364 protein-coding genes, 3 tRNA genes, 1 other RNA gene and 1 pseudogene (1 of these 369 running past the window's edge) are annotated in these 350,441 nt (G+C 56.5%); 209 read left to right on the plus strand and 160 right to left on the minus strand.

What is annotated here, in order from left to right:
- A protein-coding gene (locus tag AC3Y7R_RS12875; RefSeq protein ID WP_490042453.1) for an extracellular solute-binding protein crosses the window boundary here: on the minus strand, positions 1–299 show its start. It extends 997 nt beyond the left edge of the window; the window shows 299 of its 1,296 coding nt (coding positions 1–299); the start codon lies at positions 297–299; its stop codon lies beyond the left edge, outside the window.
- 751 nt (positions 300–1,050) lie between these two features.
- Positions 1,051–1,124 (minus strand) — tRNA-Cys (locus AC3Y7R_RS12880).
- A gap of 481 nt (positions 1,125–1,605) precedes the next feature.
- On the opposite strand from AC3Y7R_RS12880, the gene AC3Y7R_RS12885 reads away from it, so the two are divergent.
- The 3 genes from AC3Y7R_RS12885 (at position 1,606) to AC3Y7R_RS12895 (ending at position 4,733) form a co-directional block, all read left to right on the plus strand.
- Complete coding sequence (locus tag AC3Y7R_RS12885) at positions 1,606–2,259, plus strand: protein-L-isoaspartate O-methyltransferase family protein (RefSeq protein ID WP_490042454.1); 654 nt, start codon at positions 1,606–1,608, stop codon at positions 2,257–2,259.
- A gap of 120 nt (positions 2,260–2,379) precedes the next feature.
- Positions 2,380–3,699 carry a TolC family outer membrane protein gene (locus tag AC3Y7R_RS12890; RefSeq protein ID WP_490042455.1) on the plus strand — a complete coding sequence of 440 codons (1,320 nt, stop codon included), beginning with the start codon at positions 2,380–2,382 and terminating at the stop codon, positions 3,697–3,699.
- 71 nt (positions 3,700–3,770) lie between these two features.
- Positions 3,771–4,733, plus strand: coding sequence for a hypothetical protein (locus tag AC3Y7R_RS12895; RefSeq protein WP_490042456.1), 963 nt, complete (start codon positions 3,771–3,773; stop codon positions 4,731–4,733).
- Positions 4,734–4,744: 11 nt separating this feature from the next.
- On the opposite strand, the gene AC3Y7R_RS12900 is transcribed toward AC3Y7R_RS12895, so the two are convergent.
- Both AC3Y7R_RS12900 and AC3Y7R_RS12905 read right to left on the minus strand, forming a co-directional pair.
- Complete coding sequence (locus tag AC3Y7R_RS12900) at positions 4,745–6,211, minus strand: cobyric acid synthase (protein WP_490042457.1); 1,467 nt, start codon at positions 6,209–6,211, stop codon at positions 4,745–4,747.
- A gap of 67 nt (positions 6,212–6,278) precedes the next feature.
- Entirely contained in the window at positions 6,279–6,734 is a 456-nt protein-coding gene (locus AC3Y7R_RS12905) for an Lrp/AsnC family transcriptional regulator (protein WP_490042458.1), read from the minus strand.
- Positions 6,735–6,852: 118 nt separating this feature from the next.
- Between AC3Y7R_RS12905 and putA the strand changes: the two genes are divergently transcribed.
- The 5 genes from putA to AC3Y7R_RS12930 are packed head-to-tail and all read left to right on the plus strand — an operon-like array spanning position 6,853 to position 12,437.
- Positions 6,853–10,200, plus strand: a complete 3,348-nt coding sequence (gene putA / locus AC3Y7R_RS12910; protein WP_490042459.1) for a bifunctional proline dehydrogenase/L-glutamate gamma-semialdehyde dehydrogenase PutA — start codon at positions 6,853–6,855, stop codon at positions 10,198–10,200.
- Positions 10,201–10,231: 31 nt separating this feature from the next.
- Positions 10,232–10,972 carry a rhomboid family intramembrane serine protease gene (locus AC3Y7R_RS12915; RefSeq protein WP_490042460.1) on the plus strand — a complete coding sequence of 247 codons (741 nt, stop codon included), beginning with the start codon at positions 10,232–10,234 and terminating at the stop codon, positions 10,970–10,972.
- Positions 10,969–11,106: a hypothetical protein gene (locus AC3Y7R_RS12920; RefSeq protein ID WP_490042461.1), complete on the plus strand. Its 138-nt coding sequence runs from the start codon at positions 10,969–10,971 to the stop codon at positions 11,104–11,106. The genes AC3Y7R_RS12915 and AC3Y7R_RS12920 overlap by 4 nt, the downstream gene beginning before the upstream one ends.
- Positions 11,103–11,579, plus strand: a complete 477-nt coding sequence (locus tag AC3Y7R_RS12925) for a hypothetical protein (protein WP_490042462.1) — start codon at positions 11,103–11,105, stop codon at positions 11,577–11,579. Before AC3Y7R_RS12920 ends, AC3Y7R_RS12925 begins: the two co-directional genes overlap by 4 nt.
- Before the next feature lie 3 nt (positions 11,580–11,582).
- Positions 11,583–12,437 (plus strand): alpha-1,2-fucosyltransferase, encoded by an 855-nt coding sequence (locus tag AC3Y7R_RS12930; protein WP_490042463.1) that lies wholly within the window; start codon positions 11,583–11,585, stop codon positions 12,435–12,437.
- A gap of 3 nt (positions 12,438–12,440) precedes the next feature.
- Here AC3Y7R_RS12930 and efp read toward each other — a convergent pair whose 3' ends face one another.
- Positions 12,441–13,004: an elongation factor P gene (gene efp, locus AC3Y7R_RS12935; protein ID WP_490042464.1), complete on the minus strand. Its 564-nt coding sequence runs from the start codon at positions 13,002–13,004 to the stop codon at positions 12,441–12,443.
- 216 nt (positions 13,005–13,220) lie between these two features.
- On the opposite strand from efp, the gene AC3Y7R_RS12940 reads away from it, so the two are divergent.
- The 12 genes from AC3Y7R_RS12940 (at position 13,221) to AC3Y7R_RS12995 (ending at position 25,627) form a co-directional block, all read left to right on the plus strand.
- Positions 13,221–13,535, plus strand: a complete 315-nt coding sequence (locus AC3Y7R_RS12940) for a DUF6280 family protein (RefSeq protein WP_490042465.1) — start codon at positions 13,221–13,223, stop codon at positions 13,533–13,535.
- Positions 13,536–13,909: 374 nt separating this feature from the next.
- Complete coding sequence (locus AC3Y7R_RS12945) at positions 13,910–15,082, plus strand: tyrosine-type recombinase/integrase (RefSeq protein WP_490042466.1); 1,173 nt, start codon at positions 13,910–13,912, stop codon at positions 15,080–15,082.
- A 158-nt stretch (positions 15,083–15,240) separates the two neighbouring features.
- A complete protein-coding gene (locus tag AC3Y7R_RS12950; RefSeq protein WP_490042467.1) occupies positions 15,241–16,890 on the plus strand; it encodes an RNA-directed DNA polymerase in 1,650 nt (549 codons plus the stop codon).
- 127 nt (positions 16,891–17,017) lie between these two features.
- Positions 17,018–17,260 carry a helix-turn-helix transcriptional regulator gene (locus AC3Y7R_RS12955; RefSeq protein WP_490042468.1) on the plus strand — a complete coding sequence of 81 codons (243 nt, stop codon included), beginning with the start codon at positions 17,018–17,020 and terminating at the stop codon, positions 17,258–17,260.
- A 709-nt stretch (positions 17,261–17,969) separates the two neighbouring features.
- Complete coding sequence (locus AC3Y7R_RS12960) at positions 17,970–18,209, plus strand: hypothetical protein (protein WP_490042469.1); 240 nt, start codon at positions 17,970–17,972, stop codon at positions 18,207–18,209.
- A gap of 1 nt (position 18,210) precedes the next feature.
- Entirely contained in the window at positions 18,211–19,149 is a 939-nt protein-coding gene (locus AC3Y7R_RS12965) for a bifunctional DNA primase/polymerase (RefSeq protein WP_490042470.1), read from the plus strand.
- Complete coding sequence (locus AC3Y7R_RS12970; protein ID WP_490042471.1) at positions 19,146–20,567, plus strand: DNA primase family protein; 1,422 nt, start codon at positions 19,146–19,148, stop codon at positions 20,565–20,567. Before AC3Y7R_RS12965 ends, AC3Y7R_RS12970 begins: the two co-directional genes overlap by 4 nt.
- A 513-nt stretch (positions 20,568–21,080) precedes the next feature.
- Positions 21,081–21,644, plus strand: a complete 564-nt coding sequence (locus AC3Y7R_RS12975) for a hypothetical protein (protein ID WP_490042472.1) — start codon at positions 21,081–21,083, stop codon at positions 21,642–21,644.
- Positions 21,637–21,921: a hypothetical protein gene (locus tag AC3Y7R_RS12980; RefSeq protein ID WP_490042473.1), complete on the plus strand. Its 285-nt coding sequence runs from the start codon at positions 21,637–21,639 to the stop codon at positions 21,919–21,921. Before AC3Y7R_RS12975 ends, AC3Y7R_RS12980 begins: the two co-directional genes overlap by 8 nt.
- A 710-nt stretch (positions 21,922–22,631) precedes the next feature.
- On the plus strand, positions 22,632–23,294 hold the full coding sequence (locus AC3Y7R_RS12985; protein ID WP_490042474.1) for a hypothetical protein: 663 nt from the start codon (positions 22,632–22,634) through the stop codon (positions 23,292–23,294).
- Positions 23,291–23,737, plus strand: a complete 447-nt coding sequence (locus AC3Y7R_RS12990) for a hypothetical protein (RefSeq protein ID WP_490042475.1) — start codon at positions 23,291–23,293, stop codon at positions 23,735–23,737. The genes AC3Y7R_RS12985 and AC3Y7R_RS12990 overlap by 4 nt, the downstream gene beginning before the upstream one ends.
- 1,122 nt (positions 23,738–24,859) lie before the next feature.
- Positions 24,860–25,627, plus strand: coding sequence for a hypothetical protein (locus AC3Y7R_RS12995; RefSeq protein ID WP_490042476.1), 768 nt, complete (start codon positions 24,860–24,862; stop codon positions 25,625–25,627).
- Here AC3Y7R_RS12995 and AC3Y7R_RS13000 read toward each other — a convergent pair.
- From AC3Y7R_RS13000 to AC3Y7R_RS13010, 3 genes are all read right to left on the minus strand, one after another.
- Entirely contained in the window at positions 25,624–26,730 is a 1,107-nt protein-coding gene (locus AC3Y7R_RS13000; protein ID WP_490042477.1) for a DNA cytosine methyltransferase, read from the minus strand. The genes AC3Y7R_RS12995 and AC3Y7R_RS13000 overlap by 4 nt on opposite strands.
- 260 nt (positions 26,731–26,990) lie before the next feature.
- Positions 26,991–27,587: an HNH endonuclease gene (locus AC3Y7R_RS13005; RefSeq protein WP_490042478.1), complete on the minus strand. Its 597-nt coding sequence runs from the start codon at positions 27,585–27,587 to the stop codon at positions 26,991–26,993.
- Positions 27,588–27,825: 238 nt separating this feature from the next.
- A tRNA-Leu gene (locus tag AC3Y7R_RS13010) sits at positions 27,826–27,911 on the minus strand.
- A gap of 337 nt (positions 27,912–28,248) precedes the next feature.
- Here AC3Y7R_RS13010 and AC3Y7R_RS13015 point away from each other — a divergent pair.
- Positions 28,249–29,295, plus strand: coding sequence for an AbrB family transcriptional regulator (locus tag AC3Y7R_RS13015; RefSeq protein WP_490042479.1), 1,047 nt, complete (start codon positions 28,249–28,251; stop codon positions 29,293–29,295).
- On the opposite strand, the gene AC3Y7R_RS13020 is transcribed toward AC3Y7R_RS13015, so the two are convergent.
- A complete protein-coding gene (locus AC3Y7R_RS13020) occupies positions 29,292–30,074 on the minus strand; it encodes a dimethylarginine dimethylaminohydrolase family protein (protein ID WP_490042480.1) in 783 nt (260 codons plus the stop codon). The two genes, AC3Y7R_RS13015 and AC3Y7R_RS13020, sit on opposite strands and share 4 nt — an antisense overlap.
- A 584-nt stretch (positions 30,075–30,658) precedes the next feature.
- Here AC3Y7R_RS13020 and AC3Y7R_RS13025 point away from each other — a divergent pair.
- Positions 30,659–31,834, plus strand: coding sequence for a Hint domain-containing protein (locus tag AC3Y7R_RS13025; RefSeq protein ID WP_490042481.1), 1,176 nt, complete (start codon positions 30,659–30,661; stop codon positions 31,832–31,834).
- A 307-nt stretch (positions 31,835–32,141) separates the two neighbouring features.
- Here AC3Y7R_RS13025 and metG read toward each other — a convergent pair whose 3' ends face one another.
- Both metG and AC3Y7R_RS13035 read right to left on the minus strand, forming a co-directional pair.
- Positions 32,142–33,860, minus strand: a complete 1,719-nt coding sequence (metG, locus tag AC3Y7R_RS13030) for a methionine--tRNA ligase (RefSeq protein WP_490042482.1) — start codon at positions 33,858–33,860, stop codon at positions 32,142–32,144.
- A gap of 93 nt (positions 33,861–33,953) precedes the next feature.
- Positions 33,954–35,177 (minus strand): MFS transporter, encoded by a 1,224-nt coding sequence (locus tag AC3Y7R_RS13035; RefSeq protein ID WP_490042483.1) that lies wholly within the window; start codon positions 35,175–35,177, stop codon positions 33,954–33,956.
- 226 nt (positions 35,178–35,403) lie between these two features.
- Between AC3Y7R_RS13035 and AC3Y7R_RS13040 the strand changes: the two genes are divergently transcribed.
- Positions 35,404–35,643, plus strand: a complete 240-nt coding sequence (locus AC3Y7R_RS13040) for a hypothetical protein (protein ID WP_490042484.1) — start codon at positions 35,404–35,406, stop codon at positions 35,641–35,643.
- A gap of 101 nt (positions 35,644–35,744) precedes the next feature.
- Here AC3Y7R_RS13040 and AC3Y7R_RS13045 read toward each other — a convergent pair whose 3' ends face one another.
- Positions 35,745–36,338: a YceI family protein gene (locus AC3Y7R_RS13045; RefSeq protein ID WP_490042485.1), complete on the minus strand. Its 594-nt coding sequence runs from the start codon at positions 36,336–36,338 to the stop codon at positions 35,745–35,747.
- A gap of 179 nt (positions 36,339–36,517) precedes the next feature.
- Here AC3Y7R_RS13045 and AC3Y7R_RS13050 point away from each other — a divergent pair, with 179 nt between their 5' ends.
- The 5 genes from AC3Y7R_RS13050 to AC3Y7R_RS13070 all read left to right on the plus strand — a co-directional run bounded on the left by AC3Y7R_RS13050 (position 36,518) and on the right by AC3Y7R_RS13070 (position 41,330).
- A complete protein-coding gene (locus AC3Y7R_RS13050) occupies positions 36,518–37,558 on the plus strand; it encodes an aldo/keto reductase (RefSeq protein WP_490042486.1) in 1,041 nt (346 codons plus the stop codon).
- 133 nt (positions 37,559–37,691) lie between these two features.
- Positions 37,692–38,603, plus strand: coding sequence for a 3-dehydrocarnitine:acetyl-CoA trimethylamine transferase BcoG (gene bcoG, locus AC3Y7R_RS13055; protein ID WP_490042487.1), 912 nt, complete (start codon positions 37,692–37,694; stop codon positions 38,601–38,603).
- Positions 38,600–39,148, plus strand: coding sequence for a lipocalin family protein (locus AC3Y7R_RS13060; RefSeq protein ID WP_490042488.1), 549 nt, complete (start codon positions 38,600–38,602; stop codon positions 39,146–39,148). The genes bcoG and AC3Y7R_RS13060 overlap by 4 nt, the downstream gene beginning before the upstream one ends.
- Positions 39,145–40,587: a carnitine 3-dehydrogenase gene (locus AC3Y7R_RS13065; protein WP_490042489.1), complete on the plus strand. Its 1,443-nt coding sequence runs from the start codon at positions 39,145–39,147 to the stop codon at positions 40,585–40,587. Before AC3Y7R_RS13060 ends, AC3Y7R_RS13065 begins: the two co-directional genes overlap by 4 nt.
- A gap of 41 nt (positions 40,588–40,628) precedes the next feature.
- A complete protein-coding gene (locus AC3Y7R_RS13070) occupies positions 40,629–41,330 on the plus strand; it encodes an SDR family oxidoreductase (RefSeq protein WP_490042812.1) in 702 nt (233 codons plus the stop codon).
- Between the two features lie 37 nt (positions 41,331–41,367).
- On the opposite strand, the gene AC3Y7R_RS13075 is transcribed toward AC3Y7R_RS13070, so the two are convergent.
- Positions 41,368–42,228, minus strand: coding sequence for a helix-turn-helix domain-containing protein (locus tag AC3Y7R_RS13075; RefSeq protein WP_490042490.1), 861 nt, complete (start codon positions 42,226–42,228; stop codon positions 41,368–41,370).
- A 100-nt stretch (positions 42,229–42,328) separates the two neighbouring features.
- On the opposite strand from AC3Y7R_RS13075, the gene AC3Y7R_RS13080 reads away from it, so the two are divergent.
- The 4 genes from AC3Y7R_RS13080 to AC3Y7R_RS13095 all read left to right on the plus strand — a co-directional run bounded on the left by AC3Y7R_RS13080 (position 42,329) and on the right by AC3Y7R_RS13095 (position 45,402).
- Positions 42,329–42,550, plus strand: a complete 222-nt coding sequence (locus AC3Y7R_RS13080; RefSeq protein WP_490042491.1) for a DUF2061 domain-containing protein — start codon at positions 42,329–42,331, stop codon at positions 42,548–42,550.
- On the plus strand, positions 42,543–43,448 hold the full coding sequence (locus tag AC3Y7R_RS13085; protein ID WP_490042492.1) for a fatty acid desaturase: 906 nt from the start codon (positions 42,543–42,545) through the stop codon (positions 43,446–43,448). The genes AC3Y7R_RS13080 and AC3Y7R_RS13085 overlap by 8 nt, the downstream gene beginning before the upstream one ends.
- Positions 43,449–43,494: 46 nt before the next feature.
- A complete protein-coding gene (locus tag AC3Y7R_RS13090) occupies positions 43,495–44,385 on the plus strand; it encodes a DMT family transporter (RefSeq protein ID WP_490042493.1) in 891 nt (296 codons plus the stop codon).
- Positions 44,386–44,508: 123 nt separating this feature from the next.
- The gene (locus AC3Y7R_RS13095; protein ID WP_490042494.1) at positions 44,509–45,402 is read left to right on the plus strand and encodes a helix-turn-helix domain-containing protein; all 894 of its coding nucleotides are present in this window, start codon (positions 44,509–44,511) and stop codon (positions 45,400–45,402) included.
- A 64-nt stretch (positions 45,403–45,466) separates the two neighbouring features.
- On the opposite strand, the gene AC3Y7R_RS13100 is transcribed toward AC3Y7R_RS13095, so the two are convergent.
- The 3 genes from AC3Y7R_RS13100 to AC3Y7R_RS13110 form a co-directional block, all read right to left on the minus strand.
- Positions 45,467–45,769, minus strand: coding sequence for a hypothetical protein (locus AC3Y7R_RS13100; RefSeq protein ID WP_490042495.1), 303 nt, complete (start codon positions 45,767–45,769; stop codon positions 45,467–45,469).
- Positions 45,770–45,910: 141 nt separating this feature from the next.
- Entirely contained in the window at positions 45,911–47,017 is a 1,107-nt protein-coding gene (locus tag AC3Y7R_RS13105) for a class II histone deacetylase (RefSeq protein WP_490042496.1), read from the minus strand.
- Positions 47,010–47,249 (minus strand): DUF8831 family protein, encoded by a 240-nt coding sequence (locus AC3Y7R_RS13110; RefSeq protein ID WP_490042497.1) that lies wholly within the window; start codon positions 47,247–47,249, stop codon positions 47,010–47,012. Before AC3Y7R_RS13110 ends, AC3Y7R_RS13105 begins: the two co-directional genes overlap by 8 nt.
- 132 nt (positions 47,250–47,381) lie before the next feature.
- Here AC3Y7R_RS13110 and AC3Y7R_RS13115 point away from each other — a divergent pair, with 132 nt between their 5' ends.
- Genes AC3Y7R_RS13115 through AC3Y7R_RS13130 form a run of 4 tightly spaced genes read left to right on the plus strand, consistent with a single transcriptional unit; the run spans position 47,382 to position 49,030 of the window.
- Entirely contained in the window at positions 47,382–48,089 is a 708-nt protein-coding gene (locus AC3Y7R_RS13115) for a M48 family metallopeptidase (protein ID WP_490042498.1), read from the plus strand.
- Positions 48,090–48,132: 43 nt separating this feature from the next.
- Positions 48,133–48,405, plus strand: a complete 273-nt coding sequence (locus AC3Y7R_RS13120) for a DUF6455 family protein (protein ID WP_490042499.1) — start codon at positions 48,133–48,135, stop codon at positions 48,403–48,405.
- Positions 48,406–48,451: 46 nt separating this feature from the next.
- Positions 48,452–48,808: a YigZ family protein gene (locus AC3Y7R_RS13125; RefSeq protein ID WP_490042500.1), complete on the plus strand. Its 357-nt coding sequence runs from the start codon at positions 48,452–48,454 to the stop codon at positions 48,806–48,808.
- Positions 48,809–48,835: 27 nt separating this feature from the next.
- Positions 48,836–49,030 (plus strand): hypothetical protein, encoded by a 195-nt coding sequence (locus AC3Y7R_RS13130; protein ID WP_490042501.1) that lies wholly within the window; start codon positions 48,836–48,838, stop codon positions 49,028–49,030.
- A 342-nt stretch (positions 49,031–49,372) separates the two neighbouring features.
- Here the strand turns inward: AC3Y7R_RS13130 and AC3Y7R_RS13135 are convergent, their stop codons facing one another.
- From AC3Y7R_RS13135 to rimO, 3 genes are all read right to left on the minus strand, one after another.
- Complete coding sequence (locus AC3Y7R_RS13135) at positions 49,373–49,822, minus strand: helix-turn-helix domain-containing protein (RefSeq protein ID WP_490042502.1); 450 nt, start codon at positions 49,820–49,822, stop codon at positions 49,373–49,375.
- On the minus strand, positions 49,803–50,183 hold the full coding sequence (locus AC3Y7R_RS13140; RefSeq protein ID WP_490042503.1) for a DUF4258 domain-containing protein: 381 nt from the start codon (positions 50,181–50,183) through the stop codon (positions 49,803–49,805). The genes AC3Y7R_RS13135 and AC3Y7R_RS13140 overlap by 20 nt, the downstream gene beginning before the upstream one ends.
- A gap of 93 nt (positions 50,184–50,276) precedes the next feature.
- Positions 50,277–51,692 (minus strand): 30S ribosomal protein S12 methylthiotransferase RimO, encoded by a 1,416-nt coding sequence (gene rimO / locus AC3Y7R_RS13145; protein ID WP_490042504.1) that lies wholly within the window; start codon positions 51,690–51,692, stop codon positions 50,277–50,279.
- A 158-nt stretch (positions 51,693–51,850) separates the two neighbouring features.
- Here rimO and AC3Y7R_RS13150 point away from each other — a divergent pair, with 158 nt between their 5' ends.
- On the plus strand, positions 51,851–53,101 hold the full coding sequence (locus AC3Y7R_RS13150) for a hypothetical protein (RefSeq protein ID WP_490042505.1): 1,251 nt from the start codon (positions 51,851–51,853) through the stop codon (positions 53,099–53,101).
- Between the two features lie 66 nt (positions 53,102–53,167).
- The gene (locus AC3Y7R_RS13155) at positions 53,168–55,168 is read left to right on the plus strand and encodes an AsmA family protein (protein ID WP_490042506.1); all 2,001 of its coding nucleotides are present in this window, start codon (positions 53,168–53,170) and stop codon (positions 55,166–55,168) included.
- Between the two features lie 45 nt (positions 55,169–55,213).
- On the opposite strand, the gene AC3Y7R_RS13160 is transcribed toward AC3Y7R_RS13155, so the two are convergent.
- From AC3Y7R_RS13160 to AC3Y7R_RS13170, 3 genes are all read right to left on the minus strand, one after another.
- A complete protein-coding gene (locus tag AC3Y7R_RS13160; protein WP_490042507.1) occupies positions 55,214–55,879 on the minus strand; it encodes a hypothetical protein in 666 nt (221 codons plus the stop codon).
- Positions 55,880–55,981: 102 nt separating this feature from the next.
- The gene (locus AC3Y7R_RS13165; protein ID WP_490042508.1) at positions 55,982–56,548 is read right to left on the minus strand and encodes a GcrA family cell cycle regulator; all 567 of its coding nucleotides are present in this window, start codon (positions 56,546–56,548) and stop codon (positions 55,982–55,984) included.
- Positions 56,549–56,664: 116 nt separating this feature from the next.
- Positions 56,665–57,582, minus strand: coding sequence for a DMT family transporter (locus AC3Y7R_RS13170; protein WP_490042509.1), 918 nt, complete (start codon positions 57,580–57,582; stop codon positions 56,665–56,667).
- A gap of 240 nt (positions 57,583–57,822) precedes the next feature.
- On the opposite strand from AC3Y7R_RS13170, the gene AC3Y7R_RS13175 reads away from it, so the two are divergent.
- Genes AC3Y7R_RS13175 through AC3Y7R_RS13185 form a run of 3 tightly spaced genes read left to right on the plus strand, consistent with a single transcriptional unit; the run spans position 57,823 to position 60,620 of the window.
- The gene (locus AC3Y7R_RS13175) at positions 57,823–59,001 is read left to right on the plus strand and encodes an aspartate aminotransferase family protein (protein ID WP_490042510.1); all 1,179 of its coding nucleotides are present in this window, start codon (positions 57,823–57,825) and stop codon (positions 58,999–59,001) included.
- The gene (gene argF, locus AC3Y7R_RS13180) at positions 58,998–59,903 is read left to right on the plus strand and encodes an ornithine carbamoyltransferase (protein WP_490042511.1); all 906 of its coding nucleotides are present in this window, start codon (positions 58,998–59,000) and stop codon (positions 59,901–59,903) included. Before AC3Y7R_RS13175 ends, argF begins: the two co-directional genes overlap by 4 nt.
- Positions 59,904–59,930: 27 nt before the next feature.
- Positions 59,931–60,620 (plus strand): RraA family protein, encoded by a 690-nt coding sequence (locus AC3Y7R_RS13185; RefSeq protein ID WP_490042512.1) that lies wholly within the window; start codon positions 59,931–59,933, stop codon positions 60,618–60,620.
- 20 nt (positions 60,621–60,640) lie between these two features.
- On the opposite strand, the gene AC3Y7R_RS13190 is transcribed toward AC3Y7R_RS13185, so the two are convergent.
- Both AC3Y7R_RS13190 and metF read right to left on the minus strand, forming a co-directional pair.
- Positions 60,641–61,066: a PaaI family thioesterase gene (locus AC3Y7R_RS13190; protein ID WP_490042813.1), complete on the minus strand. Its 426-nt coding sequence runs from the start codon at positions 61,064–61,066 to the stop codon at positions 60,641–60,643.
- 138 nt (positions 61,067–61,204) lie between these two features.
- The gene (gene metF, locus AC3Y7R_RS13195) at positions 61,205–62,068 is read right to left on the minus strand and encodes a methylenetetrahydrofolate reductase [NAD(P)H] (protein WP_490042513.1); all 864 of its coding nucleotides are present in this window, start codon (positions 62,066–62,068) and stop codon (positions 61,205–61,207) included.
- Between the two features lie 88 nt (positions 62,069–62,156).
- Here metF and AC3Y7R_RS13200 point away from each other — a divergent pair, with 88 nt between their 5' ends.
- The gene (locus tag AC3Y7R_RS13200; RefSeq protein ID WP_490042814.1) at positions 62,157–63,062 is read left to right on the plus strand and encodes a LysR family transcriptional regulator; all 906 of its coding nucleotides are present in this window, start codon (positions 62,157–62,159) and stop codon (positions 63,060–63,062) included.
- Here AC3Y7R_RS13200 and AC3Y7R_RS13205 read toward each other — a convergent pair.
- Positions 63,048–63,629: a TetR/AcrR family transcriptional regulator gene (locus AC3Y7R_RS13205; RefSeq protein WP_490042514.1), complete on the minus strand. Its 582-nt coding sequence runs from the start codon at positions 63,627–63,629 to the stop codon at positions 63,048–63,050. The genes AC3Y7R_RS13200 and AC3Y7R_RS13205 overlap by 15 nt on opposite strands.
- 95 nt (positions 63,630–63,724) lie before the next feature.
- On the opposite strand from AC3Y7R_RS13205, the gene AC3Y7R_RS13210 reads away from it, so the two are divergent.
- Positions 63,725–64,399, plus strand: a complete 675-nt coding sequence (locus AC3Y7R_RS13210) for a glutathione S-transferase family protein (protein ID WP_490042515.1) — start codon at positions 63,725–63,727, stop codon at positions 64,397–64,399.
- Positions 64,400–64,409: 10 nt separating this feature from the next.
- On the opposite strand, the gene AC3Y7R_RS13215 is transcribed toward AC3Y7R_RS13210, so the two are convergent.
- The gene (locus tag AC3Y7R_RS13215) at positions 64,410–65,336 is read right to left on the minus strand and encodes a DMT family transporter (RefSeq protein ID WP_490042516.1); all 927 of its coding nucleotides are present in this window, start codon (positions 65,334–65,336) and stop codon (positions 64,410–64,412) included.
- A gap of 101 nt (positions 65,337–65,437) precedes the next feature.
- Here AC3Y7R_RS13215 and AC3Y7R_RS13220 point away from each other — a divergent pair, with 101 nt between their 5' ends.
- A complete protein-coding gene (locus AC3Y7R_RS13220) occupies positions 65,438–66,229 on the plus strand; it encodes an inositol monophosphatase family protein (protein ID WP_490042517.1) in 792 nt (263 codons plus the stop codon).
- A 16-nt stretch (positions 66,230–66,245) separates the two neighbouring features.
- On the opposite strand, the gene AC3Y7R_RS13225 is transcribed toward AC3Y7R_RS13220, so the two are convergent.
- Complete coding sequence (locus tag AC3Y7R_RS13225) at positions 66,246–66,719, minus strand: tRNA (cytidine(34)-2'-O)-methyltransferase (RefSeq protein ID WP_490042518.1); 474 nt, start codon at positions 66,717–66,719, stop codon at positions 66,246–66,248.
- 127 nt (positions 66,720–66,846) lie between these two features.
- The gene (ygfZ, locus tag AC3Y7R_RS13230) at positions 66,847–67,605 is read right to left on the minus strand and encodes a CAF17-like 4Fe-4S cluster assembly/insertion protein YgfZ (protein ID WP_490042519.1); all 759 of its coding nucleotides are present in this window, start codon (positions 67,603–67,605) and stop codon (positions 66,847–66,849) included.
- Positions 67,606–67,669: 64 nt separating this feature from the next.
- Between ygfZ and AC3Y7R_RS13235 the strand changes: the two genes are divergently transcribed.
- Both AC3Y7R_RS13235 and AC3Y7R_RS13240 read left to right on the plus strand, forming a co-directional pair.
- A complete protein-coding gene (locus tag AC3Y7R_RS13235; RefSeq protein WP_490042520.1) occupies positions 67,670–68,356 on the plus strand; it encodes a TIGR04283 family arsenosugar biosynthesis glycosyltransferase in 687 nt (228 codons plus the stop codon).
- 93 nt (positions 68,357–68,449) lie between these two features.
- On the plus strand, positions 68,450–69,661 hold the full coding sequence (locus AC3Y7R_RS13240; protein WP_490042521.1) for a pyridoxal-phosphate-dependent aminotransferase family protein: 1,212 nt from the start codon (positions 68,450–68,452) through the stop codon (positions 69,659–69,661).
- A gap of 13 nt (positions 69,662–69,674) precedes the next feature.
- On the opposite strand, the gene AC3Y7R_RS13245 is transcribed toward AC3Y7R_RS13240, so the two are convergent.
- Positions 69,675–70,778: a pyridoxal phosphate-dependent aminotransferase gene (locus AC3Y7R_RS13245; protein WP_490042522.1), complete on the minus strand. Its 1,104-nt coding sequence runs from the start codon at positions 70,776–70,778 to the stop codon at positions 69,675–69,677.
- 81 nt (positions 70,779–70,859) lie between these two features.
- On the opposite strand from AC3Y7R_RS13245, the gene AC3Y7R_RS13250 reads away from it, so the two are divergent.
- Positions 70,860–71,024: a Tat pathway signal protein gene (locus AC3Y7R_RS13250; RefSeq protein ID WP_490042523.1), complete on the plus strand. Its 165-nt coding sequence runs from the start codon at positions 70,860–70,862 to the stop codon at positions 71,022–71,024.
- A gap of 38 nt (positions 71,025–71,062) precedes the next feature.
- The gene (locus tag AC3Y7R_RS13255) at positions 71,063–71,839 is read left to right on the plus strand and encodes a crotonase/enoyl-CoA hydratase family protein (RefSeq protein WP_490042524.1); all 777 of its coding nucleotides are present in this window, start codon (positions 71,063–71,065) and stop codon (positions 71,837–71,839) included.
- Between the two features lie 55 nt (positions 71,840–71,894).
- On the opposite strand, the gene AC3Y7R_RS13260 is transcribed toward AC3Y7R_RS13255, so the two are convergent.
- The 6 genes from AC3Y7R_RS13260 to AC3Y7R_RS13285 form a co-directional block, all read right to left on the minus strand.
- Entirely contained in the window at positions 71,895–75,032 is a 3,138-nt protein-coding gene (locus tag AC3Y7R_RS13260) for a valine--tRNA ligase (protein WP_490042525.1), read from the minus strand.
- A 73-nt stretch (positions 75,033–75,105) separates the two neighbouring features.
- The gene (locus tag AC3Y7R_RS13265; RefSeq protein ID WP_490042526.1) at positions 75,106–75,870 is read right to left on the minus strand and encodes an anti-sigma factor family protein; all 765 of its coding nucleotides are present in this window, start codon (positions 75,868–75,870) and stop codon (positions 75,106–75,108) included.
- Positions 75,867–76,466 carry an RNA polymerase sigma factor gene (locus tag AC3Y7R_RS13270; protein WP_490042527.1) on the minus strand — a complete coding sequence of 200 codons (600 nt, stop codon included), beginning with the start codon at positions 76,464–76,466 and terminating at the stop codon, positions 75,867–75,869. The genes AC3Y7R_RS13265 and AC3Y7R_RS13270 overlap by 4 nt, the downstream gene beginning before the upstream one ends.
- Positions 76,445–76,822: a COG4315 family predicted lipoprotein gene (locus AC3Y7R_RS13275; RefSeq protein WP_490042528.1), complete on the minus strand. Its 378-nt coding sequence runs from the start codon at positions 76,820–76,822 to the stop codon at positions 76,445–76,447. The genes AC3Y7R_RS13270 and AC3Y7R_RS13275 overlap by 22 nt, the downstream gene beginning before the upstream one ends.
- A 156-nt stretch (positions 76,823–76,978) precedes the next feature.
- On the minus strand, positions 76,979–77,419 hold the full coding sequence (locus AC3Y7R_RS13280; protein ID WP_490042529.1) for an MAPEG family protein: 441 nt from the start codon (positions 77,417–77,419) through the stop codon (positions 76,979–76,981).
- Positions 77,420–77,434: 15 nt separating this feature from the next.
- On the minus strand, positions 77,435–77,755 hold the full coding sequence (locus AC3Y7R_RS13285) for a YciI family protein (RefSeq protein ID WP_490042530.1): 321 nt from the start codon (positions 77,753–77,755) through the stop codon (positions 77,435–77,437).
- 111 nt (positions 77,756–77,866) lie between these two features.
- On the opposite strand from AC3Y7R_RS13285, the gene AC3Y7R_RS13290 reads away from it, so the two are divergent.
- Complete coding sequence (locus AC3Y7R_RS13290; RefSeq protein ID WP_490042531.1) at positions 77,867–78,442, plus strand: TetR/AcrR family transcriptional regulator; 576 nt, start codon at positions 77,867–77,869, stop codon at positions 78,440–78,442.
- 25 nt (positions 78,443–78,467) lie between these two features.
- Here AC3Y7R_RS13290 and AC3Y7R_RS13295 read toward each other — a convergent pair whose 3' ends face one another.
- From AC3Y7R_RS13295 to AC3Y7R_RS13305, 3 genes are all read right to left on the minus strand, one after another.
- The gene (locus tag AC3Y7R_RS13295) at positions 78,468–78,902 is read right to left on the minus strand and encodes an EF-hand domain-containing protein (protein ID WP_490042532.1); all 435 of its coding nucleotides are present in this window, start codon (positions 78,900–78,902) and stop codon (positions 78,468–78,470) included.
- Positions 78,903–79,086: 184 nt separating this feature from the next.
- On the minus strand, positions 79,087–80,160 hold the full coding sequence (locus AC3Y7R_RS13300; RefSeq protein WP_490042533.1) for a T6SS phospholipase effector Tle1-like catalytic domain-containing protein: 1,074 nt from the start codon (positions 80,158–80,160) through the stop codon (positions 79,087–79,089).
- Between the two features lie 148 nt (positions 80,161–80,308).
- Positions 80,309–80,947 carry a class I SAM-dependent DNA methyltransferase gene (locus AC3Y7R_RS13305; protein WP_490042534.1) on the minus strand — a complete coding sequence of 213 codons (639 nt, stop codon included), beginning with the start codon at positions 80,945–80,947 and terminating at the stop codon, positions 80,309–80,311.
- A 90-nt stretch (positions 80,948–81,037) separates the two neighbouring features.
- On the opposite strand from AC3Y7R_RS13305, the gene AC3Y7R_RS13310 reads away from it, so the two are divergent.
- The gene (locus AC3Y7R_RS13310) at positions 81,038–81,751 is read left to right on the plus strand and encodes a heparin lyase I family protein (protein ID WP_490042535.1); all 714 of its coding nucleotides are present in this window, start codon (positions 81,038–81,040) and stop codon (positions 81,749–81,751) included.
- Between the two features lie 178 nt (positions 81,752–81,929).
- Here AC3Y7R_RS13310 and AC3Y7R_RS13315 read toward each other — a convergent pair whose 3' ends face one another.
- The 3 genes from AC3Y7R_RS13315 to AC3Y7R_RS13325 all read right to left on the minus strand — a co-directional run bounded on the left by AC3Y7R_RS13315 (position 81,930) and on the right by AC3Y7R_RS13325 (position 87,496).
- Positions 81,930–84,227, minus strand: a complete 2,298-nt coding sequence (locus AC3Y7R_RS13315) for a xanthine dehydrogenase family protein molybdopterin-binding subunit (RefSeq protein ID WP_490042536.1) — start codon at positions 84,225–84,227, stop codon at positions 81,930–81,932.
- Between the two features lie 67 nt (positions 84,228–84,294).
- A complete protein-coding gene (gene hrpB / locus AC3Y7R_RS13320; protein WP_490042537.1) occupies positions 84,295–86,712 on the minus strand; it encodes an ATP-dependent helicase HrpB in 2,418 nt (805 codons plus the stop codon).
- Between the two features lie 64 nt (positions 86,713–86,776).
- Positions 86,777–87,496, minus strand: coding sequence for a DUF3108 domain-containing protein (locus AC3Y7R_RS13325; protein ID WP_490042538.1), 720 nt, complete (start codon positions 87,494–87,496; stop codon positions 86,777–86,779).
- A gap of 126 nt (positions 87,497–87,622) precedes the next feature.
- Here AC3Y7R_RS13325 and meaB point away from each other — a divergent pair, with 126 nt between their 5' ends.
- The 5 genes from meaB to AC3Y7R_RS13350 all read left to right on the plus strand — a co-directional run bounded on the left by meaB (position 87,623) and on the right by AC3Y7R_RS13350 (position 90,786).
- A complete protein-coding gene (gene meaB, locus AC3Y7R_RS13330) occupies positions 87,623–88,594 on the plus strand; it encodes a methylmalonyl Co-A mutase-associated GTPase MeaB (protein ID WP_490042815.1) in 972 nt (323 codons plus the stop codon).
- A gap of 255 nt (positions 88,595–88,849) precedes the next feature.
- Positions 88,850–89,137, plus strand: coding sequence for a 50S ribosomal protein L28 (gene rpmB, locus AC3Y7R_RS13335; RefSeq protein WP_490042539.1), 288 nt, complete (start codon positions 88,850–88,852; stop codon positions 89,135–89,137).
- A gap of 136 nt (positions 89,138–89,273) precedes the next feature.
- Positions 89,274–89,615: a hypothetical protein gene (locus tag AC3Y7R_RS13340; RefSeq protein WP_490042540.1), complete on the plus strand. Its 342-nt coding sequence runs from the start codon at positions 89,274–89,276 to the stop codon at positions 89,613–89,615.
- Between the two features lie 56 nt (positions 89,616–89,671).
- Entirely contained in the window at positions 89,672–90,175 is a 504-nt protein-coding gene (locus AC3Y7R_RS13345; RefSeq protein ID WP_490042541.1) for a copper chaperone PCu(A)C, read from the plus strand.
- 140 nt (positions 90,176–90,315) lie between these two features.
- Positions 90,316–90,786 carry a low molecular weight protein-tyrosine-phosphatase gene (locus AC3Y7R_RS13350; protein WP_490042542.1) on the plus strand — a complete coding sequence of 157 codons (471 nt, stop codon included), beginning with the start codon at positions 90,316–90,318 and terminating at the stop codon, positions 90,784–90,786.
- Here AC3Y7R_RS13350 and AC3Y7R_RS13355 read toward each other — a convergent pair.
- From AC3Y7R_RS13355 to AC3Y7R_RS13365, 3 genes are all read right to left on the minus strand, one after another.
- A complete protein-coding gene (locus tag AC3Y7R_RS13355) occupies positions 90,762–91,088 on the minus strand; it encodes a hypothetical protein (RefSeq protein ID WP_490042543.1) in 327 nt (108 codons plus the stop codon). The genes AC3Y7R_RS13350 and AC3Y7R_RS13355 overlap by 25 nt on opposite strands.
- A 144-nt stretch (positions 91,089–91,232) precedes the next feature.
- The gene (locus AC3Y7R_RS13360) at positions 91,233–91,664 is read right to left on the minus strand and encodes a hypothetical protein (RefSeq protein ID WP_490042544.1); all 432 of its coding nucleotides are present in this window, start codon (positions 91,662–91,664) and stop codon (positions 91,233–91,235) included.
- A 290-nt stretch (positions 91,665–91,954) separates the two neighbouring features.
- Positions 91,955–92,674 (minus strand): helix-turn-helix transcriptional regulator, encoded by a 720-nt coding sequence (locus AC3Y7R_RS13365; RefSeq protein WP_490042545.1) that lies wholly within the window; start codon positions 92,672–92,674, stop codon positions 91,955–91,957.
- An 86-nt stretch (positions 92,675–92,760) separates the two neighbouring features.
- Here AC3Y7R_RS13365 and AC3Y7R_RS13370 point away from each other — a divergent pair, with 86 nt between their 5' ends.
- Both AC3Y7R_RS13370 and lepA read left to right on the plus strand, forming a co-directional pair.
- Complete coding sequence (locus AC3Y7R_RS13370; RefSeq protein ID WP_490042546.1) at positions 92,761–93,156, plus strand: RidA family protein; 396 nt, start codon at positions 92,761–92,763, stop codon at positions 93,154–93,156.
- A 223-nt stretch (positions 93,157–93,379) separates the two neighbouring features.
- Positions 93,380–95,194 (plus strand): translation elongation factor 4, encoded by a 1,815-nt coding sequence (lepA, locus tag AC3Y7R_RS13375; protein ID WP_490042547.1) that lies wholly within the window; start codon positions 93,380–93,382, stop codon positions 95,192–95,194.
- Between the two features lie 131 nt (positions 95,195–95,325).
- Here lepA and AC3Y7R_RS13380 read toward each other — a convergent pair whose 3' ends face one another.
- A complete protein-coding gene (locus AC3Y7R_RS13380) occupies positions 95,326–95,742 on the minus strand; it encodes a DUF2335 domain-containing protein (RefSeq protein ID WP_490042548.1) in 417 nt (138 codons plus the stop codon).
- A 425-nt stretch (positions 95,743–96,167) separates the two neighbouring features.
- Positions 96,168–96,584 (minus strand): VOC family protein, encoded by a 417-nt coding sequence (locus tag AC3Y7R_RS13385; protein WP_490042549.1) that lies wholly within the window; start codon positions 96,582–96,584, stop codon positions 96,168–96,170.
- A 147-nt stretch (positions 96,585–96,731) separates the two neighbouring features.
- Here AC3Y7R_RS13385 and AC3Y7R_RS13390 point away from each other — a divergent pair, with 147 nt between their 5' ends.
- The gene (locus tag AC3Y7R_RS13390) at positions 96,732–96,920 is read left to right on the plus strand and encodes a CTP synthetase (protein ID WP_490042550.1); all 189 of its coding nucleotides are present in this window, start codon (positions 96,732–96,734) and stop codon (positions 96,918–96,920) included.
- Between the two features lie 3 nt (positions 96,921–96,923).
- Here the strand turns inward: AC3Y7R_RS13390 and AC3Y7R_RS13395 are convergent, their stop codons facing one another.
- Positions 96,924–97,184 carry a hypothetical protein gene (locus AC3Y7R_RS13395; RefSeq protein WP_490042551.1) on the minus strand — a complete coding sequence of 87 codons (261 nt, stop codon included), beginning with the start codon at positions 97,182–97,184 and terminating at the stop codon, positions 96,924–96,926.
- A gap of 164 nt (positions 97,185–97,348) precedes the next feature.
- Entirely contained in the window at positions 97,349–98,104 is a 756-nt protein-coding gene (locus AC3Y7R_RS13400) for an alpha/beta fold hydrolase (RefSeq protein ID WP_490042552.1), read from the minus strand.
- Positions 98,105–98,158: 54 nt separating this feature from the next.
- On the opposite strand from AC3Y7R_RS13400, the gene AC3Y7R_RS13405 reads away from it, so the two are divergent.
- Both AC3Y7R_RS13405 and AC3Y7R_RS13410 read left to right on the plus strand, forming a co-directional pair.
- On the plus strand, positions 98,159–98,530 hold the full coding sequence (locus AC3Y7R_RS13405; protein WP_490042553.1) for a hypothetical protein: 372 nt from the start codon (positions 98,159–98,161) through the stop codon (positions 98,528–98,530).
- A 113-nt stretch (positions 98,531–98,643) separates the two neighbouring features.
- Positions 98,644–99,165: a hypothetical protein gene (locus AC3Y7R_RS13410; RefSeq protein WP_490042554.1), complete on the plus strand. Its 522-nt coding sequence runs from the start codon at positions 98,644–98,646 to the stop codon at positions 99,163–99,165.
- A gap of 43 nt (positions 99,166–99,208) precedes the next feature.
- On the opposite strand, the gene AC3Y7R_RS13415 is transcribed toward AC3Y7R_RS13410, so the two are convergent.
- Positions 99,209–100,639 (minus strand): Glu/Leu/Phe/Val family dehydrogenase, encoded by a 1,431-nt coding sequence (locus AC3Y7R_RS13415; protein WP_490042555.1) that lies wholly within the window; start codon positions 100,637–100,639, stop codon positions 99,209–99,211.
- A gap of 324 nt (positions 100,640–100,963) precedes the next feature.
- On the opposite strand from AC3Y7R_RS13415, the gene AC3Y7R_RS13420 reads away from it, so the two are divergent.
- The 9 genes from AC3Y7R_RS13420 to rpoD all read left to right on the plus strand — a co-directional run bounded on the left by AC3Y7R_RS13420 (position 100,964) and on the right by rpoD (position 112,815).
- A complete protein-coding gene (locus AC3Y7R_RS13420) occupies positions 100,964–102,439 on the plus strand; it encodes a pilus assembly protein TadG-related protein (protein WP_490042556.1) in 1,476 nt (491 codons plus the stop codon).
- Positions 102,436–103,008 (plus strand): TadE/TadG family type IV pilus assembly protein, encoded by a 573-nt coding sequence (locus AC3Y7R_RS13425; protein WP_490042557.1) that lies wholly within the window; start codon positions 102,436–102,438, stop codon positions 103,006–103,008. The genes AC3Y7R_RS13420 and AC3Y7R_RS13425 overlap by 4 nt, the downstream gene beginning before the upstream one ends.
- The gene (locus tag AC3Y7R_RS13430; protein WP_490042558.1) at positions 103,005–103,586 is read left to right on the plus strand and encodes a TadE/TadG family type IV pilus assembly protein; all 582 of its coding nucleotides are present in this window, start codon (positions 103,005–103,007) and stop codon (positions 103,584–103,586) included. Before AC3Y7R_RS13425 ends, AC3Y7R_RS13430 begins: the two co-directional genes overlap by 4 nt.
- 109 nt (positions 103,587–103,695) lie before the next feature.
- Positions 103,696–104,949 carry a sarcosine oxidase subunit beta family protein gene (locus tag AC3Y7R_RS13435; RefSeq protein ID WP_490042559.1) on the plus strand — a complete coding sequence of 418 codons (1,254 nt, stop codon included), beginning with the start codon at positions 103,696–103,698 and terminating at the stop codon, positions 104,947–104,949.
- Between the two features lie 9 nt (positions 104,950–104,958).
- Entirely contained in the window at positions 104,959–105,231 is a 273-nt protein-coding gene (locus AC3Y7R_RS13440) for a sarcosine oxidase subunit delta (protein ID WP_490042560.1), read from the plus strand.
- A complete protein-coding gene (locus AC3Y7R_RS13445; protein WP_490042561.1) occupies positions 105,228–108,137 on the plus strand; it encodes a sarcosine oxidase subunit alpha family protein in 2,910 nt (969 codons plus the stop codon). The genes AC3Y7R_RS13440 and AC3Y7R_RS13445 overlap by 4 nt, the downstream gene beginning before the upstream one ends.
- Positions 108,130–108,663, plus strand: a complete 534-nt coding sequence (locus AC3Y7R_RS13450; protein WP_490042562.1) for a sarcosine oxidase subunit gamma — start codon at positions 108,130–108,132, stop codon at positions 108,661–108,663. Before AC3Y7R_RS13445 ends, AC3Y7R_RS13450 begins: the two co-directional genes overlap by 8 nt.
- Before the next feature lie 88 nt (positions 108,664–108,751).
- Entirely contained in the window at positions 108,752–110,719 is a 1,968-nt protein-coding gene (dnaG, locus tag AC3Y7R_RS13455; RefSeq protein ID WP_490042563.1) for a DNA primase, read from the plus strand.
- A 119-nt stretch (positions 110,720–110,838) separates the two neighbouring features.
- On the plus strand, positions 110,839–112,815 hold the full coding sequence (gene rpoD / locus AC3Y7R_RS13460; RefSeq protein ID WP_490042564.1) for an RNA polymerase sigma factor RpoD: 1,977 nt from the start codon (positions 110,839–110,841) through the stop codon (positions 112,813–112,815).
- 49 nt (positions 112,816–112,864) lie between these two features.
- Here rpoD and AC3Y7R_RS13465 read toward each other — a convergent pair whose 3' ends face one another.
- The gene (locus AC3Y7R_RS13465) at positions 112,865–113,182 is read right to left on the minus strand and encodes a TraR/DksA family transcriptional regulator (RefSeq protein ID WP_490042565.1); all 318 of its coding nucleotides are present in this window, start codon (positions 113,180–113,182) and stop codon (positions 112,865–112,867) included.
- A 157-nt stretch (positions 113,183–113,339) separates the two neighbouring features.
- Between AC3Y7R_RS13465 and AC3Y7R_RS13470 the strand changes: the two genes are divergently transcribed.
- From AC3Y7R_RS13470 to AC3Y7R_RS13500, 7 genes are all read left to right on the plus strand, one after another.
- A complete protein-coding gene (locus AC3Y7R_RS13470; RefSeq protein WP_490042566.1) occupies positions 113,340–113,837 on the plus strand; it encodes a hypothetical protein in 498 nt (165 codons plus the stop codon).
- A gap of 49 nt (positions 113,838–113,886) precedes the next feature.
- On the plus strand, positions 113,887–114,327 hold the full coding sequence (locus AC3Y7R_RS13475; RefSeq protein WP_490042567.1) for a thiol-disulfide oxidoreductase DCC family protein: 441 nt from the start codon (positions 113,887–113,889) through the stop codon (positions 114,325–114,327).
- Positions 114,320–115,969, plus strand: a complete 1,650-nt coding sequence (locus AC3Y7R_RS13480) for a saccharopine dehydrogenase family protein (RefSeq protein ID WP_490042568.1) — start codon at positions 114,320–114,322, stop codon at positions 115,967–115,969. The genes AC3Y7R_RS13475 and AC3Y7R_RS13480 overlap by 8 nt, the downstream gene beginning before the upstream one ends.
- Positions 115,966–116,394 (plus strand): secondary thiamine-phosphate synthase enzyme YjbQ, encoded by a 429-nt coding sequence (locus AC3Y7R_RS13485; protein ID WP_490042569.1) that lies wholly within the window; start codon positions 115,966–115,968, stop codon positions 116,392–116,394. The genes AC3Y7R_RS13480 and AC3Y7R_RS13485 overlap by 4 nt, the downstream gene beginning before the upstream one ends.
- Positions 116,395–116,520: 126 nt before the next feature.
- Positions 116,521–116,988 carry a transcriptional regulator NrdR gene (gene nrdR / locus AC3Y7R_RS13490; RefSeq protein WP_490042570.1) on the plus strand — a complete coding sequence of 156 codons (468 nt, stop codon included), beginning with the start codon at positions 116,521–116,523 and terminating at the stop codon, positions 116,986–116,988.
- Positions 116,989–116,992: 4 nt separating this feature from the next.
- Positions 116,993–118,105, plus strand: a complete 1,113-nt coding sequence (gene ribD / locus AC3Y7R_RS13495) for a bifunctional diaminohydroxyphosphoribosylaminopyrimidine deaminase/5-amino-6-(5-phosphoribosylamino)uracil reductase RibD (protein ID WP_490042571.1) — start codon at positions 116,993–116,995, stop codon at positions 118,103–118,105.
- Positions 118,106–118,348: 243 nt separating this feature from the next.
- The gene (locus AC3Y7R_RS13500) at positions 118,349–118,636 is read left to right on the plus strand and encodes a hypothetical protein (protein WP_490042572.1); all 288 of its coding nucleotides are present in this window, start codon (positions 118,349–118,351) and stop codon (positions 118,634–118,636) included.
- A gap of 61 nt (positions 118,637–118,697) precedes the next feature.
- Here the strand turns inward: AC3Y7R_RS13500 and AC3Y7R_RS13505 are convergent, their stop codons facing one another.
- Together AC3Y7R_RS13505 and AC3Y7R_RS13510 are read right to left on the minus strand one after the other, a co-directional pair.
- Positions 118,698–120,770, minus strand: a complete 2,073-nt coding sequence (locus AC3Y7R_RS13505) for a capsule polysaccharide biogenesis protein (RefSeq protein WP_490042573.1) — start codon at positions 120,768–120,770, stop codon at positions 118,698–118,700.
- Positions 120,760–121,893 carry a polysaccharide biosynthesis/export family protein gene (locus AC3Y7R_RS13510; RefSeq protein ID WP_490042574.1) on the minus strand — a complete coding sequence of 378 codons (1,134 nt, stop codon included), beginning with the start codon at positions 121,891–121,893 and terminating at the stop codon, positions 120,760–120,762. Before AC3Y7R_RS13510 ends, AC3Y7R_RS13505 begins: the two co-directional genes overlap by 11 nt.
- A gap of 241 nt (positions 121,894–122,134) precedes the next feature.
- Between AC3Y7R_RS13510 and AC3Y7R_RS13515 the strand changes: the two genes are divergently transcribed.
- Positions 122,135–122,695: a hypothetical protein gene (locus AC3Y7R_RS13515; RefSeq protein ID WP_490042575.1), complete on the plus strand. Its 561-nt coding sequence runs from the start codon at positions 122,135–122,137 to the stop codon at positions 122,693–122,695.
- Positions 122,696–122,700: 5 nt separating this feature from the next.
- Here AC3Y7R_RS13515 and AC3Y7R_RS13520 read toward each other — a convergent pair whose 3' ends face one another.
- Entirely contained in the window at positions 122,701–124,017 is a 1,317-nt protein-coding gene (locus AC3Y7R_RS13520) for a capsule polysaccharide biogenesis protein (protein ID WP_490042576.1), read from the minus strand.
- A gap of 183 nt (positions 124,018–124,200) precedes the next feature.
- Here AC3Y7R_RS13520 and AC3Y7R_RS13525 point away from each other — a divergent pair, with 183 nt between their 5' ends.
- The 6 genes from AC3Y7R_RS13525 to nusB all read left to right on the plus strand — a co-directional run bounded on the left by AC3Y7R_RS13525 (position 124,201) and on the right by nusB (position 128,137).
- A complete protein-coding gene (locus tag AC3Y7R_RS13525; RefSeq protein ID WP_490042577.1) occupies positions 124,201–124,800 on the plus strand; it encodes a riboflavin synthase in 600 nt (199 codons plus the stop codon).
- Positions 124,797–125,297 (plus strand): GNAT family N-acetyltransferase, encoded by a 501-nt coding sequence (locus AC3Y7R_RS13530; protein ID WP_490042578.1) that lies wholly within the window; start codon positions 124,797–124,799, stop codon positions 125,295–125,297. The genes AC3Y7R_RS13525 and AC3Y7R_RS13530 overlap by 4 nt, the downstream gene beginning before the upstream one ends.
- A gap of 45 nt (positions 125,298–125,342) precedes the next feature.
- A complete protein-coding gene (locus tag AC3Y7R_RS13535) occupies positions 125,343–125,909 on the plus strand; it encodes a hypothetical protein (RefSeq protein ID WP_490042579.1) in 567 nt (188 codons plus the stop codon).
- Positions 125,910–126,017: 108 nt separating this feature from the next.
- On the plus strand, positions 126,018–127,133 hold the full coding sequence (ribB, locus tag AC3Y7R_RS13540; protein WP_490042580.1) for a 3,4-dihydroxy-2-butanone-4-phosphate synthase: 1,116 nt from the start codon (positions 126,018–126,020) through the stop codon (positions 127,131–127,133).
- A gap of 3 nt (positions 127,134–127,136) precedes the next feature.
- Complete coding sequence (locus AC3Y7R_RS13545; protein WP_490042581.1) at positions 127,137–127,673, plus strand: 6,7-dimethyl-8-ribityllumazine synthase; 537 nt, start codon at positions 127,137–127,139, stop codon at positions 127,671–127,673.
- Positions 127,670–128,137 (plus strand): transcription antitermination factor NusB, encoded by a 468-nt coding sequence (gene nusB, locus AC3Y7R_RS13550; RefSeq protein ID WP_490042582.1) that lies wholly within the window; start codon positions 127,670–127,672, stop codon positions 128,135–128,137. Before AC3Y7R_RS13545 ends, nusB begins: the two co-directional genes overlap by 4 nt.
- Here the strand turns inward: nusB and AC3Y7R_RS13555 are convergent.
- The gene (locus AC3Y7R_RS13555; RefSeq protein ID WP_490042583.1) at positions 128,134–129,429 is read right to left on the minus strand and encodes a tetratricopeptide repeat protein; all 1,296 of its coding nucleotides are present in this window, start codon (positions 129,427–129,429) and stop codon (positions 128,134–128,136) included. The two genes, nusB and AC3Y7R_RS13555, sit on opposite strands and share 4 nt — an antisense overlap.
- An 82-nt stretch (positions 129,430–129,511) precedes the next feature.
- Positions 129,512–130,156, minus strand: a complete 645-nt coding sequence (locus AC3Y7R_RS13560) for a class I SAM-dependent methyltransferase (protein WP_490042584.1) — start codon at positions 130,154–130,156, stop codon at positions 129,512–129,514.
- A gap of 47 nt (positions 130,157–130,203) precedes the next feature.
- Between AC3Y7R_RS13560 and AC3Y7R_RS13565 the strand changes: the two genes are divergently transcribed.
- Positions 130,204–131,088: a LysR family transcriptional regulator gene (locus AC3Y7R_RS13565; RefSeq protein ID WP_490042585.1), complete on the plus strand. Its 885-nt coding sequence runs from the start codon at positions 130,204–130,206 to the stop codon at positions 131,086–131,088.
- A gap of 7 nt (positions 131,089–131,095) precedes the next feature.
- Here AC3Y7R_RS13565 and AC3Y7R_RS13570 read toward each other — a convergent pair whose 3' ends face one another.
- The 4 genes from AC3Y7R_RS13570 to AC3Y7R_RS13585 form a co-directional block, all read right to left on the minus strand.
- Complete coding sequence (locus tag AC3Y7R_RS13570) at positions 131,096–131,332, minus strand: hypothetical protein (protein ID WP_490042586.1); 237 nt, start codon at positions 131,330–131,332, stop codon at positions 131,096–131,098.
- Between the two features lie 501 nt (positions 131,333–131,833).
- Positions 131,834–132,667: a helix-turn-helix domain-containing protein gene (locus AC3Y7R_RS13575; protein ID WP_490042587.1), complete on the minus strand. Its 834-nt coding sequence runs from the start codon at positions 132,665–132,667 to the stop codon at positions 131,834–131,836.
- The gene (locus tag AC3Y7R_RS13580; RefSeq protein ID WP_490042816.1) at positions 132,667–132,813 is read right to left on the minus strand and encodes a hypothetical protein; all 147 of its coding nucleotides are present in this window, start codon (positions 132,811–132,813) and stop codon (positions 132,667–132,669) included. The genes AC3Y7R_RS13575 and AC3Y7R_RS13580 overlap by 1 nt, the downstream gene beginning before the upstream one ends.
- A gap of 322 nt (positions 132,814–133,135) precedes the next feature.
- Positions 133,136–133,690 (minus strand): hypothetical protein, encoded by a 555-nt coding sequence (locus tag AC3Y7R_RS13585; protein WP_490042588.1) that lies wholly within the window; start codon positions 133,688–133,690, stop codon positions 133,136–133,138.
- A 274-nt stretch (positions 133,691–133,964) separates the two neighbouring features.
- Here AC3Y7R_RS13585 and AC3Y7R_RS13590 point away from each other — a divergent pair, with 274 nt between their 5' ends.
- The gene (locus tag AC3Y7R_RS13590) at positions 133,965–134,405 is read left to right on the plus strand and encodes a hypothetical protein (RefSeq protein WP_490042589.1); all 441 of its coding nucleotides are present in this window, start codon (positions 133,965–133,967) and stop codon (positions 134,403–134,405) included.
- 379 nt (positions 134,406–134,784) lie between these two features.
- Here the strand turns inward: AC3Y7R_RS13590 and AC3Y7R_RS13595 are convergent, their stop codons facing one another.
- Positions 134,785–135,042 (minus strand): hypothetical protein, encoded by a 258-nt coding sequence (locus AC3Y7R_RS13595; RefSeq protein ID WP_490042590.1) that lies wholly within the window; start codon positions 135,040–135,042, stop codon positions 134,785–134,787.
- A gap of 161 nt (positions 135,043–135,203) precedes the next feature.
- Between AC3Y7R_RS13595 and AC3Y7R_RS13600 the strand changes: the two genes are divergently transcribed.
- Complete coding sequence (locus AC3Y7R_RS13600) at positions 135,204–135,506, plus strand: hypothetical protein (protein WP_490042591.1); 303 nt, start codon at positions 135,204–135,206, stop codon at positions 135,504–135,506.
- A 2-nt stretch (positions 135,507–135,508) separates the two neighbouring features.
- Here AC3Y7R_RS13600 and ssrS read toward each other — a convergent pair.
- From ssrS to AC3Y7R_RS13630, 6 genes are all read right to left on the minus strand, one after another.
- Positions 135,509–135,667: non-coding RNA, 6S RNA (gene ssrS, locus AC3Y7R_RS13605), on the minus strand.
- 71 nt (positions 135,668–135,738) lie between these two features.
- On the minus strand, positions 135,739–136,155 hold the full coding sequence (locus tag AC3Y7R_RS13610; protein WP_490042592.1) for an SRPBCC family protein: 417 nt from the start codon (positions 136,153–136,155) through the stop codon (positions 135,739–135,741).
- Complete coding sequence (locus AC3Y7R_RS13615; RefSeq protein ID WP_490042593.1) at positions 136,148–136,471, minus strand: ArsR/SmtB family transcription factor; 324 nt, start codon at positions 136,469–136,471, stop codon at positions 136,148–136,150. Before AC3Y7R_RS13615 ends, AC3Y7R_RS13610 begins: the two co-directional genes overlap by 8 nt.
- On the minus strand, positions 136,468–136,893 hold the full coding sequence (locus AC3Y7R_RS13620; protein WP_490042594.1) for a cupin domain-containing protein: 426 nt from the start codon (positions 136,891–136,893) through the stop codon (positions 136,468–136,470). The genes AC3Y7R_RS13615 and AC3Y7R_RS13620 overlap by 4 nt, the downstream gene beginning before the upstream one ends.
- A 109-nt stretch (positions 136,894–137,002) precedes the next feature.
- Positions 137,003–137,221, minus strand: coding sequence for a hypothetical protein (locus tag AC3Y7R_RS13625; protein ID WP_490042595.1), 219 nt, complete (start codon positions 137,219–137,221; stop codon positions 137,003–137,005).
- The gene (locus AC3Y7R_RS13630) at positions 137,218–137,955 is read right to left on the minus strand and encodes a DUF6502 family protein (protein WP_490042596.1); all 738 of its coding nucleotides are present in this window, start codon (positions 137,953–137,955) and stop codon (positions 137,218–137,220) included. The genes AC3Y7R_RS13625 and AC3Y7R_RS13630 overlap by 4 nt, the downstream gene beginning before the upstream one ends.
- Positions 137,956–138,036: 81 nt before the next feature.
- On the opposite strand from AC3Y7R_RS13630, the gene AC3Y7R_RS13635 reads away from it, so the two are divergent.
- On the plus strand, positions 138,037–139,344 hold the full coding sequence (locus tag AC3Y7R_RS13635; RefSeq protein ID WP_490042597.1) for a vWA domain-containing protein: 1,308 nt from the start codon (positions 138,037–138,039) through the stop codon (positions 139,342–139,344).
- Here the strand turns inward: AC3Y7R_RS13635 and AC3Y7R_RS13640 are convergent.
- Positions 139,341–139,535 (minus strand): DUF6324 family protein, encoded by a 195-nt coding sequence (locus tag AC3Y7R_RS13640; protein ID WP_490042598.1) that lies wholly within the window; start codon positions 139,533–139,535, stop codon positions 139,341–139,343. The two genes, AC3Y7R_RS13635 and AC3Y7R_RS13640, sit on opposite strands and share 4 nt — an antisense overlap.
- 93 nt (positions 139,536–139,628) lie before the next feature.
- Between AC3Y7R_RS13640 and AC3Y7R_RS13645 the strand changes: the two genes are divergently transcribed.
- Positions 139,629–140,150: a GNAT family N-acetyltransferase gene (locus tag AC3Y7R_RS13645; RefSeq protein WP_490042599.1), complete on the plus strand. Its 522-nt coding sequence runs from the start codon at positions 139,629–139,631 to the stop codon at positions 140,148–140,150.
- 64 nt (positions 140,151–140,214) lie between these two features.
- Positions 140,215–140,291, plus strand: a tRNA-His gene (locus tag AC3Y7R_RS13650).
- A gap of 42 nt (positions 140,292–140,333) precedes the next feature.
- Here the strand turns inward: AC3Y7R_RS13650 and AC3Y7R_RS13655 are convergent.
- The 4 genes from AC3Y7R_RS13655 to AC3Y7R_RS13670 all read right to left on the minus strand — a co-directional run bounded on the left by AC3Y7R_RS13655 (position 140,334) and on the right by AC3Y7R_RS13670 (position 143,770).
- Positions 140,334–140,909, minus strand: coding sequence for a hypothetical protein (locus AC3Y7R_RS13655; RefSeq protein ID WP_490042600.1), 576 nt, complete (start codon positions 140,907–140,909; stop codon positions 140,334–140,336).
- Between the two features lie 103 nt (positions 140,910–141,012).
- Positions 141,013–141,849 (minus strand): hypothetical protein, encoded by an 837-nt coding sequence (locus tag AC3Y7R_RS13660; protein WP_490042601.1) that lies wholly within the window; start codon positions 141,847–141,849, stop codon positions 141,013–141,015.
- Between the two features lies 1 nt (position 141,850).
- Positions 141,851–143,332 carry a DUF4123 domain-containing protein gene (locus AC3Y7R_RS13665; protein ID WP_490042602.1) on the minus strand — a complete coding sequence of 494 codons (1,482 nt, stop codon included), beginning with the start codon at positions 143,330–143,332 and terminating at the stop codon, positions 141,851–141,853.
- Positions 143,333–143,455: 123 nt separating this feature from the next.
- Positions 143,456–143,770: a DUF6476 family protein gene (locus AC3Y7R_RS13670; protein ID WP_490042603.1), complete on the minus strand. Its 315-nt coding sequence runs from the start codon at positions 143,768–143,770 to the stop codon at positions 143,456–143,458.
- Here AC3Y7R_RS13670 and AC3Y7R_RS13675 point away from each other — a divergent pair.
- From AC3Y7R_RS13675 to AC3Y7R_RS13690, 4 genes are all read left to right on the plus strand, one after another.
- On the plus strand, positions 143,769–144,791 hold the full coding sequence (locus tag AC3Y7R_RS13675; RefSeq protein ID WP_490042604.1) for an RluA family pseudouridine synthase: 1,023 nt from the start codon (positions 143,769–143,771) through the stop codon (positions 144,789–144,791). The genes AC3Y7R_RS13670 and AC3Y7R_RS13675 overlap by 2 nt on opposite strands.
- A gap of 179 nt (positions 144,792–144,970) precedes the next feature.
- Positions 144,971–145,867 (plus strand): RNA polymerase sigma factor RpoH, encoded by an 897-nt coding sequence (gene rpoH, locus AC3Y7R_RS13680; protein ID WP_490042605.1) that lies wholly within the window; start codon positions 144,971–144,973, stop codon positions 145,865–145,867.
- A 114-nt stretch (positions 145,868–145,981) separates the two neighbouring features.
- Complete coding sequence (locus tag AC3Y7R_RS13685; RefSeq protein ID WP_490042606.1) at positions 145,982–146,974, plus strand: ankyrin repeat domain-containing protein; 993 nt, start codon at positions 145,982–145,984, stop codon at positions 146,972–146,974.
- 36 nt (positions 146,975–147,010) lie between these two features.
- Positions 147,011–147,982, plus strand: coding sequence for a Gfo/Idh/MocA family protein (locus AC3Y7R_RS13690; protein WP_490042607.1), 972 nt, complete (start codon positions 147,011–147,013; stop codon positions 147,980–147,982).
- On the opposite strand, the gene AC3Y7R_RS13695 is transcribed toward AC3Y7R_RS13690, so the two are convergent.
- The 13 genes from AC3Y7R_RS13695 to AC3Y7R_RS13755 all read right to left on the minus strand — a co-directional run bounded on the left by AC3Y7R_RS13695 (position 147,979) and on the right by AC3Y7R_RS13755 (position 163,422).
- Positions 147,979–148,338, minus strand: coding sequence for an MmcQ/YjbR family DNA-binding protein (locus AC3Y7R_RS13695; protein ID WP_490042608.1), 360 nt, complete (start codon positions 148,336–148,338; stop codon positions 147,979–147,981). The genes AC3Y7R_RS13690 and AC3Y7R_RS13695 overlap by 4 nt on opposite strands.
- Positions 148,339–148,444: 106 nt before the next feature.
- Complete coding sequence (locus AC3Y7R_RS13700) at positions 148,445–149,929, minus strand: inorganic phosphate transporter (RefSeq protein ID WP_490042609.1); 1,485 nt, start codon at positions 149,927–149,929, stop codon at positions 148,445–148,447.
- 88 nt (positions 149,930–150,017) lie between these two features.
- Complete coding sequence (locus tag AC3Y7R_RS13705; RefSeq protein WP_490042610.1) at positions 150,018–150,431, minus strand: NUDIX hydrolase; 414 nt, start codon at positions 150,429–150,431, stop codon at positions 150,018–150,020.
- A gap of 183 nt (positions 150,432–150,614) precedes the next feature.
- The gene (locus AC3Y7R_RS13710) at positions 150,615–151,094 is read right to left on the minus strand and encodes an HNH endonuclease (RefSeq protein WP_490042611.1); all 480 of its coding nucleotides are present in this window, start codon (positions 151,092–151,094) and stop codon (positions 150,615–150,617) included.
- Between the two features lie 290 nt (positions 151,095–151,384).
- A complete protein-coding gene (locus AC3Y7R_RS13715) occupies positions 151,385–153,226 on the minus strand; it encodes a M3 family oligoendopeptidase (protein ID WP_490042612.1) in 1,842 nt (613 codons plus the stop codon).
- Between the two features lie 90 nt (positions 153,227–153,316).
- Positions 153,317–154,120, minus strand: a complete 804-nt coding sequence (locus tag AC3Y7R_RS13720; protein ID WP_490042613.1) for a metallophosphoesterase — start codon at positions 154,118–154,120, stop codon at positions 153,317–153,319.
- Positions 154,121–154,263: 143 nt separating this feature from the next.
- Positions 154,264–157,707 (minus strand): pyruvate carboxylase, encoded by a 3,444-nt coding sequence (locus AC3Y7R_RS13725; protein ID WP_490042614.1) that lies wholly within the window; start codon positions 157,705–157,707, stop codon positions 154,264–154,266.
- Positions 157,708–157,787: 80 nt separating this feature from the next.
- Positions 157,788–158,198, minus strand: coding sequence for a ribbon-helix-helix domain-containing protein (locus AC3Y7R_RS13730; RefSeq protein WP_490042615.1), 411 nt, complete (start codon positions 158,196–158,198; stop codon positions 157,788–157,790).
- Between the two features lie 15 nt (positions 158,199–158,213).
- Positions 158,214–158,771, minus strand: coding sequence for a DJ-1/PfpI family protein (locus AC3Y7R_RS13735; RefSeq protein ID WP_490042616.1), 558 nt, complete (start codon positions 158,769–158,771; stop codon positions 158,214–158,216).
- A gap of 69 nt (positions 158,772–158,840) precedes the next feature.
- Positions 158,841–159,983, minus strand: a complete 1,143-nt coding sequence (locus AC3Y7R_RS13740) for an alpha-hydroxy acid oxidase (RefSeq protein WP_490042617.1) — start codon at positions 159,981–159,983, stop codon at positions 158,841–158,843.
- 10 nt (positions 159,984–159,993) lie between these two features.
- The gene (locus tag AC3Y7R_RS13745) at positions 159,994–160,770 is read right to left on the minus strand and encodes an alpha/beta hydrolase (protein WP_490042618.1); all 777 of its coding nucleotides are present in this window, start codon (positions 160,768–160,770) and stop codon (positions 159,994–159,996) included.
- On the minus strand, positions 160,770–162,149 hold the full coding sequence (locus AC3Y7R_RS13750) for a helix-turn-helix domain-containing protein (protein WP_490042619.1): 1,380 nt from the start codon (positions 162,147–162,149) through the stop codon (positions 160,770–160,772). Before AC3Y7R_RS13750 ends, AC3Y7R_RS13745 begins: the two co-directional genes overlap by 1 nt.
- A gap of 58 nt (positions 162,150–162,207) precedes the next feature.
- Positions 162,208–163,422 carry a multidrug effflux MFS transporter gene (locus tag AC3Y7R_RS13755; protein ID WP_490042620.1) on the minus strand — a complete coding sequence of 405 codons (1,215 nt, stop codon included), beginning with the start codon at positions 163,420–163,422 and terminating at the stop codon, positions 162,208–162,210.
- A 172-nt stretch (positions 163,423–163,594) separates the two neighbouring features.
- Between AC3Y7R_RS13755 and AC3Y7R_RS13760 the strand changes: the two genes are divergently transcribed.
- The 9 genes from AC3Y7R_RS13760 to AC3Y7R_RS13800 all read left to right on the plus strand — a co-directional run bounded on the left by AC3Y7R_RS13760 (position 163,595) and on the right by AC3Y7R_RS13800 (position 170,954).
- Positions 163,595–165,127, plus strand: coding sequence for an acyl-CoA carboxylase subunit beta (locus AC3Y7R_RS13760; protein WP_490042621.1), 1,533 nt, complete (start codon positions 163,595–163,597; stop codon positions 165,125–165,127).
- The gene (locus AC3Y7R_RS13765; RefSeq protein ID WP_490042622.1) at positions 165,097–165,975 is read left to right on the plus strand and encodes a hypothetical protein; all 879 of its coding nucleotides are present in this window, start codon (positions 165,097–165,099) and stop codon (positions 165,973–165,975) included. Before AC3Y7R_RS13760 ends, AC3Y7R_RS13765 begins: the two co-directional genes overlap by 31 nt.
- A gap of 1 nt (position 165,976) precedes the next feature.
- A complete protein-coding gene (locus AC3Y7R_RS13770; RefSeq protein ID WP_490042623.1) occupies positions 165,977–166,375 on the plus strand; it encodes a RidA family protein in 399 nt (132 codons plus the stop codon).
- Complete coding sequence (locus AC3Y7R_RS13775) at positions 166,372–166,773, plus strand: DUF6497 family protein (RefSeq protein WP_490042624.1); 402 nt, start codon at positions 166,372–166,374, stop codon at positions 166,771–166,773. Before AC3Y7R_RS13770 ends, AC3Y7R_RS13775 begins: the two co-directional genes overlap by 4 nt.
- Positions 166,770–167,333 carry a hypothetical protein gene (locus AC3Y7R_RS13780; RefSeq protein WP_490042625.1) on the plus strand — a complete coding sequence of 188 codons (564 nt, stop codon included), beginning with the start codon at positions 166,770–166,772 and terminating at the stop codon, positions 167,331–167,333. Before AC3Y7R_RS13775 ends, AC3Y7R_RS13780 begins: the two co-directional genes overlap by 4 nt.
- A complete protein-coding gene (locus tag AC3Y7R_RS13785; protein WP_490042626.1) occupies positions 167,327–167,686 on the plus strand; it encodes a hypothetical protein in 360 nt (119 codons plus the stop codon). Before AC3Y7R_RS13780 ends, AC3Y7R_RS13785 begins: the two co-directional genes overlap by 7 nt.
- 358 nt (positions 167,687–168,044) lie before the next feature.
- Complete coding sequence (locus tag AC3Y7R_RS13790; RefSeq protein WP_490042627.1) at positions 168,045–168,245, plus strand: hypothetical protein; 201 nt, start codon at positions 168,045–168,047, stop codon at positions 168,243–168,245.
- 111 nt (positions 168,246–168,356) lie between these two features.
- Positions 168,357–170,357, plus strand: a complete 2,001-nt coding sequence (locus AC3Y7R_RS13795) for an acetyl-CoA carboxylase biotin carboxylase subunit (RefSeq protein WP_490042628.1) — start codon at positions 168,357–168,359, stop codon at positions 170,355–170,357.
- Positions 170,358–170,363: 6 nt separating this feature from the next.
- Positions 170,364–170,954, plus strand: coding sequence for a hypothetical protein (locus AC3Y7R_RS13800; RefSeq protein WP_490042629.1), 591 nt, complete (start codon positions 170,364–170,366; stop codon positions 170,952–170,954).
- A 119-nt stretch (positions 170,955–171,073) separates the two neighbouring features.
- On the opposite strand, the gene AC3Y7R_RS13805 is transcribed toward AC3Y7R_RS13800, so the two are convergent.
- Positions 171,074–171,541: a DUF4174 domain-containing protein gene (locus AC3Y7R_RS13805; RefSeq protein WP_490042630.1), complete on the minus strand. Its 468-nt coding sequence runs from the start codon at positions 171,539–171,541 to the stop codon at positions 171,074–171,076.
- On the opposite strand from AC3Y7R_RS13805, the gene AC3Y7R_RS13810 reads away from it, so the two are divergent.
- The 10 genes from AC3Y7R_RS13810 (at position 171,540) to AC3Y7R_RS13855 (ending at position 183,871) form a co-directional block, all read left to right on the plus strand.
- Positions 171,540–172,670, plus strand: coding sequence for a hypothetical protein (locus tag AC3Y7R_RS13810; protein WP_490042631.1), 1,131 nt, complete (start codon positions 171,540–171,542; stop codon positions 172,668–172,670). The two genes, AC3Y7R_RS13805 and AC3Y7R_RS13810, sit on opposite strands and share 2 nt — an antisense overlap.
- Entirely contained in the window at positions 172,633–174,762 is a 2,130-nt protein-coding gene (gene scpA, locus AC3Y7R_RS13815; protein ID WP_490042632.1) for a methylmalonyl-CoA mutase, read from the plus strand. Before AC3Y7R_RS13810 ends, scpA begins: the two co-directional genes overlap by 38 nt.
- A 178-nt stretch (positions 174,763–174,940) precedes the next feature.
- Positions 174,941–176,023, plus strand: a complete 1,083-nt coding sequence (locus AC3Y7R_RS13820; protein ID WP_490042633.1) for an AI-2E family transporter — start codon at positions 174,941–174,943, stop codon at positions 176,021–176,023.
- Between the two features lie 5 nt (positions 176,024–176,028).
- Positions 176,029–176,700 (plus strand): P-loop NTPase family protein, encoded by a 672-nt coding sequence (locus AC3Y7R_RS13825; protein WP_490042634.1) that lies wholly within the window; start codon positions 176,029–176,031, stop codon positions 176,698–176,700.
- A gap of 80 nt (positions 176,701–176,780) precedes the next feature.
- Positions 176,781–178,955 (plus strand): RNA degradosome polyphosphate kinase, encoded by a 2,175-nt coding sequence (locus AC3Y7R_RS13830; RefSeq protein WP_490042817.1) that lies wholly within the window; start codon positions 176,781–176,783, stop codon positions 178,953–178,955.
- 99 nt (positions 178,956–179,054) lie between these two features.
- Positions 179,055–179,651: a hypothetical protein gene (locus AC3Y7R_RS13835; protein WP_490042635.1), complete on the plus strand. Its 597-nt coding sequence runs from the start codon at positions 179,055–179,057 to the stop codon at positions 179,649–179,651.
- Between the two features lie 121 nt (positions 179,652–179,772).
- On the plus strand, positions 179,773–181,296 hold the full coding sequence (locus tag AC3Y7R_RS13840; protein WP_490042636.1) for a Ppx/GppA family phosphatase: 1,524 nt from the start codon (positions 179,773–179,775) through the stop codon (positions 181,294–181,296).
- Between the two features lie 105 nt (positions 181,297–181,401).
- Positions 181,402–182,739, plus strand: coding sequence for a proline--tRNA ligase (gene proS, locus AC3Y7R_RS13845; protein WP_490042637.1), 1,338 nt, complete (start codon positions 181,402–181,404; stop codon positions 182,737–182,739).
- Entirely contained in the window at positions 182,739–183,359 is a 621-nt protein-coding gene (locus AC3Y7R_RS13850; protein ID WP_490042638.1) for a GDSL-type esterase/lipase family protein, read from the plus strand. The genes proS and AC3Y7R_RS13850 overlap by 1 nt, the downstream gene beginning before the upstream one ends.
- Before the next feature lie 137 nt (positions 183,360–183,496).
- Positions 183,497–183,871, plus strand: coding sequence for a DUF3461 family protein (locus tag AC3Y7R_RS13855; RefSeq protein WP_490042639.1), 375 nt, complete (start codon positions 183,497–183,499; stop codon positions 183,869–183,871).
- 91 nt (positions 183,872–183,962) lie between these two features.
- Here AC3Y7R_RS13855 and AC3Y7R_RS13860 read toward each other — a convergent pair whose 3' ends face one another.
- Entirely contained in the window at positions 183,963–185,516 is a 1,554-nt protein-coding gene (locus tag AC3Y7R_RS13860; RefSeq protein WP_490042640.1) for an alanine/glycine:cation symporter family protein, read from the minus strand.
- 10 nt (positions 185,517–185,526) lie between these two features.
- Positions 185,527–185,964: a universal stress protein gene (locus AC3Y7R_RS13865; protein WP_490042641.1), complete on the minus strand. Its 438-nt coding sequence runs from the start codon at positions 185,962–185,964 to the stop codon at positions 185,527–185,529.
- Between the two features lie 394 nt (positions 185,965–186,358).
- Between AC3Y7R_RS13865 and AC3Y7R_RS13870 the strand changes: the two genes are divergently transcribed.
- Together AC3Y7R_RS13870 and AC3Y7R_RS13875 are read left to right on the plus strand one after the other, a co-directional pair.
- Positions 186,359–187,606, plus strand: a complete 1,248-nt coding sequence (locus tag AC3Y7R_RS13870) for a lipoprotein-releasing ABC transporter permease subunit (RefSeq protein WP_490042818.1) — start codon at positions 186,359–186,361, stop codon at positions 187,604–187,606.
- A complete protein-coding gene (locus AC3Y7R_RS13875) occupies positions 187,599–188,282 on the plus strand; it encodes an ABC transporter ATP-binding protein (protein ID WP_490042642.1) in 684 nt (227 codons plus the stop codon). The genes AC3Y7R_RS13870 and AC3Y7R_RS13875 overlap by 8 nt, the downstream gene beginning before the upstream one ends.
- A 9-nt stretch (positions 188,283–188,291) precedes the next feature.
- Here the strand turns inward: AC3Y7R_RS13875 and AC3Y7R_RS13880 are convergent, their stop codons facing one another.
- Both AC3Y7R_RS13880 and AC3Y7R_RS13885 read right to left on the minus strand, forming a co-directional pair.
- On the minus strand, positions 188,292–189,254 hold the full coding sequence (locus AC3Y7R_RS13880) for an alpha/beta hydrolase (RefSeq protein WP_490042643.1): 963 nt from the start codon (positions 189,252–189,254) through the stop codon (positions 188,292–188,294).
- Positions 189,251–189,538, minus strand: a complete 288-nt coding sequence (locus tag AC3Y7R_RS13885; RefSeq protein ID WP_490042644.1) for an SCP2 sterol-binding domain-containing protein — start codon at positions 189,536–189,538, stop codon at positions 189,251–189,253. Before AC3Y7R_RS13885 ends, AC3Y7R_RS13880 begins: the two co-directional genes overlap by 4 nt.
- 83 nt (positions 189,539–189,621) lie before the next feature.
- On the opposite strand from AC3Y7R_RS13885, the gene AC3Y7R_RS13890 reads away from it, so the two are divergent.
- The 6 genes from AC3Y7R_RS13890 to AC3Y7R_RS13915 all read left to right on the plus strand — a co-directional run bounded on the left by AC3Y7R_RS13890 (position 189,622) and on the right by AC3Y7R_RS13915 (position 195,142).
- Positions 189,622–190,182: a tetratricopeptide repeat protein gene (locus AC3Y7R_RS13890; RefSeq protein ID WP_490042645.1), complete on the plus strand. Its 561-nt coding sequence runs from the start codon at positions 189,622–189,624 to the stop codon at positions 190,180–190,182.
- A 44-nt stretch (positions 190,183–190,226) separates the two neighbouring features.
- Positions 190,227–193,040 (plus strand): helicase-related protein, encoded by a 2,814-nt coding sequence (locus AC3Y7R_RS13895; RefSeq protein WP_490042646.1) that lies wholly within the window; start codon positions 190,227–190,229, stop codon positions 193,038–193,040.
- A gap of 78 nt (positions 193,041–193,118) precedes the next feature.
- A complete protein-coding gene (locus tag AC3Y7R_RS13900; protein ID WP_490042647.1) occupies positions 193,119–193,490 on the plus strand; it encodes an RNA-binding S4 domain-containing protein in 372 nt (123 codons plus the stop codon).
- A 51-nt stretch (positions 193,491–193,541) separates the two neighbouring features.
- On the plus strand, positions 193,542–193,880 hold the full coding sequence (gene fdxA / locus AC3Y7R_RS13905; protein ID WP_490042648.1) for a ferredoxin FdxA: 339 nt from the start codon (positions 193,542–193,544) through the stop codon (positions 193,878–193,880).
- A 186-nt stretch (positions 193,881–194,066) separates the two neighbouring features.
- Positions 194,067–194,585, plus strand: coding sequence for a CarD family transcriptional regulator (locus AC3Y7R_RS13910; protein WP_490042649.1), 519 nt, complete (start codon positions 194,067–194,069; stop codon positions 194,583–194,585).
- 83 nt (positions 194,586–194,668) lie between these two features.
- A complete protein-coding gene (locus tag AC3Y7R_RS13915) occupies positions 194,669–195,142 on the plus strand; it encodes a GNAT family N-acetyltransferase (protein ID WP_490042650.1) in 474 nt (157 codons plus the stop codon).
- On the opposite strand, the gene cobS is transcribed toward AC3Y7R_RS13915, so the two are convergent.
- Positions 195,137–195,907 carry an adenosylcobinamide-GDP ribazoletransferase gene (gene cobS / locus AC3Y7R_RS13920; protein WP_490042651.1) on the minus strand — a complete coding sequence of 257 codons (771 nt, stop codon included), beginning with the start codon at positions 195,905–195,907 and terminating at the stop codon, positions 195,137–195,139. The two genes, AC3Y7R_RS13915 and cobS, sit on opposite strands and share 6 nt — an antisense overlap.
- An 80-nt stretch (positions 195,908–195,987) precedes the next feature.
- Between cobS and cobT the strand changes: the two genes are divergently transcribed.
- Positions 195,988–196,995, plus strand: a complete 1,008-nt coding sequence (gene cobT / locus AC3Y7R_RS13925) for a nicotinate-nucleotide--dimethylbenzimidazole phosphoribosyltransferase (RefSeq protein ID WP_490042652.1) — start codon at positions 195,988–195,990, stop codon at positions 196,993–196,995.
- Here the strand turns inward: cobT and AC3Y7R_RS13930 are convergent, their stop codons facing one another.
- Positions 196,996–198,855 carry a monovalent cation:proton antiporter-2 (CPA2) family protein gene (locus tag AC3Y7R_RS13930; protein ID WP_490042653.1) on the minus strand — a complete coding sequence of 620 codons (1,860 nt, stop codon included), beginning with the start codon at positions 198,853–198,855 and terminating at the stop codon, positions 196,996–196,998.
- A gap of 174 nt (positions 198,856–199,029) precedes the next feature.
- On the opposite strand from AC3Y7R_RS13930, the gene AC3Y7R_RS13935 reads away from it, so the two are divergent.
- The gene (locus AC3Y7R_RS13935; RefSeq protein ID WP_490042654.1) at positions 199,030–199,419 is read left to right on the plus strand and encodes a DUF1801 domain-containing protein; all 390 of its coding nucleotides are present in this window, start codon (positions 199,030–199,032) and stop codon (positions 199,417–199,419) included.
- Here AC3Y7R_RS13935 and AC3Y7R_RS13940 read toward each other — a convergent pair whose 3' ends face one another.
- Positions 199,420–199,881 (minus strand): Lrp/AsnC family transcriptional regulator, encoded by a 462-nt coding sequence (locus AC3Y7R_RS13940; RefSeq protein ID WP_490042655.1) that lies wholly within the window; start codon positions 199,879–199,881, stop codon positions 199,420–199,422.
- Positions 199,882–200,026: 145 nt separating this feature from the next.
- On the opposite strand from AC3Y7R_RS13940, the gene hppD reads away from it, so the two are divergent.
- Positions 200,027–201,121 carry a 4-hydroxyphenylpyruvate dioxygenase gene (gene hppD, locus AC3Y7R_RS13945; RefSeq protein WP_490042656.1) on the plus strand — a complete coding sequence of 365 codons (1,095 nt, stop codon included), beginning with the start codon at positions 200,027–200,029 and terminating at the stop codon, positions 201,119–201,121.
- Here the strand turns inward: hppD and AC3Y7R_RS13950 are convergent, their stop codons facing one another.
- Genes AC3Y7R_RS13950 through AC3Y7R_RS13960 form a run of 3 tightly spaced genes read right to left on the minus strand, consistent with a single transcriptional unit; the run spans position 201,122 to position 203,563 of the window.
- Positions 201,122–201,583, minus strand: a complete 462-nt coding sequence (locus tag AC3Y7R_RS13950; protein WP_490042657.1) for a GNAT family N-acetyltransferase — start codon at positions 201,581–201,583, stop codon at positions 201,122–201,124.
- Entirely contained in the window at positions 201,580–202,773 is a 1,194-nt protein-coding gene (kynU, locus tag AC3Y7R_RS13955) for a kynureninase (RefSeq protein WP_490042658.1), read from the minus strand. The genes AC3Y7R_RS13950 and kynU overlap by 4 nt, the downstream gene beginning before the upstream one ends.
- 37 nt (positions 202,774–202,810) lie before the next feature.
- Positions 202,811–203,563 carry an SDR family NAD(P)-dependent oxidoreductase gene (locus AC3Y7R_RS13960; RefSeq protein ID WP_490042659.1) on the minus strand — a complete coding sequence of 251 codons (753 nt, stop codon included), beginning with the start codon at positions 203,561–203,563 and terminating at the stop codon, positions 202,811–202,813.
- A 191-nt stretch (positions 203,564–203,754) separates the two neighbouring features.
- Between AC3Y7R_RS13960 and AC3Y7R_RS13965 the strand changes: the two genes are divergently transcribed.
- The 4 genes from AC3Y7R_RS13965 (at position 203,755) to AC3Y7R_RS13980 (ending at position 209,369) form a co-directional block, all read left to right on the plus strand.
- Positions 203,755–205,329, plus strand: a complete 1,575-nt coding sequence (locus AC3Y7R_RS13965) for a Re/Si-specific NAD(P)(+) transhydrogenase subunit alpha (RefSeq protein WP_490042660.1) — start codon at positions 203,755–203,757, stop codon at positions 205,327–205,329.
- 15 nt (positions 205,330–205,344) lie between these two features.
- Positions 205,345–206,778, plus strand: a complete 1,434-nt coding sequence (locus AC3Y7R_RS13970; RefSeq protein ID WP_490042661.1) for an NAD(P)(+) transhydrogenase (Re/Si-specific) subunit beta — start codon at positions 205,345–205,347, stop codon at positions 206,776–206,778.
- Between the two features lie 272 nt (positions 206,779–207,050).
- Complete coding sequence (yghU, locus tag AC3Y7R_RS13975) at positions 207,051–207,908, plus strand: glutathione-dependent disulfide-bond oxidoreductase (RefSeq protein ID WP_490042662.1); 858 nt, start codon at positions 207,051–207,053, stop codon at positions 207,906–207,908.
- A gap of 189 nt (positions 207,909–208,097) precedes the next feature.
- Entirely contained in the window at positions 208,098–209,369 is a 1,272-nt protein-coding gene (locus AC3Y7R_RS13980) for a DUF3422 family protein (protein WP_490042663.1), read from the plus strand.
- A gap of 78 nt (positions 209,370–209,447) precedes the next feature.
- Here the strand turns inward: AC3Y7R_RS13980 and AC3Y7R_RS13985 are convergent, their stop codons facing one another.
- From AC3Y7R_RS13985 to AC3Y7R_RS13995, 3 genes are all read right to left on the minus strand, one after another.
- Entirely contained in the window at positions 209,448–210,353 is a 906-nt protein-coding gene (locus AC3Y7R_RS13985) for an ABC transporter permease (RefSeq protein WP_490042664.1), read from the minus strand.
- Positions 210,346–211,371, minus strand: a complete 1,026-nt coding sequence (locus AC3Y7R_RS13990; protein ID WP_490042665.1) for an ABC transporter permease — start codon at positions 211,369–211,371, stop codon at positions 210,346–210,348. Before AC3Y7R_RS13990 ends, AC3Y7R_RS13985 begins: the two co-directional genes overlap by 8 nt.
- A gap of 93 nt (positions 211,372–211,464) precedes the next feature.
- Entirely contained in the window at positions 211,465–213,177 is a 1,713-nt protein-coding gene (locus AC3Y7R_RS13995; protein WP_490042666.1) for a peptide ABC transporter substrate-binding protein, read from the minus strand.
- A 320-nt stretch (positions 213,178–213,497) separates the two neighbouring features.
- On the opposite strand from AC3Y7R_RS13995, the gene AC3Y7R_RS14000 reads away from it, so the two are divergent.
- From AC3Y7R_RS14000 to AC3Y7R_RS14010, 3 genes are read left to right on the plus strand one after another with little or no spacing between them, the layout of a single operon-like run.
- A complete protein-coding gene (locus AC3Y7R_RS14000; protein ID WP_490042667.1) occupies positions 213,498–215,312 on the plus strand; it encodes an ABC transporter ATP-binding protein in 1,815 nt (604 codons plus the stop codon).
- Positions 215,309–216,460: an acetylornithine deacetylase gene (argE, locus tag AC3Y7R_RS14005; RefSeq protein ID WP_490042668.1), complete on the plus strand. Its 1,152-nt coding sequence runs from the start codon at positions 215,309–215,311 to the stop codon at positions 216,458–216,460. Before AC3Y7R_RS14000 ends, argE begins: the two co-directional genes overlap by 4 nt.
- A gap of 54 nt (positions 216,461–216,514) precedes the next feature.
- Positions 216,515–217,678 (plus strand): M20 aminoacylase family protein, encoded by a 1,164-nt coding sequence (locus AC3Y7R_RS14010; RefSeq protein ID WP_490042669.1) that lies wholly within the window; start codon positions 216,515–216,517, stop codon positions 217,676–217,678.
- A gap of 119 nt (positions 217,679–217,797) precedes the next feature.
- Here the strand turns inward: AC3Y7R_RS14010 and AC3Y7R_RS14015 are convergent, their stop codons facing one another.
- The 4 genes from AC3Y7R_RS14015 to moaA form a co-directional block, all read right to left on the minus strand.
- Entirely contained in the window at positions 217,798–218,193 is a 396-nt protein-coding gene (locus AC3Y7R_RS14015) for a hypothetical protein (RefSeq protein ID WP_490042670.1), read from the minus strand.
- 378 nt (positions 218,194–218,571) lie between these two features.
- Entirely contained in the window at positions 218,572–219,333 is a 762-nt protein-coding gene (locus AC3Y7R_RS14020) for a sulfite exporter TauE/SafE family protein (RefSeq protein ID WP_490042671.1), read from the minus strand.
- Positions 219,334–219,402: 69 nt separating this feature from the next.
- Complete coding sequence (locus AC3Y7R_RS14025) at positions 219,403–219,831, minus strand: hypothetical protein (protein WP_490042672.1); 429 nt, start codon at positions 219,829–219,831, stop codon at positions 219,403–219,405.
- The gene (gene moaA / locus AC3Y7R_RS14030) at positions 219,824–220,828 is read right to left on the minus strand and encodes a GTP 3',8-cyclase MoaA (protein WP_490042819.1); all 1,005 of its coding nucleotides are present in this window, start codon (positions 220,826–220,828) and stop codon (positions 219,824–219,826) included. Before moaA ends, AC3Y7R_RS14025 begins: the two co-directional genes overlap by 8 nt.
- 85 nt (positions 220,829–220,913) lie before the next feature.
- On the opposite strand from moaA, the gene AC3Y7R_RS14035 reads away from it, so the two are divergent.
- The gene (locus AC3Y7R_RS14035) at positions 220,914–221,420 is read left to right on the plus strand and encodes a putative periplasmic lipoprotein (protein WP_490042673.1); all 507 of its coding nucleotides are present in this window, start codon (positions 220,914–220,916) and stop codon (positions 221,418–221,420) included.
- Here the strand turns inward: AC3Y7R_RS14035 and AC3Y7R_RS14040 are convergent.
- Genes AC3Y7R_RS14040 through glmU form a run of 3 tightly spaced genes read right to left on the minus strand, consistent with a single transcriptional unit; the run spans position 221,417 to position 225,297 of the window.
- On the minus strand, positions 221,417–222,118 hold the full coding sequence (locus AC3Y7R_RS14040) for a DNA alkylation repair protein (RefSeq protein ID WP_490042674.1): 702 nt from the start codon (positions 222,116–222,118) through the stop codon (positions 221,417–221,419). The two genes, AC3Y7R_RS14035 and AC3Y7R_RS14040, sit on opposite strands and share 4 nt — an antisense overlap.
- Complete coding sequence (gene glmS, locus AC3Y7R_RS14045; protein ID WP_490042675.1) at positions 222,115–223,938, minus strand: glutamine--fructose-6-phosphate transaminase (isomerizing); 1,824 nt, start codon at positions 223,936–223,938, stop codon at positions 222,115–222,117. The genes AC3Y7R_RS14040 and glmS overlap by 4 nt, the downstream gene beginning before the upstream one ends.
- Entirely contained in the window at positions 223,939–225,297 is a 1,359-nt protein-coding gene (gene glmU / locus AC3Y7R_RS14050) for a bifunctional UDP-N-acetylglucosamine diphosphorylase/glucosamine-1-phosphate N-acetyltransferase GlmU (RefSeq protein WP_490042676.1), read from the minus strand.
- A 103-nt stretch (positions 225,298–225,400) separates the two neighbouring features.
- Between glmU and AC3Y7R_RS14055 the strand changes: the two genes are divergently transcribed.
- From AC3Y7R_RS14055 to AC3Y7R_RS14270, 44 genes are all read left to right on the plus strand, one after another.
- Positions 225,401–226,066, plus strand: a complete 666-nt coding sequence (locus tag AC3Y7R_RS14055) for an HAD-IA family hydrolase (RefSeq protein WP_490042677.1) — start codon at positions 225,401–225,403, stop codon at positions 226,064–226,066.
- Between the two features lie 51 nt (positions 226,067–226,117).
- On the plus strand, positions 226,118–227,329 hold the full coding sequence (locus AC3Y7R_RS14060) for a DegT/DnrJ/EryC1/StrS family aminotransferase (protein ID WP_490042678.1): 1,212 nt from the start codon (positions 226,118–226,120) through the stop codon (positions 227,327–227,329).
- A gap of 42 nt (positions 227,330–227,371) precedes the next feature.
- On the plus strand, positions 227,372–227,764 hold the full coding sequence (locus tag AC3Y7R_RS14065; RefSeq protein ID WP_490042679.1) for a hypothetical protein: 393 nt from the start codon (positions 227,372–227,374) through the stop codon (positions 227,762–227,764).
- Between the two features lie 363 nt (positions 227,765–228,127).
- Positions 228,128–229,291, plus strand: coding sequence for an acyl-CoA dehydrogenase family protein (locus AC3Y7R_RS14070; protein WP_490042680.1), 1,164 nt, complete (start codon positions 228,128–228,130; stop codon positions 229,289–229,291).
- A 475-nt stretch (positions 229,292–229,766) separates the two neighbouring features.
- A complete protein-coding gene (locus tag AC3Y7R_RS14075; protein ID WP_490042681.1) occupies positions 229,767–230,153 on the plus strand; it encodes a hypothetical protein in 387 nt (128 codons plus the stop codon).
- Positions 230,154–230,226: 73 nt separating this feature from the next.
- Positions 230,227–230,706 carry a hypothetical protein gene (locus AC3Y7R_RS14080; RefSeq protein WP_490042682.1) on the plus strand — a complete coding sequence of 160 codons (480 nt, stop codon included), beginning with the start codon at positions 230,227–230,229 and terminating at the stop codon, positions 230,704–230,706.
- The gene (locus AC3Y7R_RS14085) at positions 230,706–231,179 is read left to right on the plus strand and encodes a lysozyme inhibitor LprI family protein (protein ID WP_490042683.1); all 474 of its coding nucleotides are present in this window, start codon (positions 230,706–230,708) and stop codon (positions 231,177–231,179) included. The genes AC3Y7R_RS14080 and AC3Y7R_RS14085 overlap by 1 nt, the downstream gene beginning before the upstream one ends.
- 4 nt (positions 231,180–231,183) lie before the next feature.
- On the plus strand, positions 231,184–232,797 hold the full coding sequence (locus AC3Y7R_RS14090) for a carboxyl transferase domain-containing protein (RefSeq protein ID WP_490042684.1): 1,614 nt from the start codon (positions 231,184–231,186) through the stop codon (positions 232,795–232,797).
- 16 nt (positions 232,798–232,813) lie between these two features.
- Complete coding sequence (locus AC3Y7R_RS14095; protein WP_490042685.1) at positions 232,814–233,272, plus strand: thermonuclease family protein; 459 nt, start codon at positions 232,814–232,816, stop codon at positions 233,270–233,272.
- Positions 233,273–233,402: 130 nt separating this feature from the next.
- Complete coding sequence (locus AC3Y7R_RS14100; protein ID WP_490042686.1) at positions 233,403–233,900, plus strand: O-acetyl-ADP-ribose deacetylase; 498 nt, start codon at positions 233,403–233,405, stop codon at positions 233,898–233,900.
- A complete protein-coding gene (locus AC3Y7R_RS14105; protein WP_490042687.1) occupies positions 233,890–235,839 on the plus strand; it encodes an ATP-binding protein in 1,950 nt (649 codons plus the stop codon). Before AC3Y7R_RS14100 ends, AC3Y7R_RS14105 begins: the two co-directional genes overlap by 11 nt.
- On the plus strand, positions 235,832–236,497 hold the full coding sequence (locus AC3Y7R_RS14110; RefSeq protein WP_490042688.1) for a glutathione S-transferase family protein: 666 nt from the start codon (positions 235,832–235,834) through the stop codon (positions 236,495–236,497). Before AC3Y7R_RS14105 ends, AC3Y7R_RS14110 begins: the two co-directional genes overlap by 8 nt.
- Positions 236,494–237,336: a hydroxymethylglutaryl-CoA lyase gene (locus tag AC3Y7R_RS14115; RefSeq protein WP_490042689.1), complete on the plus strand. Its 843-nt coding sequence runs from the start codon at positions 236,494–236,496 to the stop codon at positions 237,334–237,336. Before AC3Y7R_RS14110 ends, AC3Y7R_RS14115 begins: the two co-directional genes overlap by 4 nt.
- Positions 237,336–237,821 carry a DUF6653 family protein gene (locus AC3Y7R_RS14120; RefSeq protein WP_490042690.1) on the plus strand — a complete coding sequence of 162 codons (486 nt, stop codon included), beginning with the start codon at positions 237,336–237,338 and terminating at the stop codon, positions 237,819–237,821. Before AC3Y7R_RS14115 ends, AC3Y7R_RS14120 begins: the two co-directional genes overlap by 1 nt.
- The gene (locus AC3Y7R_RS14125) at positions 237,821–238,597 is read left to right on the plus strand and encodes a crotonase/enoyl-CoA hydratase family protein (RefSeq protein ID WP_490042691.1); all 777 of its coding nucleotides are present in this window, start codon (positions 237,821–237,823) and stop codon (positions 238,595–238,597) included. The genes AC3Y7R_RS14120 and AC3Y7R_RS14125 overlap by 1 nt, the downstream gene beginning before the upstream one ends.
- Positions 238,597–239,268, plus strand: coding sequence for a hypothetical protein (locus AC3Y7R_RS14130; RefSeq protein WP_490042692.1), 672 nt, complete (start codon positions 238,597–238,599; stop codon positions 239,266–239,268). The genes AC3Y7R_RS14125 and AC3Y7R_RS14130 overlap by 1 nt, the downstream gene beginning before the upstream one ends.
- 82 nt (positions 239,269–239,350) lie before the next feature.
- Positions 239,351–240,466, plus strand: coding sequence for a lytic murein transglycosylase (locus AC3Y7R_RS14135; protein WP_490042693.1), 1,116 nt, complete (start codon positions 239,351–239,353; stop codon positions 240,464–240,466).
- Between the two features lie 183 nt (positions 240,467–240,649).
- The gene (locus AC3Y7R_RS14140) at positions 240,650–241,015 is read left to right on the plus strand and encodes an NADH-quinone oxidoreductase subunit A (protein ID WP_490042694.1); all 366 of its coding nucleotides are present in this window, start codon (positions 240,650–240,652) and stop codon (positions 241,013–241,015) included.
- Positions 241,006–241,539 carry a NuoB/complex I 20 kDa subunit family protein gene (locus AC3Y7R_RS14145; RefSeq protein WP_490042695.1) on the plus strand — a complete coding sequence of 178 codons (534 nt, stop codon included), beginning with the start codon at positions 241,006–241,008 and terminating at the stop codon, positions 241,537–241,539. The genes AC3Y7R_RS14140 and AC3Y7R_RS14145 overlap by 10 nt, the downstream gene beginning before the upstream one ends.
- Positions 241,536–242,150, plus strand: a complete 615-nt coding sequence (locus AC3Y7R_RS14150; protein WP_490042696.1) for an NADH-quinone oxidoreductase subunit C — start codon at positions 241,536–241,538, stop codon at positions 242,148–242,150. Before AC3Y7R_RS14145 ends, AC3Y7R_RS14150 begins: the two co-directional genes overlap by 4 nt.
- Positions 242,151–242,307: 157 nt before the next feature.
- Entirely contained in the window at positions 242,308–243,519 is a 1,212-nt protein-coding gene (locus AC3Y7R_RS14155; RefSeq protein ID WP_490042697.1) for an NADH-quinone oxidoreductase subunit D, read from the plus strand.
- A complete protein-coding gene (locus AC3Y7R_RS14160) occupies positions 243,516–243,800 on the plus strand; it encodes a hypothetical protein (RefSeq protein ID WP_490042698.1) in 285 nt (94 codons plus the stop codon). Before AC3Y7R_RS14155 ends, AC3Y7R_RS14160 begins: the two co-directional genes overlap by 4 nt.
- Before the next feature lie 47 nt (positions 243,801–243,847).
- On the plus strand, positions 243,848–245,017 hold the full coding sequence (locus AC3Y7R_RS14165) for an NADH-quinone oxidoreductase subunit E (protein ID WP_490042699.1): 1,170 nt from the start codon (positions 243,848–243,850) through the stop codon (positions 245,015–245,017).
- 27 nt (positions 245,018–245,044) lie between these two features.
- A complete protein-coding gene (locus tag AC3Y7R_RS14170) occupies positions 245,045–246,091 on the plus strand; it encodes a helix-hairpin-helix domain-containing protein (protein ID WP_490042700.1) in 1,047 nt (348 codons plus the stop codon).
- 19 nt (positions 246,092–246,110) lie between these two features.
- The gene (locus tag AC3Y7R_RS14175) at positions 246,111–246,332 is read left to right on the plus strand and encodes a DUF5337 family protein (protein ID WP_490042701.1); all 222 of its coding nucleotides are present in this window, start codon (positions 246,111–246,113) and stop codon (positions 246,330–246,332) included.
- A 72-nt stretch (positions 246,333–246,404) separates the two neighbouring features.
- Complete coding sequence (gene nuoF, locus AC3Y7R_RS14180) at positions 246,405–247,703, plus strand: NADH-quinone oxidoreductase subunit NuoF (protein ID WP_490042702.1); 1,299 nt, start codon at positions 246,405–246,407, stop codon at positions 247,701–247,703.
- On the plus strand, positions 247,700–248,044 hold the full coding sequence (locus tag AC3Y7R_RS14185; protein ID WP_490042703.1) for a hypothetical protein: 345 nt from the start codon (positions 247,700–247,702) through the stop codon (positions 248,042–248,044). The genes nuoF and AC3Y7R_RS14185 overlap by 4 nt, the downstream gene beginning before the upstream one ends.
- On the plus strand, positions 248,041–248,382 hold the full coding sequence (locus AC3Y7R_RS14190; RefSeq protein ID WP_490042704.1) for a hypothetical protein: 342 nt from the start codon (positions 248,041–248,043) through the stop codon (positions 248,380–248,382). Before AC3Y7R_RS14185 ends, AC3Y7R_RS14190 begins: the two co-directional genes overlap by 4 nt.
- 24 nt (positions 248,383–248,406) lie before the next feature.
- A complete protein-coding gene (locus tag AC3Y7R_RS14195) occupies positions 248,407–248,799 on the plus strand; it encodes a DUF5333 family protein (RefSeq protein ID WP_490042705.1) in 393 nt (130 codons plus the stop codon).
- Positions 248,796–248,933, plus strand: a complete 138-nt coding sequence (locus AC3Y7R_RS14200) for a hypothetical protein (protein WP_490042706.1) — start codon at positions 248,796–248,798, stop codon at positions 248,931–248,933. Before AC3Y7R_RS14195 ends, AC3Y7R_RS14200 begins: the two co-directional genes overlap by 4 nt.
- A complete protein-coding gene (locus AC3Y7R_RS14205; protein ID WP_490042707.1) occupies positions 248,897–249,178 on the plus strand; it encodes a hypothetical protein in 282 nt (93 codons plus the stop codon). Before AC3Y7R_RS14200 ends, AC3Y7R_RS14205 begins: the two co-directional genes overlap by 37 nt.
- 34 nt (positions 249,179–249,212) lie before the next feature.
- A complete protein-coding gene (nuoG, locus tag AC3Y7R_RS14210) occupies positions 249,213–251,210 on the plus strand; it encodes an NADH-quinone oxidoreductase subunit NuoG (RefSeq protein ID WP_490042708.1) in 1,998 nt (665 codons plus the stop codon).
- Positions 251,211–251,216: 6 nt separating this feature from the next.
- Positions 251,217–251,606 carry a hypothetical protein gene (locus tag AC3Y7R_RS14215; protein ID WP_490042709.1) on the plus strand — a complete coding sequence of 130 codons (390 nt, stop codon included), beginning with the start codon at positions 251,217–251,219 and terminating at the stop codon, positions 251,604–251,606.
- A 6-nt stretch (positions 251,607–251,612) separates the two neighbouring features.
- Positions 251,613–252,650: an NADH-quinone oxidoreductase subunit NuoH gene (nuoH, locus tag AC3Y7R_RS14220; protein WP_490042710.1), complete on the plus strand. Its 1,038-nt coding sequence runs from the start codon at positions 251,613–251,615 to the stop codon at positions 252,648–252,650.
- Positions 252,651–252,653: 3 nt separating this feature from the next.
- On the plus strand, positions 252,654–253,145 hold the full coding sequence (gene nuoI, locus AC3Y7R_RS14225; protein ID WP_490042711.1) for an NADH-quinone oxidoreductase subunit NuoI: 492 nt from the start codon (positions 252,654–252,656) through the stop codon (positions 253,143–253,145).
- Positions 253,142–253,543 carry a carboxymuconolactone decarboxylase family protein gene (locus AC3Y7R_RS14230; RefSeq protein ID WP_490042712.1) on the plus strand — a complete coding sequence of 134 codons (402 nt, stop codon included), beginning with the start codon at positions 253,142–253,144 and terminating at the stop codon, positions 253,541–253,543. The genes nuoI and AC3Y7R_RS14230 overlap by 4 nt, the downstream gene beginning before the upstream one ends.
- On the plus strand, positions 253,543–254,157 hold the full coding sequence (locus AC3Y7R_RS14235) for an NADH-quinone oxidoreductase subunit J (protein ID WP_490042713.1): 615 nt from the start codon (positions 253,543–253,545) through the stop codon (positions 254,155–254,157). Before AC3Y7R_RS14230 ends, AC3Y7R_RS14235 begins: the two co-directional genes overlap by 1 nt.
- Before the next feature lie 73 nt (positions 254,158–254,230).
- Entirely contained in the window at positions 254,231–254,536 is a 306-nt protein-coding gene (gene nuoK / locus AC3Y7R_RS14240) for an NADH-quinone oxidoreductase subunit NuoK (protein WP_490042714.1), read from the plus strand.
- Positions 254,537–254,718: 182 nt separating this feature from the next.
- Positions 254,719–256,863 carry an NADH-quinone oxidoreductase subunit L gene (nuoL, locus tag AC3Y7R_RS14245; protein WP_490042715.1) on the plus strand — a complete coding sequence of 715 codons (2,145 nt, stop codon included), beginning with the start codon at positions 254,719–254,721 and terminating at the stop codon, positions 256,861–256,863.
- Complete coding sequence (locus tag AC3Y7R_RS14250) at positions 256,863–258,404, plus strand: NADH-quinone oxidoreductase subunit M (protein ID WP_490042716.1); 1,542 nt, start codon at positions 256,863–256,865, stop codon at positions 258,402–258,404. Before nuoL ends, AC3Y7R_RS14250 begins: the two co-directional genes overlap by 1 nt.
- Positions 258,405–258,415: 11 nt before the next feature.
- Positions 258,416–259,855 (plus strand): NADH-quinone oxidoreductase subunit NuoN, encoded by a 1,440-nt coding sequence (gene nuoN / locus AC3Y7R_RS14255; protein WP_490042717.1) that lies wholly within the window; start codon positions 258,416–258,418, stop codon positions 259,853–259,855.
- Positions 259,845–260,597 (plus strand): biotin--[acetyl-CoA-carboxylase] ligase, encoded by a 753-nt coding sequence (locus tag AC3Y7R_RS14260; protein ID WP_490042718.1) that lies wholly within the window; start codon positions 259,845–259,847, stop codon positions 260,595–260,597. Before nuoN ends, AC3Y7R_RS14260 begins: the two co-directional genes overlap by 11 nt.
- A gap of 69 nt (positions 260,598–260,666) precedes the next feature.
- Positions 260,667–261,440, plus strand: a complete 774-nt coding sequence (locus AC3Y7R_RS14265; protein WP_490042719.1) for a type III pantothenate kinase — start codon at positions 260,667–260,669, stop codon at positions 261,438–261,440.
- A 1-nt stretch (position 261,441) separates the two neighbouring features.
- Entirely contained in the window at positions 261,442–263,106 is a 1,665-nt protein-coding gene (locus AC3Y7R_RS14270) for a ribonuclease J (protein ID WP_490042720.1), read from the plus strand.
- An 80-nt stretch (positions 263,107–263,186) separates the two neighbouring features.
- Here AC3Y7R_RS14270 and AC3Y7R_RS14275 read toward each other — a convergent pair whose 3' ends face one another.
- From AC3Y7R_RS14275 to AC3Y7R_RS14295, 5 genes are all read right to left on the minus strand, one after another.
- Positions 263,187–264,752 (minus strand): DEAD/DEAH box helicase, encoded by a 1,566-nt coding sequence (locus tag AC3Y7R_RS14275; protein ID WP_490042721.1) that lies wholly within the window; start codon positions 264,750–264,752, stop codon positions 263,187–263,189.
- Between the two features lie 225 nt (positions 264,753–264,977).
- A complete protein-coding gene (locus tag AC3Y7R_RS14280) occupies positions 264,978–266,312 on the minus strand; it encodes an acyltransferase family protein (RefSeq protein WP_490042722.1) in 1,335 nt (444 codons plus the stop codon).
- Between the two features lie 111 nt (positions 266,313–266,423).
- Positions 266,424–268,031, minus strand: coding sequence for a peptide chain release factor 3 (locus AC3Y7R_RS14285; RefSeq protein ID WP_490042723.1), 1,608 nt, complete (start codon positions 268,029–268,031; stop codon positions 266,424–266,426).
- Positions 268,032–268,071: 40 nt separating this feature from the next.
- Positions 268,072–269,493 (minus strand): pentapeptide repeat-containing protein, encoded by a 1,422-nt coding sequence (locus tag AC3Y7R_RS14290; protein WP_490042724.1) that lies wholly within the window; start codon positions 269,491–269,493, stop codon positions 268,072–268,074.
- 97 nt (positions 269,494–269,590) lie between these two features.
- Positions 269,591–270,607 (minus strand): Hint domain-containing protein, encoded by a 1,017-nt coding sequence (locus tag AC3Y7R_RS14295; RefSeq protein ID WP_490042725.1) that lies wholly within the window; start codon positions 270,605–270,607, stop codon positions 269,591–269,593.
- 359 nt (positions 270,608–270,966) lie between these two features.
- On the opposite strand from AC3Y7R_RS14295, the gene AC3Y7R_RS14300 reads away from it, so the two are divergent.
- From AC3Y7R_RS14300 to AC3Y7R_RS14310, 3 genes are all read left to right on the plus strand, one after another.
- Positions 270,967–271,746 carry an SDR family oxidoreductase gene (locus AC3Y7R_RS14300; protein WP_490042726.1) on the plus strand — a complete coding sequence of 260 codons (780 nt, stop codon included), beginning with the start codon at positions 270,967–270,969 and terminating at the stop codon, positions 271,744–271,746.
- Between the two features lie 96 nt (positions 271,747–271,842).
- On the plus strand, positions 271,843–273,219 hold the full coding sequence (locus AC3Y7R_RS14305) for an SLC5/6 family protein (protein ID WP_490042727.1): 1,377 nt from the start codon (positions 271,843–271,845) through the stop codon (positions 273,217–273,219).
- 59 nt (positions 273,220–273,278) lie between these two features.
- A complete protein-coding gene (locus AC3Y7R_RS14310) occupies positions 273,279–274,352 on the plus strand; it encodes an ABC transporter ATP-binding protein (protein WP_490042820.1) in 1,074 nt (357 codons plus the stop codon).
- 71 nt (positions 274,353–274,423) lie between these two features.
- On the opposite strand, the gene AC3Y7R_RS14315 is transcribed toward AC3Y7R_RS14310, so the two are convergent.
- The 5 genes from AC3Y7R_RS14315 to AC3Y7R_RS14335 are packed head-to-tail and all read right to left on the minus strand — an operon-like array spanning position 274,424 to position 277,397.
- A complete protein-coding gene (locus tag AC3Y7R_RS14315) occupies positions 274,424–275,587 on the minus strand; it encodes a cytochrome P450 (protein ID WP_490042728.1) in 1,164 nt (387 codons plus the stop codon).
- Positions 275,588–276,340: a triose-phosphate isomerase gene (gene tpiA, locus AC3Y7R_RS14320; RefSeq protein WP_490042729.1), complete on the minus strand. Its 753-nt coding sequence runs from the start codon at positions 276,338–276,340 to the stop codon at positions 275,588–275,590.
- A 12-nt stretch (positions 276,341–276,352) separates the two neighbouring features.
- Complete coding sequence (locus AC3Y7R_RS14325) at positions 276,353–276,676, minus strand: TfoX/Sxy family protein (RefSeq protein ID WP_490042730.1); 324 nt, start codon at positions 276,674–276,676, stop codon at positions 276,353–276,355.
- The gene (locus AC3Y7R_RS14330; protein ID WP_490042731.1) at positions 276,673–277,035 is read right to left on the minus strand and encodes a HesB/IscA family protein; all 363 of its coding nucleotides are present in this window, start codon (positions 277,033–277,035) and stop codon (positions 276,673–276,675) included. Before AC3Y7R_RS14330 ends, AC3Y7R_RS14325 begins: the two co-directional genes overlap by 4 nt.
- Positions 277,035–277,397, minus strand: coding sequence for an SUF system Fe-S cluster assembly protein (locus tag AC3Y7R_RS14335; protein WP_490042732.1), 363 nt, complete (start codon positions 277,395–277,397; stop codon positions 277,035–277,037). The genes AC3Y7R_RS14330 and AC3Y7R_RS14335 overlap by 1 nt, the downstream gene beginning before the upstream one ends.
- 155 nt (positions 277,398–277,552) lie before the next feature.
- Between AC3Y7R_RS14335 and tgt the strand changes: the two genes are divergently transcribed.
- Positions 277,553–278,683: a tRNA guanosine(34) transglycosylase Tgt gene (gene tgt / locus AC3Y7R_RS14340; RefSeq protein WP_490042733.1), complete on the plus strand. Its 1,131-nt coding sequence runs from the start codon at positions 277,553–277,555 to the stop codon at positions 278,681–278,683.
- A gap of 26 nt (positions 278,684–278,709) precedes the next feature.
- On the opposite strand, the gene AC3Y7R_RS14345 is transcribed toward tgt, so the two are convergent.
- Together AC3Y7R_RS14345 and AC3Y7R_RS14350 are read right to left on the minus strand one after the other, a co-directional pair.
- The gene (locus AC3Y7R_RS14345) at positions 278,710–279,207 is read right to left on the minus strand and encodes a YcxB family protein (RefSeq protein WP_490042734.1); all 498 of its coding nucleotides are present in this window, start codon (positions 279,205–279,207) and stop codon (positions 278,710–278,712) included.
- A gap of 46 nt (positions 279,208–279,253) precedes the next feature.
- Positions 279,254–280,108: a hypothetical protein gene (locus AC3Y7R_RS14350; protein ID WP_490042735.1), complete on the minus strand. Its 855-nt coding sequence runs from the start codon at positions 280,106–280,108 to the stop codon at positions 279,254–279,256.
- Positions 280,109–280,401: 293 nt separating this feature from the next.
- Here AC3Y7R_RS14350 and lon point away from each other — a divergent pair, with 293 nt between their 5' ends.
- The gene (gene lon, locus AC3Y7R_RS14355) at positions 280,402–282,810 is read left to right on the plus strand and encodes an endopeptidase La (protein WP_490042736.1); all 2,409 of its coding nucleotides are present in this window, start codon (positions 280,402–280,404) and stop codon (positions 282,808–282,810) included.
- Between the two features lie 76 nt (positions 282,811–282,886).
- On the opposite strand, the gene AC3Y7R_RS14360 is transcribed toward lon, so the two are convergent.
- The 3 genes from AC3Y7R_RS14360 to purB all read right to left on the minus strand — a co-directional run bounded on the left by AC3Y7R_RS14360 (position 282,887) and on the right by purB (position 286,140).
- Entirely contained in the window at positions 282,887–283,993 is a 1,107-nt protein-coding gene (locus AC3Y7R_RS14360) for a FliG C-terminal domain-containing protein (RefSeq protein ID WP_490042737.1), read from the minus strand.
- A gap of 136 nt (positions 283,994–284,129) precedes the next feature.
- Positions 284,130–284,663, minus strand: a complete 534-nt coding sequence (locus AC3Y7R_RS14365; RefSeq protein ID WP_490042738.1) for a tetratricopeptide repeat protein — start codon at positions 284,661–284,663, stop codon at positions 284,130–284,132.
- A 175-nt stretch (positions 284,664–284,838) separates the two neighbouring features.
- Positions 284,839–286,140 carry an adenylosuccinate lyase gene (purB, locus tag AC3Y7R_RS14370; RefSeq protein WP_490042739.1) on the minus strand — a complete coding sequence of 434 codons (1,302 nt, stop codon included), beginning with the start codon at positions 286,138–286,140 and terminating at the stop codon, positions 284,839–284,841.
- A 215-nt stretch (positions 286,141–286,355) separates the two neighbouring features.
- Between purB and AC3Y7R_RS14375 the strand changes: the two genes are divergently transcribed.
- Positions 286,356–286,793 (plus strand): DUF6314 family protein, encoded by a 438-nt coding sequence (locus tag AC3Y7R_RS14375; RefSeq protein ID WP_490042740.1) that lies wholly within the window; start codon positions 286,356–286,358, stop codon positions 286,791–286,793.
- Between the two features lies 1 nt (position 286,794).
- Here the strand turns inward: AC3Y7R_RS14375 and AC3Y7R_RS14380 are convergent, their stop codons facing one another.
- Both AC3Y7R_RS14380 and AC3Y7R_RS14385 read right to left on the minus strand, forming a co-directional pair.
- Positions 286,795–287,481, minus strand: coding sequence for a helix-turn-helix transcriptional regulator (locus AC3Y7R_RS14380; protein WP_490042741.1), 687 nt, complete (start codon positions 287,479–287,481; stop codon positions 286,795–286,797).
- A gap of 10 nt (positions 287,482–287,491) precedes the next feature.
- Positions 287,492–287,809 carry a hypothetical protein gene (locus AC3Y7R_RS14385; RefSeq protein ID WP_490042742.1) on the minus strand — a complete coding sequence of 106 codons (318 nt, stop codon included), beginning with the start codon at positions 287,807–287,809 and terminating at the stop codon, positions 287,492–287,494.
- Positions 287,810–288,037: 228 nt separating this feature from the next.
- On the opposite strand from AC3Y7R_RS14385, the gene AC3Y7R_RS14390 reads away from it, so the two are divergent.
- The 6 genes from AC3Y7R_RS14390 (at position 288,038) to AC3Y7R_RS14415 (ending at position 292,217) form a co-directional block, all read left to right on the plus strand.
- Positions 288,038–288,256: a twin-arginine translocase TatA/TatE family subunit gene (locus AC3Y7R_RS14390; RefSeq protein WP_490042743.1), complete on the plus strand. Its 219-nt coding sequence runs from the start codon at positions 288,038–288,040 to the stop codon at positions 288,254–288,256.
- Between the two features lie 57 nt (positions 288,257–288,313).
- Positions 288,314–288,850, plus strand: a complete 537-nt coding sequence (locus AC3Y7R_RS14395) for a Sec-independent protein translocase subunit TatA/TatB (protein WP_490042744.1) — start codon at positions 288,314–288,316, stop codon at positions 288,848–288,850.
- Entirely contained in the window at positions 288,847–289,755 is a 909-nt protein-coding gene (gene tatC / locus AC3Y7R_RS14400) for a twin-arginine translocase subunit TatC (protein WP_490042745.1), read from the plus strand. The genes AC3Y7R_RS14395 and tatC overlap by 4 nt, the downstream gene beginning before the upstream one ends.
- Positions 289,756–290,604, plus strand: a complete 849-nt coding sequence (locus tag AC3Y7R_RS14405) for an ATP-binding protein (RefSeq protein ID WP_490042746.1) — start codon at positions 289,756–289,758, stop codon at positions 290,602–290,604.
- Positions 290,605–290,862: 258 nt separating this feature from the next.
- On the plus strand, positions 290,863–291,288 hold the full coding sequence (locus AC3Y7R_RS14410; protein WP_490042747.1) for a hypothetical protein: 426 nt from the start codon (positions 290,863–290,865) through the stop codon (positions 291,286–291,288).
- A 155-nt stretch (positions 291,289–291,443) separates the two neighbouring features.
- The gene (locus tag AC3Y7R_RS14415; protein WP_490042748.1) at positions 291,444–292,217 is read left to right on the plus strand and encodes an L-iditol 2-dehydrogenase; all 774 of its coding nucleotides are present in this window, start codon (positions 291,444–291,446) and stop codon (positions 292,215–292,217) included.
- 31 nt (positions 292,218–292,248) lie between these two features.
- Here the strand turns inward: AC3Y7R_RS14415 and AC3Y7R_RS14420 are convergent, their stop codons facing one another.
- The 7 genes from AC3Y7R_RS14420 to AC3Y7R_RS14450 all read right to left on the minus strand — a co-directional run bounded on the left by AC3Y7R_RS14420 (position 292,249) and on the right by AC3Y7R_RS14450 (position 300,619).
- The gene (locus AC3Y7R_RS14420) at positions 292,249–293,304 is read right to left on the minus strand and encodes a Hint domain-containing protein (protein WP_490042749.1); all 1,056 of its coding nucleotides are present in this window, start codon (positions 293,302–293,304) and stop codon (positions 292,249–292,251) included.
- Positions 293,305–293,427: 123 nt separating this feature from the next.
- Positions 293,428–294,588 (minus strand): peptidoglycan DD-metalloendopeptidase family protein, encoded by a 1,161-nt coding sequence (locus AC3Y7R_RS14425; RefSeq protein ID WP_490042750.1) that lies wholly within the window; start codon positions 294,586–294,588, stop codon positions 293,428–293,430.
- 42 nt (positions 294,589–294,630) lie between these two features.
- Positions 294,631–295,284: a protein-L-isoaspartate(D-aspartate) O-methyltransferase gene (locus AC3Y7R_RS14430; RefSeq protein WP_490042751.1), complete on the minus strand. Its 654-nt coding sequence runs from the start codon at positions 295,282–295,284 to the stop codon at positions 294,631–294,633.
- Positions 295,281–296,066 carry a 5'/3'-nucleotidase SurE gene (gene surE / locus AC3Y7R_RS14435; RefSeq protein WP_490042752.1) on the minus strand — a complete coding sequence of 262 codons (786 nt, stop codon included), beginning with the start codon at positions 296,064–296,066 and terminating at the stop codon, positions 295,281–295,283. Before surE ends, AC3Y7R_RS14430 begins: the two co-directional genes overlap by 4 nt.
- A 138-nt stretch (positions 296,067–296,204) precedes the next feature.
- On the minus strand, positions 296,205–297,344 hold the full coding sequence (locus tag AC3Y7R_RS14440) for a hypothetical protein (protein WP_490042753.1): 1,140 nt from the start codon (positions 297,342–297,344) through the stop codon (positions 296,205–296,207).
- Positions 297,345–297,491: 147 nt separating this feature from the next.
- Complete coding sequence (gene serS, locus AC3Y7R_RS14445; protein WP_490042754.1) at positions 297,492–298,781, minus strand: serine--tRNA ligase; 1,290 nt, start codon at positions 298,779–298,781, stop codon at positions 297,492–297,494.
- A gap of 44 nt (positions 298,782–298,825) precedes the next feature.
- Positions 298,826–300,619: a pentapeptide repeat-containing protein gene (locus AC3Y7R_RS14450; RefSeq protein WP_490042755.1), complete on the minus strand. Its 1,794-nt coding sequence runs from the start codon at positions 300,617–300,619 to the stop codon at positions 298,826–298,828.
- 159 nt (positions 300,620–300,778) lie between these two features.
- Between AC3Y7R_RS14450 and yajC the strand changes: the two genes are divergently transcribed.
- Genes yajC through AC3Y7R_RS14475 form a run of 5 tightly spaced genes read left to right on the plus strand, consistent with a single transcriptional unit; the run spans position 300,779 to position 304,849 of the window.
- Positions 300,779–301,099 (plus strand): preprotein translocase subunit YajC, encoded by a 321-nt coding sequence (gene yajC, locus AC3Y7R_RS14455; RefSeq protein ID WP_490042756.1) that lies wholly within the window; start codon positions 300,779–300,781, stop codon positions 301,097–301,099.
- A 3-nt stretch (positions 301,100–301,102) separates the two neighbouring features.
- On the plus strand, positions 301,103–302,773 hold the full coding sequence (gene secD / locus AC3Y7R_RS14460; RefSeq protein WP_490042757.1) for a protein translocase subunit SecD: 1,671 nt from the start codon (positions 301,103–301,105) through the stop codon (positions 302,771–302,773).
- A gap of 1 nt (position 302,774) precedes the next feature.
- A complete protein-coding gene (gene secF, locus AC3Y7R_RS14465) occupies positions 302,775–303,743 on the plus strand; it encodes a protein translocase subunit SecF (RefSeq protein ID WP_490042758.1) in 969 nt (322 codons plus the stop codon).
- Complete coding sequence (locus AC3Y7R_RS14470) at positions 303,736–304,488, plus strand: sulfite exporter TauE/SafE family protein (RefSeq protein WP_490042759.1); 753 nt, start codon at positions 303,736–303,738, stop codon at positions 304,486–304,488. Before secF ends, AC3Y7R_RS14470 begins: the two co-directional genes overlap by 8 nt.
- A gap of 4 nt (positions 304,489–304,492) precedes the next feature.
- A complete protein-coding gene (locus AC3Y7R_RS14475; RefSeq protein WP_490042760.1) occupies positions 304,493–304,849 on the plus strand; it encodes an Mth938-like domain-containing protein in 357 nt (118 codons plus the stop codon).
- On the opposite strand, the gene AC3Y7R_RS14480 is transcribed toward AC3Y7R_RS14475, so the two are convergent.
- Genes AC3Y7R_RS14480 through AC3Y7R_RS14500 form a run of 5 tightly spaced genes read right to left on the minus strand, consistent with a single transcriptional unit; the run spans position 304,846 to position 309,285 of the window.
- On the minus strand, positions 304,846–305,556 hold the full coding sequence (locus AC3Y7R_RS14480) for an MgtC/SapB family protein (RefSeq protein WP_490042761.1): 711 nt from the start codon (positions 305,554–305,556) through the stop codon (positions 304,846–304,848). The two genes, AC3Y7R_RS14475 and AC3Y7R_RS14480, sit on opposite strands and share 4 nt — an antisense overlap.
- A gap of 43 nt (positions 305,557–305,599) precedes the next feature.
- On the minus strand, positions 305,600–306,034 hold the full coding sequence (locus AC3Y7R_RS14485; protein ID WP_490042762.1) for a VOC family protein: 435 nt from the start codon (positions 306,032–306,034) through the stop codon (positions 305,600–305,602).
- Positions 306,035–306,061: 27 nt separating this feature from the next.
- Positions 306,062–306,949: a DUF817 domain-containing protein gene (locus tag AC3Y7R_RS14490; protein WP_490042763.1), complete on the minus strand. Its 888-nt coding sequence runs from the start codon at positions 306,947–306,949 to the stop codon at positions 306,062–306,064.
- A gap of 1 nt (position 306,950) precedes the next feature.
- The gene (locus tag AC3Y7R_RS14495; protein ID WP_490042764.1) at positions 306,951–308,342 is read right to left on the minus strand and encodes a tetratricopeptide repeat protein; all 1,392 of its coding nucleotides are present in this window, start codon (positions 308,340–308,342) and stop codon (positions 306,951–306,953) included.
- The gene (locus tag AC3Y7R_RS14500) at positions 308,332–309,285 is read right to left on the minus strand and encodes a hypothetical protein (RefSeq protein WP_490042765.1); all 954 of its coding nucleotides are present in this window, start codon (positions 309,283–309,285) and stop codon (positions 308,332–308,334) included. Before AC3Y7R_RS14500 ends, AC3Y7R_RS14495 begins: the two co-directional genes overlap by 11 nt.
- A 253-nt stretch (positions 309,286–309,538) precedes the next feature.
- Between AC3Y7R_RS14500 and thyX the strand changes: the two genes are divergently transcribed.
- Positions 309,539–310,450 (plus strand): FAD-dependent thymidylate synthase, encoded by a 912-nt coding sequence (thyX, locus tag AC3Y7R_RS14505; protein WP_490042766.1) that lies wholly within the window; start codon positions 309,539–309,541, stop codon positions 310,448–310,450.
- Positions 310,451–310,491: 41 nt separating this feature from the next.
- Complete coding sequence (locus AC3Y7R_RS14510) at positions 310,492–311,646, plus strand: DUF3644 domain-containing protein (protein WP_490042767.1); 1,155 nt, start codon at positions 310,492–310,494, stop codon at positions 311,644–311,646.
- A gap of 237 nt (positions 311,647–311,883) precedes the next feature.
- Here the strand turns inward: AC3Y7R_RS14510 and AC3Y7R_RS14515 are convergent, their stop codons facing one another.
- A complete protein-coding gene (locus AC3Y7R_RS14515; protein ID WP_490042768.1) occupies positions 311,884–312,093 on the minus strand; it encodes a cold-shock protein in 210 nt (69 codons plus the stop codon).
- A 286-nt stretch (positions 312,094–312,379) separates the two neighbouring features.
- Here AC3Y7R_RS14515 and AC3Y7R_RS14520 point away from each other — a divergent pair, with 286 nt between their 5' ends.
- A complete protein-coding gene (locus AC3Y7R_RS14520) occupies positions 312,380–312,688 on the plus strand; it encodes an arsenate reductase family protein (RefSeq protein ID WP_490042769.1) in 309 nt (102 codons plus the stop codon).
- A gap of 1 nt (position 312,689) precedes the next feature.
- Here the strand turns inward: AC3Y7R_RS14520 and thrS are convergent, their stop codons facing one another.
- From thrS to AC3Y7R_RS14540, 4 genes are all read right to left on the minus strand, one after another.
- Positions 312,690–314,642 (minus strand): threonine--tRNA ligase, encoded by a 1,953-nt coding sequence (gene thrS, locus AC3Y7R_RS14525; protein WP_490042770.1) that lies wholly within the window; start codon positions 314,640–314,642, stop codon positions 312,690–312,692.
- An 87-nt stretch (positions 314,643–314,729) separates the two neighbouring features.
- Positions 314,730–315,830: an ABC transporter ATP-binding protein gene (locus AC3Y7R_RS14530; RefSeq protein WP_490042771.1), complete on the minus strand. Its 1,101-nt coding sequence runs from the start codon at positions 315,828–315,830 to the stop codon at positions 314,730–314,732.
- Positions 315,827–316,627: an ABC transporter permease gene (locus AC3Y7R_RS14535; protein ID WP_490042772.1), complete on the minus strand. Its 801-nt coding sequence runs from the start codon at positions 316,625–316,627 to the stop codon at positions 315,827–315,829. The genes AC3Y7R_RS14530 and AC3Y7R_RS14535 overlap by 4 nt, the downstream gene beginning before the upstream one ends.
- Positions 316,624–317,448 carry an ABC transporter permease gene (locus AC3Y7R_RS14540; protein WP_490042821.1) on the minus strand — a complete coding sequence of 275 codons (825 nt, stop codon included), beginning with the start codon at positions 317,446–317,448 and terminating at the stop codon, positions 316,624–316,626. The genes AC3Y7R_RS14535 and AC3Y7R_RS14540 overlap by 4 nt, the downstream gene beginning before the upstream one ends.
- Before the next feature lie 191 nt (positions 317,449–317,639).
- Here AC3Y7R_RS14540 and AC3Y7R_RS14545 point away from each other — a divergent pair, with 191 nt between their 5' ends.
- From AC3Y7R_RS14545 to AC3Y7R_RS14575, 7 genes are all read left to right on the plus strand, one after another.
- On the plus strand, positions 317,640–318,380 hold the full coding sequence (locus AC3Y7R_RS14545) for an alpha/beta hydrolase (protein WP_490042773.1): 741 nt from the start codon (positions 317,640–317,642) through the stop codon (positions 318,378–318,380).
- Positions 318,380–319,363, plus strand: coding sequence for an alpha/beta hydrolase (locus AC3Y7R_RS14550; RefSeq protein ID WP_490042774.1), 984 nt, complete (start codon positions 318,380–318,382; stop codon positions 319,361–319,363). Before AC3Y7R_RS14545 ends, AC3Y7R_RS14550 begins: the two co-directional genes overlap by 1 nt.
- Positions 319,364–319,804, plus strand: a complete 441-nt coding sequence (locus tag AC3Y7R_RS14555; protein ID WP_490042775.1) for a VOC family protein — start codon at positions 319,364–319,366, stop codon at positions 319,802–319,804.
- 10 nt (positions 319,805–319,814) lie between these two features.
- Positions 319,815–320,456, plus strand: a complete 642-nt coding sequence (locus tag AC3Y7R_RS14560) for a hypothetical protein (RefSeq protein WP_490042822.1) — start codon at positions 319,815–319,817, stop codon at positions 320,454–320,456.
- The gene (locus AC3Y7R_RS14565) at positions 320,457–321,218 is read left to right on the plus strand and encodes an SDR family NAD(P)-dependent oxidoreductase (RefSeq protein ID WP_490042776.1); all 762 of its coding nucleotides are present in this window, start codon (positions 320,457–320,459) and stop codon (positions 321,216–321,218) included.
- Positions 321,219–321,312: 94 nt separating this feature from the next.
- Positions 321,313–322,131 carry a hypothetical protein gene (locus tag AC3Y7R_RS14570; RefSeq protein ID WP_490042777.1) on the plus strand — a complete coding sequence of 273 codons (819 nt, stop codon included), beginning with the start codon at positions 321,313–321,315 and terminating at the stop codon, positions 322,129–322,131.
- A gap of 195 nt (positions 322,132–322,326) precedes the next feature.
- Positions 322,327–323,022 (plus strand): alpha/beta fold hydrolase, encoded by a 696-nt coding sequence (locus AC3Y7R_RS14575; protein WP_490042778.1) that lies wholly within the window; start codon positions 322,327–322,329, stop codon positions 323,020–323,022.
- Positions 323,023–323,035: 13 nt separating this feature from the next.
- Here AC3Y7R_RS14575 and phaZ read toward each other — a convergent pair whose 3' ends face one another.
- Complete coding sequence (phaZ, locus tag AC3Y7R_RS14580; RefSeq protein WP_490042779.1) at positions 323,036–324,310, minus strand: polyhydroxyalkanoate depolymerase; 1,275 nt, start codon at positions 324,308–324,310, stop codon at positions 323,036–323,038.
- Positions 324,311–324,421: 111 nt separating this feature from the next.
- Between phaZ and AC3Y7R_RS14585 the strand changes: the two genes are divergently transcribed.
- From AC3Y7R_RS14585 to phaR, 3 genes are all read left to right on the plus strand, one after another.
- Positions 324,422–326,230, plus strand: a complete 1,809-nt coding sequence (locus AC3Y7R_RS14585) for a PHA/PHB synthase family protein (RefSeq protein WP_490042780.1) — start codon at positions 324,422–324,424, stop codon at positions 326,228–326,230.
- Between the two features lie 206 nt (positions 326,231–326,436).
- Positions 326,437–326,886, plus strand: a complete 450-nt coding sequence (locus AC3Y7R_RS14590; protein ID WP_490042781.1) for a Phasin — start codon at positions 326,437–326,439, stop codon at positions 326,884–326,886.
- Positions 326,887–327,044: 158 nt separating this feature from the next.
- Entirely contained in the window at positions 327,045–327,620 is a 576-nt protein-coding gene (gene phaR, locus AC3Y7R_RS14595; protein ID WP_490042782.1) for a polyhydroxyalkanoate synthesis repressor PhaR, read from the plus strand.
- 58 nt (positions 327,621–327,678) lie between these two features.
- On the opposite strand, the gene AC3Y7R_RS14600 is transcribed toward phaR, so the two are convergent.
- Complete coding sequence (locus AC3Y7R_RS14600; RefSeq protein WP_490042783.1) at positions 327,679–329,061, minus strand: aminotransferase; 1,383 nt, start codon at positions 329,059–329,061, stop codon at positions 327,679–327,681.
- Between the two features lie 90 nt (positions 329,062–329,151).
- Here AC3Y7R_RS14600 and AC3Y7R_RS14605 point away from each other — a divergent pair, with 90 nt between their 5' ends.
- Positions 329,152–330,120, plus strand: a complete 969-nt coding sequence (locus AC3Y7R_RS14605) for a LysR family transcriptional regulator (RefSeq protein WP_490042784.1) — start codon at positions 329,152–329,154, stop codon at positions 330,118–330,120.
- Between the two features lie 45 nt (positions 330,121–330,165).
- Here AC3Y7R_RS14605 and AC3Y7R_RS14610 read toward each other — a convergent pair whose 3' ends face one another.
- The 17 genes from AC3Y7R_RS14610 to secG form a co-directional block, all read right to left on the minus strand.
- The gene (locus AC3Y7R_RS14610) at positions 330,166–331,353 is read right to left on the minus strand and encodes a DegT/DnrJ/EryC1/StrS family aminotransferase (protein ID WP_490042785.1); all 1,188 of its coding nucleotides are present in this window, start codon (positions 331,351–331,353) and stop codon (positions 330,166–330,168) included.
- A 70-nt stretch (positions 331,354–331,423) separates the two neighbouring features.
- Positions 331,424–332,719, minus strand: a complete 1,296-nt coding sequence (locus AC3Y7R_RS14615; protein WP_490042823.1) for an NAD(P)/FAD-dependent oxidoreductase — start codon at positions 332,717–332,719, stop codon at positions 331,424–331,426.
- Positions 332,716–333,396 (minus strand): hypothetical protein, encoded by a 681-nt coding sequence (locus AC3Y7R_RS14620; protein WP_490042786.1) that lies wholly within the window; start codon positions 333,394–333,396, stop codon positions 332,716–332,718. The genes AC3Y7R_RS14615 and AC3Y7R_RS14620 overlap by 4 nt, the downstream gene beginning before the upstream one ends.
- Positions 333,393–334,775 (minus strand): glutamine synthetase family protein, encoded by a 1,383-nt coding sequence (locus AC3Y7R_RS14625; RefSeq protein WP_490042787.1) that lies wholly within the window; start codon positions 334,773–334,775, stop codon positions 333,393–333,395. Before AC3Y7R_RS14625 ends, AC3Y7R_RS14620 begins: the two co-directional genes overlap by 4 nt.
- Positions 334,765–335,466: a type 1 glutamine amidotransferase gene (locus AC3Y7R_RS14630; protein ID WP_490042788.1), complete on the minus strand. Its 702-nt coding sequence runs from the start codon at positions 335,464–335,466 to the stop codon at positions 334,765–334,767. The genes AC3Y7R_RS14625 and AC3Y7R_RS14630 overlap by 11 nt, the downstream gene beginning before the upstream one ends.
- 98 nt (positions 335,467–335,564) lie before the next feature.
- Complete coding sequence (locus AC3Y7R_RS14635; protein ID WP_490042789.1) at positions 335,565–336,521, minus strand: formylglycine-generating enzyme family protein; 957 nt, start codon at positions 336,519–336,521, stop codon at positions 335,565–335,567.
- A gap of 93 nt (positions 336,522–336,614) precedes the next feature.
- The gene (locus AC3Y7R_RS14640; protein ID WP_490042790.1) at positions 336,615–337,556 is read right to left on the minus strand and encodes a formylglycine-generating enzyme family protein; all 942 of its coding nucleotides are present in this window, start codon (positions 337,554–337,556) and stop codon (positions 336,615–336,617) included.
- Positions 337,557–337,580: 24 nt separating this feature from the next.
- Positions 337,581–338,915, minus strand: a complete 1,335-nt coding sequence (locus tag AC3Y7R_RS14645; protein WP_490042791.1) for a glutamine synthetase family protein — start codon at positions 338,913–338,915, stop codon at positions 337,581–337,583.
- A gap of 8 nt (positions 338,916–338,923) precedes the next feature.
- Positions 338,924–339,730, minus strand: a complete 807-nt coding sequence (locus AC3Y7R_RS14650; protein ID WP_490042792.1) for an ABC transporter permease — start codon at positions 339,728–339,730, stop codon at positions 338,924–338,926.
- Positions 339,727–340,593 (minus strand): ABC transporter permease, encoded by an 867-nt coding sequence (locus tag AC3Y7R_RS14655; RefSeq protein ID WP_490042824.1) that lies wholly within the window; start codon positions 340,591–340,593, stop codon positions 339,727–339,729. The genes AC3Y7R_RS14650 and AC3Y7R_RS14655 overlap by 4 nt, the downstream gene beginning before the upstream one ends.
- A gap of 86 nt (positions 340,594–340,679) precedes the next feature.
- Positions 340,680–341,405, minus strand: a complete 726-nt coding sequence (locus AC3Y7R_RS14660; RefSeq protein ID WP_490042793.1) for a transporter substrate-binding domain-containing protein — start codon at positions 341,403–341,405, stop codon at positions 340,680–340,682.
- Positions 341,406–341,445: 40 nt separating this feature from the next.
- Positions 341,446–342,237, minus strand: a complete 792-nt coding sequence (locus AC3Y7R_RS14665; protein ID WP_490042794.1) for an ABC transporter ATP-binding protein — start codon at positions 342,235–342,237, stop codon at positions 341,446–341,448.
- A gap of 96 nt (positions 342,238–342,333) precedes the next feature.
- Complete coding sequence (locus AC3Y7R_RS14670; RefSeq protein ID WP_490042795.1) at positions 342,334–343,080, minus strand: phosphate/phosphite/phosphonate ABC transporter substrate-binding protein; 747 nt, start codon at positions 343,078–343,080, stop codon at positions 342,334–342,336.
- Positions 343,077–343,523, minus strand: coding sequence for a tellurite resistance TerB family protein (locus AC3Y7R_RS14675; RefSeq protein ID WP_490042796.1), 447 nt, complete (start codon positions 343,521–343,523; stop codon positions 343,077–343,079). The genes AC3Y7R_RS14670 and AC3Y7R_RS14675 overlap by 4 nt, the downstream gene beginning before the upstream one ends.
- An 11-nt stretch (positions 343,524–343,534) precedes the next feature.
- Positions 343,535–343,828: a DUF1330 domain-containing protein gene (locus AC3Y7R_RS14680; RefSeq protein WP_490042797.1), complete on the minus strand. Its 294-nt coding sequence runs from the start codon at positions 343,826–343,828 to the stop codon at positions 343,535–343,537.
- A complete protein-coding gene (pyrG, locus tag AC3Y7R_RS14685) occupies positions 343,828–345,471 on the minus strand; it encodes a CTP synthase (protein WP_490042798.1) in 1,644 nt (547 codons plus the stop codon). Before pyrG ends, AC3Y7R_RS14680 begins: the two co-directional genes overlap by 1 nt.
- Before the next feature lie 167 nt (positions 345,472–345,638).
- Positions 345,639–346,004 carry a preprotein translocase subunit SecG gene (secG, locus tag AC3Y7R_RS14690; RefSeq protein WP_490042799.1) on the minus strand — a complete coding sequence of 122 codons (366 nt, stop codon included), beginning with the start codon at positions 346,002–346,004 and terminating at the stop codon, positions 345,639–345,641.
- A gap of 143 nt (positions 346,005–346,147) precedes the next feature.
- Here secG and AC3Y7R_RS14695 point away from each other — a divergent pair, with 143 nt between their 5' ends.
- Positions 346,148–347,443 carry an adenylosuccinate synthase gene (locus tag AC3Y7R_RS14695; protein WP_490042800.1) on the plus strand — a complete coding sequence of 432 codons (1,296 nt, stop codon included), beginning with the start codon at positions 346,148–346,150 and terminating at the stop codon, positions 347,441–347,443.
- Between the two features lie 10 nt (positions 347,444–347,453).
- Entirely contained in the window at positions 347,454–347,690 is a 237-nt protein-coding gene (locus tag AC3Y7R_RS14700) for a DUF2842 domain-containing protein (RefSeq protein WP_490042801.1), read from the plus strand.
- 27 nt (positions 347,691–347,717) lie between these two features.
- On the opposite strand, the gene AC3Y7R_RS14705 is transcribed toward AC3Y7R_RS14700, so the two are convergent.
- Complete coding sequence (locus tag AC3Y7R_RS14705) at positions 347,718–348,293, minus strand: TetR/AcrR family transcriptional regulator (protein WP_490042802.1); 576 nt, start codon at positions 348,291–348,293, stop codon at positions 347,718–347,720.
- 161 nt (positions 348,294–348,454) lie between these two features.
- Between AC3Y7R_RS14705 and AC3Y7R_RS14710 the strand changes: the two genes are divergently transcribed.
- The gene (locus tag AC3Y7R_RS14710) at positions 348,455–349,114 is read left to right on the plus strand and encodes an HXXEE domain-containing protein (protein WP_490042803.1); all 660 of its coding nucleotides are present in this window, start codon (positions 348,455–348,457) and stop codon (positions 349,112–349,114) included.
- A 106-nt stretch (positions 349,115–349,220) separates the two neighbouring features.
- On the opposite strand, the pseudogene AC3Y7R_RS14715 reads toward AC3Y7R_RS14710, so the two are convergent.
- Positions 349,221–350,441: pseudogene (locus tag AC3Y7R_RS14715) on the minus strand (hypothetical protein); the annotation flags it as partial.

A 350,441-nucleotide genomic window follows, 5' to 3' on the forward strand; every position in this document is an offset into this window, starting at 1 on the left:
ATGGTCGCGCCTTTGGCGTTGATGATCGTGGCCGCGCCAGCGTCAAAGATTTGAATGATATTGGGCTGCTGCTTGGCGCGGAATGCTGCGATGCCAGCGGTCATTGTGTCCTCGTAGCCACCTTTGTACGTCGGCACCAGAACGTAGTCGCTCTGGCTTGCGTTATACTTTGTGGAAATTTCTTCGACAACTTCGCCCAAGCGGCCGCCCATAGCGTGCCACCATTGGATTTCTGTCTGTGCGATTGCTGGTGCAGCAATCGACATGATTCCTGCGGTAAGTACAGGTAGGAATTTCATAGGAGTGCCCCTTTCTAGGTTCTCTGTTAGGCTAACAAATCCGTTTATAGGGGCGTGTAAGTAACCGGCGCATGACAGTGCAACGATGTGAAACTCCCCCCAGAATTCATTGAGCATTCAAGTTGTTGAGCGATGTGTCAAGCTTCCGTGGGCAGATTTTGATTGCGCTATCACTGCGCCAAGGGGGAATCCCCTCACTTTCAACAGGCCGCAGCGGTAGAATTCATGCGATTACTTTCAACTTTATATCATCCGTTATGTTGCTAATTTTTATGGTAGCTGTGCTTCGCATCGAGACAGGATCGGGACAGGGCAGTGCATTGGCAGTGTGGGTAAAATGTAGTGGCTGCATTTCCTGATGATGGATTCGATTTCACTTAGGTTAAGATCGACAAGCCGCCGTGGATGGCCTGACACCTCAATGATACTGGCCCTTGCCGGACGATCTATAGCGTTACGCGGGAATGTGCCTTTGTGATCCGTGAGCGTGGTTTGTTGCCGTGCTCGGATTGGGATGTACCCACGCGCTATTCCCGGCCCACAGCCTTTCGTTGGCACAAATTGCGGGTTGCATGGGATGATCACTTCGAGCCGCTGCGGCAATGATTGAGCGCTATACACAGGCTTCACCGGAGGGAACGGACGAGGTATTGCATCTTCTTAAGCGTAGCAAGAAGAACGCAAAATGAACCTACATGTAAAATGGCCCGCCCGCGTAGTGGGCCTTTTGCCCTAAGCCATTGAAAAGATTTGGAGGCGAGTAGGAGAATCGAACTCCTGTACACGGATTTGCAATCCGCTGCGTAACCACTCCGCCAACTCGCCGTAGGGTGTTTGCGATCTCTAGGCCAAGCACCGGAGCCGCGCAAGGGCGGAGTGGGTTGCTTTCTTGAAAGGGGATGAGTTTTGCTTAGCCCAACCCGATTTCAACGATATCCACCGGGCCGTCAGACGTTGCTAGGTCGGGAAGGTGGAAGTATCGTCATTCCCAAGATCGAATTTCATCCTGTTTGCCGTGGCGGTGGCACATCCATACGCTGAAATTTCTGTGATTGTGCCGCTTACAGTGTCAGTCTTAACACTTAGGGGGGGGCGGCGCGAGTGAAGTTGCTGGCGCCCAGCATGAGTTGCTAAGTGTGATTGTTTTTGATGAAAGGGAATTTTAATATACGGGTGTCAAGTTTCGCACGGGTATGTGTAGCCACTTGGTGGTAAAATCTGATCGTGGTAGATGTAATTCAACATTGCTAGGGCCGGGTTTCTGTGGCAAACGGTGAGTAACTGTAACTAGACTAAGGAGTTTAGTATGATTGATAATGCTACAAGCCGTACAATGATGGTCGACACGCAAGTGCGGCCCTCTGATGTTACGAAATTTCCGGTTATTGACGCCATGCTGTCTGTGCGTCGAGAGGCGTTTGTGCCTGAAAGCAAGCGTAACGTAGCCTATGCCGGCGGAGACATTGATCTTGGGAATTCCCGTGTCATATTGGAACCTCGGAATTTTGCTAAGATGTTGGACGCGCTGAATATTCAGCGTGATGATGTGGTGCTAGATATCGGGTGTGGACTTGGCTATTCCGCCGCGGTTTTGGCGCATATGGCGGATGCAGTCGTGGCCGTTGAGAGCGATGAAGATATGGCGCGCGACGCTGAGGCTGCGCTGGCGGATCAAGGGGTGGACAACGCCGCTGTCATCAATGCTCCACTTGCAGAAGGCGCGGCAAAGCATGGCCCTTATGATGTGATCTGCATTCAAGGGGCAGTGTCCTCGGTGCCTGATGGGGTGCTCGAGCAACTCAAAGAGGGCGGGCGAATTGTCGCAATCTTTACAGAAGGTGCCTTGGGCGAGGCTCGGTTGGGGCGTAAAATTGGTGGCAAGGTCGGCTGGAGGCTAGCGTTTAACGCGACGGCCCCCGTCTTGCCGGGGTTTTCTCCGGCTCCGGCTTTCAGCCTCTAACGCAAGAGTTCTACACGGGCAGTGGCTCGTCAAAACGGGATTGAGACAATCTACCCGTAAATTTCAGGCAGGCTTCCTATGACACGACGTCTTTTTAGTAGCGCGATAATTGGGGCCCTTATGGCCGCGTCTCCCGTTCAGGTGGCCGCTGAAACATTGGCGGGCGCGCTGACGGCAGCCTATAATAATTCGAACCTGCTAGAGCAAAGTCGCGCGATACTTCGTGCCGAAGATGAAGACGTGGCGATTGCTTTGTCCGCGTTGCTTCCACAGATCAACGGGCGCTCGACGATCACCCAAAGCAATCCGGCGGGGTCGCGTGATAATTTGTCGGCGACGATTTCGCTGTCGCTGGAGTTGTTGCTTTGGGATGCGGGGCGCACGGAATTGGCGGTCGAATCCGCGAAAGAGACCGTTTTGGCCGTTCGCGCGGACCTGACCCAGCAAGAGCAGTTGATTCTGTTGGACGCAGTGAACGCTTATGTTCAGGTGCTTCGTGACCAGCGGGTGGTTCAACTGCGCCAAAGCAACATGCGGTTGATTACGCAAGAATTACGCGCTGCGCGTGATCGGTTCGAGGTGGGTGAAGTAACCCGAACGGATGTCGCGCAGGCCGAAGCCCGTCTGGCGCAAGCCCGTGGCTCTTTGGTCGAGGCGCAGGGGCAGTTGGAAATTACTCGCGAGCTCTACAAAGTTGCTGTCGGGCATCGGGCCAAATCCTTGCAAAGGATCGCCCGTTTGCCGACCTTGCCTAAGACGTTGAACGCGGCAAAAACTGTTGCAAAGCGGGTTAGCCCGCTTGTCGATAAGATGCAGCACCAGATCAAAGCCAACGAGTTGAACTATGCCGCCGCCAAAGCAGGCACGCGGCCACGGATCACGTTCGATAGCGCCTTGGCGCATTCGTCCCAAACCAACAACAGCTCTAGCGTCGGCTTGACGATGAACGTTCCAATTTATCAGGGCGGGCAGTTGTCGGCCTTGGTGCGAAAATCACTGGCTGCGGTGCATGCCTCTAAATCGGGTCTGAACCAAACGATTTTGGTGCTGGAACAAAGCGTGGCCGATAGTTGGTCTCGTTTGGCTGTGGCCAAAGCACAGACATTGGCCGCAGATCGCCAAATCCGCGCGGCCCAGATTGCCTTTGACGGGGTGCGTGAGGAAACCAAACTGGGGGCCCGAACAACCTTGGACGTGCTCGATGCCGAGCAGGCGCTCTTTGATGCGCGCACAAACAGGGTCGTGTCGGAAACCCAAGTCTATTCCGCAGCTTACGGGGTGCTCGCAGCAACGGGGCAACTCACGGCAAATAATCTGGGCCTTAAGGTGAAGCGCTACGATCCGGCAGAGTATTACAATGCTGTCAAAGGTGCTCCGGTGCCCAGCTCAAAAGCCGGCAAGAAGCTGGACCGGATTTTGAATCGCTACCAAAAGAACTGAAGATTTGAACGACCAGTTGTCAGGTCGGGGCGTGGGCGTTAACGTACCGCAAAAGTGCAGAGGCTGAGTATATGTCCGATCCGGTAACTAATGTTGATGTAGAAGATGTCCTTTCGTCTATTCGTAGGCTGGTATCAGACACGAATTCTGACACCCGCGGGGGGGCTGCATCGCCTTCAATCAGTGAAGCAGATGCCGCTGGACCAAAGCCCACAGCCGATGCATTGATATTGACGTCTGCCTTGCGGGTGGATGCATCCGAGGCTGCGCCGGAAAACGCTGCTGAAGGTGCAGAGCAGGCCGATATGTCCAACCTGCGCAGCACTTTGGACGAAGTGGGCGCTGGTGAAGATGTGCCCGAGGATGCTGCGCCTTGGCCGCCTGAAAGCAATCACGCGGATTGGCCTGCACCCGCTGACGGTGACTACTATGAGGATGACGAAACATCCGAGGGTGCACCGGTCATTGATTTCATTCGTCACGGAAAAACTGCGGTGATTAACCGTGAAGAGGACGCGTCTGAGAGTTCTGATAGTGATGATGCGAACGAAGAATCCGATCAGGATTGGGCGGTGGAAGAGCAACCATCCCATGATAATGCGCCTGAAAGTGACATCATCGAGGCCGAAGATACCGATGTTGAAGGCACCGATACAGATGAGACGCAAGATGACCGGGACGAAGCTATGGAGGCCGCGTCATCTGAAGATGAAAGCTCGGCTGACCATGGGGACGAGCAAGATACAGTCGACCATGAGGATGCCGCAGAAGATTTAGCGGAAGAGGTGGTCTTTGCCTCTGCCGCAGCGGCCTCGGTTATGAATGATGATGCATCGCTAGGCGAGGATGCGGCAGAAGTTGATCTGGGCGATTTTGATGAAAGCATCATCGACGAAGATGCTTTGCGTGATCTCGTGGCTGAAATTGTGCGCCAAGAGTTGACGGGAGATCTGGGCGAGCGGATTACGCGCAATGTGCGCAAACTTGTGCGCCGTGAAATTCACCGCGCATTGCTGACCCGAGAATTTGAATAAAATTTGAACGGTTAGGTGGCTGGCGTTTCCTCGGCCAACTTATACAACATTTCGATGTCCAAATGTGCCTCTAGGTGATCGGCCAATGCGTTGAGGGCCAGCTCCACGTTTGCACTGTAGCTGCTAACCTGTGATGTGCCGCCTAACTGCTGCAAAAAGGCCTGCCGAAACCCGTCGGCGCCAAAAAGCCCGTGCATATAGCAGCCTTGAACGCGCTCGTCGGCGGATTGTGCTCCTGTAGCTTCGCCCTCGATGGTTAACCATGCGCGGGCAGTATCGGGGCCTTGCGTCGTGCCGATGTGGATTTCATACCCTGTTACGGTTTCCCCCGAGGGGGAGTGCACCCCTTGAACCTCGCAAAGGCGTTTATGAGGCGCCATTTCGGTGTCGACATCCAGCAGTCCAAGCCCATCAACGGTTTCTTTCGCCCCCTCAATGCCCTCGGGGTCCGAGATGGTTTTGCCCAGCATTTGATAGCCACCGCAAATCCCCAACACATGCCCGCCGCGCCGCAGGTGGGCCATTAGGTCAATGTCCCAGCCCTGCGCGCGAAAGTAAGCGAGATCGGCGATGGTGGATTTGGATCCGGGGATCAAAACCAGATCCGCGTCACCGGGCAAGGGGCGACCCGCTTCAATGATTTCCAACGATACGCCCGGTTCCATGGCCAAAGGGTCTAAGTCGTCGAAATTTGCGATCCGCGACAGCTTGGGGACGGCGATTTTCAAAGGTGCATCGCTGCGCGCAGTGGAGGTGATGTCCATGATGTCTTCGGCCGGTAACATCCACGCCTTGGGAAACCATGGCAGTACCCCCAAAGAGGCCCAGTCTGTGCGGTTGATAATCTCGGATAAGCCGTCGTCGAACAAACTCACGTCACCACGAAATTTGTTTATTATGAAGGCTTTAATGCGGTTTCTATCTGGGGCCGGCAAGACGGCTTGCGTGCCTACCACCTGCGCAATGACCCCGCCGCGATCAATGTCTCCGACCAAGATCACAGGAATATTGGCGGCTTCTGCGAACCCCATGTTGGCGATGTCACCTGTGCGCAAATTGATCTCGGCAGGGCTGCCTGCCCCTTCAATCACAACCAAATCGACGTCTTTTGCGAGGCGGTGGAAGCTCTCTAGCGTCTTGGCCAAAAGATGGGGTTTTTCCTTGGCATAGTCGCGTGCTTTTAGGGTCGCGTGCCGCTTGCCCTGCACGATAACTTGGGCGCCCACGTCGCTCTCTGGTTTTAGCAAGACCGGATTCATATCGGTGTGTGGGGCCACGCCACATGCAAGCGCTTGCAGGGCTTGAGCACGCCCAATCTCGCCGCCGTCCGAGGTCACGGCGGCATTATTGGACATGTTTTGCGGCTTGAAAGGGCGGACATTCATTCCGCGACGCGCAAAGACACGGCAAATCCCAGCGACAATCATGGATTTGCCGACATTAGAGCCCGCGCCTTGAATCATAATTGCTTTGGCCATTCGTGCGCCCCTCACCTAGATCACTGGCGTGCCGTGAATGGAACAAGAAGTAAAGTGAGTCGCCGCGCTAAAGGGCGTCCTCTTTCACAGCTTCCATGACGACATGGGTCGAGGTGTGTGCGACATGGGGCAGGGCGCTGACGTGCTCGCCCAAGACGCGGCGATAGGTTTGCATGTCAGAGGTGCGCACTTTGAGCAGGTAGTCATACTTGCCAGCAATCATGTGGCACTGTTCAATCTCGGGGATCAATAAGACAGCATTATTGAATGATTCCAATGCCTTTTCGCGTGTGTCGTCCAGTTTGACCTCGACGAAAGCGATATGTGCCAAGCCTAATTTGATCGGGTCAAGCTGGGCAGTATAGCCGCGAATATAGCCTGCTTTTTCCAACCGCCGTAGCCGTGTTTGGGTCGGGGATTTGGACAGGTTTATCCGGTCTGCCAAGTCGGTCACGGTGATCCGGCCACTGGCGGAAACTGCTTTCAGGATTGCAGTGTCGTAGTTGTCTAATTCATCAGCCATTTTGCCTGCCGTTTACCGAATCTGCGGGAAGTAATATGCGAATAACCTGCATTGCAGTGTCGCTTTTTGCAATATGGGTCGTACTGTTGGGAAAATAACTGTTACTGAAAGGTCCGGTATGTCCCTCCCATCTGGCTCAGCCCTCCGTCAAAAAATCCGCTCTAAAATGTTGCCAAGCGAGGCAGAGGTCTTGGCCGATCTCGTCTCTATGTCTGGATTGTCTACCGCTGATCGGGAACGAATTTCCAGCGCGGCTACGAAGCTTGTCGAGCAAATTCGCAACACGGCAAAGCCGGGCTTGATGGAGGTCTTTTTGGCGGAATACGGCCTTTCGACCGATGAGGGCGTGGCGTTGATGTGCTTGGCTGAGGCGTTATTGCGGGTGCCGGATGCGGACACCATGGATGCGCTGATCGAGGACAAAATTGCGCCCTCGAACTGGGGGCGCCACTTGGGGCATTCGGCTTCGCCTTTGGTGAATGCCTCCACTTGGGCCTTGATGCTGACGGGCAAGGTTCTTGATGATGATGCCAGCGGAATTGCAGGCCAAGTGCGCGGCATGGTTAAGCGGTTGGGAGAGCCGGTAATTCGCAGCGCGGTTGGGCGCGCGATGAAGGAAATGGGCCGCCAATTTGTGCTGGGCGAGACAATTTCCGCAGCAATGACCCGCGCGGAGGGTATGCAGGCGCAGGGCTACACGTATTCCTACGATATGCTGGGCGAGGCGGCGTGCACGGATGCGGATGCGATCGGGTATTTCGACGCCTATCACGACGCTATTGCCGCTATCGCAAAGGCGGCAACCCATGGCGATGTTCGCTCTAATCCGGGCATCTCGGTGAAGCTATCGGCCCTGTATCCGCGCTACGAGGCGACACAGCATAAGGGCGTGATGGAGGTGCTTTTGCCGCGCCTGACGACATTGTGCCACTTGGCTGCGCACGGTGGGGTGGGCTTGAACATTGATGCGGAAGAGGCGGACCGTTTGGATCTGTCGCTTGATGTGATCGAGGCGGCGCTGTCAGACCCGAAGCTGGCAGGCTGGGACGGGTTCGGCGTGGTGGTGCAGGCTTACGGCCCGCGTGCCAGCTATGTCATCGACTGGCTCTATGCTTTGGCCACGCGGTTGGATCGACGCATCATGGTGCGCTTGGTGAAGGGGGCTTATTGGGACACCGAGATCAAGCGCGCACAAGTGATGGGCTTGGCTGGGTTTCCGGTGTTTACCTATAAACAGGTGACGGATGTGTCCTATATTGCCAACGCCAAAAAGCTGCTGGGCATGGCTGACCGGATCTACCCGCAATTTGCCACCCATAACGCGCATACTGTGGCAGCCGTTTTGGATATGGCGCCGGATGTTGAGGCGTTCGAGTTTCAGCGGCTACACGGCATGGGAGAGCGGCTGCACGACATTGTGCTGCGCGATCATAAGGCCCGTTGTCGCGTTTATGCGCCAGTTGGGGCGCATCGCGATTTGCTGGCTTATCTGGTGCGGCGGTTGCTGGAAAACGGCGCGAACAGCTCCTTTGTGAACCAGATCGTGGATGAGGCTGTGCCTGCGTCTGTGGTCGCGGTTGATCCGTTTTCAGAGGCGGAGGGGCTAAGTTTTCCGGCGGTTACCTTGCCGCAAGATATCTTTCCGGGCCGCGAAAATTCAAAGGGTTGGGACTGGACTGATCCCATGGATATGGCGGGGATTGATGCAGCTCGCGCGCCATTCAAGCAGGGGCAGGCCGAGGCAAAACCCCTTGCGGTTAACGGGTTTCCAAGTGCGGCGCAGCATGAGGTTTACTGCCCCGCACAACCAACAGATCACGTCGGCAGCGTTGATTTGGCCAGCGCGCAAGATGCAGTTGAGGCCGTGGCCAATGCGCAGTCATGGTCTGCGCCCGCGGCTGAGCGCGCAGCGGTATTGACCCGCGCCGCTGACCTCTATGAGGCCAACATGGGCCGCATCTTTGCGCTGCTGACACGCGAAGCCGGAAAGACCATGCCTGATTGCATTGGCGAAATACGTGAAGCTGTTGATTTTTTACGGTATTATGCGAATGAGGCCCTGTCCCTAACGGGGCCTGCGCGCGGGCGTATCGTGTGCATTTCACCGTGGAACTTTCCTCTGGCGATATTCACCGGCCAAGTTGCGGCGGCTCTTGCGGCGGGCAATGCGGTTCTGGCCAAACCAGCAGAGCAGACACCGCTGATTGCGCATTTGGCGACCACGCTTTTGCATGAAGCGGGCGTGCCTTTGGCAGCGTTGCAACTGCTCCCCGGCGGGGGCGAGGTCGGCGCGGCCTTAACTGGCCAGCCTGCGGTTGATGGGGTGTGTTTCACTGGCTCCACCGCGACGGCCATGCGCATTCATCAAAACCTTGCGCGTGATGGCAACCCATGCGCGCCACTGATCGCTGAAACCGGTGGCTTAAATGCGATGATCGTCGACAGTACTGCGCTGCCCGAGCAGGTCACCCGCGATATCATCGCCTCGGCGTTTCAGTCGGCGGGGCAGCGATGTTCGGCGCTGCGCTGCCTCTATGTGCAAGAGGACGTGGCGGAGGGACTGATTGAGATGCTTCGCGGCGCGATGGATGCTTTGGTTTTGGGCAACCCGTGGGATGTTCGCACCGATGTCGGGCCGATTATTGATGGGCCTGCCCGCGACAAGATTGCCAGCTATATTGATGTCGCGCGCGCTGAGGGACGGGTGTTGCACGAGACAACGGCCCCGCAAGACGGCACATTCATCGCGCCGACGATGATGCAGGTGGCTGGCATACATGAGATGAAAGAGGAAATTTTCGGGCCAGTGTTACATGTGGCAACCTTCAAGTCCTCCGAGCTGAATGCTGTGATCGACGGGATTAATGCGACGGGGTACGGGCTGACATTTGGGCTGCACTCGCGCATTGATGACCGTGTGCAGGCGGTTGTTGACCGTGTGCATGCGGGCAATATCTATGTGAACAGGAACCAGATTGGGGCGGTCGTTGGCTCGCAACCCTTTGGTGGAGAAGGGTTGTCTGGCACGGGGCCAAAAGCGGGCGGCCCGCTGTATTTGCCGAAGTTCACCAAAAGCGCGGAGTTCACCGCGGCCAAAGAGGCGGATGAGATGCCGGGGCCAACAGGCGAAGCTAACCGGCTCGAGACCCATGCGCGCGGCCCGTTTGTTTGCCTTGGGCCAGATGTCGAGGCACAGATTGTTGCCGTGCAAGCGGCCGGTGGCCGGGCAATTTCGGGATCAGAGGAGGATCTAACGCAGGCGCGTGATATCGCTGGCGGCCTGTGGTGGGGAGATGCGGAAACGGCGCAGCGGTTGCGCCAGATTTTGGCAAATCGGGACGGGCCAATCTTGCAACTTGTGACCGAGGCACCGCGCCCCTGCGATACTTTGGCAGAGCGTCACACATGTATTGATACGACGGCCTCAGGCGGCAATGCGGCCTTGCTGGCGGAGGTGGGTGCTTGACCCTCCGCGCCCAATCCGTCAGCGTTGATTTATGTTTCCAATTCGTGATCACAACCCGTCCGAGCGCACGCCCTATGTAACCTATGGCATCATCGCGGTGAACGTGGTGGTGTTTCTAATATATTGGCCACTGTTTGGCGACGAGCGGGCCTTATCCGCCTTCTATGACACATGGGGGATGCGCCCTGTTGAGGTCACCAATGGGGTCGAGAGCTACACATTGGTAACCTCGATGTTCTTGCATGGCGGCTTGATGCACTTAGCCGGTAACATGTTGTTTTTGTGGATATTTGGCGACAACCTTGAAGATCAGATGGGTCACATCGGTTTTGCGCTATTCTATTTGGTCTCGGGGATCGGGGCTGATATTGGGCAAATCCTTGCGGACCCTGACAGCCCGATTGTTGTGGTCGGGGCCTCTGGCGCAATTGCGGGCGTTATGGGGGGGTATTTGCTGCTGTTCCCGAAGGCCAAAGTCGATATTTTGCTGATCATAGTCATCTTTTTCAAAGTGTTTCCGGTGCCTGCGTGGGTGATGCTTGGCATCTGGTTTGCGTTGCAGTTGTTCAACGGGGTCATCAACCTTGGCTCGGTCGAAGCTGGCGTAGCGTATTGGGCACATGCGGGCGGGTTCATTGTGGGGCTGGTGCTGTGTATCCCGCTATGGCTTAAGCGCGGCGGTGCAGGGTATTGGCAGGCAACGCTGGGCCATCCACCACATCCGGAAGCCACCTATAAATCAACCCTTCCAAGGGTGACGAGACGTAAATGAAACCCCACAGCCCTGCCTACGCAATTGTGCCCTATGGGGTCTGGCCTACTTTTGGCATCGCGAATTTACCGCTGGACGACTTGATCTGGCCGCTGGGCCGCCCAGAGCGTTTGTTGAAGGGCTGTGTGCTTTGAAAATTGTGAAAACCAAGTTGGCATCCCTGATTGCTTCGAAAAAGCGGGACCTCCCCGGTCATCAATTACGCCATGATGCCGTCAACTATGTGCGCGGAAACGAACTTGATGTGGAGGTCATGGGGCGGGGGTATGTGACCCTCGACAAAAAGGAGGACGGGCTTGCGCCGTTCTGCTACTCGGTCGTGATCGAGAACTGCCAAGAGGCGTCCTATGCCTCAGAGAAATTGATTGATGCCCTGTTATGCCGCGCTGTGCCGCTTTATTGGGGGGCGGCTGGCATTAGCCAATACTTCGATATGGGTGGGATAATTGTTTGTGATGATAAAGGGGCGCTGGAGAAAGCCCTGCGCAAGCTATCGCGCGAGGATTACGAGCGCCGCGCAGCCGCAGTAGAAGAAAATTACCATCGTGCAGTGATTTATTCTGATAGTTTTTTACGGGCCGCTGTAATTTTACGAGATGAAGGATAAGGCATGATCACATCACGCATATTTGGCGGGTTGGGCAATCAGTTGTTTCAATATGCAACGGGCCGGGCTTTGGCGCTGCGGGCGGGTGATAGTTTCCAGTTGGATGCGCGTTTGGCCCCTGAAGGGGATCATTGGGCCTATGCGCTTGGGCATTTTAATATTGCGGGGAGTGTGGCGGAGCCGGCCCTGCTTCCGCCTGATAAGGCGCAGCCGCTGCGCTATGCGGCATGGCGCTACTTTGGTGGTGCGCCCAAGCTTTTTCGAGAGCGTGGCTTGGGCTTTGATGCGTCAGTTGCCGCGCTGCAAGGCGACGCCTACTTGCATGGGTATTTTCAGTCAGAGCGGTATTTTGCAGATCATGCGCAAACCATTCGTGACGAGCTGCAAATTATTACCCCGCCTAGTGACGAGAACAAGCGTTGGGCCGATGACATCCTATCTGCTCCGTCCGTATCGCTGCACTTGCGCCGTGGGGATTATGTCTCGGGCAAGGGGGCGGGAACCCATGCCAGTTGTGACGCCGCCTATTACGAGCGCGCCTTGGCGCATATCGCCGCGCATATGAAAGACGAGCCAGTGGTGTTTGTGTTCTCCGATGACCCGGTTTGGGCGCGCGAAAACCTCGAGCTGCCCTTCGAGATGCGGGTCGCGGGGCACAATGGCTCGGATAAGCACTACGAGGATATGCGCCTGATTGCGGCGTGCCGTCACAACGTCATCGCCAATTCGACGTTTTCGTGGTGGGGGGCGTGGCTGAACGCAAACCAAGATAAACGAGTTGTCGCTCCGGAGCAGTGGTTTGCTGACCCGAAGCTGTCTAACCCAGATATTACGCCGAACGGCTGGGCGCGGGTCTAGGGGTTAGGCGCGCTCGGAGTATTCCATCGACTCTGTATCGACGATAATATCCTCATCCACACCAACAAATGGCGGCACCATGAGGCGTACACCATTGTCCAGAACAGCGGGCTTGAAGCTTTTGGAGGCTGTCTGCCCTTTGATCACCGGCTCTGTCTCGACAACTTTGCAGGTAACTTTTTGAGGCAGGGAAGCGCTGAGCGCTTCTTCATCATGGAATTCAACCACAGCAATCATGCCATCTTGCAAGAACGGGCGGCGATCTCCCAAAAGGTCGGCAGGAATCTCGACCTGCTCATAGGTCTCGGTGTCCATGAAGGTCAGCATTCCGTCGGTCTCATATAGGAATTGCTGGTCTTTTTGCTCAAGGCGAACACGCTCGACTTTGTCGGCGCTGCGGAAACGCTCGTTCAGTTTTGAGCCGTTGCGCAGGTTCTTCATCTCGACCTGAGCGAAGGCCCCGCCCTTGCCCGGTTTGACGTGATCAACCTTCACGGCGATCCAAAGACCACTGTTGTGCTCTAAAATATATCCGCCACGGATTTCGTTCCCGTTAATCTTTGGCATTGTGTCATTTCCTAGGCAAAAGGTTGATCGGATTGTTTTCATTCCTATATCTGGGGAGGGAATGGGAGGCAAGATAGCTAAATATAGTTAACAGTGACGTTAAGTCATGCGCTCAGCGCATAGGTGGCATTCCAAAAATGCAATGACGAATCGGAAAACATGTGTCACAACCCTCTTCACGCCCAAAGATACAAGAGCAAAAATAAAGGAAACGAAATGGCTGCTGATTTCGTTGATGGTAACGCTTTCAACTTCGAACAAGGTCAACGTGCGCGCAAGCTGTTTGCGGCTGTTGTTCTGGCTGCACTCGATGATGCGATTGCAGATGATAAAAAATATGGCAACGGCCCCGAGCAAATCGCCCGCTGGGCGCGGTCTCGTGATGGCCGTGAGGTGCTAAGCTGCGCAGGCATCGACCCCAACGAGCGGGTTGTGTCCGGCTTGATGTCTTTCGTAGGCAATGGCGTGCGGACGTCTGTTGCGCTGTCTCGCGAAGAGAGCGAGCGCCGGAGCCAAGCCGAAGCTGCATAGGTTTTGCCAATTGATTTTTGAAGCGCGTCCCATTCGGGGCGCGTTTTTTTTGTGCCGATGCCAGATCCGGTATGGCGAGGGCTAAGGTTTCTCAGCAGCGGGCATGGCTTCCTCTTCTCTCTTATGTTGGCCAACATGTATTTTGTGAAAGTTTGGTGCGGGCGGTGGGAGTCGAACCCACACGGGCATTCGCCCAACAGATTTTAAGTTTTGCTTCAGGGCACTTTTTACGGCCTTTTGCGCCTTATAGCGGTCCGCAAGTCCATATATACACGACATAAAACTCTTATGCGCCTCAGAACGACCTGAGGCCACCTAATCAGAAACGGGCCCGAGTTCGGGCTAACCGTCAGATTGCATAGGAGAAACGCCTCATGGCAACCAAACTCACGCAAAGCGTGGTGGACAAAATCCGCCATGACCAAAAGCCGGGCAAACAGATATATGACGCCTCTGTCAGCGGCCTTCGGATCGTCGTTGGCAAGAACAGTGCCAGCTATAAATTAGTGGGTCGGATCAATGACGGAACGGATCGCTATATATCTATCCTCATTGGTCGCACGGACGAGGTGTCGCTGAAATCAGCCCGAGAACGCGCGCACGAGTTACGCACGATACTTCGTCGTGGCGAAGACCCGAGAGCGCCTAAGGCCACGATACCGAACCTCAAGCAGGTCGCAGACGCTTACTTTGCAACACGCGGTCAGGAACTCAGCACACGAACTTTGGCGTGGTATAAAGCAAAGGTGGATGGCTCGCTTTCAACGCTGAAGAAAATCCCCGTGGATCGGATTGATCGCGCCACAGTGCGGGCATTGCATGAGAAACTAACCCGCAAGGCAGGACCATGTGGTGCCAATGGCGCCATGCGGGTTCTCAAACTTCTGATCAACGATGCCGCCAGAACGCATGATTTGCCGCCCAATCCGGTGACTCGGGGCGTTCGCATGAACCAAGAGAGACCAAGGGACTGGGCAATTGGACCAGATGATATGCCTTTGCTGTGGCAGCAACTGGATGATCTGGAAGATCGGGTGCGTCGCGGCTGTTGGTTGGTAATGTTGCTGACTGGCTTGCGTCGAGGCGACGCACAAACGATGAAATGGGAACATCTGGACCAAGATGGTGTTCTGTCGGTTCCGTCACCAAAGGGTGGTGAGGCCAAAGCATTCAAAATGCCCCTGCCTCGGTTGCTCATTCAAGAATTGGGTGAAGTGCGAGATTTGACAAGGCCGCTGGAAAGCCCATTCGTCTTTCCGTCAACTGGCGCAAAAAGTGGCCACATCGAAAATATGTCGCGAACAAAGGGCTTTCCTTATGCCCCTCACATGATGCGCCATACCTACCGGACGCATGCGATGGAGGCCGGGGTGGATTTTCAAACGGTGACGTTGTTGTTGAACCATGCCAACCCGCATGTGTCGTTTAACTATGTGACACGGGCGCATCTTTTGGGGCATATGCGGGAAGCACAGGAAAAAGTTTGCACGAGGTTGGCTGGGTTTAGACAACGACAATCAGACAACTCATTCAGTTTTGCCAGATAGCCTGTGTGAACCCAAAGGTGATGTTGCCCCTATTCGGAACATCCCTGAGGTGTTTCCTGAAGATGATGATGACTTTCAGGTTGCTTTTGGTTGCTAAAAATCGCGGAATGTACCCACTGGACCGAGGATGCATAGTTTACTGATTTGGAGAGTAGTTGATGTCGAAAAATACTCGCTTAGCGAGACTGCTTGATCGCGGCTTTTATCCAGCCGAGCTTCCACCGCCTTTCCAAACAAGAAATTTCAGCGCCGCAGCTACGAGTTTAAGCCCCCCTAACAGTTACTATGGCAGCACGACATTTTTTGATGGAGCGACATTTCGAGCTGTCCTTAGAACATTTGGGGTAATCAATCCTTGCAGCTATTATTTACTGTCAAATTTCGTTGCTGAAAATTGGAGCCAAATAACTTCTGTTTTACGATTGAGCTCATGTTCAGGCGCAAGGCCGAAATTTCCACCGATAGCTGCAAACGGTAGGGCTATTGAAACAGCATCGTTAGCCGCAAAACGAAAAAGCCAACAGCATTTGGCTAGTAGCTTTCCGTCAATCCTAACCGTGGACATAAATAGGTTCTATGGTTCAGTTTATACCCACTCCATCCCTTGGGCAGCACTTGGAAAGCAGGAAGCAAAGAGAAGGTATCGAGCTCATACCTTATCAGGTCACTGGAGTGACACGTTGGATAAGCTCGTTCGAAACTGCAACCAACGACAGACTATTGGGATACCTATTGGACCGGACACCTCTAGGATCATATCTGAAATGATTCTAGCCCGTATCGACTCTGAGCTTTGCACAAGAGAATCTGGCATCACCTCCAATCAAGTTTTTCATAACATTGATGATTACCAGATTGGTGGGTTCGAAATAGGCGAGTTGGAGAACGCGCAAAGCCAATTCGTACGAACTATAAGCCGCTATGAGCTCAGGCTAAATGATTTTAAAACCTCAGTCGACGCCGGTTTGGCATTTGTGCCAACTAACTTTCAAAGGCAATTTGACATTCTGGAAGAGCAAACAGGTAAACATTTCGTAGAGCATTTCTTCGAACTGTTATACGAAATCACACCAGACCACCCGAATGCAAACGTAGTCGGGTACGCGCTCAAAAGGTTTTCTCTTAAGCTTGCTCGAAACCCAGAGAAGGTACTTGTTCGTGAGTATCTTCAGCGCCTTTTGTTCGCAGCACCCCATCAAGCTAGGTGGATACTGCCGTTGCTCTTAGGATTCTACGATCACCTTGGCACAAATGCGGAAACTCGAAAGGTATTTAGCTGGGGAGTGGAGATTTGTGCGAGGCGAAATGATGTGGGTAACCTTCTGTGGTTCCTGTATGGCGCAATTTTTCTGAATTTGCGTTTAGTCCGGAAAACATGTGACCTGTGTGTTGGTGTCTCCAGTGAATTGGTCGACCTCATGCTTTTTCATGGCAGTCATGTCGGTTTGTTTACGATCGACAAACCTGCCTTAAGGCGCCGTTACAGCGATGCCGATTTTCGAACGGGGGCATGGCTTCCACTCTATGAGATTGAACGGAGAGCTTGGGACACAAGCCCCGCTTTTTCAAAACTGGGGACCGCGGATGATGCTAACAGTTTGTACAATAGCTTGCGGGACAACAGCGTTGAATTTTATTTGACTGATCAACATCTATTCGACGTAACAGCGTTTTCTGGCTGGCGCTTAACCCCTGAAGTTTTTGCCCAACAAGAAGAGGCCGGATTGAATGTTCAAGACTTTCAGCACCTACCTGATGATTTCGGTGCCCCAGAAGACTTCGACGACTTTTGGATGAATTACGACTAAGTGTAGAGTAAGACAAACTCCGTTTTCATGGCAATAAATGAATCTAATGGTTAAATAACAACGGGTTACATCAGGCTGCAACAAGGTCAAAATCAAAGCATGTCAATCAACCCATGGGAACCAAGACATGCAACAACAAGAGATTTTGGAACGCCTTGAGCGTATTGAAACGGCAATTACTGCACCACCAAAAGAATACCTAAACATCAAGCAAGCTGCCGACTTCATTGGTGTCAGCCGCCAGACCTTGGACCTCTGGCGCATGAATGCCGAAGGCCCTGCCGTGCACCGTGTCGGTACTCGCGTCCTTTACTCTGTTGCTGATCTTCGAGCCTATATGGATGAAAGACGGCATGAGGCGTTGCAATGAATGGCTCAATGAGCAGGAGCACTCATACGCGTGAGCTGATCCGCAAATATGATGCTGGAAACTGGTCTGGGAAAGCGGTGTCTGCGCACGACGCAGTACGAATTGACTTTGCTGTTCAAGCAGCAATCGCGGGATCGCATTTCGAGATTTTCCAACGTGATTTGACCGCTGGTTGCGCTGAAATTGATTGGCGGCATGATCACCCTATGACTTTGTGGACTGTGGCGCTTTACGCCAACGTGTTTCCTGTCTGCGAGATGCCTCACGAGGTACGCCGTACCGATGGCCGCATTCACTTTGCAGAGCCGTCAGTTGCGCTAGAACATTCCAAAATAGACCTATTTTGGAATGACCGTGACTTGGTTTGCCTCGCCCTGGGCCGATTGAAAACCTCCTATCTCCCTACGGGTCCCCAAGGTCAACGTTCAGGACTACGGCCCTACCAGGGCTGGTGAGTTCAGTCGGCGTGCCCCTAACAACCCGTTAAGTCAGCGCACGCACACCCGATTCGTTGATATCCCCGCACTATGCCCCCCTGATATCTTGTCTTTGAGTGATCGCAGGTCGCCTGATTGCCAGCGTTGGACATCCCCACGTCCCTCGTTGGCATACGAGGCAGCCAAGCTGCGACACTGTTTGAACGTAACAAGCGGGTCGCAAGACCACCATCAAACGACCCGCTCAATCAGGAACACAAGGAGCATATACCATGTCCTGTCACAATGAAGATAACGCACCACCCTGCCCAACCACACCATCGTTGTATGATCTACTCACCCCTGCCCAAACAGCTCGTATGACGGGTCATCCAGCAACCGTTTTGGCGGTCTATCGAAGCCGCCGCAATACAGGCCAGTCGTCCGATGCCGGGCCTGATTTCATCAAACATGGCACAGCCGTCTTCTATCCCAGATTGGCCGTTGAAGCCTATATTGCAGGGAGAAGCTGATATGACTGGAAAAACCGACCCAGCCCAAATGGCCGTGCTTTCTAGTGCTGAATACACTCTCATCGCTCTTTATCCATGGGATGCTAAAACGAAGTGCCCGCGCACAGGCAAATTGCGCATCCGGGGGAAATCACCAATCCACAATGATTGGACAACACGCCCGTATCGCAATGCTGACGCACTGGAACATGCCGCAAAAGGTGGCAATGTTGGCGTGCGCCTCACAACAAGCGATCTTGTGGTGGATGTTGATCCAAGGAACATTGACGGTGGGCAAAAAGGAATGTTGCCTGCATTGAAAGCCATTGGCCTCAACCCAGACCATTTTCCAACCGTGCTAACTGGTGGGGGTGGCTTGCATCTCTACATGACCAAACCATCTCATCTGCCCGTTGTTGACGGATTGCCTGATGTGCCAGGGATTGAGTTCAAGACCTTTGGCCGGCAAGTCGTTGCCCCAGGTTCATTACATCCGTCTGGCAAGCCTTACACCTGGTCTTCGGCGCCAGATGACTTGTGGCTAGGCGCACCCGAGGCACCCGAAAAGCTTCTACGCCTCATCCGCAGACCAAAACGACCTGTTGTCCTGTCAGGCCAAGGTATAGGGGAACATCCACCAGAAGAAATTGCAGCAATCTTGGCCAAACTAGACCCAGAAGATTTTCGGGATCATGACAAATGGCTGCAACTGATGATGGCATGTCACCACGCAAGCGCAGGTGATGCCAAAGAGGAATTTGTTGAATGGTGTACAGCCGATCCGCTCTATTCAACCGATGGACCTGAGATTGCCTATCGGTGGGACAGTTTGCGCCGCCACGGCATCGGCCTTGGCACACTTTATATGTTCATGCGTGACGCTGGGGCTGCGCATCTGATAGATCGTCGCCCTCACTATGATTTCCCAGATGACCTTTCAAATCTGGAGGCATCACAATGAGCTTGGACACACGCAATATCTTGCAAAGCATTGCCCCCAGCCATCTCGCAGCCGAGGCCATATCTGGTTCAGCGTTGGTTAAAGCCTTAGGTCTGTGGCTGGAATATGTACCTGAGGAAAACCGCTACCGGGAACTTGAAAATGATGAACTGAAAGAAATGATTTGGTCTGCGCTCGATGGTCGAACCTATATTCATAAGGGGAAAGACGGTCCTGAGGAAAAGCCGCTCCACCTGAATACAAAAATGTCGGCTGATATTCGTGAAGCCATGATCCACCTGACTTTGCAAAAAGGTGTCGAAGAACTGCCTTTTTGGCGTGACAAGCGTGATGATGATCCTGACCCACGCAACCTTCTGCCGCTATCAAATGGGCTGCTGGATTGGCGTTCTGGTGAACTGATTGAAGCGACACCACGGTTCGTTACGACCGATTGCTCTGATGTTGCCTATGATCCTAATGCTGAAACGTTCATGTGGGATATGTTTCTGGATGAGATTTTTGATGGTGATCTGGAACAAATCAATCTGCTGCATGAAGTCATGGGTTGCATTCTTACGGGGCAGAACAAGTTTCAGAAGATATTCCAGCTCTTTGGCCCACCCAGATCGGGTAAAGGCACAATCAACCTGATGCTCACAAGGCTCTTGGGGAAAGGTTCTGTGGCGTCACCGCGCATCAAACAAATTGCGGAAGGCGGCTTTGGCTTGCAATCTTTGATTGGCAGAAAGGCAGCCATTGTGGGGGATGCTCGGCTTGAACGTGGGCGTAAAACGTCTGCCTTGACCGAACTTTTACTATCCACATCTGGCGGTGATCTCCAAACCGTCGCTCGAAAATTCAAGGAGGATTTCGTTGGCTATTTACCCGTGCAGTGGCTGCTCATGTCCAATGAACCCATACTCATGCAGGACCTGACAGGGACAATTGCCACCAGAATGGTGCTGATGGAAACACGGCGTTCGTTTCTGGGACGTGAAGAAACTGCGCTCTTTGAACGGGACCTCTTGCCAGAAGCTGCTGGTGTTTTGAACAAATGTCTTGAATCTGCCAGGTGCCTTTCAAAACGCGGAAAATTCCTTGTTCCATCCTCCATCAAAGGACGGCAAGCAGAGATACTGCGTGAAGCCTCAACGGTCACTGCCTTTGCATCTGAATGCCTGATTGAAGACCCTAGAGCAACCACTCCCAAGCAGGACATTTATGAAGCCTTTGAACGCTATTGTCAGGGTCACGGTCGGCTCAGTGCAGATAGTAGCATATTTTGGCGGGATTTACGCTCATCTGGAAAATTTCGGGACGATATGGAAAAGCGTAGCAGAGCCAATGGCCGACGCGTGCAGAACATAAAAGGCTTGCGTGTCCAGCTTGATGAGGCTGCTTTGCCATTTGATCCTGCAGACGATTTCCTCGATTGACGCCTCTGCAGGCCAAACGCCCACTGTACACGTGTTCAAGGCGGTCAGGGTTATTTGCCGAAATGCTCACCGAAAATCCAAAGCGGCCAGGCATGAATGCTAGCCGGTCGGGGGTAGATCAGGGGTGGATGGCTCTACCCCTGATCGCCTAAGCGCATGTTTCGGAATGTCTTTTTTATCCATTTGGTAAAGGGGTCAGGGTGGTCAGGGTTATTTTTCAGTTATCGCTATAAGAATAAAAAACAAAAAGCCGTATATATAAAGTGTATGTGAAATAACCCCGACCGGCCTGACCGGCCTGACCCCTTAAAGTCATTATTTCAGTGTGTTTTTCGGCAGCAGGCAGGGTGTATCTGGATCAAATGGCCAAACGCCCACTGTGCACGTGTCCAAAGCAGCTGCACGCATCGCTGGTTTCCCACAGTTCAATTCCACGACACTCTGGCACCACAATCAATATCATCAATCAAGCAATCAGCTACCAGGCTTCAAATAGCCATTGAGAGAAACGACATGTATGGACGGCAACTCAGCGGCCCCAAGAAAATAGGCCATCGGCGTGTTGAGCCCACCACTATTGAAACCAAGCGGGAATTTCTGGCTGCATTGGCTCAAACGGGCAATGTCAAACTTTCCTGCAAGCGTGCAGGCATAAGCCGAAGTGCTGCATACCATTGGCGTCTGACAGACCCAGAAGTGGCCTCAGCGTGGGACCTCGCATTGCATGCCAGCCTGGATGGGTTGCGGGAAGAAGTCGTTGAAACTGCCCGTACAATGAGCTTGGGGCGTTGGATTGAAGTGCTTGATGAGAATGGTCAGCCCGTTCTGGACGACAATTTTGAAAAGGTCATGCAATATGACGTTTCCCATGTTGATGCCCGTGTGTTGATCAAGCTTCTGGATAAAGCCCTGCCTTCTGCTGATGGGGCAGCCACAACATCAATCACGGTACAAAACGACACGCATGTTCATACTGCCCCCAAGCCGATACCAAAGCTTGTCAGGCCTTCGATGACGTTCGATGTGGTCGATGCTGAACTCGTATCCGAAATAGACGAGGGCACCATAAATGTCTGATTGGCCTGAAGTCCAAACCTGCTATGTCCTGCCAAGTGGTGTGGCAACGCTTCCCTTTGAAGGTGGAGCGATTACCTGTCGGGTAACGCTGGGCCATATCAATGCACCTGACACTGGCTTGCTGGAAGAAATGCAATCCAAGATGGAAGCAGTGCCTTGGCGGAATGCAGAGATACGCGATGAGGCCATTGCGGCGATTGAAACCAGGAATGACCTTGGCGAAGACAAGCGGGCTAAATTGCTCGCCCACATCCGTCAAACGCCATGGTATGAGTGATTGCTAATCCAATGCCCCTTAATCGCCCCAAATAATCCATACCAATCAAATACTTGAAAAGCTCTCAACTCTAGGCCCGAACACAGGCCCAATCGGCTCGTTGGCTTACGCAACAACGACAGCACGGCATGTACTTGCGTATGTTGCAAAGGCGAGAGGTTCCGAAATGGCTGCATTGTCACCACGCCCACAGCCCCCGCTCCCTGCCATTCGTTACCAGGACACTCAAGCCATAGCAGAGGCATTGGTTTCCGAAGCTCTGGGTGAATACACCCCAAAGATGGGCCTATCCATGCGAGCAAATGCAGTCAGGCTGTTGGTCTCAATGTGGTACTGTCACGGTTCCACCAAATTCCCACGGGGATGGGTGACGCCTGCGATGCAAGCTTTCCTTGATCGGGGTTTGGATTGCCCCAACGCGAGGGTATGGCGTTCATACCGATCTGATATTCAAGACAACCCAGGCCAATTTCTGACGACGACTGGAGCCCCGGTCGATCTGATCCGACAAATGGAACTGGACCTCATGGGCAGTGGCTAAGCCAGCATTTCACAGCTCAACGTCAAACGCTGGTCCCCCGCACCTCGCTGACACGACAATCTGCGGTCATGCCGAGGTTGTTTATCTCCTTTTCTAATCTCGACAAGCGGATGGCTGCGGCGGTTTCGCCCTCAGCCATTCGTCCCCCGACTAAACCGAGGATATGTTGATGAAAGACAAAGATGACATTGAAACCCGGCTGACAGAGCTTCAACTCGAACGAGAGCGCTTGATGGGTGAACTAGAAAATGCCCGTGCCGAGGCCCGCGACGCCCTAATTGTCGGCCAGAAGCCCGCTGGGACAGCCGCTGCTCTGGCGGAACGTATTTCCATTGTAGATGATGCAATCTCTGAGCTTGAAGACCGGACACGCGGCATTGCTGAAAGCACAGAACGTAATAACCGGCGTCGTCGCGCCGAAGCCGCACTCGATGCCACAACCAAACGTGCAAAACTGGCGGCATCTGTCGACAAAACACTCATTGCTTTAGCTTCCAACTGGAGCGCCTATGCAGACGTCCTGCGCAAAGACGTGGGCCAAGTCTCAGGTGCAGGCGGCGACTTAACGGCTGTTGAACGCGCCCTGACCAACAACCGCTCTGCTGAACCATTGATCAAAGCACTGATTGCGGCGGGTGGTGCTGGCTTTGCTCGGTCTTTGGGCATCGATACCCCAATCCGTGAACGCCATGCCACAACCCTGACGGATGCCGAAGGACGGGTGGCTGAAAGCCTGCGGGTCGAACTGCTTCGCATCAAAGCATCATCCCCCCAACCTAATGTCTCCCGTGAGGCCATGGCTGAGCTGAATCAAATGGAGACAAACCTATGAGTACCGAAGGACAACGCCATGCTGTCGAATTGGCCAAACTAGAGCAGCGCAGGAAAGACTTGGAAGACGCTCTGACACGATTGGCCCGTGATGAAGCCGAAGCCCAAGAAGTTGCTGAACTGGCCCAAGAGGTCGAGCAGCTTGAACAACTAGTGGAGACCGCTCGTGCGGCCGCAAATATGGAGAAGACCATGACCAACCCAAATGACATTAAGAAAGCAGCGGCCAAAAACCGAGAGACAGCAGAAGCCGAACTCGACAAGCTGGCAAAATCTGTCCAGCAGGATGGGGAGACCTTCGAGAAAGCCTATATTCGTGCGCTTGAAACAGACATTGGCAAAGCACTCATGCAGGCCCGAGATGATGCACAGGAACTGGAACGCGGTGGTATCACTTCAATGGATGTGGCCGAGGCACACAAGAAACTGGTGGATGGCCGATAGGCCATCCTCAATCCAAATTTCCTGATATCATCTACAGAACCGGGCCCATTTTGGGCCTGATGTCCCGCCTGCAATACCAATGTATTGTTTCTAAAACACTTTCCGGTTTTGATCAGGTGATTTCCTATCCTATGTCCCCCGATCCGGCGACAGGAAATGCAGCCTCGCATCTCTAACATGACTGGCCCGCCTCTGGCCTCTCCGCCCACGTTCATCTTGGGTGGCGCGGTCGTGAGTATGGGTTTCCAATCGACAACTGCATGCCCGTTTTCAATGTGGCCTATCGCTTTCCCGACAAGCGACACCGGCGTCACGTCGCGGCCAAAATCATCGAAAACCTGTAAGCCATACATGTGGACTGTCGCCATAAATGCCAATAAATACAGAAGTCGATCAGGCCCGCATCATCAATTGGTGTGGGCTTTCCTCGTTGCCGCGTTGCGAAAATGGTTAACAGTTGAATGCGACTCCGAAACCCACGACCCTCCAACCCCTTGTTAGCGATAGGATCGCCCACTAAACTCAACCCATACGGGCAAAAGCATTTGGAGGGTCTTTGGTGTGAAAAAAAAGCAGGGTAGCGGCGAAGCCGCAAGGCAACTAATCAGATTGGGGGCCAGAGATAGCGAAGCCCTCGCCTTTATCAAACTGCTATATCCTCAAGCAAAGACAACACTCACGACGATCAATCATTACCGTGCGAAGATGAAGGCAGACTTTGAGGATGTTGAGACGAATAGTGCCGCACCCGGCTTAGACCTTGATAGACTGAGGAACCTTGTCTTGCATGGCGAGTCAGAAAGTGCAGATAGGATCGGTGCGGCGCCCGAACTAGATTCGCCCAAGGAAGTCATTCGGCAAGCTCTCCGTGGCTGGAAGACAAATGCCGAGGCTTTAGAGTTAGCGCGTTCGGCATTCCCGTTAGCCGACGTAAAGGATCGAGCTGCGGGCGACGAGAGGACAGCCTTGCGGCATCGTGGCGAGAGAATTCCGACTGACAACGAGGTTCGCCGAAGGCAGGCTGGTGACCCTTGGGCCCCGGACCTGAAGCCTGAGTGAGTGTCTTGACCTGGCATCATCGATACCCGATAGTCTCCCAAACTCAGGGGCTTGGCAGACTAAATGACGGGCGAGACAGGTAACCGGCAGGACATCGATGAGACGATCGAAGCGCTCCGTAGCCTCTCGCCAATTCAGGTAGAGGTTCTGAAAGGAATCATCTCCAAGTTTGCGGAAGAGCAGGAACGTGAGCACCTTCGCTTTGATTTTTTAGACGCGGATGCCTTTGAGTATTTCTCGACCAGGCTTGCAGCTCATCACGCTTCAAGCGGTGTCGCTTTGAAAAAAGAAAACTTCGAGCATATCCTGGAGCATTCCTTTCAACGATCAGGACATGAAGCTGGCCTAACCGGCAGCATGGTCAATCGTGGTGCAGACCTTGAAGTCGACGGCCATGCTTACTCACTCAAAACTGAGGCGGCAAAGGGTCTCAACCAGAAGAAAATCACCATATCCAAATTGATGGAGGCTCGATGGATAAGGGACCTCAACAGCCACGTTGACGCACCAGAACAGGTTCGACTCCGCATCCTGTCGCACCTTGAAGAATATGAACGCATATTCATTCTGCGAAGCTACGGCGACGAGGAGAGAGTGCGCTACGATCTCCGAGAGATACCCAAGGAAGTTCTAGCGCTAGTCGCGCACCTAGAGTCTGATGACTTCAGCAAGCTAACGAAGGCCGGAGGCACGGGTGCAAACGTTATGATGAACGGTCGTAAGGCGTTTCGGCTGGTCTTGGACGGCAGTGTCGAGAAGATTACTATCTCCGGTCTGGACGTAGACCTTTGTCCACTCCACGCGTGGTGGGAACTTGGGCGCCCCGGTTAGATTGCTAGGCTGAACTGGCTTGCATTGGAGCGAGACGTTTTACCAGCGACGTCATCAGTAATGGCTTGTGCAATCATTGTCGCTATCGTGGGCGGAACCGCATCACCGATTTGTCGGTACTTGGAAGACAAACTCCCTTCAAACTGATAGTCAGCCGGGAAGCCCTGTATCAGCCCCATTTCCCTCACACTGAGAAGTCTATCTTGCTCTGGGTGGCTATATCGTCCGTTTCCAGGATGGCTGCACTCTCTGGTAATTGTTGGTGCTGGCTTGTCCCAGGAGAGTCGCCCGTAGACATCAGGAAATGAGCCTGGCTTTTCTGGCCTCATGCTTGGGATACGCAGATGAGCTTGCTCCTCTGTCAGGTCAATCCAGCTACCACCATCTTTAGGTATCGCTTGCATTCTTTCTAACGATACACCGCCAATTTTTGGGCAGGTGTGCATTGCGTCCTGCGGGTTTGTTGTGCCTGCTTCCAAAACTGGCAAATGACCAATTGCATCTCTGACAGTAGCGGCACGGTTCGTTAATGGCAGGTCCATATGAAAAGGAGCGCCAAGTTTAGCAACGATCAGCGATCTGATACGTGACTGAGGCAGACCGAAGTCGCGCAGATTGTGTATCTCGGCAAAGACCTCATAGCCCAATCCAGTCAGTTTCTTATGAAGACCTTGGAAATGGTGTTTGTGCCTTCCCCTGAGCAGTTCTTTGACGTTCTCGATGATGACATAGCGCGGCTTCCATGCCTCAGCATAAAGCGCTGTGCGCTCAACGAGCTTGTTTCGATCATCATCCTCGACATGGTTGTTTGCTTTTTTCTGACTAAAACCAGTGCAAGGAGCACATGAGATAAGAACATCGACGTCTGATGCCGCAAAGCCAAAATGGCACGAAATCTCCGAGGGTGGAGTGTCTGCCAGATTGGCAGAAAGTGGCCGAAGCCCAAGGTTGGTTTCATAAGTATCGTTGCAGCTGGTCGCGCCAATCCCGTAGCTTGGTTTGGCGACCTCAAGGTCCACAGCTCCGATTGTCCGAAAATCGCCCTGCCTTGTGAAACCCGTCGACATCCCGCCGCCGCAGGAAAACAGGTCAACGAAGTTCATAGTGTTCATCATGTCAGCAGCGGGCCTCTACATCTTGTGTCTCGTTCTTGTGCTTGACACATTGATATCACGCCGTCCTGATCAAGGGAACGCGTCAATAGATAGTATGACCAACCATTTTTCGAGCAGGTAATCTCTATTGGGCGCTGAGCCAAAGAGTATTCAAACGATCGAAAGCGATAAAAAATTGCGCAGATATTATCCGTCATTTCATCATACTGAAGCTTGATTGGCCACTTGTCTGGACTAAGGCACTCACCTTAGTAATCATACCACACTTCATACTCGCGAGACGTGCTTGACGACCGTGCTCCCTTTCCAAGGTTACACGTTGAGCAAGTCAGCTGGAGGTTTGTTACGCAGTTCATCCCACCACGAGCTAAAGGAATTATGTGGTCATAATGGGATTCAGCCTGTTGACTGAAAAGCCTCGTCAGGTCCGTCTGGCATAGTACGCACCTACCCTTATCTCTATGAAATACGGCGCTCTTTGCCCAGGTTGGAATGGAAGACCTAGCCAAATGACCGGACTGATTGAAAGCGTCCGGCACAAACGAAGACGCTGTATCCAAAACATAGCCATTTACCATGTGCCCGAAAGCCGACATCGTCCCGCGGTTGGAAAACAACACATGGAACACTTGCTTGGCAATCGTCTCGCAAAGTTCGGCAATCAAGTCGCCTTGTTGAAGAAATTCTAGATATTCATAGCCATCATCTTGGCCAAACTCTGATGCCCGAATTGTTGTGGCCCTCAAATCATTTGATTTGAGCAGCGCATCAACCCAATAGCCGCCCGGTTTCTTATTCGATTTTTCAGCATCCTCAAAAATCACACTTGAAATGAGGTCTTCCACAAAGATGTGAAAGCAGGTCCACCTTGGGTATTTTCTAACCAGATTAGCTGACGACATGTCGCCGAAAATGTCTTCAATATTCCGGAGGAATGCCCCAGGTGTCCGAGTAACCCCGTCCACCAATTGACAGATGTAGTAGAGATCTACGGTCGACACCATCTGTAGCTGTGAGACCATAACCTCTAACCTTTTGGTTTCTCAAAATTCCCCATCAACACCCTGATTTAATTTGGTATTTTGGTGCGGGCGGTGGGAGTCGAACCCACACGGGCATTCGCCCAACAGATTTTAAGTCTGGTATGTCTACCATTCCATCACGCCCGCATCTGGCGTTGTTCTTCAATTTCAGTTTCGAGCCTATATCGGGCCTAGAAACAGTCTCTTAGTCGCAACGCCTTGTGCCGTATGCATTTTGCGGCCCAGACACAAGGGTTTTAAACCTCATGCGTCTAACATTCCATTACGTGGACATGGGGATATTAGCGGCGTGTCGCGCCAGCTTAAAGATTAAAGGTCGGTTCATCGTTATTTTCTTTGATGCTAGACCGCGACTATTTAGGGAAATGAAGTTTCATTCTGACTGGCAAAGATTTGTAAATAAATCAGGCGCTGGGCTCGGTGTCCTCTCTACTTTACCCCGAATGGGTGATAGCGGTGGCTCATGCTAAATGTCCCATCTCTTTCTCAACTGGGTGTCACTTTCCTGTCTTTGGCTTTGGGCTGTGCTGGGGCGGCGCTTGGTGGCATGGTTGGCTTGCCGCTCTATATGTTAACTGGGCCGGCTTTGGCCATCAGTGTGCTGTCGCTGATGGGCATGCGCTTAGGGATCATGCCACTGGTGCGCGACACCACATTCTTATTCATCGGGATCGGCATAGGCTCAGGGGTCAATGCCGAGGCGGCAGCTGCGATTATGCGCTGGCCGCTGGCGTTCGTGGCCTTGGCGGTGATGCTGGTGGTGGCGATGGTTTTGTGCCGGATCATGCTGGTGCGCGGGTTCGGCTTTGATGCGCGCAGCGCGGTGTTGGCCTCGGCGCCGGGGCATTTGAGTTTTGTGCTTGCCTTGGGCGAGACGTACCGCGTGGACTTGACGCGGGTGTCGGTGGTGCAATCCATTCGGGTGCTACTTTTGACCGTGACGGTGCCTGCGGCAGCTGTGCTGATGGGGCTTGATCTGGATCAGGGGATGGTGCCGCGCGGTACGCAACTCAGCCTGCCTCACTTGGGGGTTTTGACCGTGTTGGCGATAGCCGTCGGCTGGGTCCTCGCGCGGTTGCGCGTGCCAGCACCTTTGTTGATTGGGGCGATGTTGGTGTCGTCTGTGGGGCATCTGTCGGCACTGGCGCCGGGGGTGTTGGAGCCAAAAGTAACCATGGCCTGCTTGGTGGTGATGGGTACGCTCATTGGCTCGCGTTTTTCAGGGACGTCGCTCTCTCAAATACTGCGGTTTGCGGGGGGTGGGGTGGCAATCACCGCGCTGACCACCTGTTTGGCGACTCTCGCGGCGCTGCCGATTGCCATGTTTTTGGACATGCCATTGCCGCATGTTCTGGTGGCCTTTGCGCCTGGTGGCCTAGAGACGATGATCGTCATGGGCGCGGTTTTGGGGGCCAATCCGGGCTTTGTGGCGGCGTGTCATGTGGGGCGGTTATTTGTGCTAAGCCTGCTGATCCCGATAATGTCAGCGCGCGCTGGACGCGATCGCTAAAACCTAAGCGATAGGCACGACATGCCGCCATCAATTTTGGCGCATTCCGTGTTGTTTATCTCGCGCACCTCGTAGCCATTGCTGCGCAGCATTTCAGCAGTTTTCGGGAAGCCTACGGCCATAATCACAAACTGGTTAAAGCGGATTGCATTGGCGGCGGCTTCTTCGCCATCAGCAGTATGCAAGACGCGGTAGCCCTCGAAACAGCCCGAGGCGTCAAGGCGTTTGGTGGCAAGGATCGTCTCGCCATCCAGCAGCGAGCAATCGGTCTTAAAGTGCAACACATCAGGGGGCGTTTGCACCTCGCGCAGGGTGTAGCCGAACGGTGCCACGATGTCGCGCAACTCGGCCACGCCAGCGGCATCGGTACGCGCAGATTTGCCGATTAGGATTTCGCGCGCGGTGGTTAGGATATCGCCGCCCTCGATAAAACCGGGGCCTTTGATCTCGAAGACATTTTCATATTGGGCGCGAATGGTCGGGGCCATTTGCGCGACTTCGCCTGCGCGTGTGGGCGCGCCGGGGCGCATCAAAATGGCGATGTCTTTGAGGCACAGCGCGTCATCCTCGACGAACACGGAATCGGGAAAATCTTCTAGCGCAGGTAGCTCGATCACCTCGGCGCCGGTCTCGCGCAGGGTGGCCACATAGCTGGTATGATCGGCCTGCATCTGGGCGAAGTCCGGCGTGCCAGTATCCTCGGCGCGCAGGCCCGCAATGACGCTTTTGGCAGGCTTGCGGGTGATGGCGCGGGTGAACTCGAAGGAAGGGTTTGTCATGGCGGTGATCCGATTGGTTGGGTTATGCGCGCTATCGGTGGGCTTTATAAGTGCACCGATAGCATGTGAATTCATGGCCTTCAGGCTCTGTGGCGTCAAGACCTGCATCGCGTTGTTGGCCCGTCTCATATCAAGGTGGTATTACGAACAAAATTCATCGCTATGTAGGCATTTTGTAGAGAGGTATCGGACCGATACGGGTGGAGAACATAAAGGCCTAGCATGTATCTACTTGGAAATACGTGTAAGTTCGTGCCGTATCTTTGTCGATGTAGGGGGGAGGCAGTCTGCTGTTTCAACTTAATAAGTGCAGTTTCCTGTTCTGGGGTATGCCAATTAGATATGTTTCTTTTGACTGTCGCCTCGAAAACTTAGGGCTTTTCTGTCACGTGAATATTTTGAGATAGAGCTATTGCTCTTTAACTTTTAGATACTTTTTCCTTGCTGTCGATGGCAGAGCAACACGGTTTTTTCATTCTCTTGTTGTCAATTAGGCGACAGGAAGCGTGCCCAAAGTGCTCACGTAGGCACTGTGTTTCTATTGATGGAATTGCGAGGGGTCTAAAACTTAGAGGATTAGTCATGTGGCAGTAATAAGTACCAGTAGTATAGCGCATGATGGTTATGTCATCGAAGGGTATGAGAGTGCCCTGCCAAGTACAGCCGCATCTGGAAATATCGTTGGGCAAAGCATGTACACGAGAGTGACGCTAAGCGATGCCAGTGGAGCTACTATCGGTAATACGGCGAACTGGGCACATGCATATGGCTATATGGCTCAGGCTGCAGGCGTTTCAGATGCCGCAAGCTATTACCTTCAAGACGAAGCCGGAAACCTTTACCGTCTAGAGGCGATCTATGCTGGTGGCGGGACGTATGTAAACGCGGAGACAGGTCACGCTGCTGGAGTGACCAGCGTCCATACCCGTGCGCTTGTCTTGCGGCCTGTGGATGATCAAGGCGTTGATATCGTTGGCGCCAACACGCTTACGACATATGTACCGGCGGGTGCGTATAATAACGCCAGCTACATTGATAGCGATCCTGTAGATTCGATTGATATTACAAGTATGGGGGTCGTTACGAACACCGGGAACATAAAAACCACTAACCCTACGGGTGCCCCGCTGATCATTTGTTTTACAAAAGGCACAGAAATATCAATCGGGTCCGGTGTTGCTAGGATTGAAGATTTACGGGTTGGTGATTTGGTTCAAACTCACAGGAATGGATTACAACCTATCCGCTGGATCGGTGAGCGTAAGCTTTGCGCGGCGGTTCTTAAGCGCTATCCAAAGCTACGCCCTATTCATATTAGTGCAGGGGCATTGGGGCAGGATTTGCCCGAGAAAGATTTGCGGGTCTCTAGGCAGCACTGTATGTTGTTGTCGTCTGAATTGGTACATCACCTGTCTGGAAACGGTGATGTTTTGGTGTCGGCCATAAAACTAACCGAACATCCGGGCATCTCAATCGACATGAGCATTGAGCGTGTTGTCTACTTTCACATTCTCTTTGATGACCACCAAATCATCTATGCAAACGGGGCACCATCCGAGAGCCTCTACACTGGGCCGCATGCATTAAAGACACTGACGCCAGCGGCATATGGCGAGGTTATTGCTTTGTTCCCAGAGATTGAGACCGCTGAATACACGCCGACAGCAGCATGTTTCATCCCAAATAATAAGGAACAGAAAAATATCGTCCGTAGACATATAGGCGAGCAACAAACAATGATGGGTCACTCCCCTAGATAAGGCGCTTTGTAGGCACAAATAGGTTGTCGCGACATGCTGAAGAGACGTGCTGAAGCAAAGCATTGACCGGTATTTCACCTAATGAGTTCGGTGTTTTCAATGGGTGGTTTTGTTCACGCAATGGTGCGTGTTTGGACCTACTGGGCAGGGGGCACGAAGGCTAGATGCAGCGCGCTCAAGGATCAGGTGCTGATAATTTCCCTTAAGAAACCGCCTTTGTAAAAGGTTGAAATTAAAGGGCTGCTATCTTGAGGGGCAAGTGAAAAGCGAGTGCGACTTAGTTTGCCGCACTCGCTTAAATGTATTTCTAGTCTCGGACGCCTGAAAATCTCTCGGCCCATTCCTCGCGTTGATCATCGGTGATTTTAGCAAATAGCACCTCTGGCACGGTGAATTCGTGGCCTTCGGGCAAGGCGCCTAGGGCTTGGGCCACATCATCGGGCCAGCTTGTGTCGAGGGTGTTCATGCCTGACAGCATTTGTGCGCTGGCGGTTGGAATGAACGGCGCGGACAGGACTGCGTAGAGGCGGATCAGGTTCAGAGCCAGCCGGATTTGTGCGGCGGCTTGGTCGGGGGCTGTCTTGAAGGTGGACCATGGGGCGACCTCTTGCAGGTACTCGTTGCCAGCCGCCCAGATCGAGCGCAGCTCGGAGGCGGATTTGCGTACATCCATGGCGCCCATATGGCCCTCATAGGCGCGAATTTTGGTGGTGAGGTCCTCAATCAAGGCCAACTCGTGCGGGCCATATTCGCCACCTGATGGCACGGCTTCGCTGAACTTGGAGCGACAAAATTTAGTGACGCGGGACACAAAATTGCCTAGCACATCAGCCAAGTCTTTATTGGTCGCGGTTTGGAAATTTTCCCACGTAAATTCACTATCCGAGCTTTCGGGCGCATGGCTGAGCAACCACCAGCGCCAATAATCTGCGGGCAAGATTTCAAGGGCTTGATCCATGAACACACCGCGGCCCTGTGATGTCGAGAACTGCCCGCCATCATAGTTGAGGTAGTTGAAGGATTTGATGTAGTCGACCAACTTCCATGGCTCGCCCGAGCCCATGATTGTGGCCGGAAAGCTGAGCGTGTGGAACGGCACGTTATCTTTGCCCATGAACTGGACGTATTTCACGTCATCAGCGCCTTTATCGGTGCGCCACCAGCTTTCCCATGCGCTGTCGTCCAGCCCACGTGCATCGGCCCATTCTTTGGTGGCTGCGATGTATTCAATCGGGGCATCGAACCAGACATAGAACACTTTGCCTTTCATGCCGGGCCAGTCTTTATCGCCGTCTTTGACAGGGACGCCCCAATCCAGATCGCGCGTGATGCCGCGGTCGCGCAAGCCGTCGCCATCATGGAGCCATTTCTTGGCAATTGAAGTGGTGAGGATGGGCCAGTCAGCTTTGGAATTGATCCACGCATCAAGTTTATCTTTGAGCTTGGATTGGCGCAGATAGATGTGTTTTGTGTCGCGGGTTTCCAGATCAGTAGAGCCGGAAATAGCCGAGCGCGGGTCAATCAAATCTGTCGGATCAAGCTGCTTGGTGCAGTTCTCACATTGATCGCCGCGCGCGCTCTCGTAGCCGCAATTGGGGCAAGTGCCCTCGATATAGCGATCAGGTAGGAAGCGTTTATCAGTGTGCGAATAGACTTGGGTTTCGGAGACTTCTTGCATGAAGCCTTGCGCGTTTAGGCGGCCTGCGAAATGCTGGGTTAGCGCGTGGTTTTGCGGGCTGGAGGAGCGACCAAAATGGTCAAAGCTGAGGCCGAAGCGTTTAGCGATATCGGCCTGAACCTCGTGCATCTCGGCGCAAAATTCTGCAACCGGCTTGTCGGCCTTGGCCGCGGCCAATTCGGCGGGCGTTCCGTGCTCGTCGGTGGCACAGATGAACATGACCTCGGCCCCGCGCGCACGGTTGTAGCGTGCATATAGATCGGCTGGCAGTTGCGAGCCTACAAGGTTTCCGAGGTGCTTGATCCCGTTGATATAGGGGATGGCGGAGGTGATCAGGATGCGGGTCATAGGGTCGTCCTTGGCCAAGTGTTGCGCCTCTTTAGCGCAAGCCAGCGGGGCCTGCCAGTGCGGGGATTTGAGTATTTAGGGCAAAAAGAAACCCTACTTGCGGTCCCTGTGCCGTCTGAGCAGCCTGCCAATGGTGAAAGAGGTGCGCGGCGCGTAGATGTAGGGGGTGCGATCTTTCGGCACTGCTCGGGCGCGCATGCGACTAAGACCGAAGAGGATTAAGATGGCGTGGCCCGCAGCCATAAGCACGAACAGGGCGGTGGGACCGAAGGCTTCCATCAGTTTGGATGCCCCAAGGGGGGAGGCGATTGCGCCGAGCGCGTAGAAAAACATCAAAGCGGCGGACAACTCTACCCGCTCGTCTGACGTGGCGAAGTCGTGGGCATGTGCGGTGGCAACGGAGAAAATTGGGAATGTGGTGAAGCCGAACACGGCGGCCCCGAGTAGTATCATAGTGGTGCCGTTGGTGGAAAAGCCAACGGTAAAGCCGCAGGCCAAGATGGCCGCGACTGATAGCCAGATTAGCACAAGTCGGCGGTCGTATTTGTCAGCGAGCCATCCTGCGGGGAATTGCGCCAAGGCCCCGCCTGCCACAAAGGCCGCGAGGAAGATGCCGATTTGATCAAGGCGCAAGCCGACTTCTTGGCCATAGACAGGCCCGACCATGCGAAACGCTGCACCGTTTAGGCCCGCGACCATGACCCCTGCAACTGCAAGCGGCGAGCGTGTAAATGCCAGCATTGGGCGTAGGCGCGGGGCTTTGGGGGTTGCGGGTGCCTGCGCCGTTGTGAGTGTCAGAGGCAGAATTGCTGCGCAGCAAAGCAGGGCCAGCAGGTTGTAAGAGACGTAGGATGCGGGCTCCAATATCCCGATCATCAATTGTGCGATGAGGGATGCGCCCATATCGACGCCGCGGTAGGTTCCCATGGCGCGGCCTCGGGTCTCGTTGGTGAGCTTGGCTTGCAACCAAGCCTCGATCACCGTGTAGCATCCTGCAACGCAAATGCCTGAAGCAATCCGCATAAGCGCCCAAGCGTAGGGATCGATAACCAACATATGCGCCAGCAACGCGATTGCGCCCGTGGCAGTAAAGGCGGCGAAAGCGCGTGAATGCCCGACGGCCCCCATGGCGCGCGGTGCCCACCAGCAGCCGATAAAGAAGCCAAGGAAATGCGCGGAGCCAAGGAGGCCGACCTGTGAGCGTGTAAAGTTCAGATGTAGGCCCGAGAGCGCGTCGAGTGGCCCGACGCCGCCAGAACTAAGTTGCAACAAAATGACCGACAGAAAAAGGGCAGCGAAGGAGATGAGAAGGCGCATGGGTCAACCTTTTGGGTTGTTTCATCTTTGCTGTGTGTCGCTGTTCTCGCGCGCTATTTTCCGCCATGCCGATGTCGTTTGTGGGACATCGGATCTGGAAAGTCATGCGCGCATATAGAACACTCCCAATATTGATTAACGAATTTACGCAAGGTTCAGATGATAACCGCAAGGCAGTACGGCTCGATGATGCGCCAACAGGGCGTGTTATGGCCTGCACCAGCTATTGGCCCCGCAGACTTGGCAGGGCTGTGACGCTCTACCAAATAGGACGGCGATTTATGTGCGCCCGTCCTATACTGGCTACCGCGCCGCGTTTGATGCGGTGATGCTGCGCACGTCGATGGCGCGGGGTCGGATTAGCGGCGCAGCGAACCGAGGCTGGAGCGATGATGAGACACACCAGGCTTTGGCGCAAAAGGTGCGCAACATGCCAACCGGAACGCCCCACGCCTTCTTGTCGTAATTGACGGATATGGAACGCGGCTGGGCCGTTGTAACCAGCTACATTCGCCCGTTCAGGGAAATGACCTAAAGTGTGTTAACCAAGGCGGATTCAAGCCAGCTTTAGCCTCGGGTGACGCGGGCGATGATGTTGAGGCCGATCTCGTCATGCACCAATCCTGCATAGCCGTTAGCCCCAAAGGCTGCACGGCTAATGCGGCCTTTGAGCTGAAAGCTAAGGTGGCTGAAATCACCTGTCCGGGTCCCCGATTGGCGAAAGAGCGCTGCATCAAACGTGACGGGGCGGGTTGTGCCTTTAAGCGTTAACAGCCCGTCGATTTTGGCACCATCCGACAGGCGGCCTTGGCCATTGAGCCGGACCAACGTGGAGCGGAAGCGGATTGTTGGGTGGTGTCTTGCATCAAGGACAGAGGGGGCTTTTAAGGCTTCTGTGGCGAAAATTAAACCAGCCTTGGCTCGGCTAACATCGACGCTGACATCAATTGAAGACCGCGTAAGCGATGTCATATCAAGGAGCACTGTGGCGCTTTTTATGGGCATGGACCCTGATACAGCGGTGCCTGAAAGCCGGTAGGTGAAACCCACCGTCGAGCGGCTGGCTTGCAATGTGTAGCTGGTTGGTGCGCCGTGAAGTGCAGGCGCGAGCGGCAAGGCGGCAAGCGACGCTATCAAGGTGCGGCGGGTGAGGCGTTGCATGACGGCTCCTGTGGTGGGTGCTCTGTGTCTACAATCTATTTCAGGCATTGGGGGGTAAAATCAGCGTGACATATGTGGAAACTATATCGTGCTTTGCTGGGGATGAATTTTGAGGTTGCGATGGCTCGCTGGGGCAGTAAGTTTGCGCTATCAGCCGCATATTTGAAAGAGTTTCCCCAATGAAAACAGTTCGTCTTGGTCGCACCGACCTTAGGGTGTCGCAGCTTTGCCTTGGTTCCATGACGTGGGGGACGCAAACCAGCGAGGCTGGTGGCCATGCGCAGATAGAGGCCAGTCTGGAGGCAGGTATTAATTTCATCGACACGGCCGAAGCCTATCCGGTTAACCCGATGAACAAGGAAAATGCGGGTAAAACCGAGGCAGTCATTGGCAATTGGTTTGCTAAAACCGGGCGACGTAATGACGTGGTTTTGGCCACTAAAGTTGCGGGTGCGGGGAATTACATCCGCGATGGCGAGGCGATTTCGTCCAAGACTATTCGCGAGGCTGTGGAGGGCTCGCTGCGGCGGTTGCAAACGGATGTGATTGATCTCTATCAACTGCACTGGCCCAATCGCGGCAGCTATATGTTTCGCCAAAACTGGGCTTATGATCCGACAAAGCAAAACCGTGAAGACACGGTGGCCCATATGGAAGATGTGCTGGGCGAGATGCAACGCCAGGTCGATGCCGGTAAAATTCGCCACTTCGGCCTGAGTAACGAGAGCGCTTGGGGCACCTCTATGTGGTTGCAAATAGCGGAGCGGCTGGGCGCGCCGCGGGTGGCGTCGATGCAGAACGAATACTCGCTTTTGTGCCGTCTATACGACACGGATCTGGCGGAGCTGTCGCACAATGAAGACGTGGCGCTACTGGCGTTTTCACCGCTGGCTGTTGGCTATCTGACGGGAAAATATCAAGGCGGCGCGGTGCCGGAAGGCTCGCGAATGTCGATCAACGACAAGATGGGCGGGCGGGCCTCCGAGCGCATTTTGGGCGCGACGCAGGTGTATTTGGATATCGCGGCTAAACACGGGTTGGATCCGGTGCATATGTCGCTTGCGTGGTGTTGTCAGCGGCCTTTCCCGGTGATCCCAATCTTTGGCGCGACTGATATGGCGCAGTTGAGCCACATCATAGACGGCAAGGATTTGGTCTTGGGCCAAGAGGTGCTTGATGACATCACCGCAGCGCAAAAGGCGCATCCGATGCCTTATTAGGCGAAGGGTGGAGCCTCCGGCGGGAATATTTGAGCCAAGATGAAACTATGCCGCTTTTTGGCTTTGAGTCGGTCATAATGTGCTTGCCAAAGCTGGGGTAAATGCAGACCGTTTGCCAAAAAGGAGGTGTGCCATGCCATTAGAAATGAACCGCGAGGTGTTTATCACCTGTGCCGTGACCGGATCGGGCTCGACGCAAGATAAAAGCCCACATGTGCCGCGTTCGCCTGCGCAGATTGCCGAGAGCGCGATTGCGGCGGCTAAGGCGGGGGCGGCGGTGGTGCATTGCCATGTCCGCGACCCAGAAACAGGCGCGCCCTCGCGTGATTTGGCGCTGTACCGCGAGGTGACAGATCGCATTCGCGAGGCGGATGTGGATGTGGTGTTGAACCTGACCGCAGGCATGGGTGGCGATATCATTTTTGGCGGCCCGGACGCGCCTTTGCCGCTGGTGGAGGGGACCGATATGGTCGGGGCGCAGGAGCGTGTTGCCCATATCGCCGAGTGTTTGCCAGAAATTTGCACGCTTGATTGCGGCACGATGAACTTCGCCGAGGCCGATTATGTGATGACCAACACGCCCGGCATGTTGACGGCCATGGGCACTATGATGATCAAGCTGGGCGTGAAGCCCGAGATCGAGGCGTTTGACACGGGCCATCTTTGGTATGCTAAGCAATTGGTCAAAGATGGTGTGCTCGACAGTCCCGCTTTGGTGCAGCTGTGCATGGGAGTTCCATGGGGCGCGCCGGATGATCTCAACACCTTCATGGCGATGGTCAATAATGTGCCCGATGATTGGACGTTCTCGGCCTTCGGGTTGGGTCGCAACCAAATGCCAATCGCGGCGGCTAGTATTCTGGCGGGCGGCAATGTGCGCGTGGGGCTTGAGGACAACCTGATGTTGGATCGCGGCGTGTTGGCGACGAATGAGGCGCTGGTGACGCGTGCGGTTGAGATCACCGAGCGCTTGGGGGCCAAAGTGATTGGTCCCGATGCCGTGCGCGAGAAGCTGGGGCTGGTGAAACAGGCGCCGCGCGGGTGATCCGCTGGCTGGCAGCGCTTGCCGTGATAGCGCTTGTGGCGTGCGAGCCGGGTCCGGCGTTTGTGCCGGACGGGTTTCGCGATACTACCGTCGCGATTTCCTCCTCCACTCGGTTTGATGCCGCGCGTTTCGCAGGGGAATGGGTGGTTGTTGAAAGCTTCGATCAAACCCCGCGTGCGGTCACCGTCGATCGGGTTCGTTTCAGCCCAAGCTCTGTGGGGTATAGCTACCAAGCATGGGCCAGCCAGTTGCCGCCAACCGATCCTGAACTCGCTGCGATCATTGATGTGTCCGCGCCACCTGAGTTGAAAATTGGGGCGTTTGGGCGGCTGACATTCGTGGGCGAGCACAAAGAAGATGATCCGATCTGGGTGATCTGGGTCGACGAGGACCACCGCACTGCGGTCTTGGGCACACCGTCAGGTCGTTTCGGGATGATCGTCAATCGCACCAAAAAACTACGCGCAGATCGCTTGCGGGCTGCGCGCGAAATATTGGCCTTTAACGGCTATGACGTGAGCAAATTGAGAAAGGTGTCGCAATGACTAAAACAGCAGCAATTCTTGGCGGTGGCGTCATTGGCGGGGGCTGGGCCGCGCGGTTTTTGTTGATGGGCTGGGATGTGCGGGTGTTTGATCCTGACCCGCAGGCCGCGCGCAAAATCGGCGAGGTTTTGGACAATGCGCGGCGCTCTCTGCCGGGGCTGTCGGATCGCGCGATGCCCGATGAGGGGCGGTTGAGCTTTCATGATGATTTGGCTGACGCCGTTGGCCCTGCGGATTGGATCCAAGAAAGCGTGCCCGAGCGGTTGGAGGTCAAGCACAAGGTGTTTGCCAGCGTACAGGCTGCGTGCCGCGAGGATGCAATCATCGGCTCGTCCACCTCCGGGTTCAAGCCATCCGAGTTGCAGCAAGGTGCGTTGCGACCGGCGCAAATTGTCGTGGCCCATCCGTTCAATCCTGTCTATTTGCTGCCGTTGGTTGAGTTGGTGCCAAGTGCTGTGAACGACGCGCCCATGGTGCAAAACGCCAAAGATATTCTCACCTCAATTGGCTGTTTTCCGTTGCATGTGCGCAAAGAAATTGACGCGCATATTGCCGATCGTTTGCTGGAGGCCGTTTGGCGCGAGGCGCTGTGGTTGGTCAATGATGGTGTGGCCACGACCGAGGAAATTGACGAGGCGATCCGCATGGGATTTGGCCTGCGTTGGGCGCAGATGGGCCTGTTCGAGACCTACCGCATAGCGGGCGGTGAGGCTGGCATGAAGCACTTCATCGAGCAGTTCGGGCCTTGCCTGAAATGGCCATGGACCAAGCTGATGGATGTGCCAGAACTGAGCGATGCGCTGGTAAACCAGATTGCAGATCAGTCGGACGCGCAGTCCGGCATGCACTCAATCCGCGAGTTGGAGCGTATTCGCGATACAAATTTGGTGGCGATGATGCGCGCGCTCAAGGCGCAGGATTATGGCGCAGGGGCGGTGCTGAACCGGGCCGAGCCCGCCGCGCCGGACGTGGACGACATTGATGCGCCCCTAGTCACAATCACCCGCGCGGTGCCACTGGATTGGACCGATTACAACGGCCATATGAACGAGGCACGCTATTTGCAGGCCTTTGGCGACGCGACAGACCGTTTCATGGAAATTGTCGGCTGCGATGCGGATTACATTGCATCGGGCGGCAGCTATTTCACCGCCGAGACCCATATCAGGCATCTAGGTGAGGTGCATGCAGGTGCGCGCATTCGCATTGAGACGCAAGTATTGCTGGGCGAGGGCAAAAAGATGCATCTTTTCCATGTGATGTATGAGGGTGACCGGTTGCTGGCCACCGGCGAGCATATGTTGATCCACGTCTCGCTGGAGACGCGCAAGGCCAGTGTGCCGTCCGATGCTATCGCGGCACGTTTGGCAGAGATCGCAATGGCTCATGCCAAATTGCTCACGCCCAAAGGTGCAGGCGCCGCGGTGGGCAAGCGGTGAAGGTCTTAATCACAGCGGGCGGCTCGGGCATTGGGCGCGCTATGGGGGAGGCATTTGCCGCTGCGGGTGCGCAGGTTTGGGTCAGCGATTTGGATGTGTCCGATGTGCCGGATGGATGGCAGGCGAATGCGGTGGACACCTGCGATGAGGCCGCCATGGGCGCATTGTTTTCTGAGATTGAAAGCGCATGGGGTGGCTTGGATGTGCTTTGCGCCAATGCGGGCGTGGCAGGGCCAACGGCGCTGGTGGAAGATGTGGCGCTGGCGGAGTGGCGGTCTTGTGTCTCGGTCAACCTAGAGGGCGCATTTCTGGCGGCGAAGTTTGCTGCGCCAATGATGAAGCGGGCCGGGCGGGGGGCGATGGTGCTGACGTCATCTACGGCTGGGCTATATGGCTACCCCAACCGCGCGCCCTATTCGGCGGCAAAATGGGGCGTGATCGGGTTGATGAAAACGCTGGCCATGGAGTTAGGCCCGCATGGCATCCGCGCCAATGCCATTTGTCCCGGCGCAGTGGAAGGCGCACGAATGGAAGGGGTGTTGACGCGTGAAGCAGTGGCCAAAGGCATGACGCGCGATCAAGTCTATGAGGGCTACGCGGCGGGCACCTCAATGCGGCAGTTTGTGGCGGCAGAAGATATCGCAAATATGGCGGTTTTCTTGGGGTCGGATGCGGCGCGGTTGGTGTCTGGGCAGGTGATTGCCGTGGACGGGCATACGGAAAACCCTGATCCAAAGGTCTGAAATGCCTCCGGCGGGGATGTTTGATTAAGATGAAGCCCTAGCCGACTTCTCTTAACAACCGCTCCAGCAAGGTCGGTAAGTCTCGCGAGGACAGGTCGGCCTCGCGGACCAACCCATCGAAATGTTGCGTAATGGCTTGCACCCGTTCGCGGTCGCGGAAGGCTAGATAGTTGCGGCCCAGATAGATCACCGCAAGTTTTGGGCCAAAAATTGTGACCGGGGCAGAGTAGAGTTTGCGCGCATCAAATGTGTGGATGCGCAGGGTCGGGTAGAGCTGTTCGTGTAGGTCTAATAGCCGTGTTATTTGTGCGCGGCGTGTTTCGGCAGGTAGGCCCAAATAGTAGCCTGTACCATGTGCCATGGCGTGTAATTCATGCACCGGAAGGGCAATTTCATAGTCGGATCCCGCATTGCGCATCCATGTCAGGCGGTCCTCTGAGGCCCCGATGGCCTGCTCGATTGTGCGGCCCAGATGGGGGGAGTATTCCCACTCCAGCATGTCGCGGGTTTTCAACATATCAGGCAAGGACGCGGGGACATGGCGGATTTTATAACCGGCTGCCTCGCGGTGCCAGTTGTAGATTTGCTCGTCGACCAAGGCGCGTGGGGCCTCGGTGAAGGTCAGCGCCGAGGCCATCAGATCGGCGGCCAGCTCTGGGCGGTCGGTGAGGCCCAGCAGCCAATCGGCCGAGACCCCCAACACGCGGGCGCATTCACCCACCACTTGGGCGTTTGGCAGGCGTGCAGTTTTGCCCTTGAGCAGTTGGGACACGGTCGAGCGATCCACCCCAATGGCGCGCGCAAGGGCGCTTTGAGTGACGGAGTTACGCTCCATCGCGGCGGCTAAGCGGGTGCGGAACAAGTCTGATCGGTCTCGTTTGTCTAATATATGCGGCATAGTGTTGGGTTTTATCACCAATGATGGAAAATGTGAACTATGTTCCGAATGGTCGGCCAGTCACTGATCACGATAGGTAGTGACAAGAAAAGGGATATGTATGGAAAGCAAAACTAGAAGCCTGACCAAGGCGATTTTATGGACCGCATTGGGGTTCGTGATGATGCTGTCAGTCGGATATATCTCGACCGGATCATGGGCTGTCGGTGGCGGGATGGCTTTGATCAATTCATGCTTAGGGTTGGTGAGCTATGTGATCTACGAGCGGATTTGGGCGCGAATTGTCTGGGGGGTAACGCCCGTGGAGCAGACCCATGGCTGAGGCACAACCTCGCGTCGAATGGCCAACCCTGCTGGTACTTGTCGCGACCTATGTAATCTGGGTTTTGGCCGTATTTTGGATGTCGCAGTGGTCATTGTTTGCAGCGATTGTGCTGGTGGTTTTGACCGTCGCACAGCAATCCTCGCTACAACATGAGGCCCTGCACGGGCATCCGTTTCGAGTGCAGTGGCTCAACGCGTTGCTGGTGCGCGCGTCCCTGAATTTGGCCATTCCCTATGGCCGCTTCCGTGATACGCACTTGGCCCATCATCGAGATACTTGCCTGACCGATCCCTATGACGATCCGGAAACCAACTTTCTGGCCGAGGGCGACTGGAATGCGTTGCCGGTCTGGCTGAAGGCTGTGTACCGAGTGAATAATAGTCTGGCGGGGCGGATGTTGCTGGGACCAGCCTTGGGGCAATGGAGTTTTATGCGCGCAGACTTAGGTGCGGGCGGGGGTGATATTGCACGTAGCTGGGCGGCGCATTTGGTCTCATCTGCGATGATTATCTGGGCTGTGGTCCAATCCCAGATGCCGCTATGGGCTTACATCTTGGCGGCTTATTTGGGGCTATCAATCCTAAAAATTCGCACCTTTCTAGAACACCGAGCCGAAGAGCAATCGCGCGAAAGATCGGTGATCATTGAGGATCGCGGGCTTCTATCTTTCTTGTTTTTAAATAACAACTTACATGCAGTACACCACATGCATCCTGCTGTGGCATGGTATCATTTACCTACCTTGTATCGGGGAAAGAAAGAACGGTTTTTGGCGTATAACGGAGGCTATGTCTATCGCTCTTACGGGGCCATATTCGCGCGATTTATGTTCCGAGCGAAGGACCCTGTGGCCCACCCGTTATGGCACCGGATCAAAGAGAAGCTGGACGCCTGATCGCGCAAGGGTGTAGATAGCCCAAGCAGCGCTTTGGGAGAGCACGATGGCCCTTTGGATTTACGTCTCGATCTTTGCAGCCTTCATGCAAAACCTGCGCTTCATGCTGCAAAAACACCTCAAGGCGACAAAGCTGTCAACGGGTGGCGCGACGTTCTCTAGATTTTTGTTTTCCAGCCCCTTGGTGGCCTTGGGGGTCTGGGCTTACCTAAAGGCTCAGGGGGCGATATTTCCCGAGCTGTCGCCGACCTTTTGGGGATACGCGCTTTGGGGCGGCTTGGCGCAAATCTTGGCCACGGCCTGCGTTGTGGCGCTGTTTGCAGAGCGCAATTTTGCTGTCGGCATCGTCTTCAAGAAAACCGAGGTTCTTTTGACCGCAATGATCGGCTTGGTCGTGCTGGGCGAAGGGATTTCAGGCTACGGCGTATTGGCAATCGCCATCGGGTTTGCCGGGGTTTTGCTGTTGTCTGACCCGCCCAAAGGCGGTGCGCGGTTTTTCAATAAGGCGGTGGGCTTCGGGCTTGGCTCGGGGTTGCTATTCGGGATGTCCGCAGTTGGATATCGCGGCGCAGCGCTGCAAGTTGACAGCGCGGATGTGATCGTGCGCGCCGGCGTGACCCTGTCTATGGTCACGGCATATCAGACGGTGCTGATGACGGCGTGGTTGGCGTGGCGTGACAAGGGCGAAATTACCCGCGTCGTGGCCTCTTGGCGGGTGTCGTCGCTGGTTGGCCTTACGTCGATGTGCGGCTCGTTTGGCTGGTTTGTGGCCTTCGCGTTGCAAAATGCGGCCTATGTGAAGGCAGTGGGGCAGGTCGAATTGGTGTTCACGTTTTTGGCGTCTTACTTCATTTTCAAAGAACGCAGTACTCCCAAGGAAATTGCAGGTATTGCATTGATTGTGTTGAGTGTTTTGGTGTTGGTTGCGTCGCTTTAGGTGGTGTTAATACGCGAATAACCGCCACTTTGAAATTTGATTAAGCCGGTGCCTTGATTGGGCATTGCCGGGTTCCTATTTGATGTGAACTATTCAGTTCATTTTAGGTGGGTGCATGTCACAATGGGATTAAACGATAAAAACCTGATTGTGTCGCGCTTGTATGGTTCTGAGGTGCGAAAGCTGTCTCGGATGAGCCTCGATGGGGTTCTGCATTTCGAATATATTGAAAGTGCCCCGGGATCGCGCGCACCGGCCATCAGCAGCGATTTGAGCTTGATCATTCCGGTTCAGGATGCGCCCATTCGGATTATTTCTGACCAGAACGGGCGCACCGAGCGGTTCACATTGCACCATGGTGATATTGCGCTGGCACATTCGGGTGGGTTGATTTCGTGGCAATGGCTGGATCCGGCCAAAGTGATCATTATTCATATCAATCCGACGTCAATGCGCCGCTTTGTTCAAGCCGAATTAAAGGTCTTGGTGAAGGGCTGCCGTTTGGAACAGGAAGTGCTCATCCACGATACCAAGTTACGGAGCATGGCTGAAAAAATGCAACAAACTCTGCACTCGGCTGAATTGGGCTTTGATGTGGTTTTTGATGCGTTGGCTCGGCTGTTTTTGGTGTTTTTGGTACGCGGGTATGGCGACCCGCAAGAGGTGAATGTGGCGTTCAGCCATGGGTTCGGGATGCAGCATTATGCGCAGGTGGTGGACTATATCGAACACCATTTGGGGGATAAAATTACGCCCGCTAAACTGGCTGGAGAAGTCGGCATGAGCGAGGCCGCCTTTGCGCGGAAATTCAAACAAAAAGTCGGCCAAACACCGATGCGATTTGTGGCTCAGGTTCGTTTAGAAGCGGCCAGCAGGATGTTGGGCGAGGGCAGCGCATCCTTGAGCCAAATTGCTGTGCGCTGCGGGTTTGCAGATCATGCGCATTTATCGCGCAGCTTTAAAAAGCACCTTGGTGTCTCTCCCAGCCAATTTCGCGCAGACCATAGGGTGACATGAAAAAATACCCCGACCAGTGTGTGCTGGCCGGGGTGATAACTGATCCTACACGGGGGGAAGGGGATCAGTCATATGCGCCAATGAACATTTTTGCGAGTTCAGCAGTGGTGAACTCATTAGGGGAAACCCCCATGTTTTTGGCCAGTTGTAGGTGCCCTGCAGAGGTGCTGCGGGTAACCGATGCGTTGGTCTCGGCAGGGATTTGATCGTCAACATTATCGCCAGACAGTGCGACAACCGCGGCGGCATAGGCCGCGTGGGATGCGGTGCCGCTGGTGTGCGACTGGCCGAATTTTTCAGCAGGCGTTTCAGCCAAAACAGGAGTTGCGGCAAGGGCGGTGGCGGTGATTATAGTAAGAAGTTTCATTTGTTAATTCCTTATACTTCAGTGTCTTGTGCGACTTAGTTGTTACAGTGTCGCTGTTGATGACTTGAAGATAAGGTGGCCCAAGGCGCCTGCCTTGAACGCCAGCCGCAACGCTTTGAACCAGAGCGGCAAAGTGATGCCTTAGAAGAAAAAGCCTTCCAGATCGGTGATAAATTCGCTGTGCATACGGGCCAGCCGTTCGGAGGGTTGGCGAAGATTGAAGGTCTCGGCCAGCGGATCGGCGGCGATGATCTGGCTCCCTGACATCTGCTGCAACACGTTGTGGCCGCAAAATGGAACATAGACCTCAGAATAGCCGCCCTCATGGACCAACACGAGGCGGCTTCCACAAAGATCGGCGGCCGCTTCCATGGCAGCCTCGGTGAGGGCGCGGAAGGTCTCGGCGGTGGCCATCATGCGCGATAATGGGTCAATCGCGGCGGCGTCATAACCGCAGGCCACAATGATCACGTCGGGCCGGAAATCGTTGAGGGCAGGCAAAACCAACCGCTCCATTGCCTCCATATACAAGGCGTGCCCGCCGCCCGGGGGCAGGGGGATATTCATGTTGTAGCCTTCGCCCACACCCACGCCCCGATCCTCGGCGTCGCCGCTGTCCATCGGGTAGTTACGTTCTTGGTGCAGCGAGATAGTTAAAACATCGTCGCGGTCATAGAAAATGGCCTCGGTGCCATTGCCGTGGTGTACATCCCAGTCAATCACCGCAACGCGGTCGGTCAAACCGTGTGCCAAGGCGGCCTCTACCGCGATGGCGATGTTGGCGAGCAGGCAAAAGCCGTTGGGGAAATCCGGCAGGCAGTGGTGGCCGGGCGGGCGCGATAAAGCATAGGCGTTGCGTGTCTCGCCTTGCAGAACCGAAAATAACGCGCCCTTGGAAAGCCCCGCCGACAAGGTTGCCATCTCGTAGCCGCCCTGCGCGAAAGGGGTTCGCAACCCTAACGAGCCGCCCCCTGCATCGGACATCTCTTTGAACTTACGCAAGAAATTTTCCGGGTGGATGCGTGCGAGATCGTCCCATGTCGCCTCTGGGGCGCTGCGTGACATCACCTCTTCGGTTAGGCCCGTGACGTCCATGAGGTTCTTTAAGCGCCGCTTGGTTTCGGGGTTTTCTGGTAGGCCGCCCGCAGCCAAAGGTTGCACCAACCCGCCCAAGGGCACGGTAAAGGCAAAGTCCCCGCCCGCGTGCCAAAAGCATTTCTCATCCCAGAAAAAGCCAGTTTCAGTCATGTTGTTTCTCCAGTCTGTAGCTGCCTTCCGGCAGGTTCAGGGCGGCAGCCAAATTGCGGGCCTGCTGCATTGAAAGGGTGATTTTATGGATGCGGTCAGTATGGAGCTCGAGTTGCTCCATCGTGATGCAACTGGCGAAGGCGCTGATCGTGATGTCGCCTTGTAAATGCGGCGCGCCCTCGTCGATGAGGGTGATCAGGGTGGCGTCAAACTCGTGCTCGATTGTGAACATGGGGCCTCCGAGGGTGTTAATTTTGCCGCCAACTCTGCTTGGGCAGGCGTGAAATTGCAATTGCTGATCCGTTGGGCTTGGCGGCGCGGGGCTGGGCGGCTACATTCGTTGAAAATTAGGTGAGGTTTATTGATGCGTTTTCTGTTCCCTATACTTGCTGCGGCGGCCCTTGGGGCCTGCACGGTTGAGACGACCGAGACACCTTCCAAGCCTGCGCCAACCCAAACCAAACCCACAACGACGAGCCCACGCGTGTCGACCCGAACGGCGATTACCAATTACAAAGCGGTGGTTCGTCAGGTGGAGCCAGTGGCGGAACGTGAATGTCGTGCGCGCACGCCGGAATTGAACTGTGACTTCAAGATCGTCGTGGATGAGCGCGCCAACTTACCCCCCAACGCATTCCAGACGCTTGATAAGTCGGGGCGGCCCATTTTGGGGTTTACGATCGCGCTGATAGCCGAGGCGCGAAATCGTGATGAAATTGCTTTTGTGATGGGGCATGAGGCTGCGCACCATATCTCTAAGCATTTGGCAAAGCAGCAACAATCCGCGATTGGCGGGGCAATCATTGGCGGACTTATCGCGGCCTCTGTTGGGCTTGATGTTAGCGCAGGGCAACGCGTTGGTGGCACGGTTGGCGCGCGGGCCTACTCTAAGAACAACGAGTTGGAGGCAGATGCCCTTGGCACGGTAATTGCTAAACGCGCAGGGTTTGATCCGGTCAAAGGCGCGCAGTTCTTTACCCGCATCCCTGATCCCGGCGACCGTTTTCTTGGCTCGCACCCGCCAAACGCCCAGCGAATTGAGACGGTTCGCAGGGTTAACGCAAAGCTTTGACGCATATCAAACGCTAAGGGGGCCGCGCGCGTATGCTCCCTTTATGGACGATAAATTCCGCCCGTTGGGCGAAGAGAAAACACATTTTTGGCTAACCAAAGGCATGGCGCGCGCGACGGGTGTGGACATGGTGGCTGCATTGGACGAGGGGCGCATAAGCCGCGATGACTATGCAAATCTGTTCTCGCGCTGCCGGAAATGTGCGTTTGCACGCGACTGTGATAAATGGCTGGATCGGCAGTGGGACGGTCCGGTGTCAGCCCCCGATGCCTGTGAAAATCGCGATGTTTGGGATCGTTTACTGAAGGGGCAATAGCAGGTTTCTGCTGTGCTCTGGCGAGATTGGGCCTAGGGTGGCGGCTATGCTAGTGCTTGAAAATATCCTGACGGATCGCGGCTCGAAGTATGCTGTATCTGGCGAGGCCGTGACCACGCGTGAAGCGGCATCTAAATTTGTCAAAGCGTTGAAACGTAAGAAGAAATTCGCAAAAGCCACGCATAATACATGGGCTGTAATCTTGCCTGACGGCACACCGGTGAAAAATGATGACGGCGAAGCAGGGGCGGGGATCGTGATCTTGCGCATGCTGGAGCGTGAAGGGCTGGTGGGCGAGGTCGTGGTGGTCACGCGCTGGTTTGGCGGAGTAAAACTGGGCGGTGATCGGTTCCGACGGGTGCAAGATTGTATGCGAATATATTTTGAGGCGCGCAAAAGTTAATGGCGCTGTCGGGCCATTTGGCACGGCTTGGGCGATGACGCTTCGAATCGTAAGTTAACCGTTATTTTATTGGGAAAAGGGGTGTCTGATTTGCATCGGCTTCACGTCGGCTTTGCGTCGGGCAAGATGGCCGGATTTGGCGATTTGGCACGGGTTAACGTCGCGCGCGGTGGTGAATTGGTTAATGTGGCATGTGTGAAGGGGGCAATAGCTGGGTGCTGAGTTGAGCGTGAGGTTTAGGGGAGTGTTTGGGCCTCGGGGGTGAAGGCCGTCTCGCAAAGGCTCCGGTGGAGCGTTTGAGGCTGGAACGCGCAGTAGCGCAGGGGGTGCGAAGCGCCCTCCCCATGGGGGAGGGTTTGAACCGTCTTGGAGTTGATCCAGTGGATCAATTCAGGTGAAAACGGGCGGAGCCTCGAACGGGAGGTTTGTTTTGTGTCGTGTTTTGAGGTGAATGGAGGAGCGGGTTCGAGTGGTCCCGAGCCTTAAATCCCAAAGCTTGTGCATCAGTTTAGTGCACAGCATTGCGCTTAGGTAGCTGGCCCTGTTAAGGGCCAGCGGATTTGATTAAGCAGCTTTTTTTGCCAGAGTGTAGCTGGTGTCGTTAGCTATGATAGATATCGTTTGGTCATGCGCAGTGGCAACGCTCTTCTTTGAGAGCTCGTCAATTCCATCCAAAATATCTAGTTTTAGCTTTTCAATAGCGTATTTCCGAATGATGGTTTCGGAAGTGCCGTCTATTTCTGATTCTGCACGCTCCCACCTTCCAACAGTTTGTTTGTCCTTGTGGAGGAGGGTTGCAAGTTCAGCTTGAGTAATACCCATTTCACTACGAAGGAAGCGCAACTCTGCACCGCTCATGCCTTGCTCGTGCAAGACAATCCCAGATGCAATGGCGCGGTGAAGGTCGTTGATGTAAGGAATTTCCACTACTTCATCACCTTCATCGTCGACTAGCACTGATAATCCTTCAATAATAATATTGGTTAGACCACATTCAGTGTAATGGTATTTCATCTTCATTCCTCACAATTGTTCCTGCATTGGTGGACTTTTCGTCTACCCACATGACTGTCACAATTTTCAATTTACATGTCTTGGAGTCAGGGATCACAATGACCCTAACTTCTCTTCCGCCACTATTTGGTGATCGACACTCAATGGCGTATTTATGGTATCCTTCTCTCGTTGATCTCACGGCACTTGTGTGAACAAAGCCGTTCTTAAGAACGAACAGAATGTCTGACATTATCAGGTTGCGTTCGGCTAAGCGCTCACGGGCATGCAGCTTGTAGTGAATACCGAAATCCGTTGATTTGGCCATTTTTCGTATATTTTCAGTGGCTTCTTTTTTATTCCACGCTCCGCTGTTAGCCAAACTTTAACCTCATTCCGACTCACCGTTGTTAGACTAGATATCACTGTGATACCTTATATCAACTAAAAAAGGGTAAAAAAAGCAATCTGAAGCTCACAAGTTACTGTGATGGTTTCCAAGTGCAGCCATCAACTCAACCTTCCCCCACAGATCATACTCCCCAGCCTCATCAACAACCACGTCGACCATATCGCCGACCTTCAAGCTCTCGAACCCTTCGTCGATAAACAGGTTCCCGTCGATCTCTGGCGCATCCGCCATGGTGCGGCAGGTGGCGGCGTCTTCGTCGATTTCGTCCACGATGACTTGCAGTGTGGTGCCAACTTTCTTGGCCAGTTTGGCCTCGGATATCGCTTGGGATTTTTCCATGAAGCGGTTCCAGCGGTCTTGTTTGACCTCATCAGCCACATGGTCGGGCAAAGCGTTGGAGCGTGCGCCATCGACGTTTTCATACTGGAAGCAGCCGACGCGATCTAGTTGCGCCTCGTCCAGCCAATCTAGCAGGGTTTGGAACTCGGATTCCGTCTCGCCGGGGAAGCCGACGATGAAGGTGGAGCGCAGTGTGATGTCGGGGCATTGGGCGCGCCAGGCGGCGATCTCGTCCAGGGTACGAGCGGCGGCGGCGGGGCGTGCCATGCGTTTGAGCGTGTCGGTGTGGGCGTGCTGAAACGGGATATCCATATAGGGCAGGATGGCGTTGGCGGGGTCTGCCATCAGCTCGATCAGGTCGCGTACATGGGGGTAGGGGTAGACGTAGTGCAGGCGCACCCACAGCTCTTTTTGCGCGCCCAAGCTGCCAAGATCGCGGGCCAGTTGGGTGATGGGGGTTTTGTGGTCGCGGTCCTTCCAATCGGTGCCAAAGGCGGAGGTGTCTTGGGAGATAACGAGGAGTTCTTTGACGCCAGCATCCACCAGCTTTTCAGCCTCGCGCAGCACGGCGCGTGCGGGGCGTGATGCGAGGCGGCCGCGCATATCGGGGATGATGCAGAACTTGCACTTGTGGTTACAGCCCTCGGAAATTTTGAGGTAGCTGTAGTGACGCGGTGTGAGCGAGACGCCAGTTGCGGGCAGCAGGTCGATGAACGGGTCGGGCGCGGGGGGGACGACTTTGTGCACGGCGTCGAGGACTTGCTCGTATTGGTGGGGGCCTGTGACGGCGAGCACGCTTGGATGGGTGCCGCGGATGAAGTTTTCCTCGGCGCCAAGGCAGCCGGTGACGATGACTTTGCCGTTCTCGGAGAGGGCCTCGCCGATGGCATCAAGTGATTCCGCCTTGGCGGAATCGAGGAAGCCGCACGTGTTGACGATGACGGCCTCGGCGCCTGCGTAATCGGGCGAGATGGCGTAGCCCTCGGCGCGCAGGCGGGTGAGGATGCGTTCGCTATCGACCAATGCTTTGGGACAGCCGAGGGAGACCATGCCGATTTTGGGCTGGCCGTCGCGTGGTGCCTCGCTGAGTTTCAGCTTCGGTGCCAGATCGGGGCGGAGGGTAGGTGGGTTTTGAGCCATGAGGGCCGCTATAGCGTAGCGCGATGGGGGCGGGAAGGGAATATCTGTTCGGCTGGCCAGCAATCCAAGTGGGAGAAAACTGTGAAAAGGGCAGCGCGATGTTGCTTTCTCTTTTCCACACACGGATGCTGCTCACAGATTAGAAAGGGGATATTGAAATGTTTAGAGGCTTTTTAAATGTAAGTCGTTTCGTGGTGGTATTGATGATTGCGGCGGCCACAGGTTTTGCGCTGCCAGTATTTGCGCAGAGCCAACCAAAGGGTGCCTTGGCCCAGCAGATTGGACCTGTCTCAGGCGGTTTCCAGCAGGGGGGAATAAGACGGCTGCTGAGTTTCGACCACGAGATTATTTTTGACGGAACCCGCAGGATTGGGCGCGGTTTGGCGACAAGGATGAAGGGGCAGCGCGACATTGAGATGGTGCTGGACTGCTCCTTTATCGAAGGCAGGAATGGGGAGGCTAGGCTCGTTAGCACGCTGCCGACGGTTAATCTGAAGAGACTGAAGCCTTGCATGATGTTCATCGACCGCCACGCACGCAGCACGGACACGTATTTTGTGTCCAACGTGCCGTGCGTCGAGGCTGGGCCGCAAGACATGAATTGCCTTGGTGGTTTTAAAACCTTCGGTCACATCCGCAGTGGGGTTGAGGCGGTGTCCAACGCTGTGACAGGGGATTTCGCGGTTACCGATCAACGCTGGGAGTTTGACGACTACCCACAACGGGCGCTTCCCGGTCAAAGGCCACGTTTGAAGCGGTCGATGTTTTTCCGCGCCCGAACGACGTTCGCAGCCTTTGCAGGGGCGATTACACGTAAAGATCAGCGGCTGAACCGGTTCGGGGACCCTGTTGGCAAGCCCTACAGTCGGATCATCTACACCCCAGCACCCGTGGCCTATTCCAGCACAACCAATGCGCCGTCCCGGTGCGCGACTTTGGCCGCGCAGTACTTAGACACGACAATGTACTATAACGACCTGTATTTTTCGGGGCAGGTTTTCTTCGCAAGACCCGTGGCCAACCTTATCACATCTCGGGTGCCCCATGACGGAGCCGGTAATCTATTACGCGAAAGGGTGCGTGCTGGTATTCGCGCTTGGCAAGGTGCTGGCAACTATATGACCACTTATATGCTAACTCTTGAATCCCAAGCGCTTGAAATAATCTGCCGTGACACCTACCGCGACCGGTTTGGCCAAAATGGCCCATTGCCAGACTTTGATCCTGATGAGCCTGATGAGCCGATAGAGCTGGATAACAAATGCTACATTTGCTCGGACTGGGGTATTGTGCGCGGGCCAGATGTTGCGCGCCAAATACCCACTGAGGGCGATGAAGCGGAGGCATGGGAGATTACTCCGGGAGAGCAGCAACTTATGTGTCTTTCCTACTCAATAGTGAGTTGTTAGCGGCTGCTTGAAGCTTTCGCTTCGGATGCCTAGGTTGTTACCAAACCCGTCAGAGGAGCAGGCCCCATGCGTTGGATTATTCGGATCGTTATTACCCTGATCACCCTTGTGGTGATTGCCGTGGCGGCCCTGTTTTTAATCCCCTCGGACAAAATAGCGCGGATTGCCGAGGCGCAGTTTCTCAAAAACACAGGTCGCGCGCTGAGCATTAGTGGTGATGTGTCGCCGCAGCTATTCCCACGGTTGGGGGTGAAGCTTGAAGGGGTCTCGATAGCCAACGCCGATTGGTCACGTCAGGGGCCGATGCTGGAAGCAGCGTCGATGGAAATGGGCGTTGGGTTTTCGTCTTTGTTGGGCGGCGATATCGTGGTCGAGGCATTCGATGTGCAATCGCCGGTGATCCGGTTGGAAAAGGCCCGCGACGGGCGCGCCAATTGGGATTTTGTCTCTGACATTGGGGGCAAAGATGACGGCGGCGGTGACACTGCGGATGTCTCACTGCCTTTGGCGCAGATCACCAATGGCTCAGTGGATTTTACGGACGCGCAGGCGGGTAAATCTTATGCGTTATCGGCGTTGGACGCGACCCTGCGCCTTGCCGACCTCAAGGGCGTGGGGCAGGTCGATCTCTCGGCGCTTTTGAAGGGGCAAGCGGTCAAACTGTCCGGCTCGATTGTCGGGGTGCAGCAATTATTGGATGGCGGCGTGCAAGCGGTTGACCTGACGGCGAGTGCGGGTGGAAATAGCACCAGTTTCAAGGGCAACGCAGGGATGAAACCCGTGCAGGCCAAGGGCGCCTTGACGGCCTCAATCACCGATCAAAATGCGCTGTTTGCGCTGATGGACCAAACCGCCCCGCGCATCCCAGTGGGGCTTGGGCAGAAGGTGAAAGCCTCTGGGGAATTGACCTTAACCGCTGATAATCAAGTATTTTTCCGCAATGCCACGATCGATTTGGATCAGAACCAGCTGACGGGCGCAGTGGATATTGCGCTTAAAGACACGCCCTATGTGACCGCGCGCCTGCAAGGCGGCAGCTTGGATTTTTCGGCGATGAGCACCGACACCAGTTCCGGTGACGGGGCGGCGAATGCGGGGGCGGGCGGCTGGTCGGATGCGCGCATTGACGTGTCAGGATTGTCCGGCGTGAACGGGGAGTTCTCCCTGAAAGCCAAGGCCATTAATCTGGGGTCCATCCAACTGGCGGCGACTGATGTGAAGGGTACGTTGGACCGTTCTCGCTTGGTGCTAAACCTCGGGGAAGTCGGTGTATTTGGCGGCTCGGTATCGGGGCAATTCGTGGTAAACGGGCGCGGCGGCTTGTCGGTGGGCGGTGACCTTTCCGCCTCGGGCGTGGCGATGCAGCAGGTGTTGCGCGACTTCGCGGGTTTCGAGCGGTTGGTCGGAGACGCCTCCATGTCGTTGAAGTTTTTGGGCGTTGGCGGCACGATGAACGAGATCATGAACGGGCTGAAAGGCTCCGGGCGCATGGATGTCGGCCGTGGTGAATTGCTGGGGTTCGATATCGCGGGCATGATCAAAAACCTCGATGCGTCTTATCAGGGTGACGGCTCCAAGACCGTGTTTGACGATATCACCGCCAGCTTCACGATTGCGGGTGGTATCTTGCACAACTCGGACCTGAATTTCGTGGCAGAGCTATTGACTGCGACGGGCAAAGGCAGCCTTGATCTGGGCGGGCAGACAATCAAATACCGCGTGGAACCTGTGGCGCTGGCAGGTCGGCTGAAGGACGGTATTCGGGTGCCTATTTTGATCGAAGGCCCGTGGAATAATATCCGCTTCCGCCCTGATCTGGAGGCCTTGATCGACACTGTGCTTGAGGCCAAGAAAGAGGAATTGAAAGCGCTGGCTAAAGTTAAAGAGGCCGAGTTGAAAGCCAAGGCAAAGGCGAAAGAGACTGAGCTGAAAGCCAAGGCCGCAGCCAAGTTGAAAGAAGAGCTGGGCGTGGTGCGCAAGGACGGGCAAAGCGCTGAGGATGCGCTGAAAGAAGGCCTTGAGGACAAAGCCAAGGACGCGTTGCGCAAGTTATTGGGCGGGAACTAACCCTCTAGGCTGGCGCGCGACGAGCAACGGTTGACGGCTTGGCGCTTATTTATCGGGCTCGGCCCAGATCAAAATTTGGTCTTCCACCATGCCATAGGGCGGTGGGCTGATCATCGGAGGGTTTGGGAACTTTCCCGAATTGCTGCTCATTCGCGAAGGAGTTCTTTTGCCGCGCTGGGTGCCTATCGAGGCAGGTTCAGCCTTGTTTTTTCGCATCACCTGTTCAATGTCCTTCGCGCCATCTGCGCAATGTCCGCCCTTTAATTTGGTCTCTCGCACCCCGGTGATCGGGTCCGGGTTTATGGCCATATGCACCTGCTCGACGATTAGGACGCCACCGTATTTCTCGACACCTTTTGCGACTTGGTCTTTGATACTCTTAATATCACGATCAAGCGAATGGCGTATGTGCATGGTGTGATTGAGGGCTGTCGCTTGACGAGCAATCTCGGTTTGGTTTCCTCGGTAATCTGCATTCTTCACAATGCCAAAGCGTGATTTGAGGCTCTCACTCGTGTACCGAAGGCTTTTGCGCCCATTGCTGAATATCTTCACCCCTTCAATTTGGGTGCCGCTATCTGTGTGAATTTGTTCAAGTTTCTCTGCTCCGGCTGGGGCGTTAAGTGGGGCGGAGAGTGGGTTTTGCACAATGGAATACTGGATGCCGTCTTCGGTTTTCCATTTCGTCATCATGTTGCGTTCATTGCCCATGGCGCACCTTCAAAATTAATAAAACAATAATAGTAGGCACGAAAAAAGCGCCACATCCCTAAGGCTATGGCGCTTCGATCCGTTTGGCAAGGTTATGTGCTGCTAGCGGCGGCGGTCGCGGCGTGCAGACATCGGCTGAAACGCCACGCTGACGTGGGCCTCGCAATAGGGTTTGCCGGTTTGAGCGACCAGCCCGCAGAACCAAAAATCATCCGTAGCTGGGTCGCCAACAGGCCACTTGCAGGTTTTTTCGGTCAACTCCATCACCGACAAACGCTTGGCTGTCTTCTCAACTTCACGCACGGAGGCGAGGGCCTCAGGGCTGATTTCATTTGCGGATGGTTGTGGTGGTAGGGGTTGGCCAGCGGTTAAAATCAGCTTCGGGCGACCGAGTGGTTTGTGCAAAACTACCGCTGGTTTGGTTTCTGGAACCGGGGCGGCGGGTTTGGCCTTGGCGGCGGGTTTGGCCTTGGCCGCGGGCTTGGGCTTGGCGGCCGTTACCTTGGCTGGCGACGCTCCGCCCGAGCGGTTCGACAACCCCAAGCGGTGCACCTTACCGATCACGGCATTGCGGGTGACCCCGCCAAGCTCTTTGGCGATTTGCGACGCGGATTTACCCTCGCCCCACATTTTCTTCAACACTTCGACGCGATCATCGGTCCAGGACATGCGGTGTAGCCTTTTCAAACGACAAACCGCGACCCGATTGCGGCGGGAGGCGGTGAGTTCTTTTCCAGTTAAACCCTAATTTAGAGGTCAATGCGTCGGGATACAAGTTTGGATCATCATTCATCGGTAGGCGGGGGCGCAAAAGGGCGTGGCGCGCGGCCTTCGCGCCACGCCAACAGGGCAGCACCCCCTATGATAATGCCTGCGCCAAATAGGGATGTGGCGTCGGGTAGGTTGCCGAATGCTACGGCGTCGTACAGGCTGGCAAAGATCAACGTGGCATAGCTGAACGGCACCACGAAGGAGGCCTCGGCGCGGCGCATGGCTTGGATAAAACACGCCTGCGCGGCGGCCATCATGAAGCCAATGCCCGCGAGGGTGACCCATTGCAAAGGCGTGGGGGGGTGCCACACAAAAAATAGCGCGATGCTGACCAATATTAACCCGATGGAGTTGTTCAGGAACAAAATGCTCAACGGTTTTTCGCGCCCAGTGAGCATTTTGATAATGGTGATTTCGATGCCCATGGACACGGCGGCACAAAGCGCCAGCAAGGTGGCAGGATTGAACGGCGCGCCGCCCGACAGAAACCCCGGCCGCAGTAAAATCACCGCGCCTACAAGTGCGGTAACGGCGGCGGACCAGCGGATCGGGCCGACCCGCTCGCCCAGCAAAGGGATGGCCAGCACCATGGCAAACACGGGATTTAGAAAACTGATAGCGGTGGCGTCTGACAACGGGATGAACGCCACAGCGGCAAACATTAACGTGATACCCGTGGCCCCGAATGTGGTGCGTGTCGCGTGCATTTTGATGTGGCGCAACGACAGGGGCGGGCGCATCACAAGTGTGACGCAGGCGATGGCGATCCATGCAAACAGGAACCGCCCGTGGGTGATTTGGATTGGGTGCAAGGGCGCGCCTGCCTCGCCGGTGCCAATGACCTTGGCCAGCAGCGATGTTCCCGCGATCAGCAGGGAGGCTAGCAACATGAAGGCGATTGCCACGGGGCGATTTTCAGGAGGAGTGGTCATAAGGCCAGCTACGCCTGCAACACAGGTGCGGCAAGAAAATTCTGGACAGTGCAGATGTCGCGCCTTAGACGCGTCTTCATGATCAAACACGCATATATTCAAATCTTGCGACGCCGACGCTAATTTAGCGTCCGATCATCCGTGCGCATTGCGCACCCACTCAATACTTCATTCCAAATTGACTTGCCCCCGGAACTTCCTCAATGTCTGGAATTCCTCTGCGTAAAGGACACCCACGCGATGATACCTGCTGTACTGCCGACCTATTCACGGGCCAAAATGAGTTTCCAGACCGGGGAGGGCAGTTGGCTCATCGACGCGGACGGGACGCGATACCTTGATCTGGGCGGCGGTATTGCGGTGACGGCTTTGGGCCACGCCCATCCCGAGTTGGTGAAAGTGCTGCAAGATCAGGCGGGTAAGCTGTGGCATACCTCCAACCTGTATCAGGTGCCTAACCAAGAGGCGCTGGCGGAAAAACTGCGCGATGCGACCTTTGCCGACACGATGTTTTTCACCAATTCCGGCGCGGAGGCGATGGAATGCGCAATCAAGATGGCGCGCAAATACTGGTATGACAAAGGTCAGCCGGACCGGGTCGATATCATCACGTTCAACGGCTCTTTTCATGGACGGACGTTGGGCACGATCTCTGCCGCCGGATCTGAGAAACTGACCAAAGGGTTTGGTCCGCTGGTTGGTGGGTTTATTCAACTTGATCTAGATGACGAAGACGGGTTGGAGGCTGCCTTAGATGACAGCATCGCCGCCGTGATTGTTGAGCCTGTACAGGGTGAAGGCGGGATTGTCCCGCTCTCGGACACCTATCTGAAAGAGGTGCGGGCGAAATGCGATGCCGTTGGTGCGTTGCTGATTTTTGATGAAATTCAATGCGGTATGGGCCGTACTGGCAAGCTGTTCGCCCATGAGTGGGCCGGGATTACCCCCGATATCATGGCCGTGGCCAAAGGCATCGGCAACGGCTTCCCCTTGGGCGCATGTTTGGCCACCGAGGAGGCCGCGAGCGGCATGACCGCTGGCACGCATGGCTCTACCTATGGCGGCAACCCGCTGGCCTGCGCTGTTGGCGCGGCGGTGGTGGATATCGTCACGCAAGAGGATTTTCTAGCCGATGTGTCGCGTAAATCCGGTCTGCTGCGGCAAAGCCTTGAAGGGTTGGTTGCTTCGCATCCTGACATCTTTGAGTTGGTGCGCGGCGCAGGCCTGATGATTGGCGTGAAGTGCAAAGTGCCAAATATTGACGTGGTAAATGCCGGCTACGATCAGCAATTACTTACCGTGCCGGGGGGCGATAATGTGATCCGCCTGCTGCCTGCACTAAACATCTCGGACAATGACATCGTGGAAGCCGTGGCCCGTTTGGACCGCGCCGCCACCCAATTGGAGGGCGCATTGTGAGCCACTTTCTAGACATTCATACCACTGACCCGAGCGAGTTACGCTCGATCATCGACACCGCTCTTGCCACCAAGAAGGCCCGCGCGGGGCGGCCCAAAGGCGCGCTGGATGACGCGTTGCCGCTGAAAGACCGCATGGTCGCGCTGATCTTCGAGAAACCCTCGACCCGAACCCGCGTTAGCTTTGATGTGGGGGTACGCCAAATGGGCGGGCAGACGATGGTGCTCAGCGGCTCTGACATGCAGCTTGGCCATGGCGAAACCATTGCTGATACCGCCCGCGTGCTGTCGCGCTATGTGGATTTGATCATGATGCGCACGTTCGAGGAAGACACGCTGCACGAGATGGCGGAATTTGCCTCTGTGCCAGTGATTAACGGGCTGACCGACCGCACGCACCCCTGCCAAATCATGGCGGATATTTTGACTTTTGAGGAGCATAACGGCCCGATCAAGGGCAAGAAGGTGGTCTGGGTCGGCGACGGCAATAATGTGTTTGCCAGCTTCGCCCATGCCGCCAAACAGTTTGAGTTTGATCTGGTGTTCTCCGGCCCACCGCCGCTGGATCCGGAAGCAGCACTGGACGGGCTTTATACCACCGAGCGCATTCCTCAGGCGGCCGTCGAGGGCGCGGATTTGGTGGTTACGGACACTTGGGTGTCGATGCACGATCCGCAATCCGCACGCGAGCGGCGGCATAACCAACTGCGGGGCTATCAGGTGGATAAGCCTATGATGGATCACGCGAAATCGGACGCCTTGTTCATGCATTGCCTGCCCGCGCACCGCGAAGACGAGGTGACGTCAGAAGTAATGGACGGGCCGCGCTCGGTGATTTTTGATGAGGCCGAGAACCGTCTTCATGCGCAAAAAGCGGTGATGAAATGGTGCTTGGGCACTTGAGTTGAATACGCCACGGGAGGGGCTGCGATGATTGAAGAACCAAAGACGTTACGTATTGGGCCAGATGTGGCGCGCAGACCCTCAGCGGCACAAGTCGCGGCCTTCCAAGACGCACCTACCGGCTTTGTGGTGGACGCCATGGCGGGGGCTGGGGCGATGGGCGCGACGGTCTCGCCTTTGGCGGTGGAATTGGGCTCGGTCGTGGGGCCAGCGCTGACTGCGGACAACCGCCCGTCTGATTTACTCGCGACGCTGGGGTGTTTGAAATACCTGCAAGACGGTGACGTTTTGGTGGCTGGTGCAGGCGGGTGGCAAGGCTGTGCTGCGGCCGGAGATCGGCTGTGTGGTTTGGCCAAAAATTCGGGCGCGGTGGGCTTCGTCACGGATGGCCCAATGCGCGATTATGACGGGTTGATCGAGGTCGGGCTGCCATGCTGGTGCACGGGCCTGAACCCCGGATCACCCTATGGCACGGGGCCGGGGCAGGTTGGCACGCGCGTCGTGGTCGGCGGGCAGGCGGTCGAGACTGGCGATATGATCGTGGCCGACCGTGACGGTGTGGTCGTGGTGCCGTTTGCGATGATTGACGCGGTGGCCGCGCGCTTGGTCGAGGTCCGCAAAATGGAGCTGAGCCTTGATGCAGAAGTCCGCGACGGGCTGAGTTTGCCAGACGCGATTGCCGAGTTACTGGACAGCGATAAGACAGAAATCCTGTAAGATCACGCGCGTTTTTAAGGTTACTTCGGCGTCATGATAATGCAGGTGGTGGAGCCAGTTGCGTAAAGCTTGCCATCCTCCACGCCCACGATCTTGCCCGTGGCCACGCCTGTTGATCTGCCCGCGTGATCGACCACGCCGATGCAATCTACCATGGTGCCAGACGGGATCGGGCGGATGATATTTACCTTAAATTCCAACGTCGTATAGACTGACCCTTTAGGAACGCGAGTCATCACTGCACAGGCCATGGAGCTGTCAAGAAGTGTGCCGTACCAGCCGCCGTGAATGGTGCCAACAGGGTTCATCTGCGCAAATCCGGGGGCACCGCGAAACACCACCTCATCGGGTTTGACGCTGTGCAGCCGGTAGTTCATTCCGTTCGCAATCGGGGCTGTTGGTAGTTTTCCCGCAAGAATGGCTTGCATGAATTCCAAGCCAGACATGGAGAGGGTCGTTGCGCGATCAGGTAATTGATCGGCGGACTCAGGTTGAAAATATTCGGACATTAGGTGCGGGCCTGTCTCTTTGGGAACGTCAGGGAGACGGTAAGAGACAGGCCCGCGCGGCGCAAGGGATTGCGTTTAAGCCACCTGCGCCAAAGCTAGATTTGGGGTAACGCCAAGTGCCGCGCAGATGTCGCGGGTCAGCTCGGGGCGGTTGAGGGTGTAGAAGTGCAAATCCTCCACGCCGCCGTCCATCAGGTCAGAGCACAACTCGGTCACCACCGATTGCGCCAGCAAGTCGTGACGGTCGTCGCGGATGGCAGTGGTGAAGGCCTCGTCGAGCCACGCAGGCACGTTTGTGCCGCAGCGCTTGGCGAAGTTGCTGGCGCGGGTCCAGTTCTCGATCGGGAAAATACCGGGAATGATCGGCGCGTCGATGCCCGCTTTCACACAGGCGTCGCGGAAGCGGAAAAACGTGTCTGCTTCAAAGAAAAACTGGGTGATTGCCGCATCCGCGCCCGCATCAAACTTACGTTTCAGGTAGGCGATGTTGGCTGCCATGTCGCCCGCCTCGGGGTGGCTGTCGGGGTAGGCGCCTATGCGAATGGTTGCCTCGGTCTCGGTTTTTAACGCCTCGATCAACTCGATGGAGGAGGCAAATCCGTCCTTGGCTGGGACAAAATCTTGCCCTTTGGGCGCGTCACCGCGCAGCGCCACGATGTCGCTCACGCCTGCTTTGATGTAGTCCTTGGCGATGGCTAATGTGTCCGCGCGCGTGGCGTTCACGCAGGTCAAATGCGCTGCGACTTTAAGGTCGGTGGATTTGTTCAGGGCCGTGACCGCTTCATGGGTCAACTCGCGGGTGGTGCCGCCCGCGCCGTAGGTGACGGATACAAACGTGGGATCCAACGGGGCCAAGGCCTGAATGGTGTCCCAAAGCCGAAAGCTGGCTTGGACGGATTTCGGCGGGAAAAATTCAAACGAGACGTTGGGGCGGGTCATGGCGGGTATCCTTTTGGCGTTGGTGGCTTGTGCCACAGCCCGCCGTGTGAGACAAATTCATAACATTCACGATGATTATGAGGTTTGTATGCATATCGAATTCCGCCACTTGCGAACGGTGCGTGCAATCCACGAGGCGGGCGGTCTGGCAAAGGCTGCCGATCAGCTCAATATCACCCAAAGCGCGCTGAGCCATCAGATCAAGGGGCTGGAGGATCAAGCGGGGGTGGAGCTGTTCATTCGCCGCTCAAAGCCGATGAAACTGACGGCGGCGGGGCGCAAATTGCTGCGGCTGGCGGAACGGATATTGCCCGAAATTGAAGCGCTTCAAGATGATTTTGCCGGGTTGCGTATGGGTAAAACCGGCCGCTTGCACATCGCCATCGAATGCCACGCCTGTTTTGAATGGCTGTTTCCGGTGCTGGAAGGGTTTCGCAAAAACTGGCCCGATGTGGACGTGGATATCCGTCCCGGACTTAGCTTTGACGGCTTGCCAGCTTTGCAGCGCGAGGAGGTCGATTTGGTCGTCTCATCTGACCCCGAGGACCTGCCCGGTATAGATTTCACTCCGCTGTTTGACTATGAGCCAGTGTTTGTCGCGTCAGCCCAGAACCCCTTGGCGCAAAAGGAATTTGTTGAGGCCGAGGATTTCCGCGACCAGATGTTGATCACCTATCCGGTGGACCGCACACGCCTTGATGTATTCACCGAATTGCTGGCCCCCGCAGGGGTGGAGCCACGCGCCACGCGCCAAGTAGAACTGACGGCAGTGATCTTGCTGTTGGTGGCGTCAAACCGTGGCGTTGCGGTGCTGCCGGACTGGGTGGTGCGCGAGGTGCGCTACAATTCCGACTACGTGACGCGGCCTTTGACGGCGCAAGGGCGCACCAAACGGCTTTATGCGGCGACGCGGACGGAAGATACGGGCAAGCCGTTCATGGCGAATGTGATCCGTTTGGCACGTACCGAGCCGTTGAAGCTACAGCGCACCTAAAGCGGCTAAGCCCGCCAATAACTCGTCTTCATCCGCGCCCAATCGGGCGGTGGCGGACATGCCGTTCAAGGCTATCGAGATGGCGGCCAGCCATGGGGCAATTTCGGCTTTTGTCGCCCCCAATTGCGCGAGCTTCTGAGCCATTCCGTCTTGGCGCGCGCGCCGTGCGGTGGCCAGTGTTTCGCGCAACTCGGCGTCGGCAGTCGAGGTCAGCGTTGACAGCACAAGGCAGCCAACCCCGCCGTCACGCGAAAATAGCATGGCCGCGAGGCGCAACACGCGGGCGCGCAAATCGTCGGGGCTGGTCGCATCCGCCATAACTTTGGAGAAATGCACATTCGTCACCTCGCTATAGGCGGCCAACGCTTGCTCAAACAACTCGCGCTTTGATCCGTAGGCCGCATACAGGCTGGGCGGCTTGATCCCTAATTCTTGGCATAGATCGGCGACCCCCACGGCGTCATATCCACGTTGGTGAAACACCTGCTTGGCCGCAGTGACGCCTGCCTGCGCGTCAAAATTGCGCGGACGCCCCCGTCGGGGTGGCTCTATTTTTGTATCACTCACTACATTATTCCTTGACCGCCACGAGATTCTGTAAATATGTAGCACCTACTACAAAAACTCAACCCGCAGGGGATTTACCCCGGAAAGGTCGCTCAATGTCGATCAAATTCTATTTTCATACCACTCCGAACCCGTTCAAAGTTGCGTTGATGCTAGAGGAATTGGGGCTGGAGTATGAAACCGTTCCTGTGGACACTAAAAAGGGCGAACAGCACGTGCCTGAGTATCTGGCGATCAACCCGAACGCCAAATTACCGGCGCTAGAGCAAGACGGCACAGTCATTTTCGATTCTGGGGCCATCGTTTTGTGGCTGGCGCAACAACATGGGAAGTTCTTGCCCAAAGACCCGCAAGCCATGGGCGAGATGCTAAGCTGGTACTTCTTTATCGCGTCGGGCATCGGGCCATACTCCGGCCAAGCCGTGCATTTCACACGGCTGAAACCTGATGATGATTACGCCCGCAATCGCTACACCAAGGAAATTACCCGCCATTATAAAGTGCTCGATGACCGCCTCGGGACCTCTGACTATCTGGGCGGGGCAGAGTACGGCATTGCCGACATCGTGGCGTGGGGCTGGGTTCGGGCTGCGGGCTTTGTTCTGGAATTTGAGGGCGGCTTGGCCAACTACCCCAACGTGCAGGCGTGGTTTGACAAGGTAAATGCGCGCCCCGCCGCGATCCGTGCCGCAGCCTTGGCCGATAAACACGTGTTCAAGCAAGAGATGGACGAGGAAGCCCTGCGCGCCATGTTCCCGCAGAACTACTGATTATACGTGATCAAACAGCAGGGGGCGCGGCGATGCGCGACAAGTTACGCTCCCTGTTCAAGATGTACAATCCGGCCCCCATGGTGATGCAAATGCCGACCATAGCCAGCCCGTTGGGCCAGTCCCCAAACACCACAAACCCCACGAAAGTGGCAATCGGGATTTCCAGATACTGGATCGGTGCGACCGTGGCCGAGGGGGCAAAACGTAAGCTCCATGTCATCACCAAATGGGCGAATGTCCCAAGCAGGCCAATCGCCCAAAGCATGGTCCAAACGCTGGTGCCTTTGGGGGTAACGAGTTGAAATTGCTCCAACTCCCCTGCGCCGGGGATGAAATACATTGCGCAGATGATCGGCAGGGCAATTAACCCGCTAACCGCTTGCAGGCTAATCGGGTCGGCGTCTTTGGCCACCTGCCGCGTGACCAACATAAACAGGGCAAACACCACCGCGACAACCAAGGGCAGCAGGGCAGGGGCACCAACGGCGGCAAAGCTGGGCTGGATCACCAGCAATGTGCCGATAAACCCCACGACGCAGGCCATCAGGCGGCGGATGCCGACTTCTTCGTCGAGGACGTATTTGCCCAGCAACAACATGATGAACGGCATGACAAAGGCGATGGCCACCGCGTCGGCCAATGGCAAAAATCGCAGCGACGAGAACATTGCGCCAATGCCGATGATATGCAGCACCGAGCGCAAAACCGTCAGGCGCAATACGCGTCCCGACATGCGCAGGCTGCGTCCGGTCAATACAACCAGCGGGATCAGCACCACGGCTTGAACGCCGAAACGTGTCACCAGAAGTTGGCCCAGCGGGATCGTTTCACCCAATAGTTTTGCCAAGGCGTCCCCCATCGGGGCGAGCAGGCAAAACCCGATCATAAACAAAATCCCAAGGAGCGGTCGGTCGGCGGTTGTCTGGTGTTTCATGGCTGCGACGCTGGGGCAAATGCCTTATGTTCGCAAGGGCTTTCCCTAGGCGGGCGATAGGTCTATACGCCCCTCCTAACCTCTCCACAGGATGATGACCGATGCAAGGCAGCGCAAACCTCAATGTTATGATCAAGGCCGCCCGTTTGGCTGGCCGCTCTTTGACCAAAGACTTCCGTGAAGTCGAGAACCTTCAGGTTTCTATGAAAGGGGCGGGGGATTTTGTCTCCAAAGCCGATTTTGCAGCCGAGGCGATCATCAAGGAAGAACTGATGGCCGCGCGCCCGACGTACGGCTGGCTTGGCGAGGAAAGCGACGAAATTGAGGGCACCGACCCAACACGCCGTTGGATCGTGGATCCGCTCGATGGCACCACCAACTTCCTGCACGGGATGCCGCATTGGGCAATCTCAATCGCGCTGGAGCATAAAGGCGAAATCGTCTCGGCCGTGGTGTTTGACGCGGCCAAGGACGAGATGTTCGTCGCGGAAAAGGGCGAAGGCGCCTTCATGAACGAGAAGCGGATGCGGGTGTCTGGTCGTCACAAAATGATCGAGGGCGTGTTCGCCACAGGTATACCATTTGGCGGCGGTAAATACCTGCCCGCCACGCTGCAAGACTTTGCACGACTGATGCCACAATGCGCGGGCGTGCGCCGCTGGGGCGCTGCTGCACTAGACTTGGCCTATGTCGCCGCGGGCCGCTATGATGGCTACTGGGAGCGCGGCGTGAATATCTGGGATATCGCAGGTGGTGTGTTGTTGGTCAAAGAGGCGGGTGGCTTTATCGAGCCGTTGCGCGAGGGCCAAAACCTGCTGGAAGACGGCCAGCTGATTGCCGCCAATCCGGATATTTTTCCAGCATTTGCAAAGACAATCCGCGAGCGCGAATAGCCCTCGCGGGCTGCTTTCAGCCGCCTAGCTGAGGGCGCATCGCCTGATAAATCACGGCGGTGGCGACGTTTGCCAAATTGAGAGAGCGCACCAGCGGGTTGCGCATCGGTAAGTGAAATACCCGCTCATCCATACCGTCCAATACCTCACGAGGCAGCCCTTTGGATTCGCAGCCAAATACCAAGTAAGCATCGGGTTGATAGTCCGGCGCATAAACGCTTTGCGCGCCATGTTCTTCAAAGAAGTACAGGCTCTCGCGCGGTGGTTTCCGGTCACTCAAAAAATGTTCCCAGCTGTCATATTCGCTAAGATTGACGTGCTTCCAGTAATCCTGCCCGGCCCTCCGCACTGACTTTTCATCCAAAGAAAATCCGTAGGGTTTGATCAGGATCAGCTCTAGATTCAGCGCCACACAGGTCCGCCCGATAGCACCAGTGTTGTACGGAATTTCAGGGGTCACCAAGACCAGTTTCATGCGTGGCTCAGACATAGGATGAGTAAACTTTCTCGATCTCAGGCGCACAATAGGCCCGCCGCTCGTAGCCTGTTACCCCACCTAAGGGGGCGTTAACAACGTCAAGTTTACCTGCGTAAGGGCCACTGGCGGCGCGGGTTTTTCAGTCCCTAACGTAAGACAGCTTTGCGTCTCCGGCGCTCATATCGGCCCCGGCGCGGTCGAACCGCAGGTAGGCGAGCGCGCGCCCGCCGGATTGGGTGTATAGCGTGCCCACCGCTTTGCCGTCGGCCTCAATCGGGGTGCCAACTGGCGCGCTGCCAATCACCTCGACCAGCCCCAAACCTTTGCGCAGTTGGGTTTTGTGCTTCATACGCGCGGTGACCTCTTGGCCGACATAGCAACCCTTGCGGAAATCCACGCCGTTCAGCCGCTCGAACCCGACCTCAAGAATAAAACTGTCGTCTGCGACCAGCTCCACGCCCATCTCGGGGATGCAATGGGCCACGCGCAGGGCGTCCCAATTCACATCACTGGAGGTCTCGAACGCAAAGCCGCGCCCATAGCCACGCCAGCCAAACGCCGCGTGGCGCGGATCGGTGAAGGCTCCTTTTGGCGCCTCGCCCACGCCTCGGTTCACATCGGCGTCCAACTCGCGCAGCTTTACGTCGGCGCGTAATTTGTAGAACGTCAAGCGCCGCATCAAGGCGTCACCATAGGGGGCCGCCACGTCGATCACGATTGCGTCGCCGTCCCAAGGCACCAGAAAGAAATCCACCTGAAGCTTGCCCTGCGGCGTCAAAAGTGCGGCGTAAACCAGCCCGTCCGCTAGCTTGTCCAAGTTATTGGTCACCAGCCCTTGCAGGAATTCCACCCGGTCCGCGCCGGTTACTTCGATCAACATGCGTGTCTTGTTTGCCATGGGATTCTCCGTTCACCCTTAGCACTGTCATATAGGGTTAGGTCCCGTCTATAACAGCCCCGATATGAGCGCAGTTTTCTCCATCGTGATTCCAACCCTAAACGCCGCGGCGCATCTGCCCGCGACGATAAACGCCCTTTTGCCGGGGCTAGAGGTCGGCATGATCCGCGATCTGGTTGTCTCGGACGGTGGCAGCATCGACGCAACGCTCGATCTGGCCGAGGAGGCCGGCGCGCATGTTGTTCGGGGTGAGAGTGGCCGTGGCGGCCAACTTCACCGAGGTGCGCAAGCGGCCAAGGGCGAGTGGCTGTTGTTTCTGCACGCCGACACTCATCTGGCCCCCGATTGGGTCGGCGCGGCGGCGGTGCACCGCAATACGCACCCCAATCTGGCCGCCGCCTTCCGCCTGCAATTTCGCGCCAAGGGCGTGGCCCCTCGCCTTGTGGCCCAATGGGCGAACCTGCGCACATTGGCGTTTAACCTGCCTTATGGCGACCAAGGCTTGTTGATGTCACGCGCGCTGTACGAGCATACCGGCGGCTACCCCGACCAGCCGTTGATGGAGGATGTGGCGATGGCAAAACGCCTTAAAGGCCGCGTTCGCCTGCTGGATACATTCGCCGCCACGGGCGCGGAGCGGTACCTGCAAAACGGCTGGCTGCGTCAAAGCTTGGCAAACTTTGGCACGCTCACGCGCTATAGCTTCGGGGCCGATCCTGCGGATTTGTCGCAGCGGTATCACAAAGACTGATGGCCTAAATAACGGATCACGAATTGACGCTCTGAGCGCGCCGCTCTACCTCTTGAGGTATTACAACTTTCGCGCGCTCAAAGGTCCTCTCTTATGTCAAATCTGCCCAACCTGTCCCACGGTCGTCACACGCTGGCCATTCCCGGCCCCTCGGTGATGCCGGAGCGGGTTTTGCAAGCCATGCATCGCCCTGCGCCCAACATCTATACGGGCGAGTTGGTCGAGATGACCCATTCCATCGTGCCGGACCTGAAGGCTGTGGCCAAAACCAGCGGCCATGTTGCGATGTATATCGGCAATGGCCATGCCGCTTGGGAGGCCTCCTTGGCCAATGTCCTTAGCGCCGGCGATAAGGTTCTGGTGCCGGGGGCGGCGCAGTTCTCACTGGGCTGGGCCGAGACCGCGCGTAAACGCGGGTTGGTGGTCGAGCAGCTTGATTTTGGTCGCCGCGCGCCGATTGATCCGCAAGCTGTCGAGGCCGCTTTGCGCACGGACACCGCCCACGAGATCAAGGCGGTTCTGGTGGTTCAGGTTGACACCGCCAGCTCTGCCAAATCGGATTTGCCTGCCATTCGCGCGGCGATGACTGCGGCTGGCCATCCGGCGCTGCTGATCGTTGATAGTATTGCCTGCCTTGGCTGCGATGACATGCAAATGGACGCTTGGGGCATAGATATCATGATCGCGGGCTGCCAAAAAGGGCTGATGGTGCCGCCGGGCATGGCCTTTGTGTTTTTCAACGATAGGGCCGCCGCGACCCGCCAAAAGATGGAGCGTGTGTCGGGCTATTGGGACTGGCACCCGCGTGCCAACCCTGAAAACTACTATAATTACGCCTGCGGAACTGCGCCGACGCACCACCTCTATGGGCTTCGTGTGGCGCTCGACATGATCTTGCACGAGGAGGGTTTGGGTAATGTGCTCGCCCGCCATGCGACGCTGGCGCGGGCCCTTTGGGCGGCGTGCGAGACTTGGGCAAGTGATGGCCCGTTAGAGCTGAACATGGCCGACCCGGCAGCGCGCAGCAATGCGGTGACGGCGCTGCGTATCGGTGCACCACATGGCACAAAGTTGCGCGATTGGCTGAGCGAGCAGGCGGGCGTGACGCTGGGCATCGGGCTTGGCATGGCGACCGATGATGATCCGAACTCTGACGGGTTCTTTCGCATCGGCCATATGGGCCATGTGAACAGCCACATGCTGATGGGCACGCTCGGCTCTATTGATGCAGGGCTGAAGGCGCTGGATATTCCACATGGCAACGGTGCCTTAGAGGCGGCGTCACGGGTCCTTGCAGGGCGGTAGATGTAGACACAGGCTACCGGGCAGAGGCCAGCGCTTTCGGCAAGGCCTTTGCCAGAAAATCCATGTTCCCGGGGGGGCCGCAACTGATCCGAATGGCGCGATCCTGTGGGGCCACAAACGGCATCCGCACGAACAGGCCTTGGTCTAGTAATCCGGCCAATACTTTGCGAGCGAAATCCCCGTCTTGGCCGCAATCCACCGCCACAAAGTTGGTCGCCGAGGGCAGGGGGGCCAAGCCATTGTCGCGCGCAATTTGCGCAATCCGGTCGCGCGATACGGCCACTTTTTCGCGGATGCTGTCTAGGTAGGGCTGATCGCCAAGTGCGGCCAATGCTCCGGCCTGCGATATGCGCGACATGCCGAAATGGTTGCGAATTTTGTGGAAGGCCTCGATGTTTTGCGCCTCTCCCAAAGCATAGCCAACCCGCGCGCCCGCCATGCCATGCCCCTTGGAGAACGTGCGCATGCGGATGACGTTCGGGTTCGATATATCCAGCGCGGGCGCGGTGCCGTTGGGGGCCAATTCGATGTAGGCCTCGTCCAAGATCAGCAAGCAATCATCCGGCACCGCGTCAATCATCCGTTGCATGGTCGCGGCATCGTGCCAACTGCCCATCGGGTTGTCGGGATTGGCGATATAGAGCAGCCGCGCCCCGACCTCGCGGGCCTTGGCCAGCAGCGTTTCGGGGTCTTCGTGATCGTCTTTGTAGGGCACCATATGCAGCGCGCCACCAAAGCCCGCGACATGGTAGTTGAATGTCGGATAGGCACCTGCCGAGGTCACCACCGCCGTGCCAGCCTCCACAAAAAGGCGCACCAGATAGCCCAGCAAGCCGTCGATACCCTCGCCGATCATGACATTTTCGGGGGTCACCGCGTGATGCGCGGCCAATGCATGGCGCAGATCAAAGCTCTCGGGGTCGCCATATTGCCAGACCTCGCTGGCGGCTTGCGCCATGGCGGCGATGGCCTTGGGCGAGGGGCCAAAGACGCTCTCATTGGCACCCAAACGGGCCTCAAAGAGAGCATTATTGGCGCGCTCCTGTGCCTCGGGGCCAACAAACGGGACCGAGGCAGGAAGCGTGGCGGCAAGCGGGGTCAGGGGAGGTCTATTCATGCCCGCGACTTTGACCGGGTTTCGGTGCGGCTTGCAAGAGGCATGCTTCATCCCCATCTATAACCTACGGAGGGCCTAACTATGCCACAACTCACACGCCGCGGATTTATGGCCGCAACCTTGGCCTCAGGGGCCGCACGGGTAGTACCAATCGCGCTAAAAGCGCGAAAACCACGCGTTATTTTGGAACTGATCTATGACAAAGGGCTGGGCATGCTGCGCGCAGTCGAGCGCGTCGTAAGGTAATGATGGGCAGCACGCCGATGCGCGGCTAAGCTGCTTGCATGACATATATCACCACAGAAATTACCGACGGAATTGCGCAAGTTACCTTGCGCAGGCCCGAGAAAATGAACGCCGTCAGCCTAGAGCTGCTCGATGAGCTGGTCACTGCCGCCTATGATCTGCGCGAGGTGGAGGATCTACGCTGCGTCGTTCTGGCGGGCGAGGGGCGCGCCTTTTGTGCGGGCATTGATATCACGTCTCTGGCGAGCCTGTTTGGTCAAGATATGGAACAAATCGTGGTCGCGCGCACCCATGGCGATGCGAACCGGTTTCAGGCCTTCTCACTGGCGTGGCGCGCGTTGGGCGTGCCAGTAATTGCGGCTGTGCACGGGGCCTGTTTCGGGGCCGGTCTGCAATTGGCCGTTGGTGCCGATATCCGCGTCGCGGGTCCTGACGCGAAACTGTCGATCATGGAGATGAAATGGGGCTTGATCCCCGATATGGGCGGCATGGTGACGTTGCCCAAATTACTGCGCGCGGATGTGTTGCGTAAACTGACCTACACGGCTGAAATTATCGACGCGGAACAGGCACTTGACTATGGATTGGTAACAGAGATCGCAGATGATCCACATGCGCGCGCGATGGAATTAGCCCACCAAATTGCGGCTCAAAGCCCCAGTGCTATTCGCGCAGCCAAGCGGTTGATTGCGCTGGCGGAAACCGCGCCAAGGGCCGATGTTTTGATGGCAGAATCGGTGCGGCAGGTTGGACTTTTGGGCCAGCCGGACCAGATGGCTGCGGTGATGCGCGGTATGGCGAAATCAAAAGGCTAGGCTGACTTTCAGACGCGCGCAGAAACATCGCGCGCGCACCTGTTTGCCTCTGGGCCTAGCCGATCTCGGACAACCGCTTCAGCGCGGCGTTCAGCTTGGCTTCTTCCTCTTCGCGCGCGGCCAGGTTTTCGCGTGCTTCGGCCACTACATCAGCAGGGGCAGAGGCGGCGAATTTGGGGTTGTTCAACCGCCCGCGTAGCCCGCCAAGCTCTTTGGCCAGCTTGCCTAAGCTCTTTTCTAGGCGCGCTTTTTCTGCGTCCACGTCGATGATGCCAGCCAGCGGCAACGCGAAGTTTCCGCCCGCCACGGGGATGGTGACAGAGCCTTTGGGCGCCTCACCGACGCTCACGCTGTCGATGCGGGCCAGCTTCTGGATCAGGGCGGCGTTATTGGCAAATGCCGTCTTGCCCGCATCGTCCAAATCCACTTGTACCAGCGGCACTTTCAGCCCGGCAGGCACGTGCATTTCGCCACGCGCAGAGCGCACATTGTCGATCAACGAGATCACCCAGTTCATTTCGCGATCTGCGTTTTCATCAAGTAACTCAACGCCGTAAGTCGGCCAATCCGTGTGAATTAACATCTTTTCGCGCTTGGCGGTGACGCCCCACAGCTCTTCTGTGATGAAGGGCATAATCGGGTGCAGCAAGATCATGCATTGGTCCAGAACCCATGACATTGTGGCGCGGGTCTCGGCCTTCTCGGCGTCGGTGCCGTCCAGCAATAGCGGCTTGGAGAACTCCACATACCAGTCGCAAACCTTGCCCCAAACGAAGCCATATAGCGCGCTGGCCGCGTCGTTGAAACGGTAGGCCTCGAGGGCTGCATCCACCTCGGCGCGCACTTTGGCGGTCTCGCCGACAATCCACTTGTTCACCGTAAATTCGAGGTCTGCTAACTGTCGGCTTTGTGTAGGCTTTGTGTCGGGCCCAGTGTAGGCCTCGTTCATTTCGGCAAAGCGCACGGCGTTCCATAATTTGGTGCCGAAATTTCGGTAGCCTGCGATGCGTTGCATATCAATTTTCAATGCGCCGCCGATGCTGGCCATGGCAGTGTTGGTGAAGCGCAACGCGTCTGCGCCGTACTCGTCGATGATTTCCAGCGGGTCGATGACATTGCCGGTGGATTTCGACATTTTCTTGCCCTTGGCGTCGCGCACAAGGCCATGCAGGTAGACCGTGTCGAACGGGATTTCGTCCACAACGGCGAGCTGCATCATCATCATCCGCGCCACCCAGAAGAACAGGATGTCTTGGCCGGTGATCAGGGTTGAGGTGGGGAAGTATTTTTGTAGTGCGTCGGTGTCTTCGGGCCAGCCCAGCGTGCCGATGGGCCAAAGGCCAGAGGAGAACCATGTGTCGAGGACGTCGGGGTCGCGGTAAACATATATTTTCGTGCTATCGCCCGATGCTTGATCTCGGACTTGTTCGTCAAATGGCCCATTTGCGATGTCCAGAACGTCCACGCGCTGGCAACTGTCATAGTAGGCTTTGACTTGCGTAATCATCTCGCTTTCAGATGCGGCACAGAAGGCCAAAGTTGCCCCATAGTTTGGTGTATGCTGGCATTCCTCATCAGGAAGCTCGTCCGCTAGCTCCGAAAGCGACGTGCCAGTAGTAAACGCTTTGATTTGTTCTTCGGTCAATCGCTTTGGCGTTTTCAACAACGAAGGCCCATACCAAACCGGTATCTGGTGCCCCCACCACAGCTGGCGCGAGATGCACCATGGCTCGATGTTGTCGAGCCAGTTATAATACACTTTCTCGCCTGACTCTGGCATGATTTTCACGTCGCCATTGCGAACGGCATCCAGTGCGGGGCCGACGATTTTGTCGGTTTCTACGAACCATTGATCCGTCAGCATCGGCTCGATCACCACTTTGGAGCGGTCGCCAAAGGGTTGCATGATTGGCTTGTTTTCGACGTAGGGGATGGTGGGTTGTAAACCCACCCTACCTTCCTCGTCAGCGTCAGCCCAAGCGGGATTGGCGATCATGACGGCGAGGCCCTCATTGGTGATATCATCGACCACGGCCTTGCGTGCGTCAAAGCGGTCGAGGCCGCGGTAAGCCTCGGGGACAAGGTTCATCGCGGCGATCATTGCCTCGTCAAATTCTTGCTCGCCATTGGCGATTGCTTGGGCAATAGCGGCTTCTTGCGCGTAGGGTTTTCCGTCGGCGCGCATGGCCGCTTTGGTGTCCATCAGGTTGTACATCGGAATGGAGCAGCGCTTGGCGACTTGGTAGTCGTTGAAGTCATGCGCGCCAGTGATTTTCACCGCGCCAGAGCCGAAATCTTTGTCGGGGTATTCGTCGGTGATAATGGGGATCAGGCGGCGTTGTTCTTTCGGGCCAACCGGAATTTCGCATAGTTTTCCGACGATTGAGGCGTAGCGTTCATCTGATGGGTGAACTGCAACCGCGCCGTCGCCCAGCATGGTTTCGGGCCGTGTGGTGGCGATTGAGATATAGTCGCGGGTCTCGCGTAGGGTCTCAACTCCGTCCTCGTCGCGCTCGATATATTCATAGGTTTCACCACCTGCGAGGGGGTATTTGAAGTGCCACATATGGCCGGGGGTTTCGACGTTTTCGACCTCTAGGTCAGAGATCGCAGTCTCGAAATGTGGGTCCCAATTGACGAGGCGTTTGCCGCGATAGATCAGGCCTTTATTGTACATCTCGACGAAGACCTTGATCACGGCCTCGTGGAAATTTCCGTCATTGCCTTTGGGTGCGCTTGGGGCACCGGACATGGTGAAGGCTTCGCGCGACCAATCACATGATGCGCCAAGGCGTTTGAGTTGGTCGACGATGGTGCCGCCAGATTCGGCCTTCCAATCCCAAACCTTTTCCAGGAATTTTTCGCGGCCCAGCTCGACTCGTTTGGGCTCGCCGTTCTCGGCCAGTTTGCGCTCGACGACCATTTGCGTGGCGATGCCCGCGTGATCGGTGCCAGCCTGCCAAAGCGTGTCGTAGCCTTGCATGCGTTTCCAGCGGATCAGGATGTCCTGCAACGTGTTGTTGAAGGCGTGGCCGATGTGCAAAACGCCGGTCACATTTGGCGGCGGGATCATGATCGAGAATGTTTCCGCGCGCGAGGCATTCGCGCCTGCGGTGAAGCAGCCCGCGTCTTCCCAAGCTGCGTAAAGGCGGCTTTCGGCCTCGGCCGCATTGAATGTCTTTTCCATCGCCATCGTGTTGATCCCTTTTGGTGCTAGGGGGGTCTTAGCGTGATGGCGCGGGGTGGAAAAGGGCAGATCGGGAGTTTTAGAACTGATCGTAGACGGCGGTGGCCAGCGTGCTCAGGTCATCACGGCCAACATCCCCGACGATAGCATAGGAAAGCGTGCCATCCTCCCAGTAGAAACTGCCGGTGTCGCCGGTGGTGTTATAGGTGAAGGAGGCCAACTGTCCGGTGGAGCCTTTGACGGCAAACAAGGTGATGCGCTTGCCACCCTCGTTTTCATACATGAATTGGGCGGCGGGGCCTTCTTCGACGGACAACAGGCGACCTCCGACAAGAGTGAAGCCTTGGACGGATAGATCAGGCGCGGCCAACTGCTCGCCGACGCGCGCGGACAGCCAGCGCACCAACAGCTCCTCTTCCGTGCCTGCGACCTCAACGGGGCGGTGCGGATCGACGGAATAGACCGCGTGGGCGGCGACGGCCTCTTGCACAAGGCTGGCCATTGCCGTGGTGTTGGGCGCTTGTAGCCCACGGGCGAACCAGCCGCCGCCCAAGCCTACGGCCATCATCGCAAGGGCTGCGGCAATCGCGGGCCAAGACAGGCCGGAGGGCGCAGTGTTGGTATTGGCGGGTGGGGGGGCAACTTGTGGCGCTGCGGTTTGTGCGGCGGCAGGGAACAGGGCGTTCAGGTCGGTGTTTTGCTGGGCCCAATCCGCAACCTCTTCGGCCACATCGGGGTTGGCGTTCAGATAGGCCTCGACCAGATCCATATCGGCAGGCGGCAATTGCCCGTCAACAAAGGCGTGCAGCATCTCTTGGGGGATGGTGTCTGGGGTGCGGGTCATGGCGCCGGATCCTGTGTTGAGGTCGCGGCCCGCAGTGCGGCGCGGGCGCGTCCTAGTCGTGACATAAGCGTCCCGAGGGGCACATCAAGGGTTTGCGCGGCTTCCTTATAACTCAGCCCGCCGATCACCACGGTCAACAACGCTTCGCGCTGGTCGGGGTCGATTGTGGCCAGCGCACGGGCGGTTTCACCCAAGGCGAGCTGTGCGGCTAACGGATCGGCCGCAACCGCAATTTGCGTGATGTCTTCGATCGCCATTTCAGGTGGGCGGGCGGTGCTGGTGCGGTGTTGCGAGCGAAAGATATTAAGCAAGATCGTCATGCACCAGGACTTCACGGTGCCGGTTGGCTGCCATAGCTCTTGCTTGCGCAGGGCGCGCTCCATGGTGTCTTGGGTCAGATCGTCGGCGGCATCGCGGTTGCGGGTCAGCGAGTAGGCATAGCGCCACAGATGCGGCATGGCAGTCTGAAGTTGGGCCTGAAAATCCGACATTCGCGCTGTGCTACCTGTTGTGGCCAAGGAGTGCAGCGCCCAAGGTTTCGGGCGCTGCGATGGGGCCACCTTAGCGGGCGCGATCAGGGTTTCGCAAGGTGCCATACGCCGCCCACACCGTCACCCGTCATGTCGCCGGGGGCTTTGTCCTTGAACCATGTGTACAGCGGCTCGCCCTTATAGGCCCATTGCATCGTGCCGCCGCGCCGCTTGATTGGCTTGAACCCGCCGCTGGCTTTGGCCTTTACTGGTGCCATCAAAGGCGGCCAGTTTTTGGCGCATCCGCCATAGCAGTTGGATTTGTTTTTCTTGTCCTTGTCGAACGTATAAAGGCTCAGGCCGCTGGCGTCGGTTAGAATGCCGCCTGCCTCTTGAGCGGGGGCGCCGGCGTGGCCGTCTGCATAGGCGTCACAGGCGGATAGGGATAATGCGATTGAGGCAGCAAATAAAATGGATTTCATCGGGTCTCTCCGTTGGATCAAATGGGCTGGCGCTTTTGGGCCAGATATAAGTACCAACGCGGCGGGGGGCTGTTTTAATCCCCAGAGGTCGAAAAAAAATATGAGAATTATGGAAATACCCCGACCAAAGCGGTAAATTCTTTGGTCGGGTTTTGCTCAGAGCAATGCGTAAATTGCGAGTGCTGCCAAGGACATGTTGGCCAGTAGCCCGCCGACATAGGCAAGGGTACGTGGTCCGCCAGCGACCTTGCCGATGCCGGAGTAATAAACCACCCAGAACACCAACCTGAACGCCAGATAAAGCGCGGCCAGCCCGTTCACCGCCCAAGGAGAGGCCCCGCCGATTATCGCTACGATCAGGGAAAAACCGAACGCGGGCAGGTTCTCGACGGTGTTTCCATAGGTGCGCAGAACCCGAAAACTCAACTTCGAGTGGTCGAAGTTGAGCGGTGCACCGGGGGTTTGCTCCTCTTTGATAAAGGCCAATGGTGCGCTGAGAAAGGACTGGATTAGCGCAACGAGGCATAAGACCGCCAGACAAAGGATCGCGGTGTGATAGGGGGCAAGGGCGGGGCTGACTTCTCGTAAAGCTTCCATGATTTCCTCCTGACGCTACATGTCCATGTCGAGCGCTTGGGCGATTTCAACTGTGCCGCCTGCGCTTAAGTGCGGGCAGGGTTTCACCATATCAATCGCGGCTTCTATGGTGTCCGCCTCCAGCACCGAGACCCCGCTGATCGGGTTGCTGCCGCCGTCTTGTGTCACGCTTTGATCGGCCATAACGGTGACGGAAGGGCCAACTGGCAATCCGGGATCAATGAGAGCACCGCCCAAGCTTTCAGCCCATGCGCGCCATGCCGTCATATGGGCCATGCCCTCTTCTTTGGTCTCGAATTGGGGGCTGCCGTGGTAGGCGAGAACGAATTTTGGCATCTGTGTTTCCTGTCAATTTGTTGGATGTGGAGGCACAATTACACCGATCTAAATATGTTAAAGAACATTTTAAAATTACTGCTAGGCTGGCACAAAAGAGGGGGCGAGAGGATGCCATATAGCAAGGAACACACGCAGCGCTCGCGCGCCAAAATTATCGAGGCGGCGCGGGTCCTGTTCAACATCCACGGGTTTCAAGCCGTGACCATAGATAGCGTTATGTCCAAGGCCGGATTGACGCGAGGTGGCTTCTATAACCACTTCAAAAACAAAGAGGAATTATTCGCCGCCGCCATCTCCAGCTTCCTGATGGGGCGCGGGGCGCAATGGCGCGCAGAGGCAGGTATCGACGTAACGCAGATGCACCCCGAGACCGCTGCGCAGATGATATCAAGCTACCTCTCGGATGCGCATTTGGGCGATGCGGAGGGGCAATGCCCGATGATTGCCTTGCCGTCAGATGTGGCGCGCAGCGGTGATGAGGTGAAGGGGGCCTATCAAGAATTGCTGACGGCGATGGTCTGGCTGTTCGAGCAAAGCTTGGCGCAAAAGGGTCAAGCGGATCGCGGCAAGGCTTTGGCGCTGGCGGCGACCTGTGTGGGTGGCATGATCCTTGCGCGGACCCTACCTGATAGCGCCTTGGCGCAGGAGGTCCGCGAAGCCGCTTTGACCTCCGCATTGGCTTAGCCGCAGCCTGTTGCCTTTGCTGCTTTTAGCGACCAAAATCAGCCGTGGTGAGCAGATTGTCACCATCCCGATCCATCATCTCGAACCACGCGGGAACTTGCGACAGGAATTCCTTTTCGCTCACGACCCCGTTTTGATCAACGTCATTGAACGCGCGGGTCATTGCTTTTGAAACGTCTCGCATTTGCCCTTTCTGCCCGCCAGCGTTGGTATCCATATCGGCTTTTCGAGTTTCGTCGAAAAGGTCATACTCGGTCGCATTAAGCACGCCGTTTTCGTCTTGGTCGAACATATAGAAAACTTCGCGACGCTTCTCGGTTGCTTCCGCGGCCGTAACTTGGCCATCTTCGTTCAAGTCCCAATTCTCCAGAAAATGAGCGCCGGGATTGCCCTGTTGAGCCGCGGCCGGAAACGCAAGTGCGGCTGCAAGAAGCATGCCAAGTTTGGTGGGGTAAGTCATGATGAACACCTTTATATTCTTTTCCATGAATATATAACGGGCGCGCCAAGAGTTTCCGTCGCAAAATGTTGCCGCCATAGAAAACCGTAAAAGAAATGGACTACCGAATAATCGCCCTCCTTAGGTGAGTGCGCGATACGGGTTTTGATCTGACATTGTGCTTTGGCGGCAGGTTGGCCCGAGTTTAACCGCGCGAAGCGGCCTTTAGCGGGGCTTTGCTCGGCGGGGCCGCTACGCCTTGCGGGGCGTTCTCGATGCTCTCATGCAGCCGTTCGGACGGATCAAGCCCCACCACGCGCGCGCGGCGTTGCCAGAACAATTTACCCCAGTGGCGCCATGTGCCCACGGACGGGGCCTCCACGTCGCGCGGGAACCGTGCGCGCCAGCCGTCCGGCAATGGCAGGCCACATTCCTCGGCCTTTTCCAACATCCAGACCATGGGGATATTGGCCAAGGGCCGTGCCTTCTCGTAGCCCATCAAATGCCCGCCCACATCACCGTGCGAGCCTTTGAACCAGACCTGTTCCAACACGCCGGAATATCCTTCACGGGTTTTCCACAGGATTGGCTCGAAGATGCGGCGGGTCTCGTTCAGGGCCAGCGCGTGGTAGCCGTGTTTGACCGAGCAGCCGAGCGTATGGTTGTGAAACGCGTGTTCCACCGGCGAAAATCGCCACAAAAACGGCGCGCGAAAGCCTAAGGCGCGCACTGTATCCCATGCGCCGATCATCTCGATGGGGGCCGCGTCGTGGCAATATTTCGCACGGAAAATTTTGGCCGCCTCACTGCTGGGGTCGCGGCGGTAATGGCGGTAGGTTTGGCGTACGTTGCGCTCGGTGGCATGGTCAGCCTGCAACAGCCCCACGCGGTCAATAACGCCTGCAAGGCTGCGCACGGCATAGGCCCCACGCGAATAGCCAAACAAAAAGATGCGGTCGCCGGGGCGGTAGCGCGAGGCGATAAACCCGTAGGCACGCCGGATTTGACGGTTAATACCGACGCCTGCCATCACATCAATAGCGCGGCGCAGCCCTTGCCACTGAATGCCCGCCTCGTAATTCAGCGAGACAGCTTTGTTCGGAGCCATTTCCGACAGCAGCCGAAAGGTGGTGCCTGCATGGGTCTCAAAACCGCGCTCCAGCGTCGACATGGTGCCGTCCAGAATGATGACATGGGTCACTGGCCCGCGCGTGGCTTTTGGGTGCACCGAGCGTGGCTCGGGGCCGAAGCCGACAAAGGTTTTTAGGCGATCAGACATGGGGCGGGCATAGCGCCCGAGCCTTTCCAATCCTTTATACCAGCGCACGATACTCTCTCCAATTGAAACGCTTTTGTTAACAGTAGGGCGAATGCGCCGCCTCCGCCAGTCAAGGTTAATCACATTCCCAACAGGGTGCAGCGGTGGATCAAACCCGCCGGAAAATCGCCAGATGCCCTGGGGTTTCCGAGTGCTCGTCGCGTGCTTCAGGCTTTGCCTTCGCGTCGTAAATCTTCACCGTTCGGATCTGGAAATCGGTGATCTTTGGGGCTAAGGTCTCGAATTTAGCCGCAAATCCACGGGCCTCAAAATGCGCGGCATTGACCGATAGCACAAATAACGCACCGGGTTTGGCCAGCGCCAACACCCCGTCCAGTGCATCCGGCCCGACATGCCCGTGGGTGAAAGTGCCAGAGCTGACCACGCCGCCATAGCGCCCCTTTGGCAGGGCGAGCGGTGCGTTAAGGTTTGCCTCGATCAGCGCGCGGTAAACCCCCTTGGCTCCGGCCACGGCCAGCATTTGCGCCGAGAGGTCTAGCGCGTCAATCTCGACGTCGCTGATCTCGCGCAAAGCCTGCGCCAAAAGCCCCGTTCCCGCGCCCAGATCCAACACCGGACCCAACCCGCCCAACTCCGCAAAACACCGCGCTACATGTCCGGGCAATTGGTACCCTTTCGCCTGTGCAAAACCGGCGTCATAGCTATCGGCCCACGCCCCGTAGAGGCGGCGATTGTCGTCCGGGGTCTCCAGCGCATAGGCGGCGTCTAGGTTTGGTTTGTCAGGCATGGCGGCGGATTCCTTGGTCGGGGTCGCGGTGGCGTTGACATCAAAGGCTGTTTCGGTCGAGTGTCGCGCTACCTTATTCGGGATTTGCGCGTGCTCAAATTTATTATCGCTTTTGCCATCGTTTTGACGCCTTGGGCCGCTTGCGCACAGTCGTTTTCAACCGACTTCAAACGCAAGATCAACTATAAGGTGCCGCATAAGTATAACACGACCAAGAAGGCTGTGACATTTGTAGACGGGCAGGTGGCGTTTACGATCAGGCCGGGCATGCACGGGGCCGGAACTGATAAAGCCAAAGGGTCTGAGCGTGCCGAGTTCGGAGTCGACGTAAACCGTGCCAAATTTATACGCCAGAGCTTTACAGTTCGCGTTGGTAAAGGGTTTAAAGCCACCGATCGCACGATGATTGCCCAGATCAAGCAAGGCCGCACTGCGCCGGGGTTGGGCTCTCCTCCGGTGGCCGTTTATCTTAACAATGGCGGGGTCACCAAGTGCAACGATTACTCCAGCGGCAAGCCCAGCCAAGATGAGGTCCGCACGCGCCGCTACGGCATCCGGCTTGATGATGGGGCATGGCATAAGGTCGTTATGGAATTGGTGCTCTCGCAAACCAATGGTGTTTGCCGTATTTTTGTCGATGGTCAGTTGATCCAGTCGGCGCGCGGCATTGATACCTTGCAAAAAGGCGACCGGCTGATGTCGCGCATCGGGCCGTACCGGAACGCCGTGCCATACGCGCAGGTGATTTATTTTGATGACTGGTCGGTGAAAGGCAGCCGCAAGGTTCCCAAAGCCCTACAGTAGACGCCGCGACGCATCACCCCTATGCGGTGCGCGGTGAACAACATGCCCGCATGGCGTCCAACGCGCCGTCAAACAGTGGCACCACCGCGCGTTTTGAGCCGCCATTCAGCCGTGCGGGTGCAGGGGGGGCAATCTATACCGTGCCAATCGCCGTGCCTGATTTGGTTGAATTGCACATCTATCTGGCCTTCGCTTGCTGCAACATCATCCAAACGCGGTGCGGGGTGAAGGGCATGTCCGCATGTCGCACGCCGCGCTCCCACATCGCGTCCAGCGCGCCGTTGGCTACAGCTGCCAACGCGCCCACGGTGCCCGCTTCGCCGCAGCCCTTCATGCCCAGGACATTGGCGGTGGAGGGCACAGGTTCCGAGTGGAAATCTATCATCGGCATATCCGCTGCGCGCGGCATTCCGTAGTCCATAAACGTGGCGGTCAAAAGCTGGCCGTCCCCGTCGTAAACCACATGTTCGCTGATCGCTTGCCCGATGCCTTGCACCACACCGCCATGGACTTGGCCTTCTGCCATCATCGGGTTCATCAACACGCCGAAATCGTCCACCACTGTGTATTTCACCACCTGCGTGACGCCAGTATCGGGGTCAACCTCGACCTCGGCGATGTGGCATCCATTGGGGTAGGAGCGCCCCGGTAAGGTGGTGCTCGCACTCACGTTCAACAAATCGTCGCGGCCCTCGTCCCGCGCGGCCTGTGCGGCCTCGATCAACGTCATCACGGTGTTGGAGCCATCCGCGCGAAACACGCCGTCCTCGAACGCGACGCTCTCCACGCCCAATTGCTCTGCCACGAATGGCCTGAATGTCTCGATGGTCTTTTCCGCCACTGCCTTGTTCGCCGTGCCTTGCGTCGTGACAGACCGCGAGCCCCCCGTGCCGCCGCCCGTCGCAATCCGGTCACTGTCGCCTTGCACGATGTCGATCAACTCGATGTCGATGCCAGTATATTCATGCAATATTTGCGCATAAACCGTCTCGTGACCTTGGCCGTTGCTTTGGGTGCCGACGTAGAGGTTCACGCGGCCCGCGTCGGTAAATTCCATATGCGCGGTCTCGTCGGGGCTGCCAAGAATGCTCTCAATATAATAGCACAGCCCCGTGCCACGCAGCTTGCCCGCGCTGGCAGATGCCGCCTTGCGGGCGCTAAATCCGGCCATGTCCGCCTCGACTTCGGCGCGTGCCAAAACCTTGTGGAAATCGCCCACGTCGTACAATTCCCCCGTGACCGAGGTATAAGGAAACTTATCCGCAGGGATGAAGTTTTTGCGCCGCAACTCCAGCGCATCCACGCCCAATTCACGCGCCGCATGATCCATCGCGCGCTCCAGCACATAGATCGCTTCGGGCCGCCCGGCGCCGCGATAGGCATCGACCTGCGTGGTGTTGGTATAGATGCCCTGATTGCTGAAATACGCCACCTGCACATCATAGCAGCCCATCAAAACCTTGGAGGCGAGGTCGCTTTGGATGAATTGCGCATAGCCCGAATTATAGGCCCCCATATTGCTGACAGCATTGACGCGGTAGGCGGTGATCTTGTGGTTCTCGTCAAAAGCCAGCTCCGCCACCGAGACCAGATCGCGCCCCGAATTATCCGTCAGCATGGATTCTGTGCGCTCTGCTTGCCAGCGCACCGTGCGCCCGAGCTGGCGCGCGGCCTGAGCCACTAAAAAGTATTCAGGGTAGTCAAAGGCTTTCATCCCAAATCCGCCGCCCACATCCGGCGTGGTCACATGCACGCCCTCGATGTCCAAGCCCAAGGTGGAGGCCAGAGAGCCTTTCAGCCCCCACACGCCCTGACCGGAATATTCCAGATGCAGCCGATCGTTTTCCATCGCCGCCCAACAGCCGCGTGGCTCCATCGAGTTGGCGATAATCCGGTTGTCGCCGATCTCGACTTTCGTGGTAAATGCCGCCCGCTTGAATGCCGTCTCTGTGGCCTCAGCGTCGCCAATCCCCCAGTCATAAGCAAGGTTGTTCGGGGCTTCGGGGTGAATGGCGCTGCCCCCTTCACAGACGTCCATATGCACGTCCAAATCGTCGTAATCGAACCCGATCAACTCGGCCGCATCTTTGGCCTGCTCCATGGTGTCGGCCACGATGAGCGCAATCGCCTCGCCGACAAACCGCACGCGCCCGGTTGCTAGAATTGGCCGCACTGGCGCCGCGCCCATAGTGCCGTCACGGTTCTTGATAACCGGCGCGCCCATCGCATTCTTGCACCCAGCCGCCTCGAAGCTCTCAGCGGTTAAAACCAGATGCACGCCGTCCGCATTCTGCACGTTGCTGATGTCCAGTTCGGTGATTTGCGCATGCGCCACCATTGAGCGGAACACGAACCCAAACAGCGCACCGCTTGGTACGGTATCGTCCAAGTAACGCCCGTCGCCGGTCAAAAATCGCGCATCTTCGCGGCGTTTAACGGGTTGGGAAGTGCCGAATTTGTTGCTGGCAGAGGTCATGGCGCTGGCTTTCTCAAAGGGATAAGGCAAACTCTAGCAAGCCGCGCCAAACTGTCCAGCCTTCACCTCATCTCCCGCGTGGTTTGGCCCGCAACGTCGGATCCGCCACTGTCGGGTCTTCGGGCCAGGGGTGGCGTGGGTAGCGCGCCCGCATGTCCTTGCGCACATCCGCATAGGAGCCTGCCCAAAATCCCGGTAAATCCGTTGTCACCTGCACTGGCTTAGACGCGGGCGACAGCAATGTTATCTTTAGGGGCAGCCGTTCTGGCCCTGTTACCGGATGCGTGGTCACGCCAAACATTTCTTGCAAGCGTACCTCTAGCGCGGGCGCGCCGCTGGCGTAATCCAAGCTTAGATCACGCCCCAATGGCGTGGTAAATTTCGCCGGTGCACCTGCGTCCAAGCCCTGCATCTGCTCCCAGCTCAGCACCGCGCGCAACGCCTCTGCCACGTCCACATTTTTCAGCGCCTCGCCCGAGCGCACGTTGCCCAGATGCGGCAACAGCCACTCCTCAAGGCCTGCGAGCAAGCCCGCGTCCGACCAGTCCGGCAGGCCTTCGCGCATGTATAAAACCCGCGCCCGCAGATACCGCGCCGCCTTCGACCAGTTGAGCGCGCCCAAGCCAAGTTGGCGCACACCGTCCAACATCGCGCGCGCCACGTCGTCGCGGCCCGCGTCTTTCCACGCGCGATCGTCCAGTACCAAAGCCCCGAACCGCTCCTGCCTGCGCGCCAGCACTTTGCGCTCGCGCTTGGACCATTCGCAAAATTCGACCCAGTCGATCTGATCACTATATAGCTCGCGCAACTCCGCCTCGCTCAGGGCGCAGGCCAGCCGCACCCGCGCCTCACGCGCGTCGCCGTCCAGATCCAGCGCCACGATCAGCCGTTGCCCTGCAAGCCCGTCGCCCGCCTCGATCACCGCCCCCTTACCAGCCGACAAAACAAACCGCGCATCGCCGCCGGGCCGCCGTAATCCGATGCGGTCAGGATAGGCCAGCGCCGCCATTTCGCCCAAGCTGCGCGGCGCGCGCCCTGCAAACCGTTTCAAGCGCCGCGCCTCGGCGCGCACCCGCTCCACCACGCCGCGATTTGCGTGCGCCGGCACGTTGCCCGACAGCACTTTCATGCGCGCGGCCACATCCGTGCCAGCACTACGTCCCAATGGATCGCGTTCGCTCAACAAGGCCGCTAATTCGCAAGCCTTCGCGCCAGATTTCGCCAACATATGCCCCAGTCGAGGGTGCAAAGGCATCGCCGCAAGCGCCTTGCCATGCGCAGTGATCCGCGCGCCATCCAAGGCTCCCAACAGGCGCAACAAACCCTGTGCCTCGCCAAAAGCCCCCTCGGGCGGGGCGGTCAAAAACGCCAAATCCGCAGGGGTCGCGCCCCAGTTGGCCAGTTCCAGCGCCAAGCCTGTCAAATCCGCCGCCTCGATTTCGGCAGGGGGAAAGGCGGGCAGGGCGCCTTCCTCGGCCTTAGTCCACATCCGGTAGCAAATGCCGGGCTGCACGCGGCCCGCCCGCCCGCGCCGCTGGGTTGCCTCGGCACGGCTGACTTTCTCGGTCACCAGCCGCGACATACCCGACCCCGGATCAAAGCGTGCCCGGCGCGCACGCCCCGCGTCCACCACGACCCGCACATCTTCAATCGTCAGAGAGGTCTCCGCAATCGAGGTTGCCAGCACCACCTTGCGCACGCCCGGCTCTGGCGCAATTGCGGCGCGCTGCTCTTTAAACGGCAAGGCCCCAAACAGCGGTCGCAACACCGCGCCATCGGGCAGGGTCAACCCATTCATGACGCGCCGGATTTCGCCCTCGCCGGGCAGGAACACCAAAACGCCGCCCGTGGTTTCGGCCACCGCCTGCTCTACCAAATCAACCACCGCGCGCTCAAACCGCATCTCGCGGTGCAAAGGCCGCGCCAGCCAGCGGGTCTCGACCGGATGCGCGCGTCCGTCCGAAGTTACCACGGGCGCGCCGCCCAGCAACTCGGCCACCGGCTCGGCGTCCAAGGTCGCAGACATCACCATCAGCTTCAGGTCGGGCCGCAAGGCCTCGCGCGCCTCCCACACCAAAGCCAAGCCTAAATCACCGTTCAAAGAGCGCTCATGAAATTCGTCAAACACCACACAGCCCACGCCCGCCAATTCTGGATCGCTTTGGATCATGCGGGTCAGTATCCCCTCCGTCACCACCTCAATACGCGTGGCTTTCGACACTTTCGCCTCGCCGCGCATCCGGTAGCCGACGGTCTCTCCCACGGCCTCGCCCAAACTCTGCGCCATTCGCTCCGCCGCCGCGCGCGTGGCTAAACGGCGGGGTTCCAACATCAGCAACCGCCCCTTAAATGTCCCCGCTGCCAGCAACGCCAATGGCACCCGCGTGGTTTTACCTGCGCCCGGTGGTGCTTGCAAAACGCAAACGCCCTCACCGCTCATATGAGCAACAAGGGCGTCTACTACATCTTCAATGGGCAAATTCATGAGCACGGCTTACCGCGACAAGCGCGCCCCTGTCATCTTTGTTCTCTCAAATACGGAAAAAACTCTATTTCCGCCTCATCACAGCGTTGCCATACAGCGTATGGGTCACAACCTTCTCGACCCTATAGCGCCCCTCAGAAGTTTTGGCGTAATATAGATTAAACGGGAAGCGTGATTTTTCAGCCATATCCTCTGCCGAGAACCCCTTCAGGCGGCGATATTCCCCATCGCATTTAATCAAATCTCCGTCAGCGCGTGGGCTCGCCAGTTTCACCTGACTGCGCCGCTTGCCATCATACATCACCACACTCAGCTTGCAGACGTCTTCCTTGCTCACGTCGCGAAACGCAGCATAAAGCGCCGTCATCGGGTCCACTGTGCCTTTTTGGGTCGAGGGCTTCACCCCGTTTGGGCTTGCCACATAATCCTTCACGCTTGGCACGCCACCCTTATAGCTCATCGAGGCCGAAGACTTGCGCTTGCCGGTGTCGGCCTTCTCGTCATAACGCGCAGGCTTGAACGTGGCCCCTTTAACGGTGCCCCAGGACGAGGCCGTATACTTTACCTTCGCCACCAAGCCGATCAACCCGCCACTTTGTAACACGCCAAAGGCGGTGTAGTTGCCGCCGCCCTCCTTGCCCTTAATGGTCAATGTCCCGGCGGTAATCCCGCGTATGGCGACCGAAAATTTAGCGTTGGTCGTTCCATCGGCGGCAGCCACATGTGGCACCACCATCGACAGGGGCAGGGCGCAAACACCCATAATTTTCAAAAACTGCTTCATAGTACTTAGCCTCGTTGCATCACTTATGCGTCTCAGGGCATATTGGGACCTAGAGCAGAGGTTAACACCCCCACCGCGCGGGGAAAACAAGCGAAAGATCGCCACCCGTTGAAACATATTGATGATATGACGCAAGATATGGCCACCCGGATCAAGGCCGGTGACCGCCGCGCCTTGGCGCGCGCAATCACCTTGGTGGAGAGCAACCGCAGTGACCACCGCGCGCAGGCCCTAGAACTGATCGACACCCTGCGCACGGACGCCCCCCAAGCCCTGCGTATCGGTCTGTCCGGTACGCCCGGTGTCGGCAAATCCACTTTTATCGAGGGCTTCGGTCTGCATCTGACCAGCCAAGGCCTGCGCGTCGCCGTGCTGGCTGTGGATCCCAGCTCGACCCGATCTGGCGGATCAATCTTGGGCGATAAAACCCGCATGGACCTGCTATCGCGCGACAAGAATGCCTTCATCCGGCCCTCGCCCTCGCAAACCCATCTGGGTGGCGTGGCACGCCGCACCCGCGAGGCCGTGACCCTATGCGAGGCCGCAGGCTATGATGTGGTGTTGATTGAAACTGTCGGCGTCGGCCAGTCGGAAACCATGGTGGCAGAGATGTCCGACCTGTTTATCTTGCTCTTGGCACCCGCTGGTGGCGACGAGTTGCAAGGCGTGAAACGTGGCATCATGGAGATTGCCGACTTGATACTGGTCAACAAAGCCGACGGTGATCTGAAGCCCGCGGCGATGCGCACGCAGGCCGACTACGCAGGCGCGTTACGCCTGTTGCGCAAGCGTGTCCAAGATCCCGACGGCTTCCCAAAGGCGCGCATTGTCTCTGCGATCACGGGGTTGGGCCTAGAGGAGGCATGGCAAGACATGCAAACCCTCAGCCAGTGGCGCAAGGATAACGGGCATTGGGACACACGCCGCAAGGCGCAAGGCGTGCACTGGTTCGAACAGGCGGTGCGTACTGGGCTGTTGGCGCGCTTGAGCACCGACAAAGACATCGTGGCCGCATTGCAATCTTTGGCGGCTAAGGTCTCCGACGGCTCCCTTTCTCCCGATAAAGCGGCGGCGGAAATGCTCACGCGACTCACATGACCCACTGTTAAGGTTCATGCGCTGACGCCTTGAATTTCCCGATTCTATCTGGTTAAAAATACTCCCACCGAAGCTACCACCGCTCGCAAAGTGAATATGTCTTAATAAATCAGCGCCTTTCCCGCCCCAAAACGCCAATTCGACCCCTCCCCCCCCTTGACCCTCCCCAAATCTCCGCCTATTCCACGCAGACCGAATTCAGGGCATCACATGTGTGGTGCCTTCATCTGTTATGAGACCCGGAAGGAAACGCACATGTCGCGCGTCTGTGAACTCACCGCCAAAGGCCCGATGTCTGGCAACAATGTCAGCCATGCTAAGAACCGGACCAAGCGCCGCTTCCTGCCGAACTTGAACGTAGTAACCCTGTTGTCCGAGACACTGGGCCGCGGCTTCAAGTTCCGCATCTCCGCTGCTGCTCTGCGCACAGTGGATCACCGTGGTGGCCTCGACGCGTTCATGGCGAAAGCCAAAGACGCCGAATTGTCCACCAAGGCGCTGAAAGTTAAAAAAGACATCGCAAAGGCCCAAGCCGAGGCTTGATCCTAACTGCACTGCTTTTGAAAGCGGCCTCGTCCAATATCTGGACGGGGCCGATTTTCGTTTGAACTCCTCAACGTCGCGTGAAGGGGGATTTGCCCCCTTGGCGCGGACGCATCATGTCGCTAGCTGTAAGCGTATGATATTCGCCCGCCTTTTCTCACTGCTGCTTGTGCTCACTATGGTTGCCACCTCTGGCTCCATGGCAATGATGCGCGACCGCAGTGCAGGTGGGCAGGCAGTGGTGATTTGCAACGGCGCTGGGCTGCAAACTATTCAGGTGGACGCCAACGGCGAGCGGATTGAACTCGCCCCGATTTGCCCTAAATGCACGACGGCCATGCTGGCACAGGCGCCTGCGCGCGCCATCGTGCTTCGCGGGGCTGCGATGCAGGTACCGCTGGTTATCGTGCGCGCCAGCCAGCACAAAACACACCTTCGTCGTGACGGGGTTCAGGCCCGGGCACCACCTATCGGTTGATCTGACTAAATCGTTAAAATTTTACAGACAATCTCTCAGACGAAAGGACATATACCATGTCTCTGAAACTCATTTCTGCGGCCGTGTTTGCCGCCACTTTGTCCACCGCGGCTTTCGCCGGCGATATGGCCATCAAGGTTACCGATTCCTATGCGCGCAGTGCCACGTCTACCGCTAAAACCGGGGCCGCGTTCATCTCTTTGATGAACATGTCAGGCGTTGATGACCGCCTCATCGACGCGGCGTCTCCGGTTGCAAAACGGGTGGAGTTGCACACCCACAAGGAAACCGATGGGGTGATGCAAATGATCCATGTAAAAGAGGGGTTTCCTGTCGCTGCGGGTGACATGTTGATGATGGAACGTGGCAGTAATCATGTCATGTTCATGGGTCTAAACGGCGCGCTGGAGCAGGGGGCTATGGTGCCGGTTACGCTCACCTTCGAGAAAGCTGGCGCGATTGAAATTATGGTCCCGGTTGACTTGGAACGTAAGCCTGCAAAAGGCCATGGTATGAAACATGATGGCGACCATGGTCACGCTCACAAAAGCGACAGCTGAATCACCGGTGGGTGACCTTCGGGTCGCCCACATGCTGCACAAAGGTGTTCCATGCCTCTGCATGCAGTTTCAAAAGTTTTTATTTCCTTGAATTTCTAAGCAGTTTGTTACTATCGTTGCGTAGCTGGGGAGCTAATAACGTGACACAAAAAATACTGTTTGTCTGTTTGGGCAACATCTGTCGTTCGCCATTGGCAGAGGGCATCATGCGAGCCAAAGCACAAAGTGCGGGGCTTGATATTGTTGTCGATAGCGCGGGAACTGGGGGTTGGCATCAAGGAGACCCCCCGGATGCGCGCGCTATTGTGGCCGCGCGGGTGCAGGGGCAGGGCTATGATATTTCTGCACATATCGCCCGCAAAGTATCTTCGCTGGACTTCGTGGCGTTCGATTTGGTCGTGGTCATGGACGAGGCCAATCGGCTTGACCTACTGGCGATGCGCCCCAAGGGGGGCAATGTCCCAATTGTTTTAGTGTCATCTTTTGGTCTGCCTGACGGCCCACGCGAGGTGAGTGACCCATATTACACAGGCAAGTTCGATCCGGTCATTAAGTTACTGGAAACCTGTCTAGATGGGCTAATTGCTCAGCTCTTGGCCGAGCGGCAATAGCTCTCGGCATTGGCGCCAAACTCTTTGTAGCGTTTCCAGAAACTCTCGTGGCGGCTGTTGTCCGATTGGCGGATTTCTTGCGCGCGGTGTGGGTCTTTGAAAAAACTGGCCGCAAGCCGTTGATCGCCACTGTCCAAAGTAAAATCAGCCACTTGTTGCACGCAGTTGCACAGCACGCGTGAGGCCGATTTGCGGTCGGCCCTCAGGCAGGCGCTTTCAATTGGTCCGGCCCAAGACGCGCTGGCGACCAGGCTGGCCACGGTGGCCAAGGTGGCGGTGAAGGTGGCGGTTTTGTTACCCATGATCCTGCTCCATTTGGTGCGGCACGGTATGCTCCGTGCTCGGTCGTTCCTGCGTGTTGGGTAATTATACGGCAAACGCCCCGGTGAATTCAATCACCGAGGCGCAGATGTCGTTCAACTCGAGGCGAGGGGCCTCAGGGTTGCTTAGTTGTGCGGTAGATTTGCACCCAAAATCACGCCTGCGATCAGGCCGGTCACGATGCCTTGATTGTAGCGGTCTTGGCTGGCGTATGCGGTGTTGTGTGACGCGACACGGCCTCCATTCAAGGCAGGCAGATTGTTGACGAAAATCTCCGTCACCGGGCCATCATCCGCAATTGAGCCAGCACCCGTGGAGGTCCGTGGCAGGATCTTGGTGTTGGCTTCATTGTAGCCGCGAGAGCGTACAATCTCAGCCTCATTGAAGCCGTGACCTTGGTTGCTGCCCGCCGCATTATGGGGACGGTAGTTGATCGGGTTGGTGTAGCTGGCCACGATCGGGGTGTTGGTGTGGACATGGGGGTACAGCGATTGGTCGCCCGCAAAAACAGGCGCGGCGGTTACAAGGCAAAGACTGGCAAGTGCAAAACGAAACATGAAATACATCCTTATGGAGGGGCAGCAGAACAGAGGAGTTCAACTTCCATTAACCTTGAGTGCACGTCAAGTTTTTGCCATTTTTCAGCATGTTACAGGGCATATCTGGTGTGATACATGAACCAAACCGCAAGGTAAGGCCCCACTGTTTCCGCCCCGTCAACCACCGCCACATTTTCGCCACGATTGGCGTGCGGGGTGATTCTGTCGCCCTAGAGCTAGGGGCTGCAGATGAAACCTGTCACGCCAACGCCTGCTGCGGGGGCATTAAAACCGGCTTTGCGCAGTGGTCAGCGCGGCAGATCGCTAAATGGGCAGACATCATTTTCGAATGGCACATGTCGTCGTCGGAACGTCGTGCCATTGATAGATTCTGGCCTACTGATCCGGTCCATACGAAAATGCCGGAAATTTTCACGAGCAGGATCCCAAGCCACCAAATACCACAGCGGCGAGAGGATCAGCATGGCTTGAGGTTCAACCTCACGGCTCGTTTCGTTCCCTTGTGCGTCACGGTATTGAAAACGTAAGTGAACACCTTGGAGAAACGCCGCCTCAAACGCAGGGAGCAGTGCAGGATCAATCGCCCCTATATCAGATATGTCTTGGTGCGGTGACAACTGGCCAATGTGCAAGCACTCAAGGAATCGGCGCAGATCGCGCAGTTTGTCCGGTGGCAAGGCTTTCTCGATCTTGGCTAGCCCTGCATCCGCGAGGCCAGAAAAGGGCAAAACCTGTGCCGCCCGCATAGCTGCGACGCTGATGAGAAGGGCAAATACCTCGGTCACCGATAGCCGTGCAGTTGTCTGTACCGATTGCGGGTCAAGCTGCACACCACCACCGCGTCCGCTTTCGGAATGGATGACAAAGCCTTGATCGCGCAGCGCGCTGATGTCGCGTAGAATTGTTCGTTGCGATGCCCCGACCTCGCCAGACAGATCATCAATCGTCGAGGTTCCGTTGCGGCGAAGGGTGCGCACGATGGCATCATGGCGGAGGTGAATGTTCATTTCTCCACCACCGTACTTTCGGTGACATATTTTGTCACCAATTAACTCTAAGCAGGTCGCATAGATATCATATGGAGACTTTGAGAATGAAACGCATACCTGTAAACCCTTGGGACTGGTCGCTAAAGCTTGGCTACAATCAAGCCGAGATAATCACCGACACATCGCGTCAATTGATCTGCGCAGGTCAAACCGCGGTTGATGGCGCGGGCAATCCACAGCATCCCGGCGACATGCGTGGCCAGATCAGTCTGGCTTTGGATAATCTGGAGGCCGTGTTGGCTGGGGCGGATATGAGTTTGAGCAACATCATCCGGCTTGGCATTTTCGCAACCGACGTGGATGAGGCGTTGAAGAACTTTGATCTGCTGGGCATGCGTTTTGGGCCGATCCAATGCGCCCCTCCAATGACTTTGCTTGGCGTAACTCGTCTCGCAATTCCGAGCTTGCTGTTTGAAATCGAAGCCACCGCCGCAGCGTAAGACGGCTCGTCTGGCAAACCAGCCATTTAGCGCGTAAATCTGAATGGCTGGTTTGTCCCGCATGGCCTGTTTTGGTCAGACTGTTTGGACGACAGGTTTCGAGCATCTAAGGCGCTATATCTATCCCAAAACCCTCATGTGTCGTGCCATTGACGCCGTTTGCTTAAGCATAGGGTGCCAGACCCATTGACCACCCCTTCAAACCGCTACATATCCCTATACCATGACCGAGCTTTCAAAAATCCGCAATTTCTCCATCGTGGCCCATATTGACCACGGTAAATCGACCCTCGCTGATCGCCTCATCCAAGAGACGAACACGGTTGCTGCGCGCGACATGAAGGCGCAAATGCTCGACAGCATGGATATCGAGCGCGAGCGCGGGATCACCATCAAGGCGCAGACCGTGCGCATCGACTACCATGCTGACGACGGTGAAGATTACGTCCTCAATCTGATCGACACCCCCGGTCACGTCGATTTTGCCTATGAGGTGTCACGTTCTATGCGCGCCGTTGAAGGTTCGCTGCTGGTGGTTGATAGCTCCCAAGGGGTCGAGGCCCAGACGCTCGCCAATGTCTACCACGCCCTTGACGCGGATCACGAGATTGTTCCGATCCTCAACAAGATTGACCTGCCTGCGTCGGACTGCGACCGCGTGGCCGAACAGATTGAGGACGTCATCGGCATCGACGCCTCGGACGCCATCCAAGTTTCCGCTAAAACCGGGCAGGGCATCCACGAGACCCTCGAGGCCATCGTCACCCGCCTACCGGCCCCTAAAGGCACCCGCGACGCGCCGCTGCGCGCGATGCTGGTAGACAGTTGGTACGACAGCTACCTCGGCGTGATCGTTCTTGTGCGCATCATCGACGGCGTGTTGAAGCGCGGCGAGCGCATCAAGATGTTGTCCAACGGCACCACCCATCATGTGGACCGTATCGGCGTCTTTAAGCCGGAACTTACCGACATTGATGAACTTGGCCCTGGTGAATTGGGCTTCCTCACGGCCTCCATCAAGCAGGTGCGCGACACGCGCGTGGGCGACACGATCACCCATGAGAAGAAAGGTACTACCGATGCGTTAGAGGGCTTCAAACCCTCCCAGCCGGTGGTCTTTTGCGGCCTGTTCCCCGTGGATACATCCCAGTTTGAAGACTTGCGCGATGCCATCGACAAGCTGGCCCTAAATGACGCCTCCTTTAGCTACGAGATGGAAACCTCCGCAGCATTAGGCTTTGGCTTCCGGTGTGGGTTCCTAGGGCTGTTGCACCTAGAAGTGATCCGTGACCGGGTCGAACGCGAGTACGACATTGACCTGATCACCACCGCGCCGTCGGTGATCTACCACGTCTATATGCGTGCAGCCCCCGGTGAAGTGGGCGATAAAATCGACCTGCATAATCCCGCCGATATGCCCGACCTGACCCATGTGGACCACCTAGAGGAGCCGCGCATCAAGGCGACGATCCTTGTACCAGATGAATACCTGGGTGACGTGTTGAAGCTGTGCCAAGATCGCCGTGGCGTTCAGATGGACATGACTTACGCGGGGAGCCGCGCGATGGTTGTGTATGACCTTCCGCTGAATGAGGTGGTGTTCGATTTTTATGATCGCCTAAAATCAGTAACAAAAGGTTACGCCAGCTTCGATTATCAAATGATCGGCTACCGCGAGGATCAGTTGGTGAAGATGCAAATCTTGGTCAATGACGAGCCGGTCGACGCGCTGTCGATCATGGTGCACCGTGACCGCGCCGAGACCCGTGGCCGCGCCATGGTTGAGAAACTCAAAGACCTGATCCCGCGCCACATGTTCAAAATCCCGATCCAAGCCGCCATCGGTGGGCGCATCATCGCGCGCGAAACGCTGGCCGCCATGCGCAAAGACGTGACCGCCAAATGCTACGGTGGCGATGCGTCCCGTAAGAAGAAACTGTTGGAAAAACAAAAAGCCGGTAAAAAACGGATGCGTCAATTCGGGAAAGTGGATATACCTCAGGAGGCGTTTATTAGCGCCTTAAAAATGGACAGCTAAAGCTGTTCAGTTTTACGGCGGGTGGGCTTTGCAAAGCAAAACGCGTGCCCACGCGGTGAGGTGGTGCGTAATCGTGGATGGAAATGGATGGGTGAGGCTAGGGGGGATATTTTTAAGCTAGTGTGTAAAGTCTAGCTACCGTTTTGGCGTCCTTTGATGAACAAGCTTACACCACCGATGGCAGCAGTTCCGAGGAATAAGCCAGGTACTATTTCACTGTTAGTCCACAATGCCGTAACCAGTGCACCCACGATTAGAAAGAAAAATGAAATTTCTCCTAACAACATGCCGAGCTTACGATCAGACACCTCTGCTCCAAGCATACCCTTATCCATATCAATCATATGTTCTTGCTGACGTTCTGCCATTGCAATGATGCGATCAGCTGCTCCAGGAGATACTTCTTCGTATGCTCGCAAATGCCTAGGGTGAGCAATCGGACCAGAAAAATGTTCGCTTTGAATGAAGGAGGTCATTCTAGCGACAACCACTTCACGTTGTTTTTGCGAGATCACGTCACCGATTTGACTGTCGATGACCTCTTCCAAACTACGTTGTTCGACGGTCTCAATTGTGGACGAATTCGTTCCCTTGCTCGGTGCTGGAGGTTTTCCCAATTCTAGTTCCCTCTGTTTTTGTTGCTTTTCTGAGGTCTTTCCCCACTTTTTGCCACGCTTCTCTTACTGTGTCTCGGTTTCGGTAGCTAAAGTGTAGTGGGCTAGAGTAGAACACAAGAAAGGGTGATGTGAAGCCGTCGATGAAGCCAGCACGCACAGTCCGGCGTTGCAATCTTTTAATCATGTTTGGACTCCCATATATGTCGTATGTGTCTCATAGATATGTTCGAGAGGCAACTACGACAACCATACCCTCGATAATGTGAAGGTGTTACGTTGAGGTGTATGTACCGAACTATACGACGAAATTGTGGCGGTTAAAAGCAATCTATAGTGTAGGTTTCGCCAGTTTCCCTCTAAATCCGCTCATTCACCTCAATCAAATTCCCCGACGGGTCCGCCACATACAAGTGCCGCATCCCCGGAATTGCGAACTCTCCCGTTAGCGAATAGCGGATGCCTGCCGCTTTGAGGCGCGCTACTACGGCGTCCAGATCGTCCACCTCAAACGCCACGTGACCGCCAATTGACGGGTTGTGGCTCAGGCCATTCTTCGCCGCAAAATCCTGATCCGGCGCAATCAAATGCAGGCCGGAATGGCTGTCGCGCCCATCTGCCATCAGCGCCAGTTTGTCAGGATCGCCCGGTAAATAGCCTCGTGTGGCGGGGAAGGCCCAGTCCTTTTGCTCCATCCCCAACATTGCCGCATAAAACCGTGCGGTTGCTTGGACGTCTCTTGCCTCTAGATTTACATGATGGATTGACCAGCTCATACCTTGTCCTTTGACGTTATGTATCACCGCCATAATGCGCCATCGCGCAGGCTTGGCAAGCGTTGCCGTCACATGATTCAGATCAAAGTTATCGCCCGCTCCCTGCGCTATAGACACACGCGTAAACCAAGACCAAGGAGTCACCCCATGTTTCGTCTCGCCGCAATTTTGTTCTCGATGATCTCCACCACTGTCGCGGGTATCGCGGTGATTGTGGTGCTGTCGATGGGCTATGACACCATGATGCCGATCTTGATTTCGGCTGGTGCGGGGTTCCTTGTCTCCATTCCGATCACATGGATTATTGCCAAGCAGATCACCGCAAAAATCGTCTAGCGGCTAATCCAGTTTCGGGTGGTATGTCGGCTCGAATTCCGGGGTTAGGGTTCCGTGCTCTTTCTCGTGCTCGGTTTTATGGAGCCGCTTGACCGCTGCGAGGTGTTGCTCCACACGGCGACGCTCCTCGTCCAGCGCGCGGTTCTCATACCGTTCCAGTTTTTGCACATCGATGGTTGAGACCAGCACCGCGCTGATTTTTCCATTCTTGGACAGCCACAATCTTCGCTGGCCAAACTCGACCCAATTGATCCAAAAGGCCATTCGTTTTCAGAAGGCGGTGGTGGTGACCCATTTCGAGTTGGTGGGCCATGGAGGGGCAAAATTATCGGTCATTGAGGGGCTTTCGTACAGATTTGGTGGAATTCTGTACGTGATGTACCGCCTGTACGTTTCCGCCGTCTTAGCGCACCGTGCGCTGGCTGGGGCTAAGTTTGATCGAGGAACACCCGAACTGCCGCCTCGAATTCGCGTGGTTTCTGGGCGTGGAGCCAATGTGCGGCATCTGGAATTTTCGCAAATTTTACATTTGAAAACAAAGGTTTGATGATTGGCCGGTGCTCTGGCAAAACGTAGTCTGACGCCGCCCCTGATAAAAACAAGGTTGGACCATCAAAGCTGCCCTCGATGTTTGGGAAGCCGATGATCTTGTCCATTTCATTGGCTAAAGTGTCCAAGTTCAGGCGCCATGTTTTGTTAGCAATATCAGCGGATTGAGCTAGAAAATCGGGAAGTCCAGGCTCTAAATCTGACAGTTGTTCCAGCACGTCGGAGCGCCGATCGACCTTTGCGAAGTCGACTTTCCGCATGGATTCAATGGGTTGCAGTTGGGAATGTCCGTAGGTCACCGGAGCAATATCTGCCACCACCAGTTTGTTAACCAGCTCTGGTCGTGTCACTGCCAGCACCATAGCCGTTTTGCCGCCCATGGAATGCCCAAGGACATCAACAGGTTTTCCTATTTTTTCAATGGTCTGCGCTAAGTCATCGGCAAGGTCATGGTAGCTATGGGCATCATCCCAGAAGCTATACGCATGGTTGCGCATATCCACGGTGTTAACCTCTCCACGGTTTGATAACCGCTTCGCAATCACCCCCCAATTGCGCCCGGAGCCAAAAAGTCCATGTGCAATCAAAAGAGGCTTGGCAGCACCAGTCGTGCCAAATGTTGTGTAATTGAGCATAAACAAAGACCTAGCAGCTTCACCCTTGGCTTGGAAGTGGGTTAAGAGAGCAGAATGGAAAAGGTAGTTGTAGATCAATTGGTAAGGCGTATTTCCGGGCTTTTGCTTGAAAAACTTGACATGAAAGGGCGTTCCTTGGAAATCCAAGTCCGTCGCGCTGGCCGTATTTTGCCCTCTTCAGTTCGACGCGCAGCGGAAATTTTGATCAGCGCAGAGCAAATGGCGTGCGAACCTAAGATGTTGCTACGTCTCGACCCTGATCAGGTGAGTACGGCCTATGAAATATGTTTAACTCATCTGGAAAGCGTTAATCCTCAAGCGCTTAAGTCTAAGGCACGCTTCGGCTTTGCGTCTGCTGTGATCATTCAATTGGTGCTGGTTTTTGGGGCAACGGTCGCCGTTTTGCGCTGGCGGGGCTTTATTTGAGCTACCAATTCCCTTTTGCTGGGTGGCCTTGCTAAGCTGTGGTTTTTGCGGGGGTGGTGTTTGATCGTGGGTCGCGGTAAGGCGGACGCGCGCGCATGATAGAAAGGGACCTCATGTCTAAGACATCAGAAACGCCACGAGCCGAAGTGATCACTGGCTTAATTCCCTCGGCCCCCCGCCGTATGTTCGGCGCAGGTGTTTTGTATGCTCTGGGCGCACTTCTTATTTATCTTGTGATAACCCAGCCTCCAAATGGGGCGCATCTGGTGCTTTTGCTTTTAGCTATTGGGGCTGCATCACTCTATGGCGGGTACAAAATGTGGCAGATGACGGGCCATATGATTGAGCTGACGGAATATGAGTTGCGACTTTCGAATGGAACACAAATCTTTCGCATCGAAGATATAGAAAAAGTTGACCGGAGCTTTTTCGCGTTTAAACCATCAAATGGGTTTTTGGTGACGTTGAAGACATCCTACCCAAGAGCATGGGCCCCGGGGCTTTGGTGGCGATTTGGAAAACGTGTAGGGGTTGGTGGCTTGACGTCCGGGGCTGAGGGGAAGGTCATGGCGGATACTTTGGCGGCGATGGTCGCGACCCGAGATGGGTTGGTGGATATTGAGGGATTTCAATAGCATCAAGGAAAGGCAGGACGCAAAACGTCCTGCCTTTTGATTTTTACAAGCCTTTGGCGCGGTAGCTGCCAGCGATGCGGTCGATCGAAACCAGATAGGCTGCCATGCGTAAATCTTCTACATCATCGCGGCCATGCCAAACGGTTCGCATGGCTTGGTAGGCAGAGCGCATGGTGTCATCAAGACCGGATCGGACCAGCTCGATTTCTCCTGCGCCACGCAGGAAGCGGCTCTTGAAGTCGGGGCTTAATTCCCAACCCAATTCCCGGTCGGATGAAAGGCGCTCCAATTCGTTGATTAATAGAAGATGTTGAGCTTCTTCTTGCCGCTTACCCATGCGCCCAAACCGGATGTGGCTTAGGTTCTTTACCCATTCGAAGTAACTAACGGTCACACCGCCAGCGTTCGCATAAAGATCGGGGATGATGACGCAGCCCTTTTTACGAAGCACGTCATCTGCACCTGAAGTGATTGGGCCGTTCGCAGCCTCAATAATAAGAGGGGCTTGAACTCTTTCGGCGTTGGATAGGTTGATTACTCCCTCAAGGGCGGCAGGAATCAAGATGTCGCATTCGGCTTCCAACATGGAGGGGCCGTCTTCGATGAAGGTCCCTTCTGGGCATCCTTTGACACCCCCATGTTCGCCAATCCAAGCATGCACGGCTTCAATATTAAGACCACTATCATTGGACAGTGCCCCGTCGCGTTCGATGATCGCAATGATCTTTGAGCCATCTTCCTCGGAGAGGAACTTGGCCGCGTGATACCCTACGTTGCCCAAGCCTTGCACGATGACGCGCTTGCCTTCGAGCGTGCCCTCTAGTTTAGCTTTTGCGATATCTTCTGGGTAGCGGAAGAATTCCTGCAAGGCATATTGCACGCCGCGCCCCGTAGCTTCGACACGACCCGCGATGCCGCCAGCGTTCAAGGGTTTCCCGGTGACACAGGCGCGCGCATTGATGTCAGTGGTGTTCATTCGCGCGTATTGGTCGGCAATCCAGGCCATTTCACGCTCTCCGGTTCCCATGTCGGGGGCGGGGACGTTTTGGCTGGGATGGATCAGGTCACGTTTGGCCAGCTCATAAGCGAAACGACGGGTAATCTGTTCCATCTCATGCTCATCCCAGTCACGCGGGTCGATGCATAGGCCGCCTTTGGACCCCCCAAACGGGGTTTCCACCAAAGCACATTTGAAAGTCATAAGCGCTGCGAGGGCTTCGACCTCATCTTGGTGAACATTCGGGGCGAAGCGGATGCCACCTTTGACGGGTTCCATATGCTCGGAATGGACCGCGCGATACCCGGTGAAGGTGTGAATTTGACCGCGCAGCCGTACACCAAAGCGGACGGTGTAAGTCGCGTTGCAAACTCGGATTTTGTTTTCCAAACCTGGCGGTAAGTCCATGAGGGCAACAGCCCGGTTGAACATTAGCTCTACAGATTCACGAAAGGACGGTTCATTTGGATTGCTCATAACATCTCTTCTGACATGGCATATGTTAATAAATCGCTTAAAAAACAGGCGATATTCGAATGACCCTAGAGTGCGTTTTCTTGTTTGATAAGTGGTTAATGGGAATTTTTTCAAAAACCGGGTGATTCCGTTGATTGCCCCGCGAACTGATCCCGTTTCAGGAACAATGCAGCGTGGTTACCTTAAAAGTTGCTGAAATACCCTATTAACCGCCTCATTTTGGCCAAAATTCGTCAAATTCTAGCCACAGTGCTCTGACTTATTTGGTGTTGGGCGAATTACGCCGAAGGCATTGACGTGTTGTTGCGTCAGGGAAGGGCAGTCATGAGTGACATGCATAAAAACATTGCCGAATCCGCTAATGGCGCAAATCGCGCTGTTGGTATCATTGGCCAAGTAAAAGAGCGGCTAGTAGGCCGTACGCGTGGCTTTGCCCGTGAAGAACATGGCACGATGATCATTTTCGGATTAACCATTTTCATTATGGTGATGGTCGCAACAGGTATGGCCATCGATTTTATGCGTCATGAAAATATGCGCACCCGCTTGCAGGCGACGCTGGATCGCGCAATTTTGGCTGCTGCTGATCTGGATCAGACAAATGACCCCCAAGAGGTTGTCGAGGATTACTTCGCCAAGTCCGGTCTGGAAAACTATGATCTGGATGTTGATGTACAAGAGGGGCTGAACTACCGCACCGTTACCGCGAGCGCGTCTAGCGAAGTGAACAGCATGTTCCTGAACATGGTTGGCATCGAGAGTATCGATGCCCCAGCTAGTGGTGCCGCAGAGGAGCGGATCAACAATGTTGAAGTGTCACTTGTCCTCGATATTTCCGGCTCTATGGAAGACAATGACAAGCTCGAAAACATGCAAGCGGCTGCGAATGAATTTGTTGACGCGCTGATCACACCCGACACGGATGAATTGATCTCAATCTCCGTGATACCTTACACGGGTCAAACCAATGCTGGTCCGACGTTGTTTAATGCGATCAATGTGAATCAAAAGCACGGCTATTCTTTTTGTGTAGAATTTGATGCATCTGACTTTACGACTGTTCCGCTGAACTTCAGCAAACAGTATCAGCAGATGCAGCACTATGAGTATTCCAACGCGAATTATGGCTCTTGGGCGAATTACAAAATTCAAAACCCATGGTGCTCTGACAAGCCAGAGGAAACAATTAAGCCGTTCCAAAACAATGGCGTGACGTTGAAGTCGACCATCAATTCATATGAGCCGCGTACGGCGACAGGCATTCACTACGCTATGAAATGGGGCGCGGCACTTCTTGACCCGACTTTGCGTGGCACGGTGAATGGCATGATCGCTTCGGGTGATGTGGATGGCGCGTTCCTTGGGCGTCCGGCAGACTATGATGATGAGGAAACAGCCAAGGTTATCGTCTTGATGACTGATGGGATGAATGTGAACCAATATCGCATCAAAAGCTGGGCATATAACTCGGATTCTGAGTACCGCCACTGGGCCAGATATACCTTGTGGTACTACTTGCAGCGCTATGTCTATCACCACCGCTACAATGACTATTATCACAAGACGATGACTTCCAATCAGGCGGATGTCTCCCTGGCGAACATTTGCCAAGCGTCGCGCGACGCAGGAATCGTGATCTTTACCATCGGGTTTGAGATTACAAACAACCCTTCGGCATCGACCGTGATGCACAACTGCGCGACATCTGACAGCCACTTCTTTGCGGTGGAAGGTGTTGAAATTAGCAATGCGTTCGGGGCTATCGCCCGCACCATTAACCGGTTGAGGTTGATCCAATGACACATACTAGGAAGTCTTCATGGTTGGGTAAGTCCTGGCGCCGCCTTATGGGGCGCGAGGATGGCAATGCCACAATCGAGTTTGCCATTTTGTTCCCTGGCTTCATGTTGGTGTTCATGTCGATCTTTGAGGTCGGGATGCTGATGACACGCTACATGATGTTTGACCGGGCACTGGATGTGACTGTGCGTGAAGTCCGCTTGTCGGAAAATCGCAACTTCACATTGAACCAAGTGAAAACTGCGTTATGTGCGCAAACCGTTATTTTGCAAAACCATTGCATGGATGATCTGACGTTAGAAATGGTTCGCCTGACCGCAAATGATGCGGGTGGGTCGAACTGGGTATTTCCGCAGGGTGATACGCCGTGCCGGAATTATCCGCAGAATATTACGCCAACGACTGCATTCTCGCCGAGCACTGCGAATGACGTCATGTTCGTGCGGGCTTGTATGTCGATTGAGCCATTTTTCCCGACAGCGGCGCTGGGTGAATACTTGACCCGCGATAGCGGCGGGCGGCTGAATATGATTGCTATGTCGGCGTTTTCTGTGGAGCCAAACCAATGAAACAGATATTACAAATCAGCCTGGCATCCGTCGCGCAGTTTGTCCGTGATACCCGTGCCTCGGCTACCGTTGAGGCTGTGTTGGTCTTGCCCTTATTGCTTGCATGGTTCGTGGGCAGCTTCGTGTTCTTTGACGGGTTCAAAAATCGTAACTCTGCGCTGAAGGCGACCTATACCATCGGGGATATTCTGTCTCGGAGGATGCAAGCTATTGATGCGGATTATGTAAATAGCCTGCAAGATCTCTATGACGCGCTGGCTTACACCTCAGGCAGTTCGGCCCTTCGGGTCACCAGCCTGACTTGGAGTGGTAAGAAACACCGGGTTCTTTGGTCCGCGTCGTCGAAGAATACTTTGACAGTGCAAACCAATGATACGGTTAAGAAATCGGCGTTTAAAAACCGTATTCCTTTGATGGCTGTGGGCGAGACCGTCATCCTTGTCGAGAGCTTCACCGATTATAACCCTGCCTTTAACGTGGGCTGGAGCAGCCGTGTGTTCGAGAACTTTGTCGTGACATCGCCGCGCTTTGCCTCTTGTTTGCCGTGGGATACAGGGAACAACATCCCGTCTTGTTAAACGGGATCGGGCGATATTGGTCGCCAGTATACAAAACAATGTCGGGCAGGGTCTTTCGCTCTGCCCGTTTTGCTGTTTCTCTAGCCCGTGACGATCACGGGAGAAGCAGATGGGCTATAATGCCTTCCAAGTCCTGAAACAGGGGCTAACTGGTAATAAAGGCTGGGGTCCAGTCTGGCGCGATCCAGAACCTAAACCTGAATATGATGTCATTATCATCGGTGGTGGTGGGCATGGGCTGGCGACGGCTTATTACCTCGCCAAAAACCACGGCATCAAAAACATCGCAGTTCTAGAGCGCGGCTATCTTGGTGGCGGCAATATTGGTCGCAACACCACTATCGTGCGCGCCAATTACTTCCTGCCCGGCAATTCCGAGTTCTATTCCCACTCGCTCAAACTGTGGGAAAACATGGAGCGTGACCTGAATTACAACACCATGCATTCCGGGCGTGGGCTGATTAACCTGTTCCACTCCGACGGCCAACGTGACGCCTTCGCACGACGCGGCAATATGATGCGCAACCAAGGTGATGACGCTATCTTGCTGGACCGCGAAGGCGTGCGTAAACACCTGCCTTACCTCGATTTCGAGAACCACCGCTTCCCCGTCTATGGCGGCCTCTACCACCCGCGCGGCGGCACGGCGCGCCATGATGCGGTCGCTTGGGGCTATGCGCGCGGCGCCGATCAACTTGGCGTTGACCTGCTTCAGCAATGCGAAGTCACGGGCATCGACGTGAAAGACGGCGTGGTGCAAGGCGTGCAAACCTCGCGCGGTGCCATCCGGGCCAAGCGCGTTGGCATCGTCGTCGCAGGCCGCTCATCCCAAGTTGCTGCCATGGCAGGCCTAGAGGTCCCGATCGAGTCCCATATTCTGCAAGCGTTTGTAACAGAAGGGTTAAAGCCCACCGTGGATCACGTTGTCAGCTTCGGCATGGGGCACTTCTACCTCAGCCAATCCGACAAAGGCGGCTTGGTCTTTGGCGGCGATCTGGACTTCTACGCCTCGTACGCTCAACGCGGCAACCTGCCGATGATGGAGCACGTGATGGAGGCCGGAATGTCGCTGGTTCCGGCGCTGGGCAAGGCCAAAGTGCTGCGCTCTTGGGGTGGGATTATGGATATGACGCCTGATGGCTCCCCGGTGATCGACCGCACCAAAATAGACGGGCTCTATATGGATTGCGGCTGGTGTTATGGCGGCTTCAAGGCGGTGCCAGCATCGGGCTGGTGCATGGCGCATTTGATGGCAAAAGACCAACCACATGAAGTCGCGCGCGCCTTTACATTTGATCGCTTCCGCACAGGTCACGGCCTGTTGGATGAAGAGGGCACAGGCTCTCAACACAACTTGCATTGAGGGACTGATATGAGACTAAATTGCCCCCTATGTGGCCCGCGTGACCGGCGTGAATTCTACTATCTCGGTGCCTCCGACTACCTTGAGCGCCCCGCTGAGGGCGATGTCGATGCCATGCACCGCTACCTGCATATCCGCGAAAATCCCGCAGGTGTGACCCGCGATCTGTGGCACCACGAGGCTGGCTGCTCTAGCTGGCTTCTGGTCGAGCGTAACGTCAGCACCCACGAAATCCTCAGCGTCAAACTAGCTGCTGAAATAGCCGCAAAGGGGGCATCATGAGGATTGATGGCAAAGGCTTAATTGATCGCAATAAACGCATCAGCTTCACGTTTGATGGCATGACTTATACCGGCTTCAAGGGCGATACGCTGGCCTCTACCTTATTGGCAAATAACGTAAAACTGGTGGGGCGGTCGTTCAAATATCACCGCCCGCGCGGTATCATGTCTGATGGGACGCAAGAGGCAAACGGGCTGGTCGAGCTGCATGATGGCACCCAAATCACCCCCAATATTCGCCTGACGGGCCAAGAATTGCGCAACGGACTGATAGCCAAATCGCAAAACCATTGGGGCAGCTTGGAATGGGATATTCTAGAGCTGAACGATCTGATCTCGCCGTTTCTCAGCGCTGGTTTCTACTACAAAACCTTCATGTGGCCCAAAGCGTTCTGGGAGAAAATATACGAGCCTATTATTCGCCGCGCGGCGGGGCTTGGTCGCTTGTCGATGGAAAACAACTCTGATCGCTATGACAAAGCCTTCGCGTTTTGCGATGTGTTGGTGATTGGCTCTGGCCCTGCTGGCATCATGGCCGCGATGACGGCGGCCAAAGCAGGCGCGCAGGTGATCATGGCCGAGGAAGATTTCATCTTCGGGGGGCGTCTGAACTCGGAAACCTACGATATTGACGACATGCCCGGCCATATCTGGGCGGCGGAACAGATAGCTAAATTGCGCGCCATGGATAATGTGCGCTTGATGAAACGCACCACCGTGACGGGGGCCTATGATGGCGGCACTTATGGTGCGCTCGAGCGGGTTTCGCATCATGTGCAACATGCTGGTGACGCGCCCCTCGAGACGTTTTGGCGCATCGTTGCCAAGGGCTGTGTTTATGCCGCTGGCGCGATGGAGCGCCCGATTGCGTTTCAAAACAATGACCGCCCCGGCGTGATGATGGCCAGCGCGCTGCGCGGATATCTCAACCGCTACGGTGTCGCGGCAGGCAAGCGCGTGGCGTTGTTTGGCAATAATGATGATGCGTTTCGCACCGCGCAGGATTTGGCGGCGGCTGGCGTGCATATCGCGGCCTATGTGGACAGTCGCACGGATGCGCAAATCAGCGGTGATTTTCCGATCTATAAAGGCGCGTATGTCACCAATGTGAAGGGGCGCAAACAACTCGAGGGCATCACGATATCTGGCGGTGTCGGTGATATCATGGCCGATTGTTTGGGTGTCTCTGGTGGCTACAATCCAACCTTGCATCTGGCGTGCCACATGAATGGTCGTCCGCAATGGAACGAGCAGATTGCCGCGTTTATTCCGGTGCCGGGCATGATCCCAGGCATGGAAGTTGCGGGTGCTGCTGGTGGCAGTTTCTCGACGCAGGCTTGTCTGAAATCTGGGATCTTTCGTGCCAAAGAGGTGCTCAAGGCGCTGGGTTTGAGTGCCCGCGCGCCTGCCTGCCCAAAAGCCGACGCAAGTCCGACGCATGTTTTACCGCTCTGGGCGGTGCCGGGAAAGGGTCGTGCATGGCTCGATTTTCAAAATGATGTGACGGTAAAAGACGTGAAACAAGCCGCGCAGGAGAACTTTAAATCTGTTGAGCATATGAAGCGGTATACCACGCAAGGTATGTCTCCGGATCAAGGGAAAAATAGTAATGTCAATGCATTAGCTGTTCTAGCTGATGCAACTGGGCGCGGCATTGCCGAGACCGGAACAACCACATTTCGTCCGCCCTATACACCCATAGCCATCGCCGCGATGGGCGCATATGCCCAAGGCATCGGCTTCGCCCCGCAACGCCTTATAACCACTGACAAAATCAGCCGAAACCTAGTCGCCCCCATGGTAGAAACCGGCCTTTGGTATCGCCCCAGCTACTTCCCGCGCGAGGGGGAAACGCATTGGCGCCAATCATGCGACCGAGAGGTCAATATGGTGCGCAACTCGGTCGGAATTACCGATGTCTCCACCCTAGGTAAAATCGACATTCAGGGGCCGGATGCAGGTAAATTTCTTGATTTTCTTTATATAAACACGTTTTCCACACTGAAACCCGGCAAGGTGCGGTATGGCATTATGTTGCGTGAAGACGGGCATGTGATGGATGACGGCACCACGGCCTGCATCGCTGAAAATCACTATGTTATGACCACAACCACCGCCGCCGCCGGACAGGTCATGCGCCATTTGGAATTCGTCTCCCAATGTTTGCGCCCCGATCTTGACGTGCAATTCATCTCGGTGACCGAGCAATGGGCCCAATTCGCCATAGCCGGCCCCCAATCCAAAACCTTACTAGAACAAGTCCTTGATAATGCTCTAAAATTACCCTTTATGGGCTGCGCAGAGGTCTCGGTCGCAGGCATTAAAGCGCGCTTGTTCCGCATCTCATTTTCGGGCGAGCACGCCTATGAATTAGCAATCCCTGTGCGCTATGGAGCTAGCCTTTTCAAAGGCTTGCTGGCCAAGGCTGAAGCGATTGGTGGCGGCGCCTATGGGATGGAAGCGCTGAATGTGATGCGTATCGAGAAGGGCTTTTTGACCCACTCTGAGATCCATGGCCGCGTGACAGCAGGTGATGTTGGCATGGGCATGATGATGTCCAAGAAAAAAGATTTTATCGGAAAAACCGCCGCGATGCGCCCCGGCTTAATCGAGGATCGCGAGGAAATGGTCGGCCTTAAACCTGTCGGCGCGGTCAAAGAATTGAATGCGGGTGCATTTTTGTTTGAGGTGGAGGATGACCCAAACCGAGAACATCAGCAGGGCTATACGACTTCCGTGGGGTTTTCGCCTAGCCTAGGGATGTTGGGTTTGGGCTTTTTGAAAGATGGGCGTGCGCGACATGGGGAGGTCATGAAATTGGTCGATCATTTGCGAAATGTCACGACGCGGGTGGAAATATGCCACCCTGTATTTTTGGACCCAGAAGGGAGCAAAGCCCGTGATTAATTTGGTTGCTAAATCTGCCGCTGAGAGCATGTTGCCACTGAGTGTTGGGGCGCTGTCCTTGAGCGAGATACCCGAGCGAGAGATGCATTCTATCGCGCCATTCAAGGTGGGGGGCGTGTCGGACGCATTGCAAGAGGCGGTGGGTGTTGGTTTGCCCGAGATTGGCTGCTCGGTTGCTAAGGGCAGCGTGCAGGTGCTTTGGGTTGCGCGGGGGCAGTACTTCTTGATCGGGGCGCTGCCGCCGAAATTGAGCGCGGCGATCTCCGGTCAATCCGACGCGTGGTGCGCGGTGTCACTGTCCGGCAAAGGTGCGCAAGACGTCATGGCCCGCCTTTGTCCGCTTGAGGTTTGTGCGATGGGTGAGGGCGATGTCGCGCGATCACTGATTGGGCATATGTCAGCGATTATTGTGAAGCGCGAGGCGGGGTTTGAGATCATGGTATTTCGCGCTTTTGCCAAGACTTTGGTGCACGAGGTGCATGCGGTGATGATGTCAGTTCAGGCGCAGGCGGATTTGCCCGATTGAGGGGCAGGGGGCTCGGGCGGGACTATTTTAGCCAAGATGAAGCCGGGGCCACTGGACTCTGGCGCGACGGGGCACGATATTCTGGTCTATGAGTTTACCACCCGGCTTCCTTGAAGAATTGCGCGAACGCACCTCCATCGTTCAGGTGGTGGGGCGCAAAGTCATGTGGGACACGCGCAAGTCCAATCAGGGCAAAGGTGACATGTGGGCGCCCTGTCCTTTCCACCAAGAAAAATCTGCCAGCTTTCACGTAGATGACCGCAAAGGCTATTACTATTGCTTTGGGTGTCAGGCCAAAGGCGACGCGCTGGGCTTTATTAAAGAGACCGAAAACGTGTCCTTCATGGAAGCGGTGGAAATCATGGCGCGTGAGGCTGGGATGACCATGCCCGCGCGCGATCCTCAGGCGCAAAAGAAGGCGGACCGGCGCACGCAGTTGATTGAGGTGATGGAGCAGGCAACGCAGTTCTACCGCTTGCAGCTCAAGACTGGCGCGGGTCAGATGGCGCGTGATTATATCAACAAGCGTGGGTTGTCGCAGCAAACACAAGACCGCTTTGATATCGGGTTTGCGCCAGACGGTTGGCAAAACCTGTGGGATCACTTGACCGCTAAAGGCGTGGCGGAGGAGTTAATCCTTGCCGCAGGTCTGGCCAAGGCCTCGACCAAAGGTGGCAAGCCCTATGATACATTTCGCAATCGCATTATGTTCCCGATCCGCGACCCGCGTAAGCGCTGCATTGCGTTTGGCGGCCGCGCGATGGACCCCAATGACAACGCCAAATACCTAAACTCACCCGAGACGGAATTGTTCGACAAGGGGCGCTCGCTCTATAATCACGGACCCGCGCGCGAAGCCGCTGGCAAGGGGCAGCCGTTGATCGTGGCCGAGGGGTATATGGATGTGATCGCGCTGGATGCGGCCGGGTTTGGCGCGACGGTGGCCCCGTTGGGGACTGCTATAACCGAGACGCAGTTGCAGCTGTTATGGCGCATCTCGCCCGAGCCGGTGATAGCCCTTGATGGCGATACGGCTGGCCTGCGTGCGGCGATGCGGTTGATTGATCTGGCTCTGCCGATGCTGTCGGCCCAGCAGTCGTTGCGGTTTTGCATTTTGCCTCAGGGGCTTGATCCCGATGATCTGGTGAAGACCCAAGGTGCGGATGCAATGCGCGCGCTGGTGGAGAACTCTAAGCCCTTGGTGCATCTGCTTTGGCAACGTGAAATTGAGGGCAAGAGCTTTGACAGCCCAGAGCGGCGCTCTGGCTTGGACCAGTCTTTACGCGCTGCTTTACAGAAGATCTCGGATGGTAATTTGCGCAGTCATTACGGGTATGAAATCAAACGGTTACGGGCTGAGTTGTTTGGCTTGAACCCCGCGCCTGTTGAGCAAAGAGAGTGGCAACCCAATCGCTCGCGCGGCCCATGGAAGGGTAAGGGGCGTTTTGGAGAGCGTGATATGGGCGGGGCTGTGGCCTCGACCAAAAGCTCGTTTTTGGGGCCGGATGGCGGGGCCAATGAGCACCTTCGCGAGGCGATGATATTGGCGGTATTGCTGGCGCATCCTGATTTGTTAACCCATGCCCTGTCTGATCTGGAGGTGCTGGATTTATATGGTGCGGACCACCGTATTATCTTGGCGGCACTGTTGCGCCACACCGATGAGGTCGATGCAAATCAATTGCGCCAAACCATTGAGGCCGAGATTGGCCCGGCACCTCTTGAAAAATTACGCGCGCTTCGCCATGTGCAGATAGCTCCGGCCACACAGGCGGGGGCTGACCCAAAACTTACACGGATGACCCTTGCGGAAGAACTGGCAAAACTAGAAGCGCGGCGCAGCGTCCAGCGAGAGATCGAGGATGCGGTTGAAGACCTCGCAGGCGTGGCTGATGAGGCGCTGACATGGCGCGTTGGCAAAGCGGCTGAAGCGCGGAATGCGTCGTTGCGTAGCGAAGGTGTCGAGGGCAGCGGGGATGGCGAAGATCGCGGCTCTATGTCGGAGTATTTGCAATCTTTGATTGATGGTAAAGTTTGGGTAAAGAAAGGGCAGTAAGCCTGTCTTAGAAACCGACGTGCGAATCACTATGATTCGCGCTATTGATTCGGGCAAGTTTGTGCGAATCATCACTGATTCACACGAATCACCCTTGCGGCGCTATTTAGGAGCAGTCCATGGCCAAAGACACTGACGACCAGAAGCAAGAGCGCGAGGATGCCGCCGCAGGCCTTGATATGAGCCAAGCCGCTGTTAAGAAGATGATCGCCGAAGCGCGGGTGCGCGGCTATATCACTTATGATCAGCTCAATCAGGTTCTTCCGCCAGAACAGGTTGCGTCAGAGCAAATTGAAGATGTGATGTCGATGTTGTCCGAGATGGGCATCAATATCATTGAGGAAGAGGAAGACGACGGTTCGACCAAGGATTTGGTCGAGGTGAACTCCACTAAAGATGTGGTGCTGTCGACCTCCACGACAGAAGTGCTTGACCGCACTGACGATCCGGTTCGCATGTATCTGCGTGAAATGGGCAGCGTTGAATTGCTGTCGCGCGAGGGCGAGATTGCCATTGCGAAACGCATTGAGGCTGGCCGCAATACGATGATTGCGGGGCTGTGCGAAAGCCCGCTGACATTCCAAGCGATTACAATTTGGCGCGACGAGCTGTTGTCCGAGGACATTTTGCTGCGTGACGTGATCGACCTTGAGACAACTTTTGGCGATACGCTTGAAGAAGAGAGTGAAGAAACCGAAGCCGTTGTTGCAACGCCTGCGGCTCCCGGTGCGGAGACGAAGGACGAGACCAAGCCCGAGCTAGACGCCGATGGCAACCCGATTGCCACTGACGATGACGATGATGACGACGAGGATGAGCAGGCCAACATGAGCCTTGCGGCGATGGAGGCCGCGTTGAAGCCGCGCGTGCTGGAAACCCTCGATATTATCGCTGATGACTATCTGAAGCTGGCCGATATGCAGGATTTGCGTATTTCGGCTGCGATCAATCACGACGACACATTTTCCAAGAAAGAGGAGAAGGCCTATCAGGCTTTGCGTTCTGAGATCGTGGAGATGGTGAACTCGCTGCACCTGCATAACAACCGGATTGAAGCGCTGATTGACCAATTGTACGGGATCAATCGCCGGATCATGTCCATCGACAGCTCCATGGTGAAGCTGGCCGACCAGGCCCGCATTAACCGCCGCGAATTTATTGAGGAATACCGCGGCTACGAGTTGGACCCGGGTTGGGTTGACCGGATTACGGCTAAGACTGGCCGCGGCTGGACTGCGCTGATCGAGCGGTCGCGCGAGAAAGTTGAAGATTTGCGCGCGGAAATGGCGCAAGTTGGCCAATATGTTGGCGTTGATATCACTGAATTCCGCCGCATCGTTCAGCAGGTTCAAAAGGGCGAGAAAGAAGCCCGCCAAGCCAAGAAAGAAATGGTCGAGGCCAACCTGCGCCTCGTGATCTCGATTGCCAAGAAGTACACCAACCGCGGGTTGCAATTCCTTGACCTCATCCAAGAGGGCAACATCGGCTTGATGAAGGCTGTCGATAAGTTTGAATATCGCCGTGGCTATAAATTCTCGACCTATGCGACGTGGTGGATCCGTCAGGCCATCACCCGCTCGATTGCCGATCAGGCGCGCACGATCCGTATTCCGGTGCATATGATCGAGACGATCAACAAGCTGGTTCGGACTGGTCGCCAAATGTTGCACGAGATTGGCCGCGAACCGACGCCGGAAGAGTTGGCCACTAAGTTGCAGATGCCGCTGGAGAAAGTTCGCAAGGTGATGAAGATCGCCAAAGAGCCGATTTCTCTGGAGACGCCAATCGGTGACGAGGAAGACAGCCAGTTGGGTGACTTCATCGAGGATAAGAATGCCGTGCTGCCGTTGGACAGCGCCATTCGTGAGAACCTCAAGGAAACCACGACCCGCGTGCTTTCCTCACTGACACCGCGTGAAGAACGCGTGCTTCGGATGCGGTTCGGGATCGGGATGAACACTGACCACACGCTTGAAGAAGTGGGTCAGCAATTCTCGGTGACGCGGGAGCGTATTCGCCAGATCGAGGCCAAAGCACTGCGCAAACTCAAGCACCCTTCGCGGTCGCGAAAACTGCGCTCGTTCCTGGATCAATAGAGACGATAAAGGCCGTATCATCCGATGCGGCCTTTTTACTTAGGGCACCTCAAGGGGCGCATTTGTGGCAAAAAGGCGTGTAAGGCAATAGGGCCAAACGCTCGGCACTGACGTCATCGCCGCAGGTCACGCAGTAGCCGAATTCGCCCTCTTTCATACGCGCCAAAGCGGCGTCGATCATGGTGATTTCGGTGGCGGCGCTATTGCCCAACCCCTCCAAGACCTCATCGGTTTCGCGCTCCACGGCCAGCTCCTCCCAGTCCTTGGAGTTATGTGCGTCCAGCTCGGCCTCGACCTCTTGGCTGCGCGCGACCAACTCAGCGCGGCGGGCCTGCAAGGTGGATTTATACTCAGCGATAGTGGTCATTAGGTGGTCCTCCTTTTGCGTGTAAGTCTATGTGCCCAACGGGTTGGAGGCCTTGATGAAGATCAAACCGATAAGTCGGGCAAAATCTGTAAAGTTTGCATGACCAAGTGAAATCGCGCAATTTGGGGTAATGAGTGTTTCATGAGGTTTGATCACGATGGGTTCTCAAGCAGGTTTTACGTTGGCCGCGATCATTTTTTCCTTTCCGGCCCTTGCAGATTGCCCGCAAGGGGCCGAGACGCTTTTGTCATGCACAGTATCGCAAGGCGCAAAGGCGCTAGAGTTATGCGCGGGGGACGGGGCTGTTTTGTACCGCTTCGGCAAGCTTGGTGGGCCAGCCGATCTGGAGTTGCTGCGCAGCACATCGAATATCGTCTACACCCCATGGCCGGGCATCGGCTCCTCGATCTGGGAGGTGGTAAAGATCGCCAACGGGGACTATTCGTACGAGGTGTATACCTCCTTCAACCGCGATCCGGGCAACCCGGATACAGAGGCGGGGGTAGAGGTCTCTCGGGGCGATGATATCATCGCCTCTGTGCGGTGCGACAAGGGCAGCCATACAGGCTTTATTGATAGCCTTGCCGAGCAGTTTCGCGCCGAGGGGCGGTGCTATGATTATTCGTCCCACACATGGGCGGGCTGCGCCGATTAGTGCGTTGGGCACTTGCATCTAGGCCCGCGTGCACCTTACCTATCGGGGTATGGCACGGCTTAATCCAGACCCCGAAATTACGTCGCTGACGCGTGGTGCCGATGTGGTCGTGTTCGACGGGGTTTGTGTGCTGTGCTCGGGGTTTTTGCAGTTCATGCTGCGCCATGACCACGCGCGGCGGTTCCGCTTTGTGATTGCGCAATCCGATCTGGGCGAGGCGATTTACACCCGTTTGGGCCTGAAATCTGCGGATTACGATACAAATATCGTCATTCTCGAGGGCCGCATCTACACGAAGCTTGACGCTTTTTGTGCATCCGTCGGCGCGCTTGGGGGCATCTGGCGGGTGGCATATGCTGTGCGTATCTTGCCCCGTCCTATCGCGGATTGGCTTTATCATCGCATCGCCCGCAACCGGTATGCCATGTTTGGAAAGACCGACACCTGCATGATCCCAACACCTGATATCGCGGAGCGGTTCCTTGACTAGATCCATTCTTTTACTGGGGGCGACGGGGCTGTTTGGCGGCCATTTGGCGCGCCAACTTAGCACGCGCGATGACATCTCGCTTTCTGTTGCAGGGCGCAGCCCCGCGACGCTGAACCCGCTGGCGCAAGAGTTGGGCGCGCAGCCCTTTGTGCTGGATCGCACGCGGCTGAGCGATTGTCGCAAAGCCCTGCGTGACCTCAAACCCTTTGCGGTGATTGATTGCTCTGGCCCGTTTCAATCCTACGGTGCGGCCCCATATGGGTTTGCGCGCGTGGTGCTGGAGGCGGGCGCGCATTACCTCGACATCGCTGACGGAGCGCAGTTTGTGGCGGGGATCACCGAGTTGGACAGCTTGGCACGCGACCTGTCGCTTTGCGCATTTTCCGGCGCGTCCACTACTCCAGCCCTCTCGTCTGCTATCGCGGCAGATTTAGCGCAGGGGTTGGACGAGATTGAGCTGATCGAGACCACGATCCTTCCGGGCAATCGTACGCCGCGCGGCTTGTCGGTCATGCGTGCCATTTTGGGGCAGGTGGGCCAGCCCTTTGCGCGGCGCCGTGGCGGGCGGGTGGAGACGTCGCATGGGTGGGCCGATAGCATCCGCGTTGCCCCTCGTGTGGGTGCGGAGCAGTTGAAGCCGCGCTTGGCAGCCTTGGTGCACACGCCGGATGTGTCGCTATTTGCGCGCCACTTTGGGGCGGCCACAATCACCGCACGCGCGGGGTTGGAGGTGACCCTGTTCCATCGCGCGCTTACAGTCGGGCGCTACTTGGTGCCTGCATTGGGCGTGAGATCACTAGAGCCGCTCTCAAAACCTCTGCTGAAGATTTCCAACCTGTTTTTGCGCGTTGGCTCAGATGCGGGCGGTATGCGGGTGCGGGTTTGCGGGCTTGAAGGTGCACGTCGGGTCGAGCGGATTTGGGATATGATTATCCCCGACGGGCATGGTCCCAAAACGCCGGTGCAGCCTGTCATTATCTTGCTAGAGCAATTGCTGGCGGGCAAAGCCGCTTGCGGCGCGCGGCCTGCTTTGGCCGCCTTCACCCGCGCCCAAGCCGAGGCGCAGCTTGCAACCATTCAGGCCAAATTCGAGCGTCGGGATCGCGAGGTGATCGCGATTTTTGCCCAAGCATTAGGCCCAACTTTTGCAGAGCTGCCGCTTGCAGTCCAAGTGTTGCACAGCCCGGCGCATACCGCGCGCTTCAAAGGGCGCGCGCAGGTTGAAACGGCGAGGCATTGGCTGGCCAGGATTGCGGCGGTGGTTGGAGGTTTTCCGATCACGGGGGGCGATGTCGCGGCCACAGTTGAGATCACGGCACGCGATAATTCTGAGGTTTGGCGGCGCAACATGGGTAGAAAATCCTTCCGCTCGACGCTGCGCTATGATCCCGATCACGGGATGAGCGAGCAATTCGGGCCAATGGTTTTTGGCTTAAACTTGAAGGTCGATGATGGCGCACTGCATTTCCCCGTCACGGCTGGCCGCGCTTTTGGGCTGATCCCTATCCCCAAAGTGCTGACACCGATAAGCGAAACCCGCGAGGCTGTTGATGCGCAGGGCCGCTTTACATTTGACGTGCGCCTGAGCCTGCCCAATGGGGCGCTGATTGTGCATTATCGCGGATATCTGGAGCCACAATGACCCTATTTACCATCCCCACCTCTGGCTCTGGGCTTACCGAGTTTACTGGTGATGTGGCGCGCTGGCTGACCGCTCAACACGTCTCGGACGGGCTTTTGACGCTGTTCGTGCGCCACACGTCTTGCTCCTTGCTGATCCAAGAAAACGCCGACTCTGAGGTGCAAACCGATCTGCAAAACTTCTTTGCCCGCTTGGTGCCACCGACCAGTGATCCCTCCATGTCATACCTGACGCACACCTATGAAGGCCCCGACGATATGCCGGCTCATATTAAGGCGGCGATGATGCCGGTGAGTTTATCAATTCCTGTGCGTGACGGGCGCATGATGTTGGGGACATGGCAGGGCATCTATTTGTTCGAGCATCGCGACCGTCCCCATCAGCGCGAAGTGGCGGCGCATTTCCAACCGGCCCGCGCGGGGTGAGTCGGCTATGACACACCTTATCTAGCGGGCGGAATTCTGCTCTACCCATGTCCTAGCGGACACCCTATAGTGCCTGTGGATAACTGGGGGATAACACCCAGATTGCAGGATAGAGGGAAAAACACGATGCGCTGTCCATTTTGTGGAAATGTAGACACTCAGGTCAAGGATTCACGTCCGGCCGAGGACCATGTGGCAATCCGTCGTCGGCGTTTTTGCCCGGCCTGTGGGGGCCGCTTCACCACCTATGAGCGCGTGCAATTGCGCGATCTGGTGATCATTAAATCCTCTGGCAAGCGCGAAGAGTTCGACCGCGATAAGCTGGAACGCTCTATTCGTATTTCCATGCAAAAACGCCCCATTGATCCTGAACGCATCGACCAGATGATTTCCGGCATCGTGCGCAGGCTGGAAAGCATGGGCGAGACTGACATTAAATCAGGCGTAATCGGCGAGATCGTGATGGAAGCCTTGGCGCGGATTGATACGGTCGCCTATGTGCGGTTCGCCAGCGTCTATAAAAACTTCCAAGAGGCGGATGATTTCGAGGACTTTGTCCACGAGTTGCGCCCACCAGTCGGCAAAGACGACTAAGCATATGAGCAAAGCCAGTGACCAGCGATGGATGGGTTTGGCCCTGTCGCTGGGCAAACGGGGGTTGGGGCAGACATGGCCCAACCCGGCCGTGGGCTGTGTTATTGTGAAAGATGGCCGCGTATTGGCGCGGGGCTGGACCCAAGCCGGCGGGCGACCTCATGCTGAGAAAATGGCGCTGTCACAACTCACCTTCAATGAGGCTAAAGGGGCCACCGCTTATGTGACCTTGGAGCCGTGCTCTCATGTTGGCCAAACCCCGCCCTGCGCGCAGGCCTTGATCGACGCGCAGATTGCGCGGGTGGTGGTTGCTATTGGCGACCCTGATCCGCGTGTGTCGGGGCGTGGGCTTGATATGCTGCGGGCGGCGGGGATTACAGTTGATACCGGAATTTTGGCCGAGCAGGCGCACCATGATCAACGGGGCTTTCTGACCCGGATCACGGATGGGCGGCCTTTGGTGACGCTCAAACTGGCCTCGTCCTTTGATGGGCGCATTGCAACGGCCACGGGCGAGAGCCAATGGATCACCGGTCCACAGGCGCGCCTACAGGTGCAAGCCCTGCGCGCCAGCCATGACGCGGTTATGGTCGGCGGCAATACGGCGCGTGAAGATCTACCGTCCCTGACCTTGCGCGGTATGGGCGCGCGCCGCCAGCCAGTGCGTGTTGCGTTGAGTGCGCAGTTGAACATTCCCACCCACGGGCCACTCGCCGAAGACAAAGCGGATGCTCCGGTTTGGTTGATCCATAGCGACGCGGCCCCCCTGAGCGCGCGCGACTTCTGGGCCGCGCGCGGGGCACATCTGATTGAAGTGGCGCAAGATGCGACGACGGCTCGCCTTGATGTGGGCGCTGCGATGGAGGCCTTAGGGCAGGCGGGTCTGACCCGTGTGCTGTGCGAGGGCGGCGGGAGCCTTGCCGCCTCCTTGCTACAGGCCGGGCTGGTTGATCGGCTCATAGGTTTCACCGCTGGGGTTATGCTGGGCGCTGACGGGCTGGCGGGCCTTGGGGCGCTTGGCTATGGGGCCTTGGATCATGCACCACGCTTTAAGCTGGCTGAGAGCCGTAGCCTTGGCGGCGATGTGATGCACATTTGGAATCGCGACGATATCTAGAATCGTGGCACCTCCGATTCAGGCGTAAAAAAACCAATATTTCATCCACCTCACAACTCGTGAGCGCCTTCTCACGGGGGCGCGACGGTCTTGGCTGACGCGAAGGTCAATCGTGCATATGCGCACTCAATACGCCTTTATTTACCGTAAATTCACATTGAGACACCAATTCACATACCCCATATTCATCTCATCGAACGGCAACACGCCGACACACACATTAATCAAACCGGAGTACTTACAATGAAAACTATCATCGCAACCGCCATCGCCCTGACCATCGCAGCCCCAACATTTGCTGATGTATCCTCTACACAAGCCTTCTTCGCATTGGGCAATGACAGCGCCGCAGAGCGGGTCGTGTCTGGCACATCTGCTGGCGATTTGAACGCTGCGCTATGGATTGGCGCTTCCGCAAACGAGAGCGCCGCAGAGCAAAATATCGTTCTGGGTGGCAATAACGTAAGCCGCAACCTACAAGCTCAATTCGCACTGGGCAACGATTCAGCCGCAGAGCGTTTCGTTAAATAATCCCCCCCACAGGTCACTCCCGACCTGCAAGGCCTCCTCGTGTCCCGCGAGGGGGCCTTTTTTATCGCCAGAGATGGGCATAGCCAGCCAATGCACCTTGCGCTTTGGCCAATAAGCGATTGCCAAGGCTTGGTTTTGGGACTGACCCATTCGCCAGTCGATCAACCACGACTTCGACGGGGCAGGGCTGCTGTGTGAGCGGGTCAAAATAGCGCGGGTAAGCGATGAGAGTGGCGTGTACCAACCCGTCCAAACTGGCGTCAGGCCCGCGCCGCGCAGGGGTTAACCCCCGGTCATCAGTTTGCCCCCATCCCGCATAGAATGGCGTGCCATAGCAGGTTACTTCAATCTCACGTAAAAGCGCCTCAAATCCCAGAAGGGATGTCATGGTGCAAACCCGGTCTACCTTTAAAATCAAAGCAATAGCATCAGTTTTGTTTGCAATTATATCCGCATCTGTCGCCTCAATCTTACCGGGCCGTAAGCCTGCTTCAACATCGGGGTGCGGTTTGTAGATCAGGACTGCATCGGGGAAATCACGGCGCACCGTTTCCAGCAATCCGGCATTGGTCGATACATCCTTGGTGCCGAGCCGGATCGAGGCGTCATCTTCCACCTGTCCGGGGACTAATATTACCTCGCGCCCCTGCGCGTCGATGTCGGGGGTCGCTCCGCCAAGGTTGTATTTGCTCAACCCTAGCTTCACCAAATTGGTGCGCAACCGCTCGGCGCGCAACAGGTCTGCCGTGCTGAGTGTGCCGCTTGCTGCAATCAAGGCTTCCAACGCGCTTGGTCGGGTCGGGTCATAGTAAATGCCGCGATCATCTGTCACCAAAGACAAAGGCGCGACCAAATCAGCGCCCAACCCGCGCGAGCGTAAAAACCCGTCCTCGACCCGCAGGAGCGTGGTCTTTTGGGTCTGCGCACGCAGCGCAAACCCCTCTGGCTCGCGGCCCGCCCAAAGCAGCAAAGACCCGCCCCGCGCGGCCATCAACGCGGCTTCTTGATCTGCAATGAAGCGCACACTTGCGTCCTTGCCAAAACGGTTCGCGCCAAACATTTGCTGGATCGGCCCGCGCTTCCAAAGCCGCATACCAAACGCCACATGGCCATTTCGATCCTGCGTTTGTGCCCGGGTGAGGGCCTCTAACGTGTCGATGACGTGCTCAAGGCGGCAAAGCCGGTCGCGGTAGGGGTCGTACCACTTGCAATATCGCAGCATCACACCTGCAAATAGCTGCGCGCGCGTCAGGGTGCGTTGCCTGCGGTCAATTGGCTGGCGATCATCGCTCAGCCCCCAACCTGCGTAGAACGGCTGGCCGAAAACCACAGGCTTATGCCCCGCTAAAATGGCCTCAAACCCCATGCCAGAGCTGACCGTATAGACGGCAATCGCCCCCTCCATCAGCGCGTAGGGTGCGGCTTTGTGCTCGTACAGCGAGATGCGCTCATTCGCGTCTTTCAGGCTGAAGTGGCCATTTCGGTGGCCTGCATTCGTCTCGGGGTGGGTTTTGATGAGGATGCGCGCATTCGGATGCTCTTCTTGCGCGAAAACCAACATTTCGCGGAAATGGTTGGCCGTTGCACCACCATATTTGATCGAAGCATCGCCGCGCGTCTGATCAATGACCAGCACATATCCCGGTTTTGGGATAGGGGCGCTTGCATCAAAATCATTATACTTTGAAAGGTTTAACGCCTTGAGGCGCGCCATCGCATCGCGTGCGCGGCTCAATTCGTGAGCATCATCAAAGATCTCATTTGACAGGGTATCTTCCAAATCCGAGGGGCCGCTGCTGTCAAAATAGGGCCGCTGATGATCTACGGTCAGACCCAAAGGCGGCTCGCCATCACGGCCCGGTCGTAGAGATCGTAAAAAGGCGTCCTCGACATGGACCAGTTGCGCATCAGTGTAGTGTGCGACCGTTTCGCCGCGCCCAGAGGTCGGGCTTTTGCCCCAAACAGCAATCAGGTCTTTTGCGTCGGGTTTGCCCAACCGCAAATCGTAGCCTGCTAAATCCAGAATGCGCCGGACGCGCGATTGGGTGAAAAATCCCCCGTTGAAATAGAAAAGCCGCGGGCGGAGGGAGGGACCGCCCACGGCTTCATCTGAGCTCGGATGGTTAGCCACCACCGAGGCTCGACAAGGCGTTAACCGATTGGAGTGAGCCGGTCAGCGCCGAGATGGTTTTGTTCCAGGTCACGAATGGGGCCTCGGTCACATAGACCGTGTCGCCGTCGCGGATCACGAAATCGCGGGCTTCAAACATGCCAGTGGGCTGGGTCAGGTCCAACACATAGGCAAACCGTTGTGCGCCCTGAAGGTCAGTGCGGCCCAGAACCGAATTGGCAATTGCAGCGGGCTCATTGCGGAAAATGAACACACCTGTGGGGTCCGCGAGGTTGGAGCTTAGCCCGCCAACCTGCGCGATGGCCTCGATGGCCGAGAGGGTCTGGGTGACAAACTCAATGCGGCTTTGCGCGCCAGTGGCCCCTAAAACGGTGAAGGCGCGGCTATCCTCTTCGACCAAGATGCGGTCGCCGGGGCGCAGGGCAATATCGAATTTCGGGTTGGAATACAAATCTTGGAACCAAACTTTTGAACGCTGCTTGCCACGAATAACTGTGATCTGCGCCACTTCAGGTGCGATCGAGATGCCACCTGCACGGGCAATCATCGCGGACAGCGTGCGGGTCGGGCGCTCAATGGCGAACAGGCCTTGCTGGCCGACGCCGCCCACCAATGACACGGTCGCGCCATCGCCTGCAACGCGGCGCACGATAACCTGTGGATCCGGGGTCTGAGTGTCTAGCTTGCCGGTAATGATGCGGCGCAACCCCTCGGGCGTGTTGCCCGCTGCTTTGATGCGGCCAGCATAAGGCACGAAAATGAAGCCTGCGCCATCCACCTGAATTTCGCTCAGATCGGTGGCGTTGGCACCCTCAGGCGCCAGAAGCCCGTCGTCGACGTTCTCCCAAATGGCCAGCCCAAGCGTGTCGCCAGCGCGGATGATGTCAGAGCCAACAACGCCTGCCTTCAAGAAGGTGTCTGAGAACCCAAGCACAGGTTGAACTGCGGTGGCGCGGGTAACACGGCTATTGACGGCGACGATATAAGCGTCGCCCTGCTTTTGCACGGAACCTGCAAAAATCTGGCGCTTGCCGGGGCCGGACTTCGGCAACCCACAAGACGCGACCATAATAGCCACAAGTGTAAAAGCCACGATTGTCGTAGCTTTGGGACCCAAGTTTTTCACTGGTGTCCTCCTCGATAATGAGACTGCCTCAAGTTTTTCTTTTAACCCTATAGGAAGGCCGAAGAAAATCTAGCCCCACGACGCCACACATGGCGGAGTGTTGCCAGTGCGTCGCAGTGATGTGGATTGCATGGTGTGTTGTCGCGGCAATTGGACACTGGCGAACACTCTTATGGAGGCTTATGTGAAACCTTGAAGTGCCATCGAATACAGGCACGCATAGCGATGGAAAGGTTCTGGCATGACGGCGAAACCACAGGCGCAGGTCTTGATCAAATTCGCACTGCTTTGTGTGCTGTTGGTCGGGTATTTCGGCTACCTTAGCTATGAGTATGACTTTGCCACTGGGGGTGTTGCAGCCCTTCTAACGTGGAGCTTTTTCGTGTTGTGTACGCCGGTTGCCGACGCTGGCTTCTTGCTGGATTTTCCGCTGCGGCTGCTGTTTGGTATTCGCATGGTTTTGTCCGAGATCGCGGTCTGGGCCATTGCTATCGGGATAAATGTTGCGGTGCTGATTTATGGCCCAAACTATTATGAAACAACGTTTTTAACGCAAGTTTTGCACAAGGTTCTGACGCAACCTATCCCCTATGGTGCGGTTATTATCTTGTCGGCTCTGGGTACGTTTTTGTCGATCCGCTTCGGTGATGAGCTGATGGATGTGATCCACCATCATGACCGCGAATATTTTCACTCGCACCATTTCAAGCATGAGTTGATCCTGTTCGCCTTCTTCCTGTTGGTAATTTTTGGCTATTACCAACTGATAGCTTCCATCGGGATCAGCGCGGCGCTGAAGTAGCCGACCTAATTCACCACATGTAATTGCTGGCGGGGCGTGGCTGTGCCTGCAATCAGTGCGTCATAGGGGTCTTCGCGCACCAACATCATATCGACCACTTGGCGCAGCAGTTGCCGCCGACCACGCGCAGAATAAAATCCGCCCGGTATTTGCGAGGTTTCCAGCATGTAGTGGCGATAATCGCGGTAGGCGCGGCTGTCTGGGCGCGTTGGGTTGGTGAAAAACTCTGGCAATGATTGGGTCGAGACGAACTCGGGCTTATTATACACTGCCTCGCCAAAGACTTTCAGCGGCAGACCGCGCCACAACACCTGTTGTGCAGCCGTGGAGTTCACAGTCACGGCGGATCGCGCGGTGTTCAGCAGGCCTGCTAATTTACCGCCCCGTACATAATGCACACGTTTTTCGACGCCCTTTTCACGGGCAATGCGTTTAATCTCTTGGCGCAGCGGAACCCGGCCATCTTCTAATGGGTGCGCTTTGAGGACCAAATGGTGATGACCGGGCGCACCTTTGGCAAACCCGTCAATGGTCAACTCTAGAAAATCGGTCATCGTGTCGAAGGGCGAGTGCTCTTGAAAACTTGAATCATGTTCCAGCTGCAACAGCGCCAAATGATAGGGAAATCCGCCATGTTTGATGCGATGTGTTGCCAAGCTACGTTCTAGGGCGGTGAAGGGCATGGTGACCAGCCGCTTCAAATAAAGCTGAAATTCTTTGGTCACGCTCAGGGCGCGATGGGGGCAAAAGTTGCGGTACTTCCGGTTTCGCAACAGTACGAAATAGTGGTAAACCATGCCGTAAAATACATGTTGGCGCATGTCACCCCAACGCGCTGGCGCGTCAGGTAAATCCAGATCCAGCCCTTCCAAGGCTTCGCGCATATTATCGACGGTCATATCCATCAGGCGTGAATGCCCGTTGGCCCCGCCGCGCTCATAACTCACCCAATAGGGACGCAAGTATCCTTCTTCGAACACATGGATGCGGATGCCCATATCTTTTGCGCGTTCAATCGCCTGCGCATGGATTGGGCGGGTATCGCCGTATAAAACGACATCGGTGATCGACTTTTCTGATGCAATTTTTGCGAAATGGTCTGCCCAATCTTCAGGGCTGCCGAGATAGGGGATGAGTGACGCGTTCGAGAACCAAAATGCGTCGTCGCCCTTATTGAAGCTCACACGCCACACATCAGCCCCCGCCGCGCCAAGCATCTGGCCAAGGCGGTAAAAGAAGGGCCCGTGTGGCCCTTGCAGGAATAAAAATGTTTTACCCTCACCTGATAGGGTCATACGCGTGGCCTCGATTGTTACTGTCATTACTCATACAAGATCGCTCTACATTGCCCAGCCATGCGGCGTGCGTATGGCCAGTTTCCGGCGCAACTGTGGCGCATGAAGTTTACGATACGGTAAAGTAATGTGCAAAAATCGGATAGGGGAAAACCTTGCAGCCGTGACCGTGCCGCGCTACCTCAGGGTGGATAATAAAGGAATGCGTCAATGTTTACAGGCATTATTACCGATGTGGGCCGGGTCAGCCAGCTGGATCAGCAAGGCGATTTGCGCGCGCGTATTTCATGCGCTTATGATCCTGAGGGTATTGATATTGGTGCCTCGATTGCGTGCAACGGGGTTTGCTTGACGGTGATCGAGCGCGGGCGTGACGTGACCCCTTGGTTTGATGTGCAGATTTCGGCGGAAAGTGTCTCGAAAACCAATATTAGCGATTGGGTTGATGGCAGCCGCGTTAATCTGGAGCGCGCGTTGCGGCTGGGCGACGAGTTGGGCGGGCATATCGTGTCGGGCCATGTTGATGGCGTGGCCACAATCATGTCGATCGCGCAGGAGGGCGATAGCACCCGCGTTTTGTTCGATGCTCCGCCTGAATTGGCGAAGTTTATCGCGCAAAAAGGCTCGGTTGCGCTGAATGGCGCTTCGCTGACGGTTAACGAGGTTGAGGGCACGCAGTTTGGCGTCAATTTCATCCCGCATACTAAGACCGTCACGAATTGGGGCGATGTGGTGGTCGGCGATCAGGTCAATCTGGAAATCGACACGCTGGCGCGCTACGTGGCGCGGCTGCAAGATTTCAACGGGTGAGCCAGCTCAGCCTGCGCGCGGCGACCGTGCAAGATGCCTCTAGTTTGGCGGCGTTGGCGTTGGAAGTGTGGTTTGCCACCTATATTCGCCACGGTATCAACGCGCATTTTGCGGATTTCGCGTTGGGCCATTTTACACCCGCGCGCTTTGGGGCGTGGATTGAAGGCAGCGCTCATCAGATCATAGTGTCGCAAAACCGCGATGGGATTGATGCCTATATTCATCTTAATACCCGTGCCAATGATCCGGTTCATGGGGATGTGAGCCGTGAGATTGTGTCGCTTTATGTGCAACCGCGCCATCAGGGGCGCGGGCTTGGTGCAGGCCTGCTGCGGGCATTACGCGACACGTGTGATGGGCCGTTCTGGCTGGCGGTCAATTGCGAAAATACCAAAGCGCGTCGTTTCTATGATGCTCAGAATTTCACCAAATTGGGTGAAGTTGCGTTTAAGATTGGCGATAAGGCCTATCCGAACGACATCTTGGTTGGGAATTAGCGAGGTTTAGCGCTAATATTGGGCTGAGATGCGGAAGGATACAGCATGGCTAATTCGAAAATCGGTCACAATAATGGCCCCACCATGGAGGCGGGCCATGCCTTTCGAAAATATGCTTGGACAAAGGCGCGCTCTGCACTGATCCCAACCTTGCCAATTGAGATTTTACGCACCCGTGTGAAGCGCGCTAAGGCATTGGGGCTACCCTATAAAACATATGCATCGGTGCGCGCCTCTACAGGGCGTGATGTGGTGGGCTTTTTGTTTTCTAACAATGCGCTACGTATGTTTAGAGAAGCCAAAATCAGCCCACGCGCGCAAGTATTGACGCAAGTGGATGCGGATTTCATCGCGCTGGTTCACCACCCGCTTTCGCCTGAAGGTTTGCAACAAGTTTTGGCTGAACAAGGTGTCGATGTGACTGGCGCCCGTGCGCCACATTTTGCCCAAGGCTGGTCTGATATTCGCATGGCCGTGCAGGCCCCTTTGCGTGCGCAACGCCTACCGTTGGACGGCGTGTTGGTGGTCGGAGATACGGCACATGAGCGCGACTGGTCACAAGCTGGCCGCCTTGCCGGGTTTATCGCCTCGGATGCCTATTTCGGGGACTGAATCTCTGAGTAAAATTCCGATCACACCCCCGCGACGCTACGACCTTGCGCGCAACCCTTCCCAAGCCCGTCGAAACCCTTTATCTCGCAGCCATCAAAGGATGCTGCCATGACCAATTCCGATACCAATTCCGACACTAATTATTCTGATGCTATTTCTCCTATCGAGGACATCATTGATGACGCTCGTAATGGGCGTATGTTCATTCTTGTGGACCATGAGGACCGCGAAAATGAGGGCGATCTGGTCATTCCAGCCCAAATGGCGACCCCTGAGGCCGTTAATTTTATGGCCACTTATGGGCGTGGGCTAATCTGCCTGACCCTAACGACAGAGCGCATTGACGCGTTGGGCTTGCCTTTGATGGCTACGAATAATTCTTCGCGCCACGAGACGGCATTCACGATTTCTATCGAGGCGCGCGAGGGTGTGACCACGGGCATTTCGGCCCAAGACCGCGCCTGTACGGTGGCTGCGGCCATTGATGCAAATAACGGCCCGCAAGATATTGCCACGCCGGGCCATGTGTTCCCGTTGCGTGCGCGCGATGGCGGCGTGCTGGTGCGTGCGGGTCATACTGAGGCGGCTGTTGATGTGTCGCGCCTTGCAGGGCTGAACCCGTCTGGCGTGATTTGCGAGATCATGAATGATGACGGCACCATGTCGCGCCTGCCTGACTTGATTGAATTTGCGCAACGCCACGCGTTGAAAATCGGCACAATCTCGGATTTGATCGCTTATCGCCGTCGCCATGACAGTCTTGTCAAAGAGGGCGCGCCGCGCGACGTTACTTCGGAATTTGGCGGCGATTGGGTGATGCGCGTGTTCACCGATAAAACCCAAGGGGCTGAGCATATCGTGCTGACCAAAGGTGATATCACCACGCCTGGTCCAGTGCTGACTCGGATGCATGCGCTCAACCCTGTTGAGGATGTTCTTGGCCTTGGTCCAAGCCCCGCCTCCGAGATGGCACAGGCGATGGAGACGATTTCAGCACAGGGGCGCGGACTTGTGGTTTTACTGCGCGATACCCAAATGAAGATAGACGCAGAGGGGGGGCAGTCGCCACAAACTCTGCGCCAATATGGCCTTGGCGCGCAAATCCTTGCGGCACTTGGCTTGTCGCAATTAGAGTTGCTGACGAACTCGCCTTCGCCCAAAGTGGTGGGGCTTGATGCCTACGGGCTGTCGATTATCGGCACCCGCCCAATCACAGGAGCCTGACCTATGGCCGCCGCCGAACAACACCACATTCTGGATATGCCAAAATTTACCAAACCGGTGAAGCTGGCCATTATCGTGTCGCCTTATTATAAAAATATCGCTGATGATCTGGTGGCCGGTGCCAAGGCTGCCGCTGAGCAAGCTGGTGCCACATATGACGTGCTTGAGGTGCCCGGCGCGCTGGAAATTCCGCAAGCTCTCCGCATTGCGTTCAGCCAGTCCAATTTCGATGGGTTCGTGGCGTTGGGCTGCATCATTCGCGGCGAGACCACGCATTATGATACGGTGTGCAATGACAGCTCGCACGCGCTGATGTTGCTTGGTCTGCAAGGTGCGAATATTGGCAATGGTATCCTGACCGTGGAAAATCGCGCGCAGGCCGAGGTCCGCGCGGACCCTACGGATCAAAACAAAGGCGGCGGAGCGGCGCAAGCGGCCTTGCATTTGATTGCATTGCAGCGCAAATACGGCGCTTCGCAATCGGGCGTGGGATTCTTGCCGCGTTCAACAGATGATGATGGAAGTTTTCAGATCGCATGACTGTCTCAGGTAACAAAATGCGCACCATGCGCTCTGCCGCGCGGCTTTACGCCGTGCAAGCCCTGTTCCAGATGGAGCACAGCGACCATAGCATCGACAAGGTGCGCGAGCAGTTCGAGGACCACCGTTTTGGCGAGGTGTTCGACACCTACGAGATGAACGAGGGCGACCCGAAAACCTTCCGTGCGTTGCTTGAGGGCGCGGTGTCCGAGCAGTCCCAGATTGACCAGATGACCGACCGCGCGCTGGCTGCCAATTGGCCGATTGATCGCATCGACCCGACCCTGCGCGCGCTGTTTCGTGCAGCCGGTGCCGAGCTAGTGGCGAAGAAAACCCCGCCCAAAGTGGTGATCGTGGAGTTCGTGGACGTGGCCAAAGCCTTCTTCCCAGACGGCAAAGAGCCCAAATTCGTCAACGCCGTGCTCGACCACATGGCCCGAGAAGCCCAGCCCGACGCATTCTAAGAGGCGCCTGCGGCGGCTTTCATCACATCCAATGAGTTTTGCGTGTCGATCGTGTCGGGGTGATCGCCCCCCAACGCCGTTGTGTAAATACGCAGCGCAGTTTTCATCAACGGTATGGCTTGGCTAAATTGTCCTTGTTCCGCATAATTTACGGCGAGGTTGTTGAGGTTTGCTCCATAGTCCGGATGGGCCTCGCCTACTGCGTATTTGGTGATCTGCATGGATTGCCGAAATAATACCTCTGCCTCGTCAAAGTGCCTTGTACTCCGGAGCACTCCTGCGAGATTGTTGAGTCTTGTTCCATAATCCAGATGCATTTCGCCCACCGCGTCCTTGGTGATTTGCATGGACTGCCGAAACAATATCTCCGCCTCGTCAAGGCGCCCCGTGGCCCAGAGTACCCCCGCGAGATTATTTAGGCTTTTGCCATAGTCCGGATGCGCTTCGCCCAATGCGTCCTTGGCGATTTTTATTACCTGACGGTGCAGCGCCTCTGCCTCGTCGAAACGCCCAAGGAAGTATAGCGTTAGCCCTTGATCTGACAGCATCGCCCCGTATGCCACCTTGTCGTCCAAGTTACGTCCCAGCTTCAACGCCTGTGCACCCAAAGTTAGCGCCGTGTCATAATCCCCACTCCGTCGCGCAAATTCTGCGGCCTTGCGCAAATGCTCAAAGTTGCCTTCCAGCCGTGCGGCCCTCCCATAGTGTTCCGCCGCATCCAGCCAGCGCACCTCGGCTTCGGCGATTTCGCCGCGCCCAAAGGCGGCGCGGGCGGTGGCTTGGACGGCCATGGCTTGCTTGGCCTCAATACTGGAAAATATCTCATCGGCGACGGAGTAATCTCCGGCCTCTAGCGCTGTTTTGGCTTCGGCCAGTCTATCGCCGCCGACCTCGTTACCGGCGCGGTCTAGCAGGGCCTCTAGATCACGGATGCGCTTTTGGGCTTCCTCCAGCGCGACCTCTGGTGCGGCCAGTCGGGCATTCACCGCGTCCAGTTGGGCTTGTAGCTGCGCGCGGTCCTCGGCGTGGGCTTGTTTTAGCTCTGCGGTGATCTTGTCGTGGAGCTTGAGTTGCCTTGCCTCAAACTGGTCCATCGTCATATGGGCCATGGCTTCAGGCGGGGTTGCCATTGCTGGTACAAGCGCTTCTGGGTTTATGTTTTCCACTTTGTCGGGGCGTTTAAACCAGCTCTTAAGCCATGCCAAGAGACCGCCCATAAAGCCTGTAATTCCAAGCGCCGCGCCTATGCCTGCCGCTTCCGCCTCTAAGAATGCCCAAATAACCTCGATCAAACCAGCCCCCCGAAATACCCCTATGTTTAAGAGTATCTCGGATCACGGGAGGGCGGACAATCCCTGTGGGCGTGAAAAGGGGTTAGGTCTTGCGCGCGACGATATAGCGGCTGCCATAGTCCTCGGCTTCGATGATCTCAAATCCGGCTTGCGTGATGCTGTGCTCAAGCTCGGGCGCAGAGATGTAGAGGACCGGAGGGGCCTTGCCAAACTTCTGCATGACCCAGATCATTGGCCCAAAGAGCCATTTCTTACTGGCCAAACAGGGCGTTTTGGAAATGAGCAGGCCAGCGGGGCCGATCATGGTATGTATGTGAGCCAGAGTGGCTGCGAGGTCGTCCACAAGGTGCAACAGATTGAAGGCAAGCACGGCGTCGTAAGGGGCATCGGGGGCTGTGTCATCGGCAGTGGCTTGGATGAAGTCCAGATTAGGATGATCCGCCTCGGCCAGCTTGCGGTTGGCAATTGTGATCATGGTGCCTGACATGTCGGACCCTGTGTACTGCGCGACCTCAGGGGCGAGCAGTAAGGCGGTGGAGCCAGTGCCGCACCCGAGTTCCAACACCTGATCTTTTGCCTTCAGGTGGCTGCGGGTTCGCTCTAGCGAGAGGTGGTAGTTTTCAGGGTCGCGGATGGGGTGCTTGGCGTATTTTTCAGCGAGTTTATCCCAGAACTTTGCTGATGCATGATGATGTTCCTTTTCTGGAAGATGGCTACCTATACGCATAAGGTATAGAAATTGCTTAAATTTGCAGGTGTTATATACATATATGCATGAATTGGGCTGCAACATCATTTGACTGGAACCATGTTCGGGCCTTCCTTGCCACTGTGGAGGAAGGATCCCTGTCGGCTGCCGCACGGGCCACAGGGCAAACTCAGCCGACTTTGGGCAGACAAGTGGCTGCCCTGGAGCAAGCCATCGGTGTGACATTATTCGAGCGGGTCGGCCGTTCGCTTAAACTGACGAGTTCGGGTGCGCAGCTTGTGGATCATGTGCGTGCCATGGGCGAAGCGGCCAGCCGCATTTCATTGGTAGCATCAGGGCAGTCGCAAAGTATTGAGGGCTTGGTGCGCATCAGCGCCAGCGATGTCTCCGCAACCTACCAGATGCCGCGCATAATTGCGCAACTGCGTGATGTGGCTCCGGGCATCGAGATCGAGGTGGTGGCCTCCAACAGTATCTCGGATTTGCAGCGCCGTGAGGCTGATATTGCCCTGCGCCATGTGCGCCCGGATCAACCCGAGCTGATTGCGCGTAAGATGCGCGACAACACAGCCCACCTTTACGCCACGCCCGACTATCTGGATCAGGTCGGGGCCCCAAAATCGCTTGAGGATTTGCAGCGGTTTAACTTCATCGCCTATGGCAAGCCTGATGAAATGTTGCCCCACTTCGATGCCATGGGGGTGGTGCTGTCGCGTGACAATATCCGCTATCACTCGGAGAACGGCGTGGCAGGCTGGCAAATGATCTGCCACGGGCTTGGCCTTGGGGTGATGTCTGCGGAGGTTGCCCAGCTATGCCCAGAGGTGGTGCGCGTGTTGCCGGATTTAGTGTCCGTGACCTTCCCGACATGGCTGGTGAGCCACCGGGAATTGCTGACCAGCCCCCGTATGCGATTGGTGTTTGACGTGTTGGCCGACGCGTTGAGTTAGCAGCGTTTCATGACCCGCAGATGCCACGCACCACGGCGCGACGGGTGGTGTCGAGCACGCCTATGTGCTGGACCTCGTTTGTTGTGATGCGCACCTCTGTGCCTGCGATCTCATTGCCCGATACGTGGGATTGCCCAAAGTCGCCGTGGCGCAGCACGTCATCAACGTCGATCACAAAGCGCACCTCGGCCCCGTCCGGCCAGTTTGGAATCCGTAGGGCTAGTCGCCCCGCGCCATCATCCACCTTGGCCGAGTGTGACGCGCGGCGAATTTTGGCAGTAATTTTGGCTGGGTTTGACAGTTCATTTCTGCCTAAAAGCCCAGTAAATGCTACGATTTTGCCAAATCAAACGTTCAACTTTATTCCGGCTATTTGACGGTATTATTGTCATAAGTAGGCCAAGCTGACACTATCTTTTTCCAAAGACGAATTTCCTAAGATGGTGTTGAACTATTTGAACTCTATTAGTTTTTATAATTTCTAATATGATAAAGACACTCTCAGAACGCTTGAAAAGCGCTCACCAAGTTGAACATTATTTGAGAAAGGTTCAACTTAGCATCTATCTCTTAAAACGCCCGCCACGACTAGGTGACGCTAAGTATCAGAGGTTTTGTATCGTTATAGAAGTTGAACCGTTGTTCCTGATACCTTGCAGGCAGCTTGAATATTGATTTCTTGCCGGTTTCTTGATCCTCTGCGATATGCCGCCACTCTGTCGCATTAGAGCAGCGGCACTGACGGTCAAAGCTTAATGTTGAGGTTTGAGCCTAGAAGGCGCACTATGTCTCTCTTTAGCCCCGCATCGGCTGGGTAAAAGCTTTCAATTGCATCACCAAGCATAACAAGCTTTGCTGCAAGGGCCTTGCCAGTATTGGCAGGGATTTCAAAAGCAAGAAGCTCAAGTGCATGGCGCATCTGATAGAGCGCATCCCCCTCCTTGTCAGTCATTCCCGTTACATCAGAGGTAACAAGATTTGCTTGCCATTGAGCAAGTATCTCAAGAATACGTTCTTCATCGCGTTTTGCATGAAGCGCCAATTTTGCATCTCTTGTTAGGCTCTTCCCAAGAGCTTCGGTAGGGCGACGATCTGTCGTAACGATAAGGTATTTGATCGCGATATCCGCACTAGACTGAGCGCGTATCTTTGACGCTGCTTCTTCGATCTGTGCCATCACTTGGTGATATGGCTTGGCTGCCTCATCAGATACCATAGGGTCGCTTGATTGGAGTCTTGCGTGGTTCCAAAGCCCGAAAAGTTGCGGTAAATCAGGTGCGTATTGAGGTTTGTTCCTGGGTGAGTGCCTACCTTCGCTTGTACCAAGCAACAACCAATCCGTGCTGCAATCTAGTGCACGAGCGATTTTGACAATCATTTCGGTATGAGGAATTAAATCCCCACTTTCGAATTCACGCATCTCGTCTACATCGATGCCAATAAGCTCAGCCAACTCAGCCAACTCAGCCAAAGTAATCTGCGCGTATTCGCGTGTTTCCACTAAGCGCGGGCCTAACGTTTCAACCAAAAATGGGGTCCAAATATTGGCGGCGTCAAATATTGTTTCCTGAAAGGTCATTACACGTCTCCTGCAATACGCTGCCATGCAGCTCTAATGTTTGTTGCACTGATTTCTTGATCCATGCCCTGAGCAATCATTGTTGCCATCCGCAAGGTTTGGGTAACGCCACGCAAGCCATCAGGTAGTGCTCCAATGGTCCGCAGTTCTGTGTCTTGCGGTCATGGCGTACTTGCGCGCTTTCACAATCGGGGCAGGTTATGTGAGTAGGATCGCCAACAGATACACGCTGGATTGCAGCGTGGCCCCGCACTACGGGGTTGCTGTCGATCTCCTCAAAGGTTCGGTATTTGTGGCTGCACCCATCGCACTTGCGATAGCGGATTTTGACTGCACCCAATGGCTTGGATGCGTAGGTTTTCCCGTATTTCCCACAGATAGGACAGTCCAAACTTTCAACTCCACTTGATCGGTTGACCAAAGGAATGACACGGCGCTTAATGGTTTCAAACAAAAGTAGGTTTAGAACTAAACTTCCGTTATTTTTCTGATACTTGACTGCGTTTTTGGCTGCTGGATTTGAGCAATCCACGGCATTACCCTATGGCCGATACTGTGCTCTGCAATCTCCAGATTTTGTGGCTGATCGGTGTCTGCATCGCCCCCATGTGGTGTCTTGATGGTAAAGCGATGATTGCAACTATTGCAGATGTAGCGCCTACTCACATGCGCCTTTGCTGGAATGGTGAATTTGACGGTGGGAAAGGCCTTACATTCTGGGCAGGTTGTTCTTTTGGCCTTTGCTTTCTTTGCCAGTGCTACTCCGATGGGATCGCAATCACGGCTTACAAAGCACACACCAAAGTTGCACGATTGGCAGATGTGCTGACGCCGGACAATTCCGCCATTGCTGCCCTTGCCAACGGCTTTTGTTTCGCCGTTACACTGAGGACACTTTGCATCACCAGTTGAAGGCGCTTCAAATTCCGGCCAGCGTTCATAGCTGCGCAATTTCTGTCCAGCGTCGATTTCTTCAAATGTTTTGAACTTGTGACCGCATCCCGTGCATTTTCGATAGCGCAAGCGGGTCGCACCATAACAACGGGTGCCATAAGTATCGCTATGCTTGGAACAAATTGGACACTGCACAACACACCCCTTCACTTTGGTTCGGGGTAAGTGTCTCAGCTATTTGAACGCCAATAAATCAAGCATTGTCAATGGTATGGACAATTATAGATTATATATGCTTGCCAAACCATAGACCCAAAGTTTTACAAAAAAATTCACGATTGGGAAGCGGTGGTATCGTGTTAAGTGCCCCTGAATGTCTTGTGATTTGAAGAGGAAATAAGCGTTGGACTTACACATCAAGGCCCAATTCAAAGAGACTGCACGGCGGCTGGTGTCGCGTGATCGCAGCGCAATCAAGAACGGATTTTCAAACAATCTACCAGGCGACATAGCAACAGCACTTGTGGCAGCTTATAAGTTAGGACTGGAACATGCGGAAAACCCACCTGAGCCACCTAAGCCTTTGATCCACGGTGATGCTCTAATTTGGGAAACCGTCCCAGCCACATCTCGCAACGTTCTATCGGCATTGACGTATTCCTACAGTGCGCAATTTCAAACGCCCACATTCCAATCGGCACAACTCGCTCCCTATGTAGATGACACCACCAAACGGGAACGCTGGCTCAAGGTTGATCGTGATGGCAAGGCAACAGCCAGTAATCGCAGCTTTGCGCAAAAAAGGTATCGGTCCATTGGTGCGCCTTGGCTTATTGGCGGTTGATTTGGCTCAGGGCGGGCGACTTTCTCTCACATCAAAAGGTGATGCAACGTGCCGTGAGTATTGGTTGCGCTCAGATCGCAACGACCCAACCTTGCCAATTCAAAGCATGCGCGGTTGATCGTTTTGTGATTTTGCCCCGAACCATCTCACTATCAGACCGCAAATCCAGCAATATCAATGGAATTACTGGATTTGCAAAAACCTTAGTTCCGGTTTTGGCCCTTAACGGCAAACTATAGCACTAATTCAAACGTTTAGTTGGCCAGTATCCGGCCTATCGAGTTACTTATATCACTTTGATCTATTAGGAAGAGGCTCAATGTCCCAGCCTATTCACTGCCAATTTACTTCCCTAATTACTGCCAAACCCTCCCTCGCATTACACCGAGGCAACCTTGCCGCTGGTGGTCTCGAAGGGCTGGAAAACATCAACGCCGTCGCCGCCCGGCTCTGTATCAAAGAACAGCCCGCCAGCACTGCCAGACAGGTCTAGCACCACATTGGTTTTGCCCAACTCGCAACCCGTGTTGGTCATGGTGAACACATCCGCGGGGCTGCCTTCGGTGAACTGCACTTCGATTTGAGCCATAGCGGGCAGGGGAAGCAGAAGGGCCAAAAGAAAGAGAAGGGCGGTCATTGCAGGCTCCTGACGGGGTGGGGTGCGGGTCTGTGTTGCCCGTCTATATAGCCGTCTGTATAGCCTAATCGGCGAAAAATAGCGTATGTCTTGGTCATATCTGCGTGAAGGGCGTAGACTAGGCGCGACTCAACACATGTGCCCATGGAAGGTCCGCTCCGATGCCCAAGCTTATTAGATTTTTGCTGCGCAATGCCCTTGGCGGCGCATTGGTTGGCGTTTGTTTTTCAGCGCTGTTGATTGGCTCAAACGTCGCGGGGTTGCGCCATTTGGTGTTGGAAACGGCAGATGGGCCACTGGCCGCAGTCGTGATGACGGTGTTTTTTATTATCACTTTCGCGTCGGTCCAGATGGGACGTGCAATCATGGCAATGGGTGAGCCTGAGGATGACGACGACCGCGGCCTGCGTGATCCGGTGATGATCGGGGAGTTAATTCCGGTGCGCGTGGATGCAAAGCGTTAAGTGACGGAACCGCAGCAACCGTGGGAGAACTTATTCCCGCAGACCTGTATGTACAGGTGGGTGCCAGGTAAATAGACCAGGGCCTAGACAGAGCCAGCTCCCGAGGAAATGCTTAAGGCAGCTGGAATGTAGTCTCCATAATACGAGTAGAGCAGAACCGTCCCCTCAGATGTAGGCGCTGCGCCCTTGCAACACAAGGTGCGGGTGGGCGCAGCGGTGGTCTTTGTTGACTTTATTCGGCGTGGGCATCCGCGCGCATACGGCCCAGATGCTCGTCCCAGCCTTTATCAAGCGCCAGTAGCAGCCCGAATGCATCTTCGCCTTGCGGCAGGCCGGAGTGTTCCAGCGACAGACGGGTGCCGCCCGCAACCTCTTCTAAAGTCCAGCGTACGGTGCTTGTGGCATCGCCCATTGGCGCGATGGTGAACGTGTATTCCAGCACGTCATGGGGCGCGGCCTGCGTGACAGTGCCCCACATCATCTTGTCGCCGCTTTGCGCGCCGTACATCGCGTAGTCTTCGCCGTCGCTTAGCGCGGTTTTGGGCTTGTGGAACCATATGGCCAGCTTTTCCGGGTCAGTCAGGTAAGCCCAAACTGTGGGTTTACTGGCTTTGAGAAATATGGATTTACGCAGAGTGTTATCAGTCATGGGGTTGGTCCTGTTCAATTGCGGATTTCAGATCAGAGAGGCGGTCGTCCCAGAATTGCTCGAAGAAGGTGAGCCAGTCCCGGACGGGGGCGAAGCCCTCGGGGTTCAGGGTATTCACGCGCTCGCGGCCACGTGGGCGGATGGTGATTAACCCGCCATCGCTGAGCACGGTAAGGTGCTTTTTGACCGCAGCGCGGGTCATATCAAAGTTGTCGCTAACTTGGGCGATGGTCATCTCACTGGCTGCGAGTTGGCGCAGAATTTGGCGACGCGTCGGGTCGGCCAGCGCCTTGAAGGTGGATTGCGTGGGGGTCATTGTTGCACCACTGGCAAGAAGTCGAATTTGCCGTCTTGGTAGAGGAATGTCACGCAAGGGGCGTCTGAAATGCACGACGATACATGGGCTAAGTCTTTGGGAATTTTGTAGAAAGCGCCCTTTTCCAAGGCAACGGCTTTGGCGGTTGAGCCGTCGGGCACATGGGTCATTGTCCCCTCCAACACCAACCCGAACATGTTGGATGTCTTGGTGTGGGTGGGGCTAACGAGACCGGCGGGCAGGCGGACCATCGCCATGTAGGCACCTTCAAAGCGGTCGCCCTCAATTGGGGCGAATGCCACGCCCTCGGGGGTGGTGGTCCAATCGAGTTCGGGTTGGGGCAGGGTCGTGATCAAAGGCGCGGCGGTGGCGGCGAGCGGGCAAAGTAGTGCTGCCGTAAGCGAGAGGAGAGTTTGGCGCATGGGGATATTCCTATCAATGAGAAACCATTTGGTATCATTTATATATGAAGCCAAATGGTATCAGGTCAAGAGATATCTTTTGCTATCGCAGCCGTAAGAACATGTTGCACTAGTCGGCAGTACACCCTGTGCCGCCAAAGCCGTCATCTTCACCAATGTCGCCGGGTGCGCAGGGGGAGATCTTCGCGCTGGCCACCGGTGCCGCGGCTTCGGCGCTTACTGCTGGCTCTTCCAGTGGGGCCTTGGCCAGACCGGCGTCCTCAAGGGGCGCAGTGCAGCCTGATAGCAGCAGTGCAATCCCAAAACTCGCCGTCGCAAACCGCCTCATGATGCATCCTCTTGGTAGAAATATCCGCCTGCGCGGAACCTGACGGGCGGAGCGTCTGATGGCAAGGCTTTCATCGCGGCGGCTTCCTTGTTTAGGGCCTCAAGCAAGGCGACTTGGCCCTCGTTATATTGCTCTTCAAGCTGGGAAACCTGCGCGGGAGAGAGCGCGCCGTAATGCACCGCCCGCTCGAAAAAGGGGGGGGCGGAGGTGGAGGTCACATTAAAGGTCGCGGCGCTCAGGTGGTCGCCGATATTGCGCGCGAGATAGGCCATTTGGTCCTCAGATCCGGCGAGTGGCTGGTAGGATGGCTCTTGCAACGTGACCGTTTCGCCCTCGACCTCAATTGTGCCGGCTGCCAGCAAAGTGTCGAGCATCGTGCGCGGGTGAACGTCGCGCCGCACCTCCCATGCCAGCGCTTCAAAGGAAGGTGGCAGGCCGCTTTTTGGTATTGGTTTGCCCAAGTAGGCGGCGTCTGTCTGCCATAGAGAAACGAGGCGCGACAGGTGCGTCAGGCGGGGCTCTTGCGGCTGGAAATCACGCAGGCGGGCCACATCGCGGCGCTGCAATCCAGTCATAACAGACAGGCGGCTGTCGGTGGGTTTGTCGGCGCAGGCAATGCGCGCGGCCTCAACGTAATAGGCTTTCAGGCGCTCCGCAAAATCAGGGAACGGGATGCCCAGAGCCACCATCAGGCGGGCGAGCGGGGCGAGGAGGGCGTCGAGTAAATCCAGCATATGTGTAATATGCACATTTTGGTTGACTCGGCAACAGATTTTAAAATATGTGTAAAAAGCACATTTATTTGGAGATCCAGAATGACCCGTACTTCAGTGACCCGTTTTGCCTTGTTGTCCTCAGTGTTTCTGGCGGCATGCGATATGCCTGCGACGACTTACAAAGCCATGCCGGAAGCCGCTAGCATCGAGAGCGTGGCGGATATGACGCCGCCGCCCGAGGGCCGTATCATCGGTACTATTGTGGCCCCTTTGCCTGTGCCAATCCCACCGCGCCCGACCCCCTCTAAACCCAACGGTGCGCGGCGTGGGGTGATTACTGCGGGCGATATTGACGATGCGCTGAATTTGGCAGCCTTCACCCGCTATCAGGGCAAGGCGCGTAAGGTGTTAAAACTGCCAATGGCGAACTTGTCTACGCCCGCTCTGGCGCAGCTTCGCGGGGCCGACGGAAAACCTGCGCCGGGGGTGCGGATCACGTTGCGCAAACCCGGAGCGTCACAGCCGTTTTATTCGGGGTATTCTGGCGTTGACGGCATGGTGACGGTGTTTCCCGCCAGCATGGGCGCAGGGCGTTTGCGCGAGGTTGAACTACGCGCGATCCCTGAAGGGCAGGGCGCCCCTGTGGTGCAACGATTGACGGCGGGCAAGCGCGCGCAGGTTAATCTGCCATTTAAGGCCGGGTGGAAGCCCGATTTCCTTGATTTGGCTTTCGTGGTGGATACTACAGGCTCCATGGGGGATGAATTAGCGTGGCTTACCAAAGAGTTGAAAGGCTTGGTTGGGAAAGCGAGGCGTGCGGCACCGGGGGTCGATATTCGCTATGGTTTGGTGGTCTACCGCGATGATGGGGATCAATATGTGGTCAAAAACTACGGATTCACCAAGAAACAATCGCAGATGCAAGGCTGGCTGCGTGCGCAACATGCGGGCGGCGGTGGAGATTACCCCGAGGCAGCGGCCCGCGCACTGAATGCGGGGGCGTCAATGGATTGGCGACGTGGCAAGGGCGAGCGGTTGATGTTCCACATTGCGGATGCTCCGGCGCATGACAATCGGGCGCGGGCCTACCTAGAGGCGGCGCGTAAGGCGGCTGGCAAAGGTGTGCAGGTGTTTGCCTTGGGGGCGAGTGGCGTCGGGCCGGAGGCGGAATATCTGATGCGCCAAGCCGCTGTGCAAACCGGCGGGCGCTACATGTTCCTCACTGACGATAGCGGCGTGGGGCATGGCCATGCGGAGCCAACGGTGTCGTGTTACCGCGTTACGGCTTTATCAGGCTTGGTGAGCCGCGTGCTGCGCTCGGAGCTGTCCGGGCGGCGCATTGAGGCGCCATCCTCGCAAGTGGTTCGGGAGGTTGGCAGCTACCGCAATGGGGTCTGCGTAAACTAGCGCTTCTTGGCAATGGTGCGGGCGGCGGCGATGGCTGCCCGTATCTCCTCGGCGATCTCTTCGGCCTCTTCCGGCTCGAAATCAAATGGCAACTCGACGCCGTTGGCCTCCACATAGATGCGCACCATACCATCGGTGGTGGGGCCGATTTGCAAGTTTCCTGCGATGTCGCTTTCGGAGTTGATACCCATTGGACCCTCTTTTGTGTTGGTCGGCTTTTGTGTTGGCTGGATAGTGGCGTAGCTGTGATACTAAGCTGTGGCAAGGGGGCAGAAGGGGGCGACATGTCAAATAAGGTGATACTTGAGGCGCTGCGTGCAGGCTCGGCCAGGGTCGAGATGCGCGATTTGCAGATTGGTGATGCGGGGTGGATTGCCGCGCGCCATGGCGAATTATACGCGAAGGAAGAAGGCTATGATGCCAGCTTTGAGGCGCTGGTGATGCGCATTCTGGCTGATTTTATAGAGACCCGAGATCCAGCAACTGAACGTGCGTTCATCCCAGTGGTGGGGGAGGTGCGGCTTGGCTCGGTGTTTTGTGTGCGCGATGATGCACAAACCGCGCGGCTGCGGATGTTCTTGCTGGAGCCATGGGCGCGGGGGCTGGGACTGGCCCCCAAGATGCTGGAGGCGGTGATTGAACATGCGCGGGCAACCGGCGCGTCCAAATTGGTGCTCTGGACCCACGCCAGCCATCTGGCCGCATGTCGGCTGTATCAACGCCGCGGCTTTGTGATGACGGGGGAGCAGGCGTCACAGGCCTTTGGGCAGGACACGGTTGATCAAGAGTTCGAACTTTTGCTTTAAGCCGAATTAATCGCTTTAGCGCTCTTGCAATCACGCGCGCCTATGGGTAAATCCCACGAAGTGTGCCGCCTTAGCTCAGTTGGTTAGAGCACTGGTTTGTGGAACCAGGGGTCCCCCGTTCAAGCCGGGGAGGCGGTACCATCCCCCCCCTTAGTCAATTGCCCGTTTAAACGCCGCGCGGTCTCATCCTTCGTCTGGTATGTCGGGCTTGAGGAATATCGTAAGGGGAATGGTAAATGTTGATGTAAGTGATCGCATGCCTTGAGGTGTCTTCGCCGAGAGCGAGGCCTTGAATTTCATGGTAAACTTTCGGTGCGGCCGATTTGCCTCTGGGATCAAAGCGCCGTTGAGGTCCAATCCATCTCTTGCCAAGCGCAGCGGCTCCATCACATAGGTTGGGCCGCCTGTTATGATATGCGCTTGACCCGGCGCGAGTATTTCTTGGGTTGTTTTAACCTTGGACTTGTCAATAGGGCCACCGCGCCGGAACACCTCTTGGGTGGTGGTGGTGCCGTCTGGGAGGCGCTCCATAATCTCGATATTTGCAAAGGCATTGCGCGCGACAGCCCCGTCGGCATGAGAAAGCGTCACGGGGTGAGACCCAGTATTGGTGACCTGAAGTCGCGCCGTGTAATCCCATGGGTTGAAGCTTGTCTTCGGATCGACACAAAGTTGCTCGGACGCGAGGACGTCAAAACGCAGGTCTCCTGCTTGTTTCGTGTCGAGGATAGTCAACTTCATTTCACAAGTTTCAAACATGGCGGGGTCTCCTATTGCGCTGCAACTGCTGAGCGCGAGGGCAAATATTGCCGCAACTGTGGCCTTTTTTAGGGGCAAGCGGGGAGGGAGTATTTTGCATAATTTAGACAACCTTAACAACTGCGCTTGCTCCTTCGGCCAACAAGATACGCTGCACTTCGATGGCAATCCAGTAGAAGTGATACTTGGTATATGTGTTGTTATTGAGCTGCCCCATAACAGTGGGGTTGTCGAAAGCATATGGGCCGGGAGCTGGGGTGCCCTGAGAGGTAAACGTTATGACATGATCTGGGTCGGACGCGCCTTTGATCGTCAGTGTGGGTGCTGTCGTGTTGGGGTGGTCGTAGCTGTATTCATCCATCAATCCGATAGTGTGCCCGGATTCGTGGATCATCGTCCAAGCCAACGGCGCCGTATCGTTTACAAAGGAAATTAGTTGGGTGCCACCGACCGCGTTGCTGAGCAGTTCGGCGGGCGGAGGCGGGGCAGGTGTGCCGTCAGTGACGACTTCAACATGATGACCCGTGGCTACCCATTGGGCATCAAACTGGATGGTGCAGTCCTGTGGTGTGCATCCAGGTTGCTCAATACGAACCTTGTAAGAGCCTGCTTTGGTGTTCCAGGTGGAGAACGCATTGGTTACTGCGGTTTTTACGGCGGCCATGTGAGCAGCGGTGGCGCCGCTGCGTCGGCTCTCCTTCATTTTGCGGATGATTTTGATGGTTCCTGCGCTGGCAGTTCGGTCGATCTCAATGCGGCACTTATTAACGATCCCAAAATCCGGCCCGAACGTCTTGGTGAAATAGGTGCCATCTGCTGTGGTGTTTACATCTCCGTTCGCGGGGCAAGTGCAACAAAGCCCTGTGCCGCCTGTCGTGCCACCGGGCGGGCTTCCGGGTACTCCGCCGTCATTAGGATCGTTTCCACCACATCCACACATATCAGGCGGCTCCTTTAATGAAATCGGCCAGCATCTTACGCCCGCGCTTCATGGCATAATCGGCAATGGCGGGCAGGGCAGGCTCTAGTGTTTCGTGCTCGGCCGCCAACTCGATTGCCCACGGGTAGAGCGGGTCTTCAAAGAATGCATGGCCCATTGTGTAGGAAAACAGCAGCACCATGCCGCGCATTGCGGGGGTGGTGACTTGGCGGTTGTCGCAGTCCAATTCGACCCGGCGCAAAAAACCGGTCATCCTTTCGCCGTCTTCCCTGCTGAGGTGTCCCGTGCCTGAGGTGATAAGTTTGCGGGCGGCATCTGGGGTGAAGTTGTGCCAGCCTGAATGTTTCGCCAAATGTGCCTCAAGTCGGCCAAATAACACCCCCCACGCGCGGAAGGTATCGCGCCCTTCGCCGTAAAGTTGCGCGTAGGTGTCGGGGAAGGCGCGTTCCAGATTGGCGCGGCGCGCCTTGCCGTCCTCGATCAGAATGGTTGTGATGCGCGGCATCCGACCTGATTTGTGAAACCAGCCGCCAAAATAGCTCATCATATAAAGGAGGTAGACGTATTCCTCCTTGAAGGTGAATTCCAGCGCATCGCCCTCGCGCAGCCCGTGATCGACCAATGCATAAAGGTGGTCTTCGGAGAACGGCTTGAAACGCGGCTCGTCCATGCGCAGCAGCCACTCGGCCAATTCTTGGCGAAATTTTGGCCTACGCGCGGAGGCAAAGACAGCGGCATCGCGGGCCTCGAACCGGTAGCTGGGGGGGCGGTTGTCGGGCAGGGACTTTGCGTCAGGGGTGAATATATGCGCTGTGGCCGCGATGGATGAGATCGCGATGGTCCGTTCGACAAGTTTGGCGTTTGCCAGCCGGTAGAACTGCGCCATGCGGTCAGGCCATTGACGGATTGCTTCAAAATACAAGGCGGCCTGCTCGGGGTCGTAGAACCGGAAATATTGCCATGCGGCGCGGTCCTTGTCGGGGATGCCATCCATGCGCACTTTGGTGAACTTGCGAAAATGCGCGCATAGCTCGTCCAAGCTTGCCTCGGATCGTAGATAAATCCCGGCATCCTTGTCCCAATGGGTCCAAGGGGTCGGGGGATCAGTGCGGGTAAACAGCGCGCGGGTGAAGGCATGATCGTCTTCCAGGCGCACAATCCATGGGGCGACATGGGACAACTCCTCAAAGGCGTCGCCGGTGAACAGGCACTGATGCTCAAGACCGGAGTTGGGCAACAACTCAGGCAGGTTGGGAAACTTTGCGGCGTCGAAAATCGCGAAAGTCGCGGGGGTAGCGTCGCCGATGGGGCCAAACAAGGCGGGGGTAAGCGCCGTTGGGGTTGTGTCAGGCTCGGTCGTGTCTGTTTGCGCGTCGAGCGGTGCCAAATCCACGATAATTTCGGTCTTGCCCGATTTGTCGAGCGGGGTATCGTGCTGCGTGGAGGCATCGCTGGCGGCGTGGAGCTGCCAGATATCTTCCATGGGTAAATTCCGAACGTTTAAAACTTCTGCTTAAAATATCCCTCAAGCATGGCGCGCGTCTTCACGTCTGGCAATAAATTTATAGCGTTTGTTTTCAGCGCATTGGCATGATGCACGTTTTACTCACGGGCGTGAGTTGACCGGTATGTCTTGGCGCAGGGCGCCGCTGTCACGGTCAAATATTAAGATATGATCGTCGGATGTGATCACCGCATACCAGCCGGGGGCCTGTGTGAAAGCGGTGGCTTTGGTGCCATCTGGCAGCGTAATATGCGTGGGCAGGGCTAAGTTTGGCGTGCTGCTCTGCATACGGATGACAACCAGTGAAATCAGCACTACAAGGCCCACAATCATTGTGGCGGTCAGAGTCGTAACCAGCCGTCGTAGAAACTTTAAATTGGCGGGCTCTTCCGCCGGTAATTCGGGATTATTATCCATGTCGCCTCAGTCTATCGCGGTCGAGATCACTGACGCCCCGCCTGCGCGCCTTGATAAGGCATTGGCCTTGTTTGCGCCAGTGGAGGCGCAACTTAGCCGCTCGCGTATTGTGAAGTTGATCGCGCAGGGCGCTGTGTCGTTGGACGGTGTGGTGGTGAGCGAGCCGAAAACCAAGTCCCAGTTGGGGCAGGTCTGGGTGATCACGGTGGGCGAGGCCGTGGATTATGACACTGTTGCTGAAGATATACCGCTTGATGTGATCTATGAGGATGATGCGCTGATCGTGGTAAACAAGCCTGCGGGCATGGTGGTGCACCCGGCCCCTGGCTCGCCCAATGGAACCTTGGTCAACGCGCTTTTGCATCATTGTGCCGATAGCCTGTCGGGTATTGGCGGCGAAAAACGCCCCGGTATTGTGCACCGCATTGATAAGGATACTTCGGGGCTTTTGGTGGTTGCCAAGACCGACATCGCGCATCAAGGCCTGGCCAAGCAGTTTGAGAAACACACCGTCGAGCGTCACTATAAGGCGCTGGCTTACGGCGTGCCTGAGGCGTCTGATCCACGGATCAACGGGCTGGCGGGCGTGGCGTTTGAGCAGGGTAATATCGTGCGCATCATTGCCAATCTGGCGCGCCATAAGACGGACCGGCAACGTCAGGCAGTGGTGAAAAATGCGGGGCGTCATGCGATCACGCGCGCGCGGCTTTTGGAACGCTATGGCAAGCCTCCGGTGATCTCGCTGCTGGAATGTTGGCTGGAAACTGGCCGGACGCATCAAATTCGGGTGCATATGGCTTATGTCGGGCACTCCTTGGTGGGGGATCCGACCTATGGTGGGCGGCGGAAACTGGCCAAAAATGCGCTCTCTGAGGCGGCTCAAGAGGCGATTAAAGAGTTCCCGCGACAAGCGCTTCATGCGGCAACCTTGGGCTTTAAACACCCGGTTTCCGGAGAAATGATGCGGTTTGAAGCGCCACTGCCTGCTGATTTCACGGATCTTATAGCGAAAATCAGCTGATTTTCACACGTTTATGTGAATAGTCGTAACATGCCCCTTAAACTGCGGCAAAGGGCTCCCTATATTTAACTTAACGTTAACGACGCACAGGGTATGTGCGCACGGGACGGCTTGATACGGGCGCAACTCGTGCGTAAATTCACAGTCGAAACCGCAAACCTGAATGGGGGGCACTTTAAATGGCTAATTATACAAGTTTACCGGCTCCGAGCCCGACGCAGGGCTTGAACCGCTATATGCAAGAAATCCGCAAGTTTCCAATGTTGGAGCCTGAGCAAGAATACATGCTGGCCAAGCGCTGGGTCGAGGATGAAGACACTGATGCGGCGCATCAGATGGTTACATCTCACCTGCGTCTCGCGGCTAAAATCGCCATGGGCTATCGTGGCTATGGCCTGCCCACGGCTGAAGTTATTTCCGAGGCCAATGTGGGCCTGATGCAGGCCGTCAAAAAGTTTGACCCTGAAAAGGGTTTCCGCCTCGCGACCTATGCGATGTGGTGGATCCGTGCCTCTATCCAAGAATATGTGCTGCGCTCGTGGTCCTTGGTTAAGCTTGGCACGACGTCGGCGCAAAAGAAGCTGTTTTTCAATCTGCGCAAAGCCAAGAACCGCATTGGCGCGTTGGAAGTGGGTGACTTACGCCCCGAAAACGTGACGCGAATTGCCAATGATTTGAACGTGACTGAAAAAGAGGTCATTTCGATGAACCGCCGCATGTCGGGGGGCGATGCTTCGCTGAACGCTGTGGTCTCGGCAGATGGCGAAGGCACGACGCAATGGCAGGATTGGCTTGAGGATGAGAGCGCCGATCAGGCGGGCGATTATGAGGCCAAGGACGAGTTGGAAATCCGCCGTGAATTGCTGGCAGAAGCGATGGAAACCTTGAACGACAGAGAGAAGGACATCCTTGTGCAGCGTCGTTTGCAAGATAAGGCCATAACGCTGGAAACTTTGTCGGGGCAGTATGATGTATCGCGCGAGCGTATTCGCCAAATTGAGGTGCGTGCCTTCGAGAAGTTGCAAGAGCGTATGCGGTCTCTGGCGACAGATAGAGGTCTGTTAGAAACCGCCTAATTTTCGCCAAACTGAAGCGTTATCAAGGGGCCGTGCATTGCGCGGCCCTTTTTGTTTGGCAGCGCGCCGGAGGGGTATGATGAGTTATGTAAAACCAGTGCAGAGAATGCACGCATGATGTTTTCACGCGCGGCTCCCGTGGTCCTGTTTACTGCTTTTTGCCTGAGTGCCACCGGGGCTTATATCGGTGGCGGCTTTGAGGTGTTCTCGACTGCGCGCGCGGTGCGCGAGATGCAAATCAATGTGCTTGATCGAAGCTTCACCGAGATGAAGCTGGCTTTGCAAGTTGGGGATACTGTCAGGTTTGAGGAACTGATTTCGGCTCGGATGAAGATGATGCAAACGGGGCGGCCAGACAAGATTAAAATGGATGAGTTGCCCGCTCCTTATGGGGTGTTGCGCACGGAATTGATGGCTGGTGATGTGGCGCAAGTGAGGGCACTTCTGAAGGCGCACCCCAAGCTGGACCTGAACCGTGCGCAGGGGCGATATGGTGCTGTGCCGCTGATTTGGGCGACGGGAAACGAGAGCCAAATGCCGGAGATGATCGCGGTATTATTGAAAGCTGGGGCGCGGCCAAATTTCGCCTCGGCGCGTGGTTATACGGTGCTGCATGCGATGGCCTCGCCCTTTAATTCATACGTTGGGGCTGGTGATGTTGCGGATGCGGTTGCCTTGCTGCCCGATGAGTTGATCAGGCAAACGACAGGCGCAGGGCTGAGCGCGCTGCATCTGGCGCTGGTTGGCAACAAGACCGAGCAAGTGATTGCATTGCTGGAACGCGGTGCGGACGCCAATACGCCGCCGCCGCTTGCGTTGGGCGAAGATTTCGCAGCTGGCCAACCGCCGTTGATGATAGCAGGGGGGAACCTGCGGATGGTTGCTGCCTTGTTGAAGGCCGGGGCCGACCCGGTGCGAGAAGACAGCCACGGGCGGAGCATTCTCGGTGCTGTTACGCAAGGTGCGCTTGCCGCCGAGCAGGCTTTGCTAGATCGTCTCAGTGCCAGCGAGGCGGAGGAGCACGACAGGCAAAATGCTGCGGATTATGCGCGTGCGCGCGGCATGATCCAGACGGCGATAGAAGCCCGCTTGGCGAGGGGCCAGTAAGCGCCTAGGGTTGCCCCGACCAATAGGGAGACAGCCATGACCAAGCCACTTAACTGGGGTATCCTCGGAGCCGCCAAATTCGCCCGCGAGCATATGGGCCCTGCGATTCATGCCGCCAAAGGGGCGCGACTGGCCGGGTTGGCGACAAGCTCGGCGGATAAGTTTGCGGAGTTTTCGGCGCTTTTCCCTGACCTTAGCCACCATGACAGCTACGAGGGCTTGCTGGCTGATGATGGCATTGATGCGGTCTATATTCCGTTGCCAAACAGCTTGCATGTGGAGTGGGGGCTGAAGGCCTTGGCGGCTGGAAAACATGTGCTGATCGAGAAACCTGTCGCGATGCAGGCAGGTGAGATTGACGCTTTGATCGCGGCCCGTGATCGTACTGGTTTAATGGCGGCCGAGGCTTATATGATCGTGCACCATCCGCAGTGGCAGCGCGCGCGGGCTTTGTTGGCTGAGGGGGCGATTGGGGCGTTGCGCCAAGTGTCTTGTGCGTTCTCGTTCGATAATCGCGACCCTGCCAATATTCGCAACAAGCCGGATATGGGCGGCGGGGCTTTGCCTGATATCGGGGTCTATGCGCTGGGGTGCGTACGCTTTGCCACGGGGGCGGAGTTCGAGGAGATTAGCGCCCAGATTGAGTGGGAAGGCGGGGTCGATACCACCGTGCGGGTACAGGCGCGGATCGCGGGCGCGCGCTATCATGGCTATGTGTCCACGCGAATGCACCCGTTTCAAGAGGTCACCTTTCATGGCGAAGGCGGGGTGATGCGCCTGAGTGCTCCGTTTAATCCCAACGTCTATCAGGAGAGCCGGATAGAGCTGTGTCAGGCCGATGGGGCAACTCAAATCGAGCGCTTTCCCGCCGCCAATCATTACGTCAATCAGGTTGAGGTTTTTGGTGCTAGCGCCCTAATAAACAAAGGAAAATATGCCTGGCAACTAGAGGATGCACAAGGCACGCAAAGGACGATAGATGCGGTTTACGCGGCTGCGAAGGCTTAGGTTGGGAGCCCCAACTCGGCGCGCAATTTCTTGGTAAGCGAGCCCGCAACCATATCGTAGGAGGCACGAATATGAATGCGTAATTCCGTGTCAGAGAGGCCGGGTTCGCAATAGTGCTGCACCCATTTCATCCCGCGAGAGGCCAGATATGGCGCGGGGCGAACGCCGGGCATATCTGGCAGAATTTCCCACGCTAAATCTGATACTTTGAAGGTGAAGGCGTCTTTACCTTTGTTCCATCCACACACAGCAAAAAGCTTGGGCCCAACTTTCCAAACATCGGAATTGCCCCATTGAACCACATGATTGGTGGCTGGAAGTGTGGCGCAAAAGGCGTTGTAGTCGTCGCGGGTCATAAGGGCGTATGGCTCGGTTGTTTTGTACGTGGTGTACCGCTTGTACGGAATTATAGCACGAATGTACAAATTAGGCTTCGCGCCAGTTTATGGCTCGAAACTAGGGTCAACCTGCGACGGCATTTATTCCCAAGAAGATCACCGCTGATAGGGCCGCGGCTGCGGGAACTGTGATGACCCAAGCCGCGATGATGGTCATGAAGTGCGAGCGGCGCACCAGTTTGCGGCGGCGACGTTCTTCAGAGGCGAACTCGGCGCGGTCCGGCATGTCCATGCGGGCTTTCTTGATGCGGCGCTCGGCGTCCCATTCGCGGAAGAACCCGACGCCAAATACACCGCCCACCGCGATATGGGTGGAGCTGACGGGCAGGCCCAACCAACTGGCCACGATCACGGTGATTGCGGCGGATAACGCGACGCAATAAGCGCGCATCGGGTTTAGCTTGGTGATTTGGCTGCCGACCATGCGGATCAGTTTTGGGCCGAACAAAAACAGTCCAAATGAGATCCCAAACGCGCCGATAATCATCACCCAGAACGGGATGGAAATCGCGTGGGTGAAGTCGCCGGATTTGGACGCTTGCACGATGGCTGCCAACGGGCCGACAGCGTTGGCGACGTCATTGGCCCCATGCGCAAAGCTGAGCATGGCGGCGGAGACGACCAGCGGAATGCCGAACAAAACCTTGAGGGATTTGTTGCGGTTTTCTAGGCCCTCAGATTGCTTGCGGATCAGCGGGATCATCACAGCCCAGGTTAGACCTCCAAGAACGGTGCCGATTGTTAATGCCGTTGCAAGGTCGATCTTGATGATTTTCTTAAAGCCCTTCAGGGCCAGATAAGACGTAAATGCACCGGCCATGATACCAACCAAAACCGGCACCCATTTACGCGCGGCTGCGATTTTATCGTCTTGATAGATGATGCGGGACTTGATCAGGGCAAGGAAGCCAGCAGCCACCAAACCACCCAAAACTGGCGAGATAACCCAACTGGCGGCAATCTTGGACATCGTGGCCCAGTTCACGGCGGCGATGCCTGCCGAGGCGATGCCAGCCCCCATAACGCCGCCCACAACGGAGTGCGTGGTGGACACTGGCGCGCCGACCCAAGTGGCGAGGTTGACCCAAAGAGCCGCGGACAGCAGTGCTGCGAGCATGGCATACATAAAGGTTTGCGCGTCGCCCATGCTCTCGGGCGCGATGATGCCCTTGGCAATGGTGGACACGACGTCACCGCCCGCAATCAGTGCGCCTGCACTCTCGAAAACGATGGCAATGGCAATGGCCCCGCCCATGGTCAGGGCTTTGGCACCCACGGCTGGCCCCATGTTATTGGCGACATCATTAGCCCCGATGTTGAGCGCCATATAGGCACCGACACAGGCGGCAATAATAACGATCAGGCTGTTGTTGGCTTGTCCAAAGAACATTGCGGCCGCAAGGCCCGCCAGAAGCACAAACACCAGTGAGATGCCCGGCCCAACCAAGGGACGCGCGACATAGCTGGTGGCCAGTTCCAGATTGGAATAGCGCGCAAGGTCGCGGTCCAGCGTTTCAAGGTGGCGTGCGTCGCCCTTGTTGTTGTCCATTAAGGAATCCCCCAGCTTTTCGAGCAGAGGAGTAGCGGCCTATGGGGGAGAAGATCAACCGCTCTAGGAGGTTCGTGCCAAATTTCTGTTACATATGTCGCAAGATAGACTTCAAATCGGTCTCTTGGATCATATTGGCCGCGTCATTTGGGCTGACCCATTTGCGTTCTCGCTGGTTGGCCTCGGGGAATTCGTCTTCCAAATTCTCGACCGCAACGGAATAGACGAGCGTCTCGACCGGAACAGGCAGGCCCGACGCCATTGTTTTGTCGTAGGTATATGTGCCGATGGACTGAGGCGCGGCTTTGCCGTCTTTCACGCCCGCCTCTTCCCAAGCTTCTTGCGCGGCGGCCTCGGAGGATTTTAACCCGCGAATAGGCCAACCTTTAGGGATGATCCAGCGGCCGGTGTCACGGCTGGTCACCAAGAGAACCTCGGTTTGATTGCGAAACTCGCGATGGCACAGGGCCGCCACTTGCAGCCGCCTTGGTCGTTGTAACATGGGAAGAAAGAAATCCTCCCAGATCGCACTCAAGCTACTGATCATACTGAAACCGCTCAATTTATTCTTTTTGATTGAGACTGAATATATGTGTTTGGTCAACAAATTGCAAATATGGGGGTTTTGGGCGTCATTACGGGCCGGAAACAAGAGATCAGGCGGCAACGTGCGTTTAGGGGCAGGCTAGCTGTGCTCCATCCGTTTGCGGAGCGCTGCGGGCGTGAGTGGCGGGTCAGTTTTATGTACCATTGCATGGCAATTGGGGCACAAAGGCACCAGATCGCGCAAAGGGTCGGTTTCGCGCTGCGCCGCATTGCCCAAGGGATCGAGGTGGTGGATATGGATGAAACCCGCGCCGATGTCCCCGCCATAGATAGAGGCAAAATCCATGTCGCAGGCTTGGCACGCAAGGCGGCCATCCTTGGCGGTGTAATGGGCGATACAGGCGCGGCGCAGGGTAGGGTTGCGCTCGAAAATGTTGCGGGTGATCTGGCGTGCGGCACCTTCGTTGCCAGAAGGTGTTTCGGGAAGGTCTTCGGGTGTTGTGACGGCTAAGGAAGACTCGGAACGCACCCAAAATGTCTTACCCGTTTCGGGTCGGGTACCTTCAGATTTCCCAGGTGACGCGCCAGCCAAAATTTGGCAGTCAGCGGTATACCTCATGAAAATATTGCTAAACTGGGAGTGACTTTGCGTTATCTCAACCCACCCAAAGTTGAGCAGCTTTTGTAGATTGTGACGTAGGTGCTGTTGACTTTCAGAAGGTGCAGTGAGGCCTAATCCCTTCATTTCAGCAATCACACGATAAACTGGATAAAATTGAGCATCTGGCTCTTCAGAAATCTGAATAAAGTGCTGCGATTGCCGAAGGGATTTTCCTGCCTGTTCGGACCTTTCTCGGCGATGTGATTGAGCGGCTTCAATAGCACGCTCAAAACACTCCTCGTCCGAAATCACTCTTCCATGGCTTCCAACTCGTCGATCATGCCAGAGATCATCGACAGGCCTTTGTCCCAGAATTTAGGGTCTGACGCGTCCAGCCCGAAGGGGGCCAGTAGCTCTTTGTGGTGCTTGGAGCCGCCTGCTTTCAGCATGTCGAAGTACTTGGCTTGGAAGTCGTCGCCGCCTTCCTCGAACACCGCATAAAGCGCGTTCACCAAGCCGTCGCCAAACGCATAAGCATAGACGTAGAACGGTGAATGGACGAAGTGTGGGACATAGGCCCAGAAGGTGTCGTAGCCGTCCATATACTCAAATGCCGGTCCTAAGCTTTCGGCCTGCACGGACATCCATAGCGCGCCGATGTCATCTGGCGTTAACTCGCCGTGGGCGCGGGCGGCGTGGAGCTTGCACTCGAAGTCGTAGAAGGCAATTTGGCGCACAACAGTGTTGATCATGTCCTCGACCTTGCCCGCCAGAAGCACTTTGCGCTCGGGTTTGGTTTTAGCCTTGGAGAGCATTTTGCGGAAGGTCAGCATCTCGCCAAACACCGAGGCGGTTTCGGCCAAAGTCAGGGGTGTGGAGGAGAGCATCTCGCCCTGCGCGGCGGCCAAAACTTGGTGAACGCCGTGGCCCAATTCATGCGCTAAGGTCATGACATCGCGTGGTTTTCCAAGGTAGTTGAGCATAACATAGGGGTGGACATCGGACACGGTTGGATGGGCAAAAGCACCGGGGGCTTTGCCGGGTTTGACGCCCGCATCAATCCAGCCGCGCTTGAAAAACGGCTCGGCGATACCCGCCATCTCGGGGGCGAAATCGTGGTAGGCTTCCATCACGGTCGCCTGCGCCTCGTCCCAACCCACAAGGCGGGGCTCGTCCATGGGCAATGGCGCGTTGCGGTCCCAAACCTGCATGACGTCGAGGCCGAGCCACTTGCGCTTCAACTCATAATAACGGTGGCTGAGTTTCGGGTAGGCTTCGACCACGGCATTGCGCAGGGCCTCGACCACTTCCGGCTCCACGTGGTTGGACAGGTGGCGGCCGGTTTGGGGCGTTGGCATGCCGCGCCAACGGTCCTCGATCTCTTTCTCTTTCGCCAAAGTATTGTGGACGCGGGCGAAGAGTTTGACCTGCTCGCCAAAGACTTTCGCCAACTCGCGCGCCCCTGCTTCGCGCTTGGCGCGGTCGTGATCGGTCATCAGGTTGAGCGTGCCCTCAATGTTCAGGGTCTCGCCATCGACGTTGAATTCCAACCCTGCGATGGTCTCGTCAAACAGGCGGTTCCACGCGGCAGACCCAACGGTGGATTGATCGTGCAGAAACTTCTCCAACTCGTCGCTAAGCTGGTAGGGGCGCATGGAGCGCAGGCGGTCAAAAACGGGCATATAGCGGGCTAGGTCCGGGTCTTGAGAAAACAAACCGTCGAGTTGGTCGTCTGGTATCCGGTTGATCTCAAGAGAGAAAAACACCAAAGGCGTGGTGAAGGCGGTGATCTTATCCTGCGCGTTGGCCATGAATTGGGCGCGGTCCGCGTCGGTGGTGTTTTGGTAATAGCGCAGCCCCGCGTAGGACATGACGCGGCCTGCCACCATCTCGATTTTCTCGTAACGCAGCACGCAATCCAGCAAGCCTTTGACGTCCAGATCGGCCAGCTTGTTCTCAAAATCAGTGGCAAAATCGGCGCAGGCTTGCTCCAGCCAATCCATGTCACGCTTGAATTCCTTAGCATCCGGCGCGCTGTAAAGATCGCTCAGATCCCACTCCGGCAGGTTGCCCAAGGCGTCGCTGCCTTGCCCGCTGTCTTGAATGTCACGAAGGGGCAGTTTGGGGGCAGGCAGGAAGGGTGTGCGCATGGGAAATCCTTTGGGTCATGTGGTTGGGATCAACCTAGGGTGCGACGCGCAGGGCAACAAGGCGTGATGGTGCAAATAGTGTGGGAGGTCTCAGGCCGAGTGGCCGTCTTGGACCGGGGCACCACGCGGCCCGACATCCTCAGAATGGACAGTGACGCCATCATCGCCCAGCAAGAGGATGCCATAGGCACCGGGCTCGTCGACTGAATGGCCACTGCCAGCAACTCCCAACATCATCGGCATCTGGTGACAGGCGCTTTTGAACACAGCAAATGGCACCCCGCGCACGGAGCCGGAAATGGTGCGATGAATATGGCCGCACAACAGTTGGACGACGTTGGGGTATTGGGTGATCAGATCGAAAAACGCATCATCATTGCGCAACCGAATGGCATCCATGCCGTCAAAACCTACTTTGAAGGGCGGGTGGTGCAGGGCCAAAATAACGGGCGCCCCAAGGGCTGCGTCAAGCGCGTCGCGCAACCAGTGCAACCGCGCCTCGCATAAAATTCCGGAGTGGGGTGGCTGAGCTTGCTCATCCAGCGTGTCGAGACAAATCAGATGATGGCGGCCCAAACGGATGACATGTTGCACATGGCCCGCAGGCGTCAGCGGGGCGGCGGGGAAAGCGCGGGTGAATTTGGCGCGATTATCATGGTTTCCCAACATCAAGGACATCGGAATTTGGACGTCCTCTATTAAAGAGCGTAACTGCGTATATTGCGCGGCGCTGCCGTGATGGGTCAAATCGCCCAAGACAACGATATGGGCCGCATCGGGGTGGTGGCTAAGTGCATGATCCAAAACGCCAGCAAAGCGCACGGAAGGATCCAGCCCAATAATCTCGCCATCGGGCTCCAATATATGTGGGTCCGTGAGGATAAGTAGTTTCATCTTGTCAAAAGTACTCCCGCCGGAGGCATCCGTCAGGGCAAATTAGAGCAAAGTTTGATCCGGTTGCCAACGCTGAAAAGTACACTGCCCAAAACAAAGAAGCCGCCGCCCCAAGGGCGGCGACATGGAGGTCAGGTGGGAGGTCAGATGTCTTCCAATTCCACCAGCAAATCCTTGGCGTCAATTTGTGCGCCGGGAGTGATATGTACGGCCCGAATGGTCGCGTCACGCTCGGCATGAATACCGGTCTCCATCTTCATCGCCTCGATGGTCAACAGCAAATCGCCCTCTTTCACCTCCGCTCCGGCACGCGCAGCAACAGTTGCCACAACACCGGGCATTGGGGCGCCGATATGGTTCGGATTGCCGACCTCGGCCTTTGGCATTTTTGCAATCGCCGCGCCCACTTTGCGGTTGGCCACGCGGATCACACGGGGCTGGCCGTTCAGCTCGAAAAACACCTTGGCCTCGCCCGCATCATCGGTCTCGCCCAAAGCCTGCATTCGAATTTCCAACGTCTTGCCCGGATCAATCTCGGCGCTGATTTCTTCCCCCGGTTCCATGCCATAAAAGAACGTCTTTGTGGGCAGGGTGCGCACGGGGCCATAGGTCCGGTGACGGCCCATATAATCGAGGAATACTTTGGGATACATCAGGTAACCGTTCAGGTCCTCATCGTCGATCTCGCGCCCGTCCAACAGGTCTGACACCTCCGCGCGCGTGGCTTCTAGGTCAACGGGTTTCAACTGCTCGCCGGGACGCGCGGTCGAAGCTTTTTCGCCCTTGAGGATTTTCTTCTGGATGGCTTTCGGCCAGCCGCCCGGAGGTTGCCCCAGATTGCCGCGCATCATGTCAACGACACTATCAGGGAAAGCTACATCAGTCTCGGGGTCTTCAACTTGATCTCTGGTAAGCCCTTGGGATACCATCATTAGTGCCATGTCGCCGACCACCTTGGAGGACGGCGTGACTTTCACTATATCACCAAACATTTGGTTCACATCGGCGTAGGTTTGCGCCACCTCATGCCAACGCTCTTCCAGCCCGACAGAGCGCGCTTGCGCCTTGAGGTTGGTGAACTGACCGCCGGGCATCTCGTGCAGATAAACCTCGGAGGCAGGGGCCTGTTGGCCACTTTCAAACGCTGCATATTGGCCGCGCACGGTCTCCCAATAGTCCGAGATCTGGCGCACGGTTTTGATGTCGAGGCCGGTGTCGCGCTCGGTATGCGCAAGCGCTTCGACGACGGAGCCCAGAGTGGCTTGGCTGGTGTTGCCCGACAGCGCGTCCATGGCGCAATCAACCGCGTCTACGCCAGCCTCGGAGGCGGCCAGAATGGTGGCAATTGCCACGCCAGCCGTGTCGTGGGTGTGGAAGTGGATTGGCAGGCCAACCTCTTCCTTCAACGCCTTCACAAGGATCGTCGCAGAGGCTGGCTTTAGCAGACCGGCCATATCTTTGAGGCCCAGAATATGCGCCCCGGCGGCTTTCAATTCCTTGCCCATATCGACGTAATATTTCAGGTTATATTTCGCGCGATCGGGGTTCAGGATGTCGCCTGTGTAGCAGATTGAACCTTCGCAAACCTTGCCGCTCTCGACCACTGCATCCATGGCGACGCGCATGTTTTCAACCCAGTTCAAACTGTCGAAAACACGGAACACATCGACGCCAGTCACAGCCGCTTGGCGCACGAATTCTTGTACCACATTGTCGGGGTAATTGGTGTAACCAACGCCGTTTGAGGCGCGCAAAAGCATCTGCGTCATCACGTTTGGCATGGCTTTGCGCAGGTCGCGCAGGCGCTGCCATGGGCATTCTTGCAAGAAGCGGTAAGCCACGTCGAACGTGGCCCCGCCCCAGCATTCCATCGAGAAAAGACCGGGCATATTGGCGGCATAGGTGGGCGCTACGCGGATCATATCAATCGAGCGCATCCGGGTCGCCAGCAAGGATTGGTGACCATCGCGCATGGTGGTGTCGGTGATCAGCAGGTGCTTTTGGTCGCGCATCCAGTCGGCGACGGCTTGCGGTCCGTGCTCTTCTAGGATGTTGCGTGTGCCATAGGTTGGCGTGCCTTGCGGTGCGGGCGCGCGGGGGGTGCGAGCCTCGGCGGGCAGGGCGCGGCCTTCGGTTTCGGGATGGCCGTTAACTGTGATGTCCGCGATGTAGGTCAGGATTTTGGTAGCGCGGTCACGGCGTTTCTTAAAGGTGAACAGGTCCGGCGTCTCATCGATGAATTTGGTGTGGTATTCGTAGTTGAGAAATGTCGGATGCTTGAGCAGGTTTTCCACAAATGCGATGTTGGTCGAGACCCCACGCACCCGGAATTCGCGCAGCGCGCGGTCCATGCGGTTGATCGCGGCCTCAGGTGTTGGTGCCCATGCGGTAACTTTGGTTAACAGGCTATCGTAATAGCGCGTGATAACCGCGCCTGCGTAGGCAGTACCGCCGTCTAAGCGGATGCCCATGCCCGTGGCAGATCGGTAGGTGGTGATGCGGCCATAATCGGGGATGAAATTGTTCTGCGGATCTTCGGTGGTGACGCGGCATTGCAGGGCGTGGCCGTCCAGTTTGACGTCATATTGGGATGCGCAGCCGGTGGCCTCGATCAGGGATTTCCCCTCTGCGATCAGGATTTGAGCGCGCACGATGTCGATGCCTGTGACCTCTTCGGTGACGGTGTGCTCGACTTGGACGCGTGGGTTTACTTCGATGAAGTAGAACTCGCCGCTGTCCATATCCATTAGGAATTCGACGGTGCCTGCGCATTCATAGTTAACATGTTCGCAAATCTTCTTGCCGAGGTTGCAGATTTGCTCGCGCTGCGTGCCAGATAGGTAGGGGGCAGGGGCGCGCTCGACGACCTTTTGGTTGCGGCGCTGGACCGAGCAATCACGCTCGTACAGGTGGTAGATTTGGCCATGGCTGTCACCAAGGATTTGCACCTCTACATGGCGAGCGCGCACGATCATTTTCTCTAGAAAGCCAGCGCTGTTGCCAAAGGCGGATTCAGCCTCGCGACGACCTTCAAGCACTTTCTCGACCAGCTCATCCTCGGAGTTGATGGCGCGCATTCCGCGCCCACCCCCGCCCCAAGAAGCCTTTAACATCAGAGGGTAGCCGACTTCTGCGGCTTGCTTTTTGACCAGATCCATATCGTCGCCCAGCACGGGAGTGGCGGGGATGACAGGCACGCCAGCATCAACCGCTACATCGCGCGCCGAGGCCTTGTCGCCAAGGGCGCGCATGGTGGCGGCTTTGGGGCCGATAAACTTGATGCCAGCAGCGTCGCAGGCATCAACAAATTCGGGGTTCTCGGACAGCAAGCCATAACCGGGGTGGATCGCGTCGGCACCAGACATTTTGGCGACGCGGATGATTTCTTCAATGCTAAGGTAGGCTGCAACAGGGCCGAGGTTTTCGCCTATTTTATAGGCTTCATCGGCCTTAAATCTGTGTAGGCCGAGCTTGTCTTCCTCGGCATAGATGGCGACGGTTTTCTTGCCCATCTCGTTGGCGGCACGCATGATGCGAATTGCGATTTCGCCGCGGTTGGCGATGAGAATTTTCTTGAAATCAGCCATGTGGTGTCTCCCCGTACTTTGCACTTGCAGCATGAATAGGGACAAAATGCCGCGAGGTAAACTCGCAACAAGTGGGGAGCCTAATGGGGTGTGGTTGTTTGAGGAGTAAATGCGAGGTGATTTAAAGCTCTGGTGGCGGTACGTTCTGCGTCGCGGGAGCGCTCTCGGCGCAGAATTTCGCGTGAGGCTAGATTGGTTAACTTGCCGCCGTTTCGGGCGAGTTCCGCATCGGCAATAAGTGACAGATAGCGGCCACAGCAGACCCTAAGAAAAGAGGTGAAGTTGCCGATATCATGGTCGACGTCCAGCGATTCAAAGTAAAGGTTTGTAATCAACTGGTTGACCGTCATGTGATCGCGATGTGCGATCTCTTCCAAGATGTCCCAAAAGAAGCTCTCGACCCGAATAGAGGTGGCCACGCCGTCAATCCGCAGGGATTTGGTCCGGCTGGCCCACTTTTCGTTGTCCGCGCCAATAAAGAGTTCGCACATCGCGTTTTTCCTTCGCTAGAGCAGGGCCATGAACTGCGACATCCAAGCGGGATGCGCGGGCCAAGCAGGGGCTGTCACGAGGTTGCCATCGGTGACGGCCTCTGTCACCTCAATTTCCGCGTAAGTGCCGCCAGCTTGGCGTACTTCTGGCGCGCAGGCCGGATAGGCGGCGCAATTGCGCCCGTCCAACACGCCCGCCGCGCTAAGAATTTGCGCCCCATGACAGACCGAGGCCACGGGCTTGTTGGTCTCAAAGAAGTGGCGCACGTGGGACAGGACTGCCTCGTCGAGGCGCAGGTATTCGGGCGCGCGACCGCCGGGGATCACCAGCGCGTCGTATTTCGCGGGGTCCACATCGTCAAAGGTGGCGTTCAACGTGAAGTTATGGCCGCGCTTTTCGGTATAGGTTTGATCGCCCTCAAAGTCGTGGATCGAGGTCGGAACCGTGTCACCGGCCTGTTTGCCGGGGCACACGGCATCGACGTTATGACCGCATGCGAGCAGGGTTTGAAACGGGACCATGGTTTCGTAGTCTTCGGTGAAGTCACCAGTGATCATTAGAATGTTAGCCATTTTATCCTCCCTAGGTATGACCCAAAGAGGGGTAGCGCAATTGGCCTGACTGCGGGTGGTATCGGGATACTACATCGCGGGGGTGATCCGTCGGGCGGGCAACTCGGCCAGTGTTTTAGCCCCGAGTTGCCCCATATTCGACGCCATATCTTTGGCCAGCATATCGGCCAAATGGGCCGGGCCAGCCTCGCCCAATGCGCCAAGTGCGTAATGCCATGCGCGACCCAGCATCACAAAATCCGCGCCCAGTGCCAGCGCGCGAATGATGTCGAGGCCGCCCTCGATGCCGCTGTCAAAAACCAGCGGTAGGGTGGTGGCGGCGCGAATGTGGGGCAGGCTCTCAATAGTGGCGGGGCTTGCATCAAATTGGCGGCCCGCGTGGTTGGAGACCCAAAGCGCGTCGACGCCAAGGTCTTGCAGGCGCGCGGCATCATCAGGGTTGCAGACACCTTTGATGATCAGCGGTCCGTCCCATTCATCGCGTAAATATTGGACATAATCCCAGTCGGGTGAGGTGCGCAGCAGGTAGCCGACATGCTCGGTCGAGGAGAGGTTCGTTGTTTGCTCGGCGTAGCTGTCCATCAGTTTCATGCGCGGCATTCCGGTTTTGCGAATGCCGTTCAGCCACGCAGGGCGCAGAGCTGCTTGGAGCGCGAGGCGGCCTGTCAGGCGCGGCGGCTGAGTTAGCCCGCCACGGGTCTGGCGTTCGCGACGCGAGGCCACGGGAACATCGACGGTCATGATTAAGGTGTTGAAACCAGAGGTTTTTGCGCGCGCCATCATATCCTTGCGAATGTCAGGGTCGCGGGGGGGGTACATCTGAAACCACGCATCCTCGCCCAGATGGGGGGCCACATCTTCGGGCGTTTGCGTGGCGACGGTGGACATGGAATAGGGGATGCCCAGCTTGGCGGCCTCGCGCGCAAGGGTCTTTTCAGCGCCGGGCCAGATCAGGCCAGACATGCCAACGGGGGCGATGCCGAAGGGCAGTTTGTAGTCGCGGCCCAGCAAGGTGGTGGACAAATCGGGCGTGAATTCACCGTGCAGGATCGAGGGGCGAAACAGCACCTCGTCGAGTTTGGTGCGGTTGCGGTTGAGCGTGGCCTCGGTGCCGGTGGCGCTGTCGAGATATTCCCACACGAAATGCGGGATGCGCTTGCGTGCGCGGGCTTTTAGGTCAGACAAGCCGGGGTATTTTGTGTGGTGATCCATCGGTGCCGCCTTAGAATTGCTTCAGGAATTTGTATAATCGCCGCTGGGCGTCGCCTGTCCATACATTGATATGGCCCGCACCTTTTACCGGGTAAAGCTCCTTTTGCGCCGAGCCCGCGGCGCGGAATATGGCACGCCCCATATCTGGCGGGATGAGCTGGTCTTTTTCGCCGTGTAAAATCAGCAGTGGGGCTTGCAACATGGGCGCACGCTCAAGGCTGGGCCAACGGCTGAGCATTAGTCCCGTGGCCAGCGGCAATTGCGGGTGCAGATGCGCGGCGACATCTTTTAGGGAGGTGAAGGGGGCCTCTAGGATTATGGCACGCGGGCTGGTTGTTGCGGCAAGGCTGATAGCGACGGCAGCGCCGATACTTTCCCCGTAGAGGACTGGAATCGTTGGTGTTCCTGTAAGGGTTCCGTCAGTTAGGGCGATGTAGAGCGCGCGAATATCATCTGATATTCCGGTCTCGGTGGGCCAGCCCTTGCTGCCATTCCCGCCGCGATAGCTGGGCGCTACGATGCCATAGCCGCGATCCATTAGGCGTTGAAATCGGGCCGTGCGCTTGGCAATATGGCCCGCGTTACCGTGCAAATAAAGGACTGTCGGTTTGCCGCGCTTGAAGGGGGCTGTCCAGATGACCATGGTGCCGAACTTCTGCTCGGTGATGCGAGGATCAGAGGGAGAAATGGCGCGCGGATCAAGGGGATAGACGACCAGACGCTCCAGAGTGAAATACGCGCCAAAGAACAGTGCTAGTAGGACGATTGCACGAAAAAGAAGGCGCATTATTCGACCTTATAGGGCAGCGTTCCGCGTCGGTCGTGATCGACGCTGAGTTTGCTTTCCAAAGGCGGGACGGAGCGTTGATGGCAGTCGCGGCGCGGGCAAATTCGGCAAGATATGCCTATAGGTTCAAAGACTTGCGATTTTGGCGAGAGCATTCCGTCAGCATAGACGAGCGCACCTGCATGGGTGACATCGCAGCCCAAGGCGATGGCATAGCGGCGCGTTGGGGCGGTGAAGCTGCCGCCCGGCTTAGAGACATCGCGCGCGATCGAGATGTAGCGCATGCCGTCGGGGGTTTCGGCCAATTGGCGCAAGAAACGCCCCGGTGTTTCAAAGGCGCGATGCACATTCCACAGCGGGCAGGGGCCACCGAAACGGGCGAATTGTAGCCGCGTGGCGGAGTGACGTTTGGTGATTGTGCCGGCTTGATCAACGCGCACAAAGAAGAACGGGATGCCCTTCGCGCCGGGGCGTTGCAGGGTGGAAAGGCGGTGGGCGACTTGCTCGATGGATGCGCCAAAGCGGTCGGCAAGTTGTTCCAGATCGTGGCGGGTTTCCTGAGCGGCTTCAAGGAAGGCAGCGTAGGGCATCAGGGCGGCGCCAGCGAAGTAATTTGCCAACCCGATCTTGGCAATATGGCGGGTTGCATCGGTTTGGAACCTCGCGAGGTCCAATGTGGCCTCTAGCAGGTCATTTTGTTCGAGAATGGCAATTTGATGCAGCAGTTGGAAACGCTGAGTAGGGGGGGCAGAGCGCGCCGAGAGCCAAAGTGTATTGCTGGCCTGATCATAGCGGCGAAGTTCTTTGTTATCGGTGAATTGTAGGTCGAACTTCAAGGATTTGGCGCGCAGAATATCGCCTTGAATGGCGTTGGAAAAATGCTCCGCAGCGTGGTCGATGGCGTCGATATAATTATCGCAATAGTGAAAGAAGTCCCGGACCTCTTCCCACGGGCTGGGCTGCAAATTGGTGGCCTCTTGGCCCAAAACTTCGTCAAGCGAGGCGAGGCGTTCGTGGGTTTGGCGGTAGGCGCGGTGCAGCTCGATAAAGGCGCGCGACAAGGCAGGGGCATTGGAGGCGGCGAGGCGCAGATCGGCCAACGGCGGCGCAATTTCAGAGAAAATAGGGTCGGAAAGCACCTCATTCATATCGGTGACCATGCGCTCTGCGTCGCCAGTGGCCAGCTCGGTCACATCAAAGCCGAACTCGCTGGCCATGGCCAAAACCACGGATGTGGAGACGGGGCGGTTGTTGTTTTCCATCTGGTTCAGATAGGGCAGGGAGATGCCAAGCTTAGCGGCAAAAGCCTTTTGTGTCAGAGCCATACGGGTGCGCAGCTCGCGCAGTTTAGTGCCAGCATAGAGTTTTCGTGGAGCCATGGCTAACGCGCCTTTGCAGTTTTGCTATGTGCGACCATAGCCTTTGCAAAGCCTGCGCTCAAGCGGGGTCGATGGCCTTTTCGCGGCGCAGGACCAGTAGGATCGACACAAGGCTGGCAACCGCGCTGAGTAACATGACCCATTGCAGTGGGTAGCTGCCGTGGCCGCCCTCCAGCAGGCTGCCTGCCAATGCGGCCAATGCGGCGCCGCCGCCGATCATGATGGCCCCGCCAACGCCGCTGGCCGTGCCTGCGAGATGCGGGCGCACCGAGAGCAGGCCTGCATTGGCATTTGGCAGCACCAACCCGTTGCCCAAACCCACAAAGGTGCAAAAGCCGAAGAACATGAAGGCGGACCCGTAACCCATTGCGGTCATTAAGAGTGATGCCCCCATGCCGATAACCAAAAGGGCGCAGCCGATCAAGATCATGCGGTTGATGCCGATCCGCACGGAGTAGCGGCCAGAGAACAGGTTGCCCGCGAAATAACCCAGTGCAGGGACGCCAAACAGGTAGCGTGTGGTGGTTGGCGGCAAGTCGTAGACGACGGAAGCCACATAGGGGGAGCCGCCTAGAAAGGCGAAGAATGCCCCCGATGCGAAAGCGGCAGAGAGCGCGTATCCCCAGAAGCGCGGCGAGGTGAAAAGTTCTGGATAGTCATGGATTTGTGCGGTGAAGCTGATAGATTTTGCTGTGTTCGTTTCGCCCTGATCGGCCCAGCACAGCAGGGCAAGCCCGGCCCCAAACGCGAAGGTGAACAAGAAGATGGCGCGCCAGCCAAAGGCCTCGTCGATGAAGCCGCCGATGGTGGGCGCAAACATTGGCACCAGCGACATGCCCATGGTCACATAGCCGATGGTCGAGGCGGCTTGCTCCATCGGGACCACATCGCGCACGATGGCGCGCGACATGACCATGCCCACGGCGACCATCGCGCCGATCATGCGAAAGGTCAGGAATAGCTCGATCGTGGGGGCGAAATAGCAGCCCAGCGAGGCGAGGGCGAAGATGGCCAGCGACCAGATGACGATGGGGCGGCGACCATAGCGATCAGATAGGGGGCCAATGGCGATTTGCAGTAGCGCGGTGCAAGCCAGATAAAGCGAGATCGACAGCTGCATGACGCCGTACTCGGTCTGGAAATCTTGCGTCATCGTGGGCAGGGACGGCAGGAATACGGACATATTCATAGCCGAAACCCCTGCAAGCAGCACGAGCGTTACGATGTGTGGCGGGGTTGTGCGGTCGAATAGTCGCGCGGATGAATAGCTCATTTTCGGACGCTAGGACTGTCATGACAGAAAGTGAACCCGTTGGTTCAGATATTTGCAATTTTGCAGTTTACTACGCAATGAGTTTGCGGTGTTTGCAAATTTGCCGTTTGGTGCTTTGCCGCAACGCGGCGCGCGTGTAGGCTGTGCGCAACATAACGGGAGGGACCACGCCATGAAAGATATCCTGAGCGAATTGGACGAGCGCCGCACAGCGGCCCGCCAAGGGGGCGGCGAGCGCCGCATCGCCACGCAACATTCCAAGGGCAAGTTGACCGCCCGCGAGCGCATTGAGCTGTTGCTGGACGAGGACAGCTTTGAAGAGTTCGACATGTTCGTGGCGCATCGCTGCACCGAATTTGGCATGGAGAAAGACCGCCCCGCAGGCGACGGTGTGGTGACGGGTTGGGGGACTATCAACGGGCGCTTAGTTTATGTGTTTTCCCAAGACTTTACTGTGTTTGGCGGCTCGCTATCCGAGACCCACGCTCAGAAGATTTGCAAGATACAAGACATGGCAATGCAGAATGGCGCGCCGGTTATCGGGATCAACGATTCCGGCGGTGCACGCATCCAAGAAGGTGTGGCCTCGTTGGCGGGATATGCCGAAGTATTTCAGCGCAATATCATGGCGTCCGGTGTGGTGCCGCAGATCAGCTTGATCATGGGGCCATGTGCAGGCGGCGCGGTTTATTCGCCCGCGATGACCGACTTTATCTTCATGGTGAAGGATTCGTCCTACATGTTTGTCACTGGCCCTGACGTGGTGAAAACCGTGACCAACGAAGTGGTAACGGCGGAAGAATTGGGCGGTGCCACGACGCACACCAAGAAATCCTCCGTGGCGGATGGCGCGTTTGAGAACGACGTGGAGGCCTTGGCCGAAGTGCGTCGCTTGTTCGATTTCTTACCGTTGAACAACCGCGAAAAAGCCCCTGTGCGTCCGTTCTTTGATGATCCGGCGCGTGTCGAGGCCAGCTTGGACACGTTGATCCCGTCGAATGCCAACACGCCGTATGACATGAAAGAGTTGATCGGCAAGTTGGCCGATGAGGGTGATTTCTTCGAGATACAAGAAGAGTATGCGAAGAATATCCTGACTGGATTTATCCGCCTTGAAGGGCAATCTGTGGGTGTCGTGGCCAACCAGCCGATGGTTTTGGCCGGGTGCTTGGACATCGACAGCTCGCGCAAAGCGGCACGGTTTGTGCGGTTCTGTGATGCGTTCGAGATCCCGATCCTGACGCTGGTGGATGTGCCGGGCTTCTTGCCGGGGACGTCGCAGGAATATGGCGGCGTGATCAAACACGGCGCGAAACTGTTGTTTGCTTATGGCGAAGCGACGGTGCCAAAAGTGACCGTGATCACGCGCAAAGCCTATGGCGGCGCGTATGACGTGATGGCGTCCAAGCACCTGCGCGGCGACTTTAACTACGCATGGCCGACTGCCGAGATCGCGGTGATGGGGGCCAAGGGGGCTGTTGAAATTCTGTACCGCTCCGAGTTGGGCGACGCGGACAAAATTGCCGAGCGTGCGGCAGATTACGAGGACCGCTTTGCCAACCCGTTTGTAGCAGCCGAGAAGGGCTTCATCGACGAGGTGATCACGCCGCATTCCACCCGAAAACGCGTGGCGCGCGCCTTTGCCTCGCTGCGCGGCAAGTCGGTGCAAAACCCGTGGAAGAAGCACGACAACATTCCTTTGTGATGACGGAAAAGCTAAAAATAATTTTGACCTGCGCAGGGGTTTTCATCGTGGTGGTAATCGCTGCGATCCTGTTTCCGTATGATGCAGTGTTTGGTCCGCGCGGTCGGGCGGGACCAGATATAGAAGTGCTTGGACACAGGTGGGCTTCAGAAGTTTTTGATGGGGATGGCGCGACCGATGATGAGCCGGCTCATAATACTTATGCGATCTGGGTAAATCTTGACGCGCCCGAGACGTTCCATGTCACGGATCATACTGTTAATCACACAATGCTTATTGAGATGTGTAATGCAGTTTTGGCCGCAACTGCTGAATTAGTGCCGGAAGGCGTTACACTTGGTGACCTTGATCATGTTGATGTGAATTTCAGAATTGGTGGACAAAAAGCATTTCCGTATGATGCTACAGTGGTTCTGGAGAATGGGCTCTGCATCAACGCATTTCGGTATGATATTCTTTCTTCTCGGCTTGATACAAAGTTTTCTCAACACGAACCCATAGAAGAGGGAACTGCGATAATGCAGGCGTGGGGGATGAAGCAAGGTAAGTTGAAATTTTCCAATAAAAATGGTCACCGCAGCATTGAGGTCAACTACGAACCCCTGTCGGAATTCGACCGCGATATCGCTTCCATCAATGTGAGTGCATTATGCATACTTACCCTTGCGACGATGGATAAAGAGATGAGTGTTTTGGGGATCAAGATTGATCCCTCCAAGTATTCTGAAATGAAGGTATCGATAGCAAAGACTTCCGGGGGCGGTTTTGCTTCGTTTACAAAGAAATACGGGTCCGCAACGCTTTCGCTTTCGGATGGTAAATGTGGCGGCAAGGTGGAGGGAACGTAAGATGATTGGTCCTAAGTTTCACAACATATCCGATGCCCCTACACATGTGGCGCCGTTCTCCCATGCGGTGGAAAGTGACGGCTGGGTGATCCTGACGGGGCAGATGCCGACGGTTCCGGGCGCGGATGGTGCGCCTTTGGTGGCGGGAGTGGAGGCGCAGACGCGCCAAGTGATGGCGAACCTAGAGACCGTGTTGCGCGGCATTGGGTTGGACTTGAGCCATGTGGTGCAGTGCCGTTGTTTCCTGACCGAGTTCGAGCGTGATTATGCTGTGTTCAATGACGCTTACAAAAGCTTCTTCCCAGCGGATCGGTTGCCTGCGCGCACGACCGTAGGGGTGACGGATTTGGCGGTGGGCGCGTTGGTGGAAATTGATTGTGTGGCGAGGCGGCCCTCATGAAATTGGCAACGCTGGCATTGATGGTAAGTGCGGGGGCGGCTTGGGCCGAGGATGCCCCGCTGCGCGCTGTCTCAGTGGTGGATTATACCCCGCATGAGGTGCTGTTTGAGCCTGCGGGGGCCTATGAAGCCGTGCGCCGGATGGTGCGCGTGCGGCTGATAGCACCCCAAATTGCGGATCAGGAAATGTTTGGATTTGAGGTGATCGAGGCCGATTTTCAGGTGCTATGTGAGAGTGCCGGACTGGCGGCTGTTGCCAAATTTGCCCCTAATGCCCGTGAAATCATCATATCTGTTGCATCACAAGTGCTGCCTTTCGGCGAAAGCGCGCCGAATGTGGTGCAGTATTTTGATGTATTCAGCGTTCAAGACCACACCTGTATTTGGGGTGGATTATGAAACAAACACAACATGTTGGAGTTCAATGCTCAGGCAGCGGCAGGGATGATGCAAAGGCAACACTTCTGCACGTTGCGGCACGGGGGATATATTTTTTTCTCAATAGAAAAGCTACCTTGCAGCAAGGTTACGTTTCTGTGACCCCTAATGTGTGCGATGAAGGAGGAGGGATTAACCCTTTTATTGATTCGCTAGACTTAAACAGGAGACTCAGATGTCCAAAAGCATCAAAGCACTCACAGCACTTGCCTTCGTTGCAATCGTCGCAGCATGTGGTGGCGCTTCTCAAGACGAAGAAGTTGTTATCATTGAGCCAGTTGTCGAAGAGCCAACTTACAACAAGTACTAAAATTCTTGCGGGGCGGGCTTCGCGCTACGCCCCGCAATACCCCCTCGGCCTGACTGCGGCTTTCGAGCGCTCGGCCAAATCTTTTCCTAATCTTGAAGTTGCAGAAACGGGCCAGTTTGGCGCGGGTTTTTGGCGTGCGATTGCGCGTGCTGTGAATGCCGGTGTTGGAAATGCCACTTCGAGATTTTTTACACAGGTGACGACATGTTAAAACATAAAGGCTTTCCCTCACGGCTGCCGGGATCGGACTTTCAGTTCACGCTTCGGCGCGACAGCAAGACAGGGCCGACACCCCTGACAGCCCGTGAGCGGTTCGCCGATCGCAGGCCTGCGGACCGCCGTGCCGACGCAGGGTTTGTTTGGGCCTTGGTGCAGCATTTTGGGGAGGAGCCGTTCGAGCGCGGAAACCTTGACGCTGGCCGCCTGAATTGGGTCTTTGGCCGTGAAGTTATCCCCGCCGAAGAGCCGTTTGATCCGGCCAGTTACGAGGCGATGCTGCGGATTGATACGCGGCGCGTGCAAGGATCGTTTCCCAATGCATTTGATGAGGATTTCATCGACTGATGGGCGGGATTGTGCCTCCATATTTTGAATTTGGGCGAAATTCGGCTCAAATTGACGCTGCGGCAGCGGCGGTGTTTTCTATGGGGCCAAACCATCGCATCGTTTGTGTGCGGGTTGGCTCCTCCAGCACTGGAGCCAGAGCGCAAGTACTAGACCGTTACCCTTCCCCTCTAAAGAGGTTTGTCCTTTCGGGCAGACCTCTTTTTTTTGCGGCTAAGTCGTTTGGATGGCAAGATAATGCCGACGATGCAGGGGCGTTTCGGGCGGCAGTTCGCCGGAATGCGGCTTCGGGTGGAAAACTGGCCACGGCAGGCGCGGATCGGTGCATTGCCTTCAGTAGATCTGAAGGAGACCTAAAATGCATAAGACATTCATTCTCATCGCAGTGCTTGGCGCGAGCAGCGTTTTATCGGCCTGTGACAATGACGCGGAACGCGGCTTTGTGGGCGCGGGGGCCGGTGCGGCCGTTGCTGCGGCCACGGGGGGCAGTGCGCTTACCGGCGCGGTCCTTGGCGGCGTTGCGGGCGTGTTCTGCGACGACGCGGGCATTTGCAAATAATCTAACACTTAACAGACAGACAGACAGGGTCGGGGTGCGTGTAGGCGTGCCTCGGCCTTTTTTTGATGCAAGACACCCGGAAATATTCCGGACAAGAGGGGACCTGACCTAATGTTCAAGAAAATCCTGATCGCCAATCGCGGCGAGATCGCCTGCCGTGTTATCAAGACCGCCCGCAAAATGGGCATCAAGACGGTGGCAATTTATTCCGATGCCGACGCGCAGGCGATGCATGTGAAAATGGCCGATGAGGCGGTTCACATTGGACCTTCCCCCGCTAACCAGTCCTATATTGTCATCGACAAAGTGATGGCGGCGATTAAGGAAACTGGCGCGGAAGCGGTGCATCCGGGGTATGGCTTCTTGTCCGAGAATGCTAAATTCGCCGTAGCCTTGGAGGCCGCTGGCGTGGCTTTCATTGGGCCACCAGTTGGCGCGATTGAGAAGATGGGGGATAAGATTACCTCCAAGAAGATCGCCCAAGAGGCCAATGTATCGACGGTTCCGGGCCATATGGGGCTGATCGAGGACGCTGATGAAGCGGTAAAGATTTCCAACAAAGTCGGCTATCCGGTGATGATCAAGGCGTCTGCGGGCGGCGGCGGCAAGGGGATGCGCATTGCGTGGAATGACGAGGAGGCCCGCGAAGGGTTTCAGTCCTCCAAGAACGAAGCGGCGAACTCTTTTGGCGATGACCGGATTTTCATCGAGAAGTTTGTCACCCAACCGCGCCACATTGAAATTCAGGTGCTGGCCGACGCGCATGGCAACTGCATTTATCTGGGTGAGCGGGAATGCTCGATCCAGCGCCGCCAGCAAAAGGTGATCGAGGAGGCCCCGTCGCCATTCCTCGACGAAAAAACCCGCAAAGCCATGGGCGAGCAGTCATGCGCTTTGGCGCAGGCGGTTGGCTATACTTCGGCCGGCACGGTGGAATTCATCGTTGATGGCGACCGGAATTTCTACTTCCTCGAGATGAACACCCGCTTGCAGGTAGAGCATCCCGTCACCGAGCTGATCACCGGCGTTGATCTGGTCGAACAGATGATCCGCGTGGCCTACGGTGAAAAATTGGCCTTGGCGCAAAAAGATATCAAACTGAATGGCTGGGCGATGGAAAGCCGCCTTTATGCGGAAGATCCCTATCGTGGATTTTTGCCCTCGATTGGTCGTCTGACGCGCTATCGCCCCCCTGAGGAGCGCGCCACAAAGAAGATGGCTGTGCGCAATGACACGGGCGTCTACGAGGGCGGCGAGATTTCGATGTTCTATGACCCGATGATTGCGAAACTGTGCTCGTGGGGGCCAACGCGCGGCGAGGCGATTGAGCATATGCGCGTGGCGCTGGACAGCTTTGAGGTGGAGGGCATTGGCCACAACCTGCCGTTTTGTGCCGCCGTGATGGATCACCCGCGCTTTGTGTCGGGCAACATCACCACCGCGTTTATCGAGGAAGAATACCCGGATGGGTTCATGGGCGTGGAGCTGCCGCAAGAGACCTTGGCGCGCATTGCCTCCTCTGCTGCCGCGATGCACCGCGTGGCCGAAATTCGCCGCGCGCGGATTTCCGGCACGATGGACAATCACCGCCGTAAAGTCGGCAAGGACTGGGTTGTGAGCCTACAAGGCGAGAGCTTTGAGGTAAAAATCAAGGCCGACAAAAAGGGCGCAACGGTCAAGCATGCGGATGGCACCAAGCACCGCGTGGTGTCTGATTGGACGCCGGGCGACAGCTTGGCGACGCTCAAGGTTGATGGCGATGCTTTGGTGTTGAAAACCGAGAAAATCAGCGGCGGCTTTCGGATGCGTCACCGTGGTGCGGACCTGAAAGTGCATGTGCGCACTCCACGCCAAGCCGAGCTGGCCGACCTGATGATCGAGAAAACGCCGCCTGATACGTCCAAGTTGCTGTTGTGCCCAATGCCGGGGTTGATCGTCAAAGTGGACGTCAAAGTTGGCGACGAAGTGCAAGACGGCCAAACGCTGTGCACGGTTGAGGCCATGAAAATGGAAAATATCCTAAAGGCCGAGCGCGGCGGCGTGGTCTCCAAGATTAACGCCAGTGCCGGGGATAATCTGGCGGTGGACGACGTAATCATGGAGTTCGAATAAGCCCTTATGGCCGTTTTAGACGACATCATCGACCCACGGGTTCAGCAGGCGGTTGTCGCCGGGCTGTTCGTGGCGGTGGGGTGGATTTATAACGGCCATCGGAACCGGCTGCGCGAGCGGCGGCGGCGGCGTGAGAAGATGCAAGATGTGCAAACCGCGCTGATAGCCGAGATTGATCACTATGTTATGTCGCTGAAACTGTTTGATTTATCTGCCAGCTGGGGACGAATTGTCGGCGCCATGGAAGACGACGCTAAATACATCCCTGTGGTGCCAAGCGAGCGCAATGACACGGTGTTCACGGCGTTGATCTCGGAAATTCACATCCTGCCAGAGCCGGTAATTCAGCCCGTAGTGGGGTATTATAATCAGGTGTTTGCGGTGGATGCGATCATTGATGACCTGCGCTCGGGGCTGTTTCGCGAGATGGATCAGGTGCAGCGCATTGGCATGTACACCGATTATATTGCGATGAAACAGGAAGCCTTGGCACGGGGCGAGACGGCGCTGCGCGCGCTTCGTATAAGCACGGGTCGCATGACGGATCAGGTGTCTGGACCTAGTAGCCGGGGCGTGGCCCTGTCTGACCAGTCATAGGGGGCGGGGATTTTGGCGTCTTTGACATATCACTCACCTCAAGGTTTTGCGCATCGGCTGGGTGCCGATCCTACCCTTTATATAGAGGGTTGCGGCTTAACATGCAATGAACGCGCGTGTTATTGCTGCAAGGCGCGTGCGCGTTGTTCTTCCAACTCCTGGCGGCGCGTGGGCATTTTGTCGATGGCGTGCGACAGCTCGCGGACGTCCCATGGGAAGGGTTTGCGCAGCTTTACGCCGCCGTCTTTGTCGATCAGCACCATCATGAAGCCCCGAGGGCGTAGTTTTTCGCGGATATCGGAGGGCGTGGCCGGGTCGCTGTCGATCAAAATCACCACATCACGCTCTCTTAGCGCCTCGGGACGCGCCACAAGCAGCTCTATCTGGCGCTTGAAGCGAGGGTCGGCGGGAGTGTCTGCAAACACCACGATGGGTCGTTTGAGCCAAAGAAAATCATTCAAATTTGCTTCAACTGCTGCGAATGGACCTATCTCAAGCATGGGGTCATTGGCGTCGGGTGCAGGGTCGTCGGCTGCGGCCTGTAGTGTAAAAAGTACTGAAAAAACAAGTGCTATAGCGTGTTTCATGGCGACTCCCTCTGGGGCTAATATAGGGGGTGTTGGCGCGATTGAAATGGGTCTCGGGCGCACAGTTTCGCTAACGGGTGATGTTAAGCCATTGGTCAATCTTTGGGGCGACAAGCAGTGTCACAGTCAAGCGCATGGGGCGCTGGGCATTGTGGTGGTGATTATCGTGGACATTTGCCTGCATCTTGGCGCGCATCGAACTGGTTCAACGGGGCTGCAAGTGTTGCTCAACGGGCAGCGCGCGGCGTTGCGGCGGGCGGGCACTGCCTATTGGGGCCCAGCGCGAACCCGCTCAGGGCTGCTGACGGGGTTGGTTAAGAACCCAAATCAGTTGAGTGCGGAAGATGTGCGGCTGGGGAAGCGGTCGTGCGGGCGGATACAGATGGAGTTGGCGCGCCTTGAGTTGGAGGGGCGCACACAACTGGTCTTGAGTGAAGAAAACCTGATCGGCACCATGGCGCAAAACCTTGAAGGGGTGCGCCTGTACGGGCAGATACATGGGCGGTTGCAACGCTTGGTTCCGGCATTTGAGGGGCATGCGTTGCGTATTGGGCTGAGCGTGCGGGCCTATGATATGCATTGGGCCTCGCAATTGGCGTATCGGGTTAAAGCGGGGGCCGTGTTGCCATCGTGCGCGGATATGGACCGCTTGGTGACGCAGCCACGACGTTGGCGCAATGTTATTGAGGATATTGTAGACGTCTTCCCCCACGCCGAAGTGGTCGTTTGGCCGTTCGAGGGTTGGATCGGCAACCAAAGGCGGCTTGTTCAGGCGCTATTGGGGCGCAGCATTGGGCTGGGAGATGTGTCCAAGCAAGAGAAGTCTAATGCTTCGGCAACAGCGGATGAGCTGGCACAGCTTGTCGCGGATCGAGGCGATCTAGAGGGAGCTGCGCACCTGATAGCGTGTGGTAAAGGCGCGAGATACATGCCGTTTGACGCCGATCAGAGATTGAAATTGCAACAAGATTACCACGCGGACCTTGCTTGGCTAGATGCCGAAGCAGAGGCCTCATCCGAGGGCCGCGTGACTTACCTCAACCCGACCGAAGGCACATTCGGCGGGATCAGAATGACAGAAGGAAGCCACCATGACGGACAAGAAAGAGGCGTGGCAAACACGCGCTGAAAAAGAGCTACGCGGTCGCCCGCTGGACGAGTTAACGTGGAACAGCCCGGAAGGCATTGCCATCCAGCCTGTGTACTCGCAAGAGGACGCTGCGGGGTTGGAGCATATGGGCTCTATGCCTGGCGAGGGTCCATTTACGCGCGGCCCGCGCTCGACCATGTATACGGGCCGACCGTGGACGATCCGCCAATATGCGGGGTTCTCGACGGCTGAAGAGTCGAATGCGTTCTACCGCAAAGCGTTGGATGCAGGGCAGCAGGGTGTCTCGGTGGCGTTCGATCTGGCAACGCACCGTGGCTACGATTCAGACCACGAGCGCGTGGTTGGCGACGTTGGCAAGGCGGGCGTGGCCATTGACAGCGTTGAGGATATGAAAATCCTGTTCGATGGCATCCCGTTGGACAAGGTGTCAGTCTCGATGACGATGAACGGCGCAGTGATCCCGGTGCTGGCATCGTTTATTGTTGCTGGCGAGGAACAGGGGCATGACCGCGCGGTTCTGTCTGGCACCATTCAGAACGATATTTTGAAAGAGTTCATGGTGCGCAACACCTATATTTACCCGCCTGAACCCTCGATGAAGATCGTCTCGGATATCATTGCGTTCACTGCGTCTGACATGCCGAAGTTCAACTCGATCTCGATTTCCGGCTACCACATGCAAGAAGCGGGCGCGAACTTGGTTCAAGAGCTGGCCTTCACGCTGGCAGACGGGCGCGAATATGTGCGCGCGGCGATTGCAAACGGTATGGATGTGGACGCCTTCGCACCACGCCTCAGCTTTTTCTTTGCCATCGGTATGAATTTCTTCATGGAGGCGGCCAAACTGCGCGCCGCGCGCTTCCTGTGGCACAAAATTATGCAGGAGTTTGACCCGAAGAAAGAGCAATCCTCGATGTTGCGCACGCATTGCCAGACTTCTGGCGTGTCGCTGCAAGAGCAAGACCCCTACAACAACATCGTGCGCACGGCTTACGAGGCGATGTCGGCGGTGCTGGGCGGTACGCAATCCCTGCACACAAACAGCTTTGACGAGGCCATCGCGCTGCCCACCGCGTTCTCGTCGCGCATTGCACGCAACACCCAGCTGATTTTGCAAAATGAGACCAAGGTGACCAAGGTTGTGGACCCGTTGGCGGGCTCTTACTACGTTGAAAAACTGACCTCTGATTTGGCGGATGAGGCATGGAAACTTATTGAAGAGATTGAGGAAATGGGCGGTATGACCAAGGCCGTGGCCACGGGTATGCCCAAGTTGCGTATTGAAGAAGCCGCCGCCTTGCGTCAGGCGCAGGTGGACCGGGGCGAAGAGGTTGTCGTTGGCGTCAATAAGTTCCGGTTGGAGAAAGAAGACCCGATCGACATCCTTGACGTGGATAATGTGGCCGTGCGCGAGGCGCAGGTGGCGCGACTTAAGCAGATCAAATCAAGCCGAGATGGGCCGGCATGTGATGCGGCTCTTGGTGCGTTGGAAGAGAGTGCCAAATCGGGCGAAGGCAACTTGCTGGAATTGGCCGTCGATGCGGCCCGTGCGCGGGCAACAGTTGGGGAAATTAGCATGGCGATGGAGAAAACTTTTGGGCGACACCGCGCTGAGGTTAAAACGCTATCTGGTGTTTACGGCGCGGCCTATGAGGGCGATGAAGGCTTTGCTGCAATTCAGGCTGATGTCGAGAAATTCGCTGAAGAAGAAGGTCGCCGCCCGCGTATGTTGGTGGTGAAAATGGGTCAAGACGGCCATGATCGTGGGGCGAAAGTGATTGCCACAGCTTTTGCTGATATTGGCTTTGATGTTGATGTTGGCCCGCTGTTTCAAACGCCGGAAGAGGCGGCGCAGGATGCGGTAGACAACGACGTGCACATCATTGGCATCAGCTCGCAGGCGGCGGGGCACAAAACCCTTGCACCAAAATTGATAGAAGCGCTGAAGAACGCGGGAGCCGGCGATATCTTGGTGATTTGCGGTGGGGTGATTCCGCAGCAGGACTATGAGTTCTTGTATAAGGCCGGGGTGAAAGCCATTTTCGGGCCGGGAACCAATATCCCTGAGGCGGCCAAGGATATTTTGGCTCTGATCCGCCAGACACGATAAACAACGGTGACAGGGTTTCCTCGAAACCCTGTTCCCATGATTTCGAGGAAATCATGATGAGGGGGCAGTTTTTTACGTCTTTAGGCGGTGGCTGTTGTCTTTGGTGTAAGAGTAAAGCACTCAAAACCTTGAAACTCGCTTCGCCATAGGTCACATCTGAGTGTGAAAGCGAGGGCCAATGGCATTACCAGTCGGCAAACAGGCAAAATTTTGGGGTATCGCCATTGCGGTGTTCATGCTGGCGCTGTGGTATCTGGGCGATGTTATGCTGCCCTTTATCGTGGGCGGGGCCATTGCGTATGGGATGGATCCACTGGCTGACCGGTTGGAACGCATGGGCGCGAGCCGAGTTGTCGCGACAACCATTATCTCAATCATTGCCCTGTTTGTTTTCATTTTGATGGCGGTTCTCATCATTCCGATGATCGTTGGCCAAGCGGTTGCCTTGTTCGAAATCGCGCCGGAATTATTTGAGAAATTGCGGGTTTTCTTATCGGATCGGTTCCCTGCGCTGGACGATTCCAACTCTACGTTGCGCCAATCACTGGCCTCGATCGGAGCGACCATTCGCGACCGCGGGGGTGAGTTTGCGCAAAGTATCTTCTCATCGGCGTTGGGGGTTATCAATGCGGTGGTCTTCATCGTTGTTGTACCAGTTGTGGCATTTTACATGCTGCTGGATTGGGACAATCTTGTCGCTAAAATCAATACGTTGTTGCCGCTTGACCACGCACCGCAAATCCGGAAAATTGCCGCGGAGATCGACCAAACCCTTGCCAGCTTTGTACGTGGCCAGTTGACTGTTTGTGCGATTTTGGGCGCATTTTATGCGGCGGGATTGATGCTGGTGGGATTGCAGTTTGGCCTAGTGGTTGGCTTCATCGCGGGTTTGATCTCATTCATTCCCTACATCGGCGCGGTCATCGGCGGGGTGTTGGCCGTCGGGCTTGCATTGTTTCAGTTCTGGAATGAGCCTGCGATGATTGGTGCCGTAGCTGCCGTGTTTGTGGCGGGTCAGTTCCTTGAGGGCAATGTTTTGACCCCGAAGCTGGTGGGCGAGAGTGTGGGCTTGCACCCGGTTTGGTTGATGTTCGCACTGTCGGTGTTCGGGACGTTATTTGGGTTTGTTGGCATGCTGGTAGCGGTTCCTGTGGCGGCGTCCTTGGGCGTGGTTGCGCGCTTTGGGGCAGAACAATACCGGGGCAGCAGGTTGTATCGCGGGTTGCAAACCGACGATGCAAATGATGGCAATGCAGAGTAGTTGAGATGTCTGAACAATTGGCTTTTACCTTGCCCGCCAAAGAGGCTTTGGGGCGCGAGGATTACTTCGTATCAGGCGCGAATGCTTTGGCTGTGAGTGCTGTGGAGAACTGGCCGAAATGGCCTTTGAGTAAACTGGTTCTGGTGGGGCCGCCCAGCTCTGGCAAGACACATTTGGCGATGGTTTGGGCGCGTGACACGGGGGCGTCGGTCGTGGCGGCGTCAAATGTGGATGATCCAAACGCCTTGGCGCGCACACCTTTGGTGGTGGAAGATTTGGATCAAATCGTCGGGGATCGCGCGGCGGAGACGCAGCTTTTTCACCTGCACAACCTTATGCAAGAGGGCGGGTACCCTTTGCTGGTGACCTCTGCCGTGGCCCCTGCACGCATGGATTTTGCCCTTGCCGATCTGCGCAGCCGGATGGAGGGGACATCGCTGGTCACCCTTGAGGCGTTGGACGATGCGCTGCTTATGGCCTTGGTGATGAAGATGTTTTCAGACCGACAAATCGCGTTAAAGCCGGACTTGGTGAGTTATATTATGCCACGACTGCCGCGCAGTTTTGAGGCCGCGCGTGACTTTGTCGAGACCATGGACAGCCGTGCTTTGGCGGAGCGACGCCCGATTGGGCTGAAACTGGCGCGCGAGGTTTTGGCCCAAATGAGCGCGCCATGATGCGGATTGTCTGGACAGCGGCGCGTAAAATCCCCACATAAGTCATTGTGATGTTACATTCCCATATCAAAACGCTGCCCATGTGCGGTGCTGATTTCTTGACGGCGGACTACCCGGAGCCGATGGAGGTCGCGGACCTTGATCCCTCGGGGCCAAGCCGGTTTTTCAACCGAGAGCTGAGCTGGCTCGCGTTCAATTGGCGTGTGCTGGATGAGGCGCAAAATTCGCGTGTTCCCTTGATGGAGCGGGTGAGATTTTTGGCAATCTCGGCCACTAACTTGGATGAATTTTATACCGTGCGAGTTGCAGGTTTGCGGGAGTTGGCGAATGCAGGCAACCGCACGCCATCGTCCGACGGGCGCACGCCGGAAGAGCAGTTAGCGTTGATCAACGAGAATGCACGCGAGCTGATTGCCAAGCAAGGTGACGTTTGGGAGGCGCTGAAAGATGAGATGGAAACCAGCGGTATTCGCCTGCTGGACGCGGAGGAGCTGGACGATGATGATCGTGCGTTCCTTGATAAGTATTTCATGTCGAATGTGTTTCCGGTTCTGTCGCCCTTGGCGATTGATCCCGCGCACCCGTTTCCGTTTATTCCCAACGAGGGCTTTTCACTGGCGTTGCAATTGGAGCGGCCCAAGGACGGGCGCAGTTTGCAGGCTTTGCTGCCGATCCCCGCGCAAATTGAGCGGTTTATTTCACTGCCATCCAAACCCGACGAGATGCGGTTTTTGCCGATGGAGCAATTGCTGATCTTGAAGATTAGCGAGATGTTTCCGGGCTATGTTGCGATGGGGCATTGCGCGTTTCGCCTGCTGCGTGACAGTGATTTAGAGGTCGAGGAAGAGGCCGAAGACCTTGTGCGTGAGTTCGAAGTCGCGCTGAAACGTCGCCGCCGTGGGGAAGTTGTGCGCTTGAAGATCAGCGCCAACGCGCCGACAAAGCTGCGTAACTTGGTGATGAAAGCGCTGGAAGTCACAGACGTGGACGTGGTTGAGATCGCGGGCATGATCGGGTTGTCAGACGTGAGCGAGCTGGTCTCGGCTGCGCCATCAGAGCTGTTGTGGCCGCCGTTTAGCCCGCGTGTCCCAGAGCGGGTGCAAGACAACGACGGCAATATGTTCGCGGCTATTCGCAAGAAAGACATGCTGCTGCACCACCCCTACGAGAGCTTCGACATGGTCATTCGCTTTCTGGCGCAGGCGGCGCGCGACCCCGATGTGGTGGCGATTAAACAGACGTTGTATCGGACCTCGAACGAGAGCCCGATCGTTGAGGCGCTGTGCGAGGCGGCCGAGAATGGTAAATCCGTGACCGCGCTGGTCGAGTTGAAAGCGCGCTTTGACGAGGCCGCCAATATTCGCCAGTCGCGCAAGTTGGAACGCTCCGGCGCGCATGTGGTTTACGGCTTTGTGAACTACAAAACACACGCCAAAATCAGCACCGTGGTGCGCCGGGAGGGCGATGCATTGGTGACGTATACGCATTACGGCACCGGCAATTACCACCCGATTACGGCGCGAATTTATACCGACCTGAGCCTGTTTACCTGCGATGCAGCCTTGGGGCGAGATGCCACAAAAGTGTTTAATTACATCGGTGGCTACGCCCAGCCAGAGCACCTTGAGAACCTGTATATCTCGCCCTCGGGGATGAAGAAAAAGCTGATCCGGATGATCGACAAAGAGGCGGAATATGCCGCCGAGGGCAAGCCTGCGGAAATCTGGGCCAAGATGAATTCTGTGGTCGAGGCGGACGTGATCGACGCGTTGTATCGCGCGTCGCAAGCTGGTGTGCAGATCAGCCTTGTGGTGCGTGGGATTTGTACGTTGCGGCCCGGCATCAAAGGGCTGAGCGAGAATATTCGGGTGAAGTCTATTGTCGGGCGCTTTTTGGAGCATTCGCGCATTGTCTGCTTTGGCAATGGGCATGGGCTGCCGTCGAAGAAGGCCAAGGTCTATATGTCTTCGGCTGATTGGATGAGCCGCAACCTAAACCGCCGGGTCGAGACTTTGGTGGAGATCACCAACAAGACCGTCCAAGCGCAGGTGATGAGCCAAATTATGGCCGCGAACTTGACCGATACGGCGCAAAGCTGGATGCTGGCACCGGACGGCTCTTATGTGCGGGCCGACGTCACGGGGGTCGATAACCCGTTCAATTGCCACCGCTTTTTCATGGAAAACCCGTCTTTGTCGGGGCGCGGTTCTGCCGGAGCTGGTGATGTGCCGGAGTTGACGCACACGAAAGACTGAAACCCACGGCGTGCTCATCACGACATGGTGTGGCGTGCTGTCTTGGCTCATCGGGTGAATTGATATATTCCTTTGTTCGAATGTAATCGAGGTACACCGATGGAAAACAAGTCTTGGACATCTCGCCGAAAAACATTTGTCGCGCTTGGCTTGGTCGGGGCAATTGCACTGGGCGCTGGTGCTGTGACGATGTTTAGTCACGGGGCAATGGCCCAGCTATCGCACAATCATGGGGCGGATGGCACGGGGCACGACTTGGGGACGATGCCGGGCCTGCGCGGGCTTGACGCAACCCCTGAGGAAAGCGACGAGCTGGCGGTAATGTTTCGCAACTTTGAGAAAATTTCGCGTGAGGTGACCAATCTGCCCAATGGCATTCGGACCCTGACCAGCTCGGACGACGAGGAGCTATTGGGCGTTGTTGTCAGCCATGTGGTTGGCATGATCGACCGCGTGGATGAGGGGCGCGACCCGAAGGTTTTCATTCAAAGCCCGACGCTGGATTTGTTGTTCGAGCGCCGCGCAGAGATCACCACCGAGATCGACATAGCGGACGGTGGGATTGTGGTCATTCAGACCTCGGATGATGTGGAGGTCGTGGCGGCGCTGCAAACCCATGCGGCAGAGGTGACGGATATGGCCAATCGTGGGATGGATGCGGTCCATGACGCAATGACGGCGCGGGCAGGGAACTGACGGCGATATTTTGGTGCCTGGAAGAGTGACCAAATCCGCGCACCCCCGCCTTTCGTATTGACGCACTGGCCCTGCGCGCTTCATGGTTTGCAAGAGCCTAGCATCAGAAGCGAGATGAGCTTTGGACGGACAGCACGACGAAGACGGCCCCTTTGGCCGCCCCCTGTTTAACGACCCGAAATCCAAGGCGTTGAAACGGGTCGGAGCCATTGATGTTGGCTCCAACTCGGTGCGTATGGTGGTGTTTGACGGGGCCGCGCGCTCTCCGGCGTATTTCTTTAATGAAAAAGTGATGGCGGGCTTGGGCGCAGGGGTGTCCGAGACGGGCTACCTGAACCCCGAAGGGCGTGAGCGGGCTTTATCGGCTTTGCGCAGATTTGCGTTGCTGGCCAAGGGGATGGGCGTGTCGCCGATGACCTCTGTGGCGACGGCTGCGGTGCGTGATGCCATCGATGGGCCAGAGTTTTGCGAAGAAGTGGCGCGCGAGACGGGCTTGAACTTATGGGTCGCCTCCGGCACGGAAGAGGCGCGGCTTTCGGCGCAAGGTGTGTTCCTTGGCTGGCCGGAAGCGCGCGGGTTGATGTGTGATATTGGCGGCTCCTCGATGGAGTTGGCCGAGATGGCGGACGGCGTTGTTGGGCGGCGTGTCTCGTCGCAAATTGGTCCGCTAAAACTGATGAGTCTGAAGGGCGGGGCGAAGGCACGCAAAGCCGTGATTGACCAGACAGTTGATGATTTACGCACGCAAATTGACGGGGATTACGAGACCTTGTTCCTTGTTGGAGGCTCATGGCGCGCCATTGCGCGGTTGGATATGGAGCGGCGCGGCTACCCGATGAAAGTGCTGCATGAGTACCGGATGACGACTAAGTCGATTTTGCAAACGGTCAAGTGGATTAGCAAATATAGCGTAGATGAACTACGCGCGATGACGGGCAATTCCGAGGCGCGGATGCGGTTGGTTCCGATTGCCTCTCAGGTTCTTAAGTCGTTGATACAACGCTTTAAACCTAAATCTGTGGCGGTATCGAGCTATGGTATTCGCGAGGGTTTGCTGTACGAGCAGATGCCGTTTGAGCTGAAGCGCCGTGATCCTTTGATTGAGGCGTGTCGTTATGACGAGGCGATGTATGCGCGCATTCCGGGGTTCGGGAAATTTCTGTTTCGATTTATTGAACCATTGTTCAAAAGCGCCTCACTGGAGCGTATCAGGCTGGTGAAGGCGGCGTGCTTGTTGCACGATGTCACGTGGCGTGCGCATCCCGATTACCGTGCCGAAGTGTGCTTTGATAATGCCACGCGCGCTAACCTTGGCGGCTTGGATCATCAGGGGCGTATTTTCCTCGGCGTCGCGTTGCTGCACCGCTATAAAAATTCCCGCTCGGGTACGCATTTTGAGGAGCTGTTTGGCCTGCTGTCTGAGCGCCAGATGCGTGATGCGGAAGTTCTGGGCAAGGCCATGCGCTTTGGGGCGATGTTTAGCGTGCAGACACCGGAGTTGATGGGGGAGCTGAAGTGGCACCCCAAAAAACGCCTGCTAAGGATGAAGCTGCACCCCGATACCAAGGCGCTGTTTGGCGAGGTTGCGCAGGCGCGGTTTACCTCTTTGGCAGAGGCATTGGAGGCAGAAACGCAGGTGACGTAGCCCGTTTAAGCGTCTAAAATGCATGAAATATCTGCCGCTCAACTTGGCAAGGCGCATTGCATGGCGTAACCCAAGTGTAAGCCCCTATCAGAGAGATTAATTCCCATGCGCATGTCCCGCTATTTTCTACCCGTCTTGAAAGAAACACCCGCCGAGGCGCAGATCGTTTCGCATCGCTATATGTTGCGCGCGGGGATGATTAAGCAGTCCTCTGCGGGTATTTATTCGTGGCTGCCTTTGGGGCTCAAAGTGCTCAAGAAGATCGAGCAGATTGTGCATGAAGAGCAAGAGCGCGCCGGGCATATGCCAATACTGATGCCGACGATCCAGTCAGCAGATTTGTGGCGCGAAAGCGGGCGTTATGACGTCTTTGGCGACGAAATGCTGCGCATGAAAGACCGCAATGACCGCGATATGTTGTTCACACCAACGGCGGAAGAACTGGTCACCGATATTTTCCGCAGCCATGTGAACAGCTACAAAGATTTGCCCCTGACGATGTATCAAATTCAGTGGAAGTTCCGCGATGAGCGCCGCCCGCGTTTTGGCGTGATGCGGGGCCGCGAATTTTTGATGAAAGACGGCTACAACTTTGACCTAACCAAAGAGGATGCGCTGCATTCCTACAATCGCCATCTGGTCAGCTACTTGCGTACCTACGAGCGGATGGGATTGCAGGCGATCCCGATGCGCGCGGATAGTGGTGCTATGGGGGGCGATGATACGCATGAGTTCTTGGTGTTGGCAGAAACCGGCGAGTCGGAGGTGTTCTATGATAGCGCCGTGACCGATTTGAGCTTTGGCGACCGCGAGATTGATTATGACAACGTGGAGCAATGCGCCGGCGTGATGGAAGAGTTCACCAACCTCTATGCGCGCACTGACGAGACCCACGAGGAGGCTTTGTTTAACGAGGTCCCCGAGGAGCGCCGCAAGGTGGCGCGCGGTATTGAAGTGGGGCAGATTTTCTACTTTGGTACCAAATATTCCGAGGCGATGAAGGCCACCGTGCAAGGCCCCGACGGCAAGCCTACGCCTGTGCATATGGGCAGCCACGGCATTGGTGTGTCGCGTCTGTTGGGGGCCATTATCGAGGCCAGCCACGACGATAAAGGCATCATCTGGCCCGAGGGGGTGACGCCGTTCCATGTGGGAATTGTGAACCTCAAGCAAGGCGACGACGAGGCCGACGCGGCGTGCGATGGTTTGTATAAATCGCTGACGGCTTTGGGGCTTGAGCCGCTGTATGATGACCGCAAGGAACGCGCTGGCGGCAAGTTCGCGACGATGGATTTGATCGGCCTGCCATGGCGCATCACGGTCGGACCACGGGGCCTCAAGAACGGCGTGGTTGAACTAACTTCGCGCCGCACGGGCGAGAGCGTGGAGATGCCCCCAGAAGAGGCCGTTGCCAAGGTCGCGGCAATTTACGCGGCGCTTTGATGCAATCGGTTCTGGCGTTTGGTGACAGTCTGACGTGGGGCTCGCGACCTGATATTTCCGGGCGTCATGGGTTCGATGATCGCTGGCCGAATGTCTTGGCGGCCGGGTTGAATGGGGTCGATGTGATCTCGGAAGGGCTGCGGGGGCGCACGACGTGTTTCAATCAGCCTGCCAGCCCCGCCGAGATGAATGGCGGCGCGTTGTTGCCGTCTATTTTGCATACCCATGCGCCGCTTGACGGGGTCATCGTGATGCTTGGAACCAATGATATGTTTTGGGGGGTGGCACCAACTCAGGCGGCCTACGGGCTGGCGCGATTGGTTGAAATTATCCGCCATCATGCGTGGCGGTGTGAGCAGGCCCACACGCCGGAGGTGATGCTGATTGCGCCGCCTGTGATGGTTGAGAGTACGCAAGGCGATGTCACGGCGGAGATGATTGACGCCTCGTCGCGCTATCCTGCTTTGGTGGAAGGCCAGGCAAATCAGCTTGGATGTGCGTTCTTTGATGCGGGGAGTGTGGCGCAGACATCGCCGGTAGACGGGCTGCATCTGGACGCAGAGAACACCCGAAAAATTGGCGTGGCATTGGTGCCTTTGGTCGGGCCATGGCTCAGCTGAATCCACTCTTGCGTTAAGTCTTGCTCCGTTTGCAACACTCTGATTTTGAAGCCGTAGTATATCATCGCATTTCCTACATCTTCCTATAGTGTAGAAATTCCTGCTGTTTTCGCAGGCATTCAAGTGAAGGAAATCAGATGAGCGTAGAAACCCCAAACCTATCTGAGATGGGCATTCTCAACCCCAGTCAGATTGTACATTACTCGCTGGTGCGAATTTCAGATGATATGGATGTGTTGCGGATCAATTATGGCCGTCCGCGCGGCTCGTTCCTGCCCAAGCGCCGCAGTTATGAGTTTAAGCGGATGGGTAAGCCGGTATCAGGAAGCAATGTCAGGCAGGATATTTCTCCGCTTCTGGCGGGTGCGGTCACTGAACTTGACCACTTGCTGGCTGACAGCAAGGTAACAGCGGCCACCAAGTTGGAGCTTCAAGCGGAAATTTCCGAGATCACTAAAGAGCTGAATGCGCGTTTGGCGCATCTGTCCAAAGCAATTGATGCATTGGAGTAGGCACGGCACACTGCGGTGACTTTAGAATGAAAAAAGGGGCGCTCGGGAGCGCCCCTTTTTATGTTTATTTTGCCCAAGTTAGTCCAAGCGCTTAATGCGTGAACTTCTTGATCTCACCTGATTTCAGACGTGCCGAGTAGGAAACCAACTCTTTCTTCACGACGCCCATCAAGAAGTAGAGGCAGAAGATGTTGACCACAGCCATGGCAAAGATTGCCGCGTCCGAGAAGTCAATCACTGGGCCAAGGCTGGCTGCGGCACCAATGACGATGAACACGCAGAAGATCAGCTTGAATACCAGCTCAGAGGTTTTGCCCTCGCCGAACAGGTAGGTCCATGCTTTCAGCCCGTAGTAGCTCCACGAGATCATGGTCGAGAAGGCGAACAGCACAACTGCGATTGCCAACACGAACGGGAACCAGCTGATACCGGATGCAAACGCCGCCGAAGTCAGGGCCACACCACTGGTGCCGCCAACTGTGGCGATGGCTTTGCCGCTCTCGTTGAGCATGTAGTTGCCGGTTTCAGGGTCCACGATCAACTGACCAGAGATGGTGATAACCAGCGCCGTCATGGTGCAGATCACTACCGTGTCAATCAGTGGCTCTAGCAGGGATACGAACCCTTCGGTGATTGGTTCTTTGGTTTTCACCGCCGAGTGGGCAATCGCCGCAGAGCCAACGCCAGCCTCATTCGAGAACGCCGCCCGCTTAAACCCTTGGATCAACGCGCCGACCATACCGCCTGCAACGCCCAAGCCAGTGAAGGCCCCGCCGAAGATTTGGCCAAAGGCCCAGCCGATTTTGTCGTAGTTGACGATCAAGATGATCAAGGCCGCACCGACATAGAGAATACCCATGAATGGCACGACTTTCTCGGTCACGCTGGCGATAGACTTAACGCCACCAACGATCACCACGAACACCACAGCCGCGAAGATTATGCCAGTGATCCAGCCGGGGTAGTCGCCAATGATGCCTGAAATCTGAGCATGTGCTTGGTTGGCTTGGAACATGTTGCCGCCGCCAAGTGCGCCCAAAATACAGAAGATCGAGAACACCACCGCGAGGATTTTGCCGCCCGGTAGGCCCAACTCGTCAAAGCCCTTGGAGATATAGTACATCGGGCCACCAGAAACGGTGCCGTCAGGGTACTCGTTGCGGTATTTAACGCCCAAGGTACACTCGGTGAACTTGGATGCCATGCCCAAAAGACCCGCAAGGATCATCCAGAACGTAGCCCCCGGACCACCGATACCCACAGCCACCGCAACGCCTGCGATATTGCCAAGGCCCACGGTGCCAGACAGCGCCGTTGCCAGCGCTTGGAAGTGACTGACCTCGCCCGCGTCATTGGGATCGGAGTAGTCGCCTTTCACCAGCGCAATTGCGTGGCTGAAGAAACGGAACTGCACAAATCCGAAGTAGATGGTGAAGATGGAGGCCGCGACGACCAGCCACATAACGATCCACGGGAAAGCAGTGCCCGGAAACGGTGCAAAGATGAAGTTCACGAAAGGCCCGGTGATTGCAGCAAACGCCGCGTTGACTTTCGCATCAAGGCTTTCGGCCTCTTGCGCAAGTGCCGGTGCTGCGGAAACCGCAAAGGCTGCGGCTGAGGCTGTGTATTTGTTTAAAATATTCATGTCAGCCCCCTCAGTTGACGACCGTGACGGGCACGGTGGCTTCCATCACGAGATTAGCTGTTGAGCTGCCGAAGATGCGCTTGGACAGACCCGTTTCAGTAGAGCGACCGACGATAATCTGTGCGGCCCCCAGCTCGATGGCGATTTCATTGAGTGTGTCGGCCACATTGCCGTGCCGGACTTTGCCGGTTGCTGTCAGGCCGCTATCGGTGAGCGTTTTGACTGCGGGGGCGACGACGCGCTCACTGGCGGTGGAGATTTCTTCTTCGCGGCGCTTGTGACGCACGGCGTTTTCTTCGGCTGTTTGGAAGGAATATGGCGACCACTCGATGACGTAGACGACATATATTTCGCATGATCCAATCTGCTCGGCGAGAGTTTTGGCGAAGTCTAACGCGCGCTCTCCCGAACTGTGCCCATCAAGGCCAATCACTAACTTCGTTGACATATTTCTGTCTCCCTTGGTGGCCGCTTTTACTGTTTACGTCGACTCCGGCATGGGACCTTTAGCCTTCTAAATGTGAAGGCCGGAGTACGAAGTAGCGGTCGAGGTTTGTTTGGTCCCACATCGCCACTTTAGTCGATTCGCCCATCTTTTGGGCGTTTTCATAGCCGAAGTGCGGGTGAATCATCCCTAAAACAGGGGGGAAAGCGGGTGAAATGACCCCGTTTCCAAGCTGTTTCGCGTTTCTTCACTTTTCACGTAGATCGGCGACAGTTTGCCGGCAGAGGCTTGACCCCCCAGCACGATCAGCGCAAATGTTGCCGCAAAAGCGAGCAGGAGAGCATCGTTGAGCAGAAATAACCACAGCTCCACGCCCCCCTTTGCGGGGTTCGAGTGGATGATCGCATGGCGCTATTTGCGCGCCAAACGCACCGAAGGCGGCGTGTCGGTGATGACATGGATCAGCTTGATCGGCATTACCTTGGCGGTGGCTGCGTTGATCATCACCTTGGCGGTGCGCTCGGGGTTTCGCTATGAGTTCGTGGACACTATTTTGGGCGCGAATGCCCATGTGACGGTTTACTCGTCGGGGCAAACCAGTGCGACGGGCACCTATGCGCGGGTGGTTTCCGATTATGATGCATTAACCGCCAAACTGGCCGAAGTTTCGGGCGTTGTGCGTGCGGCCCCGCTAATCAAGGGGCAGGTGATGGCGGCGACGCCCACTGGCAACGCCGGTGCCGAGGTGTTTGGCATTCGCGCGGCAGATCTGAAGTCCATTCGCCGCGTTGCAAATCCGGAACAAAAGCTGGGCGATATTTCGCGCTTTGACGAGGGTATAGCGATTGGCTGGGGCGTGGCGCGCGCGCTTGGGGTTGCGGTGGGCGATAAGGTCAAACTGATTTCGCCCAATGGCACGCGCACCGCGTTTGGCACCTCGCCACGGGTGGTGGTCTATGAGGTGGTCTATATTTTCCAAGTCGGGCGCTATGATATCGACAAAACCCGCATCTACATGCCTTTCGATAAGGCGCAAGACTACTTTAACCGCGAAGGCGTGGCCGATGAGATCGAGGTCATTCTGGATGACCCGGAAGACGTCGTGGGGGCAGAGCGGGGCTTGCTGGATGCCGCAGGCGAGGGCGCGTTGCTGTGGACATGGCGCGACAGCTCGGGCGCGTTTTTGCGGGCGTTGGAGATGGAGGACAATGTGATGTTCTTGATCTTGTCCATTTTGGTTTTGATCGCTTCGATGAACATTGTGTCGGGGCTGATTATGTTGGTGAAAAACAAAGGTCGCGATATCGGTATTTTGCGCACGATGGGGTTGAGTGAAGGCTCGGTCATGCGGGTATTTTTCATCTGTGGTGCGTCGATTGGGGTGATCGGCACGATTACTGGTATGACCCTTGGTTGCCTTTTCGCTATCTATATTGACCAGATTTTTGCCGTGGTGAATTACTTTGCCGGTGGCGGCGTTTGGGATTCCTCTGTCCGGTTGATCTCGAAATTGCCCGCACGTTTGGAATTGGGCGATGTGCTGTCGGCGATTTCTCTGTCGCTGGTGCTTAGTTTTGTTGTCACAATTTTTCCGGCGCGCCGTGCTGCGCGCATGAACCCGGTGGAGGCCCTGCGCTATGAGTGATGCGGCATTGCTGCTCGACGGGGTCGAGAAAATCTATAACGCGGGCCAACCAAATGAGATTGCGGTGCTACGCGGTGTCAACCTAGAGATCGCGGCGGGCGAGGTCGTGGCCATGGTCGCGCCCTCGGGTGCGGGCAAATCGACGTTGCTCCATATCGCGGGGCTGCTGGACACGCCTGATGCGGGGCGGGTTGTGCTTGGGGGGGATGATCTGACCGGCAAGGGGGATGGCGCGCGCACCTTGGCGCGGCGTACCAAAATTGGGTTCATCTATCAGTTTCACCACCTGCTGCCGGAGTTTTCCGCCATAGAGAACATCGTGTTGCCGCAACTGGCGGCGGGGGTGTCAAAGCGCGATGCGCAGGCGCGCGCTTTGGAACTACTGGGCATTGTTGGCGTCGAGGCGCGCGCGGAACATCGCCCCGGAGAGCTGTCAGGCGGTGAGCAACAGCGGGTGGCGTTTTGCCGGGCTTTGGCGAACAAGCCGGCGCTGCTTTTGGCGGATGAGCCGACTGGGAACCTTGATCCGGGCACCTCGGATCAAGTGTTCGATGCATTGATGGAGCTGGCGCGCGCCACTGGTTTGGCGGCGCTGATTGCCACGCATAATATGGAGTTGGCAGCCCGAATGGACCGCATGGTGCGCTTGGAAGACGGGGTGCTGGTGCCTGTTTAAGGCTTGGACTTAGCTGCGGGTGAAAAGGTCCACGATCGCATCGTAAATTTTCGTTTGCACGTCGGGCAGGTCCAGCAATATCTCATGTTCGCCGCCCTCGATTATCCGCAACTCGCCATTGGACTGCCAACGCGCCATCCGGTCATGGATGGCAGGCACGTCAACGATACGCTCGTTGGTGCCGAGGAACGTCAGTGTCGGTACATCGGGCGTTGGGCGCAGGGACAGGGTGTGGCATTCATTCAAGGCCTGATACAACCACCCCAGCGATGGTCCGCCAAGCGCCAGATCGGGATAGGATTTCAACTGCTGGCGCATGTAGTCGTACATGTCAGGGCAGGGCGTTAGCATGTTGTTTTCAAACGGGTTTGCCAGTGGATACGGCGTTTCTCCGGTCCCCGGTGCCAGCAGATGCTCTAGCCCCAAGTGACGGCTGATTGCCGCGAGGCCCCACCCCATGTTGCGCCGAAACGGACCCAATGCGATGTTCCACATCGGGCCGGAAAAAGCTGCGGCGCAGACCGGCAGGCCCTCCATCAAGGCGCGCAGGCCGATGCAGCCCCCCATCGAGTGGCCGACCATGCCCATGCGATCAGGCAGGCCCAATTCAGGCAGGGCAGCCAACACGGCCTCAATGTCTTTTTGGTATTCGGTGAACTCGATAACATGGCCAATAAGGCGATTATCCAGCGCACGATCCGCCAGTCCTTGGCCGCGCCAGTCTACGGCCACGGTCGAGAACCCCCGATCGGCAAATGCCTTTGCTGTGCGGCCATATTTTTCGATGTATTCCGTGCGGCCTGGAAACAGCAGCACGGTACCTTTGTCAGTGCCCTTGGCTGGGCCGCCTTTCCCGCCACCCCAAACGCCAATGCGGATGCGAACCCCGTCCGAGGCGGTCAGCCAATAGGCCGCGCCGCCGTCAGGGCCGTCAGCTACATCTGCATAAAAAGGCGCAGGGGTCAGGCTCATGACAGAACCGAACCAAGCTTCATTGCGGCGCCCATGTCACCGTCCACGGTCAACTTGCCAGTCATGAAGGCCGCGGTCGGGTTCAGGTCGCCGCTGAGAATGGCATCAAAAGTTTCGGTGTCTGCGGTCATGGTGCATTCGGCCTCGTCATCGCCAGCGCGCACGCCGTCGCTGTCGACCATGATCGCGCCTTCGTCTTCGATCACGAATTTGACAGAGCCGTCAAAGCCGCCGTCTAATTTGGCTGAGAGGGCTTCTACGGCCTTGTTGATTACATCGCTCATGATAGGATTCTCCTAGAAATGTGATTGGCTGGCGGTTACTTGCTTTGATTATTTGCAAATCGCGAGCTAGAGTTAAAGGCGTTATGAAAGCTTCGCACCAATTCCTCAACATTTTCGTTACGGCAGTAGTAGTAGTTGCTTGTTTTGCAGGTGTTGCCAAGGCGGAAAATCCCAAGTTGCAAACGTGGATGGAGCAGCTTGCCCAGCCCGAGAACGAGGCGTGGCAAGAGGTGGAGGAAAAAGTCTGGCGGGAATGGTCGCGCTCTGGCTCTCCGGCGATGGATTTATTGCTGCACCGTGGGCGTGCGGCGATGCAAGCTGGCGACCTTGCCAAAGCGATTGGGCACTTGACCGCGCTGACCGACCATGCGCCGGATTTCGCCGAAGGCTGGAATGCCCGTGCCACGGCGTTCTTTAATGCTGACCAATACGGGCTGTCTATCGCGGATATTGAGCGCACATTGGCTTTAAACCCGAAACATTTCGGCGCGTTGCAAGGTTTGGGGCGCATTTTGGAAGAGCTGGATCGCGAGGCGGATGCCTTGGAGGCCTACAAGGCTGCCGCCGCTATACATCCCCATCGTGGCGGCCTAAAAGAAGCTATTGAGCGGCTGGAAAAGATAGTTTCCGGTCAAGATATTTAAACGGCTGGCCGATGCGTTTGGCCCCGTAACTTTAAGGGCCAGATATGAGCCAACAGGCGCGCATCACGGCGGTTCTCGGCCCCACCAACACCGGCAAAACCCATTACGCGATTGAACGGATGCTGGCGCATCGCACGGGGGTTATCGGCCTGCCATTGCGCCTGCTTGCACGCGAGGTCTACGACAAGATCGTGGCGCTGCGCGGCCCGTCTGTGGTGGCGCTAATCACTGGCGAAGAGCGCATCGTGCCGTCGCGCGCGCAATATTGGGTGTGCACCGTCGAGGCGATGCCTGAGGGAATGGGCGCGGATTTCTTGGCGGTGGATGAGGTACAGCTTTGCGCCGACCCGGAACGCGGCCATGTGTTCACGGATCGCCTGCTGCGCTCGCGCGGGCTGCTTGAGACGCTGTTCATGGGCTCTGACACGATGCGCAGCGCGATTGCGGCGATTGAACCGAAGGCGCAGTTTATGCGCCGCGAGCGGTTCTCGGAGCTAAGCTATACTGGTTCTAAGAAGATTAGTCGCTTGAAGCCGCGCAGTGCAATCGTTGGATTTTCGGTTGAGAATGTCTATGCGATTGCCGAGCTGATCCGCCGCCAAAAGGGCGGCTGTGCCGTGGTCATGGGCGCGCTTAGCCCGCGCACGCGCAACGCGCAGGTCGAGATGTATCAAAACGGGGATGTGGATTATCTGGTGGCCACGGATGCTATCGGCATGGGGTTGAACTTGGACATCAGCCATGTGGCCTTTTCCGCGTTAAGCAAGTTTGACGGGCGGCGGATGCGCTATTTGCACCCCAATGAGTTGGCCCAGATTGCGGGCCGTGCCGGGCGCTATATGGAGCCGGGGACGTTTGGTGTGACGGGCGAGGCGCAGGCGCTGGACGAGGAGGTGGTGGAGGCCATCACGTCGGCCAAGTTTACCCCGGTTAAGAAGTTGCAGTGGCGCAATGACCGGCTTGAGTTTGGCTCCATCGGGCGGTTGTTGCAAAGCCTTGAGCAGCGCACGGACCATGACTGGTTAAGCCGGGCGCGTGATGCCGATGATGTATTGGCGCTAAAGGCACTGCGCGATGTCGTGGAGGTAGACGCCCGCGTCTCTACGCCGCAGGATGTGAAACTATTGTGGGACGTGTGCCGTATTCCCGATTTTCGCGGGATTAGTCAGGGCGAACATGCGGCGATGCTCGAGACGATTTTTGGCTATATGCACGATAAGGGGCAGGTGCCGCAGGATTATATGGCTGCCCAAGTTTCGCGAATTGATCGCAGTGATGGTGATATAGACACTTTGTCTAAAAGATTGGCGTTTATCCGCACATGGACCTACGTGGCGCAACGCAAAGGCTGGGTGCAGGATGAAACCCATTGGCGCGGGGAAACTCGTGCTGTAGAAGACCGCCTGTCGGATGCCCTTCACGGGGCGCTGACGCAAAGATTTGTCGACCGGCGCACATCGGTGTTGTTGCGGCGGTTGAAGCAGAAGGAGAGCCTCGTGGCTGACGTGAACGACAAGGGTGAAGTGACGGTAGAAGATCAGATGATCGGCCGTCTTGATGGGTTCCGCTTCCGGCAGGACCAAAGCTCTAGCCCGGAAGAGGCAAAGATGCTGCGCCAGGCAGCGGTGGCGGCCTTGGCGCCCCATTTCAATCTGCGTGCAGATAAATTCTATAACGCGCCGGATACCGAGATGGATTTCACTGAGCAGGGTGGCCTGATGTGGGGCGACATGGCGGTGGGCAAGCTGGTCAAGGGCTCCGAGCCGTTGAAGCCCGGTGTTGAGGCCTTTGTCGATGATGAGGCTGGCGCGGATGTGGCCGAGAAGGTCAAACGTCGGATGCAGCATTTCATCGACCGCAAAATTGCCATCGCATTTGAGCCGATGATCGCCATGGGCAAGGATGAAGCATTGTCTGGCTTGGCCAAGGGCTTTGCCTTTCAGATGTCGGAAGCTTTGGGGGTGTTGACCCGTGAGGCCGTGGCGTCGGATGTGAAAGCGTTGGACCAAGATGCGCGCGGCGCGCTGCGCAAGCATGGCATTCGCTTTGGCCAGTTTACTATCTTCATGCCTTTGCTGTTGAAGCCTGCCCCGACGCGTTTGCGCTTGGTGCTATGGTCGCTGCAAAAAGATTTGGCTGAGTTTCCCGAAGCTCCGCCCGCAGGTTTGGTGACTGTGCCAGCTGTCAAGGATGCGCCTGAGGGGTATTACACCCAAGCGGGCTATCGTTTGGCGGGCGAGCGGGCGATCCGTATCGACATGCTTGAGCGCCTTGCCGATCAGTTGCGCGCTGAGAATAGCCGGGGCGGATTTGAGGCCAAGGCTGACATGTTGTCGATCACTGGCACCACGCTGGAACAGTTTGCTGACCTGATGGGCGGTCTTGGCTATAAGGCCGAGAAATCCGAGCGCGTGAAAGTGAAGCCTGTGGCGGAGGTGAAGCCAGAGGCGCAAGCTGATAAGACGCAAACAGAAGGCGCAAAACCTGACGCCGTAACTGTTGATGAAGTGGCGAAAGCCGATGCGTCTATTGAGACGTCTCCCGAGGACGTTGCTGCGGAGCCTAAAGCTGCAGACGCGACAGAGGAAACTGCGCCCGACATGGAGGTGTTTTACACGTTCACATGGGGCGGTTTTGGTGCTCGTAAGCCTCGTGAAGCTGGTACTCGCCCACAAGGCGATGCGCGTGGGAAAGCTAAGCCGCGCGGCAAACCAAAAGGTAAGGGCGGGGCACGCCAGGACAATAAGGGGCGCGATAACAAAGCGCAAAGCTTTCAGTCTCGACCGCCACGGAAAGAAAAAGCCATTGATCCTGACAACCCATTCGCAGCGGCCCTGATGGGGCTGAAAAGGGACTAGCTCAGTTGATGGGAAAAAGTCTCTTAGAGACTTTTGTGAAAACTCTTTTAAAGAGTTTTGCCGTGTGGGTGATATTAGATGACGCGTGAGGTTATTCGTCTTGATAAGTGGCTCTGGCATGCGCGGTTTTTTAAAACCCGCACGCTGGCTGCAAAGCAGGTGAGTGGATCACATGTGCGCGTTAACGCCAATAAGGTGATTAAACCCGCAATCAAGGTAGGCGCGGGGGACACCCTGACTTTTGCTCTGGGCGAGAAAATCCGAGTGGTGGAGATTGTTGGCTGTGGTCATCGCCGTGGCCCGGCGCCCGAAGCACAAGCGCTGTATCTTGATAAAACGCCCGTTCAAGAAAAGAAGCATAGAACGCCCGGCGCGGACCGCGTTGGGGGGCGTCCAACCAAGAAAGATCGCCGCAGTCTTGATCTTTCACGTGATCGTGGCCTTGAATGATCTCGCGCTCATGCTTAGGACAACATCGACAAGAGAAATCGGACACTACTCATGACTTACATCGTCAACGACGCCTGCATTGCCTGCAAATACACCGACTGTGTCGAGGTATGCCCCGTAGATTGTTTCTACGAGGGCGAAAACATGTTGGTGATCCATCCCGATGAATGCATTGACTGCGGCGTGTGCGAGCCAGAATGCCCTGCAGATGCTATTCGCCCAGATACTGAGCCGGATATGGAGAAATGGGTCGAATTCAACCGGAAGTATTCAGAAATGTGGCCGGTTATCATCACCAAGAAAGACCAGCTCCCCGAGGCCGAAGACCGCGACGGCGAAGATGGTAAATTGGAGAAGTACTTCTCCGAGAAACCTGGTGAGGGCGGTTAATCCTAAGCTTAGGCTTTTGAATTACTCATTTTTGTGATATGATTCTTTGCAAGGATGACCGACGCCAGTGCCAAGTTATGCCAAGGCGTTACAAACCAGACATGGGTGAGGACTGACCGGAGAGCTTTCTCCGGCCCGTCTTTTTCGCTGTGCAAGAAGGGCGCTTCCCTTGGGGGCGAATAATATATGAGCAAGAAAAAACAAGACTTTAGCCCCAATGAGTTTGTTGTGTACCCCGCCCATGGGGTCGGCAAAATCGTCAATGTCGAGACGCAGGAAGTTGCGGGTTTTGAGTTGGAACTCTTCGTGGTGGCTTTCGAGAAAGACAAGATGACGCTGCGTGTGCCAACGCATAAAGCGATTGAAGTGGGCATGCGCTCGCTGTCCTCGCCTGACTTGGTGGCACAGGCGTTCAAGACGCTTAAAGGCAAGGCCCGTGTGAAGCGCGCCATGTGGTCGCGTCGCGCCCAAGAGTATGAGCAAAAGATCAACTCAGGCGACTTGATCGCCATCGCTGAAGTGGTGCGCGATTTGCATCGCCACGGCGACCAGCGCGAGCAAAGCTATTCCGAGCGCCAGCTTTATGAAGCCGCACTGGAGCGTCTAGCCCGCGAGATTGCCGTTGTGCAGGGCAAAGAAGAGCCAACCTCGGTGCAAGAGATTGACGACGTTCTGGTCAGCCGGACGCCGCCTGTCGCGGCTTAAGCTGTCAATACGACCATCAGATTTGAAGGCTGCGCCCGATTAACGGGCGCAGCCTTTTGGTTTACCACTTGTGAGTGAGATGCATGATTATCAGAGCTGCACGTGGGGCGGACACTCCGGGCATGAGCGCTATTCTGGCCGGGATTGTTGCTACTTCAGGCAGTGACCGCGCCACGGACCCCGATCATATGCGCAAATTCTATGTCGAGCATGTCGACAAGATTGCATGTGTTGTTGCCGAGGGAGAGGCGGGCACTCTTTTGGGGTTCCAGTCGCTTAAACGCGCAACAAAGGGTAACCAATATGGCGTCACACCCGGCTGGGGGATCATTGGAACCTATGTCAGCCCAAGAGCATCGGGGCGTGGTGTGGGGGCCACTTTGTTTCAGGCGACGGTGCGGGCTGCGGTGCTCGCGGGGGTGCGCGATGTTGATGCCACGATAGGGCGCGGAAATGCGCTTGGACTTGGGTATTACAAGGCCATGGGGTTTGTGACTTACGACAGGTCTGAAGCTGGTGTTATTCGCAAGCGCTATCACCTGTCCGGCGCGCTATAGGATGAGTGTGCAGGCCGTCGCTAAAATAACGATTTCAATGACTTGTTGAGTGGCCCCCAAGATATCACCTGTTTGACCGCCAATTTTACGCTTGGCGAGGGTGCTACAAAATGCTGTCGCGGCAATAGCGCATAAAATAGCCCATACCCCTGCGAGGCCGAACCCGGCCACGCACGCGAGCACTCCCAAGCCAATTGCGATGCGAGTGGCGATTGTGCCGGGGCGTCCGGTCATGCTGGACAGACCGGTCTGGCGGGCATTTGGCAGCGCGTTCATGACGTAGGCCATTGCCGCGCGCGAGGTGATTGCCGCGACCAGCATCGGAGCCCAGAGGTATCCCGCCGTGATCAGCGCGCTCAAAGCGCTCCAACGCAGTGTGAACCCCGCAATCAGGGCGATGACGCCATAGGCACCAATGTGGCTGTCTTTCATGATGTCTAAGCGCCGTGCAGGCGTGTCGCCGCCCCAAAACCCATCGGCACTGTCGGCCAACCCGTCTTCATGCATGGCCCCGGTCAGCAACGTCATGCAAAGCAACAGGGCCGCGGCCGTGACGCCTGTGGGCAGGCCCAGCCAAACAAAAACTGTGCCCAGCAGGCAAGCCAGCCCACCGATTATCAAGCCCACCAGCGGGTAAGCCCAAGCTGCGTGCGCCGCTGGGCGTGTCTGGTCCCATGTGCGATGGGGCAGGGGCAGGCGGGTTAAAAGGCCAAGCGCGACCCAAATATCTTCGCCCTGTATGCGCTGTGTGTCGGAATTGTTCATCAAGTGCCGCCGTCATCTGCTTGTGTCTGTGTGTGTCAGGGGTAAACAGATGCAACGAGTTTTACAATTGCGAGTAGATCATGGCTAAATTTACCACTCTCACCGAATTTGCACAGCTTTTAATGCAGGCTCCGGATGCTGATGCGCAGGCCTATAAGGGCGCGCAGGACCGAAATAGCCAGTTGACTAAGCCCCCCGGTGCGTTGGGGCGGCTGGAAGATTTGGCGATTTGGTATGCCAGCTGGCGCGGCACGGATCGGCCACAGATGCAGGCTCCGCAGATCGTGATCTTTGCGGGAAATCACGGGGTTTGTGCGCAAGGGGTGTCGGCGTTTCCAGCTGAGGTAACTGTGCAAATGGTCGCCAATTTTGAACATGGCGGCGCAGCGATCAATCAGTTGGCCAAGGCGTTTGGGGCAAAGATGGATGTCTTCGCGCTTGAATTGGACCGCCCCACAGCAGATTTCACCTTTGCCCCCGCGATGAGCGAGGCGGAGTGTGTCGCCGCGCTACAAACTGGCTGGGACGCGGTGGATGCATCGGCTGACTTGCTAGTCACCGGCGAGATGGGCATTGGCAATACGACGCCAGCGGCCGCATTGGGGGCTGCACTATTTGGCGGCACGGGCGCGGATTGGGTCGGGCGCGGTACGGGCGTTGATGACGCTGGGCTAGCCAATAAAGCCCGTGTCGTGAATGAGGGGCTGGCGCTGCATGCATCACGCGACCCGCTGGAGGTTTTGCGCTGCTTGGGCGGGCGAGAATTGGCGGCGATGGCTGGCGCGATAGCTGCGGCGCGCGCGCATCGTATCCCGGTCATTCTCGATGGCTTTATTTGCTGTGCCGCTGCGTCAGTTTTGGAAAAATCCCATGGCGGCGCGCTGGATCACTGTGTTGCGGGACATCTGTCGGCAGAGGGCGCGCATCGCAAAATGCTAGACGGTTTGGGCAAAGAGCCATTGCTATCATTGGGTTTGCGCCTTGGTGAAGGCTCTGGCGGTGCGGCGGCGATTGGCGTGCTCAAGGCCGCGGTTGCGTGCCATTCGGGCATGGCAACCTTTGCCGAAGCGGGGGTCAGCGACGGCTGATCAATCGCTCTCGGTGCGGTTGGCAAGCTTGGCTAGAAGCTCGACCTCTAAGTCACGGTTCAACTCTCTGGCACGCTCCATATAGGCCTCGTTTTCGGTCACGGGGCGGGCGGGGTCCCAAAGCTCGGCAAGCTCCAGAACGGCGTGGCGGTCCATGCGGAAAAACGCGACTTCCTGCTCGTGGGATTCGTGCTCTGTCAGCCCCATTTCCTCTAAGACATACCGCCCGGCACGCAGCGAGCTGTCAAACATCTCCCGGATGACTTTATCGGCTCCGGCTTGGTGTAGCTCGAAGACGTGAACCCTGTCGCGTGCGCGGGCAATGATCTTCAGGTCCGGCCTCTCTTGGCGGGCGAAGGTGACAATTTTGGTCGCGGCCTTCGGGTTGTCAACGGTCACCACAAGCACGCGCGCTTCGGCCAGCCCTGCGGCATGGAGCATCTCCGGGCGTGTCGGATCACCGAAGAACCCTTTGAAACCGAAGCGGCGCATGAGCTGGATCAGCGGCAAGTCGTGGTCAAGCACCGTGGTTTGATAGCCCGAGCTTTGAAGCAACCGGTTTACCACCTGCCCGAAGCGCCCGATTCCGGCAATAATGATCGGCTGTTGATCGTCGATGTCGTCGTGTGGTGTTGCCTCGCCATGGTCGCGAATGCGGTGTTGCAGCTTGTCATAGGCGATGAACAGCAAGGGGGTGAGCAACATCGAGAGCGCGATGACCAGCAGCAAGGTCTCGGATAGATGGGTCGGAATCACGTTTTGCCCGACTGTGAAACTCGTCAAAACAAAGCCGAATTCACCCGCCTGTGCCAGTCCCAGCGTAAACAGCATTCTGTCGCGCCCTTTGATGTGGAACATAACGGCGAGGACAAACAGCACGGCCGCCTTGATGGTCATGACGCCAAGGGTCAGCCCCACGATCAGTAACGGCGCCCCCATTAGCGTGCCAAAGTTAATACCGGCGCCCACGGTGATAAAGAACAACCCCAGCAGCAGCCCTTTGAATGGTTCGATGTCGGCCTCTAACTCGTGGCGGAATTCGCTGTTTGCCAAAACCACGCCCGCGAGGAAGGCCCCAAGCGCAGGCGACAGCCCCACCAGCAGCATCAAAGCTGCGACCCCGACGACAAAAAGCAGCGAGACGGCAGTGTACATCTCGCGCAGTCGCGCCCAGTGGATATAGCGGAAAATCGGGCGGGTCAGATAATGCCCGCCAACGATGATCAGCACAATCGCAGTGACCGTAATCAAGGTGACGCCCCAACCGGGCAAGTCCTCCATTAGTGACATGGCTGCATGGGGGGGCTCATGGCCGGTTTCTGTTGTGGCGTGCGGGGCGTTTAGCCCGGGCCAGGTCAGTAACGGGAGGAAAGCCAGCATTGGGATGACCGCGATGTCTTGGGTCAGCAGCACCGAGAAGGCAGACCGACCACCGCCGGTTTGCATCAGGTTTTTCTCGTTCAGGGTTTGGAGCACGATCGCGGTTGATGATAGGGCAAAGATCAGACCGACGGCGAGTGCAATGCTCCAGGGTTGCCCTAGGGCTGTGGCCGCCAGATAGATAAAGCCGGTGGTTAGGGTAACTTGCAGCCCCCCGAGGCCCAACAGGCGGTTGCGCATGTCCCACAGGGCGCGTGGTTCCAACTCTAGCCCGATAATGAAGAGCATCATCACCACACCGAATTCGGCAAAATGTTGCAGGCTTTGGGTTTCCGAGCCGACCAACCCACCGACCGGACCAATGATAATGCCAGCCATCAAGTACCCCAACACCGAGCCAAGCCCAAGGCGAACAGCCAAGGGCACTGCGACGCAGGCGGCTAAAAGATAGATCGTGGATTGTAGAAGAAACGATTCCATAGGTGACCTTGAGTTTGGCCGATATTGACCAGAGTTTGGTTTAGGTTTGCTTTATTTTGCACCAGAGGCGCATTGGTTGACAGGAAGGATGGCGGCGTTACTGGCTGGCGCAATTTCAGCAAGATTTGTGAAACAGCTTGAGCCTATGCTTTAAGATAGAAATGGAGAGCCAGAATGCCAACCGTAGATAGCCCGCCAATGACAGTTTCTGCTGCGTTTGATGGCTTGCCGCATTTGGTGAGGCAACAGTTGTTAAAAATCAGGCAGCAAATTTACCAACAAGCCGCTGCGATTGATGGGGTGGGGCCGTTGAGCGAAACGCTGAAATGGGGCGAGCCGGCCTATTTGACCGAAGCCCCGAAAACCGGCACGACCCTGCGGTTAGGCCAAATAGGCGGGCAAGCGGCGCTTATGGTGCCGTGCAGCACCTCGATCATTGAGGACGCGCGCCGGATATTCGGGGAATTGCCCGAGTTTTCAGGGGCGCGCGGCGTCTTGCTCAAGGCCGAACCTCAGGTCGTGGCCCATATCATCCACGCGGCCCTGACCTATCATATGCGCTAGCTAAGTCGGCAAAGGCGCGTCGGCTTTGAGTTGATCCATGACGATCTGGCTTTGCACCCGCCCGACGGCAGGATGGGGCAGCAGCACATCTTGCACCAACCGGTTGAGCGCGCTTAGATCAGTGCAAATCACCCGCAGCATATAGTCGGCCTCGCCGGTTAAGGTCCATGCGGCAATGATCTCAGGTTGTACCTCTGTAAGGCGCAGAAAACTTTGATGGGTTTCAGGCATATGGCTGGCGGTCTGAACCTGTACGAAGGCCTGAACGCTTAAGCCCAGTTTTGCCGCGTCGGGGCGGGCGTGGTAGCCTGAAATATAGCCCTCGGCCTCTAGACGTTGCTTGCGGCGCGCGGCTTGGGAGGGCGACAGGTGGACCGCATCACCAAGCGCATTGGCCGTCATCAGCCCGTTGCGTTGCAGAAGGTCCAGGATTTTCAGGTCGGTGTCATCGAGCGTGGTCATGGACGCGTAATTTTCTCATGGTTTTGAGTTATGGTGATTATATCACGCAATATACTGTAATTTTACGCTACATAAAGCGATAAAATGGCATGCATTATGCGCAATACTTGAGCGATCCTCTCTCATTTCCTCAGGAGCATCACGCATGGGTCCATTTCCACATAACGCCGCCAAAGCCACCATTTGCGAGAGCAATCCCGCGGGCACCGACGGTTTTGAATTTGTCGAGTTTGCCAGCCCCGAGCCCGAGACCCTGCGCGCGCTGTTCTCCAAGATGGGCTACACCCACACCGCCAACCACAAAACCAAGGCGATAGAGTTGTGGCAACAGGGCGACATTACCTATGTGCTCAACAACGAGCCGGGCAGCCACGCGCGTAAATTTGTCGACGAGCACGGCCCATGTGCGCCCTCTATGGCGTGGCGTGTCGTCGATGCGGAGCACGCTTTTCGCCACGCGGTTTCTCAGGGGGCTGAGCCCTATGAGGGCGCTGGTAAGACCATGGATGTTCCCGCGATTGTGGGTATCGGCGGCTCGTTGCTGTACTTTATCGACCAGTATTACGAGGCGAACCCGTACAACGAGGAATTCACGTGGGTGGCCAAGACACATCCGCAGGGCGTGGGCTTTTATTACCTCGATCACCTGACCCATAATGTCCACAAGGGCAACATGGATAAGTGGTTTGAATTTTATGGTAAGCTATTCAATTTTAAAGAGATTAGGTTCTTTGACATACAAGGAAAACATAGCGGGTTGCGCAGCCGCGCGTTGACCTCGCCGTGCGAGCGTATCCGCATTCCGATCAACGAGGATCGCGGCGAGACCGGGCAGATCGTCGAGTATCTGAAGCGCTACAAGGGCGAAGGTATCCAGCATATCGCGGTCGGGGCGCATGACATTTACGCCGCCACGGATGAGATCGCGGAGCGGGGGGTGAAGTTCATGCCCAAGCCGCCAGAGACATATTATCCGCTGTCCAAGACCCGTGTTGAGGGCCATGACGAGCCACTGGACCGAATGGAGAAACATGGCATTTTGATCGACGGCGAAGGGGTCGTAGACGGCGGCGAGACCCGCATCTTGCTGCAAATATTCTCCAAGACCTGCATCGGGCCGATATTTTTCGAGTTCATCCAGCGCAAAGGTGACGATGGCTTTGGCGAGGGTAATTTCAAGGCGCTGTTCGAGGCGATTGAGCAAGACCAGATTGATCGCGGCGTGTTAGTGGCCGAGTAGTTATAGCGGCTTTTCCATGCGGAAGTTCTCTAGGGTTTGACCACCTTTGGAGACCGATTGTGCGGCTAAGGTTTTCCAACCATGTTTGGCGAAAAACGGCTGCGCTAGGTGGCTGGCGTCGGTGGTGAGCAAGCTCAGGCCGGTGGCACTGGCGCGCGCTTCAATCGCGGCATAAAGGCTGTTTGCGACACCGGTGCCCATGGCCTCGGGCAGCACGAATGCCATGTCGAGGTAACCGTTAGCGGTCAGGGTCATGAAGCCCGTAACTTTGCCGTCAATTTCGGCCACATATGCGATGTTGGCGGCATGTCGCGCGCTCCAGCCATCCGGCATTTGGCTGCTCGGCGCCCAAGCGGATCGTTCTGCATCCGTGTATTTCCCCGCCGCTCCCTTATGGACGGCCGCGTAGAATACCTTGAATGTTGCAGGGCCGTCAGCCGTGCTGAACTCTCGGATTTTCACGTCACACGGGCGCGTATTTTGTAGGCGTCGCGGTCCCAAAGCCTGCCCCTCATGATCTCTTGCAAGGCCTCGGCGGCGCGGATCACATCGGCCTCATTGGTGTAGAGTGGCGTGATCCCAAAGCGCAAAATATCGGGCGCGCGGAAATCGCCTATTACGCGCTTGGCAATCATCGCTTGCATGATGGCGTAGCCCTCTGGGTGGCGAAACGAGACCTGGCTGCCGCGTTGATTTGCATTGCGTGGGCTGGCAAGGGTCAGCTCGGGGCAACGGGCCTCCACTTCGGAGATAAACAACTCCGACAGCTCAATAGAGCGGGCGCGCACTTGGCGGATGTCCACCATATCCCAGATGTCCAATGCAGCCTCTAACGCGGCCATTTGGATCACCGGCGGGGTGCCGACGCGCATCCGCTCAATGCCAGTTCCGGGGCGGTAGTCCAGATCAAACGCAAAGGGGGCTTCGTGGCCCAGCCAACCGGATAGGGCGGGTTTCACGTTGGCGACGTGGCGCGGGGCCACATAGATAAACGCTGGACCGCCGGGGCCCGAATTGAGGTATTTATAGCTGCACCCCACGGCGAAATCAGCCTCAGCCCCGGCCACATCGACAGGAACCGCGCCCGCAGAGTGCGCCAAGTCCCAAACCGTGACCGCGCCCACCTTATGGGCCGCTTTGGTCAGGCGCTCCATGTCGTGCATCCGCCCGGTGCGGTAATCCACTTGGGTGAGCATCATCACGGCAATGTCGTCGCTGAGCGAGGTTTCGACGTCCTCGGGGGCCACCACGCGCAATTCCAAGCCGCGATCAAGGGTTCGGATCAGCCCCTCGGCCATGTACAAATCAGTTGGAAAGTTGCCGCTGTCGGACAGGATCACGCGGCGCGTCGGGTTCATCTCTAACGCGGATGCCAGCGCTTGATAAACCTTGATTGACAGCGTGTCGCCCATCACCACATGGCCCGGCTCCGCTCCGATCAACGTGCCAACACGGTCGCCGACACGCGTGGGTTGCTCCATCCATCCGGCCTTGTTCCAGCCCGTGATCAACATCTCGCCCCATTGATCGCGGAGCATCGCATCAACACGATCCTGCGCGGTGTGCGGCAAAGGGCCAAGCGAATTTCCATCCAGATAGGTGATGCTCTCGGGCAGGTGAAACAACGCACGCGTTCGCTCGAATACGCTCATCTTCTTTGTTCTCCTAAATACGGGCTGCGCCGCGCTCTCATACCTGCCCACCGGCAATTTCTATCGCCTGTCCGTTCACCGATCCTGACCCGGCCGCACAAAGCCACAGCGCAGCAGCGCTGACTTCATTGGGGGCAATCAGGCGCTTGTGGCGGTTGGCGCGCACCATCGTGCCCAAGGCGTCTTGCGCGCTTAAACCAGCGCGTTTGGCAATTTCAGCGGTGTTGCGCGTGACGATCTCGGTGTCCACATAGCCAGGACACAGCGCGTTGAAGGTGTAAGGTGTGCCCATGTAGTCCTCACTCAATCCACGGATAAGGCCGATTAATCCGTGCTTGGAGGCGGTATAGGCTGGCGCGCCGCGCAATCCTCGCAGCCCCGCAATTGAGGACACAGCGATAACGCGCCCCCAATTGGTGGACACCATGGAGGGCAGGCACGCCTGTATCGCCAGCATCGCCCCGTCCAGATTGGTGGCCATGGTGCGCCGCCAAAACTCCAGATCTATTTTTGCCAAAGAACGTCCTTCTGCGATGCCCGCATTTGGGATGCAAATTTGAACCGGACCGCGCGCTGCAATGGCCGCTTCAACGCCCAAAGTGACCTGATCGGGCTGGGTGACATCCATTTCCAAAGGGTGCAGCCGATCTGTGGCGACCTCTTGCAGGACTGACAGTCTGCGCCCTGAAATACTCACCTGCGCGCCGGCGTCTGCTAAGGTTTGAGCAATGGCCAAACCAATGCCCGTACCGCCGCCTGTGACCAACGCGTGCTTTCCTGACAAATCCATGGGGCGTCCTCCGTTTGGATCACCTTACCTTGCAAAGTTGTGGCGTCCAGTACGACATAATCTTGCGATTTGACGTTAGGTCGGCGCAGTATACTTTCGTATACTGGTAAGACTAGCTTGTGAATCACCATGAGCAACGATATCCACGCTCATCTGTGCGTGAAACTTACTTAGACGATGGGGGACCCTCTATGAAAATCGGGGCACCGAGAGAAACCTTTGAAGGCGAGGCCCGTGTGGCCATGACGCCTGAATCGGCATTACAAATTCAAAAACTTGGCCACACTTGTGTGATCGAGACGGGGGCAGGCGCGAAGGCCGGCTTCTCGGACAAGGTCTATAAGGACGCGGGCGTTGAGGTGGTTAAAACCGCCACCGCCTTGTGGAAGGCGGCTGATGTCGTTGTCAAAGTGCGCCAGCCTGACGCCACCGAGAGCAAGAAGTTGCGTGACGGGCAAACCCTGATCTCCTTCTTTAACCCTGCTGCCAACGAGGCAGGCATGGAAGCCGCCAAGAAAAAGGGCGCGCGGGTTATTGCCATGGAAATGGTGCCGCGTATTTCGCGTGCGCAGAAAATGGATGCCCTGTCGTCGATGGCAAACATCGCAGGCTACCGTGCGGTGATCGAGGCGAGTAACAATTTTGGCCGCTTCTTTACTGGCCAAGTGACCGCTGCGGGTAAAGTTCCGCCAGCCAAAGTTCTGGTTGTAGGTGCCGGTGTGGCTGGGCTTGCGGCTATCGGCACCGCGACCTCGCTGGGCGCGATTACTTACGCGTTTGACGTGCGCCCCGAAGTGGCGGAACAAGTTGAAAGCATGGGCGCCGAGTTTGTGTTCCTAGATTTTGACGAGGCGCAACAAGACGGCGCGGCCACGGGCGGCTACGCCTCGGTGTCGTCCCCAGAATTCCGCGACGCGCAGCTTGCTAAGTTCCTTGAACTGGCCCCTGAAATTGACATCGTGATCACCACTGCATTGATCCCGAACCGCGAAGCGCCAGAGCTGTGGACCGAAGATATGGTCGCCGCGATGAAGCCGGGGTCAGTCATCATTGACCTTGCCGCCGAGAAGGGTGGCAACTGCAAACTGACTGTTATGGACGAGAAAATCGTCACCGATAATGGCGTTACGATTGTTGGCTATACCGACTTCCCATCAAGGATGGGCGCACAAGCTTCTACGCTTTATTCCAACAATATCAGACATATGCTGTTCGATCTTACACCAGAAAAAGACGGTGTGATTGTACATGATATGGAAGATGACGTGATCCGCGGTGCGACCGTGACCTTTGATAACGAGATCACCTTCCCGCCGCCGCCACCCAAGATTGCAGCCATTGCAGCGGCGCCTGCGAAAGCAAAAGTGCCAGAGCTGACGGCGGAAGAGAAAGCCGCCAAAGAGGTTGCAGAGTTTAAACAACAGACAAAGACGCAAGTGACGCTGCTTGTTGTTGGCGCGGTACTTTTGCTGTCCGTGGGCCTCGTTGCTCCGGCAAGTTTCATGCAGCACTTCATCGTGTTCGTTTTGTCGGTGTTCATTGGCTTCCAAGTCATCTGGGGGGTCGCACATTCGTTGCACACGCCGTTGATGGCTGTGACCAACGCAATCTCGTCGATCATTATCTTGGGCGCGCTGATGCAGATCGGATCGGGCTCGTTCCTTGTGATCTTGCTGGCAGCATTGGCAGTGTTCATGACGGGCATTAATATATTTGGCGGCTTCCTTGTGACACGGCGCATGCTCGCCATGTTCCAGAAATCGTAAGTAGGGGTAGAGAACATGGAATTTGGATTTACCACCGCGGCATATGTAGTTGCCGCAGTTCTTTTCATCCTGTCGCTGGGCGGCTTGTCTGGGCAAGAAAGTGCTAAGCGCGCTGTTTGGTACGGCATTTCAGGCATGGGGTTGGCCGTTGCGGCAACGCTTGTTGGGCCGGGGGCTGGCTATTGGTTCTTGTCGCTGCTGATGATCGCAGGCGGCGGGGCTATTGGCTATCAACTGGCCACCAAAGTGCAGATGACGCAGATGCCAGAGCTGGTAGCAGCGATGCATTCGCTTGTTGGGCTGGCCGCGGTTTTTGTGGGCTTGATTGCGCATATAGAGCTTGGTCGCGTGTTGGCTATGGATCATGCGGGTCGCGAAGTCTTGGAAGGCTTTGCAGCCTTGCTGGCGCATAAAACCAGCGTCGAGGTCTCAATCCTGCGGGTCGAGTTATTCCTGGGCATCTTTATTGGGGCTGTGACGTTCACCGGCTCTGTCGTTGCCTATGGCAAACTGGCGGGCAAAGTTGATACGTCGGCCACAAAACTGCCGGGCGGACATATACCAAACGCGGCGGCGGCGGCTTTGTCGGTGCTTTGCTTGGTTTGGTACTTCAACACGGGCGGCTTCTTCCCGCTGTTCTTGATGACTTTGGCAGCGTTGTTCATTGGCTATAACTTGATCATGGGCATTGGCGGCGCGGATATGCCTGTCGTGGTGTCTATGTTGAACAGCTACTCTGGTTGGGCGGCTGCGGCGATTGGCTTTAGCCTTGGCAATGATCTGATGATCGTGGTCGGCGCGCTTGTTGGCTCTTCGGGTGCAATCTTGTCCTACATCATGTGCAAAGCAATGAACCGATCGTTTGTGTCGGTTATCTTGGGCGGCTTTGGCGGCACATCTGGCCCACAGATGGCGGTCGAGGGCGAGCAGGTCGCCATTGACGCTGACGGCGTGGCGACGGCTTTGAATGAAGCCGATAGCGTCATCATCATCCCCGGTTATGGGATGGCTGTTGCACAGGCACAGCAATCGGTGTCTGAGCTGGTGCGCAAGCTGCGCGCTCAAGGCAAAAATGTGCGGTTTGCGATCCATCCAGTGGCGGGGCGTCTTCCCGGTCATATGAATGTGCTGCTGGCTGAGGCCCGTGTGCCCTATGACATCGTGATGGAGATGGACGAGATCAATGACGACTTCCCCGAGACGGATGTGGCTATTGTGATCGGCTCGAACGACATCGTGAACCCTGCCGCGCAAGATGATCCGAACTCGCCTATTGCGGGTATGCCCGTGCTGGAATGCTGGAAAGCTAAGCAAGTTTTCGTGTCGAAACGTGGTCAAGGAACTGGCTATTCAGGCATTGAGAACCCGCTATTCTATAAAGAGAATACGCGCATGTTCTACGGCGATGCCAAGGCGTCCTTGGATGCGCTGTTGCCGAAAATAGATTGAGATCTGTGAAATATAAACTGGTGGGCGCCAAGGCGGTTCTGGCGCCCACTTTGATAGAATTCAGACTTTCATAGAAAGTCTGTTAGAAAATTCTCAGCGAGAATTTTTGCCAATTCCTTGTAAGGAATTGGGCGCGTGGTTACTTTTCTGGCAATAGTACAGCTTTAGTGCACAGGGCTTGCGCACATTCGCACCAGAAAACCCTATTTTTGATTTGCTCTTAAGGTGCTGTCGGGGTTTCTTACTGTTCAATATTTTGAGGAGATATCCCGATGAACAAAGAATACACCCCACCTAAAGTATGGACTTGGGATGATAGTAATGGTGGCGAATGGGCCTCGATCAACCGGCCAATCTCTGGGGCGACCCATGATAAAGAACGCCCTGTTGGCAAGCATCCGTTACAACTTTATTCGCTGGCCACGCCAAACGGGCAGAAGGTCACCATCATGCTCGAAGAGCTGTTGGCAAAGGGTCATAAGGGCGCGGAATATGATGCTTGGTTGATCAACATTGGCAAAGGGGACCAATTCGGTTCTGGCTTTGTTGAGGTGAACCCGAACTCCAAGATCCCTGCGATGTTTGACGAGGAAACTGGCACGCGGATATTCGAGAGCGCCTCGATCTTGTTCTACCTCGCAGAAAAGTTTGGTGAATTTTTGCCTAGCGATTTGGCGGCCCGCACCGAATGCATAAACTGGCTGTTTTGGCTGCAAGGCTCTGCGCCCTATCTTGGCGGTGGCTTTGGCCATTTCTACGCTTATGCGCCGTTTAAGATGGAATACCCGATTGATCGGTTTTCGATGGAGGTTAAACGTCAGTTGCACGTCCTTGATACCCATTTGGCGGATAATGAATATTTGGCCGGTGATACATACACAATCGCTGATATGGCGACGTGGCCTTGGTATGGGCGGTTGGTTGGTGCGGGGGCTTATGATGCGGCTGAATTCCTAAGCGTGCATGAGTATAAGAACGTAATCCGTTGGGAAAAACAGATCGCAGCGCGCCCAGGTGTTCAACGTGGTCAGATGGTGAATAAAACGTCTGGTCCGCTAGAAGGCCAACTGCACGAGCGTCATGATGCGTCAGATTTCGAAACCAAGACACAAGATAAGCTGCAAGGGTAAGTCACGCCTCTTTCGAGGTGGATTTGTGAATGTTTTCAAAGGCTCCGACATATCTGTCGGGGCCTTTTGCGTGTCTAGGGGGCGTTGTATACAGTGGTATTCTGTTAAGTAGCTGATTTATATGAGAATTTTCTTGCAAAGGAGAGGTTTCGCTTTATGCGTAATGCAACTTAACGACTGGTTCATAAAATGCCCCCTTTGCAAGATCACCCGCTGCGCTATGCCTTGGCCAATGAGTTACACGCGCGCCCCTTTCCCTCGCTTGGGGCCCCGAGTGGTGCCGTTTTTCTGGCGTTGAAGCGTAGCCGTAGCGATGATGTGACGGGCGCTCGGGCGCATTTGATTGACCTGTTGGACCGCTTCGGTGCGCCACATCCGCAACCCGGCGCGACGCATTGGTTTGGTAAGTTGGGCAAGTGCAAACTGAAGTGGGAACAGCACGCGGAGTTTGTGACTTATACGATGTTCTCAAAGGGCTTGGAGTTGCGCCCGTTCGACCCGCAGGCTTTCGCGGCGTTTCCCGAGGATTGGCTGGCGGTGGCTCCGGGGGCGCGGATCAGCTCGGCTTTGATCCGGATAGAGGTCGATCCCGGTGCCGAGGCAGTTGCACAGAATTTGGACGACTGGTTCGTGCCAGAGAGCCTGGCCGTCAGCCGTGTGCTGGACGGCGCGGCGACGATTGCGGGGGATTTCCGCATAGATGCCGCGGGCCATATGCGCTTTGCGGTTTTTGCCGATGATACGACCGGCGTGCGACGTGTGGGGCGTATTGTGCAGCGGATTTGCGAGATCGAGACCTATAAATCCATGTCAATGCTGGGCCTGGCAAAGGCGCGCGAAATGGGGGCGGGGGTGGCCAAGTTGGAGCAAACCCTATCTGGTTTGATGTTGGACATGACCAGCGAGGGGATCGGTGCGGAGAAGACGCTGAGCCAGCTTTTGGCGACCTCTGCCGAGTTGGAAAACTTGCTGGTGCAATCCTCGTTTCGGTTCGGGGCGACGCGGGCCTATGAGGCGATTGTGAACCAGCGAATCGAGGTGCTGCGCGAAGACCGCTTTCGCGGGCGCCAGACATTTGCGGAGTTCATGATGCGCCGGTTTGATCCGGCTATGCGGACGGCCAAAGCGTCGGAGCGGCGGCTGCAAAGCATGGCGGAGCGCGCTGCGCGGGCGGGGGATTTGCTGCGCACACGGGTGGATGTGGAGCGCTCGGGGCAGAACCAGAAGCTACTGGAAAGCATGGACAGGCGTGCGGACTTGCAGCTTCGGTTGCAAAAGACGGTGGAGGGGTTGTCGGTGGTGGCGATCAGCTATTATGCGGTCAATCTAGTGCTGTATATGGTGCAGCCCTTGGGCTATGCGACGGGGCTGTCCAAGCTGGCGATGGCGGCGATGGTAACGCCTGCGGTGATACTTGGGGTGTGGTGGACTGTGCGCCGGATCAAAGCCAAAATGGAGTAGATCGGGCCTTGGTTTGAGCAGAAAAAAGGCCCCGATCCATAGGGATACGGGGCCTTTTTCTATGCTGAGGGGCGGGGTCTAGCGGCCGCGAATTTTGGGGTCAAGCGCGTCGCGCAAGCCGTCGCCCATATAGTTCACCGACAGCACTGTCAGCGAAATTGCAAGGCCGGGCCACATCACCCGCTCGGGGTATTGTTGCAGGTAATCGACGCTATCAAACAGCAGCCGCCCCCATGTTGGAAAATCAGGTGGGAAGCCAAGGCCAAGGAAGCTCAACGCGCTCTCCGTGATGATCGCGTTGGCGATGCCCAGCGTGGCCGAGACCAAGATCGGTGACAGCACGTTGGGCAGAATATGACGGGTGATCATGCGCCGGTTTGGGGTGCCAATGGAGCGCGCGGCAAGGATGAATTCGCGCTCTTTGACGGCCAGCACATCGCCGCGCACGATACGCGCGGTTTGCATCCACGAGGTGGCCCCGATGGCGGACACCATCAAGATAAAGATGCCGCCCTCTGGCCCGAAGGCGGCGTTCAGCTTGTCGCGAAACAGCATGATGATGACCAGCAGAAGCGGCAACAAGGGCAGGGCAAGGAACAAGTCGGTGACGCGCATCAGCATCCCGTCGAGGCGCTTGAAGTAGCCCGCCACAACGCCGACCAATGTGCCAAGCCCAAGCGCCAAGCCCATGGCCGTTAGCCCCACCGCAAGCGACACACGGCCACCTGCCATCATGCGCGCAAAGGTGTCGCGGCCAAGCTGATCGGTGCCCATCGGGTGCGCGAAGGTCGGGCCTTGATTGCGGGCGCGGATATCAATGTAAGTAGCCTCAATGCCCCAAATCCATGGGCCAACCAGTACTGTGAGCAGCACCAGAATGAAGAAAATGGCCCCGACCAATGCGCCCTTATGGGTTTTGAATTGGTCCCATATATCCCACCACTGGCTGCGGGGGGCGGTGGTTATCTGCGCGGTATCAGTCATAGCGAATCCTCGGATCCAGAATGCCGTAGAGAACGTCAGCAATCAGGTTAAACAGCACGATTAATATGGCGAAGATAAAGGTCAGGGTTTGCACCGTTGGCACATCGCCGCCTTGGATGGCGATGATCAGCAATTGGCCAAGCCCGTTCACCTTGAACACCTGCTCGGTGATGATGGCCCCGCCAAAGATCGAGGGGATGCCAAGGGCAATCACCGTGACCACCGGGATCATTGAGTTGCGCAGCACATGGACCAGAACCACGGTCTGCTCTTTCAGGCCCTTGGCGCGGGCGGTGCGCACATAATCTTGGTTCAGGTTGTCGAGCATGGAGGCCCGTGTGAAGCGCGATATTTGCGCGGTAATTTGCAGTGCCAGCACCATAACGGGCATGATCATTTGTCGGAATTGGTACTTGAAACTGGCCCAGTCCGTGACCTCGTGGGTGGTGTCATAGATCGAGGGCAGCCAGAAGAAACTATCAGACGGGATCATCACCGAGAACAGCACAATCACCAGCACGCCCGAGAAAAATGGCGGCACCGAGAAGCCGACCATCGAAACCAACGTGCCGATTTGGTCAAACACCGAGTATTGCTTATAGGCCGAGATAATGCCGATGGGCAGCGCGATCAGCGTGCCAACCAGATAGGCGGTGCCGACCACCATCAGGGTTTGCGGCATGCGCTGCATGATCAAATCCATCACCGGCGAGCGGGTTTGGTAGGAGATCAGACGGGTCTCGCCGGCGGTGCCAAGATCCCAGCCAAAAGCGCCCTCGAGATAGATACGCGGCTCCAACCAGAAGAACTGTTTCAGCCAAAGGACATATTGCACCATCAGGGGTTTGTTGACGCCAAGCGCCTCGCGGATTTGTTCGCGTACTTCTGAGGGGATGGTTAGGGGCAGATTGCCCGTGGGATCAGACGGGCTGAGCTTCACGATCATAAAGATCACAAAAGAAATGAACAGAAGCGTCGGGATAGTCATAAGTAGCCGACGGATCGTAAAGGTGAGCATAAGGGGACGCCTCGGTTCAGGTCTTTTGGAAAAGGTAAGGCGGGGAAATCCCCCGCCTTACCGGATTTAAATGTGCCTTAGATATCGCGGGACTTAGTTAACGCGATACCAGTCAGCCACATTCCACAGCTCGCTATCCCACACATTCAAGACAACGCCACCAAGGGAGTTGGCATGTGCCGACAGGCGACCACGGTGCACCAGCGGGATCATACCGCCGTTTTGCACGATGATATCATTGAGCTTTCTACCGATCTCGGCGCGGGCCTCAATACCTGCTGTTGTTGTCAGCTGTGTGTGCAGTGCATCAAACTCTTCATTACAGAAGCGCGAGATGTTCTCACCCTGCCACTGCGATGCTGGGCTTGGAGCTTTGTCGCACAACCCGTTGGCCAAGTAGGACTGCGGGTCGGTGCCGTTGAAGGTGTTGGCGTACATTTCCACGTCCGCATAGAACTTCTGGAACGTGTCCGGGGACGCCGCATCGCCACCAAAGAACACTGACGCGTCGATGTTGCGCAGCTCTGCACCGATGCCGATTTCCGACCACCACTGTTTGATCAGGGCTTGGAAGTCCTGGCGCACAGCGTTGGTGGAGGATTGATACAGAACGCTCAGCTCTACACCGTCTTTGTCACGGGTGCCGTCGCCGTTGCTGTCTGTCCAGCCAGCGGCTTCCAACATGGCGTTCGCGCCTGCAATGTCTTGCTTGTCGCAGGTCATCGAGGTCGAGTTGAACGCGTCAGGAGCCGGGATCCAGTTGCAGGTTACTTTGCCTGCTTTGCCGTAGCCAATTTCCACCAGCAATGGGCGGTCGATGGCCATGGACATGGCTTTGTAAACCGCAGGATCACCCAAGAACGGGTGCGGGCGGATGACTGCGCGCTCTTCTGGCCCAAGATCGGCGGACGGGTTGGTTTGGTTGAGCATGATGCGCTCGACCAGCGGGCCAAAGCCTGCAACCGTCTTGCCTTTGCCGCCTTTTTCCATGTTGGCGATGACGTCTGGTGCCAATTGCAGGTTCCATGCGTAGTCAAATTCGCCGGTTTCCATCACTGCGCGGCCAGCAGCCGTTGCGTCGCCGCCGCCTTTGAAGGTCACGGTGGCGAAGGCTGGTTTGCCCTCTTCGCGGAAGTTCTCGTTGGCTTCCATAGTGATCACGTCATTGGGTTTGAACTCAACAACTTTGAACGGGCCGGTGCCGACTGGGTTGAAGTTCTGCTCGGAGCAGCTAGCCGCCGCAGCGCCAACACAATCCTTGAATTGAGCAGCTTGCAGGATCGGGCTTTCGCCACCCACGAACGGGCCATAAGGGAACGGGGTTGGCTTGTCGAAGGTGACTTTGACGGTCAACGCATCAACGGCTTCAACCGAAGTGACGCCTTCAAATTTTGTCACCTGAGCACAACCGCCATCGGGGTTCATACAGTAATCAGCGGTGAATTTCACGTCGGCAGAGGTGAAATCGGTGCCGTCGGACCATTTGATACCTGATTTGATTTTCCATGTGATGGAGGTCAAGTCAGCGGAAACGCCGCCATTATCCGTGGTGGGAATTTCTTCAACCAACCAAGGGACCAATGCGCCGGTCTCGTCGTAGCGGGCCAGCGGCTCGACAATCATCGAGGACGCTTCAACGTCCTTGGTGCCGCCGGATAGGAACGGGTTCAAAATGGATGGCGCTTGCCAATAGATGATCGAGACGTTGCCTGCACGGCCTCGCTCGCCAGAGTGGCCGTCGGCCATCGCCATTGGCACAAATGCCACGGCAACCGCAGCCCCCAGAAGGGTTGTTTTCAAAGTCATTGGATTACTCCTTGTTGGAATTGGGCTTGTTCCTTTGGCATCGCGAAATGAATCGCAAAGCGTTTTGGTACATATTTGTGTTTGGTCTTGCGCACCAAACCCCCCAGTTTGTTATTGGTTTTCTTGGCTCGCAAAAGCGGCCTGCCTGATCATCCCCTCATTTTCGGGTGAATTGCAAGCGTTGCAAAACGCAAAATGCAAAATTTATGGATGTTCAAACACGTAATTCAGGTGTGGCTCAATTCTTTGGCGCACAGTATTTGACACTGCCCCTGTGATGGCTCTAGCGTCCAGACTAGTGCGCCAGATTTGGGGAAGCCATGCTCGATTCACCGACAATTGCCAGCTTTGAGAACCTACGGGTTGAGTTCCAAACCAAGGACGGCCCGGTCGTGGGCGTCAAGGATGTCAGCTTTGATATCAAGGCCGGGGAGACGGTATGTGTTGTTGGGGAATCTGGCTCTGGCAAGTCAGTCTCGTCACTGTCTTTGATGCGGCTGGTGGAGTTTGGGGGCGGTAAAATTACCGGCGGCAAGTTGCTGTTTGATGCCGATGGAAGTGCGCCATTTGATGTGGTGCAGGCGGACCAGAAAACCATGCGCACGATTCGCGGCAACCAGATCGGGATGATCTTTCAAGAGCCGATGACCGCGCTTAATCCTGTTTTTACTATTGAAAAACAACTTACTGAGGGGCTTCGTGTTCACAAGGGCATGACCAAAGGTCAAGCGCGGGCGCGAGCGCTGGAATTGCTGCACCAAGTTCGAATTCCAGAGCCAGAGCAGCGCTTGGCGCAATATCCGCATGAATTATCAGGCGGGATGCGCCAGCGCATTGTCATCGCCATGGCCTTGGCCTGCGAGCCAAAGCTTCTTATCGCGGACGAGCCAACAACGGCACTGGATGTGACCATTCAGGCTGAAATTTTGGCGCTGATTGACCGTTTGAAACGTGAAACTGGCGCGGCGGTGATGTTCATCACCCATGATATGTCGGTGGTGGCGCAGATCGCGGACCGGGTTGTGGTAATGTTTCGCGGCGAGAAGGTCGAGGATGGCCCAGTCGAGCAAATTTTCAACAACCCGCAGCATGATTATACCAAATCTTTGCTGGCCGCCGTACCCCGTCTGGGCGAGATGCGCGGCAAGGATGCGCCAGAGCCAATGCGGCTTCTGGGCGACAAGGGGCGGAAGGAAAAGCCGACCAAAACCCCCGATGAGCGGGTCATTCTGGATGTGCAAAACCTGACCACACGGTTCCCGGTTCGGGGCGGGCTTTTGCGCCGTATCGTGGCTAATGTTCACGCGGTTGAGGATGTGTCGTTCTCGATCAAGCATGGGCAGACGCTTAGCCTTGTGGGCGAATCCGGTTGCGGGAAATCCTCCGTCGGGCGCTCTATTTTACGGCTGATTGACCCGCTGTCAGGTGATGTTATTCTTGACGGGAAAAGCGTGCTAAGCATGCCTGACGAAGAGTTGCGCCAAGCGCGTCGCGAGATGCAAATGGTGTTCCAAGACCCGTTCGCCTCGCTCAACCCGCAGATGCAACTGATGGATCAGGTGGCCGAGCCGCTGCGCAATTTCAAAGTCGGCACTAGCGCCGATATTATCAAGCGCGTCAGTGAATTATTCGATCGCGTGCAACTGCCGCAAAGCTTCCTGCGTCGCTACCCGCACGAGCTGTCCGGCGGCCAGCGGCAACGCATCGCCATTGCACGCGCGCTGGCGTTGAACCCGAAGGTAATTCTCGCCGATGAGGCCGTCTCGGCGCTGGATGTGTCGGTGCAGGCACAAGTGTTGAACCTGTTTATGGAATTGCAGGCCGATCTGGGGATTTCGCTTTTGTTCATCAGCCACGACATGGCGGTGGTGGAGCGTGTTAGCCACCATGTGGGCGTGATGTATCTGGGGCGGATCGTTGAATTGGGCACCCGTCGCCAGATTTTCGAGAACCCGAAACATAGCTACACTCAGACGCTTTTGTCAGCAGTTCCAATTGCCGACCCGACGCAGCGTAAAGTAGAATCGGACCTGAACTTTAAGCCAATCCCGTCGCCGATTTTTCCATTAGGTCACGAGCCGGGACCCTCACTATATGACGAGGTGGAGCCGGGCCATATGGTGCTACGATCATGAATGCACGCGATATTCTCGACAAGCTGGTATCGTTCCCAACAGTCAGCTCGGTCAGCAATCTGGAGCTAATATCGTGGGTCGAAGACTATCTTGAAAGCCATGGTGTTACTGCCACACGCGTCTATAATGACGATGGCACCAAGGCGTCGCTCTTTGCCAATATTGGGCCGGATGTGGCGGGCGGCGTTGTGTTGTCGGGCCACACGGATGTGGTGCCAGTCGAAGGGCAGGCCTGGGACACAGACCCGTTCACGGTGGTGGAAAAATCCGGCAAACTCTATGGGCGCGGCACTTGCGATATGAAGGGCTTCAACGCGTTGGCGCTGTCGGCGGTGCCGCTGGCACTGGCGCGCGGCATCAAGCGCCCGTTGCAAATTGCACTCAGCTATGACGAGGAAGTCGGCTGCCTCGGCGCGCCGCCAATGATTGCGAAAATGCGCGAGCATCTGCCCGCCGCCAGCGCGGTGATCGTGGGCGAGCCGTCAATGATGAAGGCCGTATCTGGCCATAAGGGTGGCTACGGCTGGTGGCTCCATATGCACGGCTTCGAGGTACACTCCTCACTAATGCACACGGGCGTCAACGCCATCATGGAAGGTGCTAAATTAATCAACTGGGTCAATGAATTGAACGTTGATATTCGTGCGCGCACACCATCGGCAATAGCTGCGCAATTTGAGCCCCCCTTTACCACCGCCCATACCGGTAAAATATGGGGCGGTACGGCCCATAATATCACTGCCAAGGATTGCGAATTCGGTATCGATTTCCGTCTCGTGCCCGGCGATGACATCACGAGCTACCGCGACGCGCTATTCGACAAGATCGCGCAGGTCGAGGCACAGATGCAGGCCATCGTCCCCGAGACCCGCATCGAGGTTACGCAACGCTTTCATGTGCCGCCGCTCCAGCCTGAAAACGACGGCGAAGCAGAACGCCTCGTGCGCCAGATCACTGGCGATAACGCCAGCCATGTGGTTAGTTACGGCACCGAGGCCGGTCAGTTTCAAGAGCAAGACTACTCCGCCATTATCTGTGGCCCCGGCGACATTGCACAAGCCCACCAACCTAATGAATTTCTTGAAGTTTCGCAGCTTGAAGCGGGCGAAGAATTTATGGCCAAACTGGTTGATCATCTCGCGACTTAACGGCTTCTTTTTGCCAAAAATACTCATATCCCGACATCCCCGAAAGGACTCCCCATGCCTGTGAAGAACCGTTTCTCCGAGATGCTGCCCGAGATCACCGAATGGCGCCGCGATATGCATGAGCACCCCGAGATTTTGTTCGAGACGCACCGCACCTCGGCGCTGGTGGCCGAGAAATTACGCGCCTTTGGGTGCGATGAGGTGACTGAGGGTATCGGGCGCACGGGCGTTGTCGGGGTAATCAAGGGTAAGTCGAATAAATCAGGTAAAACCATAGGGTTGCGCGCCGATATGGATGCTCTGCCGATCCTAGAGGCGACGGGGCTGGACTATGCCTCCAAAACGCCGGGCGCGATGCATGCGTGCGGCCATGACGGGCATACCGCGATGCTGCTTGGCGCGGCTAAATACCTGTCCGAGACGCGTAATTTTGACGGCACGGTTGTGGTGATTTTCCAACCCGCCGAAGAAGGTGGCGGCGGTGGCCGCGAGATGTGCGAAGACGGCATGATGGACCGGTGGTCAGTGGATGAGGTTTACGGCATGCACAACTGGCCGGGCCAGCCTGTGGGCGCGTTCGCGATCCGCCCCGGCGCGTTCTTTGCTGCCACGGATCAGTTCGAGATCACCGTCACTGGTAAGGGCGGTCATGCCGCCAAACCGCAAGAAACCGTGGACACCACGGTGATGGCCTCGCACATGGTTTTAGCGTTGCAAACCTTGGTGTCGCGCAATGCTGATCCGGTACAAAACATCGTCGTCTCGGTCACCAGCTTCGAGACCGAAAGCAAGGCGTTCAACGTAATCCCTGAGACCGTCACGCTGAAAGGTACCGTGCGCACCATGTCGACCGAGATGCGTGATCTGGCGCAAAAGCGTGTCCCCGAAATTATCGCAGGGGTGGCCCAAACCTTTGGCGGTTCTGCGGATGTAAACTACATCAAAGGCTATCCGGTGATGGTGAACCATGAGGCGCAAACCGAGTTTGCAGCTTCCGTCGCGGCCTCCGTATCGGGTGCCTGCGACGAGGCTCCTTTGGTGATGGGCGGCGAGGATTTTGCCTTCATGCTGGAGGAACGCCCCGGCGCTTATATTCTGGTCGGCAACGGCGATACGGCGTCAGTCCACCACCCCGAATACAACTTTAACGATGAGGTAATTCCAGCCGGGTGCAGCTGGTGGGCAGGCATTGTGGAACAACGTTTGGCCGTTTCTTGACGTGGAAGAGCAGTCATTGCTAAATGCCTCTTCAATTTAAGGTTTAGAAAGATTTGTTCATGACTATATTTAAGGTTGGCATAGTAGCCGTTTTCACAGGGGTGTTGGCGATGCAAGCGTCAGCGCAGTCTATTTCCAGCATCCCACAGGATGATGGCTTTTTTCCTGCCAATATGCGGTGGACCGGCGCGACGGCTAAGGGTTATGACGCTAATATAGCGCTTAAGGCTGTGGGCGGAAACGTGGCTCTGTGCGGTGTGGGCATTGTAACTAATATTCAATTGAATTCCGCGATCAATAGCGGATTGCGCGGCGGTCGCGTTAAGGTCAACGGAAAAACTATCCTTAAGGACTTTAGCTTTTTCGCCAAGGCCCCAAACATTAAATCGCTTGATAAGGTGAAGGCGAATTGTAAATTGACCAGCGTAACAGCCATTCGCAAAAGCGATAAAGTAAGTATCCGCTACGGAAAAGCTACGTTCCGAAACTAAAAACCAGCAGGGGCGCTCGCCCATTCGTTAAGGCATTATAAAGTTGGGCTGGCGCCACGCTCGATATACCTGCAAGCCATTAATTAAACCTAGCACTATGTTGAATATTAAAATGGGCATTAGCTGCAATGCGAAGCCATAAGCTATGAAAAAGACGTTTGATGCTAAAAGGGCGGCGCGAAACCATCGCGCATCATTGGTTGAGGCTGAAAGCAGCACGAAGCCGTAAGCAAGAAAACCGAGACTGTCCATGAAACCAAACCTTTAACAAAATGCAGGGCACATAAATAAACTGTGCATAGATTTTGGATAAGGCATGGGGCGAGGCGTGGATATAGGGGCGGGGCGCTACTCACAGGGCCTCCACGCTTTATTCACGTTGTGTGAAACCCGTGAGTTTTATCAACCACCAATGAAGCTACGGTAGAAGAATACGGCGCTCATCACAAAGCCGACCGTCGCCACAATCGCACGCACAACTGACATAGGCAGGGCCTTGGAGATCGGTGCGCCAGCGTAGCCGCCAGCCGTTGAGGCGACCATCATCATCAGCCCGACTTTCCACTCTAGGATGCCCGCAGCGGCGAAAATCGCGACTGATATAATCGACAGGATGAAACTGGTGCCGGTCTTAAGTCCGTTCATCTGGTGGATATTGCTCATCCCCCATAGCGCGAATAAAGCCAGCAGAATGATCCCCAAACCGCCGTTGAAATAGCCGCCATAGATACTGACCGCGAACATGCCGACGGCCCCGAACGGGGTGACACCTTTGGAGCGTTTCTCGGCCCATGCGCGCACTTGTTTACCAAAGACAAAGACCAGCGTGGCGATCAACAGCAAGAACGGGACCAGCGCGGAAAACGCTTTGTCCGAGGACACCAATAACAGCAGCGAGCCGATGATGGCCCCGGCAAATGCAATGCCCGCGAGACGCATTAATTGGCTGCGGTCGAACTCTGCCAGCTCTTTGCGGTAGCCCAATGCGCCGCCCAGATACCCCGGCAGCACCGCAAGGGTAGAAGTCGCATTGGCGGCCACGGGCGGGATGCCAACGAAGACCAGCGCGGGGAAAACCAAAAACGTCCCACCACCTGCAATCGTATTCAAAATACCCGCACCAAAGGCGGCGGAAAGGAGCAGCAGAATTTCAAAAAGGGTCATGATCATCCGGTTGGTTAGGGCGTATTAAAGACCATATTTGACACAAGCCGCAAGCACAGACCAGCGGGCTTATGTTTTGCGTATGCCCCATGTAAATGCGCTCAAGCTTAAAATGGTGACTAGGGGAGTTAACCACGCCGACCACATCAATTCTGTGAAGGGCTCAAACCATAGCCATGTTGCGCCGAAATCGCTCCGGTAGCCATGGGCGGTTTGCACAAATCCCCAAAGGCACAGGCCCAGCCACATGACTCCGAGCACTGGTATCCGTGCTTTGCTGGCTTTGAACAGGAGGGCCAGTGCGGCCAAGAGCAAGGCGGCAAGGGCCGAGAGCAGGAGGGTTTGTGCGATTATGCCCGCTAGGCTGGTGGGGTAGATGCCATAGCCCAACTGCCGCTCTCCAGTTAGGAAGCCGTGAATGTAGCCAAACGTGATGATCTCGTGCAAAAGCCACGCGAGCGCGAGGCTGGCCGCGCCTGCAATTGCGGCTCTAGCCACCGGTATGGCTCATGTGGCGTGACATTTGACCGCCGAGTTCCTGACGGGAGTAGTCAAAGTCATGGCCCTTGGGTTTCATGCCAATGGCGGCGCGAATGGCCGCATCAAGTGGCGCGTCGGTCTCAGACGAGCGCAATGGGGCGCGCAAATCTGACTGGCCCTCCTGGCCAAGGCAGGTGAAAATTTCGCCGGTACAGGTGATACGCACACGGTTACAGCTTTCGCAGAAGTTGTGCGACAGTGGCGTGATCAGCCCGACCCGCTGGCCGGTTTCCTCTAGCCGCATATAGCGCGCTGGCCCGCCGGTGTTGTCTGGCAAGTCGGTCAGGGTGAATTCCTCGGCCAATGTGGCGTGCAGATCGTCCAGCGACCAGAATTGCCCGATACGGTTCTCGTTGCCAATGTCACCCATCGGCATGACCTCGATAAAGGTCAAATCCATGCCCAGATCAGCGCACCACGCGGTAATGTCGAACAGCTCGTCCTCGTTGAAGCCTTTCAGGGCGACGGCGTTGATCTTGACCTTAAGCCCGGCTTTCAACGCGGCCTCGACGCCGCGCAGGACTTGGGGCAGGCGGCCCCAGCGGGTGATCTCGGCAAATTTCGCCTCGTTCAGCGTATCAAGCGAGACATTCACCCGACGCACGCCAGCGGCATAGAGCGTGTCGGCGTATTTCCCCAATTGCGAGCCATTGGTGGTCAGCGTCAGCTCTTTTAGCGCGCCGGTCTCCAAGTGGCGGGACATGCCCTCGAAAAAGCCCATGATGCCGCGCCGCACCAAAGGCTCACCGCCCGTGATGCGCAATTTCTGGACGCCCATCCGAATGAAGGCGCTGCACATGCGGTCCAACTCCTCGATCGTTAGCAGCTCTTTCTTGGGCAGGAATTGCATGTTCTCGGACATGCAATAGACGCAGCGAAAGTCGCAACGATCGGTGACGGAGAGGCGCAGGTAGGTAATGGCGCGCTGAAACGGGTCTATGAGTGGGGCTGTCATGGGGGGATCGTAGTGCGCGCGGCGGGCCGCCACAACCCTGCTAAGGTCGTTGATGATCGGGGCGCGACGCGGTATTGTCTCGGCCATGAAGCGTTATTTGATCTGTTGTGCCCTTGCCCTGTCGCTCACTGCCTGTAGCGGGCAGTTTAAAAACCCGTTTGAAGGGCTGCGCAAGAAGCCTGCGCCGCAGGAAACTGTGGTGGAGACTCCGCAAGTGGTGACACCTGTGGAGGAGGACAAACCTGCGATTGTTGAGGTCGGAGGCGGCGGTCAAACGGCCGATGCACTGGACAAAACCACCAAGGCCGAAAAAGAGGCGGCGACTGCTGCGCCAGCCGCCAGCAGCGCCACATTGGGGACAACCGTGGCCAGTCTGGGAGATCCGACAGAGCAGGGGTTTTGGTTGCGCACGCCTTTGGTTGACGCCGTGACCGATGGCTCTGTCGAGACGGAAGGCGGCGCGGTGGTGCAGGTCAAACTGATCCCGATTGATGGGCCAGCCTCTGCCGGCAGCCGCATATCGCTGGCTGCGATGCGGGCGCTGGATTTGGGGCTGACCGATTTGGCGACATTGATCGTGTCGAAGGGCTAGTCCGCGCGCTTGATCATCTGGGCCGCTTCGCGCCGCGCAGAGCGGGTCATGCGCTCGCCGTGCTCCTCTAGAAACGCCTGTACCCGTTGCACATCATGGCGTGACAAATCACGTAGCCACCAAGCGACGGCACGTTGCAGGATTGGGTTGTGGTCCTCGGCATAAAGCGCGGCCCAGCCCAGCACCCGGTCGCGGATCACATCATCGGTCAGCTTGGCGTGGTTTCGCTTGGTCCAAGGTTGCGTGAAGCCAAGGGCCGCGCGGCGGGTCCATATGTGCTCGGAGGCAGTCCAGCCGTCGAGTTGGTCGATCCGCGTGGTGTCCCAAACGACCCGTTTCTGGCCCGCCGCAGCCACATGGTCGGCGATGGCCACGCAGTCAAGATCAGGCAGCCACGAGACCAGCAAATCCCATGCGGGGGTGTCATCGGGGCGCAAGCGGGCTTGGGTTAACAGCTTGGCGGCGGTGACGCGCGCTTCAAAAATGTTGCTATCCCAAAGTCCGCGCGCCAGCTCTAGCCGCGCGTCTAGGTCATCGCCACGCCAGTCCTTGGCCAAGCCATCAAGCACCGGATTGGCGATGCCCAGATAGGGGCGCTCCACGCCGTGATGTTGGGCCAATTGTGCGGCCTTATCGGGGTCGCCGATTTGTGCAAGGTGGGCGAGGGCGGTTTCAGAATTCATCGGCTTATTACTCATTCTACTGTCACGGATTTGGCTAAATTGCGGGGCTGATCCACGTCGGTGCCTTTTGCGATGGCGGTGTGATAGGCCAAAAGCTGTGCCGGAACTGCGTAAAGGATCGGGGCTAGAAATGGGTCAATGCTGGGCATGATGATGGTTTCCCAAACGCCGTCTCCGGCTTGTTTTGCGCCCTGTGCGTCGGTGATCAAAACCACCTTGCCGCTGCGTGCCATGACCTCTTGCATGTTGGAGACTGTCTTGTCGAACAGCTCGTCCGTGGGGGCCATGACCACCACGGGAACCTCTTTGTCGACCAGCGCAATGGGGCCGTGTTTAAGTTCGCCTGATGCATAACCTTCGGCATGTATATAGCTGATTTCTTTAAGTTTTAAGGCGCCTTCAAGGGCCAGAGGATGCATCGGTCCACGCCCCAGAAACAGCACGTCTTGGGCAGAAGATATTTTGCGAGCAACCCGCTTGATCGTTTTTTCCAGCGCCAGAGATTGGTTCAAAATGCCGGGCAGCAGGTTGAGGTTACTCATGTGTTCGGCCAGTGCGGCATCATCAAGGTGGCCGCGCTGATGGCCTGCTTGCAGTGCCAGTGCGGCCAGCGCCAAAAGCTGGCAGGTGAATGCTTTGGTCGAGGCCACACCGACTTCGACGCCTGCCATGATTGGCAAGGCCAGATCGCTTTCGCGCGCGATGGAGCTTTCAGGCACATTCACCACGGCTAGGATTTTCGCGGCGCGGTCTTTGGCATAGCGCAGGGCGGCCAGCGTGTCGGCAGTCTCGCCGGATTGGGAGACAAACAGCGCGTAGGATTTGTCGGAAATGACCGGCTTGCGGTAGCGGTACTCGGAGGCGATATCGACTTCGACAGGTAGGCCTGCGACCTGCTCGAACCAGTATTTTGCCACTTGGCAGGCAAGGAAGGCGGTGCCGCAGGCGACCATGGTGATGCGGTCGCAGGCGGTGAAGTCAATCGTGCCGCTGGGCAGCTCAATCGCGGTGCCTGCCGCGTTGCTATAGGCGTGCAGGGCGTCGGCCAGAACCACGGGTTGCTCGGCGATTTCCTTGGCCATGAAGTGTTTGTGGCCGGCTTTCTCGATGCGGGCCTCATCTAGGGCCAGCGTCTTGATCGGGCGGTTGGAGAGGTTGCCTTCCGCGTCGTAAATCTCGAGGCTGTTGCGGGTCAGAACCGCGCGGTCACCTTCTTCCAGATAGGTGACGCGGTTGGTCATCGGAGCCAGAGCAATCGCGTCTGATCCGACGTACATCTCGCCATCGCCATGCCCTACAGCCAGCGGCGAGCCCTTGCGCGCGGCGATCATCAAGTCATCCTCGCCGTCAAACAAAAAGCACAGGGCGAAAGCGCCTTCCAGCAGGTCAATTGTCTGTTTGGCGGCGTCGCGCGCGCTGTGACCTTGCTCAAGGCAGCGGCGCGCCAGCATGACAATGGTTTCGGTGTCGGTCTCGGTTTTGGTGGTATAGCCATCTGTCTCAAGATTGGCACGTAACTCTTTGAAATTCTCGATAATTCCGTTGTGGACGACGGCAACAGGGCCGGATTGATGTGGGTGGGCATTGGCTATGGTGGGCGCGCCGTGGGTTGCCCAACGGGTGTGGCCGATGCCGGATTTCCCGGCCAGCGGTTCATGCACCAGCAGGTCTGACAGGTTCACCAGTTTGCCAACCGCGCGGCGGCGGTCCAGCGTGCCCTCGTTTACCGTGGCAATTCCGGCGCTGTCATAGCCGCGATATTCCAGCCGCTTGAGGGCTTCCACCATGATGGGGGCGACTTCATGTGTCCCTAAAACTCCAACAATTCCGCACATTTACGCGTCCTTCTTCATTTTCTTGGCACGCAGCATAGCCATCAGCTTGCGCGCAAATCCTGTCTTGTTTGTCTGGCGTACCCGCGACAGGGCCAAATCGCCATCGGGCACGTCTTCTGTGACCACGGTGCCAGAACCGGTCATCGCATCAGTTCCAATTTCGACGGGGGCAATCAGCAGCGTGTTGGAGCCGATGAAAGCCCCCGCGCCAATCGTTGTGCGATGTTTGAACACCCCGTCATAGTTGCAGGTGATGGTGCCCGCGCCGATATTTGCATGCTCGCCGACATGGGCGTCACCGATATAAGAGAGGTGGCTGACTTTTGCACCCTCGGCCAGCGTCGCGTTTTTGATCTCGACGAAATTGCCAACTTTCGCGCCTTCCTCCAGTTCCGCGCCGGGGCGCAGGCGCGCAAAGGGGCCAACCGTGGCGCGTTGGGCAACATGGCAGCCCTCGAGGTGGCTGAACGCCTTGATCTCGGCACCGCTTTCTACCGTGACATCAGGTCCGAAGACCACGTTTGGCCCGATTATCGCGTCGCGGCCCAGCACTGTGTCATAGGCGAAGTAGGTGGTTTCGGGTTGCGCCAGCGAGACGCCATTTTCCAACGCCTCGGCCCGCATCCGCGTCTGAAAGGCGCATTCGGCGGCGGCAAGTTCTGCGCGGGTGTTGATGCCCAGCGTTTCCGCCTCGGGGCAGGTGACGGCAACCGTGGCAAGGTCGCGCGCGCGCGCGAGGCCCACGATGTCGGTGAGGTAGTACTCGCCGCTGGCATTGTCATTGCCGACTTGTGCGATCAGCTCGAACAAGGTTGGCGCGGCGCACATCATCACGCCGGAGTTGCACAGGGTCACGGCCAGTTCGGAGGCGGTGGCGTCTTTGGCCTCGACGATCCGCTCCAGCGCGCCGTCTTGGGTGATGAGGCGCCCATAGCGGCCGGGGTCAGCGGCTTCAAAACCCAGTACCACCAGATCGCTGCCCTCGCGCCGCGCTTGCGCCATATGTTCCAGGGTCTCGGCCGAGATGAACGGCGTGTCGCCATAAAGCACAACCGCGTCGCCCTCAAAACCTGCCAGCGCGGCGCGAGCCTGATCGACGGCATGGGCGGTGCCGTTTTGCTCGGTTTGGCGCGCGAAGATAAGCGTATCGTCATGCTTGGCCAGAACCGCTTCGACCTGATTTGAGCCATGGCCAGTGATAACGACCACATGCTCAGGCTCTAAGGTTACACCAGCGCGCAAGGCATGGATCGCCAAAGGGGCCGCGCCAATTTGGTGCAGCACTTTTGGGATGTCAGAGTTCATGCGGCTGCCTTGGCCTGCGGCCAAAAGGATCAGTGCGGTAGAGCGAGTGGTCATGCTTGGGGTCTTTCCTTCTTGTTGGTCCCGTTCTATCGGTATCCGCCTGAGGTGCAAGTGCGCCCACGTCACAACAGGTTTCGCCACGTTACAAGAGGGTATCATGCGTACAGTAATTTTTGATCTCGACGGCACTTTGGCCGATACCAGCGGCGATTTATTGGCGGCGGCAAATGTGTGCTTTCGCGCTTTGGGGCATGGCGATGTTTTGACTACCGAGACCGATGCAAGCACGGCAGTGCGCGGTGTGCGGGCGATGTTGACGTTGGGCTTCGAGCGGTTGGGGGTGGACTATACTGACGCCGATATTGATGCGCAGTATCCAGTGTTTCTCCAAGTTTACGGGGCTGACATTGCCGTCCATACAACGCTGTACCCCGGCGCGCGGGAGGTCGTGGCGCGGTTGCGTGATGCGGGCTATAAGCTTGGCATCTGTACCAATAAACCCGCGGGGCTGGCCGAACAGTTAATGACGGCGCTAGAGTTTCGCGACGCGTTTGACAGCTTGGTCGGTGCGGATACTTTGCCAGTGCGCAAGCCCGATCCGGCACCTTATATCGAGGCGGTCAAACGGGCTGGCGGCACGCTTGAGCGCTCGGTTTTGATCGGGGACACGCAGACAGACCGTGATACTTCAGCGAATGCAGGCACACCGTCAATTTTGGTGACTTTCGGCCCGAGTGGCTTTGACGTGGTTTCGCTGGCTCCTGAGGCCTTGGTCGATCATTTTGACGACCTTGATGCTATCGTTGCGCGTCTGATCTCTTGACGCCCTGAGGGCACCCACTCAAAGTGCGCCAAGCAATATTCGGAGCGCGTAATGTTTGAGATCTTTGACGGTAGTTTCACCCAACAAGAACCGATCCCTGATGAGGGCATCGCGGCTGCCATGGCGGTGCTGCAACATGGCCGTTTGCACCGCTATAATGTGAATGAGGGCGAGGTTAGTGAAACCGCGCTTTTGGAGCAGGAATTTGCGGAATTTACCGGTGCGAAATACGCGCTGGCGGTCGCCTCGGGGGGCTATGCGATGGGCTGTGCGTTGCGCGCTGTCGGGGTGAAGGCTGGCGATGTGGTGCTCTCAAACGGGTTTACGCTGGCCCCGGTGCCGGGCGCGATTGCCTCTGTTGGCGCTGAGGTTTTATTCGTGGAAACGACGGATACCCTGACGATTGATCTTGATGATTTGGAGGGCCAAATCGAGGCCTCGGCGGCGCGGTTTTTGCTGCTGTCGCATATGCGCGGGCATTTGTGTGACATGAACCGCTTGATGGCGATTTGCGACGGGGCAGGGGTCATTGTGGTTGAGGATTGTGCGCATACTATGGGGGCCAGTTGGGAGGGTGTGGCCTCGGGGCGCCATGGTGCAGTGGGCTGCTATTCATGCCAGACTTATAAGCATGTCAATTCGGGCGAGGGCGGATTTTTGATCTCGGATGATCCTGAAATCATGGCGCGCGCGATCATTTTGTCCGGCTCCTACATGCTATATGAGCGCCATAAAGCAGCCCCACCTGCCGAGGCGTTTGAGGCGGTAAAGTATGTCACCCCAAACATATCGGGGCGTATGGACAACCTACGGGCCGCAATTTTGCGCCCGCAATTGGCGCGGCTGCCAGCGCAAGTTGCGGCATGGAATGCGCGCTACGCCGCACTGGAAGACGGTCTGCGTAATGCGCCGGGCTTGCAGGTTATCGAGCGTGATCCGCGTGGGGCCTATGTTGGTTCATCCATCCAGTTTCGACTGCCGCAAGTGAGCTCGGCTGAAATCGAGGAGTTTACCGCGCGCTGTGCTGCTCGCGGTGTGGAGCTGAAATGGTTCGGCGCGCCCGAGCCCAAAGCCTTCACCTCGCGCTATGACAGTTGGCGTTACGTTGGCGCGCAGGTTTTGCCGCGCACGGACGAGATTTTGGCGGGGCTTTTGGATATGCGCCTGCCGCTGACCTTTTCCATTGCCGATTGCGAGTTGATTGCACGCATTTTGCAAAGCGAGGCCCGCGCGTTGCAAGGACGGGCGGCCCTGACCCGCTAGGCTTGGAGGGGCGATGGGCTGGGGTGCGCTTGCAAAAGGTTCGTGGATCGGCGTGGGGGTACGTGCTTCCATATGTGCGATTTGGTAGACGCGGTTGTGTTCTTCGACAATGCGTTTCAGGTCGCCGGGGGCATAGGTGTGGGCTTGTGCCAGACCCAGAGCCTCGGCGCAAAGTTTCGAGCAAAACCAGCGGCTGCTGACATGGCGGCGCAGGTTGATGAACTGGCTCATCAGCAGGCCCCAGTAGTCGTAGCCGCGTCCAACATGGCGTGCAGCGCGCTCAAAGGCGTCCTGCGCGGCCCAGGGCACATGCACGAATTCATAGGCCCCTTTGCGGAAGTGCAGATCGCGGATGAAGACGCCGCCATCTTTGCCTTGGGCGGTGATGCATCGGTGCGTTTCCCCGTCTTTGGGGGGGCTGGCACTGACCAATAACTCGCAGTGAGAAAATTCGGAGCGGGTGACCCACTTGACGAGCGTGTCGCTTAGTGGCCGACCTTCTCCCCTGTAGAAGGCTAGGTAAATCATTTTGGTACTCAATCTGTACGGGTTTTAGATTGTGTCGAAAGTGAGGCAGAATCTATGCTCGACGCAAGGTAAATGCTGAAATGACAAGGGCTTAGATGACGTTGAGGTAAGTTTAGGTAAGGTATTCCTTACCTTTTGAGGCTGATTTTGATCTAATTAGGCTGAATATTAATCATTGGTTAATTATGTCTTAAAGAATCCTTGCGGTTGACCGGTTGGATTCTTCCACCTACTATCTGAACAAGCGTTCAATAATCGGGATATACTGCCATGTTTAATGCCTCCATGACTTTCGATCTGGGTGAAGATGTCAACGCGTTGCGCGACATGGTGCACCGTTGGGCGCAGGAGCGCGTCAAGCCGATGGCGGCTGAGATTGACGCGAGCAATGAATTTCCCGCTGAACTGTGGACCGAGATGGGCGAGTTGGGCCTACACGGCATCACCGTCTCTGAGGAAGATGGCGGCGCGGGCATGGGCTATCTGGCGCATGTAATCGCTGTCGAGGAAATCGCGCGGGCCTCGGCCTCGGTCTCGCTATCTTATGGTGCGCATTCCAACCTGTGCATCAACCAGATCAAACTGTGCGGCACGCCAGAACAAAAGGCGCAGTTTCTGCCTAAACTGATCTCGGGCGAGCATGTGGGTGCTTTGGCGATGTCTGAGGTTGGCTCTGGCTCTGATGTGGTGTCGATGTCGCTGAAGGCCGAAAAGCGCAACGATCATTATCGCCTGAGTGGCAACAAATACTGGATTACCAACGGGCCGGATGCCTCGACGCTGGTGGTCTATGCCAAGACGGATGCGGAGGCAGGTAGCCGCGGGATCACCGCATTTTTGATCGACAAAGAGATGAAGGGGTTCTCGACCTCGGCGCATTTCGACAAAATGGGCATGCGCGGCTCCAACACTGCCGAGCTGATTTTCGACGATGTAGAAGTCCCGTTCGAGAACGTGCTGGGCGAAGAGGGGCGCGGCGTGCGCGTTTTGATGTCCGGCCTCGACTATGAGCGGGTGGTTTTGGCAGGCATTGGCACTGGCATTATGGCGGCCTGTCTGGACGAGGTGATGCCCTATATGGCCGAGCGCAAACAGTTCGGCCAACCGATCGGCTCGTTCCAACTGATGCAGGGAAAAATGGCCGATATGTACACCGCGATGAACTCCGCGCGGGCGTATGTCTACGAGGCTGCGCGCGCGTGTGATCGCGGTGCAATTACTCGCCAAGACGCCGCCGCGTGCTGTCTTTATGCCTCCGAGCAAGCGATGGTCCAAGCGCACCAAGCGGTGCAGGCTATGGGCGGTGCTGGCTTCATGGCCGATGCGCCAGTGGGGCGCCTGTTCCGCGACGCCAAACTGATGGAGATCGGGGCTGGCACGTCCGAGATCAGACGCATGCTGATCGGTCGCGAGCTGGTGGGGGCTATGGGGTGAGGGGCTTTTGGCCTTTCATGATGTTGGCTGTTGTCGCTCAACCAAGCTTAGCTTTTGATCGCGACGCTGTTGTAGCTTGCCTCAGTGAGACACGATTGGAACGGCCCAGCGCGACTTGCATTGAACCAAGGCTGGCTTGCCACGACGCTAGCGATCTTGTTGCGTGTTATAGAAGCGCGCAACAAGATTGGACGAAGCTTGGTATGGAGTTTTATCGCATCTCGGAGCCAATCGTACGCGCATCATTCGAGTTAAGGGCCGCACAGGGGTGCAAGAAAAATGAGGATTGCTTTTGGGTAAGTTTGCTGACGCTCGGCACCCCTCTATCACATGATCAGGCGTATGCTGATTGGTCGGGAGCTTATGGGGCGATGGTATGAGATGGATGGCTGTGATTGCGGTGCTCGTAACCGGACCTGTTCTGGCAAATGAACCAAGTCATTGGATTGACCGGTGTTTGGCACGGTGGGATCCCATGCCAGTTAATAAGGTGTCGGGCGAATGGGTGAACCCGTCTTCGTGTGTCTTTATTCAGGTCGCCAACTGTCGATTTGTCGACAAGCCTGATATATGCGTGTCTCAAGTTGAACAGCATGTAACAACGTTACTAGATGAGGCAACTTCTAGGCTGCCGGAGAAACAGATTGGTGGTGATTTCAAGGCCAAATCAATTGACAGTACCCTCGAGTACGTTCGGGGTCTTGAGATCAAACACTCGTTTGAAGAATACTCAAAGCTCACTTACTGGATTGACTTTGGCTGGCTGGGTAAGGAGCGGCAGAATGAAGTTTTTGGGCTTATGCTGCGCCTAGGGGGCGTGTTGCCATTGCTGGAACGGATCAAGCGCTACAATGCCCCATGATTACTGTAACGCAAATTATTGGCTTCATGTGCGCCCCGCTTTTTGCGGCGCAAATTGGCTTGAAAGGACACAAATGAAATGCCTCACCCTCATCGCAGCGCTTGCTGTGACACCCGCCTTTGCCGATACCCCCGTCGCACCGGACAAAATCCTTGTGATGGCGTGTCTTGAGAACTTGGAGCAGGGCACCACTTGGCACCAATGTGTTGAGCTGATGTTCCAGCCCTGTGTGTCGCATGATGCGGGCGGGGCGGCTCATGCCACTTGTTTGCAGGGCGAGCGCGCAGCGTGGGCTGGGACCGTTGAAAACCTGCAAACTCAAGTCGTGGGCATGATCACCATTGGCGGTGTGTCCGAGTTGACGGAGTTGATGGGTCAATGGACTGGCTATGTTGTGCAGGGATGCGAAAAAGTGGCGGCGAGCAAGCCTGAGGGCATGCAAAGCGCACGCTTGGGTTGCGAGATCAGCGAAATGGCCGGGCTATCAGGCGAATTGGCGGCGTGCCTCGAGGGGCGCTCCTCGGCTGAATATTGCAAGTTTAAGGAGCAATGATGCGGCTCTGGATCTGCCTTTTTGCCCTGCTGGCTTCGCCACTTCATGCGACTGAGTTGAGTGTGAACGCGGAGCGCGTTTTTGCCTGTCATGCCGCTGCTCCTGAGGGGCAAAGCAGTCCGGATTGTCTGGGGCGGGCGTCTGATAATTGTCAGATGCTACCGGGTGGAGATACGGCAGTAGGGATCGCGCAATGTATTGCCGCCGAGACTGCTGTTTGGGACGACATCCTAAACGAAGAATACCAAAAATCACGCGCAGTGCTGAAAATTCGCGACGCGGATGAGTTAAGCGATTTGGCGGGCGGGCTGCAAAAGGCGCAACGTGCTTGGATCGCTTTTCGTGATGCGCATTGTGATTTCACCTATGCATGGTGGGAGGGCGGCTCGATCCGAGGGGTCGTCTACGCCAATTGCCTGCTGGTGATGACATCCGAGCGCAGCACCCAGTTACGCGATATGAGGCCAAGGTGAGTATATGAAACTAACATCAAACATAGCCCCGACTTCCCAAGAATTCCGCGCCAATGAGGCTGCCAATCTAGAGGCGCTGAATGTGGTCCGTAAGGTGGCAGATCAGGCCGCTTTGGGGGGCAGCGAGGGCTCGCGCGAGCGGCATATAAAGCGTGGCAAAATGCTGCCGCGCGACCGGGTGGCGAACTTGCTTGATCCCGGCTCGCCCTTTCTTGAGGTGGGGGCGACTGCGGCGCATGGGCTATATGATGGTGCGGCCCCTTGCGCGGGGGTGATCGCGGGCATTGGTTTGGTGCAGGGGCGCCAAGTTATGGTGCTGTGCAATGATGCCACCGTGAAGGGTGGCACGTATTATCCGATGACGGTGAAGAAGCACCTGCGCGCCCAAGAAATTGCCGAAGAGAACCATCTGCCTTGCGTCTATTTGGTGGATAGTGGCGGCGCGAACCTGCCCAATCAGGACGAGGTATTCCCCGATCGCGACCACTTTGGGCGCATTTTCTACAACCAAGCGCGCATGTCGGCTAAGGGCATCGCGCAGATTGCTGTGGTCATGGGCTCGTGCACGGCGGGCGGGGCTTACGTGCCTGCGATGTCGGATGTCACGATCATTGTCAAAGAGCAGGGCACGATTTTCCTCGCTGGCCCGCCCTTGGTGAAGGCCGCCACGGGCGAGGTCGTATCGGCCGAGGATTTAGGTGGCGGGGACGTGCATACGCGCCTGTCCGGCGTGGCGGATTATTTGGCTGAGGATGACACCCATGCGCTGGCTTTGGCGCGCCAAGCGGTGGGCAATATTGGTGGCTGTGGCGGGCGCGGTGGGGTAGATAACCCCACCCTACCGTATGACGCGCCGGCTTATGATCCCTCCGAGCTATTGGGTGTTGTGCCGGCCTCATTGACCACGCCCTACGATATCCGCGAGGTGATTATGCGCGTGGTGGATGGCTCTCGGTTTGACGAGTTCAAAGCCCGCTATGGCGAGACCTTGGTGACTGGGTTTGCGCATATTTGCGGCATGCAGGTGGGGATCATCGCCAATAACGGCGTGCTGTTTTCCGAGGCCGCCCAAAAGGGCGCGCATTTTGTTGAGCTGTGCTCGCAACGCCGTATCCCATTGGTGTTTTTGCAAAATATCACTGGCTTCATGGTCGGTCAGAAGTACGAGAATGAGGGGATCGCGCGCCATGGCGCCAAACTGGTGACGGCGGTGGCGACCACGTCGGTGCCGAAAATAACCATGGTTGTGGGTGGCTCTTTTGGCGCTGGGAATTACGGCATGGCCGGGCGTGCCTATCAGCCGCGTTTCATGTGGTCATGGCCAAACTCGCGCATCTCGGTGATGGGCGGCCCGCAAGCGGCGGGTGTTTTGGCCACGGTCAAGCGTGACGGCATCGAGCGCAAAGGCGGCACTTGGTCCGCCGAGGAAGAGGCTGCGTTCAAGCAACCGACGATTGATATGTTCGAGGAGCAATCGCACCCGCTCTACGCCTCGGCGCGCCTTTGGGATGACGGTATCGTTGACCCGCGCAAAGCCCGCGATGTGCTGGCACTGTCTTTGATGGCGGCGTTGAATGCCCCCATCGAGGAGACACGCTTTGGCGTGTTCCGGATGTAATGAGGGGATGTAAATTATGGGGTGGCGCTCTGGTTCAAAGCATCGAAAACGCGGGGTCTGGTGGCCTATTTGGGTGTTCCTTGCGCTGGTCATTGCTGTGCCCGTCGGTGATGGCATCAGTGCATTCGTCAAAGACTATCCGGAGTGTTGGGTGTTGAGTGTCATAGATGGCGATACGGTGAAGCTGTTTTGCCCAGAGGGTGGCGCGCAATCTGGCCGCATCCTTGGCTACGACACGCCCGAGGTTGACGGGGCTTGCCTGTCCGAGACATGGGGCGCGACCAAAGCCACGTTCTATTTGCGCTGGCAACTGTGGACCGCGCGCAACATCGAGGCGCGGGTAGAGGGGCGTGATCGCTACAAGCGCTCCCTCACAAAGTTAATCCTAGACGGTGAAGATGTCTCGGGGCGGATGATCAAGGCGGGGCTTGCGCGAGCATATAATGGCGGCAAACGCGCTGGGTGGTGCTCATGAAAATGCCGGTTGATGTGAAGGTTTTGAGTGGCAGAGAAGATGTGCTGTCGCTGCCGCAGATGGTGGCGTTGAATGCGCCCATCGAGGAGACACGCTTTGGCGTGTTTGGGATGTGATGGGGGGTGGGCATATGGAGATTGTACGGGGTGACATCACAACGATGAATGTTGATGTGATAGTGAATGCGGCCAATCGTTCTCTTTTGGGAGGTGGTGGCGTGGATGGAGCAATTCATCGGGCAGCTGGGCCTGAGCTTTTAGCTGAGTGCAAAACGCTGGGCGGTTGTAAAACTGGTGAAGCGAAACTGACTAAGGGATACAATCTTGCGGCGAAATATGTGGTTCATACGGTCGGACCTATTTGGCGCGGCGGCGATGCTGGCGAAGAAGAACTACTTGCGGCATGCTACGCTAAAGCAATAGCTCTCGCGCAAAGTGTTGATGCTAAATGCATTGCTTTTCCTGCAATTTCTACAGGGGCATACGGGTATCCGCATGACCTTGCTGCCATGGTCGCTGTGCGCCAAGGGCTAAACAGCCCCATACGTTGTTTACTCGTTTCACTTGATGCGCGTACTGCGCGTCACTTGAACAATGCTCTTAAGAAGGTTTTACGAGATGTTCACTAAAATCCTAATCGCCAATAGAGGCGAAATCGCTTGCCGGATCATCGACACTTGCCGCCGTTTGGGCGTGGCAACGGTGGCCGTGCATTCTGATGTGGATGCCACATCGCGCCATGTGGCGCTGGCCGATCAGGCGGTGTCCCTTGGTGGCGCGACACCTGCTGAAAGCTATCTGCGAGGTGACGCGATCATTGCGGCGGCCCAAGCCACGGGCGCGCAGGCGATCCATCCGGGCTATGGCTTCCTCTCCGAGAACCCTGATTTTGTGGAACAGGTCGAGGCGGCGGGGCTGGTGTTCATCGGGCCATCTGCACATGCGATCCGCGCGATGGGCCTCAAGGACGCAGCCAAGGCGTTGATGGTGGATGCAGGTGTGCCGGTGGTGCCGGGCTACCACGAGGCGGCGCAGGATAATCTGGCGGCCGAGGCCGACAAAATCGGCTATCCGGTGTTGATCAAGGCTGTGGCGGGTGGTGGCGGCAAAGGCATGCGCCGCGTCGATGATCCGGCCATGTTTACGCAGGAATTGGAGGCCGCACAGACCGAGGCGCTCAAGGCATTCGGCAATGGTGTGGTGTTGATTGAAAAATACGTCTCTTGTCCGCGCCACATTGAAATTCAGGTGTTTGGTGATGGCACAGATGCGGTGCATTTGTTCGAGCGCGATTGTTCGCTGCAACGCCGCCACCAAAAGGTGATTGAGGAGGCTCCGGCCCCCGGCATGACACCTGCGATGCGCGACGCGATGGGCCAAGCGGCGGTGCGTGCGGCGCGCGCTGTGGGCTATGCGGGTGCCGGCACGGTGGAGTTCATCGTTGATGCCACGGATGGGCTACAGGCCGATCGGTTCTACTTCATGGAAATGAACACGCGCCTACAGGTCGAGCACCCTGTGACCGAGGCCATCACCGGCGTTGATCTGGTGGAATGGCAGTTGCGCGTGGCGTCGGGTGAGGGGCTGCCGATGCGCCAAGAAGAGCTTTCTATCACAGGGCATTCCTTCGAGGCGCGCATCTACGCCGAAGATGTTCCCGCAGGGTTTTTGCCTGCCACTGGCACGCTGCATCATCTGCAATTTTCACCTGACGCACGCATTGATACGGGCGTGCGCCAAGGTGATGAGATCAGCTCACATTATGATCCGATGATTGCTAAACTGACCGTGCATGGGGCTGACCGTGCGCAGGCATTGGCGGCTTTGACGCGCGCGCTTGAGGACACAAAAATTGGCGGCTCTGTCACCAATATTGCCTTCCTTGCAGCGCTGTCGCGCCATGCAGGGTTTGGCGCGGGTGACGTGGATACTGGCTTGATCGAGCGTGATTTGGACGCGCTGGCGGCTTCAAGCGCCCCATGCTCGCGCAGTCGCGCTTTGGGGGCGGTGGCGGCGCTGGGTTTGCATGAACCTAATCCTGATTTTGCGGGTGTGTCGCTTTGGGGCGGCGTGCGGCAGGCGGTGGATTTCTCTTTTGAGCAGGCCGATGGTGAGGCTGAGCAGGCGCAGGTTGAAACCCTCTCGGATAACCGCTTTCAGGTGCGCCTATCTGATGCCACTCATGTGCTGGCCTATCAAGGCGGCGCTTGGCTAGTGGATGGTGCAAAAACCAAGGCTGCGATTTGGTGCGACGGCGCGCAGGGCGCGGTGTTTTGGGGCAATACGTACCCGTTCACCATTCCCGATCCGTTGGCGCGCGACGCAGATCAGGGCGCGGGTGACGGTGTGACCCGTGCGCCAATGCCAGGGCTGGTGCGCGCTGTGGATGTTGCCGCTGGCACGGTGGTGAAAGCCGGTGACAGGTTGCTGGTTCTAGAGGCAATGAAGATGGAGCACGCCTTGCGTGCGCAGGCCGATGGCGTGGTCATAGATGTGATGGCGCAGCCCGGCGATCAGGTCACGGCTGGCTCTGCTTTGGTGCGCATAGAGGTGGCGCAAGATGACTGAGCAGGTCAAAATTAGACTGCACCACGCGCCTCAAACACGCTCGATGCGCAGCTTGTGGGTGTTGCATGAATTGGGCGTGGCGTTTGAGACTGAGGTGCACCCGTTTGGCAAAAACTTACGTGCGCCGGAGTATCTGGCTTTGAACCCGTCGGGCCGTGTGCCTGCGCTAGAGATCGGGACGCAGACCCTGTTTGAGACCGGAGCCATTACCGAGTTCTTGTGTGAGACGTTCCCTGATGCGGGGCTTGGCCGTGCGCCCAGTGATCCTGAGCGCGCGGATTGGCTGGTCTGGGTGCATTTCTCCGAGACGATATCGCAACACATAGCGGCGCTGACCCAGCAACATATAGCCCTTTATGAAGACCACATGCGCAGCCCCATCGTGATGAAGCTGGAGGCAGCGCGTATTGCTAAATGCTATGGCGCGCTAGAGGGGCGCTTGCAGGGGCGTGAGTATTTGCTGGATGGCGGGTTTTCGGCGGCGGACATATCATGCGGGCAGGCTGTCTATATGGCGCGCCATTTCGCGCGGATCGAGGCGTTTCCTTTGGTGGCCGCATGGTTTGCGCAGATCACTGCGCGCCCCGCATATAGGGCCAGTTTGCCCGGGGACGATGATCGACTTTATGCGCAAGACTTCTACGAGGTGCCAGCATGACACGCGTGGAAATATTCGAGGTTGGCCCGCGCGATGGGCTGCAAAACGAGAAAGCCAAAATTGCCACGGCTGATAAAATTGCACTGGTGGATTTACTGTCCTCGGCAGGGTTTCGTCGCATCGAAGTGGCCAGCTTTGTGTCGCCCAAATGGGTGCCTCAAATGGCCGATAGCGCGGATGTGCTGGCGGGGATTACCCGCGCCAAGGGTGTGTCTTACGCCGCACTGACCCCAAATATGCGCGGGTTGGAGGGTGCAATCAGCGCCAAAGCGGACGAGGTGGCGGTGTTTGCCAGCGCCTCCGAGGGGTTCTCGATGGCCAATGTGAACGCCACGATTGCGCAAAGTATTGCGCGCTTTGTGCCCATTATGGACGCCGCCCCGATGCCCGTGCGCGGCTATGTGTCTTGCGTGGCGGAATGCCCCTTTGATGGGCCGACTGCACCTAAAGATGTGGCGCGCGTGGTGGCGCAATTGCTGGATCTTGGCTGCTACGAGATATCGCTTGGCGACACCATCGGGCGCGCCACGCCAGAGCAGATCGACGCTATGCTGCGCGCGGTCACGGATGTCTGTCCGGCGTCTAAGCTGGCGGGTCATTTCCACGACACTTCGGGGAAGGCGTTGGGCAATATTGATGTGGCCTTGTCGTATGGCGTGCGGGTGTTCGATGCGGCTGTTGGCGGTTTGGGCGGTTGCCCCTATGCGCCCGGTGCTGCGGGGAATGTCGCGACTGAGGCGGTTCTGGCACATCTGGAAGGGGCAGGGTTTACCAGTGGCCTTGATGCGAAAATTGTAACCGAGGCAGCTCAGATGGCGCAAAATATGCGAGCGCAGTGATGAATGTTTTCGCCGCAATGGAGCGGTTGATGTCGATGGATGAGCGCATCTGGGCGCGCCATGCAAATCCTTGGTCAGTGTGGACGCGGTTCTCGGTGCTACCTTTGTTGGCACTGACTGTCTGGTCGCGGGTTTGGCTGGGGTGGGGAGCATTGCTTGCGGTGGCCTTGGTTCTGGTGTGGGTCTGGGCAAATCCGCGCGTCTTTGCGGTGCCGCGCAGCACGGATAACTGGGCCAGCAAGGTGGTGCTGGGCGAGCAGGTTTTCTTAACTCGGCGCAGCGATGTGGCAGATCATCATATGGTCGCCACAAGGCTGTTGGCTTTCGTCACAGTGCCGGGGGCGCTGGTGATGATCTGGGGCCTGTGGGCTTTGTGGTGGGATTGGGCGATGTTTGGCACAGTTTTGACGATGGGCAGCAAGGCTTGGTTTTGTGACCGGATGGTTTGGATTTACGAGGATATGACCTCAACAGGAGAGATATAATGTTCGAGACGCTACTGGTTGAGGCTGATGCGCGCGGTGTGGTGACGGTGGTGTTGAACCGCCCCGCAAAACGCAATGCGATGTCGGGCGAGATGATCGATGAGTTGACAGCGTGCGCTGCGCAACTGGCTGGCGATGACAGCGTGCGCGCGGTGGTGTTGCGCGGTGCGGGGGGGATGTTTTGTGCGGGCGGTGATCTGAATTGGATGCGTGCGCAGATTGATGCGGATGCGCAAACGCGCGCGCGTGAGGCAGGCAAATTGGCCACAATGTTGGGCGCGTGGAATGCGTTGCCCAAGCCGGTCATTGGCCGTGTCGAGGGCGCGGCGTTTGGCGGCGGCGTTGGGCTGGCTTGCGTGTGTGATGTGGCGGTGGCCGCACCGGATGCGAAGTTCGGCCTGACCGAGACCAAGCTGGGCCTGATCCCGGCCACAATCGGGCCCTATGTTATTGCGCGCATGGGCGAGGGAAATACGCGCCGCGTGTTCATGTCGAGCCGGGTTTTTGGTGCGGCCGAGGCGCAAACCTTGGGCGTTGTTGCTAGCGTGTCGGATGATCTGGATGCGGCGATCGAGGCTGAAATCATCCCCTATCTGTCCTGCGCACCGGGCGCCGTGGCCGAGGCCAAAGCGCTGGCGTTGGCCCTTGGCGGCGCGCCAGAGGCCGAGGCGATTGAAATCTCGATCCGCTCCCTCGTCACCCGCTGGGACAGCGCCGAGAGTGCCGAGGGCATCGCCGCGTTTTTCGACAAACGGAAGGCTGCTTGGGTTGTGTAATGTTTGGAATGCTTAAAGGCCGCTATGAGGTCAGCGAAGACATGCACGACTGGATTGAAGAGAGTTTCGACTGGGCCACATCTTGCGGGATATTGACGCCGGATACGCGGTTGGTGCTCCCGACTAAGGACTTCTTCCCTGCGCCGTCGGGGACACCAGATCAGATCGTTGAGGGGCTGGTCAACAACCTCAAACCATTGATCGGGGTAGCAGACCTTAATGTGAGATTGGCCCCACTGAACGTGCTGCTCGATGAGTTGCGCCATGAGTACGGTGTGATGAGCGATGTCGCGGGAACTTGGCAGGGGGACCATAAGGGCGGGTTGATTTGCTATGATCCGACACTGGTCCGGCGACCAATGGCGTTGATCTCGATGTTGGCACATGAATTGATGCATCAGCGTATGGCAAAAACGCCAAGGGACTGGCCGGGTGGCGAGCCGGTGGAGGAGTTGGCGACAGATCTTTGTGTTATTATAGCGGGGCTTGGCGTTATTGAGCTGGCTGGAGCAGATCAGGCGGGGTGGCAGGGCTATATGCGACAACCCACGCGGGCTCATGCATTGGCAGTTTTTTTGTTGCGGCAAAATATTCCGCCAGAACAGGCGCTTTCCTTTTTGCCACCTCGTGCGGGGAAATTGCTTAAGCGTGCGCTAGTCGAGCTGACTTAGTCGCAATAAAAATCCCATGGTTTAACCATATGTTCTTTTCGTCTAGGTTATAGAAAACAACCAGACGCGAGGGAGCAGTTCCATGATTGCGCGCAGAGAATTTTTAGCCCTGTCAGGGGCATTTACCTTACAGGCCTGTGTGTCGGGCAGCGGAGGCAGCGCCCCCGCGCTCGCAGCACCTGTGATGCGCGCGGTGCCCAATGCGGCCTTTGATGTGTGGATTGATGGGTTCCGGGGCAGGGCGCTGTCCAAAGGGATTTCAGCCTCGACATTGCAGCAAGGCCTTCGCGGCGTTGGTTTTTTGCCTGAGGTGATTGAGCGGGACCGCAACCAAACTGAGTTTAAACGCAGTTTTGAAGACTACCTTGCCATCGTCGCCTCGGAGGAGAAAATTCGGGCAGGGCGCGTGGCGTTCGCCCGCGAGCGTACGCGGCTGAACGCCATCGAGGCGCGCTACGGTGTGCCGGCCAATGTGGTCGCAGCAATCTGGGGCGTAGAGAGCAATTTTGGGGCGCGGCGGGGCAATATTCCTGTGGTGTCTGCAACGGCGACGTTGGCCTTTGATGGGCGGCGTGGTGTGTTCTTTGAGAAGCAATTGATCGCGGCGCTTAAGATTTTGCAAACGGGCGATACAACAGCTGCGCGCTTGGTTGGCTCTTGGGCTGGTGCGATGGGGCATACGCAGTTTATCCCGACGTCGTATCAGTTATTTGCGGTAGATTTCACCGGTGATGGGCGGCGCGATATTTGGTCGGATGATCCGTCTGATGCGCTGGCGTCAACGGCGGCTTATCTCGCAAAATCTGGCTGGCAGCGCTCAGCGCCTTGGGGGCGCGAAGTATCGAGCGGTGGGTTGCAGCCTGATCCCGGCGGTCCGCGCTTTGATGTGGGGACAAATTTCCGCGCGATTAAGCGTTACAACAACTCTGACAATTACGCGCTAGGCGTTGGGCATTTGGCGGATCGGCTGGCAGGGGGCGGGCCGTTAAAGACAGCGTTTGGCCCAGATAAATACGGGCTGGTCATTGGGCAGCGCAAGCAATTGCAGCAGCGTTTGACGGCAAAGGGGTTTGATACCGGCGGCGCGGACGGGGTGCTTGGCCCCAAAAGCCGTGCGGCGATTTCAGCCTTTCAGCGCAGTGTCGGAATCGAGGCCACTGGAAATCCATCTTTAGCCCTTTTGCAGCGATTGGGGTGAGGGGGCGACTCAAAACCTTAGTGAAAAACTCAGGTATATGTTTGGCGTAATGTCAGAAAAATAAGGCTAAAACGCCAATAAGACGCATGGACCATCTGTTGACGCTCTGCGCGTGCAGGCGTAATGATCTTGGCAACTAATAGGCCGTGCGTATGACGCTGCGCAGGCGAAAAGGAGACCTACGTGGACGAGCTTCTACGCGAATACCTGCCAATCCTTATCTTTCTAGGGATGGCCATTGCTCTTGGGTTGGTTTTGATTCTGGCAGCAGCAATACTTGCAGTGCGCAATCCTGACCCTGAAAAAGTATCCATTTACGAATGTGGCTTTAACGCTTTTGATGATGCGCGCATGAAGTTTGATGTGCGGTTTTACTTGGTCGCGATCCTATTTATTATCTTCGATCTGGAAATTGCATTCCTGTTCCCTTGGGCTGTTGCCTTTAAGGATGTCGGGCTGTTGGGCTTCTGGTCGATGATGGTCTTTCTTGGAGTGCTGACGATCGGCTTCGCTTACGAATGGAAAAAGGGAGCGCTCGAATGGGAGTAGCGACTGGTCAAAACACAGCTAGCTGGGATAAAGAAGTTGCCACGCGAGCGCTGAATGACGAGCTTCAAGACAAGGGCTTCCTTGTTACCTCGACCGCAGACATCATTAACTGGGCGCGCACCGGCTCGCTGCACTGGATGACCTTCGGGTTGGCGTGTTGCGCTGTTGAGATGATGCACGCCGCGATGCCGCGCTATGATATGGAGCGGTTCGGCACTGCGCCGCGCGCCTCTCCGCGCCAGTCTGATCTGATGATTGTGGCGGGTACGCTGACCAATAAAATGGCCCCGGCGCTGCGCAAGGTCTACGATCAAATGCCAGAGCCGCGCTACGTGATCTCCATGGGCTCATGCGCCAATGGCGGCGGCTATTACCACTATTCCTATAGCGTTGTGCGCGGCTGCGACCGTATCGTACCCGTTGATCTATACGTGCCGGGCTGCCCACCAACGGCAGAGGCTTTGATGTATGGTCTGCTGCAACTGCAACGCAAAATTCGCCGCACGGGGACTATTATTCGATGAGCGACGCCCTTCAAGAACTTGCCGCTCATATCGAGCTGAAGCGCCCTGACTGCGTGCTGTCCACCGAGATTATTCGTGGCGAGCTGACGGTCTATATCGCGCCCAGCTCTTTGGTGGCGTTTACTGAATTTCTCAAGACAGACCGTGCGTGCCGTTTTTCCACGATGGTGGATATTACGGCCGTAGATTACCCGACCCGCGACCAGCGCTTTGATGTGGTCTACCACTACTTGTCGATGTACCAAAACCACCGCATCCGGGTAAAAATGGCGATCCGCGAAGATGAAATCGTGCCATCCGTGCACGAGGTCTATCCGGCGGCAAATTGGTTTGAGCGTGAAATCTTTGACATGTTCGGCATCTTGTTCTCGGGCCATCCAGACCTGCGCCGCATCCTCACCGATTACGGCTTCCGTGGCTACCCGCTGCGCAAAGACTTCCCCACTACGGGCTATGTCGAAGTCCGCTATGACGACGCAGAAAAGCGCGTTGTGTACGAGCCAGTATCGCTGGTCCAAGAATACCGCCAGTTTGATTTCATGTCCCCTTGGGAGGGGGCAGAGTATATCATGCCGGGCGACGAGAAGGCTGAAGAGGGGGCGAAGAAATGATGGAGTTTGGATTTAGCTTGATCGAAGCTGTATGTGCGATCGCTACAGTTACCTTGGCTTCAGCGCCCTTTTTTAAAAAACCGTTAATGTTATTGTCTGAGGAATATTCAATAAATTCAATGGCACTGTGCAACGTTTCGACGAACGGAGTGAAATGATGGACGGTTCCAAATTCAACGACACCCTGACGGGTGAGCAGAAGATCCGTAACTTCAACATCAACTTCGGGCCTCAGCACCCCGCCGCCCACGGCGTGTTGCGCTTGGTGTTGGAGCTGGACGGCGAGATCGTGGAGCGGTGTGACCCGCATATCGGCCTGTTGCATCGTGGCACTGAAAAGTTGATGGAGAGCCGCACCTATCTGCAAAACCTGCCCTATCTGGATCGGCTGGATTACGTCGCCCCGATGAACCAAGAGCATGCTTGGTGCCTCGCGATTGAAAAGCTGACCGGCACAGACATCCCGCGCCGCGCCTCGCTGATCCGCGTGCTGTATTCCGAGATTGGCCGCATCCTGAACCACCTTTTGAACGTGACTACTCAGGCCATGGATGTGGGCGCGCTGACGCCGCCGCTGTGGGGTTTCGAGGAACGTGAAAAGCTGATGTGCTTTTACGAGCGTGCCAGTGGTGCGCGCCTGCACGCCGCTTATTTCCGCCCCGGTGGGGTGCACCAAGACCTGCCTGACGATCTGCTCAATGACATCGAGGAATGGACGACGACCTTCCCCGGCGTGATGGATGACATCGACGGGCTGCTATCTGACAACCGTATTTTCAAGCAACGCAACGCTGATATCGGCATCATCACCGAGCAAGACGCGCTTGATTATGGCTTCTCGGGCGTCATGGTGCGCGGCTCTGGCCTTGCATGGGATTTGCGCCGCTCGCAGCCCTATGAATGCTATGACGAGATGGAATTCCAAATCCCTGTGGGCAAGAATGGCGACTGTTTTGATCGCTATCTGGTGCGCATGGAAGAGATGCGTCAATCGCTGTCGATCATGCGCCAGTGCATTGTGAAGTTGCGCGTTGAAAAGGGCGATGTGATGGCACGGGGCAAAATGACCCCGCCATCGCGTAGCAATATGAAAACCTCGATGGAAGCGCTCATCCATCACTTCAAATTATACACCGAAGGGTTCCACGTACCTGCCGGTGAAGTCTACGCGGCGGTCGAAGCCCCCAAGGGTGAGTTCGGCGTGTATATGGTGTCGGACGGGACGAATAAGCCCTACCGCGCCAAACTAAAGGCACCGGGTTTTCTGCATTTGCAGGCGATGGATTTTATGTGCCGGGGTCACCAGCTTGCTGATGTGGCCGCTATTATTGGAACCATGGACGTAGTTTTTGGAGAGATTGACCGATGAAAAAGATTTCTGTTTTTGTAGCTGCTGGCGCGTTGACGCTTGCCGCTTGTGTGCCGACACCTGAGTTGTCGGTAGATGACGTAGATTTGGCGCGCTACGCTGGCGCCATGGCTCAAGTGGGTTGCGTTGATTTCGATGGGATCACTCATGCCGAAATTCGCAATATCACCGGCTGGAAAGATTTGAAGCTTGATAAAGTGCAAGGCGAGGCCGTGGCCCAGCTGCAAGCGATTGAGCAAGCTGGCGGTGGTATCCGCTCCACAGTCGGGGCCTGCGGCTAACGCCGCGCGCTTCTAATTCCCGCGATTAAATAAGGCCACAGACCTCCATGCTTCGCAGACTTCACGCAGACCAGCCTGACAGCTTCGCCTTCCTCCCCGCAAATTTAGCGTGGGCGGAGGCGCAGATCACCAAATATCCCGAGGGGCGTCAGGCCTCGGCGGTCATCCCGTTGTTGTGGCGGGCGCAGGAGCAGGAGGGCTGGCTGACCCGCCCCGCCATTGAGCATGTGGCGGATATGCTGGGGTTGGCCTACATCCGGGCTTTGGAGGTCGCGACCTTCTACTTCATGTTCCAACTGCAACCCGTTGGCTCAGTGGCGCATATTCAGGTCTGCGGCACCACGTCGTGCATGATTTGTGGCGCTGAGGATTTGATTGCAGTTTGCAAAGAGAAAATTGCGCCGAAGCCGCATCAGGTCTCTGCGGATGGCAAGTTCTCTTGGGAAGAAGTCGAGTGTTTGGGGGCTTGTACCAACGCGCCAATGGCCCAGATTGGCAAGGATTACTATGAGGATTTGACCGCCAAGAGCATGGGCCAAATCCTTGATATGTTGTCCAAAGGCGAGGTGCCCACTCCGGGGTCTCAAAATGGGCGCTACGCGGCTGAACCGCGTAAGGGTCTGACATCGTTAACAGAATTTGACAGTGGCAAGACGCAATATAACGCGTCGGTGCAGCTGGCGGCAGATATTGGCGATACGGTAAAGCGGATTGATGGCACCGAAGTGCCGCTTTTGGCACCTTGGCAACATGGTGGTAAACTCAAAGCTGGCTCATCAGCCAAACCGGCGAAGGCTAAGAAATCTGCATCCAAACCTGTATCCAACCCGGCGGCTAAGGCCCCGGCTAAAAGCACATCAAAATCGGCGGTTAAACCCGCTGCTAAGCCTGCCGCAAAACCTGCGGCCAAGGCGAAACCCGTTACAGCAGACGGGAAGCCGGAAATGTTGAAGAAGGCGCGCACCGGCGGCGCCGATAACCTGAAAATGATTAAGGGCGTAGGTCCTAAACTTGAAGCTTTGTTACATAAACTCGGTGTATTCCACTTCGATCAAGTCGCCTCGTGGCGCAAGAAAGAAGTCGAATGGGTCGATGAAAATCTCGAAGGTTTCAAGGGTCGTGTCTCCCGGGACGAGTGGGTGAAGCAAGCCAAAGTGCTAGCCAAAGGTGGTACTACGGAATTTTCAAGCCGCGTAAAAAAAGGCGGCGTCTACTAGTTCTAAAATGGACGGGGAGTACGAAGAATGACACAGAATAATTCAAACGGACAAAGCTGCACAGTCGGATGTTGGCTGGTTGCGCTTCTGGCTGGTGTGCTGGTTGCAGCCGTGTTGATGTCGATGGCTGGTTTCGGCTTCATCGGCGCGGCATTGCTAGGGCTACTGACGCTTTTGGTCGGGGGGATGCTTTTGACTTCGGCATTCTGTAACAAACCTTCATCAGATGTTTCCGCGACACCTCATTCAGCGGTGGCCAACACTGCGGCAACGGCGTCTGCGCCTAGCAGCAGCAGTCCGGCGACAAGCGCAGCGGTTGCCGCCAGTGATGCCTCTGTGACGGCTGCGGCCCCTAAGGTGAAGCCGTCTACGGCCCTTGCTGGTGAGACTGAGTTGGCCGATCGCAAAGGCGATTGGAAATATGATGGTGAGGCCAAGGCCGAACCTGTTGCCAAGCCCGCCACAAGCAAGAAATCCGCGGCCAAAAAGCCCGCCACGAAGGGCGCTGCCGCCAAGAAGCCAGCCGCAAAGAGCGCTGCAACTAAGGCAAGCGCATCCGCTGAGACGGCTGCTAAAAAAGAGCCAAAGGCCAAGCCTGCGGCTAAAGCAAAGCCCGCGGCGAAGGCCACGACAGCTGCCAAAGCTAAATCCGCGACCAAAGCCAAACCTGCTGCGAAGCCAGCGCCCAAAGCGGCGGCATCAAAGACGGCAACCAAGGCTGCGACAGCTAAAAAACCTGCGGCAAAGGCCAAGGCTCCGGCTGCTAAGGCAAAGCCAGTGGCCGCCGATGGTAAGCCTGTGTTCATGAAGAAAGCGCGTGCAAGCGGGGCCGATGATTTGAAGCAGATCAAAGGTGTCGGTCCGAAGCTCGAAGGCTCGCTTCATACGATGGGTGTGTTCCACTTCGATCAGGTCGCCGCATGGCGCAAGAAGGAAGTGGATTGGGTTGATGAAAATCTCGAGGGCGTTCGGGGCCGGGTTTCACGCGATGGCTGGGTGAAGCAGGCGAAAATTTTGGCCAAAGGCGGCCAGACCGAGTTTTCGAAAAAAGTTGAGAAGGGCGGGGTCTATTGATCCTCTCCCACACAGATAAATGAACGGTGACGCGGGGGATCAACCCCGCGCTGCCAAAGGACGCAGATTGGCGATGATCATCGTGGGGGCCGTCATAGCCTTCATGGGGCTGGAATTTGCGGGGGCCATGTACGGGTGGTCCAATCAGGTGATGGGCATTTTTGAACTTGGCATTGCGGCCGTTTTCATCTGGGTCATGATCGAGGCTTACGGGCTTTGGCGTTCGCGCCAGCCAAACTAGAGACCCGCAGGCGACCGCCTGCAAACTACACAGACGCGCAGGTAAGTCCCTGCATAATGAGAAAGACGCGACATGCTGGCAGATAAAGACCGGATCTTTACCAACCTCTACGGGATGCACGACCGCTCCTTGAAGGGTGCCAAGGCACGGGGCCATTGGGATGGCACTGCGGCCATTATCAAGCGTGGCCGCGACAAGATCGTCGAGGACATGAAAGGCTCTGGCCTGCGTGGCCGTGGCGGCGCTGGCTTCCCGACAGGCCTCAAGTGGTCGTTTATGCCCAAAGAAAGCGACGGTCGCCCGTCCTACTTGGTGGTGAATGCCGATGAGTCCGAACCGGGCACCTGCAAAGATCGCGAGATCATGCGCCATGACCCGCATACCTTGATCGAGGGCTGCTTGATCGCCTCCTTCGCGATGAACGCCAACGCCTGCTACATCTACATTCGCGGCGAATACATCCGCGAAAAAGAGGCACTGCAAAACGCTATCGACGAATGCTATGAGGCTGGCCTTGTCGGCCCGAACGCTGCCAAATCCGGCTGGGATTTTGACATCTACGTACATCACGGTGCGGGCGCATATATTTGCGGCGAAGAAACTGCATTGCTGGAAAGCCTCGAGGGCAAGAAAGGCATGCCACGGATGAAGCCGCCATTCCCGGCGGGGGCTGGCCTTTATGGCTGCCCGACCACGGTGAATAATGTGGAATCAATTGCCGTTGTGCCGACGATCCTGCGCCGTGGCGGGGATTGGTTCTCCAGCTTTGGGCGGCCTAACAATGCGGGCACCAAACTGTTTGGCATCTCTGGCCACGTCAACAACCCTTGCGTGGTTGAAGAGGCGATGTCGATCCCGTTCAAAGAGCTGATTGACCGCCATTGCGGCGGTATTCGCGGCGGCTGGTCCAACCTGAAAGCGGTTATTCCTGGTGGGTCTTCTGTGCCGATGTTGCCTGCCGAGATCATGGAAAAAGACTGCATCATGGACTTTGACTGGCTGCGCGAGCAACGCTCGGGGCTGGGGACGGCGGCGGTGATCGTGATGGATCAGGACACCGATATCATCAAAGCCATCTGGCGCTTGTCGAAATTCTACAAGCACGAATCTTGTGGCCAATGTACGCCGTGTCGCGAAGGTACGGGTTGGATGATGCGGGTGATGGACCGCCTTGTCACTGGCGAGGCAGAGGTCGAGGAAATCGACATGCTGCTAAGCGTGACCAAGCAGGTTGAAGGCCATACTATTTGTGCCCTTGGCGATGCGGCTGCCTGGCCTATCCAAGGCCTTGTGCGCCACTTCCGCAACGAGATCGAGGACCGCATTAAACATAAACGCACTGGCCGCGTGTCAGCGGTGGCGGCAGAATGATGCGCGCATTCGTAGTCATATCCACGGCGGCGTTATTGTCAGCATGTGTGCCAACCGGTCCGGTTTCCGAAGCGCCAAAAGGTCCGGCGATCGAGGTTGTCGAGGCCGCGCGCGCGGCAGATACATCGCGCATTGTAATGCGCTACAAAGACGGCGGCGCGATCCCTGCTGCGGATGAAAACCGTGCCGTGATCAAAGCCATGGAAATCGCCTGCACCGAGGGCGAAAGCGCCATTGCCGACACGCGCACACGCGCCGATGGTTTGCTGACGGTCAAAGTGTTTTGTGTGGGCGTTTTGCAAAGTGACCAAGTGGTAGATGGCACGAGGTTGAAAACATGATCCGCCTGCTCCTCATCACGACATTGGCCTTTGGTGTCGCCTCTTGCGGCAAGTTACGCAGTGATAAATCGCGCGGGGCGGCGAGTGAGCGCGCCTTGCCGTTTAAGGCCAAGCTGTCCAAGGGCGAAGACAAGCGCGAGATCGCGGTTTCGGTCGAAAACAAAGGTGCCGGAGTGGACGAGGTGCGCGAAAGCGTGCGTTTCGAGGCCACGAAATACTGCCTGCTGAATTACGGTGGCTCGGACGTGGAGTGGGATATGAACGCCGCTGGCACCGATTGGGCCTTTAGCCAAGATGGCGGGGCGTTGATTTTCAATGCCCGCTGCACGAAACGCTAGGATTAGATAAAGATGTCAGGAGCCGTGAAAATTTGGACCCTCGCAGCCGCCGCCTTGGTGGCGATGCCTGCGTTGGCCGACACGCGCCCGATGCCTGACTATTTTGTGGGGGCGTTGGTCGCGACCTCGGCGGCGGAAGCCGTGGCATTGTCTTGCCCGCAGCTTAGCATTGATCCCGTTGCAGTGGTGAAATCCTCCGAGACCTTGCTGTCCCAGTTAGAAACCGATGGGTTTAACGTCTCGAACCCGTCTGTCGAGATGGAATCCGGTGACGATAAATTGGCCGCCGCTCAGCAGGTATTCATGGACAAACACGCGCTGGAAGGCGCGTCGAGTGAAGTCGTTTGCGCCGCTGGTCGTGCCGAGATTGCCGATGGCAGCGCTATTGGCCTTTTGCTGGTGGAGGTGTCGCAATGAACGGGCATCATCTGGCAGAGCTGAACGTCGGTAGGCTGCTGGCCCCTGTCGACACGTCTGAGGCCTTCGGCTGGGACTATCTGAAAAATGCAACCATGTGGAAATCGCATGGCTGCCAAGTGGCTGCGGAGTGATTGGTTTTGATGGCAATGACCTTAGATCAATTCAGCCAATCTGGTGTGCGGGATGCAAGCGCTCGCTTTCTCCCGATGAGCCGCATGACGAAGGCTGCTTTGTCGACATTCAACATGCGGCCTCACAGCAGCGTGGCAGCCTCAGCGAAAACACACCGGGCGGGCAAAAGGTCTTTTACTTGGTCTACGCCCTTTTTGTGGTGTTTGGCCTTGCTGGCTACATCTACTGGACGAAATTTTTATGATACGGGCTACCGCGCAGCGGTTTCGGAGTGAACTATGTCTGACCTAAAAAAGATCATCATCGACGGCAACGAGGTCGAATGCGACGGGGCAATGACCCTGATCCAAGCTTGCGAGCAAGCGGGCGTTGAAGTGCCGCGGTTCTGCTACCACGAGCGTCTGACCATCGCGGGCAACTGTCGTATGTGTTTGGTCGAGGTTGTTGGCGGCCCGCCAAAACCTGCGGCCTCTTGTGCGATGCAGGTCAAGGACTTGCGCCCCGGCCCCGAAGGTCAACCGCCTGTGGTGAAAACCAATTCGCCCATGGTCAAAAAGGCCCGCGAAGGGGTGATGGAATTTCTACTAATCAACCACCCGCTTGATTGCCCAATCTGTGACCAAGGCGGCGAATGCGATTTGCAAGATCAAGCCATGGCTTATGGCGTGGATTTCTCGCGCTACCGCGAAGTGAAACGTGCCACCGATGATCTGGATCTAGGCCCGTTGGTTGAGACCCATATGACACGCTGTATTTCGTGCACCCGCTGCGTGCGCTTCACCTCCGAGGTCGCTGGCATTTTGCAAATGGGCCAAACAGGTCGCGGCGAAGATGCCGAGATTACATCCTATTTGGGCGAAACATTAGACAGCAACTTGCAGGGTAATATCATTGACCTGTGCCCGGTTGGCGCGCTGGTTTCCAAACCTTACGCCTTTACTGCGCGCCCTTGGGAGCTGAGCAAAACCGAAAGCATTGACGTGATGGACGCTCTTGGCTCCAACATTCGCGTGGACACCAAAGGGCGCGAAGTTATGCGCTTTTTGCCGCGCAACCATGATGGTGTGAACGAGGAATGGATTTCCGATAAAACGCGTTTCGTGTGGGATGGCTTGCGTCGTCAACGCCTTGATACGCCTTATATTCGTGAGAACGGCAAGCTGCGCAAAGCTGGCTGGGACGAGGCTTTAACTGCCGTTGCCACCGCAATGAAGGGCAAGAAAGTTGCAGGTCTTGTAGGGGATTTAGTCCCGGTTGAGGCCGCATTTGCGCTGAAACAACTGGTTGAAGGTCATGTGATTGAAGGTCAGGGCGGCGTTGTGGAATGCCGCACCGATGGGACTAGATTGCCAGCGGGCAACCGGTCTGGCTATGTGGGCAATGTCGCGATCGAAGAGTTGGACACCGCGTCCGAGGTGATCTTTGTTGGCACCAATCCGGTGCTGGAATCGCCGGTTTTGAATGCGCGCGTTCGCAAGGCTTGGACGCAAGGCTGCAACATCACCGTGGTGGGCCCAGCCGTTGAGCTAACTTACGAGCACACACATGCGGGCACGGACCGTGCCGCGCTGGCGAAGTTGAAACCTGCCAAAGATGCGATTGTTATCGTTGGGCAAGGCGCCTTGGGTGAGGCTGATGGCGAAGCCGTTTTGGCGGCTTGCATGGCGCTGACGGGCCGGATGTTGGTGCTTCATACGGCTGCTAGTCGTGTCGGCGCGATGGATGTTGGCTGCACGGCTGAGGGTGGCATGGATGCGATCAAAGATGCCGAGGTGATTTACAACCTTGGCGCGGATGAGATCGACATAGATGCAGGCCCGTTCGTGATTTACCAAGGCTCGCATGGGGATCGTGGCGCGCATCGCGCTGATATCATTTTGCCGGGCGCTGCTTATACCGAGGAGCAGGGGCTATTTGTGAATACAGAAGGCCGCCCTCAACTGGCGCTGCGTGCTGGCTTTGCACCGGGCGAGGCGAAGGACAACTGGGCCATCTTGCGTGCTTTGTCATCTGAATTGGACGCAACGCTGGGCTACGATTCACTGGCACAATTGCGCACGGCACTTGTCGCTGATGTGCCGCATCTGGCCAATATTGATGGCGTGCCTGAAAACGAATGGCAGCCGATCAAACCCCGAGCAATGGGCAAAGCAGATTTCCGCACGGCTGTGAGCGATTTCTACCTGACCAACCCGATTGCGCGCGCCTCTGAATTGATGGCCGAGCTGTCTGCCAATGCAAAAGCACGCAAATCTGTGCCAATGGCGGCGGAGTAGTATGACATGCGCGCATGCATATCTTTTCTGGGGGCAGCCATGTTAGCGGCGTGTATCCCTGTGCAAGACCCGTCGCAAACCTATTTTGCACCGGAGTATCTTGGTATTGAGACCCGCAGGCTCGACGATGACCTTGTTAGCTTTCTGGTCCGCATGAAGGGTGCACGCACCAATGCGGATGTGGCTGACTATGGCAAATGCGCTGCGGCGCAATATGCGCTGATCCGGGGCTTCGGGTTTGCGCGACATGTGCGCACAAGTGTGCAGGTAGAGGGTGGCGTTTGGGCCGGGGATGCGGTTTACACCATCTCGGCTGCACTGCCTGACGGATTACAAACAATAGACGCCGAAGTGGTTGTCGCAGAATGTGCCGAAACCGGCATACCAACAGTTTGAGGGACCATGGCTGACTTTCTTTCAACCGGATTAGGCATCACACTTATTATCGTGGCTCAAGGCCTTGCGATGATTGCCTTTGTGATGATCTCACTACTGTTTTTGGTCTATGCTGACCGCAAAGTCTGGGCGGCTGTCCAGATGCGACGCGGGCCTAATGTCGTTGGGGCCTTCGGGATATTGCAATCCGTTGCTGATGCCCTGAAATATGTGGTCAAAGAGATCATTATTCCTGCTGGGACAGATAAGCCGGTGTTTATTTTGGCCCCGCTGTTGGCCTTTGTGACCGCAGTGATTTCTTGGGCGGTGATCCCGTTCAATGACACATGGGTGCTGGCGGATTTGAACGTCGCAATCCTCTATATCTTCGCCATTGGCTCGCTTGAGGTTTACGGCGTGATCATGGGCGGCTGGGCGTCGAACTCGAAGTACGCATTCTTGGGCAGCTTACGCTCTGCGGCGCAGATGATCTCGTATGAGGTGTCCATCGGCTTGATTATTATTGGCGTGGTGATCTCGACGGGATCACTGAACCTTGGCGATATAGTGCGCGCGCAAGACGGTGATTACGGCTTCTTCAACTGGTACTGGTTGCCGCATTTCCCAATGGTATTTTTGTTCTTTATCAGCGCCTTGGCCGAGACAAACCGCCCACCATTCGATTTGCCAGAGGCCGAGTCGGAACTGGTAGCGGGCTTCATGGTTGAGTATTCCTCGACCCTGTATCTGTTGTTCATGGCTGGCGAATACATCGCCATCTTCTTGATGTGTGCCTTGACGACCCTGCTGTTCTTTGGCGGTTGGTTGTCACCCATTCCGGGCCTGCCAGATGGCGCGTTATGGATGTTTGGCAAGATGTGTTTCTTCTTCTTCATCTTCGCCATGGTGAAGGCCATCGTGCCGCGCTATCGCTATGATCAGCTGATGCGCATTGGTTGGAAAGTGTTCCTGCCGCTATCGCTGGGCTGGGTCGTGATCGTTGCATTCTTTGCTCAATACGGTGCTTTCGGCGGGGCCTATGCCCGCTGGGCAGTGGGAGGTTAAACCATGGCGACATCAATCGCACGCAAAGCCAAATATTTCCTGATGCTCGACATCTTCAAAGGCTTCCAGTTGGGCTTAAAGTACTTCTTCGCGCCCAAGGCGACGCTGAACTACCCGCACGAAAAAGGCCCGCTATCGCCGCGCTTTCGTGGCGAGCACGCTTTGCGCCGCTATGCGAATGGCGAAGAGCGCTGCATCGCGTGTAAACTGTGCGAGGCTACATGTCCGGCACAAGCAATCACCATTGACGCCGAGCCGCGCGACGACGGCTCGCGCCGTACCACACGCTACGATATCGACATGACGAAATGCATCTATTGCGGCTTCTGCCAAGAGGCCTGCCCAGTGGATGCCATTGTTGAAGGCCCTAATTTCGAATTTGCCACCGAGACCCGCGAAGAGTTGTTCTACGACAAGGACAAATTGCTGGAAAACGGCGATCGTTGGGAAGCAGAAATTGCCCGTAACCTAGAAATGGATGCACCGTACCGATGAGCGATCCAACCAACCCATTCGAGGCCATCATGAAGATGGGGCAGGACATGGCGAAGAACATGAACCCTGCGCTTGAAGCGTTCACCCCGCAAGGGTTTGAGAGCATCATGCCGACCATGTCCGCGGACATAATGGAGCAGTTCATAGGCAAGGGCGTTAGCCCCGATGGGCTTGATGCCAAGACGCGCCTACTGCTTAGCCTTAGCGGGCTGACCATTCAGGGCGCGCAGGGCGAGGCGCAAATTCGCCTGACCGTGCGCCACCTGATCGAGGTCGGGGCGACAAAACAAGAGATTGCCGAAACCATTGCCCAAGCGGCGATGTTTGGCGGCGTACCGGCGATGTCAAAAGCGATGGAACTTGCGACAGAAGTGCTGGACGGAAAGGGAACGGAATAATGGGTATCGCTGATTATGCATTCTACCTATTTGCCATTGTGGTGGTTACTGCGGGGCTTCTTGTAGTGGTGTCACGCAACCCGGTTCACTCGGTGTTGTGGCTGATTTTGGCCTTCCTGTCCTCGGCAGGGTTGTTTGTGCTGCTGGGCGCGGAATTCGTCGCTATGTTGATGATCATCGTCTATGTGGGCGCGGTCGCGGTGCTGTTCTTGTTCGTGGTGATGATGCTGGACGTGGACTTTGCAGAACTGCGCGGCGAGATGGCAAAATTCGTACCGATCGCAGGATTGATCGGCGTTGTTTTATTGATGGAGCTGGCTTTGGTCTTTGGCTCTTGGGCCGGGGCCGAGAACGCGGCTGATTTACGCCAAGCCATTGCTCCTGCACTGGAAGAGACGCAAAATACGGCGGCTTTGGGCCAGTTGATCTACACCAAATATATCTATCTGTTTCAAGCCTCGGGCCTGATCTTGTTGGTCGCGATGATCGGTGCAATCGTGCTGACAATGCGCCACCGCACAGACATCAAGCGCCAAAATGTGCTGAGCCAAATTTACCGCAACCCGGCCGAGCAGATGGAGCTGAAAGATGTGAAACCGGGGCAGGGGTTATGATGCAATTTTTCGAAGAAAAATTGGATACAAATTCTCTCAGAGAATTTGCGACCGTATCGAAGGAAAACGACAGATGATCGGACTTGAACACTACCTCTCAGTCGCAGCGGCATTGTTTGTCATCGGCATTTTTGGCATCTTTTTGAACCGCAAAAACGTCATCGTCATCTTGATGTCGATTGAGCTGATGTTACTCGCGGTCAATATCAACTTTGTTGCGTTCTCCAGCCATCTGGGCGACCTCACAGGGCAGGTGTTTACCCTGTTTGTGCTGACGGTCGCAGCGGCTGAGGCGGCGATTGGGTTGGCCATTTTGGTCTGCTTCTTCCGCAATCGCGGCACCATCGCCGTCGAAGACGTTAACGTGATGAAGGGCTAAGAATAATGTCAATGCCAACCCTAATCAAAGGCAATACGAACCTTCATGGTTTAGAAGTCACATCTGCGGTTATTAGTGGCGACCTAAAGGTTAAGTGCACGATGTGCGGTGTAAAATATCTCTCAACTATTGAGATGTTTGCAGACCAAAAATGTAACTGCAACGAAGGTGAGGCAGAGTAAATGGAAACCATCATCCTCTTCGCCCCGCTTATTGGTGCATTGATCTGTGGCTTTGGCTGGAAATATCTGGGCGAGCAGACGGCTTGCATCATCACCACTGGAGCGTTGTTCTTGTCGGCAGCGCTGAGCTGGGTTGTCTTCCTGACCTTCGATGGCGTCACGGAAACGACGGAAATTTTGCGCTGGATTCAGTCTGGCACGCTCGACACATCATGGGGCATCCGCATGGATCGTTTGACCACGATTATGTTGATCGTTGTCACCACGGTATCGAGCCTCGTGCATCTCTATTCCTTTGGCTACATGGCCAATGACGGCCATTTCGGCGAAGGCGTTAGCTACAAGCCGCGCTTCTTTGCCTACCTGTCGTTCTTTACCTTTGCGATGCTGATGCTGGTGACCTCTGACAACCTTGTGCAGATGTTCTTTGGCTGGGAAGGTGTGGGCGTCGCGTCCTACCTGTTGATCGGGTTCTACTACAAGAAGCCATCCGCCAACGCTGCCGCAATCAAGGCGTTTGTGGTCAACCGCGTGGGTGACTTTGGCTTTGCGCTTGGTATCTTCGGGCTGTTCTATTTAACTGACAGCATCAATCTATCGGATATCTTTGCCGCGGCTCCTAAGCTGGCCGAGACCCAGTTGCACTTCTTATGGGCTGACTGGAACGCCGCCAACTTGCTGGCCTTCTTGTTGTTCATCGGCGCGATGGGCAAATCGGCGCAATTGTTCCTGCACACTTGGTTGCCAGACGCGATGGAGGGCCCGACACCTGTGTCAGCGCTGATCCACGCGGCGACCATGGTTACTGCCGGTGTGTTCTTGATTTGCCGTATGTCGCCATTGATGGAATTCGCGCCTGACGCGAAAGCATTCATTGTGGTCGTTGGCGCATCCACCGCGTTCTTTGCCGCGACTGTTGGTCTGGTGCAAAACGATATCAAACGCGTGATTGCGTATTCGACCTGCTCGCAATTGGGCTACATGTTTGTGGCTGCGGGGCTTGGCGTCTATTCGGTCGCGATGTTCCACTTGCTGACACATGCGTTCTTCAAGGCGATGTTGTTTCTTGGTGCAGGCTCGGTCATCCACGCGATGCACCATGAGCAAGACATGCGCAACTATGGCAATCTGCGTAAGAAAATTCCGCTGACCTTTGCTGCAATGATGATCGGTACGCTGGCCATCACCGGTGTCGGCATTCCGCTGACATCCATTGGTTTCGCTGGCTTCCTATCTAAAGACGCGATCATCGAGAGCGCTTGGGGTGGTGGGGCTAGTTACGCATTCTGGATGCTGGTTATTGCTGCGATGTTTACCTCGTTCTACTCGTGGCGCCTGATGTTCATGACATTTTATGGCCCAGAGAAGGGCGATAAGCATACCCATGAGCACGCTCACGAGTCACCAACCACAATGCTGGTGCCGCTTGGCGTGCTGGCCATTGGCGCGATCTTCTCGGGCATGGTGTTCTTGGGGCCGTTCTTTGGCGACCACCACAAGTTGGAGGCGTTCTTTGGCATCACTCAGGGCGAAAACCACGCGCTGCTTGATCCATCCATGCTGAGCATGGCGGCTGTTGCCGAAGGCACTGGCCACGGCGAAGAAGCCGCGCATGGTGAAGAAACTGGCCATACCGAAGAGGCGGGCCATGGGGCTGTTGCAGTTCCGGGGCAGGGCGCAATTTACATGCACCCTGACAACCATGTTCTCGACAACGCACACCACGCGCCTGCTTGGGTGAAAGTGTCACCGTTCATTGCAATGCTGATCGGGTTTGCCACGGCTTGGGTGTTCTACATCAAGAACCCAAGCCTGCCGGGCCGTCTCGCTGCGAACCAAAAGTACCTGTACCAGTTCTTGCTGAATAAATGGTATTTTGACGAGCTGTACGACGTGATCTTCATCCGCTCGGCCAAGTGGCTTGGCAATTTCTTGTGGACGCGCGGGGATGGCAAAATCATCGACGGCTCGATCAACGGGATTGCAATGGGGGCGGTGCCGTTCCTGACGCGCCTGGCGGGCCGTGCGCAGTCCGGTTTCATGTACCACTACGCCTTTGCAATGGTCATCGGCGTTATACTCATCATCACTTGGTTCGCGATTGGCGGACCCACTATTGAGACTGGCGTCGGGGGCGGCCACTAATGGATAACCTACTTTCCCTTATCACCTTTGTGCCGTTGGCTGCGGCATTAATTCTGGCGCTGTTTCTGCGTGGCGACGACGAGGCTGCACAACGCAACGCCAAGTGGTTGGCGCTGATTGCCACCAGTGTGACATTCCTTCTGTCAATCTTCGTCTACACCAGCTTCGATCCGTCCAACACGGGCTTCCAGCTGGTGGAGGAACGCGATTGGTTGATGGGCCTGAAATACAAGATGGGCGTGGACGGAATTTCCGTTACCTTTGTGTTGTTGACCACATTCCTGATGCCACTGGTGATCGCCAGCTGTTGGAACGTGAAGACGCGCGTGAAGGACTATATGATCGCCTTCTTGCTGCTCGAGACCTTGATGCTTGGCGTGTTCTGCGCGCTGGATCTGATCTTGTTCTACCTGTTCTTTGAGGCTGGCCTGATCCCGATGTTCTTGATCATCGGCATCTGGGGTGGGGTGAACCGCATCTATGCGTCGTTCAAATTCTTCCTCTATACGCTGCTTGGCTCGGTGCTGATGTTGATCGCAATGATTGCGATGTATGTCGATGCAGGCACCACAGATATCCCAACCTTGCTGAACCACACCTTTGCTTTCGAGACCTTTAGCGTCGCGGGCATAAGCGTTGTCGGCGGGATGCAGACGTTGATGTTCTTGGCCTTCTTTGCCTCTTTCGCGGTGAAAATGCCGATGTGGCCCGTGCATACTTGGCTGCCCGATGCGCACGTTCAAGCACCGACCGCAGGCTCGGTTGTGCTGGCGGCTATCTTGTTGAAAATGGGCGGCTACGGTTTCTTGCGGTTTTCGCTGCCAATGTTCCCTGTGGGCGCGGACGTGCTGGGCATCTATGTGCTGTGGCTGTCGGTGATTGCCATCGTCTACACCTCGCTGGTGGCGTTGGTGCAATCTGACATGAAAAAGCTGATTGCGTACTCATCGGTCGCGCACATGGGCTATGTGACCATGGGCATTTTTGCGGCCAATCAGCAGGGCATCGACGGGGCTATCTTCCAGATGATCAGCCACGGGTTTATCTCGGGCGCGTTGTTCTTATGTGTCGGCGTGATCTACGACCGGATGCACACCCGCGAGATCGACGCCTATGGCGGCCTCGTGAACAAGATGCCAGCCTATGCGCTGATCTTTATGTTCTTCACCATGGCCAATGTCGGCTTGCCCGGCACCTCGGGCTTCGTGGGCGAATTCCTGACCTTGATGGGTATCTTCCAGGTGAACACTTGGGTGGCGATGTTTGCCACCACTGGCGTGATCTTGTCGGCGGCCTATGCGCTGTGGCTGTATCGCCGCGTGGTCATGGGTGACCTGATCAAGGAAAGCTTGAAAAGCATCACCGATATGACCAGCCGAGAGCGGGCAATCTTTGCGCCTTTGGTGGTGATGACCTTGCTCTTGGGCATCTACCCCGCGTTGGTGCTGGACCTGATCGGACCAAGCGTCGAGGCGCTGGTCTCTAATTATGACACTGCACTGCTCAACAGCGGTGCCGCATCGGCTGTGGCCGGACACTAAGGACGGATAAGATGATCCAAGCTGACCTGAATATTGTTCTGCCCGAAGTCTTACTGGCGGTCTTCGCCATGCTGGCGTTGATGGGCGGGGTCTACACCACCAAGGACAAAGCTGGGCCGCTGATCTTGTGGGCCACCAGCGCAATGTTTGTGCTGCTTGCTGCGTGGATCGGCTTCAATGGTGAGGGCACGCATGAGGCCTTCAACGGGGCCTTTGTTGATGACGCGTTCTCGCGCTTTGCCAAGGTCACCATTTTGTTATCGGCTGCGGCCATCTTGCTGCTGAGCCAGGACTTCATGACCCGCCACAATCTGCTGCGGTTCGAATATCCGATCTTGGTTGCGCTGGCCGTTGTGGGCATGATGATGATGGTCTCGGCGGGCGATCTGATGGCCTTATATATGGGGCTAGAGCTACAATCCTTAGCGCTTTATGTCGTTGCTGCCCTGCGCCGCGATTCCGTCAAATCCACCGAGGCTGGCCTGAAATATTTTGTGCTGGGCGCGCTGTCGTCCGGCTTGCTGCTTTACGGCGCATCACTGGTTTACGGCTACGCAGGCACCACGCTGTTCTCGGGCATCTTCTCGACGGTACATGCGGGCGACATCTCTCTGGGCCTGCTGTTTGGCTTGGTCTTTGTGGTCTCGGGGCTGGCGTTCAAAGTCTCTGCCGCGCCGTTTCATATGTGGACGCCGGATGTCTACGAGGGCTCGCCCACGCCAATCACCGCCTTCTTTGCCACCGCACCAAAGGTTGCGGCCATGGGCTTGTTTGCGCGCGTTGTGCATGATGCCTTTGGCGGGGCCGTTGCGGATTGGAGCCAGATCGTGGCCTTCTTGTCGCTGCTTTCCATGTTCCTTGGGGCAATCGCCGCTATTGGTCAGCGCGATATCAAACGTTTGATGGCCTACTCGTCTATTGCTCACATGGGCTTTGCCCTGATGGGCTTGGCGTCAGGTACGGCTGAGGGCGTGCAGGCCATGCTGATCTACATGGCGATTTACGTCACCATGAACATCGGCACCTTTGCTTTCATCTTGTCGATGGAAAAAGACGGCGAGCCGGTGACGGATATCGACGCGCTGCAAAACTATTCCGCGAAAGAGCCATTGCGTGCCTTGGCCATGTTGGTCTTGATGTTCTCGCTGGCGGGTATTCCGCCGCTGGTGGGCTTCTTCGGCAAGTTCTATGTGCTGAAAGCCGCCGTTGATGCGGATATGGCATGGCTGGCAATCGCGGGCGTTGTGGCCTCGGTGATCGGCGCATTCTACTACCTGCGCATCATCTACTACATGTACTTCGGTGAAGATCGCGATGCGCTGAACGGCTCCATGCCAATGGTCGGCTGGGCCATGCTGATGATCTCTGCTGCCGCCATGGTTCTAGGTGTCGTCAACCTGTTCGGCATTGAAGGTTTGGCGCTGACTGCGGCGGGCGCGCTTGTCAACTAAATGGCCTGCGGGCTTTGGGCTGATCACGCTGGAAAGCGTGGATAGCACCATGGCCGAGGCCACGCGGCGCGCAGGAACCTTGTCCGGACCCACTTGGATTATCGCCAAAGAGCAAACCGCCGCCCACGGGCGGCGCGGGCGCGCTTGGGCCAATCCGGCGGGCAATTTCGCAGGTACTTTGGTGCTGCACCCCAGCGAGCCAGCGGAAGTTGTGGCGTTGCGCTCTTTCGTGGCCGCATTGGCGCTGCTTGACGCCTGCATCGCACTGACCGGGCGCGCGGAAGCGTTCTCGCTTAAGTGGCCAAATGATGTGCTGCTACATGGTGGCAAACTTGCCGGAATTTTGTTGGAAAGCGCCGGGCAGGGCGGGGCCGTGGACAACCTGTCAATTGGCATCGGCGTCAATCTTGTGGCCACTCCGCCCTCTGAAAATTTGGAGGCTGGCGCTGTGCCCCCGACCTCACTGGCCGCCTTGGGCGTGGATGTCACGCCAGAGGATTTTGGCCTAGAGCTGGCCGCCGCCTATGCGCGCCGCGAGGACAGTTTTACCACCTTCGGTTTTGCCCCCACCCGCGAAGCATGGCTGGCCAACGCCGCTCGTTTGGGCGAGGTGATCACCGCGCGCACCATGACCCGTGAGACTACCGGTACGTTTGAAGGCATTGACCAAGTGGGCAACCTGATGCTGCGCACGGCTAAGGGGATGCAGCCTATCGCGGCGGCTGATGTGTTTTTTCAGTGATAGAGCCGCACTTTGACGCCCGCGCCGATGGCGTATATGCACAAGACTTCGGCGAAGAGGGACAGCACTATGCTTTTGGCGATTGATTGCGGCAACACCAACACCGTGTTCTCCATTTGGGATGGGAAACAGTTCATCGCGACGTGGCGCACCTCGACCGAGTGGCAGCGTACGGCGGATCAGTATTATGTCTGGCTGTCCTCGCTGATGGCGTTCCAAAACATTGATGTCGAGATCACCGAGGTGATTGTCTCCTCCACCGTGCCGCGCGTGGTGTTCAACCTGCGCGTCTTTGCGGATCGCTATTTTAACACGCGCCCCATTGTGGTCGGGAAAGGAAACTGCCTTCTGCCCGTCGATGTGCGCGTGGATGCAGGCACTCAAGTAGGACCCGACCGTTTGGTCAACACCGTGGCGGGCTATGACCTGTTTGGTGGCGACCTGATCGTGGTGGATTTTGGCACCGCTACTACTTTTGATGTGGTGGACCGTGACGGGGCCTATATTGGCGGCGTGATTGCGCCGGGGGTGAACCTCAGTCTCGAGGCACTGCACCAGGCGGCAGCAGCGTTGCCGCATGTCGACATAACCAAGCCGCAGGCCGTGATCGGCACGAATACGGTTGCGTGTATGCAGTCGGGTGTGTTCTGGGGCTATATCGGGTTGATCAAGGAGATCTGCGCCCGCATCAAGGCCGAGCATGGCCGCGAGATGAAAGTAATTTCTACCGGGGGGCTGGCGCCGCTGTTTCAGCAGGCTGACGCCCTATTTGACGAATTCAATGATGATCTGACCTCGCACGGCTTGGTGGTCATCAATCAGTATAACAGAAAGAAAACCTAAAATGGCAGGCGAACGCTTAGTATACCTTCCCCTTGGCGGGGCGGGCGAAGTCGGCATGAACATGTATCTCTACGGCTACGGGAAACCGGGCAAAGAGCGGTTCATCCTAGTAGATATGGGGGTTACTTTCCCCGATATGGACAGCACCCCGGGGGTGAATTTGATCTTCCCGGATATCGAATGGATCGCAAAACGCGCCAATCGCTTGGATGCGATCTTCATCACCCACGCGCATGAAGATCATGTAGGCGCAGTTGGCCACCTGCATGACCGTCTCAAAGCTCCAATTTATACGCGCAAATTCACCGGCCATATTGCCGCGTTGAAGATGGCCGAACATGGCTATGACGGGTCTGACATTAACATTGTCGGCGCGATGCCAGAGCAAGTTACGGTTGGAAACTTCAAGGTGGGCTTCATGCCTATCTCGCACTCGATCCCCGAGAGCGCAGGTCTTGTGATCGACACGCCAGACGGGCGCGTGGTCCATTCCGGCGACTTCAAAATTGACGAAACGCCAGTTCTGGGCGAGGCATTTGACCGCGAGGCATGGGCCGCATTGCAGCCTGTCAAAGCGCTGATTTGCGACAGCACGAATATCTTCTCGCGCCATGAAGGCCGCTCTGAGGCGACTGTTGGCCCGAATATCATCCCCCTTGTGCGCGAGGCTAAAGGCATGGTCGTGGCGACCACATTTGCCTCTAACATTGCGCGGGTGAAAACGCTGGCGGATGCGGGCACTGCGGCTGGCCGCTCGATCGTGTTGATGGGGCGCTCCATGCAGCGCATGGTCAAGGCGGGTCTTGAAACCGGAGTGGTTCCTGAATTCCCCCCCTATATTATGCCCGAAGAAGCCCGTGATCTGCCGCGTGAAAATCTGATGATCTTGGCGACCGGATCGCAAGGCGAGCGCCGGGCGGCGACCGCACAACTTAGCCGTGGCAAGTTCCTTGGCATATCGCTGCGTGAAGGTGATACGGTTCTGTTCTCGTCCAAAACGATCCCTGGAAATGAGAATTCGGTCAGTCAGATTGTCAATAATTTCAGTGAGATGGGTGTCGATGTCATTGATGATAAGATGGCTGACATTCACGTCTCAGGCCACGCCAACCGCCCCGATCTGGAAGAAATGCACCGCTTGCTGAAGCCGCAATTTCTGATCCCGAACCATGGCGAGCACCGTATGCTGCGCGAGCACGCCAAGGTTGGTGAGGCCAATGGCATCGCCTCAATCGTCGCCCCCAATGGCACCATGGTGTCGCTGTCGGGTAACCGCCCTGAGGTGGTCGAATTTATCGAGACCGGGCGTCTTTACTTGGATGGCACCGTGCAGGTCGGCGCGTTGGACGGGGTCGTGCGCGACCGCATCCGTATGGCGCTGAACGGGCAGGCGATCATCGCAGTTTTGATCGACGAAGAAGATGATCCGCTGACGGATGCATGGTGCGAGCTGCGCGGGTTGCCAGAAAAAGGCCGCTCTAATGCGCCATTGCAAGACATTATCGAGGCAGAAATTGGCCAGTTCCTTGGTCGCGCCAATGCCAAAACCGTGGCTGATGATGACAAGCTGGAGCAGCAAATTAAACGCATCGTGCGCCAAGTGGCACAAAAAGAAATTGGCAAGAAGCCAGAGGTTGTGGTGCTGATCTCGCGCCTGACCGCATGAAGCCTTCCGCTTCTTTTAAACGAAAAAGGCCCCCCGCGCGTAGCAGGGGGCCTTTTTTATTTGCTCATCTAAGGCGCGCTCTAATCAATGCGTCGATCAGCAAAACTCTTCTCGATGAAGGTCGGAAGGTGGTCGCCCAAGCCTACAACTTTTGGTCCACGATCTTCGTTGCGGCCACGTCCACGGCCACCACGCGACCGCGATGAGCCGGATTTATCACCACCACCATCACGCTTATTATTGTTACGAGAGGAAGACGCCTCTTTGGGGCCATCATCGCGCTTGTTGTCACGAGGTGCGGCCTCTTTCGCCGCAGGCTTCGGGGCCTCTGGCGCTTTAGCCTCAACCACCGGAGCAACCGCTTCTTGCGCGTCAACGCTCAGTTCATCCTTGGATTTGGAGCGGCTCCGCGAGCGCGAGCGTGACCGTGATTTTGGCTTATCATCGGTCTCAACTGCCGCTGCTTCTGCTTCCGTGATCGGGGCAGGTGGGGCTTTCTGCTCGCCCACTTCACCGCGTGGAATGGTGGTCTTGATCAGGTGTTCAATGGCGGCCAAAAGCTTGTCGTCACGCGGAGTTGCGATCATCATTGCAGCACCAGAGCGGCCCGCACGACCCGTGCGTCCGATACGGTGCACATAGTCCTCGGCATGGCCGGGAACATCAAAGTTGAACACATGCGATACGTTGGGAATATCAAGTCCACGCGCAGCCACATCGGAGGCCACAAGGAAGCGAATTTCGCCATCGCGGAAGCCTTTTAGGGTCCGCATCCGGTGTGACTGATCCAGATCACCATGGATTGGTTGCGCGTCATGACCGTATTTTTTCAAAGACTTAGCAACGATATCAACATCAACTTTACGGTTGCAGAAGATGATGCCGTTGGTGACTTTTTCGCCCTCTTGATCAATCAGCTTGCGCAGGAAATCACGCTTTTGTTTGGCCGCTGCATCACGGCGTGCGCCGGGCAACTCAAACAAGGTCTGCGTGATCGTCTCTGATGCCGTGGCTTGGCGTGCTACCTCGATGCGGGCCGGGTTGGAGAGGAACGTGTTGGTGATCCGCTCAATTTCCGGGGCCATCGTGGCCGAGAAGAACAGCGTTTGACGGGTGAAAGGCGTCATCTGAAAGATGCGCTCGATATCAGGGATGAACCCCATATCCAACATGCGGTCAGCCTCGTCGACAACCATGACTTTCACGTCCGTCAGGATCAGTTTGCCGCGCTCAAAATGGTCCAGCAGGCGGCCCGGTGTCGCGATCAAAACGTCAACGCCGCGGTCGATCAACTGGTCTTGCTCTTTGAACGACACGCCGCCAATCAGCAGCGCTTTGGTCAGCTTGGTGTACTTGGCGTAGAGGTCGAAGTTTTCAGCAACTTGTGCGGCCAACTCGCGGGTCGGGGCCAGCACAAGGCTGCGCGGCATCCGTGCACGTGCGCGGCCTCGGTTCAAAAGCGTAATCATCGGCAGGGTGAAGCTGGCAGTTTTACCAGTACCAGTTTGGGCGATCCCAAGAACGTCGCGCCCTTCTAGGGCAGGGGGAATAGCACCCGCTTGAATGGGGGTCGGTTCGGTGTAGCCAACGTCGTCAATAGCTTTGAGGACTTTGGTGTGTAGTTTTAGGTCAGAGAATTTTGTCATGTATATCCAAATTGCGCGGCCCCGTGTTGGGGTTATAGCGGCAGAAATTGGGGACGCAGGTTTCAACGCGTCCCTGCGTCGACCTGCGGACGTTTTCCACAGGTACGCTGCATGTAGCCTGACGTGATGCGAAGGTCAATAAATACAGGGGAACAGGCGATTAACTAAGGTAAATAGCGCACCTGCTTGCAACAGTCGGTGGCGATTCAGAGGATTGATGCCGAGTTATCGCCCAGAGAATCGCCGTGTCGCAACCAGAACGCCAAGTACAACCAGTCCAACCGCCAGCCAATCAACGCCGAGAGTGTTCTCCTTGCCCAAGCCGACCATAGCCATGGCGACCAATCCTGCACATGTCATCACGGCACCCAGCATCGCTTGCCACGGGCGCGGGCGCATTTCTGCGGTTGTCTTGCTGCCAGCCTCAAAGCGCACGAACAGCAGGACGAACGGGATGAGAACCAAGGTGAAAAGTGCCAGCCAAACGGGGCGCATTGCCCACCAAATGCCAGCGCCGGGTGTCTCGGGCAGGCCCGCGCCGCCAAACACATAGGCGGCGAGCCCGACAACGATGAGCAGGGCGGTCATGTGCCAGAGGTAAATCGACATGATCATTTGGTTGAACACGATGACCCAGGCCCACACCCGCACATTACGCAACCAGGCTTGTGCCAAATCCGTGAGCAATAAGATGACGCCAATTTGTACCGCCCCCACGGCCAGCATCGCAGTTGTCGGCGGGCGCGTGTTGGACATCTCAGCGCCGGGGACGCTGACCATTGCAACGGGAAAACCAAATTGAACGATGAGGATATACAGCCAAACCACACCCAAAGCGATGAAGCCAAGCGCCCAAGATTTCGGGCGCTCTGCATTGCCCCACCAATAGCCAAGCTGATGCACGGCAAGCCAGACGAACGCGTAATTCGACCACCGCAGCCAGCCCTGATCCGCGCCAAATGCAATGACGTCCACCGCGATTGCGGCAAGTGCCAACAGGCCAACGGATGCGATGCCCAGTTTCTCCCACATCGCAACCGTGACAGGAACAGCCATGGTCATAACGATGTAGACAGCAAGGAACCACACGGGCACGAGGGCGGCTTGCGACGCCGCTGAGATTAGCTCGACCGGCACGCCCATGGCATGGGCGACAATGCCCGCAATGGCCCAGACCACGACAACCGGAACGGTTGGCTTCAACAGGCGCGACAGGCGCGACGCGGCCCATGCGCTTTTCTTTACGGGGTCTTTGCGCGCCGAGGTCCACGACAGGCCGTTCGAGAAGCCGCCAACAAAGAAGAACACCGGCATGACTTGGAACAGCCATGTCGCGTAATGGGTCCAACGCTGTTCCGCGAGCAAGATAACGAAGCTCAGTTCCCCATCGCGCATAACGCCCGCGACCAATAACCAATGCCCTAAAATCACGAACATGATGGCAATGGCGCGGTAGAGGTCCACTGCGCGGTTGCGCGATTCTGGCGTGCGCTCAGCCGCCCAACGTGCCGCGGATAACAGCCCTTTCGGCATCTTCTCTTGAGTGCGAGTTGTGCTCATGGCCCTGCCTTAATTAGTTGTTCTTAATTGATTTTTGCGGCGTTTTAACCTGATTTGGATGAGCGTAGCAGATACGTGGGCACAAATCGACACTGATATGAGCGGGCAGCCTTACACCATCATTTCCTTGGTCGCGGTCAGTTCGACATCGGGATAGTCGCGCCCAACGCGGTCGATATCCCATTGCAGGCGCGTCAAGAACACCACGTCGCCGTCATTGTCATGACTGATATGCTGCTTATTGGACTCGATGAAGGCGTCGACCTTGTCCTTTGGTCCAGTGACCCAGCGGGCCGAGGTGAACTGGCTCGCCTCAAAGCGTACCGGCAACCCATATTCGATCTCGATCCGGCTGGCCAAAACCTCGAATTGCAACGCGCCCACGACGCCCACAATGAAGCCCGATCCGAAGGCCGGCTTGAACACTTTGGCAGCGCCTTCCTCGGCAAATTGCATCAGCGCTTTTTCCAGATGTTTGGATTTCATCGGGTCGCCCGCACGGCACGATTGCAGCAATTCCGGCGCGAAGGACGGGATGCCCGTGGCGCGGATCATCTCGCCCTCGGTCAGGGTGTCGCCAATGCGCAATTGCCCGTGATTTGGGATGCCCATGATGTCACCCGCCCAGGCTTCCTCGGCCAATTCACGGTCCGAGGCGAGGAACAACACCGGGTTGCTGATTGTCATCTGCTTCTTGGTGCGCACATGGGTCAGTTTCATCCCGCGCTTGAAGTGGCCAGAGGCAAGGCGCACAAACGCCACGCGGTCGCGGTGTTTGGGGTCCATGTTGGCTTGTACCTTGAAGACAAAGCCGCAAACCTTTGATTCGGTTGGGTGAATTGCGCGTGGGCTGGCTTGCTGTGGCTGTGGCTGCGGGCCGAAATCTGCGATGCCTTGCATCAATTCCTGCACGCCAAAGCTGTTAATCGCAGAGCCAAACCAGATGGGCGTCATCGTGCCGTCCAAGAATGCTTGATGATCAAACTTTGGCATCAATTCGCGCGCCATCTCAACTTCTTCTAGGAACTGGCTCAATAATGCGGCTGGCACATGTTCGGCCAGCTTTGGATCATCTAATCCATTAATTTCAACGCTTTGCGCGATCTTGTTGCGGTCAGCACGGTCCATCAATTCCAATCGGTCATTGACCAAATCATAACAGCCAATGAAGTCGCGCCCGACGCCGATAGGCCAAGAAACGGGGCTGACATCAATCGCAAGGTTTTCTTGGATTTCGTCAATAATCTCGAAGATATCGCGGCTTTCGCGGTCCATTTTGTTGCAAAAGGTCAAGATGGGCAGGTCGCGCAATCGGCAAACTTCGAACAGTTTTTGCGTTTGGCTTTCCACACCTTTGGCGCCATCAATCACCATCACGGCCGCGTCCACTGCGGTTAGCGTGCGGTAGGTGTCTTCCGAGAAATCCGAGTGGCCGGGCGTGTCCACCAGATTGAACCGATAGCCGTCAAAATCAAATGACATGGCCGATGCCGAGACCGAAATCCCGCGGTCCTTTTCCATCTGCATAAAGTCAGATCGCGTGCGCCGCGCCTCGCCCTTGGCGCGCACTTGGCCCGCCATCTGGATCGCGCCACCATAGAGCAAAAATTTCTCGGTCAACGTCGTCTTACCCGCATCAGGATGCGAGATAATGGCAAAAGTCCGACGCCGAGCAATCTCGGGCGGCAATTCAGGCTGGTTGGAAGCGCGCTCTATCATGGGGTGGGATATAAGGTGCTGCGCCGCCTTTCGCAATCGCTCAGACGTCAGGTGCGTTGCCGATGAACTCTTTCACCGCATCCCATATCTTTTCAACCTTCTCAAAGGTTTTGAGCCATGCCGCCCCTTTGTCTACCCCGCCTTTGGCGCGCCCTGCTGCTGATGCCATTCGGTCGCGGTAAATCTTCATTTCCTGCCACAGTTCGCCGGAAATTGCGCTGAGACGGGCGAGCTTGGTTTTCTCTTCGTTTAACTCTGGGCGCACCAAGGCGTTCTTTTCGGCCTCGATCAATTCGCGGGTGGCATCGCTGAAAAATTCAACGCCTTCATTGGAATACACGATGTCATCAAGCTCTGCCGACAGGCTCGCCACGGTGTAGGGGAAATTATCGGGGATGTGGCGCGTGTTGCTCGGGTCGCTGGCCTCAATCAATTCCGGGTAGAAGTTGTAAAGCTGGCGTGCCCGCGCGATAGCGCGATCAAAGGCTACGTGGTCGTTGCTCTCGAAGGCGTGTTTATCGCCTTGAAATCCAATGGCCAGTGTTTCGGTGTAATCTTCCAACAAGGTGGGTTGGAAGTCATCGCGGTTTTTACCAAGGGCCGTTGCCAATGCTTCACAGGTGATGAGCATCTGTTCGGCAATCCGAACGCGGTTGGATATCTTGATGTCTTCGCGCTTATATTTGCGCAGCAATTTGCACAGCGTGCGGAATTGTTCGCGCAAAGCCGCGCGTAGTTTCTCACCTTGAGCAATATCTATCGGGGTGTTCGATGCTTGGCGTGCATCTGGGCGTTTGGGTGTGTGGTCAATGTCTAAGACCTGACCTTCGGTTTTGAACGCTGTGGGCGGGGTGAAGCGGACAGGAGACGGCCCACGCGCGGTTTCATCTGTATGAAAGGGTGACGGAGCGTCAACCTCCCCCTGATAATTCGGGTGATCCCTAGGCAGCTCGATCACTTTCCAATGTTTGGGCATTTCAAGGTGATCGGGCAGCAATGTGCCACTATCACCACGCATTTGATTTATCTGTGTTTGCGTCAATGATTTGGTAATTTTGAAATCCGTAAAAAACGTCGCAAACACGGTGGCGTTTCCATCCCCTATGCTCATCACCGAGTTTACGATACTTGCCGCATCCGCCTCGCGCAGGTTCGCCCCGTGCAGGACCGCCCCGCGCAGGAGCACCCCGCTCAGGTCCGCCTCGGTCAGGTTTGCCTCGATCAGGACCGCCCCGTGCAGGACCGCCCCGCTCAGGTCCGCCCCGCTCAGGTCCGCCTCGCTCAGGATCGCCCCGCTCAGGTTCGCCCGGCGCAGGTCCGCCTCGCGCAGGTCCGCCTCGCGCAGGTCCGCCTCGTGCAGGTCCGCCTCGCGCAGGCCCGCTTTGAACGGGGCTTCCAGCCTGCGCTTATTCCACGCCTCGACGCCCTCGCGCAGCCATTTAAGATGTTGTGGGTTTGCCATGCCTGTAACCGCCCCTTTAGGTGCGCACTATCTTAGCGAGCGGGGGCAGAGTTGCAATCGCGTGTATGGCGTGCAGCCGTTGCGAGGGTGGTCGCGCTTACAGCCGTCCGGTTTGGCGCAGCAGGTTGGCGGCGTCTTTGCTTTCTAGCGGGACGCGGCTGAACTTTGGCTCGGTCGAGGGCAGGTCGGGGAACAGGTTCAGCACCTCGGTGGCGATGTCTTCCGGCAAGCCTTTGAGGATTTGGTGCGACATGTGCAGGCTCTCGGTCGGCACGCCCTCGGCGTAGAGGATTTGGTGTTGGTCGAACACCAGTTGCGTGTATTCCACGAAGCCACCTTTGCGGATGAAAATCGTGTCGTCATTGACCAGATCACAGGCCTTGATCAGCACATCGCGCGAGCCGACCATCACTTCGGCGCGCCAATCTGACACCAGCATGCGGTGTTGCTGGCTGATGGTGATGTCCTCGGCGTTGCCCATGGCACCCTGCGCGATCACCACGGGGGCAAATTCGCCGGCGCCTTGCACGGTGCGGGTGCCAATCCAGCGGATGGGCTGCATGCCGTGGTCGCGGGTTAGAACCCGGTCGCCGGCTTTGAGTTGCTCCACCGGGCGTTGCGAGCCATCGGACATGGTGATGCGTGTGCCGCGCCCAAAGCTCATGCCGGTTAGATCCGCCAGCGGGATTTCGCGTGGCGCGTCTTGCGCGGCGATCAATGTGTATTCCACCCCTGCCTCGATCGGGCCAAGCGGGTAGATATAGTTGCGAGAAACCGGCGCGTCGCAGGCAATGATCAGCGCGTCAACCGAGGCCCCGATTTGGGTCATGAAGGTCAGGCGCGCGGCGATGCGGGTGCGGGTGCCGGGGACTTCGATCTGGCTGTCCGTGCTGACGGAGAACACCGGTTGCAGCCCAGAGCTTGCCGTTTCCGACAAATCCATCGCATAAATCTGCGCGCTGCGTTTCAAGCTGTAGCCATCACCAAGGCAGATGTTGTCTTGATCGGCGACCGGATCACCATGGTTCACGCCATTTGACACGCGAAACTCATCGGCCGAGTAGACCAAAAAGGCGTGGCTCGCAGCAAAGTCGGTTGGCAGATGATGTTGCATAGTGGCAGCTCACTCATAAACATATGACGAAAACAGGCTGCTTCAGAACACGGGTTGATTGCGCCCCCACGCGATCAATCCTCTGACGAACCCCACCGCCATAGAAATATAGTGTTAAAGGATGGCCTGAAAATAGCAACGATTGCAGGGGAATTTGGTTAAATTTGGCGCAAAACCCGGAGATTATGGAAACAGTCGGCGAATTAGCTCGGTTTTGGCCACGGTTTCTAGAATGTGGGTTCCAAAATGGGGCCATTACTCCGAATCGTGAGGGGATTGAATATCTGGGGTTCAGAGTGCGGGCTTTGGCTGTTAGCACTGTGTTAACACTTACCGTGACGAAACCAAAGGAGCTGGACATGGATTTGGGCATCAAGGGAAAACGCGCATTGGTTTGCGCATCTAGCAAGGGCCTTGGCCTGGGCTGCGCAGAAGCTTTGGCCGAAGCGGGGGTTGATCTGGTGATGAATGCGCGCAGTGACGGCCCGCTCCAAGATGCGGCGCAAGATATTCGGGACCGTTTCGGCGTTGAGGTCGTGGCCGTGGCCGCTGATATTGCCACGACTGAGGGGCGTGCCAAGGTTCTGGCCGCCGCTGGGCAGGTTGATATTTTGGTGAATAACGCTGGTGGCCCGCCTCCGGGTTTGTGGTCAGATTGGGATCGTGACGACTTTATCGCCGCGCTGGACGCCAATATGCTGGCCCCGATTGCCATGATCAAAGAGCTGGTCCCCGCCATGATGGAGCGCGGCTGGGGGCGGGTGGTTAATATCACCTCGCAATCGGTCAAATCCCCGATCCCCGTGCTTGGCCTGTCCAACGCTGCGCGGGCTGGATTGACCGGATACGTCGGCGGCACGGCGCGCCAAATTGCGCCCTCGGGCGTGACGATGAACAACCTGTTGCCGGGCATTCACGCCACGGATCGTGCCGTATCATTGGACACGGGCGTGAGCCAGCAACAGGGCGTTTCCTTGGATCAGGCGCGTGAAGCGCGCGAGGCAACAATCCCGGCGCGCCGCTATGGCACCCGTCAGGAATTTGGCGCGACCTGCGCGTTCCTGTGCTCGCAGCATGCGGGGTTTATCGTTGGCCAAAACATTTTGCTGGATGGCGGCGCGGTGAACTCGACCATGTGACCTCACATCTTCGTGGTGACGACCTTAAAGCCTCGCCCAATGGGCGGGGTTTTGCTATGCGCGGTGGGTCTTTTAGCCGATTGAAACGGAAACGCCATGCTCAGCCTCTATGTTATCGCAGCCTTCGGGGCCGTTATCCTCCTGTCCTTTTTGACTGCGCCACGGCGTGCCTCGGTCGAGGGGTTTTATGAGGGGCAAGTCGCGGGTCATGCGCCGGGGTTGTGGACCTTGGTTCTAAGTCAGGTGACCACGTGGATTTTCGCGCGCTCGTTGATGAATTCGGCCATCCTTGGCTATTATTACGGCGCGCCCGGCACCTTGGCCTATGCGGCCTATTACCTGTCCTTTCTGACGGGCGGCTACATTATCGGGCAGTTGCGCGCACGCGATGCCACGTCCGTGCAGGACTGGCTGGGCGCGCGATTTGGGGCCGTGGGGCAGGGCAGCTATAATCTTGTCGTCGCATTGCGCCTGTTGTCAGAGGTCTTTGCCAATTTGCTGGTCGTCGGGCTGATCTTTGGCGCGGTTATGCCCGAGGTCGCGGGCGCAGGAACCACTGCAATCGTTGTGGTCGCGGTCTTGGGGCTGGCCTATTCGGCATGGGGCGGGTTGAGCGCGGCCCTGCGCACCGATGTTGTCCAGATGGTGCTGTTCTTGGCGGTGTTTGGTGTTGCGTTTGCCTACCTTGTTGCATCGCCGGAATTCTCGATCTCGGCCATTGTCACCTCCGAGGGGGCGTCCGGCCCACGCCAAGGATGGGTGTTGCTGATCGTGGCGTTGCTTCAGGTGTTCTCGTACCCCGCCCATGATCCGGTGATGATGGATCGCGGCTTTATCGCGGATCGCAAGACCACACGCACCTCCTTCGTGCATGCGTTCTGGCTGTCGGCTTTGTGCATTCTGGCGTTTGGTGTCTTTGGCATCCACGCGGCCAATTTGGGGGCAGCCTACGAGGGGCAGTTGCTCACCACTTGGGCGGGTATGTTCCCGCCTTTGGTGTTCGTGGCGTTGCTGGTGTCGCTACTGGTATCGGCGCTCTCGACGCTTGATTCCGCGCTGTCTTCGGCGGCGCGATTGTGCGTGGAAGAGCTGCACCTCGCCCCGCGCTCCTTGATGGGCGGGCGGGTTGTTATGGTGGTGTTCATGGCGCTTGGTGGCGCGTTGACGCTGTGGGGGAATGCGACGTTGTTTGACGCAGTGGCCGTGTCTGGCACGGCGTCTATGTTTCTCACCCCGGTCATGTTCACGGTGTTTGTGTTGGGCCGAAACGTGGCCCTTTGGTCCTATGGTGTGGCGTTTTTGGCAGCAATAACCGGCGCATTCGCGTATTTCGCCCGCAGCTGGGATATGGTAGCCGTATGGCTGCCCGATGCCCCCAAGTACGAGCAGCTTTTGGCCATATGCATCGTGGTGCTGGTGGTAGGCTTTGCCGCAGTGCTGAGCGGGTCACGCAGGGTTGCCCGCTCGCTTTGAGGCTGCTACCTAGCGCGCAGGATTTCCGATTGTTTTGATCGGGTAAGAAGCGGCAGGCGATCGTGGCACCAAGGTTAGAGCTGAAAAATATCTGCAAGGACTTCGGTGGCACGCAGGTCGTGTCGGACCTGTCGCTCAGCGTGGAGCCGGGGCAGGTGACATGCCTGTTGGGGCCGTCTGGTTGCGGGAAATCCACCACTTTGCGCATCATTGCCGGGGTGGAGCGCCAGTCGCGCGGCGAGATCTGGGTGGATGGCCAAATGATCTGCGGCGACACTGTGGAGGTGCCGCCAGAGGGGCGCTTTATCGGGTTGATGTTCCAAGATTTCGCGCTGTTCCCGCATCTGAGTGTGGCCCAGAATGTGGCTTTCGGACTGACTGGCAAAGCGGCGCAAAATGCCCCCCGCGTGGCGGAATTACTGGAGCGTGTGGGCCTTGTAGGCTTTGACGCGAAGTACCCGCACGAGCTGTCCGGCGGGGAACAACAGCGCGTGGCGCTGGCCCGTGCACTGGCTCCGCGCCCGAAGATAATGCTGATGGATGAGCCGTTCTCGGGACTTGATGACCGGCTGCGCGATGGCATCCGCGACGAAACATTGACGGTGCTGAAAGAAGCCGGAACCGCTGTTTTGCTGGTGACCCATGAGCCGCATGAGGCCATGCGTATGGCTGATGAAATTGCGCTGATGCGGGGCGGCAAGATCGTGCAACGCGGCAATCCCTATAATATATACAACGCACCGGTGGATAGGAATGCAGCAGCATTTTTTAGCGATATCAACGTGATACGCGGACAATCTAACGGTGCGTTGACGGATACCCCGTTTGGGCAATTCCTGACACCCGGCCATGTTGATGGCGGTGCGGTTGAGATCGTGATCCGACCACAGCACCTAAAAATTGACTTTGACCGCCAAGGTCAGGGGCCGAACCCGACGCCGCAAGATGGCACGCCTGCGCGGGCCGTGGTGGAGCGCGCGCGCTTTATGGGGCGCGAAAGCCTTGTTGAGTTTCGGATGGATTTTGACGGCTCGATGCTCAAGGCAACGGTGCCTGCGGTGTTCTTGCCAAAACCCGGCACAACCTTGTGGTTGACCATGCGCCGCGACCGCTGTTTTGTCTTCCCTGCCTGAGCGGTTTTGACCTAACGGAGCCGCTGCGCGGCGCTACATTTTTTGTTTGGCGCGTTTTGCGCGGGAGTGGCTTACTGCGCAACCATGAGTTTTGTGAGCCCGTGGAAGTGATAGGCATTGGCAAACTCTGGTGTCGTGGTGATGTGCAAATTTGGGCATCTCTCGAACAAGATATCTAAGGCAATCGACAGCTCTAGTCGGGCCAGGGGGGCACCGATACAAAAGTGTAGCCCGGCCCCGAAACTGGTGTGTGCGGGCATGGCCCGCTGCGGGTCGAACCGGTCTGGGTCGGTGTAGATGTCTGGGTCACGATTGGCCGCGCCCAGCAACAACCCGACTTGCGAGCCTTTTTTGAAGTCATGTCCAAAGGTTGAAAAATCCTCCATCGCGAAGCGGGTGAACATGTGAAGGGGTGGGTTGTGTCGCATGATTTCTTCAGTGAAACCTGCGGGGTTTCCGTCGGGGCGAAGGCCGGTTTCCAGCGCGGTTTTCACACCGTTTCCCAAGGCATGAACCGTGGCCTCGTGACCGGCGTTCAGCAGCAGGATGCAGGTGGTGATCAGCTCTTGCGTTGACAGTCGTTCGCCGTCTTCTTCGGCGGCAATTAGGTGGGTGATCAGGTCATCAGCAGGCGCGGCGCGGCGGGTGTCGATGTAGCCTTGCAGATAGTCGGAAAAATCCTGTGCGGCTTTCGCGGCAGCGTCCTCATCGTCGCGCGTGCGGCCTGCCATATACATGCGCACCATTGCATTGGACCAGCGCAGCAGGTCAGGGGATTTGGCCTCGGGGACGCCCAAAAGCCGTGCAATAATGATCACGGGAAGCTTTTGGCCAAGGTGCTCTAGCAGGTCAAACGGACCATCCGGGAAGGCCCCAATCAATTGGTGGCACAGGGTCGTGATTTCAGGGGCGAGCTCTTTGATACGGCGTGAGGTAAACGCGCGTAAAACCAGCTTGCGAAGGCGGGTGTGGCGGGGTGGCTCAAGCTCCAGCATGGAGTGGGCTTCGATTGCGAAAAAGGGCTTCTGGTGTTCTGGAACTTCGGGTGGAAAGGGGTTTTCCCGACCGAAACGCCGATCGCGAAGCAGTGCAGAAACTACCGCGTGGGAAGAGGCCACAGGCATATTATAGTCGTCCCACCAGACCAGCGGCCCGAGCGGGCGCAGGCTATGATAAAATGGGTAGGGGTCTTGATTCAGGGCGTGATCAGTCGGGGATTGGGAGATGTGCTTCATTCAAGGCGCATCTTCCAAGACTTTGATAATACAAGAAAAATCACCCGCCTTTAAGGATGCGCCGCCAACCAAAGCGCCATCAACATTGGACACGGCGAAAATTTCGGATGCGTTGGACGGTTTCACCGAGCCGCCATAAAGCAGACGGATGGAGCGCCCGACACCTTCGCCAAAGCGCGCTTCCAGCTTGGTGCGGATGAAGTCATGGACCTCACCGATTTGGGCTAGGGTTGGGATTTTTCCGGTGCCGATGGCCCAGATAGGTTCATAGGCAATGACCGTGTTCTCGCCGGTCAAAATGTCGGGCAGGGAGCCTGCCAATTGGCCTGCGATGATGTCCAACGTATTGGCGGCCTCGCGCTCGATCAACGTCTCCCCGATGCAGATGATGACCTTAAGATTTGCGGCCAGTGCGGCGCGGGCTTTGGTGCGCACATCGTCGTCGCTCTCGTGATGGGCCTCGCGGCGCTCGGAATGGCCCAAAATCACATGCGAGGCACCTGCATCCTTGAGCATCAAGGCGGAAATTTCGCCCGTGTGCGCGCCGCTCTCATGAGGATGGCAATCTTGTCCTGCCACTTCCAGCGGATGGTCGGACGCCGTTACAACCATTGAAGAAATCAGCGTTGCGGGGGGGGCTAGAATGATTTCAACACCGGGGTTTGGATGTGCTGCACACAGGGTTTCAACCTCGATGAGTTGGGTCGAAATTCCGTTCATTTTCCAGTTACCGGCGGCAAGTTTACGGCGCATGTCAGATCGTCCTTACAGGTGTTTCAAAGCCCGTGTGGCGAGCGCACAGGCCTCGGTTGGGTCATCAAGAAACCGCTCGGGCAACGACCAATACGGCATGCCCGTCACTTTGCCGTCCCCGCGGGTATAGGTCCAGCGTGTTCCGCCAAGCTCTTCGATTTCCGTAATAAATGTGTCTTTGGATTTCAGGTAAATCAACCCGCCAGAGTGGATAATGGCGAAAATAACGCCCTCAGAGTACAGGCACAACCCACCCATCATTTTGCGGGTCGTTAAATCGGGGATGGTGGAAAACAACTCTAGGGCGAAGGCGATATCGGCTTCGCCAACGCTCATTTTTGAAACAGGGATTCGTCGAATTTTATCGACTCGCCGCAGCCGCAGGCCTCGGATACGTTGGGGTTTTTGAACTTAAATCCGCTCTCTAACAGGCTGATTTCATAGTCAATTTCGGTCCCGAATAAAAACATCTGCGCCATTGGTGCAATGATCACGCGGGCGCCGTTTTGCTCCACAATCTCGTCATGCGCGCCAACCTCGTCCACGTAATCCATGGTGTATTCCATGCCCGCGCAGCCGCCTTTTTTGACGCCAATTTTCAACGCCTTATGGCCGTCGCGCTGCATCAGCTTGGATATTTGCGACGCGGCTTTGTCAGTGATCGAGACCGCTTGTTTGCCGGGGATCGAAAACATTACATGAACCCCAGTTCCAGACGGGCCTCGTCGGACATCATTTCCATGCCCCAAGGCGGTTCCCAAATAAGCTCTACGCTGACCAGTTTGACGCCCGCCAAAGGCTCGATGGCATCAGCAATCCAGCCGGGCATCTCGCCCGCAACGGGGCAGCCGGGGGCAGTTAGGCTCATGAGGATTAAAACTTCATTTTCTGCTGTAATATCAATGGTATATATCAGACCAAGATCGTAAATATTCACCGGGATTTCCGGGTCATAAATGCTACGACAAGCCTCCACTACATTGTCATAAAGGGCGTGGTCAGTGGACGAAGGCCGGATCAAAGGCTCGCCTTCGAGGTGCTCAGAAGTTTGGGTCATTTCAGTCATCCAAAATAGGTAGTTGAGTAAAGATATAAGGATTGCTGCCGCAGACGTCTAGGGGGCCGAAGGGCGCAGTTGAAAAAGCCGCGCATCACGGCCTTTTAGCGTGCTCTCCCTTGCACTGCCTTCGGGTTTCGCCCTAAAGCCAGCCTATGACACAGAGATTTACATTTGACGTTCATGCCACCAGTGGCAAAGCGCGCACGGGCGTGATTTCAACGCCGCGTGGCGATATTCGCACGCCTGCGTTCATGCCCGTGGGCACTGCCGCCACTGTGAAGGCGATGTTGCCCGAAAATGTACGCGCGACGGGTGCGGATATTTTGCTGGGCAACACCTATCACCTGATGTTGCGTCCCACGGCGGAGCGGATTGCCCGGCTTGGCGGCTTGCACAAGTTTATGAATTGGGACCGCCCGATTTTGACCGACAGTGGCGGGTTTCAAGTGATGAGCCTCGCCGAGCTGCGCAAACTGACCGAAGAGGGCGTGACCTTTCGCAGCCATATCGACGGCTCGAAACATATGTTGTCGCCCGAGCGCTCGATGGAGATCCAAAAGCTGCTCGGCTCGGACATTGTGATGTGCTTTGACGAATGCCCCGCTTTGCCCGCCGATTACGCGCGTCTTGAGCAAAGTATGCGCCTGTCGATGCGGTGGGCGGATCGCTCGCGCGAAGCTTTTGGTGACCGGCCGGGGCACGCGTTGTTTGGCATTCAGCAAGGCGGGTTGGAGCAGGATTTGCGTGCTGAGAGTGCGCAGGCCCTGACTAAAATCGGGTTCGAGGGATATGCCGTCGGCGGCTTGGCCGTGGGCGAGGGGCAGGAGGCGATGTTCGGCTGCCTAGATTACGCGCCCGACATGTTGCCGCAAGACAAGCCGCGTTATTTGATGGGCGTGGGCAAGCCGGATGACATCGTTGGCGCGGTGGAGCGCGGCATCGACATGTTCGACTGCGTGCTGCCGTCGCGCTCGGGTCGTAACGGGCAGGCGTTCACCCGCCACGGGGTGGTGAATATCAAGAATGCGCGCCACATGGATGACCCAAGGCCGCTGGACGAGGCCTGCACATGCCCGTGCTGTAGTCAGTATTCGCGCGCCTACCTGCACCATGTATTCAAGTCGCACGAGATCATCTCGTCGATGTTGGTGACTTGGCATAACTTGCATTACTATCAAGAACTTATGTCAGGGCTGCGCGGCGCAATCGCAGCAGATAGTTTGGCTGGGTTTGTGGCGGATTTCCACGAGACCCGCGCCAATGGCGACATCGAGCGGCTGTAACTCAAGCCCACCTCTTGGTCAGGCTGTTAAGTCCAGCGCATTTTTGCACGCGGCAGGTTTCCGGTGATCTTGTCTCGCAAAGTCTCGACCTCCCAGTCGTCTTTGCAGGCGCGTTTGGGGATGATCGACAGCCCGCGACGGGGCCGTAGCAAGAAGAAATATTGCGGCGTCTCAGCGTATTTGCTGAAGGTTGTCCACGGCAGCTCGGACTGACCCTCGGCAGAGCTGGTTGTTACTGTGTCTGCGGTAAATGTGGCAGTGATCGGGGCAGAATATTTGACTATTTTGTGGTAGCCATGTCGCCAAAGCACGTTGCGTATCAAGGTGATAAGCACAAAAAACACCGCCGCCCCGACCCAAATCCAACCCACCGCAAGCCCCGCATAGACCAATGCAAATCCGGCCAGCGCGCAGACCACGCTTAAGATCCAGTTGCCCCGATCTCCGATGCCGCGATACGACCAAAAGGCGCGCGCTGCATGCATGAACTCCGGCTCGTCAATTTTGTAGGTTATGGTGATCATATTGGGCAAGTTAGACCAAGTTGCCCAGCAAGCGCCAGAACCTGTATTACTCGGCGGCCACAATAGTGGCTTTGCGCTGCCCGTAGGTTTCCCCGTAGAGCGCGTCGAGTTTCTCAATCAGCTTGTCATATTGATAGCCAAGGGCGTCATCAAACCAGCGCTCCAGCAAGGCGCCCAGACTTAAGCCAGAGCGCTCTTCAACGCAGGACATAAAGCAGCTATCGCGATCTAAAATGCTTAGGTGCAGGGAGAAAACACCATCAACTAAGGTGCTGTCGGCCTCATGACCCTGAAAGAAAAAGCGGCAAGACGAGGGTTCGTCGCGTTCCAGAAAAGTCAGCGTATACTGAGCGTTACGCGCCTTTCGCCCCTTAAAGGTGACGTGGACAGTGTCGGGGTCTTCGGCGTCTTCCTCGTAGGATTCCATCATGTCGGTGCAATGGTCAATGGGCTCCGCCGCACCGGGTACGACATGGCGCCACACAAGGCGGGCGGGGTAGGGAACATGGCCGGAATGACGATCACGCCAGTTTGTTTTGGTCCCAATCCGTTTGGAGAATGCGCTGTTGAGAAACCACCAAACGGCGCCGGTTCCTATGATGAAAAGGGCCAGACCCGCGGCCACTACACCCCAACCGGTACTGGCGAAGAGCATGAGAAATCCGACCGTCAAAAAGCCAACAGATCCACTAATTTCCAGCAGGCTCCGGTGCCGAGGAACAATGGCGTAGACTGCGACGGCAATGGCGCAAAACAGGGTCGCAAATATCACAAAAAGGCCCACATAGGCGATGCTGGGGATTTGTGCACCTGCGCAAGAAAGAAGCACGGTGCAAAAAAGCCCTAATCCACCTGCAAAAGTAGCGATGCGGCGGTAATGTCGAAGCAGTATAGTGAGCATTTACGGGACCTGATAATATGTGAAAGACTGGTTATTCGCTAAATCTAGGCATGCATTGGGGCATGAGTGAGGCCGCTTTGGGGGCATCTAAAGGCTTAGATTGGGAAAAATTGGGCTAAAATTGAGCACTGATCCGCTTGTATCCACCGCGCGGCGGCGTCAAACTACGGGCAACCAATCGGCGGATGGTTGACAGAGATGTGGGCGGACCCCACATCATAAATCTAAGCCGGAGATTGTCAGATGGTTGCCGCAAAGCGGGGCCTTGGCGATCTTGCCAAAAAGGAAAAAAGATGACCGAGCAAACGACCCTATCTTATCCAGTATTGCCATTGCGCGATATTGTGGTGTTCCCGCATATGATCGTGCCGCTGTTTGTAGGCCGCGAGAAGTCCGTGCGCGCGTTGGAAGAGGTGATGAAGGACGACAAGCAAATCTTGCTGTCGAGCCAGATTGACCCCTCTGTCGATGACCCGACATCTGAGGGCATCTACGAGGTCGGCGTGCTGGCCAATGTACTGCAACTGCTGAAGCTGCCCGACGGGACCGTTAAGGTGCTGGTTGAAGGGCGCTCGCGGGTGAAAATTCTAGAGTACGTTGAGAATGAGAGCTTCTTTGAGGCGCGCGCCATCGAGTTGGAAGAAACGCTTGGCGATAACGTAACGGTTCAGGCGTTGATCCGCTCGGTCGGTGAAGAGTTCGAGCGCTACGCCAAAGTGAAGAAAAACATCCCCGAAGAGGCGCTGACCTCGGTCGCAGAAACCGAAGTCCCAGATAAGCTGGCGGACCTTGTGGGCGGGCATCTTGGTGTCGAAGTGCACCAAAAGCAGGAGCTATTGGAAACCCTCTCTGTGGCTGACCGACTGGAGAAAGTATACGGGTTGATGCAGGGCGAAATGTCCGTGCTTCAAGTCGAGAAAAAGATCAAATCCCGTGTCAAAAACCAGATGGAGCGCACGCAGCGTGAGTACTATTTGAATGAGCAAATGAAGGCCATTCAGAAAGAGCTGGGCGAGGGCGAAGAAGGCCAGAATGAAGTGGCTGAATTGGAAGCCAAGGCTGCCAAAACAAAGCTGTCCAAAGAGGCCAAAGAAAAAGTCGATGCGGAGATTAAAAAGCTCAAAAACATGAGCCCGATGTCGGCTGAGGCCACCGTTGTGCGCAACTATCTGGACTGGATTTTTGCGATCCCATGGGGTGTGACCTCGCGGGTTAAAAAGAATTTGACGAAGGCCGAAAAAGTTCTTGATGACGACCATTATGGCTTGGAAAAAGTTAAAGAACGCATCGTTGAATATCTGGCGGTGCAACAGCGCTCCAAAAAACTCAAAGGCCCGATCATGTGTCTTGTTGGCCCTCCGGGTGTGGGCAAAACTTCGCTCGGGAAGTCGGTGGCGAAGGCAACAGGTCGCGAGTTTATCCGTATCTCCCTTGGGGGCGTGCGTGACGAATCCGAGATACGTGGCCACCGCCGGACTTACATTGGCTCCATGCCGGGTAAAATTATTCAGGCGTTGAAAAAAGCCAAAACCACCAACCCACTGATCTTGCTAGATGAAATCGACAAGATGGGGCAAGATTTTCGGGGTGATCCGGCGTCTGCGATGCTGGAAGTGCTTGATCCAGAGCAAAACAGCACCTTTGTGGATCACTATCTTGAGGTCGAATATGACCTCTCGAATGTGATGTTCCTGACCACTGCAAACTCCTACAATATGCCGGGCCCACTGCTTGATCGCATGGAGATTATCCCGTTGTCTGGCTACACCGAGAACGAGAAGTTCGAGATTGCCAAGCAGCATTTGATTGCCAAGCAGGTGAAGAACCACGGGCTCAAAAAGGGCGAGTTTGAGTTGGAGGATGGTGCACTTTTGGAAATGATCCGCACCTATACTCGCGAAGCAGGTGTGCGGAACTTGGAGCGTGAAATCGGCAAGCTGGCCCGCAAAGCTGTCACCAAAATTGTGCGCAAGGCCGAGACCAATATCGTGGTGTCGCCGGACAATCTGGATGATTATCTCGGCGTCAAAAAATACCGCTATGGTTTGGCCGAACAACAAGACCAGATCGGGGTCGTGACGGGTTTGGCCTACACTTCCGTGGGCGGCGAGTTGCTGCCGATTGAAGCGCTGCGCCTGCCGGGTAAAGGTCGGATGAAGACCACCGGCAAGCTGGGCGATGTGATGAAGGAATCGATTGATGCGGCCGCGTCATATGTGCGCTCGATCAGCCCGAAAATCGGGGTGAAGCCGACGAAATTTGACAAGATCGACATCCATGTTCACGTACCAGACGGGGCGACGCCAAAAGATGGCCCATCCGCCGGCTTGGCGATGGTGACGTCGATCGTGTCGGTGCTGACGCAAATTCCGGTGCGCAAGGATATTGCGATGACCGGCGAGGTGTCCTTGCGCGGCAATGCGATGCCAATCGGTGGCCTGAAAGAGAAGCTGTTGGCAGCGTTGCGTGGTGGTATCACGACGGTGCTGATCCCGGCGGAGAATGAAAAAGACCTGCCGGAAATTCCTGATAACGTGAAGTCTGGGCTGGAAATTATTCCGGTAAGCCATGTCTCGGAGGTGTTGAAAATCGCACTGGTCTCCCAACCTGAGGAGATTGAATGGGATGAGGCCGCAGAGGAAGCGGCGCAGGCGGCTTTGGCGGCAAAAGGCAACGACGGGTCTTCTGCCGTGGCGCATTAAGCCTCATTAACCTTAGCTAAATAACGAAAGGGCGGCTTGCTTTAAGCCGCCCTTTTCAATTGGTTAGAGGGTATTTCTATTCTTCCTCTTCCTCCGCGGCAGTCACAATCAACGTAATGTCGCCGCTTTCCTCTAGGCTGCGGATTGCCCCGGTCAGTTTGCCCATCGCAGATTCGGCGGCCTTGCCACTTAGGGCTGCCGTCTCTTTTATTTCCTCGCGAATGGCGTCGGCCATGCGCTTGGACAGATTGGCGAGGATGAATTCCACAACCTCTGGATACTCCTCGGAGCCTGCCTTCAGCGCGGCGTTTAATTCGTCGCCCGGCAGGACGCGGATAATGGCCGGAATGTCGGTGGCCTGCATTCGCGTGGTGATGTCGGCGAAGGTAAAGATCGCTTTGCGGACCTGTGCTGCGAAGGCCGCATCCAAAGCGTCGAGGGCGTCGAGCACCGTGTCGCGTTGGCTCGATCCGGCTGCGTTGAGCAGGGCAGCCGCGCGGGCCACCGGTTTGGCGGTAAATGCGCCACTCTCGTTGCTGCTCTCGTTGCTGCTAAGAATGGTCTGGGCAACAGTGTCGACGGTCTCGCTCTGTACTGCGACGGTTTCTGACATGGCGAAAGTGACTGCTTTTGCGGCTTCTATCTCCAGCAGTTCCATAACATCGGCCGAGGCCGCGGCGGGCAATTTTGACATGATAATCGCGCCGATGCGGGGGCTTTCCATACTAACCAATTCGGCCAAAGCTTCGGGTGGCAGCTCGGCAATCATCTCCCAGGTGTTTTTTGGCAATGTGGGGCTATGGATGTGGCGCATCCGTTCCAACAAGCTGTCGCTGAGATTGCCCTCAAGCGCATCCAGTGCGGCGCTGGTATCGACGGGAAAACTTAACCCGTGGGCGTCCAAATGTTTGGCAAACTCGGCCAGTACCGAGCCAACGGTGGCCTTGTTGATCGGTCCCATAGAGGCGTAGACGCGGGCTAAATGCACCTGCGTGGCTTCGGACATCACTGATAGGGGGATGGCACCGCCTGCGTGCAAAATCATTTGCACGATCACAGCGGCTTTTTGCGCCCCGTTTAAGGGCAGTGGCTTGTCAGAGCCGTCAAAAGTGAAGGCGGTGCTGGCGGTTTTGCCACCAATACCCAATCCAGCGCCTGCACGCGGCTGTGCTACCAATTCCATGGCCAATTTCCCATCCCAGTTAGAGTCTCGCAGGCTTGAATAGAGCGTCTAGGGGTTAATGATAGGTAAGGGGGAGCGGGCAAGATGTTGGGGATTTTAGTGAAATTGGGGGCGGTTGTGCCGCCCCCGTTTTACCTTAGTAGGAAAAGGTTTTCCCGGTTGCCAATGCGGTGACCAAAGAGGCCTCGGCCCATGTGTCTTGGCCATTGCGCGCGCGGATTTCCGACAATTGCGTGGCGGCGGCTTGGTGTTGGCCAATTTGCACCAAAGCCTGCCCCATATAGGAGCGCGCCAAGATGTTGTCGGCATCGGCCTCAAGGGCGGCGGTGTAGTATGTCATGCCCAGTGCCAAATCGCCTTTTTTGCGGTGAATAAAGCCATAATACGTCAATACGCGGCTCTCGGATTGGTCTGACATGGACGCCAGCACCATCAAGGCGCGATCATATTGTGCGTTATAGGCCAATTCTCGCACGGCGTTGTAGCGGGTGTCGTCATTGTGCAGCTCGGATTTGGCGTCGAGGCAGGTTTTGGTTTTGGTGTCGAAAACCTGTCCTTTTTTGCAGTCGGAGGAGGTTTGTGTGGGTTTGGGCGGTGTGCCTTCACCAGATGCCGCAAAGGCGATGGCAGGGCAAATCAGGGCGGCGGTGAGGAGGGCAGGGATGCGCATTGGGACTATCCTTGAAAAAATGAAGCTAAGAGAAGAGGATTAAATATACTGGTAATTTGAAGTTATGATTGAGCCTAGCACAGGGCTTGAAAAACACAAAACGCCCGCGCAAAGGCGGGCGTTGAATGAGTATTTTTAGCAAAAAGAAGCCTATAAAAAGACGCTGGGACGTGGCTTAGCCAAAGACCCGTTTGAAAATCGTATCGACGTGTTTGGTGTGGTAGCCGATGTCGAATTTTTCTTCGATTTCTTCGGCGCTTAGGGCTTTGAGAACGTCTTCGTCGGCCAGCAGTTCAGTCTTGAAGTCTTTGCCTTCTTCCCAGACCCGCATGGCGTTGCGCTGTACCAATTTGTAGCTGTCTTCGCGCGATACACCTGCTTGAGTCAGGGCGAGCAAAACGCGCTGCGACATGACAAGGCCGCGAAATTTGTTCATATTGGCCAGCATGTTGTCAGGATAAATCAGCAGTTTTTCAACCACACCAGTGAGGCGGCTCAGCGCGAAGTCCAGCGTGATGGTGGTGTCGGGGCCGATGTTTCGCTCTACGGAGGAATGCGAAATATCGCGCTCGTGCCATAGCGTCACGTTTTCCATGGCTGGCACCACGGCCATGCGCACCAAACGGGCCAGTCCGGTCAGGTTTTCCGTCAGCACCGGGTTGCGTTTATGTGGCATCGCGGAGGAGCCTTTTTGGCCAGCAGAGAAGAACTCCTCGGCCTCCAACACTTCGGTGCGCTGCATGTGGCGGATCTCGGTTGAGAGGTTCTCGATCGATGAGCCAACAACGCCAAGGGCGGCAAAGAACGCGGCATGACGATCGCGTGGGATCACTTGGGTGCTGATCGGCTCTGGTTGCAGGCCCAGTTTCTCGCAGACATATTCTTCCACAGAGGGGTCGATATTGGCGAAGGTGCCAACCGCGCCGGAAATCGCACCAGTGGCAATTTCCTCGCGCGCGACTTCAAGGCGGCGCTTGTTGCGGTCCATCTCGGCGTAAAAGCGCGCAAACGTCAGCCCCATGGTGGTGGGCTCGGCATGGATGCCATGAGAGCGTCCGATACGCACGGTCATTTTATGCTCATGCGCGCGGGTTTTCAGGGCGGCCAGCAGCTTGTCCATTTGCGCCAGTAGCAAATCAGCGGCGCGGACCAATTGCACGTTGAATGTGGTGTCCAGCACGTCTGACGAGGTCAGGCCTTGGTGCACAAAACGGGCCTCGTCGTTGCCGATGATTTCGGCCAGATGGGTAAGGAAAGCAATGACATCGTGCTTGGTGACGGCCTCGATTTCGTCGATGCGCGCGACGTTGAACTCCACATCTTTGGCTTTCCAAACGGCGGCGGCATTCTCGGCGGGGATCACGCCGATCTTGGCCATGGCGTCGCAGGCATGCGCTTCGATCTCGTACCAGATGCGGAATTTGGTCTCGGGGGACCAGATGGCAACCATTTCAGGGCGGGAATAGCGAGGGATCATATCAAGCGCTTTCAACAAAATGTGGCAGTTGGGGCGGTCTTAAACTGCGCCTGCGTAAGGGACAACCGCTGATGGGCCAGATGCGGCAGTGGGGTGCTGCCGTAGTGGTGGTTTTTGTGATATACTCGTCAATGAGAAAGCAAGTAGATAACCAGACCTTAAAAATTGTGGTTAATAGTGTGCCTCAAAATGTCGGAATGTAGTCGGAGCAAGCGATGCAAAAGTTGAAAACTTTGGGTCAATTTGCAGGTAATTGGCAAGTAGATCGTGTGATTAAAGATGAGTTTAATAATGCCGAGGGCCAATTGTCGGGTTTGGCAACTTTTACGCCTTCGGAAGCAGAGGTCTTGCTATATGCTGAGGAAGGCGAGCTGCGATATGGCGGACAACCGGCGATGATGGCGACGCGTCGCTATATTTGGCGCAGTGCTGGGGGCGACGCGAGCAAAAAGATTAAGGTCACGTTTGAGGATGGGCGCCCGTTCCACACTATCTCGCTAGACCGGCTTATGCCTGACGACAACCACTACTGCGACCCTGACTTTTATCATGTGAGCTATGATTTTACCGAGTGGCCCAAGTGGAGGTCAGCGTGGCGGGTGGTGGGGCCTGCAAAAGACTACCGTATGACCACGCGCTACACCCGCGGCTGATTTATTCACACTCGGACTTTATCTGGGCCAGAAAGTCGGCCAGTGACTTGCCTTGTTCCTCAACAAATAACTCTGCCAAGGGCTTCAGCGCCCGGATGCGGTCGGCCCGGAACACTCTGAAATCGCCACGTAGTTCGCACCATGCCGAGACCGTCCAGACCCGCCCCCAATACTCCATTTGCAACGGGCGGATGACCCGCTCCGAGGGCGTACCTTCGGCTGTGGCATAGGTGATCAACAGCTTTTGGCGGCTGCGAATGGCCGTGCGCAACTGCGGCATAAAGCGAAACCCGCCCGCCGCGTCCTTGAACGGATAGACCGCAAACCCCCAGCCGGTGGGCGGCGCGGACCGGTCCTCGGGCAGTACGGCGTCAATTTTGGCCGACAGGGTTTGCGCGCCTTTTTGTAGCTCCTCATCCGCCACCTCGCCGACGATGGCCATGCCTAGGTGCAGCGCCTCTAATTCCACCAGTGTCAGGTTCAAAGGGGGCAGGGTGATCGGCGCGGTCATCATGTAGCCCATGCCGCGCTCGCCCGCGACGGGGACACCGGACAATTGCAAGGTTTCCATGTCGCGGTAGATGGTGCGCACCGAAACCTCCAGCGACCGCGCCAAATCCTCGGCGCGGTGCAGGCGACCGTCTCTGAGTAACAAGATCAAATCGAAGAGGCGGTCGGTTCTTCTCATGGGGGCTGCATTACGGGGCGGCCATGAACACGGTTTCATGGCGCATCACCAAGGTTTCGTGGTTCAAGGCCTCGCCCATATCGGGGGCGAAGTCTTGCTGCCCGAAACCAATGCGGGCGGCTTCGGCGCTGGCAGCGTTGGCCCAGATGATGTGGTCGGTCCAGCGGCCATCGGGCCCGCGAGAGACTTGGCGGCCACGAAAGCCCGCCATGCCATCGACCCAGGACTGTGTGGCGCGTAGGGTGGCAAGAAAAGCGGCCTCGTCGGTTCCGTCTTTTAAGGCAAAGGTTACGATTTCGGCAACCTGAGGTTGGGTGGCTTTGGTCATTGAGATAGCTCCATAAGTGATTCTGTTTCGATATGGGCTTTGTGCCACCCCACAACTGACATAAACCTGTCAGTAGTCTTTCAGCAAGCGATCTGATGCGAAAATTCTGCACCATTTCCCCTCACAAGGGGCGTTTTGCGCCTTTTCCCCATGCGTCCGAGACCCTAGATAGAGGGTGAGATAGATAAACCACCCGCGCGACCCGCGCGACCAAGGGAGACCTAAACCATGTTGAACAATATCGGATTGCCGGGCCTGCTGCTTATTGCCGTTGTCGTGCTGGTGCTTTTTGGCCGGGGCAAAATTTCTGGCCTGATGGGCGAAGTCGGCAAAGGCATCACGGCCTTTAAAAAGGGCGTGGATGACAGCACCAAAGAGCTGGACGAGGCCGAGGTTGCCGTCAAAGACGTGACCCCCGAAGACGAAACCGAAAAAGACAAAGCCTAAGCGACGTGAGCAAGGCCGTAATTTGGACTGGGGGCGCGTGCGATGTTTGACATTGGCATGACTGAACTGTTGTTGATCGGGTTTGTGGCCTTGATCGTGGTGGGTCCAAAAGACCTGCCCGGAATGTTCCGCACCTTGGGGCAATTTACCGCCAAGGCCAAACGCATGGCGCGCGAGTTTAGCCGCGCCATGGAGGACGCCGCTGACGAGGCTGGCGTTAAGGATGTGGCCAACACGTTGAAGGCGGCGGCGAACCCTAAGAAGATGGGGCTCGATAAAATCCGTGAGGCCACCAACTTCGACAAGTTCACCGAAGGCTCCGAGACCAAGAAGCTGGCCAAGGATCGCGCTGAGGCCGCCGAGAAAATTCGCGCCTCCGCCGAGAAAGCCGCGAGCACGCGTTTAGCGAAAGAAGCTGCAGCAAAGGCCGAGGCGGCGAAGCCAAAGCCCAAAGCCAAGCCCAAAGCGGCGGCGAAACCCAAAGCGGCGGCAAAGGCGAAAGTTGCCCCTAAGCCGAAGACAGCCGCGAAGCCAAAACCAAAAGCAAAACCTGCTGCTAAGCCCAAACCTAAAACCAAGAAAGCCGACACATGAGCGCCGAGAGCGATATTGAGGACAGCTCCGCCCCGCTGATCGAGCATCTGACAGAGCTGCGCACCCGCGTGATCCGCGCAGCGCTGGCGTTCCTTGTGGGCATGATCATTTGCTTCACCTTCGGCAGCGCCATTCTGGACTTCCTGCTGATCCCGATCGAGAACACCATGCGCGATCTGGGCAATCCCAACCCCGTTATGCAATACACCGCGCCGCAGGAATATTTCTTCACCCTGATCCGCATTTCCATGGTGGGCGGCTTGTTCATCGCCTTCCCGGTGATTGGCTATCAGCTGTGGCGCTTCGTGGCACCGGGCCTCTATAAAAACGAGAAAAACGCGTTCCTACCCTTCATGATTGCGTCGCCGGTGTTGTTCACGCTGGGCGCTGCTTTCGCGCATTACATTGTGGTGCCGCTGGCGATGAAATTCTTTCTGGGCTTTGCTGATCTGCCGTCCTTCTTTGCGGCAATGGTCGCAACCGGCGAGGTATCCGGAGCCGCGAGAGAGTCCGGCATCGACATCGTGTTCAACGGCAAGGTCAACGAGAGTCTTGATATCACACTGAAAATGATTGTGGCCTTCGGGATTTGTTTCCAACTTCCGGTGCTTTTGACTTTGATGGGTAAGGCCGGTTTGGCCTCCGCCGAGGGGCTGCGCAACACCCGCAAATACGCCGTCGTTGGCATTTTGGTCGTTGCCGCTTTGGTGACACCGCCTGATGTGTTGACCCAGTTAATCTTGTTTGTGGTGGTCTATGGCCTTTATGAGGTTTCTATTTTCCTCGTTGCTCAAGTCGAGAAAACCCGCGAAGCCAAACTACGCGAAGAGGGGCTTTGGGATGATGAAGACGAGGATGATGTCGGCGATGACAGTGAAGATCATCCCGAGGATCGTGGCCCTTAAATGAACGGCGGGATCGACGACCCAATGGACCGTATCGCGCAGGCGCTGGAGCGGATGTCTCCACCGCCCGCCGCGGCCCCCGACTTTAGCGCGGCTTCGGCCTTTTTGTGGCACGTAGAGCCGGATCATCTGGCCCCCGTCACTGAGGTCAACGGTATCGCGCTTGAGTTGCTGGTCGGCATCGAGCGCGCCCGCGACACGTTGCACGCGAATACGGTACAATTTGCCAAAGGATTCGCCGCCAATAACGCGCTGCTTTGGGGTTCGCGCGGGATGGGTAAATCCTCGCTGGTTAAGGCGGTGCATAGCGACATTGTGGCCTCTGGCTTGGCGCTGAAACTGGTCGAGGTGCAGCGCGAAGATCTGCCCTCCATGGGGCGCTTGCTGAACCTGTTGCGCGCGTCAGATCATCGCTTTGTGCTCTATTGCGACGACCTGAGTTTTAGCCATGATGATCAGCATTATAAGTCCCTAAAGGCGGTGCTGGATGGTGGCATTGAAGGACGCCCCGAGAACGTGATTTTCTATGCGACTTCAAATCGCCGCCACCTGATGCCGCGCGAGATGGCCGAGAACGAGCGCGGCGGGGCGATTAACCCCTCTGAGGCCACCGAGGAGAAGGTGTCCCTGTCAGATCGCTTTGGCCTGTGGCTGGGCTTCCACGCCTGTGACCAAGATGAATACCTCACCATGATCCGTGGCTACTGTGCAGCCTTTGATGTGCAGGTCGACGAGGATACACTGCGCGCCGAGGCCATCGAGTGGCAGCAAACGCGCGGCGGGCGCTCGGGCCGTGTGGCGTGGCAGTACTTTACCGATTTGGCGGGACGACAGGGGCTATCCGTTTAGCCGCCTGCGTATTTCTTTTTATAGTTACCTAAAATTCCCGCCATTTGCGCGGGTTTTCCGCATGGACTAGCTTTAAAAACTTCGAGTTTTATTCAACTCTCGATCGTTGAGATTTCCTTTACTTTTGGCGCTGAAAGAGGCTGTCAGTCGCACATGCAGTCGCGGCGTTTATGGAACTGAAGGAGCATTTACATGATGCAAGGGATTTCCAGTATGGGGGGGATGCCTCCGCCTCCACCGCCGCCGCAGGGCGCAAAAATGACCGAAGAACAGGGGCAAGACCTGACCGACTTCTTGGCTGACTATGACACCGATGACCTGTCTGAGGATGATGCCAAGCAGATTGTCTCAAAAATTCAGGAATTGGGGATTACGCCCAATGCCGATCTCGCATCGGTTCTGAGCGGCTCTGGGATTGAGATGCAAGCTTTGGGCGAGTTGGCAGGGATTAGCCCGCCTGAGGGTGGCCCGCCTGCTGGTGGTCCTCCGCCTGGTGGCCCCCCACCGTCGGGTGGTCCGCGCGGAAGCGAGAGCGTTGACGAGACGGTGGTGTCAATGATTGCGGAGGCGGTTGAGGCCTATGAAGACTCCGATGGCTCAGAATCCCTGTGGTCCATTCTGGAGCCTGCCTTGCAAGAGGCGGGATATGATACCTCGCAGCCAATGATTGATTTCTATTCCTGATGTGCAGGTGAAAACTTCGGCCCCTATGCCCTTGCGGTAATATGGGGGCCGGACAGCCACCGGTGCGGGCGAAAAAGCGCTAGAATTTTCCGTCGGGATGCTTTCTGGTGAGGCTGGATAAGCCAACAGGCTTGGATCACTGAAGGCGGGATAGAATGAAGCGGTTGGATGGAAAATCGGCCCTGATTACAGGTGCGGCACGGGGGATCGGGCGCGGATTTGCGCAGGCATATATCGCAGAAGGTGCCATGGTTGCGATTGCCGATGTGAACCTTGCGGCCGCACAGCAAACGGCCAAAGAGCTGGGCGCGGGCGCCTATGCGGTACAGATGGATGTGACCTGCCAAGACAGCATAGATGCCGCGATACAAGCCGTCGTGGCGCAGGCGGGGAAGCTCGATATTTTGATCAATAATGCGGCGCTTTTTGACGCGTCACGCACCGTTGATATTACCCGTGCCAGCTATGAAAAACTCTATGCGGTGAATGTCGCGGGGACATTATTCACCATGCAAGCCGCCGCGCGGCAGATGGTTTTGCAGGGCCATGGCGGGAAGATTATCAACATGGCGTCACAGGCCGGGCGTCGCGGCGAAGCGCTGGTGGCGGTCTATTGCTCGACCAAAGCGGCGGTGATTTCGCTGACCCAATCTGCGGGCCTCGATCTGATCAAGGACGGCATCAACGTAAATGCCATTGCGCCCGGCGTCGTGGATGGCGCGCATTGGGAACATGTGGACAGCCTGTTTGCCAAGCTGGAGGGCAAGAAGCCCGGCGAGAAAAAAGCCGAAGTCGCGGCTGGCGTTCCGGCTGGGCGGTTTGCCGTGCCGGCTGATCTGACTGGAATGGCGGTGTTTCTGGCTTCAAAAGAGGCTGATTACATCGTGGCTCAAACCTATAATGTCGATGGCGGCCAGTGGATGAGTTGAGCCAGCGGCTTTTCTGGGCGAGGCGGCCACGCTAGTTGAGCAGGCAGGCCGTCTCATAGCCCTTAAGGCTTAGGTGGGCGGCGGGCATTGTCGGCGCGCCTGCATGGGCCAAGTCGGGGAACAGGCGCAGCAACTCGTCGCGCGGTCCTTGGTCCAACGCGCCCATCGCTTGCGGGCCGGGGTGGAAACTTTCCGAGGGCGCATCTTCGGCAAACACCACTTGGTGCGTGTCAAACAGGATGTGGTGGTAGTTCACCTTGCCCCCCTCACGCACGTAAATGGTGCTGTCATTCACAAGGTCTTTGGCCTTCACGAACACCTCGGTCTCCCCGAACCACAACTCGGCCTGCCAGCCTTCAATCAGCATCCGGTGTTGTGGTGAAACCACCAATTCGCGGGTGTTGCCAAGCGCACCTTTGGTGATCACGATGGGGGCCAAATCACCCATGGCTTCGACGCGGCGCCCGCCGGTCCATGTCAGCTCTTGCAGCCCCGCATCGCGGGTCATAACCATGTCGCCGGGCTGGAGGTATTGCACCGGGACAGGGCCAACAGAGGTCTTGATCAGGGTGCCTGCCGCAAAGCAGACGATCTGCGCGCCAAGGCCTGCGTGTGACGTCATGTTGTCGTTTTCAACAATGTTGCCAATGGTATAGTTGACGCCCGCAGGTGGCACGCCATCGGGAAAGACAAGGTAATACCCGTCCTCAGAGACCCCGCCGACAGTGTCACTCAGATCGTCATCGTTGTTCAGATCCACATCAATGACGGCGATACGGTAGACCGTTCCGTCGGGGGCCGTGACCTCAAAAGTATAGTCCCAAATGGTCTGCTGATAGGTGCCGTCAACCAGTGTCAATTGCTCGCCGAAACCACCGATTTGTTCCTGCGCGCTGACTTGTTCGTTGTTTGGGTCGCCGTTGTACTGGGTAGCACCATCATTTTCGCGAACGTGAAAGCTGGTTGTCACACCAGTCCACGACCAAGCCCCGCCCGTTGTGGGGGCAAAATTATAGTTGAACGTAGAGCCGTTTACCGTGCTCTGCGTGCCAAAAATGGCATTTGAATACCCATAGAAGATGGCCATGTTGGGCCTCGATCACTGTTTACATCTAGGAAACAATGACCTTAAAATGGGGGGATTTACGGGTAAAACTGTGGCAATGGGGTGGAATGTTTGTGCCACATTCCACCCCTATTTGCCTTATTTCTACTTGAGAAACGGTGCGGGATCGACGCTCTCAAACCCTTCGCGCACTTCAAAGTGCAGAAAACTTGGTGCGCCTTTGCCCACCTTGGCGATGCTTTGCCCGCGCTTAATCTTATCGCCCTTTTTCACCGTAATGTCCGCAATATTGGCATAAACAGTAAGCAGGTTTCCGGGGTGGCGCAGCACCAAAATGGGCACCTGATCTGTGTCACGCGTGATCGCGGCAACTGTCCCACTCGCGGCGGCTTTAACGGATGTTCCGGCGGAGGCGGCAATATCAATGCCTTCATTCTTACGCTTCTTGTAAGGACGCAGCACCTTGCCCGACACTGGCGTCAGCAGGCTGGCTGCCTTTTTGCCAACGGCTGCTTTCGGGGCTGCCACAGCGGCAGTTTGCTTAGGCTCGATCTTCTCGGCTGGCAGTGGTTTGGTGGCCGAGGGTGGTTGCGGTGTTGGTGTGCCTGCGCCGGGGTTGACCACGGCGGCTGTTTGCACCGGAGCTTTCACCGTGGGGCTGCCGTCCTTGGCCACGGGGATCAGCAAATACTGGCCCTCGCGGACTTCTAGGTCGGGGCCAAGCCCGTTCCATTCTGCCAAAGATCTGGCCGAGACATTGTAAAGGCGTGCGACTGAATAGGCAGTCTCGCCCCGGCCAACTTGGTGGCGGATCGGCTCTGGTCCGTCGATTTTCGTAGCTTGGCTCGCATTGGTTTGTGGCGCGCGGCCAATCGCGGTGGTGGCAATTTGCGTGATATCCAGTGGCTTGTTTGTGCTGCCGGATGTGGGGGCAGGGGCCGCCACGGCTTCGCGCAGGGCCAGAACCTCACCTTTGTTCAGCTTGTCATCGGTGCGCAGCCCGTTGTAGCTGGCCAAGTCCTGCGCGTTAACGCCGATGCGGCTGGCCACGCTGGCTACGGTATCGCCGCGCTCGGCCACGGCCACCTGATAATTTGGATAGGAAATAATCCCGCGACTGTCCGCGCGTGGGCGGGTGCCAGTGGCCGTGCGCGCCGCGTTTGAGGTGTCCAAGCCTCCCGCTGTGCCGCGCAAGTCAAAGTCCAGATTGGACAGCTTTTGCCCGATCTGCCCGTCACATGCTGACAGCCCAAAACCCAGTGCCACCATAGGCAATAATTTGCTGAAACGCCTGTTCCGCATCATTCTCTTCCTCAATCCATGGCCCTTATATCTGGGCCTTTTGGTTTAGTCCTGCCCCAGCCCCTCTAGAAGGGGGACGAAACGAACCGGCATTAATTCTTCATAATCAAACCCTTGTGGGGTCTTCGTCACCTTGATCAGGCTTTGCACTGCATCGCTTTGGCCCACGGGTACCACCATGATACCCCCCTCGCGCAGCTGCGCCAAGAGGGGGCCGGGCGGATCTTCTGCCGCTGCTGTTACAAGGATGCGATCAAACGGGGCTTGCTCGGGCAACCCATAGCTGCCGTCGCCGGTGACTATGGTGACATTTGTGATGTCGAGCTCTTGAAACAGGCGGCGTACGGGGCGCGTCAGGCGGGCATGGCGGTCCACGGAATAAACGCGCCGGGCAAGGTGGCTGAGTACGGCGGCCTGATAACCGGAGCCGGTTCCCACTTCGAGCACTTTGTTGCGTGGTTGCACGTTCAGCGCCTGCGTCATCATCCCCACTACTGAGGGCTGCGAAATCGTCTGGCCACAGGCAATCGGCAGTGGCATGTCCTCATAGGCGCGATCAGCGAAAGTACCGGTGATAAACTGCCCCCGATCAACCTTTTCCATAGCCGTCAAAACCCGTGCATCCATCACGCCCTTGGAGCGCAGCGCATAGAGGAACTGCATTTTGCGTTCCGCCTCGGATGTGGCCGTGTCACTCATCCCAAATTGCGCTCCAGATCGGCCAGCAAATCGTGGGCAGTCAGGTCGCAGCGCATCGGAGTGACGGAAGTCCATCCGTCAATATTAACCGTAGCGTCAGTGTTGTCTCCTGCGTTCACGTTCTGCGGATTACCCTTGATCCACAGGTATTTACGCCCGTTCGGCGGCATGTGGCTTTGGATGCCCATCCCACCCGTAGGGCGCAGACCTTGCTTAACCACGCGGGTGCCTTTGACATCGGCGGCCGCCACAGGCGGGAAGTTCACGTTGTAGAAAACCTGATAGCCATCGCCGCCCCAAATGCCGTGCTCTAGCAGGCTGCGCACCAATGCCGCGCCGTGTTGGGCCGAGGCCTCAAACGGGTCGTCCAGTTTTGCATTTTCAGGGCCAAAATACTGCGACATGGCGATGGACTTAATCCCTTGCAATGCGCCCTCCATCGCAGCCCCGATGGTGCCGGAATAGACTGTGTTTTCAGCTGAATTATTGCCCTTATTGACCCCTGACAAAATCAGGTCGGGCTTGGCATTCGCCATCACATCATGCACCCCCGCCAAGACGCAGTCCGCAGGCGCGCCCTCGGCGGCAAAGCGGCGCTCACTCAGCTGCGCAATCATGGTGGGGTGAGCGTAGTTGATGCAATGCGCAACGCCCGATTTCTCAAAGGCGGGGGCCACGGTCCAAACCTCGCCATCCGGCCCGGCAACCTCGGTGGCGATGGCGTGAATGACCTCTAGACCCGGTGCGTTGATGCCGTCGTCATTGGTGATGAGAATGCGCATGATACCGCCCTTTTTGTCTAGCTTTAGGCAAAAGGGCCGCAGCGGTAAAGCGGGGTCGTCCTTTGGCACGCATCTAAGGGCGCTCCAGTCCCGAAATTATCACAACTTCTTCGCAAGGCCCCTTGAAAAACACCTAGCCTACACGCGAATGTCCCAAATCCTGTCCGCTTGGTTGGCCGTCCAATGAGCGTCTAAGTTATCGGGCGAGTAGGAGGACTTTAGCTGTAAAACGCCGCTCTCATAGCTTGCCATAAAGAAGAATAACCCCTTTCTGGCCGCGATCTGAACTTTCCCATGAAAGGAAACAAACGCCTTTGAGGCCTTCTTGAATTCGGATTGGATATGGGCGTGATACTTTGTGCCATGCATGCCATATAGGCGGTCCGCTAGACCTTGGCAGGCATGGGTTTCGAACAGGTGCTTGGAGCAATTTGCCGACGTGATGGTGTCCCCGTAAGGGAACACTCGGGACTCTTCGGTTGAACTTAGCACAATCCCTGCGGCGACCAAATCTGCCTTGGAGATGGAGTAGCGTAACGTGTTCGCCCACCAGAAAGGCTCTTCGCCATGGGTGTTGCCATGCAAGTTACAGCAGTGTTTTTCAAAGTGCTGCTTTAGGACCGCTGGCGTCATTGCGCAGTCGGGCATGGTGTTGGAGGCTGGGCCATGGGCGCCAAATGCGGTCATCCAAACTTGCATCAAGTCGCGCGACAAAGCGTCTTGCTTCTTGGCGCCGATCATCGAGACAACGCGCAATGCCTTGCGAAGCTCGTTGTCTTGAAATGCATACCCCGGGCTTTGGACATAACCACGCAGATTTACCATCGCACGGCCAGCAGGGGCGGCGGTGAAGAAATCGCTCATCCCTGCCTTCTCAGAAGCTGACAGGCCTTGAAGGGCCATGACAAGACCATGGTCGATAGCGACAGATTTCTTAGGCAGTAAAGCCAGAATTTTCTGGCTTGGCGGCAACATCTTGTTGACTTGGACCAGATGGGACACCCGCCGACCGGTATCTTGGTTCACAACCTTTAGTAACTTGCTCATCTTTGCCACGTCGCCGCCAACAAGCGGAGAAAGGATCGCGCTGGTGGCGGGGACGCACAGGGCGTCAGCGATCGTGTCACGTTGATGTGAGTTGCTCGGGATATTTGTCAGCCCATCAACAGTGTAGGCGGCTTTCAGGCGGTCCAGCGCAGACACGCCGCCAGCGGCCAAAGGGCAGGTATGGGCAGCTAGGTCAGGAATAAAATTCTTGCAGGTTGCACAAATGGGCATTGGACAAGGGCTCCGGTCAAATTGATTTAAATGCCACCATAAATTAATAGGGCACACCAATAGAGCCTAGGATTCAGCCTAAGTTTACGCAAGGTAAGCAATGCCTGCCTTGTTTCGACACAAATGTTTAAAAACGCCCTCGCGTGGCTAGATCAATGTGCCAAACGGGTCCAACGTGGTTTTCCCGCCCAGATACCGATGCAACGCCACTGGCAACTCGACCGAGCCATCCGCCTGTTGGCCATTCTCTAGCACCGCAATCAGGCACCGCCCAACCGCCAGTCCAGAGCCGTTCAGCGTGTGCACGAACTCCGGCTTGCCACCATCTGCGGGCTTGAAGCGCGCATTCATCCGCCGCGCCTGAAACGCTCCACATACCGAGATCGAGCTGATCTCGCGGTACATCTTTTGCCCCGGCAACCAGACTTCAATGTCATGGGTCCGCTGCGCGCCAAAGCCAGTGTCGCCGGTGCACAACAGCACGGTGCGAAACGGCAATAACAACGCTTCCAGAATATTCTCGGCGGCGGCGGTCATGCGGTCCAACTCGGCGCGGCTGTCCTCGGGTTTGGTGATCGACACCATCTCGACCTTCTCGAACTGGTGCTGGCGCAACATCCCCGACGTATCGCGCCCGGCGCTGCCCGCCTCGGAGCGGAAGCACTGCGAATGCGCGCACATGCGCATCGGCAGCTTGGCCTCGTCCACCGTTTCACCGTTTACAATATTGGTCAGCGGCACCTCGGACGTCGGGATCAACCATTGGCCATTTGTCGTCTGGTAGCTGTCCTCGCCAAATTTCGGCAACTGCCCCGTGCCATACATCATCGCCTCATTGACCAGCACAGGCGTCCACATCTCGACCAATCCGTTGTCTATATGCGTGTCCAACATGAACTGCGCCAAAGCCCGATGCAGACGTGCCACGGCCCCCTTCAGCAGCACAAATCTAGAGCCGGACAGCTTGGCCGCCGTCTCGAAATCCATCCCCGGCAGTACACCGGGCAGCTCAAAATGTTCTTTGGGAACAAAGGGAAAGCGCCTAGGCGTGCCCCAGCGGTTGATCTCTACGTTGTCATCCTCGGTGGCACCTTCTGGCACGTCGCCTGCAATAATATTGCCCAAGCCCATCAGCAGCTCGACCAGCTTGTCGCTCTCTACCTTGGCCTCATCATTGAGCCGTGCCACCTCGGCCTTCTTGTCGCCAACCAGCGCACGCAGCCGCTCGAACTCGGCCTCGTCACCTTTGGCTTTTGCCGCGCCGACCTGCTTGGAGGCGGCGTTCTGCGCGGCCTTGGCCTCCTCGGCGGCGCTGATCTTGGCACGGCGCGCGGCGTCCAGCGCCAGCACATCGGCGGAAGACACATCAGACTTGCGCAATTTCATAGCGGCGTCAAAGACCTCTGGGGTCTCGCGGATCATGCGAATGTCATGCACGGTGTCAGTCCTCGTCTACAATGTTGGTTATATCTCAAAGCGCCTTATGACGGCTTTTTAGGCGGGATGTAAGAGGCAGGATCGCCCTGCCACTTGCGCCATTCGATGCGAAACTCGGCGGAGTTCAACTTCCAATCCGGCCAATGCGAGGGGCGGCTCAAGTTAGAGGGTAAGATCACAGATGCATCGCCAAACGCGCTGTCAATTTGTGCCTGATTCCATGATATAGGTGAATAATCCGCATCCCAAAATGCTGCGCCTTGGAGAGAAGCCTCAAATAGAGATGTACGGGCATCCAACCAAGCCCCTCCGAGGTCCGCCCCTTCCATGTTCGCCCATGTGAAGTTTGCGCCCTTCAAGTGCGCCCCTCTGAGGTCCGCCCCTTCCAAGTTTGCTCTTGTGAAGTCTGCCCCCTCCAAGTGCGCCCCTCTGAGGTCTGCCCTCTGCAAGTACGCCTCTGTGAAATTTGCCCTCTCCAAGTGTGCGTATTCGAGGTCTGCCCTTTCCAAGTGCGCCCATGTGAGGTCTGCCTCCTCGAAGTGCGCCCCTCCTAGGCCTGCCCCCTCCAAGTGCGCCAATGTGAGGTCTGCCCCCTCCAAGTGCGCCACTCGGAGGTTTACCCCCTCCAAGTGCGCCACTCGGAGGTTTGCCCGTTCCAAGTTCGCCGCTCTGAGGTTTGCCCCCTCCAAGTACGCATCTGAGAGGTTTGCCCGTTCCAAGTTCGCCGTTCTGAGGTTTGTCCCCTCCAAGTGCGCACCTGAGAGGTTTGCCCGTCTGAGGTCTTTCTTGCTCAGATCTGTTTTCTCTGCTTTTGCGAGATACGCTGATCGGGCCAATTTCCAATTGGTGGCGAATTTTTGATCGAGGCGTTTGAAATAACTATGGCAATTCCCGATGGCTTTGAGGGTTTCCGTGCACCACTGATCACGAAAATGCTTCAAATCATCTGTTATAATTGACCCTGAAAAATTTGCCTCCCCACAGGCCAACACGGACACCCCGCGCTCTTTGCACCAAGTGCGGCGATAGGTGTTACGGGCGATCTCAAAGCTTTGCCAGTCATCGGGGAGTTTTGTGAATGCCACCCCCGCCAAGTTGGCAGACACCGGCCATTCCACCCTGTTACTTCTCCCCAGCATCCGTGGGCGATCATCGTAAATCCCAATAAAGGATGCCATTTGCCCGAACAGCAATGTCACGACTGTTACAAACAGCCACGCAACCTTCCCGACGGCCCGAACGTGGCCCTTGGGCTTCATCAAACTCACCAGTTGCTCATGGCTTCTTTTGCCCACGTAAGTGGCCAACAGCAATGGGACCCCAATGGCCAGCACGCTCAGCCACGGGTCATGTTTTGGCATAGATTGGAACCAGAATGCGGCCAGCACCAGCGGGGCCGCCCAAAATGCCAGCCCACCAACCACATAATGCGCCAGCCTACCCAAGGGACGTTTCCGCAAGGCCCCGTCTGTGCGCTGCGCAAGCGCGTAATCTGCAATCAGCCAAGGCGCGATATGATCCGAGAGCGGCGCATGATCCATGCGCTCCTGCGCCATCGAGAGTTGCTCCCATAGTTTCAACAGATGGAAGTGAAAATACGCATAGACGGCCGCCCCTAATATCGGAGCCACATAAAAGAACAGCGCGGTCGGCACAGACACCCCGATGATTGGCAATTCGGTTTGGCGCGATGGGATGAAGAAATCCGCATCCTCGACCCCCATCAAGGTGACGCCAACGAAGGCAAGATAGGACAGCAAGGCAAACCAGCTGCCCTTTGCCGTTGTAATCAGGCTGTCTATGCGCGCGATTTGCGCTTTTTGGTCATTATCCAGCATTCAATTTGCTCTGCGCCTTCAATATATCGTTCTCAATACCCACCTCAGGGTAGACGCCAATAATACACCCGTAAACCCGTTGCACCCTCCGCAGGCTCGCCGTAGGGTGCGCCGCAACTGACAAAGGCCGATAATGGCCCATAGATAAAAGGACCGCAGATGTTCATTACACCTGCCTACGCACAGGCCGCCGGGGGCGCTGCAAGCGCCATCACCAATTTCCTTCCGCTGATCTTGATTTTCGGGATCATGTACTTCTTGTTGATCCGCCCGCAGCAAAAGAAGCTCAAGGATCACAAATCCATGGTCGAGGCCGTGCGCCGTGGCGACCAAGTGATCACTCAGGGTGGCATTTTGGGCAAGGTTTCCAAGGTCAAAGAAGATGGCGAAGTTGAAGTCGAAATCGCTGATGGCGTGAAAGTTCGCGTGATCAAATCGACCTTGGCCTCGGTCATTAGCAAAACCGAACCGGCGAAATAAACCATGCTTCAGATGTCTCTCTGGCAGCGGGTCACGATCCTGCTGACCGTGCTTGTCGGGCTGGCGCTTGCCATGCCCAACGGCTTCTACACGTCGGTCGAGCGTCACAATGACGCCGTGACCTTGCTGGAGGCGGGCACCCCCGCCACCCCAGAGCTGACCGCTGATGCCGCTGGCTGGCCGGGCTTTTTGCCCTCATCGCTGGTTAATCTGGGCCTCGACCTTCGGGGCGGGGCGCATCTTTTGGCCGAAGTGCAGGTCGAGGACGTCTACGAGGACCGCATGGATGGCATGTGGCTGGAAGTGCGCGATACCCTGCGTGACGCCCGCGATACCATCGGCACCATCCGCCGCCAAAACGCCGAATTGGGCGCGTTGCGGGTCAAAATCTCCAACCCTGCGGGGCTGGATCAAGCCATCACGCTTGTGCGCGGCCTTGCCACTCCGGTGGCCAGCCTGACTGGCGTCGGCAGCAATGATATTGAGGTGTCGGGCGCGGGTGACATCATCACCGTGACCCTCAGCGAGGCCGAGCGCCTTGCCACAGATGATCGCACCATGCAGCAATCGCTGGAAATCATCCGCCGTCGCGTCGATGAGGTCGGCACCCGTGAGCCAACGATCCAGCGCCAAGGTGACACGCGTATCCTTATTCAGGTGCCGGGCGTTGGATCCGCCTCGGAGTTGAAAGACATCATCGGCACCACCGCCAAGCTGACCTTTAACGCCGTTGTCGGCCGCACGCAAAATGCCAATGAGCGTACCACTGGGCGTCAAATTCTGGTGCCCTCCGTGGATGCGCAAGAGCAGGGCACATATTACATCCTAGAGAAAACTCCCGTCGTCACCGGCGATGATCTGACCGATGCGCAGCCGGGCTTTGACCAAAACGGGTCGCCCTCGGTCAACTTCCGTTTCAACCCGTCGGGCGGGCGTAAGTTTGGCATCTTCACCGGTGAAAATGTAGGCGCTCCGTTTGCTATCGTGCTCGATAGTGAGGTGATCTCTGCGCCGTCCATTCGCGAGGCCATCACGGGTGGCTCGGGCCAGATTTCGGGCAGTTTTTCAGTGGTTGAATCCACCAACCTTGCGGTGCTGCTACGTGCTGGCGCGTTGCCCGCCAAAATGACCTTCCTAGAAGAGCGCACCATTGGTCCAGAGTTGGGCCAAGACAGCATCGACGCGGGTAAAATCGCCTGCATCGTGGCCTTCCTTGGCGTGCTGGTCTTCATGTTCCTCAGCTACGGCTTGTTCGGGGTCTTCGCCAATATCGCGTTAATCATCAACGTCGGGTTGATCTTCGGCTTGCTGTCCCTGATCGGGGCCACGCTGACGCTTCCGGGCATCGCGGGCATCGTGTTAACCATCGGTATGGCGGTGGACGCCAACGTGTTGGTGTTCGAGCGTATCCGCGAAGAACTCAAGACCTCCAAAGGCCCCGCACGCGCGATCGAGCTGGGCTACGAGAAAGCCCTGTCGGCCATCCTTGACGCCAATGTCACCACATTCATCGTGGCGGTGATCTTGTTCGTGATGGGCTCCGGCCCCGTGCGCGGCTTCTCCATCACGCTGGGCCTTGGTATCATGACATCGGTGTTCACCGCGCTCTATGTGACGCGGCTTATCATCGTGTTCTGGTTCGAGCGCCGCCGCCCTAAAACGATAGAGGTTTAACATGAGACTGAAACTTGTCCCCTCGGAAACCTCATGGGATTTCTTCGGCAAATGGCGCCTCTGGCTGGGCATCTCGGCGGTGCTGGTGATCGTGGGCTTCGCGTCCTTCCTGATCCAAGGCCTGAACTACGGCATTGATTTTCGCGGCGGCACGACGATCCGCACGGAAAGCACCATACCCGTTGACGTCGCCGCCTACCGCGCCGCGCTGGAGCCTGCGGGTTTGGGCGATATCTCGATCACCGAGGTGTTCGATCCGACATTCCGCGATGATCAAAACGTGGCCATGGTCCGCATCGAGGCCCAAGAGGGCGACGAGGCCGTGACCTCCGAGACCATCGCCACCCTGGAAGCCGCGCTGCATACCATTGATCCGGCAATGAAATTCCCGTCTGTGGAATCCGTTGGCCCCAAGGTTTCGGGCGAGTTGATCCAAACCGCTGCCATCGCCGTGGCCTTGGCGATTGCGGCTGTTCTGGCCTATATCTGGATGCGGTTCGAGTGGCAGTTTGCCGTCGGTGCGGTCGTCGCTTTGGTGCATGATGTGATCTTGACGCTTGGCATCTTCTCGGAGATCCAGATCAAGTTTGACCTCGCCATTATCGCAGCGCTTTTGACCATTGTTGGCTACTCGATCAACGATACCGTGGTGGTATTTGACCGGGTTCGCGAGAACCTGCGCAAGTATAAAACCAAGGACTTGTCCGAGGTCTTGAACCTGTCGATCAACGAAACCCTGTCGCGCACCATGATGACCTCGGTCACCACATTGCTGGCGCTGATTGCGCTGTTCGTGCTGGGCGGGGACGTAATCCGTGGTTTCGTGTTTGCCATGATCTGGGGCATTATCGTGGGGACATATTCCTCGGTATTTGTGGCCTCGACGATCCTGCTGTTCCTTGGCGTCAAGCGTGACTGGTCGAAGAAAGACCCCAACGCCGGCGGGCAATACGCCAACATTGATGCTTGATTTACTGGCTCTAGCCCTTGCCCAACCGGGCTTGGGCTGGGTTGTGTGTATCACCATTGTTGCGGGCATCGTTTACGGCTTTGCGGGCTTCGGATCTGCGTTGGTTTTCATGCCAGTGGCAACGATCTTCTGGACGCCAGAACTTGCCGTGGCCACCTTTTCCCTCTCCGCGCTGGCCTCTCTTGTGACCCTTGTGCCGCGCGCATGGGGGCAAATCGACAAGCCCTCAGTTTTGACCATGATTGGCTTTGCGGCGTTGAGTGCCCCCGTCGGTATCTACCTGCTGCGCACCAGTGATGTGACCCATATTCGGTGGGCGGTCATGGGCGTTTCCGCGGTGACCCTTGCCGCATTGTTGAGTGGCTGGCGGCAAAAGGTCTCTGGCTTGCGTCGAACTCAGGCGGGTGTCGGGGTCGCCACCGGGTTTGTTGGTGGGGCCACGGGGCTTGTTGGTCCTGTGATGTTGTTGTTTCAACTCAGTGGCTCAGATCCGGTTGCACGGGTTCGCGCGAACTCTTTGGTGTTTTTGACCTTGAGTAGCCTAAGTCTGCTGCCCAGCATGGCTGCGCAAGGCATCTTGAGCACGCAAGCGTTGGTTCTTGGGGTCCTGCTTTTGGTTCCATACGGCGTCGGCTCCAAATTAGGGCAGGCGATGTTTATTCCGCGCTTTGAGGCGTATTATCGCAATATCGCCTATGGCATAATCGGGCTGGCCATTCTTATGGGGCTGCCAATTTGGGACTGAAAGTATGCAATTATCTAAATCCACCTTTGGTAATATTCCGCCCGTTGACAGCTACGGCCCCGGCTTTTTTCGCATCGCCGGAGAGGTGATTTATGGCGGCGTTCTGCTGCTGCCCACGGGGCAACTTCCTTGGGCCGGATTTGATGATCGCGACACTATCCTGAGCCATGCCAACGATCTCGATGTGCTGTTCATCGGCACGGGTGCCGAGATTGCCCACATTCCCACAGACCTGCGGGACGCGCTGGATGAAGCCCGCATCGGCATTGAGCTGATGGCCACCCCAACCGCGTGCCGCACCTATAATGTGCTGCTGTCCGAGGGGCGGCGTATCGGGGCTGCCCTCATCGCGATGAGCTAGTCCTCTGCTATGCCCCACTCGGTGCGCATAACGCGGGTCTCTAGCGCAATTTGCCCCATGGCGCGCTCGATATCATGCTCCGCTGATCCCTCGCCATGAACGCGGGCCGTAATCTCGGAAACGTCCGCATCGGTGGTGACTTCAATCTCGTGTAGATACAGGTTCTGGCCGCTTAATGTGGCTACCAAATGGGCGCGCATTTCCGGCTCATCCACGCCCAGACATCGCAGCTTCACCTGAAATAAACGGTCCCGCCGCGGTTTTGCCGTGGTCATTGAGTTCACCAAGCGCACAAGCGGGCGCAGGGCCAGATTGATGAACACGATCAATCCGGTCAACACCGCTGCATAGGGCAGGTGGCCCGTTCCCGCCATCATCCCGACCGCCGCCGAGCACCACAGCGTTGCCGCCGTGTTGATACCTTGGATGTTGAACCCGTCGCGAAAGATGATGCCGGCCCCCAGAAAGCCGATGCCCGACACCACCTGCGCCGCCACGCGGGTTGGGTTGATGTCCTCGGGGAACAGCGCCGCGAATGTCACGAATCCGGCCGAGCCAAGTGCCACCAAAGCATTGGTGCGCAAACCCGCCATTCGACCGCGAATTTGGCGCTCCGAGCCAATTATTGCGCCCATGAACAGGGCGAACCCCATATTGATTGCCGCAACCAAAAGCGGCAAATCAAAGTCAGTGAAAATCTGGTTCACGCGGTTGATATCTCCTTATGGGGCTATTTATTACGGGCCTAAACTACCAATGCCCGGTGTTCTCCATCGAGGCCCAAGGCTCTTGCGCAGGCAGGCTCTCGCCCATCTGCAACAGCTCAATCGAGACGTTGTCAGGCGAGCGAATGAACGCCATATGCCCATCACGCGGCGGGCGGTTGATCACCACGCCTGCATCTTGCAACGTCTGGCACATCTCGTAGATATTTTCGACACGGTAGGCGAGGTGGCCAAAGTGGCGCCCATCCGCGGGCAACCCGTCATCGCCGTCCCAATTATAGGTCAGCTCCACATCGGCCCGCCCGTCGGCCTGATCGGGTGGGCACATGAAAATCAACGAGAACCGCCCGGCTTCGTGATCCATGCGACGGCGCTCGATCAGCCCTAGCATTTTGTAAAACGCGATGGATTTTTCCAGATCTTTTACGCGGACCATAGTGTGCAGAAATTCGACTTTCATAGCGGCGGGCTCCTTATGCTTTCGCCCCTAGTCTAGCGTCTCCTGCGCGGAAGGCGAGGCCTTAGCTTCTGGCCGCATCGCGGCGCGCGACAGCGCGTTGCGCGACACAATGGTGACGGTCACAAAGGCCACCCAGAGCAGCAAATACCATGACCCCATTTTGGCAAAGCTGACCATCTGCATCCCCGATTGGCCTGCGTATATCCAAGTGCCGGTCATGGTGCCGACATTCTCGGCAATCCAAACCACAAATGCACATAGAAAAGCCGCCAGAGGCATCGGCATCCAGCGTGGGGCTTGTCCGACGTAAAACCAGATACGCGTGCGCCCGAACAAGATCAGCGACCCCGCAAACAGGCCCAGCCGGATATCAGGCACAAAGTGGTGGGCAAAGAAATTAACGTAGATTAAGGCCCCGAAAAGGAACGTCACCCATAGCGGCGGGTAGGGGGCAAACTGCATCTGAAAAATACGAATGACTCGCGCGATGTAGCTGCCGATAGAGGCATACATGAACCCCGAGAACATCGGCACGCCGCCAATCACAAACAAGCCCGGCTCCGGATAAGACCATGATCCCATGTGGATTTTGAACAACTCCATCGCGGTGCCCGTGGCGTGGAATAGTAAAATAACGCGGGCCTCGTCCCATGTCTCCAGCTTGAAATACAGCATGGCAATTTGCGTGGTTACTGCAAAGATGAACAGCCCGTCATAGCGTTGCATTGCCCAGTCATCTTGCCAAACCAGCTTGGTGCCGATTAACGCAATAAGGAACAATATGCCAAACAAGGCAGCCCAGCCTTGCTTGAGGAAAAACATCACCAATTCGCCCAGCCAGCCTTGCATCCGCGTGCGAATGAAGTCGCCTAACGCGCGCTCTAGGCGGCGGGTGGTGGGTATCGGTTTGCTCATATTAGAAGGTGGACCTCAGACCAAGTTTCAGGCCGAAGTCATCAATGTCAAACTGGCCAAGCGTCGAGGTGCTGCGCTTTGCGGTGACCTCGGCAGTCGGGGCAAACCCCATGTAGTCGAGGTCGTTGAAAATCATCTTGACCGAGGCGTTTACCGTATCATCTTCGCGCCGTGCAAAGGGGGCTTGTGCCCGATCAAAGCTCTTGACCTGATAGCCCAGCGACATCTCCAGCATTGTGCCCGCAAAAATTGGTTTGCCATGGGCATAGCGGATGGTCGCACCCAAAGTTTCTTGCGCCACAGAGGCGGAGGCGGAGACCGTATCGCTGGCATATCCGGTGATCCACATCGCGCCGCCATTGGTCAACCCATGCGCCCAAGTGGCGCTGGTGCTCAGCACATCGGCGGAGCGTAAGTCATTGTCTTGGCGCCATTGTCGCTCGGCTCCAAGGTTGAACGACAGGCTGGAACGCTCGCCCGCCTTGATTTGTCGCCCGATGCCAACACCGGCAAAACGGGTCAGCGCAGAGCCGCCATACCAGTTTTGTCCGGCCTTCAGGTAGAGGCTTGTCGCGCCTTTGTTGTTCTGGTCGGGGCGTTGGGCGGACAGGATCGCGTCCACTTGCTGGAAGGCGTAATCCGAGCCGGAAACGCCGGGAGCCAAGGCCTTGGCGCTGGAGGTGAGTGAGTAGAATTTGGTGTCGAGACCCAAGCTCGCGGTCACGTCCCATGCACCCTTTTTGGGCAGTTTGTAGGATAGCGTGGTGCCAAAGGTGTACTCGATGCCTGACAGGGCCTGCGCGTCGCCGCTAATGGCAAAGGGCAGGCCGACAATCTCGATGGTGTCGGACTTCGAGCCGTTGTTAATGTTGCTCGACGGGGCCACGGATAGATCAAACCGCAAGGCCACCGGGCTGGTGCCACGTACAAAGCGCAGATCGCGCACGGCAGTGTTTTTGAGTTTGTCATTCGGGGCCGCGCCCGCGGCACGGCGCAGCCATAGCTGGGCGCCGATTTTATTGCCTGAGGATGAAACTGCCTGCGCGGTTAACATGGCGGCGGTGAAGCGATCTTCCGGGGTTTCGGCAATCCGCCACGCACGTTTTCCCGCCTGTTTAGCCGCTTGGCTATTCTCCAAAAGGCGCTCGGAGCGCGAAAGGATGAGCAGCGCTTTGACATCTTCCGGGTCACGCTGAAGCAGAGCTTGGGCGATTGCCTTGGCGGCTGATGGTTGCTTTTGCGACAACAGGCGAAAGGCCAGATCCCGGCTCTGCGCGATAGAGACGACGGCGGGGTCTGCTTGCCCCACGGTTGCGCTTGGATGAATGAATGCTTGTGCAATCAGCAGTGCCCGCGCCCCCCGCGCAAAGCCCCGCAGTATTTTATTGGGCAACCAGCAAAACGCCCAACTCACGCACCGGAAGTCCGGGGGTGGAAGGGTCACCCGGGTTTGCGCCGGGGGTGGAAGGGGTGGTGCCGTTGAGAATGACATAGGCAGCTATTTCATTCCCGGTCGGACCTCCGAAAACGCCCTCCCAAATGCCAGTCAACGAGCTATCGGTAGAACTGGCAGTGCTCTCGCTGATGGTTTGTGTTGGCCGGTCAATCAGTGCCTCGGCGAGGCTGACGTTGGTCAGGCTGCCCAAGAGATTGCCGTTCACGTCATAGACGTTGCGATTAAAAATAGAGCCAACAATATCGCCGGTCACATCAAAGTCACCATAGTCCACGCGCACAGTCGCGTCGCCTGTGACCAATGTAATTCCCGGAACTGTGCCGGTGGTGTCTAGGTCGTTGTCGAGTTCGCGAATGCCGGAATAAGAGCCGTTGTAGTTGAAGATGCCAGCAACGGGCAGGGCCACAGGCGTGCTGGAGCGGCGAATTACTGCGCCCGCGTTGCCGATAGACCCGCGATATTGGGGAGACGCGACAACGCCGCCCTCCACATCCCTGGTCGCGGATTGATTGAATACGGCGAAGTACTGAAGGCGCCCTTCAAGATTGCGTTCGGTATTTTGGTACAATCCCCAGCCATTTGGAAGGGTTCCGGTGCGGTCATATTCGCCAGTGGTCGTGTCGAATGGGACGTTGTTGATGACCAATTGGTCATCACTCGGGTCGGCCGCATCGTTCTCAATAAATTCGATGGAGTTGGCGACCAGCCCTAGTGCTCTATCAAAGGCGAATTTTTGACCGGTGGTGGTGTTCGGGTCGGTCGCGTCAATGTCACTGTCCACCGTCCCGCCAGTAACCGGATTCGAGCCTGATCCGCCACAGGCGAGCAGGGCGGATACAGAAAGAATGCCAAGGGCCTTGGCTACGGTTTGAACGATCATGAATATGGCCTCACTGCCCGGAAATTGCGCTTATGCGTATTTGAGGTCGAAAATCCGTCGAGAAAGGAAAAAAGTCAATGTCGTTCAGGGCCTAGGCAGGGGCGAATTGCGGAGTGTTGCTAAACAATCGCCTATATCTTCGATGAATTGGTCCGCGCTCGTGAATAATGATAACATCATCTTGATGTAGCCCCCTATTTTGACGCAATATGTGGTTTCAATCCTAGATTCCCTCAGACGCGGAGCCACGCACATGCCCATTTCCCCCGATCAAGCGCAGGCCATTGCCGATGCGCGCTCGCAACAACACACCACCATGCGCGCCACCGTTCCGGGGATGGAGCAACACCTCTATACCGCCCACGAGGTTCTCGACCACGGCTTTATCCGCGTCATCGACTATATGGGCGACGATTCTGCTATCTGCCAAGCCGCCCGCGTCTCCTACGGCAAAGGCACCAAGACAGTGCAAAACGACGAGGGCCTGATCCGCTACCTGATGCGTCACTGGCACTCCACCCCGTTCGAGATGTGCGAGATCAAACTCCACGTCAAATTGCCCGTCTTCGTGGCGCGCCAATGGATCCGGCACCGGACTGCCAACGTCAACGAATACTCTGCGCGTTATTCTATCCTTGATCGTGAATTCTACATACCGGCTCCTGAACATATCAACGCGCAATCCGTCGTTAATAACCAAGGTAGGGGTAAACAGTTAAACCCCGATGAATCCGCACGCGTTTTGGAAATCCTCAAGGCTGACAGCACCCGCGCCTATGACAATTACGAGGCAATGATCTCAGATGATGGCCAAGACGGCCTCGCGCGCGAGTTGGCCCGCATGAACCTGCCCGCCAACATCTACACGCAATGGTACTGGAAGGTGGATTTGCACAACCTGTTCCACTTCTTACGCCTGCGCGCCGACAGCCACGCCCAGTACGAGATCCGCGTCTACGCCGATGCAATCTGCAAGGTCGTCGCCGACTGGGTCCCCGCCGCCTACGGCGCGTTTGAGGACTACCGCTTAGGCGGCGCACAACTGTCCGGCAAAGCGGTAGACTGCGTCCGCCGCATGATCGCAGGCGAGGAAGTAACGCAAGAAACCTCCGGCATGAGCAAAGGCGAATGGCGCGAGTTTAAGGGGGTTGTTGATGGCAAATAAAAAGTTATTCTCAATGCAAATAATTACATTGAGAATATTTTTTGGCTGTTCAAAAAAAAGGGGGCTCGCTTAACGGCCCAGAAAAGAAAATTGTTAAACGTCTGCTTCAGAAAAAATGGCGAAATCAAGATATTCAGGCCATTGTGAATTTTGGTAGAAAAGTGACAATAAATAGCGCGCGCATTACGGGCGTTAAAAACGACGTGACTCAAGGCATGGCGTCGGATGGAGATGTGGAGAGATTTCTTCGTATTAAGCGCAGTTACAACCCGAAGACAGGTTTGAATCAGTATGAGCACGAACGGCTGATTAGAGCTAGGGAGGCTATGATCTTAGCTGTACAAGTTTTCAATAGCCCAGCCCATTCCTTCAAGTCTGAGTTGTTTTGTGTCCTAAGCAATATAGCATGGACCTATTTGTTTCATGAGTATTACCATAGGAATGATGTGGAAATTGTTAAGGAGAATGGGTATTCGATTGCTTTGAGCGAAATGATTGCGCGCGAAGATTGTCCAATCTCTGAAGGCGTACGTTTGAATCTGCAAGATGTTAAGCGGTTAAGGGATAAAGTTGAACATTCTATGCTCGAGCAAAGTGACAGTTTGTGGGGGGGGGTGTTTCAAGCGAATTGTTTAAATTTCGATAAACTGTTGTGCGAATTATTCGGCCCTGAGGTTTCGCTGCAAAATGAACTTAGCTTTAGCCTCCAATTCGCCAAGCCTGGCTTGGAGCAGCTTAAAGAACTCATTCAACACGATATCCCCCCCTCAATTCAAGCTTTAAATAGAGAGATGATGGACGCTAAGACTCCGGAGCAGAGGGAGGATATCGAATATCAGTTTTCAGTTATATACTCGATAGTGTCTTCTTCGAAATCCAAGGCTCATGTTCAATTTGCTAACCCTGAATCCGCTGAAGGGAAAGAAATTGCCAATGTCTTAGTGAAGCACAAAGCAGGAGACGACCTTTACCCTTACAAAGCATCAATAGTCGCAAAGATGGTGGGTAAGAAAACAGGAAAGTCTTTCCCTGTGACGTCTCATACCAAAGCATGGAAAAAACACAAAATTCGCCCTGAAGGTAATGCACCAGATCCTACAAAGACGAATGGAACATATTGTATGTATCACAAAGCCCATGGCGATTACACATACTCCAAGGCTTGGGTCGATCGGCTGATTATAGAAATCGGCTGATTATAGAAGTAGAGAATTCTTAGCAATCTGTAGGGGCTCATTGTCTCACCATGCGCGCCCGATCCATCCCCGCCGCGCGATGACATAATGGCGGGGTGAACCCCACCCCACACACTGCCCGACGAAAAGCCGACGCTTTGCTGACCCTTTGCAGACAGCGAAATCACCGCTCAAATCCCACAAAAAAAGCCCACCAAAACGGGCGGGCTTTTGGGTGTTTATGCGTCGGTGGATCGCTTAATCCAAAGCAACCAAATCGCCCGCCGAGGCGCGTCCGTCGCGGCCCTCGATCATGTCATATTGGATTTTCTGGTCGTCGCGAAGTCCGGTCAGCCCGGCGCGCTCGACGGCAGAAATGTGCACGAAAACGTCCTTGCCGCCATCATCAGGCGCGATAAATCCGAAGCCTTTGGTCGTGTTGAACCATTTTACGGTGCCTGTGGCCATTCGCGTATCTCCCTCATAGACCCGCCCGCACTATGCGGCGGCTTGGTGTAGCAGTGTATTTCAAGTTGGGCATCTGCTGGGTAGAAGAAGGCCGAAAACCGGAATCTGTCTCACAAAGAATAGACTAAGCGATGATTGAAAAACTTCAATGACAGATATTTAACTAACAATTAACGCCGCCTTTCCACTAAGTAAGGTGTTGATCTACAAGTACTTCCCATAGGCGAGTTATGGACAATTATTGTGTCGAAGCGCATAAAACGTTGGGAATCAAAGGGGTGATATGATGAAACTTTACGGAATAAAGGCCTGTGATACGTGCCGAAAAGTGCTGAAATTATTGCCACAAGCAGAGTTTATTGATGTGCGTGCAACCCCGTTAGAGCGCGCTGATTTACAGCGGTTCTTGGATGCTTTTGGTGACGCTTTGGTCAACACCCGCTCCACCACTTGGCGTGCAATGTCGGGCTCCGAGCGTGCTGCAGACCCCATAGATCAGCTCTTGGCCAACCCCACATTAATGAAGCGCCCAGTTATTGATAACGGGACGCTTCATTTGGGTTGGGGCAAAGATGTGCAGGCCGCCTTGCTTTAATCTAGCTGGGTTTCAAATCCGGTGGGCAAGCCTCTGCACGCAAGGTTTCGATCAGCGCGCTTAGCTCTTCCACATTCGTGCGTTTCTCGCCCAAACGGCGCACGGTCACGGTGCCGTCTTCGACTTCCTTCTTGCCCACCGCCAAGATGACCGGAACCTTGCCGACCGAATGCTCGCGCACCTTGTAGTTGATCTTCTCGTTGCGAATGTCCGCCTCGGCGCGGATGCCAACAGCTTTCAAAGCTTCAACAGTTTCAAGCACATATGCGTCGGCGTCGGACACAATCGAGGCCACAACAACTTGGCGCGGGGCCAGCCAGAACGGCAATTTACCCGCGTGAGTTTCGATCAAGATGCCAATGAACCTCTCAAAACTGCCCAGCGTCGCGCGGTGCAACATATAGGGGCGATGCTTCGCGCCATCTTCACCAATATAGTTGGCGTCAAGGCGCTCGGGCAGGTTCGGATCAACTTGGAACGTGCCGCATTGCCACTCACGCCCAATCGCGTCGGTCAGCTTAAAGTCCAGTTTGGGGCCGTAAAATGCGCCTTCACCGGGATCTAAAGTATAGGCGTGCCCAGTGGCTTTGATGGCATTTTCCAAAGCGTTTTCAACGTGATCCCACGATTCTTCGGAGCCGACGCGCTTCTCTGGGCGAGTGGCGAACATGATCTCAAACTTCTCGAACCCAAGGTCTTTATAGACCGAGGCCAAGAACTCGATGAAGCGGGCGCATTCGCCCTCGATCTGCTCTTCGGTGCAAAAGATATGCGCGTCATCTTGGGTGAAGCCGCGTACGCGCATGATGCCATGCAGCGCACCGGATGGCTCGTAGCGGCTGCACGAGCCAAATTCGGCCATGCGCAGGGGCAGGTCGCGGTAGGATTTCAGCCCTTGGTTATAGACCTGAACGTGGCACGGGCAGTTCATTGGCTTTAACGCGTTGATGGATTTCTCGCGGGCGTGTTCTTCGTCGACTTCGACGATAAACATGTGCTCTTGGTACTTGTCCCAGTGGCCTGATGCTTCCCATAATTTGCGGTCTACAACCTGCGGGGTGTTGATTTCAACATAGCCACCAGCGCGTTGTTTGCGGCGCATGTAATCTTGCAAAGTGGTGTAGATGGTCCAGCCGTTCGGATGCCAGAAGACCTGACCCGGAGCCTCTTCTTGCATGTGGTACAGGTCCATTTCACGACCCAGTTTGCGGTGATCCCGTTTCTCAGCTTCCTCTAGGAAGTGTAGGTATTCTTTGAGTTTTTCTTTGTTCTGAAACGCTACACCATAGATGCGTTGCAGCATTGCGCGGTCGCTGTCGCCGCGCCAATAGGCCCCTGCGACAGACATCAGTTTGAACGCATCGGCGGGAACTTGACCCGTATGTTGCAAATGCGGCCCACGGCACAAATCTTGCCACTCACCATGCCAATACATGCGCAATGGCTCGTCGCCGGGGATGCTCTCGATCAGCTCTACTTTGTAAGGCTCGCCATTGTCTTCGTAGAATTTCACTGCCCGCGCGCGGTCCCAAATCTCGGTGCGAACGGCGTCGCGCAGGTTGATGATCTTCTTCATCTCTTTCTCGATGGCGCCAAGGTCTTCCGAGGAAAACGGCTCGGTGCGGTCGAAATCGTAGTACCAACCGTTGGAAATAACCGGGCCAATAGTGACCTTCACATCTGGCCATAAAGACTGCACTGCGCGTGCCATGATATGCGCCAAATCGTGGCGGATCAGCTCCAGCGCGGGGGCTTCGTCTTTCATGGTGTTGATGGCGATCTTGGCGTCGGCTTCAATCGGCCAAGCCAGATCAAAATGTTCGCCATCCACGGTCGCAGAGATGGCCTTTTTGGCCAGCGAGGAGGCGATGGAGGCGGCGACCTCGGCAGGGGTGATACCCGCCTCGTAGTCGCGCGAATTGCCGTCAGGAAAAGTTAGGGAGATAGAGGCCATTGCTTGGCTCCTCGTCAGTTTGGCGCCCACGGAACGCCCGGTTGCGGGTTATGTGTCGCGCCTAAATGGCCCTAAGGCGCGCAGCCGTCAAGCGGCGAAAATCACGAGGGAGCGCTCATCCCACTGAACCCGTGTTTTTGTGCCACGCTCTAGCACAGGCCGCGAGATCAGGTTTTTCATGGAAATGGTCACAGGCGTGGTGGAGCCGTCGAGGGTCACGTCATAGTAAGTCATGTCGCCATAGTAGGCGAGGTCTTGGACCGTGGCGTTGGTGATGTGGCTGCGCGCGTCCAGTGTCGGCTCTTGGCCGTCGAACAGGATCGACAAGGCCTCGGGGCGCAGACCCACAACATCGGCAGTGGCGCGCGCGCCCTCGGGCAGTTGGTCTATTGAAATTTCCGCCGGCCCCAAGCCCTCTATATCAAGCTTGATGAAGTTTTCTTGCACGTCTGTTTGCTTGGCCTCGAGGAAGTTCATCACCCCGATGAATTCCCCCACGCGACGGCTGGAGGGGCGACGATATAACTCTTGCGGGGAGGCCATTTGTGCGATCTCGCCCTCAAACATCACAGCGATGCGGTCCGACATGATCAGCGCCTCTTCCTGGTCATGGGTCACCAGAATAAATGTAATACCCACTTGGCGCTGCAAGCGGCGCAGCTCACCTTGCATCTGCTCGCGCATCTTCTTGTCGAGCGCTGATAACGGCTCGTCCAGCAGCAAAACTTTGGGCTTCAACACCAATGCGCGCGCCAATGCCACGCGCTGTCGCTGTCCGCCAGACAGGGCGTGCGCCGCGCGGTCGCCGTAGCCTTCTAGCCCTACCATTTCCAAGGCTTCATCCGCGGCGCGGGTCATCTCGGCCTTGTTAAGCCCTTGTTTACGCAACCCGAAAGCGACGTTCTGGCCGACGGTTAGATGCGGAAAAATGGCATAGCTTTGGAACACCATATTGGTCGGGCGCTTATTGGCTGGAACGCCAGCCATATTGGCCTCGTCGATCAGCAAAACGCCGTCAGATACATCCTCGAAGCCTGCAATCACGCGCAAAAGGGTGGTCTTGCCACAGCCCGATGGCCCGAGCAGCGAGAAGAATTCACCTTGCTCAATTTCCAGATCAATGCCGCGCAACGCGTGGTAGTCGCCGTAATATTTTTGGATGCCGGAAAGGGAGATGATGGAGCTCATAAGAACCCTCCACTGTCTTTGGCCCCGGTGCGTTTTACACCCCGGCGGCGGAAATATTCTGCGATGCTGAGCAACACCAGCGATGCCAGCAGCAGCAAGGTGCCAAGCGCCATGACGGTGGGCAATTTCTTAGGAAACCGCAATTGGCCCCAGATATAAACTGGCAGGGTCGGGTCCGCGCCGGTCAGGAAAAAGGCGATGATGAACTCGTCCATCGAGATGGTAAATGCGATCAGGAAGGACGCTACAATGCCGGGGCTGACCAACGGTAGGATGATCTTGGAGAAGGCCCCCCAGCGGGTCTCGCCCAGATCAATCGCGGCTTCCTCTAGGGATTGGTCCAGCCCTTGGAAAGAGGAGCTGAGGATGGCAATCGCGAAAGGCGTGCAGATCAACGTATGTCCCATGATCACGGTCCAAGAGGTCAGTGAGAACCCCAGTTGCAGCAGCACCACCAGCAAGGATACGGCCACGATGATTTCGGGCAAAACGAGGGGCAACATGATGGCACCCATGATCGGGGCCTTGAACGGGAAGCGGTAACGTGTCGAGGCCCGCGCGGCGCAAATGCCAAGGATCGTGGACAGTGTGGCGGTTACTAATCCGATGAAGAGCGAGTTCTTGAGGGCCCCATGTAAAGCCTCGATCTCTGACAGTTGGCTGAACCATTGGGTGGTGAACCCTTTGAGCGGGAAGGCAATCACGGTCGCATCATTGAACGAGAAGATCGGCAGTAAAAGTACCGGAAGATACAGAAATATAAGGTAAAAAATGGCGTAGACGCGCAACCAGTTCATTTCAGGAACCTGCGATTCATGAACAGGAATATCAGCGAAATCAACGTCACCGCGCCCATGGCGAGCACCGAGAGCGCGGCCCCCATGGGTGCATTGTTGAGCTTGAGGAACTGGGTTTGGATCATGTTCGCGATCATCAATCCGTTCGGTCCGCCGACAAGTTTCGGGGTTACATAATCGCCGATGGTCGGGATGAACACGATCAACGTCGCAGCCACCACGCCGGGCATGGCCAGGGGCAGGGTGACGCGGGTAAACGTACGCACGGCCCCCTCGCCAAGGTCTTTGGCGGCCTCTAACAGGGAGCGGTCGATTTTCTCTAATGCCACGTAGATTGGCAGGATGGTGAAGGGCGCGAAGGCATGGGCCAGCGTGATCACCACCGCGTTGGAATTGTAGAGGATGAAGGTCAGCGGCTCGTCGATTGCGCCTATTCCCAGCAAGCCAGAGTTCAGCACGCCGTTGAACCCTAAGATCACTTTCCAAAGGAACGCACGCAGCAAGTAAGAGGTCCAAAATGGGATGGTGATAAGGAAAATCCACAAGGATTTGCGCTCGGGTGGCACGTGGAAGGACACGAAATAGGCGATGGGGAAGGCCAGGACGACCGTGACGACTGTCACAAGGCCGGAAATCCATAAGGAGCGCAGCATGAACACCCGATAAATCGGGTCACTGAAGGCCTCGCGGTAATTGTTGAGCGTCAGGGTGCGGTCGATGGTCAGGAAGTCTTGTGTCCAGAAACTAAAGGCTACAATGGTCGCCAGCGGAACAGCCAGCAACAGTAAAACATAGACAGCCGTCGGGCTGATAAGTGCCAGCCCGCGTTTCGCGTCAGTGTCAAAGCGTGCAGAGATTTTATTCAGGCCCCAAGTATTTAACTCACCGATGTGACCTCTTAGATTAAGGTAAAGAGGGCGCGGAGCAAGACATTTTGCGCAAGCAGGGTGATTGGGTTGCAACGGGTGCGCCAATCGCTAGCTTTAGGGTAACGATTTTTTCAGGAGGGCTAATGCCCGAATACTTTGACACGCCGCAGGGCCGCCGCATCGCTTATCATCGCCATTCAGGAACAGAGCCGGGACTGGTGTTTCTGGGCGGGTTCAAATCCGACATGGATGGCACCAAAGCCGTGCATCTGGAGGCATGGGCCAAGGCGCAGGGCCACGCGTTTTTGCGGTTTGATTATTCCGGGCACGGGCAATCCTCGGGCGAATTTACTGCCGGGGCTATCGGTGATTGGGCGCAGGACGCGCAGGCGGCGATCGAGGCTTTGACTGAGGGGCCGCAGGTGCTTGTTGGCTCGTCCATGGGCGGGTGGATTTCGCTGTTGATGACGCAGCGCATTGCGTCGCGCATTGCGGGGTTGGTGACGATCGCCGCTGCGCCGGATTTCACCGAAGACAGCATGTGGGGCGGCTTTACAGATGCCCAAAAGGCCGAGCTGGAAGCGGGGCAAGTCGCGCTGCCCTCGGATTATGGCGCGCCATATATCATCACCAAGCGGCTGATCGAGGAAGGGCGCGAAAATCTTGTTTTGCGCGCACCGCTGCCGCTGCCATTTCCGGTACGCTTCTTGCAAGGCACGGCGGATGCGGATGTGGATATGTCCGTGGCGTTGCGCCTGCTGGATCACGCGGAGGGGCCGGATATGCGGCTGGTATTGCTCAAAGGTGGGGACCACCGGTTCTCAGATGGACCAGCGCTGGAGCTGATTGAAAATGCGATTAACAGCGTGCTTGCGAGGGTTTGATGCAAAGGTTTGGTAAATGGCTTGGCCGTGTTCTGCTGGCCTTGGTTGTGATCGGTGGCGCTATTTGGCTTCTGGCCCCTCGGGAACCGGCGGGCGCAGATGTTACTTTTGATAACAGTTTGTTAGGTGGTGATATTGATGCATATCTGGCGGCCTCTGAGGCCGAATTCGATGACATCACGCAGGGCGTGGAAAAACGCATTATCTGGTTTGGGGACGTAGGTAAAAAGACGCCTTTGTCAATTGTCTACATCCACGGATTTTCGGCGACTTCAGAGGAAATCCGCCCGGTGCCAGACAAGCTGGCCGCACAATTGGGCGCAAATCTTTTCTACACGCGCTTGGCTGGGCACGGGCGCGGGAGCTTGGCAATGGCGGAGCCGTCTGCGGGCGACTGGATGATGGATGCGGCCGAAGCGCTGGCCATCGGGCGCGCCATTGGCGAGGAGGTGATCGTTATCGCGACCTCAACGGGGGGTACGGCAGCGGCCATCGCGGCGACGAATCCGGCCTTGATGGAGCGGGTCAAAGGCCTCGCGATGATTTCGCCAAATTTCCGCGTCCGCTCTCCTGCGGCGGTCATTTTGGAGTGGCCTCTGGCGCGCAGTTGGGCGGCCCTTGTGGCTGGGGCGGAGCGTAGCTTTGCGCCGCTTAATGAGGCGCATGGCAAATATTGGACCACACTTTACCCGACGACAGCGCTGATCCCGATGGCGGCGCTGGTAAAATACGCGCGGGAGGCCGATTATAGCAAGGTGAGCACGCCTGCGCTGTTCATATTTTCAGACCAAGACGGGGTTGTATCACCGGAAACCACCCGCGCGATTTCGACCAAATGGGGCGGTCCGGTACAACTGGCTCCGCGGGTGATGGGCGCGGGGGATGATCCGTTTAACCACGTCATTGCAGGGGATATTCTGAGCCCGGGACAAACGGATGGCACGGTTAAGCTTTTGAAAACATGGATTGAAGGGCTGAATTAGATGGAGCAACGCGTATCCCTTATCACGCTTGGGGTGACTGACATGGATGCCTCTGCCGCATTTTACGAAGCGTTGGGGTGGACCCGTACGGAAAGCCCTGACGGGGTGATTGCCTTTGATATGATCGGCCAAACGCTGGGGCTTTACCCCAAGGCGGGGCTGGCGGCGGAATTGGGCATTGAGCCGCGCGAGATCGGGGGCTTTTCTGGCATAACGCTGGCCCATAACGTGCGCGCCAAGGATGATGTGGCCGTGATCTTGTCCGAGGTCGAAGCCGCTGGCGGAAAGGTTCTCAAACCTGCGCAAGATGTATTCTGGGGCGGGCATCACGGCTATTTTTCGGACCCTGACGGGCATGTTTGGGAGGTCGCGCATAATCCGTTCTCACCCTTGCGAAAGGGCGATGGCGCATTTCGGTGGAACGGTTTTGACGCGCCGTAAGCCCGCCTCCATGTGGTCGCTGGAAAGCTTGGGCCGCGAGCGGCTGTCCAAGTATTTCTTCATGCGCGAGTTCCTTTTCTCTGAGATTTCCAGCTTCCACGAACAGCAAAATATCCCTGAAGACCCGGATCTGGTGCTTGAGGTTGGGCGGGCATTTTGTACCCAATTACTGGACCCTTTGCACGAGACATTTGGCTGCGTCTCTGTGCGCTCTGGCTACCGCTCCCCATCGCTAAACCACTATGGAAACACACATAAACTGAACTGTGCGCGAAATGATTACCCCGGAGAATGCCATATCTGGGACCGATCCCGCACATCCCCAATTGGCGGGGCCACCATCATCATTCCGTGGTTCGCAGACCAATACGCCAAGGGGCGCGACTGGCGTGACTTGGCCTATTGGATACACGATCACATCCCCTATTCCGAGCAGTGGTATTTCCCCAAGCTCGCGGCCTTTAACTTGACGTGGGAGCCAACCTCGCGCCGCACGATTTCAAGCTACATCGCGCCGCGTGGAAAGTTGGTCGCAACAGGGGCAGAGCCGCCAGAGAACAAGGCAACACGGAAAAAACGGTATGAGGATTTTCCGGCCTATCGCGGGGTGGCGCAACCCGCTATCCCTATGGCATGGACGGGAGAAACCTAGATGACGCTACCTAAAACCCCTTCGTTCAGGCTTGAGGGAAAGCGGGCATTCGTGCCCGGTGGATCACGCGGAATCGGACTTGGCTGCGCGGTGGCATTGGCCGAGGCAGGGGCCGAGGTGGTGGTCGCCGCGCGCAGCGCTGATCAAGTGGCGTCTGCGGTTGCCGAGATGGCTGCGGCTGGCCTTAAGGTTAGTGGCTTGTCCCTAGATGTGACGGATTTAGATGCGGTTCGTGCGGCTTTTGAAAATCACGGCCCGTTCGATATTTTGTGCAATTCGGCAGGCCATGCGCGCCATTGTGTAGCTCAAGACACGCAGCCCGACGACTTCGATGCGGTTGTGTCGATCAACATGAAGGCCGCCTACTTTTTGGCGCAACAGGCTGCGGCGCAAATGCGGGTACGGGGCGGTGGGTCGATTATTCAAATCTCCAGTCAGATGGGCCATGTCGGCGGTCAGGAACGCGCGGTTTATTGTGGCACAAAGCATGCCGTCGAGGGGTTTAACAAAGCCATGGCGATCGAGTGGGGGCCGGACAATATTCGCGTTAACTCGATCTGCCCGACGTTCATTCTGACCCCTTTAACCGAGGCAACATTTGCCGATCCCGAGAAGCGCGCGTGGATTGACGACAAAATCAAACTACCGCGCGTTGGTCAGGTTGCGGATATCATGGGGGCGGTGGTCTATCTGGCCTCAGAGGCGTCTTCGATGGTAACAGGCACCTCGATCTTGGTCGATGGAGGATGGACCTCTGGCTAGATTGCTGTGTCTTTTGATGATGTTAGCCACTCCTTCTTGGGCCGGATGGCAAGTTAACAATAGCGACGACGGCTCATTTTATTATGGCTCGGCGATGCTTAGTTCGACTGCTGGGGCAGGGCTTTTTGAGGTGTTTTGCGGTGGGCGCTCGCCGCAAGGGTTGGATCCGATGGTGACTGGGAACGTCGAGCCGTCGCTGACAAAGCCCGGGGAGATGGGCCTGTATTTGAGCACAGATTTGATCGGAGCGCAGAGCTTTGGCGGCGGTGCACGCACGGATGTGATGATCGTGGTCGGGGCGTTGGGCTACCGTTTGCCCGCGGTCACTGGCAATGAATTGATCGGCACATGGGAGCAGCACGTCCAATTAACGGACCCTTTGGTGGCGGCTTTGCAATCCGGTACGCCAATGGATATTCGCACAGGCGCGGGCGGGCGCGTGGTTCTAGATACTATCGGCGCAGCTAAATCTATTTCTCAGGCGTTAGAATTTTGCGCGATCAAGGCGAAAACTGCACCTCGCGTGGACCTGAATGCAGCGGTAGATGCTTATATCTTTGAGGGGTGTGGCGGTGCCGCATCGGCCACGTCGAATTACTTGTTGCGTGGGGATTTGGACCGCGATGGGCGGGAGGATATTGTGCTCGACTGGAGTGCGGTGACCTGTCCGGGCGCAATGCCTCGCCCCTTTTGCGGAGCGGCGAATTGCTCGGTTGATGTCTTTTTGTCGTCGATTTTTGCCCGTAAAGGTTTGCCCGAAATGTATTTGGGACTTGGGCCAGAATTGGTCATGCGCGCAGAAGGGCTGGAGCTGATAATCGGTGGGACTTATTCTTTATGTGGCGCGGTTCAAGATCGCTTACCATGCCAGCGTTACGGCTGGAACGGGGCCGCATTAGTGAGCTTGCCTTGAATGGCAATTGCAAACCTTCGTTGTTTGCTAAAGAACTATGATCGACGAAGGAGAGTTTGATGCAGAGCAGAGCATTTCAGCCGGGCGTGATGCCACGACTTGTTGATTTTAAACCTTTAGTGGGCGCTATGGGTATAATTTCTAAGCTTACTTGTGGTTTTAGAACATTTGCTGAGCTGGGTGCGGAGAATGGCGATGAATGAACCTCTGGTCTTATTGCCGGGCATGATGTGCGATGGGCGGCTCTTTGGGCCGCAAATCAAGGCCTTTGGCGGGGCGCGTGCCATACACCTCGCGCCAATTTCCGGCCATGATACGGTTGAGGCTTTGGCCGCAGAGGTGCTGGCGTGTGCGCCCCCAACATTCGCGCTGGCGGGCTTGTCGATGGGCGGCATTGTGGCGATGGAAGTGATACGGCGCGCGCCTCAGCGGGTGACGCGCGTGGCGCTGATGGACACCAATGCACTGTCTGAGACCCCGCGATATGCAGCACTGCGCGAACCTCAGATTGTGCGCGTAATGGCTGGCTCGCTCGTGGATGTGATGCGCGAGGAGATGAAGCCAGATTACTTGGCACCCGGACCGAACCGCCAAGCGGTGTTGGATCTGGTGATGACTATGGCGCTGGATATGGGAGAGGGAGTGTTTTTGCGCCAATCGCGCGCGTTGCAACGCCGTCCTGACCAGCAGGGTGTTTTACGAAAAATGCGCATCCCGACGCTGATCTTATGCGGGGAATATGACGCTTTGTGCCCCGTGGCCCGCCACCAGTTTATGGCGGACCTGATTTTCGGAGCAAAGCTGAACGTGGTGGCAAATGCTGGGCATTTGCCGACGTTAGAGCAGCCTGATGCGGTCAATGCCGCGATGCAGGACTGGCTCGCAGCCTAGAAGTCGTGAGCCTCTAGGCCTTTTTCTTTTTGGCTGATTTTGGCGCCGCTTTAGGCGCGCCAGAGTTGGCGTCGATGAATTCCAAAACCAGTGGGCGGATATTGTTGCGCCAGCTTTTCCCGGCAAAAATACCATAGTGACCGGCACCCTGTTCTAAGTGGGAGGCCTTTTTGTCATCCGGCAAACCAGTACAAAGGTCCAATGCTGCAACGCACTGACCGGGGGCCGAAATGTCGTCTTCTGAGCCCTCAACCGTTTTGACAGCCACCGAGGTAATTTTGCCAATGTCTACAGTTTTACCGTCTACGACAAATTTATTTTGGGCGATTTCACGGTCTTTGAAAATACGCTCGACGGTCGAGAGATAAAATTCCGCAGCCATATCCATGACCGCAAGATACTCGTCATAGAACTTATTGTGTTTGTCATGCTCTGCATCTTCGTCTTTCGATACGCGCATGATTTGCTCGGAGAAAGCGGCCTTGTGACGCTCAGAATTCATTGACATGAAAGAGGCCAGTTGCAGCAACCCAGGATAGACCATGCGACCAACGCCGGAATGCTTGAAGCCGACGCGCTGAATGGCGGTTTCTTCTAGCTGGCCCATGGTGATGCGGCGGCCAAAATCAGTGACATCCGTGGCTGCGGCATCGGGGTCGATTGGTCCGCCAATCAAGGTCAGGGACCGTGGTTGCGCAGACGGATCTTCTTCGGCCAGATACGCAGTTGCAGCCAAAGCCAAAGGTGCGGGTTGGCAGACCGCGATAACATGGGTATCTGGCCCAAGTTCTTTCATAAAATCAACAAGGTAGAGCGTATAATCTTCTATGTCGAATTTGCCTTCGCTCACCGGAATATCACGGGCGTTATGCCAGTCAGTGATGTAGACTTCGGCGTCTGGAAGCAGGCTCACCACGGTGGAGCGCAGCAATGTTGCATAGTGGCCAGACATTGGCGCAACCAGCAAGATTTTGCGAGGTTTTGTGGGGCGGTCTGTGACGCTGAAATGGATCAGGTCGCCGAAGGCTTTGGCAACGGTGATCTCGACCTCAACTTGGTGATCCCGGCCATCCTCGCCAACGACGGAAGCGATGTTCCAATCGGGCTTTGCCACCATGCGAGAGAAGGTGCGCTCAGTCACTTCGCCCCATGCGCCCAGCATCTTAAAGAAGGGGTTGGGTGTCAGTGACACCGCCGGATATGCGCCCATGGCTTGTGCAGTTGCACCCATCCATTGGTTGGTCACACGCATTGTTTCCATCAAATCATATGTCGCCATGTACTTCACAGGAGGCTCCTTTCGAGCGTAAACTAAGCCTACGTCAATTCGTCGCTTTGCCTCCCAAGCAAGCAGACGTTATTTCGCAGTTGCAGCATAGGGTATTGTGGAAAGCTTAAAATGACAACAAAAACTGACACAGCGGGCGATAATGACGCGGCAGAGAAGCTTGAGCGTCTCAATGCGAACCTTGCCCAAATGGACGAACTCACCAAGCGCCTTGTGGCTGCAATGGGCCGAAAAAAGTCCTCTGACCCCGGCCTGCAAGCCCCCGGTCAGGAGGTGTATCAGCAAGCCGCAGCAGCCTTCGTGGCCGAAATGATGAACAATCCTTCCAAAATAATTGAGCAGCAGGTCAGTTATTGGGGAAAATCCTTAAAACACTATGTAGAGGCGCAACAACAGGTTGCTCAGGGCAAGTTGGAGCCGCCTCAAGACACTGGCCCATCGGACCGCCGCTTCAAATCCGAGTTGTGGGACACGCATCCCTATTTCAACTTCATCAAGCAGCAGTACATGTACAACTCCGAGGCCATCTCGGATGCGATGGACGGGCTTGAAGGCCTGAGTGACCCAGAGCGCGCCCGCGTGTCGTTCTTTGCCCAGCAAATCGTCGACATGTTCGCGCCGACCAATTTCTTGGCCACAAACCCCGATGCGCTGACCAAGGCCGTGGAGACAGACGGTGCGTCACTGGTCAAAGGGTTGGAAAACCTTGTCCATGATATAGAGGCCAACGAGGGCGACTTGCTGGTTAGTCTGGCCGATGAGACAGCTTTTAAGGTGGGTGAAAACATTGCGGCGACTGAAGGCTCGGTGGTTTTCCGCAATCATATGTTTGAGCTGATCCAGTACAAACCCACGACGGAAAAGGTCAACGCCACCCCGATTGTGATCTTCCCGCCTTGGATTAATAAGTTCTATGTGATGGACCTGAAACCGGCCAATTCACTGATCAAATGGGTCGTGGATCAAGGGCATACTTTGTTTATCGTGTCGTGGATCAACCCGGACGCCAGCTATTCAGACGTGGGCATCGACACCTATGTGGAGGACGGCTATCTGACCGTTTTCGACCAAGTTAAGAAAATCACCGGCGAGAAACAGCTGAACGCTGTGGGGTATTGCATCGCGGGGACCATGCTGTCCTTGGTGTTGGCTTTGCTGAAAAAGCGCGGCGATGATACCGTCAAGTCGGCCACCTTCTTTACCATGCTGTCTGATTTCTCGGACCCCGGCGAGATGGGGGTTTTCCTTGAGGATGATTTTGTCGACGGGATCGAGCGACAGGTGGCAGAGAAGGGGTATTTGCACTCCTACTTTATGTCGCGCACGTTTTCTTACCTGCGCGCCAATGACCTGATCTATGCGCCTGCTATTCGCAACTACATGATGGGCGAGGCCCCGCCTGCGTTTGATCTGTTGTACTGGAACGGCGATAGCACCAACCTGTCGGGCCGCTTCGTGGTCGAGTACCTGCGTGACCTGTGCCAAGGCAACAAGCTGGCCAAGGGCACGATGGAATTGATGGGCGAGACGCTGGGGCTGTCTGACGTTGAGGTGCCGATTTGTGCGATTGCCTGCGAGACGGACCACATTGCGGCGTGGCGCGGGTCTTACGGGGGAATCAAACAGTTCGGGTCAAAGGATAAGACCTTCATTGTCTCTGAGTCGGGCCATGTTGCGGGCATTATTAACCCGCCCTCCAAGAAGAAATACGGCCACTACACCAATGCAGACATGTCCGGCACGCAAGATGAGTGGTGGGACAATGCGACCTTTAACAAAGGATCATGGTGGCCGCGATGGGATGCATGGTTGTCCGAAAAATCGAGCAAGCAGGTTGCGGCCCGGGAACCAGGAAGTAAGGAATTTCCGATACTTACACCGGCTCCGGGGACTTATGTGTTGAAAAAATCCAACGATTAAGTTGGCCGTTTAGGCCATTAAAACAAGGCGTGGGGGCGAGGGATCGTGCCTGCGCCTTTACCATTCTCACGTTATATTCTCCGGCCATAAATTATTTATGCTGCAATGCAGAATAAAACTTGCAATGCTGCGTTGCAGCACGTATATATGCTGCAGACGCAAACAAATCGGGCCGCAAATGGCCCATATTTATGGAGACCATGACAATGGCTAACAAAACTCAAGACTTCACCAAAGTATTCTCCGACATGACAGCTGCATTCCCAGTAGACATGTCCGCATTCAACGAAGCAGTTAAAAACTCTGCTGCTTTGGGCGAAAAAATGTCCAAAGTAACTCTGGACGCTGCAGCAACTTCCGCTGAGTTGTCCTCCAAATGGACCAAAGAAACACTGGGCAAAATGTCCGGCGTCTCCAAAGCCCAAGCCGAGCCTGCTGACTACTCCAAAGCCGTAACAGACTTCGCTTCCGCACAAGCAGAATCTTCCGCCGAGCACATGGCTGCTTTCGCTGAAGTTGCTAAAAAAGTGCAAATGGAAACTGTTGAGTTGCTGATGGCTGCTGGCAAAGACATCCAAGAAGACACATCTGCTGCTGTTAAGAAAGCAACTGATGAGCTGACTGCGACTGCTAAAAAAGCCACCAAAGCTGCTTAAGCTTTAGGCTTTAAAATACTGCACCTTATCCTCCCTTAGGGTTGCAGAATTATAGGGTGGGCCTTGTGCCCGCCCTTTTTTCTTACGTGCGTGCCCCCTTTCTTTTCCGCGACACCTAGGCTAGCGTTTTTCTGCACCGCAGTACTGGGAGGTTTTTCGTGGCAAAATCTGATACGGCACCGTTGTTGATCAAACGCTACGCCTCGCGGCGTCTCTATAACACCGAGACCAGCGACTACGTGACGTTGGACGATATTTCTGGGTTCATCAAAGAGGGCCGGGATGTGCAGATCATTGATCTGAAATCCGGGGGCGACCTGACCCGTCAATATTTGCTTCAAATCATCGCGGACAATGAAAGCAAGGGTGATAATGTTTTGCCCGTCAACGTGTTAACTGATCTTGTGCGCAGCTATGCAACAAATGCACAAAGCGTTGTTCCTGACTTTCTGGCCGCCAGTTTCGAGATGCTTCGCGAGGGGCAAAGCAAAGTGGCAGAGAGCCTTTCCAGCCCGATGTCCTCTGTGCCGGGGTTTGATCAAATCAAGGCCCAGCAAGAAGCGTTTATGAAAAACATGATGGGTGGCTGGCAAGGCGCTGAGGGGGCCGGTACTGACACTGCGGATGCAGCACCCGCTACACCTAGCAAGGATACGTCCGAGTTGGATGCGATCAAAAAGCAACTGGCCGACATGCAAGCCGCCGTCGCTAAAATGGCCAATCCGTCCAAGTAACACGGCAGGATTTTATGCACACACGGCGGCCCTTATGACCGCCGTGTGTGTGGCCCGCTTAGACGACCTCTTCAAACACCTTGTTCAAAGCGGCTTCCAGTTTTTGGAACATCTCGTCCATCTGCGGCTCTGTCATGATGAACGCGGGGCAGAGCACCACGGCTTGCCCCAATGGGCGGCAGATCAACCCGTGGTCGGTGCAGGCGTTCGCAATTCGCTCGGACACGCTCAATGCGCCGTCGAATGGGGTCTTGGTGGCCTTGTCTTTCACCGCTTCTAACGCGCCCATCAAGCCTTTGCCGCGCGCCTCTCCGATATGAGGGTGCTGGGCTAAACGGGCCATTTCGGCCTCGAATTTAGGGGTTAGGGCGCGCACATTATCAATCAAGGGCGCGGCCCCGTCGGAGCCGCTCAAAATGACTTCGATGGCTTTGAGCGCGATTGCGCAGCCCACCGGATGCCCTGATGCGGTGAAGCCGTGGGGGAATTCCTCGATGGCCTCCGAGGCGGCTTGCAGGCGGTCGGCAAGCTCTGGTCCAAGGATCACGGCCCCCATGGGGAAATACCCAGCGGTCAGGTTTTTGGACGAGATGATGGCGTCGGGCATGAAGCCGTAAGCCTGACAGCCCCAGTCAGTGCCCGTGCGCCCGAAACCGGTGATAACCTCGTCCGAGACCAGCGGAATCCCGTGTTTCTTGAGGATGGGCGCAATGGTTTGGAAATAGCCTTCCGAGGGGGGGATCACCCCGCCAGCGCCCATTACCGGCTCTGCCACGAAGGCGGCAATCGTATCTGCACCTTCGCGCGCGATGACCTCTTCCAGCTCGGCCCCCATGCGGGCGGTGAACTCGGCCTCGGTCTCGCCGCTGCGGCCTTCGCGCCAGTAATGCGGGCAGGTGAGGTGAATGAAGCCGTCCAATGGCAGGCCAAAGACGGAGTTATAGGGCTTGCCCGTCATCGAGGCCGAGACGGCAGTGACCCCGTGGTAGCCGTTCTTGCGGGTCAGGATTTTGCGCCGTTCTGGTTTGCCTTCGGCCCCGGCAAGGAACCATAGCATCTTGACCAGCGTGTCATTCGCCTCGGAGCCGGAGTTGGTGTAGAACACTTTGCCGCGCTCGAACGGGGAGACCTCGATCAATTTCTCGGACAGCATCACCGTCTGGTCCGACATGCGGCCAAAGAAGGAATGGTAGCCGGGGAAGCGGTCGTATTGCGCCTTGGCAGCCTCGGCCATGCCTTTGTGGTCAAAGCCTGCGACCATGTTCCAAAGACCGGAGTTGGCGTCGAGGTATTTGCGCCCGTGAACGTCAACCACATATGGGCCCTCGCCGTGGGTCAATACGACGGTGCCGCGCTCTGCTATGGTGGGCAAATCGGTGAACCCATAGAAAGAATGGGCATCGGCGCGGGCTTCCCATGAGTTGGGGTTATTGTCTCGCATGGTGTCTGGCCTCCAGTGTCAGTTGGCGCTAGCTTACGCATGTGATTAGGGCTCGGCAATCGGGATTGATGGGCAAGTAGGGGTTTGAGAATGGTCGAGACACCGGGTAAAATCACCCTTTGGCAGATCGAGATATTTGTGGCCGCCGCGGAGGAGCCGTCGATAACCGCCGCCGCGCAGCGCTTGGGCGCTAGCCCCTCGGCGGTGAGCCAGCAATTGTCCAATCTGGAAGCCGCGCTTGGGGCGTGTTTGCTGACGCGCAGCGAGCGGCCAATGCCGCTGACCCAAGCGGGGGAGCTGTTTTTGCGCCGCGCCCAGGCGATATTGAATGAGGCTGCAATGGCCACGTCTGAGTTGACGCTAAAGGATTTGTCGGCCCGAATGCGGCTGCGACTTGGGGTGATCGAGGATCTGGACGCGGATGTGACGCCTGCCTTGCTGACCCGTTTGGCAGAACAAATGCCCAAAGCGCAATTCTTGCTGGAAACCGGCGCGTCGCACCGCTTGTTGGACCAGTTGGAGACCCGGGCGCTGGATATGGCTGTGGCCTCGGATCAGGGAGATTTGCCGCCGTCCTATGAGGTGCACCCGTTGATGGAGGAGCCATTTGTCGTCGTAACCCCGCGCCGGATGGTGCGTGAGGGCGGGGATTTGATGGCCGGACTGCGGGCCAATCCGCTGATTTCCTACACCACCCGCCATGTAATGGGCCGCCAGATTGCGTCGCATTTGGCACGGGTGAAGTTGCAGGCATCGCACCGCTTTGAGTTGGACAGCTACCACGCGATTATGGCGATGGTGGCACGCGGCGAGGGGTGGACGGTGCTGACGCCGCTGGGCGTGATGCGCGCCAAACGCTTCATTGAACGGGTCGATGTGTACGAGCCGCCGTTCGCGCCGTTTTCGCGCCGGATTTCTCTCGTGGCGCGAGAGGGGGCGACGCAGGATATGCCAAGCCAAGTTGCCAGCGAATTACGGCCCCTGTTTCAGCGCGATATCGTGGAGTATTGCACCTACCGGATGCCTTGGCTCAAAGGGCAGATGCGGGTCCTGACCTAACGGAGCCGCTTGCGCGGCCCGACATTTTTGATTTGGCGCGGGGGGCTAGGGTCGGGTTTGTGTCGCTGCCGCGATCAGTGCATCGGCGATGTAATCCAACTCGGCGCGCGTGAGGCGTGCAGGTAAGCGGGTATCGCAGGCGCGGGCCAGCATGGCGCGGGTTTTGGGCAGGGCGGGTGTCTCTCCGGGAATGAATTGCCAGTTCCAGAAGGCGCGCGCATTGTCTTGCGACAGGCCAAATACTTGCGTGTTGACGCCGCGCGATTTGGTGGCTTCCATGAAGGCCCGCGCTTGTTCTGGCGTGAAGTCGACAAGGTTGAACTGGATCGAATCCGGTGCGCGTTTTTCCGGGGGCAGAGGGGCGGGGACGTCGAAGTATCCGCTTTTTGTTAGGCGCGCGGCAACATAGTCGTGGTTGTTGCGCCCGTCTTTTACGCGGCGGGCCAATTCGCCCAGTTGAGGCCGGATCACGCAGGCGCTGAGGTTTTGCATGCGCATGTTATAGAGCGGCAGTTGGTTTTGCCATTTCGCGGCCTCGCTGCCGATAATGTCGTGTTTGGACCAGTTGTGCTCGTAGGCGCCGGACATGATGACGGCGCGCGCCACCAGCGTCGCATCGTCGGTGATCATGATGCCGCCTTCGCCAGCGTTGATCATTTTGTAGCTTTGGAACGAGAAGCAGCCGATTTTACCCAGCGTGCCAATATTTTGGCCATTCCATGTGGTGCCAAGTGAGTGGGCGGCGTCCTCCACGACGGGGATGTTATGCAATTCGGCCAGCCGCAAAACCTCGTCCATATCAGAGGTGTGGCCGCGCATATGGCTGATGAGGACGGCATCGGCTGTGGGGATTTTGCGTTCAAAATCAGTGAGATCGACGCGGTAGTTATCTTCGACCTCGACAAGAACGGGGAGGCAATCGGCGTGCACCACAGCGGAGGGAACAGCTGCAAAAGTGAAAGCTGGGATCAAAACTTTGGCGTCTTTTGGCAGGTCCAGCGCTTTGAGGGCAAGGAACAAGGCGGCCGAGCATGACGAGACTGCCAGTGCGTATTTTGCCCCCAGTAGTGCTGCGAACTCTTGCTCCAGCAAAGCCACCGGTGCGTTTTCCGGGGCGGTGTAGCGGAATAGATCGCCAGAGCCGAGCAGCTCTTCAATTGCAGCGCGGGCGGCTTCCGGGATCGGCTCTGCCGCATAGGTATTGGGGGCATTTTCTGGAGGAAGGTCGCGCATATCTACACCGTTTTTCCGTCTAACATGTTCGGAAAAACTGTAAACTAGTTTTCGAACATCCGAAAGTGTTTTAAATTCCCAGACGGTCTCGGGTGGCGTACCACGTCATGGCCAAGGCCAGCAGCGGCGAGCGAAAAGCAGGGCCGCCGGGGAAGCGCGCGGTGGGCAGGCGGGTCAATTGCTCGAAGCCGTCGGTGTCGCCGCGCACCGCATCTGCCAAGATTTTCCCCGTAAACCCAGCCAAGGCCACGCCGTGACCGGAATAGCCCGCAGCCGACAAAACGCCGGGTTGCGTGCGCGCGATATGGGGCAGGCGGGACATGGTGATTGCCAATGTGCCGCCCCATGCATGAGTTATCTCGACGCCTTTGAGCTGCGGGAATACTTGCTCCATTGGCTTGCGCACCGTGGCTTCTATGTCTTGCGGAAAGCGGTAGCCATAGCTTTCGCCGCCGCCAAATAGCAGGCGCCCGTCCTCGCTGAGGCGGTAGTAATTCACCACAAACTTGCTGTCAGAGACGGCAATGTCGCGGCGCAAAACCTCTTGTGTGCGCGCGCCTAGCGGGGCGGTGGCGGCGATGAAATTGTTGATCGGCATCACCCGCGCGGCAGTCTGTCGGCTTAGCCCGGTGCCGTATCCATTGGTGGCCTGAATGACATGGCTGGCCACCACGCGGCCATAATCAGTGCGCACGGTGGTGCCGTAAATGTCATGTGCGCGGGTGGTCTCATAGATGCGCACACCGGCCGCCTCGCAGGCGCGCGCAAGCCCCAAAGCATAACGCAGCGGGTGCAGGTGGCCCGCACCGTGATCCAACGTGCCGCCGTGATAATCGGGCGCGCGCAGGATGTCATAGAGCGCGTCGCGCGACAAAGGCTCAATCTGATCATAGGCGTAATGCTCGGCCAGATAAGCGGCCTCGGCGTGGTCGGCGGTTGTTTCGCTTGCGTGCCAGTTGGCATGCGCGATGCCGGGCTTGAAGCCTGCCTCCGGCGCATGTTGCGCGCAGAGGCGTTTGGTCAGTGCCATGGCCTCTTGCGACATCTCCCACAGCTTGGCTGAATCGCTTTTTCCTAGTTTCCTTTCAAGATCTTGCTGGCTTTTGTTAAAGCCGGATTGCACTTGTCCGCCATTGCGCCCCGAGGCCCCGAAACCGACCCTTTGGGCGTCGATTAGCACCACGTCGAGGCCTTCTTGTGCCGCGTGCAAGGCTGCTGATAAGCCGGTATAGCCGCCGCCGATGACGCAAAGGTCGGCGCGGACCTCGCCCCGAAGCGGACCAAAGGGCGCAAGGGGGCTGGCGGTCTCGGCGTACCATCCATCTGGGTAGGCGCCGCGGCGGTCGTTCGCATCGAGCAGGTTCATGGTTTGATGATCCGCCATGTTGTCAGGCGGCCGTGCGCCTTATTGGTTTCAGATTTACTTGCCCAAAATGTAGCGCGTTTGGAGACCCATGTGTCGGGGGCTTTTACGGCTTTGGAGCGGGCAGCAAGGAAAAGGTCCTCATCGTCAAATTCGGTCTTGGTTTTCTCTGCCGGGCGGCCAGCTTCGATCAGCCCGGCGAAGTCGCGACCATGTGCAGCTTCGTCACTGGCGGCGCACCACCAGCAGCTAAATTCCTCCCTTAACTCGCCGTCCCAGCCGATAGTTGCCAGTGTGGAATACTTCGCAAGGGCCGTGCCGAGGGAGAATATCGTCACCATAACCGATTGCCCCGTGTCCATCGTTTTGTGATCAACATAGGCGGTGTTTTGGGCCGCACGCAGGGCGACAGGGTCAGTGATGATAAGCGGCCCATCGCTGGTCGCCTGCCCGGTGAGCAGCAGCACAAACCCATGGGGAAGTTGGGCCTCACGTGGCAAAAGCCATGTGCGGGTTATGGGGGTGTCAGTGTTGGTTTCTAACGTTCTGTGCTCGAATTCAGCTTGAAAGGGCGGAGCTATAACCTCTTGGAGAGAGGCTGGAAGTTCCCCCCTAAAAATGACGAAACCGCCAATGAGAAGCATGGCAGAGACCCCCAAAAGGGCAGCGATGCGCTTCATACGTTGGTCAGTAAATGTTCGCGTTCCCACGGGCTGATGACTTGCAGAAATTCATCATACTCGGCGGTTTTGACTATGGAATAGACTCGCGCAAAATCTGGATGAAGTATTTCTTGCATCTCTTTGGATTCATTTAATAAATCAAGAGCAGAATACAAATCTCTTGGGATTTCTTCGGTGCCGTCATAGGCGTCACCTTTGTATTCTTTGGTCGGGCTCTTCCCCTCTTTCAACCCCAAATACCCGCAGGCCAGAGAGGCGGCGATGCCGAGGTAGGGGTTGCAATCCATGCCCGCTAAGCGGTTCTCGACGCGGCGTGATGCCGGGTCAGAAATCGGCACCCGAATGCCAGTGGTCCGGTTGTCACGCCCCCATTCCAGATTGATCGGGGCGGCGTGATCTTTGACGTAGCGGCGGTAGCTGTTCACATAGGGCGCGAGCAGGGCAATGACCGAGGGCAGGTGGTTTTGCAGCCCGGAAATGAAGTGCATGAAGGCGTCAGTCTCGGCCCCGTCCGGGCCGGTAAAGATGTTCTGGCCCGTCTTGGTATCGACCACAGAGTGGTGGATATGCATGGCGCTGCCCGGCTCGCCCTCGATCGGTTTGGCCATGAAGGTGGCGAAGCAGTCGTGGCGCAGGGCGGCCTCGCGGATCAGGCGCTTGAAGTAGAAAATCTCATCGGCGAGTTTCACCGGATCACCATGTGCGAGGTTGATCTCCAACTGGCCGGCGCCACCTTCTTGGGTGATGCCGTCGATCTCGAAGCCCATGTCTTCGGCAAAGTCGTAGATGTCGTCAATGACGGGGCCGAACTCGTCCACGGCGCTCATTGAGTAGGCCTGTCGCGCGGCGGCGGGGCGGCCCGAGCGGCCCATCATCGGCGCGATGGCTTCGGCGGGGTTGATGTTGCGCGCCACGAGGTAGAATTCCATCTCGGGGGCGACGACTGGCTCCCAGCCTTCTTTGCGGTATAGCTCGACCACGCGTTTCAATACGTTGCGCGGCGCAAAGGGGATCGGCTCCCCTTGTTGATCAAGGGCGTCGTGGATGACTTGCAATGTCCAGTCGCCGGTCCATGGCGCGGCGCAGGCGGTCTCCATGTCGGGCTTGAGGATCATATCCGGCTCGGTAAACCCCCCTTCACCCGCGGCCTCGCCCCAACCGCCAGTGATGGTTTGGAAGTAGATCGAGTTGGGCAAATAAAACTGCGATTGCCGCGCGAATTTGGTGGCAGGCACAGCCTTGCCGCGCGCAATTCCGGGCAGGTCCGAGACGATGCATTCGACCTCGTCAAGGCGCTGTCCTTCCAGATAATCAGTGGCGGCCTCGGGCAGATGCACCATCCAATCGGTGTTTTTGGTTTTTCTCTTAGCTGGCATTGAGCACCTCACGGGGCTGTTTGAAGAATTCGGAAATCGTATCACCCATAGCACGGTTGCTGGTGGCTTGGGTGCTGGTGTTGGCGGCACGTTGCATCAGCTCGTCGGGGTAGTTGCCAGTGCCTTTGCGCAGGGTGACGTAATCGTTCACGGTCGGCCCGTCGAATTCAGGGTGCGGCTGGACGGTTAAAATCCTGTCATCATAAATCAGCGCCGCATTCTCGCAAAAATCATTAGAGGCGATCTGTTTTGCGCCCTCGGGGAGGCGGATAACCTGATCTTGGTGCCAAGCGTTTAGCTGCATCTCGCCCAAGCCCTCAAACTGGTAATCGGTCAGGCCAATCGCCCAGCCGCCGTCGAATTTTTCGACGTGCCCGCCCAAAGCCTGCGCGATGATTTGGTGGCCAAAGCAGATGCCGACCATCGGAACATGGGCGGCGTAGGTCTCGCGAATGAAGGTCTCTAGCAGTGGGATAAACGCGTGCCCCTCATAGGCCCCGTGTTTGGATCCGGTCAACAGCCAGCCGTCGCAGTCGTGGATATTGGCGGGGAATTGCATGTTTTCCACGTCGTAGTCCTCGAAGGTGAAGCCATGACCCGAGAGCAACGCCGCGAACATATCCGAGAAATCGCCGCGCGTGGTTGCCACCTCAGGCATGGCGTGGCCGCAAGACAGGATGCCGATTTTCATTTCAGGGCCTCTTTGGTGTGTGTTTTGATTAGAATAGCGAAGGGTGGTTTGGCTGGATAGGGGGGTAATGAGGAAGGGGGAGCGCGGCGGTATTCTCCTTATAATTCTCTGACAATGCGAAATCCGCCACTTCGTGATCGAAATGTTTCAGCACCGTTGCCACGATTTGTGGGGCGGGCATATTCGGCACTTGATTGATATGCGCCACCTTTGCCAACACGACGGCAGTTGGCTATTTCTCTAGCTGCGGCCAAATAGTCGCTAGACGTAGGAAGGCCTAGATGCCGTTCGCTCCAGCATGACATTGTCCGTTCCAGCAAATTTCCCGCCATATGGCGCAACCCCCAAGCGTTGGCAGCGTCGAGTTCATCTACGGTCACAGGGGTTTTGCGATTGTTGGGATCCGCTTTTAAGCGCCCCTCTACGCGGTGAAACACGCCGATATTCGCCTGATCCGTTGTCAAACTGTCACCTTGGGAAAACTTGGTGGTGGTGCCTGCACGCGCCGCGTATTCCCATTCGGCCTCGGTTGGCAGGCGGTACACCTGCGCACCAACCTTGTGGTTCAACCAAGCCACGTATTCCAACATGTCGAGAAATGAGACGTCAAAAACTGGATGACGCGGGTCGTCCACGTAATAATATCCGCCCCCAGCTTTGAGTATTCTAGGGTCCGGCACATGCGAGCAGCCCTTGTCAGCGACACAGGCCAGCCATTCCTCACGGGTCACCTCGTTGCGCCCCATGGCGATTGGACTGTCGATGATCACCTCATGTTCCGGACCTTCAGATAGCATCCCAATCGGCTCCCCCGGTTTGGGTTTGTTCCACAGAAAATATACGGCTTCTGATTGTTCCAGAGGTGCGCCCATGACGAAGCTGCCCGTCGGCAAAACGACCATTTCGGGGCAGGCGTCACAGTCTTGGAACATGTCCAGCGCGGTGACTTGGCGGCCATCGAGCAAACTATAAGGCCCCGCCGCCGCTGGGAGTGCGAATAGGGGGAGGGTAAAACATGCGATTGCATTAAGCGAAACCCGGCGAAGTCGTTTCATTGTTGTCTCACTCCTGAAGTGATCGTGACGTATCAAGCTTTGCTGGGTCGATCAGATGGTCCGTCTTCAAAAGGCATATTAATCTCCAAAAAATTATCTAACGATACGGAAACCTGTTTTCGAAGTCCGACTGTCTTCGGGTGAGCTACCGCGACTTGCGGGGCGGGCATATTCAACATGAGCGCTCCATGTGCCACCTTTAGCCACACGGCGGCAGGATGCCACTCGAGTGGCTGCATCTAGATAGGCGCTTGATGTTGTTAGGCCCAAATGGCGCTTACTCCTACAGGACATGGTGCGTTCTCGAACATTACCGGACATATGCCGTAACCCCCAGACATTGGCTGCATCCAACTCATCCACAGGGACGGGTCTTGTATGTTGACCCGGTAGCGATATAAATCTGTCATCGTCCCTCTTGTATAAGGTAAAGTTTGCCTGCTCTCTCGTTAAAGCATTGCCCTGAGCAAATTTTGTGTTGGACCCAGCTTGTGCCGCGTATTCCCACTCTACTTCGGTTGGTAGACGGTAAACGTCCGCGCCAACACGCGCATTCAGCCACGCAACATATTCCTGCGCATCCAGGAACGACACCCGCATCACGGGGCTACGCGGTTCATCTGCAATCAAATGCCCATCCATTTTATGGATTGTCGGATCTGGATCATGCGTACAGCCATTGTCATCAAGACAAGCCTGCCACTCCTCGCGTGTGATCTCGTTGCGCCCCATGGCGATGGGTACATCAATTACTACGGAATGCTCGGGCCCTTCTTGCGGCCTTCCGGGTTGCTCACCGGGCTTTAGGTTAAGCAATCTAGGCGTATCAACTGTTTGCTCTAGCGACGCACCAAACAGGAAGCTGCCCATGGGAAGCACCACCATTTCGGGGCACACGTCGCAGTCTTGGAAACTGTCCAGCGCGGTGACTTGGCGGCCATCGAGCAAACTATAAGGCCCCGCCGCCGCTGGGAGTGCGAATAGGGGGAGGGTGATCGCGCCAAGAAATGCTGTGCAGAGGTGTCGCAGTGTCATCTAAATCCTTGGGTGGCCTCTCTATTATACCGCGTCAAGGTAGAGGGCGATTTGCGCGCTCGTGCTCAAGGTGGCGTAGTGTTTTGCCTCTTGCGTCTTGGTCATTGCGAAGTTGCGGATCAATTGCTGGGGCAGGATGCGGGGCAGTATGGGGGATGCCTCGAAGGCCTTGATTGCCTCGGCCCAAGTGGTCGGCAGTTGCTGCAAGTCGGCGTCATAAGCCGAGCCTGTGATCGGTGCGGGGGCTTGCATTTCATCCTCCAACCCGATGAGCGCTGCGCCAAGGACTGTGGCCAGCATCAGGTAGGGGTTGGCGTCGCCGCCCGCCACGCGGTGCTCGATCCGGCGCGCGATGTGGGGCCCTGCGGGGACGCGAATGGCCGATGTGCGGTTCTCATAGGCCCATGCGATGCCGGTTGGAGCATGTGCGCCCGGGGTGAAGCGCTCATAGCTGTTGCCGTGCGGCGCGAAGATCAACATGGAGGCGGGCATGGCAGCAAGGCATCCGGCGATGGCGTGCCTTAGGGCAGGGGTGCCAGCCTCGCCGCCGTCGTCGAAAATGTTGGTGCCGTTGGCATCAAGGATCGAGAAATGCGTATGCAGTCCGGTGCCTGCGTGGCTGGCATAGGGCTTGGCCATGAAGGTGGCTGCAAGGCCGTGTTTGCGGGCCAGACCGCGGGTCAGCATTTTGAACAGCCATGCGTCATCAGCGGCTTTCAGGGCGTCGTCGCTGTGCATGAGGTTGATCTCATATTGCCCGATGCCACCCTCGGAAATGGCGGCGTCAGCGGGGATGCCCATGGCATCGCAGGCCTCGTAGATATCGGTGAAGAAGGCATCAAAACTGTCAAGCGCATCTAGCGATAGCACGTCATTTGCCGCGAGGCGTTTGCCTGTGCGGGGCGATATCGGCGGGCGCAATTCGTCGCCCGTGTCGTCGGTCAGGTAGAACTCTAACTCAGTTGCCACCACCGGGCGCAGGCCCAAGGCCTTGTAGCGCTCCAGCACCGCGCGCAGGGCGTGGCGCGGGTCGCCTTGGAACGGCGCGCCGTCGTCGTCGAACATCCACATCGGCAGTAGGGCGGCGGGGGTGGCAAGCCACGGGGCGGGGACAAAGCCGCGCTCGGTCGGGCGTAGGGTGCCATCGCGGTCGCCGGTCTCGAACACCAACGGGCTGTCTTCGATATCATCGCCTTTAATGTCGACATTGAGCACAGAGTACGGCATCCGCACGCTGCCTGTTGCCAGCTTTGGCGCGGCGCTGGCAGGGACACGTTTCCCGCGCGCAATGCCGTTCAAATCGGCAACGGCGGTGCGAATATTGCGCACGGTGGGGTTCTCTTTGAGCCAGCTGTCCATCTTGAGCCTTACCGAATGAGTTGCGGGCGGTAGCGAATTTTGCGGCGAGACGCCTGCGGTATGTGACGATTAAGATGTCGGTTTATCAGCCCGAAGATCCCGATCACCACCAATGTTAGCAAGATGAAGTATCCGGCCAGAATTGGGTAGGGGATAAACGGGTTGAAGGTTTTGTCGGCAAAATAGTTGGCGTAATACAACGCGTCGCCTTTTTGTTGGAACGCCGGGAAGCCGGTGAAAAATACCAGCGTTGTGGCGTGGAACAAGAAGATTGCCTCGTTGGTATAGGCGGGCCATGCGAGGCGCAAAGTGGTGGGCCAGATGATGCGGCGAAACCTGCTCCAGCCGGTCATGCCGTAGGCGTCGGCGGCCTCGACCTCGCCCTTTGGCACCGAGCGCAGGGCGCCGTAGAAAATCTCGGCGGAGTAGGCGGAGGTATTTAGGAACAGCACGATCAACGCGCCCGCCCAAGCAGAGGTTAGCCAACTGAAGGTGCCAGTGGCCTGTTTGAGGGTCAGGAACAAAAAGTAGGCAAGGAAGAACTGGATGAACAGCGGCGAGCCGCGGAAGATCAGGATGAACCAATCAGCAGGGCGGCGCAGCCACGGGTTTGGCGAGGCTTTGGCCACTGCAATCGCATTGGCGACGAAGAACCCGGCGATCAGGGCGATCAGGCCGAAATAGATGTTCCAGATCATCCCCGAGCCGATCAGCGTTGCTTGTTGGCAGATGGTGAAATCTTCACGCGGCAGCAGACGCTCGCCGTAGCCGAGGCTGCGGAAGGCATAGATTTGAACGGTGTCCCAGCAGCTCATAGCGCACCGCCCAAGGTGGCTTGGCCATGGGTGAGGCGCTTCATTATGCGCTCCAGCACGAATTCTGAGAATTTGGTGAAGGCGAGGTAGAACACCAGCAGCCCCAGAAAGTACCACAACCGCCAGTCGCCATGCGGGTAGTCGGTGAAACGCGGGGTTTTGGTGCCGCCCAGCTCGCGCGCCCAGTAGACGATATCTTCGACGCCGAGCAGGAACAACAGGGGCGTGGCCTTGATCAGCACCATCCACAGATTGGACAAGCCGGGCAGGGCGTAGACCCACATTTGTGGCATGGTAATGCGGCGAAAGGTTTGCGCGTTGGTCATGCCATAGGCTTGCGCGGTCTCTATTTGGGCTTTGGGAACCGCGTTCATCGCGCCGTAAAGGACATTGGCGGCAAACGCGCCAAAGACGATGGCGAAGGTCAGTACGGCGGTGAAGAAGCCGTAGATCTCGTGCACCCATTGCGGGGCGTTGCCCAAGGGCAGTTTGGCGGCTTGGCAGACGACAAAATCGCTGCCTTGGCGAATTGGCTGGCCCCAGTCGGGGCAGAGGTATTGGTGGCGCATCCACTCAAGACCTTGGTCCAGCGCTATGACGAAGAACAAGAAAAACGCGATGTCAGGCACGCCGCGCACAACAGCGATGTAGGTTTTGCCAAGCCAGCGCAGCGGCAACAGGGTTGAGCGCGCGGCAATTGCCCCGCCAAAGCCGAATATCAAAGCGGCGGGGGCGGTGATGGCCAGCAGCGTGAGCACGGTTCCAAAGGCCCAATAGAGGCCCATGTGCTTGCCTGTGGTCAGGTAGCAGCTAAGCCAGCTCAGGCCCTCAAGTGTGGATGGATCGGCGCAATGTTGGAAAATTTTGGGGCCTCATCAGAGGTCGGAATTTGGATATTTATAGAACAATGATGGGGGGAGGCGGTGTGCTTCCCCCCAGCTGTTTGTACTTAGAAGGTGGCCGAGCCGGGCAGGTGCTTGGTGATCAGCGCATTCAGGGAGCCGTCGGCTTTCATCGACTGGATGGCTTTGTTGAACTTCTCTTTCAGCTCGCCGTCGCTTTCGCGCACGCCAAGGCCGATGCCACCGCCAAGCAGCACGTCTTCGCCGACAAGGCTGAGGTCGGCTTCGGCTTCTGCCACGGGCTCGAGGAAGGCTTTATCGGCCAGAACCGCGTCTGCTTCGCCATTTTTGACGGCGGCGACGGTTTCCTCTGGGGTGGCGAATTCAACGAGTGTTACACCGTCCATGGCCGCTACGTGGCTGGCTTGGATGGTTGAGGCCTGCGTGGCGATAACGCCGGATTTCAGGTCGATGTCAGCCGACATTGCGAGGTATGCGGACGGGTCCGGTTGGGTGTAAGGGTCCGTGAAATCAATGACTTCATCGCGCTCTGCCGTGATCGACATGCCGGCAATGATGGTGTCATAGTTGCCTGATACGAGGTTGGGGATGATGCTGTCCCACTCGTTGGTGACCCATTCGCAGGTCAGTTCGGCGCGTTTGCACAGCTCGTCGCCCAGCTCGCGCTCGAACCCGTCAACTTCGCCAGCATCGTTGATGAAGTTATAGGGCGGGTATGCGCCCTCGGTGCCCATGCGGATGGTTTTGCCATCTGCGAAGGCGAAGCCTGCGGATAGCGCAAGTGCGGTGGTGGCAAGGATAAGTTTTTTCATAGTGTAGTCTCCCAGGTTTATGAGCAGGTGTTCGTGTAATTCAGGCTGGCACAGTTGCGCTCAGAAATTGTTGCAGCCGTTCAGTCTTTGGCGCGCCAAAGACCTGATCAGGGTGGCCTTCTTCTTCAATCCGGCCTTGATGTAGAAAAATAACGTGGTCGCTGACATCTGCTGCCAAGCGCATGTCATGGGTCACGATTAGCATTGTGCGCCCCTCAGAGGCGAGGTCTTTGATCACTTTCACCACCTCTTGTTCCAATTCGGGGTCGAGCGCCGAGGTCGGCTCGTCAAATAGCAGTGCTTTGGGCTGCATACATAGCGCACGCGCGATGGCGGCGCGTTGTTGCTGACCGCCTGATAATTGCGCGGGGTAGGCGTCGCATTTGTCGCCGATGCCGACTTTTTCAAGTTGGGCGCGAGCGTGGGTTTCCACCTCTTTGCGGTCTTTGCCCAGCACAGTCAGAGGGGCTTCCATGACGTTTTGCAAGATCGTCATATGTGACCACAGGTTGAACTGCTGGAATACCATAGAGAGATTGGTGCGGATGCGGGTGACTTGCTTGGTGTCGCTGGGGTGACGGCGGCGGCCTTCCCCCTTCCAACTGACAGCCTCGCCGCAGAATAAAATCTCGCCCTGTTGGCTGTCCTCTAACAGGTTGGCGCAGCGCAGCAGGGTGGATTTACCCGAGCCGGAGGAGCCGATTAGCGAGACAACATCGCCAGCCTTTGCATGGACCGAGACGCCCTTAAGGACCTCCAGATCGCCATAGGCTTTGTGCAGGTCACGGATTTCTAGAACCGGGTCTAGGATCGGGGGGGTGTTGGCAGGCACGGAACCTCACGGTGAATATAGCAGTACTGTAATAGGGCCGAATTTTGCGGCTTTGGCAATGGGGTTTCGTTGTGTGACGAGAGGGAAGTTAAGTGTTTATGCGATTTGGGGGGCTGGAGGGAGCGGCTGATCTAGATAGGCCTGTGCAGGTATCTGGACGAGCTTTTCCAAGTGCAGCAGCGCGCGGTCGTCTTTGCGTAAATCATGGATTGCTTGTGTGATCGCGAGGCGCAACGCTGCGATATCGGCGTTTGGGCCTGCAATCAGGGGCAGTCCCGGCGTTGGCGTGGTTAAGTCCAACACGCGCAACTGGTTTGCGAGGTCGAGGTCATGGGCGCGGATCAACTCCCAAGTGAGCATATCAAGGGCTGCGATGCGTGCGCGGCCCTGAGCAACCCAAAGCGCGGAGGTCGCATGGGCGCCTGAGACATGGACCGGCGGGATGCTTAGCCCCTGATCCTGCGCCGCATTCCACAACGCGCACCAGCCGGATTGAGACAGCGCCTCGTTGATCGCGACCTTGCCTTTTAGTGTGTCTTCCAGTGTCGTAGCGGGATCATTTGCGGCGACAATAAGGACGGAGCGGTAATATCCAGCGGGGCAGTCGGGCAGGCCGTAATCGGGCGTGCCGACGAGTTGTACACGGGCGTGCAGGCGGGCGCGAAATGGCAAGCCGCAGGTTTGTGCCAGCAACAGATCAGGCGATTGCCAAATGTCCCATAAGTTCGCGGCTCGGGTCAGGTGATCAGGGCCGTAGCCAAGATTTTGATGGATCAGCGCCCAGAGACGATCATGCGCGGCGGCGGTCTCGGGCCGCTCGTACATGGGCAGGGCGGCGATCATGCCAATCGGGCTTGGACCCGTTGGCGCGCAAACGCGCTGTCGCGGTCATTGAGGCCCAGAAGCGGGGCGATAAGGCGCATCGCGCCGTCCTCATTGTGGTCACGCGTGCCATCTGAGAGGATCAATTCCCACAGCGCCTCGACGATCTCGGTGCGCTCTTCAAGGGCAACGGCCTCTTTGATGTCGCGGGTGAATTGAACGGTATCATTGGCTTGGGCTTCGATCTGTTCCGCCTCAAGGCGCAGGGCGGTGGCACCCTCAGGGCCGATATCCTCAAAGTGGCGTGCAAGGATGGCGTCGATCTGGGCCATTTCGCTTTGGGCATAATCGTAATCGGAGCGTGCAAGCCGTACCAAAAGGGCAGCCAGTGACAGGCGCGCATCGCTGGCCTCTAGCGGGGTTTCTTTGGCAGCAGTCAGGCGTTTGAAAAAATCAGCAATCATCAGTCGGTTCCTTAAGGGGTGTAGCCTTCAACGATCACCAGATCACCACTGGATATCGGGTCTCGGATGGCTTTTGCAGCTTGGTATTCGGGGCTATCATAGCAGGCGGTCGCAGCTTCCAGCGAGGGGAATTCGATCACAACTGTGCGAGATTTGGCAGCACCTTCGCGCAGGGTTTGCGCCCCGCCACGCACAATAAAGCGCGCGCCGTATTTGGCAAAAGGGGCTGCGTTGGCCGCTTTGTAATCCTCGTAGGTTTTCGGGTCTGCGACATCAACATGGGCGATCCAGTAGGCTTTGGCCATTATACCAACCTCGAGTTTTCTTTGGCTGCGCGCACAAAATCGCGAAACAGCGGGTGGGGTTTGAATGGTTTGGACTTCAGTTCCGGATGGAATTGCACGCCGATAAACCATGGGTGGTCTTTGACCTCAACGATCTCTGGGAGGCGCCCGTCAGGTGACATGCCCGAGAAGATCAGCCCGTGCTTTTCCAAGTCCGCGCGGTAGGTGGTGTCGACCTCGTAGCGGTGGCGGTGGCGTTCCTCAATGGCGGTGGTGCCATAGATTTCAGCCACTTTGGAGCCTTCGGTCAGCGTCGCATTATACGCGCCAAGACGCATGGTGCCGCCTTTATCATCGGTTTCTTTTCGGCTCACTTTGTTGTTGCCCTGCACCCATTCTTTCAGATGGTAAACAACCGGAGTGAAGCGTTTCTTGCCCGCCTCGTGGTCGAACTCTTCCGAGCCGGCATTCGCCATGCCAGCCAAATTTCGCGCGGCCTCGACCACGGCCATTTGCATGCCAAGGCAGATGCCCAGATAGGGGATTTTCTTCTCGCGGGCGAATTGCGCAGCCTTGATTTTGCCCTCGGTGCCGCGCTCGCCAAAACCGCCGGGAACCAAAATCGCGTGGTAGCCTTCTAGGTGCGGGGCGGCGTCTTCGCGGTCGAACACTTCGGCATCGACCCAATCAACACGGACTTTGACGCGGTTGGCCATGCCGCCGTGCATCAGGGCCTCTTTGATGGATTTATAGGCGTCTTCGAGCTGGATGTATTTGCCAACGATGGCGATGCGGACCTCGCCCTCGGGGTTGTGCACCCGATCCGAGACGTCTTCCCAAACGCCAAGCTTGGGCTTTGGTGCGGGTGAAATGCCAAAGGCTTTCAGCACAGCCGTGTCCAGCCCCTCTTTGTGATAGGCCAACGGTGCGTCGTAGATTGAGGGCAGGTCATAGGCGGCAATCACACTATCGGGGCGCACATTGCAAAACAACGCCAATTTTTCGCGCTCTTTGGTCGGGATCGGGTGCTCGGAGCGGCACACGAGAATATCGGGCGCGATGCCGATGGATTGCAACTCCTTGACCGAGTGTTGCGTTGGCTTGGTCTTCAATTCGCCAGCGGCGGCCAGATAAGGCAGCAAGGTCAGGTGCATGAACAGGCATTCGCCGCGTGGGCGACCATGGGCAAACTGACGGATGGCTTCAAAGAAGGGCAGACCTTCGATATCGCCGACAGTGCCGCCAATTTCGCAGAGCATGAAATCAACCTCATCCTCGCCAATGGCCAAAAAGTCTTTAATCTCGTTGGTGACGTGCGGGATGACTTGGATGGTTTTGCCAAGGTAATCGCCGCGGCGTTCTTTTTCCAACACGGTGGAATAAACGCGGCCGGAGGAAATGGAATCAGTATTGCGCGCAGCGACGCCAGTGAAGCGCTCGTAATGGCCCAGATCCAGATCGGTTTCCGCGCCATCATCGGTGACGAAAACTTCGCCATGCTCGAACGGGCTCATCGTGCCGGGGTCGACGTTTAGGTAGGGGTCAAGTTTACGAAGGCGCACAGAATAGCCGCGTGCTTGCAGCAATGCGCCAAGGGCCGCCGAGGCCAAGCCTTTGCCCAGTGATGAAACCACCCCGCCGGTGATGAATACGTATCTTGCCATGGCTGGATGTGTCCCGCGTTACCTGAAATTATTGGTCAATCGGGGCACCAAAATGCCCCTGCTCACGGGATTTAAGACATAAAGGATTCGGGGCGCTCCCGCAACAGCGCGCCGCAACATTTTGTGGGCGGATACTGCTAACCACCCATAAATAGTATGAATTTGGTTTATTCGTCGACCCGAGGCGGGGTCAGCGGGGCGTCACCGGTTACAGGCAGTGTTGGTGGCAAAAGAGCGTCGCCAGCGGGGGCTTCCACGCCTGCGGGGGCCACAATCGCGTTGCCGTCCAAGACCGAGCTGCCGCCTGCATTGCGCGCAGCCAGTACAGTCAAAGTAACGGATGTAATCAAGAAGGCGATGCCAAAAACCCATGTTACCTTGCCCAATGCAGAGATCGACGGGCGGCCGCTCATGGCGCCACCGCCGCTGCCACCGCCGACGCCCAAGCCACCGCCCTCGGAGCGTTGGATCAGTACGATCCCAATCAGGCATAAAGCGATGATCAGGTGGACGGTAAGAATGATGTTTTCCATGGGGCAGTGGCCTATGACTTATTTGTTCTGTTGGTATGTAGTCGCGGCAGCGCCGTCGTGCAACCCAGCAATTGAGGCTTCCCCCCACGCTGCAGCGCGGCTATACCGACGCGGGTTTCAACTCCGTGACAAGGGAATATAGCATGGCCAATGTGGTAGTTGTCGGCGCGCAATGGGGCGATGAAGGCAAAGGCAAGATTGTGGACTGGCTCTCGGAGCGCGCAGATGTGATCGCGCGCTTTCAAGGCGGTCATAACGCGGGCCATACGTTGGTCATTGATGGCAAGGTCTACAAACTGTCGCTTTTGCCTTCTGGCATTGTGCGCGGAGGCAAATTGTCGGTCATCGGCAACGGGGTTGTTCTGGACCCTTGGCACCTGAAAGGCGAGATCGCGCTGCTGCAAGGGCAAGGTGTTGAGATCAACGCGGATAACCTGATGGTTGCTGAGAATACGCCGCTGATTCTACCAGTGCATGGCGAGTTGGATCGCGCCCGCGAGGAAGCCGCGAATCCCGGCACTAAAATTGGCACCACAGGGCGCGGTATCGGGCCGGCCTATGAGGATAAAGTCGGGCGTCGCGCTATTCGCGTGGCCGATTTGGCCGACCGCGAAACGCTAGAGACCCGTGTGGACCGCCTGCTAGAGCACCACGATGCGTTACGTCGCGGCATGGGGTTGGAGCCGGTGGACCGCGAGGCGCTGCTAACAGCGCTGGAAGAAATAGCACCGTCCGTGCTGAAATACGCGGCCCCCGTGTGGAAAGTGCTGGCTGAGAAGCGCAAAGCAGGCAAGCGCATCTTGTTTGAAGGCGCACAAGGCGCGTTGCTGGATATTGATTTTGGCACCTACCCGTTTGTGACCTCGTCCAATGTGATTGCAGGGCAGGCGGCCACGGGTTCTGGCATGGGGCCGGGGGCGATTGATTTCGTGCTGGGCATTGTCAAAGCCTATACCACGCGCGTTGGCGAAGGCCCGTTTCCTTGCGAATTGGACGACGACGACGGCCAGCGTTTGGGCGAGCGGGGCCATGAATTTGGCACCGTGACCGGGCGCAAACGCCGCTGTGGTTGGTTCGATGCCGTGTTGGTGCGCCAAACCTGCGCGACTTCGGGCGTGTCTGGGATTGCGTTTACCAAACTGGATGTTCTGGACGGCTTTGAGGAACTGAAAATCTGCGTGGCCTACGAGTTGGACGGAAAACGGGTCGACTACTTACCGACAGCCTCGAGCCAGCAAGCGCGCTGCACGCCGATCTATGAGACCATGCCTGGCTGGTCGCAATCAACCGAGGGCGCGCGTTCATGGGCGGATTTACCTGCGGAAGCGATCAAATATGTGCGTCGCGTGGAGGAGTTGATTGATTGCCCAGTGGCGCTCTTGTCGACCTCGCCAGAACGCGAAGACACGATCCTCGTCACTGACCCCTTCGCGGATTAGGGGCGGCTTGATGGCGTTAAGTTACAAAGCCAGACGGCGCTGGGCGTTGTTCATTCTGGTCATCGGGCTGCCGCTTTATATTGCGGTGGCTTGGACCGTGGTTGGCACGTTGGAACGGCCTAATATATTGATTGAAATTGCAATTTACCTGGTCTTGGGCGTTATTTGGGCGCTTCCATTTAAGTTTATCTTCAAAGGCATAGGGCAAGCGGACCCGAACCAAAAAGACGCTGACACAAAAGATTGAGCGGAGTTGGGCTATGTGCCCAACACATTATTCAAGATATTGATCCAGCTTTGGCCCGACTTTCTCCGAGATGGTTTCAATGTCTTGGCCTGCGAGTTCGGGCAGTTTGGCGATGTATCTGCCAATCCCTATCGCGATGAGTTGCATCACCATCAGCTCGGCATCAAGCGGGGTGCGGGTGATCTTTGTGAGTGCTTCAAGAAAGCTTCGGGTCTGAATTTCCCGAAACAGCTCCATTGCGCGCGCAGAGCCAAACGACGTCCGGATAATCGCCTGCATTGCTGGACCTGCATCCGCATCGTCCCAAATTGTCAGGTAAGTTTTGATCAATTCCGTGCCGCTTACGCGACCTTTCAGGGCCTCCAATACCGGCGTGCTTGCCTTGGCAACATCCTGAATGACGGCCTGAAATAAGCCGTCTTTGGTGGAGAAAAAGTGGATAACGGTTGAGGGATCAACCCCAGCCTCGGCGGCGATTGCCCTGATACTTGCGCCCCCATAGCCCCCCGTCGCGAAGGCGTGCCGCGCGCAGTCCAAGATGCTGGCGCGGGTGCTGTCACTGCCAGTTGGCCGCCCTGCAATGCGTGGTTTTCTTTTTGCCATGGGCCTCTCCCAAGTAATCAATGACAGCTTTTCTGTGCCTAACAAATACCCATGATGCGGGGGGTAATGCAACGGGTGTTGGAATTATTCTTGAAATCAAACATATGTTGGATTAATGGATTGATGAACGCGCACTCTGCGCCTTGATGAAAGGATAAATCATGACATGGCTTCGCAATAACTGGTATTTTGTGAGCGCTGGCATCGGGCTTGCCATTTTGGGGGCACTTGCCACCTGCTGGAGCGAGCTATCCGTGCTTCAACGCCTATCCACCGCCAACCTCGCGGTCATCTTCTTTCACTTTTTCGAAGAGTTCGGGTATCCTGGTGGCTTTGGGAAGATGGCTAATACACTGTATTACAAGGATAACAAAGCCGATCCTTCCCGCTTTCCGCTTAATCAGAACATGGCGATGTGGGGGAATTGGACCTTCGCGGTCCTGTTCTACATTCCGCCGATTTTTTACCCGGGCGTTATCTGGCTCGGCCTTATGCCGATGCTCTTTGGCGGTGTTGCGCAGCTTCTTATGCATGGCATCGTCAATAACCGCCTGCTTGGTCGGGGGCATTGGTATAACTCGGGCTTGGCCTCGACTGCGTTGGGGCATGTGCCGCTTTTCGCAGCCTATGCCTACATCGTTCAAACCAATGGCTTGGCAACGGGATGGGACTGGGGGATTGCGGCGGTTTACGCAGTGTTGGCCTATGTCGTTGTCCTGCGGATTGCCATTATGAAGCTTATGGGGGACGAGCACTCCCCCTATCCCTTTACGAGGCAAGAAATGGCTCGTTTCGACAAGCTTTATCACAAGAAAAATTAGACCCCGGGTGAAATTTCAGCCCTTAACGCGAAACGGAGGGCGCATTGCTGCGTCCTCCGTTCCGTGGTTGGTGCCCGACCGGGAGCAGACCCGGCCAGCGGGCCTCTTAGGCGAATTGCGAGCTCTTGGAGAGCTCGAACTTGCCGTTGTCCGTTTTCACGATTTTGCCAGTGCGCAGAAGTGTTCCAAAAGCGCGCAGGCTATCTTCACGCGATGGTGCATCAGGGCCGGAGATTTGCTTTAGCTTGCGCATCAGCATTGGCCGGGTGAAGATCTTTGCGCCTTCAATCTCGACATAGTGACCGGCTGCGGCCTCCAACAGATCAGGCAGTTCCAAAGCCCCGGCCTTTGCCGCATATTCTGCAAAGGTGACCTGGGTCTCGTCGGTGAAGATGTTGCCATCCGCATCCGTCTCGAACTGCTCTTCCATCTCTTCTTGCAACGCCAAATTGCCACGCGTTACGCGACGAGGGCGCACATCCACCGTGGCAGCGGTTGCTGCTATGGCGGGGGTGGCGTCCTCTGAGGTGCCAATGCGTTGCTCGCTGACCAACACCAAAGGTGCGGGGCGATCAGCGCGACTGCTTGAGGCTTGCGGGCGCGATGGGCGCACCGCGGCAGCGAGGTCGCCACGGTAGCTTTCCAACTCTTCCTGATCGCGTTTATCGGCTTCTGAGGCAATGCTGGAGTCGGCCTTGGTTGCTGCCACGGCAGCTTTGAGGTGGGCGATGGAGGCGCGGCGGACCGAACTTTCATCGCTTTCCAGACGCGACCCAGTGGTGCTCATCAGACGTTCAATTGCATCGTCTTCTGCCATGGCAGAGAAGGATTTGCGCTTGGGAGCATCATCCTCATCCAGCAAGTCATTGAGCAATGTATCGTCATCTTGAGTATCAGCCTTTGGGGCCTCTGCGTTTTGGGCGTCCGAAGTCGTTTCCGGGGTATCCAGAGTGCTCGCTAGGCGTGACATAATGTCGAGGTCATCGTCTTGCGAAGGCTCTTTTGTGGTTAGATCATCCGCCGGAGTAGTGGTTTCAACCTCAACCTCAACCTCAACCTCAACCTCAACCTCAGCTTCGGCCTCAACCTCAGCTTCGGCCTCAACTTCGGCTAACTCGGCCATTAATTCGGCTTCCATCTCAGGAGGAAGTTCGGACTCTTTGGCCGTTTTAGCGGCCTCCATGTCGGCGCGAGAAATCTTTTGCACGATGATCCGGCGGCGAGGTTTGGGGCGTGCTTGCACCTCGTCATCCACCTCTGGCGCGCTGTCTTCAACGTTGCTCTGGACTTCGACCTCGGTGTCATCCACCTCTGGTGCGTTGTCTTC

It is taken from the genome of Litoreibacter sp. (assembly GCF_058136045.1).

What these genes read in the sequence shown, in the direction of transcription:
- AC3Y7R_RS12885 (WP_490042454.1), top strand. Translation starts at nt 1,606, where the DNA reads ATGATTGATAATGCTACAAGCCGTACAATGATGGTCGACACGCAAGTG.
- AC3Y7R_RS12890 (WP_490042455.1), top strand. Translation starts at nt 2,380, where the DNA reads ATGGCCGCGTCTCCCGTTCAGGTGGCCGCTGAAACATTGGCGGGCGCG.
- AC3Y7R_RS12895 (WP_490042456.1), top strand. Translation starts at nt 3,771, where the DNA reads ATGTCCGATCCGGTAACTAATGTTGATGTAGAAGATGTCCTTTCGTCT.
- AC3Y7R_RS12900 (WP_490042457.1), bottom strand. Translation starts at nt 6,211, where the DNA reads ATGGCCAAAGCAATTATGATTCAAGGCGCGGGCTCTAATGTCGGCAAA.
- AC3Y7R_RS12905 (WP_490042458.1), bottom strand. Translation starts at nt 6,734, where the DNA reads ATGGCTGATGAATTAGACAACTACGACACTGCAATCCTGAAAGCAGTT.
- putA (WP_490042459.1), top strand. Translation starts at nt 6,853, where the DNA reads ATGTCCCTCCCATCTGGCTCAGCCCTCCGTCAAAAAATCCGCTCTAAA.
- AC3Y7R_RS12915 (WP_490042460.1), top strand. Translation starts at nt 10,232, where the DNA reads ATGTTTCCAATTCGTGATCACAACCCGTCCGAGCGCACGCCCTATGTA.
- AC3Y7R_RS12920 (WP_490042461.1), top strand. Translation starts at nt 10,969, where the DNA reads ATGAAACCCCACAGCCCTGCCTACGCAATTGTGCCCTATGGGGTCTGG.
- AC3Y7R_RS12930 (WP_490042463.1), top strand. Translation starts at nt 11,583, where the DNA reads ATGATCACATCACGCATATTTGGCGGGTTGGGCAATCAGTTGTTTCAA.
- efp (WP_490042464.1), bottom strand. Translation starts at nt 13,004, where the DNA reads ATGCCAAAGATTAACGGGAACGAAATCCGTGGCGGATATATTTTAGAG.
- AC3Y7R_RS12940 (WP_490042465.1), top strand. Translation starts at nt 13,221, where the DNA reads ATGGCTGCTGATTTCGTTGATGGTAACGCTTTCAACTTCGAACAAGGT.
- AC3Y7R_RS12945 (WP_490042466.1), top strand. Translation starts at nt 13,910, where the DNA reads ATGGCAACCAAACTCACGCAAAGCGTGGTGGACAAAATCCGCCATGAC.
- AC3Y7R_RS12950 (WP_490042467.1), top strand. Translation starts at nt 15,241, where the DNA reads ATGTCGAAAAATACTCGCTTAGCGAGACTGCTTGATCGCGGCTTTTAT.
- AC3Y7R_RS12955 (WP_490042468.1), top strand. Translation starts at nt 17,018, where the DNA reads ATGCAACAACAAGAGATTTTGGAACGCCTTGAGCGTATTGAAACGGCA.
- AC3Y7R_RS12960 (WP_490042469.1), top strand. Translation starts at nt 17,970, where the DNA reads ATGTCCTGTCACAATGAAGATAACGCACCACCCTGCCCAACCACACCA.
- AC3Y7R_RS12965 (WP_490042470.1), top strand. Translation starts at nt 18,211, where the DNA reads ATGACTGGAAAAACCGACCCAGCCCAAATGGCCGTGCTTTCTAGTGCT.
- AC3Y7R_RS12970 (WP_490042471.1), top strand. Translation starts at nt 19,146, where the DNA reads ATGAGCTTGGACACACGCAATATCTTGCAAAGCATTGCCCCCAGCCAT.
- AC3Y7R_RS12975 (WP_490042472.1), top strand. Translation starts at nt 21,081, where the DNA reads ATGTATGGACGGCAACTCAGCGGCCCCAAGAAAATAGGCCATCGGCGT.
- AC3Y7R_RS12980 (WP_490042473.1), top strand. Translation starts at nt 21,637, where the DNA reads ATGTCTGATTGGCCTGAAGTCCAAACCTGCTATGTCCTGCCAAGTGGT.
- AC3Y7R_RS12985 (WP_490042474.1), top strand. Translation starts at nt 22,632, where the DNA reads ATGAAAGACAAAGATGACATTGAAACCCGGCTGACAGAGCTTCAACTC.
- AC3Y7R_RS12990 (WP_490042475.1), top strand. Translation starts at nt 23,291, where the DNA reads ATGAGTACCGAAGGACAACGCCATGCTGTCGAATTGGCCAAACTAGAG.
- AC3Y7R_RS12995 (WP_490042476.1), top strand. Translation starts at nt 24,860, where the DNA reads ATGACGGGCGAGACAGGTAACCGGCAGGACATCGATGAGACGATCGAA.
- AC3Y7R_RS13000 (WP_490042477.1), bottom strand. Translation starts at nt 26,730, where the DNA reads ATGAACTTCGTTGACCTGTTTTCCTGCGGCGGCGGGATGTCGACGGGT.
- AC3Y7R_RS13015 (WP_490042479.1), top strand. Translation starts at nt 28,249, where the DNA reads ATGCTAAATGTCCCATCTCTTTCTCAACTGGGTGTCACTTTCCTGTCT.
- AC3Y7R_RS13020 (WP_490042480.1), bottom strand. Translation starts at nt 30,074, where the DNA reads ATGACAAACCCTTCCTTCGAGTTCACCCGCGCCATCACCCGCAAGCCT.
- metG (WP_490042482.1), bottom strand. Translation starts at nt 33,860, where the DNA reads ATGACCCGCATCCTGATCACCTCCGCCATCCCCTATATCAACGGGATC.
- AC3Y7R_RS13035 (WP_490042483.1), bottom strand. Translation starts at nt 35,177, where the DNA reads ATGCGCCTTCTCATCTCCTTCGCTGCCCTTTTTCTGTCGGTCATTTTG.
- AC3Y7R_RS13045 (WP_490042485.1), bottom strand. Translation starts at nt 36,338, where the DNA reads ATGCAACGCCTCACCCGCCGCACCTTGATAGCGTCGCTTGCCGCCTTG.
- AC3Y7R_RS13050 (WP_490042486.1), top strand. Translation starts at nt 36,518, where the DNA reads ATGAAAACAGTTCGTCTTGGTCGCACCGACCTTAGGGTGTCGCAGCTT.
- bcoG (WP_490042487.1), top strand. Translation starts at nt 37,692, where the DNA reads ATGCCATTAGAAATGAACCGCGAGGTGTTTATCACCTGTGCCGTGACC.
- AC3Y7R_RS13065 (WP_490042489.1), top strand. Translation starts at nt 39,145, where the DNA reads ATGACTAAAACAGCAGCAATTCTTGGCGGTGGCGTCATTGGCGGGGGC.
- AC3Y7R_RS13070 (WP_490042812.1), top strand. Translation starts at nt 40,629, where the DNA reads ATGGGGGAGGCATTTGCCGCTGCGGGTGCGCAGGTTTGGGTCAGCGAT.
- AC3Y7R_RS13075 (WP_490042490.1), bottom strand. Translation starts at nt 42,228, where the DNA reads ATGCCGCATATATTAGACAAACGAGACCGATCAGACTTGTTCCGCACC.
- AC3Y7R_RS13080 (WP_490042491.1), top strand. Translation starts at nt 42,329, where the DNA reads ATGGAAAGCAAAACTAGAAGCCTGACCAAGGCGATTTTATGGACCGCA.
- AC3Y7R_RS13085 (WP_490042492.1), top strand. Translation starts at nt 42,543, where the DNA reads ATGGCTGAGGCACAACCTCGCGTCGAATGGCCAACCCTGCTGGTACTT.
- AC3Y7R_RS13090 (WP_490042493.1), top strand. Translation starts at nt 43,495, where the DNA reads ATGGCCCTTTGGATTTACGTCTCGATCTTTGCAGCCTTCATGCAAAAC.
- AC3Y7R_RS13095 (WP_490042494.1), top strand. Translation starts at nt 44,509, where the DNA reads ATGGGATTAAACGATAAAAACCTGATTGTGTCGCGCTTGTATGGTTCT.
- AC3Y7R_RS13100 (WP_490042495.1), bottom strand. Translation starts at nt 45,769, where the DNA reads ATGAAACTTCTTACTATAATCACCGCCACCGCCCTTGCCGCAACTCCT.
- AC3Y7R_RS13105 (WP_490042496.1), bottom strand. Translation starts at nt 47,017, where the DNA reads ATGACTGAAACTGGCTTTTTCTGGGATGAGAAATGCTTTTGGCACGCG.
- AC3Y7R_RS13110 (WP_490042497.1), bottom strand. Translation starts at nt 47,249, where the DNA reads ATGTTCACAATCGAGCACGAGTTTGACGCCACCCTGATCACCCTCATC.
- AC3Y7R_RS13115 (WP_490042498.1), top strand. Translation starts at nt 47,382, where the DNA reads ATGCGTTTTCTGTTCCCTATACTTGCTGCGGCGGCCCTTGGGGCCTGC.
- AC3Y7R_RS13120 (WP_490042499.1), top strand. Translation starts at nt 48,133, where the DNA reads ATGGACGATAAATTCCGCCCGTTGGGCGAAGAGAAAACACATTTTTGG.
- AC3Y7R_RS13125 (WP_490042500.1), top strand. Translation starts at nt 48,452, where the DNA reads ATGCTAGTGCTTGAAAATATCCTGACGGATCGCGGCTCGAAGTATGCT.
- AC3Y7R_RS13135 (WP_490042502.1), bottom strand. Translation starts at nt 49,822, where the DNA reads ATGAAATACCATTACACTGAATGTGGTCTAACCAATATTATTATTGAA.
- rimO (WP_490042504.1), bottom strand. Translation starts at nt 51,692, where the DNA reads ATGGCTCAAAACCCACCTACCCTCCGCCCCGATCTGGCACCGAAGCTG.
- AC3Y7R_RS13150 (WP_490042505.1), top strand. Translation starts at nt 51,851, where the DNA reads ATGTTTAGAGGCTTTTTAAATGTAAGTCGTTTCGTGGTGGTATTGATG.
- AC3Y7R_RS13155 (WP_490042506.1), top strand. Translation starts at nt 53,168, where the DNA reads ATGCGTTGGATTATTCGGATCGTTATTACCCTGATCACCCTTGTGGTG.
- AC3Y7R_RS13160 (WP_490042507.1), bottom strand. Translation starts at nt 55,879, where the DNA reads ATGGGCAATGAACGCAACATGATGACGAAATGGAAAACCGAAGACGGC.
- AC3Y7R_RS13165 (WP_490042508.1), bottom strand. Translation starts at nt 56,548, where the DNA reads ATGTCCTGGACCGATGATCGCGTCGAAGTGTTGAAGAAAATGTGGGGC.
- AC3Y7R_RS13170 (WP_490042509.1), bottom strand. Translation starts at nt 57,582, where the DNA reads ATGACCACTCCTCCTGAAAATCGCCCCGTGGCAATCGCCTTCATGTTG.
- AC3Y7R_RS13175 (WP_490042510.1), top strand. Translation starts at nt 57,823, where the DNA reads ATGATACCTGCTGTACTGCCGACCTATTCACGGGCCAAAATGAGTTTC.
- AC3Y7R_RS13185 (WP_490042512.1), top strand. Translation starts at nt 59,931, where the DNA reads ATGATTGAAGAACCAAAGACGTTACGTATTGGGCCAGATGTGGCGCGC.
- AC3Y7R_RS13190 (WP_490042813.1), bottom strand. Translation starts at nt 61,066, where the DNA reads ATGTCTGGCTTGGAATTCATGCAAGCCATTCTTGCGGGAAAACTACCA.
- metF (WP_490042513.1), bottom strand. Translation starts at nt 62,068, where the DNA reads ATGACCCGCCCCAACGTCTCGTTTGAATTTTTCCCGCCGAAATCCGTC.
- AC3Y7R_RS13200 (WP_490042814.1), top strand. Translation starts at nt 62,157, where the DNA reads ATGCATATCGAATTCCGCCACTTGCGAACGGTGCGTGCAATCCACGAG.
- AC3Y7R_RS13210 (WP_490042515.1), top strand. Translation starts at nt 63,725, where the DNA reads ATGTCGATCAAATTCTATTTTCATACCACTCCGAACCCGTTCAAAGTT.
- AC3Y7R_RS13215 (WP_490042516.1), bottom strand. Translation starts at nt 65,336, where the DNA reads ATGAAACACCAGACAACCGCCGACCGACCGCTCCTTGGGATTTTGTTT.
- AC3Y7R_RS13220 (WP_490042517.1), top strand. Translation starts at nt 65,438, where the DNA reads ATGCAAGGCAGCGCAAACCTCAATGTTATGATCAAGGCCGCCCGTTTG.
- AC3Y7R_RS13225 (WP_490042518.1), bottom strand. Translation starts at nt 66,719, where the DNA reads ATGTCTGAGCCACGCATGAAACTGGTCTTGGTGACCCCTGAAATTCCG.
- ygfZ (WP_490042519.1), bottom strand. Translation starts at nt 67,605, where the DNA reads ATGGCAAACAAGACACGCATGTTGATCGAAGTAACCGGCGCGGACCGG.
- AC3Y7R_RS13235 (WP_490042520.1), top strand. Translation starts at nt 67,670, where the DNA reads ATGAGCGCAGTTTTCTCCATCGTGATTCCAACCCTAAACGCCGCGGCG.
- AC3Y7R_RS13240 (WP_490042521.1), top strand. Translation starts at nt 68,450, where the DNA reads ATGTCAAATCTGCCCAACCTGTCCCACGGTCGTCACACGCTGGCCATT.
- AC3Y7R_RS13245 (WP_490042522.1), bottom strand. Translation starts at nt 70,778, where the DNA reads ATGAATAGACCTCCCCTGACCCCGCTTGCCGCCACGCTTCCTGCCTCG.
- AC3Y7R_RS13250 (WP_490042523.1), top strand. Translation starts at nt 70,860, where the DNA reads ATGCCACAACTCACACGCCGCGGATTTATGGCCGCAACCTTGGCCTCA.
- AC3Y7R_RS13255 (WP_490042524.1), top strand. Translation starts at nt 71,063, where the DNA reads ATGACATATATCACCACAGAAATTACCGACGGAATTGCGCAAGTTACC.
- AC3Y7R_RS13260 (WP_490042525.1), bottom strand. Translation starts at nt 75,032, where the DNA reads ATGGCGATGGAAAAGACATTCAATGCGGCCGAGGCCGAAAGCCGCCTT.
- AC3Y7R_RS13265 (WP_490042526.1), bottom strand. Translation starts at nt 75,870, where the DNA reads ATGACCCGCACCCCAGACACCATCCCCCAAGAGATGCTGCACGCCTTT.
- AC3Y7R_RS13270 (WP_490042527.1), bottom strand. Translation starts at nt 76,466, where the DNA reads ATGGCACCTTGCGAAACCCTGATCGCGCCCGCTAAGGTGGCCCCATCG.
- AC3Y7R_RS13275 (WP_490042528.1), bottom strand. Translation starts at nt 76,822, where the DNA reads ATGAAATCCATTTTATTTGCTGCCTCAATCGCATTATCCCTATCCGCC.
- AC3Y7R_RS13280 (WP_490042529.1), bottom strand. Translation starts at nt 77,419, where the DNA reads ATGGAAGCTTTACGAGAAGTCAGCCCCGCCCTTGCCCCCTATCACACC.
- AC3Y7R_RS13285 (WP_490042530.1), bottom strand. Translation starts at nt 77,755, where the DNA reads ATGCCAAAATTCGTTCTCGCCTACCACGGCAGCCCCCAATTCGAGACC.
- AC3Y7R_RS13290 (WP_490042531.1), top strand. Translation starts at nt 77,867, where the DNA reads ATGCCATATAGCAAGGAACACACGCAGCGCTCGCGCGCCAAAATTATC.
- AC3Y7R_RS13295 (WP_490042532.1), bottom strand. Translation starts at nt 78,902, where the DNA reads ATGACTTACCCCACCAAACTTGGCATGCTTCTTGCAGCCGCACTTGCG.
- AC3Y7R_RS13300 (WP_490042533.1), bottom strand. Translation starts at nt 80,160, where the DNA reads ATGTCTGATCGCCTAAAAACCTTTGTCGGCTTCGGCCCCGAGCCACGC.
- AC3Y7R_RS13305 (WP_490042534.1), bottom strand. Translation starts at nt 80,947, where the DNA reads ATGCCTGACAAACCAAACCTAGACGCCGCCTATGCGCTGGAGACCCCG.
- AC3Y7R_RS13315 (WP_490042536.1), bottom strand. Translation starts at nt 84,227, where the DNA reads ATGACCTCTGCCAGCAACAAATTCGGCACTTCCCAACCCGTTAAACGC.
- hrpB (WP_490042537.1), bottom strand. Translation starts at nt 86,712, where the DNA reads ATGAATTTGCCCATTGAAGATGTAGTAGACGCCCTTGTTGCTCATATG.
- AC3Y7R_RS13325 (WP_490042538.1), bottom strand. Translation starts at nt 87,496, where the DNA reads ATGAAGCAGTTTTTGAAAATTATGGGTGTTTGCGCCCTGCCCCTGTCG.
- meaB (WP_490042815.1), top strand. Translation starts at nt 87,623, where the DNA reads ATGACGCAAGATATGGCCACCCGGATCAAGGCCGGTGACCGCCGCGCC.
- rpmB (WP_490042539.1), top strand. Translation starts at nt 88,850, where the DNA reads ATGTCGCGCGTCTGTGAACTCACCGCCAAAGGCCCGATGTCTGGCAAC.
- AC3Y7R_RS13340 (WP_490042540.1), top strand. Translation starts at nt 89,274, where the DNA reads ATGATATTCGCCCGCCTTTTCTCACTGCTGCTTGTGCTCACTATGGTT.
- AC3Y7R_RS13345 (WP_490042541.1), top strand. Translation starts at nt 89,672, where the DNA reads ATGTCTCTGAAACTCATTTCTGCGGCCGTGTTTGCCGCCACTTTGTCC.
- AC3Y7R_RS13355 (WP_490042543.1), bottom strand. Translation starts at nt 91,088, where the DNA reads ATGGGTAACAAAACCGCCACCTTCACCGCCACCTTGGCCACCGTGGCC.
- AC3Y7R_RS13360 (WP_490042544.1), bottom strand. Translation starts at nt 91,664, where the DNA reads ATGTTTCGTTTTGCACTTGCCAGTCTTTGCCTTGTAACCGCCGCGCCT.
- AC3Y7R_RS13365 (WP_490042545.1), bottom strand. Translation starts at nt 92,674, where the DNA reads ATGAACATTCACCTCCGCCATGATGCCATCGTGCGCACCCTTCGCCGC.
- AC3Y7R_RS13370 (WP_490042546.1), top strand. Translation starts at nt 92,761, where the DNA reads ATGAAACGCATACCTGTAAACCCTTGGGACTGGTCGCTAAAGCTTGGC.
- lepA (WP_490042547.1), top strand. Translation starts at nt 93,380, where the DNA reads ATGACCGAGCTTTCAAAAATCCGCAATTTCTCCATCGTGGCCCATATT.
- AC3Y7R_RS13385 (WP_490042549.1), bottom strand. Translation starts at nt 96,584, where the DNA reads ATGAGCTGGTCAATCCATCATGTAAATCTAGAGGCAAGAGACGTCCAA.
- AC3Y7R_RS13390 (WP_490042550.1), top strand. Translation starts at nt 96,732, where the DNA reads ATGTTTCGTCTCGCCGCAATTTTGTTCTCGATGATCTCCACCACTGTC.
- AC3Y7R_RS13395 (WP_490042551.1), bottom strand. Translation starts at nt 97,184, where the DNA reads ATGGCCTTTTGGATCAATTGGGTCGAGTTTGGCCAGCGAAGATTGTGG.
- AC3Y7R_RS13400 (WP_490042552.1), bottom strand. Translation starts at nt 98,104, where the DNA reads ATGCTCAATTACACAACATTTGGCACGACTGGTGCTGCCAAGCCTCTT.
- AC3Y7R_RS13405 (WP_490042553.1), top strand. Translation starts at nt 98,159, where the DNA reads ATGGAAAAGGTAGTTGTAGATCAATTGGTAAGGCGTATTTCCGGGCTT.
- AC3Y7R_RS13410 (WP_490042554.1), top strand. Translation starts at nt 98,644, where the DNA reads ATGTCTAAGACATCAGAAACGCCACGAGCCGAAGTGATCACTGGCTTA.
- AC3Y7R_RS13415 (WP_490042555.1), bottom strand. Translation starts at nt 100,639, where the DNA reads ATGAGCAATCCAAATGAACCGTCCTTTCGTGAATCTGTAGAGCTAATG.
- AC3Y7R_RS13420 (WP_490042556.1), top strand. Translation starts at nt 100,964, where the DNA reads ATGAGTGACATGCATAAAAACATTGCCGAATCCGCTAATGGCGCAAAT.
- AC3Y7R_RS13425 (WP_490042557.1), top strand. Translation starts at nt 102,436, where the DNA reads ATGACACATACTAGGAAGTCTTCATGGTTGGGTAAGTCCTGGCGCCGC.
- AC3Y7R_RS13430 (WP_490042558.1), top strand. Translation starts at nt 103,005, where the DNA reads ATGAAACAGATATTACAAATCAGCCTGGCATCCGTCGCGCAGTTTGTC.
- AC3Y7R_RS13435 (WP_490042559.1), top strand. Translation starts at nt 103,696, where the DNA reads ATGGGCTATAATGCCTTCCAAGTCCTGAAACAGGGGCTAACTGGTAAT.
- AC3Y7R_RS13440 (WP_490042560.1), top strand. Translation starts at nt 104,959, where the DNA reads ATGAGACTAAATTGCCCCCTATGTGGCCCGCGTGACCGGCGTGAATTC.
- AC3Y7R_RS13445 (WP_490042561.1), top strand. Translation starts at nt 105,228, where the DNA reads ATGAGGATTGATGGCAAAGGCTTAATTGATCGCAATAAACGCATCAGC.
- dnaG (WP_490042563.1), top strand. Translation starts at nt 108,752, where the DNA reads ATGAGTTTACCACCCGGCTTCCTTGAAGAATTGCGCGAACGCACCTCC.
- rpoD (WP_490042564.1), top strand. Translation starts at nt 110,839, where the DNA reads ATGGCCAAAGACACTGACGACCAGAAGCAAGAGCGCGAGGATGCCGCC.
- AC3Y7R_RS13465 (WP_490042565.1), bottom strand. Translation starts at nt 113,182, where the DNA reads ATGACCACTATCGCTGAGTATAAATCCACCTTGCAGGCCCGCCGCGCT.
- AC3Y7R_RS13470 (WP_490042566.1), top strand. Translation starts at nt 113,340, where the DNA reads ATGGGTTCTCAAGCAGGTTTTACGTTGGCCGCGATCATTTTTTCCTTT.
- AC3Y7R_RS13475 (WP_490042567.1), top strand. Translation starts at nt 113,887, where the DNA reads ATGGCACGGCTTAATCCAGACCCCGAAATTACGTCGCTGACGCGTGGT.
- AC3Y7R_RS13485 (WP_490042569.1), top strand. Translation starts at nt 115,966, where the DNA reads ATGACCCTATTTACCATCCCCACCTCTGGCTCTGGGCTTACCGAGTTT.
- nrdR (WP_490042570.1), top strand. Translation starts at nt 116,521, where the DNA reads ATGCGCTGTCCATTTTGTGGAAATGTAGACACTCAGGTCAAGGATTCA.
- ribD (WP_490042571.1), top strand. Translation starts at nt 116,993, where the DNA reads ATGAGCAAAGCCAGTGACCAGCGATGGATGGGTTTGGCCCTGTCGCTG.
- AC3Y7R_RS13500 (WP_490042572.1), top strand. Translation starts at nt 118,349, where the DNA reads ATGAAAACTATCATCGCAACCGCCATCGCCCTGACCATCGCAGCCCCA.
- AC3Y7R_RS13515 (WP_490042575.1), top strand. Translation starts at nt 122,135, where the DNA reads ATGACGGCGAAACCACAGGCGCAGGTCTTGATCAAATTCGCACTGCTT.
- AC3Y7R_RS13520 (WP_490042576.1), bottom strand. Translation starts at nt 124,017, where the DNA reads ATGACAGTAACAATCGAGGCCACGCGTATGACCCTATCAGGTGAGGGT.
- AC3Y7R_RS13525 (WP_490042577.1), top strand. Translation starts at nt 124,201, where the DNA reads ATGTTTACAGGCATTATTACCGATGTGGGCCGGGTCAGCCAGCTGGAT.
- AC3Y7R_RS13535 (WP_490042579.1), top strand. Translation starts at nt 125,343, where the DNA reads ATGGCTAATTCGAAAATCGGTCACAATAATGGCCCCACCATGGAGGCG.
- ribB (WP_490042580.1), top strand. Translation starts at nt 126,018, where the DNA reads ATGACCAATTCCGATACCAATTCCGACACTAATTATTCTGATGCTATT.
- AC3Y7R_RS13545 (WP_490042581.1), top strand. Translation starts at nt 127,137, where the DNA reads ATGGCCGCCGCCGAACAACACCACATTCTGGATATGCCAAAATTTACC.
- nusB (WP_490042582.1), top strand. Translation starts at nt 127,670, where the DNA reads ATGACTGTCTCAGGTAACAAAATGCGCACCATGCGCTCTGCCGCGCGG.
- AC3Y7R_RS13560 (WP_490042584.1), bottom strand. Translation starts at nt 130,156, where the DNA reads ATGCGTATAGGTAGCCATCTTCCAGAAAAGGAACATCATCATGCATCA.
- AC3Y7R_RS13565 (WP_490042585.1), top strand. Translation starts at nt 130,204, where the DNA reads ATGAATTGGGCTGCAACATCATTTGACTGGAACCATGTTCGGGCCTTC.
- AC3Y7R_RS13575 (WP_490042587.1), bottom strand. Translation starts at nt 132,667, where the DNA reads ATGACCTTTCAGGAAACAATATTTGACGCCGCCAATATTTGGACCCCA.
- AC3Y7R_RS13595 (WP_490042590.1), bottom strand. Translation starts at nt 135,042, where the DNA reads ATGACCGCCCTTCTCTTTCTTTTGGCCCTTCTGCTTCCCCTGCCCGCT.
- AC3Y7R_RS13600 (WP_490042591.1), top strand. Translation starts at nt 135,204, where the DNA reads ATGCCCAAGCTTATTAGATTTTTGCTGCGCAATGCCCTTGGCGGCGCA.
- AC3Y7R_RS13610 (WP_490042592.1), bottom strand. Translation starts at nt 136,155, where the DNA reads ATGACTGATAACACTCTGCGTAAATCCATATTTCTCAAAGCCAGTAAA.
- AC3Y7R_RS13615 (WP_490042593.1), bottom strand. Translation starts at nt 136,471, where the DNA reads ATGACCCCCACGCAATCCACCTTCAAGGCGCTGGCCGACCCGACGCGT.
- AC3Y7R_RS13620 (WP_490042594.1), bottom strand. Translation starts at nt 136,893, where the DNA reads ATGCGCCAAACTCTCCTCTCGCTTACGGCAGCACTACTTTGCCCGCTC.
- AC3Y7R_RS13625 (WP_490042595.1), bottom strand. Translation starts at nt 137,221, where the DNA reads ATGAGGCGGTTTGCGACGGCGAGTTTTGGGATTGCACTGCTGCTATCA.
- AC3Y7R_RS13630 (WP_490042596.1), bottom strand. Translation starts at nt 137,955, where the DNA reads ATGCTGGATTTACTCGACGCCCTCCTCGCCCCGCTCGCCCGCCTGATG.
- AC3Y7R_RS13635 (WP_490042597.1), top strand. Translation starts at nt 138,037, where the DNA reads ATGACCCGTACTTCAGTGACCCGTTTTGCCTTGTTGTCCTCAGTGTTT.
- AC3Y7R_RS13640 (WP_490042598.1), bottom strand. Translation starts at nt 139,535, where the DNA reads ATGGGTATCAACTCCGAAAGCGACATCGCAGGAAACTTGCAAATCGGC.
- AC3Y7R_RS13645 (WP_490042599.1), top strand. Translation starts at nt 139,629, where the DNA reads ATGTCAAATAAGGTGATACTTGAGGCGCTGCGTGCAGGCTCGGCCAGG.
- AC3Y7R_RS13655 (WP_490042600.1), bottom strand. Translation starts at nt 140,909, where the DNA reads ATGTTTGAAACTTGTGAAATGAAGTTGACTATCCTCGACACGAAACAA.
- AC3Y7R_RS13660 (WP_490042601.1), bottom strand. Translation starts at nt 141,849, where the DNA reads ATGTGTGGATGTGGTGGAAACGATCCTAATGACGGCGGAGTACCCGGA.
- AC3Y7R_RS13665 (WP_490042602.1), bottom strand. Translation starts at nt 143,332, where the DNA reads ATGGAAGATATCTGGCAGCTCCACGCCGCCAGCGATGCCTCCACGCAG.
- AC3Y7R_RS13675 (WP_490042604.1), top strand. Translation starts at nt 143,769, where the DNA reads ATGTCGCCTCAGTCTATCGCGGTCGAGATCACTGACGCCCCGCCTGCG.
- AC3Y7R_RS13670 (WP_490042603.1), bottom strand. Translation starts at nt 143,770, where the DNA reads ATGGATAATAATCCCGAATTACCGGCGGAAGAGCCCGCCAATTTAAAG.
- rpoH (WP_490042605.1), top strand. Translation starts at nt 144,971, where the DNA reads ATGGCTAATTATACAAGTTTACCGGCTCCGAGCCCGACGCAGGGCTTG.
- AC3Y7R_RS13685 (WP_490042606.1), top strand. Translation starts at nt 145,982, where the DNA reads ATGATGTTTTCACGCGCGGCTCCCGTGGTCCTGTTTACTGCTTTTTGC.
- AC3Y7R_RS13690 (WP_490042607.1), top strand. Translation starts at nt 147,011, where the DNA reads ATGACCAAGCCACTTAACTGGGGTATCCTCGGAGCCGCCAAATTCGCC.
- AC3Y7R_RS13695 (WP_490042608.1), bottom strand. Translation starts at nt 148,338, where the DNA reads ATGACCCGCGACGACTACAACGCCTTTTGCGCCACACTTCCAGCCACC.
- AC3Y7R_RS13700 (WP_490042609.1), bottom strand. Translation starts at nt 149,929, where the DNA reads ATGGACAACAACAAGGGCGACGCACGCCACCTTGAAACGCTGGACCGC.
- AC3Y7R_RS13705 (WP_490042610.1), bottom strand. Translation starts at nt 150,431, where the DNA reads ATGTTACAACGACCAAGGCGGCTGCAAGTGGCGGCCCTGTGCCATCGC.
- AC3Y7R_RS13710 (WP_490042611.1), bottom strand. Translation starts at nt 151,094, where the DNA reads ATGAGGTATACCGCTGACTGCCAAATTTTGGCTGGCGCGTCACCTGGG.
- AC3Y7R_RS13715 (WP_490042612.1), bottom strand. Translation starts at nt 153,226, where the DNA reads ATGCGCACACCCTTCCTGCCTGCCCCCAAACTGCCCCTTCGTGACATT.
- AC3Y7R_RS13720 (WP_490042613.1), bottom strand. Translation starts at nt 154,120, where the DNA reads ATGAAACTACTTATCCTCACGGACCCACATATATTGGAGCCCGATGGC.
- AC3Y7R_RS13725 (WP_490042614.1), bottom strand. Translation starts at nt 157,707, where the DNA reads ATGGCTGATTTCAAGAAAATTCTCATCGCCAACCGCGGCGAAATCGCA.
- AC3Y7R_RS13730 (WP_490042615.1), bottom strand. Translation starts at nt 158,198, where the DNA reads ATGTGCGAACTCTTTATTGGCGCGGACAACGAAAAGTGGGCCAGCCGG.
- AC3Y7R_RS13735 (WP_490042616.1), bottom strand. Translation starts at nt 158,771, where the DNA reads ATGGCTAACATTCTAATGATCACTGGTGACTTCACCGAAGACTACGAA.
- AC3Y7R_RS13740 (WP_490042617.1), bottom strand. Translation starts at nt 159,983, where the DNA reads ATGGATCACCACACAAAATACCCCGGCTTGTCTGACCTAAAAGCCCGC.
- AC3Y7R_RS13745 (WP_490042618.1), bottom strand. Translation starts at nt 160,770, where the DNA reads ATGCGCCTTCTTTTTCGTGCAATCGTCCTACTAGCACTGTTCTTTGGC.
- AC3Y7R_RS13750 (WP_490042619.1), bottom strand. Translation starts at nt 162,149, where the DNA reads ATGGCTCCACGAAAACTCTATGCTGGCACTAAACTGCGCGAGCTGCGC.
- AC3Y7R_RS13755 (WP_490042620.1), bottom strand. Translation starts at nt 163,422, where the DNA reads ATGAGCTATTCATCCGCGCGACTATTCGACCGCACAACCCCGCCACAC.
- AC3Y7R_RS13760 (WP_490042621.1), top strand. Translation starts at nt 163,595, where the DNA reads ATGAAAGATATCCTGAGCGAATTGGACGAGCGCCGCACAGCGGCCCGC.
- AC3Y7R_RS13770 (WP_490042623.1), top strand. Translation starts at nt 165,977, where the DNA reads ATGATTGGTCCTAAGTTTCACAACATATCCGATGCCCCTACACATGTG.
- AC3Y7R_RS13775 (WP_490042624.1), top strand. Translation starts at nt 166,372, where the DNA reads ATGAAATTGGCAACGCTGGCATTGATGGTAAGTGCGGGGGCGGCTTGG.
- AC3Y7R_RS13780 (WP_490042625.1), top strand. Translation starts at nt 166,770, where the DNA reads ATGAAACAAACACAACATGTTGGAGTTCAATGCTCAGGCAGCGGCAGG.
- AC3Y7R_RS13785 (WP_490042626.1), top strand. Translation starts at nt 167,327, where the DNA reads ATGTTAAAACATAAAGGCTTTCCCTCACGGCTGCCGGGATCGGACTTT.
- AC3Y7R_RS13790 (WP_490042627.1), top strand. Translation starts at nt 168,045, where the DNA reads ATGCATAAGACATTCATTCTCATCGCAGTGCTTGGCGCGAGCAGCGTT.
- AC3Y7R_RS13795 (WP_490042628.1), top strand. Translation starts at nt 168,357, where the DNA reads ATGTTCAAGAAAATCCTGATCGCCAATCGCGGCGAGATCGCCTGCCGT.
- AC3Y7R_RS13800 (WP_490042629.1), top strand. Translation starts at nt 170,364, where the DNA reads ATGGCCGTTTTAGACGACATCATCGACCCACGGGTTCAGCAGGCGGTT.
- AC3Y7R_RS13810 (WP_490042631.1), top strand. Translation starts at nt 171,540, where the DNA reads ATGGCGACTCCCTCTGGGGCTAATATAGGGGGTGTTGGCGCGATTGAA.
- AC3Y7R_RS13805 (WP_490042630.1), bottom strand. Translation starts at nt 171,541, where the DNA reads ATGAAACACGCTATAGCACTTGTTTTTTCAGTACTTTTTACACTACAG.
- scpA (WP_490042632.1), top strand. Translation starts at nt 172,633, where the DNA reads ATGACGGACAAGAAAGAGGCGTGGCAAACACGCGCTGAAAAAGAGCTA.
- AC3Y7R_RS13820 (WP_490042633.1), top strand. Translation starts at nt 174,941, where the DNA reads ATGGCATTACCAGTCGGCAAACAGGCAAAATTTTGGGGTATCGCCATT.
- AC3Y7R_RS13825 (WP_490042634.1), top strand. Translation starts at nt 176,029, where the DNA reads ATGTCTGAACAATTGGCTTTTACCTTGCCCGCCAAAGAGGCTTTGGGG.
- AC3Y7R_RS13830 (WP_490042817.1), top strand. Translation starts at nt 176,781, where the DNA reads ATGTGCGGTGCTGATTTCTTGACGGCGGACTACCCGGAGCCGATGGAG.
- AC3Y7R_RS13835 (WP_490042635.1), top strand. Translation starts at nt 179,055, where the DNA reads ATGGAAAACAAGTCTTGGACATCTCGCCGAAAAACATTTGTCGCGCTT.
- proS (WP_490042637.1), top strand. Translation starts at nt 181,402, where the DNA reads ATGCGCATGTCCCGCTATTTTCTACCCGTCTTGAAAGAAACACCCGCC.
- AC3Y7R_RS13850 (WP_490042638.1), top strand. Translation starts at nt 182,739, where the DNA reads ATGCAATCGGTTCTGGCGTTTGGTGACAGTCTGACGTGGGGCTCGCGA.
- AC3Y7R_RS13855 (WP_490042639.1), top strand. Translation starts at nt 183,497, where the DNA reads ATGAGCGTAGAAACCCCAAACCTATCTGAGATGGGCATTCTCAACCCC.
- AC3Y7R_RS13860 (WP_490042640.1), bottom strand. Translation starts at nt 185,516, where the DNA reads ATGAATATTTTAAACAAATACACAGCCTCAGCCGCAGCCTTTGCGGTT.
- AC3Y7R_RS13865 (WP_490042641.1), bottom strand. Translation starts at nt 185,964, where the DNA reads ATGTCAACGAAGTTAGTGATTGGCCTTGATGGGCACAGTTCGGGAGAG.
- AC3Y7R_RS13870 (WP_490042818.1), top strand. Translation starts at nt 186,359, where the DNA reads ATGATCGCATGGCGCTATTTGCGCGCCAAACGCACCGAAGGCGGCGTG.
- AC3Y7R_RS13875 (WP_490042642.1), top strand. Translation starts at nt 187,599, where the DNA reads ATGAGTGATGCGGCATTGCTGCTCGACGGGGTCGAGAAAATCTATAAC.
- AC3Y7R_RS13880 (WP_490042643.1), bottom strand. Translation starts at nt 189,254, where the DNA reads ATGAGCCTGACCCCTGCGCCTTTTTATGCAGATGTAGCTGACGGCCCT.
- AC3Y7R_RS13885 (WP_490042644.1), bottom strand. Translation starts at nt 189,538, where the DNA reads ATGAGCGATGTAATCAACAAGGCCGTAGAAGCCCTCTCAGCCAAATTA.
- AC3Y7R_RS13890 (WP_490042645.1), top strand. Translation starts at nt 189,622, where the DNA reads ATGAAAGCTTCGCACCAATTCCTCAACATTTTCGTTACGGCAGTAGTA.
- AC3Y7R_RS13895 (WP_490042646.1), top strand. Translation starts at nt 190,227, where the DNA reads ATGAGCCAACAGGCGCGCATCACGGCGGTTCTCGGCCCCACCAACACC.
- AC3Y7R_RS13900 (WP_490042647.1), top strand. Translation starts at nt 193,119, where the DNA reads ATGACGCGTGAGGTTATTCGTCTTGATAAGTGGCTCTGGCATGCGCGG.
- fdxA (WP_490042648.1), top strand. Translation starts at nt 193,542, where the DNA reads ATGACTTACATCGTCAACGACGCCTGCATTGCCTGCAAATACACCGAC.
- AC3Y7R_RS13910 (WP_490042649.1), top strand. Translation starts at nt 194,067, where the DNA reads ATGAGCAAGAAAAAACAAGACTTTAGCCCCAATGAGTTTGTTGTGTAC.
- AC3Y7R_RS13915 (WP_490042650.1), top strand. Translation starts at nt 194,669, where the DNA reads ATGATTATCAGAGCTGCACGTGGGGCGGACACTCCGGGCATGAGCGCT.
- cobS (WP_490042651.1), bottom strand. Translation starts at nt 195,907, where the DNA reads ATGAACAATTCCGACACACAGCGCATACAGGGCGAAGATATTTGGGTC.
- cobT (WP_490042652.1), top strand. Translation starts at nt 195,988, where the DNA reads ATGGCTAAATTTACCACTCTCACCGAATTTGCACAGCTTTTAATGCAG.
- AC3Y7R_RS13930 (WP_490042653.1), bottom strand. Translation starts at nt 198,855, where the DNA reads ATGGAATCGTTTCTTCTACAATCCACGATCTATCTTTTAGCCGCCTGC.
- AC3Y7R_RS13935 (WP_490042654.1), top strand. Translation starts at nt 199,030, where the DNA reads ATGCCAACCGTAGATAGCCCGCCAATGACAGTTTCTGCTGCGTTTGAT.
- AC3Y7R_RS13940 (WP_490042655.1), bottom strand. Translation starts at nt 199,881, where the DNA reads ATGACCACGCTCGATGACACCGACCTGAAAATCCTGGACCTTCTGCAA.
- hppD (WP_490042656.1), top strand. Translation starts at nt 200,027, where the DNA reads ATGGGTCCATTTCCACATAACGCCGCCAAAGCCACCATTTGCGAGAGC.
- kynU (WP_490042658.1), bottom strand. Translation starts at nt 202,773, where the DNA reads ATGAGCGTATTCGAGCGAACGCGTGCGTTGTTTCACCTGCCCGAGAGC.
- AC3Y7R_RS13960 (WP_490042659.1), bottom strand. Translation starts at nt 203,563, where the DNA reads ATGGATTTGTCAGGAAAGCACGCGTTGGTCACAGGCGGCGGTACGGGC.
- AC3Y7R_RS13965 (WP_490042660.1), top strand. Translation starts at nt 203,755, where the DNA reads ATGAAAATCGGGGCACCGAGAGAAACCTTTGAAGGCGAGGCCCGTGTG.
- AC3Y7R_RS13970 (WP_490042661.1), top strand. Translation starts at nt 205,345, where the DNA reads ATGGAATTTGGATTTACCACCGCGGCATATGTAGTTGCCGCAGTTCTT.
- yghU (WP_490042662.1), top strand. Translation starts at nt 207,051, where the DNA reads ATGAACAAAGAATACACCCCACCTAAAGTATGGACTTGGGATGATAGT.
- AC3Y7R_RS13980 (WP_490042663.1), top strand. Translation starts at nt 208,098, where the DNA reads ATGCCCCCTTTGCAAGATCACCCGCTGCGCTATGCCTTGGCCAATGAG.
- AC3Y7R_RS13985 (WP_490042664.1), bottom strand. Translation starts at nt 210,353, where the DNA reads ATGACTGATACCGCGCAGATAACCACCGCCCCCCGCAGCCAGTGGTGG.
- AC3Y7R_RS13990 (WP_490042665.1), bottom strand. Translation starts at nt 211,371, where the DNA reads ATGCTCACCTTTACGATCCGTCGGCTACTTATGACTATCCCGACGCTT.
- AC3Y7R_RS13995 (WP_490042666.1), bottom strand. Translation starts at nt 213,177, where the DNA reads ATGACTTTGAAAACAACCCTTCTGGGGGCTGCGGTTGCCGTGGCATTT.
- AC3Y7R_RS14000 (WP_490042667.1), top strand. Translation starts at nt 213,498, where the DNA reads ATGCTCGATTCACCGACAATTGCCAGCTTTGAGAACCTACGGGTTGAG.
- argE (WP_490042668.1), top strand. Translation starts at nt 215,309, where the DNA reads ATGAATGCACGCGATATTCTCGACAAGCTGGTATCGTTCCCAACAGTC.
- AC3Y7R_RS14010 (WP_490042669.1), top strand. Translation starts at nt 216,515, where the DNA reads ATGCCTGTGAAGAACCGTTTCTCCGAGATGCTGCCCGAGATCACCGAA.
- AC3Y7R_RS14015 (WP_490042670.1), bottom strand. Translation starts at nt 218,193, where the DNA reads ATGGGCGAGCGCCCCTGCTGGTTTTTAGTTTCGGAACGTAGCTTTTCC.
- AC3Y7R_RS14020 (WP_490042671.1), bottom strand. Translation starts at nt 219,333, where the DNA reads ATGACCCTTTTTGAAATTCTGCTGCTCCTTTCCGCCGCCTTTGGTGCG.
- moaA (WP_490042819.1), bottom strand. Translation starts at nt 220,828, where the DNA reads ATGACAGCCCCACTCATAGACCCGTTTCAGCGCGCCATTACCTACCTG.
- AC3Y7R_RS14035 (WP_490042673.1), top strand. Translation starts at nt 220,914, where the DNA reads ATGAAGCGTTATTTGATCTGTTGTGCCCTTGCCCTGTCGCTCACTGCC.
- AC3Y7R_RS14040 (WP_490042674.1), bottom strand. Translation starts at nt 222,118, where the DNA reads ATGAGTAATAAGCCGATGAATTCTGAAACCGCCCTCGCCCACCTTGCA.
- glmS (WP_490042675.1), bottom strand. Translation starts at nt 223,938, where the DNA reads ATGTGCGGAATTGTTGGAGTTTTAGGGACACATGAAGTCGCCCCCATC.
- glmU (WP_490042676.1), bottom strand. Translation starts at nt 225,297, where the DNA reads ATGACCACTCGCTCTACCGCACTGATCCTTTTGGCCGCAGGCCAAGGC.
- AC3Y7R_RS14055 (WP_490042677.1), top strand. Translation starts at nt 225,401, where the DNA reads ATGCGTACAGTAATTTTTGATCTCGACGGCACTTTGGCCGATACCAGC.
- AC3Y7R_RS14060 (WP_490042678.1), top strand. Translation starts at nt 226,118, where the DNA reads ATGTTTGAGATCTTTGACGGTAGTTTCACCCAACAAGAACCGATCCCT.
- AC3Y7R_RS14070 (WP_490042680.1), top strand. Translation starts at nt 228,128, where the DNA reads ATGTTTAATGCCTCCATGACTTTCGATCTGGGTGAAGATGTCAACGCG.
- AC3Y7R_RS14075 (WP_490042681.1), top strand. Translation starts at nt 229,767, where the DNA reads ATGCCAGTTAATAAGGTGTCGGGCGAATGGGTGAACCCGTCTTCGTGT.
- AC3Y7R_RS14080 (WP_490042682.1), top strand. Translation starts at nt 230,227, where the DNA reads ATGAAATGCCTCACCCTCATCGCAGCGCTTGCTGTGACACCCGCCTTT.
- AC3Y7R_RS14085 (WP_490042683.1), top strand. Translation starts at nt 230,706, where the DNA reads ATGCGGCTCTGGATCTGCCTTTTTGCCCTGCTGGCTTCGCCACTTCAT.
- AC3Y7R_RS14090 (WP_490042684.1), top strand. Translation starts at nt 231,184, where the DNA reads ATGAAACTAACATCAAACATAGCCCCGACTTCCCAAGAATTCCGCGCC.
- AC3Y7R_RS14095 (WP_490042685.1), top strand. Translation starts at nt 232,814, where the DNA reads ATGGGGTGGCGCTCTGGTTCAAAGCATCGAAAACGCGGGGTCTGGTGG.
- AC3Y7R_RS14100 (WP_490042686.1), top strand. Translation starts at nt 233,403, where the DNA reads ATGGAGATTGTACGGGGTGACATCACAACGATGAATGTTGATGTGATA.
- AC3Y7R_RS14105 (WP_490042687.1), top strand. Translation starts at nt 233,890, where the DNA reads ATGTTCACTAAAATCCTAATCGCCAATAGAGGCGAAATCGCTTGCCGG.
- AC3Y7R_RS14110 (WP_490042688.1), top strand. Translation starts at nt 235,832, where the DNA reads ATGACTGAGCAGGTCAAAATTAGACTGCACCACGCGCCTCAAACACGC.
- AC3Y7R_RS14115 (WP_490042689.1), top strand. Translation starts at nt 236,494, where the DNA reads ATGACACGCGTGGAAATATTCGAGGTTGGCCCGCGCGATGGGCTGCAA.
- AC3Y7R_RS14120 (WP_490042690.1), top strand. Translation starts at nt 237,336, where the DNA reads ATGAATGTTTTCGCCGCAATGGAGCGGTTGATGTCGATGGATGAGCGC.
- AC3Y7R_RS14125 (WP_490042691.1), top strand. Translation starts at nt 237,821, where the DNA reads ATGTTCGAGACGCTACTGGTTGAGGCTGATGCGCGCGGTGTGGTGACG.
- AC3Y7R_RS14130 (WP_490042692.1), top strand. Translation starts at nt 238,597, where the DNA reads ATGTTTGGAATGCTTAAAGGCCGCTATGAGGTCAGCGAAGACATGCAC.
- AC3Y7R_RS14135 (WP_490042693.1), top strand. Translation starts at nt 239,351, where the DNA reads ATGATTGCGCGCAGAGAATTTTTAGCCCTGTCAGGGGCATTTACCTTA.
- AC3Y7R_RS14145 (WP_490042695.1), top strand. Translation starts at nt 241,006, where the DNA reads ATGGGAGTAGCGACTGGTCAAAACACAGCTAGCTGGGATAAAGAAGTT.
- AC3Y7R_RS14150 (WP_490042696.1), top strand. Translation starts at nt 241,536, where the DNA reads ATGAGCGACGCCCTTCAAGAACTTGCCGCTCATATCGAGCTGAAGCGC.
- AC3Y7R_RS14155 (WP_490042697.1), top strand. Translation starts at nt 242,308, where the DNA reads ATGGACGGTTCCAAATTCAACGACACCCTGACGGGTGAGCAGAAGATC.
- AC3Y7R_RS14160 (WP_490042698.1), top strand. Translation starts at nt 243,516, where the DNA reads ATGAAAAAGATTTCTGTTTTTGTAGCTGCTGGCGCGTTGACGCTTGCC.
- AC3Y7R_RS14165 (WP_490042699.1), top strand. Translation starts at nt 243,848, where the DNA reads ATGCTTCGCAGACTTCACGCAGACCAGCCTGACAGCTTCGCCTTCCTC.
- AC3Y7R_RS14170 (WP_490042700.1), top strand. Translation starts at nt 245,045, where the DNA reads ATGACACAGAATAATTCAAACGGACAAAGCTGCACAGTCGGATGTTGG.
- AC3Y7R_RS14175 (WP_490042701.1), top strand. Translation starts at nt 246,111, where the DNA reads ATGAACGGTGACGCGGGGGATCAACCCCGCGCTGCCAAAGGACGCAGA.
- nuoF (WP_490042702.1), top strand. Translation starts at nt 246,405, where the DNA reads ATGCTGGCAGATAAAGACCGGATCTTTACCAACCTCTACGGGATGCAC.
- AC3Y7R_RS14185 (WP_490042703.1), top strand. Translation starts at nt 247,700, where the DNA reads ATGATGCGCGCATTCGTAGTCATATCCACGGCGGCGTTATTGTCAGCA.
- AC3Y7R_RS14190 (WP_490042704.1), top strand. Translation starts at nt 248,041, where the DNA reads ATGATCCGCCTGCTCCTCATCACGACATTGGCCTTTGGTGTCGCCTCT.
- AC3Y7R_RS14200 (WP_490042706.1), top strand. Translation starts at nt 248,796, where the DNA reads ATGAACGGGCATCATCTGGCAGAGCTGAACGTCGGTAGGCTGCTGGCC.
- nuoG (WP_490042708.1), top strand. Translation starts at nt 249,213, where the DNA reads ATGTCTGACCTAAAAAAGATCATCATCGACGGCAACGAGGTCGAATGC.
- AC3Y7R_RS14215 (WP_490042709.1), top strand. Translation starts at nt 251,217, where the DNA reads ATGCGCGCATGCATATCTTTTCTGGGGGCAGCCATGTTAGCGGCGTGT.
- nuoH (WP_490042710.1), top strand. Translation starts at nt 251,613, where the DNA reads ATGGCTGACTTTCTTTCAACCGGATTAGGCATCACACTTATTATCGTG.
- nuoI (WP_490042711.1), top strand. Translation starts at nt 252,654, where the DNA reads ATGGCGACATCAATCGCACGCAAAGCCAAATATTTCCTGATGCTCGAC.
- AC3Y7R_RS14230 (WP_490042712.1), top strand. Translation starts at nt 253,142, where the DNA reads ATGAGCGATCCAACCAACCCATTCGAGGCCATCATGAAGATGGGGCAG.
- AC3Y7R_RS14235 (WP_490042713.1), top strand. Translation starts at nt 253,543, where the DNA reads ATGGGTATCGCTGATTATGCATTCTACCTATTTGCCATTGTGGTGGTT.
- nuoK (WP_490042714.1), top strand. Translation starts at nt 254,231, where the DNA reads ATGATCGGACTTGAACACTACCTCTCAGTCGCAGCGGCATTGTTTGTC.
- nuoL (WP_490042715.1), top strand. Translation starts at nt 254,719, where the DNA reads ATGGAAACCATCATCCTCTTCGCCCCGCTTATTGGTGCATTGATCTGT.
- AC3Y7R_RS14250 (WP_490042716.1), top strand. Translation starts at nt 256,863, where the DNA reads ATGGATAACCTACTTTCCCTTATCACCTTTGTGCCGTTGGCTGCGGCA.
- nuoN (WP_490042717.1), top strand. Translation starts at nt 258,416, where the DNA reads ATGATCCAAGCTGACCTGAATATTGTTCTGCCCGAAGTCTTACTGGCG.
- AC3Y7R_RS14265 (WP_490042719.1), top strand. Translation starts at nt 260,667, where the DNA reads ATGCTTTTGGCGATTGATTGCGGCAACACCAACACCGTGTTCTCCATT.
- AC3Y7R_RS14270 (WP_490042720.1), top strand. Translation starts at nt 261,442, where the DNA reads ATGGCAGGCGAACGCTTAGTATACCTTCCCCTTGGCGGGGCGGGCGAA.
- AC3Y7R_RS14275 (WP_490042721.1), bottom strand. Translation starts at nt 264,752, where the DNA reads ATGACAAAATTCTCTGACCTAAAACTACACACCAAAGTCCTCAAAGCT.
- AC3Y7R_RS14280 (WP_490042722.1), bottom strand. Translation starts at nt 266,312, where the DNA reads ATGAGCACAACTCGCACTCAAGAGAAGATGCCGAAAGGGCTGTTATCC.
- AC3Y7R_RS14285 (WP_490042723.1), bottom strand. Translation starts at nt 268,031, where the DNA reads ATGATAGAGCGCGCTTCCAACCAGCCTGAATTGCCGCCCGAGATTGCT.
- AC3Y7R_RS14290 (WP_490042724.1), bottom strand. Translation starts at nt 269,493, where the DNA reads ATGGCAAACCCACAACATCTTAAATGGCTGCGCGAGGGCGTCGAGGCG.
- AC3Y7R_RS14295 (WP_490042725.1), bottom strand. Translation starts at nt 270,607, where the DNA reads ATGCAACATCATCTGCCAACCGACTTTGCTGCGAGCCACGCCTTTTTG.
- AC3Y7R_RS14300 (WP_490042726.1), top strand. Translation starts at nt 270,967, where the DNA reads ATGGATTTGGGCATCAAGGGAAAACGCGCATTGGTTTGCGCATCTAGC.
- AC3Y7R_RS14305 (WP_490042727.1), top strand. Translation starts at nt 271,843, where the DNA reads ATGCTCAGCCTCTATGTTATCGCAGCCTTCGGGGCCGTTATCCTCCTG.
- AC3Y7R_RS14315 (WP_490042728.1), bottom strand. Translation starts at nt 275,587, where the DNA reads ATGAAGCACATCTCCCAATCCCCGACTGATCACGCCCTGAATCAAGAC.
- tpiA (WP_490042729.1), bottom strand. Translation starts at nt 276,340, where the DNA reads ATGCGCCGTAAACTTGCCGCCGGTAACTGGAAAATGAACGGAATTTCG.
- AC3Y7R_RS14325 (WP_490042730.1), bottom strand. Translation starts at nt 276,676, where the DNA reads ATGAGCGTTGGCGAAGCCGATATCGCCTTCGCCCTAGAGTTGTTTTCC.
- AC3Y7R_RS14330 (WP_490042731.1), bottom strand. Translation starts at nt 277,035, where the DNA reads ATGTTTTCGATCCCCGGCAAACAAGCGGTCTCGATCACTGACAAAGCC.
- AC3Y7R_RS14335 (WP_490042732.1), bottom strand. Translation starts at nt 277,397, where the DNA reads ATGACCCAAACTTCTGAGCACCTCGAAGGCGAGCCTTTGATCCGGCCT.
- tgt (WP_490042733.1), top strand. Translation starts at nt 277,553, where the DNA reads ATGACACAGAGATTTACATTTGACGTTCATGCCACCAGTGGCAAAGCG.
- AC3Y7R_RS14345 (WP_490042734.1), bottom strand. Translation starts at nt 279,207, where the DNA reads ATGATCACCATAACCTACAAAATTGACGAGCCGGAGTTCATGCATGCA.
- AC3Y7R_RS14350 (WP_490042735.1), bottom strand. Translation starts at nt 280,108, where the DNA reads ATGCTCACTATACTGCTTCGACATTACCGCCGCATCGCTACTTTTGCA.
- lon (WP_490042736.1), top strand. Translation starts at nt 280,402, where the DNA reads ATGACCGAGCAAACGACCCTATCTTATCCAGTATTGCCATTGCGCGAT.
- AC3Y7R_RS14360 (WP_490042737.1), bottom strand. Translation starts at nt 283,993, where the DNA reads ATGGAATTGGTAGCACAGCCGCGTGCAGGCGCTGGATTGGGTATTGGT.
- AC3Y7R_RS14365 (WP_490042738.1), bottom strand. Translation starts at nt 284,663, where the DNA reads ATGCGCATCCCTGCCCTCCTCACCGCCGCCCTGATTTGCCCTGCCATC.
- purB (WP_490042739.1), bottom strand. Translation starts at nt 286,140, where the DNA reads ATGATCCCTCGCTATTCCCGCCCTGAAATGGTTGCCATCTGGTCCCCC.
- AC3Y7R_RS14375 (WP_490042740.1), top strand. Translation starts at nt 286,356, where the DNA reads ATGCAAAAGTTGAAAACTTTGGGTCAATTTGCAGGTAATTGGCAAGTA.
- AC3Y7R_RS14380 (WP_490042741.1), bottom strand. Translation starts at nt 287,481, where the DNA reads ATGAGAAGAACCGACCGCCTCTTCGATTTGATCTTGTTACTCAGAGAC.
- AC3Y7R_RS14385 (WP_490042742.1), bottom strand. Translation starts at nt 287,809, where the DNA reads ATGACCAAAGCCACCCAACCTCAGGTTGCCGAAATCGTAACCTTTGCC.
- AC3Y7R_RS14390 (WP_490042743.1), top strand. Translation starts at nt 288,038, where the DNA reads ATGTTGAACAATATCGGATTGCCGGGCCTGCTGCTTATTGCCGTTGTC.
- AC3Y7R_RS14395 (WP_490042744.1), top strand. Translation starts at nt 288,314, where the DNA reads ATGACTGAACTGTTGTTGATCGGGTTTGTGGCCTTGATCGTGGTGGGT.
- tatC (WP_490042745.1), top strand. Translation starts at nt 288,847, where the DNA reads ATGAGCGCCGAGAGCGATATTGAGGACAGCTCCGCCCCGCTGATCGAG.
- AC3Y7R_RS14405 (WP_490042746.1), top strand. Translation starts at nt 289,756, where the DNA reads ATGAACGGCGGGATCGACGACCCAATGGACCGTATCGCGCAGGCGCTG.
- AC3Y7R_RS14410 (WP_490042747.1), top strand. Translation starts at nt 290,863, where the DNA reads ATGACCGAAGAACAGGGGCAAGACCTGACCGACTTCTTGGCTGACTAT.
- AC3Y7R_RS14415 (WP_490042748.1), top strand. Translation starts at nt 291,444, where the DNA reads ATGAAGCGGTTGGATGGAAAATCGGCCCTGATTACAGGTGCGGCACGG.
- AC3Y7R_RS14420 (WP_490042749.1), bottom strand. Translation starts at nt 293,304, where the DNA reads ATGGCCATCTTCTATGGGTATTCAAATGCCATTTTTGGCACGCAGAGC.
- AC3Y7R_RS14425 (WP_490042750.1), bottom strand. Translation starts at nt 294,588, where the DNA reads ATGATGCGGAACAGGCGTTTCAGCAAATTATTGCCTATGGTGGCACTG.
- AC3Y7R_RS14430 (WP_490042751.1), bottom strand. Translation starts at nt 295,284, where the DNA reads ATGAGTGACACGGCCACATCCGAGGCGGAACGCAAAATGCAGTTCCTC.
- surE (WP_490042752.1), bottom strand. Translation starts at nt 296,066, where the DNA reads ATGCGCATTCTCATCACCAATGACGACGGCATCAACGCACCGGGTCTA.
- AC3Y7R_RS14440 (WP_490042753.1), bottom strand. Translation starts at nt 297,344, where the DNA reads ATGCCCATTTGTGCAACCTGCAAGAATTTTATTCCTGACCTAGCTGCC.
- AC3Y7R_RS14450 (WP_490042755.1), bottom strand. Translation starts at nt 300,619, where the DNA reads ATGCTGGATAATGACCAAAAAGCGCAAATCGCGCGCATAGACAGCCTG.
- yajC (WP_490042756.1), top strand. Translation starts at nt 300,779, where the DNA reads ATGTTCATTACACCTGCCTACGCACAGGCCGCCGGGGGCGCTGCAAGC.
- secD (WP_490042757.1), top strand. Translation starts at nt 301,103, where the DNA reads ATGCTTCAGATGTCTCTCTGGCAGCGGGTCACGATCCTGCTGACCGTG.
- secF (WP_490042758.1), top strand. Translation starts at nt 302,775, where the DNA reads ATGAGACTGAAACTTGTCCCCTCGGAAACCTCATGGGATTTCTTCGGC.
- AC3Y7R_RS14470 (WP_490042759.1), top strand. Translation starts at nt 303,736, where the DNA reads ATGCTTGATTTACTGGCTCTAGCCCTTGCCCAACCGGGCTTGGGCTGG.
- AC3Y7R_RS14475 (WP_490042760.1), top strand. Translation starts at nt 304,493, where the DNA reads ATGCAATTATCTAAATCCACCTTTGGTAATATTCCGCCCGTTGACAGC.
- AC3Y7R_RS14485 (WP_490042762.1), bottom strand. Translation starts at nt 306,034, where the DNA reads ATGAAAGTCGAATTTCTGCACACTATGGTCCGCGTAAAAGATCTGGAA.
- AC3Y7R_RS14490 (WP_490042763.1), bottom strand. Translation starts at nt 306,949, where the DNA reads ATGAGCAAACCGATACCCACCACCCGCCGCCTAGAGCGCGCGTTAGGC.
- AC3Y7R_RS14500 (WP_490042765.1), bottom strand. Translation starts at nt 309,285, where the DNA reads ATGATCGTTCAAACCGTAGCCAAGGCCCTTGGCATTCTTTCTGTATCC.
- thyX (WP_490042766.1), top strand. Translation starts at nt 309,539, where the DNA reads ATGCCCATTTCCCCCGATCAAGCGCAGGCCATTGCCGATGCGCGCTCG.
- AC3Y7R_RS14515 (WP_490042768.1), bottom strand. Translation starts at nt 312,093, where the DNA reads ATGGCCACAGGCACCGTAAAATGGTTCAACACGACCAAAGGCTTCGGA.
- AC3Y7R_RS14520 (WP_490042769.1), top strand. Translation starts at nt 312,380, where the DNA reads ATGAAACTTTACGGAATAAAGGCCTGTGATACGTGCCGAAAAGTGCTG.
- thrS (WP_490042770.1), bottom strand. Translation starts at nt 314,642, where the DNA reads ATGGCCTCTATCTCCCTAACTTTTCCTGACGGCAATTCGCGCGACTAC.
- AC3Y7R_RS14530 (WP_490042771.1), bottom strand. Translation starts at nt 315,830, where the DNA reads ATGAGCTCCATCATCTCCCTTTCCGGCATCCAAAAATATTACGGCGAC.
- AC3Y7R_RS14535 (WP_490042772.1), bottom strand. Translation starts at nt 316,627, where the DNA reads ATGAACTGGTTGCGCGTCTACGCCATTTTTTACCTTATATTTCTGTAT.
- AC3Y7R_RS14545 (WP_490042773.1), top strand. Translation starts at nt 317,640, where the DNA reads ATGCCCGAATACTTTGACACGCCGCAGGGCCGCCGCATCGCTTATCAT.
- AC3Y7R_RS14550 (WP_490042774.1), top strand. Translation starts at nt 318,380, where the DNA reads ATGCAAAGGTTTGGTAAATGGCTTGGCCGTGTTCTGCTGGCCTTGGTT.
- AC3Y7R_RS14555 (WP_490042775.1), top strand. Translation starts at nt 319,364, where the DNA reads ATGGAGCAACGCGTATCCCTTATCACGCTTGGGGTGACTGACATGGAT.
- AC3Y7R_RS14560 (WP_490042822.1), top strand. Translation starts at nt 319,815, where the DNA reads ATGTGGTCGCTGGAAAGCTTGGGCCGCGAGCGGCTGTCCAAGTATTTC.
- AC3Y7R_RS14565 (WP_490042776.1), top strand. Translation starts at nt 320,457, where the DNA reads ATGACGCTACCTAAAACCCCTTCGTTCAGGCTTGAGGGAAAGCGGGCA.
- AC3Y7R_RS14570 (WP_490042777.1), top strand. Translation starts at nt 321,313, where the DNA reads ATGCTTAGTTCGACTGCTGGGGCAGGGCTTTTTGAGGTGTTTTGCGGT.
- AC3Y7R_RS14575 (WP_490042778.1), top strand. Translation starts at nt 322,327, where the DNA reads ATGAATGAACCTCTGGTCTTATTGCCGGGCATGATGTGCGATGGGCGG.
- AC3Y7R_RS14585 (WP_490042780.1), top strand. Translation starts at nt 324,422, where the DNA reads ATGACAACAAAAACTGACACAGCGGGCGATAATGACGCGGCAGAGAAG.
- AC3Y7R_RS14590 (WP_490042781.1), top strand. Translation starts at nt 326,437, where the DNA reads ATGGCTAACAAAACTCAAGACTTCACCAAAGTATTCTCCGACATGACA.
- AC3Y7R_RS14600 (WP_490042783.1), bottom strand. Translation starts at nt 329,061, where the DNA reads ATGCGAGACAATAACCCCAACTCATGGGAAGCCCGCGCCGATGCCCAT.
- AC3Y7R_RS14605 (WP_490042784.1), top strand. Translation starts at nt 329,152, where the DNA reads ATGGTCGAGACACCGGGTAAAATCACCCTTTGGCAGATCGAGATATTT.
- AC3Y7R_RS14610 (WP_490042785.1), bottom strand. Translation starts at nt 331,353, where the DNA reads ATGCGCGACCTTCCTCCAGAAAATGCCCCCAATACCTATGCGGCAGAG.
- AC3Y7R_RS14615 (WP_490042823.1), bottom strand. Translation starts at nt 332,719, where the DNA reads ATGAACCTGCTCGATGCGAACGACCGCCGCGGCGCCTACCCAGATGGA.
- AC3Y7R_RS14620 (WP_490042786.1), bottom strand. Translation starts at nt 333,396, where the DNA reads ATGAAGCGCATCGCTGCCCTTTTGGGGGTCTCTGCCATGCTTCTCATT.
- AC3Y7R_RS14625 (WP_490042787.1), bottom strand. Translation starts at nt 334,775, where the DNA reads ATGCCAGCTAAGAGAAAAACCAAAAACACCGATTGGATGGTGCATCTG.
- AC3Y7R_RS14630 (WP_490042788.1), bottom strand. Translation starts at nt 335,466, where the DNA reads ATGAAAATCGGCATCCTGTCTTGCGGCCACGCCATGCCTGAGGTGGCA.
- AC3Y7R_RS14635 (WP_490042789.1), bottom strand. Translation starts at nt 336,521, where the DNA reads ATGAAACGACTTCGCCGGGTTTCGCTTAATGCAATCGCATGTTTTACC.
- AC3Y7R_RS14640 (WP_490042790.1), bottom strand. Translation starts at nt 337,556, where the DNA reads ATGACACTGCGACACCTCTGCACAGCATTTCTTGGCGCGATCACCCTC.
- AC3Y7R_RS14645 (WP_490042791.1), bottom strand. Translation starts at nt 338,915, where the DNA reads ATGGACAGCTGGCTCAAAGAGAACCCCACCGTGCGCAATATTCGCACC.
- AC3Y7R_RS14650 (WP_490042792.1), bottom strand. Translation starts at nt 339,730, where the DNA reads ATGAGCTGCTGGGACACCGTTCAAATCTATGCCTTCCGCAGCCTCGGC.
- AC3Y7R_RS14660 (WP_490042793.1), bottom strand. Translation starts at nt 341,405, where the DNA reads ATGAAAAAACTTATCCTTGCCACCACCGCACTTGCGCTATCCGCAGGC.
- AC3Y7R_RS14670 (WP_490042795.1), bottom strand. Translation starts at nt 343,080, where the DNA reads ATGATCGCCGCCCTGCCCATGTACGAGCGGCCCGAGACCGCCGCCGCG.
- AC3Y7R_RS14675 (WP_490042796.1), bottom strand. Translation starts at nt 343,523, where the DNA reads ATGATTGCTGATTTTTTCAAACGCCTGACTGCTGCCAAAGAAACCCCG.
- AC3Y7R_RS14680 (WP_490042797.1), bottom strand. Translation starts at nt 343,828, where the DNA reads ATGGCCAAAGCCTACTGGATCGCCCATGTTGATGTCGCAGACCCGAAA.
- pyrG (WP_490042798.1), bottom strand. Translation starts at nt 345,471, where the DNA reads ATGGCAAGATACGTATTCATCACCGGCGGGGTGGTTTCATCACTGGGC.
- secG (WP_490042799.1), bottom strand. Translation starts at nt 346,004, where the DNA reads ATGGAAAACATCATTCTTACCGTCCACCTGATCATCGCTTTATGCCTG.
- AC3Y7R_RS14695 (WP_490042800.1), top strand. Translation starts at nt 346,148, where the DNA reads ATGGCCAATGTGGTAGTTGTCGGCGCGCAATGGGGCGATGAAGGCAAA.
- AC3Y7R_RS14700 (WP_490042801.1), top strand. Translation starts at nt 347,454, where the DNA reads ATGGCGTTAAGTTACAAAGCCAGACGGCGCTGGGCGTTGTTCATTCTG.
- AC3Y7R_RS14705 (WP_490042802.1), bottom strand. Translation starts at nt 348,293, where the DNA reads ATGGCAAAAAGAAAACCACGCATTGCAGGGCGGCCAACTGGCAGTGAC.
- AC3Y7R_RS14710 (WP_490042803.1), top strand. Translation starts at nt 348,455, where the DNA reads ATGACATGGCTTCGCAATAACTGGTATTTTGTGAGCGCTGGCATCGGG.